Annotated in this window: 361 protein-coding genes, 10 tRNA genes, 1 other RNA gene, 2 pseudogenes and 1 riboswitch (2 of these 375 only partly in view); of the genes and pseudogenes, 133 read left to right on the forward strand and 241 right to left on the reverse strand. The window is 43.1% G+C overall.

Features of this window, described 5'->3' with window-relative positions; all coding sequences use genetic code 11:
* Both ACX6CI_RS11750 and hemB read left to right on the forward strand, forming a co-directional pair.
* Positions 1-814, forward strand: partial view of a sigma-54-dependent transcriptional regulator gene (locus ACX6CI_RS11750; RefSeq protein ID WP_458778350.1) — the 3' portion only. The gene continues 557 nt to the left of window position 1, outside the view; 814 of the gene's 1371 nt are visible here — the last part of the coding sequence; the start codon falls outside the window, past its left edge; it ends in the stop codon at positions 812-814.
* Between the two features lie 36 nt (positions 815-850).
* A complete protein-coding gene (hemB, locus tag ACX6CI_RS11755; protein ID WP_458778351.1) occupies positions 851-1828 on the forward strand; it encodes a porphobilinogen synthase in 978 nt (325 codons plus the stop codon).
* A 72-nt stretch (positions 1829-1900) separates the two neighbouring features.
* On the opposite strand, the gene ACX6CI_RS11760 is transcribed toward hemB, so the two are convergent.
* From ACX6CI_RS11760 to ACX6CI_RS11785, 6 genes are all read right to left on the reverse strand, one after another.
* Positions 1901-2200 carry a hypothetical protein gene (locus ACX6CI_RS11760; protein WP_458778352.1) on the reverse strand — a complete coding sequence of 100 codons (300 nt, stop codon included), beginning with the start codon at positions 2198-2200 and terminating at the stop codon, positions 1901-1903.
* A gap of 161 nt (positions 2201-2361) precedes the next feature.
* Positions 2362-2766 carry a VanZ family protein gene (locus ACX6CI_RS11765; RefSeq protein WP_458778353.1) on the reverse strand — a complete coding sequence of 135 codons (405 nt, stop codon included), beginning with the start codon at positions 2764-2766 and terminating at the stop codon, positions 2362-2364.
* A 2-nt stretch (positions 2767-2768) separates the two neighbouring features.
* Positions 2769-3287 (reverse strand): YecA family protein, encoded by a 519-nt coding sequence (locus tag ACX6CI_RS11770; protein WP_458778354.1) that lies wholly within the window; start codon positions 3285-3287, stop codon positions 2769-2771.
* 32 nt (positions 3288-3319) lie between these two features.
* Positions 3320-5491 (reverse strand): adenosylcobalamin-dependent ribonucleoside-diphosphate reductase, encoded by a 2172-nt coding sequence (locus ACX6CI_RS11775; RefSeq protein WP_458778355.1) that lies wholly within the window; start codon positions 5489-5491, stop codon positions 3320-3322.
* A gap of 464 nt (positions 5492-5955) precedes the next feature.
* Positions 5956-6780 (reverse strand): nitroreductase family protein, encoded by an 825-nt coding sequence (locus ACX6CI_RS11780; RefSeq protein WP_458778356.1) that lies wholly within the window; start codon positions 6778-6780, stop codon positions 5956-5958.
* Positions 6781-7058: 278 nt separating this feature from the next.
* Entirely contained in the window at positions 7059-8063 is a 1005-nt protein-coding gene (locus ACX6CI_RS11785) for a hypothetical protein (protein WP_458778357.1), read from the reverse strand.
* 436 nt (positions 8064-8499) lie between these two features.
* Between ACX6CI_RS11785 and ACX6CI_RS11790 the strand changes: the two genes are divergently transcribed.
* Entirely contained in the window at positions 8500-9816 is a 1317-nt protein-coding gene (locus tag ACX6CI_RS11790) for an MFS transporter (RefSeq protein WP_458778358.1), read from the forward strand.
* Between the two features lie 108 nt (positions 9817-9924).
* On the opposite strand, the gene ACX6CI_RS11795 is transcribed toward ACX6CI_RS11790, so the two are convergent.
* The gene (locus ACX6CI_RS11795; protein WP_458778359.1) at positions 9925-10776 is read right to left on the reverse strand and encodes a thymidylate synthase; all 852 of its coding nucleotides are present in this window, start codon (positions 10774-10776) and stop codon (positions 9925-9927) included.
* Positions 10777-10868: 92 nt separating this feature from the next.
* A complete protein-coding gene (locus ACX6CI_RS11800; protein ID WP_458778360.1) occupies positions 10869-11729 on the reverse strand; it encodes a hypothetical protein in 861 nt (286 codons plus the stop codon).
* Between the two features lie 283 nt (positions 11730-12012).
* Here ACX6CI_RS11800 and ACX6CI_RS11805 point away from each other — a divergent pair, with 283 nt between their 5' ends.
* Positions 12013-12522: a ferritin family protein gene (locus tag ACX6CI_RS11805; RefSeq protein ID WP_458778361.1), complete on the forward strand. Its 510-nt coding sequence runs from the start codon at positions 12013-12015 to the stop codon at positions 12520-12522.
* A 382-nt stretch (positions 12523-12904) separates the two neighbouring features.
* On the opposite strand, the gene ACX6CI_RS11810 is transcribed toward ACX6CI_RS11805, so the two are convergent.
* Complete coding sequence (locus ACX6CI_RS11810) at positions 12905-13366, reverse strand: DUF2721 domain-containing protein (protein ID WP_458778362.1); 462 nt, start codon at positions 13364-13366, stop codon at positions 12905-12907.
* A 790-nt stretch (positions 13367-14156) separates the two neighbouring features.
* Positions 14157-14381 carry a citrate/2-methylcitrate synthase gene (locus tag ACX6CI_RS11815; RefSeq protein ID WP_458778363.1) on the reverse strand — a complete coding sequence of 75 codons (225 nt, stop codon included), beginning with the start codon at positions 14379-14381 and terminating at the stop codon, positions 14157-14159.
* Positions 14382-14792: 411 nt separating this feature from the next.
* Here ACX6CI_RS11815 and ACX6CI_RS11820 point away from each other — a divergent pair, with 411 nt between their 5' ends.
* The 7 genes from ACX6CI_RS11820 to ACX6CI_RS11850 all read left to right on the forward strand — a co-directional run bounded on the left by ACX6CI_RS11820 (position 14793) and on the right by ACX6CI_RS11850 (position 21750).
* The gene (locus ACX6CI_RS11820) at positions 14793-15662 is read left to right on the forward strand and encodes a phosphocholine cytidylyltransferase family protein (RefSeq protein ID WP_458778364.1); all 870 of its coding nucleotides are present in this window, start codon (positions 14793-14795) and stop codon (positions 15660-15662) included.
* Between the two features lie 5 nt (positions 15663-15667).
* Positions 15668-16765 (forward strand): pyridoxal phosphate-dependent aminotransferase, encoded by a 1098-nt coding sequence (locus ACX6CI_RS11825; RefSeq protein ID WP_458778365.1) that lies wholly within the window; start codon positions 15668-15670, stop codon positions 16763-16765.
* 7 nt (positions 16766-16772) lie between these two features.
* Complete coding sequence (locus ACX6CI_RS11830) at positions 16773-17405, forward strand: CDP-alcohol phosphatidyltransferase family protein (protein WP_458778366.1); 633 nt, start codon at positions 16773-16775, stop codon at positions 17403-17405.
* A gap of 21 nt (positions 17406-17426) precedes the next feature.
* A complete protein-coding gene (locus tag ACX6CI_RS11835) occupies positions 17427-18713 on the forward strand; it encodes a hypothetical protein (protein WP_458778367.1) in 1287 nt (428 codons plus the stop codon).
* 293 nt (positions 18714-19006) lie between these two features.
* On the forward strand, positions 19007-19852 hold the full coding sequence (locus ACX6CI_RS11840) for a metallophosphoesterase family protein (protein ID WP_458778368.1): 846 nt from the start codon (positions 19007-19009) through the stop codon (positions 19850-19852).
* Positions 19853-20029: 177 nt separating this feature from the next.
* Positions 20030-21055 (forward strand): GTP pyrophosphokinase, encoded by a 1026-nt coding sequence (locus tag ACX6CI_RS11845; RefSeq protein ID WP_458778369.1) that lies wholly within the window; start codon positions 20030-20032, stop codon positions 21053-21055.
* Positions 21056-21102: 47 nt separating this feature from the next.
* Positions 21103-21750 (forward strand): class I SAM-dependent methyltransferase, encoded by a 648-nt coding sequence (locus ACX6CI_RS11850; RefSeq protein ID WP_458778370.1) that lies wholly within the window; start codon positions 21103-21105, stop codon positions 21748-21750.
* 1201 nt (positions 21751-22951) lie between these two features.
* Here the strand turns inward: ACX6CI_RS11850 and ACX6CI_RS11855 are convergent.
* From ACX6CI_RS11855 to ACX6CI_RS11875, 5 genes are all read right to left on the reverse strand, one after another.
* Positions 22952-23028 (reverse strand) — tRNA-Arg (locus tag ACX6CI_RS11855).
* Between the two features lie 178 nt (positions 23029-23206).
* Positions 23207-25759, reverse strand: a complete 2553-nt coding sequence (locus ACX6CI_RS11860; protein ID WP_458778371.1) for a DUF4091 domain-containing protein — start codon at positions 25757-25759, stop codon at positions 23207-23209.
* A gap of 20 nt (positions 25760-25779) precedes the next feature.
* Positions 25780-26085 (reverse strand): HNH endonuclease, encoded by a 306-nt coding sequence (locus ACX6CI_RS11865; RefSeq protein ID WP_458778372.1) that lies wholly within the window; start codon positions 26083-26085, stop codon positions 25780-25782.
* Positions 26085-27416, reverse strand: coding sequence for a bifunctional folylpolyglutamate synthase/dihydrofolate synthase (locus ACX6CI_RS11870; RefSeq protein ID WP_458778373.1), 1332 nt, complete (start codon positions 27414-27416; stop codon positions 26085-26087). The genes ACX6CI_RS11865 and ACX6CI_RS11870 overlap by 1 nt, the downstream gene beginning before the upstream one ends.
* Positions 27417-27471: 55 nt before the next feature.
* A complete protein-coding gene (locus tag ACX6CI_RS11875; RefSeq protein WP_458778374.1) occupies positions 27472-29655 on the reverse strand; it encodes an ATP-dependent helicase in 2184 nt (727 codons plus the stop codon).
* A gap of 283 nt (positions 29656-29938) precedes the next feature.
* Between ACX6CI_RS11875 and ACX6CI_RS11880 the strand changes: the two genes are divergently transcribed.
* The 4 genes from ACX6CI_RS11880 to dcuC all read left to right on the forward strand — a co-directional run bounded on the left by ACX6CI_RS11880 (position 29939) and on the right by dcuC (position 35656).
* On the forward strand, positions 29939-30331 hold the full coding sequence (locus ACX6CI_RS11880; protein ID WP_458778375.1) for a pancreas/duodenum homeobox protein 1: 393 nt from the start codon (positions 29939-29941) through the stop codon (positions 30329-30331).
* A 792-nt stretch (positions 30332-31123) separates the two neighbouring features.
* The gene (aspA, locus tag ACX6CI_RS11885; protein ID WP_458778376.1) at positions 31124-32995 is read left to right on the forward strand and encodes an aspartate ammonia-lyase; all 1872 of its coding nucleotides are present in this window, start codon (positions 31124-31126) and stop codon (positions 32993-32995) included.
* Positions 32996-33086: 91 nt separating this feature from the next.
* Positions 33087-34241, forward strand: a complete 1155-nt coding sequence (locus tag ACX6CI_RS11890) for a M29 family metallopeptidase (protein WP_458778377.1) — start codon at positions 33087-33089, stop codon at positions 34239-34241.
* Positions 34242-34261: 20 nt separating this feature from the next.
* Positions 34262-35656, forward strand: a complete 1395-nt coding sequence (gene dcuC / locus ACX6CI_RS11895) for a C4-dicarboxylate transporter DcuC (RefSeq protein ID WP_458778378.1) — start codon at positions 34262-34264, stop codon at positions 35654-35656.
* An 87-nt stretch (positions 35657-35743) separates the two neighbouring features.
* Here the strand turns inward: dcuC and ACX6CI_RS11900 are convergent, their stop codons facing one another.
* Positions 35744-36757, reverse strand: coding sequence for a GGDEF domain-containing protein (locus ACX6CI_RS11900; RefSeq protein ID WP_458778379.1), 1014 nt, complete (start codon positions 36755-36757; stop codon positions 35744-35746).
* A gap of 338 nt (positions 36758-37095) precedes the next feature.
* Between ACX6CI_RS11900 and ACX6CI_RS11905 the strand changes: the two genes are divergently transcribed.
* Together ACX6CI_RS11905 and ACX6CI_RS11910 are read left to right on the forward strand one after the other, a co-directional pair.
* Positions 37096-38136: a glycoside hydrolase family 3 protein gene (locus tag ACX6CI_RS11905; RefSeq protein WP_458778380.1), complete on the forward strand. Its 1041-nt coding sequence runs from the start codon at positions 37096-37098 to the stop codon at positions 38134-38136.
* Between the two features lie 5 nt (positions 38137-38141).
* Positions 38142-38558: an NINE protein gene (locus ACX6CI_RS11910; RefSeq protein WP_458778381.1), complete on the forward strand. Its 417-nt coding sequence runs from the start codon at positions 38142-38144 to the stop codon at positions 38556-38558.
* Between the two features lie 25 nt (positions 38559-38583).
* On the opposite strand, the gene ACX6CI_RS11915 is transcribed toward ACX6CI_RS11910, so the two are convergent.
* Entirely contained in the window at positions 38584-40125 is a 1542-nt protein-coding gene (locus ACX6CI_RS11915) for a hybrid sensor histidine kinase/response regulator (protein ID WP_458778382.1), read from the reverse strand.
* Between the two features lie 726 nt (positions 40126-40851).
* Between ACX6CI_RS11915 and ACX6CI_RS11920 the strand changes: the two genes are divergently transcribed.
* Positions 40852-41136, forward strand: coding sequence for an HP0495 family protein (locus ACX6CI_RS11920; protein ID WP_458778383.1), 285 nt, complete (start codon positions 40852-40854; stop codon positions 41134-41136).
* Positions 41137-41150: 14 nt separating this feature from the next.
* Positions 41151-41660, forward strand: a complete 510-nt coding sequence (locus tag ACX6CI_RS11925; RefSeq protein WP_458778384.1) for a hypothetical protein — start codon at positions 41151-41153, stop codon at positions 41658-41660.
* Positions 41661-41666: 6 nt separating this feature from the next.
* Here the strand turns inward: ACX6CI_RS11925 and ACX6CI_RS11930 are convergent, their stop codons facing one another.
* Positions 41667-43595, reverse strand: a complete 1929-nt coding sequence (locus ACX6CI_RS11930; protein WP_458778385.1) for a chorismate-binding protein — start codon at positions 43593-43595, stop codon at positions 41667-41669.
* A 321-nt stretch (positions 43596-43916) separates the two neighbouring features.
* On the opposite strand from ACX6CI_RS11930, the gene nifJ reads away from it, so the two are divergent.
* Positions 43917-47468 carry a pyruvate:ferredoxin (flavodoxin) oxidoreductase gene (nifJ, locus tag ACX6CI_RS11935; protein WP_458778386.1) on the forward strand — a complete coding sequence of 1184 codons (3552 nt, stop codon included), beginning with the start codon at positions 43917-43919 and terminating at the stop codon, positions 47466-47468.
* A gap of 284 nt (positions 47469-47752) precedes the next feature.
* Here nifJ and ACX6CI_RS11940 read toward each other — a convergent pair whose 3' ends face one another.
* Positions 47753-48712: a YkgJ family cysteine cluster protein gene (locus ACX6CI_RS11940; protein WP_458778387.1), complete on the reverse strand. Its 960-nt coding sequence runs from the start codon at positions 48710-48712 to the stop codon at positions 47753-47755.
* Positions 48713-49217: 505 nt separating this feature from the next.
* On the opposite strand from ACX6CI_RS11940, the gene ACX6CI_RS11945 reads away from it, so the two are divergent.
* Together ACX6CI_RS11945 and ACX6CI_RS11950 are read left to right on the forward strand one after the other, a co-directional pair.
* Positions 49218-49412 carry a hypothetical protein gene (locus ACX6CI_RS11945; protein ID WP_458778388.1) on the forward strand — a complete coding sequence of 65 codons (195 nt, stop codon included), beginning with the start codon at positions 49218-49220 and terminating at the stop codon, positions 49410-49412.
* 40 nt (positions 49413-49452) lie between these two features.
* Complete coding sequence (locus ACX6CI_RS11950; RefSeq protein WP_458778389.1) at positions 49453-50223, forward strand: histidinol-phosphatase HisJ family protein; 771 nt, start codon at positions 49453-49455, stop codon at positions 50221-50223.
* On the opposite strand, the gene ACX6CI_RS11955 is transcribed toward ACX6CI_RS11950, so the two are convergent.
* The 23 genes from ACX6CI_RS11955 to ACX6CI_RS12065 all read right to left on the reverse strand — a co-directional run bounded on the left by ACX6CI_RS11955 (position 50220) and on the right by ACX6CI_RS12065 (position 78877).
* The gene (locus tag ACX6CI_RS11955; RefSeq protein ID WP_458778390.1) at positions 50220-51851 is read right to left on the reverse strand and encodes a HEAT repeat domain-containing protein; all 1632 of its coding nucleotides are present in this window, start codon (positions 51849-51851) and stop codon (positions 50220-50222) included. The two genes, ACX6CI_RS11950 and ACX6CI_RS11955, sit on opposite strands and share 4 nt — an antisense overlap.
* 177 nt (positions 51852-52028) lie before the next feature.
* Positions 52029-53753: an FAD-dependent oxidoreductase gene (locus ACX6CI_RS11960; protein ID WP_458778391.1), complete on the reverse strand. Its 1725-nt coding sequence runs from the start codon at positions 53751-53753 to the stop codon at positions 52029-52031.
* Between the two features lie 408 nt (positions 53754-54161).
* Positions 54162-55646, reverse strand: a complete 1485-nt coding sequence (locus ACX6CI_RS11965) for a two-component system sensor histidine kinase NtrB (RefSeq protein ID WP_458778392.1) — start codon at positions 55644-55646, stop codon at positions 54162-54164.
* A gap of 188 nt (positions 55647-55834) precedes the next feature.
* Entirely contained in the window at positions 55835-57061 is a 1227-nt protein-coding gene (ftsZ, locus tag ACX6CI_RS11970; protein ID WP_458778393.1) for a cell division protein FtsZ, read from the reverse strand.
* A 106-nt stretch (positions 57062-57167) separates the two neighbouring features.
* Positions 57168-58412, reverse strand: a complete 1245-nt coding sequence (ftsA, locus tag ACX6CI_RS11975; protein WP_458778464.1) for a cell division protein FtsA — start codon at positions 58410-58412, stop codon at positions 57168-57170.
* 51 nt (positions 58413-58463) lie between these two features.
* Positions 58464-59459 (reverse strand): cell division protein FtsQ/DivIB, encoded by a 996-nt coding sequence (locus ACX6CI_RS11980; RefSeq protein WP_458778394.1) that lies wholly within the window; start codon positions 59457-59459, stop codon positions 58464-58466.
* An 88-nt stretch (positions 59460-59547) separates the two neighbouring features.
* Positions 59548-60471, reverse strand: a complete 924-nt coding sequence (gene murB, locus ACX6CI_RS11985; protein WP_458778395.1) for a UDP-N-acetylmuramate dehydrogenase — start codon at positions 60469-60471, stop codon at positions 59548-59550.
* The gene (gene murC, locus ACX6CI_RS11990) at positions 60472-61863 is read right to left on the reverse strand and encodes a UDP-N-acetylmuramate--L-alanine ligase (RefSeq protein ID WP_458778396.1); all 1392 of its coding nucleotides are present in this window, start codon (positions 61861-61863) and stop codon (positions 60472-60474) included.
* The gene (murG, locus tag ACX6CI_RS11995) at positions 61863-62981 is read right to left on the reverse strand and encodes an undecaprenyldiphospho-muramoylpentapeptide beta-N-acetylglucosaminyltransferase (RefSeq protein ID WP_458778397.1); all 1119 of its coding nucleotides are present in this window, start codon (positions 62979-62981) and stop codon (positions 61863-61865) included. The genes murC and murG overlap by 1 nt, the downstream gene beginning before the upstream one ends.
* 14 nt (positions 62982-62995) lie before the next feature.
* Entirely contained in the window at positions 62996-64357 is a 1362-nt protein-coding gene (gene murD / locus ACX6CI_RS12000) for a UDP-N-acetylmuramoyl-L-alanine--D-glutamate ligase (RefSeq protein WP_458778398.1), read from the reverse strand.
* Positions 64357-65436: a phospho-N-acetylmuramoyl-pentapeptide-transferase gene (mraY, locus tag ACX6CI_RS12005; protein ID WP_458778399.1), complete on the reverse strand. Its 1080-nt coding sequence runs from the start codon at positions 65434-65436 to the stop codon at positions 64357-64359. The genes murD and mraY overlap by 1 nt, the downstream gene beginning before the upstream one ends.
* 79 nt (positions 65437-65515) lie before the next feature.
* On the reverse strand, positions 65516-68566 hold the full coding sequence (locus ACX6CI_RS12010) for a UDP-N-acetylmuramoyl-L-alanyl-D-glutamate--2,6-diaminopimelate ligase (protein WP_458778400.1): 3051 nt from the start codon (positions 68564-68566) through the stop codon (positions 65516-65518).
* Between the two features lie 45 nt (positions 68567-68611).
* Complete coding sequence (locus ACX6CI_RS12015) at positions 68612-70480, reverse strand: PASTA domain-containing protein (protein ID WP_458778401.1); 1869 nt, start codon at positions 70478-70480, stop codon at positions 68612-68614.
* Positions 70481-70488: 8 nt separating this feature from the next.
* On the reverse strand, positions 70489-70689 hold the full coding sequence (locus ACX6CI_RS12020; protein ID WP_458778402.1) for a hypothetical protein: 201 nt from the start codon (positions 70687-70689) through the stop codon (positions 70489-70491).
* 218 nt (positions 70690-70907) lie between these two features.
* Complete coding sequence (gene rsmH, locus ACX6CI_RS12025; protein ID WP_458778403.1) at positions 70908-71801, reverse strand: 16S rRNA (cytosine(1402)-N(4))-methyltransferase RsmH; 894 nt, start codon at positions 71799-71801, stop codon at positions 70908-70910.
* Positions 71801-72292: a division/cell wall cluster transcriptional repressor MraZ gene (locus tag ACX6CI_RS12030; RefSeq protein ID WP_458778404.1), complete on the reverse strand. Its 492-nt coding sequence runs from the start codon at positions 72290-72292 to the stop codon at positions 71801-71803. The genes rsmH and ACX6CI_RS12030 overlap by 1 nt, the downstream gene beginning before the upstream one ends.
* 415 nt (positions 72293-72707) lie before the next feature.
* Positions 72708-73538: a 3-methyl-2-oxobutanoate hydroxymethyltransferase gene (gene panB / locus ACX6CI_RS12035; RefSeq protein ID WP_458778405.1), complete on the reverse strand. Its 831-nt coding sequence runs from the start codon at positions 73536-73538 to the stop codon at positions 72708-72710.
* Positions 73539-73656: 118 nt separating this feature from the next.
* A complete protein-coding gene (gene ruvB, locus ACX6CI_RS12040) occupies positions 73657-74712 on the reverse strand; it encodes a Holliday junction branch migration DNA helicase RuvB (RefSeq protein WP_458778406.1) in 1056 nt (351 codons plus the stop codon).
* Positions 74709-75332, reverse strand: coding sequence for a Holliday junction branch migration protein RuvA (ruvA, locus tag ACX6CI_RS12045; protein WP_458778407.1), 624 nt, complete (start codon positions 75330-75332; stop codon positions 74709-74711). The genes ruvB and ruvA overlap by 4 nt, the downstream gene beginning before the upstream one ends.
* 6 nt (positions 75333-75338) lie before the next feature.
* The gene (ruvC, locus tag ACX6CI_RS12050; protein WP_458778408.1) at positions 75339-75812 is read right to left on the reverse strand and encodes a crossover junction endodeoxyribonuclease RuvC; all 474 of its coding nucleotides are present in this window, start codon (positions 75810-75812) and stop codon (positions 75339-75341) included.
* A gap of 5 nt (positions 75813-75817) precedes the next feature.
* Positions 75818-76570 (reverse strand): YebC/PmpR family DNA-binding transcriptional regulator, encoded by a 753-nt coding sequence (locus ACX6CI_RS12055; protein ID WP_458778409.1) that lies wholly within the window; start codon positions 76568-76570, stop codon positions 75818-75820.
* A gap of 137 nt (positions 76571-76707) precedes the next feature.
* The gene (locus tag ACX6CI_RS12060; protein ID WP_458778410.1) at positions 76708-77310 is read right to left on the reverse strand and encodes an SAM-dependent methyltransferase; all 603 of its coding nucleotides are present in this window, start codon (positions 77308-77310) and stop codon (positions 76708-76710) included.
* A gap of 70 nt (positions 77311-77380) precedes the next feature.
* Positions 77381-78877, reverse strand: a complete 1497-nt coding sequence (locus ACX6CI_RS12065) for a CCA tRNA nucleotidyltransferase (RefSeq protein WP_458778411.1) — start codon at positions 78875-78877, stop codon at positions 77381-77383.
* 147 nt (positions 78878-79024) lie between these two features.
* On the opposite strand from ACX6CI_RS12065, the gene ACX6CI_RS12070 reads away from it, so the two are divergent.
* A complete protein-coding gene (locus ACX6CI_RS12070) occupies positions 79025-79984 on the forward strand; it encodes a tRNA-dihydrouridine synthase (RefSeq protein WP_458778412.1) in 960 nt (319 codons plus the stop codon).
* A gap of 46 nt (positions 79985-80030) precedes the next feature.
* On the opposite strand, the gene ACX6CI_RS12075 is transcribed toward ACX6CI_RS12070, so the two are convergent.
* Both ACX6CI_RS12075 and recN read right to left on the reverse strand, forming a co-directional pair.
* The gene (locus ACX6CI_RS12075) at positions 80031-81077 is read right to left on the reverse strand and encodes a thiamine biosynthesis protein (protein WP_458778413.1); all 1047 of its coding nucleotides are present in this window, start codon (positions 81075-81077) and stop codon (positions 80031-80033) included.
* Entirely contained in the window at positions 81074-82762 is a 1689-nt protein-coding gene (gene recN / locus ACX6CI_RS12080) for a DNA repair protein RecN (protein ID WP_458778414.1), read from the reverse strand. The genes ACX6CI_RS12075 and recN overlap by 4 nt, the downstream gene beginning before the upstream one ends.
* Positions 82763-82917: 155 nt before the next feature.
* Between recN and ACX6CI_RS12085 the strand changes: the two genes are divergently transcribed.
* Positions 82918-83430 (forward strand): metal-dependent transcriptional regulator, encoded by a 513-nt coding sequence (locus tag ACX6CI_RS12085; protein WP_458773903.1) that lies wholly within the window; start codon positions 82918-82920, stop codon positions 83428-83430.
* Positions 83431-83451: 21 nt separating this feature from the next.
* Here the strand turns inward: ACX6CI_RS12085 and ACX6CI_RS12090 are convergent, their stop codons facing one another.
* Positions 83452-83667, reverse strand: coding sequence for a SelT/SelW/SelH family (seleno)protein (locus tag ACX6CI_RS12090; protein ID WP_458773904.1), 216 nt, complete (start codon positions 83665-83667; stop codon positions 83452-83454).
* Positions 83668-83805: 138 nt separating this feature from the next.
* Between ACX6CI_RS12090 and ACX6CI_RS12095 the strand changes: the two genes are divergently transcribed.
* Positions 83806-84996, forward strand: coding sequence for a deoxyguanosinetriphosphate triphosphohydrolase family protein (locus ACX6CI_RS12095; protein ID WP_458773905.1), 1191 nt, complete (start codon positions 83806-83808; stop codon positions 84994-84996).
* A 121-nt stretch (positions 84997-85117) separates the two neighbouring features.
* Here the strand turns inward: ACX6CI_RS12095 and ptsG are convergent, their stop codons facing one another.
* The 5 genes from ptsG to ACX6CI_RS12120 form a co-directional block, all read right to left on the reverse strand.
* Positions 85118-86911: a PTS glucose transporter subunit IIBC gene (gene ptsG / locus ACX6CI_RS12100; protein ID WP_458773906.1), complete on the reverse strand. Its 1794-nt coding sequence runs from the start codon at positions 86909-86911 to the stop codon at positions 85118-85120.
* Between the two features lies 1 nt (position 86912).
* On the reverse strand, positions 86913-89438 hold the full coding sequence (gene ptsP / locus ACX6CI_RS12105) for a phosphoenolpyruvate--protein phosphotransferase (RefSeq protein ID WP_458773907.1): 2526 nt from the start codon (positions 89436-89438) through the stop codon (positions 86913-86915).
* A 22-nt stretch (positions 89439-89460) separates the two neighbouring features.
* On the reverse strand, positions 89461-90744 hold the full coding sequence (locus ACX6CI_RS12110) for a carbohydrate porin (protein WP_458773908.1): 1284 nt from the start codon (positions 90742-90744) through the stop codon (positions 89461-89463).
* Positions 90745-91070: 326 nt separating this feature from the next.
* Positions 91071-92156, reverse strand: coding sequence for a glycosyltransferase family 2 protein (locus tag ACX6CI_RS12115; protein ID WP_458773909.1), 1086 nt, complete (start codon positions 92154-92156; stop codon positions 91071-91073).
* Between the two features lie 135 nt (positions 92157-92291).
* Complete coding sequence (locus tag ACX6CI_RS12120) at positions 92292-92663, reverse strand: hypothetical protein (protein ID WP_458773910.1); 372 nt, start codon at positions 92661-92663, stop codon at positions 92292-92294.
* A 137-nt stretch (positions 92664-92800) separates the two neighbouring features.
* Here ACX6CI_RS12120 and ACX6CI_RS12125 point away from each other — a divergent pair.
* Positions 92801-92877, forward strand: a tRNA-Arg gene (locus ACX6CI_RS12125).
* Positions 92878-93677: 800 nt separating this feature from the next.
* Positions 93678-95573 carry a C1 family peptidase gene (locus ACX6CI_RS12130; RefSeq protein WP_458773911.1) on the forward strand — a complete coding sequence of 632 codons (1896 nt, stop codon included), beginning with the start codon at positions 93678-93680 and terminating at the stop codon, positions 95571-95573.
* 314 nt (positions 95574-95887) lie between these two features.
* Here ACX6CI_RS12130 and ACX6CI_RS12135 read toward each other — a convergent pair whose 3' ends face one another.
* The 3 genes from ACX6CI_RS12135 to ACX6CI_RS12145 form a co-directional block, all read right to left on the reverse strand.
* Positions 95888-96946, reverse strand: a complete 1059-nt coding sequence (locus ACX6CI_RS12135; protein ID WP_458773912.1) for a hypothetical protein — start codon at positions 96944-96946, stop codon at positions 95888-95890.
* A gap of 422 nt (positions 96947-97368) precedes the next feature.
* A complete protein-coding gene (locus ACX6CI_RS12140) occupies positions 97369-98763 on the reverse strand; it encodes a right-handed parallel beta-helix repeat-containing protein (protein ID WP_458773913.1) in 1395 nt (464 codons plus the stop codon).
* An 84-nt stretch (positions 98764-98847) separates the two neighbouring features.
* Complete coding sequence (locus tag ACX6CI_RS12145) at positions 98848-100176, reverse strand: right-handed parallel beta-helix repeat-containing protein (protein ID WP_458773914.1); 1329 nt, start codon at positions 100174-100176, stop codon at positions 98848-98850.
* 147 nt (positions 100177-100323) lie between these two features.
* On the opposite strand from ACX6CI_RS12145, the gene ACX6CI_RS12150 reads away from it, so the two are divergent.
* From ACX6CI_RS12150 to ACX6CI_RS12165, 4 genes are all read left to right on the forward strand, one after another.
* Positions 100324-100689, forward strand: coding sequence for a translation initiation factor Sui1 (locus ACX6CI_RS12150; RefSeq protein WP_458773915.1), 366 nt, complete (start codon positions 100324-100326; stop codon positions 100687-100689).
* A 37-nt stretch (positions 100690-100726) separates the two neighbouring features.
* A complete protein-coding gene (locus ACX6CI_RS12155) occupies positions 100727-101251 on the forward strand; it encodes a hypothetical protein (protein WP_458773916.1) in 525 nt (174 codons plus the stop codon).
* 266 nt (positions 101252-101517) lie between these two features.
* Positions 101518-101919, forward strand: a complete 402-nt coding sequence (locus ACX6CI_RS12160; RefSeq protein ID WP_458773917.1) for a hypothetical protein — start codon at positions 101518-101520, stop codon at positions 101917-101919.
* Between the two features lie 143 nt (positions 101920-102062).
* On the forward strand, positions 102063-102257 hold the full coding sequence (locus tag ACX6CI_RS12165) for a hypothetical protein (protein WP_458773918.1): 195 nt from the start codon (positions 102063-102065) through the stop codon (positions 102255-102257).
* Between the two features lie 62 nt (positions 102258-102319).
* Here ACX6CI_RS12165 and ACX6CI_RS12170 read toward each other — a convergent pair whose 3' ends face one another.
* The 6 genes from ACX6CI_RS12170 to ACX6CI_RS12195 form a co-directional block, all read right to left on the reverse strand.
* The gene (locus tag ACX6CI_RS12170; protein ID WP_458773919.1) at positions 102320-104371 is read right to left on the reverse strand and encodes a methyl-accepting chemotaxis protein; all 2052 of its coding nucleotides are present in this window, start codon (positions 104369-104371) and stop codon (positions 102320-102322) included.
* A 324-nt stretch (positions 104372-104695) separates the two neighbouring features.
* Positions 104696-106045, reverse strand: a complete 1350-nt coding sequence (locus ACX6CI_RS12175; RefSeq protein WP_458773920.1) for a sodium-dependent transporter — start codon at positions 106043-106045, stop codon at positions 104696-104698.
* Between the two features lie 213 nt (positions 106046-106258).
* Positions 106259-107248, reverse strand: a complete 990-nt coding sequence (locus ACX6CI_RS12180; RefSeq protein ID WP_458773921.1) for a sirohydrochlorin cobaltochelatase — start codon at positions 107246-107248, stop codon at positions 106259-106261.
* A 120-nt stretch (positions 107249-107368) separates the two neighbouring features.
* Positions 107369-107549: riboswitch (cobalamin riboswitch) on the reverse strand.
* 91 nt (positions 107550-107640) lie between these two features.
* Complete coding sequence (locus ACX6CI_RS12185) at positions 107641-108069, reverse strand: universal stress protein (RefSeq protein WP_458773922.1); 429 nt, start codon at positions 108067-108069, stop codon at positions 107641-107643.
* 575 nt (positions 108070-108644) lie between these two features.
* Positions 108645-109247 carry a MarC family protein gene (locus ACX6CI_RS12190; RefSeq protein ID WP_458773923.1) on the reverse strand — a complete coding sequence of 201 codons (603 nt, stop codon included), beginning with the start codon at positions 109245-109247 and terminating at the stop codon, positions 108645-108647.
* Positions 109248-109305: 58 nt separating this feature from the next.
* A complete protein-coding gene (locus ACX6CI_RS12195; protein WP_458773924.1) occupies positions 109306-109644 on the reverse strand; it encodes a hypothetical protein in 339 nt (112 codons plus the stop codon).
* Positions 109645-110018: 374 nt separating this feature from the next.
* Here ACX6CI_RS12195 and ACX6CI_RS12200 point away from each other — a divergent pair, with 374 nt between their 5' ends.
* The 7 genes from ACX6CI_RS12200 to ACX6CI_RS12230 all read left to right on the forward strand — a co-directional run bounded on the left by ACX6CI_RS12200 (position 110019) and on the right by ACX6CI_RS12230 (position 117794).
* Positions 110019-112322 (forward strand): DNA topoisomerase 3, encoded by a 2304-nt coding sequence (locus ACX6CI_RS12200; RefSeq protein WP_458773925.1) that lies wholly within the window; start codon positions 110019-110021, stop codon positions 112320-112322.
* A gap of 288 nt (positions 112323-112610) precedes the next feature.
* Positions 112611-112928, forward strand: a complete 318-nt coding sequence (locus ACX6CI_RS12205) for a hypothetical protein (protein WP_458773926.1) — start codon at positions 112611-112613, stop codon at positions 112926-112928.
* Between the two features lie 54 nt (positions 112929-112982).
* The gene (locus ACX6CI_RS12210) at positions 112983-113825 is read left to right on the forward strand and encodes a hypothetical protein (RefSeq protein WP_458773927.1); all 843 of its coding nucleotides are present in this window, start codon (positions 112983-112985) and stop codon (positions 113823-113825) included.
* Positions 113826-113868: 43 nt separating this feature from the next.
* Entirely contained in the window at positions 113869-114588 is a 720-nt protein-coding gene (locus tag ACX6CI_RS12215) for an SPOR domain-containing protein (protein WP_458773928.1), read from the forward strand.
* A gap of 282 nt (positions 114589-114870) precedes the next feature.
* A complete protein-coding gene (locus tag ACX6CI_RS12220; RefSeq protein WP_458773929.1) occupies positions 114871-116208 on the forward strand; it encodes a replication-associated recombination protein A in 1338 nt (445 codons plus the stop codon).
* A gap of 169 nt (positions 116209-116377) precedes the next feature.
* The gene (locus tag ACX6CI_RS12225; RefSeq protein WP_458773930.1) at positions 116378-116719 is read left to right on the forward strand and encodes a PilZ domain-containing protein; all 342 of its coding nucleotides are present in this window, start codon (positions 116378-116380) and stop codon (positions 116717-116719) included.
* A gap of 214 nt (positions 116720-116933) precedes the next feature.
* Positions 116934-117794, forward strand: a complete 861-nt coding sequence (locus ACX6CI_RS12230) for a hypothetical protein (protein WP_458773931.1) — start codon at positions 116934-116936, stop codon at positions 117792-117794.
* 7 nt (positions 117795-117801) lie between these two features.
* Here ACX6CI_RS12230 and amrS read toward each other — a convergent pair whose 3' ends face one another.
* From amrS to mqnB, 9 genes are all read right to left on the reverse strand, one after another.
* A complete protein-coding gene (amrS, locus tag ACX6CI_RS12235) occupies positions 117802-118812 on the reverse strand; it encodes an AmmeMemoRadiSam system radical SAM enzyme (protein WP_458773932.1) in 1011 nt (336 codons plus the stop codon).
* A gap of 47 nt (positions 118813-118859) precedes the next feature.
* Complete coding sequence (locus ACX6CI_RS12240; RefSeq protein ID WP_458773933.1) at positions 118860-119612, reverse strand: arginyltransferase; 753 nt, start codon at positions 119610-119612, stop codon at positions 118860-118862.
* A gap of 74 nt (positions 119613-119686) precedes the next feature.
* On the reverse strand, positions 119687-121036 hold the full coding sequence (gene gdhA, locus ACX6CI_RS12245) for an NADP-specific glutamate dehydrogenase (protein ID WP_458773934.1): 1350 nt from the start codon (positions 121034-121036) through the stop codon (positions 119687-119689).
* A gap of 2 nt (positions 121037-121038) precedes the next feature.
* Positions 121039-124071 (reverse strand): PEP/pyruvate-binding domain-containing protein, encoded by a 3033-nt coding sequence (locus tag ACX6CI_RS12250; protein WP_458773935.1) that lies wholly within the window; start codon positions 124069-124071, stop codon positions 121039-121041.
* A gap of 102 nt (positions 124072-124173) precedes the next feature.
* A complete protein-coding gene (locus ACX6CI_RS12255; RefSeq protein ID WP_458773936.1) occupies positions 124174-124563 on the reverse strand; it encodes a response regulator in 390 nt (129 codons plus the stop codon).
* Positions 124556-127153, reverse strand: coding sequence for a histidine kinase dimerization/phosphoacceptor domain -containing protein (locus tag ACX6CI_RS12260; protein ID WP_458773937.1), 2598 nt, complete (start codon positions 127151-127153; stop codon positions 124556-124558). Before ACX6CI_RS12260 ends, ACX6CI_RS12255 begins: the two co-directional genes overlap by 8 nt.
* A gap of 127 nt (positions 127154-127280) precedes the next feature.
* Complete coding sequence (gene mobA / locus ACX6CI_RS12265) at positions 127281-128219, reverse strand: molybdenum cofactor guanylyltransferase (RefSeq protein WP_458773938.1); 939 nt, start codon at positions 128217-128219, stop codon at positions 127281-127283.
* 39 nt (positions 128220-128258) lie between these two features.
* A complete protein-coding gene (locus ACX6CI_RS12270; RefSeq protein WP_458773939.1) occupies positions 128259-129101 on the reverse strand; it encodes a 1,4-dihydroxy-6-naphthoate synthase in 843 nt (280 codons plus the stop codon).
* Between the two features lie 7 nt (positions 129102-129108).
* On the reverse strand, positions 129109-129774 hold the full coding sequence (mqnB, locus tag ACX6CI_RS12275; protein ID WP_458773940.1) for a futalosine hydrolase: 666 nt from the start codon (positions 129772-129774) through the stop codon (positions 129109-129111).
* 199 nt (positions 129775-129973) lie between these two features.
* On the opposite strand from mqnB, the gene queA reads away from it, so the two are divergent.
* Positions 129974-131080, forward strand: coding sequence for a tRNA preQ1(34) S-adenosylmethionine ribosyltransferase-isomerase QueA (queA, locus tag ACX6CI_RS12280; RefSeq protein WP_458773941.1), 1107 nt, complete (start codon positions 129974-129976; stop codon positions 131078-131080).
* Here queA and ACX6CI_RS12285 read toward each other — a convergent pair.
* The gene (locus ACX6CI_RS12285; RefSeq protein ID WP_458773942.1) at positions 131077-131334 is read right to left on the reverse strand and encodes an FmdB family zinc ribbon protein; all 258 of its coding nucleotides are present in this window, start codon (positions 131332-131334) and stop codon (positions 131077-131079) included. The genes queA and ACX6CI_RS12285 overlap by 4 nt on opposite strands.
* A gap of 271 nt (positions 131335-131605) precedes the next feature.
* On the opposite strand from ACX6CI_RS12285, the gene murI reads away from it, so the two are divergent.
* The 5 genes from murI (at position 131606) to rpsA (ending at position 136784) form a co-directional block, all read left to right on the forward strand.
* Positions 131606-132388 carry a glutamate racemase gene (murI, locus tag ACX6CI_RS12290; protein ID WP_458773943.1) on the forward strand — a complete coding sequence of 261 codons (783 nt, stop codon included), beginning with the start codon at positions 131606-131608 and terminating at the stop codon, positions 132386-132388.
* A 4-nt stretch (positions 132389-132392) separates the two neighbouring features.
* Positions 132393-133100: a LolA family protein gene (locus ACX6CI_RS12295; RefSeq protein WP_458773944.1), complete on the forward strand. Its 708-nt coding sequence runs from the start codon at positions 132393-132395 to the stop codon at positions 133098-133100.
* Positions 133101-133102: 2 nt separating this feature from the next.
* On the forward strand, positions 133103-134914 hold the full coding sequence (locus ACX6CI_RS12300; RefSeq protein ID WP_458773945.1) for a RiPP maturation radical SAM C-methyltransferase: 1812 nt from the start codon (positions 133103-133105) through the stop codon (positions 134912-134914).
* Positions 134915-134921: 7 nt separating this feature from the next.
* Positions 134922-135512, forward strand: coding sequence for a metallophosphoesterase family protein (locus ACX6CI_RS12305; RefSeq protein ID WP_458773946.1), 591 nt, complete (start codon positions 134922-134924; stop codon positions 135510-135512).
* A 69-nt stretch (positions 135513-135581) separates the two neighbouring features.
* A complete protein-coding gene (gene rpsA / locus ACX6CI_RS12310; RefSeq protein ID WP_458773947.1) occupies positions 135582-136784 on the forward strand; it encodes a 30S ribosomal protein S1 in 1203 nt (400 codons plus the stop codon).
* Positions 136785-136874: 90 nt separating this feature from the next.
* On the opposite strand, the gene ACX6CI_RS12315 is transcribed toward rpsA, so the two are convergent.
* Positions 136875-138074: an MFS transporter gene (locus tag ACX6CI_RS12315; RefSeq protein WP_458773948.1), complete on the reverse strand. Its 1200-nt coding sequence runs from the start codon at positions 138072-138074 to the stop codon at positions 136875-136877.
* 232 nt (positions 138075-138306) lie between these two features.
* Here ACX6CI_RS12315 and ACX6CI_RS12320 point away from each other — a divergent pair, with 232 nt between their 5' ends.
* The 3 genes from ACX6CI_RS12320 (at position 138307) to pyrC (ending at position 142414) form a co-directional block, all read left to right on the forward strand.
* Positions 138307-140388: a hybrid sensor histidine kinase/response regulator gene (locus ACX6CI_RS12320; protein ID WP_458773949.1), complete on the forward strand. Its 2082-nt coding sequence runs from the start codon at positions 138307-138309 to the stop codon at positions 140386-140388.
* Between the two features lie 126 nt (positions 140389-140514).
* Positions 140515-141393 (forward strand): TIGR02285 family protein, encoded by an 879-nt coding sequence (locus ACX6CI_RS12325; RefSeq protein WP_458773950.1) that lies wholly within the window; start codon positions 140515-140517, stop codon positions 141391-141393.
* 31 nt (positions 141394-141424) lie between these two features.
* Positions 141425-142414 carry a dihydroorotase gene (gene pyrC / locus ACX6CI_RS12330; RefSeq protein WP_458773951.1) on the forward strand — a complete coding sequence of 330 codons (990 nt, stop codon included), beginning with the start codon at positions 141425-141427 and terminating at the stop codon, positions 142412-142414.
* Positions 142415-142638: 224 nt separating this feature from the next.
* Here the strand turns inward: pyrC and rlmB are convergent, their stop codons facing one another.
* The 6 genes from rlmB to ACX6CI_RS12360 form a co-directional block, all read right to left on the reverse strand.
* A complete protein-coding gene (rlmB, locus tag ACX6CI_RS12335; protein ID WP_458773952.1) occupies positions 142639-143448 on the reverse strand; it encodes a 23S rRNA (guanosine(2251)-2'-O)-methyltransferase RlmB in 810 nt (269 codons plus the stop codon).
* A 2-nt stretch (positions 143449-143450) separates the two neighbouring features.
* A complete protein-coding gene (gene gmk / locus ACX6CI_RS12340; RefSeq protein WP_458773953.1) occupies positions 143451-144059 on the reverse strand; it encodes a guanylate kinase in 609 nt (202 codons plus the stop codon).
* Complete coding sequence (locus ACX6CI_RS12345) at positions 144046-144354, reverse strand: extracellular matrix/biofilm biosynthesis regulator RemA family protein (protein WP_458773954.1); 309 nt, start codon at positions 144352-144354, stop codon at positions 144046-144048. Before ACX6CI_RS12345 ends, gmk begins: the two co-directional genes overlap by 14 nt.
* 39 nt (positions 144355-144393) lie before the next feature.
* The gene (locus ACX6CI_RS12350) at positions 144394-145275 is read right to left on the reverse strand and encodes a YicC/YloC family endoribonuclease (protein WP_458773955.1); all 882 of its coding nucleotides are present in this window, start codon (positions 145273-145275) and stop codon (positions 144394-144396) included.
* 104 nt (positions 145276-145379) lie between these two features.
* Positions 145380-145907, reverse strand: a complete 528-nt coding sequence (locus ACX6CI_RS12355) for an OmpH/Skp family outer membrane protein (RefSeq protein WP_458773956.1) — start codon at positions 145905-145907, stop codon at positions 145380-145382.
* A 39-nt stretch (positions 145908-145946) separates the two neighbouring features.
* On the reverse strand, positions 145947-146462 hold the full coding sequence (locus tag ACX6CI_RS12360) for an OmpA family protein (RefSeq protein ID WP_458773957.1): 516 nt from the start codon (positions 146460-146462) through the stop codon (positions 145947-145949).
* A 390-nt stretch (positions 146463-146852) separates the two neighbouring features.
* On the opposite strand from ACX6CI_RS12360, the gene ACX6CI_RS12365 reads away from it, so the two are divergent.
* The 3 genes from ACX6CI_RS12365 to ACX6CI_RS12375 all read left to right on the forward strand — a co-directional run bounded on the left by ACX6CI_RS12365 (position 146853) and on the right by ACX6CI_RS12375 (position 149129).
* Complete coding sequence (locus tag ACX6CI_RS12365; RefSeq protein WP_458773958.1) at positions 146853-147275, forward strand: hypothetical protein; 423 nt, start codon at positions 146853-146855, stop codon at positions 147273-147275.
* Positions 147276-148571, forward strand: a complete 1296-nt coding sequence (locus tag ACX6CI_RS12370) for a radical SAM protein (protein WP_458773959.1) — start codon at positions 147276-147278, stop codon at positions 148569-148571.
* Positions 148572-148709: 138 nt separating this feature from the next.
* The gene (locus ACX6CI_RS12375) at positions 148710-149129 is read left to right on the forward strand and encodes a Fur family transcriptional regulator (RefSeq protein ID WP_458773960.1); all 420 of its coding nucleotides are present in this window, start codon (positions 148710-148712) and stop codon (positions 149127-149129) included.
* A 163-nt stretch (positions 149130-149292) separates the two neighbouring features.
* On the opposite strand, the gene rny is transcribed toward ACX6CI_RS12375, so the two are convergent.
* From rny to ACX6CI_RS12400, 5 genes are all read right to left on the reverse strand, one after another.
* Positions 149293-150858 (reverse strand): ribonuclease Y, encoded by a 1566-nt coding sequence (gene rny / locus ACX6CI_RS12380; protein WP_458773961.1) that lies wholly within the window; start codon positions 150856-150858, stop codon positions 149293-149295.
* Between the two features lie 563 nt (positions 150859-151421).
* A non-coding RNA gene (gene ssrS, locus ACX6CI_RS12385) (6S RNA) lies at positions 151422-151596 on the reverse strand.
* 117 nt (positions 151597-151713) lie between these two features.
* The gene (locus tag ACX6CI_RS12390; protein WP_458773962.1) at positions 151714-152013 is read right to left on the reverse strand and encodes a cell division protein ZapA; all 300 of its coding nucleotides are present in this window, start codon (positions 152011-152013) and stop codon (positions 151714-151716) included.
* Between the two features lie 41 nt (positions 152014-152054).
* Entirely contained in the window at positions 152055-152390 is a 336-nt protein-coding gene (locus ACX6CI_RS12395) for a hypothetical protein (RefSeq protein WP_458773963.1), read from the reverse strand.
* Positions 152391-152516: 126 nt separating this feature from the next.
* Positions 152517-153002 (reverse strand): NUDIX hydrolase, encoded by a 486-nt coding sequence (locus tag ACX6CI_RS12400; protein ID WP_458773964.1) that lies wholly within the window; start codon positions 153000-153002, stop codon positions 152517-152519.
* Positions 153003-153230: 228 nt separating this feature from the next.
* Here ACX6CI_RS12400 and ACX6CI_RS12405 point away from each other — a divergent pair, with 228 nt between their 5' ends.
* The 9 genes from ACX6CI_RS12405 (at position 153231) to ACX6CI_RS12445 (ending at position 164919) form a co-directional block, all read left to right on the forward strand.
* Positions 153231-155129 (forward strand): LysM peptidoglycan-binding domain-containing protein, encoded by a 1899-nt coding sequence (locus ACX6CI_RS12405; RefSeq protein WP_458773965.1) that lies wholly within the window; start codon positions 153231-153233, stop codon positions 155127-155129.
* A gap of 39 nt (positions 155130-155168) precedes the next feature.
* Positions 155169-155528, forward strand: a complete 360-nt coding sequence (locus ACX6CI_RS12410) for a molybdenum cofactor biosynthesis protein MoaE (RefSeq protein ID WP_458773966.1) — start codon at positions 155169-155171, stop codon at positions 155526-155528.
* A gap of 25 nt (positions 155529-155553) precedes the next feature.
* Positions 155554-156390, forward strand: coding sequence for an HDOD domain-containing protein (locus ACX6CI_RS12415; protein WP_458773967.1), 837 nt, complete (start codon positions 155554-155556; stop codon positions 156388-156390).
* 8 nt (positions 156391-156398) lie between these two features.
* Complete coding sequence (locus tag ACX6CI_RS12420; protein WP_458773968.1) at positions 156399-158537, forward strand: response regulator; 2139 nt, start codon at positions 156399-156401, stop codon at positions 158535-158537.
* Between the two features lie 12 nt (positions 158538-158549).
* Positions 158550-159929, forward strand: coding sequence for a YihY/virulence factor BrkB family protein (locus ACX6CI_RS12425; protein ID WP_458773969.1), 1380 nt, complete (start codon positions 158550-158552; stop codon positions 159927-159929).
* Between the two features lie 75 nt (positions 159930-160004).
* Positions 160005-162140 (forward strand): ATP-binding protein, encoded by a 2136-nt coding sequence (locus ACX6CI_RS12430; RefSeq protein ID WP_458773970.1) that lies wholly within the window; start codon positions 160005-160007, stop codon positions 162138-162140.
* 86 nt (positions 162141-162226) lie between these two features.
* Complete coding sequence (locus ACX6CI_RS12435) at positions 162227-162568, forward strand: TraR/DksA family transcriptional regulator (RefSeq protein ID WP_458773971.1); 342 nt, start codon at positions 162227-162229, stop codon at positions 162566-162568.
* A gap of 412 nt (positions 162569-162980) precedes the next feature.
* A complete protein-coding gene (locus tag ACX6CI_RS12440) occupies positions 162981-163553 on the forward strand; it encodes a hypothetical protein (RefSeq protein WP_458773972.1) in 573 nt (190 codons plus the stop codon).
* A 103-nt stretch (positions 163554-163656) separates the two neighbouring features.
* Positions 163657-164919 carry an amidohydrolase family protein gene (locus ACX6CI_RS12445; protein WP_458773973.1) on the forward strand — a complete coding sequence of 421 codons (1263 nt, stop codon included), beginning with the start codon at positions 163657-163659 and terminating at the stop codon, positions 164917-164919.
* A gap of 56 nt (positions 164920-164975) precedes the next feature.
* Here ACX6CI_RS12445 and ACX6CI_RS12450 read toward each other — a convergent pair whose 3' ends face one another.
* Positions 164976-166790 (reverse strand): ATP-binding protein, encoded by a 1815-nt coding sequence (locus ACX6CI_RS12450; RefSeq protein ID WP_458773974.1) that lies wholly within the window; start codon positions 166788-166790, stop codon positions 164976-164978.
* Positions 166784-167515, reverse strand: coding sequence for a response regulator transcription factor (locus ACX6CI_RS12455; RefSeq protein ID WP_458773975.1), 732 nt, complete (start codon positions 167513-167515; stop codon positions 166784-166786). Before ACX6CI_RS12455 ends, ACX6CI_RS12450 begins: the two co-directional genes overlap by 7 nt.
* 317 nt (positions 167516-167832) lie before the next feature.
* Here ACX6CI_RS12455 and phoU point away from each other — a divergent pair, with 317 nt between their 5' ends.
* From phoU to ACX6CI_RS12495, 8 genes and pseudogenes are all read left to right on the forward strand, one after another.
* Positions 167833-168492 (forward strand): phosphate signaling complex protein PhoU, encoded by a 660-nt coding sequence (gene phoU, locus ACX6CI_RS12460; protein ID WP_458773976.1) that lies wholly within the window; start codon positions 167833-167835, stop codon positions 168490-168492.
* Between the two features lie 39 nt (positions 168493-168531).
* The gene (pstC, locus tag ACX6CI_RS12465) at positions 168532-169917 is read left to right on the forward strand and encodes a phosphate ABC transporter permease subunit PstC (protein ID WP_458773977.1); all 1386 of its coding nucleotides are present in this window, start codon (positions 168532-168534) and stop codon (positions 169915-169917) included.
* A gap of 95 nt (positions 169918-170012) precedes the next feature.
* Positions 170013-171269, forward strand: coding sequence for a phosphate ABC transporter permease PstA (gene pstA, locus ACX6CI_RS12470; protein WP_458773978.1), 1257 nt, complete (start codon positions 170013-170015; stop codon positions 171267-171269).
* A 106-nt stretch (positions 171270-171375) separates the two neighbouring features.
* Positions 171376-172410: a PstS family phosphate ABC transporter substrate-binding protein gene (locus tag ACX6CI_RS12475; RefSeq protein WP_458773979.1), complete on the forward strand. Its 1035-nt coding sequence runs from the start codon at positions 171376-171378 to the stop codon at positions 172408-172410.
* Between the two features lie 153 nt (positions 172411-172563).
* Entirely contained in the window at positions 172564-173391 is an 828-nt protein-coding gene (gene pstB, locus ACX6CI_RS12480; protein WP_458778465.1) for a phosphate ABC transporter ATP-binding protein PstB, read from the forward strand.
* A 229-nt stretch (positions 173392-173620) separates the two neighbouring features.
* On the forward strand, positions 173621-176011 hold the full coding sequence (locus ACX6CI_RS12485; RefSeq protein ID WP_458773980.1) for a sigma 54-interacting transcriptional regulator: 2391 nt from the start codon (positions 173621-173623) through the stop codon (positions 176009-176011).
* A 201-nt stretch (positions 176012-176212) separates the two neighbouring features.
* A pseudogene (locus ACX6CI_RS12490) lies at positions 176213-177670 on the forward strand (SpoIIE family protein phosphatase); the annotation flags it as partial.
* A 204-nt stretch (positions 177671-177874) separates the two neighbouring features.
* Entirely contained in the window at positions 177875-178312 is a 438-nt protein-coding gene (locus tag ACX6CI_RS12495; RefSeq protein ID WP_458773981.1) for a superoxide dismutase [Ni], read from the forward strand.
* 95 nt (positions 178313-178407) lie between these two features.
* On the opposite strand, the gene ACX6CI_RS12500 is transcribed toward ACX6CI_RS12495, so the two are convergent.
* Positions 178408-179127: a FadR/GntR family transcriptional regulator gene (locus ACX6CI_RS12500; RefSeq protein WP_458773982.1), complete on the reverse strand. Its 720-nt coding sequence runs from the start codon at positions 179125-179127 to the stop codon at positions 178408-178410.
* A 334-nt stretch (positions 179128-179461) separates the two neighbouring features.
* Between ACX6CI_RS12500 and ACX6CI_RS12505 the strand changes: the two genes are divergently transcribed.
* Complete coding sequence (locus ACX6CI_RS12505; RefSeq protein ID WP_458773983.1) at positions 179462-180217, forward strand: queuosine precursor transporter; 756 nt, start codon at positions 179462-179464, stop codon at positions 180215-180217.
* Positions 180218-180279: 62 nt separating this feature from the next.
* Here the strand turns inward: ACX6CI_RS12505 and ACX6CI_RS12510 are convergent, their stop codons facing one another.
* The 8 genes from ACX6CI_RS12510 to ACX6CI_RS12545 form a co-directional block, all read right to left on the reverse strand.
* Positions 180280-180735 (reverse strand): MerR family transcriptional regulator, encoded by a 456-nt coding sequence (locus ACX6CI_RS12510; protein WP_458773984.1) that lies wholly within the window; start codon positions 180733-180735, stop codon positions 180280-180282.
* A 97-nt stretch (positions 180736-180832) separates the two neighbouring features.
* The gene (gene nrfD, locus ACX6CI_RS12515; protein WP_458773985.1) at positions 180833-182026 is read right to left on the reverse strand and encodes an NrfD/PsrC family molybdoenzyme membrane anchor subunit; all 1194 of its coding nucleotides are present in this window, start codon (positions 182024-182026) and stop codon (positions 180833-180835) included.
* A 44-nt stretch (positions 182027-182070) separates the two neighbouring features.
* Positions 182071-182196 (reverse strand): hypothetical protein, encoded by a 126-nt coding sequence (locus ACX6CI_RS12520; RefSeq protein ID WP_458773986.1) that lies wholly within the window; start codon positions 182194-182196, stop codon positions 182071-182073.
* Between the two features lie 451 nt (positions 182197-182647).
* A complete protein-coding gene (locus ACX6CI_RS12525) occupies positions 182648-183007 on the reverse strand; it encodes a MerR family transcriptional regulator (RefSeq protein WP_458773987.1) in 360 nt (119 codons plus the stop codon).
* A 95-nt stretch (positions 183008-183102) separates the two neighbouring features.
* The gene (nrfD, locus tag ACX6CI_RS12530) at positions 183103-184275 is read right to left on the reverse strand and encodes an NrfD/PsrC family molybdoenzyme membrane anchor subunit (RefSeq protein WP_458773988.1); all 1173 of its coding nucleotides are present in this window, start codon (positions 184273-184275) and stop codon (positions 183103-183105) included.
* A gap of 36 nt (positions 184276-184311) precedes the next feature.
* On the reverse strand, positions 184312-184539 hold the full coding sequence (locus ACX6CI_RS12535) for a hypothetical protein (protein ID WP_458773989.1): 228 nt from the start codon (positions 184537-184539) through the stop codon (positions 184312-184314).
* 657 nt (positions 184540-185196) lie between these two features.
* On the reverse strand, positions 185197-185610 hold the full coding sequence (locus ACX6CI_RS12540; RefSeq protein WP_458773990.1) for a c(7)-type cytochrome triheme domain-containing protein: 414 nt from the start codon (positions 185608-185610) through the stop codon (positions 185197-185199).
* A gap of 61 nt (positions 185611-185671) precedes the next feature.
* Positions 185672-186427: a 4Fe-4S dicluster domain-containing protein gene (locus ACX6CI_RS12545; protein WP_458773991.1), complete on the reverse strand. Its 756-nt coding sequence runs from the start codon at positions 186425-186427 to the stop codon at positions 185672-185674.
* Between the two features lie 968 nt (positions 186428-187395).
* Between ACX6CI_RS12545 and ACX6CI_RS12550 the strand changes: the two genes are divergently transcribed.
* The 6 genes from ACX6CI_RS12550 to ACX6CI_RS12575 all read left to right on the forward strand — a co-directional run bounded on the left by ACX6CI_RS12550 (position 187396) and on the right by ACX6CI_RS12575 (position 193435).
* Positions 187396-189138, forward strand: coding sequence for a SpoIIE family protein phosphatase (locus ACX6CI_RS12550; protein WP_458773992.1), 1743 nt, complete (start codon positions 187396-187398; stop codon positions 189136-189138).
* A gap of 8 nt (positions 189139-189146) precedes the next feature.
* Positions 189147-191663 carry an ABC transporter ATP-binding protein/permease gene (locus ACX6CI_RS12555; protein WP_458773993.1) on the forward strand — a complete coding sequence of 839 codons (2517 nt, stop codon included), beginning with the start codon at positions 189147-189149 and terminating at the stop codon, positions 191661-191663.
* Positions 191638-192150, forward strand: a complete 513-nt coding sequence (locus tag ACX6CI_RS12560) for a Crp/Fnr family transcriptional regulator (protein WP_458773994.1) — start codon at positions 191638-191640, stop codon at positions 192148-192150. Before ACX6CI_RS12555 ends, ACX6CI_RS12560 begins: the two co-directional genes overlap by 26 nt.
* Position 192151: 1 nt before the next feature.
* Complete coding sequence (locus ACX6CI_RS12565; protein WP_458773995.1) at positions 192152-192595, forward strand: ATP-binding protein; 444 nt, start codon at positions 192152-192154, stop codon at positions 192593-192595.
* A complete protein-coding gene (locus ACX6CI_RS12570; RefSeq protein ID WP_458773996.1) occupies positions 192592-192939 on the forward strand; it encodes an STAS domain-containing protein in 348 nt (115 codons plus the stop codon). The genes ACX6CI_RS12565 and ACX6CI_RS12570 overlap by 4 nt, the downstream gene beginning before the upstream one ends.
* Positions 192940-193030: 91 nt before the next feature.
* The gene (locus tag ACX6CI_RS12575) at positions 193031-193435 is read left to right on the forward strand and encodes a bacteriohemerythrin (RefSeq protein WP_458773997.1); all 405 of its coding nucleotides are present in this window, start codon (positions 193031-193033) and stop codon (positions 193433-193435) included.
* Positions 193436-193505: 70 nt separating this feature from the next.
* Here the strand turns inward: ACX6CI_RS12575 and selD are convergent, their stop codons facing one another.
* Complete coding sequence (gene selD / locus ACX6CI_RS12580; protein WP_458778466.1) at positions 193506-194495, reverse strand: selenide, water dikinase SelD; 990 nt, start codon at positions 194493-194495, stop codon at positions 193506-193508.
* Between the two features lie 201 nt (positions 194496-194696).
* Entirely contained in the window at positions 194697-195608 is a 912-nt protein-coding gene (locus ACX6CI_RS12585; protein ID WP_458773998.1) for a metallophosphoesterase family protein, read from the reverse strand.
* Between the two features lie 192 nt (positions 195609-195800).
* Between ACX6CI_RS12585 and ACX6CI_RS12590 the strand changes: the two genes are divergently transcribed.
* On the forward strand, positions 195801-196604 hold the full coding sequence (locus tag ACX6CI_RS12590) for a transporter substrate-binding domain-containing protein (protein WP_458773999.1): 804 nt from the start codon (positions 195801-195803) through the stop codon (positions 196602-196604).
* Positions 196605-196851: 247 nt separating this feature from the next.
* Here the strand turns inward: ACX6CI_RS12590 and ACX6CI_RS12595 are convergent, their stop codons facing one another.
* From ACX6CI_RS12595 to ACX6CI_RS12610, 4 genes are read right to left on the reverse strand one after another with little or no spacing between them, the layout of a single operon-like run.
* Positions 196852-198978: an EAL domain-containing protein gene (locus tag ACX6CI_RS12595; protein ID WP_458774000.1), complete on the reverse strand. Its 2127-nt coding sequence runs from the start codon at positions 198976-198978 to the stop codon at positions 196852-196854.
* On the reverse strand, positions 198979-201828 hold the full coding sequence (locus ACX6CI_RS12600) for a response regulator (RefSeq protein WP_458774001.1): 2850 nt from the start codon (positions 201826-201828) through the stop codon (positions 198979-198981). It abuts the gene before it with no gap.
* Positions 201829-201850: 22 nt separating this feature from the next.
* Entirely contained in the window at positions 201851-202405 is a 555-nt protein-coding gene (locus tag ACX6CI_RS12605; RefSeq protein ID WP_458774002.1) for a YfiR family protein, read from the reverse strand.
* Between the two features lie 51 nt (positions 202406-202456).
* Positions 202457-204496: a TonB-dependent receptor plug domain-containing protein gene (locus ACX6CI_RS12610; RefSeq protein ID WP_458774003.1), complete on the reverse strand. Its 2040-nt coding sequence runs from the start codon at positions 204494-204496 to the stop codon at positions 202457-202459.
* A gap of 205 nt (positions 204497-204701) precedes the next feature.
* Here ACX6CI_RS12610 and ACX6CI_RS12615 point away from each other — a divergent pair, with 205 nt between their 5' ends.
* Together ACX6CI_RS12615 and ACX6CI_RS12620 are read left to right on the forward strand one after the other, a co-directional pair.
* Positions 204702-205280: a TetR/AcrR family transcriptional regulator gene (locus ACX6CI_RS12615; protein ID WP_458774004.1), complete on the forward strand. Its 579-nt coding sequence runs from the start codon at positions 204702-204704 to the stop codon at positions 205278-205280.
* Positions 205281-205388: 108 nt separating this feature from the next.
* Positions 205389-207125 (forward strand): acyl-CoA dehydrogenase, encoded by a 1737-nt coding sequence (locus ACX6CI_RS12620; RefSeq protein ID WP_458778467.1) that lies wholly within the window; start codon positions 205389-205391, stop codon positions 207123-207125.
* A gap of 123 nt (positions 207126-207248) precedes the next feature.
* Here the strand turns inward: ACX6CI_RS12620 and ACX6CI_RS12625 are convergent, their stop codons facing one another.
* From ACX6CI_RS12625 to trhA, 3 genes are all read right to left on the reverse strand, one after another.
* Positions 207249-207545, reverse strand: coding sequence for a hypothetical protein (locus ACX6CI_RS12625; protein WP_458774005.1), 297 nt, complete (start codon positions 207543-207545; stop codon positions 207249-207251).
* Entirely contained in the window at positions 207538-208188 is a 651-nt protein-coding gene (locus ACX6CI_RS12630) for an AAA family ATPase (protein ID WP_458774006.1), read from the reverse strand. The genes ACX6CI_RS12625 and ACX6CI_RS12630 overlap by 8 nt, the downstream gene beginning before the upstream one ends.
* Positions 208189-208358: 170 nt before the next feature.
* Complete coding sequence (gene trhA / locus ACX6CI_RS12635; protein ID WP_458774007.1) at positions 208359-209012, reverse strand: PAQR family membrane homeostasis protein TrhA; 654 nt, start codon at positions 209010-209012, stop codon at positions 208359-208361.
* 419 nt (positions 209013-209431) lie between these two features.
* Between trhA and ACX6CI_RS12640 the strand changes: the two genes are divergently transcribed.
* The 6 genes from ACX6CI_RS12640 (at position 209432) to ACX6CI_RS12665 (ending at position 216481) form a co-directional block, all read left to right on the forward strand.
* On the forward strand, positions 209432-210391 hold the full coding sequence (locus tag ACX6CI_RS12640) for a UDP-glucuronic acid decarboxylase family protein (RefSeq protein WP_458774008.1): 960 nt from the start codon (positions 209432-209434) through the stop codon (positions 210389-210391).
* A 210-nt stretch (positions 210392-210601) separates the two neighbouring features.
* Entirely contained in the window at positions 210602-212242 is a 1641-nt protein-coding gene (locus ACX6CI_RS12645) for an FAD-dependent oxidoreductase (protein WP_458774009.1), read from the forward strand.
* Complete coding sequence (gene galE / locus ACX6CI_RS12650; RefSeq protein WP_458774010.1) at positions 212239-213231, forward strand: UDP-glucose 4-epimerase GalE; 993 nt, start codon at positions 212239-212241, stop codon at positions 213229-213231. Before ACX6CI_RS12645 ends, galE begins: the two co-directional genes overlap by 4 nt.
* The gene (locus tag ACX6CI_RS12655; RefSeq protein ID WP_458774011.1) at positions 213232-214425 is read left to right on the forward strand and encodes a glycosyltransferase; all 1194 of its coding nucleotides are present in this window, start codon (positions 213232-213234) and stop codon (positions 214423-214425) included.
* A 104-nt stretch (positions 214426-214529) separates the two neighbouring features.
* Positions 214530-215549 (forward strand): NAD-dependent epimerase/dehydratase family protein, encoded by a 1020-nt coding sequence (locus ACX6CI_RS12660; protein WP_458774012.1) that lies wholly within the window; start codon positions 214530-214532, stop codon positions 215547-215549.
* A gap of 152 nt (positions 215550-215701) precedes the next feature.
* Positions 215702-216481: an acyltransferase gene (locus ACX6CI_RS12665; RefSeq protein WP_458774013.1), complete on the forward strand. Its 780-nt coding sequence runs from the start codon at positions 215702-215704 to the stop codon at positions 216479-216481.
* Between the two features lie 104 nt (positions 216482-216585).
* Here the strand turns inward: ACX6CI_RS12665 and ACX6CI_RS12670 are convergent, their stop codons facing one another.
* The gene (locus tag ACX6CI_RS12670; RefSeq protein WP_458774014.1) at positions 216586-217566 is read right to left on the reverse strand and encodes an OmpW family outer membrane protein; all 981 of its coding nucleotides are present in this window, start codon (positions 217564-217566) and stop codon (positions 216586-216588) included.
* Between the two features lie 563 nt (positions 217567-218129).
* On the opposite strand from ACX6CI_RS12670, the gene ACX6CI_RS12675 reads away from it, so the two are divergent.
* The 10 genes from ACX6CI_RS12675 to ACX6CI_RS12720 all read left to right on the forward strand — a co-directional run bounded on the left by ACX6CI_RS12675 (position 218130) and on the right by ACX6CI_RS12720 (position 225203).
* Positions 218130-218552, forward strand: a complete 423-nt coding sequence (locus ACX6CI_RS12675) for a DUF2231 domain-containing protein (protein WP_458774015.1) — start codon at positions 218130-218132, stop codon at positions 218550-218552.
* Between the two features lie 65 nt (positions 218553-218617).
* A complete protein-coding gene (locus ACX6CI_RS12680; RefSeq protein ID WP_458774016.1) occupies positions 218618-219157 on the forward strand; it encodes a DOMON domain-containing protein in 540 nt (179 codons plus the stop codon).
* On the forward strand, positions 219158-219946 hold the full coding sequence (locus tag ACX6CI_RS12685; protein ID WP_458774017.1) for an SCO family protein: 789 nt from the start codon (positions 219158-219160) through the stop codon (positions 219944-219946).
* Positions 219947-220025: 79 nt separating this feature from the next.
* The gene (locus ACX6CI_RS12690) at positions 220026-221651 is read left to right on the forward strand and encodes a cytochrome c oxidase subunit I (protein ID WP_458774018.1); all 1626 of its coding nucleotides are present in this window, start codon (positions 220026-220028) and stop codon (positions 221649-221651) included.
* The gene (locus ACX6CI_RS12695) at positions 221648-222244 is read left to right on the forward strand and encodes a cytochrome c oxidase subunit 3 family protein (protein ID WP_458774019.1); all 597 of its coding nucleotides are present in this window, start codon (positions 221648-221650) and stop codon (positions 222242-222244) included. The genes ACX6CI_RS12690 and ACX6CI_RS12695 overlap by 4 nt, the downstream gene beginning before the upstream one ends.
* Positions 222245-222254: 10 nt before the next feature.
* Positions 222255-222539 carry a cytochrome C oxidase subunit IV family protein gene (locus ACX6CI_RS12700; protein ID WP_458774020.1) on the forward strand — a complete coding sequence of 95 codons (285 nt, stop codon included), beginning with the start codon at positions 222255-222257 and terminating at the stop codon, positions 222537-222539.
* A gap of 38 nt (positions 222540-222577) precedes the next feature.
* Entirely contained in the window at positions 222578-223174 is a 597-nt protein-coding gene (coxB, locus tag ACX6CI_RS12705; protein ID WP_458774021.1) for a cytochrome c oxidase subunit II, read from the forward strand.
* 124 nt (positions 223175-223298) lie between these two features.
* Entirely contained in the window at positions 223299-224183 is an 885-nt protein-coding gene (locus ACX6CI_RS12710) for a UbiA family prenyltransferase (protein ID WP_458774022.1), read from the forward strand.
* A gap of 5 nt (positions 224184-224188) precedes the next feature.
* A complete protein-coding gene (locus ACX6CI_RS12715) occupies positions 224189-224803 on the forward strand; it encodes an SCO family protein (protein ID WP_458774023.1) in 615 nt (204 codons plus the stop codon).
* Positions 224790-225203 (forward strand): c-type cytochrome, encoded by a 414-nt coding sequence (locus ACX6CI_RS12720; protein ID WP_458774024.1) that lies wholly within the window; start codon positions 224790-224792, stop codon positions 225201-225203. Before ACX6CI_RS12715 ends, ACX6CI_RS12720 begins: the two co-directional genes overlap by 14 nt.
* A 184-nt stretch (positions 225204-225387) precedes the next feature.
* Here the strand turns inward: ACX6CI_RS12720 and ACX6CI_RS12725 are convergent, their stop codons facing one another.
* From ACX6CI_RS12725 to ACX6CI_RS12735, 3 genes are all read right to left on the reverse strand, one after another.
* Positions 225388-226416, reverse strand: coding sequence for an NAD-dependent epimerase/dehydratase family protein (locus tag ACX6CI_RS12725; protein WP_458774025.1), 1029 nt, complete (start codon positions 226414-226416; stop codon positions 225388-225390).
* Between the two features lie 253 nt (positions 226417-226669).
* A complete protein-coding gene (locus tag ACX6CI_RS12730) occupies positions 226670-227344 on the reverse strand; it encodes a GDSL-type esterase/lipase family protein (RefSeq protein WP_458774026.1) in 675 nt (224 codons plus the stop codon).
* An 81-nt stretch (positions 227345-227425) separates the two neighbouring features.
* Positions 227426-228097: a hypothetical protein gene (locus ACX6CI_RS12735; RefSeq protein ID WP_458774027.1), complete on the reverse strand. Its 672-nt coding sequence runs from the start codon at positions 228095-228097 to the stop codon at positions 227426-227428.
* A gap of 325 nt (positions 228098-228422) precedes the next feature.
* Here ACX6CI_RS12735 and ACX6CI_RS12740 point away from each other — a divergent pair, with 325 nt between their 5' ends.
* Complete coding sequence (locus tag ACX6CI_RS12740; RefSeq protein ID WP_458774028.1) at positions 228423-230801, forward strand: spermidine synthase family protein; 2379 nt, start codon at positions 228423-228425, stop codon at positions 230799-230801.
* Between the two features lie 76 nt (positions 230802-230877).
* Here ACX6CI_RS12740 and ACX6CI_RS12745 read toward each other — a convergent pair whose 3' ends face one another.
* Positions 230878-231159: a hypothetical protein gene (locus tag ACX6CI_RS12745; protein ID WP_458774029.1), complete on the reverse strand. Its 282-nt coding sequence runs from the start codon at positions 231157-231159 to the stop codon at positions 230878-230880.
* Positions 231160-231628: 469 nt separating this feature from the next.
* Between ACX6CI_RS12745 and ACX6CI_RS12750 the strand changes: the two genes are divergently transcribed.
* Genes ACX6CI_RS12750 through ACX6CI_RS12760 form a run of 3 tightly spaced genes read left to right on the forward strand, consistent with a single transcriptional unit; the run spans position 231629 to position 234517 of the window.
* The gene (locus tag ACX6CI_RS12750) at positions 231629-232660 is read left to right on the forward strand and encodes a tyrosine-type recombinase/integrase (protein WP_458774030.1); all 1032 of its coding nucleotides are present in this window, start codon (positions 231629-231631) and stop codon (positions 232658-232660) included.
* 5 nt (positions 232661-232665) lie between these two features.
* Positions 232666-233691: a RelA/SpoT domain-containing protein gene (locus ACX6CI_RS12755; protein ID WP_458774031.1), complete on the forward strand. Its 1026-nt coding sequence runs from the start codon at positions 232666-232668 to the stop codon at positions 233689-233691.
* Between the two features lie 58 nt (positions 233692-233749).
* Positions 233750-234517, forward strand: coding sequence for an NYN domain-containing protein (locus ACX6CI_RS12760; RefSeq protein WP_458774032.1), 768 nt, complete (start codon positions 233750-233752; stop codon positions 234515-234517).
* A gap of 114 nt (positions 234518-234631) precedes the next feature.
* Here ACX6CI_RS12760 and ACX6CI_RS12765 read toward each other — a convergent pair.
* From ACX6CI_RS12765 to galU, 24 genes are all read right to left on the reverse strand, one after another.
* Positions 234632-234707: transfer RNA gene (locus tag ACX6CI_RS12765), tRNA-Arg, on the reverse strand.
* A gap of 272 nt (positions 234708-234979) precedes the next feature.
* The gene (locus ACX6CI_RS12770; protein WP_458774033.1) at positions 234980-236230 is read right to left on the reverse strand and encodes an O-antigen ligase family protein; all 1251 of its coding nucleotides are present in this window, start codon (positions 236228-236230) and stop codon (positions 234980-234982) included.
* 6 nt (positions 236231-236236) lie between these two features.
* Positions 236237-237823 (reverse strand): tetratricopeptide repeat protein, encoded by a 1587-nt coding sequence (locus tag ACX6CI_RS12775; protein ID WP_458774034.1) that lies wholly within the window; start codon positions 237821-237823, stop codon positions 236237-236239.
* Between the two features lie 124 nt (positions 237824-237947).
* Positions 237948-239162: a polysaccharide biosynthesis tyrosine autokinase gene (locus ACX6CI_RS12780; protein ID WP_458774035.1), complete on the reverse strand. Its 1215-nt coding sequence runs from the start codon at positions 239160-239162 to the stop codon at positions 237948-237950.
* 107 nt (positions 239163-239269) lie between these two features.
* Positions 239270-240790 carry a GumC family protein gene (locus ACX6CI_RS12785; protein ID WP_458774036.1) on the reverse strand — a complete coding sequence of 507 codons (1521 nt, stop codon included), beginning with the start codon at positions 240788-240790 and terminating at the stop codon, positions 239270-239272.
* An 8-nt stretch (positions 240791-240798) separates the two neighbouring features.
* A complete protein-coding gene (locus tag ACX6CI_RS12790) occupies positions 240799-241686 on the reverse strand; it encodes a polysaccharide biosynthesis/export family protein (RefSeq protein ID WP_458774037.1) in 888 nt (295 codons plus the stop codon).
* Positions 241687-241961: 275 nt separating this feature from the next.
* Entirely contained in the window at positions 241962-243158 is a 1197-nt protein-coding gene (locus ACX6CI_RS12795) for an outer membrane beta-barrel protein (RefSeq protein ID WP_458774038.1), read from the reverse strand.
* Positions 243159-243344: 186 nt separating this feature from the next.
* Positions 243345-243842, reverse strand: a complete 498-nt coding sequence (locus tag ACX6CI_RS12800) for a hypothetical protein (RefSeq protein WP_458774039.1) — start codon at positions 243840-243842, stop codon at positions 243345-243347.
* A 76-nt stretch (positions 243843-243918) separates the two neighbouring features.
* Complete coding sequence (locus ACX6CI_RS12805) at positions 243919-244611, reverse strand: tyrosine-protein phosphatase (RefSeq protein WP_458774040.1); 693 nt, start codon at positions 244609-244611, stop codon at positions 243919-243921.
* Positions 244608-245189 carry a hypothetical protein gene (locus tag ACX6CI_RS12810; protein ID WP_458774041.1) on the reverse strand — a complete coding sequence of 194 codons (582 nt, stop codon included), beginning with the start codon at positions 245187-245189 and terminating at the stop codon, positions 244608-244610. Before ACX6CI_RS12810 ends, ACX6CI_RS12805 begins: the two co-directional genes overlap by 4 nt.
* Positions 245190-245213: 24 nt before the next feature.
* Complete coding sequence (locus ACX6CI_RS12815; RefSeq protein ID WP_458774042.1) at positions 245214-245783, reverse strand: HAMP domain-containing protein; 570 nt, start codon at positions 245781-245783, stop codon at positions 245214-245216.
* Positions 245784-246392: a SurA N-terminal domain-containing protein gene (locus tag ACX6CI_RS12820; RefSeq protein ID WP_458774043.1), complete on the reverse strand. Its 609-nt coding sequence runs from the start codon at positions 246390-246392 to the stop codon at positions 245784-245786.
* A gap of 197 nt (positions 246393-246589) precedes the next feature.
* Entirely contained in the window at positions 246590-247681 is a 1092-nt protein-coding gene (locus ACX6CI_RS12825) for a VanZ family protein (RefSeq protein ID WP_458774044.1), read from the reverse strand.
* A gap of 29 nt (positions 247682-247710) precedes the next feature.
* Positions 247711-248820 carry a glycosyltransferase family 4 protein gene (locus tag ACX6CI_RS12830; protein ID WP_458774045.1) on the reverse strand — a complete coding sequence of 370 codons (1110 nt, stop codon included), beginning with the start codon at positions 248818-248820 and terminating at the stop codon, positions 247711-247713.
* Between the two features lie 11 nt (positions 248821-248831).
* A complete protein-coding gene (locus ACX6CI_RS12835) occupies positions 248832-249965 on the reverse strand; it encodes a radical SAM protein (protein ID WP_458774046.1) in 1134 nt (377 codons plus the stop codon).
* 34 nt (positions 249966-249999) lie between these two features.
* Complete coding sequence (locus tag ACX6CI_RS12840; protein ID WP_458774047.1) at positions 250000-251199, reverse strand: glycosyltransferase family 4 protein; 1200 nt, start codon at positions 251197-251199, stop codon at positions 250000-250002.
* Positions 251196-252674 (reverse strand): alkaline phosphatase family protein, encoded by a 1479-nt coding sequence (locus tag ACX6CI_RS12845; protein ID WP_458774048.1) that lies wholly within the window; start codon positions 252672-252674, stop codon positions 251196-251198. Before ACX6CI_RS12845 ends, ACX6CI_RS12840 begins: the two co-directional genes overlap by 4 nt.
* Positions 252671-253351 carry a dTMP kinase gene (locus ACX6CI_RS12850; protein WP_458774049.1) on the reverse strand — a complete coding sequence of 227 codons (681 nt, stop codon included), beginning with the start codon at positions 253349-253351 and terminating at the stop codon, positions 252671-252673. Before ACX6CI_RS12850 ends, ACX6CI_RS12845 begins: the two co-directional genes overlap by 4 nt.
* 461 nt (positions 253352-253812) lie before the next feature.
* The gene (locus ACX6CI_RS12855; RefSeq protein ID WP_458774050.1) at positions 253813-254838 is read right to left on the reverse strand and encodes a glycosyltransferase; all 1026 of its coding nucleotides are present in this window, start codon (positions 254836-254838) and stop codon (positions 253813-253815) included.
* Between the two features lie 4 nt (positions 254839-254842).
* Positions 254843-256174 (reverse strand): O-antigen ligase family protein, encoded by a 1332-nt coding sequence (locus tag ACX6CI_RS12860; RefSeq protein ID WP_458774051.1) that lies wholly within the window; start codon positions 256172-256174, stop codon positions 254843-254845.
* Positions 256175-256195: 21 nt separating this feature from the next.
* Positions 256196-257500 (reverse strand): polysaccharide pyruvyl transferase family protein, encoded by a 1305-nt coding sequence (locus ACX6CI_RS12865; RefSeq protein ID WP_458774052.1) that lies wholly within the window; start codon positions 257498-257500, stop codon positions 256196-256198.
* 123 nt (positions 257501-257623) lie between these two features.
* A complete protein-coding gene (locus ACX6CI_RS12870) occupies positions 257624-258886 on the reverse strand; it encodes an oligosaccharide flippase family protein (RefSeq protein WP_458774053.1) in 1263 nt (420 codons plus the stop codon).
* Positions 258887-258921: 35 nt separating this feature from the next.
* The gene (locus ACX6CI_RS12875; protein WP_458774054.1) at positions 258922-261825 is read right to left on the reverse strand and encodes an LVIVD repeat-containing protein; all 2904 of its coding nucleotides are present in this window, start codon (positions 261823-261825) and stop codon (positions 258922-258924) included.
* Between the two features lie 59 nt (positions 261826-261884).
* Positions 261885-262760: a UTP--glucose-1-phosphate uridylyltransferase GalU gene (gene galU / locus ACX6CI_RS12880; RefSeq protein WP_458774055.1), complete on the reverse strand. Its 876-nt coding sequence runs from the start codon at positions 262758-262760 to the stop codon at positions 261885-261887.
* Between the two features lie 318 nt (positions 262761-263078).
* On the opposite strand from galU, the gene ACX6CI_RS12885 reads away from it, so the two are divergent.
* A complete protein-coding gene (locus tag ACX6CI_RS12885) occupies positions 263079-264518 on the forward strand; it encodes a sugar transferase (protein WP_458774056.1) in 1440 nt (479 codons plus the stop codon).
* Positions 264519-264869: 351 nt separating this feature from the next.
* Here the strand turns inward: ACX6CI_RS12885 and ACX6CI_RS12890 are convergent, their stop codons facing one another.
* The 3 genes from ACX6CI_RS12890 to ACX6CI_RS12900 all read right to left on the reverse strand — a co-directional run bounded on the left by ACX6CI_RS12890 (position 264870) and on the right by ACX6CI_RS12900 (position 268607).
* Positions 264870-266156 carry a glucose-1-phosphate adenylyltransferase family protein gene (locus ACX6CI_RS12890; RefSeq protein ID WP_458774057.1) on the reverse strand — a complete coding sequence of 429 codons (1287 nt, stop codon included), beginning with the start codon at positions 266154-266156 and terminating at the stop codon, positions 264870-264872.
* Positions 266153-267403 (reverse strand): glucose-1-phosphate adenylyltransferase family protein, encoded by a 1251-nt coding sequence (locus ACX6CI_RS12895; protein WP_458774058.1) that lies wholly within the window; start codon positions 267401-267403, stop codon positions 266153-266155. The genes ACX6CI_RS12890 and ACX6CI_RS12895 overlap by 4 nt, the downstream gene beginning before the upstream one ends.
* 184 nt (positions 267404-267587) lie before the next feature.
* Positions 267588-268607, reverse strand: coding sequence for a DHH family phosphoesterase (locus tag ACX6CI_RS12900; RefSeq protein WP_458774059.1), 1020 nt, complete (start codon positions 268605-268607; stop codon positions 267588-267590).
* 673 nt (positions 268608-269280) lie between these two features.
* On the opposite strand from ACX6CI_RS12900, the gene crcB reads away from it, so the two are divergent.
* Together crcB and ACX6CI_RS12910 are read left to right on the forward strand one after the other, a co-directional pair.
* Positions 269281-269673: a fluoride efflux transporter CrcB gene (gene crcB / locus ACX6CI_RS12905; RefSeq protein WP_458774060.1), complete on the forward strand. Its 393-nt coding sequence runs from the start codon at positions 269281-269283 to the stop codon at positions 269671-269673.
* The gene (locus tag ACX6CI_RS12910) at positions 269670-270758 is read left to right on the forward strand and encodes an LptF/LptG family permease (protein WP_458774061.1); all 1089 of its coding nucleotides are present in this window, start codon (positions 269670-269672) and stop codon (positions 270756-270758) included. Before crcB ends, ACX6CI_RS12910 begins: the two co-directional genes overlap by 4 nt.
* Before the next feature lie 122 nt (positions 270759-270880).
* On the opposite strand, the gene ACX6CI_RS12915 is transcribed toward ACX6CI_RS12910, so the two are convergent.
* From ACX6CI_RS12915 to ACX6CI_RS13300, 78 genes are all read right to left on the reverse strand, one after another.
* The gene (locus tag ACX6CI_RS12915; protein WP_458774062.1) at positions 270881-271582 is read right to left on the reverse strand and encodes an FKBP-type peptidyl-prolyl cis-trans isomerase; all 702 of its coding nucleotides are present in this window, start codon (positions 271580-271582) and stop codon (positions 270881-270883) included.
* A gap of 143 nt (positions 271583-271725) precedes the next feature.
* The gene (locus ACX6CI_RS12920; RefSeq protein WP_458774063.1) at positions 271726-272178 is read right to left on the reverse strand and encodes a hypothetical protein; all 453 of its coding nucleotides are present in this window, start codon (positions 272176-272178) and stop codon (positions 271726-271728) included.
* A 38-nt stretch (positions 272179-272216) separates the two neighbouring features.
* Complete coding sequence (locus tag ACX6CI_RS12925) at positions 272217-274403, reverse strand: RelA/SpoT family protein (RefSeq protein WP_458774064.1); 2187 nt, start codon at positions 274401-274403, stop codon at positions 272217-272219.
* A gap of 14 nt (positions 274404-274417) precedes the next feature.
* A complete protein-coding gene (locus tag ACX6CI_RS12930; protein ID WP_458774065.1) occupies positions 274418-276127 on the reverse strand; it encodes a proline--tRNA ligase in 1710 nt (569 codons plus the stop codon).
* 112 nt (positions 276128-276239) lie between these two features.
* On the reverse strand, positions 276240-277325 hold the full coding sequence (gene ispG / locus ACX6CI_RS12935) for a flavodoxin-dependent (E)-4-hydroxy-3-methylbut-2-enyl-diphosphate synthase (RefSeq protein WP_458774066.1): 1086 nt from the start codon (positions 277323-277325) through the stop codon (positions 276240-276242).
* Between the two features lie 127 nt (positions 277326-277452).
* A complete protein-coding gene (gene tsaB, locus ACX6CI_RS12940) occupies positions 277453-278187 on the reverse strand; it encodes a tRNA (adenosine(37)-N6)-threonylcarbamoyltransferase complex dimerization subunit type 1 TsaB (protein ID WP_458774067.1) in 735 nt (244 codons plus the stop codon).
* A gap of 8 nt (positions 278188-278195) precedes the next feature.
* Positions 278196-279269: an RIP metalloprotease RseP gene (gene rseP, locus ACX6CI_RS12945; RefSeq protein ID WP_458774068.1), complete on the reverse strand. Its 1074-nt coding sequence runs from the start codon at positions 279267-279269 to the stop codon at positions 278196-278198.
* A gap of 141 nt (positions 279270-279410) precedes the next feature.
* Positions 279411-280565, reverse strand: coding sequence for a 1-deoxy-D-xylulose-5-phosphate reductoisomerase (locus ACX6CI_RS12950; RefSeq protein WP_458774069.1), 1155 nt, complete (start codon positions 280563-280565; stop codon positions 279411-279413).
* Positions 280565-281365 carry a phosphatidate cytidylyltransferase gene (locus ACX6CI_RS12955; protein ID WP_458774070.1) on the reverse strand — a complete coding sequence of 267 codons (801 nt, stop codon included), beginning with the start codon at positions 281363-281365 and terminating at the stop codon, positions 280565-280567. The genes ACX6CI_RS12950 and ACX6CI_RS12955 overlap by 1 nt, the downstream gene beginning before the upstream one ends.
* A gap of 2 nt (positions 281366-281367) precedes the next feature.
* Complete coding sequence (locus ACX6CI_RS12960) at positions 281368-282114, reverse strand: isoprenyl transferase (RefSeq protein WP_458774071.1); 747 nt, start codon at positions 282112-282114, stop codon at positions 281368-281370.
* A gap of 133 nt (positions 282115-282247) precedes the next feature.
* Positions 282248-282802 carry a ribosome recycling factor gene (gene frr, locus ACX6CI_RS12965; protein WP_458774072.1) on the reverse strand — a complete coding sequence of 185 codons (555 nt, stop codon included), beginning with the start codon at positions 282800-282802 and terminating at the stop codon, positions 282248-282250.
* 149 nt (positions 282803-282951) lie between these two features.
* Complete coding sequence (gene pyrH / locus ACX6CI_RS12970; protein ID WP_458774073.1) at positions 282952-283671, reverse strand: UMP kinase; 720 nt, start codon at positions 283669-283671, stop codon at positions 282952-282954.
* Positions 283672-283762: 91 nt separating this feature from the next.
* Positions 283763-284359: a translation elongation factor Ts gene (tsf, locus tag ACX6CI_RS12975; protein WP_458774074.1), complete on the reverse strand. Its 597-nt coding sequence runs from the start codon at positions 284357-284359 to the stop codon at positions 283763-283765.
* 172 nt (positions 284360-284531) lie between these two features.
* Positions 284532-285311 carry a 30S ribosomal protein S2 gene (gene rpsB, locus ACX6CI_RS12980; RefSeq protein ID WP_458774075.1) on the reverse strand — a complete coding sequence of 260 codons (780 nt, stop codon included), beginning with the start codon at positions 285309-285311 and terminating at the stop codon, positions 284532-284534.
* 209 nt (positions 285312-285520) lie between these two features.
* The gene (locus tag ACX6CI_RS12985; RefSeq protein ID WP_458774076.1) at positions 285521-286285 is read right to left on the reverse strand and encodes a YkgJ family cysteine cluster protein; all 765 of its coding nucleotides are present in this window, start codon (positions 286283-286285) and stop codon (positions 285521-285523) included.
* Positions 286286-286373: 88 nt separating this feature from the next.
* Positions 286374-286763, reverse strand: coding sequence for a 50S ribosomal protein L17 (gene rplQ, locus ACX6CI_RS12990; protein ID WP_458774077.1), 390 nt, complete (start codon positions 286761-286763; stop codon positions 286374-286376).
* Between the two features lie 71 nt (positions 286764-286834).
* Complete coding sequence (locus tag ACX6CI_RS12995; RefSeq protein ID WP_458774078.1) at positions 286835-287875, reverse strand: DNA-directed RNA polymerase subunit alpha; 1041 nt, start codon at positions 287873-287875, stop codon at positions 286835-286837.
* A gap of 141 nt (positions 287876-288016) precedes the next feature.
* On the reverse strand, positions 288017-288646 hold the full coding sequence (rpsD, locus tag ACX6CI_RS13000) for a 30S ribosomal protein S4 (protein ID WP_458774079.1): 630 nt from the start codon (positions 288644-288646) through the stop codon (positions 288017-288019).
* Between the two features lie 50 nt (positions 288647-288696).
* Positions 288697-289077 carry a 30S ribosomal protein S11 gene (gene rpsK / locus ACX6CI_RS13005; protein WP_458774080.1) on the reverse strand — a complete coding sequence of 127 codons (381 nt, stop codon included), beginning with the start codon at positions 289075-289077 and terminating at the stop codon, positions 288697-288699.
* A 23-nt stretch (positions 289078-289100) separates the two neighbouring features.
* Positions 289101-289466, reverse strand: coding sequence for a 30S ribosomal protein S13 (gene rpsM / locus ACX6CI_RS13010; protein WP_458774081.1), 366 nt, complete (start codon positions 289464-289466; stop codon positions 289101-289103).
* Between the two features lie 47 nt (positions 289467-289513).
* Positions 289514-289627: a 50S ribosomal protein L36 gene (gene rpmJ, locus ACX6CI_RS13015; RefSeq protein WP_458774082.1), complete on the reverse strand. Its 114-nt coding sequence runs from the start codon at positions 289625-289627 to the stop codon at positions 289514-289516.
* A gap of 11 nt (positions 289628-289638) precedes the next feature.
* Positions 289639-289875 carry a translation initiation factor IF-1 gene (gene infA / locus ACX6CI_RS13020; RefSeq protein WP_035234762.1) on the reverse strand — a complete coding sequence of 79 codons (237 nt, stop codon included), beginning with the start codon at positions 289873-289875 and terminating at the stop codon, positions 289639-289641.
* An 88-nt stretch (positions 289876-289963) separates the two neighbouring features.
* Positions 289964-290752 (reverse strand): type I methionyl aminopeptidase, encoded by a 789-nt coding sequence (gene map / locus ACX6CI_RS13025; RefSeq protein ID WP_458774083.1) that lies wholly within the window; start codon positions 290750-290752, stop codon positions 289964-289966.
* Positions 290753-290754: 2 nt separating this feature from the next.
* Positions 290755-292059 carry a preprotein translocase subunit SecY gene (secY, locus tag ACX6CI_RS13030; protein ID WP_458774084.1) on the reverse strand — a complete coding sequence of 435 codons (1305 nt, stop codon included), beginning with the start codon at positions 292057-292059 and terminating at the stop codon, positions 290755-290757.
* A gap of 66 nt (positions 292060-292125) precedes the next feature.
* Positions 292126-292566 (reverse strand): 50S ribosomal protein L15, encoded by a 441-nt coding sequence (rplO, locus tag ACX6CI_RS13035; RefSeq protein ID WP_458774085.1) that lies wholly within the window; start codon positions 292564-292566, stop codon positions 292126-292128.
* 1 nt (position 292567) lies between these two features.
* Complete coding sequence (gene rpmD, locus ACX6CI_RS13040; protein ID WP_458774086.1) at positions 292568-292750, reverse strand: 50S ribosomal protein L30; 183 nt, start codon at positions 292748-292750, stop codon at positions 292568-292570.
* 72 nt (positions 292751-292822) lie between these two features.
* Complete coding sequence (gene rpsE, locus ACX6CI_RS13045; RefSeq protein ID WP_458774087.1) at positions 292823-293335, reverse strand: 30S ribosomal protein S5; 513 nt, start codon at positions 293333-293335, stop codon at positions 292823-292825.
* Between the two features lie 27 nt (positions 293336-293362).
* Positions 293363-293728: a 50S ribosomal protein L18 gene (gene rplR, locus ACX6CI_RS13050; RefSeq protein ID WP_458774088.1), complete on the reverse strand. Its 366-nt coding sequence runs from the start codon at positions 293726-293728 to the stop codon at positions 293363-293365.
* 48 nt (positions 293729-293776) lie between these two features.
* Positions 293777-294316, reverse strand: a complete 540-nt coding sequence (rplF, locus tag ACX6CI_RS13055) for a 50S ribosomal protein L6 (protein WP_458774089.1) — start codon at positions 294314-294316, stop codon at positions 293777-293779.
* Between the two features lie 23 nt (positions 294317-294339).
* Positions 294340-294738 carry a 30S ribosomal protein S8 gene (gene rpsH / locus ACX6CI_RS13060; RefSeq protein WP_458774090.1) on the reverse strand — a complete coding sequence of 133 codons (399 nt, stop codon included), beginning with the start codon at positions 294736-294738 and terminating at the stop codon, positions 294340-294342.
* A gap of 60 nt (positions 294739-294798) precedes the next feature.
* Positions 294799-294984, reverse strand: coding sequence for a type Z 30S ribosomal protein S14 (locus ACX6CI_RS13065; protein WP_458774091.1), 186 nt, complete (start codon positions 294982-294984; stop codon positions 294799-294801).
* A gap of 46 nt (positions 294985-295030) precedes the next feature.
* Positions 295031-295570 carry a 50S ribosomal protein L5 gene (rplE, locus tag ACX6CI_RS13070; protein WP_458774092.1) on the reverse strand — a complete coding sequence of 180 codons (540 nt, stop codon included), beginning with the start codon at positions 295568-295570 and terminating at the stop codon, positions 295031-295033.
* 29 nt (positions 295571-295599) lie between these two features.
* The gene (rplX, locus tag ACX6CI_RS13075) at positions 295600-295935 is read right to left on the reverse strand and encodes a 50S ribosomal protein L24 (RefSeq protein WP_458774093.1); all 336 of its coding nucleotides are present in this window, start codon (positions 295933-295935) and stop codon (positions 295600-295602) included.
* Between the two features lie 50 nt (positions 295936-295985).
* Positions 295986-296354, reverse strand: coding sequence for a 50S ribosomal protein L14 (rplN, locus tag ACX6CI_RS13080; RefSeq protein WP_458774094.1), 369 nt, complete (start codon positions 296352-296354; stop codon positions 295986-295988).
* 55 nt (positions 296355-296409) lie between these two features.
* Positions 296410-296670, reverse strand: a complete 261-nt coding sequence (gene rpsQ / locus ACX6CI_RS13085) for a 30S ribosomal protein S17 (protein ID WP_458774095.1) — start codon at positions 296668-296670, stop codon at positions 296410-296412.
* Between the two features lie 66 nt (positions 296671-296736).
* Positions 296737-296925 carry a 50S ribosomal protein L29 gene (gene rpmC, locus ACX6CI_RS13090; RefSeq protein ID WP_458774096.1) on the reverse strand — a complete coding sequence of 63 codons (189 nt, stop codon included), beginning with the start codon at positions 296923-296925 and terminating at the stop codon, positions 296737-296739.
* Positions 296922-297338 carry a 50S ribosomal protein L16 gene (gene rplP, locus ACX6CI_RS13095; RefSeq protein WP_458774097.1) on the reverse strand — a complete coding sequence of 139 codons (417 nt, stop codon included), beginning with the start codon at positions 297336-297338 and terminating at the stop codon, positions 296922-296924. The genes rpmC and rplP overlap by 4 nt, the downstream gene beginning before the upstream one ends.
* Positions 297339-297379: 41 nt before the next feature.
* The gene (rpsC, locus tag ACX6CI_RS13100; RefSeq protein ID WP_458774098.1) at positions 297380-298030 is read right to left on the reverse strand and encodes a 30S ribosomal protein S3; all 651 of its coding nucleotides are present in this window, start codon (positions 298028-298030) and stop codon (positions 297380-297382) included.
* Positions 298031-298099: 69 nt separating this feature from the next.
* Positions 298100-298432: a 50S ribosomal protein L22 gene (rplV, locus tag ACX6CI_RS13105; protein ID WP_458774099.1), complete on the reverse strand. Its 333-nt coding sequence runs from the start codon at positions 298430-298432 to the stop codon at positions 298100-298102.
* A gap of 46 nt (positions 298433-298478) precedes the next feature.
* Positions 298479-298754 carry a 30S ribosomal protein S19 gene (rpsS, locus tag ACX6CI_RS13110; RefSeq protein WP_458774100.1) on the reverse strand — a complete coding sequence of 92 codons (276 nt, stop codon included), beginning with the start codon at positions 298752-298754 and terminating at the stop codon, positions 298479-298481.
* Between the two features lie 17 nt (positions 298755-298771).
* Entirely contained in the window at positions 298772-299593 is an 822-nt protein-coding gene (rplB, locus tag ACX6CI_RS13115; RefSeq protein ID WP_458774101.1) for a 50S ribosomal protein L2, read from the reverse strand.
* Between the two features lie 81 nt (positions 299594-299674).
* Positions 299675-299962 (reverse strand): 50S ribosomal protein L23, encoded by a 288-nt coding sequence (rplW, locus tag ACX6CI_RS13120; protein WP_458774102.1) that lies wholly within the window; start codon positions 299960-299962, stop codon positions 299675-299677.
* The gene (gene rplD / locus ACX6CI_RS13125) at positions 299959-300582 is read right to left on the reverse strand and encodes a 50S ribosomal protein L4 (protein WP_458774103.1); all 624 of its coding nucleotides are present in this window, start codon (positions 300580-300582) and stop codon (positions 299959-299961) included. The genes rplW and rplD overlap by 4 nt, the downstream gene beginning before the upstream one ends.
* A 36-nt stretch (positions 300583-300618) precedes the next feature.
* The gene (gene rplC, locus ACX6CI_RS13130; protein WP_458774104.1) at positions 300619-301248 is read right to left on the reverse strand and encodes a 50S ribosomal protein L3; all 630 of its coding nucleotides are present in this window, start codon (positions 301246-301248) and stop codon (positions 300619-300621) included.
* 43 nt (positions 301249-301291) lie between these two features.
* Positions 301292-301603: a 30S ribosomal protein S10 gene (rpsJ, locus tag ACX6CI_RS13135; RefSeq protein WP_205747709.1), complete on the reverse strand. Its 312-nt coding sequence runs from the start codon at positions 301601-301603 to the stop codon at positions 301292-301294.
* 12 nt (positions 301604-301615) lie between these two features.
* Entirely contained in the window at positions 301616-302806 is a 1191-nt protein-coding gene (tuf, locus tag ACX6CI_RS13140) for an elongation factor Tu (RefSeq protein ID WP_458774105.1), read from the reverse strand.
* 22 nt (positions 302807-302828) lie between these two features.
* Entirely contained in the window at positions 302829-304907 is a 2079-nt protein-coding gene (gene fusA, locus ACX6CI_RS13145; protein ID WP_458774106.1) for an elongation factor G, read from the reverse strand.
* A 74-nt stretch (positions 304908-304981) separates the two neighbouring features.
* Positions 304982-305455: a 30S ribosomal protein S7 gene (gene rpsG / locus ACX6CI_RS13150; protein WP_458774107.1), complete on the reverse strand. Its 474-nt coding sequence runs from the start codon at positions 305453-305455 to the stop codon at positions 304982-304984.
* 30 nt (positions 305456-305485) lie between these two features.
* Positions 305486-305857, reverse strand: coding sequence for a 30S ribosomal protein S12 (rpsL, locus tag ACX6CI_RS13155; protein WP_458774108.1), 372 nt, complete (start codon positions 305855-305857; stop codon positions 305486-305488).
* Between the two features lie 150 nt (positions 305858-306007).
* Positions 306008-310057 carry a DNA-directed RNA polymerase subunit beta' gene (rpoC, locus tag ACX6CI_RS13160; protein ID WP_458774109.1) on the reverse strand — a complete coding sequence of 1350 codons (4050 nt, stop codon included), beginning with the start codon at positions 310055-310057 and terminating at the stop codon, positions 306008-306010.
* 119 nt (positions 310058-310176) lie between these two features.
* Positions 310177-314256 (reverse strand): DNA-directed RNA polymerase subunit beta, encoded by a 4080-nt coding sequence (gene rpoB, locus ACX6CI_RS13165; RefSeq protein ID WP_458774110.1) that lies wholly within the window; start codon positions 314254-314256, stop codon positions 310177-310179.
* A gap of 471 nt (positions 314257-314727) precedes the next feature.
* The gene (gene rplL, locus ACX6CI_RS13170; protein WP_458774111.1) at positions 314728-315108 is read right to left on the reverse strand and encodes a 50S ribosomal protein L7/L12; all 381 of its coding nucleotides are present in this window, start codon (positions 315106-315108) and stop codon (positions 314728-314730) included.
* A 130-nt stretch (positions 315109-315238) separates the two neighbouring features.
* Positions 315239-315766: a 50S ribosomal protein L10 gene (gene rplJ / locus ACX6CI_RS13175; protein ID WP_458774112.1), complete on the reverse strand. Its 528-nt coding sequence runs from the start codon at positions 315764-315766 to the stop codon at positions 315239-315241.
* Positions 315767-315968: 202 nt separating this feature from the next.
* Positions 315969-316673: a 50S ribosomal protein L1 gene (gene rplA / locus ACX6CI_RS13180; RefSeq protein ID WP_458774113.1), complete on the reverse strand. Its 705-nt coding sequence runs from the start codon at positions 316671-316673 to the stop codon at positions 315969-315971.
* A 56-nt stretch (positions 316674-316729) separates the two neighbouring features.
* Positions 316730-317155, reverse strand: coding sequence for a 50S ribosomal protein L11 (gene rplK / locus ACX6CI_RS13185; RefSeq protein WP_458774114.1), 426 nt, complete (start codon positions 317153-317155; stop codon positions 316730-316732).
* Between the two features lie 85 nt (positions 317156-317240).
* A complete protein-coding gene (nusG, locus tag ACX6CI_RS13190; RefSeq protein ID WP_458774115.1) occupies positions 317241-317774 on the reverse strand; it encodes a transcription termination/antitermination protein NusG in 534 nt (177 codons plus the stop codon).
* A gap of 77 nt (positions 317775-317851) precedes the next feature.
* Positions 317852-318100 carry a preprotein translocase subunit SecE gene (gene secE, locus ACX6CI_RS13195; RefSeq protein ID WP_458774116.1) on the reverse strand — a complete coding sequence of 83 codons (249 nt, stop codon included), beginning with the start codon at positions 318098-318100 and terminating at the stop codon, positions 317852-317854.
* Between the two features lie 83 nt (positions 318101-318183).
* Positions 318184-318260: transfer RNA gene (locus ACX6CI_RS13200), tRNA-Trp, on the reverse strand.
* An 11-nt stretch (positions 318261-318271) separates the two neighbouring features.
* Positions 318272-318421 carry a 50S ribosomal protein L33 gene (gene rpmG / locus ACX6CI_RS13205; RefSeq protein ID WP_083818936.1) on the reverse strand — a complete coding sequence of 50 codons (150 nt, stop codon included), beginning with the start codon at positions 318419-318421 and terminating at the stop codon, positions 318272-318274.
* Between the two features lie 66 nt (positions 318422-318487).
* On the reverse strand, positions 318488-319678 hold the full coding sequence (tuf, locus tag ACX6CI_RS13210) for an elongation factor Tu (RefSeq protein WP_458774117.1): 1191 nt from the start codon (positions 319676-319678) through the stop codon (positions 318488-318490).
* 61 nt (positions 319679-319739) lie between these two features.
* A tRNA-Thr gene (locus tag ACX6CI_RS13215) sits at positions 319740-319815 on the reverse strand.
* A 26-nt stretch (positions 319816-319841) separates the two neighbouring features.
* Positions 319842-319917: transfer RNA gene (locus tag ACX6CI_RS13220), tRNA-Gly, on the reverse strand.
* 36 nt (positions 319918-319953) lie between these two features.
* Positions 319954-320038, reverse strand: a tRNA-Tyr gene (locus ACX6CI_RS13225).
* Positions 320039-320109: 71 nt separating this feature from the next.
* Positions 320110-320185: transfer RNA gene (locus tag ACX6CI_RS13230), tRNA-Thr, on the reverse strand.
* Between the two features lie 241 nt (positions 320186-320426).
* Entirely contained in the window at positions 320427-321614 is a 1188-nt protein-coding gene (gene qmoC / locus ACX6CI_RS13235) for a quinone-interacting membrane-bound oxidoreductase complex subunit QmoC (protein ID WP_458774118.1), read from the reverse strand.
* A 179-nt stretch (positions 321615-321793) separates the two neighbouring features.
* Positions 321794-324055 (reverse strand): hydrogenase iron-sulfur subunit, encoded by a 2262-nt coding sequence (locus ACX6CI_RS13240; protein WP_458774119.1) that lies wholly within the window; start codon positions 324053-324055, stop codon positions 321794-321796.
* 6 nt (positions 324056-324061) lie between these two features.
* The gene (locus ACX6CI_RS13245; protein ID WP_458774120.1) at positions 324062-325321 is read right to left on the reverse strand and encodes a CoB--CoM heterodisulfide reductase iron-sulfur subunit A family protein; all 1260 of its coding nucleotides are present in this window, start codon (positions 325319-325321) and stop codon (positions 324062-324064) included.
* Positions 325322-325670: 349 nt separating this feature from the next.
* On the reverse strand, positions 325671-327689 hold the full coding sequence (aprA, locus tag ACX6CI_RS13250) for an adenylyl-sulfate reductase subunit alpha (protein WP_458774121.1): 2019 nt from the start codon (positions 327687-327689) through the stop codon (positions 325671-325673).
* Positions 327690-327743: 54 nt separating this feature from the next.
* Positions 327744-328160: an adenylyl-sulfate reductase subunit beta gene (aprB, locus tag ACX6CI_RS13255; protein ID WP_458774122.1), complete on the reverse strand. Its 417-nt coding sequence runs from the start codon at positions 328158-328160 to the stop codon at positions 327744-327746.
* A gap of 260 nt (positions 328161-328420) precedes the next feature.
* Complete coding sequence (locus ACX6CI_RS13260) at positions 328421-330562, reverse strand: FtsK/SpoIIIE family DNA translocase (protein ID WP_458774123.1); 2142 nt, start codon at positions 330560-330562, stop codon at positions 328421-328423.
* A 99-nt stretch (positions 330563-330661) separates the two neighbouring features.
* Positions 330662-331090: a transcription antitermination factor NusB gene (gene nusB, locus ACX6CI_RS13265; RefSeq protein WP_458774124.1), complete on the reverse strand. Its 429-nt coding sequence runs from the start codon at positions 331088-331090 to the stop codon at positions 330662-330664.
* 315 nt (positions 331091-331405) lie between these two features.
* Positions 331406-331873 carry a 6,7-dimethyl-8-ribityllumazine synthase gene (gene ribH, locus ACX6CI_RS13270; RefSeq protein WP_458774125.1) on the reverse strand — a complete coding sequence of 156 codons (468 nt, stop codon included), beginning with the start codon at positions 331871-331873 and terminating at the stop codon, positions 331406-331408.
* A gap of 37 nt (positions 331874-331910) precedes the next feature.
* Positions 331911-333122 carry a bifunctional 3,4-dihydroxy-2-butanone-4-phosphate synthase/GTP cyclohydrolase II gene (locus ACX6CI_RS13275; RefSeq protein ID WP_458774126.1) on the reverse strand — a complete coding sequence of 404 codons (1212 nt, stop codon included), beginning with the start codon at positions 333120-333122 and terminating at the stop codon, positions 331911-331913.
* A gap of 48 nt (positions 333123-333170) precedes the next feature.
* Complete coding sequence (locus ACX6CI_RS13280; RefSeq protein WP_458774127.1) at positions 333171-333827, reverse strand: riboflavin synthase; 657 nt, start codon at positions 333825-333827, stop codon at positions 333171-333173.
* A 22-nt stretch (positions 333828-333849) separates the two neighbouring features.
* Positions 333850-334446 carry a tetratricopeptide repeat protein gene (locus tag ACX6CI_RS13285; protein WP_458774128.1) on the reverse strand — a complete coding sequence of 199 codons (597 nt, stop codon included), beginning with the start codon at positions 334444-334446 and terminating at the stop codon, positions 333850-333852.
* The gene (locus ACX6CI_RS13290) at positions 334439-335578 is read right to left on the reverse strand and encodes a DVU0298 family protein (protein ID WP_458774129.1); all 1140 of its coding nucleotides are present in this window, start codon (positions 335576-335578) and stop codon (positions 334439-334441) included. The genes ACX6CI_RS13285 and ACX6CI_RS13290 overlap by 8 nt, the downstream gene beginning before the upstream one ends.
* A gap of 33 nt (positions 335579-335611) precedes the next feature.
* Positions 335612-336244, reverse strand: a complete 633-nt coding sequence (locus ACX6CI_RS13295) for a tetratricopeptide repeat protein (protein WP_458774130.1) — start codon at positions 336242-336244, stop codon at positions 335612-335614.
* A 208-nt stretch (positions 336245-336452) separates the two neighbouring features.
* Complete coding sequence (locus tag ACX6CI_RS13300; protein ID WP_458774131.1) at positions 336453-337427, reverse strand: bifunctional riboflavin kinase/FAD synthetase; 975 nt, start codon at positions 337425-337427, stop codon at positions 336453-336455.
* 80 nt (positions 337428-337507) lie between these two features.
* Between ACX6CI_RS13300 and ACX6CI_RS13305 the strand changes: the two genes are divergently transcribed.
* From ACX6CI_RS13305 to ACX6CI_RS13315, 3 genes are all read left to right on the forward strand, one after another.
* Positions 337508-337594 (forward strand) — tRNA-Leu (locus ACX6CI_RS13305).
* A gap of 151 nt (positions 337595-337745) precedes the next feature.
* On the forward strand, positions 337746-338879 hold the full coding sequence (locus ACX6CI_RS13310) for a tyrosine-type recombinase/integrase (protein WP_458774132.1): 1134 nt from the start codon (positions 337746-337748) through the stop codon (positions 338877-338879).
* Positions 338880-338951: 72 nt separating this feature from the next.
* The gene (locus ACX6CI_RS13315) at positions 338952-341483 is read left to right on the forward strand and encodes a bifunctional DNA primase/polymerase (RefSeq protein ID WP_458774133.1); all 2532 of its coding nucleotides are present in this window, start codon (positions 338952-338954) and stop codon (positions 341481-341483) included.
* 403 nt (positions 341484-341886) lie between these two features.
* Here ACX6CI_RS13315 and ACX6CI_RS13320 read toward each other — a convergent pair whose 3' ends face one another.
* The 7 genes and pseudogenes from ACX6CI_RS13320 to ACX6CI_RS13350 form a co-directional block, all read right to left on the reverse strand.
* Positions 341887-343362 (reverse strand): double zinc ribbon domain-containing protein, encoded by a 1476-nt coding sequence (locus tag ACX6CI_RS13320; RefSeq protein WP_458774134.1) that lies wholly within the window; start codon positions 343360-343362, stop codon positions 341887-341889.
* Between the two features lie 60 nt (positions 343363-343422).
* Positions 343423-343767, reverse strand: a complete 345-nt coding sequence (locus tag ACX6CI_RS13325) for a hypothetical protein (protein ID WP_458774135.1) — start codon at positions 343765-343767, stop codon at positions 343423-343425.
* A 121-nt stretch (positions 343768-343888) separates the two neighbouring features.
* Positions 343889-344458, reverse strand: coding sequence for a hypothetical protein (locus tag ACX6CI_RS13330; RefSeq protein WP_458774136.1), 570 nt, complete (start codon positions 344456-344458; stop codon positions 343889-343891).
* A 94-nt stretch (positions 344459-344552) separates the two neighbouring features.
* On the reverse strand, positions 344553-344978 hold the full coding sequence (locus ACX6CI_RS13335; protein WP_458774137.1) for a hypothetical protein: 426 nt from the start codon (positions 344976-344978) through the stop codon (positions 344553-344555).
* 6 nt (positions 344979-344984) lie between these two features.
* A complete protein-coding gene (locus tag ACX6CI_RS13340; RefSeq protein ID WP_458774138.1) occupies positions 344985-346997 on the reverse strand; it encodes an SEL1-like repeat protein in 2013 nt (670 codons plus the stop codon).
* Between the two features lie 109 nt (positions 346998-347106).
* A complete protein-coding gene (locus ACX6CI_RS13345) occupies positions 347107-347691 on the reverse strand; it encodes a hypothetical protein (protein WP_458774139.1) in 585 nt (194 codons plus the stop codon).
* Positions 347692-348631: 940 nt separating this feature from the next.
* Positions 348632-348850 (reverse strand): annotated as a pseudogene (locus tag ACX6CI_RS13350) (lipoprotein N-acyltransferase Lnb domain-containing protein); the annotation flags it as partial.
* Between the two features lie 219 nt (positions 348851-349069).
* Here ACX6CI_RS13350 and ACX6CI_RS13355 point away from each other — a divergent pair.
* Entirely contained in the window at positions 349070-349642 is a 573-nt protein-coding gene (locus ACX6CI_RS13355) for a lipid-binding SYLF domain-containing protein (RefSeq protein ID WP_458774140.1), read from the forward strand.
* Positions 349643-349653: 11 nt separating this feature from the next.
* On the opposite strand, the gene ACX6CI_RS13360 is transcribed toward ACX6CI_RS13355, so the two are convergent.
* Positions 349654-351876, reverse strand: a complete 2223-nt coding sequence (locus ACX6CI_RS13360) for a sensor histidine kinase (protein ID WP_458774141.1) — start codon at positions 351874-351876, stop codon at positions 349654-349656.
* A gap of 532 nt (positions 351877-352408) precedes the next feature.
* On the opposite strand from ACX6CI_RS13360, the gene ACX6CI_RS13365 reads away from it, so the two are divergent.
* From ACX6CI_RS13365 to hflC, 4 genes are all read left to right on the forward strand, one after another.
* On the forward strand, positions 352409-354358 hold the full coding sequence (locus ACX6CI_RS13365) for a phosphoenolpyruvate carboxykinase (GTP) (RefSeq protein WP_458774142.1): 1950 nt from the start codon (positions 352409-352411) through the stop codon (positions 354356-354358).
* Positions 354359-354406: 48 nt separating this feature from the next.
* Positions 354407-355324: a rhomboid family intramembrane serine protease gene (locus ACX6CI_RS13370; protein WP_458774143.1), complete on the forward strand. Its 918-nt coding sequence runs from the start codon at positions 354407-354409 to the stop codon at positions 355322-355324.
* 177 nt (positions 355325-355501) lie between these two features.
* On the forward strand, positions 355502-356626 hold the full coding sequence (gene hflK / locus ACX6CI_RS13375; RefSeq protein ID WP_458774144.1) for an FtsH protease activity modulator HflK: 1125 nt from the start codon (positions 355502-355504) through the stop codon (positions 356624-356626).
* 26 nt (positions 356627-356652) lie between these two features.
* Entirely contained in the window at positions 356653-357591 is a 939-nt protein-coding gene (gene hflC / locus ACX6CI_RS13380; protein WP_458774145.1) for a protease modulator HflC, read from the forward strand.
* Between the two features lie 55 nt (positions 357592-357646).
* Here hflC and ACX6CI_RS13385 read toward each other — a convergent pair whose 3' ends face one another.
* The gene (locus tag ACX6CI_RS13385) at positions 357647-358336 is read right to left on the reverse strand and encodes a hypothetical protein (protein WP_458774146.1); all 690 of its coding nucleotides are present in this window, start codon (positions 358334-358336) and stop codon (positions 357647-357649) included.
* 709 nt (positions 358337-359045) lie between these two features.
* Here ACX6CI_RS13385 and ACX6CI_RS13390 point away from each other — a divergent pair.
* On the forward strand, positions 359046-360341 hold the full coding sequence (locus ACX6CI_RS13390; RefSeq protein WP_458774147.1) for a citrate synthase: 1296 nt from the start codon (positions 359046-359048) through the stop codon (positions 360339-360341).
* A 51-nt stretch (positions 360342-360392) separates the two neighbouring features.
* On the opposite strand, the gene polA is transcribed toward ACX6CI_RS13390, so the two are convergent.
* Both polA and ACX6CI_RS13400 read right to left on the reverse strand, forming a co-directional pair.
* The gene (gene polA, locus ACX6CI_RS13395; RefSeq protein ID WP_458774148.1) at positions 360393-363062 is read right to left on the reverse strand and encodes a DNA polymerase I; all 2670 of its coding nucleotides are present in this window, start codon (positions 363060-363062) and stop codon (positions 360393-360395) included.
* A 228-nt stretch (positions 363063-363290) separates the two neighbouring features.
* Positions 363291-363824 carry a cold shock domain-containing protein gene (locus tag ACX6CI_RS13400; protein WP_458774149.1) on the reverse strand — a complete coding sequence of 178 codons (534 nt, stop codon included), beginning with the start codon at positions 363822-363824 and terminating at the stop codon, positions 363291-363293.
* A gap of 306 nt (positions 363825-364130) precedes the next feature.
* Between ACX6CI_RS13400 and hemH the strand changes: the two genes are divergently transcribed.
* Complete coding sequence (gene hemH, locus ACX6CI_RS13405; RefSeq protein WP_458774150.1) at positions 364131-365090, forward strand: ferrochelatase; 960 nt, start codon at positions 364131-364133, stop codon at positions 365088-365090.
* Between the two features lie 4 nt (positions 365091-365094).
* On the opposite strand, the gene rodA is transcribed toward hemH, so the two are convergent.
* The 5 genes from rodA to ACX6CI_RS13430 all read right to left on the reverse strand — a co-directional run bounded on the left by rodA (position 365095) and on the right by ACX6CI_RS13430 (position 370696).
* Positions 365095-366222 carry a rod shape-determining protein RodA gene (rodA, locus tag ACX6CI_RS13410; protein ID WP_458774151.1) on the reverse strand — a complete coding sequence of 376 codons (1128 nt, stop codon included), beginning with the start codon at positions 366220-366222 and terminating at the stop codon, positions 365095-365097.
* 56 nt (positions 366223-366278) lie between these two features.
* Entirely contained in the window at positions 366279-368156 is a 1878-nt protein-coding gene (mrdA, locus tag ACX6CI_RS13415; protein WP_458774152.1) for a penicillin-binding protein 2, read from the reverse strand.
* Between the two features lie 9 nt (positions 368157-368165).
* Positions 368166-368696, reverse strand: coding sequence for a rod shape-determining protein MreD (gene mreD, locus ACX6CI_RS13420; protein ID WP_458774153.1), 531 nt, complete (start codon positions 368694-368696; stop codon positions 368166-368168).
* A gap of 9 nt (positions 368697-368705) precedes the next feature.
* The gene (mreC, locus tag ACX6CI_RS13425) at positions 368706-369584 is read right to left on the reverse strand and encodes a rod shape-determining protein MreC (RefSeq protein WP_458774154.1); all 879 of its coding nucleotides are present in this window, start codon (positions 369582-369584) and stop codon (positions 368706-368708) included.
* A 74-nt stretch (positions 369585-369658) separates the two neighbouring features.
* Complete coding sequence (locus ACX6CI_RS13430; RefSeq protein WP_458774155.1) at positions 369659-370696, reverse strand: rod shape-determining protein; 1038 nt, start codon at positions 370694-370696, stop codon at positions 369659-369661.
* A 376-nt stretch (positions 370697-371072) separates the two neighbouring features.
* On the opposite strand from ACX6CI_RS13430, the gene ACX6CI_RS13435 reads away from it, so the two are divergent.
* Positions 371073-371148: transfer RNA gene (locus tag ACX6CI_RS13435), tRNA-Ala, on the forward strand.
* 109 nt (positions 371149-371257) lie between these two features.
* A complete protein-coding gene (locus ACX6CI_RS13440; RefSeq protein WP_458774156.1) occupies positions 371258-372682 on the forward strand; it encodes a tyrosine-type recombinase/integrase in 1425 nt (474 codons plus the stop codon).
* Between the two features lie 70 nt (positions 372683-372752).
* Here ACX6CI_RS13440 and ACX6CI_RS13445 read toward each other — a convergent pair whose 3' ends face one another.
* A complete protein-coding gene (locus ACX6CI_RS13445) occupies positions 372753-373082 on the reverse strand; it encodes a YegP family protein (RefSeq protein WP_458774157.1) in 330 nt (109 codons plus the stop codon).
* 104 nt (positions 373083-373186) lie between these two features.
* Here ACX6CI_RS13445 and ACX6CI_RS13450 point away from each other — a divergent pair, with 104 nt between their 5' ends.
* The 5 genes from ACX6CI_RS13450 (at position 373187) to ACX6CI_RS13470 (ending at position 375900) form a co-directional block, all read left to right on the forward strand.
* On the forward strand, positions 373187-373444 hold the full coding sequence (locus ACX6CI_RS13450; protein ID WP_458774158.1) for a hypothetical protein: 258 nt from the start codon (positions 373187-373189) through the stop codon (positions 373442-373444).
* 12 nt (positions 373445-373456) lie between these two features.
* A complete protein-coding gene (locus tag ACX6CI_RS13455; RefSeq protein ID WP_458774159.1) occupies positions 373457-373813 on the forward strand; it encodes a BRO-N domain-containing protein in 357 nt (118 codons plus the stop codon).
* Positions 373814-373953: 140 nt separating this feature from the next.
* On the forward strand, positions 373954-374136 hold the full coding sequence (locus tag ACX6CI_RS13460) for a hypothetical protein (protein ID WP_458774160.1): 183 nt from the start codon (positions 373954-373956) through the stop codon (positions 374134-374136).
* Between the two features lie 20 nt (positions 374137-374156).
* Complete coding sequence (locus ACX6CI_RS13465; protein WP_458774161.1) at positions 374157-374816, forward strand: hypothetical protein; 660 nt, start codon at positions 374157-374159, stop codon at positions 374814-374816.
* An 865-nt stretch (positions 374817-375681) separates the two neighbouring features.
* Positions 375682-375900, forward strand: coding sequence for a hypothetical protein (locus tag ACX6CI_RS13470; RefSeq protein WP_458774162.1), 219 nt, complete (start codon positions 375682-375684; stop codon positions 375898-375900).
* Between the two features lie 201 nt (positions 375901-376101).
* On the opposite strand, the gene ACX6CI_RS13475 is transcribed toward ACX6CI_RS13470, so the two are convergent.
* From ACX6CI_RS13475 to ACX6CI_RS13490, 4 genes are all read right to left on the reverse strand, one after another.
* Complete coding sequence (locus ACX6CI_RS13475; RefSeq protein ID WP_458774163.1) at positions 376102-377190, reverse strand: hypothetical protein; 1089 nt, start codon at positions 377188-377190, stop codon at positions 376102-376104.
* 65 nt (positions 377191-377255) lie between these two features.
* Complete coding sequence (istB, locus tag ACX6CI_RS13480) at positions 377256-377993, reverse strand: IS21-like element helper ATPase IstB (protein WP_458774164.1); 738 nt, start codon at positions 377991-377993, stop codon at positions 377256-377258.
* Between the two features lie 10 nt (positions 377994-378003).
* On the reverse strand, positions 378004-379557 hold the full coding sequence (gene istA, locus ACX6CI_RS13485) for an IS21 family transposase (RefSeq protein WP_458774165.1): 1554 nt from the start codon (positions 379555-379557) through the stop codon (positions 378004-378006).
* A gap of 168 nt (positions 379558-379725) precedes the next feature.
* Entirely contained in the window at positions 379726-379899 is a 174-nt protein-coding gene (locus tag ACX6CI_RS13490; protein ID WP_458774166.1) for a hypothetical protein, read from the reverse strand.
* 487 nt (positions 379900-380386) lie between these two features.
* Between ACX6CI_RS13490 and ACX6CI_RS13495 the strand changes: the two genes are divergently transcribed.
* Together ACX6CI_RS13495 and ACX6CI_RS13500 are read left to right on the forward strand one after the other, a co-directional pair.
* Positions 380387-380983, forward strand: coding sequence for a recombinase family protein (locus tag ACX6CI_RS13495; protein ID WP_458774167.1), 597 nt, complete (start codon positions 380387-380389; stop codon positions 380981-380983).
* 1132 nt (positions 380984-382115) lie between these two features.
* Positions 382116-383738 carry an acyltransferase family protein gene (locus ACX6CI_RS13500; protein ID WP_458774168.1) on the forward strand — a complete coding sequence of 541 codons (1623 nt, stop codon included), beginning with the start codon at positions 382116-382118 and terminating at the stop codon, positions 383736-383738.
* A gap of 9 nt (positions 383739-383747) precedes the next feature.
* Here the strand turns inward: ACX6CI_RS13500 and ACX6CI_RS13505 are convergent, their stop codons facing one another.
* The gene (locus ACX6CI_RS13505; protein WP_458774169.1) at positions 383748-383936 is read right to left on the reverse strand and encodes a hypothetical protein; all 189 of its coding nucleotides are present in this window, start codon (positions 383934-383936) and stop codon (positions 383748-383750) included.
* 322 nt (positions 383937-384258) lie between these two features.
* Between ACX6CI_RS13505 and ACX6CI_RS13510 the strand changes: the two genes are divergently transcribed.
* The 5 genes from ACX6CI_RS13510 (at position 384259) to ACX6CI_RS13530 (ending at position 409098) form a co-directional block, all read left to right on the forward strand.
* Entirely contained in the window at positions 384259-384699 is a 441-nt protein-coding gene (locus ACX6CI_RS13510; RefSeq protein WP_458774170.1) for an AP2 domain-containing protein, read from the forward strand.
* Between the two features lie 715 nt (positions 384700-385414).
* Positions 385415-386932 (forward strand): M12 family metallo-peptidase, encoded by a 1518-nt coding sequence (locus ACX6CI_RS13515; RefSeq protein WP_458774171.1) that lies wholly within the window; start codon positions 385415-385417, stop codon positions 386930-386932.
* A 206-nt stretch (positions 386933-387138) separates the two neighbouring features.
* Complete coding sequence (locus ACX6CI_RS13520; protein WP_458774172.1) at positions 387139-387819, forward strand: transglutaminase-like cysteine peptidase; 681 nt, start codon at positions 387139-387141, stop codon at positions 387817-387819.
* Between the two features lie 58 nt (positions 387820-387877).
* Positions 387878-389839: an EAL domain-containing protein gene (locus tag ACX6CI_RS13525; RefSeq protein WP_458774173.1), complete on the forward strand. Its 1962-nt coding sequence runs from the start codon at positions 387878-387880 to the stop codon at positions 389837-389839.
* Between the two features lie 251 nt (positions 389840-390090).
* Positions 390091-409098 (forward strand): Ig-like domain-containing protein, encoded by a 19008-nt coding sequence (locus ACX6CI_RS13530; protein ID WP_458774174.1) that lies wholly within the window; start codon positions 390091-390093, stop codon positions 409096-409098.
* 174 nt (positions 409099-409272) lie between these two features.
* Here the strand turns inward: ACX6CI_RS13530 and ACX6CI_RS13535 are convergent, their stop codons facing one another.
* From ACX6CI_RS13535 to ACX6CI_RS13550, 4 genes are all read right to left on the reverse strand, one after another.
* Positions 409273-409869 (reverse strand): response regulator transcription factor, encoded by a 597-nt coding sequence (locus ACX6CI_RS13535; RefSeq protein ID WP_458774175.1) that lies wholly within the window; start codon positions 409867-409869, stop codon positions 409273-409275.
* Positions 409866-411257, reverse strand: a complete 1392-nt coding sequence (locus ACX6CI_RS13540) for an HlyD family type I secretion periplasmic adaptor subunit (protein ID WP_458774176.1) — start codon at positions 411255-411257, stop codon at positions 409866-409868. The genes ACX6CI_RS13535 and ACX6CI_RS13540 overlap by 4 nt, the downstream gene beginning before the upstream one ends.
* Positions 411254-413407, reverse strand: coding sequence for a type I secretion system permease/ATPase (locus ACX6CI_RS13545; protein ID WP_458774177.1), 2154 nt, complete (start codon positions 413405-413407; stop codon positions 411254-411256). The genes ACX6CI_RS13540 and ACX6CI_RS13545 overlap by 4 nt, the downstream gene beginning before the upstream one ends.
* A 200-nt stretch (positions 413408-413607) precedes the next feature.
* The gene (locus ACX6CI_RS13550) at positions 413608-415572 is read right to left on the reverse strand and encodes a TolC family protein (RefSeq protein WP_458774178.1); all 1965 of its coding nucleotides are present in this window, start codon (positions 415570-415572) and stop codon (positions 413608-413610) included.
* 474 nt (positions 415573-416046) lie between these two features.
* On the opposite strand from ACX6CI_RS13550, the gene ACX6CI_RS13555 reads away from it, so the two are divergent.
* On the forward strand, positions 416047-416466 hold the full coding sequence (locus ACX6CI_RS13555) for a VOC family protein (RefSeq protein WP_458774179.1): 420 nt from the start codon (positions 416047-416049) through the stop codon (positions 416464-416466).
* Positions 416467-416547: 81 nt separating this feature from the next.
* Here the strand turns inward: ACX6CI_RS13555 and ACX6CI_RS13560 are convergent, their stop codons facing one another.
* The gene (locus ACX6CI_RS13560; RefSeq protein ID WP_458774180.1) at positions 416548-418311 is read right to left on the reverse strand and encodes an AAA family ATPase; all 1764 of its coding nucleotides are present in this window, start codon (positions 418309-418311) and stop codon (positions 416548-416550) included.
* 554 nt (positions 418312-418865) lie between these two features.
* Here ACX6CI_RS13560 and aat point away from each other — a divergent pair.
* Both aat and ACX6CI_RS13570 read left to right on the forward strand, forming a co-directional pair.
* Entirely contained in the window at positions 418866-419600 is a 735-nt protein-coding gene (aat, locus tag ACX6CI_RS13565) for a leucyl/phenylalanyl-tRNA--protein transferase (RefSeq protein ID WP_458774181.1), read from the forward strand.
* Complete coding sequence (locus tag ACX6CI_RS13570; protein ID WP_458774182.1) at positions 419545-420093, forward strand: TSCPD domain-containing protein; 549 nt, start codon at positions 419545-419547, stop codon at positions 420091-420093. Before aat ends, ACX6CI_RS13570 begins: the two co-directional genes overlap by 56 nt.
* 193 nt (positions 420094-420286) lie before the next feature.
* Here ACX6CI_RS13570 and ACX6CI_RS13575 read toward each other — a convergent pair whose 3' ends face one another.
* Entirely contained in the window at positions 420287-422392 is a 2106-nt protein-coding gene (locus ACX6CI_RS13575; protein WP_458774183.1) for an HD domain-containing protein, read from the reverse strand.
* Between the two features lie 253 nt (positions 422393-422645).
* On the opposite strand from ACX6CI_RS13575, the gene rnr reads away from it, so the two are divergent.
* The 4 genes from rnr (at position 422646) to ACX6CI_RS13595 (ending at position 429803) form a co-directional block, all read left to right on the forward strand.
* Positions 422646-424856, forward strand: coding sequence for a ribonuclease R (rnr, locus tag ACX6CI_RS13580; protein WP_458774184.1), 2211 nt, complete (start codon positions 422646-422648; stop codon positions 424854-424856).
* A 164-nt stretch (positions 424857-425020) separates the two neighbouring features.
* Complete coding sequence (locus ACX6CI_RS13585) at positions 425021-425779, forward strand: RNA methyltransferase (RefSeq protein WP_458774185.1); 759 nt, start codon at positions 425021-425023, stop codon at positions 425777-425779.
* Positions 425776-429072, forward strand: a complete 3297-nt coding sequence (locus ACX6CI_RS13590; RefSeq protein WP_458774186.1) for a BTAD domain-containing putative transcriptional regulator — start codon at positions 425776-425778, stop codon at positions 429070-429072. Before ACX6CI_RS13585 ends, ACX6CI_RS13590 begins: the two co-directional genes overlap by 4 nt.
* A gap of 377 nt (positions 429073-429449) precedes the next feature.
* Positions 429450-429803, forward strand: a complete 354-nt coding sequence (locus tag ACX6CI_RS13595) for a flagellar basal body rod C-terminal domain-containing protein (protein ID WP_458774188.1) — start codon at positions 429450-429452, stop codon at positions 429801-429803.
* Between the two features lie 48 nt (positions 429804-429851).
* On the opposite strand, the gene ACX6CI_RS13600 is transcribed toward ACX6CI_RS13595, so the two are convergent.
* Positions 429852-430535 (reverse strand): endonuclease III domain-containing protein, encoded by a 684-nt coding sequence (locus ACX6CI_RS13600; RefSeq protein ID WP_458774189.1) that lies wholly within the window; start codon positions 430533-430535, stop codon positions 429852-429854.
* Entirely contained in the window at positions 430513-431622 is a 1110-nt protein-coding gene (locus ACX6CI_RS13605; RefSeq protein ID WP_458774190.1) for a 6-phosphofructokinase, read from the reverse strand. The genes ACX6CI_RS13600 and ACX6CI_RS13605 overlap by 23 nt, the downstream gene beginning before the upstream one ends.
* 572 nt (positions 431623-432194) lie before the next feature.
* On the opposite strand from ACX6CI_RS13605, the gene ACX6CI_RS13610 reads away from it, so the two are divergent.
* Together ACX6CI_RS13610 and clpB are read left to right on the forward strand one after the other, a co-directional pair.
* Positions 432195-432536 carry an IscA/HesB family protein gene (locus ACX6CI_RS13610; protein ID WP_458774191.1) on the forward strand — a complete coding sequence of 114 codons (342 nt, stop codon included), beginning with the start codon at positions 432195-432197 and terminating at the stop codon, positions 432534-432536.
* Between the two features lie 203 nt (positions 432537-432739).
* Positions 432740-434315, forward strand: the 5' portion of a protein-coding gene (gene clpB, locus ACX6CI_RS13615) for an ATP-dependent chaperone ClpB (RefSeq protein WP_458774192.1). It continues 1028 nt past the right edge of the window; the window shows 1576 of its 2604 coding nt (coding positions 1-1576); the start codon lies at positions 432740-432742; its stop codon lies off the right edge, out of view.

Below are 434315 nucleotides of genomic sequence, written 5' to 3' on the forward strand. Positions count from 1 at the left end.
TACCGCAGACCACCCAATGATCGAAGTCAACTGCGCAGCTATTCCTGAAGAGCTGATAGAATCTGAACTTTTTGGCCATGAGAAAGGCTCATTCACCGGAGCCCATACCAGTAAGCGAGGTAAATTTGATCAAGCTGATGGTGGTATACTTTTTCTTGATGAGATAGGAGACATGAGTCTTACTACCCAGGCAAAAATTCTACGTATTCTACAGGAACAAAAATTTGAACGAGTTGGTGGTAATACAACAATCAAGGTAAACGTCCGCGTTCTTGCCGCCACCAATAAAAACCTGGAAGAAGAAATAGAAGCAGGTAATTTCAGAGCTGATCTGTACTGGCGACTTAACGTTGTACCAATTATGGTTCCTCAACTAAGAGATCGACTTGAGGATATTCCCTTACTTGTTTCAGCACTATTGAATAACCTTAACAACAAAGGTCTCCAGGAAAAGATATTTTCTGAAGATGCCTACAAGGCTCTCATGGAGCACCATTGGCCAGGAAATGTTCGAGAACTCAGAAACTTTATTGAAAGAATGGTTATTATGTGCCAGGAAAAGACAATCAGAGGTGATCACATTCGACTCTTTTTGAATCCTAATGGGACTCTAGCAATGGACACTGATAATATGCGATCTCTTAGTCCTTTTCTGGAAGCTGACTATAAAACAGCAAAAAAAATGTTTGAAAAGGAATATCTACAGCAAAAACTTGCAGCAAATGATAACAACATTTCAAGAACAGCAGAACAGGTAGGGCTTGAAAGAAGTCACCTGCATAAAAAACTCAAATCTTTTGAAATACTTCAATAGCAGTATATTTAAAACTACACAACCATAGGAGATCAAATGGTTTTCCCAGAATACAGACCAAGACGTTTACGGAAAAACAATGCATTTCGCGCACTCGTTCGCGAAACAGAACTTTCAGCAGCACAATTTGTCTATCCGCTCTTTGTAATGCCAGGAAAAAACAAGCGTGAAGAGATCAGCTCAATGCCAGGTGTCTTCAGAATAACTGTAGATCAACTTGAAAAAGAGGCCGGAGATTGTCTTGCCCTTGGCGTAAACTCAGTCATTCTTTTTGGTCTTCCTGAAACAAAAGATGGCGTTGGCTCCGGGGCGCACGCTAAAAACGGTATCATCCAGACGGCAATCAAAGAGATCAAGAGAAAGGTGCCTGAGATGCTTGTCATCACCGATGTCTGTCTCTGCGAATACACAGACCATGGTCACTGCGGTTGTCTTATCAACGAAACAGTTGACAACGATGCCACCCTTGAGATCCTCGCCAAAACCGCATTATCCCACGCTGAAGCCGGAGCGGATATGGTCGCCCCTTCTGACATGATGGATGGCAGGGTAGCAGAGATCAGAGCAGTTCTAGATGAAAACAATTTCGACTCCATTCCAATCATGAGCTATTCAGTAAAATATGCTTCAGCATTCTACGGTCCATTTCGCGATGCTGCTGACTGTGCTCCGCAATTTGGTGACAGAAGAAGCTACCAGATGGATCCGGCCAATAGTCGTGAAGCGCTTAGAGAAGCAACCCTTGATGTGGATGAGGGAGCAGATATCCTCATGGTAAAACCTGCTGTTGCCTATCTGGATATTATCTCCAGATTACGGGATGAATTTGACCTTCCCATTGCGGCCTACCACGTGAGTGGTGAATACGCCATGATCAAAGCCGCTGCTGAAAAGGGGTGGATTGATGGTGATAGGGTAATGGAAGAGACCCTCCTTTCTATCAAGAGAGCTGGTGCAGATATTATCATCACCTATTTTGCAAAGGATATGGCAAAAATACTACAGAACAGATAACAAAAAAAGTGGTCGTTGACAGGCGTCAACGACCACTCATATTGTAATACAGTCTTAACTCTATAAAACCGTCTACGCTGCTACATCAAGATATTGACCCGGAGGTGCACTTCCCTCGTCACCAGCTACTGGTGTGCTCACTTCCTGAGATTGTTGATCCACTTCAACTTCCGGGCTTTGTTCAACAGCAGTTACCGCAGTTCTTGATAGTTCTAAGGCCGCTGTGGAAAATGTGGCCACATCTGCAGGAGCCTGCCTACTACTATTTTCTTCAGTTTCATTGTTTGCGCTCTGATCACGCTGGATTTGGGTGGCCCTGCTTACCTGTTCCTGATATACAAAGGCACCAATTCCACCAGATTCCCCAATCATAACATCCTCCTGAATTGTTATCTGATAATCATTCCTTCAAACGAATTATATGATTGCTTCAGCGAGAATGCAAGCTTACTCATGAAAAAAACACAAACTAATTTCCATGAAATGATAAGGAGATAGAAAAATAACCACAGAAATCTCTGTAGTTATTTTGGCTATGACCTGGGTAAGATTTTGTAAATTAACAACTTCTTAGATACAAACCACCAAACACTACAAACCAGCAAAGGACCAACGGTATCAGCCACAACATCCAGAACACTCACATAGCGCCCGGGAATAAAAGACTGATGAAATTCATCTGATATACCATAGATCAGACAGGTGATGACGGTAAGGAGTATGACCTTAACTGGATATAAGGTCCTATAACTCTTTTCCCATGCGTAAAGAATAGTCGCGGCCAACACTCCGTATGCGAGCATATGTGCCACAAGATCACTGTTACTGAAATCAGGAAGGGTAATTTCATCTCCCCTTTGATGGGAAAGAAAAAAAATGGTTCCCATGACCACGACCATGGGAACCAATCTATACAAACTATACGACGATTTACACATTTTTATGCAGGATCTTCTACCGAGGTAACATGGACCTTTTCCAACTCTTCGGGAGTAAATTTTTTACGGATTCTTTTAATCGCCGCATTCAACTCCTTGCTTGGACCACTAGGGAGAACTGTAACAGCCTTATCTTTATAAGCAGTAAGCTCTATCTGCTTATTCACGACCTTAAAAATATGGCTCCAGTTAATCTCAATGGTTTCACTGTTCTCATCAATTGGCGGCTCAAGGGCCGTGCCGGCTTCAGCTACCTGTACACAGTCACAGTCAGTCATCTCCATAACCCAGGCATCTCCTTCCACTGTTGAAAAGAAGAAAAAGACCCCAAGTTCCCGACTCATGGCTTTTTTATTAACAGCATCATCTTGAATCTGCTTGACCGCATCCATCAAAGTGACCTTCATCGCCTGTTCAGGGGTGAGTGCTTTGATCTGCTCCCTCTCCTTTAGTGCGCAACAGTGTTTGAATTTTTTGCCACTGCGACAAGGACATTTTTCATTTCTGCCGATTTTTGCCATGAATAGTACCTCTGAACATATTTAATTCAATATTACGAACATTTACTGTAACCGCACTCGTGACAAGTTTCACAACCTTCTTCAAACCGCAATGCTCCAGCACACTCGGGGCATGAAGAAGAAAAACCCTGCTGAGTACCTGCCATAAATGACTTGAAAAGCTTACTTAATTGAGCCGGAAGATCTAGCATATGCCCACTTGACCTGTCAAGCTGTTTAATAATCTCATCCATGGGGACATTAAAGCGCAGTGCAAGGGACACCAGGCGACAGGTAGTCGTCCACATGGTAGATTTATCTTTTAAGTCGACACGATTATCAAACGGGAATTTGGCAAAAACTTCCATGGGTTTTTCATTCTCATCAAAACAGACGATGATATATACCGACTTCTGTTGCTGATCCTTCACCTTATAACGTTTGGCATCAAGGGTATCAGGCAGGTTACGCTTCACCGGTCCCGCTGCAGAAACAACTGCTGTCTGATCTTTTTCAGACATTTCCTTGGTGTTAAGAACCTGATGATCCCGTGAACCATCACGATACACTGTGAGCCCCTTACAACCAAGTTTATAACCGCTGATATAGGAAAGCTTTACCTCTTCTCGGGTTGCATCATTGGGCAGGTTAATGGTTTTTGAAATAGAACTATCAACACCATTCTGCTGGAGTAGACCCTGCATCTTTATATGATCTTCCGAAGCAATATCCTGGGCGGTACGGAAAATTTCCTGCCATTTCTCAGGAATCTCATCATGGCCGATAACGGTACCACTATCCGCTACCTTACTCATCAACTCATCGGAGTAGAAGCCCTCTTCTCTTGCAACTTTTTCAAAGAGTTTATTGACCATGATGAGCCGATCACCATCCATCACATGTTTAATCATAACAATGGAAAAGTATGGTTCACAACCGGAGCCACAATCTGCAATCATCGAGACAGTTCCCGTAGGCTGGATCGAGGTAAGTGCAGCATTCCTCCTGGGTTTATAGGTGTTTATAGCAGGATCATACGCTGGAAACGGCCCTTTCAACTCAGCCATTTCAATGGAACACTCTTCAGAGGACTTACGAATAAAAGCCATCACAGCAGCTGAGACCTCGCGTCCCTTATCACTTCCATAGGGAATCTCAAGCTGAATGAGCATGTCGTGAAGGCCCATAATACCCATTCCAATTTTTCTGGTTTTAAGGGTCATCTCCTTAATTTCAGGAATAGGGAAACGGTTACAGTCAATAACATTATCGAGAAAAATCGTGGCATAGCGTACTGTTTGCTTCAAACGGTCATAATCAATCTCTCCATCTACAACATAATTTGCAAGGTTAACAGAACCAAGATTGCAACTTTCATATGGGAGAAGCCATTGCTCACCACATGGATTTGTTGCCTCAAAATCCCCAAGCTGTGGAGTCATATTATCTTTATTAGCCGCATCAATAAAGAGTACTCCAGGTTCTCCATTATGCCAGGCAAGATCAACTATTTTTTCAAAAACCATACGAGCATTCAGAGACCGAACAACAGCACCGCTGCTTGGCTCAATGAGGTCATAATCAGTATCATTTTCCACAGCCAGCATAAAGATATCGGTTACTCCAACACTGAAATTGAAGTTGTTAAACTTATCCTGATCTTCTTTGGCTGTGATAAATTCCATAATATCCGGGTGATCGATACGTAGCACACCCATATTAGCACCGCGTCGCTTTCCGCCCTGCTTGATGGTTTCAGTTGCTGCATCAAAAACCGCAGCAAAGGATAGCGGACCAGAAGCCACACCCTGGGTGGAACGAACAGAGGCATTCTGTGAACGAAGCCTGGAAAAAGAATACCCGGTACCACCACCAGTCTTATGTACAAGAGCGCCATTACGGATTGCGGTAAAAATACCATCCATTGAATCTTCAACGGGAAGAACAAAACAGGCAGAAAGCTGTCCAAGATCTGTACCGGCATTCATCAAACATGGGGAATTAGGCAGAAAGTCCAGTCTGTAAATCATATTGAAGAACTCTTCACGAAGCTGCTCGTAGTTCTCGCGGTCCTCATCTACTTTTGCAACAGCATCTGCTACACGTCTAGACAAAGTTTCCCATGTTTCACAGGTTTCACCCGCCGCGTCTTTCAAATAATATCTTCTGGCCAGAACTGTTTCGGCGGTAGCCGTCAAAACCTGTTTCGTCATATCAGGTGTCATGGAAAACCTCTTCTTCGTAATATTTAATCAAGGATTGTATTTCAACGGAAATGGCAGACGTGAAACCGCCCTCAGACAGGGACCTTTCACGATAAAACTCACTGTAGCCACGAAGACTTTATACACCATATTTATGTAGTCAACAAGAGCAAACTACAACATATAGTGGTTTTTTACAATACACACACAGTTACAAGGAGTTCAATAAAAAGTAAATTTTTCAATAAAAATATTACTCAGAGACGAAATATTTACATCAATTACATGTTCCATCTGGGAAGCCTTGATAATACAGGAAAAAACAGGATGAGGGATATGACTGTTATAGACAAACGTATAAATACGTACGTTTTCTGAAGCAGCAAGACCTATTAATTATACCTTTAACCCTGCTGACCAGACCAATATAACTTAACGAGACCACATCAGGTAGTGGTCTCGAACTTATTACTATATGCACCATTCTATAAGCGCCATTCTATATTTGCATCTTTACGCTTGGGAATCCTTGCATATGATAATTGAGGATATCCAAGCATCATCGCTCCGTAGGATGAATGTCCGTCAGGCAAATTAAGAAGATCTTGCATGGGAGGATACGCGTTGGCCGCAGCATTAAAATAACCGGCCCAACATGCTCCCAGCCCCCTTGCACTTGCAGCAAGCTCTAAATGACTAAGAGCAATGGTACAGGAGGCCGGTGCCATTCTGCTCTCTTTTTCTGCATAGGCGACAATAACCATGGGGGCATCACGTAAAATTACATCCTCTCCTTTTTTCCAGCTCTCAAGGGTTACATCCAGATGAAGTGAGAGTGCAAACTCTTTCATATTGGTCAGCATATACTCCATCCAGCCTGCAACAGCTTCTTTCAGCTTTTGCAGCTCATCACTATCCGCAATCACCAACCAGTTAACACCTCCACTATTGTGCCCTGATGGGGAATAACGTGCAAGATCCAAAAGAGCTTCAACATCCGCTCTCTCTACCTGGCGTTTCTTATATTGTCTAATTGAACGTCTACCCTTAAAGAGCTGCTCGTTCTGCTCGCTGGAAACGCTTAGTTCTTTTCTGAGGGGGAGACAATCCGTCGCACGCATCTCCCGGTGATCAATGCAGCCAGCAGGACAAATAGCGACACAATGCCCGCAGTTAATACATCGTTCATCTGCATCATCCATGAGGACTGGATAATTATTTTCATCCATTTGGATTATTCGTGCAGGACAGACCATAACGCATAATTCGTCCTGTTTACAGCGTTCTCGATCAATGGTTAAAAGTGACAATGTGTAACCTCCCCTTTATAATTAACGCCTTGAAACATTCTCATCCAGAGTACAAACAAATAAGCGGCTCGTCCCTACAAAACTGAGGAACGAACCGCTTTACTTACAACTAGCCTGTCAATGTCGATTTAGTACCTTTCTTCTGAAAGCCTGTTATAAAAAACAGGTGGCGTATACTCCAAGAAAACTGGAGAACCTTTTAATATTAAGAACTTAAAATTACTTCCAGATAAGTGAACGCAGTGAGACCTTCGAGGCTCTTATCCCGCTTATCGGGGTTAGAATCTAACTCGAACACCAACACCAAAACGGCCATAATCATACAGTTGTCCCAGTTCGTCAAATGCGGAACGAATTTCAACAAAAAGAGAAGCATTCACATCTTCCGGCTCGCCATAAACTCTTGCGCCAAAGCCTGCTATTGCTTCAAATTGACTGTCTTCGGCCCTTGGATCAAAATTAGGATCGTCAGAACTATCGTCACCATCAGTGATCCAGCCACCAACACCAAGATCAACATAATATCTTGAACCAAAAGAGTACTCACCTAACAGATCGGCAGTAAATGCAGAGGCACCGTCATACCCTTCTATCTTAGGAGCTCCACCAACAAGACCAAGAACTGAAAACTGCTCATTAATCACATACTCCAGACCCACACGGCCAAAGAGATAGTGAGCCGGGTCAAACTGGCGATAGTACCCGGCATCTACGATAAATCGAAATGGACTTGCAGCGACAACTGGTGCCGCAACTACAGGCTCTTCTTCAACAGCAACCGGAGGTGGTGGTACTACAGCCACAGGAGGTGGTACCACAACAGGTACAGGCTGAACGCCCATCAAAGCGATGTTACCGCAACCAAGAGGAACACCAAAGGTGTATCTCTGTCCTTCATGGTCAATATCAAACTTAAAACCTTGAAAAGGTTTCTCATTTACCCAGGTAACGTCTTTAGCAACCCGAACAGCACCTTTTCCTTTTTTCTTAAAAAACATCCACTCAAACCAGCTACCTTTCTGAAAATCAACCTTCTCAATTTCAGCACTTGGCAACTGAGCGACAAATGGCTCATACAACTCAGGGTTTCCAGCTTTTTCAAATCCTTTTTTTACATCCTGATCCTGATCTACCACCATTGCCTGCAATGTATCCACAGTGGTCAGTGGTGGCTGATGAAATGGGCTCCGTCCTATCTCCATCAATCTGGTAGAAGCGTTTGCAGTACCAAGTCCCAGTACCAGCAGAGCAACTGTGATGACAGACATAATTATTCTGTTCAAAATTTTTCCTCCAATGTTAAAATTAATTATTATATATGTTTCATGAAATCTAACAAAATTCTTCTGCTCATCATAATTCACCTTACTCATTTTATCCAGTAAACAATCAGTAAAAAACCATAACTAAAAGTGTAATATTTTCACTTTCATATGTGCAATTTTCTCTTCAACCTACAAAGCTAATTTATCTCACTACCGCATCATATCGTTTTTAAATAACGAGGTATTAAGGAGATACAGTCACAAAAAATAATCGCAACTATATATTCCATGCTCTACATAGCAATTACGAGACCATATTTAACTTAAAAACAAGATACCTTTTGCTCTTGCGCCCAGTGTTGACAAAGCTGAAGAGGAAAAGTATTTTCCTTGTCTTTACTCCATATTAGATCATTTGATCACTGGATCATCCACTTCAACCCAGGCACACTTCATGAGCAATACGATTTCTTCAGCCAAAACCCAAAAGTCATATGAAGTTACCAAATGGTCCATATTTTCTATTCTGATACTTACCTACGTACTCGTCTATTTTCACAGGATGGCTCCGGGTGTGGTTTCAGAATATCTGATGAGTTCTTTTCAGATCACCGGTACCAAGCTTGGAACTCTTTCTGCCATTTATTTTTTTGTTTATGCGATGATGCAACTCCCCTCCGGTGTTATTGCTGATACCCTCGGCACCCGCACATCAGTGGTTTCAGGCAATCTAGTGGCAGGACTTGGTTCTATACTTTTTGGTCTTGCTCCCACCTTTGAAATAGCATGTGTCGGTAGATTTCTTGTAGGTCTTGGGGTTTCTGTTGTTTTTATTTCAATCATGAAAAACAATGCCGTCTGGTTCCATGAAAGAGTTTTTGGAGTTATGAGCGGCCTCACCCTTTTAATAGGCAATCTTGGATCAGTACTCGCAGCAGGCCCTCTTTCCATTTTACTTACTTACTATGAATGGAGGGTTGTCTTTATTGGTATAGGCTGCATCTCACTCATCCTTGCTGTCCTTGGATTTCTTATTGTGAGAAACCAACCTGAAGACATGGGCTTTAATTCACCAAACCAATATAAGGAAGATTCCAGCCAAAAGTCAGACACTCACTGGACCCACAATCTTTTATCTGTTATCACCTCACTGAAACTATGGCCCGGATTCTGGATTCAATTTGGAATGATCGGAGGCCTATATTCGTTTATGGGATTGTGGGGAGTCCCATATCTAAGAGATGTCCACGGCCTGGACCGCTCATTTGCCGCAAATCATATGACAACCATGCTGTTATCATTTGCATTCGGAGCGATCTTCTTTGGCTGGTTTTCAGATAAAATTGGTAGAAGAAAACCGTTACTTATCCTCTGTACCTTCTGCTACCTATCTCTACTTGTTGTCCTTACTTTTGTCCCCTTGGCCGCTGGTTATCAGACAATGTTACTCTTTGGAGCCATCGGATTTATCGGCTCTGTTTTTGTCCTTACCTTTGCAGCTGCAAAGGAAATTATGGATCCAAATCTATCCGGCATGGCTGTGAGTGTCGTAAATATGGGATGTTTTATCGGCACAGCCCTCATGCAGCCTGTTTTTGGTTATCTTGCAGATCTGTCATGGGACGGAACAACAGTAAACGGTATTCGCATCTATATGGAGCAGGATTATAGAAATGGTCTTCTGCTTATGATTATATTTGGGGTTCTGGCATTCTTGGGCTCTCTCCGAGTGCGAGAAACTTTTGCACGCAACCAGTACCACAAACAGTAAAAGGGCCAGAGAAGAACTCTGACCCTATTTCACCCAAAGGTTCTCATCCATCAGGACGACATCCAACACCGGAAAAACTTCGAATAGATACACATATTACTCAGCTTACTAAACGGCAAACTCGTATTTAATGCCGGGATGATGCTGGTAGTCCACCAACTCAAAATCATCTACCGTCACCCATGTTTCAAGATCTTCCAGGCTTTTAATCTTAGGGTTAATCTTTAGCGTAGGCTGTGGGTACGGTTCTCTTTTAAGCTGCACGTCTCGCAGTAATTCGAGCTGGTCTTCATAAACATGCACATTCACAATTTTGTGGAACGCCTTAGCTGCTTTGTGCCCTGTTATCTGAGCCATAATCATCAATAACCAGCCCACCTGCACCTGATTAAATCCGTGGCCCAAGGGCAGATCATCAGAGCGCTGGTATGACGTAAGATATAATTCTCCATCGAGCAAACTAAAGGTATGGGTGTGCATACATGAGTTCAGACAGGCCCGGTCCCGCTCTCCCGGGTTCATAAAGGTCATAATCTCACACCTATTATCAATACCCTGACGTAGATCGTTATAGACATTTAAAAGCTGATCCACCCGTTCATTTTCAGGATTACGCCAGTCCCGCCCTTGAGCGCCATAGCATCGGCCCATATCATCTTCGCCTTTGCGAAAAGGATTCGCCAGCCAGTCTGGATTGTCATTGGCATTCGCATTCCAGGTATTACAACCAATTGAGCGAAACTCCGCCGCACTCGTATAGCCACGTAAATAGCCAAGCATCTCAGCAATGGCTGCCTTCCAAAAAACTTTTTTTGTCGTTAAAACCGGCAGAACGCCCTCACTCACATCATATTCAAGGTCTGCATTTATAACAGTCAGGCAACGCTTGCCAGTACGTTTATTCTCAACCCACTTACCATGATCAACAACTCGTTGAACCAGGTCTAAATATTGTTTCATATAACCCCCTAAAATTCTTTATTTACTCACGACATAGTGACACAAATTATCATGATTCTCATGAAAGTAAAGTTCATTGAAAGTTCATGGCATCACAAACTTTGATAGAGTAGTGCATTCACAGTTTTCATCATCAACCAAAAGATAAGTACGGGCAAAAACAGGACCTGAATAAAAAAGACACCGAGATAAAGAAAGGTGAGTTTGAGCAGATTCTCAATAATAAGAGCTTTATTTTCAACAACAACCCCCACTGCATTTTTGAAATCAATCGTCTTATTTTTTAAATACTTCGCACTGCTTTCGATGGTTTTTATCATCCCGCTGTACTCAGGTATTTCTATTTCTTCAATGGTATCCAGCGAAACAGTACTATCGGACAGTTTTGCGTTGGCCTCAATTATTCTATCCTCAAAAAAGTTTTCCTGAAGGAATCCATTTGCAAGGGAAGATACGGAAAGACAGCACCGGCCAATCAAAACAATAATTATCAGATTCATTACTACCCTATACATAGCGTTGAATCTTTCACCCTTGCACCAAAGTATCACTGATAACAACAGGACTAAAATCGCCATCACAGAAGGAGCCAGAACCACACCAATTTCATGCATGATTTCCTGCACACCCAATGACGTAATAGACAACACCAACACATCCGAGAGCCTTTCCACCATGTCATTAATTGGATCAACTATCTGCCCTACGGCAAGTGACATGCCAATCCCCGCCGGTTCCAGTTGAACACTGGACTGTTGAATGACGGAAACAGTACCATTGATAATCCTGCACACGCCATAGCTCACTCCAGCTTTTGCTATGGAATCTTTAAAATAAGACTCTGCAGTTGAATCCAGGCCGGGCACTTTTATACCGGATGAAAAAAATAGACCGACGGAAAGCAACAAGCCCACAACCGTTTTCACTACTCTAATCTTATCTATGCTCTGCATATGGTTCACTCAAATCGTTATTACGGCGATCTTGCCAGTACACGGACATTTCCTCACAATTATTTCAACATATTTTCTCACATAAGTGAAGTAATGCAGGAGTTCACCGCACCTTACCTTCTCAAGCTGTTGCCCAGACTATTACGATGAGATTACAGCGGTACAACACTAACATTTATAATTATACGATGTATTGTGTGTTGATGCTGGACAGTGAATTAAACATTTGCTGAAGTATCATTTTACTTACACATGACTCTTAACCCAACAGAAAAGGAGCATTATGGATTCGATAACTATTTTTACAACGGCGCTCAAATATGAAGAGAAGATCCGTGATCTCTATTACTCTGCAGCTCAAACAATCGATGATGAACGTGGTAAGCTTATCTTTACATCGCTGGGAGACGATGAGCAATCCCATGTCGATTTTCTACTGTATAGCCTTGAACAATTGAAGTCTGATAAGTCTATTGATTCGGGCCTCCTCCAAACTGCAATTCCTGAGCTTGGGCTCATCAACAAAAACATTGAAAAGATGAAGGCCGAAATACCAGAGCAAATGTTAGGTTCTATCAAAACTGTATTAAACAAGGCACTCACACTCGAAAAAGAAACATCTGATTTTTACAGAGATGCAAGAGATAAAAGTGAGGGACCAATCAAGGATATATTAAGCAAATTTCTTGAAATAGAAGATCGCCACGTTGACGTGGTTCAGATCGAAATTGATCACGCGAATAATAGCGGCATGTGGTTTAATTTTATGGAAGTGAACCTTGAATCAGAGTGATAAACAATTGATATACTGAAAAACAGCTCATCTCTCATCGGTGTACACTTTTCATGTTTTTTAATAACTCTGTACACCGGTGAGTCTGATTTGCATTCCCCAGATGGTAGAGATACTCAGACACATGTATGATTATTCCAACGCTTGAACCTCTGAGTTAGAGACATACCTCTCCTGCATAACAGATCGGTACAGGTTATCGACATGCCCCTTTGCAATCCAGTAATAACCTGCAATTAAAACAAGCAATTCAATCACTTTGAATTGACATCAGCAACTTAAACTCCAAGCCAGAGTCTTAAACGTTCCATAAAAAGGCGTAAAACCATTGTTATAAATCTAATTTTAATGACATTACAGTGGGGGGAGAGAATGCGCTTGTTTAGTTGTTATGTACAGCAGAGTTACTGGGCTCCCCACCTATTTCAACCTTAAGGGCTGATAACGAAACATTCACATCCGCAATAAAAAATAAGAGGCCAGTAATCAATGCTCCCATGCAACAGATAAATATAACAACAATAAATAAAGCTGCCTCCACCTGAGCGATCTCAACTAAAAACAGGGCTATAACGAGAAAAGCCGCAAGCAGCAGACTCAACGAAGCAAAGGCAATCGCTGCACGGAGAATTCGTGCTCTACGCATCATAATAACAAGCTGATTGTCGATATTATTCTTTTTGCTATCGGAAAGCCCATGCTTTGACTCAGCAAGACTCCTGGAGCGATCGATGACACGACCAAAACGATTGGTTATTGACAATAAAACTAATCCGGCCCCGGATATTACTATTACGGGGCCAATTGCGAGTTGGAGCATCGGAACTATCTGGTCTAAATACATTTCTAATTCACCTTAATTTTGATCTAACGTAACGGGTACTACAATAACGACTTGTCCAGCAAGAAGCGACAGAAACCATACTCAGTATTCACATAATTTTTAAAGCTAATAACAAATGAATCTTTTGCGATTGAAAATTAAGTGTGCAAATTAGTTGTTTAATTCGATACGATCTGTAACCACTGTTATAGGGGAGTGTAAACAAAGACTTTGGAAAATGATGATACATATTTGGTTTGTAAAACGAGCTTTTGTTTGTCCGGCCGGCAAAACTCCAAACTCCCCGGATAGGAGAAAATTAAAACATCAGGTACATCAACTTGTATTTGATTACAATCACCTACCACATTGTCATAATTATTCTTTACATACCCAGCCCTATGGTCTAGCAGTCCATAATTTATAGGAAAGTTGGCCATAATAGTTGCTGATGGTGGGTAGTTATTTTCTATGTGCTGAGACACCTCTTCTTGTGTTTTTACAGCGTGAAGGTAACCCATATCTGCATCAAAATTAAACTCATCTGATGAGTAATACTGAAATGGTACAACAAGGCACAAGGCTGGCAGTATAAAGAGAGTATATCGAGCTAGGTGAAAGTTCAGCATTGATACTATTAAGCCAAAAACGATAAAGACACAATCTGGAAAAAATCTGTTGGAATGAAAATGAGACATAATCAGTATGCAACTGGAAAAAGTACCAACCGTGCCTTGCTTTCTGAACCAGGAGGAAAATACCAAGCAATAGAATGGGAGTAGATGATGAAAATATGCAGAGGATATTCTCTTTAGTTGCTCGGAATACCAAGCGATCTCAAAACGATTCCTGGGTAAAAATCAACATTTGCATAGATATTACGATCTATAAATAATTGGTCTTCAAGGGCAGTCTCTTCTAGGCCACGTGCAATGTCCAGTAGTGGATCAGTTATATTGAGATTTGTCTGCAACTTGTAGCACATACGCCTTAGTGATGCTAACTGGGGACAATTGAAGCTCTGCGGCAGGGGCAAATTTCTCTACCAGTATCAGAGTACGTCTCGAACGTTGTCAGACAGCATTTTTTTGAAGTAAATGGAAAAAGCTAATACCTGCACACAACCGTTTGTCATCGGCAAGTTACCCCTCGCTCAACTTTCTCATACCGGAGAAACAGACCGAAAACATTGACATGCCGACAATGTTAGAGTATACTAAAAAATCAATTTAGTGACATGGCCGTTCGTTTTTCTGATAAATCAACGTCCTTTTCTACCTCACATCTTGTGGTAGTTCTACTATCAGATTTCTGCCCTTCAGCTATCTCGCCTGAGCCAATCGGCACAAAAGAAAAGATATAGATCATATTTTTGCCGACCTCATTCGCACAACTCCGTGTTGAATTCCTGCACCTTATGGTTCGGCAATAATTCTGGAGGAATACAATGCAAAACAGAACTCTCCACGCTGATTTTGGCGGGGAACGGGTACATACGGCTTTGCTGCTTGCAGCAGGCACCGGTAGCCGTCTCTCTCCCCTAACAGATATGACCCCTAAATGTCTCGTCCATGTGAATCAATTTACGATACTGGAAAGACTCGTTCGCTCCCTTCAGGAGCATGATTTCAAGCGACTGGTCATTGTTGTCGGTCATCAGGAAGATTCGGTCCGTGAATATCTAGGAACGCGAGCAGGTGGGATGGAAATATCGTATATTACCAGTCCTCTTTACAAAACTACCAATAATATCTACTCGTTATGGCTCGCCAGAAAAGTCATTGATGAGCCGTTCATGCTCATAGAAAGTGATCTTGTCTTTGATGCCCAAATGCTAGAAGGCATGTTGATACCTGATCGTATAGCAGTTGCTAAGATACGGCCCTGGATGAACGGAACAACTGTGACAGTAAACGGAGAAAATGAGGTTGACGCCTTCCATTGTGGGATAAACAACCTTGATACAAGCCATTTCAAGACTGTCAACATATACGCCCTTTCCAGAGCAACCTGGGCGTTAGTTTGTGAGAAACTGGACTTGTATATCTCTAACAACTTAGTGAATGGTTACTATGAAACTGTCTTTGCTGATATGGTGAGTGAAGGGTCTCTCTCTTTCTCGCCCGTATTTTTTGACTCCAGTCTCTGGTATGAAATTGATACAATAGATGATCTGAGAGCCGCGGAGACCGTTTGTGAACTCTTCGATCTGCCACTAGACAAAACACCTTGCATCAGTGAGTCCAGTATGGTGATCCATTCCCCTGTTCTTGAAAGTGCTGTGTCATCAATCTCTTCACTAAAGGTTGTTCATTAAGAATTATGTCAAAGAAAACAACGGCTGCTACAGAGCGCTACGAGAATATTTCCAATCAACATGGTGGCTATTGGCGTGATGATTTTATAGATCACAATTATCTCTATAATCTCTATTTTCCGCCTGAAGATTTTTTTTGCCATTGTGCAGAAAACCTCCATCAGCTGGTTCTCAATTATCCTGTCGGTCAAAGTGAGATTGCGAACCTGACAAGTATGTTGATTCAGCAGCCACCTGATCACATAGTGGTCGGCAATGGAGCGGCAGAATTTATTAAGATTATTGCCGGGATGAATCGAAAAATGATTGTTCCGGTCCCGTCGTTTAATGAATATGTCAATGCCGCCCCTAAAGGCAAAGTTATTGAATTTCCATTGCAGGCACCGTCCTTTGAGCTTGATATCGATGCATTTGCAGATGAGGCTATTGCCAGAGAAGCGCGTATTGCTGTAGTTGTTTCACCCAATAACCCGACCTCCCTGCTGGTGCCTAAGACAGAACTGGTTCGACTGTTGAAAAAACTGGCAGATCATAACTGTATGCTCATCGTCGATGAGTCCTTTATCGATTTTGCGGAAAACGGTGAGAGTGAAAGCCTTGAAAATGACATTGGAGATTTTCAGAATCTGGCGATTGTTAAAAGTATGAGCAAGGCCTATGGCATCTGCGGAATACGCATAGGTTATCTCTTAACTGCTAACGCGGATTTTCGTGCAGAAATCCAACAGGGACTCCATATTTGGAATATAAATGGGTTTGCTGAAGAGTTTCTACGACGAGCGCCGCAGTATGTAGAGCAATTCAAAACGAGCTGCAAGAAAGTGCAGGAAGATCGAGACGAATTTTATACACTTCTCTCAGATATTCCAGGAATGGTAGTTTATAAGCCCGATGCGAACTATATCTTTTGCCGTCTGCCAGATGGTGGTCCTTCGGCTCCTGAAGTGACCAAAAGTCTGTTCACCGAACACAATATGTACATAAAACACTGTGAGGGTAAAACATTGCCTGATTCAGATCGTTATGTCCGTATTGCCAGTCGGACTAAGAAAGAAAACCGTGAACTTACGCAGGCATTACGCACTGTTCTTGAAGGTGTTTAGGTAAAGTATGAAAACATCGCAAAAAACTATACTTTCCTATGCTGGAGATCTTCCTAATATCTGTTCACTGGTTGGCCTTTGCTGTTCTCTAATGGCCATATATTTTTCTATTCTTGGTCTCTTCCATGCAGCAGTGATGAGTATGATCTGGGCTGTGTTTTTTGACTGGAGTGATGGCATTATCGCCAGAAAGATGAAAGGCCGTACAGAAGAACAGGGGCTGTTTGGGGCACAACTTGACTCACTTATTGATATTGTCAGTTTTGGTGTCTGCCCGGCACTGTTCCTACTTAGTTATGGCAATTTCAGTGCCTGGTACCTGCCAGGTGGTTTTTTCATACTTGCTGCCGGAGTCATTCGCCTCAGTTATTTTAATGTCTTTGGTTTGGTTGATACGTCGACCTACTTAGGCCTTGCTCTTGACAATAACGTTCTCCTGTTGGCTGTCGTCTTTTTGTTTAGCCCTTTAATGAGTCAGCACGCATTCTCGGTTGTACTCTATATCGTTCTCATGGTTTTGGCGGTGTTGAATGTTGCACCGATCAAAACACCTAAGTTTACTGGGAAATGGTTCTACGGCCTCACAGGCTTTACAGTGCTGATGTCGATATTATTTTCCTGGCAGTGGTATACCCTCTAACCGTTTAACGTGGTGAATATTATGAATATAAAAATGAGAAAACCAAGGCCTCGGTTAAGAGAATGTATTTCGAATAGTGATAATGACCTGGTCATATTTGGGACGGATAATTTTTCGCAATTCCCCAGGCGAGACAACTCCATTCGATCAAGCTGTGACCGGGCTCTTCCGGCGGCATCCAGGTCAGATCTGGTTGTCCTCCGTGGCAATCAGAACCGTGAGTATTTCAACTGGCTTCGTTCTTTGAGATTAGGGCCTGATAATGTTGTCACCTACAATCAGCTCTCCTCTGAATTTACCTTAGCAGAATGTATTATCAAGAACCCTGAACCGATAATACAGTGCATAGAAAAGACAGGCAAAAATCCTGTATACGTTCCATGGTATTCAGGAACGATGGAAGCGGAAGCCGCAAAAATTATAGGTGCAGATCTTTTTGGCGCAGCAGAGGCAACCACATTACAATACAACGACAAGTCTGAGTTCAAAATAATCTGCAAAGATCTGGGGATACCAGTTGTAGAGGGAACCTCTTTTGAGATTGATCCAGATAATAGCGACAATGGTCGTGATATGGGGCGCGTCATCCTCAGTATTCTATCAGAACATGACGAGGTTATAGTTCGTGGTACCCTGGGCGAATCGGGTATGTCGTTATACAGAACGACCGGAGGTGACATCCCGTACCTGTATGACAAAATAGCGTCCAGTGGTGAGAAGAGGGTAATTATTGAACCTTTTCTAGACGTAATATCAACACCTAATGATCAGTGGGCAATTGATAGAAACAGAACTATTCATCATCAGGGCCTGGCCGATCAGATTTGTGAAAATGGTCTGGTTCATATTGGCACCCAGAACTGTCCGCTACCAGCAAAACGGGTCTCTGATTACATCATGGAGACATCGCATACAATCGTCGAAAAGATGTGTGCATCCGGCTATACAGGTGTGCTTGGCATAGATTATATAGTTACCGGTGATGGTATCTACCCTGTTGAAAATAATGCCCGTTTTAATGGGTCAACATTTGTTCGCCTAATTCTCGATCAACTTGAAAAAATCCACTTCTCCACCGAATGCTGGAAATTTATCAAGCTTACAATCACCCCCTGTACTTTTTCAGAACTCATCAAAAGACTTGGACCACTGCTCTTTGATGGCAACAAACGCAACTCCGTTTTTCCATACAACTGCAATGCAATAGAATCAAACGGCTGTTTTTCGATCATTCTACTCAGCGAAGATTACAATCATCTTGTGCACCTTGAACACTCACTTCGTAAACGTGGAATTAAAAGAGCCTGATGAGGAGTTAATGCATAGCGTTGTACCCACAGCACCAGAAGTATTCACACTTATTTGGAGCGAAACAATGACAAAAGAACGTAAAAGTAACAGAGAAGGAAAGAAAAAAGCAACTCTGACCCCAAAAGAAAAAAAGGCTGCCAAAAGGGCAAAAAAAGATCCAACTATGAGTATCCTTAAAAGCTAGCACACTTAAGACATATCAGACCGATAACATGTATAATTTACCCGTTGTCCGTAGTCATTTTCTCGGTATCGGTTGACAATTCAATGCAACGGACAATGGGATATATATGAATGTTCTCCATATCTCGGATCTTCATTTTGGACCTCGACATTGGCTCGGGGACGATGATGTCCTTCTGAAAAAGATAAACTCCTATGATGCAGATATCGTAATCAACACCGGTGACAACACGACCGACGGACTTGAAGATGAGTTTGCAAAAGCGGGCAAGTTTCTGAGTGCTATTAAATGTGAACACGTCATTTCTACCCTTGGCAATCACGATAAGAGAAATATGCGCTCACATGAGCTTTTCCGTAAATATATCTCTGACAGGGAAATAATTCGAATAATTGAATCTGGTACAACCCGTAAAAAACACCTCTTCCTCAATCAGAGCATCACCAACGTGGATGATCATTTCACTGATGTAAATTTCGTTCAACTCGTTCAAGTAAATGGCATGAAGGTTCTATTGATCGGTATTGACTCAAACGAACTATACTGTGATGACGGATTTGTAGAAAAAGAGGTATTAAATGCTGTATCAGACGCGGTCAACCAGACCAGCCATGACCTGGCCCTTTTGCTGACACACTATTCAATATTGGGGACGGATGAATGTCCTTTGAAAAATTCAGCCGTTTTGATTGATTTTGTTCACCAGCATAAAATCGAGTTTGTCTTCTGCGGACATACCCATGATCTTGAGTTAATGAAAACCACTGATTTGTATCAGGGGCACTCTTTTAATCATTTCATGTGCGGCACCCTATCATCAAGCAATATAGAAAACAATGACAACATGTTTCTCTTCTATAAAGATTTAGGAACAGACCATATGAGCCTCGTTCTCATCAGGATTCATCTCAAGAATGGTCACATGCATTTTACAGAAGAAACAGTTTTTTAACTCCAGCACCAAGAGTTGCGAGAAAGTAGCTCAGAGATTCTTAGCACAACATTCATACAATACATCCTCTGATACAATTAATAAATTCACACATTCAGAGATGAAAAAATCATTTGAAACGGCTTCACAACAACTGTGGAGTTGTCTCAAGCAGAGTAAAAATACAACAACACCATAATGGCATCATCAAATTTTGAAAAAGAAAAACAGACCTTCATCGATTACGTCAATGACAATATCGAACTACTACGCAACGCCGAGTCATCCTTCTCAACACTCATACAATCACTTCTGGCAACCTCTCCAGAGTTATCGAGATCCACTGTCACCTCACGCCTGAAAAGCCGTAAAGAAAGCATTAAAAAGTTTTCCAGGAAGTACCAGTCGAAACTTGAGAAAGGAAAAGAAGCGTATGAAATAAAGGACTATATCACTGATCTGATAGGCGTTCGGATAGTCTGTCTGTATGAGAAAAACATTCAGGAAGTCGGAGATATCCTTAGCGACAACCTCTGTTTAATTGATTCTACGGATAAATCGCAGCTCATTGAACAGACAGAAAACACCTTTGGCTACAAAGGGCTGCATTTTGATATGAAGCTTGATGAGGCACGTGAAGCAATGCCTGAATACAGCAGATACAAAGACTTAGTCTTTGAGGTACAGATTCGCACAATCATTCAGGATGCGTGGTCCGTTTTAGATCATAAAATAAAATATAAAAAATCAATTCCCCACGGGTTGAAAAGACGAATTAACAGCCTTGCGGCACTTTTTGAAACAGCGGATAGAGAATTTTACAGTATTCAGGAGGAAACTGAGAAACTGGAACAGATAATAAAGGCTGAGTCAAAGAGTACCAATGCTGAAAATGAAGTCTTGGATGCATTCCATTTCGCGAAAATATCTGAGACCTATTTTCCAGGAACCCGCCTAGCCTCGCACAAGGTAGATGCACTGGTTGAAGAAATAGTCAAAATGAAGCAGATCACCAACGGCTTTTTTGAACAAGTGGTCAGGGATAATCTTGAAACAATAAAGGAATACCAAGAACTCCTTGATGGAAAACATACACTTACTCTCTATACCGTTATTCGGCATATCCTGTATTTTTGCGATAAGCCTTCATTTGCGCACATCTTATATGACAACCAAAGAAATTCTTTCGACAATTGGCTTGAAAAACAAAATCGGTCCGGTTGATAGGGCATCATGTTTTTCACTCCTAACCATTAACTATAAGGTATTGTATGCCTCCGTTGCGAATTCGTTATCAAACTATTGAGATTGAGGGTGTTGATATTCATGTCAGAACTCTACGGGATAACCAACAATATTCGGACCCGGATGGAAGGGCATCAAGTCTTGGAATATCATCTGCAATTTGGCCACTGTTTGGGATAGTTTGGGCTTCTTCAGAAGTGCTTGCACATCTCATGATTAATTATGAGATAGACGGTCTTCGTATTCTGGAAGTAGGATGCGGTATTGGTCTCGCCAGTCTTGTTCTTAATCATCGTTTAGCAGATATTACATCCACTGATTACCACCCGGAAGCAGAAGCATTTCTTCGAGAAAACACAAAACTCAATAATGGCCCGGATATTCCTTTCATACGTACTGCCTGGGGGGATACAAATACCAGCCTTGGTACATTTGATCTCATTATAGGAAGTGATCTCTTATATGATAGAGGCCATTCAGCTGAGTTATCACACTTTATAGAACAGCACTCGAACATACATTGCGATGTGATAATTGTTGATCCTGGAAGAGGACAAGCTTCCAGTTTTAGTAAAAAGATGAATCAGTTAGGCTATTCTAGCGGCAAAACGCAGATCTGTAATGACATTTTAAGAAAGGAGTTAAGGGGAAAAATAATGCATTATCACCGATAAGTCGTTTTTAATTCACTTGCTGTAGCATAACTGAGAAATGGTGCAACAACATTACCAGATCCTGAGAACAGACTCTAGATGAACCATGTGAAATGGTATATTCGTAGTGCCTCCTGATCCAGCATAACTCTTTATTTAGAGAGGCCCACAAGAATACAATCTGAAGCTAATATGATGTCATACAGAAGAAACAACAAAGGGTTTGCAAGCTGTTTTGCTCGCAAACCCTTTGTCTATATGGTACGCCCGATATGGTTCTAACCTATGACATACGGATTATAAGTCAGTATTGTTAGTTTGGCTCAACCTTGGAGTAGTCAAAAGTAGTATCTTGCAAAGAAATTATGGGAAATGGTGCAAAACGTTTAGTTGAGCGGCGAGCTTCAGCGAGTCCGTCTCGAACGACTGGTTAACTAAATCTATTTGTATTTATGTTATTGTTTTTATACTGTTTTAGATGTTGTTGTGTTTTTAAATGCTGTTGGTGTTGCTTTTAATTTTTTATGTTGTTGATTTCCTAAAGCATCAGTCAGCTAGAGGTACTGTTTAGCATATTTCGAAAAATCTTCTATTCAATAGTGCAGGAATTGAGATAAACAAAAAAAATAGCACCGCTCCACTCACCGCCTGGAATGTTGAAGCAATCAGCATTCCGGATAACCACCCGACTAAAGCACACACAATTATAAGCCTTTTAGTGCCCTTTATTAGTTTCAGTTTGGTGTTGCAGCTACGGCACTTCAACGAACTACTAAATAATAGAGCTAAAATATTTATAAGCCCATACACCGTTGTTACTGCATTTCTCTTACAGCTTGGGCAGCTGAAACTTTTATCCATTTAATAATTTTTTTATAGTTGAGCCACTTGCAAAAGTGTCTTTGCGCCCAATATCTTCGTTTTGTTCAAAATTTTATCATAGGAATATTAACGATATGCCTGTGGTAAAATTTTTCACAGACCTTGATCTTGGACGAAAATCCTATTTTTGCAAAAGGCTCAGTTAACAAGAGATTTACCAAAAACTGGCTAGCCTGCATTTTGTAATGTTATACAGAAATAAAAAACACCCTCGTGAAAGACTCACAGTCAATGATCAAACTTAATTGCCAATACCAAAACTCATCTGCCTTCACGAAGGGGTCACAATGGGGTCACAAAAACAGCACCTATCAAAAAGCCAATAAATGCTTGATATAACTGGTGGGCGAGGCGGGATTCGAACCCGCGACCTTCGGCTTCGGAGGCCGACACTCTATCCAGCTGAGCTACCCGCCCAAATATGAAAAAAACTTGTGATGTTGAAACTGTCGCAAATATACAGCATGGTCGTTTGAATGCAAGGGGATATTAGGACAAACACCGCTCCTAAAACGCCTTCTTCAAATCCAGCTGATATTCTGCCATAAGCTATTACCTATCTGAACAGGCCCAGACCTTACAGGGATATAGTTTGTTATTCTTTAAGAAGTTGAAGTAGTCCCAACACATCTTTCATATCAAGTTTGCGGTCACTATTGAGATCACCATTCAATCCAGCACAATTACTGAAATTGGCAGTATCCCCGCTTGTGATTTTCAGCAGCTTGATTACATCGAGGGCATCTGTTGTGCCACTGCAATTAACATCAGACATTGCATAGGTCGCCTCAATATCAAGGTAGTTGATATAACCGATCTTCTTATACTTACCCATTATAAGGGTCAGTTTCTTATCTTTGACCTCAATCTGTTTGGTACGGGTTATCCAACTATTATTTGTAACTTCATTGTCCATAAAGCTTACGCCTTCAATGACGATATTCTGATATCTTGTACTACTTCTTGAGCCGGCACACGCTGTTACATTATAAGTTCCATTGGGTAAATCAAACTCGAAGACATCTTCCCGGCCCCAGCTATCAATAACTGAGCTGCCCAGAAGTTCTTTAGGCTCTGGATCTATCCATTGATCCCAGTGTGGATAGAAATCATCATCATCTACTTCGGCGTCTTTCATCCAACCATACCCCACATCTGCGTCATAGAGATCATCACCAATTTTCATATAGGTGTGACCATTATATGTTACATCTCCCTCTGGCTGCCCTACTGGATCCTGAAAATTAATATAATAATTTCCTGGAGACCCATCAGACCTTGAATGTTCCGATACCGGTTCCAGGTCTGGAATGGAATTAATCTCTCCACCCACTTTCAGCCCAATTACCCTCCGTAAATTGTAGAGGAATTCACTATCTCTGCTATATGCAACCGTATAACCAATCACCTTATCCACCTGCGTATCAGCGGAGTTAGATTCATATGGCTCGGGTTGCTGACTAGTATTTAAAAGATGGAAATATTCATAATCCTCAAGGCCGTCCCGCATCAGTTCAAGTCGAATGGAGGGAACAAATCGGTGGCTATTGGAACCATAGCTGATACTACTATTCGTCTCGGATGGTGGATATATGAGAAACAAATTGCCGTTTTGACCTGAGTTTAACGGCCGGGTCCATGGATTTTCGCTCCAATTATTGAAAGCATAATAACCAAAGCCGCGCAATCGATATTTCCATAAAAACCAACCCAACAGTTTTCCTTCAATACCCTGGTGATCAATTGTGAGAGGATTAAAGCGTGGCAACATTGTACCATGAAGAAAATAGATCCAAGTCTCTTCATCATGATCATACATTCTTTCAAAAGCGGTTTCCGGATCAAACTGGATGCCTAAGTGTGCCATCCAGATATCGATTTTCGCTCCCGGGTAGTCCGGATGAGCATAAATCTCAGGTTTTGGCTCCTCTGAAACCATCAGTTTTAGATGTGGAGCAGCCTTTTTCAACTCCTGGGAGTACCAGGCAACTGCGTCATAATCCGCCTGGTCCTGGGGCTCGTTGGCGATGTAATAATAGGCCTTATCGAGATAACCAAGACCATCTAAATAATCCTCCATAGAACTGACATAACTGAACCACTTTGTATTATAGGGAGAAGCAGGATTGTTTGTGAGATACCAGTCTGACGCAGAAAGGGTAGATCCACAAAACGTTGTTGGTCGCTGATCATCTGAAGAATCATTATTTTTAAATGTCGCAATCATGGACGACGGATAACCTACACCACTATTAAATGAATCTCCAAATTGTCCGTCCATATGTCCTACGCCATCCAAATAACGACTAGCAGCTTCTTCAAAACCCCAGATGCTGTCATTATCTGTCCAGTTACCTGTAGCACAGTCATAATCTATAAAAGGTTCGGCTCCGTTCGTTGTTAAACCACCAGACCAGAGCGTACTTTTAGGCGTCATACGATGATCAATAAAGAATTGCTTCATCTTATCAACATACATCCAGTAATCATCGCCCGTTCCCGTAACACCATATTTTGTTAACATGGTGTTATAGTCAAAATTCATTTGCGACTTCACATGCAGGTTTTCTGGTATCGCAAAATTAAAGACATGAAGCATTACGGGAATATCCACCCCTCCTATGGAAACATTGGTTGTATAATCACCTGAAGGTGTTGTTTTTGCAATATGAAGAGAAAACCAGAATGCAGTATTTTCATTTGTTGTAACACTTACAGTGCCCCCATTACTAATGGGCCACAATGGGTCAGGATTATCGCCAGTTTGACCAAGGTAGTCTGTCGCCGTATCGATATCGACATACTTAACCTGAAAAATCTCTGCTGTGATACCCGAACCAAAATCATCTATACCCACCGTAACAGCACCAGATTCCGTAGGACGAACAACAACCTGAAGCGGCTCAAACTCGTTTTTGGCTGCATACACCTTGACTTCTGAACCAATTTCAGTTGGCGGTGCAGAAGTCTTAAACACCTTTTCGGACGGAAGAGTTGTCCAGAGTTTTATGGCAGATGTTGACTGAGTAAGACTGTAGGTGTAGGACTCAAGACCAGAATACACAAGACTGGGGTAAAACAGCAGAGAGGTAAGTAAAAGAACAAGAGAGCAAAGTATATTACCTTTAAAATGTAGATCTCTTTTCATACATTTTCTCCTTGAGTGGTCTACGTATTGAAATTTTTCCCCAGATACTCTTCCCACTCAAGAGGCATCATACTTTTTTTAAGGTTGTTACATTTTTTACAACTCGGGACAAGGTTGTCCTTTGTTGATCTGCCCCCCCTGGCAAGAGGTACAAGATGATCCATGGTGATATTTTTATAGGCGACTTTCTTTTGACAATAGTGGCAAAGTCCTGATGATGTTTTCTGCTGCCACCATCTTGTCTTGCGTAAAGCCCTTGCCTTATCGCGTTCAGCGCGAATCTCTCCATCAGTGGGGGCATCAAAATCAAAGAAGTCGTGCCCCATTATACAAGATCTCCACACAGTAGATACCGAACAGCGCCAATCAGGTACAATGAACCACCAACCACTATCACATCGTCTTCAGTAGCAAATTCCTGTGCGGCGGTGAGTGCTTCTGCAACATCAGCATAGCCTGTGGCCCTCTCTTTTTGATCGTCTGTAAGCAGGGACAGGATATGTTCGGGAGTGGCGGAACGCTCTGAATCAGGCTGGGTGATAAACACTTTGGAAAACAGCGGCAGCATACAATCGAGAGTTGCCGTTAAATCCTTATCCACCATGGAGCCCCAGATCCCAATGAGCTTTGCACCATAGAATCGTTCTTCCAGGGTCTTGGCCAAATTATTGACACCTGCAACATTGTGCGCCCCATCGAGGAGATATGTCAGTGTCTTTGGTGCTGTTGCTGCATCGTTTTCACTTTTCTCTGCTTGGTATTCTTTTTTGAAGTATTCCATCCGACCAGGCCACGAGACCTTGCCAATACCCGCTACTATCTCTGGTAAATCAACATAGATGCCATGATCTTCTAAAAGCAAAAGCACCGCTATGGCCAAAGATTCATTCTCCTGTTGTACAAGACTTGGACTGGTTGAAAGTATTGGACCTATATGCTGACCTGTAAAAACGTCGCCCCCTACCCACACCCATGTGCCATCTTCATTGACATCGTAGTCAAACTCTTTGGTAAAACTATAGAGTGGTGCCTCAAGGGAGCTACAGGCTTTCTGAATCACTGGTGCCACTTCTGGATCAATAGCAGCAGAGACAACGGGTACCTTCGCTTTGATAATACCTGCCTTTTCACCCGCAATAGCGGATAAGGTATCACCTAAGTAGGCCTCATGATCCATACTCACACTTGTGATAACGGAGAGAAGTGGCGTAACCACATTGGTTGCATCAAGGCGCCCGCCCATGCCTGTTTCCAGCAGAACCAGATCAACATCAGATTCGGCAAACCAGAGCAAGCCGAGAGCGGTGGTGAATTCAAAATAGGTTATATGATCCTCACCTAAGACGTCACAAATACGACTGCCAATTTGAGCAAATGATTTCTCACTGATATAGTCGTCACCAATCCTGAACCTCTCCCGCACAGAGCTTAAATGTGGAGAAGTGTACACTCCAACCTTATACCCGGAAAGATGAAGAGCACTTGCAACAGCAGCACAAACCGAGCCCTTTCCGTTGGTTCCTGCAAGATGAACACATTTGAGACTTTTTTCGGGCCGCCCTACTTTTGCAAGAAAGTCCTGCATAGCGCCAAGCCCCAGCTTGATTTTATGCATTTGCAGTGCGTCGAGATGGGCAACAACTTCATCGTACGTCATTTTTATCTCACTCATAATAGTTCAGATATTTGAAACCTCTTTTTACATCGGGTGATTACAGGATTGTCAACTTTGCGTAGTCGAGGTGAAGCGTCTTTAAGCCGTGTCTGTCAAAATGAATATCCAGGGAACGACCTTTAGATAGCTTTGCAACAACACCTGTACCAAAAAATGGATGGGATACCTTAGCACCTACACTAAAGTCTGCCATATTAAGCTTCTTAGACTTTTTCTTTTGTACTGGCGGGCTATAGGATTCAGACCTGTTGTAATAGGTCATTCCACTTTCAGAATCACTATCGGAAACCCGCTGAAACAGGCCTCCGCTTAATTCACTTAAAAAAGGTGACATCCCCGTCCGCTTAAACTGTCTGTCCGGAGTCATCAATTGCCGAGGATAGGTCAGGTATAAATATTTCCTCGCCCTGGTGGCCGCAACGTATAGGAGGCGACGTTCTTCTTCCCACTGCTCACTAAACCCTGCCGAGCCATGGGGAAACCTGCCATCAGCAAGGCCGATTACAAAGACGGCATCAAACTCTAATCCTTTCGATGAATGGATAGTCGAAAGAATAAGTTTCTCGGTCCCGCTGTCATCAGCCTTTGACTCTTCAGGTGGATCGAGAGTGGTGTCATCTATAAAAGACTGCAACTCCTCATAGCCATCCATTATTCCCTTTAACTGGTCCAGATCCCTTTGGCGTTTAGGAAAATCATCACTGTAGAGGCGTTCAAAAATTGGTTGATAATACTGCAGGGCAAGTTCAAACAAGACTGCAGGTTTCTGATTGCCACCGAGCAGATCCTCAAACAGTGTAACGAGTTTGGCGTAGGACCATTGCCACGCCTTTCCAGCGGGATATTTCTGCAGGGCCTCAAGAGGGTTATCCGAAACTGCAATGGTGTTTGAAATCTTCTGTGCGGTTGCAGGACCAACCTTTTCCAGCTGCAGCAAAATTCTGTTCCAGGAAAGCGTATCCTGGGGATTTACAAGAACCCGCATAAAGGCAATCATATCCTTCATATGGGCAGATTCAGTGAGTTTTAAGCCGCCCCTCTTCTCATAAACCAGACTGTGCTGCCCCAACTCTAGCTCAATTTTATAGGAGTGAAAACTTGAACGAAAAAGAACCGCAATTTCGCTCAGTGCAGTACCCTGCCGAACCAGCTTATTTATGGTGCGTACTATAAAAGAGGCTTCATCTCTCTCGTCTTTTCCGGCAAAGACCTTTGGTGTCCAGTCCCCTTCCTTACTGGTAAAAAGAGTCTTTGTGTATTTTTCAGCTGCGTTCTGAATAATATTATTAGTCAGAGAAAGAATCGGCTGGGTTGAGCGATAGTTTTCTTCCAGTTTAATGATTTTTGTATCATTAAAGACCTTGGGGAAACGCATAATATTGTAAAAATCAGCCCCTCTAAATGAGTAAATAGACTGAGAGTCATCCCCTACCACCATGACATTATCATGAGTATGGGCGGTACCTCTAATGATATCCGCCTGAATAAGATTAGTATCCTGGTACTCATCCACCATAATGTGGGAGAATCGCTGGGAAATAGTTTGCTGCACCTCAGGAGATTCCAGCAGAAGCCGTTTCCAGTTTACCAACAAATCATCATAATCCATGAGGCCATGGTCAAACTTAAATTCCTTATAGTGTTTCTGCAGTTTCAGTATATCTTCCAAATGATCGAGCAGATGCCCATACTGTTCATGCACCAGATCCTCAATATCAATGGACTTGTTAACAGAGCCACTTATCATGTTTATCATGGCCCGTTTGGTTGGAAAACGTTTATCCTTTTTACCAAGACCAAGGGAAGATTTGAGCAAATTGACAATGCCTTCAGCATCTGATCTGTCTATAATTGTAAAAGACGAACCAAAGCCGATCTCTCCGCCATAACGGCGGAGCAACATATTGGCAACACCATGAAAAGTTCCACCAAGCACTCGGTTACAATTTTCGTTCAGTAGCCGGCCTGCACGCCAGAGCATCTCCTGGCTGGATTTTCTGGTAAAGGTAAGAAGGAGAATAGACTCTGGAGCCACGCCTTGTTGTACAAGGTGGGCTACCCGATATACAAGGGTTCTGGTTTTGCCACTGCCAGCTCCTGCAATTACAAGTACAGGACCTTCCGTTGTAGTAACAGCCTCATACTGAGGTTCGTTAAGGTCTTGTAAGTTAATAATTCCGGAGCCTTGGGCCATTGGTTTGAAAGGGTCATCAGTAATCATGGCGGCTACTTTAACACAGGGGATTTATGGAGGCAACGCTGGTTGACAAAATTGGTATTCCTGCTTTATATTGGTCCAGCTTAAGAACTGGTAGATTTATACTATAGTTGTGTTACAAGATTGCTGAGATATGATTGTTTATTTAAAATAACAACTACCAGTACAACAATTGTAGTAAATAGCTAAAACAAGCACCCTCACTACATTCACTTATGAAAACAAGACATGAATGTAAAAGTGCTCATACAGTTGTATCAACTTCACTTTTGCCTGAAGAGAGACTATGAAAACAGATAATTTTTCTACAATACTTACCGATGACGCTCTCGCCCAAATTTTTCCTAAAGAAAGAAGTAATGAGTTTTTTGATGCCCTGTTTGGCGATGCATCTGAAGGTTCCTATGATATAGAACTTAAATATAGAGATGTGAGCAACAACACTCTTACTATGGACTTGCGCCTTCACGAAAGGCCAAACTGCTGTCTGGCCTGCAACCTGACCCAGGGCTTACCTCAAGTTTTCTCCAGACATCCTATCATTAATATTGAAGGGGTTGTACGGGAGATAGACGCACTTATAGGTGATGATGCGACCTGCGGGGAATGGACTCTTGGTCGTACCGAGCAACAACAGAGCAGCCTTCATGTTATCCCAATCCATATTACTATTTCTTAATTTTTTCATAGTTTGTTCCCAACAGACAATCAAGTTAAGAGTTGTGAATAGTTAATGAACCATCAGAGAAGCTGACATAATGTCAGCTTCTCTTTTTTTACCCAACAAACTCTCCCCCCCACTCTCCTCTCTACCTGACAACCATCCTCAGTCTGAACATAATTACCCTCTGAAAAATAACCAGCCCGAAAAGGAACAGTAATAAACCAAACGACACATATTCAGCCACATACTCAAGAGTCTAAAATAAAACGACTTATCAGAAGACACACATTTTGTAATAACAAAATCATTTACTATGAATAAAATCCTTTTGTAGTACTTTCAATATCTCCGTTTATTTGGTTTTATACATAATCGTATCTGTAGCAAGACATATGAAACAGGCAAATACATCACAATAACAGGGTATTATCATTTTGCCTCTTTAGTCTTCAATTGGTTTATTACAATACTAAAACGTTTCCTCATCCTGAAAAAAGATGCGCCCAAGAAAACAATATCGCTACCCAGCTACGCACTGGTTCAACAGCAGTCCATACAAACAACGACAATCTGCATCGCCTTAATGCCTTACTCCTGGAATCCTGTGATCAAAAAACAGGTAGCGTAGACTCCGGGTAGCGTAGACTCCGAGAAACTCAGGAATTGAACTTGAAATCGTACGTTTAGCCTTATCACCTGATAGTGAACGTAGTGAGACCTTCGAGGCACTTATCCCGTTCATCGAGGTCAGAACAGATATTAGCCCAAACATGTATCTAAAAATTACTACCAACAAAGGAATCACCCATGAAAATTGACCAAAGTATTCTTAAACAAGCAGCAAAGGCTTCAGGTATACGTGTTGATGATCTAGTGGCCTTTTTTGCTGAAGGTGAGCAACGTATTTACACACCAAATGAATGGCTCTTCCATCAATCGACGCCCCGCACATGGGCTGGTATTATCCTCGAAGGGGATGTCGAACTGGTTCGGGGACTACACGGATCTTCGAGACATATAGGCTCAATGATTGCCGGTGCTCTGATTAGTGAAGGTGCATTTCTTGAGGGCGACTCCCATAGTAATGGTGGCTACACACGAAATGGCGCGACTATCTGGCAAATTTCAACAGAAAAGATTGATGCCTATAGGGAGAGTCATCCCGACCTGTTTTACCGAATTGTTTCCAGAATTGCAGTCGGTATTAATAGGCGATTACGCGTTCTTTCAAAAGAATTACACCGAACTCGCACTGATACAAATATTACTGTAAGCGGCTTTCGTCTCGAACATGATTCCCTTGGACAGCGCGAACTTTCTGACCATGTGTATTACGGTGTCCAAACCCAGCGTGCCATGGAAAACTTTGCGATATCCGGCGCCTTTGTCAGTAATTTTGAACATCTCGTTGAAGGTTTAGCCATGGTAAAAAAAGCTTCATCACTTACCAACAACGAACTTGGTGTTCTTGATGATCAGAAAAATGATGCAATATGCAGGGCCTGCGACGAAATCATGGGTGGAAAACTTCACGATCATTTCACCGTAGATATGTTTCAGGGTGGAGCCGGAACCTCCACTAATATGAACGCCAATGAGGTTATCGCCAACCGTGGTCTTGAGTTGCTGGGCTTTAATAAAGGGGAATATGAGCACCTTCATCCAAACGATCATGTGAACTGCTCCCAATCCACCAATGATGCCTACCCCACTGCCATCAAACTTGCTGTTCTATTGTCAAATCGAAACCTTATTCGGGCAATGGAGGAGTTGAGGGATGCTCTTACAAAAAAGGCTGATGAGTTTTCAGATATTCTCAAAATGGGGCGTACTGAAAACCAGGATGCCGTTCCCATGACACTTGGTCAGGAGTTCAGTGCCTACGGGGTAATGATTGGCAGTGCTATTCGAGCACTTGAAAAGACAGTGGACGAGTTCTATGACATCAATATGGGAGCAACAGCTATTGGCACAGGAATTAACAGTCCTGCAGGCTATGCAAATCTGGTGACCGAAAAACTTTCAGAAGTGAGTGGTTTCAAATTACGTCGGGCAAAAAATCTTGTTGAAGCAACTCAAAATGCAGGAACCTTTGTCCAGATGTCCGCGACGCTTAAAAGAGCAGCGGTTCAAATATCAAAGATCTGTAATGATCTGCGCTGGATGTCCTCTGGACCCCGATGCGGTCTTAACGAAATCAACCTCCCTGCCATGCAGCCCGGCTCTTCCATCATGCCTGGAAAAGTTAACCCGGTAATTCCTGAGCTCGTCAATCAGATATGCTACCAGGTCATGGGTTATGACGCCGTAGTTTCCATGGCAGCTGAGGCAAGCGAACTTGAACTCTGTATGGCAGAGCCTATCATCGCCTACGACCTTCTCCACGGCATGATGATCCTTAAAAACGGCTGCGTTACCCTTGCGTCCCGCTGCATCGTAGGAATCGAGGCTAACCGAGATGTTTGCAGAGGTTATGTTGAAAAAAGCATAGGACTTATCACAGCCCTCGTTCCAGTCATTGGATACGAACAATCAGCCTTAATTGCCAAGGAAGCTCTTAAAACAGGCGGTAGCGTCTATGAGCTTGTTATGGAAAAAGGAATCCTTTCAAAGGAAGACCTTGATGAAATGCTTAAGCCTGAAAACATGACAGACCCCCGGGAAATACCAATGAAGTGACCATAACAAACTGAATTTAAACCATAAAAACTATGTCATTTTCATGACAAATCTTCACAATATCTTCACAAAATCTTATAAAGAGGCAATTATGCAAGGTAAGCTTAATGCTCAGGAGCTCAAAGAACTGGTGGACTCTGTCTTTTCTCTTACTCATGAGGACCGACACCTTCTCTTTATCGTCGACATACCCGATGATATTCTTCCAGACACGGATGCCTGGCGTATCCGTCGTGGACTTGCTGAAGAGTGGTGCAGGGATCTCCAGAAGGTACAAGACACACTGGGTCTCGAAAGTGTGCGACTCCTGGCCTATCCCAATGTACACTCAAACAATGCCAACCTTCCAGAGTGGGGCGTTTTCATTGACAGTGGGCTGACCGAATTAACTGGTGAAAGATTCGCGGCCATGAAAGCTAGAGTCAACTTCAAGGAGGTCCTAACTCAGACTCATATCGTTATTGCTCCAACCCAACTCTCCACCACTGCTCCTCTGAAGCTACTTTCAAGACAGCTCACCTTTCGAGCAGCAACGATGCCCGGATTTTCACCAAACATGATACCGGCTCTGCGTATCGATTACAGGGAGGTCAATCGCAGAGTTGACCTTATCACCAAAGAAATTTCACTGGCAAAATCCCTTGATGTTCAATTTACCGTTGATAGCGAGGTTAAGCACACAGTCCACTTTGACCTCCGTCATAGACAGGGCCATGCTTCAGGAGGCAGATTTCCTACAATGGGAATGGCTGGGAACCTACCCTCCGGAGAATCGTATATCGTTCCATATGAGGGCGAATTAGAAGATATCTCTGAATCTATAGGCACCCTGCCCGTTCAATTTGAAGAGGAAGTAGTTGTCTATCGTATTGAACGAAATAAAGCTATTGAAGTTCTTACAGAAGGTCCGCACTCCACTGTGGAAGCTCAGCGGATTTTATCAGAGCCTGCTTACGCTAATATTTCTGAGCTGGGTTTTGGTGTACTCAAGGATTTTGGGCTTCATCCTACTGGTGTGACCCTTCTCGATGAAAAATTAGGCCTTCACATTGCATTTGGAAGGTCGGACCACTTTGGTGGCTCTATTGGTGTTAAGGATTTTTCAAGCCCTGAGGCCGTTGTGCACATTGATCGTATTTATATCCCTGAGACGGCCCCAAGGATACATGTGGATTCTGTCACCCTGTCGTATGCAGATGACACCATGAAAAATCTTATGCTTAATGGCAACTACACTATTTTTTAAACATAAAGGAGTTAATTACAATGTTAGAAATCCTATTGACCCTGCCTGTAATTGCCTTTGTTATCTACGGAATTGTCAAAGGCTGGTACACCCAAATTGTTTTAATTATGGCGGGTTTCGCATTACTGCTTGCCGGCTGGCTTACAGGACACAGCCCAATCATCAATGACGTCGCAGCAGGAGGGGTTAACCCCACCGGAATTTGGTTCTTTGATCTTTTTGAAAAATTTCGAGGTTTATTCAGCTTTAACGCTGCAGGTCTTGGAATGAATATTATGGCGGTGGGTGGATTTGCTGCCTACATGTCCCATATGGGTGCTTCCCATGCCCTGGTCCGTATTTCAACGGCCCCCATGGCCAGAATAAAATCTCCCTATATCGTTATTGCACTTGGATATATGATAGGTGTTTTCCTCAATATGTTTATCACAAGCGCCACAGGCCTCGGACTCTTGCTCATGGCAACCATGTACCCGGTCTTTAGGGGAATGGGCCTGAGTCGACTCTCTGCTGCAGCTCCAATTGCGACAACTGCTGCCCTGGAACTTGGGCCAACCCAGTCAAATGTTATATATGCTGCAGGCCAATCAGGCCTTGAAGTAACAGAATATGTGTTCGGTTTTCAGTTACCTGTCGTCATTCCGGCAATGCTGGTAATGGCTGTGCTACATTTTTTCTGGCAAAAGTTCATGGACCGCCGTGCAGGTACACTACCTGGCACTGAAGAGGTGACAACGGACAAGACTCAGGATGAAGATCCCGATATGAACAAAGCACCAGGCTACTACGCCTTATTGAATATGATTCCACTAATACTTGTCATTGTGTTCAGTAAGATGACAAATGTTGGTTACACAATCCACCTGGTAACAGCCATTTTGGTCAGTGTATTTATCTGTATATTCGTGGACATGATCCATAAAAAGAATGTCAAAGATGCGTTTCAGAGCTTTAAGGCTTTTATGGACGGCATGGGAAATGTTTTCGGATCAGTTGTTACACTAGTGGTTGCAGCTGGTATTTTCGCCGACGGCCTTAAACAGGTGGGAGTTATAGATTTGATTCTAAAGTCTGCAACTGAATCCGGCTTTTCACCCGCTGCTATGATGGTTGTTATAGTCTGTGTTATTGGCGTTTCAGCTATCCTCATGGGATCAGGCAATGCATCCTTTTTATCTTTTGGAGAACTGGTCCCAGATATCGCAGAAAAATTTAACATTGCGCCTGTCAAATTACTACTGCCCATGCAGGAGACATCTTCTCTTGCCAGAACGGCATCTCCTATTACTGCAGTAATTATCGCTGTAGCTGGACTTGCGGAGGTGGCTCCCTTTGACCTCGTTAAACGAACCATGGTTCCGATTGCTGGAGGAACCATAACTGTTGTGATCCTTGATTACATATTCTATTTTTAGATCAGTGTAGAGAGCGTTTTTTAGGCCAAAAAAAAGCCCCTTTTTCCAAGGGGCTTTTTTACATACTATTCATATACTCCAAACTCATCAATCCACTTCAACTCTTGCTCGACCTTCAGATTTAGCGTGATAGAGGATATCATCAGTTCTTTCCATCCAGCTTTGTAATCCTTCTCCATAGTTCATCTCAGAAAGGCCTATAGATACACCAAGTTTTGTGGTGTCATTTGCCCAGATTTCAAGTGAATCTATAGCAACACACAGTCGCTCTGCAAGAATTCTAGCACTTAATTTATCAGTCTGGTCCAGAACAATCAAAAACTCATCACCACCCATTCTGACAAGAAGATCGGTGGAACGTACCGCTTTTTTTAGTACATCAGCCACAGTCACCAGTACTTGATCACCAGCCTGATGCCCGAGATTGTCATTAATTGCCTTGAATTTATCCAAATCCATGGAGATCATTGAAAGAGGATGGCTATACCGATTAGCACCATCCATCATTGCGTGGATACGTTCTTCAAAGACACGCCTGTTTGAAAGACCTGTTAAGGCGTCATTACTTGCCTTCTCAAAAAGATCTTCATACTCAAGGCCACGCTGTAGACATTCTGCTAAAATCTCAAGTGAATTATTAACAAGCTCAATCTCTTTATCCTGAAGTTCGTGACCTTCTCTCAATATGAGTAAGAGTCCTTCATCTTCGGACGTCTCAAAAATCCATTTATACGCATACCTTCCATCTTTTTTGACAAAAGAACCGCGTTCTGATGTGGTATCATTAATGAGTTGTTCAGCAAAAGCGATTGCTCGTCTTCTATTGGGACCATGCCCTGAACAGAAGAGATGCCTTTTCTGCCTGCTGTTGTTGTTATATCCAATAAGCTCATGATTAACGAGGGGCATCAACCATACAGAGTATGTTTCTATCATACCAGTAAGACTAAGAACACCCGCCATCCTCGCATGCAATTTGTTTGCGAGATCAAGCCGTTCCGACTGCTTCTTCAGATTATCAAGCTCAGCCATCACATCGGCTAACTGAGGCTCGCTTATCTTAGAATCGGTGTATAGATATTTATTTGTCGAAATTGTCATAATTCCCTTCCAAGCTCATGTGCAAAAATAAAGTATTATCTGGTATCTTACTTATCGTCTGTCTGTGAAATATCTTAAATACTTTTTGATAATTTTTATTAAGCACAATGCGTGCCACACAACAACACTCTTTACCAAAGCTACAATCACACATCTAATATCACAATGTTTACAGACACATACAATCAGTAGATCAATTATTTGACACTATTTATGGTATTGCATTTTACACGAGAGCTAATCCAGGCACAAATTTGTCATAATATTGACACAACCAGCGAATTTAGATATTTGTGTTATAATATCATAAACTTAAACAAAAACTTACCAGATCCACTATGTCGACCCCATCTCTCAACTCAATGATTGGCCAGTTATTTATCGTCGGCTTCAAAGGCGCATCTATAACTGAGGAAGATCCCATATATCTCGATATTAAGAAGCGACATCTTGGTGGGGTTATTCTCTTTGACCGCCACCTTGCAACGAAGGCTGACACAAATAATATTACGGGTTGTGCACAACTCGCAACTCTCACAGCGCAGCTACAGAGTATACGTTCCTCAAAACTTTTTATCGCGGTTGATCAGGAGGGAGGAAAAGTCAATAGGTTCAGGCAAAAGTATGGGTTTTCAGAAACGCCAAGTGCAGAAGAGTTAGGCAAAGCAGTCGATGTCAATCGTACCCGGGTGAGCTCCAGACAAACCGCAGAAATGCTTAGGAGCTGTGGTATAAATCTTAACCTGGCACCAGTCGTTGATCTTAATACAAATAGAGAAAACCCCATTATAGGGAAAGTCCAACGTAGTTTTTCTGCCGACAAGGGTATTGTCTATGAACATTCATCGGCATGGATTGAAGAACATAAAAAACTTGGTATCGGACACTGCCTCAAACACTTTCCCGGGCACGGCAGTTCTAAGGCGGACTCACATCTTGGATTTGTCGACATTACCACAACATGGGAGGAAGAAGAATTAACCCCATATAAAGAACTCATAAAGAACGGTCTTGCAGATGCAATAATGGTCGGTCATCTCTTTAATCAGACTTTTGACAGGGATTATCCGGCAACACTATCGAAACGTACCGTAAGCAATCTTCTGCGGAAAGAGATGAACTTTGAAGGTGTCATTATTTCTGATGATATGCAGATGAAGGCCATTACTGATAAATATGGATTAGCTGAGGCCTGTGTACAAGCAATTAATGCTGGCGTTGATCTGATTATCATCGGCAACAATCTAGAACATGACCCTGAAATTTTTACAACCCTTCATAATGCAGTTGCTCTCGCTGTTGACAATGGTATTCTGAGTGAGAATACAATCATAAGAGCATATGAACGAATACAACAATATAAAACCAACATTGGATAACTGATATGAAGACAGAACAATCAACAACCCACTCTCTTATGGTCGGCTATATCGTCTGGATCTTTGGTTTTCTGGGCGCACACAGATTTTATTACGGAAGACAGATCTCAGGTACAATATACCTCTTCACCTTTGGACTTTTTTTCATCGGCTGGATCGTAGACCTCTTTTTGATCCCCGGCATGAATCGTGATGCGGATATTCGTTACAATGAGGGAGAGATAGACTTTAATCTCAGTTGGATACTTCTCACATTTCTTGGCGCATTTGGAATACACCGTATGTATATGGGCAAATGGGTTACCGGACTCATTTACCTCTGCACCTTTGGCCTTTTCGGGATTGGATACATATACGATTTCTGGACATTAAATGACCAGATAAGTCTTATTAACGGCTCGAACAATTATCGAGAATATTGATAACCTTAGGTCCGTGTCACGAACCTTAATCGTTTGACACACCTTCCCCTAAAAACTTCAAGAGTACAGTTGACAGATCGCGCATGGAAATAGGTTTCATGCAATACTCATCAATACCGGCTTTCTTTGCATCCTCTTTTGAGACGAGGTCTGAATAGCCGGTAAAAAGTACAATAGGGATATCCGCCCTGATACATTTAATACGAGTACTGAGCTCAAGTCCGGTTAAACCGGGCATCGTCAGGTCGGTGAGAACGAGATCAAATTCATCAGGAGAAGCAGAAAACAGTTCCAGGGCCTCCTCGGGAGATGTTTTTCCAACAACCCCGTAACCAAGATTTTTCATTATCTCTCCGGTAACCTGCACAACCTGTTCCTCATCATCCACCAGAATAACTCTACCTGAACCTCCTTTTAGTTCCGTGAGATCTCCAACCACCGCTGATTGACTTGCCTGAACTACAGGGAGACGGATTCTAAAGGTCGTTCCCTTTCCAACCTCACTCTCAACATCAATATGGCCCCCCTGGGCATTTATAATCCCATGCACCATGGCAAGGCCCATCCCTGTTCCCCGGGTTTTTTCCTTGGTGGAAAAATAGGGCTCAAAAATCCGTTCAAGATCTTCAGCATCGATACCGCTTCCACTATCACCTACACTCAGTTCCACCCAATCCTTACCGTCGGCTGACTGAGGGGCTGATGTAAGCCTGACAGTCAAGGTTCCATGTCTGCCGTTCATTGCATGGGAAGCGTTGGTGCACAGATTGATCAGCACCTGGTGTATCTGAACGGGATCAATGAGCACACGACCACAGGTCTCATCAACGTCTTCCAGTATGGTAAGCGTACTGGGTAGAGTAACCCGCATAAGCTTCATCACTTCTTTAATTATCGGATGCAGGAACTGATACACAGCCTTTTGCTCATTACTTCTCGAGAAGGTTAGAACCTGTTCTACCAGTGACTTAGCGCGTTTAGATGCCTTTAGAATTTCTTCTAGATAGGTGTATACCCGCTTACCGGAATACCCATCCTGCTCAAGTTTAAGGCGAATTATCTCTGTATAGCCCATGATCGGAGTGAGTACATTATTAAAATCGTGGGCCACTCCACCGGCAAGCGTTCCAATAGCCTCCATTTTCTGGGTATGTCTTAACTGTTTTTCAAGGGTGTATTTTTCCGTCACATTTTGAGCAATAACTATGATTCCGCTGACTTGACGATTAGCATCATAGACAGGAGACGCGGTTATATCAAAAACAATATCATCTGTTGTGCCCCCCTCAACAGCGATGCGCTGGGTGCTCGTCTCAATCCGTCCCGTTGTAATACATTGCTGGAAAGCACAAACTTTGCACTGCTCATTTTCTACACAAAAAATTTCATGACAGTGCTTACCAATTGCATTTGGAAATTCCTGATGGGTCGCATCATTTACCCACTGGGCAACCATCTTGGTATCAAACAGGATGAGAATGCTGGAAAAACCATCTACAATTGCCTTTTTCTGAGCTTCACTTTCTTCAAGTTGAGCCAGTATTGTTTGATTATCTTTTTGATCCAAATCAATCTCTCTTTGTCAATATGTGGTCCAAACCTTAAATATCCAAACTCCGATAAACTCTACAGGAACGTCTCATTACCCTTGATCAAATTGATATTAGTACCTTACCCCAGAAAAACTCTCATAAAAACAAGAAAACTGGAGAACCTTTTAACATTGCGAACGTAAAATTACTTCCAATGTACTTATCCCGTTTATCGGTGGTTAGTTCACCTGCAACTCTCAATCATACTGAAAATTGTACCACTACAATACACTGATTACAAAAAACTATTACAGATAGTCATGAGTTCAATGCAGTTTTTATACGAACCAATGCAATTCGTCTTTACCTTGACTCTTTATTCCGCATTCATTATTAGTGATGCATCGACTTAAAATACTCTTATTTCGTTTAGTGCCTTACTCCTAAACTTCTGTTAAAAAAACAGGTGGCGTAGACTCCAAGAAAATCCGGAATTGAATTTAAAATCGTACGTTTAGTTATATCACCAGATAGTGAACGTAGTGGGACCTTCGAGGCACGTATCCCGTTCATCGGTGTTAGTAATTCATGTATTCACCCATTGTCTTCACGTATCTCGGATGTACGCCTACCCGAAGTCTTCGCTTACCTGTTATGTACCATGAATGAAATTGGTGAAGATTTTACTACAACACATTACCTCCAAACCACTTATCCCGTGAATCGGGTTAGATTATTTTTCACAATTACACTATTACACTATGACACTCATAAAGAACAACACCCCTGGCGATGGCCCTGAACGTCCTGAAATTGAATACCCATGTTCTTGGGTTTACAAGGTAATTGGAGAAGACTGCACTCTTCTAAAAGATGTTATCACAAAGACCTGTGCCCCGATTGATGTCACCATCACCCATTCTCATATGTCTTCAAAGGGTAAATACCATAGTCTTAATGCTGAACTCATTGTTCCAAATGAGGAGGTCCGACTGAGTATTTATGAGGGCTTGAAACAATCCCCTGCTGTTAAAATTATCCTTTAGGAGTGATGTGAGCCATGCAACCTGCACAAAACAATAATTCACAACTTGTTCAGTCCCTCCGTGAAGCAGTTGGACTGGTACAGATGATTGTCTTCAAAGAGATACGAAAAACAATCGACAACAACCAGCAACAATTAGAGTCTACCGAACGTTCAATGCTGGCGGGATCTATTACCAACGAAATTTTTGGCACCCCAAACCCGGAAGAGAAGTTTGCAGCATTTCGCACAAACCATTGGGGAGTGATCGAACAGGAGCTACTCAGCATTAAAGAAAGTAATCAATTCCTCTGCCGCCACATTACTGACGCTTTGCGGATACAGACTCTTTGTGACAGCCAGGAAGGTGAAGACAGTTCTGATATCCTGTTAAAAGCAAAACAATATGGATACCTGCTTGAAGAAAGAGAAGTCCCCCTTCCTTCAACCTTTATGACGATTATTCGTGAACTGGGTAAGGAACATGGTCTTGTCGTGCCCCCCGTCCAGGTGACTGCTGAACAGGACAAGGCACTAATACACTAATAGTTTTCAAGTGAGAACATTCACACGAACGACGCCTCTTACTGAGTTACAGATAAAGACGGCGTCACAATTTTCAATATCCTCTTTTAAAAGTACCTTTTCTTTAACCATTGGTGAATCCTCACCTTGTAAAAGCAACTGCTCCCGCATAACTCCCGGCAATAATCCACACTGAACAGGCGGCGTAAAGTAGCATCCATCTTTTAGCACTATTACGTTGCTTATACAGCCTTCCGTCAGCTCGTTCTGGTCGTTAAAAAAGAGAGCATCGGTCTCACCCCTTTCAAGGACTTTTTTAAATTCACTATCGTACATTGCCCGGCGGCTACTCTTATAATATATATAGGGGCCCAAGTCCGCAGTACTTGTTGTCACACAACGTACAGACCCTGAAATTGGGCGGGCACCAAGGTCCTTTGCTGCAGGTAAGCGTATAAAAAGCGGACGATCACACTCAGTTGCCGTTATTGATATCTGCCCATCTTTTTCAAGTACCAGTCGAACCCGTAAAGCTTCTGCCGTAAAAGAGGACGCATGTGTTGCCAGCTGTTGCCTTATAAGCAATGGGTCAAAAGAAAATTTAAAATACTCTGCGCCCCTTGCTAAACGTGCCAGATGTTCCTCAAGTAAATAAAAGCTACTCTCTTTTTGCCAAAGCATTGTCTCAAAAAGTTGAAATGGGAGTTGTAAATGGGTTAAGAACCGCCCCTTCAACAAAGACTCATGCCACTCCTCAGCAGGTACAGAACCGTGGGTTATCCCCGCGCCTATACCCATTTCGCCCTTTTTTCCAGCTAGACGAATGGTACGGATTGGCACATTAAATACTGCATCACCACCGGGAGCAATATAGCCAATTGCTCCGGTATAAACGCCCCGTGGCTCTTTTTCCAGTTCTTCAATAATTTGCATGGTACGAATCTTTGGCGCACCGGTTATTGAACCGCAGGGAAACAGTGAATGAAAAAGACGGGATAAGGGTATGTTTTGTATTCTGTTTTTTGAGCAAACACCTTTAACTGTTGAAGTCATCTGTAAAAGAGATTCATAGGATTCCACATCAAACAGAGAAGTTGTTGTAACAGTGGCTTCGTTTTCGTTAAAAAGTAATCTTGACAGATCATTTCGAAGGAGATCCACAATCATTACATTTTCTGCACGATTTTTACCGTCATAATGGAGAGTATCCTTATACTGCTGTTCTTCATCAAGGTTGTCACCGCGAACAGAGGTCCCCTTCATAGGACGAACTGTGATTTCTCCTGAAGTCTTTCTAAAAAAAAGTTCCGGTGAAAATGAGAGGATATGTTCACCACCATTCTTAATGTAAGCCCCATAACTCACTGACTGGTTTCTTCTAAGGGACTGATACAGTGCCTCCACTGATCCTTCAAAATCAAAGAGCAGTTTCATGGTGTAGTTGACCTGATAGGTGTCTCCAGCCTCGATAAGCGCCTTTACAGCCTCAATGGCCTCCACAAACTCATCCTGCTCCATATTTGGGCTGAGATTCTTTATTGTATAGTTCTCATCTTTAGCTGTGGATTCACCTTGAAAATGAGACGGAAAATTATTCTTACCCGTATGATGGTTAAACTTATACGGTTTTAAAAAAACCCCAAAATCTGCGAGAATTACAGGTGGTTCAGAAAATGAACTGGTATCCCGCACATACCGCCCCTCCAACATTGAACCAAATTCATAACCAACCCAACCCGCCAGATGATGTCCTGAGTCCAGGGCCTTTTGCAATAGTCCCAGATACACCTCAAGGTCATCACCCTCCCTGCAAACTAGTCGTTCAACAGGCTTAACAAACAGTAATGACAACCTATTTTCATCATCAGGAAGGGATGTGTCGAGAAAGACACAATCATTTTCAAGAGAACAAAATTGGAGTAATTCTTTCAGAAGAGAATCCTGAATCCGCAGCATAAAACATTCCTTTCAACACATATAATCGAGACTACCACGTACCACAAAATGATGGTGTTTTTTAACCTTTCCATCAACCACTATTCTATTTTACTTATAATACCAATCAACAATTCTCATCCATTGCAGTACCCGGGTAAATATCCTATACTTGCCTGCGTTAAAATACTCTGTATATGTTGTAATTCGGTGGATTGTAGACTATTATCACCGGGTGTTTCGACACACGACAGAACAGACCCTTCAAGGTATTTAATACTATTTATGCAGTTTTCGCCACCTTACAGGCACAACTAATAGTAAAACAAAGGAGAACACATCATGTCGCGAAAGATGGTAACTATTGACGGCAACCAGGCGTGTACACACGTCGCCTATGCCACTAGTGAAGTCATTACACTGTACCCTATTACTCCCTCAACCCCTCTTGCAGCTGAAGCTGACACCAAGTCCGCTACCTTGCAGAAAAACATATGGGGAACAGTGCCCATAGTTAACCAGATGCAATCTGAAGCAGGTGTTGCCGGTTCCATCCACGGATCACTTACTACAGGCGCTCTTTGTACAACGTTCACCGCTTCCCAGGGTCTGCTCCTCATGATCCCTAACATGTACAAAATTGCCGGTGAACTCACCCCGACTGTTTTCCATGTTACCGCTCGTGCCATTGCTTGCCAGGGTCTATCTATCTTTGGTGATCACAGTGATATCTACTCAGCCCGTCAAACCGGTTGGGCCATGCTTTGTGCAGAGAATGTGCAGCAGGCAATGGATATGTCACTTATTGCTACCCAGGCAACTCTTGCTTCACGTATTCCTTTTGTACATTTCTTTGATGGTTTCAGAACATCCCACGAAATCCAGAAGATTGAAGAAGTAAGTCACGATGTTATGCGTGAAATGATTGACGAAGATAAGATCGTTGAGTTCAGATCAAGATCCCTCTCTCCTGATCATCCTACCATCCGTGGTACTGCTCAAAATCCTGATGTATATTTCACCGGTCGTGAGACTGTGAATAAATACTACAATGCGGTTCCTAGCATTGTACAGGAAACCATGAACAAATTCGCAAAACTTACTGGTCGTCAATACAATCTGTTTGACTACCATGGTGCACCTGACGCTGAAAACATTATTGTTATGATGGGTTCCGGTTGTGAGACCGCTGCAGCAACCGTTGACTACCTTGTAGCCCAAGGCGAGAAAGTCGGAATGGTAATGGTTCGTCTCTACAGACCATTTGACTGTAAAGCAATGGTTAATGCACTTCCTGAAACTGTTGCCCGCATTACTGTTCTTGATAGAACCAAAGAGCCTGGTGCTCCTGGCGATCCTCTCTATCTTGATGTTCGTACAGCAATTGGTGAAGCTGCCGAAGCAAACCCAACCGTATACCCACCAGTGGTACTTGCTGGTCGTTACGGTCTTGGTTCTGCAGAATTCACACCTGCTATGGTTAAAGCAGTATTCGACAACATGGTGTCTATGGCTCCTAAGACCAAGTACTGTGTTGGACCAAACGATGACGTAACCTTTGCAAGCCTTGACTACGACTCTTCTTTTAACATCGAAGGTTCTGACGTTTACCGCGCAATGTTCTACGGTCTCGGTTCTGATGGTACTGTTGGTGCAAACAAGAACACCATTAAGATCATTGGTACTGAAACTGAGAACTCTGCTCAAGGGTACTTTGTTTACGATTCAAAGAAATCAGGTTCCATCACCACCAGTCACTTACGCTTTGGTAAAAATCCTGTTGTTGCTCCTTACCTCATTGATAAGGCAAACTTCATCGCCTGCCATAACTTCACTTTCCTCAAGCAAGTAGATATGCTGAAGAACCTCGAAGATGGCGGCACCTTCCTGCTCACCACCTCCTTTGATAAGGATAATGTTTGGGCAGAACTCCCAGGTAAGGTTCAGCAGGACCTGATCAACAAGAATGCAAAACTGTATATCATTGATGCTGTTTCCTTAGGCCTTGCACTCGGTCTTGGCGCACGTATTAATATGATCATGCAGACCGCCTTCTTCCTGATCTCAGGAATTCTTACCCAGCAGGAAGCTATTGATGCGATCAAAAACGCCATCAAGAAGACCTACGGTAAGAAGGGTGACAAGGTCGTACAGATGAACTACGACGCTGTCGACGGTGCTATCAAAAATATCGTAGAGGTGGCTCTTGGAACCTCTGTAGATGGAAAAGAGATTCCACCTGTAGTACCTGAGCACGCTACTAAGTTTGTAAAAGAAGTAACCGCTAAGATCATCGAAGGAAACGGCGACAAGCTTAAAGTTTCTCAGATGCCTGCAGATGGAACCTGGCCTACAGCGACCACTCAGTATGAAAAGAGAAACATTGCTGTTTCAGTTCCTACCTGGGTTCCCGACAACTGTATCCAGTGTGGTCAGTGTGCACTCGTTTGTCCACATGCTGCATGTCGTATTAAGATTGTTCCTGAAGTCAAAGATGCTCCTGAAGCATTCCTCAGTAAAGACGCAGTTGGCAAGCAGTTCAAAGGCCAGCAGTTCTCTCTGCAGATCTTCACCCAGGACTGTTGTGGATGTACTCTCTGTGTAAGTGTTTGTCCTGCTAAGACCAAAGCACTGGTTATGGCTCAAAACACTGACGAGATCAAAGAGCAGGAAGCTAAAAATGTTGATTACTTTCTGGCTCTCCCAGAGATTGATCCAGCAACCATCAACCTGGCATCTATCAAAGGCAGCCAGTTAATGCGTCCTCTTTTTGAGTTCTCTGGTGCGTGTGCCGGTTGTGGCGAGACTCCTTACGTTAAGTTGATCACCCAGCTGTTTGGTGACAGAATGATGGTCGGTAATGCTACCGGTTGTTCTTCCATCTATGGTGGTAACCTGCCAACAACTCCATATTGTACCCGTGATGATGGTCGTGGACCTACCTGGGCAAACTCACTGTTTGAAGATAACGCAGAATTTGCAGCTGGTATGAGAACCACCGTCAACAAACTTGACGAGCAAGCGAGAGAGCTTATCGCAAGCTGTGTAGAAGAGGGAATCCTCGCACAGGATCTCGCTGACTCTATCACTGGCGCAACCCAGGATACCCAGATGGACATCGAAGCTCAACGCGCTCGTGTTGCTGAGATGAATGTTATTCTTAAAAAGAGCAGCAGCAAAATTGCCGCTCGTCTCGTACCAATCAGCGACTACCTCGTTAAGAAGTCTGTATGGGCTTTTGGTGGTGACGGCTGGGCATATGATATCGGATATGGTGGTGTGGATCACGTTCTTGCTTCCGGCGAGAATGTAAACATACTGGTCATGGATACAGAAGTGTACTCCAACACTGGTGGTCAGATGTCCAAGTCCACTCCTCGTGCTGCAACTGCACAATTTGCTGCCGGTGGTAAGAAAATGCCTAAGAAGAACATGGGTATGATCTTCGCCACTTATGGTAACGTATATGTTGCACAGATCAGTATTGGTGCCAATCCTACTCAGGCGATTAAAGCAATCGCTGAAGCGGAAGCATACGACGGACCTTCTTTGATTATTGCTTACTCACATTGTATCAACCATGGTATCAACATGGCTCTTGGTCTTGAGCAGCAGAAAAAAGCTGTTGCATGTGGTCACTGGCCGCTGTACCGCTACAATCCAGAGCTCGAAGATGCCGGTAAGAATCCACTGGTTATCGACTCTAAGAAAGAGCCTACCATCAGCTTTGAAGAGTACGCTCTTGGGGAAAACCGCTACAGAACATTGAAGCGTGTTAACCCTGAATCTGCAGATCAGCTCCTTGCTGATTCCCAGAAAGATGTTCTTAAGGGATGGAAATTCCTCAAGAGTCTTGCGGCAGCACTCGAGCCAGAAGTAGAAGAAGGAGAGTAATCCTTCCAGGCGACTTCCTCAGAATATCTTTCTGAGGAAGTCGTTTGACTGGCTGTTCAAAAAAAAGGGTGTGTGGAAAATTTTTCCACACACCCTTTTTGTTTCGAACTTTACCAAAGCACTCAGCAATCAGATCAACCAAGAAAGCACATTACTTCACATAAAGATTTAAACACCAACAAACATCGTCCCCCAGGCAACCATAAGATTACGAGGGGGGGGGTAATTTGACCTTATCTCTTCATGCTTCACCATAACGAAGAGGAGATCAATTACAACAACGCTTATTTAATACCGGTTTCTTTCTTATCTTTTTCAGTCTGAGCTTTGAACTCTTCATACTCTTTGACAGACTTCAGCACAGATGCATCCTGCTCAACCTTCATAGCAGCAACTTTTGCCTTAATTTTCTCTTCCTTGATATCAAGAGCCTGCGCACCAAATAGGGTTGCGGCTAAATACTTAAAGGAAAAGAGCATCAACTCCACATCATCTTCTTTGATTTTCTGGATGGTTTCCTCATCGAGGATATACGTGTCGAGAAAAGAACTCTCAAAGATAAATCGTCGAAAGGTAGCGAGATCAGTTGACGCCATAAAAAACATACGCTTGGCCTGCTCAGAAAGAGTTGCTTGCAGTCCATAAGACTTACGTCGCATAACAAGACGAAGCCACTCTTTATTCATCTCATCCCGAACATCAACACCCTGGTCTTTACGCCACTCACGTACAGTCCATTCCTTATCCTCCTCAAACCCCTTACAATGATCTTCGCGAACTGTGAAAAAGAATTTTTCTTCTTCAGCAACATTCTCATTGCCATCGGCATCACGGCTACCACCTTCATGAAAATCTGCCATTCCAACAGGGTAGTATCTACATGCTGTAGGCCTGTCAGTATATACAGTACAACCTTCCGGGGTTACAAAAGGACATTTATTGTCATCTTCGCGAAGCTTAATCATAACACCAGGCATATCTGTTTTTTCAAGATATGTGGGTAAGGTGTAGGTATGAAGGAATTCGTGGGCCGCAATCCCCAATCTTTTTGTAAGCTGCAAGATATCATATGGAGTAAGAACAATCTTAATGCCACCACAGCATGCGGTAAAACAGCTCACCCCAGGGTGACAGCGAAACTTGATATGGCTATCAAGGGTGAGTTTTTTAGGTTGAATTGAAGATGGATTTTTCTCATCACCAAAGAGCATTTTCTCTTTTACGTTGTTATTATCGTTACTCATCACATCACCTGAAGAAAAATTATATATGACTCCATATTAGTGCCTTACTCCTGAAAGCCCGTCAAAAAACAAGAAACTCAGGAATTTAATTTGAAATCGTAAGTTAGTCTTACCACCAAGACACGTATCCCGTTCATCGGGATTAGGAGCGTAGTTTCAAACTTGAGCCGAGTATAATAAACAGCTGTGCGGATTGTGTAAACCTATTTCGCCATTTGACAAACCGATGGATTAACAGTTATCGCTTTGTAATATTGAAGAAACAGTGTACCGATAGCAAAGACAAGCATCTCCCACCTTATCTCTTGCAGTTTTAGGTATTTTTTCGTATATCATTTAACTTCGAATGCGTTTTAAAACTAACCCCGATAAACGGGATACGTACAGAAGTGATTTTAAGTTCGCAATGTTAAAAGGTTCTCCAGTTTTCTTGTTCTTTATGAGATTTTTTCTGGAGTAATGTACTAATATGAAGTAACCCAAAGCGGTAAGGATTTCACCTAGAATGAAAATATTTTGTAGTCCCGTTGACTTAACGGATGTTGATACTGTTGTCTACCATCTCCACGATGGTCCTGCCCTCTCCATGAAAATTGACGGCATTGAAGATTACCTTGATTTCGAACTGGAACGTGGTCATTTTTGTGACACTTCTGATATAGATGGCACCCTTCATTTCTTTCCTAAAGGAAATGCATAAGAGATTTTTCTCTTTCTCTTACTTCTCGTAAAAACACTCCATGGGTTCTCATCAACTCCAACTGGCACATTGTGATTCCCACGTCCACACAAAAATGTGTGGCCACGCCATTGGAGAAATGGAAGACTATGTCATTGCTGCCCTTAATAAGGGTTTGCATCGCATAGTCTTTTTAGAACACATGGAAGAAGGTGTTATTACCCCTAAGTCCTCCTGGCTCTCGGAGGAGGATTTCGATTACTACTTTAGTGAAGGCAAACGCCTGCAGGAAAAATACCTGGGGAAAATTGAAATAGGTCTAGGTGTTGAGTGCGGCTACAATCCTCATTGTAAAAAAAGATTGCAGCAGAGGTTGCAAAAGAGATCCTGGGATCAAATTGGTATCTCCTGCCATTTTCTCCAGATTGAAGGAGAACGTGATCACCTTAATCTTCTCAGCAAGAAACCTGAGAGTATGGCAAGAGCCAATCAATTGTACACACCCGAACTCTTCAGTAGGTACCTCGATATTCTTCTCGAGGCTATAACAGAACTGGATGGGACTGTTTTGTGCCACCTTGATGCCGCCTTTCGCTGGGTCGCAGCTCACGAACTAACAGCTGAACACTATCAGAAAATAGACACACTGCTGGGTGTTGCCGCTGGGAAAAAGATGGCCCTTGAAATAAACACCTCAGGTATCACCATCCGCAACGAACCCTTCCCAAACAGCAGTATCCTTGCTCTTGCCAAAAAACATGGCATGACCCTTCAACTCGGTTCAGACGCACACAAACCTGCAGACGTGGGTAACTACTTCGAGAAGTTTTAACTCGATACTTTTGTAAGCACTTTCTCCATTGCATCACCCAGGGTCTTTGCATTAAAGGGCTTATTCAAGATAGAGTTAACCCCTGCCCCAAGGGCCGCTTCATTGTCCTGGCTCTCATTCTGAGTAGTAACCATGATCACTGGCAATAATTTTGAGGTGTAGCGTTCTCGTATCTTTTCTGTGAGTTGAATACCTGTAATGTCAGGCATATTCAAATCAGTAAGCACCATAAGAGGCTTTTCGGTCGCCAGCCACTCAATGGCTGAAGCAGGAAACTCAAATAAGACAGGGTCATAGCCAAGTTCATGGAGGGTTGCCTTATAGATATTTAAAATCATCCTTGAATCATCCACCGCAACAACCTTAGGACGAACTATTTCTTCCTCTTCACCGGTCAACTTTCTGGCAAAATCATTTTTTCCATTCTGTTTTAATAGCTGATAGTAATGATTTCGAATATCCTTGTGGGTGTGGGGCAGATAGACGAGGGCTAACTCTTCAAATAATTCATCATCGGCAAGACATAAGAAGATATTATCAACTTGAGCATTCACAATGATCTTTGCAATATGCCTGGCCTCATTTTCCTGGCCTCTGAGCAAGTTTTTAATACCTGCACCTAAGATTGAAGAAAAGTTTTTATCAATTGCCCGAGCAGCGGCCACACAAACATGATCCTCACAGTCAGTTAGCCCTGCAGTCAAAGTATAGGCACCCTTTTTAAGCGGCAACAAGGCCAATGCCTCATATGCTGCAAAACGAACATTGGCACTTTTTGGCTCGTTTCCAAGTAACTTCCTAATGGGTACAACTGCGGACTCATCACCTATGTCCCCAAGGACATTGAGGGTGTGTATGAGGAAATCCGGATCATCTCTTAGAAGATTATCTATAAGTACAGGAACCGCCTTAGGACCAATCCTCACCAGCTCTGCTTTAGCAAACGTTCGCATATGAGCATAGTGGGAGCGGATTGTATCGTTGAGCTTTTCAAGGGATATCTGATCCTGGACTTCAGCAAAGATAGATAGAATCATATAATCTATCTCATTATCGGTTCCCATTCGTTCAGCGAGACGATGCATTGCAGTGGGTGTGCTGACCTGCCCCAAGGACTGAATTGCTGCAATAATCAATTCTCTATTTGCTGCATAGAGATAGTCTGTCAGGGTGTTGATTGATTCAGGATCGCCAATAAGGCCAAGACTCTCAATTATGGTATGAATCTCAGCTTCGTCTTCACATTCGGCTACTATCTCCAGGAGCTTAGGAGTGGCAGCCTCAAGTTTCAGTTCGCCAACCAATCGAATAAGCTCTGTTTTATCGTCGATTCTGGAAGACCCCAGAAACTCGATCAGCTTTTCAGGGTAGGCAAGCAGGATAGAAAGAAGGGTTTCCCGGATAATGGGCATGTCATCGGCAACATCCGGATGATTTTGCAAGATATAAATAAAAAGAGGTACTGCAAAATCAACATCAGCCCGGGACAAAAGGTAAACTAACTTAGTTCGTGTTTTCTGATCAATGCCCCCAAGATGTGACAAAACCAGCTGGGCTTTTAGGGCGTCACCTGTTTTTATATTATCCTGAATCTCTTCAATCATATGCTGCCCATTCAACTCAGCCATACCAACCCCACAAGCAATGTTTGTAATTATCATTAACTACGTGAAAACTTTTATAATAGAATTGCTTATCATAGCATAGGCCTTCACCACTTGTCTAATACAGGTAGTAAAAAACAAACGGTTTTTCACTCAACCAGCTCATGGGTGAAAGCCTATACAGGCAACATCAAAGCTGACTTATTCAGGTAACCATTCGGAGCCCATTTTCTTAATAAGATTAAAGCCTCCAGGCAATACCAGAGTGTCTGTTATACCGACAGCATCAAGCATAACCTGAACCTCAAATGACCGTGATCCAGCATTACAAAATATGATCATTTTTTTATCTTGAGGTAGTTCGGAGTAACAGCTGCGTACCTGCTCATAGGGCATGGACTGCCAAAACTCCGTGCCAAATTTTTCAGCAAAGGGTGCTACCTCAGCACTATTTCTCACATCGAGCACAATCCATTCTTTATTGGTTTTAGGACTCAGCATTGCTGCATTAAAATCACCAATATCTATCTGTCTCATCCTACCATCACAGAGATTGTCTGCTATATAGGCTGCAGCATTAATTGGATCAATTGCCGGTGAAAAGGGAGGGGAGTAAGCCATTTCGATTGTTCCAAAATCATCTATTGTGGCACCGGCACTAATCGCAACTGCTGCTGCATCTAGGCGTACAGACAGACTATCATTTACAGGGCCTGAACCTTGAAGACCGAGCACGCGTCTTGTTTTTTTATCAAAAACAAGCTCAAGACATATGACATTATGACCGGGATAAAAATGTGCCCTGTCAATAGGTGTTGAAAGAGAACATGCTGCATCAAAGCCCTCTGCCAGTGCCATTTCATAACTGAGCCCTACAGCCCCAACAGCTACATCAAATGCTTTAACAATAAAACTACCCACACCGCCTTTAAACACCGAAGGAATACCTGCCATATTATCGGCAGCAACCCGTCCCTCCCTGTTGGCCATACTGCCAAAAGGTGCAACAAACTTCTTACCAGTTACAAGATGGGGAATTTCTACACAATCACCCGCCGCGTAGATATGAGGATCAGAGGTCTGCATCCGCTCGTTGACTGTTATTGCACCCCTGTCAGAAGTTTGTAAACCTGCTTCCTTTGCAAGCTCACCCCTTGGACGGATACCAGCCGCAATGACCACAATATCTGCATTCAGGGTTCTATTAGCCGTTCTGACACCGACAGCCACACCATCTTTTACAATGATTTCTTCAGCACCCTCATTAAGGAATAGATCAATATTGCTTTCTCGAAGGTTCTTCTCCATTATTTGGGCAATGGGTTTATCCACTATACGGGGCAGTACCTGATCCATATATTCAACGAGGGACGTTTCAACCCCCCAAAGGTCGGTGAAAGCCTCAGCCATCTCAATTCCTATGGCACCTCCTCCAATCACAACCGCACTACTCACCTTACCTTTCGCTATCATATCTTTAATAGTGATAGCCTTATGAAGATCACTGACAGTAAAAACGTTAGGAGCATCAGTTCCAGGAATGGGCAGCTGTATTGGAGTACTCCCTGTTGCGAGCATCAATTCATCATATTGAAGCTCTGACTGTTTACCTGTTTTAAGATTTTCAACCAGAACAGTTTTTTCTCTTCGATTAATGGTCAAAGCCCTTGTGCTTGTAAGGGTTGTTACGCCTTTTGCTTTCTCAAAAAAGTATTCATCACGAACCATATGGAAGCTTGTTGAACGTAACTCTTTTTCATCGGCAACATCACCCGCTACATAATATGGAATTCCACAACCGCCATACGAAATAAGGCTATCCTGATCAACAATCGTAACCTCGGCGTCGGTCATCACCCGCTTCAATCGACAAGCAGCCTTTGGCCCCGCAGCAACTCCTCCAATAATAAGTATCTTCTTTCCCATAACTGTGTCCTCAACTCGACGAAATTAAATATAATTTATAAAAAACAGTATCGATCCATCGACACTGTTATAATCATATGTACAATATAATAACTAAACCTCAAGCCCATTTTTATGCGAATTGAAACATTATGGTTAAGGCGTGCGAATATAATCTAATCTGAGGCGATCTCTGTCATCAAAAAAGAACCTTGCTGAAAGCCATATTGGAGAAATAACAGCAAAACCTGTTCCTGCTTCTAGCAAAAATTCCCTCTGAAGGTATAAGATCAGACAGTGCACAGAGCATGTGTGTTATACCAATTCCTGAATCCCCGAAAAGGCCAAGCCAATTTCCCTTATTGAGATCAAACGAATAAGGTCCCTAAGCAGAGAATTGCTAGTTATCAATATGGAAAAATGGAGAGTTCAAGACATAGCAGGAAAGCGGATAGTAAACGTTGTCCCTTCACCCTCACTGCTCTGAACGGACAACCGGGCCCCATGACTGACAATTATATTTTGAGTTATGGCCAAACCAAGACCAGTTCCTTTATTTTTGTCAGTAAAAAATGGTTCAAAGATCTTCTTGCTTTTCTCAAGCGACATTCCATCGCCTGTATCCCTGATAGAGATTTCATTTTCACCTTCTTCGTTTTTCCTGGTGGTGATCTGAAATTCTCCCCCCTCCTCCATGGCCTGCATCCCATTAACCAGGATATTCAACAATGCTCTGTACATCAGGTCAGGATCAATATTATTAGGAGGCAAATGAGGTGAGAGATCGGAAATAAGGTCGATGTTTTTTCTCTTTAACTCAGGTGAGATAAAATCCAACACCTTTCTCACAATATCGTTGAGCCCCTTCAACTGCAGTTGCGGTTTCTGAGGTCGTGCAAAGTCAAGGAATTCAACCACAATATTATTGAGTCGCACGGTCTCATCAACTACAATTTTTGCTAAATGCTCATTGCCCGGTGCAATTTTTTTAATTCTTTTTACTAATATTTCAGCAGTACTACGCACAATACCAAGGGGGCTTTTTATCTCGTGACTAACTGTTGCCACCATGGTGCCAAGGTGGGCGAGTCTTTCTGCCTGATTGAGTTTTTCTTCCAGGCGTTGTCGTTCTATGGCACGCTTTTCAATCTTTTCACCTGCCCGGGAGACAATGGAGCGCAATACCAGAAACAAGATTCCCATGACGATGCTGGAGACAACAATAATACGACCCTGAAATTTGATAATATGCAGGTAGTTTCTTGAAAGATCCTTCTCGATCTCTATCACCCCCATTATCAACTCACCTTCTCCGTCGTTTCGCACCTGTTTAAAGGGGATGAAGGTTCTGAGGTTACACTTCACCTTATCTGTAATATGTAAAAGACTCAGAACAGAACCATTATATGCCAGTCTGGAGTTAGGAACTCCCTCAAGGGCCATACTATACTCAAAACCACCAAGATCTTTTTTACCAATCAAGTCCTGATCAGTTGAATATGAGATGATATTTCTTGAAGAATCGTAGATGGTAACAGAACCAATTTTCATCCCCTGGGTCACACTTTTAACAACTGAATCAAGTAGCTCAAACTGTTCAGGTTTACGTAGTGCGATACCCCCATAACGTATCACCGCAGGCAGTACAAAACGTCTAAAAACCTGCTGATTAATATTTTCAGCGAGCAGAAGAGAATACTCCTCATTCTGTTCCAACATTACCTTTCTTGCGTTATCTGAAATCAACCAGGAGAGAATAAGAGTAAAGAGAAGAAAAACACCGAGACTGGAAAAGGAGAAATACTTTACAAGTTTAAAAGACCCAAGCCCTGACCCGGGATCTGCCTGATGCTGCTTGCCATCCCATGACTCCTTTAACATAGCACTTGCTCCAGCAAAACAGTTCTTCGACATGAAACTACTTTGATAATGGCTAAATGATGAACATCAGCTGAGAAATTAGAGTCCATGGGAGAACCACTATGGAGTCGGAACCATAAAAGAACTATGGTCATAGATCGGGCACTGCTGAAGCAGTACCCAGATAATGGGACTGAGAATTGTTTATATATTAAAACTCAGTCCATTTCAAACAACAACCCCTAGTTGGCCTTTTTACGCAGATAGGTTGGCGTTTCCAGATAATCGTCATTCCAATTAATTGAATTAGCAGCCTTACCTTCGGGGACGTTTGACGCCCCTAAATTTTCAAGTGGGTCAAACTTAGAACCTGGTAAACGGGCTACGCGGGGATGATTATTGGGAGCGGCTGGAGCACCTTTTACAACGGGCTCTTTTTCTTTTAATGGCTGTGCTATTGGTTTACTCATATGATCTTCAACAGGATTAATTGTGCCCTGTTCATCAAGCATATTACCAACACCCGTTGCAATCACTGTAACATGGAGTTCATCACCGAGGGCATCATCATAAAGGGCACCAATTACAACCTTGGCGTCATCATCAACCTTATCCTGAATAAGAGCAGAAGCCTCCATGAACTCAGACATGGTAAAGGATTCTTCGGAGGCAGAGATATTAATGAGCAAGCCTCTTGCTCCATCAATACCAAAATCCTCAAGAAGTTGATTATCAATGGCCTTCCTGGCAGCCTCGGTAGCTCTGCTTTCACCAACAGCTGCACCTGAGCCCATAATAGCGGGGCCCACTTCCTGCATTACGGTGCGTAAATCGGCAAAATCCGCATTAATCAACCCCGGTACATTAATAAGATCAGTAATGCCTTTTACAGCCTGTAACAGTACGTTATCGGCCATTGAAAGCATATCTGAGAGTTTGCTGTTTTTCTGCATGATTGAAAGCAGGCGATCATTTGGTACAGTGATAATTGTATCAGCATACTTGTGCAGCTCGGCCCACCCTTTTTCAGCATTTTTGGCGCGAAACTTACCTTCAAAACTAAATGGCTTTGTCACGACAGCAACAGTCAGGGCGCCAAGCTCCTTACTGACCTTAGCCACAACTGGAGCAGCTCCCGTACCAGTACCACCACCAAGACCGGCGGTAACAAAAACCATGTCACTGCCCTGAAGAGCCTCTTTAATCTCCTCTTCGGACTCCATCGCTGCCATGCCACCCGTTTCCGGATCAGCACCTGCGCCCAGTCCCTTGGTGATACCAGGTCCAATCTGTAGACAGATATCTGCCTGAGACTGATTCAGTGCCTGTTTGTCGGTATTTGCGGTGATAAATTCAACACCTTGTAATCTATTGGCCACCATTGTGTTGATGGCATTTCCACCACCACCACCAACGCCGAAAACTTTGACTACAGCAACGCCTTCTGATTCCGGTATTCTAAACGGCATAACAACCCCCTCATCTATTAAACAACCACTTTAGTGGTGATAAAGTGCAAATGTATTCAATGCTAAGATACAGCATTCTGAAAAATCCGGTCAATACTAAAAACCTTTACATGATTTTTTTAAGCCAGTCTTTTACTCTACTGAGAACAGTGGTTTCCTGGCGGCCACCTTCATCATTATTGGTTCTGGCAAACAGCACAAGCCCTGCAGCCGTGGTACATCTGGGCGAATGTAAATCAGCAGTCTTCCCTGTAATACCGGTAGGGTACCCAATCCTAACAGGTAAATCAAATATTTGTTCAGCAAGATCAACAAGATTTGCGAGAAGTGCAGTACCTCCGGTAATAACAACCCCACCATTAATTTTATTCTTTTGTCCAGAAGCCACCAGCTCACTATTCATCATCTCGAGTATCTCAAGAACTCTGGCTTCAAGAATATCCACCAGGACCTTCTGAGTCACCTTACGAGGCTCCCTGTCACCAACAGTCGGGACGTCAACCACCAAGTTTGGTTTAATGATAGAAGATATGGCACCGCCATAATCTTCTTTTAGTCGTTCAGCTTCCTGAAGAGGTGTCCTGAGACCTACGGAAAGATCATTGGTCAGATTGTGCCCACCCAAACCAATTTCACAGGTGTGACGTATGGTTCCATCACAAAATACTGCAAGGTCAGTGGTACCTCCACCGATATCAATAAGTGCTACACCCAGCTCCATCTCATCCTTACTAAGGACCGCATGGGAAGAGGCAATGGACTCAAGGACAAGGTCCGCAACCTCTAATCCGGCCTTATTACAACAGGTGACAAGGTTGTGAACTGCTGCAATATCAGCTGTTACAATATGCACATTTGTGACAAGCCGTACTCCTGTCATGCCCACTGGATTCTGAATACCGGTGTGATCATCCACCATGTACTCCTGAGGCATTACATGAATAATCCGCTGATTTTCTGATATCTTAACGGTTCGTGCAGCAGCAATAACTTCGTTAATATCTGCTTGTTTAATCTCACGATTATTAACAGCAACAATACCGGGGCTATTAAAACCCTTAATGTGATTCCCTGCGATCCCGACATAGACATATTCAGACTGCAGGTCATAGCCTGCATCTTCTTCTGCCAGGTGCACTGCCTCTCGAATTGACGCAACGGTGCTTTCAATGTTTACCACAATCCCTTTTTTAAGACCCTGGGAGGGAACAGTTCCAACACCAATGATTTTTATACCACTGTCGACCACTTCGCCAACAACACAACAGATTTTTGTGGTCCCTATGTCAAGTCCGACAACCAACTCACCAATCTCCTTGAGGTCCTCAAGGGGAGGCTGGGTTATCAGCATCTCAGTATCATTTACGTCACTATCTATCTTTTTCTCATCCATTCGTTTTCTTCAACCCTGGCCACTTTGTGCAACAAGCACTTTATCCTGTAGATAATCCATCTGAATATATTCTACTTCTGATATGAGATCTTTACCTTTTTCTTTTTTATACAATGCTTTAAGCACTTCAACAAGCCTACCATACTTCTGCTTAGTGTTACCATTTCCAAAGAAAATTGGAAACGGATATTCTACAAGATAAACAACCAAATTCCCATCTTGAGTAACGTGAACCTCAGATAAAGACTGAACAGGAAGGTGGGGATCATTTCTTCTGGCTTTATTTAAAAAAATAAGAACTTCGCTCAAAGCCTCATCCCGTTTGGTCTCATCCTGTATTTCTGTGAGTCCTGTGACTATTGGAAAATCAATTTTACCACCAGGGGTCAACGTTAAAAATGAGTTTCCTCGTTTATCAATGTAGCGCAGTTCAGTACCATTTGCTGTGTTAATATGTAGAAGTGCAAGGGGTATATTTTCAACGATATCAATATCAACCCCCGAAGGCCAGTTACGCTCTACTGTCGCCTTGGCTATCCAGGGATTAGCTTGTAGTTTTTCTTCAATATTTGCAATATCAAGCCCCAGCAAACTGGACTGGTGAATTATAATTCCAGCCGTAGTTCGTAACTCTTCTTTTGAGAGGACCGATTCTCCCGAGATGGAAAGTTCCGTCACCTTAAAGAACTCGACCTCCTCTAATCTTTGCTTAACAATATCACCACCAAGCATCCAGAAGAAACCTAAGGCCCCAAGACACAAGACTTTTCGACCAATTTTCATACCACCAGATTTTTTCACCTGGGGGGAATAAATATTTTGATCTGTATGATGCCTCAGCCTTGTAAAGCGTTTAATAAAAGACAACCTTGACTTCGACGTTGAAAACTGTTCGTTTTTCGTAGAAACCCCTCCAAAAGAAATATCACCTGACTGATAGCTTCTCTTTTTAGTAGTGTCTGTTGAAAGACTTAGTATGTTTTTTATCCGAGAATAAAGGCGCATGGCTGCTCTAAAGTTAGTATCCATTTTAGTTGGATGGCTCAACGAGTATTCTACAATACCAGATTACCAGATCAAATCACTCATCTCTTTACATAAGGTGCAATTCTGGTTCTAAATTCACATCAAATCGCTCATACACCTCACGTTGCACACGTTCCATAAGACTTAATACGTCGGCGGCTGTGGCTTTTTTATAATTAATTATAAAATTCGCATGTTTTTCAGACACCTTAGCTCCTCCAATTGACATACCCTTAAGACCGCATTCCTCAATGAGCTGACCTGCACTTTTCTCTGCTGGGTTCTTGAAACACGACCCTCCATTGGGGTAATTGTGCGGCTGGATGTTCTTTCGCTTTTGTAAAAGCTCTTTCATGCTATGTTCAATGAGCTTACTGTCTCCCGCAGTTAATGAAAACAGAGCATCCACAATAACAGCCTGCCTTTCAAATGTACTAAAATAGGGCCAATACCTGTATGAAAAGTCCAATTGATCACCGGTAAGTTTCTCATACCCTAACGCTGTGATCACCCCGACCTCCGTAAGCACTGAGGACAATTCTTTCCCCCAGGCTCCGGCATTCATAAGAACTGCCCCTCCAACACTGCCGGGAATACCGTAACTAAATGCCAAGCCATTATAGCCTTTGCGGCAACAATGGTGATTAAGTTTTGTTAAACTACAACCAGCGCCAACGCGCAGTGAAATTGTTGAGTTGTCGCAATGGTCAGCAGTTGCAATTTCCGCGAACTCTCCGCCCAAGATAATAACAACACCCCGAAATCCTTCATCATCTATCAACAGATTACTTCCCTTACCTATAACCCTCCATGCTACTGACTCCGCGTCTAAAAACGGCAGAAGTGAAGTAAGTTCCTGATATTTTGAAACAACAACCAGAGCGTCCGCCGGCCCTCCAATGGCAAAAGAACTGTAACGGGCGAGTCCACAATCAAAAACAACCCCTCCAGAGCACATTTTTTCAAGCCTCATCCGAAGGTCGCTATTCATTCATGCCTTCTCCGTATTTTCATCCAAAATATCAAGAAGTTCCTCTCCAACCCTTACAATATTTCCAGCTCCTAAAGTGAGAACAAGATCATCTTCCTGCAGCATTGGGACAAGTTCACCCGCCATACTCGCCACATCTGCTATATAATGGGTATGACGCTGACCATGTTGACGGGTGGCTGCCAACAGCGTTTCACTGGTCACTCCCTCAATAGGCTGCTCCGAAGCTGCATAAATATCGCACATGATAAGGACATCAGCCCTATGAAAGCAGGTCTGAAATTCCTTAAAAAGAGCCTGAGTCCTTGAATATCTATGGGGTTGAAAGAGAACCACCAGTCTCTTTTCAGGCCAAGCCTGCTTAATTGCGTCAAGTGTTGCTCGAATCTCTGTGGGATGATGGCCATAATCATCAACCACACTGATCCCCTTAAGCTCTCCTTTTTTCTGCATTCTTCTTTGAACGCCAACAAAATCTTCAAGGCCCTTCTTAATCTCCGGGTAGGTGAGTTCTAGTTCCAGACCAACACATACTGCAGCAAGAGCATTGTACACATTGTGAATGCCCGGGGGAGTAACAGAGAGTGTTCCCAATTCTTTTTCCTGATCTTTCACCACACAGTTAACCCGGCCTGCACTCCAGGTGATATTTTCCGCATGTATATCAGCCTGGGGAGTTAAACCATACGTCAAGGTGCGCCTTTTAATCCTGGGCAGTATATCTGCAATGTTGGCATCATCGAGACATAGGATTACAGCACCATAGAAAGGTATCTTGTCGATAAACTCCAGGAATGTCTCTTTAATATGATCTAAATCCCGATAATAATCCAGGTGCTCTAGATCGATATTAGTGACCACCTCCACCACAGGGGAAAGCTTCAAAAAAGAGCCGTCACTTTCATCAGCTTCAGCGACCAAAAACTCACCATCACCAAGTTTTGCATTACCTCCAAGAGCATCGACCTTTCCACCAATTACGACAGTTGGATCCAGTCCTGCAGAGGCAAGCATACAACTCACCATAGATGTGGTGGATGTCTTCCCATGGCTGCCAGCAATAGCAATACCATATTTTTTAAGGCGCATGAGTTCAGCCAGCATTTCAGCACGCATAATGACCGGAACGGCATTCTCCCGCGCCTGAACCACTTCAGGGTTGTCGCTTGAGATCGCCGAAGATGTCACCAAGACCTCAGCCCCTTCAATCCATTTTCCGTCGTGACCCTTATGTATTTTACCCCCAAGAGATCGTAACTTTTCAGTAATGGGGGATGAATTAAGATCCGAGCCAGACACAGTATAGCCAAGGTTAAGCAGTAACTCCGCGATACCACTCATACCAATGCCACCGATCCCTACAAAATGGATATGTTTTGTTTTTCTATACATTATTCGCCACCCTTCATTCGCTCAAGACAACAGCTGACTATTCTTTCTGCAGCGTCAGGGTATGAAAGTTTCTTCATGGCAGCTGACATTTTTTCTCTTTTTACCGGATCTGTTAACAATTCTGTCACCACCAGCCCTAGTTGTTCGGCTGTAAGTTTTTTCTGGGTGAACTGCATAGCCCCACCACCATTCACATAGTATTGACCATTTTTTTCCTGGTGGTTATCAGCAGCATATGGATAGGGTATTAGAATCGCGGGTATTCCAAGAACTGAGACCTCAGCCAGGGTGGTGGCACCAGCCCGTGAAATTATCATATCAGCATCCTTATACACTGCATCCATTGCCTTAAAAAAGGGCTCTACCTGTACCTCTACATCATATTTTCCGTAGGCACGTCGAACACCATCCACATCTTTATCACCGGTCTGATGAATCACGCGAAGTTTTTTGGTCACGTCTTCACCCAGCTCTCCAATTACTTTTGGCAGCAGTTCATTTATAGCCTGCGCACCTTGACTTCCCCCTAAAACCAGTATGGTTTTCAGTTCAGTCTCATTATTCTTTTTTTTACCTGCCAGCTTTCTTATATCTGTTCGTACCGGATTTCCGGTATAAACAACTTTTACAGCTGGGAATTGCTCACCACTTCCAGGCAAAGACAAGCATATCCGATCGACAATTGATCCTAATTTTCTATTGGCAAGCCCTGGAACTGAGTTCTGCTCATGTATAATAGATGGTATTCCCATGGACTTAGCAGCTGAAACAACAGGACCGGTCACATAGCCCCCAACTCCAAAGACGATATCCGGCTTAAACTCTCGTATTATCTTGAGTGACTGCATATACGCACGTGGAAGAGTCACAATCGCCTTTAAAAGCTGATACGGATTTTTCCCTTTTACTCCGTGACAATCAATGGTCTTGCTGGCAAATCCATAATTTTTTAGAGATCCAGTATCTACCTTTCTTTTAGTGCCAACAAAAAGAACCTCAGTGCCCGGAAACTGATTTTGAAACTCCTGCGCTGTAGCCACCGCCGGAAACAGATGCCCACCGGTCCCACCACCTGTAAGAAGGAGACGAATTCTTTTCTTTTTTGACCCTTCACTCATCTCGCTTCACCTATCTAATCTGAAAGATCCAGTACAATTTTTTTAAAAACATCGCCTCTATTGCCATAACTCGTAAACATATCAAAACTTGCACACGCCGGAGACAATAACACTGTATCTTTTGGTCTTGCAGCCTGAGACGCCTTTGAAACTGCATCCTCCATACTTGAGGCTGGTATACAATTAGTCACGTCACCAAGACTTTCTTTAAGCTTTGTCGCCGCCTCGCCTATAAGCACCAGCGTATGAACCTTTTCCTCAACGCTTTTTCGAAGTACGGAATAATCCTCGCCCTTACCCCGACCTCCTGCGATGAGAATCACCCCTTTGGGCATTTCCTGCAGGGCACCGACAACAGCACCTGTATTTGTGGCTTTGGAATCATTGATAAAAGTGACATCATTTTTCTTTGCAACAACCTCTAACCTGTGTGGAAGTCCCTTGAACTGCCGAAAGCCCGTAGCAATTTCGCGGCCAGTGAGACCCATTTCCTTGAGTGCTGCATATGCAGCCGCAAGGTTATAACCTGTAAAACCTATGTCTCTACATAATCCATGGGCAAATTCTTCAGCGACATTTTCACCTTTGCGGGTTAAGAACGATGTATCAGTAATGCATAAATTGTTCATATCCCCCCTGCCAAAGGTTAATATTTGCGCACCTGCGATGGGTAAAATACTTCGGCACAAATGATCGTCCCCGTTCACCACAGCAAGGCTATTTTCTCCCATGTTAGAAAAAATCCGGCCCTTAGCTTCTGCGTAATTTTCGATGGTTCCATGGCGATCCAGATGATCCGGACTAATGTTGAGGAGTACCGCAACATCTGCTGCAAAATCGCCACTGCTCTCCAATTGAAAACTGGAAACCTCCACCACCACCACATCATACTCTTTAGGGGAGAGACAATACTCATACAAAGGTGTCCCTATATTTCCACCGACAAAAACCCTTCTCCCATATAAGGATAGAACCTCACCAATCAGTGACGTTACAGTGGTTTTACCATTAGTCCCGGTCACCGCAACTATGGGGACCTCTATCTCACCTGCCACAACTGCAAGCTCACCCGCTATCTGTACCCCTGTTGTTTCAAGTGAGACAAAAATTTCCTTTCGAAGGTCAATCCCCGGACTAGGTAACAAGACCTTACACGTACTGCAAAAATCAAGGGTATGCCCACCTGCCTCCCACGCAACGCCGGTTGCATCGAGAAACTCACCCTCTTCTGCTAAAAATCTTTCATTGTCCCGGGCATCAGAAACTCGTACCTGTGCCCCTTGTGCCAGGCAATATTTCACAGCAGCCCGGCCGGTGACACCAAGGCCCATGACACATACAGTCTGACCTGGATATATAAGTTTCTTTTCTTCCATTAACGTAATTTCAGTGTTGCAAGAGCTAAAAGCCCGAGGATTATTGATACTATCCAGAATCTGACGACCACCTTAGATTCATGCCACCCCTTCTTTTCAAAATGATGGTGAAAAGGGGCCATTAGAAATATCCGTTTTCCCTTCGTCCACTTAAAATATCCAACCTGCAAAATAACCGACACCACCTCCATAACAAAGACACCGCCAACAATTGCCAGAAGGAACTCCTGTTTAATAATAATGGCAACCCCACCTATGGCACCTCCAAGGGCAAGGGAACCTACATCTCCCATGAACATCTGAGCAGGAAAGGCGTTAAACCATAAAAAGCCGAGACAGGCCCCAAAGATTGTACCGCAGAATATTGCAAGCTCACCGCTACCTGCGACATAAGGGATCTGCAGATAGTCAGAAAGAACTATGTTTCCCGCAAGGTATGAAAAAATCAAATATACAGTAGTCGTAACTATGGTAGGCCCCGCCGCCAAACCATCTAAACCATCAGTCAGGTTGACAGCATTTGAGGCCCCAACAATGACAATAATTGCAAAAATCACATAAAAAAACCCAAGGTCCGGCCTGAAATCTTTTAAAAATGGCAGACTCAAATGACCATCAAAGCCCGGATGCAGATAAATAAACATCCCGACAACAGAAGCACCTGCCACCTGTAAAATAAGCTTTCCTTTCGCGCTCAGTCCATCCGAATTTTTCTTTTTGATCTTTTTAATATCATCGATTGAACCGATACAACCATAGAACAGAGTAACAAAGAGACTCAACCAGACCAGGGAGTTATCCCATCTTGCCCATAAGACTGTACCAATAGCGATAGCTGAGAGTATCAGCAAACCACCCATGGTTGGGACGCCCTGCTTTGCAAGATGGGTCTCGGGGCCATCATCTCTTACCACCTGACCAATCTGAAACCTACGCATCGTGCGTATGAATAATGGTCCCAGCAGAAGAACAATAATAAAGGCAGTAACCGCCCCACCAATGGTCCGAAAGGTAATATAGCGGAAAACATTAAGACCGCTCAGGCTCGTATGTAATGGATAGAGAAAATGATACAACATAGTCTGTTACTTTTACCTGTTTCGTTTAGTTATCGATTTTTCCACATTGTTTATGGGGTGTATAAAAAAATATAGTGTACTACCGAAAACATTCAACCATGGTTTCAAAACGTAAGCCACGGGATGCCTTAAAGAGTACGAGATCATGACTCCCCAGATTACCCTGAGTCACCTGATCTTTCAGATACTTCTCGACGTCTTCTTTTGTTTCAGCCATCATTATATTATTTGTATCTGCACCACCGTCCAGCATCCCTTTTATAATATCTGAACTCCACTCGCCAAGACAAATGACAAAATCAAGGCGTAAAGCTGCCGCGATGCGACCAATTTCATAGTGTGCCCGGCTGGAATCATCGCCGAGTTCCAGCATGTCACCTATTACCGCCAATTTTTTTGCCGGTCCAATGTCAGCCAGGGCCCGGAGTCCTGCCTCCATTGATGCGGGATTTGCATTATAGGTGTCATTGAGGATCTGAAAACCACATTTTGACGAGAATAGTTCCATCCTCTTATCCGGTGCTCTAAAATCTGCCAGACCAAGGGCTATTTCATCCAGAGAACATCCTGCCGCAATCGTAGTGGCTGCCGCACATAGTGCATTTACAACATTATGTTCACCAGCTATATAGAGATGTATCTCCTGGCTTGCCTCATTATGATGCAGGGAAAATGTAATAACACCGCCATCCAGCATCTTAATATCGGTTGCAAACACATCAGGCGTCACCCCCCTGTTTAAGCAAGTATGGCCAAAGGTAATCTTTTTCTGTGCATATTTTTCTGCCCTCGCTGCAACACGAGAATCATCAAGATTCACGATAAGTGTACCAGAAGGTTTTGTTGTCTTATACAGTTCTTCCTTCGCATCAGCCACCCCTTCAATGGAGTGCAAGCCCAGTAAATGCGCCCCGTGTATGTTAGTGATGCAACTGATATCAGGGTCTGCTATTTCAGCAAGGCGTTCAATCTCACCTGGAACATTCATCCCCATCTCAAGTACAGCAACTTTCTGGTGAACCCCAATGGGTAGTAACGACAAGGGTAAACCAATAAGATTATTATAGTTACCCTCGGTCTTTAACACTGCATTTTCGGGGAAATGTTCCCCTTCCGGGAATTTTCTCTTTACAATTGCTGCAATCATTTCTTTGACTGTCGTCTTACCACAGCTTCCAGTAAGCCCAATCACAGTCTGTTTAAATTCCTGCCCCAACCGTTTTCTGCGAAATGCTGCAAGATCTCCGAGAGCCCGCAGAGTATCTTTTACTACAATTTGACAAGCAACAGAATCAATAGAATCCAGCCTGCGACTTACAACAAGGCAGCGGGCCCCATTTTCCACAGCCTGACCAGCAAAGGCATGGGCATCATGATTTTCACCTTCTAAGGCCACAAAAATGCCATCATCAGTAGACAATCGGCTATCTGTCACAACCTCACCTAGAAAATTCTCCATGGGCCTCGCGTCGGTACACTCGCCACCTGTTGCCATGGCAACCATCGGAACACTCCAGGAACAGAGGGCATCTTGTGCCTGCATCCGATCATCGAAGAATTTTTTTCCATGTATCGTAAGCTGATACGGCTCATGTCCCTTGCCGGCGATAACTACAATATCACCCTTTTGACTATTTTTTATTGCAGCAAAAATCGCCTCGTGCCTGTCACGGATAACAACGCAGCCCTTATCACCCTTATTTCTGAATGTTAGCCATTCAGCATCATGGGTCACATGTCCCGCCTCAGTAACACCTTCGACCACCTGAGCAACAATTTTCCCAGGATCTTCTGTTCTTGGATTGTCATCGGTTACAAGACTCACATCACAGAGCGTAGCTCCAATCCTACCCATAACAGCTCGCTTACCGGAATCCCTGTCTCCACCGCAACCAAAGACACCATATAGTTCCCTGTGGGGTAGTTCTTTTGCAGTGGACAGGACCTTTTCAAGAGCATCCGGTGTATGGGCATAATCTACAAATACTGTGGGACCACAATCCCCCCATCCCTCAACTGTAATTCGTTGCAGACGCCCAGGAGCACCTGTGGTTGAAGACACTCCTGCCAGAATATCTTTCTCCTCAAGACCAAGAGCAACACAGAGCCCCATAGAAGTGAGAAGATTATCCACATTATAGTCGCCAACAAGCAAACTACTTGTAGCAACCAGCTTGCCCACGCAATCGACTTCAAGATTTGTTTTGTTAAGATCTGAGATGTGTTGTATCAACCTTATATCGGCGCCTTCCCTTGCTCCCCAGCTTAAGACAGACACCCCAGCCTGCTTGCAGCAATCATAGAGTTCAGCGACATGGCCTCCCACGTCATCACTCCCTTTCACCTGGGGTAATATAGCCGTTGCACCTGGCATGAGATGACGTACGAACAGACTTTTTTTAGCACTAAAATAGTCATTCATCCCCTGGTGATAATCCAAGTGATCTCTTGAGAGGTTTGTAAAAGCCGCTGCTTGAAATGTAAGCGAACCAACCCTTGATTGAGCAAGGGCATGGGAAGATACTTCCATAATGACATAGTCTACGCCATTATCTGCCATTTCCCTGAGTACCCCCTGAAGAGAATACGCCTCGGGGGTAGTAAACCGGGTCGGTAAAAACGTAGTTTCACCTGCGCTTGTGGTATATCGATTATTCACCGTACCGATAACACCTACACTTTTACCCGCCTCTTTGAAGATATCCTCAACGATATAAGTGACTGTAGTTTTACCGTTGGTTCCGGTAACCGCAGCCAAGGTGAGTTCTCTTGCAGGATTATTGAAATAATTAGCTGCAATTATGGCATACGCTTCATATGTGTTATCAGCCTCAACGAAAACCACTTCCGGATGTTGTTCAGCTAAGCTCTTAAGCCGACCGGTTCCACCAACAACAGCAGTAGCCCCACTACTGATCGCACTCGTCACAAAATTATGACCGTCGACACCAACACCTTCAAGAGCAATAAACAAGGTCTTTGACGTTACCTCACGGGAATCAGACGTGATATGACTGACATGTGCTTTTGCCAAATCACTTTCCCCGGCATTCATCAAGCCAATACACTCCACGCCTTCTAGAAGTGATGATATGGATCGCTCATTTTTCTTTGCTGTCATCAGTGTCATTACCTATCAACCACCCAAAGAGTCTATCCCCTTATTATTGGTGAGTTAGTTAGCCTTATCCTCGGTGAATTTTTCAAACTTTAAATCTTCATGCCGCTCTAAAATCAATCTACACTCCATGTCCTGCTTCAATGGTGTACCCGGTTTGGGGATTTGTTTCACAATCCGCCCCGTTCCTTCAATTTTAATTTCAACAGGGGAACCTTCAAGTAATCTAAGTCCTTTTCTTAAACTTAAACCGATAAGATCGGGCATTGCACCAGGGATAGAGGTGATATGTTTAACCTCTTTATTCCACTCAGAAGAGGTACTGTCATCCTTACCTTGAAAATTTCCTATATCCATATGTTCGGGTTCAACTACATCTGCAATGGTCGCCGAAATTTGCTGCAATACAGAAATCCGTTCCATCTTGTCATCGAGAATATCTTCGATGAGCCTGCCTTTCTGTTCTCTTTTCTCTACACCTCCAGGATCTCGGTATACCACAACGAGCATATTAAGCTCATGGCTATCGGCTGGAATTGTAACAAATGTTAAGTCTACAACCGAGAGCTGTTGATTGCCTCCAGTAGATTCTGAAGCAAGCAACACATTATCACGCAGAAAATAAGAAGATGAGTCTTTTTGTACCGCCATTGCCTCAAACAGCGCTCTCACCTCAGCACTTGGCTTATGGGGAAAGGTTTCGACAAACGGTTCGTCTGGGACCATTCCTTCCAGTGGCACTTCCTGCCCACTTTCAATATCAATAATTTTTTTTACAACAAAAGGAGAACGTTCACTCACGCCATTTAAAAGCACCGAGTATGCAGCAAGCAGTCCCATTGGAGTTGTTATTTCTGGGATAAGCCCAAAAGAGACGTTTTTCGCCCCAACTCTATTCATTTTCTTCTGTATCTTTCCAGTGGATGTCTTAGTGGCGAAAAAATCTGTTCTCGACTGATCACCAAGTTTCAGCCACTCCCACAGTTGCAACTGAGTACCAATTCTCCCCACCCCACCTTGTACGCTCCACGGTAACGAACGTAAGTTTTCTGTCGTTTTGTCATAGACAAAAGCACTATCACGGAGCAATACACGAAACGCATCTGGAAGGAAAATAGGGCTAAAGAATATATTTTCAATTGCCCGCTGGGTGTATTTGGTAAAACTATTTGGATCAAAGCCGGGATATTGCGCGCCACCAATAAGTTCACCTGTTCCACTTTCAATCACATAGGCGGCAACCTTATGGGCCTTTTCATTTTGCTCAATATCTACAACAAGATCTTCTAATATTCTTTGGATTTTAAGGTCAATGGTAAGGACAAGATCCTGTGTATTGCTGAGCGGTTTTTGCTCTTTTTGTTGCTGAGTTTTTCGCGTGGCCAGTAGGCGGTCGTAATAAAATTCAACCCCCGACAAACCTATACCATCTTCCACATAGCCGATCAGATGTGCTGCCTGATCCCCATTGGGATAATATCTTTTTTCTTCTTTTTGCAGGTGGATTCCAGGCAGATCAAGATCATTTATAGCCTTCTCCTGCTCCTGACTTATATCTTCAGCCACCCACAGGCGAAGTACCCCACTCTCAAGCTGGCCTTTTAATTTATCAAGATCAATGCCTAAGATGGAGGCCAGTGATGCTGCGGTATCCGCGATTGATTCTATTTCTCGGGTTCTTACATAGACAGCGACCCGCTCCATGGTAACGGCGAGTTGCTTCAGATTTCTATCGTAAATGCCTCCTCGATCGAGGGCATTTTCAGCAAACTTCTTTTTTGCCTGGGTGAACATCCCAAAAAGCTGAGACGACAAATTATAATGTTGTTCACACTGGTACAAAAAAACACAAAGCAACCCGACGATGATGAAAAGCTTTCGGTTCTTTCTTTTCTTCCTAACCTTAAGCCGAGACTGCTTGGTCATAGCAACCGCTATCGATAGACGAAAGTGCCGTACTGGCGATTAAACAAGCCAACCTGACCTCTCTTCACCTCAACTAGCCCCAGCTTATCCGCTGCAAGCTGTTTAACACTTGCATCGGATGCAATAACGGCCTTTTTCGTAAGCAGTTCTACGTTTATAGAATCGAGCGTCTGATTCGCCTCAGTCACCTGGATGATGGAATGATTCATGGAGCTAATCGCTGAACTACACATGACGTTGAGTATCAGTAATACCGGCAGTAGCCAAATAACGATTTTCCCAATCTGCTTCCATTCAGACAACTGAAGTGATAATTGATTAACTCTCCGGGGTCGTACATGCTGGCGAACACCATATTTCGCGGTTGGACGAGTATATGAGCCTATGCTGTTATAATTGTTCATGCTTCCCCCCTCTCTTTGTTTAGCTATTTCTTCTCAGCTACCCTTAACCTCGCGCTGCGTGAACGCGGATTAGCGGCAATTTCCTCTTCAGTTGGCATAACCGGTTTAGAGGTCAGCACAACCAGCGAGTCGTTGTTTCTAAATTTTCTTTTTACGATCCGGTCTTCAAGCGAGTGAAATGAAATCACACAAAATCTAGCGCCGGGCTTGAGGTATTTCACCCCGTCATCTAAAATTTTCCCCAGATTTTCAAGCTCAGTGTTAACGGCAATACGCAGGGCCTGGAACACCTTTGTTGCTACATGGATTCTTTTAGGGTGAAATCTCTTTGGTACTGCTCGTGCTACTACTCCAACCAACTGCTTAGTTGTTTCAATCCTGCTGTTCTTTCTCTCGGCTACAATCGCTGCTGCAATGGGCCTTGCCTGACGTTCCTCACCATAGTAGAAGAAGATATCCGCCAACTGCTCCTCAGTTGCAGTGTGTAAAATGGAAGCTGCGGTTGTCTCTCCACGATTATCCATTCTCATATCAAGTGCTTCGTCCACCTGAAAGCTAAAGCCCCGATTCCCCATATCAAGCTGCAAGGATGAAAGGCCTACATCGATCATCATGCCATCAACCTGGGCTATCTTTGCACTATCAAGGCCAGAGGCAATCTCTGCAAAGTTGCGACGAATTATCTGCAGTCGATCTGCAAAAGGCATTAATCTCTCTGTTGCCTTTTCGATGGCATTTTCGTCCCAGTCAAAAGCAACTACACGGCCTTCTGGAGACGATAGCTGTAATATTTTTTCTGTATGACCACCCAACCCCATAGTGCCATCCACATAGATCTTGCCACTCTCAGGACAGAGAAAGTCCATACACTCATGGAGCAGTACAGATGTGTGTATTTTTCCAGCAGGATGAGTCATTAGAGTATTCCTAATTGCGCAAGCTTAGCCTTGTGATCATCAAATTCGTTTCTGGTGGTATCTGTCTCAGCATCCCATGCCGATTTGTCCCAGATTTCAACCCAGTCCAACATTCCTGTCAAAACCACATCTTTTGTAAGATTCACATCTGCTCTAAGAGCAGGCGCCAAACGGATTCTTCCCTGCTTATCAAGGGTGCATTCAGTCACGCCACCAACAACGTATCGAACAAAGCTGCCAAGTTCTCCGCCATTGGTGAGTAGTGTTGTTTCCAAAATCTCCCATTGGGCAATGGGATAAGCTCTAAGATGGTCTTTCCACGGGGCAATCATCAGGACGTCAGAACCCAGAGAACGCAACACATCACGGAATCGACTAGGGAAGTTCAATCTCCCTTTTGAGTCGAGAACGTGCTCTGTTTTGCTTCGGAATCTTGCCTGCGCCATGCCACCCCGCCTCACTACTTTAAACCACTCTTCCCCACTTTGCACCACTGTACCCCTTTTTCTATCTTAGTTATGGACAATGTGTCAAGGAAAAAATAGGCGTAACTTCAACAGGATACTCACCACAGCTCGAAACCACAGAAATACAACATATTGTGCACACCACCAACAACACAACACAACATAGTGGGTTTCAGCTTAAAAAACTGGAATTAATGCCTAGCTTGAAAAAACCTTATTAAAACGGACTATCCCTGTATTTTCAGTACATTCGAGACAAACAAAGAAACATAGACTTTGCCCTATATTTTTTTCATGGGGTGCAAAGTGGGGCAGCTGACCACCCACTTTAAACCACAAAAGGCGAACTGAATGAAATTCAGTTCGCCTTTTATTGTTCTTTTGGGTGCACGACAGCTGCACACACTCAGAAATTTGTCAAATACAAAGCACTACATACTTATGTCTCCAAAAGAGAGTCGTAGTCTGTTTCACTTGTAAAACTATGTTCAGCCGCCGGGTATGATCCATCCTTCACTTCTTTTTCATACTGCTTAATACCATCTTTTATAGGAGATGAAAGATCTGCAAATTTTTTAACAAACTTAGGAGTGAATTTATCAAACATACCAAGCAGGTCATGGGTTACAAGAACCTGACCGTCACAACCACTTCCCGCCCCGATCCCCACAGTCGGCATATCAAGTGATGAAGTAATCACCTGAGCAAGCTTGTCAGGCACACACTCCAGGACAATACTAAAGGCTCCTGCCGCCTCCAGCCCTTTGGCCTCAGCAAGCATTCTTTTGGCATCCTCCAGACCCTTTCCCTGCACCTTGTATCCACCAAGCTGGCTCGCTGTCTGAGGAGTCAGACCGATATGGGCCATAACCGGAATTCCAGCGCTTACCAGAGCCTCAACCACACCGCACATACTGAGCCCCCCTTCAAGCTTTACAGCATCACAATCGGCCTCTTTTAAAAAGCGAATAGCATTGTTAATTGCATCCCTTGTTCCGGTCTGATAAGAGCCATAGGGCATGTCCCCCACCACAAAACTTTGAGGGGCTCCACGGCGCACAGCTTTTGCATGATGCAACATCTCGTCCATGGTCACCGGAACAGTGGAATCATAGCCAAGCATTACCATCCCGAGTGAATCACCCACCAACAACATATCTACCTCACATCCCTCAAGTATTCGAGACATCGAAGCATCATATGCAGTCAGCATGGTAATTTTCTCTCCACGTACCTTCATTGAGCGAATATCTGAAAGTGTTTTCCGCATGACTCCCCCGCGTACGTATTCACGTACCGTAGAAATTTAGATTTTAAGTTATTACCCTGCAGGAAACACAATACCAATCTCCTGCAACACACAACAAAAAAGAGACGATTCTAACCGCCTACTCGTCAAACAGTGACTGCTGCACAGCCAACTGACGAGGTACTTTTCTTTTAAAATGCTCGTAGGCAACGGTGGTTGCAACCCGGCCTCTGGGAGTTCGTTTAATAAACCCTGACTGAATTAAAAATGGTTCATACACATCTTCCAGGGTATTTTTTTCTTCACATACTACCGTGGCCAGGGTCTCAAGCCCAATAGGGCCGCCTTCAAACTTATCAATAATGGTGAGCATGATCCGACGATCCATATCATCAAGACCGTACTTATCTACACCAAGCATAATAAGGGCATCATTTGCCACCTGCTTATTCACCACCTCATGACCACCAACTTCAGCAAAATCCCGAACACGTCTGAGTAATCTGTTAGCAATTCTTGGAGTTCCCCTCGACCTGCGCCCCAGCTCCAGCGCCCCACTATCATCAATCTTCATGCCCAGAATCAGACCAGAACGTTGCACGATGGTAACCAGCTCTTCAGGTGAGTAAAACTCAAGACGCAGCACAACACCAAAACGATCACGCAGGGGTGGAGTCAACAAACCAGTACGGGTCGTAGCACCCACAAGTGTAAACTTAGGCAGATCCATCTTAACAGAACGTGCACCAGGCCCCTGACCAATGATCAGATCAAGCTGATAATCTTCCATGGCGGGATACAACACCTCTTCCACAGCGTGGTTAAGGCGATGAATTTCATCTATAAAAAGGACATCACCCTCCTGAAGAGAGGTGAGAATGGCTGCCAGGTCCCCCTGCTTCTCAATAACAGGACCGGAAGTTACTTTTATACCGGCCCCCATCTCCTGAGCTATAATGTAAGAGAGTGTGGTCTTACCAAGACCTGGAAACCCATGAAACAGAACGTGATCAAGAGGTTCCCCTCGCCCGCGGGCTGCCTGTATGAAAATAGATAGACTCTTTCGAACCTGTTCCTGGCCTATATATTCATCAAGGCTCTTGGGTCTCAGGGAATTATCATTTGAAGTTTCCCGCACCTGAACATCAGGGCTAACGAGTCTGTCATCACCGTTAATATCTTCTTCAATATTCATGCAAGTGACCTCAGGGTCATGCGAATAAGGTCTTCAACCGTAAGTTGTGCAAATTCGTCGTCACCCACCTGTTTTTTCACAGCGGCAAGGGCGGATTGGGCAACACCGTCAGCATAACCAAGATTTGACAGAGCAGAAACAGCATCAGCAAGTTCAGACCCAGCCGTTACAGCTAAGGCGGCAGGAACGTCTGAATTAGTCCCTGTACCATGGGCCAAATGACTCACCTTTTCTTTGAGATCAACACAGATACGTTCGGCAGTCTTTTTTCCAACCCCGGGAAGACTTGTTAATCTCTTGATGTCACCAGCACCAATAGCCTGGCAGATATCTGGGACCCTGAGGCCTGAAAGCATTGCAAGAGCCAGTTTTGGCCCTATCCCGGATACCGTTTTCAAGATGAGGAAAAGTTCTTTTTCTTCTTCTTCTAAAAAACCGTACAGGGTAATGGCGTCTTCTCTAACGTTGGTGTGAATAAATAGAAAAACAGATTCATTTTTTTCAGGCATGCGAGCGATGGCATCGGTTGTGACAATGGCTTCATACCCCACACCACCCACATCGATTACTGCACGATCGATGGTTTTATATAATATATTTCCGCTTAAGGTGGCTATCATAATTGCTCACAAGTTGAGTTGATTCGCATGACATATTGCCACTGCAAGGCCATCAGCCGCATCTGTACTTGGAGTGCCTGAAAGCCCAAGTAAGAGTCGAACCATGTGCTGCATCTGGCCCTTATCCGCCTGACCATAGCCACTCACAGCCTGCTTAATCGTTCTTGGGGTGTAATCATACACCTGTAAACCATTTTGTATGGCAGCCACAACAGCAGCACCTCGGGCCTGACCTAGTTTTAATGCCGAGCGGGGATTTTCAGCTAAAAAAACATCTTCCACAGCAGCAACCACGGGGTTATGCACCTGCACAACCTCATTAAGGCCGTCAAAGATTTCACCCAGCCTATGGTTGAGCGGATATTTAACAGTGGTCTTAATCACACCGCAGGCGACAAAGCGCAATCGCCCTCTATCCGCATCTATAACTCCATATCCAGTAATTCTGCTACCTGGATCTACCCCTAGAATTCGATCCACTGAGTTTACTGCGACAGAACTTCCATGAGCTCATCATCGATATCAAAATTTGAGAACACATTTTGAACATCGTCATGATCTTCTAGACTATCCATAAGCTTCATGAGAGATTTACCAACGTTTTCCTCGGTCACATCAACAGTGTTTTTAGGTATCATGGAAACTGTCGCCTCTAGAAAAGTTATGCCGGCCGCCTCAAGAGCGCCCCGCACATCTTCAAAATCTTCAGGTGCGGTATGGATATGAAATTCAGTTTCCTCTTCGATGACATCATCGGCACCCGCTTCAAGGGCCTTGTCCATCATCTCTTCTTCACTGATACCTTCTTTATCTACCAGAATCAGACCTTTTTTCTCGAACATCCAGGAAACACAGCCTGACTCACCAAGGTTACCGTTACTCTTGGCAAAGTAGTGACGAACATCAGCTACAGTTCTATTACGATTATCAGTCAGACATTCCACGAGCACAGCAACACCACCGGGACCATACCCTTCGTACATGATCTCATCGTACACTTCTCCAGCAATCTCCCCTGTACCCTTCTTAATGGCTCTGGCGATATTGTCTTTTGGCATATTCTCAGATTTAGCACCGGCAATGGCAGAGCGAAGACGCGGGTTACCCTCAGGATCGCCTCCACCACTGCGGGCAGCAACGGTAATCTCCTTAATCAGACGGGTAAAAATTTTACCACGCTTTGCATCATTGGCGCCTTTCTTTCTCTTAATTGTTGACCACTTAGAATGTCCCGACATATATCACACCCATTTTTTATTTTTTATTCGTATAACAACTACTACCTATATTTTGCATATCCAGTACGTAGCGAAGACTCCGGGTAGGGAGACTCCAAAATTTTCAGTTGCAAATTTAGGCACTATTTTTGTACGTATTAAGAACGTTTCTTAAAATCCATAGCCAGCAGAAAAACTTCGCGGCTCTCTACTCGTGAACTCTTTGGTTTCAAAACCTTTACCATTGCAAACCGTTTCTTGACATCTTCAACAAATTTGGGAAAATCTTCTCCCTGAAACACTTTGCAAAGATAGTGTCCTTTATTGAGTAACAATTCCTCTGCAAGAGCCATTGTGTGTTGAACAAGAATCAGTGATTTCTGAGCATCTGTCCATCTGCACCCGGTTGTCTTCGGCGCAAGATCAGAAATCAAAGCCTTAAATGAAGGTCTGAATTTCCGAACAGCGGGTATAAGTTCAGGTTCCAATATATCCTGACACAACCAGTGAATCGGAGCACCATCAGGCCTTTCAGTCTGATCTGCCTGATTGAGATCCACTCCCACAACTATCCCTTTTGGTCCAACAACTTCAGAAGCAAACAAAGACCAACTCCCCGGATAACAGCCCAAATCCAGCACGCTGTCCCCACGTTTAAGGAACTTATACTTCTGCTGAACCTCTTCCAACTTATATACGGACCGAGCCGGGTATTTATCTTTTTTTGCTTTTTTCGAATAGTAATCGTTTATTTTACGCACGTTTTAGTCCATTTGTTTTTCTTTGACAAGACGAAAACCGGGATATTCCAGCCTGGCATATTCATCCATTTTACTCGTCTACAGCTTCCTGCTCCAGAAACTGCGTGATCCATTCGAGGGCCTGTCCCCTGTCTACGACGGCTCCCTCCACCCTTGCCAGCTCAAGCTCGGCCATGATATGACCGAACTCAGGGCCTGGAGTGAGACCAAATTTTTCAATAAGATCGTGGCCCGTAACAAGTTTTGGTCCCTTGACCACAGGCTCTATGGTCTCTTCATATATTTTTTGTACCACAGTAAAAAGTTCGACCAGCTCAGCCTCCATCTCCTCCGGCTTTTTTTCCCCTTCACTGGCAAGACTATCTGCCATTGCGAGCAAGAACAAGCCAGCAATATTATCTCCGGCCCGCTGACTGAGTTTAAGAGCTGCCTTTGCTGACAACATTTCAACTCGTTGCACATTGCAGAGATGAAATGGGTGCATATGCATTGCAATCAAACCGCCTACCAACTCGCTATCTACCTGGCTCCATTTTGATTTCTTGGCGTACTTGGTGAAAATTGTTTTTCCCACCTCATCATGACCATAAAAGGTAACCCGTCCATCTTTATCTTCCCGGACGGCACGGGTTTCAGGTTTACCCACATCGTGCATAAGTGCTGCCCACTTCAAGCCACGAACCACAGCGGGGTTAGCAAGATATCTATCAAACAGTTTTCCATGCTCCGGATAATATTTTCTGGGGTCCGCAATGATTATTTCCATCATCTTCAAGGCAAGAAAACTATGACCCAAAACGTCAAGATGATGAAACTCTGGTTGCTCGACTCCATCAGCCTCATACAATTCCGGAAGAAGGTAGACCAGTAATCCATCTTCAGCCATCTGCGAAAGAGTTACTGCGGTGCGGTTCGATTCAAAAATATATTGCAGCTCGTGGCAGACACGTTCTGCTGCAACACTTGTAATTCGCTTCGCCTCCTCGGCAACCTCTTTTCTGGTTTCAGTGCTGAGTTCAAAACCAAACACTGCAGAAAGCCTATAGCCGCGCAGAAGCCGTACCGGATCATTCACAAATGATCTGGGTAAATTACGTACAATTCCATGTAATAAATCGTGTTCGCCACCTGTTGGGTCGATTAAGACCTGCTTGCCACCATCATAAAGAGATGCATAGTCAATTGCCATGGCATTTACTGTAAAATCTCTTAGATGTAAATCTTCTTCAATCGTGTTAACCCCGCCTCTAAAAGAAGAAAAGTCGACCTGTTCCCCCTTACACACTACCCTGACAGCAGCCTCAGCCCCCTGCGCGAGTGGCACAACAGTTCCTGTACCAAACTCTTTCACAAGCATATCCGCACATTCATAGGGATCTATGCCCACTGAAAGATCGAGATCATTGGATGCTATTCCAAGCAGGTAATCCCGGACCGTTCCGCCAACTGTATAGAGTGGCTGATCAATCTTTTGTGCAACCCGTAAGAGTGCATCTAAAAGCCGTGGAGAATAGTTTTCCCCTAGCAGTTCTCCAGGTGATTGTGTATGTAATTCGCGATCAGACATGCTAGTGCCAATTTTCTAAAATTGCCTAAATAGTTCACTGAGACGTATGGCTACCCATTGACGTACCCTATAGTAGCCACTATAACCAGAAACTGGCAAGGATACCACAACACAGTAGCTTAAACAGGACCTCAATAAACAAGCAACATGGAAACGACATCTCCCAGCACACCATTTATCTATCTCGCCCCAATTCGAGGTCTTACAGACGCCCTGTTCAGAGAGGTACTATTTTCTCATTTTAACGGTTTTGACGCAGCAGTTGCACCCTTTATAAACCCTCAGGGTGCTTCATCCTATGACGATAAGATGTTACGAGATGTGCTTCCAGAAAATAACAAGGGTGTAGAGATCATCCCCCAACTCCTTAACACAAAACCGGAACATTTTCTTATCTTAGCCAGGCGCCTTACTGATCTTGGTTACACCCATCTCAACTGGAACCTCGGTTGTCCAGCCCCGATGATTGCCAAGAAAAAACGAGGCTCTGGTCTCTTGCCCTATCCGGATGAGATCATTGACCTGCTTGAGTATGTCATCCCAAGACTTGAAATCGAACTCTCGATTAAAACCCGCCTTGGTTACTTTAATGTATCAGAAACAGAAAATCTGCTCCCAAGACTCAATGATTTTCCGCTCAAAGAAATCATCATTCACACCCGCCTGGGCAAACAACTCTACAAGGGAACAACCGACCCCAAAGGCTTTCAGCGATGCCTGGAGATCAGTGACCACACACTGACCTATAACGGGGATATAAATGACCTTGGAATTTACTCATCGCTTAACAAGAGATTCCCAAACACGAACAGATGGATGCTCGGAAGGGGCGCCCTTGGCAACCCACTTATAGCAGAAGAGATTAAAGGGTTAAGCAGAGATAGTGACGCAGAAAAAGTCCTACGCCTCAAGAATTTTCATGATGAATTACTACAACGCTATGGGGTTCGACTCTCAGGACCTAGTCATATACTTGGCCGGATGAAACAACTCTGGGCACAGATGATCAGATCCTTTCCCGGTAAAGAGAAACTTCTCAAAAAGATCTTGAAAACCAGAACGTTAGAAAACTATCAGGCCGCTGTCGATCAGGTTTTTTCTGAGTAGACCATACAATAAGCTTCAGCTCCGGGTTTACCAGAGCTGAAACAGGTTATTCTAGAACCCAGGCCCTATATTCGTCACCTTCCATGGGAAGAACATTCAGAACACTCTTCTCTCCGGCCAGCCAGCAGGTCACATCTCTTGCAACCAGGCCCTCTTTATATTTTCTGCCATAGCGCACAACAAGGGATGCTGCAATAGTCAAATCTCTTTTCTTCGCAGTTTCATCCGTATACTGGTCAACCTTCTTCAAAAGAGCGCTGGGACCGGGCCAGTCTTCCATACGCATCAAGGCATCTTCTGGTTGTCCAAGCTGCTCTATACGCTCATTGTCCTTCTCATCTCTACCAAGAATCAACCAGCCGCCACCGGGCAGCAATAACTGTCTTCCAACAAGCAGTACCCGAACATCAAGCACAGATACCTGCGCTGCCTCTAGAATTGACTGATCGGAGTACAATTGTTTGATTCGCCTACTGAGTATAGGGTCGGCCAGGACACAGCCTCCCGCAGGAGTTGGATAGTCAATGATTCCATATTCCTTTGCAAGGGCAATTTGGGCTGAACGCCCCCTGCCACTCATCTTCATAAGCTTACTGCGATCCACCCAACCTTGAATTTCTGGTTCTGTTTCCTTCATTAACTGGGCACAAAGGGGACGAAGCAATAGAGACCGTGTTTGCGAATCTCTTTCAATCACATTCATGGTGTCCCGTCGTTGGGACATTGGCCGCTGGCCTATCACCTCACCCGAGATAAGAAATGATGCTCCACATTCATCAAGTAAGGCCTTAGCTCTTTTAAACATCATTATCTTGCAGTCGATACAGGGGTTAAAATTCTTACCAAACCCATGGTCGGGATTATGCAACAGTCTCAGATACCCTTCACTAATGTCTTCCACACGAACATTGATCCCATATTTTTCGAGCATCAACGCCTTATGGGCTTCTACATCCTGCAAAATATCATAGTTAAAAAAAGGTGTTACAAACTGTACAGCCAATACTTCAATATCTTGAGCCATCACAAGTCGTGTGGCCAGGATAGAATCAAGCCCCCCTGAGAACAGAGAGAGCGCTTTTATATTTTTCAACAGACTTCAACTCCTTTACTTAGTAAATCTTTCGCCCATGCCTGGGTCTGCTCTGTGGCGGAATCCCCCGCCAACATCCGTACTATTTCTGAGACTCGTGCCTCTTCAGATAACTTAAGCACCTTAGTCTGGGTTCGCCCTTCCTGTACACCCTTTGCAACCTGAAAATGAATATTTCCTCTTGCCGCAATCTGGGGCAGATGGGTTATACAAAACACCTGATGATGACTTGCAAGTTCCTGAATTTTCCGGGCAACAGCTTCTGCAGCCTCGCCACCAATGCCTGAATCCACCTCATCAAAGATAACCGTTTCAACCATATCTTTTTTAGCAAGGAGACACTTCATTGCCAGCATGAGCCGCGACAGCTCACCGCCTGATGCTATCTTTGCAAGGGGCTTGGGTGATTCACCAAGATTGGCAGAAAAATGAAATTCTCCCTTATCCCAGCCCGTGGCTCGGATATTTTCCGGAACCTGCGTAACCTCTGCCCAGTTAACCTTAAAGCTCGGGCTGTCAAAAGCAAGAGAGGTGAGCTCAGCAACCATGGCCTTTTCAAGTTGAGCAGCTGTCTTTTTTCGATTTTTCGAAAGCCTGTCAGCACTCTTGCACATCTTTTTTTCAAGGGAGTCGACTTCAAGTTCAAGGGCGGTGATCTCCTTTTCCATATTCTCAAGCTGTTGTAACTCAGCCTCACCACTTTCTGCAAACTCAAGGATCTTTTCTATTGAATCTCCAAATTTTCTTTTAAACTGTTGCAACAGATCAAGACGCTCATTCACCTGATCAAGACGATATGGGTCAGTTTCAAGATTATCCTTATAAGCGCGTAACTCCCCAACATAGTCTTCAGCCATAAAGGTAAAACTACTGATCTCTTCAGCAAGTTTGGCAGCACTTTCATCAAGCTCCGCCAACTGGGTCACATTTTGTCTAAGCGCAGACATCCCATCCATTAGATCATAGGAGAGGAGCTTATAGCTGGACTGACTCAGATTAATAAGCAACTGTGAATTTTTAAGTCGTTTCTTCTCTGCAGCAAGGGTCTCATCTTCTCCAAACTCAAAACCCGCTTCACGAATCTCTTCCACCTGAAACTTTAAAAAATCCTGTCGCTGCTCTTTTTCTCTTTCTCTGCGTTTTAAGGCGTCCAGCTCATCTCGTTTGAGAACCCATTGTTCGAATTGCCCCTTCAATATACTCCGATCCTGCAGAAGATCCCCTATGGTATCAAGATAATCAATATGCAAGGAGGATTGGAGGAGCTGTTGATGGTCATGCTGGCTTGCAACATTAAGGAGTTCCTGGGTGAGACTTGCGACCATTTTGGCTGTGGCAAAGTAGCCATTAACATAAAACCTGCTTCTGCCAGCAGCACTTAAAATTCTTTTAATCACCAGAGAAGGCTCAGAACCAAATCCTCCATCTGAAAGCTTTGACAGAAGATGATGATGCTCTGGTTTGATCTCAAAAAGAGCCTCAACCTCGCAGTTATCCTCACCGCTACGCACCCAATCAGCAGATGTTCGTCCACCTGAGAGTAGATGAATTGCACGGAGCATTATCGATTTTCCAGCACCAGTTTCCCCGGTCATGACAACAAGCCCGCCTTCACTATTTTGATCAAAAGAAAGGTTCAGAGACTCAATCAGCGCAAGGTTTTTTACACGTAATTCACAAAGCATCAGTTCATTTTCAGTAAGTTATAAAAAGAAGTCCCTGCTTGACTCCACAGTAAAAGGACTGTAATTTGTCAATGGTTCCCGAGGCCGAATCGCGACTCGACTACTCGCCTTCCGACCACTCTTTTTTATTATCCTTTAATGCACAAAAGTCCAACATGAAAGAAAAAACAGACCTCAGTGCCAGCCTGGAAGATTACATCGAGGCTATCTATCACATAATAGAAGAAAAGCTGGTTGCAAGAAGTAAAGAAATCGCAGCTCGTCTCGACGTCAGTCGTGCATCAGTTACAGAAGCATTACGGGCCTTATCCAAAAAAGACCTTATCAACTATGCCCCATATGAAGCAATTACCTTAACACCAGAGGGTAAGCTTGTGGCAGAAGATGTCATTTTCAGGCATGAAGCCCTCAAGAAATTCTTCATTGAGGTCCTTGCTATCGATAAAACTATAGCAGAAGAAGGCGCCTGCAAAATTGAACACACAGCCCCTCCTGAAATCATTGAACGAATGATAAATTTCACCAAATTCATGCAGATTTGCCCCAGAGGAGGCGATACCCTTATCAAAGGTTTTGCTGAATTTTGTGATCGAGGCAAAACAAGTGAAAGTTGTAATACCTGTATTTCAACTTGTGGGGATACGCCCAAACACTCTCAGATAGACTAATCGAACTCCTACAGTATCAAACTAACCAATCAGACCTTCCACTTCCCCTTCTTCGGGGAAGCGGTTGAGATTCTTTTTAGAATAGATCAAACGTCCATCCACAACGACTTCAAAAACCCCACCTTCAGAAGGGATCAATTGAACATCTGTGCTATATTTTTCTTTCAATAACTCCCCCAGACCGGAGGCTCTTGGTTCATAGTTTCACTTTGTGCAGTATTCTATGGATATTTTCATAGTTCTTCCCTTATCATCATGACCTGTATTAATCACTCATGCAGACACCATCCCATAGCATGCATATAGTCTTACAGTATACTGTTCCTCACGTGATTGTAGGCATTTTATAAACGATATCAACTGAGTTCTAAAAAAATGGCAGAAATAAACAGTACATCTTTTACTATGAGCCGTCTCGAACAGCTTAACCAAACCGAGAAAAAGGTTTTATCAGGTAGAGCAACTTTTTCAACCAGCAGTAGGCGTAGACATGAGGAAAGCCCCCTTGGCTATCGGCAAAACTTTGCCCTTGATGCAGACCGCATTATCCACTCCAGAGCCTATAGTCGCTACATTGACAAAACCCAGGTGTTCTCACTTATTGAAAATGATCACATCACCCACCGTGTCCTCCATGTTCAACTTGTGGCAAGAGTTGCCAGAACCATAGGCAGATTTCTAAGGCTCAATGAAGATCTGATAGAAGCCATTGCCCTTGGCCATGACATAGGCCATCCACCCTTTGGTCATGATGGGGAAATGTTTCTCTCTAAAATCTGTCTATCCCACGGTTTACCGGCATTTCAGCACAACATCCAAAGTGTCAGGTTCCTCGATACACTTGAACGCAAAGGCCGAGGATGGAACCTTAGTCTTCAGGTTCTTGATGGTATCCTCTGCCACGATGGAGAAGTCCATTTAGGGCAGATACAACACTGTCCAATACATACTTTTGAAGAATTAGAAACCAAGCTACAGAATAAATCTGACAACCCAAAGCTCTCCCTACTGCCAGCAACCCTTGAGGGCTGTGTTGTTCGAATGGCTGACACCATTGCCTATATAGGTAGAGATATTGAGGATGCCATTGTGCTTGGCCTGATTACACGGGACGATCTTCCTAAAGAGTGCACAGAAATACTTGGGAACACAAATGGCACTATCGTTTACAGTCTGGTAACAGATTTAATCGAGAACAGTGACATAGAGAGTAGTTCACCTTCCATAGGTTTTAGCCCCATGATCTCTGAGGTTCTCTTAAAACTTAAGCAGTTCAATTACAAAAATATCTATCTCGCCCCTGAAACAAAGAAACAAACACCGCAGGTAGAGGCGTGTTACTCAGCCCTTTTCATGCATTACCTTCGATGTCTCAGAGACAAGACAAGTAACCTGCCTGAAAATATAGATTTGATGCAGGATATTTATGTTACCCCCCATTCAAAATATTGTGATGAGGAACGAGTACGAGACTTTATGGCAGGCATGACTGACAACTTTTTTGTGCAGCAGGCAACTTCCATCGGTTGTACTGTTCCTGTAAAGAGCAGACAACCGGTTCAATAAGTTTTCATATCTGAGCCAAAGACAGTAGCACAACAAAGTCACTAGTGAGATGAACAATTATTTTTAGAGGGGACTGGTGACCTCCCCTGTGGAGCGGTCACCAGCACAAGAGTGATTGGGTTTATTGAGCTCCTACTATCTGTCCGCTCATCTCTGCAGCATACTGATCAGCATTAAGACCGGTCAGCAGATGGATAAGCGAATCATCAATACGAACGACCGCTCGTATATCCTGCTCCACCAGCAAAGCATCATCGATAGTATCAATGTTTCGAACCCTTAGCCGCAGCCGAGTCTGGGCACAGGCCTCAACCGTTGATATATTCTCAGCCCCACCTAGAGCTACAAGCCACTGAGCAACCTTCTGTGGAGCATTCTGATCACGAAGTTTAGGTTTGATCTCTGCTTCCACATAGGGGACCTCTGACAGTTTATCAAGATCTGTCAGTTCAGCCTCGTCGCCTGCTGTCTCCATGTATATTTTCATGTCCGTCATCAAGTTCTCTGAGTTTGGACCAAAGATGGCCTGGAGTCCATTACCCACAGTTACCACACCAGCTGCGCCCAGGGCTTTTAGTTTTTCAGGATTTGTTTTTCCCATATCTGCGACTTCGACCCGCAAACGAGTAATGCAGGAATCGAGACTCACTATATTACTCCTGCCACCAAATGCCAGAACCAGTTGATTGGCCATGGTGTCTGCTGCAACATCCCTTGCCTCTCCGACATCCGTATCTGCATCTTCCCGGCCAGGGGTTTTCAAGTCTAAAGTTTTAATGGCAAAGCGAAACACAACATAATAGAAGGCTCCAAAAATTGGTCCCAATATAAGAATCATCCACGGTTTAATATCAATGGCATAAAACAGGAGATAATCTATCAGTCCGTGGGAAAATGAATACCCCATACGCACATCGAGAAGATAGGTAACCAGAAAAGCAAGAGAGACGAGTATTGCATGGAAAAGGTACAGTAGCGGAGCCAGAAACATGAATGCAAACTCCAGGGGTTCTGTAATCCCTGTGAGAAAAGAGGTCAACGCCGCAGAGAGCATGATACCACCGGTTCTGACCTTGTTTTCTGGCTTTGCCATATGATACATCGCAAGAGCGGCCGCTGGTAGACCAAACATCTTGAAGACAAAACCACCGGCAAGAATACCCGCCTCCCTGTCTCCTGCAAAAAAACGGTTCAGCACACCACGCACCACCTCTCCGTCTGGGGTGGTATAACTGCCCAGTTCAAAAAAGAACGGAACGTTCCAGATATGATGTAGGCCAAAAGGCAGGAGCAGCCTCTCCACAAGTCCGTAAATAGCTACAGCCAGTGCCGTATTGCCGTGTGAGGCAAAATCAGAAAAAGCGTTAATAACACCCTGAATAGGCGGCCAGATAAAACTGAGCAGCACACCAAGTCCAATAGCAGCAAAAGCCGTAACTATCGGTACAAAACGTTTACCTGCAAAAAAGCCAAGATACGGCGGCAAACTGATTCGGTAATATTTATTAAACAGGAGTGCGGCGAGACCTCCCACCAAAATACCGCCAAAAACCCCGGTGTCAATGGACTCCATCCCCATAACAGTTTGAGTTTCAATCCCCTGCAGATTGGCAATAACCCCCATAGTGCCAACCATAACTGCATATCCTACAGCAGCTGACAATGCAGATACACCGTCATTTCTGGTGAGCCCCAGAGCCACTCCTAGTGCAAAAAGAAGTGCAAGGTTCCCAAATATCGCCCCACCTGCGGCCTTCATCAGACTATTAACAATTTCAGGGATCACAGCAAATTCAGCACTACCAACCCCAAGAAGGATACCTGCCGCAGGCAACAATGCCACAGGAAGCATGAGCGATTTGCCGATTTTCTGCAGAAAGGCAAACGAATTATTCCACAATTTCATTATCATCATTTCACCTCTCATTTCCTACCAGCTCACGAACCTCAGAACCGGAAACAGCATTTAAACTTTTTTCAGCAAGAAGCCGGCAGTCAATCTCCGACCACCTTCGCACCTCAGCCTTAATTGCCGGTATCGCTGGCACAGATACAGACAGCTCATCAACACCAAGACCAATCAAGATCGGAACAGCGTCAGGATCTGATGCCAGACCGCCACAAACCCCCAACCATTTACCGTGTATATGTGCCCCTTTTACCGCCAGCTCAATCATCCTGAGAATAGCCGGGTTCATGGCATCGATTTTAGACGCTAGTTTTGGATGGCCACGATCCATGGCGAGGCAGTACTGGGTCAGATCATTTGTTCCAACAGAAAAGAAATCCACCTCTTCTGCAAATTGTTCGGCCATGACAGCGGTTGACGGCACTTCAACCATTATCCCTATATCTATGGGATCGGCACCTAATTTCAACCGCTCTTCTTCCAGCATCGCACGGGCATCGCGCAGCTCCTGAATGGTTGCAATCATCGGAAACATGATGCGTATCTTTCCGTGGCCTCCGGCACGCAGTATGGCACGAGCCTGTACCCTGAAAAGATCAGGTCTCTCTAAACCGATACGGATTCCGCGCTGTCCAAGAAAAGGGTTTTCTTCAACCGGCAAGGGCAGGTAAGGAAGGGGTTTATCGCCACCCACATCCAAGGTCCGCACAATGAGCGGAAAACCTTTGAGTGCCAGCAGCACATCACGGTACACTTCATATTGTTCGTCTTCTGTTGGTGCTGTTGTTCTCTCTAAAAATAGAAACTCGGAACGGAGCAATCCAACCCCCTCACCTCCAAGCTTGATAGACTCCATGGCCTCCTGCACCCCACCGATATTGGCAACCACCTCAAGCCGTTTACCGTCGGTGGTCTGTGCAGGCTCAGCTGCTGCAGCAAGATCTTGCTCTTTCTGTTTTTTAATGGCTACTTGCCTGGCAAGAGTCTCTTCCCGCAACTCACTCGATGGATGTATTCTTAGCGTGCCTTTCGTTCCATCTACAATCAGGGGTGTTCCATCTTCTATATCGAGTATAGCAGCCTCTATCCCCGCTACAGCTGCAATATCAAGGGCTCTTGCAAGAATGGCCACGTGGGAGGTTGCCCCTCCGGTCGTAGTACAAAACCCCTTCACCTTGTTAGTATCCAAGGTCGCAGTAAAAGACGGGGTCAGTTCTTCTGCGAGGAGTATGGTATTTTCGGGCAGCTCAAGCTCTTCTGCCTCCTTACCTGTCAGAATCCTAAGGACACGTTTACCTACATCACGAAGATCGTTTGCACGACCGGCAAGTACCTCATTTTTCAGACCTGCCAGCTGCTGTGCATACGTTGTGTAACTTCTCTGCCACGCAGCTTCTGCACTCTTACCTTTAGCTGTCAGGCTATGTGCAATATCCAGCAGGTCCGGGTCATCAAGTATTTCCCGATGGGCCGCAAAAATTGCTGCCTTAGCGGGATCCGACTGAGTATGAAGATTAATTTGTAGAGCTTCCAGATAATTTTTGGCCTCTTCAATAGCCACATCAAGGCGAACGTTTTCCCTATGGGTATCCTCCGCTTCTTCTTCGTATTCAAAACGTTCTTCACGTATCCGCACCGCTGTACCAACTGCAATACCTGGAGCCGCTGAAACACCTAAAAGAAGGTCGGGATCACCGCTTTTACGTGCGGTCACAGGCTCAAACTCTTGAGATATTTCCACAGAAGCAGGAGAAAGGACAGGCACAGTCCCTTCATCACCCAGCCCGCCTTCCAGTTCGGGTAGTATCTCAGCAACAGCCGTCTGAGCGTCTTCACCCACTGCCCGCAACTGCACCTTATCAAGGTGCCCAACCTCCAGCTTCATGATGCCCACAACAGACTTGGCATTTGCTGTCTCTGTACCTTTTACCAACTCAACTTTGGCCTTAAACTTTTTTGCAAGACCTGCAAGAACCGCGGCGGGCCTTGCATGAAGTCCGGTGCTATTGGGAATAATTACCGCATCTGAAACAATCTCAACCCCCGAGGTTTCCATCTCCGCTCCTGTTTCAGTACTCAGGGCAGCTATAATAAGTTCCGTTTGACCGCACACTGCAGTGCCGCCTGCCTTTTCCACCGTTTCGATCATCTCACCATTAGTCAAAATGATCTGGGTAAGCAGGCTTTTTGCGTTGGTGGCGACATAGTCCAGATCAAAAGCTATAAGTTCATCGCCCTCCTGAACAATCTGCCCTTCCTTGACGTTGACACGAAAACCTTTCGCCTTCAAGGCAACGGTATCTATTCCGATATGCATCATCACCTCCAGCCCTGAACCATGGGTGATGGTGACCGCATGCCCCGCACTGTGCAGTTGGCTAATGTGCCCGTCAAAGGGAGCTTTCAATATATTACTGACAGGATCAATGGAAATGCCGTCACCCACCATCTTCTGTGAAAACACGGGATCTGGAACCTGTTCAATAGGGTATATGACACCCGACAAAGGTGCTTTTACAATAACCTTCTCCATGCATCTATTCCTTTTGATATAGTTATAAATTCACGTTCAACTTAACACCAAGAACCGTGACATCGGAAAATTCTTTAGAACCATTGGGATTTGTAATGTACTGTACAGAGGGCATCAACTCCAGGCCGTACCCCAAAGCGACATTGTATGTGAGCTCTACAATTGTTTCATCACCACGTATTATTCCTGACACATAGTCATGGGTATAGGTGTTGTGCTCGGAATGCTCGGCAAAGGTGAACATCAACCCAAGCCGATCATAGTTCCTTGATGGAATCAGACCCTCATAGGTAAAACCGAGGGTATAGATCATAGGCAGGGCTGAGATTTCATCATCACTGCTACAAACAATGGAACCAAAGGTTGCCAGGCCTTCGCTCAGGCTCCCCCCTTCCCTAAAAAGCATCCAATCCGCCAGCAACCAAAATGATGTGCTTCCATCGGTCAGTTCACCAGTTTTCATGTTATTGAAATCCCCGGTATGGTGAGTCGCTCCAACTTTCACTACTTTTTGGGCACCACCCCCAGAGGCACGGTCGAAATAAACCTGTATTTCACTGGCAAAGACAGTACCATTCTCACCAAGAGTCCAGTCCCAACCACTGTTATCCTGCTCAGTCCAACCACCGTCGAACACCCCCACCCTTAACTCCACCATTTCACCAGCCTTAAAAGCGGTGTGAATACCCGCTGTCGCATCAGGATAGGCATTCAGGGAGTATGGAGTAAAAACACCTTTAGGGCTACCGCATATAGCATTGTTCATGAAGTTGCAGTAAAGATCAGAGCGCAGAAACAGGTCGTTCATGACCAACCGGCCATAATCCACAGACCAATTGTCGCTCAGATTTGTGGTCAACTGAAAGTTCACAAGCTTAGTTGTCTGCCCACCGTATGCCTCCTGGCTTTTGTTGAAATATTCGCCATACACATATCGACCATTTTCGGCATTGTTTGGGACAACAGACTCTTCTGATAAATTATCTCCGCTGCGGCTGGAATATTTTGCCAGGAAGGTTGTGTGGGGAATCCTGATTAGTTTCTGAAGATCGAGTTTAAGTTCCGCATTTATATTGTGCAGGTAGGTGTCCTCTTCCTCATACCCTCCTGATACCACGACTGCCGGCTCCGCAGTATAGCTCAATCCGAACAGAACCCCAGCTTCATGGAGCTTTGTTCTGTACCCTCCCCAGTCACCCGTTGCATATTGCTGGTACGGATAGAGTTCATCGGCATAAGCGCTGAGAGGTACACAACAGAGAGCTAGACCAATTATTACCCGTTTTAAACAACCAAGCACGCACATAAGGATCTCCTTGAATTATGGAATTTTTCAAAAGTACCCGGAGCTAACCCGCTTTTCTCATCAAAGATATGCTGATAATATGCTAATAATATACTGGAAATATACTGAACAATTCACTACCCGAATAACCAATGAGCATGGTCATGTAATCATTTTACTTTTGCAGAATGACCACAAAAAGAATCTTTTCGTTAGGTAGTGTTTTAATTGTTACAAAACAGGATATTGGAAGTCAAGTTGCAACTAGAAAACACCTTAAAAAGGCAGAAACACCGTGATAGGTATTAATACTGACAGACAGTCCCCCCACAGAATATGAGAGGGTATTATTTCGTTAGAAAAAGAATGGATTCATTGGTTTTGAGATAACTAAGCGGATAAAAAGTGGATCGCCAGTAGATACCACCATCACGCCAAATCCTCCACGCAGCCCTAATAATTGTATAGACCAGAATATAAGGAGCAATCAAGGCCCCAAGACTGCACCAGCTATGTAGTCCCAACAGGCGTGCCCCAAGTAACGCTTGCAAAAGCTTGATAACAATAATCATAGCAAAAATCACACGGGTTAACCCATCAAAAAGAAAAAAGCCCCAGAGCGGTAAAATATTAAGGGTTATCATAGTTACAATAAGCGGAACCAGGAACAGAAACCGAAAATTAATTACCCCAAGACAATTTTTCATCAAGCCATTCACCATATCAGCCACAGACGCATACCAGGGTAAGGTTACCATCTCATGCCCCAGTAAACACTCCTGCGATCCACCGCTTCTCTTGATCACTTTTCCAAGCATTATGTCGTCAATGGGATGGGTTTTAAAGGATTCATGGCCACCAATTTCAATATACTTCTTTTGGCGCACCATATTGAACGCCCCCACACCAACAAAATGACGCGAGCTTTTGTCTTTTGCACGCCAGACCCTCAAAACCTGGAGGAGGCCTATGCCCGCATCCAAAATCAGACTATTTAAGAGCCAATTTGCAGAACTGTTTTTGAATATAAGTGTCAAATGATCCAGATGATTTATTTGCATTCGCTGAACAGACCTGGAAATAGTCGTTGGAGCCATTGTTACATCCCCATCCGTAAAGAGCAGATAGGTTCCGCTGGCCTCCGCAGCTCCCACATGCATAGCATGGTTTTTACCCAGCCAACCAGACGGTAACTCGTTTATATGAATAACAGAAAGACGATCATCACCCACACTAAGTCGATCAAGGATTATTCCGGTATCATCTGATGACCTATCATTTACGGCAATGATTTGCAGATCTGTATAATCCTGCATAAGCAGTGCTGAAATAGCTGCCTCTATCTCTTCACCTTCATTACACGCTGGTATGATCACAGAGACCAGAGGCCCCTTACCATCTGTTGTCGGAGGGATATCTTTGATGTTTGTCATGCTCCGGACCCCGAAAAAGACATCAAAAGCAGACAATGTGTGAAAGAGTAAAATCACTATAGCAATTAAAAGCGGCCACATACGAATCTTCCTGACTGAGGGAAAAACACCTGACTTTTAAGAACAGACAACCAATTAGACAAAAGCGTAAATAAGAAAAGCACCAAATGTCATTATTAAAAAACCTGCAACGCGACTATTGTTTTCTACCAGTGATATGGCCCACGATATTGAGCGATCAAAGCGTTTACGACCTATAAGCGTTAGAAACAGAGCTATACCAATACAAAACAAACCAATAGTATCAGTTATAAAAGGAAATTTAGATGAGCTGGAGAGGGAAAGCATAAGAACGCCAAAAACAATCCGAACAACGACATTAAGAACATGCAACGCCACTTTGCCTACTTGCCTATGTAAGTAGCCGCATATGAGTGCTGAATTCATAGCAACAACAGTGCCGACCAGAAAAGTCAAAGCACCAAACAGTATTATCAATATGGTCATGATCCGCCTATGGGTCTGGACTATTTTGTTTGAGATCAGAGTAGCCGGTTTAGAAAGACTAACGTATATTTATTGAAAAAGCTCATGACATTACCATTGATTTCCAAAGAAGATCATGGTATCCATACCAGCGCTAAGCACCCGTAGCTCAGCTGGATAGAGCACCGGACTTCGAATCCGGGAGTCGTAGGTTCGAATCCTACCGGGTGTACCAAAGATTCTAAGCACCTAAAGCGTTTCGCTTTAGGTGCTTTTTTTGTTTTCGCCCCTCACGTATCCCTATGTAACCACTTTCTCGGCGATACAGTCAGCGAGAACACATAGGTTCAGCAGCGGCAAAAACTTGCCAGTATGATACTTTATTACTTTGTTTTTTGATGGAAACTGCCATGAGCGTTCATTCAGTATGAATCTTTATTTTTTAAGTAGTTTTTTTGCTACCTGTAATCAATAATTTACGTCAGTTTGAGTATGATTCTTGCTTACTCGACTACACTAATGGCTGTGGAATATCATGTCGCAATTTATGTTCGGCTCTGATTTTACCTTCCGCTTGTTAAAGGCAATCGTCTCCCCCTGAGTACACTACCCAACTGGCACCAGGCCTCCTCATTAATTTTCTGGAAATATCGCAAATATGGGAGAAAGGGGCATTGGCCGATACTCTCCTGATTAAAAAAACTAGAAATGAAGGAATTGTAGTGTTAGGCTTTAGCCAATGCAGTTGCGGGTATTTGTGATCGAACTTGAAAAAGAACTTCGTAATACGACTACACACACGTCAACTGCCTGAGCTCATACCCCTTATGCTTCTTATAGTACATGTTGTCCTATCTTATGAATATTATTAGTTGATCTGTTGTCAGGTTGAGAGATTCAACACGCTATTTCCAGTACCCATGTGACTCGGTAAAGCGATATGTGGGGTTGTTAACATTGTGGACCTCATTCATTGAATGAAGTTACCAGCTGATCCGACCATAACATCCAACAATTTTCAAGGAGGGAACAGTAATGGCCAAGGCAAAGCAAAAAAAATCTAAGAGCAAGGCGAACAAGGAAAAAGATGGTTCATTCGAACGACTTGATGGATTCTTGCTCAATACAGTAGCGGATGCGCCAGATATTCGTGATTACGCTTATCAGCCTACACTTCTTTCCTTGAAGGACAAAATTGAATGTCCAAAAGACCTCACAATTCTCGACCAGGGTACGGAAGGAGCATGTACTGGATTTGGCCTTGCCGCAGCAATCAATCTACAGTTGGCCCAACGTGGAGAGCAAAGAAGGGTCAGTCCAAGGATGTTATATGAGATGGCAAAGAAGTTCGATGAGTGGGAAGGTGAGGCGTACTCGGGGTCAAGCTGCCGTGGTGCAATAAGCGGATGGTATAACACAGGGGTGTGTTCAGAGGAACTTGCCCCTTACACCGCATCGGCGGTTGGATGGCAACTAACTTTAGATCAGGCCAGAGATGCGCGGGCAACAACAATCGGTGCCTATTACCGTATCAATAAACGGTTATCGGATTTTCATGCTGCTCTCAACGAAGTAAACGCAATCTATGTGAGTGCTTCAGTACATGAAGGATGGCGGAAAAAAAATATCAAAAAGGGTGTCATTCCATTTAAAGGAGCACCTATTGGCGGCCACGCTTTTGCAATTGTTGGATACAATAGTGACGGTTTTTTTGTTCAGAACTCCTGGGGAGAAACATGGGGGAACGATGGTGTCGCCCTATGGTCATATGAAGATTGGCTGGCTAACATCAAGGATGCCTGGGTTGTACGACTCGCGCTTTCTACACCACAAATCTGGCATCTCACACCAAATGCATCGACTCAAAGTTCAAAAAATTTAGGCTTATTCAAAAAAAGTCCAACTCGATCTGAAATACTTGGTCATTTTGTTCACATCGATGATGGAGAATTTGATGATAAAGGTAAATACTGGATGGATCTGCCCAGTATCAACGATACAGCAAAATATGTTGCTGAGAATAAAAAATACAATCATTTATTACTCTATGCCCACGGTGGCTTGAACAGCATTACCGATTCAGCTCGCAGGATTGCAGCCATGAAAGAGGTCTTTAAGGCAAATGGCATTTACCCTTTTCACTTCATGTATGACACAGGATTACTGGAAGAAATCAAAGACATCGTCTTTGGGAAAAAGGATGATGTTGAAAAGCGTGTTGGTGGATTTACTGACTTCACGGACTCGCTCATTGAAAAAGCGACCCGCCCTCTTGGCCGTGCACTCTGGCGTGAGATGAAAAGTGGGGCAAAAAAACCTTTTGAGCCGGAGGGTGCTGGCACTCAAACGATAAAATCCTTTCTTGATGCCTTTAGTGCCGACGGTATACAACCTAAAAAATTGCATATTGTTGGTCATAGTACCGGAGCGATCCTGCTGGCATCCCTTCTGCAATCCATGGGAGGCTTTGCCAATGTCCCTCGCGTGGAATCCTGCTCTCTCCTTGCTCCGGCCTGCACTCACAAAGTTTTTAAAGATGTATATCGGCCACTGCTTCATGCCCGTGATGCAGATACCTTCGGCATCAATAAAATGGTCATCTACAACCTCAATGGTGATCTGGAACGTAAAGATACCGTTACACCGTTGTATCGAAAATCCTTGCTTTACCTGGTGTCCAATGCCTTTGAAGAGAAGATAGGTGATAGAATACTTGGTATGCAGATGTTTTATCGCTTTCTTAGAAATCTACCCGGATCGTCAACTCTGCGTTTTGAGGTGAGTGACGGTGAATCATCGTCTCCTCTCAGAACAAGCAGCGAGACTCATGGAGGATTTGATAATGATAGTAATACCATGAATGATATTCTGAGAACTGTGTTGAAGTCTCAACCGAGCATGGAATTCACGGAAAAAAATCTTGATTACTAGTGTCATGTGAACAGTTATACAACACAATTTTACTGCCCGGCAAGGGATGAGTTTAGGTGCGTAGTTGCTTGCGCTATGCACCTAAATGAATAAACGAACTAGTTAAATGTTTATCACAATTTAACTTATTCCAGTGTTTCTTCTGCGAAACGCCTCAACAGGCGAGCTATAATGTCGTCAGGCAGCATGCAAAACAGCACAGAAAGACCTATAGAAAAAAAGATTTTTGATCAAATTTTAACCAGTAGCCCTACCGAAAATTCGTGGAGACATTTTTAATTTGGTTCAATAGGTATTGCCTACTGAAAAAATAGTTATTGTACTGACCACCTTTCTATTCTGAGGCTATCATTTTTATACAAAATTATGGATTTGTCAGCACAGGTTTTACTGGTCAAATCCGATGAAGAGTAATTATTACAGGCCGTAACTGTATCGCAGCTGCCTCCCACAACAAAAATATTCGCAAGCCCCCCGTCTGGAGAGTTGCTGCATGATTCTGGGAGGGGGATACCTATGGCGGTTGGAGAGACAGAAGTAACCAAACCTTCGGTGGAGCACGCCACAGTCTGTGAAGTTACTCTTGAACAAGGTGAATATTCAAACTGTAAGGTCCAAGAACCAGCCCCGGTAGAAGCTGTTGTACTAGTACCTGAAGAGGAGCTACTACTTCCAGAGCCAGAAGATCCTGCTACTACAGCTATTACTGCAGCACCTGCGGCAACCCCGCCCCCTATCAACCACGTATTGAGATTTGAACTTTCAGATGCCTCAATTGTTCCATGATAATGGCCGCTGCTTGAGGTGCCGCCTGTTTCCCTGCGATCATACAGACCTGCAAGAACACCATGTTTTTCAGATTGTGTCACGAGACGAACTTTAGTCTCTTCGCTAAAACCAACAATTTTGCCAGGGACTTTAGTTGTTTCAACTGAGACATCCACGACATCCTGTTTAGGGTCAGCAGACAAATCTTTTTGACCTGTGACAGTGACCGTACTGGTTGTGGAGGTGAAAACCCTGTTGTTGTATGTTTTCACCAGAAAGAGGTACTCAATTTCTGAAGCTGTACCGTCTGGAGCGGGGAGTATGCTGTAATATTTGGATTTACTGGAAGCTATCATTGGGACAAAGTAATAGGGGGTGCTTCCCACTGCGCGGAAATAAATCCTGACAATTTCGATTCCTTCAGCAATGGAAATATTTGCTGTTACTTGGATTGTTTCACCCGCTTTTGCTTTTTTTACTGCTGATTGCTCGATCTGGAGCGTGAGTTCTTCATCAGTTGGAGCAGCAAATACAGGAAAAGGGAAATGTACCAATACGATAAAGGGTATGAGCAGTTTGGCGATGAGTTTCCGCAAGTTTTTCATAGGTCAAATTCCTTTGGAATTCTGCAAAGAAAAACAGCTTCGAGTCTTTGCAATATTTTGTAAATATTCAACACTTTGTATGAGTGGAACGATTCTGTCGTCCACTCAGACACAATGCTCCAAAGGCAGAATAATATATTTTGGAGATCATGGCTAGGACAGAGGATTTTTTATTAAAATACCCAAAGGTTAAGAATAATATGACAACATCACCAGTAGGAGAAAAAAAATCTGGTTAAACCATAGTGTCTGATGGCAGCCATCTATATTACACTCCCTTTCCCTTAACTCCCCCACTATTTCATCCGATTGTATTCTACAAATCATCTTAATTCCTCTCCATTTGGCACAGAGGGACAAGAACATGATGATCACTGGTTTATCTGGTGCACTATTTTGTTAATAAACAGTTGCGACAAGAGTCAAAAGCCGTCGAGTACACACTGCAGTGTATGCGGTATGGTTTCCGATAACGGAATATTCGCGGGTTGGTCCTCAACATAATTGCCACTAGCAAATCCTGTTACATTATTAAAACGATAAGACCAACAATATCTGGGACCAGATTCTGAGTATGTGACCAAATTATCAACCAGGACGACGTTTTTAAAATGACTTAACGCTAAAAAATAGCCGAGAAATTTGTTATTACGAATGTCAGCCCCTTCAGCTTTGTACATATACATGCCACAGTTATTAAAAATATTGTCGTGCACATAGGTGGTTTGCTGATTGTTGTCATTATCACCAGAGTATTGAATAAAACCTAACCTGCCGTTGACTGATCCATTGTACATGGTGATTCTATTGAGGGCGATGACGTTGTCAGTTCGCTCCCACGTGACGATGGGACCATCAATATATCGATGATCCACGCCTTCAGTGCCTTGATCCATGATATTCTTAACAATAAAAACATTTTTTCCACTGGTGTTGACGATATCCCCACCACGATTATGGTGAAAATAATTGTTCCGAATTAAAATATCCCTATCTTCTCGCCCAGCCCCTTCAATATCAACACCAAACTGCGGCGACGTCCCCCTGATGTGATGAATTTCGTTATTGTCGATCGCGACTTTAATTCCGCCAACAACAGATATGCCTTGGCGACGATTGTTATAAATAGTGTTACTCGTATAGTGTACGTTATTCGAGTTAAGTAATAATGACCCATCACCGGTCAAACTGTGAATGTTCATATCTCGAACCAAGATGCGTTCACTGCCTCCCCAGACACATATTCCATGTCCCTCATCGTGGGTTGTAGAACCATCACTGGATCTGGGAGTGAATATATGGTTGTCACGATCGCCTTTGATCGTCCCGCCATTAATAATCACATTGCTCACACCTTGTGCTCTAAGTACACAATAGTTCCACTTATCATTGGCTGCCATCTCAAGCGTGGCATTTGTCATCACAAACTCGGTGTTACCATGGAGGTCAATACCGGATTGATAAATATCATTACCGTATTTACCTATGAGATAGTGTCCAGCTGGTAACACTACACGACCATACCCTTCGTGACTGGCCCAATCAATCGCCCTCTGCAAATTATCCGTTGTCTTCTCCGAGTTAATGCCATTGTTTGGGATATCCCAACGCTCTAGATCAATCACATACAGAGAGTCACTCGATATAGCTGGTGATTCCACCTTAAAATCAATGGCTCTTGGTAATTTGTTAATTCCAGCAATGATTGCAGGTAAGAAGTCTAATATAGAATCCTTTTCACCAGCTATGGATGAACTAGAGATACTACTCAAAACGATGAAAACCCAAACAACTGAACCTCTAATAAGCAGCGCCATTGTTAATCACTTCATTAAATCTTAATAACTACTACAATCTTAAAGGTTTAGACAGCCATCCTCATCTACCCACAACCCTGAAATTTATAACAAAAGCATCAATATGCTGGAAATGGAAGGTGAACTGTCATCCCCAGCTAGTGTCTCGATCTCATACTCATCGGCCCCTATATCATAACTTCCGCTCAGCCTTGGGCCTCCATCAAAATCATCCTCAACCGATAACAGATCAATCCCTTGATCAACAACGCCATCAATAGCAGTCGCTAAATGCAGATCACCCACACTCACGTCCGTAAACCAATCGGGCTGCGCATTAGTGCTATTGGTATTTACAGTACAATCCCCTGCTCCACAGCCACTCGACCTATCTGAAATAGACATATTCGTTAAATTATTCTGAATAGTTATATTCGTTGTATCCGTAAATCGATACTCAATACCATTGGAATAATCGGTAAGATAGACCGTGTTATTATACATCTCTGTGCCAGGAGACGACTCCAAAGAAATACCAACATCAAATATTCCACTCACCCCCCCTTGGTACACCATATTATTTTTTATAACTCCGCCACTATTTCCAGAACTCCCCAGGCCAAACCCAATCCCTCGCGCACAGTTAATTATTTTATTTCTTTCGACCGTAGTATTCGACGTCTCGGACCAGAAATGGACTGCATGCTCAGCCAGTTCAAATTTATCCGGGTCATAGTCTTCACAATAGATGTTTCTAAAAACATTATCCCTGACGACCCAGCCATCAGCGGCATGAGTATCAATGCCTCCAGTGTAGCATGGATATCCATCCGCGTTCTTTTGGATGAATTCCCTCCCAGTGTCGGTCAACTCCAAAAGAGAACATTCCAAAACTCCGTTATCATTTCCACTATCCCCATTTGGATTCACTTTTACAAACTGTTCTCTTCCGTCAATAATATGTAAATTGTGCAATAAAACATTATGTCCACCGCCCGACACATGGACTGGATGATACCACGATCGTTGTATCGTTAAGTCCGCAATCGTAACCGAATCACCCCTGATATTGAGAATACTTTGACTGCTTGCATAGTTTCCATCAATAATAACCAACTCCCTTTCCCCTGAAGCTGACCGGATTGTCACTCCAGGACTACTCACCCAGAGATTCGACACGTGGTACGTACCAGTCTCTAAACAAATTGTATTCCCAGCTCCTGCTGTAGACACGGCATTACGTAGTTGATCCGGCCCACTCACAATGACATCACAGGGATATTTAGCCGCATCCAAGGGACCACATGAACCTATGGAACAGGTTGCTGTCAAAAGAGAGACTACGACCATAAAATGTAATAAGATAAATGCTTTAACAAATAGCTGCATGGTTCTCTTTCTAATTTTATAGAAAACAAATCTCTGATCGATCATAACAAAACCTCTACCTCAAATGCGTGTGCAGGAATTTGATGGGGACAAACTTTTTTGTTTTTTAGGGTCATCTTTCTTGCTATCTTGTATCACTTCACAATTGATTTACGATCAATCCCATGATGAAAACCCACATATTCAAATATTATGAAATCCAAGAAAAGTAAAAACGAAACATTAGTGTATTCTACTGAGTTTGGTAAAGCTTGTCCACAATGCGGAAAGCCGAGTAAAAAATGCAGTTGTGGCAAGACCGCCCCAAAAGTACCAAGTGATGGGATTGTAAGAATCAGCAGGCAGACAAAGGGGCGTAAAGGAGCTGGAGTTTCACTCATAACGGGTATACCCTTAGAGGGCACAGCTCTCAAAAACGTTGCTAAACAGCTTAAACAAAAATGTGGGACTGGTGGTACTCTCAAATCAGGGGTTATTGAGATTCAGGGTGACCACCGGAACGTGTTGAAGCAGGAGCTGACAAAGCTCGGTTACACCGTAAAATTATCAGGTGGTTAAAAGGTAAAGAACTGCAATCATTTAGTTATACATAACAATGCCAACACAAAAAGAAGGCAAGGCCAGCGGAGTTGTTCCCTGGATTCACCAGTCAGATTGGGATGAGATGCTTGGGGTCACAGTAGCTATCTGTGAACAACTTGAAGATTCCAAAGTGGAGGTGATACAGCATATCGACGATATTATTACTGCCTATAATGATCTTGACAATTCACTCAATCATTTATGTGAAGCCACCTGCCCTGCCTGTGAAGACGTCTGCTGTATAAAAGCCACTGTTTGGTATGATAGGCGGGATATAATTGTTTACCACCTTGTTACCGGTTCCTTTCCCGAGAAACAGGTCTCAAGAAGTGCAGCAGGGATCTGTTGTCACCTTGGGGAAAATGGCTGCAGGCTACCCCGCATAGAGCGCCCTTTTATCTGTACCTGGTATATATGCGCAGCCCAGCTTGCAATACTCAGAAACAAGTTGGCCGCCCCTTACACAAAAATCCAGGGTCAAATTCACTGGATCAAAGAGACTCGAAAAATAATAGAGGCTCTCTGCCTACAAAGGTAATACAACACACAGAACCACGAAAATAGAACATATCAAAGTCATCCAAATGATTTTCAGTGGTAACGCCCCATGTTTTTATTGTAGTGATCAAGATAAGTCTAGAGCCTACACCTGAAATACATTTCATTTTCCTGTACAAACTCTCTAACTTACCTCCTAAAAAAAATGTTCTCTAACCTCCATTTGCTACTTGTACAGCTGAACTGCATCTGTTTATATATAAGGTATTATAATAATCCAACCGAACACTACCTTGGGGATTTGCCATGAGCGAGAGAAAACCTTCAACAAGCAAAGGACGCACCCTAACTACAATTGGAATTATTATTGGAGGCTTGTTCCTCTATAAGCTTATCATCGGGCCAGATGAGAATTTAGCACGGAACACTCAGCAACACTCCGATTATGCTAAAAGATATGGCCTCGCCATCGTTTCATCTGCCATTGCCTCCAAGGCTACAGCCGAATTTGATATCCCGTCAACAATTGTGTCTCAGATAGGTGCAACCACCTACCAGCTTGCAGGCAGCCTCTCCACAAACGACACGATCTCACAAAAAAAGCACCATTCCTGGTACGTTCAAATTGAAGCCATACCACACTGTTTTGACTACAATTCCTATTCCTGCTGGGTCACAATATCTGGTCCATCAATCGTACCGGAATAATCAGTTTTTTACTATTTTCAAGAAAAAATGATTATTTTTTACTGAAAAAACAAGAATTGTATCAGCAGTGTAAGAACATTGTGAGCTGCTCTCTTTATAATGCGCCTGACAATCAAACAACCTCTACATTACAGGAGACGATTATGGCACATGTTAAAGAAAATGACGTAATGATAGACTTTTACCTCTGCCCGAGCCTTCTACAGAAAAAGATCCTCGATACATATCAGGATTTAGGGACTCGTGGTGAACAACGGGAAAGCCTGCTGGATTATCTTGAGGATAAGTTTATTAATGAGATTAGATCCTGCTCCAAAAACAAACGCCCCTCTGCATAAAGCAGAGAGACGCCTAGTTTTTTAGAACTAACCCCGATAATCGGGATAAGTACCTTGGAAGGTCATACTTTAAACTGTCCTACGAGATCATGTAGTTTATTCGCTACTGAAGAGAGGTCGTCGGATTTGTCATTTACCTGTCGACTCGATCCTGAAATCTCTTGAACCAGACTGTCTACCTCTGTAATTTCACCTGTTATAGTACTTGCCACCATGGATGTTTGATTCACATTACGGTTTACCTCTTCTATACCTCGTGAGGCCTGGGCCACATTATCAGCAATCTCCTGACTGGTTGTAGCCTGCTCATCCACTGCTGCGGCAATTGTTTCTACAGTCTCATTTACTTCATTAATCACAGAGGATATTTCCTCAATCTGCCGAACAGTTCCATCAGTTGATTTCTGAACCCCTTCTATCTGGGTTTTAATCTCTTGAGTAGCATCCGAAGTCTGACGAGCTAGTTCCTTGATCTCATTTGCAACGACCGCAAAGCCTTTACCGGCCTCACCTGCCCTTGCCGCCTCAATTGTTGCGTTCAATGCCAATAAATTTGTCTGTTCTGAAATTTCAGTAATTACCTCTGTTACTGAACTAATTTTTATGGCGATACGCCCCAACTCATCAATTGTCTTTGACGCTTCAACTGCTTTTGCTACAGCGGATTGGGTAATACCCTTTGCAGACTCAGAATTTTGTGCAATCTCTCTCACTGTAACGGTCATCTCCTCGACAGCTGAGGCAATCATATTCACATTAGTTGATGCCTGCTCACTTGCTGCTGCAACACTTGTCATATTGCCGCTCATCTCCTCAGTGGCACCGGCAACCTGGTTGGTACGGCCCGACATCTCCCCAACTCCACTCGTCAGCTGACGCGCTATATCTGAAAGGGCAGTTGATGCCCCATTTAAAGTATTTGCGTCATTTACAATATGTTTCACCATATTTTGCAACCGATCCATAAAGGTATTAAACCAGGTTGCCATTTCACCCATTTCGTCTTCCACCTCAACAACCATTCGTTTGGTAAGATCGCCTTCTCCTTCTGCGATATCTTTTAGCATCACAATGGCTGCCTTAATTGGTTTCAACACTAGAGATGTGGTTGCCAGGGCTGCAATAACTACAATAACCATTGCACCAAGTATAATGAGTAACATTGTGTTTCGAAGAGAATAAACGGCGGCAAAAACTGTGTCAGTTGCCCCTGTGGTAATCATCACCCACTCAACTCCTGGAATATCGACAGGGTCATAACGAACAAATTCCGTGCCCCCTGTACTCCCGATTTTTTCTCCAAAACCTGAGTTTCCACCCAATGCCAACTCAATAAATTTATCTGATTTGTCCTCACCCACCTTACCTGATTTTACAACACGATCAGTTCGCAAACCGGTCTTACCAGCCGACCGACCAACAAGATAACTCTCACTCGTATCATCCATACCGCTACGCTGTTGAACAATAGCATTAAATTTATCCACAGGTATTCGCAGGGCAATATACCCCTGGGGCTTATCAAACCTGTCTTTAACATGAGCTATCATAAATGCAGTCTGTATATTATTATCTGGAGCATATGGGGCAAAATCTGCAAAAATATTACCATCAGGATTAATCGATATTTTTTCGTAGGCGCTGCCAAGACTCGACTCCTTTAGAGCACTGTTTGGAATGTTCATGCCTAAATCAGCCCCTTTGGCAGTGCTATATATAAGGTTTCCTTCCATTGAAATCATAAGCAGATCGTAGAAGCCATACTGCTCTACCATGCTTTTTATAGACGCTTCTTTAAATTCAACAAGAGTCCTCCATGAATCATCATCAACTGTATTGCCTGCTGCAACATAGGCATCATTAAAGGTGCGCATACTAGCTTGCATATATGGATCAGTCTGTATGATACTTAGGGCTGAATTTAACTGGGAAAAATACTCTTTAACGTGGTTACGTTTTGTTTCCTGCACAGCCGCAAATTTGGAGACAACTTCAGCTTGCAAAGCGTCACTGGCTTTTTCGATTGCAATATAGGTTACAGAAGCGAGAGGGATTAAACTAACTAGAATAAATGTGGCCAGCAGTTTCACTTTAATCGTCATTTTCTTGAACATCTCTTCAATCCTTCATTGGTAAAGTTAACATTAGAAATCTGCACATTTAAAACCAATGCACTCATTATCCTTCTATGAAAAGCGTATAACAAAAAACACTCAGATACAAATATGCGCCTTCATTTTCATTACAAAATAATGAACATCTGTTTTTTTGATTTCCCACATATCGGTCAATCTGTGGATCATAAAGAGAGAGGAAGTTACAATAAAAGGTGGGTAGAAGTAGAACTAAACATCTGATGATCAACAAAAAAAAAGGTCGCTAGACCCGGCTTGAAAAACCCTTGTCAGCGACCTTGAAGAAGGATGGGATCGGTCAAACTACATGTTGATCACACCAATCTTTGTGAGAAAAACAATTAATACAGCAACCGGAGCAATATAACGGATGGTGAAATACCAGATATTAAAGGTGGTGAGGTAACGACTTCCTTCATCGGTAATTTCTGCCTGTGCAATTTTCTTATCTAAGATAAAACCTGTATAAATAGCAATCAGTAGACCACCAATTGGCAGCATAAAGTTACTCGCTACATAGTCCAGGGAGTCAAGCACTTCCATTCCTTTTATTATCTTCACATTACTCAAAGTTGAATAAGACAATGCAGAAGGAATACCTGCCAGGTAGACTGCAATAGTCATAAAAATGGTCGCCTTTTTCCTGTCGTACTTTTTCTCATCAATCATAAATGCGGTCAATACCTCAAGAAGAGATATCGCTGATGACAGAGCTGCAAAAGCTAAGAGAAGGAAAAAGAGAACCGCTAAAACACCACCCAATGGAATAGTAGCAAACACCTGTGGAAGGGTTTTAAAAATCAAGCCGGGTCCACCTCCAGGTTCCATTCCCACAGAAAAAACAATTGGGAAAATAGCAAGACCTGCAATGATAGCTACGAGAGTATCAAGAAATGCAATTCGAATAGCAACGGGATAGATAGCCTCTTTTTTATCCATGTAACTTGCATAGGTAATCATGGCTCCCATGGCAAGACTCAAGGTGAAAAACGAATGGCCAATGGCCTCGAGAACACCGTTAATGGTAAGTTTTGAAAAGTCGGGGTAGAGCATAAACTTCAACCCTTCAACGGCTCCGCTGGTGGTCATCGCATACACTGCCATAACGATAAGGATTCCAAACAGAGTCGGCATCAGCACACGATTCCAACGTTCGATTCCCTTTTTAACTCCACTGATTACCGCAATTAGACAAAGTCCCATAAAACCGGTAAGGCAGATAAGTTGACGTTGAGGATCTGTTACAAGGGCACCGAACATACCGGAAATCGTTTCGGGATCATGGCCTGCAAAACCGCCACTAAGTGATGTAAACAGATAATCAAGGGTCCAACCGGCAACTACTCCATAATAGGATAAAATAATAAATGCTGAGGCAAGACTGAGCCACCCTATGCTTTTCCAGAAAACGGAGTTTGGAGTCAATTCACGAAAGGAACCGACAACATCTTTTTGTGAATGTCGACCGATGAGAAACTCAGCCATGAGAATTGGTAAACCGCAAAACATAATGGCAACGAGATACACCAACACAAAGGCACCACCACCATTCATCCCCGTAATAAATGGGAATTTCCAAATATTTCCAAGACCTACGGCTGAACCGACAGCTGCCAGAATAAAACCAAACCTACTGCTCCAATGATTACGCACAAAAGCCTCCTTTACACTCAGATTATAAGATTGGCGGTAATGTAGACGAAAGACTGATCATGTCAACAATTTTGTGGCTTTTTTTTGCGTTTTTATTGTTTTTAAATTGAAAAAATTAACAATTACAGAAACTGCATAAAGAAGGGAGGGGGACAGAGGGCGAACAGGGATGGCCGGGCTCACGACCATCCTTGTTCTTGGTGATACATACTACTACTTCAGGTGGATACCTCTTTCTTTTGCTGCATCAGCGATGTGATCAACAAAAATTTTGGCAAACTCTGTATTGGACCCGAGTCCTTCCAATACAGGATTCACATCAAAACCTTCTTTGGTTAAAACTGATTTCCAAGAGTCTTCTTCAGGACCTGCCATGTCATTGGTGGCATGATCACCAGCCACTATCATAAATGGCTTCAGCAATACTTTTTGGGTCTTAGCATACTTTAAATGACCTATAAAATCAGTGATTGCAGGAGAACCTTCTACAACACCAACAAAAGTAGTTACATCCGGATACGCTTCACGCATTTTTTTCTGAGTTTCAGCATAAATACCTGTAGACCAGTGCTCATTGCCGTGTCCCATATAGACAAGAATAGCATTCTCTTCTTTTGCCTGTTGAGCATCCCCTTCAAGGGTTTTTATAACTGCATCCACATCGTCATGATAGGGATAAACGTCACCGGGCATACCAAGGGCAGGACGCCCCATGACAATTGAGTGAATTGGGTTCCACTTCTTTTTCATGGTTCGAATAGAAGCAAGGCCGTTTACATATTGTTGAAGATCATGGGACTGTTCCATGAAAAACATATGGGTTGGCTGTACCACGATATTGGTATATCCATCTTCTAAAAGATCACCTATTGTTGCGATAAAATTCTTCACATAGAGGATCTCTTCAGGGATTCCCTGATCGAGCCATTTTTGCGGTTCTGCCTGACGTTTTTTCCATACAGAGCGAATAATATTTGAAGTAAAGGTCATGCGTACTTCCGTCTTGGGATATGCCTTCTTCACCTCGTCCTGGATATTAATGATTGATGACACAGCAGACGGAACCGTCGTTCCAAAACTTGCGAGAACTATGGCATTTTTTCCGGAACCAGGGATCCCTTTAGCACCGGAAGCAAATGCAGAGACAGAGAAAACACACAAATAAACCAGTACTGCGGTTATACCACACCAACCTTTCTTCATTGCAAATCTCCCAGATAATTGACCAACCTGTTTAAATAAAAAAATCCCGGATCATATAAAATGATCCGGGATTCCCTGATATCCTCGTCTCTTGTGTAGTGTCCCTGTCCAGAGGAAAACTCTACAATGTAATTTCAGATAGGTCTTCTGACTCCCGGATCATCCTAATCACCACGTCTTCCCGGCATATGCCAGTGACTTATATGTGGTTTTCGTCCCCGGTTACAGCGGCGGGCCCGTTCCGGACTTATACCGGATTCCCTTTTAAGCATCTTAATGCACCTGAAAGTTGTTAAAGAAGACCGTAATTTCAGAAACAAGTCAAGCTTTTTTCACTTATTATCAATCACCTACAAAGTAGTATTGTTTTTCGTTGTGCACGAGAATCATTTTCATGGAACAATCAAAACCGGACAAAATATTTTATTAAGCACCTTATGGGTTACACTGCCTAAAAAGAGGCCGCCAATATTTGAGTGACCATGGGAGCCCATAATGATCAAATCATATTCTTTTGATTTAGCACGCTCGGTCAACACCTCTCCCGGTGAGCCAGAGACTGATTCGAGAGTATATTCCGGACCATTTCCGGAAAAAACAGCACCTGCTTTTAACAGACAATCCTTCACAGCTATCTTCCTGTTGTCTCGGATCTGCTCAATAACGTCATCGGACACTTCGGAACCATGTAATTGCCAATCATCACAATATATTACATTAATATGGGCCCCTGTGAGTTTTGCAACACCAAGGGCATACTCAGCGGCATGCATTGAGTATTTAGAACCATCAAAGGGAAGAAGAATATTTTTGATATCCATTAGAAGCCTCCTGTTACATTGAGTTAACGTAATGAAATTCCACCCCAATACGATGAAACAGAGAAACCAACAGCCGCAACAGACAAAGCCGAACCTCCTCATCCTGAGGTGGTTCGGCTTCAACCTTCACTTACATAAATTCTACAGTTAACAGACTGCAACTGCAGGATTATAAAGAGCCCACATCAGGCATATATGTTAACATTCACTGTTCTCTTATTGTATGACAGGAAGCTGTGATTTTCAATACAACAGCGTAGTAGTGCAATAAACACTACCCATCACAGCGCTGCGGATATCCCACGAGTATTGAAGGATAAGGTGCGTTTTACACCCACAACAGGCGCACTGCCAAGCAATGCCACAACTCAACGATGCTTGCGTAGTGTATACAATTTCATTTCTTATCAGTATCTTACCCCAGAAAAGCTGTCAAAAAACAGGTCGCCTAGACTCCGAGAAAACGGGAGAACCTTTTAACATTGCGAACGTAACATTACTTCCAGATAAGTGAACGTAGTGAGACATTAGGGGACTTATCTCGTTTATCGGGCATATTTAAAAAAGCTTAAAAGCTAAGACATGAGACCTTTCACACCATCAGCAATAAATTGAATAGCAAGAGAGGCAAGTAGCACTCCAAGCAGTCTTTTGAACACATCGTTTGCTGTCTGCCCCACAAGGTGCACCAACGGTTTTGCAAACAAAAAACAGATGAGGGTCAAAACATAAATTATAACAACAGCTGCAACTAATGGCAAAAAGGATATTTCTTGTTCACGAACCCCTGAGAACAGAAGGATTGTAAGAGTTAGGCAACCAGGTCCTGCAATAAGGGGGATGGAAAGAGGGAAAACAGAAATATCATCATACGTTAAATCACCCTCATCATCTTTGGCACTATCAGGTTTAGTAATCATTCCAAAGGCAGCATAGAAAATCAGGAGACCACCGGCAATCTTAAAGGACTCCATCTCAATACCGAGGGTTGTCAATAGTCCCACACCCCAAAAACCAAAGCAGAGGACCAGAAGCAGTGACAAACTCACTGATCGAATTGCCATCCTACGACAATAGCCTGCATCGTTCCCCTTTGTCAGGGCATTGAAAATGAGCGAAGCACCAATGGGGTCAACAATCACAAAATATGCAATAAATGCGTTTATAAAACTATCCACTTATCAACACCCTCCTTTATTAAAATGAATGTACGCGAACCACTTGCTAAAAGACTCATCACAAACCGTACTTTCTTTTAAGAGATTTGTGAAAAAACACCAACGCTGAGCAACCGGTAAACAATGCAACAGCCCCAATAATGATAGCAAGACGACCCCAGGGCAAACCATGTTCAACCCGCATGGCCTGTATTACCATCAGAGTCCTGATCCATTCAACAACTCCCAAAACAAGGGCCACTTGGACAACACGTACCACCCAGCCTTTCTTATAGAAAAGCATCAAAGGGAAAAGAAGTCCTGCAACAACTACTATCGTCTGTCCATCACGCATAAAGTGAGCTGCCAGCAGCCAAAAACTCATGATGACTGGAATATGTAAAAGAAATCCCATCATTATCCTTTTTAAAATTAAGTTTTACTTCGATAAGCCATGCAAAAAATCATAACTTTGCACTGCAGATATACTGGAGATACCAAAGATAGGCGATATCAGTGTTGCTCCTATAACTCCATCCGTAACCATACTCTTTTACTCTTCTAGTTCAATTGAAGAAAAGAGTCGTTACCTGTAGAACAGCTTCGCTCTATGTCAAAATTTTAGATGATTTTTTTTGCTAAGTGGGATAGGAAAGTCGATCGATTGACGTTACAATACGTATAATATGTTTTACATAATTCAGTTGGCGAATCAGGCAAACTCCCCGTAAAAGTTTGCATATATAGAGCTCTTTGAAGCACAAAACAACTCCGGTATAACAAGAGTAATTAATGGGAAAAACGCTACTCATTGCAGAAAAGCCAAGCGTTGGCAAAGATCTCGCAACCTATCTTGGAATCGAAAGCCGTGGAAGAGGTTTTTTCTCCTGTAAAGGGGATATCATCTGTACCTGGTGTATCGGTCACATCCTCGAACAGGCTGATCCTGATGCCTACGATCCCAAGTTTAAAAGATGGAAAGCTGAAGACCTACCCATAATACCTGAAAACTGGATTCTCGAACCAATTCCCCGTACCCGCGATCAACTGCAGATCATTGACAACCTCTTAAAAAATACGGACAAGGTCATTAATGCTGGCGACCCTGAACGTGAAGGACAACTGATTGTTGATGAGGTTCTAGATTTTCTTGGCTACGAAGGACCTGCCGAGCGACTGTGGATTTCTGCTCTTGATATTCGTACCATTAAAAAAGGGTTTTCAAATCTTAGGGATAATAACGAATTTAAAAATATAAAAAACGCCGCCATCTGCAGATCCAATGCGGACTGGCTCGTTGGTATTAATGTTACCCGTGGACTCACCCTTGCTGCCTGCCAGCCTGATACTGTCCTCTCAGCAGGCAGGGTTCAAACCCCAACACTTTCACTTGTGGTAGACCGCGACCGTGAAGTAGAGCAATTTACTAAGAAACCCTACTGGGTCATGCGGGCTAATGTTGAGCACGAAGAAGGTACATTTGTTGCCACATGGGAGCCAGATGAACTTGCCCAGGGTCTTGATGCTGAAGGCCGCCTTGTAAATGAAAAAATTGGGGATGAACTCGCCTTGAAAATGCGAGGTGCCCCTGGCGTTGTTGTTACTAAAAAGGATACTCTTAAGAAGAAAAAGCCCCCTCTTCCCTTTTTACTCTCTGATCTGCAAAAAAAAGCTGAGGATAAATTTGGCTATTCTCCTAAACAAACTCTTGAGATCGGCCAGGGTCTGTATGAACGGCATAAGGTCCTGACCTATATGCGAACCGAGTGCAGGTATTTACCAAACGAAATGTTTGAAGATGCACCTTCAATCATTGAATGTCTAAGAAAACAGCAAATAGAAGGTGCAGCAGATGCAGATATAACACTGCAGTCCCCTGCCTGGAATACCAAGAAGCAAGGTGCGGAAGCTCACCATGGTATCATTCCAACTGAAGTGTTACCAAGGAACCTTTCCCCTGAAGAAGTTAATATTTACCAGCTTGTTGCCAAACGTTTTCTCAAACAATTCTACCCAGACTACCAATACTACTCAAGCAGTGCTGAAATTGAAGTAAATGGGGAGAAGTGGAAAGGTAGCGGTATTTCAATTAAATCTCTTGGTTGGATGGTTTTAAACGACCAGCAAACAAAGGAAAAATTACTGCCCAAAATGCAAAAAGGGGATCCCATTACCATTACCAGTGTGGATAAGGAACAAAAATTCACCAAACCCCCAAGCAGATTTACCGAGGCCTCTTTACAGGTGGCAATGACCGAGGTGCATAAGTTCGTCGATGATCCGGTCATTAAAGCCAGGCTCAAAGAAAATTCAGGCATCGGTACATCCGCCACAAGAACAAACATCATTACGGAACTTCAAAACCGTAACTACCTGGAGAAAAAAGGGAAAACACTTATCTCCACCCCAAGGGGCAGGGAGTTAATTGATAAAATCCATCCCTCTTTAAAAAACCCGGGAATGACCGCAATATGGGAAGATGCTCTGGACCGTATCTGTGAGGGAGATTTAGGTAAAGAAGAATTCATTGCAGAGCTCACCAAGCGAATGTCCAATATGGTGAAGTACGCCCTTGCCACCCGTTTTTCAGAAGAGGTCATGGGCAAGGTATATCGATGCCCCTGCGGTGGTCACTTATCCCGTCTTGAATCCAAAAATAAGAAGGGAAAATTCTTCTGGGTCTGTTCCACAGGTAAAGAAAACGGCTGCCCATTACGCTCAGACTTTAACGGTGCACCAGGGGCTGCCTTTATGGACCGTCCCGAGTCTGGTCCACAATGTCCTCATTGTGAAAAAGGCTATCTTATCCGTTATGAGAGTAACCGCAAAATGGGCCACTATTTCTGGGCTTGTTCCACCGGGAAACAAGGCAAATGCCCCTTATTAAGAGACGACAATGGTGCTCCCGGAAAACCTGTGGTTGACCCACAGGCCCCTCAGGAACCCTGTCCAGAAAAAGGCTGTAAAAAGAAAATCACCCGCATCCAATCCCAAAAAAATGCCGATTTCTATTTTTGGAAATGTGCTGATCCTAACCATCCCTTGCGAAAAGATAACAATGGAACCCCTGGGGATGCACTCATTTTTTCAAAATAAAAACGAGCTGTAGCCCGCCATTTGATATCTCATAACAGGGTTTTGATCCAGCAATTGTACTCACCATAACACCCTAACATTCATTGAAATTCCAGTTAGCTTCCCTAGAAGCTAGTGGCAAACATAGTGCATATAGCGTACAGTAGTGTGCACGTTGACGCTAATTATCTTTAGAATGGGACTTAGCCCGCATATTTCACAAGCTGAGATGTTGTCAACTATGCAACCTGACAAGAACAGAGACTACAATTTAATACTATAACTGATCACTTGCATTTATCGGGGGGAATGATGAACCATCTACTCATTAGCATAACCGCACTCGCACTCATCCAGCTATGCTTTGCAGTTGCATCTCCTCAGGCAGCTGAGACATCTCTGTTACCTGAAAGCCTTGCAGCCCGCTCTGAAATTGCTCCAGTTGAAAAAACTTTTACTATCTTTCTAAAAGAAGATGACCCGGAAAAACTTACTCAACTTCTCAATGCATCCAATGAAGAGTATGCCAAGAAAGGCTGGTCAGTTTTTACTATCAACACGTATTCCGACAATGGTGATGTTGATGGTTTCTTTGTTACCTACAGCAAAGGACTTAAGGCTGAGTAATTGTCTGAAAATCTACTATAAGTACTATCCTCATCCCTTCGTAAGAGGTTTTTGATGATAATAATGACAAACAAAATAGTAACCCATGTTTCCATATTTTTAGTCCCTAACTATAGAAAAGCTGTCCTAAAAACAGATAGCGTAGACTCCGGTAAAATTGGAGAACCTTGCGACATTGCCAACTTTAAATTACTTCCAAGGTACTTATCCCTTGTATCGGGGTTAGCTCTTATTTTTCTCTGCTCATGTGCCCCTACAACCTCCATTGAGGCGACAATTAAGACCAGTCCCAACGGGGCACGGATTTTTATCAACGGAGATGAAGCCTTACAACCGACACCTTTTCAACATATTTTTGATTTTGATATCAATCAGCAATATGAGCTCTTTGTTCAAAAAGAGGGTTATTTCGAAGAGGAATTCATTGTCACCAAAGATCTTCCTGAATTGCAGCAAGGATACGTCTCCATACCTCTCACAAGGAGTCCTCTCTGGGAAGCGACCACCTTTTCCCCTGCTACAAACAGCTGGATCCAGATCCGAACGGGCAGTGGTATCACAAGCCGGGAAGCCTGGGAAATCCTTCTTGATACTGTTGTCAAACACTCTCCTGACCTTAAAGAGCTCAACTTTGAGTCAGGATACCTGCAAACTCACTACGCCATTAAAAAGTTTGATACGAAAAATGGAGAATTCCTACTGAGATGTCAACTAACTGCAGCGCTCATTTCATCAGATCCAATTATTTATCGAATTAAAGAAGTTGCAGAATGGTCTGGTAATGGGGTTCAATGGCATAAATATAATCGGATCTTTTTTCAGCACGATGATATGATAAAAGAACTCCAACGACGACTTAGCCATAAAAATGGTGTAATCCCTGTAAATGCTAATTAGCTGGGATCCAGTTTAGTGGTGATAACCTTAAGAGTGTGAAGACTTGAATATTTTCTGCTATTCGCTTTTTATACTTCTCATCTGGTCTACTCCCGGCTTCGGCGAATCACTTTCCCAGATTGAAGAAAAGCTGGCGCTTCGTCTGCAAGGAGCTGAAAACACTACGGTACAGGAATCAGATGTAATCACCAACTCCTGGGACGTTGCCAAACCAATAGAAGATATCCCTCCTGCACGACCAACCCCTCCAATATTAAACTTTGAATCTCAAAACCAGGTGCACGCAGCCGAGAACTTCAGCCACCCATTCTCTGTACAGGTAGGCTCCAGCAGATCTCTAAAATTATGTTACAGGGTTGCATCCATGCTGAGAACTCTTGGCTATCCAGCATTTAGCTCCTCCATTAAGCTTAAGAATAGAGGAATATGGCATAGAGTATACATAGGATCATTCTCCACAAGGGATGCTGCGCAAAAGGTTAAAGACCAGTTGTCCGCAGAAACCATCGGTGAAGGTTTTATTCGACACCTGCCCTATGCAGTGCAGATCGGGACCAGTGGCACCCTTGAGCAACTGGGACCTCTCTACAAAAGTCTACTTGCCAGTTCCCACTTCCCATATTCCACATCTATTCGCAATGCCTCCTCCGGTGTAATCGAAGAGCGCCTGCTTATTGGCGCCTGCTACAAAGAAGAAGACTGTGACCTGCTCCTGTCCAATATAGTTGCTGAAGGCTTTAACGCTGTGGTAGTTGAACGCTAAAACAGGGCTTTATCAATGGAACTAATGGCAAAAGAAGGTTCCATATTATACGATATGATATCACACCATACTATCTAAAAGATTTAGTATCATAATTCTCTGCAAAAATATTACGGATAAAATGTATCAACGCGTGCAACAATCTATAAAAATGCGTACCTTACAGCTCAACCAACTCAAAGAGTAGTCGCAGTGACTCACGACCATAATGTATGCAAAAAAACGCACAGCAAAACTAACAACTCATTGCTCGTGTGTTCTAGAAGATAACAGGAACATTTGATGCAGAGATCAATATTTGAACAGTCCAATGAGCCCACAGAAGTACCTCTTGCAGAAAAAGTTCGGCCAAGACATCTGGATGAGATAAAGGGCCATGCTAACCTTCTGGCTCCCCAGGCTGCACTCCGGCAAATGATCGATAAAGACAACTATGGATCATTCATACTCTGGGGGCCACCGGGAAGTGGAAAGACGACAATTGCCAGGCTTATTGAAGGGCAAACAACAATGAAGTTTTGTGCCTTTAGTGCTGTCCTCAGTAAAATTGCCGATGTCAAAGCACTCATGGAAAAGGCCAAGCAGGTACATCTGTATCAGAATAAAACCACTCTGGTCTTTGTGGATGAAATACACAGGTTTAATAAGTCACAACAGGACGCCTTTCTGCCCTATATCGAATCCGGAGCCATTATCCTCATTGGTGCCACAACTGAGAACCCTTCGTTTGAAGTTATCCCAGCGCTTCTTTCCCGATGCCATGTCTTCCTCCTTGACCCATTACCTGAAGATCATCTTTTTTCAATTCTTAAAAGGGCAGTCTCCCACACGGGCAGACGTCTTGAAATTGAGGATTCTGCTCTTGAGTTGTTGGCTGAAAAAGCAGGAGGTGACGCAAGACGTGCCCTCAACGACCTGGAACTCATAGCAAGAAATGCTGAACTCGGTGACACCATTAGTGACACTGATGTGATCAGCCTGCTCAGTAAACGCTCCCTATTTTATGATAAAAATGGGGAAGAACACTACAACCTTATCTCGGCATTTCAAAAATCAATACGGGGCAGTGACCCGCAAGCTGCACTCTACTGGCTTGCACGCATGGTTGAAGCAGGGGAAGATCCTCTCTACATAACGCGCAGGCTCGTACGAATCGCATCTGAAGATATTGGTCTGGCAGATCCCCAGGCCATCGTCCAGGCCATTGCAATAAAAGATGCAGTCCACTTTCTTGGTATGCCTGAAGCCAATACTGCCCTTAGTCAACTAACCGTATACCTCGCCACGGCTCCTAAAAGTAACGCCTTAGAGGACGCCTATTTTGCAGCAAAAGATGACGCCATTAAAACAAGCCATCTTAAGGCTCCAATGAATGTGCGAAATGCACCCACCAAACTCATGAGAGATCTCGGTTATAATAAGGGGTACCGCTATTCCCATGCCTATGAGAACAACTACTCTTACCAGAACTATCTCCCGGAAGAAATGAAACAAAGCAACTATTACACCCCTTCAAAATTTGGCTTTGAAAAGGAGATACAAAAACGGATCGACTGGTGGAATAGCCTAAAGAAACAGCAGCTTAAAATGGAAGGGAAAGAAGATAAAGACGTAAAATAACAACAGCTACAATGGTCAATTCATTACAGGGCAATAATTGATGAATCACTTTTCCATCTTGTAGAACTAGGCATCATTACTAATATATATACAGGGTAACCTGAATCTACCCAAGGACGCTAATTGGATTATCTCACATCAGACTAACCCGATTTATAATGAGGTTGCTATGGAGAAAAGACGACATGAACGTATTGGAGGCCAGAATTTTTTAGTTGATATCTCTGATGGTACAGGTTTTTTTACAGGAACAGTCAAAGACATTTCCAGGTTTGGCCTACAGCTCGAAGATATCCCCAAACGGCTCGATGACAAGTCCAGAAAGATCTCAGTTGTCATTCAAAACAACACGGCAAGCTTTAAACTTAATGCAAAACCACGCTGGACAAAAAAGAAATCAATAAGCAAAATGGTAGGTTTTGAAATCACCAGCGCTCCATGGGGGTGGGCAGAATTTATCATGGAAAAAGAAGACAAACCCAAGAATTCAATCGGCGAAATAACTATTTAACCCCATTCACACAATAAAGAAGCTCCGGTAAACCCTAAAAAACAGCGATACGGACTGTCGGAACAATTATTTTCAACCTGAGGCAATTACTCAATCGGCAGAGTAATTGCCTTTCTTTTATCCCTGTGGTAGAGATGTTTTTTTTAATACCAGCAAAGACTCTACCCCTTAACGCAAATACATTTTTTATCCACCTCAGGGTGATTTAAGCACTATGAATTATTTCTACGAAAAAATTACCTATATTTTTGATCCCCTCCACCATATATGGGAACATGAAAAACTCCACAAAAAGATTTCTCTCACCCTTGTGCTGTTTTTTCTTATTAGTCTTGTTGCCATAGAAATGAATAGACAGGGTTTGCTGCCCACATCTCTTTCCGGGATGATTCCTCTAAACCATTTCTTTGCCGTACAAGCCGCTTTTACAGTGGTGCTTATTCTTGAGGTAATAAGTCTTATTTTTACCATCCCCTGTTCCTTCAGTCGGTCTGTGGGGAAACAATTTGAAATACTCGCACTTATCCTCATGCGAAATGCCTTTAAAGAGCTGTCATATTTCCCTGAACCAATTTCATTTATGGGAAATCAGCAGGCAATACTTAATATTCTTTCAGACGGCTTTGGTGCCCTGCTGATATTTGCGCTTCTCGGCTACTACTATAAGATTCAGGCCCAGCCAGCCGATGATAAGATGAAGCCCGTTGATATTTTCAGCTTCGTTGCGGCAAAAAAGGGCATTGCCATTATCCTTCTTGTCGTCTTTACCTATCTCGGAATCGACAGTGTAATTTCATCTATCACTGGCCAAGAGCACGCCGACTTCCTCCACAGTTTCTACACCATTCTCATATTAGCTGATATTCTGGTAGTTCTACTGTCCCAGTGCTTTCAACCATCGTTTTATGCAATTTTTCGTAACTCCGGCTTTGCCCTTTCAACACTCATTATTCGGATAGCCCTTGCTGCGCCACCATTTTTCAATGTACTTCTTGGTCTGGCAGCTGCGATCTTTGCCATTCTATTAACGCTTGTCAGCAGGGCTCTATTTTTAAAAAGAAAGAGTGAACACTAAAACGGAATTATCGCCAGACTCCAGCGATTGTAGCTTTACATGTGGGGCAGTTACCATTACCCACATGGTTGCTTGAAAGAGTGAAATGATTTCGCGTGATGAGGGTTGTCCCACAGCCGGGACAGAGTGTTGACGTTCCTTTAGCCCCGGAGATATTACCACTATAGACGTAACGAAGACCAGCGGCGTGGCCGACTCGCAGGGCAAGATCTATGGTGGACTCCGGGGTTGGAACTACTGAAGCCATCTTATGGGCTGGATGAAAGGCTGTCACATGCCAGGGAATATTACGATCAAGACCTGCTAAAAAACCTGCTATTTCTTTTAGCTCTTCTACACTATCATTTACTCCAGGAATGAGCAAAGTCGTCACCTCGACCCACACTCCAAGTCCCACACATTTACGGATATTTTCAACAACAGGGGCCAGACTTGCTCCACAGACCTTCCTGTAAAAATCATCGCTCCATGCTTTAAGATCGATATTAATCGCTGTCACAAGAGGAGCCATCTGCTCCAGAGATTCCTGTGACATATAGCCGTTTGAAACAAAAAGATTGCCGAGTCCTCTCTCTTTGGCAAGAACTGCACAATCTAAGGCAAATTCAAGAAATACAGTTGGTTCAACATAGGTGTAACTCATGGAAGTACACCGGGACGAAACTGCACGACTCACAACATCTTCAGGAGTGCAGTCAGTTACAATGCGTCCCCTGTTCAACCAGTTGGGCAACCCTCCGACCACCTGTGAGATAGAACTATTCTGACAATGGTTACAGGTAAAATTACATCCCGGGGTTGCAATGGAATAGGTGAGTTCTCCTGGCAATACATGGAAAAGCGGCTTTTTCTCAACCGGATCGATGTTTTCTGCAACCAACTTACCATAGACAAGGCTTCTCACTTCTTTTACATCGCCCACTCTCACACCACAACGCCCTATCTGTCCTATACCCAGACGACAATGGTGATGACAGAGCCGACACTCAATAGCATTTTTTGCAGTTTTTTCCAACATATACACCTATTAAACGAGAAACCTGTGCGGGAAGTGTAGACTCCGTATCAACCTCGCTGCTGCCACTCTTCATCTCTATAAATAAAATGAGGGTTAAAGTTTTTCTTATAGCTCATGGCAGAAACATCCTCTATGAGATAACCCAGGTACAAATAATCGACACCCCAATCTAAACAAATATCCACGAGTGTCATGATATTAAATGTGCCAAGACTGCGCTTTGATTCTTCAGGATCAAAGTAGAAATAGACCGCATTCAACCAGTTATCTCCAATGTCAACAATTGAGGTTCCGATTAAACGCCCGGCAACCCGAAACTCTATCTGGGCACTACTCGTGATCCTGGTGAGGAAAAAATCCTGGAAATAACCCTTGGCAGAATTGTTTTCCCGGGGATATCTCTTCGTTAGAAACCTTTCACAAAGATCAAGGTTTTCCTCATCCACCCTCAACTGCTTAAACTCTATCTCAACATCACTATTGAACGTAACGCTTCTTTTTTGATTACGGTTAGGGCGAAACATCTGAGTTTTTAAACGAATGGGGATACAAGCCTTACAATTTTCACAATGCATTGTATAGAGACAATCCCCGTTACGTCGATATCCTGCTGCTAAAAATAGTTCTAATATCCGCTCACTTAATGGAGAGAATGTAGCTTGATGAAAGGTGGCAACATGAGCAAGCCCATATGGGCAGCCTATATTTATGGAGAAGAAATACTGTTGCAGTCTTCGATATATTTCCTGGAACTCCTGATGACACCTTGCATCATATGTTATAGCAGTTACATCTTTCATACCTTCTGTCGTACTCCAAAATACCTGTTCTGTAGAATCCTTACCAAGAGTCGATCTTGCTCTTGCCCGCAGCCTTAAACTAACCCTTGGTCAAGCATCGCATTTACAACTTTAACAAAGCCCGCAATATTAGCTCCTGCTACATAGTTCCCCGTTGAACCATATTCGTCAGCAGCATCAAGACAGGTTGTGTGGATCGATTTCATAATCTGCTTAAGACGATCATCCACCTCTTTTCTAGGCCAGGATAAACGCATAGAGTTCTGAGCCATCTCAAGACCTGAAACGGCAACACCACCAGCATTTGCTGCTTTTCCGGGAGCAAAAAGCACATTCTGATCATGGAGGATATCCACCGCACCCGGCATAGTGGGCATATTCGCACCCTCACACACCAACTGAACGCCACCTGCAACAAGATTACCTGCATCCTGCTGGTTTATCTCGTTTTGGGTCGCACATGGAAAGGCACAATCAGCCCTATGACTCCATAATGGATTATGGTCAAGAGTGGGATCTACAGGTACATAAACTGCTCCTCCGTACGCATCTACATACTCCTGTATTCTGCCACGCCGTATATTTTTCAACTCTTTAATAAATTGAAGCTTTTCTGTATCAATTCCTTCTTCATCATATATATAACCGGAGGAATCTGACAGCGTAGTCACCCTGCCACCAAGCTCAATAATCTTTTCCGTTGTAAATTGAGCCACATTACCGGAACCTGACACCAGACAATTTTTGCCTTCCAGAGTCTCTCTTTTGGTCTTCATCATTTCTGCTGCAAAATATACAGCACCATAACCGGTGGCCTCCGGACGGATAAGACTCCCCCCCCAGGCAAGACTTTTGCCGGTAAGGACCCCGGTAAACTCATTTTTTAGTTTTTTATACATACCGAACATATAGCCAATTTCCCGTGCGCCAACGCCAATATCTCCAGCAGGAACATCGGTATTTGGCCCGATATGTCGTTGCAGTTCAGCCATAAATGACTGACAAAAACGCATTACTTCGCTATCGGATTTTCCCTTAGGATCAAAATCGGAACCGCCCTTGCCTCCCCCCATGGAAAGTGTAGTGAGTGAGTTTTTAAAAACCTGCTCAAAGGCGAGAAACTTAATGATTCCAAGATTAACAGAGGCATGAAAACGAAGGCCACCCTTATACGGCCCCAGAGCACTGTTCATTTCTACCCGAAACCCTCGATTAACATGAACCTGCCCATCGTCATCCATCCAGGGCACGCGAAACATTATGACCCTCTCAGGCTCAGTTACCCTCTCAAGAATACCCTGCTGACGGTATTCAATATTTCGATCCAGTACAGGTTTAACACTTTCAACCACCTCATCAACAGCCTGGTGAAATTCCTGCTGCTCCGGATCTTTCTCACGAATGAGTTCAATGGCTCTTTCCATTATCAATCTCCATTAAAAATAGATTTCTGATTCCACACCTTTTTTCCGTTCACTTCACAATCAGTCTCACATCGTTCACATTTGTCCACAATCACGCTCTCTGAGCGAGTTCCATCGCATTTCAACACAAATGGTTCCTCTGTGCGCACATGGTGTACAAAATTTCCCTTTTCAACCAAGGTCTGCCTCTCCAGCCACTCCCACTTCAGGAAATCATTCACAGTCCTTTTCTCGTTCGCTGCCTCGTCGAGAGTTAAATACGGAATTCCAAGGGATGTAATATTCTGAAAAAAATGCGTCCCCTGGGATGGATCAGCCTTTATGGTGTTGTTTTTCACCTCGATAATCGCAGCAACACCTGAGATATCAGCCCACTGTACCGGAATACCAAGCCATGGATCAGAAGAGCCCCATCTCCCGGGTCCAATAAGTAAAAATGGGGTTTTTTCCAGCTGAAGGCGTCTATTTATCACCCCAATTTCCTGCGCCATTTCATTGGTTTTAGATCCATCAAAACTCGATGGATGCACATAGACGATATCACGAATAGTATCAAACTGCCCATGACCAAGACTGGAACTCACCCTGCAAATCGCTCGCTCGATTTCATTGTCACAGATCTGCACATCAGCATACTCTCCCCCGGTAATCATTGGTCGAACCTGTAAAAAATAAAAGGTAGATGCTCCTAAATCGGGGTCAACGTCCACGGCAAATTCTATTTCAACCTCCCCTCCCATACCAGCCCTGCAAATGGCGAGCAGTTCCAGAAGAATTTCAGCAAGCGGGTAGCTACGGTACTTGAGCATTTGTGCAAAAGTAACAATCTTTGGACCGGGCAGAATAGTATCCCGCACCCTGTCTTCAGCTGGAATATACGTCGAGGCCAAAAGAGAAATAGGATTTTCCTTCTCTGCGTCCTGAACGTTTCTCAGCACCAGGTTTGACGTGTCCCTTTCAAGGCAATTCTCTGGACTCACATCGAGGGCAAAAAACTGACGCTGACTATATTTCAGCATATTATCAACGGAGGAGAATTGAACAAGTTTTTTAGGTTTAGCTGGAGAAAACCACAGCGCCTTACCTCCCTCAACAACCGTCTTGCCGACACCCACTGCAATATGGGCGATCCCTTCCTCCGCCTTCATTCCCATAACTGGATAATAATTATGGGATTGAGCCACCCCTGAGACGCCCGGGTAGTAGAAATTATCGTACTGTTCCCCCACAAGCTGCTGAATGATGACTGCCATAGCATCTTCACGGCCAATTCCGGTTACCTTGGAAAAAGCCCTTGGCCCTTCAAACCAGGTGGAGGCATACACAAGTTTTATGGCACTTTCAAGCTGGGCAAAGCGTTCTTCAAAATCAGGATGATTATTGGCCAGAAAGTATGTTGAATAGAGCCCCGCATAGGGTTTAAACTGACCATCCTCAAGCAGGCTCGACGACCTCACAGAGAGTGGACTCTTCATCTTTTGTAAAAATGCCCTCAAATCGCTGCGCAGCCACTGGGGTAGTGTTGCATCAAGAAACAGGTCTGCGACATGTTCATCGGGCATTTTTTTGCAATAGTAGAGATTCTGTTCTTCCACAAAGGTATCAAAACCATCGGCGGTGATAACACAGGTTTTTGGAATCGTTATACGATGGGAGCTCAGAATTGAGTTCTCGTTATGCTCCCTTTGCAAACATGCCCACATAAAGGCAATCCCCCTCGCCTTTCCACCCATGGAACCATTACCCATTTTGACAAAATCCATGATATCAGGATCATAGGCCTTGGGGTTGAATTTTACCACAACCCCCTGTTGCCTGTGTTTTCGAAGGGAATGGACCTTAAATACCAGATCATCACGAATACAGGAGAGATCTTTCAGATCAGCGATATAGTCCTTATGAATTCGACGGGCCAGAACAACTTCAGCCCTTGCCATTACCCAGTTAGAAAAATGGTTCCTGAGTGTATGATACCGCAAACACTCCTCAGGAATAACCTCAAGCTGTCGCTCAAATTCACCAAGGCTTGATGCCTTGCCAACCACCGTCTCATCGGGCATACGAAAGACAAAATCACCAAAGCCTAAGTAATTGAGAAAAAAACTATGGAGTTCATCGCGAATGAGAGGTGAATTTTTATCTAAAAAAACTGCAGGAATACTCTGGGCAAGATGACGATTCTCCTGCTCTGTTGACACCATAAGTAAAGGTATATCATGGGACTTAGAACGAATATACTCTAAGAATTTACCGCCGGCATGGGCATCAATTTCCCCGGCCCGCTTATACCTGGCATCAGAGATAACTGCGAACACATTGGGCTTATAGGCCTTGTACAGCGCCATTGCCTCTTCGTAATTAGTTGCAATGAGGATCTTCGGCCTTGCCCGCATCCTGAGCAGTCTATGACGTTCATTAAGACTCTCGCTTAGAACCGATTGGGTCTGGCCAACAATCTCATTATAAATAAGAGGAAGAAATAACGACCTATAGAGGGGAGAATCCTCAACATAGATAATAACCCGCACCATCGCTGACTGCGTATCTGCATCCACATTTCGATGGTCCTCAACATTTTTGATAATGGCCAGCAGCAGGTCCGCCTCACAGCACCAGAGAAAGGTCTTGTCTATGCCATAATCTCCTATTCTCTCTGGAAATGTTGCCCGCATATTATGGGCAACGAGGATAACAGGGAGGTCGGGCCTGATTTTCTTTATGGCAGTGCCAAAATCAAAGGCATCCATACCGCCTAAAAACGGCATGGTGATAATCATATCAAAGGATTTTTTTTCTATGAGCTGAAGGGCTTCTTCAGCAGATGAGGTTCTGGTAATCTTAGGCGGCTTGCTCAGGTTCAAACCATGGTATTCACTTATCAGACGGGTCGCAAGACTCCCATCTTCTTCCATGATATACGCATCGTAAAGACTGGAAACAAGCAGGATTTCCTGGACCTTAAAGGGCATAAGATCATGGAAAATCTTGAAGTGTGGGTCAAAATGTGGAAGAACATCTCTTGAATCAATAAACATGGCCTCGTCCTTGTAAATTGTAATAACAATCCCTGGCGATCCTTACCCATGTTCAATATTGTATATCTCTTTATGGCAAAAGTGAAATTTTAAATATACCCGTCAGTTATCCTGTTCAAGAGCTAATTCAACCGCTCGAATTACCATCGTAAAACTGCCCAGTTTGTCTAGGATTGCAATAGGCTCGAGTTCTCTTGATCGCTCGATGAGTTGCTGATCCCTGTGGTTACCTGTAAAAAAGATGACAGGAATATCCAAATGCTCCTTAATCTGCCGTGCCGCCTCAACCCCATCAATATCTCCAGGAAGTGCAACATCCATAAACAACAGGTCAGGCTTATCCTGATGGGCTCGCTCTATGGCTTCCTCCCCCGTTGTAATGATTTCACTTGTTTCGTAGCCATGGGCTTTAATTTTTTTCTTGAGCATCATACCTACAAGCACTTCATCTTCAACAAGGAGAATCAGGCCGTTTTTCTTTTTCTTATCCATGTATATTTTTGAGGGTGAATTTTATATGAAAAGCGGTTCCCTTCTTTTTTTGAACTTCAAATGTGCCGCCCAACTGTTTTGTAATCATATTTGCCGTAATCTGAAGGCCAAAAGACGTTGGGGTTTCGGTTTCGATCTCAGGTGGAAGCCCAACACCATTATCTTCAACGATGAGGTGTAACAAGCCATTTACCTTGGTGAGCTGTAGACGAATTATACCCTTTCGTCCTGCCGGGAAGGCATATTTTACGGCATTGGTAATTAACTCACTCACAATCAAGCCTAAGGGTACCACCTTATCAAAGGGTGCAGTGACCTGACAATAATCAGACCTCACCTCAATCTGATCAGAAAACGTCATATGATCCACCTGAGTACGTGCCATTTTGGCCAGATATTCACCCAGATTAATTTCAACCAGATTTTTAGACTGATAGAGGTTTTCATGGACGAGAGCCATGGCACGTATTCGGTGTTCCATCTCCTCAAAAATCTTAATGGCTTTCTCATCTTCAATCTCATCCATCTGCAGGGCAAGCATGGATATGATAACCAGCATATTATTTTTGGTACGGTGGTACACCTCGCGGAGAAGGATATCTTTTTCATCAAGCAACCCTTTAAGCCGCTTTTCGTTTTGGGATATTTTCTCTTTGTCTTTAACATGATCTGAAATATCAACAAGCGTTCCAACCGAGGCAGGAGCTCCCTTCCAGGTGATAAAAGATCCATCCACTTCCACATCAAAGACCTCATTATTTTTCCGCCTGCATTTGACATGGTGGGGAGCGCTCTTTTGGTTTACCTCACCTTTTTCTCGAAGAGTCAACCGTTGCATTACCTCCGCGTTAAACTCGGTTGCAACCAAATCTATCGGTCCTTTTTTATCAACCAGTTCTTCTTTGGAGTAGCCAAACATCTCCTCTATGGCGGAGTTAACATACTTAAACTTATTACCCTGTATAATGCATATACCAGCAAGGGATGCTTCCATGGTTGTGAGAAGCTGCTTTTCCCTCTCTTTTAAAACGAGAGATATCTTCTTTCTTTTTTCACTTTCATTATGAACCTTACGCATAACCTCACTGAGCAACAGGGTCTTGCGGTGCAGGTCAGCAGTTCGTTCGTTTATGCCATTTTTTAACTTATTTAAATACTCTTTCTTAAAGGATTCAGCCTCTGCAAGACTGTCAATCATTTCATTCATAGCGTCTGACAGAACGCCAATCTCATCGTTTCGAGTAAGGCACGATTTTTTTGAAAGATCTCCTTTTCCAACACTTTGGGCCAACAGAGAGAGTTTTTGAATTGGCCCAACAACATGTCTCACAGCGAGGTAACAGCAGATGAGGAGGAGTAAAACAAGAATGAAGGTGTAAAGTATGAACTTTACCTTAAGAGAGGAGGTAACTCCTCCAAGCGCCTGTTTTATTTGAGAAACAGAAGCAAGCAAATCACTCTCTTTTGCGACCATCACAAGTTTCCATCCCTGTGAGGACAAACTTTCACTTGCGACAAAATAGTTTTCATCTTCAAGAAACAGTTGCTGCACAACGCACTTTGTTTCAAGTATCTTCTCTATGAGATTGACTACGTCCGGGTTCGTTGACTCGCGAAGATTATATGATAACAATTCACTATTTGCTGTATCACTGTTAACAGCAGATGGCATACCAAATAATGACAACAGTTCCATTGGATAGACCACAATGGCCCCATCACTATTTACGATAAAAGAAAAGAGTATCTTCCCTTCCTTTCCATCTTCATGGTGCGCTGCCTGGATGATGTCATCCACAATGGTTTTAAGGGGCAGATCTATCCCCACAACACCTTTGAGCTGCCCCTCCTCATCTCTAAAAGAACTGGCGGCGGTCAGGATCAATTCCTCACTGAGGTATCCCTTATAAATACTGGTCCAGAGTCTGTTTTTTTCTTCAATATTTGTATCTGAAAAGATGGAGAAAGCGACTGTCTCATGCAGGTCAATATCGGTGGATTGAGGGAAATGTAGTAGCAGATCCTCCCCCCTCAGTCCTCCCGCGCTATATTTTGCTATACCTGAATCTGTAACCAAATGAATCGCCACTGAATCGGGTAAAAGTTCCTGTGCCTTTACAAACAATGGATCAATGGTTTTCAGTGCATTAATCTCAGATAAGATGGAGGTAGAGAGTGACCCTTTCCCCCAGTATAGAGTTGGTACAACTTCACTGTCCGATGAGAAAAATATCTTTTTCTCTGCCTGGTACTCCATTGGAACAGATGTTTTAATAAGAGACGCGTGTGCCGCAAGATTCTGGTACATCACCTCAGCCTGGCCTGCAACAAGCTCAGCCACAGATGAAAATTCAGACAAATATGCCTCGTACCTTTCACCCTGTTCATGACCCAAGTGTGACAAATATGCGACAACATGCTTACGAATCTGATCTTCACTCACTCTAGTGGAGTATTCTCCGAACCTGTTTACCGAATTAAGTACATGGAGAGCGATTGGGCCTATGGTCAATAGCAGAACAAGGACAAACATAGCAAAGAGCTTATTGCCAATGGTTTCTGTGAGTCGTTTTTTGATAGGCTCAAACATAAAATTTCGTATTGGTACCTTACTCCGGGTAAACTGCCTGAAACAAAAAACCCGAAATGTATTTGTAATTAAGAACGTAGAACAAGTAACTCGATACTTTTCCTGGCTTATTTTCAGCCTCCAGAGACTAACTGAGGCGTGCCGATTCTAACTGTTCCGGAGTATTCACATTCTGCCAGGCAGAGGCGAGGGAACCTGGAATAACAGGATTGTCGATTTTATGGTGCGCTGCTATTTTTCCAACCCGTAAGTTACCTGTCAAAAGTTGCTCTTCAAGAAGATGCGCAGCCCTGCCATCATACACAGCAAAGAGCGGTTCACAAAATTTTGCGCCCTTAAGGCGTGGTATTCGTCCCCAACACCCTGGTGCATTTTCTGATAGTAGCCACTCTATAGCACTTTTCGAAATAAATGGCATATCACAGGCAATGACAAGCCATCTCTTATTGGGCTGCCAGCGCATGGCGGAGAGTACTCCTGTTAGAGGCCCTTTGACTCCCGGAATATCGGGGATTCGGGTAACATCGATGAGGCTGTCGGGCAGATCTCCTTTGCCGGATACAACCAGGCCATCCACAAGAGGTGTCACCAGGTGAATGGTTTGCTCAATCCAGCTCTCGTGTTTCCGGTCAATTCCTTCTAAGAGATGTTTGGGCTGCCCCATCCTCGAACTCTTGCCACCAATTAAAATACAGGCCCAGACAGGTGTATTACTCAATAATTTGATTTTCCCTTGGAGTTCGTCCCAAAAATCACCTGGCATGGAGGTCGTTTCTCTTTGGTATTTAAGAGCCATACCTGTAGAGCATTCTTCAGAGCCTAGAGAAATTTTATGTGAGGAATAATCGATCTCTGAATCCACAAGAACGAGATCATAGCGCCCACTCATTGTAACTAAATCATGACGGGAATATGTATTCCCTCTTGCAACACCTATATCGAGATGGGCTAATCCGGAACAATGTTGAATAGTATCAATACATGCAGAACGCTCAGCAACGGAACCACCCTGCAACTGAAATAAAGGATACTGGATCATCATTTCTTCCATCGAACTTTGTTTCATAGGACCACACCACAACTGCTCATATGCACAGGTTCCCCCCTATATAAACAACGACTTATCGCTTACCGGCAGGGCCCCACTTGTGCGCCCCTTATGGATAAAAAGTTCAACTGCAGCCCTTCCCTCATCACCTAAGTCTCGTGAAAAATCATTTACGTAGAGCCCTATATGACTTTCAACAACCTCTGTTTCCAGCTCCTGGCTATGTTGTCGTATATAGGGAAGGCACTCTTTTGGGTGGGTGAAGGAAAAATCGACACTGGCCTGAATTAAACGCTCAATGGCTCGAAGTTTTTCAGGCCCAAGACTTCGCCTTGCCGCTATACCACCAAGGGGTATCGGCATTCCAGTGCTTTCCTCCCACCACTGCCCGAGGTCCTGTAAACAGCTCAGGCCTTCCTGGGTGTACGTGAAACGCGATTCGTGAATAATGACTCCAGCATCAACTTCTCCACGCTGAACCGCCCCCATAATATAGTCAAAACGCATCTCAACTAACTCACACGGCTCTGTAAGATACATCTGTAGCAGCAGCGCCGCAGTTGTTAGTTTACCGGGGATTGCAATCCGTCTGCACCGTTTACCACCGTCCACCTGCTTCTCTTTTGCAACAAGAAGAGGACCACAACCTCTACCAAGTGCCCCTCCTGAGATGAGTAAACAGTATTCATCCAGAACGTGGCCTAAGGCGTGATAGGATAGTTTTGTGACATCGAGTTCTCCTGCAACAGCCATACTATTAAGCTGCTCCACATCAGCAAGAATTGGATCACTAAAACGTAAGCCATCACTGACAAGCTTTTCATGAACAAGACTATAAAAGATAAAGGTGTCATTGGGACAGGGGGAAAAGCCTAAACTCAGCGGCGAATTTTCAATCATATCTATACTACGTATGTAGCGCTTGTAAAATTTTGTGTGTAGTTATTGCGGCCTTATTACAGGCTGCTTCTAACTTCCACTCAGATACATTCCGGTCATCAACCATATTTGAAACACAGCGTAACTCAAAGAGATCAAGGGGGAACATGCTGCAAACCTGGGCAACAGCGGCGCCTTCCATATTTTCACACAATCCATTCCACTTCTTTTGCAGATAGTCGCCCCGTACCCTCGTACCAGATACACTACTCACTGTAATAAAAGTTCCCTGCAAATACTCTATCCCTGCACTTTCCACAAAAGTTACAGCCTGGTTCACCAGGCCATTGTTCAAATCAAACTCAATCGGTCCCACAAGGTCTTCCGGCAGGTAGTCTATGGTCTCTCCCATGGAAACGCCCAAATCCCCAAAGACCTCGCGTTCAGCAATACAGATATCAAGAAGCTTTGGCGTGCGACTCTGGTCTGAAGGGTGAAAAAAACCTCCTCCCACTCCAAAATTAACTACTCCAGCTATATTATGGGTTGTTTCAGACAAATAACGAGTGAGATAATAAGCTGTTTTAACGGGACCTACACCAGTCACAAGGGTGAGAAAAGGGAGATCCACGGCACCAGTCTCAGCAAGTAATGCATTCATCTCAAATTCAGTTGCAGCGGTGACCAGAATCATGGTATCTACAAACCCTTTTTAAAAATTATTGTCTATTTTTTCTACTCCGAAGAGTTGACTGGGAAAGATTGTTACTGGTCACAAAGAAAAGTACCTTGCCAGATCAAAGAGATGCGATATCTTCTCTGTACAACAATATCCCCGTGAGAATAACGCATTCTTTCATAACCCTACCACTTTTTACTCAAATAACCGTATAATGCAAGAAGATCTCAGCCTTAAGGCCTATCATTATGACCTCCCCCAGGAATGTATTGCTCAACATCCTGCTGATAAGCGTGACAATTCAAAACTCATGGTGCTTCAAGCCAAAGACAACAGCAGAGAGCACAGAACCTTTAGTGATCTCCATGAGTACCTGGAAAAAGGCGATCTCCTTGTTGTTAATAATACAAAGGTCTTTCCCGCCCGGCTGTTCGGGAAAAAAGAGACAGGTGGAAAAATTGAGGTCTTTCTTCTGGAATTTCCAAAAGTTCAGGAAGGAACCGGAAATACAGCACGGACCCATGGCCTGCTCAAAGCCTCCAAAAGGGCAAAGGTAGGCTCTGTTATTACAATAAGTGACGAGCTTACCTGCAAGGTTCTTGACTACTCTGATGAAGGTAAGGCGCTTCTGCAACTCCATTTTAATGAAGACCTTGGTCTGATGAGGTGTCTTGAACTCGCAGGCGACGTCCCCCTCCCTCCCTATATTACAAGAACTGAGGGAACAACAAAAGAAGACAGTAAAAGATACCAGACAGTCTATGCAGACCAACCAGGCGCTGTGGCAGCACCCACCGCAGGACTCCACTTTACAGATGAACTACTCACAAAGCTTAAAGAAAAAGGTGTTTTAATCGGCGAGGTTACCCTGCACGTTGGTTACGGCACCTTTGCTCCGGTTCGAGACGAAGATATAACGCAGCATCAGATTCACCGGGAGTACCTCTCAATTTCAGAGGACGTGGTGAAGAAGGTCCATGAAACCAAGGCAAGGGGGAGCAAGGTATGGGCTGTGGGAACAACATCTGTCAGGGCCTTGGAATTTGGAGCCCAAAAAACCGGCAAATTGACCACGGTTGAAGATTGGTGCAACCTATATATATATCCGGGATTTGAGTTTAAGGTAATTGATAATCTGATTACCAATTTTCACCTTCCAGACTCTTCTCTAATGTTTTTAGTCTCAGCCCTGTGCGGAAGAAAAACCCTTCTTAACTGTTACAGCTCAGCAATTAAAAAGGGATATCGTTTCTTTTCGTATGGCGATGCCATGACCATTATAGGCGGCACCCCAAAAAAGGCAGGCGGTGAAGCAGATTAGGTAGAGCTTGCAGCAGGACAACCGGCACAGCCAGAATCCGCCTTACAGGGGGCGGGTTTTGCATCAGGCTTCTTGGTGCTGCTATATCCATCGGCGTACCAGCCACCACCTTTCAGCTGAAAGGAACTCATGGACATGAGCTTTGCAATGGGACCTTTGCACTCAGGGCATTCGGTTAGAGGATTGTCAGCCATTTTCTGCTGAATTTCAAAAACTTTTTCACACGCTTTACATTCGTACTCATACACTGGCATTACATTCACCTATGGGCCATAACCATGTTATGGCAAACTAAACCAATAATAATATTACGTAATTCAAAAATTACTCTTCGAAGCTCTTGCGAGACAGGTGCAAATTTAATTCTCCAGACCCCGTCTGTCAACTCCTTGTTGAAGTATCAGCAACTGAGATAAAGACAAGCAGATGACAAATCTTGCCAACTTGTTGTTAATATCATTTTTTGTTATAGATTGGCCCTTGTAAACAAAACCAAACTCAACACGCATACGTAATAGAAAAACCATGATAGGAATCTTTGACTCAGGGGTAGGTGGAATGACAGTGGCAAAAGCCGTAGAACAGCTGCTACCCAAGCATCCACTCATTTACTTAGGCGACATAGCCCGAACACCCTATGGCCCTAAAAGCCCAAAAACAATAGAAAAATACTCCATTGAAAACAGTCGTTTCCTTATTGAAAATGGCGCGACGGCCATTGTTATCGCCTGTAATTCTGCGGCAAGCGTTGCCACCCAAACATTGCGGCAAGAGTACGACATTCCTATTTTTGAAGTGATCACCCCAGCGGTTACAAAAGCTGTTCAACAATCACGATCAGGAAGAATTGGGGTTATAGGTACGAGAGCAACTATTGGAAGCGGTCTTTACAAACAACTCATCACTGAAAAATATGAGGGTGCAAGGGTGATCTCCAAAGCCTGCCCTTTACTTGTTCCGCTTGTTGAAGAGGGTTGGCTTAACAGTCGAGAAACAAAAATGATCCTGCGCAGATATTTAAGCCATTTTACAAATTACCAGATCGACACCCTCGTGCTCGGCTGTACACATTATCCGCTGCTTAGCAATCTCATTCAACACCGGATAGGCAAACGTGTTCAACTCATTGACAGCTCAGAGGCTACAGCATTGCATCTGCGGGACAGCCTTGGAGAATTACAACATATCTCGTCTAAAAAAGATCATAAAGTAGTCGACAATATCTATTATGTAACGGACCGAACCGATACGGCACAACGGGTTGCCAATACTATCTTTGAGAGACCAATTGAACTACGACAGGCATAACACAATGAAATTAAAAAACCATTCCAGCTGCTACCTTCTGTTCTTGATGTGTGTATTGTTGTTTGGAATTTGCACGAACATATCCTACGCCCAGGAAGAATACCCGGAAGATATAGCTCTCAGACTTCAAGAAAAGTACGATACCATGACAAGCCTTGCCTTTAAATTCAATCAGGATACCCGTGGCGAGATTACCGGACGGCCAAGAAAAGGTTCAGGCAATGCCACATTTTTAAAAGGTGGTGAAAAAAGTAAGATGCGCTGGGATTACACCGACCCCAAAAAGCAGATTATTCTCAGTGACGGAACACATTTCTACATGTACTTCGAAGAGCTAAAGCAAATGATAATCTCTCCTGCTGAATCCCTTGAAAAAGATCTCACCTACTCTTTTTTTGCTGGCAACGGACGATTACAGGATGACTTCTATATCCGTCCAGCAAATGCCGAATTTACCGGTGATAAGGATGTCGGCTTCAAAGTGATTAAACTCGTCCCAATTCAGCCCCATTCACAGGTTCAGGATATCCACCTATGGGTTTCTCCAGATTCCCTTATTCAACGAATACATATCCAGGACCATTTCGGAACAGTAACGGTACTTAATCTCAGTGATATTAAACCTGATATATTACAGGGACGCAGCAAAGAAGAGACAGCTGCTCTATTTTCGTTTAATCCCCCCGAAGGAACGGAGATCATAGAGCAATAGCCATGAAAGCTCCTCATTCGGACACATTTAGCATTGCCCTCTGCTCAATGCCCTGGGCAATTTTTAACCGTCCTTCTATTCAACTTGCAAGCCTTGGGAGCTATATCGAGAAAAAGAGCAACTATAGTGTAGACACCTTTCACCCCTATCTCAATATCGCAAGCCTCATAGGTCCAGAACTCTACTCTGAGATAGCGCTTTCCGGCTGGTCTGGGGAGGCCATTTTTTCTGCCCTTCTCTACCCGAGTAAAAAGAAAGATGCTGAAAAACTCTTTTTCGATGGAATTTCCCCTGGGTCAAAAAAAAGAGTAAATTTTTCTCTACTCATTGAAAGCGTAGAAAAAAGTTGTGCGAACTGGCTCAACAAAATGGATTGTGAGCAATATAGTCTCATCGGTTTTTCTATCTGCTTTAGTCAATTACTCCCCTCTCTTTATATGGCCACGTTGATAAAACAGAGTCACCCGACACTCCCGGTGGTATTTGGTGGATCATCCTGCTCAGGTGAGGTAGGCCAGTCCCTCTTGGATCAATTTCAGCAGATAGACTATATTATTGACGGTGAAGGAGAAAACAGGCTACTAGCCCTTTGCAACAATCTGGGTAACGGTGAGTCTAAGGCTATAGATGGGCTACTGAGCCGTCACCACCAACCGGAAAAAGCGTATCCAACAGTGGATCTAATTGCACCAATGGATATGAATACCCTTCCCCTTCCAGATTATACAGACTATTTCAAGGAAATGGGTCAAACGTTTCCCGCCAGCCCCTTTATTCCTGTTTTGCCAGTTGAATTTTCAAGGGGATGCTGGTGGAATAAATGTACATTCTGCAATCTGAACATTCAGTGGGCAAGCTACCGTTTTAAAAGCGGTCAGAGAATGGTGAACGAAGTCCTCCAGTTATCCAAAAAATATCAAAGCCTTCAGTTCACTTTTACAGATAATGCACTGCCCCCAAAAGAAGCAGACTACTTCTTTGAAAAAACAGCTGAGGCACCTGTTGATCTTGACTTTTTTGCAGAAATACGCGGTACCAGTGATAAAAGCCGCCTGGAGAAGTATCGAAACGGTGGATTAACCACAATTCAGGTTGGTATTGAAGCTCTCTCCACTTCACTGCTGAAAAAAATGGAAAAAGGTCGATCTGCAATGGAAAATATTGCTATGATGAAACTCTGTGCTGAACAGGGAATACGCCTTGAAGGTAATATCATTGTCGACTTCCCCACCTCAACAGCAGAAGAGATCAAACAGACCCTTGCCAACCTTCAATATGTGCTTCCATTTGCACCTCTTGAATCGGCCGCATTCTTTTTAGGGTATGGCTCACCAATATATAAGAACAGTGCGGACTACTCCATTGCCGCCATTACTCCCCATACCAAAACAAAGCTATTGTTCCCGAAAAGTTGTTATAACTCGATGACCTCACTTATAAGTGGCTACCGGGGAGATAAGAGTCTACAGAAAAAATTATGGCAACCTGTTCGAAAAGCACTTGCTGAATGGAAAAAATTCCATGAGAACAGGAGCAACAAACAGGTCCCGGCCCTCAGCTATAGAGACGGGGATAATTTTTTGATTATTCGCCAGGAAAACCCACAAGCTGCAACCAATCATCATAGATTAAAGGGTCTCTCCAGAAAAATCTACCTTAGCGCCCATGTTCCAACAAAGCTTGACACCATACAACAACAGTTTCCACAGGTCTCTCCTGCAGCCCTTACAACATTTATCAATGAAATGTGCGCAAAACGACTTATGTTTGAGGAAAATGATTGCATCCTCTCCCTTGCAGTAAGAGAACATTGAAACGACTATGACAACATTTGCAATACTTTCAGACAGCCATGATCAGGTGGCAAATGTCCGTGCTGCCATTGATTACTGTAACAGCGCACGTATTGATGTAATGGCCCATTGTGGTGACCTTATATCACCATTCATGCTTAAACAACTTGCGCGTTTTGAGGGACAGGTACATCTCATATACGGGAACAATATAGGGGACCAGCGACTGATTGCAGACAGATGCGGTCGTGACTTTCCCAACATAAAACACCATGGCATTCTTGGCAAATTTATGGTTGATACTTATAAAGTAGCCATAGTTCATTATCCGGACCAGGCACACAACCTTGCCAGTGAGGATATCTATGATATAGTCTGTTGTGGTCACTCACATGTACCGATGATCCGAAAATATAATAGGTCTCTTTTGATTAACCCTGGTCAGCTTCTTGGTGAAAACGATCAGGCCGGTTTTGTGATAATAGATTTAGATGCTGGTACCACCCGGCGTATAGGTGTTGGAAAATGTATGTTTGATCGGGATATCCCCATATCTGAAGGGGGAGTTGAACAGGTTTCACTCCCAGCTATTGTTAAAACTGATATTCATGATATATAGTCAACAAAGCCAGTAGAACACCGCTTAACTGGCACTAACCTTAAACCGCAGTTCCAAAAACAGGAAGACATGACAGAAGCAAACAGTGAGAGCTTTGAGGATCTCTTCAAAGCGGAAGCCAACAAGAAGATCAAGCGCCTCGAACCCGGGCAGAAAGTTAAAGCAACAATAGTCGGAATAAATGACGAAACGACATTTCTGGACGTTGGGGGAAAGAGCGAGGGGGTACTCAACAGCTCTGAGCTCAAAGATAAGGAAGGCAATTTCACCCATCAGGAAGGTGATTCCATTGAGGTGTATTTCCTTCAGGCAAAGAACTCTGAACGGCTTTTTACCACAACAATAGGTTCTGGCTCTTCAAATGCCCATCTTGAAGAGGCTTTTCGCTCCCAAATCCCTGTAGAAGGTCTGGTTAAGGCGGAAATTAAGGGTGGTTTTGAGATCACACTTGGCGGCAATGTGAGAGGTTTTTGCCCATATTCCCAAATGGGCCTCAGACGTGTTGAAGATGCAGCCAAAGAGTATCTTGAGACTACTATGAAGTTTATCATTACACGCTTTGAGGAAAATGGTCGAAACCTCGTCCTTTCCGCTAGAGCGATTCTGGAGCTGGAACGGGAAGAACTGAAAGATAAACTGAAAGAAACCCTGGCAGAAGGCCAGACCATTGATGGAGTTATCAGCTCAATCCGTGATTTTGGTGCCTTTGTTGATATAGGCGGCGTTGACGGCTTGATTCCGATTTCTGAAATTGGCTGGAGCCGAGTTGAAAAGGTGGAGGAACATTTCACCACTGGCCAGAAGGTTCAGGCAGTTGTGAAAAGCATCGACTGGGAAAAGGATAGAATTTCTCTAAGCTACAAAGAGACCCTGGCAGACCCATTTGATGAGGTCCCCAAGAAATTCCCGGAAGGAACCACCCATACGGGAACCGTTGCGCGCCTTGCTCAATTTGGGGCCTTTGTTACCCTGGAACAGGGTATTGATGGTTTGGTACATATCTCTAAGCTTGGTGATGGCAGACGCATTAACCACCCAAAAGAGGTTTTAGAAGAAGGTCAAGATATCGATGTTAAAATCGAATCTATTGATCTTGCTGAAAAACGCATCAGTCTGGTTCCTGCAGATTATGTTTCTGTTGAGAGTGAAGAGGAACAAGAGCGCAGTGAATATAAGGCCTTCGTTTCACAAGACAAAAAGAAAAAGACTGACAAGGCAGTTGGAAGCCTCGGTGCCCTGCTCGCTGCAAAAATGGCTGCAAAAAAGAAGTAACCTTCTTACTCTTTTGCGTCTTTTTTGATTCTTTTTGCTTTTTTTGATTCATAGAGTATCCGCCCTGTTCTTTTCAATTGGGCGGATACTTTAATTTTTATCCTGAATGTACTTCCCCTTACCAAAATTTGTTGTTTCTGCACCCGCTATCATATAGTAGGAAACCAGTGATATCAACAAAACGACCAGTCCACTCACCTGGTAGGCCCGGGCTATTCCCCAGCCATCCATAAACCACCCCGCAAGAACAGCCCCTGTGAATACTCCTCCACTCATGGCAAATCCAAACATACCCATCATAGTTCCATGGCCATAGTTCTCCTTTGCCTCAATTGAGGCATACCCCCCAAGAACGGCCCAGACGGCGGCCTCCACACAGCCCAGCAGTATGTATACTAGAGCCATCATAGTGACAGTTGAAAAGAACGGAATTGAAAATACTATCACTGAGAGCAAGACACAGCTCACAACAAGAATTACGCGCTTACTATATGCATCCGCCAGTTTACCAAACGGAACTTGAAGCACAGCATTTACAAGGGTTCGACAAGCAATAACAAAGCCTATCTGCAGACCGGTAACCCCTGGCCACTCTGACATCAGAAGAGGAAGAAAAGCCATGCTTGGAACCATAACGATCATAGTTCCATATCTGCCAAGAAGAATACCAGCCGTCTTCCTGTTTCGCAGCATGCTCGCAAGGCTTACAAAAAGCTTTTCATTCTTAGCGTCGAAAGGCGCTGACTGAGATGGCATATAGACAACCACAAGTAACAGTGCAGCAAGACTCAACCCCGCCATGGTGTAGAAGACTGAGGAGAGCCCCCAGATATCTGAGAGAGTACCGCCTATAATCGGACCACATCCTATGCCGCAAAAAACCGCAACATTGAGGTAACTCATATATCTCGCCTCCTGCCCACCAGGAGCCAGCAAGCTCATATAGGCCATTGCAATGGGTACAATCATAGCTGAGCCAACACCATGAAAAGCTCTTATTATTATGAGGTGATTAACTTCTGCTGCCATGGGAATAAGTAAGCCAACAAGACCATATATAAATAGGCCTGCCATAAGAAAACCCTTGCGGCCCCACTTATCAGAAAGATTCCCCACAACCGGTTGTAACAGCCCCCGGGTAACAGAAAATGCGGCTATAATCATCCCAAGAGCAAAGCCTCCTGCCCCAAGTTCTTTGGCAAAAACCGGCATCACAGGGACTATGATGCCTATACCCAAAAGAGCTATAAATACAGAAAGGAGTATGGTTACTAAAGTATGTTTTTGCATTTAGCAGGTAATTCCCATAAGATATACAAATGGCATATTCATACCATCAGTGACACAGCAACGACATACCTAGAGTGACGGAATGTTTACGCCCTCAATCTATGGAGCGGCCTCCATGATTATTGCATTGCTACGAGAAAAGGTTCAGCATAATACTGTCATTTCATTAAAAAAGACAGTATGCTGACTCATGTCAAAAAATTCCATTTTTACTTATTAAGGGCTGCAAAGAATGAGCACGATCAGTTCAACCTTTTTAACAAGCAAAAATTTTTTTTACCCCCTTGTAGCTTTTGTTATCACTTTTATTGTTGTTGCAGCTCTCTATATTAATTACCAAAACCAGGAAGACAGAGATCAATTCAGTAATCACGCTGCTATTATCTCAGATGACATCTGGGCGCTAAACGAAATTGGAGCCAGCACCTACCTTAAACTCGCCATGAAGGCGAATCATTACGCCAGCATAAACGTTAGCATCCCTGGAGATGAAGATTTCCTGGAACTACACCAGGCCCCCTTAAGAGGATTCACCCACTTTCTACATACGGCCCGACTCATTCGCACAAAAGAGTTATCCCTGCCGATCCTTTATAACGACAATCCCATCGGCACTCTCACAGCAGTCCAGTATGTACGAATTATCTTCCCCCTGGTGAACATCCTTCTCGTATTACTGCTTATTCTCCTGACTACTATCATAATTATTTCACTCTTTGTGAACCGTAGACACCTGGAACACGAGGTTGAAGAACGAACGAAAAACCTGAAAAACAGTGAACAGCGTTACCATGATCTGGTCAATTTTTTACCGGAAATAGTTCTTGAAACTGACATAGATGGTAATATTACCTATGCAAATCAGGTTGCAATTGAGCTCCTTGATTCAAACTTCACAATTGCCGCAGAAAAATGTTTTATCGATCTTCTAGCAGAAAGTGATCGCTATGACGCCAGGAAGAATTTTTATGCATCCCTCCAGGGAAACCCTATAGAACTCCAGGAATACTCAATAATAGGGAGCGACAACACTCTTTTTCCGGTTCTCTTAAAGATTGCTCCGCTTATAATCGATGACATTCAGGTGGCTGGTGCCCGAATGATCGCAATCGATATCAGCTCCAGACGACACCTTGAAGAACAACTACTTCGTGACCAGAAAATGAAGGCCATTGGACTCATGGCCGGTGGTGTTGCCCACGATTTGAACAATATCCTTTCCGGGATTATCAGTTACCCGGATCTACTTCTTCTGGATTTACCAGAAGATCACCGTTTTTATAAACCCCTTACATCCATTCGCAGATCAGGAATGGATGCCGCTGAGGTAGTATCAGACCTTCTTACCGTTGCAAGAGGAGTTGCTGCATCAACTGAAGTCACCAGCCTCAACGATCTGATCCGACACTATCTCGAAAGCCCTGATTTCAAGGAAATTCTCAGTAAAAATCCCCACGTGCGTATTATAGTACAACTTGATCCTGAACTGGGTAATGTTGACTGTTCTGCAATTCATGTTCGTAAATGCCTTATGAATATTATTAACAATGGTGTTGAGGCTATAAAAGGGAAAGGATCCCTTACCATTTCATCAGTTAACGACTTTTGTACCCTACCTGCAGCCAGCCAGACAAAGGGCCTCTCTTCACCGAGAAACCCATTGAGAAAAAGCAGGATGTTTTCTAAAATAATTGTAAACGACACTGGTGAAGGTATTGATGATAAGGAAATACAGCACATCTTCGAACCATTCTACTCTACGAAGGTAATGGGTAGAAGCGGAACAGGACTCGGTCTCACCATCGTTTGGAATACCATGCAAGACCACGATGGTACTGTTCAGGTCACGAGCAGCAAGGCTGGGACAACATTTGAACTTTTTTTCCCAAGCATAGATTCAGAAGTAAAAAATAACAGAGCAAAAAAAGACTGGAAGGATTACCTTGGATCCGGTCAATCAATCCTTGTGGTGGATGACGAACCTCGACAGCGTGAAATACTCAGCAGTCTCCTTAACTCCCTCCAATACAAGGTTTTCACAGTATCTTCAGGAGAGGCTGCAGAAGAATTCCTCGAATCCAATACTGTTGATCTGCTGGTTCTCGATATGATCATGTCACCTGGGCAAAATGGTCGCATAACCTATGAAAATATTTTAAAAATTCATCCTCAACAAAGGGCTGTTATTGCCAGCGGCTTTGCAAAAGATGATGATGTACAAGCTACCTTGAAACTTGGAGCAAGTGAGTTTATTGCAAAACCCTATACGATTGAGCAGATCGGTGGAGCAATATACAAAACTCTGCAATCCTAATATATTGGTCGTACTGATTTGGTTCCAAACGTACAAACTATTTTAGCCCATAAGATACCCAGCATTGTGAACAACTATCTTTATACTACTACTCCCTGTTGCAAGGGGTCATTTAACCAAGGAATAATGATGTCTCTAATAAAGACCTTATTAGTGAGTTTCTTTAGCCTCATCGTTCTATCAGCGCCTATTAACCTTCTGGCTGAAGATTCCATTACCTGGATGGAAGCTGTTGCTCCCCCATTTTTTATCCACGATGGTCCACTTAAGGGACAGGGGTATGAAGATCTGATTACAAATATAATTAAAGAAAACCTCCCTGAATATGAACACAGCCACATCATTGCCAATATTTCCAGACACTATCAGCAATGGAAACAGGGAGAGAAATCCTGTGCTCTTGCTATGTACAAGACTTCTGAGCGGGAAGAATTTGCATATTTTTCAATCCCCAGTGTTTTCACACTGCCAACTGTCCTTATCATCCAGAAAGATAATTTCGATACGTTTGGGGGGAGCAAAACGGTAAGCCTTCAACAATTGCTTGAAAGTAACCAAATCACTATCGGAAGATCAAACAACCGCTCCTATGGAGTACTTGTCGATACGGTCCTGAATAACTACGGCAATGAGAAAAACATTTTCAGCTTTGAAGGTGCTGAGCTCTCTCTTAATCTTTTCAAAATGCTTATTGCAGGTCGTATTGATGCCCTGGCGGGACTACCTGAAGAGGCCATGTATCTTGCCGAGACTCTGGGATTTAAAGATGAAATAATGACCCTCAACATTAGCGAAAATCAAAGTAATCACAGCGCTTCTCTTACCTATGTTGCCTGCTCTAAAACTGATTGGGGTAAGAATACCATTGATAAGATAAACGATGTTCTGATTAAAGAACGACCAACCAGTGAATATAGAGCAGCCTACGAACGCTGGCTTGATCCCAGCAGTATTAATAATTACCGAAAACTCTATAAAGACGTATTTTTAAGTATATCTAAATAATATTGTACATCCCAAAATCATTGTGAACCACATGCGTATAGAACTCCGTTCCCCTTTAGACATGCACTTACACCTTCGTGAAGGTGCTATGATGCAAAATGTAACCCCGCTGTCCGCTGTACCATTTGCCGGTGCTGTCATCATGCCAAATCTTGTTTCCCCAGTGGATTGCCTTGAAAAAGTAAAAGGATACAGAAAGGCGATTTTAGACTGCAATAACACTGAAAACTTTACACCTTATATGACGCTCTTTTTCAAGGAATACAGCCGCGAAGAACTTATTGAGGCAAAGGATTCAATAATTGGGCTCAAGCTCTACCCTGCTGGTATCACCACCCAGAGTGAGAATGGCGTCAGTGATTTCAGCTCCATTAATACAACCCTGAGTCATATGGAAGAGCTGGGGATTCCCCTACTTGTACATGGGGAAACCGGCGGTTTTGTTATGGACAGGGAGAAAGAATTCCTACCTGTGTACCAGCAACTTGCAGAACAGTTTCCTAAACTGCACATAATTATGGAGCATATCACCACAGCAGCCGCGGTACAACTTGTGGACAGTTACGAAAATATGTCAGCAACAGTAACCCTGCACCACCTTATGATCACCTTAGATGATGTGGCGGGCGGCCTTTTGCAACCGGATCTATTCTGCAAGCCAATTGCAAAGACACCAAAGGATCTTGCAGCACTTCAAGAAGCGGTATTCTCAGGCCATCCAAGAATAATGTTTGGTTCAGACTCTGCCCCACACCCAAGGCATAAAAAAGAGTGTTGTGGATGTGCTGCAGGGATTTTTTCGGCTCCCGTTGCACTTCCAATGCTCGCAGAACTCTTTGAGGAAGCTGAAAAACTGCATCTACTCCAGGGCTTTATCAGCGACATAGCTTGCAAACGCTATGGTCTTAAACCCCTTCTGAAAACAGTGACACTAGAGAAAAAGCCCTGGCAGGTGCCAGAGCTGTACCATGATCTTAAGCCCTTTGGTGCTGGAAAGACCTTAAGCTGGAGACAGATTTAAATACTAACCAGCTAATCAAGGAGTATTCCTGGGAAATAAGAAATCAAATTACTGCAAAGTACTCATCTAGTTGACTCAAAGACGCATTAAAAATTAGATAATGTGTTCAAATTCAAGGAACATGAAGAATTTTACCGCAGGAATATCCGATATATCGGAGTCTGCACTTACCTGCGAGCATAAAATTCTGAACGTAACGATGAAGTTGGACAAATTAGCAGTTTTTACTTTAACAAAGCCTGTCGTTGTGTTTCAAAGAGTATAACCCCAGCAGCAACAGAGCTATTGAGGGAATCAAGGTCCCCTTCCATGGGGATTGAGATAAGAAAATCACACTCTTTTTTCACAAGTGGTCGTATTCCCTTACCCTCGCTGCCAACAATAAGACAGGCAGGTGACGTGAGATCAACTGAATACAAAGATTTTGCATCGGCATCCTTCACTGCGCCAAAAACCCAGAAACCAAGTTCTTTCAGCTCCTGAAGAGCACGGCTCAGATTGGTCACCTGACAAATATCTATATGGGACATGGCACCGGCTGAAGATTTGGCTGCAGTACCACCAAGCGGCGCTGATCGTTCTCTGGTTACGATGACTCCTGCAGCGCCTGAGGCAAGTGCTGATCGAATAATAGCCCCCACATTATGAGGATCCTGCAAGGAGTCAAGCACCATAAGGCGTGTCGGCTTTTTCTCAGCCATCCTCGCTATCATTTTTTCTTTCAGGTCTTCAAAATCGACAAGAGGAGCCTCTGTAATACGGGCAACAACACCCTGGTGTCTTACCTGAGCACTTCCATCTCCAGTGAGACGCAGGCTCTCAACAAATTGAATTTTTACACCTGAACGTTTTGCTAAATCGATAATTTCTTCGATTTTACTGCCACGCTTATCTTTTTGAATAATAACCTCGGTGAATCGTGCAGGCTCCTTATCAAGCCCTTCAACTACCGGGTGAATTCCCCAGAGCATATCGTCACTGAAACGAATTCTCTTTTCTCCAGGTGAACTTTTTCCACCATGATTTTTTTTCATTGTTACAACACCTCTTCAATTGACTCGCCGGTCGGCAGTCTATGTGCTTTTGCCCTTTCGGCAAGAATGATTGAACGCAGAAGACTGGTGGATTCCTCTATCTCCTTATTGACAATGACATAGTCATAATCAGCCATAGAGGCAAGTTCAGTTTTAGCATTTCTTAAACGAACAGTGACAGTTTCTTCACTCTCTGTCCCCCGCCCCCTGAGGCGTCGCTCAAGTTCGGTGAGACTGGGGGGAGCGATAAAGACAAAAGCTGCATCAACATCACTGTTGCCTCGGAGGATTTCAGCTCCCTGAACATCAATATCAAGGATCACATCATATCCCTGATCCTGCTGCTGCATAACAGAGACATAACTCGTTCCATATAAGTTACCATGAACATCTGCATGTTCTATAAACTTATCGTCATGAATCATCTCAGTAAACGTTTCCCTGGAGACAAAGTGATATTCCCGCCCATCAACCTCACCTTCTCTTGGGGCCCGCGTAGTATGGGAGACAGAAAAAGTCATCTTTGCAAGACTGGACATTACACCTTTTAGTAATGTGGTCTTACCGGCACCCGATGGAGCAGAAATAACAAACAACCTACCTTGGCTCATTTTGACTCCTTTCTCCAGCGGCCACAAGACTTTGGTACTCTGCGAGATGATACCCCGGCTGCAAGGCATGCATACGTTGACTGATAGTATCTGCCTGTACAGAAGAGAGAACAACGTGATTTGAGTCCATCACAAGAATGGATCTCGTTCGCCGTCCCTCAGTGACATCAACCAGACGCCCATCATTCTTGGCAGCTTCTTTTAGTTTTCTAGCTGGCGATGATCCGGTATTGACAACCGCAATCACCCGCTCTACCATCACTGTATTACCAAAGCCTACGTTTAATAGTTGCATAGACAATCACTCATTAAAATTCATATCTTTATTGCAATTTTACTCAATATTCTGAACCTGTTCCCGCATCTTTTCAAGTTCACTTTTGAGATCAACGGTATGGTGTGCAATGGATGCGTCATTAATTTTGGAGGCAAGGGTGTTCACTTCTCGTAAAAATTCCTGAATAAGAAAATCCAGTTTTCGCCCAACACCACCATCTTCCTGAAGAAAACTGCTAAACTGACTGATATGGCACCGGAGTCGCACAACCTCTTCGGTTACATCAGTTTTATCAGCGAGCACTGCAACCTCCTGAGCGAGCCTTGCAGGATCAAGTTGTACATTCCCTAGCAATTTCTCCAGACGTTCCCCAAGATTTTTCTGTCGCTCTTCCAGGAGTACAGGAATATCTTTTTCTATGGTATCAATGGTTGTGGTGAAGGTTTCAAGTCTTGATTGCAGATCGGTGGCCAGGGCCTTTCCTTCCTGCATCCGCATGTCCGTGCAGTTTTGTAGTGCCCGATCAATAACTTTTCCTATAAAAGGCCATACAAGTTCAAGATCCTCATCCAACTGCTCCCTCGTCACAACTTCGGGAAACGAAGCTAGGTCTTTGGCAGAAATCTCAAGAGGCAGACCAAAAGAATCCGATAGCTGCTTCAGCGCCGTATGGTAACCGTTTGCAAGCGCAGTGTTTACCTTAACCTCCTGGAGATCAGAAAAGTCACCACTGACAGACAAAAAAAGATCCACACGCCCACGAACATGGAGCTCGGATACTTTTTTCCGGATTTTTTCCTCAAGGGAATTATAGCCCCTTGGAAGTTTCATCTTCAAGTCGAGGTAACGGTTATTGACACAGCGTATTTCTGCGACCCATACCCTGCCATCACTTTCGACTTCGCCCCGGCCAAATCCGGTCATGCTTTTTACAGCCATTGTACAGCCTCTTTCTAATGAACATCTCAAAATGACAAAACGATGTAGAAGGATTCCCCTCTACACCGTTTCAAAATACAACCTGCTCGTGAATGAACTTACGATTATTTGGCAGCCATAGCCTTATCCAGTAATTTCGTAATAGTATCACTCATGTCTATGGATGGATCAAATGATATAACCCCATTTTTAGAATCAAATATCATTGTATATCCCTGATCCTTACGATATTTTTCCACCACAACTTCCAAAGCTTTAAGAATTGGTTCGAGTTCTTTATCCTGCATCTGTTTCATCTCAAAGCGGGCATCTTCAGTCTTAGCCTGAAGCTCGCGACCACTCTTTTGAAACTCTCTGACCTTCTCAGCTTTCTTCTCTTCACTCCAGGCACTACTTTTCTTTTTTATCTCAGCCTGAAGTTTTTTAAGATCCGCTTCTTCATCTTTGAACGAGGATTGAAGGTCTTTCATCTTCACATCAAAGCGCTCTTTCGCTTCTTTTCCTGCCTTACATTGAACAATAACCTTCTGAACGTTCATAACACCCAGCTTGACATCCGAGGCCATGGATGTTTGTGCTGCAAAGAGTAGCAAAACAGCTACAGCAGCACCCTGCAGTAAATTCTTAATCACAGTGTATCTCCGGTGAAAGTATTCTATCCTTAGCTCTTATTACTCAGCAACAACAAAGTCTGCTCTTCTGTTTTGAGCCCAGGACAACTCATCGTGACCATGGAGAAGCATTCTCTCTTCACCATAACTCACTGTGGTCAGATTGGACTCAACAACACCGAGATTTACGAGATATTTTTTTGCACTGAGTGCTCTTCTTTCGCCAAGAGCCATGTTGTACTCATTGGTGCCGCGGGGATCACAATTACCTTCAATACGAATGGCAAGATTAGGATTGCTTTTGCTGAAATCTGCATTTACTTGAATTCTTGAAACCTGATCGTTGATGATATCAGAAGAATCATAGTTGAAGTAAATCGGCAACATACCTTCAGAGGTTCGTCCTTCACTGATTCCTCGAGGTTCACTGTCAAGGGATTCAGCTTTAGCTGCCATAGCTTCACCGTTGTCAGCTTGCATCATATCATCGGTCTTTGATTTCGAACCACAACCAGAAAGAGTCATGACAGAAACACACAACAACGCGGGTAGTAACGTCTTTACTTTAGTAATCATCAAAAGAGCCTCCATTAGTTCAATATATTTGAATATAACAAACTAATAATATGTATTAATATGAGGAAAACGTATAAACAATCAAGATTTTCCAATAATTCACCAAATTAGCACCCTACTATATATAACAATGGAGATCAAATTCAACTTATTTTTTTCTTAAAAAGAATTTCCATAACAGATTACCGCATCTTGTATATTTTTTGCTTTTGTTTCCTTAATGCAAATATAAATTGAAGTCAGTTTTTCAAGTTTATAAATCGCACCAAGCATACAAATTTGAACTAGTGATTATTATATTTTCGGATTATAAGGTGTGTACTCAAGCATCAGGCAAAATTGTTTACATTTCCTCTCGGGGTTAATGACAACTATACGGAGAACTCTTACATGGCTAAAGTAAATATCAGCCCCAACCGAACCACAGACAAGACCATACGCACCATAGATCGTAAACGGGAACAGGAACGTAAAAAAATGTTCCACCGAGCAAAGGACCATGCTCCTGAATTTGCTGCAAAACTTACTCAAAGACTCATTGACCGCGAGATAATAGAAACCACATCAGCAACTGCTGTGCGTGAGGCATTTGAGACACAACTTGGCAAGCTCGGCTATATAGAAGAATTTGAGCTTCAAATGAAAATTGCTCCTATTCGTACCATTGCTCAGGATCCCAACGTAGTAAGTCTTTATTTTACACAATATATTGTTGAAGATCTGATCGATAACCCTGCAATCCAGGATGTTTTCGGTGACGATCTCGATATTTACAGAGCCGTTGATTCTGTTTTCAGGATTCTCAGACCATAAATGCAACATCCTGACACTATGCCATGTCTGCTATTTGCAGACAAAGATGGAAATATAACTGAATTTGGTGAAATCGAGATGGTCGGCATGAGTAATGGAGTTTTTTGCCGACCTGAACTCGAAGACATTATCCCTCTTCCTGAAGGCAGTGAACTTTTCACACTTCCCGGAAGACTGCCTGTGGGATGGGATACAACCGGGAATGAGCCAACCCTGCTTGCTGAAGACCCATATAATAGTGGTGATGCAGTAACTGCAGTTGCAGCTTTTATTTCACCTGCCCACACCTCCATCTACTCTAGCGGGTACCAAACTCAGGCAAATGCCCCCACACTCCCGCTCTTTGCCTACACAGCTGTTGGCTGGCATGACAACCAGTTCTGGGTCACTGCGTTTCGTAGCGACGAGGATGTCCGACAAGACTTTAGTCAATATTCTCAAGAAGTTGTAAATACGAATACTCAGGTAAAACTCAAAGAGTTCCCGAACAACCGCCTTATCCAGCATCTTGGTAAATGTTGTCTAACCTATGGTTGTCCGGCTGCCAGAAATTATTTTCTTGGCAGATGGGAAGCACCTCTTCCGACGTCGCCGAGTTGCAATGCAAGGTGCCTCGGTTGTATCTCTCTCCAGGAGTCTGGCTGCTGCCCATCTACCCAAGACCGGATCAACTTTGTTCCAACTGTTGACGAAGTAGCTGAAATTGCAATTCATCATCTAAAAACAGCTCCAAACCCAATTGTAAGCTTTGGCCAGGGCTGTGAAGGCGAACCCCTTTTACAAGCTGATATTATAGAACAATCTATAATTAAAATTCGAGAAGAAACCAGCCGAGGCACCATCAATCTTAATTCAAACTCCAGCCTTCCTGAAAAGGTTTCACGCTGTGCTACTGCTGGACTTGACAGTATTCGAGTAAGCCTCAACTCTGCTCAGGAAAAATACTACAACCGCTACTACCGACCCCAGGGATATACCTTTAAGGATGTCATGCAATCCATTGACATGATGAAGGACAAAGGTAAATTTGTCTCGCTCAACTATTTTATTTTTCCTGGATTCACCGATAGTAAGGACGAATTTTCAGCACTCAGCCATCTCATTGCAACCCATCAACCAGACTTCATCCAGCTGCGTAACTTTAATATGGATCCTGAATTATATATCAAAACTCTTGGGATTCGTGAAGATACACCATGCTATGGTGTGCGTTGTTGGCTGAGTATGTTGAAAGACAAATTCCCAAGTCTACAGTTTGGATATTTTAATCCTCAAACAGATCCACAGTCTCTTTAACAACCTCTTAAACAGTCTCTTGATGTACTGTAACGAGTGGCAACAAAGGGTCAATCTTGGATTTTATTTGCATTTTTCCCAACATAGGATACAATGCCAGATAATAAATTTTATCAACTATTTTCTTGAGGTTCTCCCATGGAACAATTGCCAAACATGCGATTGACAACTCAGCGCCAAATAATTCTTGAAGAACTTGGCAAGGTCACATCCCATCCAACTGCTAATGAAGTCTACGATATGGTTCGTAAAAGGCTACCCCGAATCGGTCTGGGAACTGTCTATAGAAATCTTGAACTCATGGCCGACAGCGGTGTCATACTCAAACTTGAGGTAGGTGGAACCCAAAAGAGATTTGATGCCACTGTAGCTCCTCATTACCATATACGCTGCAGTTCCTGCGGGAAAGTTGATGATGTACATATAGAAGTACAACACCACATTGACCAACTGGCAAAGGATGCCAGTAATTATGAAATATTAGGACACCACATAGAGTTTACTGGTGTGTGTCATGATTGTCAGGAAAATGAACAGGAACAGGTAGCGGTTAACTAAGCTAACCAGCCGTCTCTTATAAAAAAATCCGCATAACGATTTATCGTTATGCGGATTTTTTTTGCCCTGCAATACAACCAGTACTACTGTTTCATTCTCAAGAGAGTGAGATTCTCCAGTGAGGTGGTTCACTTCACTGGAGATCGATTCTTTTGACGCACGTCTATTTAGCGTATTCTACCACTCGGGTTTCACGGATAACCGTGACCCTGATCTGGCCTGGATAGGTCAATTTTGATTCAATGGAGCGTGCTATGTCTTGACTCAACAGGGTTGCATCTTCATCTTTGACCTTATTGGAATCCACAATAATCCGAAGATCCCTACCCGCCTGTATAGCGTATGACTTCTCAACTCCGCTAAAATCATTGGCAATGGCTTCGAGGTCTTCCAGACGTTTCACATAACTCTGCAGCATTTCTTTTCTGGCACCGGGACGGGCACCTGACAAGGCATCGGCAGATTGAACCAGAACATCGATGACACTCAGCGGTGGCTGATCTTCATGGTGGGCACCAATGGCATAAACAACCTCATCAGGCTCACCATACTTCTTAGCAAGATCTCTACCGATAATAGCATGGGAACCTTCAACCTCATGATCAACCGCTTTACCAATATCATGTAAGAGACCCGCGCGCTTAGCAACCTTAACATCCACCCCAAGCTCAGAGGCCATAATACCGCATAAAAAGGAGACCTCAAGGGAGTGCTGGAGCACATTCTGACCATAACTCGTTCTGTATTTCAGACGCCCAAGAAGCTTGATGATCTCCATATGAACCCCATGAGCTCCAACATCAAAGGTTGCCTGCTCACCTGCTTCACGCATGGTAACTTCGAGCTCTTTAGTGACCTTATCTACGACTTCTTCAATACGGCCGGGATGGATCCTGCCATCACCAATAAGCTGTAACAAGGCCTGACGTGCAACTTCACGGCGTACAGGATTAAAACCGGAGAGAATAACCGCCTCAGGGGTGTCGTCTATAATAATATCGATACCGGTAGCAGCTTCAATGGCGCGAATGTTCCTGCCTTCACGGCCAATGATTCGCCCCTTCATCTCATCACTTGGCAGGGGCACCATGGACACAGTTCTATCGGCAACATAGTCACCGGCATATCTGGAGATGGCAAGGGCCAGGATGTTTTTCCCCTTTCGGTCCGCCTCCATCTTCATCTCGTTTTCTATACGGGCAAGGCTCTTGGCTGCATCCATACGGGCTTCACTCTCAAGGGACTCCATTAAGAGTTTTTTGGCCTCATCCTGGCCAATACCTGCAATTTTGGCCAGTTCAAATCTCTTTGTCGAGACAAGACTATCAATTTCCCGATGCTTTTCCTGCCAGTCAGCTTCAACCGCTTTTAGCCGCTGTTCTTTACTCAGCAGATCCGTCTGCTTTCGATCAAAACTATCCCATTCGCGCTTTAAACTATCCCGTTTTCTTTTAAGCTGACGCTGTTCATCTTTCAGATCGTCCCGTTCTGCATTCAACTCTTCTTCCAAGGCCTGTTTGACCTGGTATGCGGCCTCTTTACTCTGTAACAACGCCTCTTTCTTGAGCTGGTCCGCCTCGACAATGGCATTTTCAATTATTTGCCGACTTTGGGTTTTTATATTTTTCTCATTCCCCTCAACAATTATTTTGCGCAGCAGGAACCCGATAAATGAGCCTGCCAACAGGCCTACGCCTGTGAAGAGAAATGGGTGAGTTATGAGGTCCATGGAGCAGTCCTATAGGTTAGCGACTGACAAAACAAGAGAGGAGATACAACAAAATAAGGATGGAAAGAAGATCTTAAATAAAGCAACAGAGAGAATTTGCACCAAACAGGCACAGCCTTCAACCTATAAGACTCTTACCCAAAGATATTCATACATGCAGTAGATGTGGAGGCATCATATACCCCGCTATGCCAACCACAGGAAATCTATGGGTTATTTAAAACCATATATAAACTCCGACCAGGGATATATTTACAGTCACAGAGGGCTGAGTGTACCCCTTCAGAAAATATTTACGTCAAAATTCCTTTACAGTGTAACCGCTGAAAAACCAGGCTAGAAAGTGTGTCAATCGCCCTAAAAACAGAGGATCTTGTAATTAAAAATCATGTTTCGTGGTTACAAAATTCAAAGAGTAAATCCGGCTTTCCTTAATTCGTATTTTATTCAATCAGCCAATATTGCTGGTGTCAATCTTCAATTATATGTTTAACCGGTCACTGTCTTAAAGAGAGTTCATCCGGAGAGTAAGATAATACATGCCTTTTGGGCCATTAAAATTGAGAATCCCCACACTGCCGTGTCACCAGGAAAGTTAAACCTATAAAATAGGTGGGCAACCTCATATTCACTTCAGGTACGTCCCAAAAAGGACCATCCTTACGCAAAAAGGGGAGGTACCCTTTTTTTGAGAGTTGGCTCAACACACACTGATCATCACCAACAGTGCAGGGAAAACTGTATATAAATAGCTATTGTTTTTTACTTTTAAATCAATAGCTACAAAGTAGTCATCATCTAATAAAACTATAGCAGACTTTACTTTAAACTAAAACAAAATAACCATGAAGACATCTACTCAGCAGACAAACCTTTCCTGATTTCATCACTGAGGCCAGAAATTCTTTTTTCTGTGGATTCTTTATAGTCAGTAAACTCCTGCTGTAGTTTAACGTAACGTGATGCAATATTTAAACAAGCAAGTATAGCCTTCTTTCCAGACGCCAGAGTACCAACTGTCGTTTTCGGTTCAGTTTCAACCAGTCGACGAACCAGTGAAAGAATAGCCTGCATCTCCTCCTCAGAAGCTCCAGTATAAAACTTATATTCTTGGCCTAACAATTCAAATTCGACCAGACGTTCACTGTTTGACATGGCAACCGAAGGCTTGCGTTAACCTACTTGAGATTCAGAAACTACTCGCCAGACACAGAAAAAAGATTGTGTTGTACACGTCCTTCATCATCGGTGGTAACTTCCCCACCGTCAACATTTTCAACAGTCTCTTCTTCACCTTCTTCAAGACCAAGTTCCCAGTCTTCAATTTGTTCAACCAGTTTTCCAACACGAAGACTAATTTCACTGCGTTCGCTATCTTTTGAGGATATATTGCCTTCAAGCTCAGCAATCAGGGTATCTTTTTGCTTTAATTTATGTAAAAGCGCCTTCTTCTCTTCTTTAAGTTCTGCAAAACTCAGTAACAGTTTTTCAACAAATTGTTCAAGACGCTGTAGTTCTGTATCTCTATCCATCTTTATGCTCCTTTAGTATTCTTAATCCGGCCTACTCCCGTCACAATAAGGACTGACATCAATGGCCGGGGATTTTTAATTATGTTAGGGGGAATATACCATGGGTTTTCATCCCTGCAACATCAATCAGATTCTTGAGTAGTTCCAATCTACAGGTGAGGCATTATTATAGGGCATATAACCGTGGAAAACCCTGGGATCATTATCAAAAACAAGAGGAAGAAAAAAACGGTCACCTTCCCACATTGGCAGATCCATAATTTTATCTGTATCCATCCAAAGAAGGTCGCCTTCGTCATTACAACTGTTCACGGTTCCTGTAAAACTTTTGATCAGAAAGATAAATCCGAACCAGTCTTCTCCATTTGGCCCGAAACCAGTCCAGTTAATAGTTCCTCGTAGAGCCACATCAACACATTTGATATTTGCTTCTTCTTCAATCTCTCTTGTCAGACATGCAAAAATATCTTCTCCGGGCATCATTTTACCACCAAGGCCATTATATTTTCCAAGATGCTGGTCACTTTTTCTTTTATTTCTATGAACCAAAAGTGTCTGTTTACCATCCGGGGAAAGGATATAACCGAGTGTTGCCATTATGGGTGTATACATATTTAGAGTCCTTTTTCTACAATTGCTCTCAGATACATATTCCGCTGAGACCTTTCTTGTGATATAAATAATTTATGGCAGTTCGTACCTTATCAATTCATTTCGTGGTTTTTATGAAAAAATTTTTTGTTAAAGTACGTCTCCTGTACGATTTTCCCGTTCACTTGGGCCAGATCTTCTCAAATATAATTCTTTTCAACATTTGAAACAAAATACAGCGTTTACAACATGTGCAGTGTAAGAACAAATAGAATAACTTCATATCTTTGGCTCTGCATAGTTGCTATTAGTCCAATATTTTTTTGCCATGGTGCCATAGCAGACGAATTCCCAAGATATAAGGAAATTGAAAAAAATGTACAGTTCTGGGAAAAAATTTACTCCACCTATTCATTAACCCAGGCAGTTATACATGACTCAAAGGATTTATCAAAGATCTACGAGGTTATCGAGCTTCTGGATGAATCCACGCCGGGAGCAACCCAGTTCAACAAAAAGGCACAGAAAAAAGCTGTTCAAAAATACCAGAAAATTCTGAAAAAACTTTCAAAACAGCGCCCTGTTACCCCTGAGGAAAAGCGGGTTGCGTCCTTTTATTCAGGTAACTATCGAAGTAGAAATATGGGCAGGGCATCAGAAACTGTACGCAGCCAAAAAGGTCAGAAAGAGCGTTTCAGACAAGGAGTTGTTCGCTCCGGAACATATATCACTGAGATTAAAAGACTTTTCCGGGTTCAGGGGTTACCTGAAGATCTGGCCTACCTGCCCCATGTGGAATCATCATTTAACACCAAGGCCTATTCAAAATTCGGTGCCGCAGGAATCTGGCAATTCACACGATCGACAGGCAAGCGTTATCTTGGCATTGATTACAGTATTGATGAGCGATTAGACCCCATACTCGCATCCCATGCAGCTGCTCAATATTTAAAAAACAGCTATACACATCTCGGTAACTGGCCCTCGGCAATCACATCCTACAACTACGGTTTACCCGGGATGATTCGTGCACAAAATGAGCTTGGCAGTTATCCGGTAATATTTAAAAAATACAACAAAGGGCATTTCAAATTTGCATCCAAAAATTTTTACTCCGAATTTCTTGCAGCCCGTAAAGTAGCAAAATATTTGGAACAAAAAATCAAAATCAATCGTGCAGAAAATGTCTCTTATCTGAAACTTCAAGGTTATGTGGCTCTCGACACACTCAGCCGTCACCTGCAGATTCCGCCCCAAACCATCACCGGTCTTAATCCTGCCATCCGCCCTCCAGTTATCAAGGGAGAAAAACGCATTCCAAAGGGATATAGGGTACGACTGCCCAACACTGACCAGATACACAAACGGTTGGCCCGACTTCCATCATCTGTATTTAAAAAGGACCAAAGGGCAACCAGGTTCCACCGCGTACAGAGTGGAGAAACTGCAGGTAGTATAGCAAAACGTTACGGCGTTTCCCTTAAGAGTTTAATGAAGGCCAATAATCTCGATGGGTACGCAACTATCTTTATCAAACAAAAACTTCGGATACCAGTTGCACCCACAATTACAGTCAAAAAAATAAAAAAAGACTACACATCAGCAACACCAGGTAATAAACAGCACAAGATACCAACTCTATTTGCTGAGAAGAAACAACGACCCAAAACTCAAAGAGTCACCTCCTTACCTGCCAAAAACCCAACGGTTTACAATGTATACAACCTGCATAGGAAAAACGGAAAACCCTATGGTGAAATTACCGTGCAGCCGGAGGAGTCACTGAGGCTCTACGCCGATCTTCTAAAGACTAGTGTCACCAGTCTACGACAGTTAAACAATCTTACATCAACGTCGTCTGTCACTCCCGGTCAACAGGTTGTCGTTCCATTTGACAAACTCACCCCAAATTCATTTGAAGAAAAGCGACTTGATTTTCTCCAGGAGACAGAAGACGATTTTTTTGCCGCATTCAGTGTAGTGGGACAGAAATCATATACAGTAAGCACAGGAGATACCCTATGGGATCTCTGTTACAACAAGTTTGAAATCCCCCTATGGCTGCTGGAAAGATACAATTCGGCCATTGATTTATTACAACTGAGCCGTAATCAGACCCTCGTCATTCCAATTGTTCAACAAATTTAATTCATCAACAAATACTAGACAACACAAGGAAAGGATCCCATGGATATAAATAAAGCTATAAAAGAACTTAAGCAAAACCCCAAATTCACTGACAATGTGGGTATGATACTTATCCACAACGGAGTCGTCCGTAACTGGTCACGAAAGGATAAGTCCAAGGTATCTGCCCTGCAAGTGACACCAGATCTTGAGAAAATTGAAGCCCTTAGACAAGAATACCTACAGAGTGAAGGAATTTTTGATATAATTATCGAAGCTTACTCAGGAACCTTCCAACCGGGTGATGACCTTCTCTATATAATTGTAGCAGGAGATCTCCGCGAAAATATTAAACCTGTCCTCTCCGAGCTGCTCGACAGAGTTAAAGCCGAAGCTGTAACTAAGAAAGAGATTTTATAACTTCAACTATCTTTGGAGGCATTTCATGTCTACAGCCAAGCAGTTCCTTGATAATTTCTCTGACATCCACCCCCTGCCAAGCGTTGTGGTGACAGTGAATAAACTGATCAACGATAGCGAATCCACAATGAAGGATTTTGAGGATGTTATCAAGATGGATCCGGTTATGGTTGCTCGACTGTTACAACTTGTTAACAGTCCTTTTTACGGACTCACTCAAACTGTAGACTCCATTGGTCGGGCTGTGGCGTTTCTTGGCATGAAAAACCTCCATAACCTCGTCGTAATAGACGCCCTGCAAACCATTTTTGTGGCACCGCAGCAAGCAAAGGGTTTTTCTAAAAAGAAGTTATGGCACCACTCGGCGGCTGTATCCATATGCAGTAAAATGGTTGCCGAACGGATTTTCGGAGTCAACGGAGACGACGCTTTTCTCTGTGGTATTCTCCACGACTTTGGCCTATTGATTGAAGAACAGATTGAACCAGAGGCTTTTGAACAAATCTGCTCTTCATGCAACTCCACCGCCAATCTCCCAGTTTTTGAAGACGAGGCCCTAAAAACTAATCACTGTGAACTGGGCTATCTTATGACCCATAACTGGAATATGTCTGTTGTCATACAGGAAGCTATCCGTGACCACCACCTGATCTCAGAAGAGATGAAACCGGACAGTCTCGCCGGGATAATTCAAATTTCAGAATATATTACAGGCCAACTCGGGCAAACAACACTTCCTGAGATCAAAGTCGATATTTCCCCCCCACTTCTTGAGCACCTCCAAAAAAATCTTGAAGAATACAAGGTCCTGACCAGCGACCTGCCCGAAGAGATGGAAAAAGCGAACGCAATCTACGGATAAGGGCTATCATGATTGATCTTTTCGGTAAAACTGATTCCACAAAACAAAAAGCAGAAGAGTTATTGCTGTTTTTAGAGCAACACCTCTTCCAGCTCACTCCATGGTTTAGGTTGCCCTCTGGTGATGTGTTACCGGCTTCTGATTCCGGCCGTATTGCTGAAAACACAGTAGATGAACTCATTGGACATCTTGACGAAGTAGTTGAAGATGATCTTCCTGTCTGCACCAAAGACCAGACACACTGGGCTGCACGGGTGCCTGAGCTTGAAGGAGTTGTCCTTTTTACTGTACAAAGAGGTGAAACTGCTGCATCAGATATTCCTACTCTTATCTCTCTTGCCATAGACAGCTTTACCAACAAACAGAAAGCAGAAGAATATGAGAAGACGCTCGCTATTCAAAAAAAACAGTTCAACCGTAAGTTTATAGTACTTGAACAGAAATTTCAGGACATGCAGGAGGAGACCCAACGGGGATACCGTATTATTCAGGAACATCAGGAGAACTACTCAAAAACCCTGCAGACTGAAATCGAAAAACAGACCCTGGAATTACGTAAGTCTAAGGCTGAAGCTGAGGCTGCAAATATTGCCAAAAGCCAGTTCCTTGCATCCATGAGTCACGAGATCCGCACCCCAATGAACGGAGTAATTGGTTTTACCGAAATGCTGCTGTCCACGGATCTCGACGACGAACAACAAGACAGTGCCCTTACTATCAAAAGAAGTGGTGAGGCTCTTTTAGGACTCATTAACGACATACTCGATTTTTCCAAAATTGAAGCGGGACAAATGTCCCTTGAATATATCGATTTTGACCCTGAAATCACAGCCCACGATGTGTGTGAACTAATCCGTCCAAGGGTCACCGGCAAACCAATCGAGGTTCTCTGCAGGATAGGTGATGACCTGCCGGCAAACCTCAAAGGTGATCCCGGAAAATTTCGTCAGGTTCTGGTAAACCTCTTAGGTAATGCTGCTAAATTTACCGAACAGGGCGAACTTGAACTGAGCATTGAGGTGCATAAAGAAACTGACGATGAAATTGTTGTCCTCAGTAAAGTTCGAGATACAGGTATTGGGCTTCCTGCAGACAAGCTCGAATCCATTTTTGAGGCCTTTCAACAGGCTGATGGAACCACCACCAGGAAATACGGTGGAACCGGTCTTGGCCTTTCAATCTGCCGAAAAATTGCATCTCTTATGCAAGGCCGTGTGTGGGCAGAATCTGTTGCAGGAGAAGGCAGCACCTTCCATTTTCTTTGTACAATGAAAAAATCGGCAATAAAACAGAAACACAAACCGATTTCCGAAGATTTAAAGGGCATTAAGGTACTGGTGGTTGATGATAACCGGGCCAATAACGATATAATTCAAAATCTTCTTGAAACTATAGAGATGGAAGTGGTCACCCTCCTTGATGAGACCGCCACTCTTGAAACATTGCGGCAGGCAGAAGAGGCGGGAAAACCTTTTAACATAGCCATTCTCGATCTTGTCATGCCCCACTTATCCGGTTATGAACTGGCGAAAAGAATCCGTAATGCTGAGCAGAAATTCAACAACATACCTCTATTAGCATATACATCTTCCACTGAAAAGGTTGCTCAGAGATGCAATGACGCCGGGTTTGATGCCTTTTTGGCGAAACCTGCCCGCCGACAAACTTTTCTCCGAACCATTGCTAAGATTCTTGGGGCAGAAGAAGAAAACACAAAGTCTGGTTCCAAAACTCTTGTTACCCAGTATTCTGTACGTGAAGAAATCAAACAATCCATCAAAATCCTGCTTGCCGAAGATAACCTTGTAAATCAAAAGCTGGCCACCATGATGCTTACAAAGGCAGGTTACCTTGTAACTCTTGCCCCTAACGGTAAGGTAGCGGTTGAGCTGTTTACAAAATCACCTGATGATTTTGATACCATTCTAATGGATATCCAAATGCCCGAAATGGATGGTTATGAGGCCACAAGAATAATTCGGGCCCAGGGCTTTAGTGATATACCCATAATCGCAATGACCGCCAATGCCATGAAAGGAGACAGGGAGCTCTGTCTTGAAGCTGGAATGAGTGATTATATAACCAAGCCGATTAAAAGGGATATCGTCTTCCAGATCCTTGAAAAATGGCTGCACATACGAAGCTGATGCACATATAATATGGAACCAATAGAGAAACGAAGCGATCAATGGTGGAAAGGTTATACAACATGGCTTGACCGAAAAGATGAGCCATCGAACAAACCAGTAGCAGTCATCCGTTATATTCTTCGTCTGGTGTTTATCATCATCCGGCAGTTTAAACGCAACGACCTTTCTCTACGCTCGGGAGCACTCACCTACGCCATTCTCCTCTCCATGGTCCCCATGCTTGCCATGAGTACCGCAGTAGTTAAAGGCCTCGGTGGCGGCGACCAGCTCAAAGAGGTTGCCTTCAGCTACCTTGAAACACTGGAAACACAAGAAAATACAACTCCTGTTTCAACCACCAGTGACCATAGTGTCTCGCCTGTTGAGGATACAGAAAACGATGTAGCGACAAAGGAGCTAAGTTTAACAAGGCACCTGCGTTCCGCTGTCACTCAACTTTTTGACTACGTGGACAAAACAAATTTTGCAACCCTTGGCACCATTGGAGTCATTGGTATCCTGCTCAGTGTCATTATGGTACTTGGAAACATTGAAACAGCAATGAACAGTATCTGGAAAGTATCCGAAGGCAGACCTCTTCTAAGAAAGATTGCAGACTACCTTACACTTCTCATTCTCCTGCCACTTTCCATTAATCTAGCCTTTGCAGCAAGTGCATTTATAAATAATCCCAAGTTATCTCTGGCGATAGACAGTTACATACCTCTTGAGTGGCTCCAGGCATTGCTGCTTAATGCTCTGCCTGTCTTTTTTATCACGCTGTCGTTTTATGTCCTGTACATCTTTTTCCCCAATACCAAGGTCAAAACTCTACCGGCGCTTATTGGGGCAGCCATTGCCGCCTATTGTTGGATCTTCATCCAGAATGTATACATATCAATGCAAGTGGGAGTTGCTAAGTACAACGCAATATATGGCTCTTTTGCCACTGTACCTTTATTTCTTGTCTGGATATATCTTTCCTGGATTTTTATTCTTGCAGGGGCCCAAATTGCCTTTGCCATCCAGAATGAAAAAGGATTCAGCCTCGTTAAAATCCAAAGCAAACCTACGTTTAGATTGAGTGCAGCTTTTGATATAATGGATAGGATTTACCGGGCGTTTAACAATGGGGAACAACTCGCCATAGAACAACTCACATCGGCTCTACCCACCTACCCTCCTCAAATTATAGAATCAGTTCTAATAGATCTTGTTGGCGGCGGATTCTTAACCGTGGCAGGGAGTAAAAATTACTACCTTCCCCTCTTTTCTGAGCACCAGTATAATAGATCTGATATCGTAGCCACAATCTTTGGCAACGACGCCCCTAAGACATCAGGAGGCCAGTTCAGTCTTGAGGCAATAAGAGGTGCAATGCAGGCTAAATCTAGCCATCAAAAAGAGTAGACTTACAATCTTTTTATAACCTCAATCTTCAGATATTTCTTTAATTTTATCAATCCAACGTGATAGACTTATCCCATGGTATCTATCTCTCAACTTCTCAAAGAAACAAGAGCCATACTCAACATGGCTGTGGATAATAACCGCGCAAACCACGAAGAAAAACTTCGTATGAAGCACTATCTTATTTTTCTTCTATGTGGAATAGCGCTTATTCTTGCCTTTGGCATGTACAGTTTCATCAAAGGTAATCTGATCTTATACGCTCTTTTATTTGCAACCCTGTGTATATTTCTCTTTGCCTGGTTCCGGCTCTTCTCCTCCCCCTTTCCCAGGCGTATATATCGGCTGACTATCTGTACCTATGCCATCCTCCTCTGTTATAATTTCACCCATGGAGGTATGTTGGATGGTCGGTCCTTATGGCTCTATACCTTCCCGCTCATTGTCTTTTTCCTACTGGGTACCGCCGAAGGACTCATTTGGGTTATAGTTGTCCCAATTATCTCTATTGCGCTACACTTCTCTCCATTTTCATTTGTGGAAAGCCATCACCACAATCCCGAGTATCTTCTCAGATACCTGCTTGTATATGCAATGCTCACTGCTATTACCTATTGGTTTGAACACTTTCGCTCCCATTATCGCGATGACCTCCAACTGGAACACAAACGCTTCCAAGAAATTTTAACCTATTCAAAAGACATCCTCTACAGAAGAGACCTCACCTCTAACAGATACGACTATATTTCCGACGCCTTAGGCAATCACCTCGATTATCCTGTCGAAGAATATAAAAATTACACTTCCACCGATTTTGAGAACCTCATCCACCCTGATGACAAAGAAGACTACCTGCAACAAATACAAACAATAGCAGACACAAAAAGTGAACGCACAGCTCAGAAATCCTTAGAATTTCGTATGCGGCACCGAAACGGAGAATATCTCTGGTTCAGGGACCAGATTGCCTTTCTTTACAATGAAAACGATGAACCTGAAACAATTATAGGTTCCAACAGAGAGGTAACAGAGTTACGCCTTGTGGAAGAGGCATTGCGCGAGGCTAAACAACAACTCCTTACCATTCTGGACGCTTTTGGTGGACATATCTATGTCTCCGACATGAAAACCCATGAAATCCTCTTTATTAACAAGCAAATGCAAGAGGACTTTGGAGCCGACCTCACTGGGAAAATCTGTTTTAAGGAGTTTCGAAACCGAGAGGAACCCTGTGAGGACTGCTCGAACTATATGCTACTTGATCAGAACAATAACAGTACCGGAGTACATGATTGGGAGGGCTACAACACCATTACAAACAGATGGTATTTAAACCATGACCGGGCAATCCAATGGGTGGATGGCAGGTGGGTAAGAATTCAAATTGCAGAAGACATTACACGGCAAAAATACCTTGAAGAAGAAAGAAAACATAACGAAGAGATTGTCAGCCGTGCCAAACAGCTAGAGACCATTTCAACACTGATCAGCGGAATTTCTCACGACTTTAACAACTTGCTCCAGACTATACTTGGGAATATTGCCATCGTTGAAGACTCAGGGAGCGACAACGATCTCAAACAATCATCTTTAGCTGAACTCAAAGAGGCTGCTCGAAGAGCCACAGAGCTTATCACAAGAATGCTCACCATATCATCGGCACAACCCAAATATTGTCTACCCATGCCCATTGTTCCATTTTTAGAGCAGGTATTAATCGAATGCACTGAGAGGCTCCCCATTGAAAGAGAGTGTATCATTCAAGCAGATCTCAAGAATGTTCTCATTGATTACAGCCAAATCATCACTGCCTTAAAAAATATCATTCAAAATGCCTGTGACAACATTACAGGCAAGGGTAAAATTACAATCAATGCAGACAACTTCACTCAGCAAACAACATCCGAACTGAGCAGGTTTGGTACAATACGGCAAACTGACGGTCTAAAAGATGGTAATTATGTCAGAATTAAGATTACTGACAATGGACAGGGTATTGATTCCAGCGACCTCAACAAGGTCTTTGAACCCTACTTCTCAACTAAGATGAGGGATGCCAATAAGGGTCTTGGTCTGGGACTTACAATATCTTACGCGATCATCACTCAACATAGTGGTATCGTTCAAATCGAGTCAGAAAAAGGGATTGGTACAACCGTTACCCTTTATCTCCCTGCCAGTGAGACAGAACCGGAATACGACTCTGCATAATGTACATCCATGATTGCTAAACATATTTCCAGGTACAGAAGTTATCCCTCTTTTCCTCCTTACTTTTCACCATTGTACAATTCGATATGAATCAACATGACCTTCACTATTTCGAGACATTACTTCTTGAAAAACAGCGCGCACTCACCGCAACAGACACAACCAGCAGTGATTCTACAAAGGCTGTACATTTAGATCAAACCAGTGTGGGGCGGTTATCACGAATGGACGCCATGCAATCCCAGGCCATGGCCCTTGAGACAAAACGGCGCAGGAAGATAGAACTCACAAGAATCGAAGCCGCACTTGAGCGTATTGCCGAAGAGGAATATGGGTATTGTGCCTCCTGTGAAGAAGACATCAACAGAAAACGACTAGAGATTGACCCTGCCAATCCCTTCTGTGTGGAGTGTGCAGCAAAACTATAGTTTCATCGAATCAAACTTAGCGGGTAGATCCTCTGTATTATAAAAGGCAGAGCCAGTAATTGGCTCTGCCTTTTCCTGTCTTACTCGTCTTATCTTCAATGGGCGACAACCCGACAAAATAATTCATTGCTACACCAACATACCGGAGAATCAATCACGCCCATTACCAATAACGCCATCCCCACCTGTCCATACTCCACACACCTCTCTCATCCTATAAAACCAATTAATCCAATAAGATAAACCCCATACTAACAATCCTACATGGACCCGACATGGGGCAATATTGCAGGGTTTCGTCCCCCCTATATCACCAGATATCCGGTTTCCATCAACCACTATCCACCGTACTATTCAAGCATACAGGAGACACAACCCGTAGATAAGGGACATTAAAAAAAGGAGACAAGCTATGAACATGATCAAAACTATTGTATGTCTTTGCCTACTACTGATACCTGCAGTTGGCTTTTGCCACGACAATCATAATAACAAGCAATCACGTCCATGGGGATGGCAGGAAAACTATCATAGTTCTCAATACTACTATGATGACTCCGACAATTACTCCGACAATTACTCCTATGGATATGAGAGAGATTCCAAAAGACGTGGATCCGAACAACACAAGAATAACAAGAGCAAGCGTTATTCTAAGAAGAAGCGCGTACAATCCGGCTGGGATGTTGCTCCCAAGATAGCCAAACACGCACCGAACTGCCGCCGCTACACACTTTCAGCTCAAGGCGGTAAGGGGTCTGCGCGGATCACATCGATACAGGGGAAAAATTATATCCAGGTTAGCGGGACTAAAAGCGGGTACGTCTGTTACCAGGGAGATCCAACTCTGGAATTAGGTAAATTAAACAACCCTAATGTCAAGGTTACCTTTAAGCTTGAAGGAAAAGGAAAGTATAGGTTCCACGGAGGCGAAAAGGGAACAAGATACAAAAACCATTGGTACAGATCATATTGGGGTTTATAATCATTTGAATTCAGCACAAACGAGCCATATTGACTTACAATTACAAAATCATTCCAATATTTTAAGTATATAGATTGTATTTAACTGTTTTGAAAGGGTAGAAATGTCTAGCATATTGATAGTGAGAGGACACTTTGTTTTCACCAAGGTGGCTGAAAAAATGGAGGTATACAAAGACAGTTTTCTTGTTGCAATTGACGGGAAAATTGAAGGAATTTACCCAACAATACCAGATCAGTTTAAAGATCTGCCCGTCCAGGATTATGGGGATAGAATTATCATCCCAGGCTTTGTGGACCTCCACCTCCATGCAGCTCAATTTCTGCAATGCGGGGTCGGCATGACAAAACAACTCCTTGATTGGCTGGAAGACTATACCTTTGAACTTGAAAACGAGTTTAACAACCCTGATTTTGCCTGGAAAGCTTATGAATTATTTGCGGATAAACTCGTCGCTTCCGGCACCCTCAGAGCCTCTATCTTTGCATCCTCATCCACATCTGGAACAGAGATACTCTTTGAGGTGTTAAAAAAGAAGGGCATCGGAGCCTATGTTGGCAAGGTCAACATGGATCGAAATTGTCCAAACGGCATTGCTGAAACCACAGTTGATTCTCTTGCCGGCACCAAATACCTCATTGAAAAGTATGCAGATGAGCCCCTCATCAAACCTATCATCACACCACGATTTGCACCCACCTGTTCAGAATCACTGCTGCAAGCCTTAGGTGATCTAGCCCTGCAACATAGCCTCCCTGTTCAATCCCATCTTTCTGAAAATAAAGAGGAAATACAATGGGTGAAACGCCTGTTTCCTGGAGAGAAAAGCTATTCGGATGTCTATCAAAAATATAATTTATTTGGACAGACAAAAACCCTTATGGCCCATGCTATCTACTTAAGTGACAAGGAGAAACAGCTGATCCTGGAAATGAGTCCTTTTCTTGTGCATTGTCCCGACTCTAACCTTAATGTGCGAAGTGGTATAATGCCCGTTCGAGAATATCTGAACATGGGAATACAAATAGGTCTTGGCAGCGATATAGCCGGAGGCCATAAAATAGGCCTTAATGAGGCGATGGTTCGAGCCGTGCAGCTATCAAAACTTATCAATCTGCAAAATGAAAAATGTCCTCCTCTTTCTATGTCCGAGGTATTTTATATGGGAACAAAGGGAGGCGGGAGTTTTTTTGGCAACACCGGAAGCTTTGAAAAAGATTTTCTCTTTGACGCGCTCGTCATAGAAGACGCACCGCTGATTGCAGAGCAATATTCCATCACAGATCGTCTCGAAAAATTCATCTACACAGGAGATGACAGGAACATCATCGCACGATATGTTGAGGGGAACTCTTTAGAAAAGTGAGACAGGTATCCAAGGGGATACCTGTCTGTACGATAGAACCTTGTGCGGTCAATGGACTACACGGCATCAAGACTTAAGATAAAGGTTGAACCTTCACCTTCAACACTTTCAACCTCAACTGTACCACCATGGGACTGGGCAATGTGCTTAACAATGGCAAGGCCTAATCCTGTTCCACCAACCGAACGGCTTCTGGCCTTATCGCTGCGGTAAAAACGTTCAAACAGTCGTGGCAGATGTTCTTTACTAATCCCGCAACCAGTATCTGAAACACTCATCCTGACGCGACTTTTTTCTTCCAACTCCTGTAGTTCGCACACAACTGAGACCACATCACCGTCCTTACTGTAGGTGATGGCGTTTGCGATAAGATTGATAAGAGCCTGCTCAATGAGTGATCCATTTACATTGGAGACGAGTTCTTCATCACAGGTCAGTGTAAGCTTAACACCTGCTTTTTCTGCCTTCATCTCACAAAACTGCATGGCTGATTCAATCACCGGTAACAGATGACTTCTTTCCCGCTGAATTTCGCCCTGCCGTGCCTCCTCTTCAATCCGGGATAAACAGAGAAGATCATCAATGATCGAATTTAATCGATGGGATTGTTTCAGGACAACGGCAAGAAATTTTTCTGAGTCTTCCCTGCTATCAAGTGCGCCATCTAAAAGGGTCTCCACATACCCTTGAATTGATGTGATAGGTGTACGCAATTCATGGGAAACATTTGCCACGAAATCCCGTCTTATATTCTCCAATCGTCTCAGGCGAGTCACATCGTTCATCACCACAAGCACACCAACATACTCCCCAAGACCATTACTAAGCATCACAACATGGGTCTGAAGAAAACGTTCTCCACCGTTTTCCTGGAGGATTATTTCTTCCTCAACCGGCTCCTTTGTGAGAAGCGTCCTGCTTATTTCCTGCTGCAGTTTCGCATTACGCACAATCTGCTGAACTATCTTTCCTGTAGCCGAACTCCTGTCCACATCAAAAAGCTGTGCTGCCGCATCATTTAGACTTATGACACGTTCTTCAAGATCAATGGCGACAACCGCCTCAACCATGCTTGAAAATACAGTTTCGAGCTGATTACGATGGGTAACAATTGCCTGGATTTTTTCATCAAGCAGTGCTGCCATGCGGTCCATTGCCGATGCCAGAGTAACAATCTCAAGGGATGCTGACTTTTTTGCAACAGGAAGCATCCTTTCACTAAAATCTCCACGGGCAAACTGCTGGGCACTGCGCCTCATCTGCTCTAAGGGGCGACTCACATTTCGAGAAATTATAAGGGTGACAAGACCTGCTAATAACAGCACAGCAAAGGAGCCAAAAATAATTCTACCCTTTATGCGATCAAGGGTCTTCTCAAGGGAGGAAATCGAAACAGAGGTTCTCAGGACAAAACGCTCTTCTGATTGCAACGTATGTTTGATTGTAAGCGGAACCGCCACATAAAGACGACTTTCATCTAACGTTTTACTAAATCGCCTGGAACTCCCGACAACACCAGTAAAAGCAGTATCGATCTCCTCACGACTTCGGTGATTATCCATCACCTCAGGATCTTCATTGGAATCAGCCAGTACAGTGCCATCAGCATTAACAACGGTGATACGCGTCCCTGATTCACGCCCGGCAACAACGCAATATTCCCGTAACTCTAGAATATTATCAACCTCTATATAATCAATAATTTTGGAGCTGAGAAGAACTGCCCTGGACTCCAAATCATTTTCGGTATCCTGGAGATAAAAGTCCTGAAGGATTGTAGCGCCGGACCAACTGACAAGTATAATTGCCACAACCAGGGTTATCGCATTGGCTGGAAATATCTGCCAGATTAATTTCTTTGGCTTTAACATGATTTTTCAGTACTTTCTGTTGTTGATTTATAGCGGTAACCTATGCCCCGAACCGTCTCAATATTTTTGCCGCACTTACCCATCTTTTTCCTGAGACCAAAGATCTGCACATCAATGGCCCGGGGAGTAATGAGAAAATCGTAGCCCCGAACAGAATCGATAATCTGTTGACGGGTAAACACCCAGCCCGGTTTATCAGCAAGAAGAGACAAAATGCTAAATTCGGTTATGGTAAGAAGCACTTCAGAGCCATCAAGTTTCACCTCATGCCGTCTCTTATCTATTTCAAGACCGTCAACTGAAACGACGCCAGATCGTGCATCGCTTGATTCAATGCTGTTAGAAACCGCACGTTTAACAACCGCTTTTATGCGCGCGATAAGCACCTTAGGACTGAAAGGCTTGGTAATATAGTCATCGGCACCGCACTCAAGCCCCGCCACAACATCTTCTTCTTCACCCTTTGCTGTTAGCATAATGATCGGCAAAGATGTATCACTTGCGGACTCAGCCTTTCTTATTGCGGCACAGACATCAATACCACTCATCCCCGGAAGCATGAGATCTAAAAGAACACAATCAATTTCTTCAGCACGAAGGCGTTCCATAGCCTCCTCTCCACTATCGGCACATGTAACATGGAAGCCTGCACGAATAAGGTTATAGCTCACAAGTTGTTGAATATCCGCCTCGTCTTCAACTACCAGAACGTTAATTTTAGCCATTATTCTCTATTGGTTATGATTTGTCGTATGGGTACCTGCCAACACATCGCAGTCTCTAATCGTCTTACAGTTATTTAATGTAACTACTTCTCATTTCACGGCACCCTCTACTGTTGATTTACAGGGATCTTTCATCTTGACTTGCCCTATCCTGTATCATTTTTTCATCCATCGCAACCCCCATACAGCAGTTCTAACGATATCCTAATATTTATCTAATCAGAGAAAAACATAAGGCCTCTACTATATCGATCATTCAATACCACGGCTTGTTTTACCTGTAACTTTCACTGAACATGAATCTGGGTGCAAAATATATGGATCATCACTTTACCTTCCCCCACGAACTTTCAAATTTAAACAAAAAACTGCTCCACCTCAGCACCATAGTGGAAGAGAAAATTCGTACGGTAGCGAGGCTTATAGAACAGTTTGATAGCGATGAGGCCTCGCGAATCATCACCTCCGATTACGAGGTGGATGAACTTGAAGTTGAAATTGAAGAAGATTGTTTAAAGATCCTCGCCCTGCACCAACCGGTTGCAAGTGACCTCAGGTTTATCATTGCAGTTATCAAAATTAATAATGAGATGGAGCGCATCGCTGATATGGCCGTCAACATCGCCATGCGTGTAGACAATATCTCAAAATTCGACAAGGTTTCCGCCCCATCATACAATTTCTCTCCCATGTCTGAGAAAGTTATCTCAATGCTGACCAAATCAATTGATACCCTTGTCAACAGAGATGCATCCCTTGCAAGAACGATATTCCTTGATGACGACTACGTCGATGCCTTCAGAAACCAGTGCTATGAAGACATCAAAATCAGAATCAAAGAAGACCCAAACCATCCGGGTTACCACATCAACACTTATCTACTGGCACGTCATCTCGAGCGTATTGGCGATAGAGCTGTCAACATTGCGGAAGAAGTTGTCTATCTCGTAGAAGGGACAATAACCCGTTTTAATTAATTCTCGCTCATTAGTGATCGATCCCAGGTGAATAACACTATGTACCCCTATCTACTACCCTGCATTCTAGCTTGTGCGATTACCGCCTATTTCATAGGAACAAGAAGGGCAAATGCACTTGCAAGGGATCTCGGAGGAGTTAAACAACTCCACTCGCTTCCTGCTCATTATGGAGTTTTAACGGCAATATCCTGTGCAATACCAGCCCTTATTGTTTTTGCGGCCTGGAGTTTTTTTGAAGATCAGGTGATCAGCAGCTTTGTTACCAGTGCGCTCCCCAAAGACCTGTTAACCCGCTCGCAAAACGAGCTGACCCTTGTCCTCAACGAGATTAAAAATATCGCCATAGGAGGTTTTGCTGCCGGGAGCTCTGATGTTGCCATACAGGTTGCAGCTGAACACTATAGTGCTCTTTTGGCCAGTGGTAGAAATATAGTGGCAGGCCTTGTAATCCTGGCAATGTTTACCCCTGGAGCCATAGCCTATACACGCATACAAAAAGAACTCAGGGCTAGAAATATTGTTGAGATGGCTGCCATGGTATTTCTTATTGGCTGTTCCGGCGTTGCCATTCTAACCACCCTTGGAATTGTACTCTCAGTCCTCTTTGAAGCCATACGATTTTTCCAGGCTGTTCCTTTTACAGATTTTCTTTTTGGTCTTGACTGGAGCCCCCAAACAGCGATGCGTGCAGACCAGGCGGGGTCATCCGGGGCTTTTGGCACAGTACCTGTTTTTGCGGGTACAATTCTCATCGCCTCCATTGCCATGATGGTGGCTATTCCCATAGGTCTTCTTTCTGCAATTTACCTCTCAGAATATGCAAGTAAGACCATGCGCACCTGGGCAAAGCCGATGTTGGAAATTTTAGCGGGTATCCCCACCGTTGTTTACGGTTTTTTTGCAGCATTAACAGTGGCACCCTGTATTCGAGATCTTGGGACAGCGGCAGGCCTTACAGTCTCTTCTGAAAGTGCCCTTGCAGCAGGCCTTGTGATGGGGATTATGATCATCCCCTTCGTCTCATCTCTTTCAGATGACGTAATTCACGCAGTTCCCCAGGCAATGAGAGACGGGTCATACGGTCTTGGAGCGACCCGGTTTGAGACCATTCGCTATGTTGTTATTCCTGCCGCACTTCCAGGAATTGTAGGATCGATACTCCTGGCTGTTTCCCGTGCCATTGGTGAGACCATGATTGTTGTGATGGCAGCGGGTCTTTCTGCAAACCTCTCCTTTAATCCGCTGACTGCTGTCACCACGGTAACTGTGCAGATTGTAACCTTACTCGTGGGTGATCAGGAATTTGACAGCCCCAAAACTCTGGCTGCATTCGCCCTGGGCCTCCTGCTCTTTGTCTTCACCCTTATACTCAACGTCATTGCTCTTCGTGTCGTCCGAAAATACCGAGAACAATATGAGTAAAAGTGAAACCAATGAGCCATGTTCAGTAGTTTTTGTGTCCAACCCTCTGGTTTGGCCATGTTATAAGAAAAATACAACGATAGAACCACAGGATAATGACAAATCTCTTAACACCAACACCGAACTTACGTAAGCGATACAGGGCAGAAAAAAGCTTTAAACGACTTGGTTTATCTGCAATTGTACTATCGCTCTGTTTTGTGGGTTTCCTCTTTTTCTCGATAATTTCTGATGGATATTCCGCTTTTCAACAAACATACGTTGAAATAGAGGTCTCTTTTGTGGAAAAAGATTTTACCGGAGCCAATATAGCTCATGCCAATTTCCCAGGTATTGTCAAAAGATCTCTGAGAGAGATGTTTCCAGATGTCTCAACTCGAAAAGACAAAAAACTTCTCTACAGTCTCATAAGCTCTTCTGCAGCCTTTACCTTAAAGGATGTAGTTGTAGATAACCCGAGGCTTATCGGGACAACTCAAAGCATCTGGGTTCTGGCAGATGATGATGTTGATATGCTCGTTAAAGGTAAAACTAAACGGGACCTGCCGGAGACAAACAGAAGACTCAACGATAAGCAACTCTCCTGGATCGACGCCCTTGTGAGGGATGACAAATTAAAGAAAAAATTTAACACAACCTTTTTCACCTCTGGAGATTCACGGGAGCCGGAACTTGCAGGAATACTTGGTGCAGCCAAAGGCTCACTGCTCACCCTCGTTATAACCCTGTCACTATCATTTCCAATCGGAGTTGCTGCGGCAGTATACTTGGAAGAATTTGCACCGGCAAACCGCTGGACAGATATAATTGAAGTGAACATTAATAATCTTGCAGCCGTCCCATCCATCATCTTTGGTTTACTCGGCCTTGCAATTTTTATCAATTTCTGGGGGCTTCCAAGATCAACTCCAGTGGTCGGCGGTCTGGTGCTCACCCTCATGACCCTGCCTACAATTATCATAGCAGGCAGAGCCTCTCTCAAATCCGTTCCGCCTTCAATTAGAGAGGCAGCTCTTGGAATCGGAGCCTCAAAACTACAGACCGTCACCCACCATGTCCTGCCCCTTGCCCTGCCAGGAATGCTTACAGGTACAATCATCGGCATGGCACAGGCCCTTGGGGAGACGGCTCCACTTCTTATGATAGGTATGGTTGCCTTTATAGTTGATGTTCCCGGGACCTTCACAGACCCATCAGCTGTCCTTCCTGTACAAATTTATCTCTGGGCCGATAGCCCGGAACGAGCCTTTACCGAGAAGACATCTGCTGCAATCATGATACTTCTGGCATTTCTTGTGGCCATGAACAGCTGCGCTGTTTTCCTCCGTAAGAGATTTGAAATTAAATGGTAACACAACCCTAATATGGATCTGTTCTAATAGCTCACAACTTGGCAAAAAAGCCACATATTAACAAACCAAAGTAACACTTATAAAAACTCCATGGAGAACATGTACAATGAAACTTAAGACCATTACAACTGCTGGTGCTCTTTCACTTTTACTTTGTGGTCCAGCACTTGCTGCACGTGACTACATTTCTATTGTAGGATCATCCACCGTATACCCTTTTGCTACAGTAGTAGCTGAGCAGTTCGGAAAGACTTCGGGTTCTAAAACCCCTAAGATCGAGTCAACCGGATCGGGCGGTGGTTTCAAACTGTTTTGCGGTGGTGTTGGTGTCAACCACCCCGATATCACCAACGCTTCCCGTGCTATCAAGAGCTCTGAAATTGAAAAGTGCGCTGCTAACGGCGTAAAAGATATCGTTGAAGTTAAAATCGGCTATGATGGAATCGTTCTCGCTAATTCCAAGACCGTTGCTCCCCTCAAGCTTACCCGTAAAGACATCTTCCTCGCTCTTGCTAAAGATGTACCCGACCCGAAGAATCCTGGGAAATTAATTACCAACCCATACAAGACATGGAAAGACGTTAACGCTTCTCTTCCGGCGACCAAAATAGAGGTTCTCGGCCCTCCTCCAACTTCAGGAACCCGCGATGCATTTGTTGAACTTGCAATGGAAGGTGGTGCTAAAAAATTTGATTTCATCAAGGCGATGAAAAAGAGTGATAAAAAAGCCTACAAGGCTCTTTGCCACACCGTCCGTGAAGATGGTGCCTATGTTGAAGCAGGTGAGAACGACAACCTCATCGTACAAAAACTTCAGGCGAATCCAGCGGCTGTTGGAATCTTCGGATTCTCCTTCCTTGACCAGAACAGTGACGTAATCCAGGGTTCTGTTATCGAAGATAAAGCTCCTACATTTGAAGCAATTGCTGAAGGTGCATACCCTGTCTCCCGTCCACTCTACTTCTACGTTAAAAAAGCTCACGTAGATGTTATCCCTGGCATGAAAGGATACCTCGAAGAGTTTACCAGCGAAAAAGCATGGGGTGAGGAAGGATATCTTGCAGATAAAGGTATGATCCCAATGCCAACAGAAGAAAGAAAGCAGTATCACGACTCTGTTTCAGCTCTTCAAACTCTGTAATCGTACATTTACAGTAACAGTACAGAGGGCGCTTAGGCTATGGAGCCCAAGCGCCCATTTGTTAATTATTCAGTACATTTTAAAAGAGACGTATCTATGGAACTTGCCGCCAATAATATTAATAGTGACTTTCCAACCCTCCTTAGTGGAGACATGGCAGAGGAAAAAATGGAGAGTAGAGCCCTTGCAACAGATCGTAAAACTGTTGGTGCTCCGTTTGTTGAAAATCCACGAATGACCTGCAGAGATGTTGAGGTATTCTACGGTGCTAAACAGGCTATAAATAAGCTCAACATTGATGTAGCCAGTAATGAAGTTTTAGCCATGATTGGTCCTTCCGGCTGCGGCAAGTCCACCTTTCTGAGGTGCCTCAACAGAATGAATGATACAGTTGCATCCTGTAGAGTAACTGGAGATATCAAACTGGATACAACAGATATTTATGATCCTTCTGTGGATGTAGTTCCCCTGCGGGCTAAGGTTGGAATGGTGTTTCAAAAGCCCAATCCATTTCCAAAATCGATCTACGATAACATTGCCTACGGTCCAAAGATCCATGGTTTGACGAGCAATAAAGCAGAGATGGACGAAATCATAGAGACCTCGCTTATGAAAGCAGGCCTTTGGAATGAGGTTAAAGACAGACTCATGGAGCCAGGTACAGGTCTATCCGGGGGGCAGCAACAACGACTCTGTATCGCAAGAGCAATTGCAGTAAGTCCTGAAGTTATCCTGATGGATGAACCATGTTCTGCCCTTGACCCTATCGCAACGGCCAAGGTTGAAGAACTCATCGCTGAGCTCAGCACCCAGTTTTCAATTGTTATTGTTACCCACGCCATGCAGCAAGCCGCCCGGGTGTCTCAACGAACAGCCTACTTTCACCTCGGTGATTTGATAGAAGTAGGTACCACTGCAAACGTATTTACCAATCCACTCCATCAACTGACCGAAGACTATATTACCGGTCGTTTTGGATGATAGCAGTAACTTCTCCCCAGCTTTCATGCCGCAGCGCTTTCCTGCCTGTGGCATTTTTCTTTTCGCAGTAAATACCATAGCGACCTCTCATCTTACTAAAATATCGATATTATTAGAATTAAGACATCTCACCCCGGCACATAGTAGGACTTGTTGCAATCTCCGTTAATGGATATTATAGATTAATACTACTCTCAACAAATTGATCTATTCAAAACAGGAGAAGGGCGTGACCTCAGAAAAAAATCTTGATTCTGAACACTTAGCCAGTGGCTATGTGACCGTAGATGAAGACTGGATTGTCACAGCCTGTAACCAGAAGGCTTCTCTTATCCTGGATAAAAACAAAGATAAGATGATCGGCCAGCATTGCCGTGAACTCTTTGCAGAAGACCCAAGATTTACTCATATCCTCGAACACCTGAGACCACTCTCAAAGCAGAAAACCAGTCAAAATGTTGAACTGACCCTTGGTAACCCTATCAGTGGCGAAAAGAATGCGGTTCGTTTGCGTATTATTACAATTCCAGGAAAAAAGGGTGGGATTACAGGGGCAATTATCGGTTTTGCTGACCTTACGGAACCCCTCGCAGCCAGCAGACTCGCGCTTAACAGTATTGCTGAAGGCGTCTTTACCGTTGATCAAAACTGGCACATCACAAGCTTCAATGCCGCAGCAGAAAGAATAACAGGCTATACTGAAGAAGAGGTCCTCGGTACTTCCTGTAAGGAGATCTTTAAGGCCAATATCTGTAACTCTGACTGTGCCATTTCAGATTGCATCCATTCCAAAACAACAATATCCGGACGTACTGCCTTTATTGAGTCAAAGAAAGGCAGATCTATCCCCGTAAGTCTCAGCGCCTCTCCACTTCTTGATATGTATGATAATGTCATTGGAGGAGTCGAGTCCTTCACTGATATCACAGAAACTCTCCAATACGAACTTATCTTCAACTCTGTGGCTGATGGAGTATTTACCGTCTCCCCCGAGGGAAATATTACCTCGTTCAATAAGGCTGCTGAAACCATAACCGGCTTCACCGAAAAAGAGGTGCTTGGCAAGGTCTGCTCCCAGGTGCTTCTTGGGAGTACAAATTTTGATTCTTGCCCACTTTCAACCTGCATGAAAGAACAGAAGCACATCCTTGACCAGGAGCTGTTTATCATTGGCAAGGACGGCTTTTCCATTCCGGTTTCCATCAGTGCCGCCCCGTTTCTAGGGCATAATGGCAAGGCAATCGGAGGCGTTCAGTCCTTTCGTAACAATACAAACCGACTGCAAAAAGCCCTCATCCTCGATTCTGTAGCTGATGGTGTGTTCACTGTGGATAGAGACTGGCGGATAACCTCTTTCAACCTCTCAGCAGAACTTATCACCGGATGGAATAGAGACGCTGCTATCGGCCAATTTTGTAGTGACGTCTTCTGCTCTTCCATATGTGGAAAAAATTGCGCCATCGCCGAAGCACTCTATACTGGTCTGCCTGTTTCGGGTAGATCCATTACCATCAAAAACAGAAAAGGAAAAAATGTCTCTGTCAGTATCAGCGCCTCTCCCCTTGTCGATCAGGACGGCAATGTACTCGGCGGAGTAGAAACCTTTCGTGATTTAAGTGTTGAGATGCACCTCAGGCAGCAGCTTACCCAAAAATACACCTTTGCCCAGATCATCAGCAAGAGTCCAAATATGCAGAGGATGTTTCAGATCATGCCTGAAATCTCTAAAAGTGAGAGTAATGTTCTGATCTTAGGAGAAAGCGGTACAGGTAAGGAACTGGTAGCAAGTGCTATTTTCCACGCTTCAGCCAGGAAGGACAAACCATTCATCATCGTGAACTGCGGTGCCCTCCCGGATACACTGCTTGAATCTGAACTCTTTGGTTATAAGGCCGGAGCCTTTACTGATGCCAGAAAAGATAGGGAAGGCCGTTTTGCAGCAGCTGAAGGCGGAACAATTTTCCTTGATGAAATTGGCGACATTCCACAGTCCCTGCAAGTAAAACTCCTACGGGTACTGCAGCAGAAGGTATACGAACCTCTTGGCTCCAACGTCCCCGTTAAAGCTGATGTACGAATTATTGCTGCCACCAACAAAGACCTGCTTGAGCAAGTTGGGCGAGGTGAATTCAGAGATGATCTCTTTTACAGGCTCAATGTTGTCAATATAGTATTGCCCCCACTACGGGAGAGAATAGAAGATGTTCCACTGCTCGTTGATCATTTTGTTGAAAAATTCAGGGCAGAACAACAAAAAGACATTGTCGGTATCAGTGAAGAGGTAAAATCGCTCCTGATGAAATATGACTATCCAGGGAATATCAGAGAACTTGAAAATATCATCGAATATGGATTTATACTCTGTCCCGGTGGCTTTATTCAATCGGCACACCTCCCGGAAACGTTTATCAAAAAGAAGGATAGCCTTCAATCGCCACTGCTCTCTGTGTATGAGGGGCTCTCCCTTGAAGAGATCGAGAAGAAGGCCATTGAACTTTCACTTACAAGAAATAAATGGAAGAAAATGCTCACCTGCAGGGAGCTCGGCATTGGAAAAGATACTCTCAGGAGGAAAATAAGCCGCTATAAAATATCCAACCCAATGGATGCGCCAAAGTAGAATATGCTATACAATTCTATTACTATGGTGATGTTGGCACGTGCTTGACAAAAATGCACACCGTCATAGCGTAGTCTGCTCATACTGATTACAAAAATTCAATTCTTTATAGTAGATGGTTTAATGAGAATATTTCTGAACTACACCTTCTCAATCGTGGCTCTTACCTACTATGGTGGTCAGGTCTGACCATTTTTAGAGGCCATGTCCCCCGTGTTACTGGGGACAATCATATTTTTCAGTTTCCTGATCCCACTGCTTGCTCGTCCGCTTATCTATAAAAAGATGGTATTGGGGGTGGATATACTCCGACAACCTCAACGGGCCTTTAATCTCGATTTTTCAATCTGTATCTTTGCGGGTATTCTACTCAACAGCTACAATTTTTTTGTTTACGACCTGCCTCCCACATTTCTGCTATCCCCAATGATCGGCTGTGTGATTGCCGGCCTCTTTATTGGCCTTGACTCAGCTCTGTCCCAGGAACGGAAGATTATTTTACGTGCCATGGAGGAGCAGACTGTTGCCAAGGTGCCAAAAACCTTCTTTTCCGTGACTCAAAAGTTTACTCTGGTTGCAGTAAGTGCGTCCGTGTTTGTTGCCATTGTTATTATTTTGGTATTTTTACGTGACATAGAGTGGCTTGCTGAAAACGTTCAAAATAGTTCCGCTGTTCATGATGCGACAATGTCTGTTATCGCTGAGATCTTTTTTATCATGCTGATACTGATCTTGATAATTGTAAACCTCATAGTTTCCTACTCAAGAAATCTTAAATTACTCTTTACCAATGAAACTGAGATCCTGGAAAAGGTGAGTAATGGCGACCTCTCCTCCAAGGTCCCTATTGCCACCCGGGACGAATTTGGTTTTATCGCCGGACACACCAACCACATGATAGACGGCTTACGGGATCGCTTTAAACTTATCAATTCCCTCAAACTGGCAGAAGAGGTTCAGCAAAACCTGCTGCCCGATGCCAGCCCCTACCTCAAAGGTTTTGATATTAGCGGCACCTCTGTCTACTGCGACCAAACTGGTGGAGATTATTACGACTATTTTCTTTTGCCCAATACCTCAATTGGTATTGTCGTAGCCGATGCTATTGGCCATGGTGTAGGTGCAGCAATGCTCATGACATCGGTGCGGGCATTTATGACATCTGCCATCAAGAGGTATCAAAGCCCTGCAGAACTCCTCAATGAGGTCAATTTTCACATATCCAACGACTGTGCAAAATCCGGTCGCTTTACCACTATGTTCTTCATTGAAATTAACCCGGACAACAAGACACTCACCTGGGTCCGTGCCGGCCACGAGCCACCTCTCGTTTATCACAGTGCACGTCAGAGCTTTTCTGAACTCCAAGGTGGCGGCCTTGTTCTAGGCGTTGACAGCAGCTACCACTATCAGGAAAACATAACTGATAACCTGACAGTCGGTGATATCATTCTGATAGGAACCGATGGTATAAGCGAAGCTACTAATACAGCAGGGGAGTTTTTTGGAAAAGATCGGATAAAAGATTGTCTCATGCAACTTGCACATAAATCTGCCAAGGAAATTCAGTCCGAGCTATTGGCAACACTAACTGATTTCTCAGCTGGTAAGAAACAGGAAGACGACATTACTCTCGTACTCATAAAAGTAACCTCTTAACGACCTATTACCTGTCAGACGCAAGAAGAATGGTTGTAAACGGCTCCACATGTGGTTGTTGCAACATCTATACTTCAATCAAAAAACGATAATCATTATTGACTAACAACTAATCCTCACTATATTCAGAACTGATTCCTATCAACCTGAATGCTCATATAACGGTCCAGGTTTTCCATTCATTTTCCAAACAGCGAGGTACGTATGAAGAAATTTGCACTTTCCCTGGCAGCACTATTGTTTTCCTTTAGCCTCTTTATCTCAAGTGCTCAAGCCCATTGCGAAATTCCCTGTGGAATTTATGATGATGAGCTCAGAATTAATCTGATTCTCGAGCATGCCGGAACCATCGAAAAATCAATGAAAAAAATTGTAGAACTTGACGATGGAAAGAACACCAACCAACTCGTACGTTGGGTTACGAATAAAGAAAAGCATGCTAATCTTCTTCAAGAGATCGTTACCCAGTATTTCATGACCCAGAGAATTAAACTTGATGCAGCGGATTACGATAAAAAAATAACTGCTCTGCATACAATGCTGATTTATAGTATGAAATGCAAACAGACCACCGATCTTGCTAACGTAGAGAAATTACGCGCAGCTGCAGAAGAATTTAAAATGTTATACTTCAAGCATTAAAAGATCCTGTCACAAGACGCTGCCACAAATGAGTAAAGCCCCTGAAAACAGTTAACTGTTTTCAGGGGCTTTTTTCGTTACACAATCAAGAGTAATCAGTCTTTAGAAGCCTTATATAATAAATCCCGCAGAAACTGTATATGATCCTGCATACCTTTTCTGGCGAGCTCAGGATTATGGGTTTTAATTCCCTCTAAAATAACAAAATGCCCACGCTCTACTTCTTCTAAATTTACCTGAACTTCATATAAGAACGAGTGCATCTCTTTAATACGGTAGAACATATATTCGTAAAAACGTTTTGTCAGGTCTATATAGACTGAATTGTGCGTCGCATAGGCAATGCCCATATGAAAAGCAATATCAGCCTCAGTTTCAGCTTCTGCTGACAAAACCTCATTTTCATTTCTGGACAGTGTTTCTTCCAGGAAAATAATATCAGCCTCAGTCGCACGTTCTGCGGCTAGAGTAGAACCATGTAAGCCAAGGCCAATCCTAAACTCCAGAAGTTCATCAACAGTCGATTTTCCAGGGGATATTATTGCGGCAAAGGGATTATTAGAATCTGAAACATCTCTATCCACAACAAAGGTGCCTTTACCTTGCCTGGTTTCCAGATAGCCCATGGTGATAAGCTGAGTGATCGCATTTCTCACCGATGTTCGACTCACTTGCATGGTCTCCGCCAAATCGCGCTCAGGGAGCAGTTGTTCTCCGGGTTTTAGCTGGCCACGATAGATGCTATCTCTGAGTTGTTCGAATACCAGGGTTGATACCTGCTTCTGTTTTACTGGTAAGTATGCGTTATTTTTCATGGATTATGTTTACAAATGGGGTTCAATAATATTTTTGGTCTAACGTGGTGGATGATATATTGTCTAACTCATGTCATACCCTAATGCATTTTTTTTCATCTGAGAAGTATCTTTACTTGCTCCAATCGAGAAGGTCTGCTATCTATGCCAGCTGTTTTTCGGGGTGAACCCGATGGCGGTCACGGCTACCCGCCTTATCAAAACCGAGTTTCCTGCATTTTAGGTTCCCAGTAAGACTCAGCCGTGCTCTCTATTGTTGTTCCCTCTTTTATAACCACAAATCTATTTTTCAAAATTGTGCGTTTGCAATTTTAGTTTTTTTATCGAGGCAACTATGACGGACATAACGCTTGCACTATCACAACTTTCCAACGAATCCCTCTGGCTTGTTCTTCTACTTGCCAACTTTACTGCCATCATTTTATCATATAGATTTTTTGGTAAAACCGGCCTGTACATCTGGATTCCCATATCTACAATACTTGCAAACATTCAGGTATTAAAAATGGTTGATCTACTCTCCATTGGTGTGACACTTGGAAATATCACCTATGCATCATCATTTTTAGTCACAGATATTTTATCTGAAAACTATGGCAAAAAAGCAGCAAGAAAAGCTGTTTTCATTGGCTTCTTTTCATTAGCTGCCACTGTAATTATCATGAATATTGCCCTAAACTTCAAGCCAAATGAGTTCGATTTTATCCAGGAGAGTCTAAAAAACATCTTTGCCATACTCCCACGGATTGCTCTTGCCTCCCTCATTGCATATGGAGCCTCCCAGCTCCATGATGTATGGGCTTATAATTTTTGGAAAAATATGTTTCCCCAGGATACATTCCTCTGGTTACGCAATAACGCAAGTACCATGGTAAGCCAACTCATCGACTCTGTACTTTTCACCTTTATCGCCTTCTGGGGTCTTCTCCCGCAAAATGAATTTCTTCAGATTCTGATCACCACCTACCTGCTTAAGTGGATCGTAGCAGCTATTGATACCCCATTTCTCTATCTCGCCAAATTCATGCACAAAAATGGCACGATTAGCACAGATGAAAATGAGCAAGATTGTAACCCTACCTTCGATTAATAACAAAAGGCCCGCTTCTCAAAGAGAAACGGGCCTTTGTAGATAAACAACTACTTAAAAAATCAACGTACTTTACGATCACCTGGTTGTTGCTCTTCTGCGCCCTGCTGCTCCTTACGTAAGGCTGTGTCTAATTGCTTTGCTCTTTTTTCGGCAACAGCATCGCCTGCTATTCGTAAACTCTTAGGGATAGCCCTATCCACGACCGCATCACAATTACAATTGATCTTTTCGGGACAGTCAGAGATTTCATAACAGGTAGCATATCGAAGTAATTTCTGAATGCCCGGGATTGAAATACCGTCTGAATGAATCATCTTTCTTAAACAACCAACCCACGTTATATCGTTTGCTGAATAGAGTCTTCGATTTCCCTTCCTTTCAGGCTTTAAGAGTCCAGCATCCTCATAAATTCTCAAGGTTCGAGGATGAATATCGAGCAACTTAGCCGCAACACTTATTGGGTAGATCGGTACACTCTTTTTTATAGGTTCTGCGGCTGGTTTCTTTCTCACCATATGGTCGATCTCCAGAAACGTTAACTTGCTGCCCCTATCACATTCTATAGAGACAGGAGACAAGTGAGAAACATTTGACCTTAATCCCTTTCGAGGATTAATGATCTTCTGAAACATGTCCTCTAAAAAGACGTTCACCGATAAGAAAGCACATCCCGCACATCGCAACGCCACCTATAACAACAAGGTTCTCGTGAAGACTAGGAACATAGGTAAGAAGTTCAGGATAATCTACAAGCCCCATACCATGATAGGAAGGAACCAGCTGTCCTACGATTACAAGGTCATATCTCATGAAATAGATTCCTATCATACCGGACACAGCTGCAACAAAAAGCGCATTCATGTTACGGCCTTTAACGGCAAGGATGATAACAAAAGGAATCACCATACCAAGCAAGACTTCTCCTCCCCAAAAATTCGTGGCATAGGGGCCGGTCAAAAGAGCCTGCATAGCCTCATATTTTCCAGGAGGTTTTCCTGTTACACCAGTAATCATTTTCCAGGCGGTAAAGAAAATAATGATAGCCATCATCAGCGCGCCCATCTTGGCAACACTTTCCATGGATCTCTTCATCTTATCACTCATCTTCCAGCCATTTGCCTTATAGGCGAGGTAGGTGAAGAAGATAATAGCAACACAGCCGGACATCGCAGCAGAAGTAATAAAGTAAATCGGCATATACGGACCATGCCAGAACTCACGACCATTCAGTAATCCGAAAACTGCACCAAGATTTGAGTGAGCAACAACACCGGTAAGCAGGCCAGCAAGGCCAAAACTGGTTGCAACCTTATGCTGGTTTCTCTGGAGCATGACAAATTCAATCATCATGAAAAAGAGATACGCCCCATACAAGGTACCCATCCACCAGATATTTGATGTGAGGTTTGCTCCAACGACGTTGCCAACAGGCATTCGCCAGGAGTTTTCAATTTCAAAGGCAATAACCAGAAAACCAGCAACGATGGTCGCAATTGACATGAAAACTGCGCGTTTTGCGATTGGGTTAAAATTTTCAAAACCGAAAACGTGACCTACCGATGAAACAATGCACAGCCCGGTGGATGTTACAACAAAAAAAACATAGGCTGCAATTAAAACGCCCCACGGTACCCCGCGACTTACACCAAAAGTGTGTTCATGGCCTACATAAATCGAATGTACGCCGGCACCAATACCAACCAGAGTCAACAAACCCAGTAGTCCTATTGCTACATTATATTTTCCCGATTCTGTTGCCTCAAGTCCTCCTTCGGCGGGCAGAATCCCTGCTAAAACATTGTTCATAGTACACCTCTTGAAATAGTTGTTATCTATTAAAGACCATATGGTTAAACATATGGCCATTCATCTGACTTGTTTTGATTGTTCATCAGGTACGGCTTTATTTTAAGATCAAAAAAGGTGTGCATAAGTGCACTACCAATCCAGATAATGAGAAAATATATAGTTTCCATGGTGCCTCCGCTGTTCCAATCTGTTTTTATTTGATGTCAGAGAAAAACCAAACATCATAACTACCGTTATACCTATCAATTGTAATTGTCAAGTTAATGCAACTTTCAAACATCACGACTAACGGCAAACAGATCTAACCCAAGCCACGCATAAAACACATAAACATTTGTTTTTATACACCATTTAGGATGAACAACGCGCAAAAACACTCCATAAAATTTTTTATACAGAAAATACGCATTTTGCGTCTTTTTGTGTAATGGCGCATTATGCGCCCCAAACAAAGGTTATATACCACAAATATGGAGAGCACGTAAACGACCTTTTTGAATCTATGCACAAAAACGTCGTTCACACGGATTGAAACAAGAAAAAAGGCGGTGATTGCATGTTCTTAGCAATCACCGCCTAAAATGTTAGGGAGGCAATAAGAATACTACACGAAATGAATCAGGCGGCTATATCTTCATGCAAGGGAGAAGGTGCAATACGCCTGACTTTCTTAGGAACAAGGGTGCTCGAAAAAAATGCAGAGCAACGCTTTCGCTTTTCAAAAGGACAATCAACGATATTCCAGCATGGAGTAAATTGCAGTAACTTCTTAACAGCGTTAATACTTACACCTTGGTTATGAACCATTTCCCGTAAACATTCTATCCATTGAATATCTCGCAGAGTGTAATATCTCCACTTCCCCTTTCGCATGGGACTGATCAAGCCTGCGTCTTCATAATTACGTAACGTTCTTGGGTGAACTTCCAGCATTTCAGCAGCCATTCCGATGGTCAATAATGCTTTGTTTTCTTTCATTTTACCGGCTCCTACCCATTCACTTTCGTAGAATCAAATCTATCTGCTACGAATCGGTCTCTATTCAATTCTGTACTCGTGAGTTATCTGCAGAATTAGTGGGACTCTGGTGCATTAAAGGTGCTATCTAAAAAACGTTCTCCTATGATAAATCCGAGCCCGACAACACCCATCCCAGCGACAACCAGGAGGTACTCTGCTGTTGTTGGCATATATGAAAGATGCTGTGGAACCCCGACAAGACCATAATCGGCTGGAACAATCTGTCCGGATACCACCAGGTTATATCTTGAGAAGAACTGCCCCACAAGAATCATGAGTGCTGCAGCCGACATGGCATGAATTGACGAGAGCCTGCTTCCCACCAAAATAAGACAGGGGAGTAGTAGACCAATGGTGATTTCAAACAACCAGAAAGATGTGGATAAAGGTCCGGTTATTAGAGCATTTGCCGCCATTATTGTTTCATCAGTCCCGCAATATGCATTGGCAAATTTCCAACCTGTAGCGAGTATCACCAAAAAAGTCATCAAAACCATTATTTTTCCGGCAGTCTGCAAGCCCTTAAAGGTATCTTCCGTCATCTTCCTTCCATGTAAAACATGGGAGTAATGGGTAAAGAGGACGATTGCAGCAGCTCCCGACAAAACTGCACAAGCAAGAAAAAACACAGGCAGCTGAGAACCATACCAAAAAGGTTTGGAATTCAATGAAGCAAATACCGACCCGAGATTGCTATTGGCAAAGGCCTCAGTTAAGGCACCAGCAACACCGAGCATTACAGCAAGGGAGTATCGTTTAGTAAATATCAGATACATCTCAACAAACATTACTGCCACAGCAAGACCATAAAGAGTACCCATCCACCAGATATTTGATGTAATATTGGGGTGCATGATCACTCCTAATGGCATACGCCAAGGGTTCTCAATCTCTAGACCGATAACCATAAAGGCGCCTAGTAAACAAATAATGGATAACCAGACCATTCGGTTAGCAAGAGGTGCCATCTGATTACCACCAAAGGCATGACTAAAAGCAGCCAACACACATAACCCTGTTGAAATTATAGCAAAATATGCATATACGCCTATCAACATCCCCCAAGGCATTTCCCTTGTATTGGCAAATGCATGGTGATGTCCAATCCACTGTGCATAAATTGCCCCACCAAGTCCTATACAGATCATAAGAATACTCAGCCACATAAGTTTGTTTTGTGGTAGTCTGACCGCTGGTGCTCCTGAAAGTGTTACATTGCCTTGCATAGTATATCTCCTCTAGTACAGTCTTATTATCCGAAATTAATTTTGCATGATAGATTCAGGACTCTGCAGCTCCCGATCTTCACAACCAAGCTGCAACAACGCAATCATGGCGATTGGGGCACTGAATGGTCCCAATATGATAAAGAGAAGGAATGAGACCAAAAACCAGATGACTCCTAAAACCCTTTCCACCATATCACCAGGATTTACTGATATAGGCTTACTGTGAGTGTTCATTGCTTGTTTAGATAATGTTATAGCCATGGCTACCTCCATTTTTTATAGAACGTGTACTCCTTTAGTTATTTATTAAATAGCAAGCCCCATGCCACGGCAGAATGCTCCTGTCACAAACAACGCAATACCTGTTAAGGTAGTGTATTCACTTGTTTTATAGAAAACACACAACTCAATTCAGTATTTTTTTGCACCAACAAACCTCCCCGGCCAGGCGTATTTCGCGCCTTACCTGTAATTTTAGACAGGCGTATTGTGCGTCCTACAGGGATGACCTCTAAGTGGTTAATTTTATGAGTCTATTTTGATTTTCAAGAAAGATGAGTTCCAGAGAAGTCTCCGAACTATCGTTAAACAGGAAGGGAAGAATTAAATTTTACGATGCATTTTCATACACTTAAAGAAGAGCAGAGAGGAGAAGGCGTATTTTACGCCCCAAGAAGAAAAATAACTGGAAAACAGGGGGAGGATTTTACTGCTTACAACCTAACCCGATAAACGGGATACGTACCTTGTGACTTAATCGAAACAATGAATGTAGCTCAACTCAGTTTCTCAGAGTCTACGCTTCCTGTTTTTTATGACAGGCTTTCAGGATAAGGGACTCAATTAACAAAGGGCACCCGAAGGTGCCCTTTGTTGAGGGGGATACAATGACAGCGTCGATTCAAGAGAGGTAATGGATCAATGTGCCTTTTCTGATCCATCATGGCCGAGTAGACGCGCTTGACCCCGCACACCTATATGACAGGCTGTACAACGCGTATCTGAAGCAAAAGAAGTGGAACCATCATGACAAGCACCACAATAGCCTCCGTCATACAGGGTTTGCATGGTAAAATCTTCGTTCTCTTCAGCAACTCCAGCCTCCATTTCAAACAAGTCATCATGGCATGAGTCACAATCAAGTTCAGCACCCATTGTGTGTACCTTATGCTCAAAAACCACAGACTTTACAGGCTTGGTCCATATGATAGGTGCTTCAGGTCCGTATGTATCCTCATCATATTCCTCTACTGCTTCAGTACCACTTGCATACAACATAGCGACAGAAAGCAATAGTACAGCGAAAACGGTCAATATCTGAAAATTCTTCATTTTGTTCTCCTACGTATCACAGTAACTCCTTACCCAACAAGGAATTCATTAGCTTTCCACTCTACGAATTTATATAGAATACATTTGGCACAGCTCCAGTTTCAGGGCGCAGTACCCACACCATGGTCTCCGGAGAATGTACTAACTGGTAAATCTCACTTTCAGGATCTGCAATGTTTCCAAAAACCCTGACGTTAGCAGGACAGGCTTCAACACATGCAGTGGTAGTTTCACCCTTAGAGAGTTTGGCCTCATAGCAGAAGTCGCATTTGTCTACTGCTCTATTTTCTTCCTTGAAATAACGTGCATTATAGGGACAGGCCGTCATACAGGTTTTACAACCTATACACCGATCATAGTTCATAACAACAATTCCGGTTTTCTCATCTTTCCAGGTGGCTGTTGTTGGACATACACGCACACATGGAGGTCTGTTACAGTGATTACAGAGCACCGGCATAAATGTAGTCTCGAACTTTTCCCCTCCCAGAGAACGTCTCTTCTCAAGAATTGTGGTTCTAAAACCGTAGGCTGGAACATTATTGGTTTTAACGCAGGCATCCTTACAACGTTCACAATCAATACACAGCTTTTCCCTCAGGACCATACTATAATGGGGACTATATGGATACTTACCTGGCTCAGGCACCACTCCGCCAGAAGCATGGGCATTTTTAGCAGAAACAAGAGAAAGTACACTGCCCCCAAGATACATACCGGTTACAGCGAACCCCAGCTTTAAGAAATCTCTTCTCTCAGCTGATGACAGACTACTGACATCTTCACTTTCCATCTTTTCTAGATCATCAATTTTCATTCTTCAACCTCTTGATTAACTCTACACCCTGGAAGTAACACCGATTCAGGACCGCGTTGAATATATTCTCCCACCAACAGACGTAACAATGGGCAGAACAAGCTCCATTACTCTTTTAACAATGCACAACATACTAAGCTACGGTTACTTAAACCACCGCTGGCACAAGTTGCCCACAACTACAGGACACTCATTAAAAATTATTTTTTAAATAATATTTTTAACATGAGTTGCAACAGGGACTTAAAAACTCCACACAGATGTTTCTAAAAAACCGTCATTGGGGTCAAGTCAGGTGAGATTACAGCGCCCTCTGACACTCTTTTCTATAAACTACTACAACCATCTCAAGGAACCCTGATTCACAACTATTCAACTCGAAAAAAACAGCATATAGAAGAGAAGACATTCTATATATATAGTAAAAACAGCTATCTTTGCCCAAACGGGTATTTGTTCAATTACACGTAACTGCTACGTTTTATCTGATACCATGATTTTTGTCAATAGCATCAAATGACCATTGCAAGTCTATATATGCGCCTATAATCAGATCTTTTAGGAGTATCATAACGATTTGTTTCCACATAATATATTTTCAGTGGCCAAACCCGCCCCGTCCAGATATCCGCACAAAACGCACAGACATGATGGAAATATTATGTTGTTTATTCGAGCCTTTTGCAAAAATAGGATTTTCGTTCAAGACTGAGGCATGTGAAAAATTTTACCACAGGCATATCTTTAATATTCCGAGGATAAAATTTTGAACACAACGAAAAGATTGGGCGAAAAGACACTTTTGCAAGCGGCTCTCTAAAAATATTTTCCACTTATCCCACACCTTAGAAAATACCCTGATAAACACAAGAGATATCAACTATTGTATACAGAGACAAGATGAGATACCTTGACGAGGTGTTGTAGCCATACCAATTCTCGCTGGACTTATACGGAGTTAAATATTCATGTTTGGTAAACCCAATAGCCTTCGACAACGCGCAGCACTCTATATACTTGCTCCTGTATTTGTTCTGCTTATCAGCATTGAGGTCATCGGTTTTAACTATATCAAGTCAATGCTACTGCAACAGATGAGACAGACCGGAATAAGCCAACTCCAGAGAACAGCGCACTACATAGAGTCCCAACTTCGATTACCAAAAAAATTAATGGCGGAGCTTGCCCTGGCTGACGAATTAGAGGTCCGAACATTTTTAAGCGATACCGTACAATCCTTAGATGGAGTTATAGAACTCCGCCAGACGGCCCCACACCCGTTATCACCCATCACCCCAGCAAACAATAGCTCCCCCCCTGAAGTTTTCTACGATCCATTATTTGAGGACAAGACAGTACTCCTCCACACAACAACACCAGGCAACAAACATCAGGACGGCTACAGTGCAACACTATCGATTTCTTTTTACGACCTCGTTGGCCACATACCAAAATCCCCATGGTGGAATGGTGTGCAGACATTTATGTTGGATACTGAAGGTAATATACTTCGCTCGGTAGATTCTGATGAAACCATTACGGAAAACAGCAGTTCTCCCACACTTCAGATGTCTGTTAAAAATAAGGCAAGACTGCAGCAACTCATAAAAGAACGCCCAATTGGCTCAATGTCTGCTGACGACAGCCAAAACACTGAGATTATTTATGGGTACCATAAACTCAAAGAAGCGCCATATACCATGGTGGTCGTCAACGACTCAGCCATCATTCTTAAGCCATTACAAACCTTTCGCCTTGCGTACCTCCTGTCATCACTGATTGTTACCGCCGTAATACTTTTCCTTCTAAACCTCATGGCAGGACGTATCATTCGTACGACTCAAGAACTGTCTACAGCTGCCGACCATCTCGCTAATGGGCATTTTGACAAGCCTTTACACAGCGACAGAAATGATGAAGTAGGCCACCTGGTACAGAGCTTCAACAGTATGAGCAAACAATTACAACAAGGAATACAGGTTCAAAAATCACTCATGCTAGCAGGGGAAATACAACAAAGTCTTCTGCCTCAATCTGAATTTATTAATCAACAATTTGAGGCCTTCGGTTTTTCTTTACCTTGTGATGAAACCGGGGGAGATTTTTTTGATATTTTGCCCTGTAGCGGAGGCAAGCTTTTTCTCATGGTAGGTGATGTTGTAGGTCATGGTGTGGGCGCTGCCCTACTTATGGCAACGACCCGAGCACTTTTACGAAGTGAAATAGAACATGCCTCAGATCTTTCATCCTGTGCAAACAGAATAAACCGTTTGCTCTGCCGTGACACAGCACATTCTGGAAACTTTTCCACCCTGTTTCTGCTCTCACTTGAAAACAGTAATCGAACATTACATTGGGTGCGTGCTGGACATGAGCCCGCCATGCTTTACAATTTAGAGCAGGACGTTTTTACAGAACTGCGGGGCAATGGTATGGTGCTTGGAATTGAAGCCGAAACTGAGTATGAAGAAAATAGCGTTGAGCTTCCTGAGGGTGAACATCTTATTCTTATCGGCAGTGATGGACTTACAGAGCTTGAAAATATGAATGGTGAGCGTTTTGACAAAAATCGCATTCAGCACCTTATTCGACAGCATGTATCAAGCACAGCAAAAGAGATTCTTGCGCAGCTTAACAGAGAAATTACCACCTTTGCAGGTGACAAACGTTCAGATGATGACATAACTGCGGTTATAGCAAAAATCCGTTAACATTAACCATGAAAGACAAAACAAAACCATCTCGAGTAACCGAGAAATCTCTTTTCCATTGGGTTTTTTCTGGCAACTTCAAACTGCAGCTCATCCTGCTGCTGGTGATTATACTGATCGTATTTGCACGGGTAATCCCGCTGGAAATGCAAAAGAGGATAATCAACGACTCAATTGCCCTTAAAAACTTTGATGGCCTGCTCATTTACAGCGGTATCTATATCGTTGCGATAACAGCTGCAGGACTCCTTAAACTTGCCATCAACTATCTACAGGCCCTCATTGGTGAAAGATCAATGAACCTTATGCGTAAGGAGCTATATGAGCATATCCTTACCCTGCCCCTGGGGTTTTTCAGAACCACCCAGCCCGGCATGGTGGTTGCTTCACTGATGACTGAGCTAAGTACCGCCGGCACCTTCACAGGAATGGCCTTTGCTGTACCGCTCACGAACATTCTTACCCTACTCGCCTTTGCTGGCTATCTTCTTTGGCTTAATACTAAACTTGCCGCTGCCACCCTTCTTATTTACCCTATTGTTGTCTTCGTTATCCCCATCCTGCAAAGACGCGCCAATAAGGCCAACAAAAAACGTGTGGACCTCTCCCGTTCAACCTCCAGCCAAATTGCTGAATCTATTTCCGGAGTTCATGAAGTTCAGGTCCATGGAGGCTTTGCAGAAGAAAACAGGAAATTTGGTCGCCTGGCCGACCGGTTAAAAAAGGTCCGTATTCGCTGGTCGTTGTTTCGTTTTGGTATAAAAACAGCCAACAACTACTTTGTTGGCTTGGGCCCCTTTATTGTTTTTATTTTTGGTGGTTATCTGGTTATGAACGGCCAGCTCGAACTCGGAGCAATGGTGGCCTTTCTCTCAGCCCAGGAAAAACTGTTCGATCCCTGGAAAGAGCTCATAGATTTTTATCAAACATATCAGGATGCCTCTGTTCGCTACAAACGAACCATGGGCTATTTCGACGATGCACCTGAATTCCCACTCCTTAAAAAAGAGAGAGAAAAGCCCACGATACATGGTGCTATCGAGGTCAAAGACCTCTACTACCAGACATCCGATGGGCACCGCCTGCTCAATGGTATGAGTTTTTCTTTGGATGCCGGTGAACACCTGGCTGTTGTTGGGTTTTCAGGGAGCGGCAAAAGTACCCTGATTCAGTGCATAGGTAAGATGTACTCCTATAGCGGGGGATCAATTCAGATTGATGGTAATGAGCTATCCACACTGACAAAACATGAAGTAATCCAGGACATGGGCTATGTCTCTCAAAGTCCATTCATTTTTACCAGCACCATACAGGATAACCTGCTCTACTCAAAAAGAGCAGTGGCCGGCATTAATGATGCTGAACACATTGAAGACATAGATCTTGACAGAATGATCCTTGTCCTCCAACAGGTTGGACTCTTTGTCGACGTTATGCGATTTGGTCTGGAGACGATTATCGATCCATCTGACACCAAATCCATGGAAATTATTATTCGTATCAGAAGAAGCCTACAGGAAAATTTTGGAGACAGGTTAAGAAAATTTGTTGAATTTTACGATCGGGACACATACCACCACAACTCCAGTGTTGGGGAAAACATAATTTTCGGTTCAAGTACCAACCCTAAGTTTGGCCCCCACTTATTACCTGAGAATAAAAATTTTCTTAAATTTTTAGAGCAGGAAAAACTTCTTCCCCCGCTCTTCAATCTCGGAATGATACTCGCCAGAGAAGCCGTCGACCTCTTTTCCGGTTTAAACAGTATGGATATCTTTTTAGAAAAGAGTCCTGTTCCTGCAGATGAGCTTGAAAATTGCGAAAAATTACTCATACAACTTAAAGAAAAAACTGTAGAGCAACTATCCCAAAAAGATCGAACACTTCTTCTCACAATCGCACTTGGTTTTACTCCAGGCAAACACAGTATGACCAGTCTTTCGTCAGAAATGCAGACAGGAATTCTTGAAGCAAGAAGACGGTTTCCTGAGTGGTGTGAGAAAATTGCCCCGGGCCTCTTTCATTTTTATGACAACACAAGCTACCTGCTCAATCAATCGATACTAAATAATATATTTTTCGGCAAAATTCGTCCTGGCCTCCCCGGAGCTCAAGATCTCATAAACCAATCCATTACACACCTGCTTATTGAAGAGGATTTTCTTGAGAACGTCGCTAAAATCGGAATGGATTTCCATGTGGGCAATATGGGAGATAAACTTTCCGGTGGCCAACGTCAAAAGCTTGCCATTGCACGAGTTCTTTTAAAACAGCCAAAAATCATCCTTATGGATGAAGCCACCTCGGCTCTTGATAATAAATCACAAACAAGAATCCAGCGATTAATGACCTCGCGTTGGAAGGGCAAACGTACGGTCATTGCTGTTGTACACCGACTCGACATTATAAATGATTTTGACAAAATAGCGGTCACGAAAGCGGGCAAACTCATTGAGTTTGGTACCTATCAAGACCTCATAGACCAAAAAGGAGCACTGTATGAGCTCATCTATGGACGACAGTAATCAGATATCTGAAATGCAGGAAAACCTGGAACTCCTTCAGGATCTTGCTTTTTTTTCAGCCTTACCATTAAAGGCCATAAAACTGCTTGCTTTTGTGGCAGAACGTCAACACTTTAGTAGAGATGACACTCTGTTTGAAGAAGGAGACGATTATGGCAGGGCATATCTTATATTGTCTGGAGAGCTGAAAATGATGAAAACAAACCAGAATCAGGAGGAAGTTATTCAACACTTCAACCAGGGAGATCTCCTCGGTACATTTTCACTTTTAGGGGTAATGCCTTCGCTCTTTTTACTCAAGGCCGACAGCGATACAACTGTCCTCACGATTAGCCGCGAACATTTTAATAAAATTCAGGAACAGTTCCCAGAGGCCACTGCTGTGTCCCTCAAAGCACTACTCCGTGAAGTGTACCAGTGGGAACGAAAAAATCTGACAAAGGCCGAAGTGTGTTGCCTTAATCAGACGGGAGCGACCATATTGTAAAATGATTCATATATTTCAGATTCTAAAAGATGCGGAAGGGCTTACAATCCTGTCTGAACAGCTTGATATGATCAGTAACAGCTGGCAGATCGACAAAAAAGACCTTCTTCAGCTTAATTTGATCCTTGATGAGCTGATAACAAATATTATTGAACACGGTGGCGGATGTGCTAAATGCCCCATTGAAATTCGTATGGAAAAAACAGACAGCCACTTCAAGGTCCAGCTCTCAGATGGGGGACCACCTTTTGACCCAACCAAGGGAAAGATGGCCAACATTTCCCAGCCCATTGGAGAAAGGAAGTGCGGAGGACTCGGTATCCTCTTTGTGCGTAAATTCAGTGACTGCTGCAGTTATCAAAGAAAAAACGATAAAAATATTTTCTCTTTTACAAAAACATACATGGGGAGCGCAGAGTCAAAAAATTCTGCGGCAAGTAAATGAAAACAACCATTAAAAACGAAAACGGTGCCACAATATTTAGCCTTTCAGGCCGACTGGACTCAAATACTGCCCCTCACTTTGAAGATGAGCTGAAATCTTTTATCACCGCTCCAGCACGCCATCTGGTCTTTGACTTCAACGACCTTGAATATATTTCCAGTGCAGGTTTGCGGATTATCCTCAACACTGCTAAAGCCTTTAAGGATCAACCATTTCACTTTATGGCCTGCGCTATGCAGGATCACGTCCTGGAGGTTTTTGAAATTTCGGGATTTAACACATTTATCACCATCCATAACTCGATAAATCAGTCTCTTTCAGCGCTGGAAAAAGAGCACGGGTGAAAATATTCACCTGCCTTTCTTTACCTTATCTGGTCAGCTGATATACTATTCTTGACGGTATAAAAAAGAATAATCTCAGAAGGGAAAGATAATGGGACGAATTGACTGGAATGATTCCTTTAGCGTTCATCATAAAGAGATTGACAGACAACACAAGAAACTGATCGACCTCTACAATGAACTCCACGAAACACTCCTCCATGGAACCATAGAAGAGTCTACAGAAAAACGACAACAAACACTCAACAGCCTTGTTGAATATATCGATTACCACTTTAGCTTTGAAGAAGAATACCTGGAGGAGTTGAACTATGCCCTGCTTGAAAAGCATTGTCAAAGTCATAAAAACTTCTCAAGTAAGGTCAAGACACTTCAACAGGATATACTAAGTGGTAATATGGTTTTTACCTCCTCGCTCATCAAACTCCTTCGTAACTGGATTGTGGATCATATCCTAAAAGAAGATAAGGCATATTCTGTCGTGACTAAACCGTAAAGCGCTAACAGCGCTAACGTTTGACACAAGACACCATAAATAACAGTGACCTGTGTCTATATAGCTTGTGTTACTGGATCGTTACTCCCACAGGACCGTCAACAACTTCTCCTATAAGTGCCACATCCTGTATTCCGGCAACTCGCAGGTCCGCAACCAGGGATTCAGCCTGCTCAATTGGAAGCGACAGCAATAACCCTCCGGAAGTCTGAGGATCATACAAGAGCTCTTCTTCAGAAGAATTGAGCCCCCTACAGAGCTCAACTGAAAATCTAGAGACAAGATCCCTGTTCGCCTTGTTACTTCCTGTGGTCTGACCTTTTTTATACATCTCAAGAGCTCCAGAATAAAACGGCAGGTTACCATAGCTCAGAATCGCATGCACCCCGCTGCCACCAGCCACCTCTAACAGATGCCCAAGCAAACCAAAGCCTGTGACATCGGTACAGGCATGGAGGTCATAATTCAACGCCTTATCCATGGCCACACCGTTAAGGGATGCAATGAGCGGCAGTACATCTCTTTCCAGTTCAGCAAGGGGAAACTTTTTTGCCCTGGTTGCATTAAACAGCACGCCGGAACCAAGAGGTTTAGTGAGTACCAATCCATCACCAGGCCTCGCTCCGGCATTGGTAATAATACGATCAGGATGAACCACCCCATTTACACATAAACCGTATTTCGGTTCATTATCATCAACGGTATGGCCCCCCACAAGATTAGCACCAGCCTCAACAACCTTATCGTTGCCACCGCGCAGAATCTCTTTTAAAATCCCCATATCAAGATGTCCCGCCGGGAACATTACCACATTAAGAGCCGTGAGAGGTTTTCCACCCATGGAGTAGACATCGGAGATAGAATTCGCTGCCGATATCTGTCCAAACCAGTATGGATCGTCTACAGGGGGAGTAATAAAATCCACCGTATTGATCATGGCTATCTCATCTGAAACCTTATACACAGCAGCATCATCAGAGGTCTCTATACCGACCAAAAGATTAGCATCCCGTTCAAACTCCAACCCTTCAAGTGCGTCCGACAGATCCGCCGGACCAATTTTGGCAGCTCAACCGCAGGTTCGAGCAAGACTTGTCAGTGTTTTCTTCTTAAAAAAGTTCATAATCTCATCACTTTATATGTTTTAATTTTCTATTGAACTATATCCATAAGTAAAACTACAGTATAAGTGCAGGGCCTGCAGGAGCAAGGCGAAGTTTTGACTAACTATGTCAAAGCAAATTGAATAAACGTAACAACACTACAAGATATTTGATTTTTCACCATTCCAGGCAAAAACTTTACCTAAACTAATGGGGATATCAAGAGAGCTATTAAACTCGTGTTTACTATGGTTACGAGAACGCATCCAGGCCTGATCAGAGCCTTCATGAAAGTAGAAGAACCGTGATTCACTATCTAAAAATGATTCATCACTAATAGAACTGACATTAACAAAGCATGTTCCGCCTAACTTTTGACGCATAGTTACAGTACCAGAAAACCCATGGGGTAAATGACTATGCCCTGAGACCCACAAGGCGACTCTCTGCTGCTTGAGCACCTTCTCAAATCTCTCGGAATCAAAGATAACCCTGCTGGACAAACTCGAACTCAAAAGGCCACTCCCCTTGAGTTGAGCATGGGTTACGGTGACAATAATCATATCCTGATTTTGCTCCACCATCTCCTTCCACCAGAGAAAGGCATCACTTGATAGATCTGTACGGGAGTCAACAGACTGATCTGACAAAAAAAGAAACAATAGGTTCCCCATTTCCACGGCATAATACTCAGGCTGGGGGAAATATTTGTAAAAGACCTCACCGGAACGTACATCATGATTACCCGCAATCTGGTACCAATCAGTGATTTTTGATTTCCCCCTCGTTTGAATAAACCAGCGAAAGTCCTCGTCTTTGCTTCTTGATGTAAGAAGATCTCCCGCCATAATCCCCATATCAACAGGACCAACACCTTCATTCACATCGGCAACAGCTCTCTCAAAGGTAATACGTTGGGCGGGTGTTGGGGGCTGTATATCTGAAAGCATCCAGACAACAAACTGTTTTCCCGGAATATGCGCTGACCCTTCCTCAAAATTACCGCTGGGAACCGCTGTACAGCCCGTAAGAATTGTAAGTAAAAATAAGAAGATATATTTATTCAACAAAACGTTCTCCCGTAAAGATCATACTTCTATGTATTAAAAAATCTGCCACATTAGAACCTTATGTCATCGGAGCAAGCCTTGCAACAAGGTGAAGTAAATCCCTCAGCACCCGGCCCCTTGCATCGACTCTATATTAAAGGTATTACTTATAGAATATAAAATTCTCTCCATCACAATTTAAGGAACCTTATTATGAAATCAGCTCTGTCGTCAAAAATATTTACAGTTATAGGCTCCCTTCTAGCCCTATTTCTCATCTGGGGTTGCACACCTGCTATGCAGTCAAATAGTGGCACGTCCAATGGCAGTCCAGCTTTACGGGTTGGTATTTCAACGAATATGCCCCCCCACGTGTATAAAACCAGCGGACGTCTACAGGGGCTTGAGGTTGATTTAGCACAGCAACTTGGTCAGTATTTACAAAGAGACGTGAAGTTTGTAGAGCTCAGCTGGGATAAACAAATTCCCTCCCTTGAGGCCGGGAAAATCGACATCATCATGTCCGGCATGTCCATTACCCCCAAACGCTCATATCGAGTCAGTTTCACCCAACCCTATATGCGCTCTGGTCAAATGTTACTGGTTCCAAGCAACAAGGCCGGACTTTACTCATCAGGCATATTCAGTCTAATGGGGAATAAACCCGTCATTGGAACAATCAAAAATACAACAGGAGATTTCTTCATTACCAAAACTATCAACCGCGCCAACATAACACGTTATAGCAAGTCAACCCAGGCGGTTACAGCACTCGCTCAAGGGGAGATTGATGTTTTTGTGCACGATGCCCCTGTCATCTGCTATTTTGCGGCCCAAAACGAAGAACAGCATCTTACTCCAATTATGCAGATCTCAAACGAAGAACAGCTTGCCTGGGCTGTAAATAAGATGGACCAGAAGTTACTTGAAGAGGTCAACAGCTTCATAACAACAGCAAAGAGTAACGGCAACCTTGATAACAGTGTTAAACGTTGGATCCCACTGATGTTTAAGTAATTTTTCAGCTGTTGATACGGAGCACAAGATGCTTCCATACAGGCACAAGGACATATCTCTATCATTTCTCCATCGATGGTTTCTCGCAATCAGGTCTTACGGAATGGCTTCGCCATAGATTTCTCTCTGATTAAGCCATACCTCTGGTGTTTAAGAAGGGTGAAACCATCCTTGGGGGAAAAGTATTCTTTATAATAGGGCGTTAAAGAAAAATTGAAAAGCCCAGCCCGTTAAACCTGGTCCATCCTCAATCTTTTTTTAACATTTTGATAAACTCCTGGGGGGGAACAGGGGGGGAAAAGTAGAAGCCCTGGCACTCATCACAGCCATACTCCTGTAAAAGCTTGAAATGTTCTAGCGTCTCCACGCCTTCGGCCACAATTTTCATCCCAAGACTATGGCCCATGGCGACAATAGTTTTAATAATAACCCGACTTTTCTCGTTCTCAGTACAGCCCATTACAAAGGACCTATCAATCTTTAAGACATCAACCTGAAAGGTAGTGAGGTAGCTCAGAGAAGAGTAACCCGTTCCAAAATCATCCAGGGCAACGCCCACACCCAGCTCCTTGATTCCAATCAAAGTCTTGGCAATAGCGTCATTATCGTGCATCAGAACATTTTCTGTGACCTCAACCTCAATGGCACCACCTGGTAACGAATGATCTTTGAGGTTATTTTTCAGGGTCGTTACAATATCCTGTTCTGCCAATCGATAACCGGACAGATTAACAGCAATCCGGACATCAGGTATCCCCATATCTCTCCAGGTTTTACTCAGCTCACAGGCTTTTTCAATAACCCACCTGTTAATATCTACAATCAGGCCACAATCTTCAGCAATTGCAATAAACTGATCCGGTGCTATAAACCCTTTTTCGGGATGAATCCACCGGATTAAGGCCTCAGCGCCAATAATCTTTTCATCGACCAGACTAAGTTGCGGCTGGAAGTATAAAGTAAAATCCCCGTTCACAAGGGCCGTTTTTAAATCCTGCTCAAGGGAGAACCGTGCAACAGCTGCGGCATTAAGAGATTCCTTAAAAAACTGAAAATTATTCCTTCCAGTCTTTTTTGCGTGATACATGGCCGTATCAGCGTGCCTGAACAGGACGTCAGTGTCTTTTCCATCTTCAGGGAAAATGCTGATACCTATACTCGCTGTAACAGATATCTCATGGTTTTCAATAATCTGCGTCCTTGGGATTGCCTTAAGCAGGCGCCTGGCCACTCGTGCGGCACTCTCCGCTGTATCAATCTCTGAGAGAATGAGAACAAACTCATCCCCACCATGCCGGGCAACAAGATTATCCGGAGCGTCAATATTATTGACACCAACCGTATCACTCTTTCGTATGCACTGCTGAATAATATCCGCTGTATTCTGCAACAGTATGTCGCCTGCATGGTGGCCCATGGTGTCATTGATTTGCTTAAAGTTGTCTATGTCCATAAACAACAGGGCAAATGATCTATCTTTACGCTCAGAGTATTCAATGATTTTATTCAGCCGATCAAGGAAAAGAGTTCGATTGGCAAGGCCGGTTAAGCCATCGTAAAATGCCAGGTAGCGTATTTCATCTTCAGCCTTTTTTAGCCTGGTACTATCCTGAACAACGCCTAGAAGAACATCGGGACTACCATTTTCATTGAGGAGGACCTCTCCATGTATATAGAGGTGTATTTCTTTAGCGCCACAGGTATCTCGCTGAAAATTTATAACAAATGATTCCCGATTCCGGATAGAATCGACAACTGAGTTATACACATCATCTTTACCTGTCCCGATAAGGGTCTCTAAGAGAGAACGAATTGAAATTGATTTTTGCGCTTCTGCCGGCTGGTCCACAAGAGCCATTGCCTCAGCAGAGATCGAACATAAGTTGGTTCGAAAATCGACTTTCCAGTTACCGATTTTCGCAACATCCTGAGTCTTTGCCAGTAAACTCTTACTCACATGGGCATCTTTCAGGGCCTTTCCTGCCCGAAGCATATATCTGGCCCGATGACCAAATATGGTCCAATTAATCGGCTTTGAAACAAAGTCATTGCCACCGGCTAAAAAGGATTCTTCAATTGAGCTTGTATCATCAAGACCTGTCACCATAAGCACCTGGGCATACTCACCCCCCGGGCACTTCCTGATTGCTCGACATGTACTATACCCATCCATATCAGGCATAAGGACATCAAGAAAGACCAGTTCCGGTAGTTTTTCCCGGAAAATATCTATCGCAGACTCTCCGTCACCCGCCTGCAAGGTCTCAAAACCAGCCTTTCTTAGTGCAGCTGCCATAGTAATACGGGAGCCACTATCATCATCTACAACGAGGGCTAGAGGCTTTTTAGTACTGGTTATATCTGTTGATTTCATTTACACCAGTTCCTTAACAAGCTCTCTCTTTGTTTGTGCATATTTTTTTTGGATATTAATGATAATATCTTGATTTTCCTGGGCACTATTCATGTCACACCCCGCCTCAAGCTCTTTTGACATTTGAAACAACACCATGGCACCAACGTTGGCACTACTCGACTTTAAGGTATGGGCATCCCGCTTCATTCTTTCTCTGTTATTATCAACCAGTGTTTCGACTAAACGTGCAACAATATCATCTGCATCCTGAAGATAGCTTCCAATAACCTCCGTTAGCAGATCAGGTTCCTCATCCATCTGTAATAATCGTATCTGTTCCAGTGCTGATCTATCAACAATTGTAGAATTAGAGCCTACACTTTCACCTATATTAACCTCCATCTTTGTCTCAGGCAAGTCTCTATCTCCTTCCCCCATATCCTGAAACCAATGTCCAAGGGTGGTCGCCATCTGATGAAGTAAAAACGGTTTGCTTATGTAATCATCCATTCCCACCTCAACACAGGATTTTTTATCGCCAAGCAGTGCATTGGCTGTAAGAGCAATAATAACCGTTCGTATCTGATTATCCGCCTCTAACTCAATTTGCCGTATGCGTTTTGTGGCCTCATAGCCGTCCATTACAGGCATCTGGCAATCCATCAGGATGAGATCATATTTTGATTGTTCAAATACACTGACCGCCTGTGCTCCATTTTCAGCAACATCAACATCACACCCAAGTTTTCTGAGCATCTGCGTTGCAACAATCTGATTTGTATCATTGTCTTCTACAACAAGCACTCTCAAACCAAAATGTGGTTGCCGCTTCGTTGTCTCGCCCTCAATGCTCAACTGTTCGACATGAGTGTTTTCTCCTCGGCCGTGAATTATTGAATCTATTGCTGCAAACAAGTCACGCTGTCGAACCGGCTTTGTCAGGTATAGATCAATGCCAATATCTCGACTTTTCTCTATATCCCCATAACCGCCAACAGAGGTGAGCATAACAATCGGCACATTCGTAAACTCAGCTATACTCCTAAGGGATTGTGCCACCTCCATGCCATCCATCCCCGGCATATCTTGATCAAGTAAAATGAGATCATAGGGTTTATGCCCCAGAGACTCTTTTGCCAGGGAGACTCCCATCATTCCATTTTCGGCGGTATCGCAGGACATTGCCCAACGTGCTGCCTGGTGAAGGAGAATTTCTCGATTTGTGCTATTGTCGTCTATGATCAGGACCTTTAGTCCTGCAAGACTGGCATTATTGTCTAAGATTTTTCCGCATGACGTTTCATCCGACAGTCCAACAGGAATAGTAAAAGAGAACCTGGAACCGCGATCCAGTTCACTCTCAAGCTTAAGAGTACCCCCCATAAGCTGTATCAACTCCATTGATATCACAAGACCGAGCCCGGTACCTCCGTATTTCCTTGTACTTGAGCCATCCGCCTGGCTAAACGGTTGAAATAATCGTTGTTGCTCATCCTTTCCGATACCAATACCAGTATCTGTAATCGCAATACTTAATTGAATGCCACCATCCTTTGCTACTGTAGATACTCGGACTGTAACCTCACCATCTTCAGTAAACTTGACAGCATTGCCCACAAGATTCATCAGGACCTGACGTAATCTATGGGAATCTCCATAAATAAAAAGGTGGGAATCAGGCGGAATAACTACGGCCAGTTCATTTCGCTGGGACCTGTTTTTTACAGATAACAGTTGAATAACATCTTCAATCAGGTCCTGAATACAAAATGGACGGCATTCAAGTTCCAGTTTTCCTGCCTCAATTTTAGAAAAGTCCAAAATATCATTTATGATTTCCAGAAGAGCATCTCCTGAATCTCTTATTGTTCGCGCAAACTGCTTTTGGGACCTTGAAAGGTCTGTTTCCAGCAGTAGCTCAGTCATTCCCAAAACCCCATTCATCGGAGTTCTAATCTCATGGCTCATATTAGCCAAGAACTGACTTTTTGCCCTGTTTGCATCTTCTGCCACCTCTTTTGCCAGAACCAGCTCATCAACACTTTTTTCCAGTTCTCGTTTTGCTAAAGAAAGGGCCTCTGTTCGTGCAGCAACTTGATATTCCAAATCTTGACTATGATTTCGAAGTGCCTCATCGCGGGAATGAATTTCAGAGATCATCTCGTTAAAATGATCTATCACCACACTAAATTCATCATGAGTAGTGTTCTCTACATAGGCATCATACACCTTATCTTTCGTGACCTTCTCCATACTGGAAATCAGCCTTGAAAGAGGTCCAGTAAAAAGTTTCTGAGCCCAAAGAGATACCAGAAAAACGACGATGAGTACGATTACCACAATATAACTCAGTTGAACCTGAAACCGGTCTAAACGATCATTCAATTGCCTCAGATCATCCACCAGCAACAGAGCCCCCTCAACCTCACCACTGATGACTATGGGACGAAGAACATAACAATAGGCACCGGTAATTTTTGTCATTCCCTCTTTTTCACCCTGTTGTGCCGATAGAACTCTTGATTCTGGAGGGATGATTAGATCCAGCTGTTCATCGCTAAAAGACTGAGCATTACTTCGCTTAAATTGAGCATACATTGCACCATTTTTATCAAAGATACCGGCAAAGGCAATATCGGGCTTTTTCTCTAAAGAACCAAGAACTTCCCTAGCCCCTTTTTTATCATCAAACATAAGGGTAGCTACACTATTCCAGGCCACTACGTCTGCCACGGTCGTTAACTCGTTTACTACCGCATCAACAGCATTTTTACGTTCAGAAATGGTCAAAACAATACTTAACAGGGCCAGGCCCAGTAAAGCTGTCATCAACAAAACAAGCTGTAACTTGTTTTTGATTGAAGACATGGAAAAAAACTGTGTCTTGAAGTTAGTCATTGATCAAGGTTGCTATTTGGAGGAGTCGCGAGCTCATTTGCAGTCCCTGCTCTGATACCACTCTGGGGTTAATGGCAAAACGTAAACGATCGTTGTCTCGATAGAAATGAATCGCGCCACCCAAACGAGTTACCTTGCTGTTTTCTCCAATCGTGAGAACCGGTTGCAGGCGAACAGATGTCAAACTTCGAACAAGAGTATCCGTATCAGTATCTTCACTGTAAAAAATAACCTGGCATGGGGGCAGGGTAGTTCCGGACGATTTTGCCACTATCCGAAGTGATTTTTTTCTTACTTTTTTACTATTTAAATTCATTAATGACTGGGGTGGATTCTTAAAACCGACTACACAGACAACGACTTCCTCCCCGTCAGTTCCAGTGAGGTCTTCAGGCCAATCGGTAAGGAGAATAAAATTGAGAATGAAAGCCGCCTTAACGGCATACTCATCCCTTGGGCCAGCCAAAGCAGAACCACTTCCCCAAATAATGGACATAACAAGTCCAAGGTAAATAAGGCATGTACAACTCGCCTTGATGTGTCGCATACAACTCTCGATCATTTTTACGCCATTACCAGGAGGGTCAAATTTTGCTTTTTAAAAATTATACGTCGCCTTGAGATACACACCACGTTCAACTTCTGTGGGGTAGGACCAGAACTCCTGTACATATTCCTCATGAGTCTCTTCTATAAGATTCTGACCGACAAGAGAAATATCCAGATTCTCAGTCGCCTTAAAGGTGATCTGAACATCCGCTGTAAAATAATCTTCAATGGTATAATATGGCGGTAGATAGGTCGTAACATGCATACACGCGGCATCGTCAATATATCGTCCCCAAACATCCACAACAAGAGACTTACTCAGATGCCAGTTAGCTCTCAGTGAAAATTGATTAACAGGACTTTCACTTCCCCAGCTTTCATTAATATCTGTAAAATCTTCGTTAATATATGAATACGCAAGATCAAGCTTGAGACTCTCCAGTGCCTGCCACGCCACAGCCAACTCAAAACCATGGCTGGTTCCTTCACCTTCATTATTAAATTTGTTATACAGCTCTGCGTAACTGCCATTAAATGATGGTGTTATCGCAAAACTTCGTAAATCATCATAGTCATTATAAAAAATTGCAGCGTCAAAAGAGAGGTTTTTGCCTGCTAAAAAACGATAACCGGCCTCATAAGCCACCACCACCTGTGAATCGAAATCCTTGTTCGAGGTCACCCCGCCAACAGCTTGAACTGATGATGTATTTGGAGGAACGCCTGGCGGAAGAACAACCGTGGTAATTGTTGAATCACGCTCAATTCTACTGGGAGTTCGTACCGCCCGTGCCACAGCCCCCCATAATTTATGATTTTTATGGGGGGTATACAGAGTTCGGATACTCGGTTGAATTTCATAACCGGTATAGTCATTATGCTCAACCTTTGTACCCGCAGTAACTGTGAGCCTATCTTGTATAAGACTATATTCGTCCTGAATAAAAAAGCTCAACAGGTTCGTTTCATCATCTTCCGGTTCTAAGGATGTCCAGAAACTACTGACGAATTGCTGACTAATATATCGGTAATGACCTCCCCAGATAAGATCGTGTTTTTCCCCTAGAAAAAAATGATGCTTAAACTCAAAATCAAGGGTGTCTGACTGTTCATTGTTGACTATTTCTTCACGACTGGAATGGTCATAATAGAACTGAAATTGAATATCACCGCCGGATGCGAGATACTGTGTCCAAGACGCCAGTATATTCCCCCCTTCAGTATCTACTTCAGCAGAATCACTGTAGGAGTAAGGCTCTCCAAGAATCGGAAATTCAAGTTGCTGATTCATATCGCCCCTGTAGATGTCTCCCTGAACTTGAAAACTATCATCTGAAGACAAACTGCCATCAATTCGAAAGCCGCTCCTGTAATCCTGCCATGAATCCTCTGCGTCCTCTCCTGTTGTAAACTGATAGCTGTCTCTATAGGTTCCTTTTCCGTAAAATCTTCCATAGATTCCTTCAGACAGTGTGGTTCCATAACGTCCACCTGCAAAGGCACGCTCTTCCGTTCCAACGCCAACTGTAGCGATTCCACCCTGGGTATCTCCTGCATGCTTTGTTATTATATTAATAACTCCATTAACCGCATTAGCACCCCAAACAGTACCCCCAGTTCCGCGTATCACTTCAATCCGTTCAATATCTTCAAGATATGTGTCCTGAACCTCCCAATACACACCTGAGTAAAGGGGGCTATACACACTCCTACCATCCATCAGCACCAGTAACTTGTCAGAAAACCTTGAGTTAAAGCCCCTCGAGCTAATGGCCCATTTACTGGAATCTATCCGTGCCACAGTCAGTCCCGGCACCATTCGTAGAAGTTCCGGAATACTCGTAGAGCCAGAAGATTTTATATCTTCTGCCGTTATAACATATACAGCTGCAGCACTATCAGACAAACTCTGAGCCTTTTTACTCACAGAGGTAACCTGAATATCCATCAGATCTTCTATACTCATCTGTATGAGTTCCTCCTCAGAGGCAAAGGCCAGGGATTGTGAAAGGCACATCAATACAACAAGCATTACACTCCTGCTATAGTTTTGTTTTAGTGGGTTTATCTTTTGATATAATCTGGTCATCCAATCTCCTTAGTGCTAAGAGAGCGTTCTATTTTGTATGTTATATTTAAAAGTTAGGTTATTATCTCGCAGCACCATAAGATTGTCAAATTGCGGCAATTTTTTTTGTTCTTTCCTCTCATTTTCCTGGGATATATTTTCGCTATTCACCCCCCATATGATTATGTATTGAAAAATAAACAAGGTTATGTTAACACCTGTTAACATGAAAGATACTAAGGGAATCATACTTACTGCGGCTTGTGATATTTACCTTCAGGAAGGCTATAAAGGTATGAGTATGCGACAGGTAGCCAAACGTGCAGAAATTTCTGCCACAGCAATATATCGTCATTTCCATAATAAAGAGGCCTTACATCATCAAGTGCTCCGGGAGGGATTCCGTACATTTGATTCGTACCTCCAGGGAGCACTTGTAGGTACCACACCCCTTGAAAAACTGACGCTTGCTTCAGAACGGTTCTTCGCCTTTGCCACCGAACAAAAGAAATACTACGAGATACTATTTCTCACCATGGATCACACAGTTGAGCACAAAGTAAAAGGTGCACTTACCCATGACGCGACCCTCAGCCGTCATTTTATGGTGGAACGGGTGCAGGAATGTATGGATGATAATAGTTTAAAAAGTGATGATGCAGAAGAAGTTGCACTATTACTGCTTGCAACCTGCAACGGTTTTTTTGGGCTCTATGTTTCAAAAAAACTGAGTGACCCAAAGGAGGAGATGCATAGAAAATACAGAAAAATGTTTCAAAGATTACTTGACGGTTTAGGCAGCTAAGCCATTTTTTTGGCCATCAAGTTAACGCACGTTAACCAAGGAGTTTTACTCATATAAATACAGGAGGCAACAGTAATGTTACTCAACTCTACAAATGATGGTGTCCAGATGAATGAGACCAGGCAAAAAGTGATTTCAGTTACAAAAAACTTACTTCTTAACCCAAAAACTGAAACATATGATCACCTCGATGAGGCCTCCAGAAGCATCGTTCTTAAAACCATTGAATTTTTTGAAACAAAGGGAAAGGAGAAACTCAAAGAAGACGACCATGAACGGGTCTGGTATGAGGATTTCCTGCAATTTTCGAAAAAAGAAAAACTCTTTGCAACATTTTTGACCACAGCTGCCTACGGTGAGGGAGATAAACGCTGGGATACCTTAAGAAACTGCGCAATAAATGAAATTCTTGGCTTCTATGGTCTCAGTTACTGGTACACCTGGCAGGTTACCATCCTCGGCCTTGGCCCTATCTGGATGAGTAATAATGAGGCCGTTAAAGAAAAAACAGCACAAATGCTCGATGATGGTTCTATTTTCGCTTTTGGTCTATCCGAAAAAGAGCATGGAGCGGACATCTACACAAGCGACATGGGCCTCACTCCCCAGGACGATGGAAGTTACCTCGCGAACGGTTCCAAGTACTATATTGGTAACGCTAATGAGGCTGCATATGTTTCAACATTTGGTAAATTCACCGACTCGGGTGATTATGTATTCTTTGTGGCCGAATCGGGACACAGTAACTATGAACTGGTCAAAAATGTTCTCAACTCACAAAATTATGTGGCCGAATACAAGCTCAACGACTACCCGATCAAGGAGGCACAGATACTTGCCAAAGGACGTGATGCCTGGGACATGGCCTTAAATACCGTCAACGTTGGTAAATTTAACCTTGGATGGGCCTCAATTGGTATCTGCACCCATGCCTATTACGAGGCACTCAATCATGCGACCAATCGCCACCTCTTTGACCATTATGTTACTGATTTTATTCATGTCCAGGAGTTATTTGTCGATGCCTACGTTCGCCTTGCAGCCATGAAACTGTTTGCAGGCAGAGCCATTGATTATATGCGTGCAGCTAGCCCGGATGATCGACGCTATTTGCTCTTCACCCCTATGGTTAAGATGAAGGTCACCACCCAGGGCGAAGATGTTGTGAACGCCCTATGGGATGTTATCGCCGCTAAGGGCTTTGAAAAGGACATGTATTTTGAAATGGCCACAAGGGACATCAGGGCGCTGCCTAAACTCGAAGGTACTGTACATGTTAACATGGCGCTGATCGTAAAATTCATGGCAAATTACTTCTTTAAGCCAGGAGACTACCCCACAATTAACAGTCAGACCGGTTTTCAAAATGACGATTTTCTATTTAAGCAGGGGGCAACCAAGGGACTTGGGAAAACAAGGTTCCATGACTACAACAAGATTTACAATCAATTTAATCAACCAAATATCAAGGTGTTTAAGAAGCAGATCCGCTTATTAAAACTCTTTTTGATTCTTGGTAAACCTAATAAAACCCAGATAAAGGATTTTGATTTCCTTCTGAACCTTGGCGAACTATTTACCCTCGTGGTCTATGGACAACTCATTCTTGAGAATGCACAGATACTTGGGATTGACGAACACCTTCTCGATCAGATATTTGACGTGATGATTCGGGATTTTTCCAAATTCGCCCTGCAACTCTACACCAAGGGGTCCGCGAACCTAATCCAACAAAACATCTGCAGACGTATGGTTAAACGCCCTGTTGAAAACAGTGAAAGATTCAAACATCTGTGGGAGACATACGTTTACAGTATGAAAGATCAGTACGAAATGCAGCCATAAATGCAACCATATGAGGTAGAGCAAGCATTAGCTTTCAGACAAAAGACATACTCTATTTCAGCCTGTCTCAATTACGGTAATTGGGACAGGCTGAACAGTTCGCTCTCAAAACTGGCATTGTTGTTAGCCTATTAGAGCATTAATCTCTTCCTCGATCTCTTCTGTAAGCTTTTCGAGGATAAAAGAATTCATACTGTAGGGGGTATGATCCGCTATATATTTCAACTTCATATATAAGGGCTCCGGCAGACGTATCGGAAGATTTTTTTTCACATCTTCTCTCACCCTTGGCTCTTCCCAGGGGAACAACTCATTGGCGTCCTTTTTCCCCGTTCCAGCAGCCGCTGCAAACTGATCAAGACTGGGCGTTTTTTTTATCGCCGGAGTTGACCGTAAAGCCGGTTTCTTTTTATCAGCCACTGTATATCTCCTTAAATAATTGATCCATTTCACTACTTGCCTTTCTGTCCGCTTTCCACTCGGTAACGGACAAACCATCCCTTGCCGATTTTCTAAATGCTATTCGTTCGTGGAGAATAGGCTCTGCAATAGACAAATGTTCAAACCCTTCTCCATCAAAGAATTCTCTGGTCTCTTTATCCTCTCTAACCGAAGGATTTGTCGAGACCCGGTTCAGAACAATGCTCGCCTTAAGACCAGGATTAAACCCCTTTGCCATGGAAACCAACTCATCCATTTGCCTGATAGTCCAGATATCAAACTGGAAGGGTTGTACAGGTACATACGCCCTGTCACAGACCCCAAGGGCGTAACGCAACTCCATGGAATCCCGACCACCGGCATCTATTATCACCTCATCATACCGAGTAGCAAGATCCTGAACCTGAGTCGGCAGGCCTTTACCAAACTTCTGAACACTGGCGATCCGTGGCTCAACCTCAGCCTCCTCGCGGACAGCTGCCCAAAATGATGCAGTCCCCTGCCTGTCTGTATCCAGTAAAAGAACATCTTTGCCATTTTGAGCCAGTATCGCAGCAAGATTAGTAGCAAGGGTTGTCTTCCCTGTTCCACCCTTTTCTCCACCAATTAAAACAATCGCCATATCCCTTTCACCACATATCATTCAATATAGTTTCATATAGGATCATATCACACATAGCACACCAGATGATATGATATCATTTCACAGCACATGTTAAACCCTGTTTTGTCCTTCTCTGCAAGAAAAAAACAACTCAGCTCAAATATCAAACTGTTCTGATTATTATGCTATCAGAGACCGCCTGAAAGTCTGATTCCATAGACGATCATTGCCAGATGAAGCAGGGCTGCAGCTGAAACAAAAACATGAAATATTTCGTGAAAACCAAAAAAGGAAGGTTTGGGATTTGGCCATTTAAAACCGTAAATAAGAGCACCAATCGTATATAAGACGCCACCACCAATCAACATTGAAAGAACGGGTGAAGGCATTACAGCTACAAGAGTTTTGATGGGTACAAGAACAATCCAGCCCATAATAAGATAGATAAGCGTCCCTATACAACGTGGAACATTGATAAAGATAAACTTAAAGACAGTTCCAGCAACGACAAGGCCCCATTGTGCGCCTAAGATCGACCATTTCATAGGTCCATCAAGATAAAGGTAACAAAGGGGGGTATATGTACCTGCAATGAGAAAAAAGATTGCGGTGTGATCTAATTTTCGCCAAAAATTTTTCGCATTTTCCTGCTTTTTATTAGCATGGTAAAGAAAACTTGAACTAAAGAGAAAAATTGCTGACAGCCCATAGGCTAACGCAACGAATTGCATCCCGGAATTACCAGAACAGGTAACAAGCAAAAAGAGTGTACTCATAACAAAAAAGGGAATCGTCCCTAAATGCGAATACGCGGCAACTTTTTCAGAACGAAGAATCTTCACGTAAAACGTACCCCCAGCGTCTTATGACACATAAAAGCCTCAACACATAATTTCATTGAACCGCTCCCCCCAGACTATTCTTGTCATCATACCGCTCTTTCTCATAAGTATCTCTATTAATATTAGGACATTAAATAGCCTGAACAGGTATTACATATTAATTGCGTCTATGGTATTAATTGTATCAGGCAAAGAAATGATCTAACCGCTTGTGCACCCCGTACACACCAAAAAAAATCCACATTGCCAAACAGGTGGCAAAATAGAAGGAAAAATATCCATTTTGTTATTCTTTTAATGGGAAAGGTTATCGGAGTGTAGTATACAACGTTGGTTGAACGACTCTGCAATTTTCTCATTAAAGACAATGTGTGCTGAAGACACAAGTACGCACTGCCCTATTTTTTTAGGCTGGAAATATGAAAACAGAACAAAAAAGAATCCTTGTTACAGGTGGTGCTGGTTTTCTTGGCTCACATCTATGCAAACGTTTACTGGATGAATCCTGTGAGGTTCTCTGTCTCGATAACTACTTCACCGGAACCAAAGACAATATTGTCGATCTATTGAGCCACCCGTACTTCGAGCTCATACGCCATGACGTCACCTTCCCTCTATATCTTGAGATAGATGAGATTTACAACCTTGCCTGCCCGGCATCACCGATTCACTATCAGCACGACCCCGTCCAAACACTAAAGACCAGTGTTCACGGTGCCATCAATATGCTTGGCCTTGCAAAACGGGTAAAAGCAAAGATATTTCAGGCATCCACCAGTGAGGTTTACGGCGATCCTTCTATTCATCCGCAACCCGAATCATACTGGGGCAACGTCAATCCCATTGGAATTCGCTCATGTTACGATGAGGGAAAGCGCTGCGCTGAAACACTCTTTTTTGACTACCACAGGCAACACAATGTTAATATTCGCGTAGGTCGACTCTTCAACACCTATGGTCCCAATATGCATCCAAATGATGGTAGAGTTGTTTCCAACTTTATCATTCAGGCCTTACAAAACCAACCCATTACAATTTACGGTAAAGGTGATCAGACCAGGTCTTTTTGTTATGTGGACGACCTTATTGAACTGATGGTCCGCTTCATGAACGCGGATGACAGCTTTACCGGGCCTATGAACATGGGAAATCCCGGGGAATTCACGATTAAAGAGCTGGCAGAACTCATTATTGAAATGACCAACTCTAAGTCTGAACTATCTTTTATCGATCTACCACAGGATGATCCTAAACAGCGTAAACCTGAGATCAGTCTTGCTGAAAACAAGTTAGGATGGACACCAAAGATCAAACTTGAAGATGGTTTAGTAAAGACCATTGACTACTTTGATACGCTACTGAAAAAACGAGAAGAATAGATTTTTTTCACATCTATGCAATTGACAAAGATCCAATCCGTAGCTGTCCGGTAAGGGTAGATTATTCTGCCCTTGCCAAAGACCTGCAAAAGCTTTGGATACGTATAGCAGCAAACAACAGAGATAATTAACACCTCCACACCGCTCAACCAATACCAGTAAAGAGTGAGCCCAAAGCAGCGGAGTGTTCCCCCATTACTTAATTAGATTATGAAACGATACTGTCCTCAGGATGACGCACAAGTCCATGATGTTTTGGTGGTTGGTGGTGGAATTTATGGCGCATCCATGGCCTATACTTCTACATTGAACGGCCTGAAAACTGTACTTGTGGAGCAAGACGACTTTTGCCAACACACCTCTGCACACTCGCAAAAGGTTATCCATGGCGGTCTGCGCTATCTCCAGAATCTCGATATAAAAAGGGTTGTTGAATCAATTCGTGAAAAGCAGCGTTTTTTCCACCTCTTCCCCCACCAGGTAAAACCGCTTCCATGCCTGCTACCGACATCAGGATTTGCCATGAAAGGAAGTGAGGCTTTTCGAATCGCATTCCTGCTCTATGGCATAATTCAAAAACTTGTCTGTAGAGGCAAGCTGACCAAAAACCTGCATAAGCGCCCACAGATTTTAACAAAAGATGAAGTTGCAAGCCGGTTTCCCCATATGGCCCAGGAAGATATTCGTGGCGGCGCCCTCTGGTACGATGGAATCTGTAATGACCCTGAACGAGTCATCATGGCGCTCCTTGAGAGTTCTGCAAAGCTTGGAGGTAAGATTGCCAACCAGATGAAGGTTGTAGCCATTGAACGATCTGCAGAAAATCATCTCATTGTGGTTCTATATGACAAACTGAACAAAACTGAACAGAGGATTCACACCAGAAAAATTGCGCTCTGCACAGGTTCATGGTTTAAAGATGAACTTGGCCTTGGGCCCATCCCTTCAGATCTTGACGAAATTTCTCTTATCAGGGGGATGAATGTTATTGTTCCTGCGCTATTTAATTCTCCCACATCCTTTGCCACGAAAGCAGGCGAGGGAGATAGCTCACGATTCCTCTTTATTGTACCCTGGAAGGACTGTTCCATAGAAGGAACCCACTGGGAGGATTGTGCTGATCCTGCAATTCAATGGGAGAGTCACAAAAAGACTGCTGACGATTTCCACGAACTCACCCAGGATGCTATCTCAGGGGATAAAAACAAATCTAAGATACTGTCTACACATGTGGGATATGTTCCCGGAAGTAGAGAAGGCAAGCCAGCAGCATCTGACCGGATCAGGCCCCACTACAAACTTGTGGATAGAGAACTTGAAGCCCAAGGTGACATATTGCAAGTGGTTGGAGTAAAATTTACCACAGCTTTTGATGTTGTTAAAAAGACGTTACAACAACTTTTTCCTGAACAGAATATCAAGGATGTGTTGCAGTTCAATGTTCTGCCCCATGGGAGCCCGGCTTCACAACCATCAGACCTATTCTCTCACTATCGGCAAAAGTTTAAAGATAGAGTGAGTTACGATCAATGCACTACCCTCTTTAACCTTTTTGGATCAAGCCTTCCAGAGGTGATGAAGACCTCCCTTACACCTGAGGCTGTGGGCCCTGCGCCGATAAATGATACAGATTTTTATCAGGCCATTACAACCTATTGTGTTAATAATGAGCTGACCTACCACCTGGAAGATCTCATCTACCGTAGAATATTCCCAAACAATGTGGCACCTATTTCTCCAGAGCTATTAATTGCCCTTGCAGAGGAAATGGCCAATTTGTTAGATTGGTCAACTGAGCAAAAAGAAAGAGAAATCGCACAGGTGATTAACAAACAGGAAACATGTTTATGAAAGAAATATTAGTTGTAGGCGGTGCCGGATACATTGGCTCCCATATGTGCAAATATCTCCATGAAAATGGAATGATTCCCGTCGTACTTGATAATTTGAGCTATGGCCACCGACAGGCTGTGCAATGGGGACCATTTTACGAAGGTGATATGGCTGATACTATTCTTTTGAAAAAAATCTTTAGCGAGCATAACATTGAAGCCGTAATGCATTTTGCAGCCTTCTGCTATGTTGGCGAGTCGGTTGAGGAACCACTCAAATACTATAAGAACAATATCAGCGCTACCCTGACTCTATTAACAGAGATGGTGACCCATAATATTTTCAATTTTATTTTCTCCTCAACCTGTGCCACCTACGGCGAACCTGATAAACTACCACTTCTTGAAGACTTTCCACAAAACCCAATTAACCCCTACGGCCGCTCAAAACTGATGATGGAGCAGATCTTAGATGATCTCGATCATGCAAAGGGTATGAAGGCCGTCTGCCTCCGATATTTTAATGCTGCAGGCGCTGATCCCGGAGGGCTCATTGGTGAAGACCATAATCCTGAAACACACCTCATTCCAATTGTTCTCCAGACAGCCCTTGGACAGCGGGATGAAATCACGATCTTTGGTTCAGATTATCCTACAGAAGATGGTACCTGTATTCGGGACTACATCCATATCCTTGATCTTGCACAGGCACATTTCCTCTCACTTCAGCACCTTCTTGCAGGTGGTGAAAGTAAAAAATACAACCTTGGAAACGGAAACGGCTACTCGATACTTGATGTTATCACATGTGCTGAAAAGGTATCAGGAAAGAAAATCGCCTACAGCTATGCCGATAGGAGACCCGGAGATCCAGCAGCCCTTGTCGGCTCTGCGGCACGTATTACAAATGAGCTGGGCTGGAAACCTGAATTTAACAGCCTGGAATCCATTCTCACCACAGCCTGGAACTGGCATGTAAACCACCCAAAAGGCTTTGAAGAGGCATAGATGACAAGCGATACAGATACTAACCAACTCGATGTACTGGTTCTTGCCCCCCATCCTTTTTTCATCAACAGGGGAACTCCCATTGATGTGCATCTGGTAGTACAGGCACTCTCCGAAAGAGACGATACTGTCGTAGATATGATTGTCTATCCCCAGGGCGAAAATATTAATCTCCCTCGGATCACTGTGTATCGCGTCCCCTTTTGCAGTAAAATACAAGATATTCGACCAGGTTTTTCTTGTAAGAAGCTCTATATCGACTTCTTTATGTTTTTTTATACCTGGAAAAAAGTTCATAGTAATCGCTATTCACTTATACACGCCGGGGAAGAATCCGTCTTTATCGCAATGTTGATGAAATTCATCTACAAGGTACCATATGTGTACGACATTGATTCCTCCATCGCCCAACAAATGGTTGAGAAAAACCCTAAACTCAGACCCTTTGCCAAGCTGTTTAACTGGTTTGAAGGTCGGGCAATGAAAGGGGCTATTGCAAATGCTCCTGTTTGTCATGCCCTGCGGGAACTCTGCGAGAAGAACCACTCCCAGAAAACATTCACCCTGCACGACATTTCACAACTTAAGGAACCGGATCTAGCGCCAACGGGACTTATCAGAAAAGAGATCAATTCTGACGGCCTCATCTTGCTCTACTGTGGTAATCTTGAAGTATATCAAGGGGTCGATCTGCTTGTGGAAAGCTTTCCCTATGTCGTCCGTGAAGACGTCAACGTGGAGCTGGTGATAATTGGTGGCATCCCTGAAGATATAGATTTTTACACCCAAAAAGCTAAAGATTTAGGTGTTGAGAAGAACGTCCACTTCCTTGGCCCACGCCCTTTCGACCAGCTTGACTCCTACCTGGCCGATGCAGACATGCTGGTTGCACCACGGATCAAGGGTGTTAACACTCCCATGAAAATATTCCCATATATGCACTCGGGAAAACCGGTATTACTCACCAAGCTCTATACCCACACCCAGATTGTAACAGACGAAGAGGCCTACCTGGCCGATGCCAATCCTAAAGATTTTGGTGCAGGTATCGTGGCTCTTGCAAAAAGTTCTGAACTTCGTGCTAAACTGGGTAAAAACGGAAGGGATTTTGTTGAGAGAAACCACGTCTATTCTGCCCATAAGAAACGGGTCGATGACTTGTATGACTGGGTAAAAGGCCAATTATCGTCGTAATTACAAAGAGCAATTGAGACAAAACCCAGAACCGACTCTAAAAAAATAATTTCAGAACTCTTTACCGCTAACGCTTGGAATTATTTAACAACATATAAAATGAAATGAATAACACAATAGCAGCTGGCACTAAAGTTATGGTCACCGGAGCCACAGGTTTTACCGGTAAGGTGCTTGTACGAAAACTTCTGGAACAGGGACTCGTGGTCAACGCCATAGCACGGCAATCCTCAAACATAAAACCCTTTGACGGACAGCCGGTCAACTGGTTTCGTGGTGAAGTCTTTGACGAAGCAACAATCCGCTCGGCCATGGAAGGGGTTGAATACGTTTTCCATGTAGCAGCTGCATTTCGTGAAGCCAAAAGTACAGAGCAAGACTACCGCAACGTGCATGTTGTCTCTACTCAGCTCATTGTTCAAGAAGCACGTAAGAACCCGGAGTTTAAACGCCTTGTCCATGTCTCCACAATGGGGGTACACGGTCATATCCAAAACCCTCCCGGCAATGAGGAATCTGCATTTAGCCCCGGCGATGACTACCAATCGACAAAGGTGGAGGCAGAAGACTGGCTTAAAGCATTTACCAAAACACAGGATTTCCCCTATGCAATAATTCGCCCCTGCGCCATCTATGGCCCGGGAGAGCGACGACTGCTAAAGCTTTTTAAAATGGCAGCAGGTAAAGTCTTCCCCATCCTTGGCAAGGGAAAATGCTGGTACCATCTTGTACACGTTGAAGATCTTGCAAATGCAATAATTCTTGCAGCAACAGAGGAAAAGGCTCTTGGAGAAGCCTTTATCATTGGAGCAACAGAGCCTATTCGCCTCGAAGATATGGCGGCCATTATTGCAAAAGAATACGATACGCGCCTCAAAGTACTCAGACTCCCCATCGGCCCCTTTTTTCTCATGGGAGATATTTGTGAAGTGATCTGTCGGCCATTTAAAATTGAGCCCCCGATCTATAGGCGCAGGGTTGCCTTCTATTCAAAGGATAGAAACTTCTCAACAAAAAAAATGCAGGAAGTCCTCGGCTACCAGCCTCTCTGGTCAAATGAAGACGGTATTATAGAATCAGCTCGCTGGTACCTGAAAGAAAACTGGTTGCAGCTTAAAAAATAATTTCAGTCCATGAATATATCAGTACCTCACTCCAGAAAAGCTGTCATAAAAAACAGGTAGCGTAGACTCCGGGAAAACTGGAGATCCTTTTGACATTGCAAACTTAAAATTACTTTCAAGGTACTTGTCCCGTTTATCGGGGTTAGTCTTCTATGACAGAACAAAAGCAAGAAAACACAAAGAGTACGCAGAGGATCGAAAAAGAAATCCTCTCTGAGCAGCTTCATCAGGGAGGAAATCCATTAATCAGATATCGGGACAAGGTCCTTGGCAAGGGAGCAAGTTTTTTTCAACTCTTCCAGTTTGAACTAGCCCAACTCTTTTGTGCCAATCTCGGAGGAGGACTTGGTTACCTGCTGAGAAAAAAGTCACTTGCATCCCTGTTTAGTAAAAGCGGGAAAGGACTTATTCTTGGAAAATCAATTATCCTCAGAACCCCTGGGCATATAAGCCTTGGTGACAACGTTGCCATAGATGACCACACCCTTCTTGACGGTGGTACCGGACCCGACTGCACGATGTCTATTGGTAATAGCGTTGTTATCAGCAAGGGATCAGTGATCCAGGCAAAAAATGGTCCGCTCTATATTGGTGATGAGTGTGATATCGGTGCCCATGTTATCATTACCAGCATCAGCACAATCACCCTTGAAAACAACGTACTTATTGCAGGCAACTGCTATATTGGTGGGGCACGGTACAATCTTGACGACCTTAACACACCAATTATGTACCAGGGAATTTATTCACGCGGCCCTATCACTATTGGTGCAAACACCTGGATTGGTGCCTCTGCTACTATTATTGATGGCGTCACTGTGGGGAAAGGTTGTGTTATAGGAGCTGGCGCAGTGGTAACAAAAGATATTCCTGATTATGCAATCGTTGTTGGAACTCCAGCAAAGATTGTAGGTTCCAGAAAAAGTAACTGATCAATTAAATCACTCGATTTCACAGCAAAAAAAGGGCTATTGGATTGTATCTAATAACTCTTTTTTCGTTTCTACCTGTTGCTATGCAGGATACTTGTTCTAACTTAAAACTGATACGCCAAACCTAAACGGAATGCAATATTATCTATTGGGAAATTACCGTTCTGGACGGTGTCCAGCACACCATACGTATATCCATTAAAAGTCGCATCAACATCAACCTGGGTATACTGCATGGAGATATCCAACAACCAGTTTGCATTCAATGCATAGGTACAACCAAGACCAAGCAGTATTCCTACGGCATCATCAGTAACCATTTCTCTGATCCTTCCATTTAGTGCTGTTGAAGGGCTCCCTGCATCTTCATAATCGGAAGGGGTTTTGTAACCTAGCGCCCAACTTGCTGCCTCATCAAAATCCCCAGAATAGAATCCAACCCCTATGGAGGCGTAAGGACTAAATTTTGTAGAATTGGGAATATGAGCTACAAGACTTATGGTTGGACCAGATAGTGTAACATCTCCATCAGTCTTATCACCTGAATAACCTACTGTAGTTGCACGAGTCTCTGCTGTCACACTATCATATGCAAGCTCTGCTGCTATGTAATCACTGAAAAAGTATTTCATATAAAAAAGATATGGTGTGTAATCCTGAACTTCCTCGAGCGCATAAATAGTTCCAAGATAGGTTCCGGAACCATAGGTTCCACCCTCATGGCCCGAATCAGAATCAGTAAGAGAGCGTGTGGCCATTCTGGTTCCGATCTGCAATCTACCTGCTATGTATTGATCAACAAAGCCAGAACTTCCAGAGTGTGCTTCGTCAGTTCCCCCTTCAAGAAGGTCTTCAGCCACTGCCTGCGGCTCATTTTTGCAATCAGCAACCAATTCAACTTCATTCGTTGCTTCGACTACACCCCCTTCGGCCTGAACATCGACTACAACATCAGCTGAACTTTTAGCACCGGCCACTAACTCTACCGGAGGTACTTCAGTTAGATCTGTCTTTATCTCACCTGCCTGCACATTGTACCCTGCGAAAAAGCACAACCCTACAATGACTGCTACAATTATCTTCATCACTCCACCGTAAATTATTATTTTGTTACAATAAATTTTGTTTTTCTGGTATTAAGACAAGTTATTTAATGAAGCGAAAATACAACTCTGAGCATCCAGTTTCAACATATAAACTGTCTCATAAACTGTCTAAATTGTGACAAATTTGTACAATCAAACTACAAATAAAGATTGGTATAATCACATCAGACATTTGCATTACTCAAGGTCCAAACACTGACTGAAAATTACTAAATGCAGTGCAGATAATATGGAGCTACAACACTGTATTTCTGTGCTTTGCGAGACCCAGCCATTTTTTTTTCAGATAAATCCACAATCTTCTCTATTCAATTGCTTGATTCTTCAACAAATGTGCCATAGTATAACAGCAATAGAGGACATTTATTCTTGCTAGAACCTGACTCATTAACTGAGTAGTACAGCCCGACAAACGGGATACGTGCCTTGGCGGTTAGCATACATACTTGGTTTCAAACCAATATCTGGATTTCTTGTTTTTCTAGACAGGTTTTCTGGAATAAGGCACTAAAGATTTCTGCAATATTACACCGAGGTGAAATATGACGGACCTTATCTTCAGCACCCTCGAAGCAATTGGCTTCGCCCATCCACTCCACCCTGCCCTTACCCATATCCCCATGGGAATGGTAATAGGCTGTTTCTTTTTTAGTTTTTTTGCTCTCATCACCAAAAAAACCATCTTTATCAAGACGTCTCTTCACTGCTCAGTGGTAGGACTTATTTTCATTTTTCCAACAATATTTGCCGGATTTCTCGATTGGCAGCAGTTTTTTGGTTCAACAATGAGTGTTTTTATCATCGTGAAATTCGTCTTGGCAGCGGTCCTTACGGTACTGCTTGCTATTAGTATTCGTGCAAACCTGCAAGGAGCAAGTACAGGAAAACTTTTCTTACTCTACACACTCTGTCTAGCCTGTGCCGGTGGACTAGGATTCTCTGGTGGAGAGCTCATCTACGGCTAACCTCGGAAAGCGTGGAACCACCACACAATCACAATATTAAACAGATTCAATAAAGGAGAAAATTTATGTTTAAAAGGACTTTTGCTGCCACAGCAGCCATATTTTTTGCACTATGCACCATGGTAAGTGTGGCCCAAAGTACTGAGTATCAGCACACTCTCACCGAGAACAATATCACTTTTGCCTGGAGCGTCGAGGGAGACCGGCTCGCGGTTAAACTCTCCGCCAAAACCGATAGCTGGGTTGCTGTAGGTTTTAACCCAAGCAAAAAGATGAAAGACGCCAACATCATCATAGGCTACGTCAAAAAGGGCAAAGTAAAAATTTCTGATGAATTTGGAACAGCTACCACCCAGCACAAAGGCGATGAAAAAGTAGGCGGTGTTGATCACGTTACCGTTGTAGGCGGAACAGAAGAAGGTGGAGTAACGACTATTGAGTTTACTATTCCACTTAACTCAGGCGATGAAAAAGACGGTGTTATAGATCCAGCTGCTGATACAACAGTAATCCTGGCCCACGGTGAAGGACGGGACTCTTTCAAGACAAAGCATAAGGTCCACGCCACCTTTACTGTTAACCTTAGTACCGGTGCTAAAAAATAAATGATACGATGTACAACTCATCCCTGGCTTGTTCCTCTCCTGCTCGTGTTACTTCTACACAACGCAGGAGGGGAGGCTTTTGGTTCAAAAGAGCCAGAGGTTATTGAAGAGCCAACGGGAGTTGTGGAAAAAGGGGGAGACTTTATCCCCCTGGATGCTACCTTTACTAACGAACAAGGTGAAAAAGTAACTCTTGGGCAGCTCATAAATAAACCGACACTACTTTTACCTGTCTACTTTAATTGCCCCCGTATTTGCTCATTTGACATGGCCAACCTGGCTCTAGCCCTTCAGCAAACAAAGTTAGAGCAAGACACATTTAACATCATCACCTTTAGTTTTGATGATCAGGAAACACCAAAGGACGCGGCAAAGGCTAAAAAGAACTACACCAATATGCTTAAAGGGCAGTTTTCTACCGATTCATGGTCGTTTCTTACTGGCGATCAAAAAAATATAAAGCTGGTCACTGATAGTATAGGCTACACATTCAAGGTGGCAGGTGGAGGACTGTTTCTTCACCCGTCTGCTCTTGTGGCATTGGCAGACGATGGTAAAATCATAAAATATGTGTATGGCGGATTTCTTTCAGGAGACGTCGACTTAGCTATATCCGAGGCAGAAAAAGGAACACCGGCGACCTCAATTCGTCGTTTTCTCGCCTATTGTCTCGAAGGTAATCCAGAAAGAAACCGTAAAATATTTGGTATCATGAAAGGATCAATAATCCTGCTTATTGTTTTAGGCGGATATTTCCTAATACGAACATTACGGAAAGACACCCGATAACAACACCGAAAGATAAAGACTCCCCAAGTTGTACCGGGTAAACGTCATAGATTTTTCGGTATAATGGAAACTACTCATTATGTCTGATGTAAAAACGTTTTTTGAAACACCGGCCCCGTCACACCTCACGGGAATCAAGGCATGGCTTCTTACCCATGACCATAAACGACTCGCCATCATGTACCTCTGGGCGGTCCTCTTCTGGTTTACCCTTGCCATCACCCTTGGCTTTCTTATTCGTATTGAGTTGATGACAATAGGCCCCACGATTATGGGGGCCGAGATGTACAATTCTGCATTCACCCTGCACGGGGTGATAATGATTTTTCTCTTTGTCATTCCGGCGATCCCAGCAATATTCGGCAACTTTATATTGCCCATTCAGTTGGGTGCAGATGACGTGTTTTTTCCGCGCCTTAACCTCCTGTCCTGGTATTTGTATATGCTAGGCGGCCTTATGGCCATTGTATCGCTTTTTACCGGTGGCGGCTTTCCAGATACAGGTTGGACCTTCTACGTTCCGTTTAGTGTTACAACCAATCACAATGTTCCACTTACAGTCCTTGCAGCCTTTATCCTCGGCATGTCGTCTATGCTCACCGGACTTAACTTTATTACCACCGTACACAGAATGCGGATCAAAGAAATGGGCTGGATGCAGATCCCACTCTTTACCTGGTCTTTGTACGCAACAGGCTGGGTCCAATTACTCGCAACACCTGTGGTTTCAATTACTCTTCTCCTCGTCATCTTTGAACGACTCTTTGGTGTAGGACTTTTTGATCCGGACAAAGGTGGTGACCCTGTTCTCTACCAACATTTATTTTGGATGTATTCCCACCCTGCTGTGTATGTTATGATCCTACCCGGCATGGGAATTATTTCTGAGATTATTCCAACGTTTAGCCGCAAGGCAATCTTTGGCTACAAGGCCATTGTCTACTCATCCATGGGTATTGCGGTTGCAGGTTCTCTTGTCTGGGCTCACCATATGTACACCAGCGGCATGAGTGACACCGCAGTTTTTATCTTTTCTCTCCTCACCTTTCTTGTTGCTATCCCAACCGCAGTGAAAGTCTTCTCCTGGGTTGGAACCATGTACAAGGCCTCCATTGAAATGACTCCACCACTCCTCTACGCTCTGGTATTCATCTACCTGTTCTCAGTGGGTGGTCTAACAGGGCTTGTCCTTGGTGCAGCTGGAACTGATATTCATGTTCATGATACCCACTTTGTTGTTTCTCATTTCCACTTCACCATGTTTGGCGGTACCGGCTTTGCTTTTTTTGCGGGGCTGCACTACTGGTGGCCTAAAATATTTGGAGTGATGTACAACAATCGTAGAGCATATATCGCCGCAACCCTTTCAACGGTCGGCTTCATGTTCCATTACGTTCCAATGTTTGTGGTGGGAATGATGGGTATGCCGCGCAGATACTATGATTACCTCCCTCAATTCGCCAAAGGTAATGGGCTTGCGGCTGTAGGTGGTCTCCTGATGTTTGTTGGTATCATACTCATGCTCTTTAACCTCATCCGCAGCCTCAAAGAAAAACGCGTAGCGTCTTCAAACCCCTGGGGAGGAGTTACCCTTGAGTGGACGGTCCCCTCTCCCCCACCACTACACAATTTCGTCGAGAAACCGGTAATAAAAGATTACCCATACGATTTTACTGACATAGTGAAAAAGGCTGCGAAAACATGACAAACAAACCCGATTTTCTTGGCATCCGCCTGGGGATGTGGCTCTTCCTCTACTCTGAGATAATATTGTTTGGTGGGCTGTTTGTGCTCTACGCGGCCTACTTTCACGCCTACCCTGAAGACTTTGTTGAGGGAGGTAAACAACTCAATAGAATTTTTGGTGCAGCCAATACCATGATATTATTGCTGAGCAGCTTTACTGTGGCCGCATCCATTACAGCTATACGGCTGGGGTCCAAAAAACTCTCCCTTGGCCTGATTGGATTTTCCTTTTTTTGTGGAATTGTTTTTCTCATCAACAAATACTTTGAATGGGGAGCCAAAATTCACCATGATATCTACCCAAATTCCGAAACACTTGTGGACGGGCCTCCGGGGCAGAATATCTTCTTTGGCCTCTACTATGTCATAACAGGCCTCCACGGATTGCATGTCATTATAGGCATGACACTGCTTGCCATTAGTTTTGTACTCGTAGCCGCAAACAAGGTAAGAGCAGACCGTTTTGCCATGCTTGAGAACTCAGGACTTTACTGGCATCTGGTGGATTTGATCTGGATCTTTGTTTTTCCGTTATTTTATCTTGTATTGTAGGGGATTTTTTATGAGCGCAGAAACCCAACACATGATGAGCTACAAAAAGCTGGCAGCGGTCCTTGTTACCCTGCTCATCCTTACTGGAGTGACCGTCGGAGTCAGTTACTTTGACATGGGCGTTTTCAACGTCCCTGTTGCTCTAGGTATCGCCTGTTTCAAGGTCAGCCTTGTCCTGTTATTTTTTATGCATCTCAAATATGAAAGTAAAGCAATCACTATATCATTTATCAGCACCATCTGTTTTCTGGCGATCATGATCAGTTTCACATTTTTTGATGTCGCCTTTAGGTAACAGTTTTCGCTTTATGAATTTTCACGAGGAATAAACCTATGGATCCAGTAGTAGGCGTAGACCGTGCCTTTTGGTACATATTTGTGGTTTCTATTGTTCTACTTGCGGCTATAACCGCAGTAATGATTTACTTCGTCGTTAAATATCGTCGTAGTAAAAACCCCGTGCCATCAGATATTCGGGATAATTGGAAACTTGAGGTAATCTGGACTGTTATCCCGACACTTATTGCTCTCTCTATGTTCTGGGTGGGTTGGCAATCCTATACAGGCCTGCGTAATGTCCCGGAAGAAGCCCTTGAGGTTGAGGTTTTTGGCCAGATGTTTTCCTGGATCTTTGTATACGATAATGACAAAGAGACGGAGAATGAATTGGTGGTGCCAGTCAACACACCAATCAAACTCAACATCGAGTCCCTGGATGTCATCCACAGCTTTTTCATACCCGCATTCAGAGTAAAGGCTGATGCAGTCAAAGGCCTCCCCACATACCTGTGGTTTATGCCACGAGAGGAAGGAGAATTCGACATTCTCTGCGCAGAATATTGTGGAACTGAGCACGCCTATATGACAGCAAAACTCAATGTCGTTTCACAGGACAGGTATGATGAGTGGTTAGAGGAGGAAGAGGATTAGTGCTTTTCAATAAAAATTCATTCTTTTGAGAATTTTTATTGTCCCCAAAGCACTTATCCCGGCTTGGATTTTTTCTCCCGGGATGAGATGAACGATCAACTTTTGATGCCCAAGAAAGCCACCAATGCAACCTATCCGTCAAAATTCTTTTTTAACCTACTCCAAAGTGGCCAAAGCACCACTCTGCCTCATGGTGGCTGCTTCTAATGTTTTTGGCTATTGTCTTACTCAATCTCATTTCAATCTTGAATTCTTACTCTCCTTTTCAGGCGTCTTCTTCCTCGCCTGCGGAGCAGCCTCTTTCAACTCTATCCAGGAAAAAGAATCAGACGCCTCATACACAAGAACCTGCAAACGACCGGTAGCTTCTGGCTTAATTTCAAAACAGCACGCTACATATTTTGCAGTATTAAATTGCTCCCTGGGGCTTTTGCTTTTAGCCTTTATCGGAAACACCTTACTTCCGTTTTTCCTGGGGCTTGCAGCACTCATTATTTACAACTTCATATACACGCCCTTTAAACCCTACTCTGAATTTGCCCTCCTACCCGGAGGAATATCAGGAGCACTGCCACCAGCAATTGGATGGACAAGTGCCGGGGGCCAATTGGGCGATCCGATGATTTTAACGGTTATGGCACTATTTTTTCTTTGGCAACCCCCTCATTTCTGTTTAATCCTTTTAGAATATGCAGATGATTACAGAAAAAAAGGTACATTTCAAAACTTGATTACAAAGATCCCAGCCGACCGGGTAAAACGAATAATCGCCGTGTGGCTCCTTGCATTTTTATCCGTTGTTCTATTACTCACAATACTGGTACATTATTTACCTCAAACTGTTCGTTTAACATTAATCGCGTGTACACCTCTTTTTGGGGCAGGATTTTTATTCCATCTCTTTAGAGTAAAACACCCACGTTACAAAATATTATTCATTTCACTCAACGGTTTCCTCGTTGGTATTATGGGCCTTCTTAGTATTTCATCAATTTTAAACACCTTATAACTCTGATGGTAAAACACTATTTTAAGAAATCTTACGCAACACAATACCTCGTATTTTTCGTCCTCATCCTCTGTCTTTTGCTCTCAGGATGTGAGAAGAAAGTAGATGAAAAATTCAAAGTATATGGAGAGGTTACACAAGATTTTACATTGTACAACCAGGACGGCCAACTGGTAACCAAAGAGATATTTAAAGACAAAGTCTATGTAACAGACTTCTTCTTCACCACCTGTACGACTATCTGCCCACTCATGAAACGGCAAATGCACCGGGTATATGAAGCATTTAAAGACACCCCGGGCGTACTCCTTTTCTCCCACACCATTGACCCGGAAACTGATACAGTAGAGGTACTCAAAAACTATGCAGATGGACTTGGAATCAAGACCGACAAGTGGCAACTGGTCACTGGTGATCAGCAGGAAATATTTAATATGGCCAAGCAGTATATGCTTGGTGTGATAAAGGATGACACAATTGTAGATGGCTACATCCATAGCGGCCATTTTGTCCTTGTTGATAAAGATCGCAAAATAAGAGGCTATTACTCAGGAACCGATGCCCAAGATGTGGACAGGCTTATTACTGATCTTCGGGAGTTCATCCATGACAACGAGTAAACGACTCCCCTCACTCCTCAATGTTCTCATATTTCTTTCATTTTCACTGCTACCGGCATTTGCCTTTGGCAATGACACTAGGCAAGGAGCCAACCTCTACCTCGCCAACTGCGCAAAATGCCATGGACGTGAGGGAGAAGGTTTTCTCAAACTCTACCCCCCAATTCGCAATTCACATTACCTTAAAGAAAACGTCTCAAAACTTCCCTGCATCATCAGATATGGTTTAAAAGGAGAAATTGTTGTGGAAGGCGTCACCTTTAACCAGATCATGCCTGCAATCCAACAACTTAAAGCTGAAGAGATAGACCAGATTATAGTTTTTTTGCAGGAGAAAGGACAATTTCCAGTCACACAAGTCAATGCTAAAAAGCTATTGGAAGATTGTGAGAACAAATAACTATTAACAACAAAAGAAACAATGGAGTGAATCGGCGAGAGTATGCCAATTTCATTTTATGTCGAGTCGTCAAGTCCCCTTCCGAAAAACAGTTCCATCCACTTACAACCTGGGGATGACATCAAGAAGGAAAATACTGACTTTCCGGCCTAAGAACCACTCCTCAGTTGCCTACACCTTTCGATTATAATAATTTTTCAATATACCATCGAGCGGCCTTATCTAGACCTGAAGAAATTGTGTATTCAGGAGAGTAATTAATTAAAGTTTCGGCCTTGCTGATATCTGCAAGGGAGTGACGAACATCTCCTGCTCTAAAGTCACGATAGGTCGGTTGGGCATTTCCAGCAGCTGGATGAATGGGGGAAACCCTATCTCTTATGAGCATAAAAAGGTCTGTCAGGCTGGTGCGTTCTCCGAAGGCAACATTATAAACTTGATTACTCGCGTCCTTACTGTCAGATGTTGCAGCCATGATATTTGCCTGGACACAGTTTTCAATAAAACAGAAATCCCTACTGGTTTCACCATCACCATTGATGAACACTGTTTCATTTTTAAGTAATGCTGCAAACCATTTTGGAATTACCGCCGCATACGCTCCATCAGGGTCCTGACGCTGACCAAATATATTAAAATATCTTAGCCCAATGGGATTGAAATCGTACACCCTTGCAAAAACAGAGCTATATAACTCGTTGACCAGTTTTGTTACGGCATAGGGTGAGAGAGGATTGCCAATAACATCTTCCTGTTTTGGTAAATCCGGGTGGTCACCATATGTCGAACTGGACGCAGCATAAACAAATTGTTTAATATTCGCATCACGAGCAGCTACCAACATATTAAGAAAGCCGCTAATGTTATTTGCATTCGTTGTGATAGGATCAACTATTGATCTTGGAACAGAACCAAGGGCAGCCTGGTGCAATACATAGTCTACTCCCCTGCAGGCAGCATTGCAGTTATCAATAGAACAAATATCACCTTCGATAAATTTGAATTTTTTCCATTGCTCTGGAGCAACAAGTTGTTCAACTTCATCAAGATTATGCTGAAATCCTGTTGAGAAATTATCCAGCCCAACCACATTTTGATCGAGATTGAGTAGGGTCTCCAAAAGATTTGAACCTATGAATCCGGCAACACCGGTAATAAGCCACGTCTTAGGATTCTCTTTTAAATCGAGTTGCCGCTGTTTATAGTTAAGCATATTGTGTCCACACAAAAATAGTAGTTAAAAAGCAATAGTCTATTGACGAGACATTTGTGACTTGGAAATAAATAGAAGTCTCAGCAGGAAAGGTACAACTATCATTATATTCTGTTAAACTGTTATCATTGACGATTTTATTCATACAGAGGAGCCTAACTCTAATCTTAGGGAAAAGACTATAGACTCTGAAAAATACTGTTTCAACTCACCCCTGCAATATGGCTATACTCCTGACAGTCAACTTTTCAGGTCATATAGTTACTATGCTTTTAAAAACTAAATCAGCAATGAGGCTGGCACCCGCCTTACTTGGATGAACACCATCTATGGAGTATTTATTATTCGCCAAAAACTTTGCGTTCACATCGATATATTTTGCACCTGTTATCGTCGCAGCTTCTTTAATTAACGAATTAATTAGACCCTGTCGCTCTGCATTAATCCCATTCGGATAGTCGACCAAAATTGGAGGGATTGAACAAACAAATACCTTTGGCTTTGAAGATAAATGATGAAAACCATTGATCATTTTCACATAATCTGAAATAAATTCATCAATATGAGTCCAATTATTATTTTTTAAATCATTTGTGCCTAACATTATTACAACTACGCTTGGTGCTGTCTTTTTCAGCTCAACATATTGTTTCTGAGCGACGTATGGGATATCCCCTTTAGAAAGAACAGTTGCACCGTTGACCCCCATATTAGTGACATTCCAAACTCCATTCGATTTTTGGGAAAGTTGAGCCGGATAACTGTTATGTGCAGGATCTGAAAGCTTAAAACCATAGGTAATGGAATCACCAACACAGACAATATCATGGGCAACAAGACTAGAATGAAAAGGAATCTTAGTACCACAGGAAGAAAGGAGTGCCAGTATTATACAACATACAACTATATTTAATTTGTTCCTTACCATATCCCCTCCAACGATTTGGGCCTAACACTAATATTTTCTGGTTTTTTACAGTCGTTTCTTTTTACAAATGTAATCCAGTTATTAGCGTGTCAGAAATAAATTCCAGCCTGTATTTGAGTTTAAATCCACACTACTAATATTACCGGGAGCAAAACTTCCACTATATACGGAACCATGGTCTGTGCGAATTGTTAACCGATACTCCTCAAGTGTCCAGCTGCCACCACCAGCAAATTGCTGCCCATCACTAATATAAACAGCGTAAGATATCGCCCCTGATTGATAAAGGTGATAGGTTCCGGTGTAAGTGAGACCACTTCCGGGCTGATTCGCAGTTGCCTGCCATGCAGAGACGAGAGAATCTGCGGTTGGAGGTCCTGCTGGTTCTGATGATCCACCACCACTTCCACCACTCCCTCCCGCAAGTGCTACGACACCACCAACCAGCACGACAGCACCTACACCGATCCCAACCTTTGCCCCTGTTGAAAGAGATGTTTTCTTGGAAGGAATTGGTTGCGTAGTTGGTTTAGCTTTTTTAGATCCATCCTCTAACATAGGTACTTCAGCAGTTACTTCTCCATCTGCTTTTGTTACCGAAACATTATCATTAACTTTCACAACTTTTTCTGCATTTGCTTCAATGGTTTCAACCGTCGAGACTGATCCAGCTAGAGCCACCTGCACAGGTATGATAGTTGTTAAAACCACTAAAATCTGCAAAATTACTCGTTTTGATTTCTTGTATTTCATGATTTAACCTAAACGTAAAAAATAATCCACTTCAGACAAAAATGACATAAAACGGACAAACTTGAGACAACTTTTTAAGCAAATAACGGCTAGGGAAACTACCAGACTACGAACATAAATGCTAATAAAAATCTTTCCCAAAAATACACCCACCTACACTTTAATTTTACCCCAGCAGGTAAATCTCCATTATAAGAACTATTCATTGACCAGACCTTCGAAAAAAATTATGCTAAGGGATTTGATTTCTTACAATACACCACTCGCAAACACCCTGTTTGCAGGTTTAGAATTATTTTGATTAAAACGTTGAACGGAGCATATAATGTCGGAACTTATTAAAGGTAAACGGTTGTCATATAAAGCGCTGGGGTATATTGCCCTTATTGCGCTATCTACACTCTTTTATGAACTCTCCTTAATTCGAATTTTGGATATCCTTTGGTATCCACATTTTGCCTACATGGTCATAACCCTGGCATTACTCGGTTTCGGTATTTCCGGGGTTGTTACTTCTGTCATAGCTGAAAAAAAGTTTCTTTTTTCTAATACAACGACACTCTGGCTCACCCTGCTTTTAGCGCTTAGTTACAGCGGAATTTATTTTTTCCTCAACAGATTTCACATTGATTTTGACAATTTCAGCAGTGTCGCCTACCTCGGGGCCAAGGTTGCGCTTGTATTTTCCGGTCTCGTAATACCATTTTTCCTGGGCGGCTTTATCCTCTCTATCCAATTTACGAAGCATGCAGAGATGTTTGGTAAATTATATTTTTGGGATTTGTTTGGCGCCTCATTAGGTTGTTTGCTTGTGCCACTCCTGATTCCGGCTCTGGGCGGCCCTGGAATGCTGTTTGTTGCATCCGCAATTACCTTAGTAGCTATTAGTTTAGTAACCCGATCTAAAGTTTTCACCTCAATCTCTTTGATAGCTGCAATTTGTATATCCGGTTTTCTCATTTCAAGAGGCGATGATTATCTAGAAATTGATTACCACATGGATAAACGTGGTTTTAAATCCCTACAGGGCGGCAAAATTTTAACTAAATGGGACCGAATCTCCCGTATAGACCTGATCCAGTATCGTGATGCTTATATTTGGGTTGCCTATGATGGCGGAACACAGACCAGCTATTTCTATAAGTTTGACGGTGATTACGTTAAATTAAGAGAATCACTACCTGAAAAAGCAAGAGATCAATTTTGGGATAAATTTGTTTTTGCCTCTCACTGGTTAAAGGAAGGAAGTCACCCCAATGTCTTAATTATCGGTGCTGCTGGCGGACAAGAAACAAAAGGTGCAGTTGCTTTTGGTGCAAATTCGGTAGACGCTGTTGAGATGGTAGGTTCAGTAATTGAACTTGGGAAAACAAAATACGCCATCGAACCGTATACAAATGAGAAAGTAAACGCTGTACGAGGCGAAGGTCGTAGCTTTTTAAGGGCAAGCAAGAAACAATATGACATCATACAAATGATGTCGAATCATACAACATCCAGTATTGCTTCGGGATCTGGTGCAGTTTCACCAAATTATCTTCAAACAACCGATGCCTATAAAGAGTATTTTTCACATCTTACAAACAATGGTGTTTTACATATTAACCATCATATTTACCCAAAGATGGTGCTCACGGCAGCTAAAGCCTGGAAAGAAATGGGACGAGAGAATTTTGAAAACCATTTCCTCCTCTATTATGCAAACCAATGGTACAACCTGCCAACTCTTCTTATAAAAATGGAGCCATGGACAAAGGAAGAGGTTGACCGTGTTGACGCTCTCATGCACGAAGGTTTTGAGCTGGTTCACAATCCTATAGATCCAGGTAGCTCTAGACTTGATAAATCATTCTTTACAGGAACCTTGTCTCCTGAAATTGAAGCGAGTATTCCATATCGCATTGAAGTTCCAACTGACGACAAACCATTCTTCAATCACATTCGAAAGCGGCTCGCACCTGTTTCTTTTAAAGAACAATATGTAGATACTTCAATCAAAGTACTTTTGAATGACTCCATCAAACACGGTTTACCTATGGATATCATTCATCTTATTGTTTCCGCAGGAGCTGCACTCGCAATAGCTGTAGTTTGCTTGTTCGGACCGTTACTATTTTCAAAAGTCGGACGTGCACAGTGGAAAGGTAAGTTCTCTTTTATAGGTTATTTCGCCTGTCTAGGATCAGGTTTTATTGCTATTGAGCTGGTATTCATACAACTATTCCATAAACTTGTAGGCTTCCCTCTATACACTTACGTTACGGTAGTATTTGCATTCCTACTTTCAGCTGGGATTGGAAGTTACGTAACTGACATCAGTCAGTTAGAAAAGAAAAGAGTAGCTCGTTTCATACCATTTTTGCTTATTCCAATATATGGCCTAACAATGCTATATTTTAAGGAATCATTGCTTGATTACTTCTTACAATGGCCGACAGCAGTTAGAATGCTCGCCGCCTTTGTACTTATAGCCCCTCTCGGATTTTTTATGGGAATGCCTTTTGCTGTCGGTATTGCAGGGTCACATAAAAACGGTAAAGGAGCAGTAGGCTGGGCATGGGCGGTCAATGGTCTCTTTACTGTCCTTGGTGGCGTAGTTAGCGTTGTTATGGCAATTTACGTAGGTTTCTTCATGACTCTTGCAATTGCCCTTTCGCTATACCTTGTTGCTGGAGTACTTCTCCCACGATTCTCCACTGAATAATCCATTCCCCCCGCAAGCATATGTCAAATATGCTTGCGGGGCATTATGGCTTTACATCCTTCCATTATCATTCAATTCACATTCCGGTCAACTGCTGCCTAACAAAGCGCTTCAAAAGTAAAAGATCTGCTCTGTCTACAATCCCGTCCTGATTCAAATCATCCAGAGTCTCTAATCGCCAGTCATCATATCCTCCTAGCTCCAGTGTTCCACAGGACACCTTCCCGTCTTCGTTATCTCTGTAACTAAATTGATTGCCACCGATCTGTGCGTCCTGTCCGTACAATACCTCTCCTTCAGTCGGACAATCGATCGTGACACCACCACCATCGTAGCAACTGTTTTGGTCAGTCTTCACAATGAGAGACCCACCACTACATGAGTCTGAAAAATTTGTACACCCTATGCCAACTACAAGAAAACAGATAAAAGCACATTTCGTTGTTTGTCCCAAAACACTCCCCTCTATTATTTTTTCTTACAACATGAGATATTGCTGTGTGAACACGACCTCAATCAATTCTGTGGGGAAATGAGATGAGATATGTTTTTGCTATTAAACTGACTCGTTTTGAACGTTTCAGGCGTAATAAATACAGGGTAAATGTGTAAATAACAGGGACGAAATAAGGAAATATGTACCTACCAATAGATGTATTTGCGGTAGTGCAAATGCTCATTGAAGAGGTGTAGTGCTTTTGAGAAAATACCAATGTCTTGGACTGTAGACATCTTCGGTCATAGTCCTTCCTGCGTTAGCAAAAACCACCAAAAATAAGGTGAGTAATAGTTGGGGAATGATGTTTATCCCTCCCAGGAGGTTTTATATGAGCGCTTATCTTGTAGAGCAGAAGGGATGGCGGTACGACTTCATGATGAAGGGCGAGAGATACACTCAAGCATGGTTCAAAACGAAAAGAGAGGCCAAGGAAGCGGAGCAAAAGAAACGAACCGAGCTGGGCAAACCGATCTCAACCGACATGGACTTCTTGGAGCTACTTAATTTAAGACTAGATGAGGTCAAACAACGATTATCACATGAACATTATATGGACACTCTATACCACGCACGACGTTGGGCTGATAAATGGTCAGGATTAACTTGCTCAGAAATAACAATCGAGTTAATTACATTCCTTAGGGATGAGAGAAGTTTAGTTTCTAATCAAACAGCAAATAAGGAACTACGTTATCTGCGCTCTCTTTTCAATTGGGGGATGCGTAAAGGATACATTACAATCAACCCTGCACTCAATGTTGATATGATGAGGGTCGAGAAAAAAGAGGTCTATGTCCCTCCAATTGATGATATCAAGAAGGTGTTTGCTGTAGCATCTCAAGAACATAGAGACTACTTACACTGCCTTCAAGACACTTTTGCTAGATCCAGAGAAATCAACAATTTGAGATGGCAAGATATAGACTTCGAACGTAACACTGTAACGTTATATACTAGAAAGAAAAAACATGGGACTAAAACGCCTCGAATCATTCCAATGACGGCAAAGCTCCGTGAGGTACTTTGTCGTCGTAATGATTCGAGAGATCACAGTATTCAATGGGTCTTTTGGCACAGATATTATTCAAAAACACAGGGTAAAACAGTCGTAGGCCCTTATAAAGACAGAAAAAAATTCATGAAAACACTCTGTAAAGACGCTAATGTGAAGTATTTTCGTTTTCACCCGCTACGACATGCAGGAGCAAGTTTCATGGAAAGTATCGGTGTTCCAATTTCACATATCCAGGAAATTCTAGGACATGAAAATCGAAAAACAACTGAAGGCTACATTCATAGTACTGGTATAAACAAGGTAACAGCAATCGATAAATTTGAAGATGCTTGGTCAAAGGTTTAATAATCATGGAATGGATAGAACCAGAATACTCAAAAGAGCGTGTAAAAAAGGCTGGAAAAAGTATTTTATATGCAGACCTTGATAGCCCAGAGTTTCTCCAAGCCCAATCGGTTTTTCATAACTGGAGAGCTGCACATGCTTTCCCAATGCAGATCATGCTAGATCTTCTTAGAAAGAATTCCAGACGAATAGATAAAACTGCATTAGTAGTACAACGGCTAAAACGTAGTGGATCTATTTTCAACAAGCTCGAACGTGAATCCAGTATGAGTCTAAGCCGAATGGAAGATATTGCTGGTTGCAGAGCTGTAGTTTCAAATACTGAACGAGTGTATAAAATTTATGGCAAATTATTAAAGAGCAAAACGAAGAATATACTTTACCGAGAACGCGATTACATCGCTAAGCCTAAAGAATCAGGTTATCGAGGTCTTCATTTAGTCTATAAATACAATGGGACTAAGCAGAAATACCAAGGATTGCCTGTTGAGCTACAAATTCGAAGTAAAGTACAACACTCCTGGGCAACTGCCGTAGAAGTAGTCGGTGCATTCACCAATCAAGCATTAAAAGCAAGTATAGGCGATTCGGAGTGGCTAGACTTTTTCAAATATACAAGTATAGAATTTGCAAAATTAGAAAATATACTCGCTAATCCAAACTCAGAAATTGTTGACCACAAAAAACAACTTGTTTCATTAATCAGTAAGTTAGAAGTAGAAAAAAGTTTAAGTGCATTTAACGTAGCTGTTCAGACCTTAACCTCTAAAAAGAAAAAAAATGCCAGCTATTATATTTTGAAACTAAATATGAAAACTCGGATGTTAAGCCACTACACGTTTAACAAAACGCAATTGGACGTTGCCACTGCTTTTTACGATGCACAGGAAGAAAGATATAGAGACGACCACAGTGTCAATTTAGTTATGGTTTCAGCAAATTCACTGCAGGATCTAAAAAGAGCTTATCCAAATTACTTTTTAGACACAGTATACTTCAGTAGGTATTTATCTTTAGTGATAAATAATTAGGGATAAATAATCATCAGCATTTATCGTATGAGCGAATTTAACAAGGTAAACAAATATAATGAAAGACAACCATACCGAAAAGAAAATTGCCGTTCTCATAGATGCAGAAAATGCTCAGTACACAATCCTTGATGCTGTATTATCAGAACTATCTAAGTTTGGTCACATTATTGTCAAAAAAGCATATGGAGATTGGAGTACACCACATTTATCCAATTGGAAAAAAACATTAAATGAGCTTGCCATTAACCCAATCCAACAGTTTTCTTACACACAAGGGAAAAACTCATCAGATGCAGCAATGATTATTGATGCAATGGACTTGTTGTATTCAAACAAAGTTGATGCTTTTGCACTAGTCACTAGCGATAGTGATTTTACTAAACTAGCATCACGATTAAAAGAATCTGAAATATTTGTTTTTGGTGTTGGTGAGAAAAAAACACCCACAGCTTTTAGAAATTCCTGTGATAACTTTATCTTAACAGAAGTGTTAAGAAAATTAGACATAGAGAAAGAACAACAAAATGGAACAGATAGTCCACCAGAATTGATTCCTCAAACAAAAAAAGCATTATGCCAAAATGCCCAACTAATCAGATTATTACGTGATGCAGTGAGTGAATATGCTGATGATGATGGCTGGACTGCACTAGGCGCATGTGGCAGCTTAATCAAACGCCAACAACCTGACTTTGACTCGAGAAGCTATGGCTATGAAAAACTTTCTACTCTTATAGAAACAACAAATTTATTCGATATTGACAGAAGACAGTCCACTGATAAGAAAATTAACCAGATTTATATTAGAGATAACCGTGCGTAAACTCACACATACACTCACACATAGTGAGGTGAGGAAGATGTTACAAAGATTCACTTCAGACAAACAGCAAAGGACTAACAAGCTGAAATCACTTGATAGTCCTTTATATAAAACTGGTACCCCCGATACGATTCGAACGTACGACACCAGGATTAGGAATCCTGTGCTCTATCCCCTGAGCTACGGGGGTATACCTTTTATTTTCAATAACTTGTGTGGTTCTACAACTCGTTTTCAATAATACTTTAGAAGGTGTTGGGACAAACAAGCAACCATTGAACCAAGATCAAGTTGATGTTTTCTTTGAATATTTACCCTAACTGCCTAATCTGCTAGCATTATTTGTGAAAGACGGAACGGACTATATACCACTCCACGAATTAAATCTACACAATTCTATCCTTAAACCCCACAATATTCAGTCATCTCCATTGAAGCAAAGGATATAAATTTCAATTCTTACTATTTACGCTTTAGCACAGGTCCACCAACAACAATAGCCACAAGTACTATAAAGAGAATCGCATTTGCTGGTATATGTAAATTAAAATCTACCAAAGAATGGGCAAGTATGGCCACAATACCCGCCATTGCACCGAGGGTAATTCCCCATGTTTGACGGGATTGTGATTTGAGTTTGCGAAAACCGGGTATGAAAATGGCATATAAGGTCCAGAGCATGATGGGGATGAAAAACACACCAAGTTCTGAGAGATACTGCAAATAATCATTATGTGCGTAGTAAAACCTGGAAAGCGTACCTGGAAGCTGAAATTGAGGGAAAATCGTAGCATAGGTCCCCGGACCAGAGCCAATTAGAATATGTTCTTTAATCATCAGTATTGTACTCTCCCATATAATCATCCGCCCTCCCATACCGAGTCGTACATCATCATCAGTAAGTGAAAAAGCGCGATCAAATAAGGAAGATCCTGCCAAAATAAATATCCCGACAGTAAGGCCTGCCGCACCAAAGACTAGAAGGAGTTTCTTTTTTCTGAACTTTTTATGAAAGGCTAGAACTAGTACCATAAAGGATAGTCCAATGGCCAAAGAAAACCATCCTCCTCGGGACAGGGTCAAAACATGACACAGCAACAGAAAACCCACGACCACATAGAGCCCAAGAAGAGCAAATCCCTCACGAGCACGGGTCAGAAACAATACAAGTGCAAGTGGAATTGTCATCTCCAGATACCCGGCCATATGATTGTGATTACCATAAACGCCCGAGAGAAACTCCTGAGGATAGTGTAACTCATCATACTGCCAGAGCGGCAACGTCAGACCAAATATCTTGAAAAAACCTATAAGGCATAGGAGACAAGCAATTCCAACAATTACAGAGACAAGCTCTCGTTGATCATCCCTTGAACGGATGCAATACAAGGTAGAGAAAAATATTGCTACATAGCTTACAAGCTGAGTCAACGCATCAAGTGAATCCGCTCTACCCTGAGTGAATATAAAAGAACAACTGAACAAAAATATTATACCGATCAACGGCCTGTTCAGGCGTAATCTCCGAAACTCTGGTTTAGAAGTAACTCCCTTTTCCAGCAATAACAAACCAACCATGAGAATGGCAAAAACAGAAATAAGGGCTTGGTGCCAGGGAAATACAGAGCCCCGCAAAAGTGGTGTAACAATAAGTAGAATATACAATAGATATTTAACAATGACCTTGTATGGGGAACGCAAATCTAATTCCATAATTCTTTACTGGGCCCCCAACTTCGTCTCAAGGCGCTTACGTACTTCCAAGCCTCTTTTGTCTTCTGGCTTTAGTTCCAGCGCCTTCTGCACATATGTAAGTGCTGTCTCAAAATTATCCCCCTGTTCAAAAACATAGGCCATATTCAGGTAAAATCCTGTTGTGCTGGGTGATATTTTAATTGCGCGCTCCCAATCTTGCTGAGCCATGTCATATTTTTTCTGATGATATCGTGCCCATGCCCTGTGACTTAAATGCCAGGCACTCACTTTCTCCGAAACATCTATCGCCACGGTGACAGCTTGCTCGGCCTGGGTATATTTCTTCTGATTATACAACGCCTTGGAAAACTGATAATGATATTTACTTTTTGTAGGATCTAGAACCGTAGCCCTCTGACTGCGCAATTCCATAGTATCCCAATCCTTTAACTTTTCAGCAATTCGAGACTGGAGGAAATAGCTTTCAGGAAGGTATTTTGGGGAATCGATACGAATCAGGTTTGATATCGCCATCTGATACTTGTCCGATTCGATCAGAGCGAGCGCGCGTAAAATACGTACATAATCATTGAGTGCATATTCATTCTCAGCATCAGTCATCAGCTGTATGAATTCAGGATAACGCTTCTCACGATTATAATAGCTCCAGATTTGGCGCAGGCGATTCTCCCTCTCTTTTGTCTTCAAAGAGTCTAAAAATGCTACCCTCGCCTCCTCTATCTGCCCATTTTTAAGATAGAGGCGTCCAAGTCGAACATAATATGAAGAGATATCTTTATTAGGCGAAGGCTTTGGTATCGCTTGAGTATAAAACTCAATGGCCTTTGATAAATCGCCCTCACGTTCGTAGATATCTGACAGCCCCTTTAAGGCGTTGTTCGTATAAATATCCTGATCTATGGCATCTTGAAAAGAGGTCTTCAACATCTCATTCATAGCCATTGAATAAAATGGCTGATTGAGAAGTTGAAAATAGATTGGTGGATAATGCCTCACAGACTCACCTACTATCTCCTGAAGCTCCTCTGTCATATTCTTGCGATGGTAGTATTTGGTCAACAGGGAGAAGGTGTAAAGATTCGCAGGCATCTTAGAGCGTAACTGCTCAAAGAGGGGAAGGACCTCGTGATGAAATTTTTTCTTATGCAGGTAGGGATAGACATTCTCAAGGCCAATTGTCGCACGAACTAGCCCTGTAAAGGCATCTACATTATGGGGATCGTTATCAATGGCAAGCCGATAAAAGCGATCAGCCTGCTCCATACGTTCAGCGTATACAGAAACTTTTTTTGCGGCTTCGGCTTTTAATACATTAATATTCCCAAGACTGACATTTCGTAACACCAGATCTCTTTTAAAGAGTAAAGGCAGACTCAAATGGTCTGCCTTTTGTACATAGTCTTCAGCAATATCGATTTTGCCAGATGTGATGGCATCCATACCACGTTGATAGTTAAACCTGCTCAACAACTGAACAATACACAATCCTAGCACAAGAAGAGATACAGCGGCGAGCACCATGTATATGGGTTGTTTTGCTACCTTGGGTTGAGGGTCGCTCCCATCTTCACGAAAAGATTTCAAATCCACCTACCACACATGAGAGCCTCATACCAAACAAGCTATAAAATAACACCTAAGCTGAAGACTCTTAAAAATTTATCAATCCAGAACAACTACAGGGCAGTTGCCTAATAGCTTATTCGAAAAACTGTTAACTGCCATAATATGACTGATAGTATTTATAATAGGAACCCTTAGTCATATCAGCACGATTGAGCAGTACACCAAGTATATTAGCGTTTGCATTCTTCAACTGCGATGTGGCATCTTTGACGATTTTCTTATCGGTCTTTCCAGCCTCCACTACCAGTATCACACCATCAACCTGTGGTGACAAGAGCAGTGCATCGCTTGCGGGGATAATTGGTGAGCTATCTACAATAACAACATCAAATTTATTACATAAAAACTTGAGCAGATATTGGGTGCGGATTGATCCAATGAGCTCAGAAGGATTGGGAGGGATACTGCCAGCGGGTAACAGATATAGATTTTTCTCATCTGTCTCCATAATATTCTCGCCAATGTTTTCTTTAATAAACGACGCGGTATGCTCAGAGGGTAACAGTTCTTTTGAGAGTTGGGTAAAATCCATAGAGCCGTATGATGACACCTCAATATCATCTTCCTGAATGGAACGCACCACAAAATCACCATCCTCCATATCTGTGGCAACCCTAAACGCCTCCATAACCTGTATGGATAAGATCTTATTTAAGTCCTTCTCTTCCACAAGGCCAAGGGTAAGAAGCACAGCCCCCAACCTTCTCACTGATTTTTTCTGGTGCCCAAGGGCTAACTCGGCCTCATTCTTGGTGATGAGCTTTTCCTGGAGCAGAATATTAGCAAGCTTTTTTGAATCTGGACGATTCTTCCAGTACACATCTACCAACTTTCCTTTGAGGAAAAAGAGCTCCGCCTCTTTTTTACCATTGGAAATATTCATCACACAGGTGCGTAACTGCAGGCCAATTAACTGAATCAGGTCACGTATTCCATAATCCGCAACCTTGCCAGAGTCTACATGTCGTCCAAGAACATCAGCGATGATATTAGATACCCCAGTTGCCTTTTGCACACCAAACCGGATTGAAAGACCCGGTTTTCGTAAATCTGCATCAACCATTAACACAGACTTACCGGTCTGTGCAATTGTGTAGGCCAGGTTTGCAACTGTAGTGGTTTTCCCCTCACTCTGCAGAGAGCTGGTAACAACAAGAGAGCTTAAATTCTTCTCCATCAGTGAGAAATGAATATTGGTTCGCAGTGTCCTGTAGGACTCTGCATATCTTGATTTTGAAGAAAAATTGACCAGTAATGTTTCACGGCCGGGTATATCTTTTTTGGTGGTTCGTAGTTTTAGCATTAGTACCTTACTCCGGAAAATCTGTAATAAAAACAGGTAGCGCAGACTCCGAGAAACCTGAACTATCTTGATATCAAATTGTCAGGGACAAAACCCATTTAACCGGGCTAAAAGTAATCGCCACCCTCTGATTTATCAGCCATCGGGATAACAGATAAAACCGGCAATCCAAGGAAGTTTTCCACGTCTTCTTCTGTCCTGAATGACTGATCGATATACTCCAAAAAGAAGGCAAGGCCAACACCACCAAAAAGTCCAAGTATTAAAGCCAATAGAACATTTTTGGCCTTATTGGGTTTTACAGGAGACATTGGTACAGACGCCATCTCAACAATTCTGATATTGGAAGAGGCACCACTGGAAATAACACCAGATTCTTTCACCTTAGTAACCAGAGTATCATAGAGTTTCTGACTGGTATCCATATTCCGCTGGAGTATGGTGTAGGTCAGTTCCTGACTACTTGTATCAAGAGCATCCTGTTCAAACTCACCCAGGTTGTCTTCCATCACCTCTTCACGATTTTGCAGTATTGTCTTTTGCACCCTCAGGTTCTCGATCTCTTTATTGAGCTCAACCTTCAGCTTTGACCGTACCTTATCAATCTCCTCAGTGACCTGGAGAATCTTTGGATGTTTGCCTTTAAACACCTTACCCAACCTGGATTTTTCAAGCTCGAGGGAGGTAAGATTAGAATAGATATTATCTATGGAACTATTATCCAGAATAGAACGCAGATAACCAATATCGGCACCGTCCTTCATCTGTTTAGAGATCTCACCAAGTTTGGCCTCAATTTCCTGCCGTCTTGTTTTTGTTAAGAGAAACTCGTTGTTCAGCTCAGTGATTTTTTGGTCAATGACCTTTTGCTTTCCTTCAAGGGAAAACACCTTGTTTTTCTGCTTGTATTCATAAAACTTGCGCTCATCATCTTCTAAACGCTTTTTCAAGGAATATACTTCCTTGTTGAGCCATTCAAGATTCTGGTTGTCTGAGTCCAGTCTTGTGGCCAAGTCAAACTCTATATATTTCTTCGCAAGCATATTTGCGAGCAATGCAGCCATCTCAGGGCTCGCATCTAACACCTTTATGGCGAGAAGCCTTGTATCCCTAACGTTAGAAATGACGACTTTTTTCTGAAGCTCAGCTACGAGAAGGTCTAACTCTTCCTGTTCCGTCAGTTCATGTTGCTCAATATTTAAAAGAGTCTTGATGTTAGCCTTTATGTTCTTAACACCATCTTTGACCTGGGCTAAAAGCGCCTTGATTATCCCCTTTAACCCACCAGCTTCTAATTCCTCTGTGTCGTGGCCAGCCTTTTCCAGGTCTGCCAACAGGTTTTTAATCACTGGCTTTGATTTAATAAGGGCAAAATGGGTGTTAAAGTTTAGCATCTGTGACTGGTAGTTTTCAAAATCCACCCTGTCACCAGTAATAGGCGAGGTCGATGTCTCTTTTTCCACTGCCATTCTTGATGATGCCTCGTATATAGGAGTCATCAACACACTTGCCACTGCAGTGGCGAAAACGGTAATAACTAAGAACGAGGTGATAAGCCCCTTTCTTTTTTTAATCACATTCCAGTAATCTGAAAGATGAATCACCTGTACCTTGTTTTCCTGTTCCATTTTATCTCCTATAGCCATGACTCAGGGACATGTACACGATCCCCTGGCAGTAGAGGTACATCAGGGATATCACCTTTGATTACATCTTCTAAATCAATCTTAATCACCTTCTGCTCTCCATTTTCCAACCGTACTATTGTCGTCCTGTTGGGCGCAGCATACTTATCAAAACCTCCTGCCATAATACAGAGGCTTAAAACCGTTAAACCCGGTTGATACTCATACAGATCTGGCTTTTCAACCTTACCGGAGACATACACTTTCAGCTCGCTCTGGTTCTGTCCCTTGGCAAGGGGTATATAGACAGAGTCACCGGGAACAAGTGCAATATTATGACTCATATCACCAGAATCCAGTAACTTGAGTAGATTAACCTTTACAGGTTCAGAACTTTGATCACTCTCCCCAGAAGCCTTACCATCTATCGCTCCATCACGAAGGATATAGGCAATATTACCACGGTCAGCAGTTACGCCTTCCGCCTTTGCGATAAGGTCCATTATCTTCGTGGCAGCCTGCATGGTATATTTCCCTGGCTTTTTTACAGCACCTGAGATTGAAAAGTTCAAACTCTGGTACTCCTTAATACGGATATGTACCTGGGGGCTGACAAAAAAATCCTGCTCCAAAGGACCGACAACGGCTTCTTCAAGCTGGCTGATGGATATTCCCTCGGCCTTGACCGTTCCCAAAAAGGGAAAGTTGACCGTTCCATCGTTTGACACAGTCAGATCAACAGCAACCTGCTCCTCACCTCCGGCAAAAACGGCGACCGAAATCACATCCTTCGGGCCAATTTTATACCCGTCAGCTCCATAAGCCTCTACAACTGCAAGGGATAAAAATACAACAAACAGAACCAATACCGATATCCTGTTTACGTTACTCTCTCTCATACTCGCACAACCTCCACCCAATATTTCATCCACTCACCGGAAAATAGGTATCTAAACACGAACAGGAACAACCTGACATCTCAAAAAAAAACGACGGAGAAGTAACCCTCCCCGTCGAAATGTAGTACCGTAAAACCCCATTGCTCTATAGATACAAACGAATTCTGTTGTAGAAGACTCAACACTCAGGTAAGCGTACAATGCTAAGGTGTACTCAAAACGAACCTCGCATAATATCTGACCTTCCCAGACTATTCATTTACATCTAATACTTTCTATTTACTGCCGAAATCATAAGCTACATCGAGGGTCAACATGACGAATGTATCATCATAGCTTTCCCCATCAAAATTAGAATCTCTTGATTCAACACCACCTTCAAGACCTACAGTGAGTAAGTCGAAAGCCCTGTAACTCAGGCCAATTGCGCCTAAATAGGTATCATCATCCTGATCGGTAGTTTCATAATCAGTATTCATATACGAAGCCCTGACAGTACCTTCTAGTTTCTGCCAGAGTTTATGCGCACCTTCAAAACGGGCAAAGGATGCCATATAAATCTGATCACCAGTGGTATCGTCGTTTGGCTCCTGACCTATACTTAACATCAGATAACTTTTGGAATCTGCACGAGATGTATCAGGGTCTTGTCCTATGACATCAACCTTCCAGGAGAACATGTCAGTATCGTCAATAGTGTCTACATCAAACGCCCTGTGATGATAACCACCACCAGCTAGAATTGAAAAGAAGTTAAACTGACGCTGATAATTAAGAGACACAACGTTAGAGACATAGTCGCTTGAATCCTGGTCGTAGTCCCGCTCCCATAGAGAGTAATCTAAAAATAGAGAAGAGCTGCTATTTAAGTAATAGTAGAGATCGAAGATACCTCTGTTTTCGACTGAGCTCTCAACGTCATCTTCGTCATATTCAGTGATGGTGTTTCTATATTTAACACCAAGACCAAATTTGTCAGCAAAATCGTAAATTACACCTGGCTCAAAATAATTAATGGTATATTTCTCTCGGCTGGTGGAGTTACTATTTACGTCCGCATCTGCGGGATCCCGTGTTACATACAATTGGTCATCCAGGGTCAGAGTGACACGGTCTGTGGCCATATACGTTGTATACAGCGTTCCAGTCACACCAGTGTAATCATCTTCACTCGCGTCACGTACACCATCTGGCGGAGTATCTTGATCATCGTACCAGTATAAATCAACACTCGCGTCAAGTGCCACATCCAATTTAGGTGTCTGATACCCAAGTTCTACCCCAGGTTTAACAGTATAGGTGTTAACCGACACCTCATTATCTTCAGACTTCCAAAAGTTAGAGTTGTTTTCGAAACTCGATTTAACAAACGGTTTAATAATAACCTGCCCCTTGGCCTGGCATTGCGTACTTAAAAACAGAGTGCCCGCTAAAAAACAGACAACTCCAATATATTTCTTTTTCTCACTCATCTTTACTCTCCAAAAACAGCTCTAACAATCCCCCCGATAACCGGGCAACGTACGTCAAGATAGACACCTTGTAGTAAATTCATTTGAACAAACCAACGCAACCGCAAATTTATATAAATTTACAAGGTACTACGACTCTATATGTTCACAATTACATCTTGTATTGTATTTTATGAATTGGGTGAATCAGGTTGGACTACCAGGATTAGGATTGCCACCAGGACCATAAGTGTTACCACCACGGCTTTGGGCATTCTGACGACCTTGTGCTCCTCTTCCGTTTTGTTGACCCTGACCCTGACCTTGGCCTTGGCCTTGCCCAGGAGCCTCATACGCCTCAAGGGCCGTATCAACACTTACACCAAGGGCATGGTTTGCAGCAACAAGTGCTGTTGTATCGTCTAAGCCCGCAATGGTTAAACTATCAAGAGCGGCAAGAATATCAGCGTTAAGAGCATCCTGACCACCTGCATAGTCCGGGTTTGCTTCCATAATTGCAGTTACAGCGTTTGCAAGAGCCTCTTTTGCTGCCAATTCTGGGTCTACGCCAGCTGCAATTAATGCAGTCATTTCTGCCTCAATAGCTGCCTGGTCGAGTGTGACCTCAGCCATTGAAAAAACACTGGTCATCAAGACCAGAGACACTGCAAGACACAGCATTTTCAAACCATTTTTAATTCTCATTGTTCTCTCCATCATTTGCTTTTCTCTTATATGTTTCCGTAAAACCCAAATAATTATTCAATAGTAACTGACTATGTTACTGGCTAAATCTAACTAAATCCAGGGCAGCATCCTCACCTATAAGCTTCCCTGCCCGTTTCACTGCCTTTTTCAATTGCGGCTTTCGCTTCCTGCTACAGTGAGCATCTGACGCTACATAACAACGCCCATTCCCTAACAATATAAACTCACTCATATTTTTTATTTCTTTGCCAAATTTACCGAGCAGGCTATCCCCGGTTATTTGCAATTCAGCACCGGAAAAAACAAGCTCTTGTACTATTTCTTTTTTCCCAAGAATCATATGGTTACGTTCAGGATGGGCTAGAATACACCGAACTCCTTGATTACACAACAGTTTGATGAGGTTTGAGACTCCGTCAACCAAAAACATCTCGGGCAATTCAAGCAGTAAAGCTGCTCCTTTTTCACCAAGCGTCGGGATTTGTCCTGTATTATAGCGGTCTACAAGATCAGGTCCTAATCTCACCTCACCGCCAGGCACTATTTGCACATCCACATTATTTTTTTCCAGTTCAGCATTAAACTCACGGCACCTTTCAGGAATACCTTTAAGCTGGGCTTCATATTGACCGTCAAAACAGTGGGGAGTTGCAACAATTGTTTGTATCCCATCTTTTGCTGCAATCTTTGCCATTTTAATGGCGTCCTGTAGAGTACCCGGGCCATCATCTGTACCTGGTAATATATGGCAATGGATATCAATCAATACTTTTTAACCTCTTCATGAAGGTGCATATCAACATATTTTGCGAGTATCTCAGCGGTCGCTCGGGGCGGACGAACAGAGAGAAAATGATCAATTATCGCGTGACCAAGTTCATGGGCAAGCATGCCTTCATGTACATCTTCTACGTTAAGAAACACGGTATTAAATTCGTGTGTATACCAACCCCGCACTGTGCATTTTTTCTTAAATATTTTCTCAAATGCACTATGTAACTGTTCTTCATCCGAAAAGACCCTGACACGGACCGGGCGCATTTCTTTGCGCATATCAAGGATGCGCTGCACTTTTTCAAAAAGAAGATCAACCTTTCTGGCCAACTTCTCATCGGAGTTCTTGGTTTTGGACGAACCAAAAATTGATGACAGAGAACTCCCCTTTCCAAAATCAATGGCTGAATTAAAAGCTGCCACATCCTGCTCGGCAGAAAAAATTAAGAGCGTGTGCTTTGTCTCAATCTTGTGTTTTAAACCAGCCGCACAACATACCCCAGTACTCAGAGGCCATCCTAATAAAAGCACAATGAGCAGCCGGAAAATAAAAACCTCTATTGCCGACAAACATTTCTGCATCAGCAAGCGTTGTTAGAGTTTAAATTGTGAGTCAATATTCCTTCTGCACGTATCCAATTCATCCCGAAAATCTTGAGGCAGATCCTGAGCAGCTGCAGCCTCGGAGAGTTGATTGAGCTCTCCCTGCAGCTGGGATAATTTTTCATTCAAATTACCCACCATGTTATTCAAGTTTTCTGCCACGCTACCAAACTGATCACCTTGTCTTGTTTGTATATGTTTTTGCAGATTCCCCTGAGAAATCTCTTCAAGATCTTTTTCAAAACGAAACATTGGCCCAGCAATTTTATGTGATATAAAAAGCGTCACCACAATAACAATAAGCCCCACAATCAATGTGGTAATAATATTTGTAAAAACCACAGAAGGAAGAATCGCCAGAGATGTTTTTTCGATCACCAGCTTTGAGCCTTCAAAAGAAGAGGTAAGAGTCGCCTGGGTGGTTAACATGGTAACCCCCACAGAAAGCAGTGCACCAAAGATTAACACCCCAATAAATTTCAGGATAAAGCCAGTCTGAAACTTTTTATTAATGAAGTATTGTCTTCTCTTAAAACTTCCAGCTCTTTGTCTCGCCATCATTTAGTTACCGTTTATTTTGCTGGCCAGTTCCGGGTCGTTAATCTGGATGGTTGCATCGGCCTTCAATTCTTCAATCCAGGCAGCAAGCCGCGCATTAACTTTTAGATCTGTAACTTTTACAATTAACTCCGACCACAATTCTTCCAGGGTGCCTTCTGGCAAAAACTCTTTATTCTCCTGGTAATAGGCTTCAATTTCTTCTTTGGTGACTAGCGTTGTTTTTCTCAACTGTTCGCCTTTATCAGCGAGCAGGTCACGTATCAAGGTACTTTCCCAATAACGCTGAATGGTCTGCCGAAACAACTCCCGTTGATCTAATTGCTGTTTCTTGGCCTCCTGGATAAGTAGCTGTGACTGGATGAGACCTTTCACATACTCTGTACGCGTATCCTCGGAAGGATAAAAATTGCTATCCAGTTCCGCCTCAATTTTCAGGCTGCTGTCAACCTCTTCACTGGTGATAGAGTAGTCATTTACCCGGAGTAAAAAGTCTTCCTTAACAGCAGACTCCTCAGAGCAACCAGTCAGCAAAAAAAAGACACCAATAATAGCAGCGAAAACCTTCAATAGTGCACCAACGTTATCTTCTATTTTTTTAAAAATTTGCAACAATTTACCTACATCAGGTAATGATAACAGACTGTTCCTATCAATTAAAACTTAGCTGATTAACACATATGTCCACCACAGGCAATAGGCATAAATACCCATTTTCAGGATCAGAATAGACTTTTCTTGTTACATCTGCTCAAAAACTAAAAATGCAGAGATTTTGAGCCATCTATCACTTGAAAGAGCATTCTTTCCTAATTTGTAAAAGACTGTCTGTTAGTACAAATTGTTAACAATACAATTGCACATCCGGCTCCAGCAAGGTCAATGAACACATCACCCACCAACCCACTGCGACCCTCAATAAATAATTGTATCAACTCAGAGCCACAGGCAAGTATGGTTACATCTATTAGTATTTGCCATATAGTTCTCGTGCCTCGATACAAAAACAAAACTCCACCAAGCAGACCAAAGAGCATAAAATGGGCAACCTTGGTAATATCAACACTCAACCATTTTTTCGTGCTCAATGTAGCAGTAAGATCAGCAGTAGTGGTACCACCATACTCAACAAGCTTGTCTACTGATGCTTTTGCATGACTGACAATTTCAGACTTCGCACTATTTTTGAGCGATGCAGGAACTGTCGTACCAAGAATTATTGCACCAATAACGAGGATAACAGCACAGGAAGACGTTTTGTTATCGACGCTAGCGATAATGCTAGATATAAAAACAAAAATTATAAAAACTGCCCATATCCCAAAAACCACAAACCGAACAACACTATACAGGGGATTGATATTAACCCTAAAAAGCGACAACTCTTTTACATTAAGTTCGCCGCTAGCATGACCAAGTTGTAAACTGACTATAACATTAGATACTTCTGGCAAAATATTGAAAACTTGATTGTATTCAGCCCAATCGTGAGTACCATCAAGTGCAACAACTACATGTGGAGTAGAATACATTGCCTTGCCTTCAACATATTGCACGAAAGCAACACGACCTTTCTCCCAGCCCTTAGCACCACCGATAATCCCCTCTGACTTCACAGTTGACCGCAAAACTACTCTCTCGCCGAGTAAAGCTGGATCTAACTTTTGAAACAATTGAACAGACGCAACAGAGTCAAGAACGTTTATCATAACTGACCCTACGTTATCTTTCACAATAGCAGATCTATTGCCTTCTAGCTGCCACCCGTCTAAACCACCTCTAAAGCCAGGGTTAATAAGAAGTTGCTCTCCTGTTTCAGTGTATTGATTGATGTTAACATGGACCAAGAGAGTGCAAAGACTCAATACCATGAAAATGATAGTCTTTAGAAAGGTTGACACTGACAACACCGAACTTAAAGCTTGTGCAGTTATGAACTTGAATCCAGTGCTTGCTCATACACCTTAACTGTCTGCTCAGCAATTATGAGCCAATTATATTTCTCTGCAATTTGTAGCCGATAGTCTTCTGTTTCGCCTATGGACAAACCTTTTTCTAAAAGTAATCTCATCTTTTGCAATAACTCTTCAACATCACCACATCTGAAGAATCTTTCGTCTGCAAGAGCTACTTCTTTATTAGCTGGGATATCAGAAACCAGAACGGGAAGCTGATAACTCATGGCTTCAAGTAGGGCTATGGGTAAACCTTCATGATAAGAAGGCAAGACGAACAACTGGGCATGACTAAAAACTTGATGGAGATCTTCACCTGTAATATAGCCTGTCAAAATAATACGACTATCCTGCTTTGCCAAACTCTTCAACTTACGGCTATACGGGGTATCGTGGTCTGCATCACCTGCAATCACCAGCTGGTAATCTCCAGTAATCCCAGAGAAAGCTTCAAGTAAATCATGAAGCCCTTTCTCTGGTACAAACCTTGCCACAGCAAGCACATATCTGCCAGGCACAATATTACGCTTTCTTAGAAAAGAAACATTTTCACTGATGTCAGGAAGAGTGACCCCATTATAGATAATATGCGAATTACGATTACACCTTTTCTTAACTATATCTTGGATCACCTGTGAGATAACTATAACTTCGTTGGCACATCTCCCTCCAAGCCACTCACCTAACATCAGCATTTTTTTAGCGACAAAACCCCATTTACCACGATCATAGTCAGGACCATGATTTGTCCACACAACTTTTAGGCCAAGCAATCTCGCGAGAGGCACAAGCAAGCCAGGACCAACCGCATGGACATGAACGATCTCAACCTTCTCCAAGCGAGCTTGAATTATTGCTATAAAGGTGTGAACGATTGCTTCGAGACTTTTTTTATGGGGGGCAAAGATGTGCCTCAAAGCAATTCCATGCCACTTATCTTCTTTTAACTGAACATATGGAATACGAGTCGCCAGCGACACATCATGACCTTGAACAGCAATCAGGGGATAGAGTTCCTGACAATGTTTTTCCACACCCCCAGGGATATCAGGAATTCCCCTAGTGCCGGTTACAAATATTTTCACCCCCTGGCCTCCTAATCTTTCACCAAAGGCAACGTTGTATCCGGCTTTACTCCTGAACCATCACTATAGGAAGGTAACCGTTCGAGATTTAGATCACCTTGAAGACGATTCTGTCCAACATCAAACCATGGAATATGACTGCTACAAACTTTTTGGCCCAGCAGGCTCTTCATTTTATTTTTGGCAACCCACAGCGCAGGATGTTTGATATATTTCTTCATTACTGGCGCGGCTGTTCCAACCATCCAGCAGTTCTTGGGACAACTAGCAACACGTTCTCTTACCTGTTGTGCCTTTTCACCAAACCAAATCTCCTCGAAACTCTCGACTTCACGAATATTTCCCATGCTCTGTTTCCAGATATTTTCTTCTAAACCGTTACAAGGGTACACCTCACCGTATGGTTCGACAAAGAAATTCACAACACCAGCCTCACACGGTAACATGCGTCGCCCACCGTTGATATAGTTGATCAAACCCATATTAAAAAAGGCTCGAAACCAACTTTTCGGTGCATTTTCTTTCAACAGTGCATTGATCAGTTTATCAAAATCGGCATTCACCTCTTCTTTATTGCTAATAAGATTATCTTCCTTGTGAAAATAGAACGAATTGTGAAAAGCAGCTGTGGCGAATTCAAGTTTCAGTTCACGGGATAATTCATACAGAGGGAGCAAATCCTGATGATTAAGATTTGAAACTGTCATCCCAAACCCAATATCTTTGATCCCCATTTCACTGAGTTCTTTCAATAAAGAGTAACCACGCTCAAACCCTCCAGTGCGCCCACGCAAGGAATCATTTGTCGCCTCTAATCCTTCAAGACTAACCCGTAAACCAATATTAGGGAATTTCTCTGCCAACTTCAAAACCCGATCACGATGCCAGCCTGATGTGGAAATAACTATCCGAGGCGCTTTGCGAAACATCACCTCAACTATCTCATCGAGATCTTCACGTTGAAATGGTTCTCCCCCAGTAAGATTAACAAATTTAAACTCTGGTAAAATCTCGAGTTCTTTGGGCGTAATTTCTTTTGATACATCTGTGGGATACCGCCAAATATCGCACATCTTGCAACGCATTTGACAGCGATATGTTGTTATTATCGACACATCGGTTGGCATCGGTATTTGTTCGTTCATCAATTCTCTCTGGGAATTACCACTATATTTTTTATCACTGCAACAATTCTTGATAAATAGCTATTAACGATTCGCAATGTTGTGTAAGCGAATACTCTTGTTCGAGTTTCCTTCTTGCAGCTGAACCCATTTGACTACGAAGTGATCTATCATGAGACAAACGGTCCATCTTTTCAGTAAGCTCCTGCCCATTACCCATTTCAAATAAAAATCCAGACTTCCCATCTTCAATCTGTTCAGGGATACCACCGATTCGACTACCTATAACAGGTTTTCCACAAGCCATTGCCTCAAGAACTACCATTGAACAGTTTTCATACCACTCTGAAGGAACAATGACAAAAGCTGAATTTGATATAAGATCCTTAAGCACCTGACCGCTCTGGTATCCATGAAAATCAACACTATGATATTTTTGTCGCAATTCTTCTTCCAAAGGTCCCGTCCCAACAACCTTCAAAGGCATGGGATCTTTCATTTTCTGGTGCGCATTAAGAAGGGTCATGACACCTTTTTCTTTTGACAAACGACCGAGGTAAAGACCATATCCATGGTCGACGTAGCAGGATTGATATACACTTTCATCAATACCATTGTGCAGAACTTTCATTCTCGCTTTACCAATACGCTGTTCAGTCAAATCAGCCATAAATTGACTAGGAGCCAAAAAGAGATCGATTCCCGCATAACTTTTACGCCAACTATGGTATAGGGCTTCTGCTGTAAGAAGGAATCCACGCATACGGGAATTTTGGCAATTGGTAGTAAAGGCTTTCCAAAACTTGTTTCCGGCACATGCATTACATAACCAACCATCCTTTAAAGCAATATAACTTGGGCATACAAGTTTATAGTCATGCAAGGTCAACACAACTTTCACACCATGTTTTTTTAGCACAGGAATAATTGAAGGGGTGAGCTGGTGATAAATATTATGAAGATGCGCTATCTGCGGCCTTTCTTTAATTATTAATGCCTCAATATTTTTCACTGCTGTGGGAGAATGAATAAATGAAACAGCTTGGCGGAGTTTTTGGGCAGCACCCTCCATGTCATTGTAACTGGTGTTGGGTACGAAAAAATTAAAATAATAAGATGGAAGGTTTTGTTCATCTAGCATGGAGAAATCAATTACACTATGCCCCTGCTTTAAAAGATAATCGCGTTCTTGAAAGAAAACAGTTTCAGATCCACCATTGAGATAGAAAAATTTATTAGCGAGCAGGATTTTCATAGCTTCTTTCTTAAAAAACTTTTGCTTTTGGATGTACCCTCATTAGAAACACCAAATATATCCAATACAGTAGAAAAGAAATTAGCCATTTTAATTTCTTTTTCAGCTTCAAAGTGTTCTTTTGTTATATTAGAAAAAAACACACCATACTCTTTATGACCACCACTTATCTTTTTATGCGTTGGATTTACGGTGATTTCTTTTGTGTGTAAATTCCAATTCACACCATATTTAGATTTCAAGCAAAAAAGAATATCAGGCAATCGGTCAAGATATTCACCACCAAACATTTCTTCCCTTTCAACAATCCATTCAAAAAGAGGCTCACCGTTTGCTTCTGCTGAAGAGAGCAGCTCCATTACTTCACTTCTTGTTTTGTGAAAATCATCCACTAATTTTTTATTGATGCAAACACCACCAAAAGGGTTTGTCCCTGCAAAGTCAGAAGCATAAGCCTCATTATTTGTGTTTTTGGTTATGTGTTTCCCTTTTTTTATCTTGTTGGCATTTGGAATAAATTTTGCGATCTTACTGATATAATCCTCAAGATTATGTGCATTCATAAAATTAAGAACACCATTTTTCATCTTCTCAATGATGAGTTGCTTACTAAATATTTTCCCTTCAGCAACACTATGCACATAGCCGTGCTTTCGAAGAAACTCATTCACATTGAAACAATGAGTGCATCGCATGCCATGGCCATGGTCGCTAATCACAATCAGCTTGTCATCTGGCTCTAATTCTTTAAGAAATTCACCAATTATTTTGTCAATAAATATATAAAAATCCCTAATCGAATCTTGATGAGGGTTAGGTCCGGGAAATGTAGGGTCATCAGGATCACAATATCGCCAGAGGAAATGTTGGATCCTGTCCATGGTTAGAAAAGTTTGAAAATAGAAATCAGGTTTGTTCTTCCTCAACAATTCTAACCCGAAGTCCGCTTGCTCAGTAGTGTCAGCAAAAGTCTTTTCTACAAAGTCGCCCATTGTGTCTCTGGTAGGGAAGTCAACAATACCACCTAAACTTTGAGGAATTTTAATGCCCACAGTCCAAGAAGGGTCTGAGACCTCGATGTTACCATCAATAAACACTGGCCCATTAACCATCGTGCCATTAACTTGCCAAACAGGGTATGCCATGAAAGGATTAACAACACAGACACTCTTGCCGGCATCACTGATTTTATCCCAAAAAGTCTTTCCTTTAAATGATGACGTGTCAACATTAAGGCGGTCATTCCCTTTGGCTAAATAATTTACTGATTCTAAAATGCCGTGTTCAGACGGATCTTTACCAGTATAACAAGTGACCCATGAGGGAATGGAATCGGGTGGAAAAACAGATCTAAAAGGAGCAATCGCCCCTGATTTAAATAATTTTTTAATATTGGGTAAATCAGTAAGCATGCCGGAAACGTAATCAAAATCCATTCCATCAACACCTAACACAACAACTCTCGAGTGGTTCATGACTTTACCTCCAACTTTTTAAAAACCCAGGTACGGATTATTGAAGCTACATTATCAATAGACTGCAATCCATCTAAATGAAAAGTGTTATTTCCGGATATAGCTTTATAATATTTTTCTCGATTCTCGAGATAGTTTAGAGAGGTCCCGTCGCTTTTCCTTAAGTACCCTTCTTCTGCCGGTAGATCAATTATTATATTGAAGTCAGGATAGTGAAATTTTTTAAGAAAAAAATTATTACTAACTATTTCATTCTGATCTACCGATATATTTAAATTTATGGACTGATCAATGATAAAATCATGTATATACCTGTCCATAATGAGAATTTCTGGCATATTCTTTCTAAACAATTTCAAGTATGCATAGTAATAATCGAGGCAGGAGTAAAACAACCAAAGTCCTTTGATAATAGAATTGCCGAGAATTTTCCTTTTTAAATTAAGCCATGCACCCTGTTCCGCATTCTCATTTTCTACAAGCCCTGAGGTAACACTATTTTTGGGTCTTTTGGTGTATAATGATCTAAACACCTCTATTTGTTTTCTTAGTGAGGGCTCCCACCTAAACCACATATATTCGACATTCAAACCTTTGCTAGCCAATGCTTCAGCAAGAAGTTTGGCTTGAGTCGTTTTCCCACATCCATCTATTCCTGAGAGGTAAATAATTAACATATCAACTAGAGTAAGTAATAACTGTGATGATCATTTAACATCCCAATGACCAGTTTAATCTATCCACTACGTACCACTTAGACCTGGTAACTATTAACCCGGTGGGCATTGAAGCGTAACTTTGCAAATTATAGCCAGGATCTATTTACGCAATATTGGTCAGATAGAAAACAATGCCGTTGGTCTAATCGCCCAACGGCTTAATATCTGCAACGATGTTAAATGAGTCCCTGCAAAAATATTTTTGTGGACATCAAACAACTTTTAAAAAAAGATTTCTTGCTTCTTCTCAATTACGGCAGGCCAAGTATGATGTCCCGATGGAACCAGAAGTATGTCACCAAATACCTCTCTATTTCCTTCCCATAAAGATTACGGACCCAAACTGACCGTAAATAAAGTATAAGAAAAAGTTTTAGATGTTTTAACTCGATTGGCCAAACTTACACATTTAAACATTTTCAATCTTCTATGTACCCCAAAAGCTGTTTTGCGATGTGCGGCCATGAATGTGAAATGACTTTTTCTCTGTTATTACATTTGCCAGATGGTATCTTTTCCAATATTTTTATTATTTTCAAAGGCGAATCCGTATAATGGAACCAATCATCCTCCTCAAATGTATCAGGGAGACTACCGAATTGTGTGGTAATAATTGGTAAATTACATGACATAGCTTCAATAACAGAAAGAGGAGTCCCAATAGCTCCATCACTGCGCATGACAGGGAACACATAATAATCTGCCAAATTATAGAGTTCAGCAATATTAGAAATGTACTCTTTAATTACTTTCACTCCCACACTATCTAACTTCTCCAAAACATGTTCATCATCTTTATTGTAAGTACTACCAACAACAATTATCTCAAGATCCGGCTGTTCATTTTTTATAGAAACAAACCAATCCAAATTCCTTGAATCTTGAATATGGCCAACATGGAGCAAGACTATTTTCTCCATCGATATATTAAATAGACTTCTAATTGTTTGTTTTCTTTTATCTGAAAATTCATAAAACTTTGTAATGTCAACGCCAAGAGGAAGTATTTTATTTCTTATCCCAAATGAACTCAAGTAGAGTGAATTTTTACTTAATGGAGTAAAAGTGCATTTAGGTGTAAATATTTTACAAAGATTACGCGCAAAAAAACCATATTTTCTAGGTTGTAAAGCAAGAACAAATATTTCCTTTGATGTAAATATTCGAAGAATCATTGTACGAAGCAAGGTAAATGTCGTCAACGACGCTTCTGGAATATACAATATATTAGTATGAGGTGCCTTATTGAGGTAACGTAATAAATAAAAATTCAAGAACAATTTATTAGTATTATAGTGACGATTGATCAGATCAATATCGTGTTTTCCACACAAAGATATAACTTCACAACATCTTAGGCGATTGATAGCTTCAACTAAATTGTAAGCGGTTACTTTCGCACCTTCATCGATAGGATCTTTTAGAAGATCAGTGACTATTAACATCTCATTATTGTTCTGATTTAAGATTGGGATTAATGTTGTCACAATAAAGAATTATTGAAACAAAGAGGAACATAAACAAATCTAGACGAGCAAACGTCACATTCATCATTGAGCGGCAAAATGAGAGGAATAAAACCGCAAACACAAAATTGTGCAGAAAACATTTTGGTTTTCTAACAAGAGAACTTCCAACTTTATAAAACGAAAGAATCGAGTAGAACATGGTTCCTATCAAACCAATCCATATTAACACACCAATTAACCCAACAAAACTAATCAATTCTAATAGCGTGTTATGCACGTTCGATGTTTTAAGAACTGAACCGGTTAATGCATAGTCCTTATATAATGACCCGGTAGCATATCCTCGTCCAAGTAACAAATCAGAAAACCTAACATTTAGAATATCCCCCCAAAGATCGGTCCTTCCACTCATTGACGTTAAGCTTGCTAAGCTATCACCACGCTGCAAGTGAAGAAGAATATCGTGAAATATCGTAGGTTGAAAAATCAGGGTCAAAATAGTAGCTAAACAACAATATATAAAAAACTTATTTTTTTGACATAAATATTGATAAAGACAGATCGACAACAACAAAAAGATTAATGCACTTCTGGTGTAACTAAAAATAGTTGTAAGTGCACCTACCGATACAATGCATAATGACAATGAGTTCCCATAGCGCTGTAATTTTAAAACATCATATAGGTATAGACCAAATAGACAGACTAATGCACCAAGAAAACCAACGGCATTTCCAACCATAAGTGGATATCTTGAAGTTAGCATGAAATTAAAGAATGGTGTTGCATGCGCTAGCTGCCGTTGGCTTTCCACACCAAATATTGCAAATTGTATCCAGATCCATACAGCAATCACTGTATAGGTACCAAAAACAAAATAAAGGAAATTTCTGGCTCCCGTTACAGGATTTACCCCGATATATAAGGTAGCCGCAAGAAATATAACAGCCAACAATTCATAACATTTAAAAGCAGTCATTTGCCAATAATACGAATATATTATTGAAACTAAAGTCATACAGAAAAAACAAAAAAGTAGCCCTAGCTTTCCTCTGAATATTTCTCCTAGCTTCCCAGAAAAACAAAGACTCAAGAACGATATATATGATGAGGCTAAAACAGTAATTACTCTGACTTTACGATCATTCAACCCACTTCCAGCAGAGCTTACATCAACACTATTAAAATTGACTGCACCAGAAGTGGAAATAAACCCAATTAGCAATATAATAGAAGCTAAGTAAATGTAACTAGAATTACTGAATCTTAGGCACTTGGCTAACTTACTTTCCCTATCTCCTAAATCACACATACGTCAAACCGAATGCAAAAATCATCTGTTTTTTTTGCCCTTGCAAAATCTATTAAAATAGTATCCATTTTTCATGGCCAGTTCTTTTGCTTTTTGAGTATTTTCACTAAGCCTTCCTACAATCTCTTCTCGATTATCCCACAAATCAATAATCTTTTGAGTCAAAGTAGTACTATCTAAATGAGTTATGTCGTATAAACAATCGCGCATTTCTAAAGTATTCCCTACAATACCATATGTCCTGATGTCACCTGGGTGTGAAATCCATAAGGTAGGGACATGCATAGTAGCACTTGCAATCCCACCATGCGTTCTTTCACTAATTGTAAAATCAAACTCACCCATCACTCCCTTAAGAGTTTTGGCATCATAATCCCCTTCTAACAATGTAATACAATTTTGATTTACCATTTTTTTTGCGACATCTCGGTGTACGTTTCGATCATCGGCCTCTGATTCGGGGCCAATTGAGTGAGGCACGAAAACAATACAACAATTTAATCTATGACATAATTCATCCAAAGTCGTAGCTAATACCTTAATGTGTTTTCTGTACCTCTCTTCATCATTATGACATTTGTCGCCAAATGCCGCTTTAAACACATTTGAACCTTTAACCAACATCACACCAAAAATGGGTTTTTCATTTGCATTCGTAAATATTTTCTTTCCTAGTGTTGAGCCTTTATCAAGAAGGATAGGATCTAATAGAAAGGCTTTATCCGCCGTACAAAATAATGGTACATCTTTCACGCCAATACTCTTTAAAAAATCATAAGTCAACCTTTCCCTAGTTGTTATGAGTGATACTTTATTCAACAATAAAGAACCTAATTTTCGGAACACTCCAGGACTTAAAACTTTAGGCATAATTGTCGTACCATAAACCGCAATAGGTTTTTGCAAAATAATGCCATAAAAAATCAGAAACAGATGGTATTTTGAAAAACTATTATCATGTCCTATCAAAATAACATCGCACTCGATATATTTTCGCCATAATGGACTCTTAAAAAACTTAAAAGATAAATTTCCTACAACTTTATGGGTACACAAAAAAAGCATATGTAAAAAAGCAGACCATATAATCATAAATATTTTTTTTGACTTAGTTATACCATACTCTACTGGAATCAGTCCTGGTGAATCAATCACCTCAACATTATCTTGATATGCAGCTTGATCTGCCTCTCTGTCAGACGAACACAGGTAAAACTGGACTGTATCTTGGCTGTATGCTTGTATTGTTTGACATATCCCATACATCAAAGTTGCTTCACCTTTATTGCTGCTAGGGACCTGCTCTGCAATTAATACTTTTAACATTGTATAAACCTAGTTTAAAAAATTATTTTAACTATCTATTCCAACACCACTTTTTGATTATCACCTTGGAGCTACTAGAGTAGACTTAGATTACCAGCAAGCTAATAATTTCTCTATTCATCACTATTGATTACATGGCGGTTGACTTAAATTATTTGTAAATAAAGAAATATAAATTACCACACATGCACCAACTACCAGTATGACAGAAGTAGAGAAAACTAGAGCCCAAGCGGCTCCAACACCTCCAAACTTTGGAATTAGAAAGACAAAAAGCACAACACAGATTAACAACCGTATAACCTCTAAAATGAATCGTAAGCCAACCCTGTTAAATGCATACATCAGCTGCATAATTGGAATATAAAGTGCTGTAGCACACCAACTGACCACAAGTATCTTAAGAGTATATGCCGCATTTATATAGTCACCCCCGTATAAAAAAGTAAGAATATCTGATGAGAAATATATAAATACAATAAAAACTAAAACAATCAATGAAACTAAACTGTATGACTTACGAATAAATATAAAAAGCAATTTTTTTGACTTTGTTGCGTCTATTGCCTTAGGTAGTAAAATAGTCGGTAAGGATGACACTAAAATACTTAATAACATCGAAGTACGTAGCGCTGCAGAATACACTCCTACTGCTTCAAAGGAGGTAAAGAATTTCAAAAAAAACAAATCTAAGGACCTAAATAAAAAAAATAAAAGTGTCACTCCAATGTTTTTAACAACCATTCTTGACATTTCATGCAGTGAATCATTTTGCCCTATCACTTCTTTTGTTTTTTTCCACAACACTAGCAAACTTACGGTAGCGACGACACACGATATTCCAAAGTAAGTTGCTATAACGATTGAGTAATTCACATTACTAAAAGTGAAATACACAACTAACAGTGCAATCACAATGATAAGATTAAACACTGGAACGATAAGTCCCAGATTAAAATATTTTTCCTGCTCTTGGAAGTAACCCTGCCATAAATTAAACATAGCTAAGAGAGCCCCTGCAACAAATCCAAAATACAACAATAGTACCGACGGATAATTGATAACCATCCCTAGTAAAAATGAAAACGGGACTGCTATAACAATTACAAAAGCGACAAAAAATAAATTAATGACACTAGAGGTCTTTAAATATGACACCCTACATTTACCTTGGTTTAGCCTTGTGAACCTTACATAAGCAATATTACAGCCACCTTGCGCTTGCAAAACTAGCAAAAAGACTGTCAAAAATATTGAAAAAATCCCAAAATTTTCAGGGGACAATATTCTTGCCACCAATATGGATGCAACCATACCCAACAGTCGATTTACACCTTGACTCCCTACTGTGAAGATATAATTAGTTATTGATTTAGTCTTCAGCATGATGATGATCAAAAATACTAATTCAGTAAATTAGATTAGTAGCAATGAGCGCTATATGGGTAATTATCAATAAAGTTAGGATAACTATCACCGTCCATATCTAGAGTTAATCCAAAATCTGCTAATTGCACTCCCCCTCTATAATCCCCAATAACTAATGTAGAATTATCGATAAAAAAATCCCAAGTATGTCCGATAGAAGGTAAGGTTGAATCAATAAACGGAGAAAATGGATTTTTTATATCAACCATTAAAATTCCACTGTAACCATCTGCAATAAAAAGTTTTTGATTAAGACTAAACATATGATAAGGAGGTTGATCTGCCGGTTTTGGATCAGCCAAATCTGGTAGGTCTAAATGAGCAATTATGGTAGGAGAAGCTAAATCCTGTAATTCTAAAACTAGTAATCCACTTTGTTCGCCACCAGCATATAAATAGTCCCCTTGCTTTTCTACCGCCCAAAGTGGATAACCGACCTGAGTTTGGCTTAGAATAACTGGTAGCTCTGGGTTTATCACATCAACTATAACTAGTCCACTATAATAACCGGCTATATAGGCAATACCATTTTCGACGACAACATGCTCAAATTCAGTTGGAGCAACAAGTTCGCTTAACAAAACAGGTGCCATTGGATCACTGATATCAAAAAGCAACAAACTTCTCCTATCACTTAGATATAATATGTTATCATCGACGGTGATAAATGTAGCCATGTCATTTGTATCGAAGCTATCAATTAAAATTGGATTATCAGGACTCTCTACATTGAACACAAATAAACCTTCTGCTCTACACGCAACATATAAAATATCTTCCACTAGGTGGAGTGACCGCGCCCGTCCACCATTTGTCAATGGATACGATCCTATTTTTACCATTGACCCATCAGTTTGTACTTCTAGGACAAGTAGACCATGTGTTCCATCGGCAACAAAAATTGTTTTTCCTGCTTTAACTACGCCTCGAGCTTGGCCTGGCGTATCAAAGTTACTTATACTTTGAATATTTCCACCAAAGTCAGAAATCGTATTATCACATTTTATTTCCGAAAATTCTCCCCTGCTAACAATATTGACCCCATCCAGCAGACCTCCAGAAAACACAAAACTATCATTAGCAGTTATCCCCCATATTTCTTTTGGCAAGCTAACTGACCCTACAACAACAGGTGAAAATTTATCCGATATATCAAGAACCTGAACACCTTTCCCATCTACCCCCATAAATGCGTAATTGCCGGAGGCAAAAATTGACCTTTGGGATGCACCCTCCCCCTCTAGGGGCGCAACAACACCGATAATTTGCATATTGTTCGGGTCTGTGATGTCGACTGTATGGAGCCCACGTCCGTCACCAACAACGAATGCAGTATCTTCTTCAACTACCAGGTCACGTGGTTTAAAATCTAAAAATAATTCACTGGCAAGAACAGGTAGCGTAGGATCTACTATATCTATAGCTAACAATGCATACCAATAGTCATTAACGAAAGCATATCCATCCCTCACAAAGACACCAGTAGCAGCAACAAGTGCATCAAATTGTCCTATCAAACTGGGAAGCTCTGGTGTTGTGATTATGTCGAAAATTAGTAAACCACCACATCTATCAGCAACCATAAGGTAATTGTTGTAAACAAAGACGTCAGTTGCCCGATCAATAGTTGGTACTGTTGCAACTATTTGTGGCGCTAAAATATCAGAAAGATCAACAACAACTACCCCACCCTCTCTAGCTGCAAGATATGCATAATCATTTTTTACATCAACAGCATAAACACTGCCAGGAACTGGAAGCTTCGCAACCTCTAGAGGTGACTCAGGGATTGTTATATCAACAACCAACATTCCGCCATATCCATCTGCAACAAGTAAATGACCACCGACTATTTCGAGATCTCTCGCCTGACCAGCTGTTTCAAGAGTTGACACAACATATAGACTTTCTAAATATTGCTCGGCTTCAATAACATTTACCCCCTCTAGCATGCCACCTGTATAAAGGAATTTGGCATCACCAGTTATACCACATATTGATTTGGGCAAAAAAACATTATCAATAACTTTTGGCGATGTCGTATCAGATATATCAACTACTTGTACCCCTTTTTTATCTACACCCATAAAAGCATAACCAGCTCTCACATAGACTGAGTATTGTGGAAATCCATCTTCTTCTGCAGTTAATGCAACACCACTAATTTCCATATTTGCTGGGTCAGTTACATCGATCGTGTGTAACCCTACACCATCGCCAACAACAAAGGCAGTATCTCCGTCCACCTTCAGATCCCTTGGCTTAAATTCGAGCTGTAGTTCGTCCACAAGTACTGGAGTACTAGGCTCTTGAAGATCTATGGCCAAAAATGCATACCAGTAATCATTAACAAAGACATAGTCATTTTCAACATACACCCCAGTTGCGGCTACTAAATCATCAAATTGGCTTAATAACACTGGTGACGCTGGTATTGATATATCATAAACTAAAACCCCTCCTAACCTGTCGGCGACTACAGCATAAGTATCATAAATTACTATATCAGTTGCCTTGTCCATCGTTGGTAATGTAACTATCACCTGAGGGTCTTTAATATTAATCAAGTCAACAACGACTATCCCCCCCTCACGTGCAGCAAGAAATGCATAGTCATTGTATATATCAAGAGAATAAACACTCCCGTGAACATCAACTCTTGCCAATTCAGTAGGTGAAGATGGAGTTGAAACATCAACTACTAGCAACCCGTTATATCCATCGGCCACAAGTAAGTAATCACCATAAACCTTAATTTCTCTCGTTTGTCCAACTGTGTCCAAGTCACTTTCTATTTCGAGAGCTAAACTTAATTCATGACAAAAAAGAAAACAAAAGGCAAAAACGTAGATGGATACGAATCTTTTGACATTTGTCAGTCTGATAACTGAGTGCATTTTGTGCTCCAATATGTATACTTGTCATAAAATAAGCGGCCATTTCAATTGCATTTATTTTAACTGTTACTCTCAGACAGACACTTTATGTATTTTTTTAGGCTTTCTTTAATTTCCGGATGCTCCAAAGCAAAAGCAAGATTTGCCATCTGAAACCCTGCCTTATCGCCACAGTCAAACCGGGTGCCTTTAAACTTGTAGCCAAAGATTGGTTGTTCAGCCATGAGGCTGACCATGGAGTCAGTAAGCTGGATCTCATTACCTGCCCCGCGCTTCTGCTTGCCAAGAAAATCAAAAATTCTCGGAGTGAATATATATCTGCCAATGGCTGCAAGATTAGAGGGGGCGTCTTTTGGATCTGGTTTTTCCACCATTGATTTAATACGTACAGTGCCATTAAAGGCTGGCTCGGAGTCTAAAATTCCGTACCTTCCAGTTGCTTCTTTCGGAACTTCAACCGCTGCAACTATGGAGGCTCGTACACGGTCAAATTCTTTGATCATCTGGTGAAGAACAGGTACATCACTTTGAATAAGATCATCTGCCAGGAGAACGGCAAAAGGTTCGTCACCTACGATGTCTCTTGCGCACCAGATAGCATGGCCCAGGCCCAGTGGCTCACTTTGGCGTGTGTAAATAATGGTGCCAGAGGTTGGCACAAGGGATTCGACAGTTTTAAGAAGATCGTCCTTTCCACGTTTACGCAAAGTATCTTCAAGCTCGTATTGGCAGTCAAAATGGTTTTCAAGCGCTGTTTTACCACTACCTGTGACAAATATGATCTGCTCTATTCCTGAGGCAAGCGCTTCTTCTACTGCGTATTGAATAATGGGCTTATCTACAACCGGTAACATCTCTTTGGGCATAGCCTTGGTTGCTGGCAAAAATCGCGTCCCCAGGCCTGCTACAGGAAATACTGCTTTTTTGATCTTCATAATATGAACTCTAACATTGAAAATAAAATATTTGCTAAAAGGGAGCTAGGATATTTGGAAAGAGCAGAATTGTAAATAGGTATAAATACCCAGTTTTAAAAATGGACGAATTTTTAATACTTTTCATACATATTTCAAAGTTCTTTCATCTTATATCATTAAGGATTTCAGTCTCATACAAAACATATCCGTACAAATAGGTATTTTTACCTAATTACAATTACACAATATTAAGGTAGGTTGTTTCGTTTAGTTATCCCAACACAGCATATCAGCATACCACAGTGTGGTACTTTAGTTCAGGAGAGAGAAGAGAAGATGTTAAGAAAACAAAGTGGATTGCTCTTGGCAATGCACCAGTGTATCGATTTATGTATTGTCGCGTTATCGTTTTATCTTGCTTATATCACAAAAACTAACCTCCCCAGTCATTTGAGTGGTTTATCGATTGAACACGACTATAATTTCATTTTAGTCCTGGCTCTGGTCTCCTTCCATATCAGTTTACGCTTAATCGGTGGCTACTACCAATATAGACGCCAGACACTTCGCCAGGTTATTTCTAAGGTTATTAAGGCAACTATTACAGGCACTGCGGGTATAGTTTTTCTCAACTATATGATGCATCTCGATTCTATTAGCCGTCTTTTCATTACCATATTTTGCTGTTATTCCTTGATTGGGCTTTCAATCTTTAAGATTTTTCTTTATCGAACACTGGCCAAAGCCCGTTCTCGCAATTACAACACACGATCAATATTAATGGTTGGCTCAAGACAACGAGCTTTGGCCTTTATCAAAGAAGTGAGGAAGAGAAAAGATTCTGGATATCGAATTATTGGTTGCGTTGAAACGAATGACCAAAGAGACTTGATTGGAGATAGAATCCATGGGCCAGTTAAGATAATCGGCGTAATGGATGATTTTAAAACTATTCTTGAAGAAGAAGCCGTTGATGAGGTTGTTTTTGGTGTGCCGCTTAAGAAAATAGAAGATGTACACAAGTTTATTTACTACGCTGAGGAGATGGGTAAAAACGTTAGAGTGCTACCCGACTTTCAGATTCATAAAATTAAATATTACCCACAAACTGCAAAGATCAATATTGAAGAGTTTCTTGATATTCCAACCCTTGCACTCACCTCTGTACCAAAAAACTCGAACGCACTGCTTTTTAAGAGTTGTATTGATTATGCTGGTGCTTTTATAGGTATTACCCTGCTTGCACCTGTGTTTCTTTGTATCGCCCTGTTGATTAAGATGTCTTCAAAAGGGCCGATCTTCTTCTCCCAGGAACGATCTGGTTTAAATGGCAGACGGTTTAAGGTCCATAAGTTTCGTACCATGGTTGTTAATGCGGAAGCATTACGTGAGCAGCTCGCAGAAGAAAATGAAATGGATGGACCAGTTTTTAAAATGAAACATGACCCCCGTATCACCTGGATTGGACGAATATTACGTAAAACCAGCCTGGATGAGTTACCACAATTGTTCAATGTACTTAAGGGTGAGATGAGTCTTGTTGGGCCTCGCCCACCAATCCCTGCCGAGGTTGAAGACTATAAACTCTGGCAGCGCAGGCGTCTTTCAATGAAGCCTGGGTTAACCTGCATCTGGCAGGTGAGTGGGAGAAACGACATCTCTTTTGAGCAGTGGATGAGCATGGATATGGAGTATATTGACAATTGGTCGTTGGGGTTGGATTTGAAACTTTTGATATTGACGGTGAGGGAAGTGACGGTGGGTGGAGGTCACTGAGTTCTTATCTCTCATGAGCATTTTGTCAAAATTTGGAAAAGCTGACTAACTATAAACTGTTAATGTACAACGAACCTCACGTGTGGCTAGACAAAATGCTCACCAAAGATCAGCCTATACGACGGTAGTTTCTTCAGTATTTAGCCAATGGGTATAGCAAGCTATAATCCATTATCAAAAACGTTGAACCTATCGCCGTCTAAGCTGATGAGAAATAAGCGCTGCCTTGGTTTCTCAGCCCGATAATTACAAAAGCAAACTGAGATAAGTACCACCTGAATTGACCTGAAACCAAAGCTGCTTTACACTTCTCTTAATCTTGAATTAGCTATCAAGTTTTTTGTTCAGAAACTATTTAACCTCACCATCCGGAAAAAGGGTTTCGCCATCGTTGAGCGAATCCTGGCGAAAGGCGGTTTCAGTTACACTACCATCAACGACACAATTCCTACCCACTTTATAACCAGCCGGGATCGTAGAGCCCTTACCAATGAGGGTGATCCCTGTATAGAGGTGGCTTGGTTTAAGGCGGTTTACAGTCTTGTGGTTATCTCCATAGCCGATTACTGCATTTTCACCAATAATAACCCGTTTATCTAAGATGGCGAGATCTACGGTGGCGCCTTTTTTAATGATGCAATCATCAAATATTATGGAATTATTTACTGTAGCACCCTCTTCGACAATGACTCCGGAGGCAAGAACTGAATTTGAAACAGCTCCATCAATCCTGCTCCCTGCAGAAACAAGACAGTTGTCCAGAGAACATGTGTCACTAAAACGTGCGGGAGCTCTGTCTGAAATACGGGTGCCACCTTCAACGTTTGTCCGTATCTGCCAGTTCTGAGGTGAGATGCCGCTCCCTTTTTTAAGGACATCCATATTGGCCTCCCAATATGCCTGGATCGTCCCAACGTCGCGCCAATAGCCATAGAATGGATAGGCAAAGACATTGTCTTCAGCAATTGCCCTGGGGAGAATATGCATGCCAAAATCAACTTCAGCTTTATCACGTTTCAAACTATCGAGCAGGTATGCATAGTCAAAAACGTAGATTCCCATGGAGGCAAGGTTAGTCCTTGGAACTTCAGGCTTTTCCTCCCAATCTATGATGCGATCATTTTTATCAACAATGCCTGCACCAAACTGGTGAATCTCACTTTTAGGGACCACCATCATACCTACGGTGACATCGGCACTTTTGGATCTGTGGTACTCTATCATGGCATCAAAATCCATATGATAGATATGATCGCCTGAAAGAATCACAACCTCCTCTGAAGGATTCGATTCGAGAAAATCGATGTTACGTCGTACAGCATCGGCAGTTCCCTTATACCAATCCGATTCACTCTCTCCAGTCCTTGGTGGTAAAATAGTAATGCCCCGACTTCTTCCTGAAAAATCCCAGGCATCACCATTACCCAGGTGATCCATAAGAGAAAGGGGTTTATACTGGGTAAGGATACCCACATTATACAGCCCGGAATTCATCACATTACTAAGGCTAAAATCGATGATACGGTAGATTCCTGCAAAGGGTACAGCGGGTTTTGCCCGTTTTTGCACAAGAATATTCAGGCGGCTGCCAACACCTCCGGCAAGAATAAGAACCAGGGCTTCTTTTGCACGTTTCATTCTAACTCCTCACCTGATTGGATATGTGTAGGCCAACTACCTTTTCTGTGCGGGTGGATGGTAACTCCGTCGCCAATTTCTGTACCTGCCGGTATGCTATTGCCCATACCAACAACAGTGATAGGCGTATGCTCGTCACAAGCTAAAGCACCTATCTTAACATTCTCACCGAAGCTATTGTTAACGTCAGAGACAACCTTATTAATTCGACAATTCTTTCCAACAATGTTGTTATAAAAGAGTATTGAATTCTCGACAACAGCTCCTTTTTTAACATGGACACCTGGAAACAGAATGGAATTTTTAACAGTCCCACCAACCTTACAGCCGTTATAGATTAGAGAATTCTTAACCACAGCATTCTCACCCATGAGAGCCGGCTCATTATCGCGAATATTACGGTGATCAAGGTTGGTTCGAAACTTCCACTCTTCCAGATCAATGGCGGGATCAGTACCCAGCATATCCATGCTTGAGCGCCAGTATTCCTCTATGGTTCTGGTATATCCCCAATAACCACAAAACTTGTAACCATACACATTTAAATTCTGCTGTAGAAGGGATGGGATGATGTCCACACCAAAATGATACGAATCCGTTTTATGATTCTCCTCAAGAGCCTGGTAAAGAACTTCGGGCTTAAAACAAAGAATCGTCATTGAGGCCCAATTAGACTCTGGATTTGCAGGTTTTTCCCAGTATCTGGATAACCTGCCTCCCCGGCTGTCTGCCCCCTCTTCAAATTCTCCTAAACCAAACCTGTGGGCATCTGTCTGAGGGACACGGGTAAATGCAATTGTCAGATCAGCATCAACTTTGGTGTGGTAATCGATCATATCCTGGTAGTCCATATTATAGACATGATCACCGGAAAGAATGAGGATTTCTTCCGGCTCATGAAAACGCACGAAATCCAGATTTTGATAAATCGCATCGGCTGGACCACGGTACCAGTCACCTCCCCCAGCCCCTTGTGAAGGAGGAAGAATGGATAGCTTTCGGTAGCGCCCGGTCATATCCCAGGCAGCGCCAGTACCTATATGGTTGATAAGTGAATAACTCCGATATTGACTGAGCAGAGCAATCTGTTCGATACCGGAATTAAGAAGATTACTGAGAGGAAAATCTATAACACGACCCAGACCACCAAAGGGTACTGCAGACTTAGGGCGATTTGAGGTCAGGACATTTAGATCATTGACCCTACTTCCGGCTAAGATCATAGCCAGTGTAGTTGGTTTCAACATGAAACTACCTCCTAACGGGGGAGAACTCGCGAACAAATAGGTAAGAATTTCAGTAATTCACCTCTATTCCTGCCCGAATTATTTTCCAATTGATATGGTAAAATAATTAGGTCTAATTCGCAACCCTACCACTCCATAAGGAGGAAAAAAAATTATTAACACGTACTGCAGGAAGCAGTTGGGCCTAGATGTGTCGCATAATCAATCGTTTTAAGGTATCCGAGGTGAACTCTTTATCCCCTAAATTCAGATTTTTAAGTGGCACTTCTGCACGCGCCGCACCTTTATGGCCACCAGCGGAACCAAGAGCACCAAAAATCTTATCAGCAAGCTTGCCGGCACTCTTGCGATACCCATCACTGCGAAAAATAACGACGAGTTTTTCCCCATGTATACCAGAGACAAAAACCCAGTCAATTTCGCCTACATGATTAAGAAAATCAGCAACGATTACAAGGACATCAGGGCTACGAACCCGGCCTACATGACTGTAATATCTGCCTTTAGAGTACTTAAGCTCGGCAAGGGCAATATTAAAATATTTGAGCTCTGAACGGCGTAAATCGGTCAACTCAAATTTACGAACCAGTGATCTGTTCGCGATATTAAAGAGATAGCGAAAGGACTTACCATCAGCTAAAACTGATTTCTGTTCAAAGTCCTGGGTATCCACCTTTATTCCATAGAACAGAGCGGTGGCAAGAGCCACTGATGGTTTCATCCCTGCTGCGCGAAGGTACTCAACAGCCATTGAAGACGTGGCACCATACTCTGGGCGGATATCTATAAATTCTGCGTCCCAATCGCCACTGACCGGGTGATGGTCTATGATGGCATGAAACTTAATTTTTTCAAAACAAGGAAGGTGGTCTGGTTGGGAATCAACCATAACCTTTTTATTGTAGTCATCCACCTTCACATCTTTGAGACGCAGCAGTGGAATGCGTAATCTTTGAACCATCTCCTGGTTGTTAAGGCGTCTGATTTCATTTGGGTGGGTTATGGTGACACTTTTTACTCGGTAACGCAGTAAACGTTTTACAGCAAGTGCTGTGGCCAGGGCATCAGGATCAGCATTTATAATGACAAGTACTTCATCATCTTTTTCAAAAACTTGCCAAAATGCCTGTAAACGATCCTGAGCTGTATTTTTATAACTCTGTTTACAATTAGTCGTACTACTTTTTTTTCGTTTCTGCGCCATATACGGTAACAGTGACCTCTAGTACAACAAAACAGATTATGACCTGATAATAAAGCCATCAAATAAAAAAAACCTGTCCATTGCTGCAATCAAAGCCTACATCATCTATTAAAATAGTATAGATTCAGCAGACAGCGTTACAACCTAAAAGCCAGCCACCTCCAGTAAAAAGAAGCTCTGCATACAAACCAAAAGACGGGAAGCAGAGCAGTTAAATAGTGCCAAACGCCTACAATAACATGAACTTCCAAGAAGACAAGTCGTCTAAGCGAAGTTTGGACTATACCATACCGTCAAAAATAATTGCAAGAGATTGTAAATATCCGTCCCTTGAAACGAAGTGTAAGCCCTTGGAAGCACCTCCACAACATTAATAAAAAACAATACCTGAATGAATAGGCACTAGCCCCAGTAGTCTAAAAGCACGCCGGTATAAGTACCTTCATTAAATTCACTAAAAGCAAAATTTGAATTTATAAGGTACTAACCATTGCAAAAGGTATTCTTGACGCCTGCAAGCGTAACATGTTACCTACTTTAGACATTCTACTACTTGCACAAGTATAACATATTTTATGTTCCATTTTTTTGGATGTAGAATCCATCTACCAGTATCGACACACTGTCATATTAAATATTTTATTGTATACACTACGGGTAAAAAAGAGATAAAATGGGAGTATTATTAGGAATTGCCATTGGTGGCGGACTCGGTGCATTAACAAGATATGGTGTAAGTATTGGGGTAGAAAAACTTTTACCTGTCAATTTCCCCATGGGAACCCTTTCAGCCAATCTTCTAGGCTGTCTACTCATAGGAATTTTTTGGTGTTATTTTGATCGGGTACATATATCCCATGAATTCAGGTTATTTCTCTTTACCGGTTTTTTAGGTGGATTTACCACTTTTTCCACCTTCGCGAGAGAAAGTGTACAGTTTTTAAAAGCGGGTGAACCGCTCCAGGCACTCTCTTATATACTCGTGAGTAATATCCTCGGTTTATCAATGGTCATTCTTGGTTTCTATCTCTGTAATCGTATTTTCGTTCTTAAAGGTACTGTGTGAATCTGCTTAATCGATATCTTCTCAAACAATTTTTTATATATTTTTTCACTGTAAACGCCGGTTTTGTCTCTATATATTTATTGGTCGATTTCTTTGAAAAATATGACGACTTTAGAAATGGTGGCAAGTCCCTGGCCATGGCTCTTGAGTATTTCATCCTCACGATACCGGCTATTGTTGATCAGCTGGGTCCGGTCTTTATTCTCCTTTCCGGTGTAATAAGCCTGGGCATACTCAACCATACAAATGAACTGACAGCACTAAAAGCAGGCGGCATTCCATTGCGACTCATTATCAGGCCTCTTCTTGCCGGATCAGTTTTTTTCACCATACTCTTTGTTCTTGCTGCTGAACTCGTTCTCCCTGTTACTATTGCACGTACCAACAACCTCTGGTTTGAACAGCTCAAAGGTAAGGTGATGCTGGGTATTAAAAGAGATGATCGTTACTACTATAAAGGTAAAGACGGCTTCTACTCCTTTAACTGGCCAGACACCTCACGTACCAGTTTCGAATACTTCTCTTTTTCAGAGTGGGATGAAAACTACAATATTAAAACCCTCACCACCGCCAAATGGGCAAATTGGGATGATAACCAGAACAACTGGGTCCTTTACACGGGGCAAATCCAGGATCATGGCGACGGTGATGAATACAAGATAACTAATTTTAAAGAGATAAGGGTAAGACTGCCAGAACATCCGCAGGACTTTCTTGTACCTGCGAATAAAACAGCTGAACTGTCCCTGTCAGGGCTGTACCAGGAAATTGAACGCTCTGACGTAGACCATGAAGTTCGCTCTGCCTGGACAGTGTTTCTTGGTAGAATATCCTATATTCTACTTGGCATTCCGCTCTTGCTGTTAGGCTTACCTATTCTACTCTACTCATATCGTAAATGGGGACGGGATCTTTCTGTCGCAATACCGGTGAGTTGTGGTCTTGCCTTTGTTGCCTGGGGTATATGGGGAGCATTACAATCACTATCAATTGCGGGCTACATCTCTCCCATCATCGCAGCCTGCAGTATTCATGTTGTGTTCTCCATAACAGGTGTATTTCTACTGATTAAAAATGATCGCTGACATCTCATGGGGGCTATGCCCATCCTCTTCACTACCAAGGGATGGTACTAGCTTAAAAAAACAAAAAAAAGGCCCGGCTGGAATTTAATCCAGCCGGGCCTTTTTCTTTTATATAGAATCTCTTACTCTTTTTCTGCCTTCACAATCTCAAGTAACTCCACGTCAAAAACGAGAACAGAGTTTGGCTGAATTTTTGGTGCTGCACCCTGCTCACCGTATGCAAGCTCAGCAGGGATAGCAAGACGAAGCTTTGTACCAGGACTCATCATCTGGAGTGCCTCCGACCAACCTTTAATAACCTGACCTACCATAAATTCTGCAGGCTCTCCGTGTTGGGCAGTACTGTCGAACTCGGTCCCATCAATCAGAGTTCCTTTATATTCAACTTTTACAGTATCTTCAGCCTTTGCCTTATCACCAGTACCTTCTTTGATGACCTCATACTGCAGGCCACTTTCGGTTACCTTAACAGTTTCTTTTTTCTTGTTTTCTTCCAGGAACGCAACACCGGCAGCGAGGTTTTTGGCCTTCATTTCTTCAAGTTGTGCCATCTGCTTTGCCTGCATTTTTTCGGCATATTCTTTCTTTACAGCAAGCATTTCCTCTGGGGTCATAAGAGGCGTTTCACCATCGTATGCAGCCTGAATACCGGTAACAAGAAGATCTTTTTTGATTTCATCACCCGCACCTTTAAAGTAGGTTCCAACCTCAAATCCCATGCTGTAGCTGAGTTTATCTTCAAAAGTAGTAAGCTCTGTAGATTGAGACATAGCAGGAACAGTTAGACACAACCCGAGAACTGAAGATACAAGATATTTTTTCATGAAAAACTCCATATTAAGATTAAGTAATTGCTCAGCATTGCGAACTATTGCAGGCAATCAATATTATTAACAACTCAATTGTCACTCTTATTTAACCAGAGACCGGCAAGTAAAAAATAACACGGACTCATTAATCAAACTATTCACGTAAGTATTACCAGGGTAATACCTTTGTTCTCCCTGTTTATGTGTTGATGGGAGCTGAGATCTGGGTATCTGCGTAACAGATTTTTCATTGGAGCAGCGCGTTTACTAAAGTCTTCTCCAAAAATAAAGTCGTTGATTTGACCTTTAGTTTTCATAAAATCGAGGGATTTCCGACACTCGGTACGAATAACTCCACCTTTTCCACTGGAACCATAACCGTGAATCAGGGTAATAACATTTACCCCATTTCGCTTTGCATCAGCAACAGCTTCAACCATACGCGTAAGGGCCGCCTCAAGAACTGGTCGGCCCATTTCGAGATTTATGGTTTTGTGACTATACCCCGCAGACCTTGAATTAACATCCGCCTCATTCTTATTACCGCAGTAGGGACAGACACTTACACTGTTCTCGATCTCGTTTCCGCAAACTTCACAAACTAAAATCATCTTAATACCTTAAATCAACAATCACCATTACCGTTACATTACAAACGACGAACGGAAATAACAGCAGGAACCTGCCTAAGATGCTGCATCATCACGTTAAGATGGTCAAGATTTTCAACTTCAACAGAAATCGTCATCTGAGCTTGATCAGTAGGAGTCGTGTGGGCTGAAATATCGACAATATTGACACCATCAGTGGAAATTATTGCACTTAATTCGGCAAATATTCCCCTGGTATTTTCTGCCACAACATAGATACTCACCTTGTAGGTTTTATCTTCAATGCCGGACCAGGAGACATCAATCCATCGTTTTGGATCTGAACTCAGCAAATTAGCACAGTTTGCCTTATGTACTGAAACCCCTCTACCCATGGTTATAAATCCAACGATAGGGTCGCCAGGTAACGGACTGCAACACTGGCTTACTTTAACCAGCATGCCATCTATACCATCAATTCGGACACCGGATTTCCCCTTATCTGATTGCGGCCCATGCTGGCCCACCATCAAAGATGCGAGTTCTTCCGGAGGCAGTTGCTCTACCCGGGGTTGGTCATGGTCCTTACGCATTTCTGCAGGTAGTAACCCTTTAATGAGACTTTGCAGGGTTATGGTTCCGCTACCTACTTTAACAAGCAGGTCTTCAAGTGAGTTGCACTTCAGCTGCTTTAAGATAAGCTTAATATGCCCACTCTTAATAATTTTCTTCAGTGAAGTATCATATTTACGAATCTCACGATCACAGATTTCCCGACCAAGCTTAAGAGCCTTTTCCTTGTCTTCTCTTCGTAACCAGGAGCGGATTCTTGTTCTTGCACGACTGGTCTTAACAAGATCAAGCCAGCCCCTACGTGGGAACTGAGTTGGAGATGTAACAATATCTACAATATCCCCATTTTGTAGCTGATATTTAAGTGGGACCTGTCTTCCACCGACCTTTGCACCAACGCACTTATCTCCAACCTCTGTATGGATGGAATAAGCAAAGTCAATGGGGCAGCTTCCTTGCGGAAACTCCTTGACCTCACCTGTAGGAGTTAAGGCGTACACCTCAGGATCGTAAAGTTCACCAATGAGATTATCGAGGAATTCTCTTGGATCTTCAACTTCCTGTATGGATGTCACGAGCTTTTTCAGCTCACGGAACAGTTTAGCATCCTTATTAGACGCCTTTTGTCCTTCTTTATAGGCCCAGTGCGCAGCGACTCCTTCCTGTGCAACCCGGTCCATCTCATCTGTACGAATCTGAATCTCGATAAAATGTCCATGGGGTCCAACAACAGTCGTGTGCATGGACTGGTAGTTGTTGGACTTTGGGACCGATATAAAATCCTTAATCCGACCCTGAACAGGCGCCCAGTTGGCGTGGATTGTACCCAAGGCCTCATAGCACTCATTGACAGTGGAAACGATGATACGAAAGGCAACCTTGTCGTACACCATCTCAAGAGGAATGCTTTGGGCTTCCAGTTTTTTATAGATGGAATAAAGGTGTTTTGGTCGTCCTATGATCCGCATGGGAGTTATATTACTATCGCTCAACTTTCCACGTAGAATCTCTATAACCTCATCCACATAACCTTGACGCTGATCAAGGGAACTTTCCATCTTACTGCTCAGTTCATAATGTTCTTCAGGGTATAAAAACTTAAAAGAGAGATCTTCCAGCTCTCTTTTCAGCCAGTCTATTCCTAAACGGGATGCAAGGGGAGCGTAGATATCCATCGTTTCCCTTGCAATATATAGTTGCTGTTCACGGTCAACCATATCAAGAAGAAACATGTCGAGCAGTCTATCAACAAGCCGAACCAGAAGAACCCGCACATCGGCTGCAATGGCCAGTAACATCTTTCTCAGGTTGTCCGCCTGGCTTGCGAGCTTAGAGTTATAGGTAACCTCTTTGACCCGGCTGGAGCCATCAACTATAACCGCAACATCTTCCCCGAATTTACGGGCAATCTCCTCAAAACTGACACCAGTTTTAAAAATCCCGTGGAGGAGTCCGGCAAGAATCGTATCAAGATCGAGCTGCATAGATGCAAGGGTGGAGGACACTTCCAGGAGGTGCAAAACATACAACTCCCCAGAAAAATGCCTACGCCCTTCGTGTGCTACGGTAATCATCTCCCAGGCTTCATCTATCTTGGACAGGTCCTCATCTTTGAGATAATTGCCGACAAGGACTTTAAGGCCGCTAGGATTTATGGTTGCTACATTAGTCATTCAGAGATCTCAAGTTATCTTAAGGCTGTGAGAATCTTTTCCTGCAGGGTTGCAAGCGCATCTTCCGGGCTCATTTCCTCTACAGTTCCATCTTTTCTATACTTCACCTCAACGAGGCCAGTTTTAGCATAACCTTTTCCAACGGTGACTCTAAATGGAATACCTATGAGGTCTGCATCTTTAAATTTAAACCCTGGACGCTCATCACGGTCATCAATGAGAACCTCAACACCTGCTGCCTGAAACTGTTTGTACAGCTGTTCGGCCGCTTCGGTGATGGCAGTATCGTTTACTCCAAGATTAAGAATAACAACAGTAAAAGGAGCAATTGGAACCGGGAAGATAATTCCATCCTTATCGTGATTCTGTTCAATGGCTGCAGCGACGACTCTCGTAACGCCAACCCCATAACAACCCATGACAAAGTGTTTTTCCTTTCCGTCCTGATCCTGATATGTGGCATTCATCGATTCTGAATATCCGGTACCAAGTTTAAAAACGTGACCAACCTCGATACCTTCGGTGGTTTCAAGTTTACCACCGCATTCCGGGCATGGATCAGCTGTGGTTATCTGGCGAAGATCAGCAACAGCGTCAACCACACAATCACGGTCAAAATTCACATTACCCAAGTGATAGTTTTTCTCGTTGCCTCCAACATAGAAGTTTTCCATATTGACCACTTCCTGGTCGGCCACAACTTTGATCTTTATGCCAACAGGCCCTAGATAACCGGTGGGAACGCCAGTGGCATCGAAAACCTCTTTGTCTTCTGCCATTTCAACCTCGGCGACGCCAAGAAGATTTTTCAGTTTCACTTCTTCGACTTCTCTATCCCCTCGAATAAGAACTGCAACAGGGACATCGTCTGCCTTAAAGACCAGGGTTTTCACCAGTTGGGTAGGATCAATCTTTAGAAAGTCACATACAGCTTCGACCTTTCTTTTTCCTGGTGTCTCAATCTTTTCAAGTTCTGCCAGTGGTTCTTTGCGCTCTGTTTTTTCAACAACAACCGCTGCCTTTTCTATATTTGCGGCAAACTCACATTCGCTGCAAACTACGATGGTGTCTTCACCAGTATCTGCCAAAACCATAAATTCGTGGGAGAAACTGCCACCAATGGAACCTGAATCAGCCTGCACAGCACGAAACCTGAGACCACATCTTGTAAATATTCGCTTATAGGCATCATACATTTTCTGGTATGAGAGACTTGCAGCCTCATCGTCAACATCAAATGAATAGGCATCTTTCATAACAAATTCACGACCACGCATAAGGCCAAAGCGGGGACGAATTTCATCCCTGAATTTTGTCTGAATCTGATAGAGGTTAATTGGAAGATCACGGTAGGAATGCAGCTCCTTCCTGGCTATATCAGTAATAACCTCTTCATGGGTTGGCCCAAGACATGACTCACGGTTGTGACGATCATGAAAGCGAAGCAGCTCTGGACCATATTTCTCATAACGCCCAGTCTCAGCCCAAAGATCAGCGGGCTGCACCATAGGCATCAAAAGTTCCTGTGCCCCTGCCCTGTTCATCTCCTCACGGACGATATTTTCAACCTTTCGTATCGCGGCAAGGCCCACAGGAAGATAGGAGTAAATTCCGGCGGTCAACTTACGAATAAAGCCGGCACGAAGCATGAGTCTGTGACTGACCACTTCGGCTTCAGCCGGAGTCTCTTTCAACGTTGGTAATAAGGTCTCTGAATAGCGCATATGATTATTTTCTTTCTATGGGTTTATCTGTGAAGAGGTTTTTATAGCTGCTCGTTTTGAACTATTATAATCTAAGGGAACATAGGCGAACTAAGGCGCATGTATTGACCAGTTATTTTTTGAGCTTGGCCTCTTTTTCCATCTTTTTCAATTCTGTCATGAAGACGTCCATCAACTCATCTTCTTCTACTTTTTTCCAGATTTCGCCTTTTTTGAAGATGATTCCAACACCATTGCCTCCGGCAACACCGATATCCGCCTGTTTAGCCTCACCTGGTCCGTTAACGACACAGCCCATTACAGCAACCTTTAAGGGGCATTCCATGGTTTGAACAAACCGCTCAACTTCTTCCGCAAGGCCAAAAAGATCTATCTTGGTTCTGCCGCAGGTCGGGCAGGAGATGAGTTCAGGGCCACGCTCACGGATTTTAAGGGAACGCAACAGCTCAAAACCAACCCGTATTTCTTCTACAGGGTCACGGGTAAGTGATATTCGTATGGTATCACCAACGCCCTGACTCAAGAGGATACCAAGGGCTACACTTGACTTTACGGTGCCTGCAATCAGGCCTCCGGCTTCAGTTACACCAAGATGCAGAGGATAGTCAGTTTTTTTAGAGATCTCCTGATAACTGTTTATGGTGGTCAAGACATCAGATGACTTAATTGATATTTTAATATCCGTCAGGCCATACTTTTCAACCATACGAACATTACGCAGGGCACTTTCAATAAGAGCCGTGGTATTGGTTGGAGTTGGATACCCATGGGCTTTCAGGAGGTCCTTTTCAATGGAACCGCTATTCACTCCAACCCTGATGGGAACCTTATGGGCAAGGGCTGCTTCTACCACCTGCCTGGTCTTTTCTTCTCCACCAAGATTACCCGGGTTAATACGTATGGCATCGGCACCATTTTCCATTGAACTGATTGCAAGACGATAATCAAAGTGAATATCAGCAATGAGTGGAATACGGATTTTATCCTTGATCTTTGTAATAGCTGATGCGGCGTCTTGATCCAGCACCGCAACCCGGATAATGTCACAACCTGCATCCTGCAAACGGACTATCTGGGAAACTGTGGCTTCCACATCGGAAGTATCAGTGTTCGTCATGGACTGCACTGCAATAGGGGCATCTCCCCCTACAGGAACAGAACCAACATGTATTTTACGTGTTTGTCGCCGGATAATCATACCTAAATTTTACATTCTTGTTTTTACGTTTTTTTACATTGTGTCGTTACATCAAAAATTGGACAATTTTACGATAATTCATAATCTCACAGGAAAAGTATTTGCGAATTCAGGTCATGCTATCAGGTTATGCGCCTTTATTTGCTGCCAAGGCTTCTTGTTTCTTTTTAAGGTTCAACTCCGCATCAGAACTTCTAACATAGAGCGGTACAGCTGAACCTACATCTAAATATTTATTTTCCAAAAGATCTTCCGCGCAGAGCAAGCCAAGGGATGGAGCTGCTGGCTCGTGGAGAGCTGAAGGTACTATAGTAAGATTGTTACCAATAAGGTCGGAGAAAACCTGTCTGTACACAACGACCCCATCTCCAATCATCATTACTGGTTCGGTAATCCGGGCGGCAAGGTCCTCTGGACGAGCAGCACAGATATCGCAGATTCGTAACAGTTTGCCTTCTCCATCTCTTTTGTACAACGCCGCATACACTTCTTGTTTTCGTGCATCAAGAACTGAACAGATAAGACGGTCGGTAACACATTTTGCAGCTAGTGAGTCAAGGGTTGAGACCCCCAACAACTTTATACCAGAAGCTGCTGCCAAACCCTTCGCGGTAGCCATTCCGATTCGTAGACCAGTAAAGCTCCCGGGTCCAAGGCTCACTCCAATACCATCAATATCACTCCAGGCAACACCAACTTCTGCCATCAGCCAGTCGATACTGGTCAGCAGTCGCCTTGAATGGGTGACATTTGATGACAAACCAAGAGAAGCTATGACCTCACCGTCTGCCAAGGTTCCTCTCGTAAGAGCCAAACCTGTAGCCGGTGTTGCAGTGTCAATTGCAAGAATGAGAGGCTGCATGGTTTCCATTAATTAAAGAGCCGCGCAAGATCATTATAAAAAACAAAGATCATAAGACTACCAAGTAAACCAATACCTACCTGTTGGGCAACTATCTGTGCACGTTCGGCAACCGGCTTTCTACGAACCGCCTCAAGGGTCAAAAAGACCAGATGGCCACCATCAAGTACCGGAATTGGAAGCAAATTTAAAATCCCAAGATTTACGCTGAGCAGCCCCATAAAGTAGATAAGATTAATCCAGCCTGCCCTCATCTGTTCACCGGCTATTTGTGCAATCAAAATGGGTCCACCTAAATCCGATGCAGGAACCACTCTTTGAAAAATCTTAACAAAGCCCATTACAGTGAGCTCAATATACATCCAGGTCTGAAGGCCTGCGCTTTTCAGAGCCGCAACCATTCCCACATTATCGTAGGTGAATTCGTCGCTTTTCATGATTCCGATCATAAAACGCTGCTCTACCTCTTCTCCAAATACATTTTTAACCGTATCAATTGCAGGGGTGACAATAAGGGTCTGTTTTTCCCCTCCGCGATCTACGACCATGGTGATATCTTTACCCTCACTTGTCTTTACTGCCTCAAGTACGTCCAGCCATTTTTCTGTTTTGATCGCGTCTATCTCAACAATGATATCGCCAGGCTGAAGGCCGCTTTGTTCTGCAGGTGAATCGACAGTAATTTTGCCTATGGTTGTCGAATCTGTTGACGTTGGTACACCTACAAAGGCGAAAACCATGAAAAAGAGGAAAACAGAGAACAGGAGGTTAAATAGAGGTCCTGCAAAAACGATCCCGAAACGCTGGAAGACGGTTTTATGTGCAAAGGAGCCCCCCTTCTCTTCTTCAGTCATTTCACGTTCGTCCGGATTTTCTCCAAACATTTTGACAAAACCACCAAGGGGCAGGGCTGAAATCACATACTCGGTTTCGCCAATTGTTTTACCGGCAATTCGTGGCCCGAATCCTAAGGAAAATTTGAGGACCCGTACACCAAACAATTTAGCGAAAAGAAAGTGACCAAGCTCATGGACAAAGATCAGGAGTCCGAGAACAAGAATAAAGGAAAATAGTGTATTCATAGTTTGCTAAAAATTATATTTATTGGGTAATGCAGTACTCCAGAATTCATATCTTAACTGACAAGAAAAATGGACATTATTTTGAATTTAGTTATCCCGGTTGTGCTTCATATTAGCCGGGCCTGAGGAAAGATGGCCGTATCAAGACCCGATGATCCGACCTGCCACGATACGAGATTGTGTATCAGCCTCAAGAATATCTTCAAGGGAATTTTCATCTCCCCCCTGAACAATATCCATTGTTTTGGCAACTGTCTCTGCAATTTGTAAAAATTGTATTTTGCCATCAAGAAACGCCTCAACGGCAACCTCGTTTGCACTGTTAAGTACAGCAGGCAGAGTCCCACCTTCACCTATCGCGTCAAATGCAAGTTGCAATGCAGGAAAACAGCTATAATCAGGTTCTATAAAATCAAGTTGACCGCACTGGGAGAGGTGCAGAGGTTTTAAACCAAGCTCCATGCGCTCCGGATAAGAGAGCGCATATGCTATGGGTATACGCATATCGGGAATCCCTAGCTGAGCGATAACGGAGCCGTCTTTATATTCTACAAGAGAATGAACGATGGATTGAGGGTGGACCACAACATCTATAGAGTCTGTCCCAACGTCAAATAACCATCTCGCTTCAATCACCTCAAGTCCCTTGTTCATAAGAGTCGCTGAATCAATGGAGATTTTTCTCCCCATACTCCAGTTGGGATGATTAAGTGCCTGCGCAGGGCTCACCTTTTGTAATTCTTCATGAGTTCGCCCCCGAAAAGGGCCGCCGGATGCGGTGAGGATAATTTTATGAAGATCATCTTTACGCCCAGCCTCAAGGGCTTGAAAGATAGCGGAGTGCTCGGAGTCAACAGGAAACAGTCTGACCCCATTTTTTTCCACCTCATCCATGACAATCTTTCCTGCCATGACAAGGGTTTCCTTATTAGCAAGACCGATATCCTTTCCAGCGCGGATGGCTGCAAGTGTCGGTAGAAGTCCTGCAGCACCAACAATGGCAGACATGGTAATATCCGCACCATCTATAGCTGCAACAAGCTCATTACCACTCACCCCATGATATATCCTTGCAGAATAGTTATCAGGTAAAATAGCGGTGAGTTCGCTTGCTCGCTTTTCATCTAGCACAGAGATTATTTCAGGCTCAAACTCGAGTACCTGATTTGCCAGTAACTCAACATTGGTTCCTGCAGCAAGCCCTACAATCCTGAATCTATCAGGATACTGCCGTACAACTTCAAGAACGTTTACACCGATAGAGCCTGTGGAACCGAGAAGGGATATACCTTTCATTATAGCACCGAAAATATGAGAAAATAGTACATAACAGGTGCAACAAAGAGCAGTGAATCCACCCTATCTAATATTCCACCGTGACCGGCAAGACAACTTCCAGAATCTTTGGTGCCGGTTCCTCTTTTGATTATTGACTCTGTAAGGTCTCCTGCAATTCCTATTAATCCCAAAACGATGGTTACTATAATGAGTGAAATAATATTAAAGGATGGTAGCAGCAATATGGCAAAACCTATTGACGCAATAAGCGCACAGAGGATGCCACCAAGAGCACCTTCAATAGTTTTATTAGGACTAATGTTTGGGCACAGCTTTCTTTTACCAAAGTTTTTCCCGGCAAAATACGCACCACTATCAGATGATGCTGTTATAGCAGTTGCGATGAGTACCCAACTCGCGCCATCAGGAAGCCCTCGCAACAGGATAAGATGAGCACCAAGGATTCCCACATATAAAACACCCATTACAAGGCGTGCCATCAAGGAATAACAGTCTTCAAGTATTCTATAGCGAAAGAGAAAGTAGCCAACTGTAAGTGCAAATGAAACTATAAGCGCTGGGAGCAGAACTGATGGCAGCGGTTTAAAACAGGCTGTGGCAGCAGGAAGTGCAATGAGTCCATCTAAAACGAGTCGATCAATAGTAGAAGGTATGACTGGAAAGGCCATGCGAATATATTCATCAGCACCTATTAGAACGATAATGAATATGACAAGGTTGAAAATCGGCGCAGACCCAATGAGCAGTAACAACAGCCATAAACCTGCAATCAATAACCCGGGTACGATTCGCTTCATATTTACTCTTGAGTTACCTGTTCACCAGTTTGGCCAAATCGACGTTGTCTCTGCTGATAATCAGCTAAAGCCTGAAAAAACACGTCTTTTCTAAAGTCAGGCCACATGGTTTTACTGAAGTAGATTTCCGCATAGGACAACTGCCAAAGCAGGAAGTTAGAAAGACGAGACTCTCCACCGGTACGAATAAGCAGATCAGGATCCGGTATGAGATGGGTATCCAGGGAATCAGTAATGTGCTTATCGGAGATATTGGCAACATCCAGCTTACCTTCAACACATTCTTGACTTATTTTACGAACCGCGCGCACGATCTCATCGCGCCCACCATAACTAAGAGCAAGATTTAATGTCATCTTGCTGTTATTTTCAGTGGCCTTAATAACATTTTTAAGAGACGTACGAACACCCTCCGGGAGTCTTTCATGGTCACCAATGGAGAGCAACCTGATTCCATTCTTCTGCATCTTGGGCAGTTCTGCCTCAAGATAATGTTTTAGAATGGACATAAGTCCAGTAACTTCCTTGGGGGGGCGTTGCCAGTTTTCAGAGGAAAAGGCGTAGAGGGTAAGATAGGAGATACCGATCTCACCACACACCTCGACGATATTCTGGACAGACTCAGCGCCGGCTTTATGACCAAAGAGGCGCGGCTTTTTTTTATTCTGAGCCCAGCGACCGTTCCCATCCATAATGATGGCAACGTGACGGGGAATACGACTTAAATCAATATCTGGAGTCACAATCATATACAATCAATACTCAGTTAATTTGCAGCAAAAAGATCTCCACCGAGCTCCTACCATCAGGCAAGAGCTTTCGGAGGTAACTTCAGCCAGCCCTTATGTAAAAAGCAGATGCTAGAATTCGCCAGGACAGAGATTAGACCTCCATCACTTCCTTTTCCTTGCTTGCAGTGGCATCGTCTATCTGCTTTACATAGGAATCAGTTTCGCTCTGGGCGTCATCTTGAAACTTGAAAAGGTCGTCTTCTGAGATCTCTTTATCTTTCTTCTGCTTTTTCAACGTCTCAATAGCATCTCGACGTGCATTTCGAATAGCTACACGGAAATCCTCAGCAATCTTTTTAACCATCTTAACTAGCTCCTTACGACGCTCTTCTGTCAGCATAGGAATATTGAGACGAATAATTTTTCCATCATTAACAGGATTGAGTCCAATATCTGATTTGAGAATTGCTTTCTCTATTGCTGGAAGCATTTGAGGGTCCCATGGCTGAATCGCAATCATTCGACTCTCAGGAATCGTTAATGTCCCAACCTGATTAAGAGGCATGCCGCTACCATAGGCATCAACAGTAATTCCATCAAGGATAGCAAGGGAAGCACGGCCGGTTCGAACCTTTGACAATTCTACGCGGAAAGCTTCTACACTTTTTTCCATCTTCTCAGACATCTCTAAAATAACATCACTCATAGTATCACCTTATATTATGCTAACCCGGATAAACGGGGAGTACGTCGGGATAAATACCTTAACAAAATTCTACAATAGAATAACAGTGGATAAGCGAAGACGTCCAATGAATTTTTCAGGTATTAAATAAGTAAAATTCTCTGTCTTTATTAAGAAGTAATAATCGTTCCAACATTTTCGCCAGCAGCTGCACGCTTTATATTACCGGATACGCCCATATTGAGCACCATAATCGGTAAATTATCTTCTTTGGCCAGCGCAATTCCGGCTGCATCCATTACCCGCAAACCTTTACTCAGTACATTCTCATATGTAAGGGTTTCATATTTGACTGCATCGTCATGGATCATAGGATCCTTATCATACACGCCATCAACCTTTGTCGCCTTGATAACTACGTCAGCATCTATCTCAAGTGCGCGGAGTACGCCTGCAGAATCGGTGGTAAAATACGGATTACCGGTTCCTGCTGCAAAGATGACAACACGACCTTTTTCCAGGTGTCTGGTCGCTCTTCTACGTATATATGGCTCAGAAACGGACTGCATGGGAATCGCTGACATCACGCGGGTAATAACCCCTGCTCTTTCAAGAGCGTCCTGCATAGCAAGGCTATTCATCACTGTTGCAAGCATTCCCATATTGTCTGCTGTGGTTCTATCCATACCTTTACTCGCTCCGGCAACACCACGGAAGATATTACCCGCACCAATAACGAGCCCCAGCTCAACGCCGGTTGCTACAACCTCTTTAACTTCTGAAGCAACAAATTCAAGAACACTGGTGTTAATGCCGTAGGAGTCTTCTCCCATCAGCGCTTCACCACTTAATTTTAACAGGATACGTTTATACTTAAGGTTCTCAGACATGATATCTTCCTTTTTGTGAGATTATAGTGGATTGTGCAAAGCTAAAACAAAAAAAAGGGATGGTTATAAAACCACCCCTTGGTCAGGTTAATTATTCAGCACCAACCTGGAATCTCGCAAACCGCTTGATGGAGATGTTCTCTCCCATCTTTGCTACAACTTCATTTAAAAGATCCTGAACAGTCAGGTCAGGATTTTTAACGTATTTTTGCTCAAGAAGTGCTACTTCACCAAGAAATTTCTCAATCTTGCCAGTCACCATTTTCTCAGCAATTGCCTCTGGTTTACCAGAATCGATTGCCTGCTGAATAAAAATGTCTTTCTCGCGAGCTACGAGCTCTGCCGGAACGTCTTCCCGTGAAATCGCAGCAGGATTTACAGCAGCAACATGCATAGCAATATCTTTTGCAAATGCTCTGAAATCTTCATTTTTAGCAACAAAATCAGTCTCGCAACCGAGCTCAACCATTACACCTAAACCACCACCGGCATGGATATAGGTTTCAATACATCCCTCACTGGTTGCACGACCGGCTCTTTTAGCTGCAACTGCAAGACCTTTCTGGCGAAGCAGATCAACTGCCTTCTCCATATCACCCTCTGTTTTATTGAGGGCTTTCTTACAATCCATCATACCAGCCTGGGTCTTATCGCGCAGATCTTTTACCATCTTAGCTGTAATTTGCATGGTAAATCTCCTTATAACTTACGTTGAATAACAATATATGATTTGCGAAATCTACAGGTAACGCAAATTCTCGATCTCAAAACATACGAAAAAGGGGCGGTCACGCGACAGCCCCCTTTCCATAGTTACTTCACCTGACTAACTGGAGCGCCCAGTACAAACAAACTATAAATTACTGTTGCGCTTCTGCGTCGGTTCCTGCTGCCATTTCCTGTCCTGCATCGCCCATAGCTGCGGCAACAGCTTCTTCAGATGCATCTTCACCATCACGCATTGCCTGTCCTGCAAGAACAGCTTCTGCAACATGATGACTCAGGAGACGAATGGAACGGATAGCATCGTCGTTGCCTGGAATAACAAAGTCGATGTTATCAGGGTCACAGTTGGTATCAGTAACGGCTACTACAGGAATTCCAAGTTTAACCGCTTCATTTACGGCGATGCTCTCTTTACGAGGATCGACCATAAAGATTGCAGAAGGAAGTCCCTTCATATTTTTAATACCACCGACATTTCTCTCAAGCTTAATTCTTTCTTTTTCCATAAGAAGGATCTCTTTCTTTGGAAAACGATTAATAGAACCATCTGCTTGCATTGACTCAATGGATTTCAGTCTATCAATAGAGTTCTTGATGGTCTGAAAGTTGGTGAGCATTCCACCAAGCCATCTGTGGTCAACATAGTATTGATTGCAACGCTTGGCTTCTTCGTTGATGATTCCCTGCGCCTGACGCTTGGTACCAACAAAAAGGATACTACCACCTTTTTTGACTTGCTCTGTAATATAACTACAGGCTTTATCATACAACTTTTTGGTAACATCAAGGTTGATGATATATATACCGTTACGAGGTCCATAAATGTACTGCTTCATTTTCGGATTCCATCGTCTGGTTTGATGTCCAAAGTGAACACCTGCCTGTAACATGTCTTTTACACTAGCGTTTGCCATTGTTTTTCTCCTTCCGGTTATTCCTCCATCTTCTATAATTGCATGCCGGTTAGCGAAACCTGACAGACAACACCAGAATTACTAAGAAGATGTGTGTGATAAATGAACAGGACTCCACTAGCCCTGCATATAAAAAACGAACAACATTATCTTTTAACATGAGCAAAAAGTTTTTGCAAGACAACTTCAAGCCATATAACACCACTAAGTTAATTTCTAATCAGGCTCGATTTACCAGTAAGAATGAGCTTTAACCATTCAAAACCAAATTTTTGAAGTTCACTATCTTCCTTTTTTAAACGATTTTTAAAATCCTTACTCAGCTTAAATTGCTTAATCAGTTTATGTTGATCACAAAATCGCCTAAAGCCATCGATATTGTAACAAACCATAAAGGCCATCTGCTGCTTTTCCCCACCTGCCCCTTCACCCTTCCATGGATTTTGTCGGAAAAGAATATCTATTTCAGCCCACAGACTATTCATACTATTGTACTCAATAAGCCGCTGAGACCTCACCCATGAAGAAACATTAGTGCTTTTTTCTTCGTGGTGTCCCTTACAATAGTCGTGATTTGTAAGAAAATACACCTCTTCAAGACTTCCAGACGTAGAACCGATAACACCACGTTCAAGGGGGTATGTCCTACAGGCGGATGGACGATCGCTATAAACCGAACATCCTTCACTTTTAAGAAAAGGACACGCCTTGGGATCATCGTCGATAAGCTTTAATTTAACGGTGGGAAAGAATGGATTGTCACCTTTTTCTAAAAAAGTATGCTCACGGATAAACTGTTCAGAGTCTATTCCTAATACTTTTTTCAAGCGAATAACATCATAGGGATAGAGTGTGAGATTGACATTCTTACAACAAAATGTAAAACAGGAAACACCGGGATGACATTCAAAAGTAAAAGGTGATTCCCCAAGTGGAGTAGCAGATTTATCTGCTGATTGAACTTCATCGGACATATCAGTCACCACAGAAAATAGTAAAAAAAAAGCTGGTAGGAGCATATTGCTCTTACCAGCTTTAAGTACATCTCAAATCAAAGGTCGACTATTCCTCAGTTTCAGGAACCTCGATAACCTCTTCATAACCAACCAGTTCAAGAATGGCCATGCTTGCACAGTCACCTTTTCTGACACCAGTCTTGATGATACGGGTGTAACCACCTTTGCGATCATCAAAGTTGTCTTTGATCTCAGTGAAAAGCTTTTCGACAACGTCCTTGCTTCGAATAAAGCTTAAAGCCTGACGACGTGCATGAAGATCTCCACGTTTTGCCAAAGTGATCATCTTCTCTGCGATTGGACGAGCTTCCTTTGCTTTTTCCGTAGTAGTTACAATACGCTCGTGCTCAAACAGGGAGGTAACCATATTGCGGAACATAGCAGATCTATGTGAGCTGGTCCGACCTAATTTTCTACCGGAATATTTATGTCTCATTTTGTTTTCCTCAACTACTACACAAAACTAAAGTAAGTATATCAGTTATATAAAATTAAAGTGATCTGAGATCAGGCTTCTTCGCTATCAGCTCTCTCGTTTGGTGCAACCCAGTGCTCAAACTTCATTCCGAGAGTAAGATCCATCTCTGATAGTAGTGCTTTTATCTCATTAAGTGACTTACGACCAAAGTTTTTAGTCTTAAGCATTTCCTGATCTGATTTCTGAGCAAGATCACCAATAAAATTAATATCAGCGTTCTTAAGACAGTTAGCAGAACGAACAGAGAGCTCAAGATCTTCAACAGGCTTATCGAGAAATGGGTTCAGTGGCTCAGCAGTAGCTGCAGCATCAACCTTCACTTCAGGTTCAGCCTTTTCCTCATCAAAATTGATGAAGATAGTCATTTGTTCTTTTAATATTTTTCCTGCGTATGCCAGTGCATTTTCAGGCTTAAGGCTACCATCGGTTTCAATCTCCAAGGTAAGCTTATCATAGTCGGTCTGTTGACCAACACGAGCCTGTGATGTGACATACTGTATTTTCTTAATTGGAGTGAAAATCGCGTCGATTGGAATTTGTCCAATAGTAAGATTTTCCTTATCCATCTTCTCTGCAGGTTGGTACCCCTTTCCCCACTCAACGGTAAGCTCAGCGTGGAAGGAGATTTTACCTGTAAGAGTACAGATAATTTGATCAGGATTCATCACTTCAACGTATCCACCAGGATTGATATCCGCGGCAGTAACAACGCCTGGACCTTCCTTTTCTATGGTTACTTTCTGTGAATCACCAGAATTGAGCTTGAGTCGAACCTGCTTAAGGTTCAGGATAATCTCACTTACATCTTCCAGAATATCTTTCATGGAAGTGAATTCGTGCAAGGCACCCTCAATCTTAACCGTAGTAATCGCAACACCTTGGATAGAGGAAAGAAGAATTCTTCTCAAGGAGTTACCAATAGTGGTAGCAAAGCCTCTTTCAAGTGGTTGACAAACAAACTTACCGTATGTTTCGGTATGTTTATTTTGATCGACCTCTAACTTCTCAGGTTTGATCAGCTCGTGCCAATTACGGTGAAATGGTATTTTTTCGTCGGCAGCTTGAGTCATAGATTTCCTTTTATGCGCTACGAAATGCTAACTACAATTCGTGGCAGATAATTTACTCTGTTTAGGATAAAACTTTTTGTCTTACTAAAAACACGTGTTGCGCTACCATAAGTAGCGCTAACACATATAAACTCACGAATTTTACTTGGAGTAAAGTTCGACGATAAGTTGTTCCTGCATAGGCATTGTGAGTTCTTCTCTGTTTGGCAGAGCCTTCACAGTGGCCTTAAAGTTATCCTTATCTAATTCCAACCAGCTTGGAACACCACGTCGTACTACAGCTTCAAGATTCTCAACGATAGAAGCGTTAGCGCGGCTCTTTTCTTTCAGAGTGATAACGTCACCTACTGAAACCTGAAAAGATGGGATGTTAACCTTCTTACCGTTAATAAGAATATGATTGTGTCTTACGATCTGACGCGCCTGATTTCTGGAAGATGCAAAACCGATTCTGAAAATAGTGTTATCAAGTCTTCTTTCAAGAAGTACGAGAAGGTTTTCACCAGTAACACCTTTTTGCGAATCAGCCTTTTTGAAGTAGAGACGAAACTGACTCTCGAGCATACCATACATGCTCTTAACCTTCTGCTTTTCCCGTAACTGGATGGCGTAGTCAGATTGCTTTTTAAATCTAGATTGCCCATGCTGACCAGGGCCAAACGCCCTCCGCTCGAAAGAACACTTGTCGGAGTAGCAACGATCACCCTTGAGGTACAATTTTAAATTTTCTCTTCTGCATCGACGGCATGCAGCACCTATATTTCTAGCCAACGTGGGCCTCCATTCTAATTAGAATTGTATAATTGTAAAACAAAAAGCCGTTAAACACGACGGCGCTTTGGAGGTTTACATCCATTGTGAGGAATAGGTGTTACATCGTATATCTTACTCACCTCAAACCCGGTATTAATGAGCGCTCTAAGAGCTGCTTCTCTACCTGGCCCAGGTCCTTTGACCTTAACCTCAACCTTTCTCATTCCGCAATCAGCAGCTTTCTTAGCTGCATCTGCCAGTGCATTTTGAGCTGCAAAAGGAGTACTCTTACGAGATCCTTTAAAGCCTAAGACACCAGCACTACACCAAGAGACAACGTTACCCTGCTTATCAGAGATCGTTACAATAGTGTTATTAAAGGTAGAATAGATAAAAACAAGACCCTCAGGTATGTTCTTTTTCACCTTTCTCTTTTTTGACACTGCCATAATCTACACCTTATTTAGTTCAATTACTTACGTCGACCCGCACCTTTACGCGGCCCTTTCCTGGTACGTGCGTTTGTCTTGGTCTTTTGACCACGACAAGGAAGCCCCATACGATGCCTACGACCACGGTAACAACCAAGATCTGTGAGACGTTTGATATCCATAGAAACTTCTCTTCTACGATCACCTTCTACGGTATATTCGTCTTCAAGAACCTTTCTGATTCTGTTAACATCGTCACCATCCAGATCGTCACTATTCATAGTGTACGGAAGGTCAACTTTATCTAGTATATTTCTTGCTGAGGTTAACCCAATACCATGTATATAAGTTAACGCTCTATCCATATGTTTATTTTTTGGAAGGTCAATTCCTGCTATACGTGCCAAGACATATCTCCTTGAGAGAAGTAGGTTTAATTAGCGACTAGAGTGCTTTATCCCTGTCTCTGTTTATGTTTTTTTATCTTACAGGAAACGCGAACAACACCGTTACGTTTGTATATTTTACAGTCACTACACATTTTTTTTACAGACGCGCGTACTTTCATTATCGAACTCTCTATTTTTTCTTTTTGGCATTCTTAGCCCGAAACGTAACCCTACCCCTCGTCAAATCGTAAGGAGAGAGTTCTATGGTGACCCTATCACCAGGCAGAATTTTAATAAAATGCATACGCATCTTACCTGAAATGTGGGCCAGTACCTTATGACCGTTATCTAGCTCTACGCGGAACATCGCATTGGGCAGTGGCTCAATAATGGTACCTTCAACTTCAATAGCTTCTTCTTTAGCCATGGTATTCCTGGAAAATCAAAGTTTCAATTAAAAACGGATCAATATAATGTATTTTTTCATTAAAGAGAAGAACTTTTTTTTGGACATTTCAATTTCCCCATGAACTCAACACCAAGGGGCCATTCTCTGTTACTGCAACTGAGTGTTCAAAGTGCGCTGAATATTTATTATCAGCTGTAAGCACCGTCCACCCGTCACGCAGCACCTTAACCTTATGTGTTCCCATGTTAACCATAGGTTCAATGGCAAGGACCATCCCCGGTATAAGCCGTGGTGTTCTTTCTCCCTGGTAGAAGTTAGGTATCTCAGGCGCCTCGTGTAGTGACTGGCCAATGCCGTGTCCTACAAACTGACGCACTACTGAGAATCCATTGCCTTCTACACACTCTTGAACAGCTTTAGAGATATCAGCAATCCTGTTATCAACAACGACCTGTTCAATAGCATTATCAAGTGATTCTTTAGTTACCTTAAGAAGCCGTTCAACTTCAGGAGATATTTTTCCTACAGCGATAGTTACTGCAGAATCACCAAAGAAACCTTTATACTGCACTCCAAAGTCAATTGAGATAATATCCCCTTTACGGAGTTTTCTCTTTCTTGTTGGAATGCCGTGTACTACTTCTTCATTTATTGAAACGCACAACGACCCTGGAAATCCTCTATACCCCTTAAATGCCGGTATGGCATTATTACTGATACAGAAGTCTTCAGCTATCTTATCCAGATCCCAAGTGGTTACACCTACGTCTATACTATCTTTTACGAGCTTTAAGGTATTGGCGACGATCTGATTAGCATCGTACATGACCTTAATATCATCAGCTGTTTTTAGGATAATAGAACGAGGTCCTCTCCCTTCCCCAGATGCGGTCACTGCTATCTACGTCCTTTGACCTTGCCCTGTTTCATGAATCCTTCATAATTTCTCATATGAAGATGGGATTCGATTTGTGAAATAGTATCGATTCCAACACCAACAACAATGAGCAGAGCAGTACCACCGAAAAAGAATGGTATATTAAATTGTGCGATTAAAAGAGTTGGCAGTACACAAACAGCACTGAGGTAAATCGCTCCAACAACGGTTAATCTGGTTAAAACTTTATCAATAAATTCGGCAGTCTTCTTACCCGGACGAATCCCTGGAACAAAACCACCATTTTTCTTCAAATTCTCTGCAACATCTTCTGGCTTAAAAGTAACAGCCGTATAGAAAAAGCAGAAAAATACGATCATTGCTATGTAACAGATATAGTAATAAACCGTTCCAGGTGACATGGCGGCAGAAACCTGCTGAACCCAGTCAATCTGGATGAAGCTACCAATTGTCGCAGGAAACATCATAATTGACGATGCAAAAATTGGAGGAATTACTCCGGAAACATTTATTTTAAGCGGCAAATGAGAACTCTGACCACCATAAACCTTCCTACCTACAACTCGCTTAGCGTACTGGATGGGTATACGCCTCTGGGATGTCTCGAAGAAGACAATCACAGCAATGACACCAAACATGAACAGTACTAAAAACGGAACAAAAAACAGTGCGATCTCACCAGCTTGTATAAGCTGGATAGAGTTCACTATTGCTGCAGGTCCTCGGGCTACGATACCAGCAAAGATGATAAGAGAGATACCGTTTCCAATCCCTCTCTCAGTCATCTGTTCCCCAAGCCACATAATAAATGCAGTTCCAGAAGTCAGGGTCAACATGGTCATCAGCTTAAACTGGAGACCGGGATCAAGGACGATAGCCTCTCCCCCAGGTCCGGTCATACCCTGAAGCCCAGTTGCTATAAAGGTACCCTGGATAATACTAAGAACAACAGTACCGTACCTTGTATACTGAGTAATCTTCCTTTGACCAGCCGGACCCTCTTTTTTGAGAGCCTCAAGCTGAGGGATTACTACAGTAAGCAGTTGAATAATAATTGATGCACTAATGTAGGGCATAATGCCCAGTGCAAAAATGGAGAAATTCTCTAAAGCACCACCGGAAAACATATTAAACATGCCAAAGAGGGTGCCAGCATTCTGGTTAAAGAATGCTGATAACGCTTCCCCGTTAATTCCTGGTGTAGGAATTTGAACTCCGATCCTGTAGACAGCGAGCATGATAAGGGTAAAAAGAACCCTACGTCGCAGTTCAGGAATATTTGCAGCACTCTGCAGTCCACTCATTAGTCGTACCTATTGCCTTACAAATATATTAAATATAAAGGTAACTACAAAACAGAAAAGGCGTAATTAAACTAGGGTAAGTGTCCCGCCTGCTGCTTCAATCTTCGCTTGAGCTGATGCAGAAGCCTTGTTAACCTGAACAGTGATTGCCTTTGTGATCTCACCATTGGCGAGGATCTTGACCAAACTGTTCTTCTTAACCATTCCAGCTTCAACAAGAGTATCAATAGTTACAACTGTATCTTTTTCAAAAGCGTCAAGCTGAGTCAGAGAAACAAGAGCAAATTCCTTGCGGAAAATGTTATTGAAACCCTTCTTAGGAAGACGTCTCTGGAGTGGCATCTGGCCACCCTCAAATCCTGGCTTAACACCGGAACCTGAACGACTCTTGAAACCCTTGTGTCCACGTCCAGCAGTTTTACCATGACCACTACCAGGTCCACGTCCTAGACGCTTTACCTGCTTAGTTGATCCTGCCTTAGGAGAAAGATTACCTAACGTCAACATGCTATATCTCCTCTACTTTTACAAGATGCGAAACTTTTCGGAGCATACCTCTGAGTTCAGGGGTATCCTTTCTTGTGACAGTCTTATTCATTTTGGTGAGCCCAAGCCCTGTTAAGGTTGCATTGATTTTCTTGGTACTCCCAATGCCACTCTTAACGAGAGTAATTGTAATTGTCTCGGCCATCTGACTACCTTCTTTTATAAATATTACTCAACGTTGGTCCAAAAGGTAAAACCACTTTGCACCACGTTGAAATTATGCAGTTATTTCTTCTACCGTCTTACCGCGCAGCTCTGCAATTTTTTGAGCTGAACGCAGTTCTTTTAATCCTGCCAATGTGGCCTTAACCATATTATGTGGATTGTGGGACCCGAGGCACTTGGTGAGAACATTATGCACACCTACAGCTTCAAGGACCGCACGAACAGGACCACCAGCAATAAGACCGGTACCAGCAGATGCTGGCTTGAGCAATACTCGCCCGGCACCGAAGTGCCCGATTACCTGGTGAGGAATTGAAGCCTCGGTAAGAGAAACCTGAAACATGCTCTTACGTGCTTTTTCAACACCTTTGCGGATTGCATCAGGAACCTGATTTGCTTTTCCTAGACCGTAACCTACTTTACCTTTACCATCGCCTACGACGACAATTGCACTAAAGCTAAATCTACGACCACCTTTTACAACCTTAGCTACACGGTTGATGAAAACAATCTTTTCAATCAGTTCCTCAGTGGCAGCACTTTTGGAACGCTTAAAATCAGACAAGGGGCACCCCCGTTATAGTATAAATCATTAAAATTCAAGACCACCTTCACGAGCGCCCTCGGAAAGTGACTTAACTCTACCGTGATAAACGGATCCACCTCTATCAAAAATAACTTTGGTGATTCCGGCAGCTTTTGCGCGGGTTGCAAGGACTTCGCCTACAACTTTAGCTACAGCTACTTTCTCAGTACTTTCACCAGGAGTGAACTCTTTATCTACCGTTGACATTGATACAAGGGTCTTACCTGCAGCATCATCAATAATTTGAGCATATATATGCTTATTGCTCTTGAAGACGCGTAGACGTGGTCTTTCAGCGCTTCCGGTAAGCTTCTTTCTGATTCTGCGAACACGTTTTGCACGAGCAACTGTCTTTGGATTTGTTCTAGCCATTACTTTTTACCATTAATTTTATTACGACCAAGAAGGCCATTAAAATATTTAAGCGGCGCCAGCTTTACCAACTTTACGTACGATATGTTCATCTTCGTACCGAATACCTTTACCTTTATACGGTTCAGGCTTTCTGACCTGGCGAATCTGCGAGGCAACAAGTCCGAGTTGTTCTTTATCAATACAATCCAATGTGATCTTGGTATTTCCGTCCACAGTTGCAACAACACCTTTTGGGAGCGTGTATTCAACTGGATTGGAATATCCAACGTTAAGTGTCAACGTAGATCCACTCACATTAGCCTTGTAACCAACGCCTTCTATCATTAGAACTTTCTGAAACCCATCGACAACACCTACTACCATGTTGTTAATGAGAGTACGGGTAAGACCACGAAAAGCATTAACTTTAGTGGTTTCTACACGATTTTTTACTGAAATGACATTATCTGTGATATCAACTTCGATATCGGCGATGATGTCACGATTCAAAGTACCTTTAGGGCCGGTAACAGTGATATGCTGACCCTTGAGGTCAATCTTCACGCCAGCAGGTACATCAATTGGTTGCTTACCAATACGAGACATAATTTCCTCCGTTATCAGCGGGTCTACCAGACCTCACAAATTATCTCTCCACCAGCATTCAGGGAACGTGCAGTAGTATCTGTCACTACCCCTTTAGAGGTGGATACAATTGCAATCCCGAGTCCATTAAGAACTTTTGGGATGCTGGTTGCGTTAGTATATTTGCGCAAACCTGGCTTACTCACTCTTTTGATACCCGTGATAACCGGCTCATTACTTGGACCGTATTTAAGGTCGATCTTCAAAGTGTCTTGAACACCGCCTTTAACCACTGCGTAATCTGTAATATATCCTTCTTCCTTGAGAACCTTTGCAACACTCACTTTTACTTTTGAGGTTGGCATCTCAACAGATTCGAATCGTACCATTACTGCATTTCTTATCCTGGTCAGCATGTCTGCCAGGGGATCGCTCATTGACATAGCGAACACTCCTTATTTGTAAAAATTGTAAACAATTTCAAACAGAGATGAAGGTTGTTCCTACCAGCTGGACTTCGTTACGCCGGTAATCTCTCCGCTAGACGCCAGTTTACGGAAGCAGATTCTACAAACACCAAATTTTCTGATGAAGCCTCTTGGGCGACCACAAAGTGGACACCTGTTATATTTACGTACACCAAATTTTGGCTTGCGTTGTGATTTTGCAATGATAGATTTTTTAGCCAAACCGACCTCCAAATTCTCTCTATTTAAATAAACTTTTAAATAAGGCTTATTTCTTAAACGGCATCCCCAGCTTCTGCAGAAGAGATCGTCCCTCTTCATTAGTGTTTGCTGAAGTTACAATTGTAATATTTAAACCCTTGATCTTATCAATTTTATCGTAATCTATTTCAGGAAAAATAATCTGTTCCTGAACACCCATTGAGTAGTTACCACGACCGTCAAATCCCTTTGGAGAAAGTCCACGGAAATCACGTACACGAGGTAAAGCGATGTTGACAAGCTTGCTGAAAAAATCATACATCTTGTCACCACGTAAAGTTACGCAGCAGCCAATTGGCATACCTTCACGTAACTTAAAAGTCGCAATGGATTTTTTAGCCTTGGTGATAATAGCTTTCTGTCCTGCAATCCTGGTGAGCTCTTCAGCAGCACCTTCAACAATTTTAGGATTGGTAACAGCCTCACCGAGACCCATGTTTAATACAATTTTTTTAATCTGAGGAAGCTGCATGGCATTTGTATAGCCAAACTCCTCTTTGAGTGCAGGTACACACTCGTTTTCGTAAATATCTTTAAGCGCACCCATGATAACTCCTAGCGTATCGTTTTGATAATCTATGCTTTAGACTCGATGGATTCGCCACAGCTCTTGCAATACCGTACTTTGGTGCCATCATCGAGGATCTTCTTTCCTATGCGACCGGTTTTGGTGCACTCTGGACAAATAAGCAGAAGATTAGAAACATGAATTGGAGCTTCTTTCTCAACGATCTGCCCCTGCTGATTCATCTCCTGAGGTTTGGTGTGGCGCTTAACCATATTGATACGCTCAACTACCACCTTATCTTTATCACCGATAATGCGTAGTATCTTACCAACCCTGCCCTTATCTTTTCCGGCAATTACTTCAACCTGATCATCTTTTTTCAGGTATGTTTTACCCTGTCTCATTGTTGTACCTTTATTCAATCAATGTATCTATTGCTCTAATAGCTCAGTTCTTACAGAGCTTCCGGAGCCAGAGATATAATTTTCATGAAACCTTGGTTTCTTAATTCTCTTGCTACCGGCCCAAAAATACGAGTACCAACAGGCTCACCTGTTGCAGCAAGCATAACTGCAGCGTTGTCATCAAACTTGACCCAGGTATCGTCCATACGCTTCATCTCTTTAGCGGTACGAACAATAACGGCCTTCATTACATCGCCTTTCTTTACCTTCGCATTGGGAATAGCTTCTTTAACCGTAACAACGATAACATCACCAATACCTGCATAACGTTTCCCTGTACCACCGAGTACACGAATACAAAGGACTTTTTTGGCACCGGAGTTATCAGCAACATTTAAAACTGATTCTGTTTGTATCATAATATCACCTGAAATCTCATCTGAAACATAAGATTAATTGATCTTAAGTGGTTAATTAAACCGCTTGTTCCAGAATATTTTTTACCCGCCACCTTTTTCTCTTACTCAATGGACGACACTCTTCAATTTCAACAGTGTCGCCAATATTGCAACGGTTCTCAGGGTCGTCTGCCAAATACTTGACATTTGTTTTCATGAATTTGCCATACAATTTATGGCGAACCTTGCGCTCTACCTGAACGACAACACTCTTTTCCATTCTGTTGCTAACAACAGAACCGGTTCTTGTCTTTCTAGCTTTTTTTATTTCACTCATAATTTAGTCAAATAGTGTGTTTTTTTAGAACCTGGCCATACTAAAAATAAATTTTCAAACCATGTATTAATTTGTAGCTTGTCTGTTTATGGTCTCGATTCTAGCAATGTCTTTTCTAATTTTCTTAAGTCTAGAAGTATCCTCGAGAGGTCGGATCTTATGTTGAAAAGTGAGTTTACCCAACTCTTCTCTAAGGTCCTTTAAATTTTTCTCGAGCTCTTCACTAGACGCTTTACGGATTTCTTCCGATTTCATAACGTGTTCCTTTTTGTTATTACTTTGGTAGAAAATGGTAACTTATTACCAGCAAGTCTCAGAGCTTTTAACGCAACTTCTTCACTAACGCCAGTTATTTCGTACAAAATAACACCAGGCTTAATGACTGCAACCCATGAGTCAGGAGCACCTTTACCTTTACCCATGCGTGTTTCAGCAGGTTTTGCAGTTAATGGCTTATCTGGAAAAACTCTGATCCAAACCTTTCCACCACGCTTCATTGTCCTGTTGATGGTGATACGAGCAGCTTCAATTTGCTGGTTGCTCATGAAACCACAAGCTGTAGCTTTCAGCGCATAGTCACCAAAGGAGATTGAGGAACCACGATGAGCTGCGCCCTTCATTCTTCCTTTAAATACTTTTCTATGTCTAACCTTTTTCGGACTTAACATCATTTACTCCAAATATATAATGGAACTATCTTGCAGGACTGTTATTGCGCAGTGGCTGCATCGTTCTCGCTCAGTACTTCACCATTAAATATCCATACCTTTACGCCGATGATACCATAGGTGGTATTGGCTTCAGCCAGAGCGTAATCAACATCTGCACGGAGAGTATGGAGAGGTACACGACCCTCACGAACCCACTCACAACGAGACATTTCAGCTCCACCTAAACGACCAGAGCAAGATATTTTGATTCCTTGTACGCCAAAACGTAAAGCTGAGCTAACTGCTTTTTTCATTGCTCTACGAAATGCAACCCTGCGAATGAGCTGCTGAGCAATATTCTCTGCAACCAGCTGAGCATCAGCTTCAGGACGACGTACTTCTTGGATATCCAGAGTAACTTTTCTGGAGATCAGTTTTTCAAGTTCCTTTTTGAGGATCTCGATTTCGGCGCCCTTTTTACCAATGACGATTCCAGGTCGTGCGGTAAAGAGCTTGATACGAACCTGCTCTCCTGTGCGCTCGATTTTAATTCTGGAAAGGCCGGCATGCTGCAGACGCTTTTTGAGGAACTTCTTCAATTTCTGGTCTTCAATCAAATATGTGGAATATTCTTTATCAGCATACCAGATTGAATCCCAAGTCCGGGTAATATTTAGTCTCAGTCCGTGTGGATTAATCTTCTGCCCCAAAACAGTCCTCCAACAAATCCATTGTTCTTAAGTATTAATAAGTTTGTATTCCCAATAGGGGAAGACATACTAGATTTCATCCAAAACTACAGTAATGTGGCTTGATCTCTTAATAATGCCTGTAGCTCTGCCCTGTGCTCTTGGACGAATCCGTTTAAGGGATGGCCCACCATCTATAAAAATCGTTTTTACATAAAGATTATCAACGTCAGTTGCATCATCCTGTGTGGCATTTGCAACAGCGGACTCAATAATCTTCTGAAGAATGACAGCGCCTTTTTTAGGCATAAATCTCAGAGTAGTGATCGCCTGATCAACTCCCATTCCACGCACCACATCGGCAACGAGTCGAGCCTTCTGTGGTGATATTCTAATGTGTTTTCCTACGGCTTTTGCTTCCATAGTCTTTACTCCTGATGAGTCGTACCTGAGACCTTAGGGTCTCTTTTTATCTCTTACCCTTCTTGTCTGTTGCATGTCCATAGTAAGTCCTGGTTGGAGAAAATTCTCCAAGCTTATGACCAACCATGTTCTCAGTAACAAACACAGGAATAAATTTTTTGCCATTATGTACAGCAAATGTAAGTCCTACCATGTCAGGACTGATATCAGAGCGTCTCGACCAGGTCTTAATGACTTTTCTTGAGCCACTTTCAACAGCATTTTCTACCTTGCGTTGAAGATGATCATCAATGAAAGGACCCTTTTTAATTGAGCGTGACATACTTAACCCCTTTTATATTATGATCTCTTCTTGACAATCATTTTGTCAGAAGCCTTGTTTGTCCTAGTCTTGAACCCTTTGGAAGGTTGACCCCATGGACTACAAGGATGCCTACCACCAGAACTCTTACCCTCACCACCACCCATTGGGTGATCAACAGGGTTCATTGCAACGCCTCGTACGTGAGGACGTTTACCTTGCCATCTTACACGACCAGCTTTTCCAAACTTCTGGCTTTCGTGTTCACGATTACCAACCTGGCCAATACATGCACGACAGGTATCGTTGAACTTGCGAACTTCTCCAGATGGCAAACGTACTTGAACATACGCGCCTTCTTTGGCCATGAGCTGAGCGGAAGTTCCAGCACTTCGAACCATCTGAGCGCCTTTGCCAATCTTCATTTCGATATTATGGATAATAGTACCGAGAGGAATGTTAGCTAGTGGCAGACAGTTACCTGGCTGAATATCCACATTGTCTCCTGCAACAATGGTATCACCAACGGAAATTCCGTCAGGGGAGAGAATATATCTCTTCTCGCCATCGGTGTAGTTGAGCAGCGCAATATTAGCTGATCGGTTAGGATCATATTCTATAGCTACCACTTTTGCGTCGATACCGATTTTATTGCGTTTGAAGTCAATAATACGATACTTACGCTTGTGGCCGCCTCCGATATGGCGGGATGTTATCCGACCATAGTTATTTCTACCACCGGTCTTTGAGAGACTGCATACGAGGCTCTTTTCCGGTCTTTTGGTTGACAGATCAGCATTCTTTGTAGAAACATGCTGTCTCTTTCCAGGTGATGTTGGTTTGTATACTTTAATAGCCATGATTTCCCAATCGCTCCATCAATAATGATTAGATAGATTCGTACAATGTAGAAGGTTTATACTTTAGTTTAACCGTTTAACCTAAAGCTCATCAGCAAAGTTGATGGTTCCTTCAGACAAGGTAACGTAGGCCTTTTTCCAATCATTGGTATGACCGACCGTCTTTCCAACCCTTTTCTTTTTCCCACGCATAGATACGGTTTTTACATCTTTGACTTTCACGTCAAACATAGTTTCAACCGCGGTCTTTACTTCAATTTTATTTGCCTTGGGATGTACCTTGAAAACTACCTTCCCGTCAATTTCCTGTAACAAGGCAGCCTTTTCAGTCAAACAAGGCCCTTGCAATACGCTATAGATATTTTTCATGCCATTAACCTCTTCTCAAGGCTTTCAATTACCGGTTGAATCAATATCACCTTCTTATGAAGCAGAATGTCATAGACATTGAGGCCTTCAGAAGACAATACTTTATATCCATTCACATTACGGGATGACTTGGTAAGATTCTCCGAAGCATCATTTGTAATAATGAGACCGTTTTGTACATCTAAAACGTTCATGATGCCAACAAAATCTTTCGTTTTTATTGCATCTAACGAAAAATCGTCCATTACAATGAGGTTACCCTCTTGTAATCTTGCACTTAGCGCCATTGAAACAGCTTGTTGTCTAACTTTCTTGTTGACTTTGAAGCTGTAGTCACGGGGCTTAGGACCAAAGGTCACACCACCACCACGCCAGATTGGAGAGTTGTTGGTACCTGCACGAGCACGGCCTGTACCTTTTTGTCTCCAAGGCTTACGACCACCGCCTCGTACTTCAGTTCTGGTCTTAGTACAAGCATTACCACTACGGCGCGCTGCACGTTGCATCCGAACGACCTCATGAAGAATGTATTCCTTTACCTCACGGTTGAACACTTCATCATTGAGATCTATCTCGCCAACACTTTCATTCTTTGTGTTAACAATATTTACAGTAGACATATTTTTCTCCTCGAACCTGTGTAGATCGAAATGCTGTTATTTCTTGTAAATCTTCAACAGGCCGTTTTTAGCTCCAGGAAGTGGCCCCTTCAAGAGAACGACATTTTCTTCAGGACGAATATCAACTACAACAACATTCTTTCTGAGAACAGTATCGTTACCCATACGTCCAGGCATCTTCTTACCTTTAACAACCCTTCCCGGGTAGGCAGAACATCCGATAGAACCAGGCGCTCTGTGGAACATAGATCCGTGACCTGCTCCACCACCGGCGAAACCATGGCGCTTAATTACACCCTGGAAGCCTTTACCTTTACTGGTTCCTTGAACGTCGACCTTATCGCCAACTTTCATAATCTCATCAAGAGAGATTGTCTGACCAACTTTGTACGCTGCTGCGTCTTCAACTCTGAATTCACGAAGGAAGTAAAATCCCTCGGACTCAGATTTTGAAAGATGCCCAGCTTCAGGCTTATTTACTCTTTGAGCCTTCTTGTCAGCATATCCAACCTGTATTGCGCTGTAGCCATCTACCTCAGGGGTTTTGACCTGAAGAACCTTGCATGGACCAGCTTCTATAACTGTAACCGGAATGGATTGTCCAACATCGCCATATACGCGAGTCATTCCGATTTTTTTTCCTAATATACCCATTGTTTTAGGCATGTTATCACCCGATGCTTCAATTAACTTTTAGGTAGCGCCTAAATTATGGCAACTTTATTTCAACATCAACGCCGGCAGACAGTTCAAGCTTCATCAACAGATCAATTGTTTGTTGAGTTGGCTCTAAAATGTCAAGCAGACGACGATGGGTTCTCATTTCGAACTGCTCACGGGATTTTTTATCAACGTGGGGAGAACGGAGAACACAAAACTTATTGATGGTCGTTGGCAGCGGGATTGGTCCAGCTACTGCAGATCCGGTTCTTCTTGCAGTTTCTACGATCTCTGTAGTTGATTGATCGAGTAACTTGTGATCGTATGCTTTCAAGCGAATACGAATTTTTTCTGTAGGTATCATTCCACACCTTTAGGCATTAATTTCACTGATAACTCCGGCACCAACTGTACGTCCGCCTTCACGGATAGCAAATCGGAGCCCAACATCCATTGCAATCGGTGTAATGAGTTCGACTGATGCAGCGATATTATCGCCAGGCATAACCATCTCAACACCCTCTGCGAGAGTTACTACGCCGGTAACGTCTGTTGTTCTGAAGTAGAACTGTGGACGATATCCGTTAAAAAATGGAGTATGACGTCCACCTTCATCTTTTCCGAGAATATAACACTCAGCTTCAAACTTGGTGTGTGGATTGATTGACTTAGGAGCAGCAAGTACCTGTCCACGCTCAATCTCTTCACGCTTCACACCACGAAGAAGTGCACCAATGTTATCTCCAGCCTGACCCTCATCGAGAAGCTTGCGAAACATCTCAACACCAGTACAGGTAGTCTTCATGGTGTCTTTAATTCCAACAATCTCGATCTCATCACCAACATGTACCACACCACGCTCAACACGACCGGTAGCTACAGTTCCACGACCAGAGATTGAGAAAACGTCCTCAATAGGCATAAGAAAAGGCTGATCTACGTCACGGGTAGGCTCGGGGATGTAAGAGTCGATAGCAGCCATGAGGTCCCAGACACACTTAGACAGTGCTTCGTCTTCAGGATTCTCAAGGGCCTGGAGCGCTGATCCCTGAATAAATGGGATATCATCTCCTGGGAACTCGTATTTATCAAGAAGCTCACGAAGCTCCATCTCTACAAGCTCAATGAGTTCTTCATCATCGACCATGTCGCATTTGTTGAGGAAAACAACAATTGCAGGTACACCGACCTGACGAGCAAGCAGGATGTGCTCACGGGTCTGGGGCATTGCACCATCAGTTGCTGCAACAACAAGAATTGCGCCGTCCATCTGAGCGGCACCGGTGATCATATTTTTGATATAATCGGCGTGACCCGGGCAATCTACGTGAGCATAGTGACGATTCTCAGTCTCATACTCAACATGTGCAGTTGCGATGGTGATTCCACGCTCTTTTTCTTCAGGTGCCTTATCAATATCACTGAAATCAGTAAAAGAAGCCTGACCTTTTGTTGACAGTACACGTGTAATTGCAGCGGTCAGTGTGGTTTTACCATGGTCGATATGGCCAACAGTACCTACATTGACATGCGGCTTAGTCCTTTCAAATTTTTCTTTTGACATAATGGTTCCTCAAAATTTGGACTTAGATCCCTCGTATTTTTTTAATAATTTTCTCTGCCTTCTGAGCAGGCACCACATCGTACTCTAAAAATTGCATGGTAAAATTAGCTCGCCCCTGGGTAGCTGACCGTAATGAGGTTGAATACCCAAACATTTCAGCAAGTGGGACATGGGCCTTTAATATCTGCAGACTATCTTCCGCTTCGACCCCGACTATTTTACCTCTCTTTCCGTTAACATCGGCGATTACATCACCAACATATTCTTCAGGAGTTGTTACTTCTAAGCTCATCACTGGTTCGAGTAACTTTGGACTCGCCTCAGATGATGCTCTTCTGATCGCCATTGCTCCGGCAATTCCAAAAGCCATCTCTGTGGATTCGTCTTCGTGATACGAACCGCCAACAAGACTAATTTTAATATCTGTGAGCGGATACCCGATGAGCGGTCCTGAATCCAGAGAATCGACAATGCCCTTCTCTATAAATTCAAGGAACTCTTCCGGGATAAGTGAGCCGTCAACCTTGCTGACAAACTCAACTCCCTCGCCTCTTTTCAGAGGTTCGACCTTGATCACAACGTGACCAAATTGCCCTTTTGCACCTGTGAGTTGATCGAATTTACCTTCAGCCTCATGGCTTGATTCGATGGTTTCTTTATATGCAACCTGGGGTGTACCCACATTTGCAGAAACCTTAAACTCATTAAGCAACCGATCGACTATAATTTCGAGGTGCAGTTCTCCCATACCTGAAATTATCTTCTGACCAGTATCAGCGTCTGTTGTAACGGTGAAAGATGGATCTTCAAGAGCTATCTTATCAAGCGTCTCTTCAAGCTTTTTCTCTTCCGCCTTACTTTTTGGCTCAATAGCAACCCCAATGACGGGATCTGGAAATTCCATTGACTCCAGGATTACAAAATCACCTTTTTCACAGAGTGTATCCCCTGTTGTGGTGAACTTCAATCCTACAAGAGCCGCTATATCACCAGCCGATATCTCTCGAACTTCTTCACGCTTATTAGCATGGAGCTTCATGATTTTAGATATCTTCTCCTGTTTTTTCTTCACAGGATTATATACCTTATCACCGACAGTGATCGTCCCCGAATAGACCCTTACAAACGCAAGATTCTCAACAAAAGAATCACTCATGAGCTTAAAAACAAGCGCAGACAATTTAGCGTTTGGATCTGATTTGCGAGTAACAATCTCACCATCAGCACCCTCACCCTCAATACTTTTCACATCAAGAGGTGATGGTAACAGCTCTATCACGCTATCGAGTAAAGGCTGAACACCTTTATTCTTAAACGCACTCCCACAAAGCACAGGCACTATATCAAGCGCTAAGGTTGCTTTTCTGAGAGCCTTATATATCTCAGGCGCAGATACTCTAGTATCATCTAAATATTTTTCCATGATCTCCTCATCGAAGTCGGCCAACTTCTCGAGGAGCACCATACGTGCGGCCGTGAATACTTCTTTATATTTGGCAGGGACTTCTTTAACTTCAATGTCCTGTCCTAGAGAACCCTCATCGAAGACGAGTAGTTTCTCTTCTATAAGATCGATGATTCCTTCAAATTCAGCTTCCGCTCCAGCTGGAATCTGAATAGGCAGAGGGTTTGCACCCAGTCGATCTTTTATCATGGAAACGCAGCGCTGAAAGTTAGCGCCAACTCTATCCATCTTATTTACAAAGGCAATACGTGGAATGGAATATTTATTCGCTTGTCTCCACACTGTTTCAGACTGTGGCTCGACACCACCGACTGCACAGAAAACTGCTATCGCCCCATCAAGAACCCTCAAAGACCGTTCAACCTCTACTGTGAAGTCAACATGCCCAGGAGTATCAATGATGTTAATTTTCTTATTTTTCCACTCACAGGTTGTAGCAGCTGAGGTGATTGTAATCCCTCTCTCCTGCTCCTGCTCCATCCAATCCATGACGGCTGTGCCGTCATGAACTTCGCCTAACTTATAGGAACGACCAGTGTAGAACAGAATTCTTTCAGTGGTCGTTGTCTTTCCTGCGTCAATATGGGCCATAATCCCGATATTGCGCACATCAGATAAATCTTTCAAGGCTGCCATAACGTTTGTTCTAATAGAATCTAAGTTTTGCGAGCCCTAATATCTGATATCAGCGGCCCTTAGGGCCACTTTAACTACCAGCGGTAGTGAGCGAAAGCCTTATTAGCTTCTGCCATACGATGGGTATCGTCTCTTTTCTTAACTGCAGCACCACGGTTGTTATAGGCATCCATGAGCTCAGCAGCCAACTTCTCAGACATTGACTTACCTGAGCGAGACCGTGCATAGCTGATTATCCATCTGATAGCCAGTGCATTTCTTCTTGTCTGACGAACTTCCATGGGCACCTGATAAGTAGCACCACCAACACGACGAGATTTAACCTCAACGCGGGGACGTACTTTTTCCATGGCTTCCTCGAAGATGGTTAATGGATCTTCATCCTTCACCTTCTCTTCAACGATATCCATTGCACCATAAAAAATTCTCTGGGCCAAACTCTTCTTACCACGCTCCATCAAACCGTTGGTAAATTTAGACACCAACACACTGTTAAATCGTGGATCTGCATCAATGGGACGCTTTTCAATTGCTCTTCTTCGTGACATTATTCAAACCTCTTATAAGCAGAGAACCAATTAAGATGGTCTCTTTGCGCCATATTTAGAACGACCCTGACGGCGATCAGAAACACCCAACGTATCAAGCGTACCACGAATAACATGATAACGAACACCAGGTAAATCTTTAACCCTTCCACCTCTAATCAAGACCACGGAGTGCTCTTGAAGGTTATGACCAATACCTGGAATATATGAAGTAACCTCGATTCCATTGGTAAGTCTTACCCTGGCAACTTTTCTGAGTGCGGAGTTAGGCTTCTTAGGAGTGGTAGTATAGACTCTAACACAGACACCTCTCTTTTGAGGTGATCCCTTCAGGGCAGGGGTATTCGTCTTCTTAACAGACTTCTTGCGCCCCTTTCTTACGAGTTGGTTAATTGTTGGCATTACGTTTACTGCTCCTGTTTACATACCGTTATAGAAATTCTCCAGCCCAAAAATTGCGACTGTGAACACTTAAATTAAACACGAAAGTGAGGGATTGTACATTACCTGACATACTGTGTCAAGTAAAAAACATCCCTCCCATACGTACTTCTATTGATCTCTTCCGAGACCAGTACCAGCTGAGATCAAGCGGCCCATGATAACATTTTCTTTTAATCCGGCCAGTTCATCAACCTTACCAGCAACCGCAGCATTGGTTAACACCTTGGTTGTTTCCTGGAACGATGCAGCAGAAATAAAACTTTCTGTTGAAAGCGAAGCCTTAGTCACACCAAGTAGCAGTGGTTCTGCTACAGCAGGTTTCTTACCTTCCATCATCAGCTTGTCTCTTTCTTCTTCAAACTTCCACCACTCAACCTGCTGACCAATCATAAAGCAAGAGTCTCCGGATGAGGTGATCATTACACGTTTGAGCATCTGACGTACAATAACCTCGATGTGTTTGTCATTGATCTTAACACCCTGGAGTCGATAGACTTCCTGGATCTCGTTGACCAAGAACTTAGCAAGTTCCTTGACACCCAGTACAGAGAGAATGTCATTAGGAACAATTGTACCTTCCATAAGCGGCTCACCGGCTTGAACAAAATCACCCTCATGGACGATGATATGCTTGGCCTTAGGTACGAGGTATTCCTGTGACTCACCGTACTCAGGAGTTACAACAACACGGCGCTTACCTTTGAGCTCTTTTCCAAAACTAACCTTACCATCAATCTTGGTAATAATAGCAGGATCCTTTGGTTTCCGAACTTCGAAAAGCTCAGCAACACGTGGCAGACCACCAGTAATATCTTTAGTCTTTGAAGTTTCACGAGGAATCTTACCAACTATAGTACCTGGCTGGATCTCATCACCTTCAACAACTGAAATAATAGAACCACCCGGTAAACTATAACGGGCAAAAATATCCGTTCCTGGAAGCTTAACAGTCTTGCCCTTATCATTCTTAACAGAAATTCTAGGGTTAAGTTGAGCACCAGCTGCAGTCTGAACAATAACAAGAGAAGATCTACCTGTAACGGCATCCACTTTTTCCTGCATTGTTGTACCTTCGATAATATCACCGTATCCGATAACACCACCAACTTCGGCTACAATCGGAATTGTATATGCATCCCAATCTGCAAGAATGGTATCTCGCTCTACGACATCCCCGTCCTTGACGAGAAGTTGTGCACCATAGTTAACCTTAAATCTCTCACGCTCACGACCGAGCTCATCTTTAACTGAGATAATAGCACTTCTATTCATTACAATCTCGGTACCTTCAGAGTTGGTTACAGAGTGGAGATTACTAAAGGCAACTGTACCACCTATATTGGTTTTCAGTTCAGCCTGCTCAACAGAACGACTTGCAGTACCACCTACGTGGAAGGTACGCATTGTAAGCTGGGTTCCTGGCTCACCGATGGATTGGGCAGCAATAACACCAATCGCCTCACCGATATTAACCATATGACCACGACCAAGATCACGGCCATAACATGCAGCACATACTCCGCGTTTAGAACGACAACTGAGCACTGAACGAATTGGCACCCTATCAACACCGGACTGGTTGATAACTTCAGTTAACTCTTCAGTGATCTCCTCGCCCATTTCAACGAGTACTTCATCGGTGAAAGGATCGACAATATCTTCAAGAGCCACACGACCAAGGATACGATCTCCAAGTGGAACAATAATCTCACCACCATCCATTAATGGCTCAGCGATTATGCCATCAAGAGTCATACAGTCGGTTTCGACAATTGTTGATTCCTGGGCAACATCAACAAGACGTCTGGTAAGATATCCTGAGTTAGCAGTCTTAAGAGCAGTATCGGCCAGACCCTTACGAGCACCATGAGTAGAAATAAAATACTCAAGCACACCAAGACCCTCGCGGAAGTTCGCCTTAATGGGAGTCTCAATAATGGCACCTGAAGGCTTAGCCATAAGACCACGCATACCAGCGAGCTGACGAATCTGATCTCTTGAACCACGAGCACCGGAGTCTGCCATAATAAAGATTGAGTTAAAGCTAGGGGCTTCCACTATATTTCCATCCCTGTCTTCAAAGTCATCAACCTTGATCTCATCCATCATCGCATTAGCAACATCTTCTGTTACTTTTGACCAGATATCCACGACCTTATTGTACTTCTCACCGGATGTAATAAGACCATCAGTATATTGCTGATCTACATCTAAAACATCCTTTTCACCCTTCTCAACAAGACTTTCCTTCGTGAGAGGAATCTTCATATCATCAATACAGATGGAGATTCCAGCGCGCGTCGCGTATTCGTAACCAATATCTTTTAATCTATCTGCAAGAATTACTGTATCTTTGGTTCCTGCATGGCGATAAGAGTTATCAATGAGTTTAGCCAGTGCCTTTTTGGTGAGCACCTTATTCACTTCACTAAAAGGTACGGACTTTGGTACAAGTTCACCAAGGATAATACGTCCCATGGTGGTGTCTACAATCTCACCCTCACGACGAACCTTAACCTTTGCCTGAAGATCAATCTCACCGAAGTCATAAGCAATGATAGCTTCATCAACATTACTAAAGACCTTACCTTCACCGGGAACATTAATGCGCTCACGACTCATATAGTAGAGACCGAGCACGATATCCTGGGATGGAATAATTACAGGCTCACCGTTAGCAGGGGATAAGATATTGTTGGTGGACATCATAAGTACACGTGCTTCAACCTGTGCTTCCACAGAGAGAGGTACGTGAACTGCCATCTGATCACCATCAAAATCGGCGTTAAAGGCCATACAAACCAGAGGATGAAGCTGGATAGCCTTACCTTCGATTAGTACTGCTTCAAAAGCCTGCATACCCAGTCTATGCAAGGTAGGTGCACGGTTGAGAATAACCGGATATTCAGTAACTACCTCATCAAGAACGTCCCACACTTCCTTGACTTCTTTTTCCACCATCTTTCGTGCAGATTTAATGGTGGTTACAAAGCCTTTTCTCTCAAGCTTGTTGTAGATAAAGGGCTTAAACAGCTCGAGAGCCATTTTCTTTGGAATACCGCATTGATGCAGACGGAGATGCGGCCCAACAACAATAACGGAACGACCAGAGTAATCAACACGCTTACCAAGAAGGTTCTGACGAAAGCGACCCTGCTTACCTTTGAGCATATCTGAAAGAGATTTCAGTGGACGCTTATTTCCACCGGTAATAACTCTTCCTCTACGACCGTTGTCAAAAAGTACGTCGACCGCTTCCTGGAGCATACGCTTTTCGTTACGAATGATAATATCAGGCGCATCGAGTTCAAGGAGTCGTTTAAGACGATTATTTCTGTTGATAACCCTTCTATACAGATCGTTGAGATCGGAGGTCGCAAAACGACCACCTTCAAGAGGTACCAGTGGACGAAGATCAGGTGGTAGAACAGGAATAACTTCAAGAATCATCCACTCTGGCTTATTACCTGAGTCTCTAAATGCCTCAATAACAAAGAGACGCTTTCCCAGCTTTTGCCTCTTGGTCTGGGAATTTGTGGAGAGCATCTCCTCGCGAAGAGACTTGGAAAGGGCAATAAGATCTTGGGCCGCAAGAAGTTCACGGATAGCTTCAGCTCCAATACCTACTCTGAACTGAGCAGGATATTCGTCTCTCGCCTGTCTGTATTTTTCTTCGGTGAGCAGAGTTCCAACAGGAATAGCATCGGCCTCAGAACTTACAACGGCGTATTGCTCAAAATAGAGGATTTTTTCGAGTTGCTTCAGAGTCATATCAAGAACTGCACCGATCTTACTTGGCAGACTTTTCAAAAACCAGATATGTGCAACAGGAGCTGCAAGCCTGATATGTCCTAACCGCTCACGACGCACCTTGGACTGAATGACTTCAACACCACATTTCTCGCAGACGACGCCACGATGCTTCATCCTCTTGTATTTTCCGCAGTTACATTCGAAATCCTTTACTGGTCCGAATATTTTTGCACAGAAAAGACCATCTCTTTCAGGCTTGAACGTACGATAGTTGATTGTCTCTGGCTTTTTTACTTCACCATGGGACCAATCCATGATCTTTTCCGGTGAAGCCAGCGAAATTTTTACATTTTTGAACTTAACTGGAGCTTTCGGTTTTTGAAAAAAATTGAATAACTCTTCCACGAAATCACCTCTCCCTTATATTAAAGGATTTCCCCGGCGCCTGAAACTGCCCAGACCCGAGGAAAATCTTGTCTTAACAAAGCTACTAATATCAACCCGCGACCGGGGACAGCCTTGGCTTATTCTTCAATAAGCTCCATATTCAAACAAAGCGCCTGTAGCTCTTTGACAAGAACGTTAAATGACTCTGGCAAACCAGTAGTCAGAAAATTGTTTCCTTTTACAATCCTTTCGTACATAGAGGTACGACCTTCTACATCATCGGATTTAGCGGTCAGGAATTCCTTAAGCGTATATGCAGCACCGTACGCTTCCATTGCCCAAACCTCCATCTCTCCCAGACGCTGGCCACCAAACTGGGCCTTACCACCAAGTGGTTGCTGAGTTACAAGAGAGTAAGGACCTGTGGAACGAGCATGGATCTTATTATCAACGAGGTGATGCAGTTTAAGCATATACATAACACCTACAGTAACATTGTTTGCAAACGGCTCTCCGGTAAGACCGTCATGGAGTCTTGCCTGCCCTACCTCATCTACACCAGCTTCAAGCAGCAGGTTTCTGATAGACTCTTCAGGCGCACCATCAAATACAGGTGTTGCCATATGTAGTCCTTCATGGTGCCTTCTGGCCCAGTCAATGATATCCTGGTCCGTCTTGCCCTCAGTCAGAGCCTCGAGTTCCGCATCGTTATAGACGGCGCGCATCTTATCGCGAATTTCTTTGACAGCCTCTGCTTTTGCAAGCTCTTCAAGCTGATTACCGAGTCTTCGAGCTGCATATCCCAGATGAACTTCCAGTACCTGACCGACGTTCATCCTTGAAGGAACACCAAGAGGGTTCAAAACGATATCAACGGTGGTGCCATTGTCGAAATACGGCATGTCTTCTTCTGGAAGAAGACGTGAAACAACACCCTTATTACCATGACGACCAGCCATCTTATCACCGACCGAAAGCTTACGTTTAGTAGCAACATAAACCTTAACCATCTTGACCACACCTGGAGGAAGATCATCGCCCTTCTTCATGCGCTCTATGATGCCGTCATATCTCTCGCTGATCAGACGAGCCTGATTAGAATAGCGGTCGTAAATATCTTCTATGGCATCGATATATTTTGCTTTCTCAGAAAAATCAATTTCACGAAGCAGCTCAAAGCCGATAAGCTCAGCCTGCTCCATTTCAATCTTTTTACCAAGACCTACAACAACGTTACCGTGCTTGTCAGAAATATCAGTTTTTGCAGTTCTACCGTCAATGACCTTTCCGATCTCTCTGCATACACCGCGCTTCAGACTGCGCAGTTCGTCAAGCTTATCCTGATTGAGCTTCTCGATCTCAAGATCTTCGATGAGCAGTGAACGCTCATCCTTATCAACACCCTTACGTGAGAACACCTTAGCGTCAATTACAACACCGGACACACCTGGTGGCACTCGTAGAGATGAATCTTTAACATCCTGGGCCTTTTCACCAAAGATTGCACGGAGCAACTTCTCTTCCGGGGAGAGTACAGTTTCACCCTTAGGGGTCACCTTACCAACCAGGGTGTCTCCAGCCTTAATCTCTGCACCAATTCTGACAATACCAGAATCATCAAGATTTCTCAGAGTCTCTTCACTTACGTTTGGAATGTCTCTTGTAATCTCTTCTTTACCAAGCTTGGTATCCCGAGCCATGGTTTCAAAGACTTCGATATGAACAGAGGTAAAGGTATCTTCTTTAAGGAGTCGCTCGTTAATGAGAATCGAATCCTCAAAGTTAAAACCACGCCATGGCATAAAGGCAATAACTACATTTTTACCAATGGCTATTTCACCTGCTTCACAAGAAGGACCATCAGCGAGCACCCTGCCCTTTTCTACTCTGGTACCAGGAACCACGATGGGACGCTGGTTAAAACAGGTGTTCTGGTTAGACTTTTTGTACTTACCAAGTCTATAGACAGCAACACCTGTGTCATAACCATCTGTGCCAGGCTCATCGTAGCGAACAACCACGCGGTTGGAATCAGATTCTTCAACGACACCATCGCCTGCTGCGAGAAGACATGCACCGGAATCTCTGGCCACATATCTCTCCATCCCTGTACCAACAAGAGGAGCACGTGTAATCAGAAGCGGAACAGCCTGACGTTGCATGTTCGAGCCCATAAGAGCACGGTTAGCATCATCATTTTCAAGAAATGGTACAAGAGATGCAGCAACACTAATCATCTGATTAGGTGCTATATCCATATATGTTACGATTTCACTTGTCGTTGTAATAACCTCGCCGTCTTCACGAACAATGAGGTTATCGGACTTAATTCTGTGTTCCCCGTCGAGTTCAATGAGAGCTGGAGCAATAAATTGTTTTTGCTCTTGAAGTGCACTGAGGTAATCGACCTGATCCAAAACTATACGGTCTTCGACCTTTCTATAGGGTGTTTCGATAAATCCATATGGATTGACCCGTGCGTATGTCGCCAGCGAGACAATAAGACCAATATTTGGTCCCTCAGGAGTTTCAACCGGACAGATACGACCATAGTGGGTTGGATGAACATCACGTACCTCAAAACCGGCACGCTCACGACTCAAACCACCGGGTCCAAGTGCACTCAAACGTCTCTTATGGGTAACCTCGGAAAGCGGATTGGTCTGATCCATAAACTGCGACAACTGAGAGGTACCAAAGAATTCTTTGATAGCGGCAGAAATCGGCTTTGGATTAACCAGGTCATGGGGCATAAGCGTCTCAACATCCTGGAGAGTCATACGCTCCTTAATTGCACGCTCCATGCGGACAAGTCCCATACGGTACTGATTCTCTACGAGTTCGCCAACAGTCCTAACCCTTCTGTTACCTAGGTGATCAATATCATCTACTCCACCCTGACTATCTTTGAGCCGAACCAGATGTTTTACCGCATAGACGATGTCATCTTTGGTAAGGGCACGGTTGGCAATATCAATATCAAGGTTGAGTTTAGCATTAATCTTATAACGACCAACTTCAGAGAGATCATAAAGATCCATATTGAAGAACAGGTTGTTAAAAAAGGTCTCTGCAACCTCAGGTGTTGGAGGGCTTGAAGGACGCAGTCTTCTATAAATTTCGATCAAGGCCTCTTCGGTATTCTTGGCCTTATCAAGAGTCAGGGTCTTACTGAAGGAATCTGAATAGTGGATACCATCAATATGAAGAATTTTGAACTCATTCACACCTTCTTCAGCAAATGACTCTAAAACAGTTTCGGTGATCTCTGTATTGAAAAGCGCTAGAGGCTCTTCAGCACCCTCTTTCTCGATGGTTGTGGCGAGCATTGAACCAATCAGAGCTTCTTTGCTCATCTTGATAAATTCAATTCCTGCAGCTTCAATTTTTTTACAGAGTACTTTAGAGATTTTTTTACCAGGCTTAGCGAGTACTTCTCCATCCTTAGGAGAAACAATATCGTACTCAAGTCGCTGCCCGGTCATAAGCTCTGAGTCAAAACTTACGAGAAATGCATCACCATCTGTTTTAACAATGGAGGTAGGATAAAATTTCTCGAGTAATTCCTCGCCTGTATACCCTAAAGCTTTTAAAAGGGTAGTAACAGGGAATTTTCTTCTTCTATCAATACGGACATGAAGGACGTCTTTTATATCAAACTCAAGATCGATCCATGACCCCCGCACAGGTATAATTCTGGCTGAATACAGCAACTTACCGCTGGAGTGGCTCTTACCATTATCGTGGGTGTAAAAAAGACCTGGAGAACGCTGAAGCTGTGATACGATAACTCTTTCAGTACCGTTAATCACAAAAACACCGTCACCGGTCATAAGTGGCAGAGACCCAAGGAATACTTCCTGCTCTTTAATATCACGGATTGATTGAACTCCAGTCTCTTCGTCGACATCAAAGGTAATAAGGCGAACAACAATTTTAAGAGGGATTTCATAGGTCATCCCCCGTTGCTGACACTCCTCAATGGTGTACTTTGGTTCGCCGAATTTGTAGCGAACAAATTCAAGTGAACAAAGACCATTGAAGTCATTAATGGGAAAAACATTTTGTAATATTCCCTGCAATCCAAAATCGTCTCTCGAATCAGGATCAGTCCCCATCTGGAGAAACTTCTCATAGGAAATACGTTGCATGGATATCAAATGCGGAGGCTCAAGTATCCTTTCTGCCTTGGCAAAATTCTTTCTTACTCTTTCCATATTTTTCCTCGAAATTGCCTTAAAATAGAACTATCTATAATAAATACGGTTGTAAAACTGTTTAAACTGCCTGCTCAGGTGACCGACGGGATGGTACTTCTGACCACCTCGAGTGAAAACAGATACACTTGAATGGTTTTGAAGCTGTAGGCGGGACCAGCACAATAATAAGCATTGTCTCTAAGCATTGTAATTATCCTTTTTGGAATTATTCAAAACGAAGAAGAGTACAAGCACCTAAAACACAAACCACGCTGATATAGTTACTTTAAAATATCTTACCCCGGTAGTCGACGAGTAACCAGGATAAGCACCTTTTTAGGATACAATCAATACGCTACACATGTGCATAGCTTACAAAACGAAAAAGGTACTAGCTTCTAGAAAGCACAACACGCCACGAAGCAAAGCTCGTAGCGTGTTGATATCAAGCTAAGTTGCTCAAAAATTCGAACAACCCTGAAAAATCAATTACTTAACCTCCACTGCAGCTCCTACAGCTTCGATCTTTCCTTTGATTTCTTCAGCGTCTTCTTTGCTGGTACCTTCCTTGAGTGGAGCAGGTGCTGACTCAACGAGGGCTTTAGCTTCTTTCAGTCCAAGACCGGTGATTGCGCGAACTTCTTTAATGACCTTGATCTTCTCACTTCCAACATCAGTAAGGATAACGTCGAACTCAGTCTTTTCTTCTGCAGGAGCAGCAGCATCGCCAGCAGCACCAGCAGCAGCTACAGCTACAGGAGCAGCAGCAGAAACACCGAATTTTTCTTCGAATTCTTTGATAAGTTCAGAGAGCTCGAGAACGGACATATTTGAGATAAAGTCGATTACGTCTTCTTTAGTTACAGCCATGGTTAATAACCTCTTGTTTTCTAATATTTTATTCTAAATTAATCTAACTCTGATAATCTAAAATTATCTTTTGCTAGTTACCTTTATACAATTCATTCCATGAATAGAAAATGAATGTATAAGGTACTCATTAATTGCTGCCAGCTTCTTTCTGATCTTTAATGGCTTGCAGTGCGTATGCAAAAGTACGAGGAACTCCACTGAGAACCTGTACAAGCCCAGTAGGTACACTGGACCAGGTGGAGAGCAACTGACCAAGCAGAACTTCTTTCGAAGGAAGTTTTGACAGGGCTATCAGATCCTCTATACCAATTTTTTCGCCATCAAGAGCAACGGAACGAATAACAAACTTGTCATTATCTTCAGCAAACTTGGTAATAGCTTTTGCTGGAGCAACAGGATCAGAATATCCCATGACAACCGCAGTGGTCCCAGTGAAATCATCACTGAGAGCGGCGTTATCTGTATCTGTAACTGCTCTTTTCAGGAGAGTATTTTTTGCTACGCGAACTTCCGAATCACAATTTTTCAGTTCAATACGAATCTGTTGGAATTCGGAAACTTTTAAACCACAATAGTCAGCAACAACAGTTAACTTCGACCGATTGAACGAGTCGTTCAATTCGGAGACGATTGTTACTTTATCATCACGATTCAAAGCACTCCTCCTAGGTTAAGGTGAAACATTATTCGAAACAGCAGCTACAAGATAAAAGACAAGCAAAGAAGATATTAACTCAGAAAGCAATATTTCTGCTCTATTTCGCCTCGGCAGGTCGTGATTACCACGATTAAACGTTACGTACCCGCTGTCTTCGACTACAAAAGGCCCAGAACTACCCAGGCCCTTACTACAAAACTTATTTAATCAATGCTCTTACGGCAATTGGATCAAGTTTTACGCTTGGCCCCATCGTAGAAGAAATCGCGATGGATCTAAGATATATACCCTTACTTGAGGAAGGTTTAAGCACCATAATCTTTTGGATGAAAGCAACGAGATTTTCGCTTAACTTTTCTTTTCCAAAGGATACTTTGCCAATACCAGCATGAACGATACCAGCCTTATCAACACGGAAATCAACCTTACCACCCTTGATTTCCTTTACGATATTAGCAACGTCCATTGTAACGGTACCAAGCTTTGCATTTGGCATAAGGTTACGTGGTCCAAGAACTCGGCCGATTTTACCGACAACGCCCATCATATCAGGGGTTGCAACGGTTTTATCAAATTCAAGCCAGCCACCCTTAATTTTTTCTACCAGATCATCGCCACCGACAAAATCAGCGCCAGCTTCTAGAGCTTCTGCTTCTTTAGGTCCTTTAGCGAAAACCAGTACTCTGGTGACCTTTCCAGTACCGTGGGGTAATGCTACAGAAGACCGGATCATCTGATCAGCATGGCGTGGATCCACACCAAGCTTAATGGCGACGTCAAAGGTCTCATCAAATTTTGCGTATGCTGAGCCAACTACGAGCTCTACCCCTTTCTCCATTTCATGAAGAATGGTTCTGTCAATTTCTTGAAACTTATTTCTAAAATTTTTTCCGTGCTTCGGCATGTTTCGCCTCCTACTCATGCAGAACCAATAATTCTGCCAGCAGTATTTAATTTTTATTAGTCTACTACAGTGATTCCAGCGCTTCTCGCAGTACCCTCAATGATCTTCATAGCTGCATCAATATCGTATGCATTCAGATCCGGCATTTTAATTTCTGCAATTTCACGTATCTTATCACGACCAATCTCAGCCACACGCTCAAGCTTTGGATTACCGGAACCTTTTTGCAGTCCGGCAGCTTTAAGAAGCAATACTGAAGCAGGTGGTGTTTTGGTGATATAACTAAAAGAGCGATCTTGATACACAGTAATAACTACTGGTACGATGGTATCACCCATTGACTGAGTCTTTGCATTGAAACTCTTGCAAAACTCCATGATGTTCACACCGTGCTGACCGAGTGCCGGTCCAACAGGTGGTGAAGGATTGGCTTTTCCTGCAGGGATCTGCAGTTTAATGAAAGCCATTTCTTTTTTTGCCATTGTCTTACTCCAACTATCTTTTATTCATTGTCCCGAACTAAACTGCAGGCAGTCTATCTACCGGGAGTGATATCAAACAACGAAATTAAGTGTTTGAAACCTGTACGAACTCAAGTTCCACGGGTGTTTCACGACCAAAAATAGAAACCATAACCCGTACACGTCCTTTTTCGGGAAAGACTTCATCGACGACACCTTGAAAGTTAGCAAAGGGCCCGTCAATAACACGAACAACCTCACCAACATCAAAGATGACTTTCGGCCTTGGCCGCTCAGAGCCATCCTGAATACGACCGATAATCTTCCCGGCGTCCTCATCTGACAGCGGTATTGGATCCCTGTCATCACCGACAAAACCAACAACCCTTGGCATATTGTCATGGATTGTGTGCCAGGTCTGATCATTGAGATCCATACTTACCAGCATATACCCTGGAAAAAAGCGCCTGGAAGATGTCTTCCTGGACCCTTTGATCATCTCTACCACCTGTTCGGTTGGCACAAGAATCTCTCCAAAGGAATCCTCTAGACCATCTTTGCGAATACGCTCTTCAAGAGTAGTTTTAACCTTATCTTCAAATCCTGAGTGAACCTGAAGTATGTACCATTGTCTTGCCATTTGCTCTGCTATTTATAAGTTAAGAAGTGCAATGTGCGCCCCATAGAACCTAGCGCAAAGAGCAGTATACAACCGGTTTACCTTAAGAAAGACGACACGACTTTTCCTAGCAACAGATCGACAGAACCCAGATATATAGAAATGACTACAGTTAAAACAACAACGACTCCGGTTAAACCGAGAGTCATTTTCTTATCAGGCCAAACTATCTTCAAAAATTCTGTCTTGACTTCTCCGACAAAATTTTTAATCTGTGCAGGTGAGAAAGGTGACTTTTTCTCAACCGCCGCAGCGTTACTACCTTTTGATTTTCCCTTAGCTGCCATTACCTCGCCCTACCTCCAAACCGTTATACACCTTTAGTAAACACAAAATCTATGGCAGCATTTCGCCTTACAACAAACACAAATGGCAGGCCAGGAGGGACTCGAACCCCCAACATCCGGATTTGGAGTCCGGCGCTCTACCAATTAGAGCTACTGGCCTGCAAGAGAAGACTACTTAGTCTCTTTATGCGGTGTATGCACCCTGCAAAACGGGCAATACTTATTGAACTCCAGCTTATTAGGAGTCTGCTTCTTATTTTTTGTCGTCGTATAGTTACGACGCTTACATGTACCACATGCAAGAGTTACTATATCTCTCATCAATCTATCCCATATGAGAAATTGCCTCGGCCACATAGCAGCCAAGGCAATCAAAGTTTTTGGTTATTAAGCGGTAATTTCGCTAATAACTCCAGCACCTACTGTGCGACCACCTTCGCGGATCGCAAAACGAAGTCCGACATCCATTGCGATTGGAGTGATCAGCTCAACAGCAGCTGCGATATTATCGCCAGGCATAACCATCTCTACGCCCTCTGCAAGAGTCACAACACCAGTCACATCTGTTGTTCTGAAATAGAACTGTGGACGGTATCCATTAAAGAACGGAGTATGACGACCACCCTCATCTTTACCAAGGATGTAGCACTCTGCATTAAACTTAGTGTGCGGAAGGATTGATTTAGGAGCAGCAAGTACCTGTCCACGCTCAATTTCTTCACGCTTCACACCACGAAGAAGTGCACCAATATTGTCACCAGCCTGCCCCTCATCGAGAAGCTTGCGGAACATTTCAACACCTGTACAGGTGGTTTTCATGGTGTCTTTGATACCAACGATCTCGATCTCATCACCAACATGCACCACACCACGCTCAACACGACCGGTAGCTACAGTTCCACGACCTGAGATTGAGAACACGTCCTCAATAGGCATAAGAAAAGGCTGATCTACGTCACGGGTAGGCTCAGGAATATAGGAATCGATTTGTTCCATTAACTCCCAAATACACTTTGAAAGCGCCTCATCTTCTGGGTTCTCAAGAGCCTGAAGCGCTGATCCCTGTACAAATGGGATATCATCACCAGGGAACTCATATTTATCCAGAAGCTCACGAAGCTCCATTTCAACAAGTTCGATAAGCTCTTCATCGTCAACCATGTCACACTTGTTCAAGAAGACAACGATCGCAGGAACACCAACCTGACGAGCAAGCAAGATATGCTCACGAGTCTGTGGCATAGCACCATCAGTTGCAGCAACAACAAGAATAGCGCCATCCATCTGAGCAGCACCAGTGATCATGTTCTTGATATAATCCGCGTGACCTGGACAATCCACGTGAGCATAATGACGATTTTCGGTCTCGTACTCGACGTGAGCGGTTGCGATGGTGATTCCACGCTCTTTTTCTTCAGGCGCCTTATCAATATCACTAAAATCAGTAAATGATGCCTGACCTTTTGTAGACAATACACGTGTAATTGCAGCGGTCAGTGTGGTCTTACCATGGTCAATATGTCCTACAGTACCAACATTGACATGCGGCTTAGTCCTTTCAAATTTTTCCTTTGACATTTCCTTGTCTCCTCAGACCGTTGAAAAGTTGTTTTTTCGAAGATTACTACCGGTGTTTACATGGAGCCCACAACCGGAATTGAACCGGTGACCTCATCCTTACCAAGGATGCGCTCTACCAACTGAGCTATGTGGGCAACTGCTGCAACACAACTAATAAAAATGGAGCGGGAAACGAGACTCGAACTCGCAACCCTCAGCTTGGAAGGCTGATGCTCTACCAATTGAGCTATTCCCGCTCGGATATTTCAACCTTACAAAAGGCTCAAATAGAGTGGTGGAGGGGGGAGGATTCGAACCTCCGAAGGCTGAGCCGACAGATTTACAGTCTGTTCCCTTTGGCCACTCGGGAACCCCTCCTCAAGAACTGTCTGAAAAAGACAGCGTCTCTTTTATACTCTATTCAACACTTTGTAAAGTGTTTTTTTCTTTGGAGCCGGCGATAGGACTTGAACCCACAACAACCTCATTACAAGTGAGGAGCTCTACCAATTGAGCTACGCCGGCTTACAAGACGAGAGAATATACTCATTTGAAATTATTAACGCAAGATATATTTTGCTATTTCTTTCTTTTTTTCGCTACTATTTTACAGTGTGCCCACTGTCACAGATTTAAGATACTGAGTTATCGTTATTATGAATAACACATATTTTTCTTTAGAGTATAAAAAAAGGGCCTAGTCAAATGACCAGGCCCTTTAAAAAACAGATTTTACCTGTTTTACATCACATATTTTACACTATTACTATTTTCCAGCATATTCACTACTACGATACTTTTCAAAAGTATACGCGGTGGTTCTGTACAATAAATGAGCAAGCTTAGTGTATGGGAGATACAAAAAGAGCATCATAATAGAAACTAAGTGCAAAAAGTATACAACATAACCCAGAGCAGGCATACCGGCCCAACGCAAGAGCTCTGCACCAAGACCTGTAACACCGACGGCTACGATCTCCCAGATAAGGAACCAGTCATAAAAGGTAGCCTGGGTGTTCTGTTCGGCTTCCATTTTCTTTCTGTTTTTCCAGAGAACTGCAATACCGAATAGAAGTGCTACAGCACTAATATTTGCAAGTATCTTAAAAGGGTCATAGATGGACATTGGTCCGATGAGTGATGGCCAGATCAGTCCAAGTACATCATTTTTAACAAGCGACCAAATTGTCACTACAAAAAGGCCCATAAAAGCGAGCATTAATGGGAGATGACCGCGAACACGATCTGCCTGCTCTCCACACTCTTCAAAACGTTTGTGGGAAACAATTTCAACAATGGATGGCCAGATAAACTTAGTTACAAACTCAAGAACAGGCGGTCTATACTCGGGGTTCATACCTGCATCTTTGGCCATGGCCTTCCACATCTTATAGATTCCCATTCCGCCAGAAAAGAGACCAAGACCCAGGGCGGGTACCATAAAGAGTACAATAAAGAAGATATTCTTAGCGTACCACTTAAATCCCCATTCCCCAAAGAAATGGTGGTAACCATGCTCTGCGAAATAATCATTGCTCGGGATATGCATAGCTCCAGAGAGCAGCCATAGCACAAGAATAATAACAGCTGGGATACCTATGAGCATTGGCAGTCCCTTCGCACTTGAAGCAAGCTTTGCAAGGGGTTTTGGCCATCCATAAAAGGTGTATGCGTATGAACGAATTGCACCTAAGACATCGCCGGGTTTTGCACCACGGGGACAATTGGCAGTACAGTCACCACATTGATGGCATAAAAAGACATCTGGATCGGTAACCAGTTTGTCCTTCATTCCCCAACCGGCCCAAATCATTTCTTTTCTTGGAAACGGCTTTTCTTCAGTTGAAAGAGGGCAAGTAACAGAACAGGTAGCACACTGATAGCATTTTTTCAGTGTATCCCCCCCCGCCTCCTTCAAGGTTCTTATAAATTCTAAATCCGGTTGAACATTCATTTCTTCCTCCTGTTCAATTATCAGTACTATAACTTAGCTAACCCCGGTTAACGGGACAAGCACCTTTCTCAGATTGATTCTCACATTGTAAGAAAAACATACAAATAGAATCTCCAAGGCACTAAGGGCCAATCAAGTAACCACAGGATGGCCCGTGGTTACTCTTGATAAAAAACAGGTTAGAAACCTTTAAAAGGATTAGGGCCCATTTCAACGATTTCTTCTACGAAATCATTAAGTATCTGAGGGATCTTGTCATAGTCTGTAATTGCTATCTGATTAGCAGCACATCTTTCAGGCTCAAGACCAAGAGTAGAAAGTGTATCACCGATGTTTTCCATACGCTTATTAGCAATCTCGGATCCTTTAACAAAGTGACACTGATAGTCATCACCGTAGGTACATCCTAGAAGCATTGCACCGTCCATACCAGCAGACAGAGCATCTCTAATCCAGGCCATATTCACAGATCCAAGACAACGAACAGGAATAAAGCGGATCATATGGTTTATGCCCAACTTCTTCATTCCCGCCATATCAATCGCTGGATACGCATCGTTCTCACAAACGAAAACAACGATACGAAGTCTGTCGTCATCATCTTCTGGAACTTCTACAGCCTTGACCATGGAACCAATAAGATCGATGTTATAATCCTTGAAGCCAATGATACGCTCAGGACAGGCACCCATACAGGTACCACAACGACGACATCTTGTTGGATTTGGAAGAGGTGTACCCTTCTCATCATCATCAAGTGCGCCAAAAGGACATTCCTCAGTACAACGCTTACACTGGGTACATCTCTGCATGAAGAACTCAGGGTATGTTGCATCACCTGATCTTGGGTGTACAGAAACACCTCGATCAGAAGATTCAATACACTGAATAGCCTTCAATGCTGCACCAGTTGCATCGTCAACCGCCTCTTCCATGGTCTCAGCTTTTCTCACACCACCACAGGCATAGACACCGGTTCTTCTGGTCTCATATGGGAAGCAGATAAAGTGGGAATCAGCATATCCATCAAAAAGGTCTAGATCGTTGAAAGTAGGTCCCTGACGATACGCGAGATTAATTGAGTTCTCATGAAGGGTCATTGGCTCCATACCGGCAGCAAGTACGACCATATCAACGTCGATAGTGATGTCTTCACCAAGGAGGGTATCTTCAACAGACACCTTAAGCCCACCACCATTCTCTTCAACCTGGGTAACGCAACCCTTGGTGAGAAATATTCCGTCATTGTTCTGAGCGTTCTTGTAAAATAGCTCCATTGAACCAGGAGTTCTCATGTGCTGATACAAAACATATGCCTTACCTTCTGCATTGTCTTCACAAACATACTGAGCCTGCTTCAAAGCAACCATGGAGGTAACAGAGTTACAGTAAGGAAAATCCTTATCGTTATCCTTACCGCCTGGACTTTGGATGAAAGCGACATTTGCTGGTACCTTGCCAGCCTTTGAGAGCTTCTCAAATTCAGCATTAGTTACAACATTTGACAATTTGCCATGACCAAGATGTTCATATTCAGAAACATCGGCAGGCTTCCAACCGGTCGCAAGAACAACAGATCCAACCATAACTGCATCAGGATTGATCTCAGTATATTTGATCAGTCCATCATTAGGATCTTCTTTCTCACCTTTGTCAATGAGCTCTTGCTCGTCTACAGTAACCTTGGCCGGTGCATCCCACTCTGAAGTGGTTCCAGCAGCCTTAAAGGAAATACCAAAGTCTCCAGGTTGACCAGTAATACGTGCAACTTCAGTTGCCAGCTTAACGGTAATTTTAGCATTACCCTCAACTTCAGCAACAAGAGCTGCAATGGGATTTTCTTCAAGAGAGGTCCAGGGAGCCTTAGTAGGAAATGACTTCCTCCAACCAAGCGCCTTGCCACCGAGAGCATCTTCTCTTTCAACGATGATTACTTCGTACCCGGCATCCGCTGCTTCTTTAGCAGCAGTAAGACCTGCAAGACCACCACCCATAACAAGGATAGTTTTATTGATTGCATCAAGCTGGAAGGCTTCAGCAAGTTCAGTCTTTTTAGCACGGGTACATGCCATACGCATGTAATCACCAGCAGTTTCAGCAAGCCACTCAGCTGCATCAGCTTCAGGCTCTTCACCTTCAGCAGGCTTAACCTCTGACCAGACAACCTGCTCACGAAGGTTGGCACGAACAGTGATTTTATCTGCACCAAAATTAAACTCATCGGTCATAACACGTGGGGAGCATGCACCCACTACAACTGTGTTAACACCTTCTTTTATGTCCGCTTCAATAAATGCACGACCTTCAGCACCACACAGGCAAGCATGGGTCTTGCAGTCCATGGACATTTCACCAGTTACAACTTCGGTAAGCTCCTCAAGATCGAGCGCATCACCAATGCCACAACCAGCACATATATATGCGCAATATTTTTTATCCATCGATTTCTACCTCCTGGAAACTTGAATTGCCTTTAAGGCAGCTGCAGTTGAAGATTGAGTACAAGTCACAACGTCTGCCGCTTTCTTTGCACAACCAGCAGCGATCATAGCCTTGTCAGCATCAGAAATAACAAAGCCGTTTTCGTCCATCTGCAGATCAGCAGGAGCTGCTTGTAAAGCTAGTGATGGTTGCATACCAGTTGCAAGTACCGCCATATCAACCTGTTGTGAAATTTTCTCACCGGTGACAGCATTTTCAGCTATTACAGTTACACTTCCATCTGCCTCAACGGAAACGTCTGCAACCTTACCCTTAATAAAGGTAGCTTTCTCGTCAGCAGTTCTTACTTCACGGAATTTCTCGTACTTACCAGGAGTTCTAAGGTCAATGTAGAACACATAGATTTGTGCATCAGGGTACTGCTCTCTGACATAGGTCATCTGCTTTAGTGTTGCCATACAGCAGATGTGAGAACAGTACTCGAGGTGATTTTCATCACGGGATCCAGCGCATTGAACAAATGCAATGGATTCAATTTCCTTGTTATCACCAGGGCGAAGAATCTTACCACCGGTAGGACCACTTGGAGCAGCCATTCTCTCAATCATCATATTAGTCACGATTGATTGAGACTGGCCAAACTTAAGGTTCTCCATCTTGGTTGGATCATATGGTTCCCAACCGGTAGCCCAAACGATGGAAGCGACCTGAATAGTGCTGGTCTGAACCTGCATGTCCAGGTCTACAGCATTATACTTACATGCAGCCTTAACAGCGTCCGCTCCAGCAGCACTCAGTGCGCTTTTATCTATAACATAGCGACGTGGAAAAGCCATTGCGTGGGGAAGGTATGCAGCCTTTGTTTTATCCATACCAAAGTTGAAATCATTATCGATCTCATCTTCACATGCAGCCGCACAATCACCACATGCGGTACAATTGCTGTTTACATACCTTGGTGCAGTCTCAAGGGTAACCTCGTAGTTACCAGGTCCGCCGCTCACAGCTTTCACTGTGGTCATTGAATAGGTCCTGATTTTACGGTTATCTTTGATACGCTTGAAGTTAATCTCCAGGCCGCAACTTGGTGGACACATCTTCGGAAAATATTCATTAAGCTGAGCTACTCGCCCGCCAAATGTAGCGCTCTTTTCTACAAGAAACACATCATTTCCGACTTCAGCGGTTTCCAGAGCAGCAGTTAACCCGCTGATTCCACCACCTACGACCAATACTGCACCAGAGGTGCCTTGCTCGTCAGTCATACCTACCTCCATAATTACCTAAAATATTATACTATTGCCATGCGAACCAAGCGCTTCCCCACAAAGGAGAAACAATGCAATGACAACTGTTAAACGGATAACAACCTTTTAAAACGTAGAACATTAGCACCGTATCAATTCATTGAGCAACTGTTGCTCAATGAATGTTCGTAAGGTACTAACCCAGGCCTTATTCCTTAAATACCGGAGTTAGTTTTAGCTTATGTTGACCGGAGATGCAAGCTCTCACAGACCAACATAAACCAAAACTACGGATACAAAAAATCTCCAGAAGTCAATGACTTCTGGAGATTTTTATTACTTCATATCAAACTACCTGCACCTAAGATTAAATCCAAGGCTCGGTCTCGATGATATTAACACACTCAACTTTCTCACACTTCCACTCTTCAGTAGCAGGATCAAAAGTAGAGTTTACAAAGCACTTCCAGTTTTCATCATCACAGGTTGGGAAATCAGATCTGTAATAGAATCCTGGGTAACGAGATTCCTCACGGAACTCGATGTGACGGATATGAGTCTCAACACACCAGATACGATGGTAGTTTTCCCAGCAACGGAGCAATTCATGCAGGTCACCAGCAGCCATCTTAGCAGCATCTTCACGGAGAAGACGGAGCAGATCGAGACAGATATTGAGAAGCTTACCAGAGGTCATGTAATAAGTTGCAACTCCACCACCATACTCATCGGTAGCTTTCATGAGACGCATCATGAGACCTGCAGGCTTGCAGTAGTTAGGATTCACATCTTCAGCGGTAGATGCACCAACGTGCTCTTGGTACAATCTAACTGGTGCGTAAATCTCGTCAGCGATTTCCTGAGCGGTTTGCTTGAGCTCTGGTTTAAAGTCTGCGTTATCACGACAGAACTTAACCATCTGCTTAGCACAAATACGACCTTCAGCATGGGAACCGGAAGAGAACTTATGACCAGAAGCACCAACACCATCACCTGCGGTGAAGAGTCCGTCAACGGTGGTCATACGATTATAGCCCCACTTGTACTTGTGAGCACGGGAATCGTTAGCGATCTCAGGAACCCAATCTTCCTCTGGACCAGAAACCCAGATACCACAACAACCGGAGTGTGATCCGAGCATGTATGGTTCGGTTGGCATAATCTCAGAACCAACTTTCTCAGGCTCAACATCAGCACCAGCCCATAGACCAGCCTGGCCAACTGACATATCGAGGAAATCTTCCCAAGCTTCAGACTCGAGATGCTTCCAGAACTTCTTCAGTTTCTTCTCATCCATACCAGCTTCACGACGCTCATCAATGAAAGCGTTAAGAGCAACGTCAGTAGCCATATAGATTGGACCACGACCTTCTTTCAGCTCGTTGATCATCAAGTGGTTACGTAGACAGGTAGGAGTAACTGCAGAAGCGCCATAAGGCATGAATTTTTCGAGCTCATCTTTCACTGCATCGCTGTTTGCATAGAACTCACCAAGACCGTTCTGTACTTTAGCTTTGAAGAGAAGGAACCATGCACCAACAGGACCGTAACCATCTTTAAAACGGGCTGGGGTGAAACGGTTTTCCATCATGGTAAGGGTAGCACCAACCTGAGCACACATGGTGTAAGTGGAACCTGCGTTCCATACTGGATACCATGCACGACCTTTACCTTCACCAGTTGAACGTGGACGGAAAATATTAACCGCACCACCACAAGCAACCATTGCAGTTTTGCAACGGAAGATGTGTACTTTGTTCTCACGGGTAGAGAAACCAGCTGCACCAGCAATTTGGTTTGGCTTGTTTTTGTCAAGAAGAAGCTTAACGATAAAGATTCTTTCCATGATGTTGTCTGCGCCAAGAGCGGTAGCAGCTGGCTCAGCAACGATACACTTGTAAGACTCACCGTTGATCATGATCTGCCATTTACCGGTACGTACAGGGGTTCCACCTTCACGTAGGGTTGCAGCTGGCTTGGAACCATCAAGGTTCTCACCATCAGCATCTTTCTTCCAGACTGGGAGGCCCCACTCTTCGAAAAGCTTAACAGACTCATCTACGTGACGACCACAGTCGTAGATTAAATCTTCACGTACAACACCCATAAGATCGTTACGTACCATTTTTACGTAATTCTCAATTGGGTTCTCACCAATGTAGGTGTTAATTGCAGAAAGACCCTGAGCAACTGCACCAGAACGCTCGAGAGATGCTTTATCAACAAGTACGATTTTCAAGTCAGCAGGAGCCCACTTCTTGATTTCAAAAGCGGTACCACAAGCTGCCATACCACCACCAACGATGAGACAATCCACATCGTGTTCGACAACCTCTGGGTTCACAACCGCGGCCAACTCGCCTTTTGGTTTATTAGGTAATGCCATTTTCAAATCTCCTTAAAAATAAGATTTTTTTAGTTATAAAGTTTCTAACTTAACTTACTTAGGGGTTGGGAGATCAGACTCGAGCAACAAGCACTCATCGTCTAGATTTGCTCCGGTCTCTCCAGCGTAAGCATTGGCAGCACCCTCAGCGGTAGTACGAATTGGGAACTTAAAACGCTTCATATTACCATTACGGAACTTAACAGTCCACATGATGGAATCAGAAGATCTCATAGGATGAACCTGACCGCCCATAGGTACGAAATCATCGTATCCACGAACAAAGATTGCGCCTTGTGGGCAAATCTTAACACAGGAATAACATTCCCAACATGCATCAGGCTCTTGATTGTAAGCCAGCATGGACTCAACGTTTAAAACCATCAAGTCATTGGGACAGATGTACATGCACGCCGTTTTATCTCCACCTTTGCAGCCATCACATTTGGCAGGATCTACATAACTAGGCATTCAACTACCTCCTCAGTTTTTTATTAACTGTTGTGACCCTGAACCGACAGGGTCCACTTAAACTATTTACATCTAAAAAAACATCTTGTTCACATACGGTCTTACAACAGCACGATTAAACAAGCAATACCTTAAAAAACCATATAGATCAGTGCTCTTTAGAAGAAGTTTATGAATGAGCACTCATTTATAATTCAAGGCTTTTTTATATTAGGTTGGCTGGTAATTGTCAAGAAAATTTATTGGTAGGCCCATTAGGCCTAACTGTATTCACCCCGTACAATTACCTCCCGGGGCTTAGCTCCGTCAGCGGGGCCCACGATGCCCTCTTTCTCCATGGTTTCTATCATCCTTGCCGCCCTGTTATAACCAACCCTCAGTCGTCTCTGTACCATGGAAATAGAAGCTTGGCCGGCCTCTGTAACTATGGCGACGGCCTCGTCATACCTTTCATCAAAATCTTCTTTTTCGCTACCTTCAGCTCCTGCCGGATCTTTTTCTATCTCATGCATTACAGCTTCATCGTAAGTTGATTCCCCCTGCGTTTTCCAGAAATCAACAATATCAGAGGTTTCTTTTTCAGAGATATACGCTCCATGAATTCTTTTTATGGCTGAAGTTCCTGGTGCGAGAAATAGCATATCTCCTGCCCCGAGCAAATGCTCAGCTCCACCTGCATCAAGAATTGTTCTCGAATCAATTTTTGAAGAAACCTTAAAGGAAATTCGGGTGGGGAAATTTGCCTTAATTAGCCCTGTCAACACATCAACAGAAGGCCGCTGCGTTGCAAGGATCATATGAATACCTGCAGCTCTTGCCATCTGTGCAAGTCGTGCAATTGCGGCCTCCACATCCTTTGAGGCAACCATCATAAGATCTGCAAGCTCATCTACAATCACTACGATATACGGAAGCTTTTCCATCTCTCTCTGATTGTAGCTATCAAAACTTTTCACCTTGGCTTCTTCTAGAAGCCGATATCGCCTTTCCATCTCCCGTACTGCCCAGTTAAGAGCTCTTGAAGCAAGCTTTGGATCTACCACCACCGGATGCAGGAGGTGTGGAATACCCTCATAGCCTGAGAGTTCAATTCTCTTAGGATCAACCATCAGAAAACGTACTTCTTCAGGGGTCGCATTATAAAGTATAGAGGCAATAATAGTATTAATACCAACACTCTTACCAGCCCCGGTAGCACCAGCTATGAGTAGATGAGGCATTTTAGACAGGTTTGCCATGGACAGATTACCAACAACATCCAGCCCAAGGGCAATGGATAATTTATGGGAGTTTACCCGGTACTCTTTTGCCCCTATTAGCTCACGAATAAATACGATCTGTCGATTATCGTTTGGTATCTCGATCCCAAGGGCCGCTTTTCCAGGAACTGAGCCAACAACACGCACCGACTGCGCCTTTAAACCCAGGGCAAGATCATCTGCAAGTCCTGCAATCTTATTAATTTTAACACCGGGAGCAGGAGAATATTCATAGGTTGTGACCACAGGCCCCGGGGAAATCCCTACAACTTTTCCGGACACTCCAAAGTTCTTAAGCTTCTGTTCAAGCTGCATTGATAGCTTATAATACACTTCTTTATCTATCTTCTCATGAACCTGCTCCGCACTACTCAAGAGTGAGAGTGGTGGAAGCTTCCAGTCGCCTCTTGCAACGGGCATGGTAGCAAACTCTTCTTCCTTCTCACTGTTTTTTTTGCTTCTCGCAGGCTCTTTCAACACAGGGACGGTATTACTCTCAGCCACACTTACTCCAGGCGTTGGCACCTCCACCTTAGGAGTACGCTTTCGCCTCCTCTTTGGTTTCCCCTCAGATTCATGCTCATCTTCTGTCACTGTCCTCCTGGACGCCTTAACACTTGCCCATAGTTTCTTGAGCCCCTTTCCTGTAGCAACCAAAAGCTGGTACGGGGAAAACTGGGCAGACAACATCAGTGAGATGAGAAACACCATAAGAAAAACGAGCACTGTGCCACCATGGCCAACCACAGCGTCCAGTAGGACAAAGCCAGTTTTACCTAAGAATCCGCCAGCTCCAAGAAACGATTCATCGCGAATCGTAAAGGATGAAAGCAGACCACAAAAGGAAATCATGGCTCCGGTTAACCCGGCAACAACATGGGGCAAGCGTTGAAAACTTATCTTAGAACCAAAGAACAAGAAGGAGGAAATCATCAACAGAGTGGGAAGTAAGTAAGCACCCCAGCCGATAAAACCGAAAAGAACTTCTGCTATCAGATTACCAACCTTACCACTCCAATTGGCATCAAACTTAAAGATATAGGCAAAAAGACTAAGATAAAGAAAGAGAGAGAGACAAATACCGAGAACAGCAAGAGCTTCCTGTTTTAATCCCGGTTTTGCAGGTTCAGTTTTTGGAGCCATATTGGTTTTACCACTTCTTAATTTAACATTTTAGCAAGTCCTTCGGGCACACATGTACCCGGAATTCACTATAAATGCAAGAAGCGCCCCAATGAGCAACTACTGCTTTTGCGCAGTCAGTACAGCATCAAGAATACCATTTATAAATTTGGGTGATTCTTCCCCGGCAAATTTCTTGGCAATCTCCATCACCTCATTAATAGCCACCTGGGGAGGCACACTGTCGCAATAGATCATTTCGTACACTGCAAGTCGAAGCAGGTTGCGATCAGTTGCAGCAATGCGCGGCAGTCGCCAGTGGGTAGCTGATTTGCTAATCGTGCTATCGATCTCTTCAAGGGAGGCAGTAATACCCTTCAAAAGAGTAAGAGCGTAGGGCCTTGACTTCTTATTCACCTGAAAAAGTGTGCAAAAAAGCTCAAAACGCTCTTCCAGATCGTAGCCAAACTCCTGACCTGCCGTAATAGTAAAGTCTTCCTGATACAAAAACTGGAGGGCAGCTTCCCTCGATATGCGCCGTATACCCATTATAATTTAAGGTCTCATGTAAGTTTTTTTTAATACTACCCCGAAAACCGGGAATTACGCCAGATCTATACACCCGTGAAAAGCATTCGTTCAATAGAAGAATTAGATCTTAAATCCGAATAAATTTCAAAAATACCAAAAGGGGCCAGTGGAAGTCTCCCTCCTATCCGGCCCCTCATTTCTCTGGCAACATTCTGTCATACTATTCGTGCCTTACCCAGGAAAGTATATTTTTATTCCTGATAAATTCTATTTACAAAAAAGCACGTACCCCGGACAGAGTTTTCACGTAACCGGGTGCAACACAAGACAGTATCAGTCTAGCGCGTCGATCAGATTAGCCATTTCGATTGCAGCAACAGCAACTTCACTTCCTTTATTACCAGCCTTGGTGCCACTTCTTTCGATGGCTTGCTCAATGGACTCTGTGGTGAGAACACCAAACAGAACAGGAACCCCGGTCTCAAGGCTTGCTTGAGCTGATCCTTTTGAGACCTCGTTAACGACAACATCAAAGTGAGGGGTTGCACCCCGGATCACAACACCAAGAACAATGACAGCGTCATATTTCTGGGCACCTGCAAGTTTTTTAGCTACAAGTGGAATCTCAAAAGCACCAGGAACACGAACAACATCAATATCGCTATCCAGAGCACCTGAACGCACAAGACTGTCCAATGCACCTTCTAAAAGCTTTTCAACAAGAAAGGAATTAAAACGTGCAACCACAATTGCAAACTTCTTTCCATCAGCCTTCAGATTACCTTCAATAAAATTAGCCATGTTTTACACCATTGATTTTAGAGCCGTAGCTATATAATTATTTGTCAACTTCTATAAGATGTCCCATTCGGTCCCTTTTACAGGTCAGGTAATCGCGACTTTCATCACCTGCAGGCATTTCAAGGGCAAGGCGTTCAACAACCTGGATACCGTAGCCTTCAAGACCGACAATCTTTTTGGGATTATTTGTCAAAATCGCCATCTTGTTCACGCCAAGATCACGAAGAATCTGTGCACCAATGCCGTAATCACGCAGATCACTCTTAAAGCCAAGTCTGTGATTCGCCTCAACAGTATCAACACCCTCGTCATCCTGAAGGCAATACGCTTTGAGCTTATTCACAAGACCAATCCCCCGGCCTTCCTGACGCATATACAAGACAATGCCACTACCACGCTCATCAATCATCTTCATGGCAGCATGGAGCTGAAGACCGCAATCACACCTGGCTGAACCAAAGACATCACCAGTCAGACACTCGGAGTGAACCCTGACAAGCACTGGCTCATCACCGTTCACATCGCCTTTAACAAGGGCAACATGTTCGAGGTTATCGACGGTATTGGTATAAACGTGGGCTTTAAACTCTCCGGCATGTTCAGTAGGAACACGTGCAACGACTTCACGGGTAATAAGCATATCTTCGCGCAGACGATAGGCTACCAGATCAGCTATGGTTGCAATTTTAAGATCATGCTTTTCAGCAAATATTTCAAGATCCGGCATGCGAGCCATGGTGCCATCTTCTTTCATTACTTCACAGATAACACCTGCAGGTAACTTGCCGGCAAGTCGTGACAAATCGACGGACCCTTCAGTCTGTCCGGTGCGGACAAGTACACCGCCGTCTCTTGCGCGAAGTGGAAAAATGTGGCCTGGGCTAACCAGATCTTCAGGTTTTGCATCAGGAGCCACTGCTGCTAAAATAGTTCTTGCCCTGTCTGCTGCAGAAATACCTGTTGAAACACCAGTTCTGGCTTCGATACTGATGGTAAAACCTGTTCCGTAGGGGGAGGTGTTTTTGGGAACCATCATAGGAAGCTGCAGTTTATCCACAAGCTCTCCAGTGAGGGTCAAACAGATAAGACCACGACCGTGGGTTGCCATGAAGTTGACGGCTTCTGCGTCAACATCTTCAGCGGCCATATAGAGATCACCCTCATTTTCACGATCTTCATCATCAACCAGAATGACCATCTTACCGGCCCTAATGTCCTCTATTACGTCTTCAATTGCACTCACAGCCATAGTAATTCACACTTTTAAAAATTAGTAACAGTATCCCTTATACAGGGTCTACATAAATCCGTGTTGAGCTAAAAATCCTGGGTTGAGAATCTCTCCGGTATCCTTTTCGCCACCTTCTTTAGGTGCGAGCAGTTTCTCTACATACTTGCCAATAATATCTACTTCGATATTAACCTTGCTGCCAACGTTAAGCTGACCCAGCGTCGTTGTTTTTAGAGTATGGGGGATAATCGAAACAGAGAAGGTTCCCCTTCCACAACTATTCACAGTAAGACTCACCCCATCAATTGTAATTGAGCCTTTTTCAATTATGTACCTACCATGCTCCGCGGGCAGAGTGAAGTCAAATATGGTGTAATCACCAAGCGCTTTTTTGGCACTTACACTGGCCAAACAATCCACATGACCAGAAACCATATGTCCGCCTAACCTGTCGGAAAGACGAAGAGCCCGCTCCAGGTTTAGCGTATCACCAGAACCAACATGCCCAAGCTTAGTTCTCGATAAGGTTTCGGGAGATACATCTGCAGTGAAATGACGGCCGCGTATGTTATAGGCAGTAAGACACACACCATTAACCGCAATTGACTCGCCCTCTTCCGGGTCGCTTAGATCAAAACCTGCTTCAATTTCAAATGCAAGTCCACCACCAACGCTTCTCTTGCCTGTCAACTTACCGAGTCCGGCAACTATCCCTGTAAACATGGCCTATTCCTTAGCAGTCCGATCAGACCTCAAGATCTGCTGCTTTTTCAAGATATTTAGCCGCAATATTATCATGCTTAAAATTCTTATGAATTGAACTTATGGTACGATACGCGTCAGCCGCCTTGGACTTATCACCTTTAGCAACATAGATATCCGCCATTTTCTCAAGAGTATCAACGGAGCCCTGAGGATCCCTGTTATCCTGATAATGATCGAGAACATCAAGGGCCAGAGTAATTGCAGCATCATAACGTTCAAGACCGGTATTGGCCTCAATCATCTTCGCCATAACAGCCAGAATACTCATTCGGTCATTGGACTTATCACAAATATCATACGCCTTCTGGTAGTGGGTTAATGCGCTTTCAAATTCCCCACGAGCAATACAAACATGCCCCAGCTGGTTACTCGCATTGGCAATACCGTTTTCATCTTTTTTCTCTTGGAAACCAACCAGAGCGTTATGTAAAGCTACTGCTGCCTGCCCATAAGACTGATTTTCATAGAATTTCTTACCTTCCTCATACTCAGCCTTTACAGGATCAGTCTCTTTTTTTGCCTTACTGTCATCCATTGGCGCAATAGCGTCGAGAGGTTGTATATTATCACTACTCATTGTTTGGTCCCTTTTGTATTGCTTGTATTGCAACGGCTGCAACCTCGGCCACTGTAGCACTCACGAGCTTGCCCTCATCACAGTACAAAAATTCTGAGTTATCGTTTACCAGTTCCATCAGCTGAATAGAAGCCTCTGTTGCCTTAATTCGGCCCAGCAGCCGAACCACCTGACCTCGAACCTGGGCTTCCGGATGTTTCAGAAAATGAAAAAGGTTATAAAACGGAGTTTTTCTTATAAGATCAGGCCTATCACCTGCGATCTCAGCTAGACCCCAAATTGTCTGATTTATGGTCGAAGGCTCCCCAACATAGTTGAGCAGGTGCCGTGCAAAAGCGCCAAAAATATCCGGTCTCAGTGAAACAACATAACCAATGGTCTCAACCATACCCCATGGAGTCGCAGCAGAATCTGAACACGCCTCAAAAAGACGATGCAACAACTCTGACACAGAACCAGGATCTCGTGTAGCCACCCGTTCACAGACCTTGCCAATCATATAGGCGATGTGCCATCTCTTGGCATCATCGGGATCATAGAGAAGACGCTGCATCAAACGAAGTGTCTTTTTGTCATCAAGACACAGTCCAACGAGCGTATCAATATCACCGGCTTCAACCAGTTGCTTCACCAGTCTTTTATTGGATTTTTTCGCAACGTGCCCCTTTGCTGGAGCAGGTTCAACAACTACTGTACGTTCCTCTTTGATTGCAGGAATTACTTCCTGCAGAACGCCATCCTGCTTATCTTTGAATCTCTTGGCGATTTCCTGAATATCAGTGTGCAACCTGACAAAATAAAGAACACCACGTACTGCGCGGCCATCAATATTTTTTTTGGCTACAACCTGATTCTGCCCCTCATCATAGTTTTCAATCCTGCCTGTGAGGTAATCATCTTCCGGCAATAATTCCCAGGCAAAGTCAGCATTATCATTACAGGCATACACAAGGGTTTCCACAATAGCAGAACCAACGTTATGACCTGTTGCATCACTGGTATACACGGCGCCACAGAGGCAACGTCCCACGGGAAATTCATTCATCTTTCTTTCCGGTGCATGGGACGGTTTTGCTACATTCTGCCCACAGAAAGGACACCATGGACGTACAACATTATGATCTTTAGACATTATATATCGCTCTTTTTGTACAGGGAACTCTGTCTATTGGGCCAGCTTTTCCTGAAGACTTGACACGAAATTTGGATCAACAGAATACCCTAGCTCACGGGCCTTATCCACATGGGTCTTGGCCTCACTGAACCGTTCACTAAAATAAAGAGCAACAGCCAAATTGTTATGTCCAAGGGGAGAATCCGGATCAAGTTCCAGCCCCTTAGTGGCTGCGGTTATCGCCCTGTCATCATGACCTTTCATGGTAAGAACAGAGGTAAGATTCATCCATGCACTGGCAAGCTTTGGATCATTTTGAATAGCACGTTCATAGGCTGCAATAGATTTATCTAAATCATTTCTCTGCTGCCAGATAAGTCCGAGATTTGCATGGGCCTGTGCACTATCATTATTTACCCCAACTGCTTTTTCGTTCATCTCCTGTGCCTTATCAAGATTACCCTGGCCAAAATATATAGCTCCAAGATTGATCATGCTCTCAACCGACTGATCATCGATCTCTATGGCTCGCTTAAGCATCTCAATAGCTTCATCAATACGCCCGGCCTTCATATATACTAAGCCTAAATGATGAAAGGCCATTACAGAATTGGGATGTTCCTTACATTTCTTTTCGAGCTCTTCGATAACCTTTGGCAAATCTTCTTTCAAATTGTCTGACATTAAATCCCTCTATTAAAAAATTACAGAAATATTATATAGTAACTTTGACTTAGCGTGTTTTAGGCCCGAAGTAACACCCTGCATTGCCCTGAAAAATCAACAGGGACAATTGAAAACAGTGGCTGTATTGAGCGCCTACACTATAGACACCTTGGGCGTTCTTGCAAGAAGAAAATGGAAGCCGTTCTCATTGTCATATAAACTGGTTTTAATCGTCACCAAGTTGCTCAGAACAGGCAAGGCTTAATTCTAGAGCCTGGGCCTGAAGCACCTGTTTTGCAGTGGAGACATCTTTTGCAATCTGTTGAGAAAGTTCTTTGACTCCATTAAATTTCACCTCACCCCTAAGAAATTTCAAGAGGTTAACTCGTATCGGTTGACCGTAAATATCTTCGTTAAAATCAAAAATATGAGTCTCGGCAACGAGCTTTTCCTCTCCAAAGGTGGGGTTATAACCGATGTTCAAAACACCACCATAGCAACGACCGCCATAGACAACCTGGGCGACATAGACACCGTGACGGGGAACAAGATCTTCTTCATTAAATTTAAGATTTGCAGTGGGAAAACCAATGAGCTTGCCCCCCCTCTGCTTTCCAACCTGCACAGTGCCTCGTATCTGATAATTTCTACCCAGCAAGGCTCTTGCCATGGCCATTTTACCATCTTTCACCAGCTGTCGAATACGTGTGGAGCTGACAAGTTGGTCTTCTGCATATAGCGCTTCAACAACCGTCACTGGAAAACCAAATTCCTCGCCCTGATTTCTCAAAAAATCAATATTCCCTCCCCTTCCCTTTCCAAAGGCGTAGTCATATCCAACTACCAGCTCTTTAATATGAAGAGTATTTATCAAAAAATCCTGCACGAAGGTATCTGCGGTGGTCTTTGCGAACTCTTTCGTAAATGGGATTACTATAAGCACATCAATCCCTGCAGCCTCGATAAGTTCGGCCTTTTGCTCGCAATTAGATATCAGCTTAATGCCTTCCGGCAGCAGAACCTGGAGCGGATGGGGGTTAAAGGTAATCGCTACACTTGTACCATTATGCTGTTTGGCTTTTTGGCTTACCGTTTCAAATAACTGCTGATGGCCAAAATGAACTCCATCGAAATTGCCAATAGTGACACAGGGACAGGGAAATGTATCACCCATCATTTCCATATTATGATAAATCTTCATCTACTCATTTAGTTTTTTTTAAATTCAATCACAAGAAAGTCTTGACAAAAACCCGCTCAAGAATCATATTCATGCCCGTTGCCGAAGTGGCGGAATTGGTAGACGCGCTAGGTTCAGGGTCTAGTGGGGGTATCCCCGTGGAAGTTCGAGTCTTCTCTTCGGCACCAATTAACGATAGGGTGTAATTCTATGATCTCATAGGGTTACACCTTTTTTCGTTTCTACTCTCACCTAACCTCTCTACACCTACACGTCACCTCAAACCACTCCCAATAATGTCGTTTCCTCTACTGTACATCTACTGTGGAGGATGTGAGAATGACCAATATTACAACTAGGAACTTAAACTCAGCACAAGCCAAACCATCACCATACTTTATCAGAGATAGTAGACTCAAAGGGTTCGCTGTCAAGGTATACCCTTCAGGCACCATTAAGTTTATTGCAGAGATCTGGCAGGACGGTAAATCCATACGCAAGACACTTGGAGATTACCCTATAATGTCCTTACCCGATGCACGGCAAAGCGCTATCTCATTTATCAATGAGGTCAGACAAGGTAAACTAATTAGCCAAAAGAAACAACAGACTTTAGGTAAGTTACTTGCTCAGTATCTATCGACTACAAAGTTAAAGCCAAACACCATCAAGAACTACAAGCATGTTGTTCTCTTCTATCTATCTGATTGGCTTAATAAACCTATAACTCAGATCAGCAAACGCAAAGTAGAAGCCAAGTTCTACCAAATACGTGATATCGGAGTTGGGGGTGGCAAACCGACTTTCTCTCAAGCAATCGCTACGATGAGATACCTTTCAGCCCTGATGAACTACGCTATGGCAGATGAGATCATCGATAGCAATCCGGTCCAAGTGTTAAAGCTCAAGAGAGTCGACAGAAGCCTCAGAAAGAGAGAGAACTACCTACCAGCAAATAAGGCTAAGGAATTACTACACATAAGCGCCTCAGAGACACACCCAGTGACCTTAGCAGTCCATCTAATGCTCTACACTGGTTTGAGAAAGAACGAGGCTCTCAAGCTCATGTGGTGCGATATAGAGGCCATTGAAGGCATTGATTGTCTTATTATTAGAGATACGAAGAACAACCGTCCACACTACGTTCCAATAACCTCCAACATTAGGAAGATACTTGCTAAAGCTGCAAATAATACTGAGTTCATCTTCCCATCTACTCAGAAGAAAGGTGCTCCAATGGAGGATGTCAGACCTACTCTGGGGCGATTGTCGAAGATGATAGATATGGACTTTAGATGTCACGATCTACGTAGAACCTTCGCTACTAGAGCTTCTGATGTTGGTATAGATTATCTAATGATTAAGAGAATGCTGAACCATAAGAGTAATGACATTACGGGACATTACATACAGTGGCATTCGAAGGATAATTTAGAGTCTATGCGGGTAGCGTTAAAACGAATAAAATATTGACCCTATTGTAATTACACGAGTTCTTGTTGTATACCATGGGAATCTATCATTCGTTTCAATGGAGAAACTCGCATGACTTTACCCAGTAATAAAATGGCAGGATGGCAATGGTTGCTCGAAGAAAAAGGTTATCAACTAATTAAGTTGGCTCGAAGAAGTAAAGTACCAGTCAGAGGTGAGAGTTATGTGAATCCGGTCATACGAGCCTTCGAGGAAGTTAATTTAGATAGAAATGGAAATGCAGGGGTACTTACTGGTCGAATATCTAAACTCATAGTCTTAGATATTGATGACGAATTATTGTTCCCTCCTGAGTATGATATACCAGATACTTTCACTGTGAAGACTGCAAAGGGCTATCATCATTATTACCAGTTGCCCGATGATGATAAATCTTATCGTTGCCGGAAGAAAGGAGACCTCGGTTTTGACATCAGAGCTGATGGAGGTTACATAGTTGCTCCTTGGTCTAAACATCCAGATGGCCCTTTGTACAGAGCAATTGAAGATAGCCAAGTTACAGATGCCCCATCTTGGTTGCTAGATTTGTCCGAGTCAGTGGCCTCAACCAGTAGCCATAGTAACCAGAGATCAAGGGAAGTCAGGCAGTCATTGCGAACAATCAATGCACCTGAAGGCTTCTTATTACCAACGGTAGATATATCCCTATTAGAGCAGCAACACCCACGAAGTAGACGATCTGATAAAATATGGTTAGCCTTGCATGAACTGGTTCAGATAAACACCCAAGATGATTGGATTTTATGGGTATTTGAATCGTATCCAAACGGTATAGGGGAAAAATATTTTGAGAAGGGAGTCGGTAGAGCTAATTGGTTGCTAGCTCAAATAGACAAGGTTCGGGCAGAGGTTGCTGATAGATTCGCCGACCCAGTTGAAGCTGAGGATCAAGAGTCAGTTGTTTCTCTAACAAAAGAAATCAAGGACTTTATAGCTAGCAATGCAGTGTATATCACTGAGGAACATGAGCAATCAATAAGGGACTTTGTCAATTTACTCATTGGGCTTTATGAAGGTTCAGTGACAGGTTGGTACTCAATCCCAATCCCAGTAGCTGGTGGTAAGACGCAAACAATATTGCATTTCATCAAGTTCCTGTCAGAGCATGACACAAACAGATCCTTTCCAATATCTGTAGCATTTGAGAAGATCAAGGAAATAGAGCGCGCTGCTGATTGGCTTGAAGAAAAAGGTGTGCCTAGTAACTTCTACCAAGTCGTCCACCATGAAGTACCTGACATTACCTCGATCTTTGAGTCTCTCCCGACTTACCCTGTGATTCTTCACACTCACCAGAAGTTAAGTGGCTCCTCGTATGTCGATGAGTATTTTAAATATAATGGAGAGATTAGGAAGCTACTGATCTTCGATGAAAGCATGCTAAATGCTATGACTTACTCAGCCTCATCTAAAGATATATCGATCAAACTATCGAATCTACAGCGAGAGTATAATCTAAACGACTCACTTCAAGAGAGTGTTCCAGCCGAAATAGCACTGTTTTTTATGAAGCTTAATCAACTAATCGAAACTAAGGAAAGAGAGTTGATTTCTGGCACTGAGAAAGAGGTTGTCATTAGCCCAGATACTGGTGATTTAGAAGGTATTGAATATGGTGAATTGATAAGGTATTCAAGAATATTTGAGGGCAAACTTGGTGGGACAGATCTATACAGAAAAATCCTATTATCAGCTTGTGCACCATCGGGTTTACGAGCAATGTCCCTCATAAAGGTTCAAGGGAAACCAGCTCTTTTTGCTACGAAGGAGTTATTTGATGACAGTATAGAAAGCCTCATAACCACAGATGCGTCAAGGGAGTTTCGTAGGTTATTTAAGTATACTCAAAGGTCGGATAGTAAGCAGATCAAGATATATCAAATTGATAACTTCAGATGGGATGATGAGCTTCTAATATCGTGCTACAACAATTATTCTGGACAAAATAATGTTAAGCAGGCTTTCGAAGGAGATGAAGAAGAAAATCCATACTTGGAGAAGATTCTTGAGGTTGTACAACAGGACAACGACTACTGGAATGAAGAGAACCAGATGGCTGGTCCTGACGTAACCATACAAAAGCCTAAATACCTATTCTTCCATTCCAAGCAAATAAGAACAATACCCTGTCAGATTAAACTTAGATTGTTAGAAGAGGGGCTAATACCAGTTGATGAAATTAATGAACGATTGTTCTTCGAGACCTTTGGCCGAGAGAATGCAACAGATGAATATAAGGATTGTGAGGTAATCTTTTTCATCGGACTCCTTCATAAACCAGACAGTGCAATAGATGCGCTATTAGCTGGAGAAGGGTTCGCAGGAAATAAGGATGCGGTTCGAGAGGAGGTCAAGGTCGGAGAGTTTCTCCAACAATTGCAACAGGGGATAGGGCGAGGTGCTTTGAGGCAGGGAAGGAGACAGTTCGTTCATTTCTTCCACCATAAGCCAGAGATCTTTGAGCGTGACCTTCGAAAAGCTTTCCCTATGAGTTACTATAATGGAGTAGCGCCTCCAGATCTTTGTGAGATCGAATACCTACCAGAAGAACCTGAAGATGAAGAGTTTACTTCTGTTGACTGAGACCTCTATAAACTTTTACACAATGGTGGGAAGGTGATGGAAAAGTCTTAAAGATATATGTGTGCATTTTAGGTGCCCCTATAAAGGAGTAATAGAAGTGCACACTTGCACTATTTGATTTCAGAGTTTTATAGGTCCTTGAGGACTCCAGACAATTTCCCCAATTGTGGAATGTTCTATAGAGGTCTAATGCCCCCCGTATCAGAACTTATTGACACTGAGGAAAGGCCTAGAGGGGTTACCTTTGAGGTTACTATAGGTATCTGAACTGCACAATTAGTCAGTGAGTTACAAACAGGTTATCTTTGTTTCCTATCTACTATATCGCTAATAAGGGCCTGCAATGGCAAGGGTATTAGTGCCTCTTATTCTATTGGAAATGTCTACCCAATCTAGAGAAGCTTTATCGTACGAACAAGTGTCGTCTTTTTTGCCAGTAAAAATAGTTAGGGGTGAAGAACAGTAGTAATACAACTACTATGCCTAAGGAATAATTTGCTAAAAAATCCACATTACCTATCGCTCTAGAGCTTTGATTCAAAGGAGTCAGAAGGCAAGCCAATGCAAGTGTTACCCAATTTAATTTCCACCCCCATAATAGGCGCCGATGTAGTCCAACTGAAGTAGTAATTTGAAGACCTGAGGCTAAAAGCAATGCTGCACCAATCCAAATTATAGTTGTATTACCTTCTCCTGCAACTTTTAGAAGAGATAAAGAGTATATAAGTCCACAACAACCACCAACTGGTAAACTGAAATATGTCCAAATTTTCAACCATTTCAACCCAAGGTTCTGGGGATTCTCTATGATTCTCTTATTCCTGAAAGTCTCCCTACCTACAGATTCAGAATGGTAACTATAATCTTTTGCTTTTATAGCAGGTTTGGGCGCATCAAAGAAGATCTGGCCTGTAGGAGTCTCTTGAGTCATCTTGCTTGGAGTACCAGGCTTAGGCCTGTCAAAGAAGATTTGGCTCGTAGGAGTCTTTTGAGGTGTCTTGAGGCTGTTGTTTGAACTGTTATTGGGCATTGGAGACACATTGAGGCTTGTCGCAAAAGGATCTGGGTCACCACAACTAGGACAGGTATCTTCAGTACAGTGTAGCTGAGCTTTGCATATCATACACTCTAGTGATGTTGAAGCCTTACAAACTGGGCAAAGAATCGCCCGCTTGGATAATTTATTGGAGCAATTAGGACAATCAAAAAGTATCGCATTACCACCTTCATCAGCTTCATAGGACGAAAATGATTTATCTATCAAATTGATATTAAAGTCACATTCGTTACAGTGAGCCTCACCTGGATGGATCGTCGCTTGACAGTCAGGGCAAAGTTGACTGCCATCATTAAGCACAAAGATTAACTTTACAAATGGGTCAGGGTCACCACAGTTTGCACACGTATCTGAATCACTAGAGATCTTATACTGGCAAACGGAGCATCTTTGTTTGACACTTTCTCCACATTGAGGGCAAGTTTCAGCTCTAGGTGAAATTGGGTGAGAGCAATTCATACAAGTAATCAGTTGAGTACTATCGACTTCACTTTCAAGGCTCTTTCCACACTTTTTACACTTAGACTTATATGACCAGTTAGCCTCACCACATTGGGAGCATAACACGACCGGACTTTCTGTACCTGACTCTTTTTCTGTTCTTTTCTTGATGTTTCTAACTATCTTTATTTCTTCAATCAACAAAGTATAGTTTGCTAAGGGGCCCCACTCTTTGGAGTGCATATTGTAAACTTTAGCTGTCTCATCAATCCTGTTATCGTCTAACAAATCTATGATCTCACTTACCGAGAGGAATACGTTATCATTATCAACTTCATGCCTATCTGTTGGTATGAGTAAATTGAATACTAGTTCTGACATCACCCCTCCTGTAATGGGTAGAAGACCGCTACATTAGTCTTAGCCATCTCCACAAGATATTTAATCGCAATCGATGGTAGCTATAGTTCCATTTGAGTCTGTAAAGATCATTGTAAGTTTCAAACCGTATTGCAAGTTGTGACACCTATCTTCGCGAACGCTTTGTTTGAATCCACTAATGTCATTACGTATGATTTCAGACGCTGGTAAATCCATTACGTATCTACTGGTCATATGATTATCTTTACACTCGTAACCTGTGATAGTAGTGTCCTCATCGATACGATAAGGGAAATCAGGAACATCTACTCCATCACATAAATCATACGCACTCGAAGTACTGGTGAGTCCTAGTAAAATTGTTAGAAAACATCCTTGCTTGAATTTACTGAGTTTCATCCCCATATACATTTCCTTTGTTGACAACCTCTAACACCTACCATCTTTTTAGTTAGCTCTCTTCATTTATCATCAAACAGGTCTAACAGGTCGAACAGTCATTCACTGATCTCTAAAGCTCAAAGGCTCAGTCAGTTTTAACAATCCTCATAACAAGCTGCTCATATATACCACCTTCACCATCTACTCCATGCCAGATATCGAAATTAACCCACAATTTATAATCAAACTTCTGATAGAATCTGGAGTCATCAAAGTCATAACTGAAAGCTTCTAGATAATGCACATCATCTTTAGTCTTATGTCTGTGAGTATAACAGAAAACACTACTAGCACCGGAATCGTGCTTCTTCGTTGTGCAGTAGTAGAGGCCAGTTGCAAGATCTCTTTCTTTGACTTCTGTAAAATACTCATTAGATCCTGTTCCCATTGAGACATCAACAGCTAGAGTTATCGGTGGACCATCAGAAACCCAACCAATAAACTCACCCACTAGATCAGGATGAATAGGTTTGCCTTTATATGTGAAATGACGGTTAGCTTCAACTAAGGCACTTTCCATCTCCCTAGATATAGGTGGTGTAAACTTCTCAAGGAACTCAGTGTCTGTTAGGTTACTCGGCGCATCATTGGAGAATGCACAGATTGGAGTAAGAGATACTACAGATACAAATAGTAATACTCTGAAAAAATGCATAAGGCTGTCTCTCCAAGTGATAGATATGATAAGTACTTTCGGTGTATCACGACAGTCTAACAAGTACAATACCACATCGTAACACGGCCCAACCTCACCCCACTAGATACTCTTCTCGTAATCCTTCTTCATAATATTTATCAAGTTCATACTTCAGATGTTCTTTATAAACCTGCTCACCAAGCATCCCATACACCTTGATGAATTTTGCACTAATATACTTGAGACTATCCTGATTGATGTGTTCTTTTCGATACTCAGCGACACTCTTGAATGCATCTGTTACTTCCAAGATAATGTCTCGATCTTTGTAGTAAGTAGTGGTCTCCATATCTGTCTCCGATTCTGAAAGAAGAAGGGCTGGCCAAAACAACATGGCAAAAACCACGACGATAAATCTGTACACGTAAACCCTGAATAAAGGACCATCTACTTGTAAGTCCTCCTTCAATCGATTTCTCTTAATTGCAATAGCTACCATGCCCAGACACACATACACCACCATTGAAATGATGATCATTGCGCTTTAGCCCTTCACACAAGCTTTGTGCTGGCTATCACACTTAAAGCCTATGGGACAATCTGTATCAAAGGTACATTGACCATCTAAGTCCATATTTACACCAACACTGTCAAGGCTTGGAGATCCATAAGATTGTACTCCACTTTTTGTAACGGTTTTCATGCAAGTACCAGAACTTTGCAGTGGTCCTTTGACACATTTACTTCCTATGCCACAGCTGAAATCTGATGAGCACCCTCTGCTTTTAAATACAGATGACTTGGGTTTGGAATAATTGGTACTTGTTCTCAAGTTATTAGCGTAAGATGATACAGGTAAAGAACTAGAGGGCTTATAATATCTCTGCCTTCCGGATTGAACATTTGCGTATGCTCCTAACGCCACCACAGCACCAACAACGGCAACTTTTGCAGTAATTACCAACAATTCAGCAGTAACTTTTCCAACGGAACTTAAAAGGTGTACAAATTTATTAGGCTCTATTGAGTAACTGGATGCCCTCTGTTCAGTAGGTAACTTAGCTTTACTGGTGTTAAATTCTATTTCTCTATTTATCTCTGTAATCTTGGAACTAGCGTCACCAAAGTTGTTAGCAGCTGCCTTAGTATAGTAGTGCCTAGCCTGCTCTAGAGCACGGGGTACTCCTATCCCTTGTTGATACACTAAGCCCAGTAGATAGTTTGTCAGATCAATGCTATCCGCAGCTTCATTAGTAAGCATTGCCAATCCTTTTGATACATCTTGTGGAACAACATTTCCCTCAAGGTAAAACAGTGCTAATAAAGGGTCACCTCCCTTTACTCCACTCGTAGATGCTGATTGTAATAAATCAAATCCTCTTTTGGGGTCTTGAACTGTACCAAGCCCACAAGACAACATGTAGCCCAACATAGCTTGAGCCCTAGCACTTTGTTGATTGGCAGCCTTCTCAAGCCATGGTACCGCCTCTTTGAAATCCTGTTGCATAGATAAGAGTATACCGACTAAGGTTGCTCCACCTACATCATCTTGTTCAGCTAAGGCTTTAGACCATTTGATAGCTTCATCGATATCTTGAGTTACTCCAATCCCAATACCATATAGTTCAGCAAGAGCCGCTTGAGCCGAAGCATTCCCCTGAGTAGCAGCCTTGGTATACCATTCTGCTGCCTTGTGATAATCTCGTGAAGCTTCTTTTCCTAGATGATACAATCGCCCTAGGTTCATTTGAGCAATTGCATTCCCATTTTCAGCAATCTTACGATACCATGCAAATGTATCCTCGTATAATGCGGGATTAACACTATCATTAACAAGCGCTAGCCCTGCTCCATTATACAGCCTTGCTAGTCCTTCTGTTGCTCCCTTGGCATCAATACTCATCGCCTTGTTGTAGTAACCTTCTGCTACCAAAAAGTTCACAGGAGAGCCGTTACCAGATGTGTGATTACTACCAAGCATTAAATAAACAGTCCCTAATACCTTTCTAGCTTTATCATGTCCCAACAACATAGCTTTCTCAAAATAGAAAGCTGCTTCAGTAATGTCTTTTCCGACACCTAGTCCTCCGTAATAAATCCACCCTAGTCTAAAGAGAGCTTTAGCATTATCTAGACTGGCGGCTCGTTTATACCATTTGATGGCTTCTGTATAATCTTTTTGAACTCCAAGACCGTTATCGTAGAGATATCCTATATTGTATTGCGCCTTACTGTCCTTTTGGAGTGCAGCTAACTTGTACCATTCGAGCGCTTCTTTATAGCTCTGATTAACACCTTCACCACTCTGATACAGTGTTCCTAAAAAGTATTGACCTTCTGCTGATCCTTGTTGAGCAGCTTGACGCATCCAGTACACTGTCTTTTGTATATCTTGAGTTACTCCTTCACCTAAAGCGTACAGAAAAGCCAAATCTACTTGAGCTTTAATATCACCACCCTGAGCGGCCCTTATGACTTCCTTGGTAGTGTCACCCGCCACTGCTGGAGCAGGACAAGATGCGAGAATAACAATTAAAATAAATTTCAGGACATTCATGTGGCTTGTACTCCTTGGGATAGGCTAATACAACGGAATCGATCACTCATGTATATCACCTCGAACGGAACGTAACAATACCTCATCATAATAAACAGATTAGCGCCTCCTACTTGTCGTGTAACCTCCTACATTCATCACGATACTTCTTGGCCCACCATTCCAGATAGTGCTCATTGGAGCAGAAGGTCTTCTCTATTCTGACCTTGATGGATCTTCGAGACTCCTTATCACATATTGAGCACCTAGAGATACCCGTCTCTACAGTTGGCATTACAGATCCGTACATAGGAACTCTCGTGTAGGTCTGATTCTCGTATAACCCTGTAGTAAAACGGATACCATTAACCTCAGAGGGGCCATGAGTCTCTGTGGCACATATCTGTAGCAACTTAGACTTGTACTTCAATTGATAGTTACCGCCTGAGAACTTCAGACATCCCTCTCCTTTCCTGACTGGCTTACAATCAGATGCTCCTTTCATCACATAGAATCTCGTAAGGATACCTTCAGCACAATACTTGTAACCTATCCTTACCTCGCTAAGTTCCTTACCTAGCCTAGTTGCCTCCTTCCTGTAACGCTGCAATATCCCCGGTGTCACAATGCCACCAATGGAATCTTCCCAGCACTGAACTACCTCGTCATACGTCAACTCCTCGCACTTCCAGTTGTTACATTTCAGACAGACCATAAGACGCACCTCTCCCGCACTAGTTTGTAGTTATGTTTCTAGGATTTGTGTAGAGATGTCTGTGGGTTACCTGATTAGAAGTACATTATAGCTCTGTAGGTAGACAAATGCAACCCCACCGCAAGATACTGAAATCTTTGAAAATACAACCACTCCCACACAAGGGGGGGGGCATGTTTAGATTCTCAGAGGGGTCCCCCCACTATTGGGAAGATACCCCCACCATTTATTAGACGAGGTCATTTGATTAAAGCAGAAGGATCTGGCAGGATAAGTAAGAGATCTATAAGAAGTAGGGACTCATTGTATTGAGTCTCATTAACTGAGGCGTGTTGCTTATGAGATAAGTAGCACAAACATCTACTGTACATCTACTAGCACAAGGTGTACACAGGATAACAACAGGAAATGACAGAGGATTTATGGTAGACGCGCTAGGTTCAGGGTCTAGTGGGGGTATCCCCGTGGAAGTTCGAGTCTTCTCTTCGGCACCAAATTGATAAAGCATCGTAATCTTCAATGATTACGGTGCTTTTTTTAGTTTATCCGCTCTCGTTTTCCAGCTAGACTACCTGTCCGATCATCATAAGGCATACTATATAACCGTAGCAGCAAGCTGCAAGTAGCTCTTAATCAAATGGCACTCATATCATCGTCCACCTAAACAAAAAAGCCTCATATATGCCAGAGGCTTTAATTGGGTGTGACACACTACCAAAATCTATCTACTTAATCCAGACTGATATGCACCCGGGAAAACGAAGTCTACAAACCTTTCCCGCAACTCATGTTTTGAGGTAATGATACAGAAGCCACATTTACATCAAGAACTCTGCGACATATCCATATAATTTCAACTACATGCAGATCATTTAGCAATGAGCAAGCTGTTCAATTCACAGGCAGCAATGCTCTTAATTGAGTGGAATAATCACCTTACTTAATTTTTTTGCATTTTAAGATCTACCCGGCTTTTCATGCGTAAGTCTGCAAAAGGTAGAGCCTCGGAGAACCGACCACGCTCATACAATAAACTATCAGCGTGGCCTGAGGCGATCAATCGCCAGTCGAGGGGAGGATGCTCGGGGTTAATTGAATTGGCGTGTATCTGTATAGCTGTTGTACAATTACGGGTGAGTGCGTTGTAAAATGCGGGTGTTTTTTTTAAGCTTGTTCATTTCATGATGATACATAGACTCTCCCATGAAAAAGCTAACACAATAAAAGAGTATTTATCCATTGCAAAACATCTTTTAATGATCATTATAAGCAAAACATATGATCTTTCTTCATAGCCCCTTACAACCCACTTTACATGTACATAAATATATTGATCCATGGTCTATTGCCTTTACAAACATTAACTCAGGAGGTCACAATGAAAATTATTTTCCGTATGACACTGCTCGCCCTTTTATTTACTTCTTTTATCTCAACAGCGTGGGCTGATGAATTTGAAGAGACTAAAAAGATGTTCTCTGATGCAGGTATTTCAGAAATGTTTACCAGCGCCTACGGTTACGCCCTTTTCCCAACAATAGGAAAGGCTGGGTTTGTTGTTGGGGGAGCACTTGGTAAGGGGCGAGTCTTTGAACAACACAATTATATTGGTGACGTACTTATGGGCCAAGCTACGGTAGGTTTTCAAATTGGAGCATCCGGCTTCAGCCAGGTGATTTTCTTTGAAGACCAACGCGCCCTTCAGGAATTTACCAGTGGTAACTTTGAATTTGGTGCTGAAGTCAGTGCAGTTGCCCTCACTGCCGCAGCTGGTGCTACAGCCAGCACATCAGGGAGTTCTGCCACCGCAAGTGGCGGGAAAAATAATGCAACAGCCAAAGGCCCCGGGTACAACAAGGGAATGGCTACCTATACCATTACCAAAGGTGGGGCAATGGTCGAGGCCAGTGTCGGAGGCCAGAATTTTAAATTTACAAAAGTTGCTGAATAATTCATTGAACATTATGCTTCCATCTCTTCAGAGAATGGAAGCATAAAACTAAAGATTGTTCCTGTAGGTACATTTTGCTCAGCCCAGATCCTGCCATCATGATCTTCGACTATTCGTTTGCAGATTGCCAGACCAAGCCCTACCCCACTACCAACTCTTTCACTTTGATTTGCCTGGACAAATTTATCAAAGACAAGTTCAAGCTGATCTTCTGCAATCCCCACGCCGTGATCAACAATTCTCACCTTCCATGCGGGATGCATTATATTGTCAATAAGGAGATGGTCAGTACCAATATCAATATAAATTTCCTGTCCTGGTGAGGAAAACTTTATAGCATTGGACAACAGGTTTCTCAACACTTGGAAAATTCTTGTCTGGTTGTAATTGCACAGCAGTGGAAAATGCGGCTGCTGGTAGCTGAGTGTAATATTGCTCTCATCAATCATTGCCCGAAATTCGGCAACGATATTTCCTACATCTTCGCCAAGATCACACTCTTTGGAGTCCGAACAGGCTGAAAGCGATTCAAGAGTACTCAGGTCGAGCAGGTCATTAAGCAATTCAAGCAGCAGGTCTCCACTTGTGACAATCATCTTGAAATAGGACTCAAGTTTTTCCCAGTCCTTAAGCTGTGATCGTTTCTCACCCAGTCGTGCAAAGCAGAGTATAGAGTGCAAAGGTGTTCGCAGTTCATGGGACATGGAGGCAAGAAATTCGGACTTGGCTTCATTGGCTAGCTGTGCAGCATGTAAGGTCTTCTGCAGGGTAGATACATCTGTACAGATTCCAGCTGTTGCATAAATAATGTTGTCACTGTTTTTAAGAGGAAACTTATGAATGAGTAGATTCCTCTCCTGCCCACCGAGATGAAAGGTACCCTCAAGTTCAACGGAATCATTTGTTACAGCGATCTCTGAATCCCTGAAACTAAAAAAACTCGCAACATTTTCTTCAAACACTTCAAAGTCTCTGCGATTCTTCAGCTCCTCACGGGATTTACCACAAATATCCTCAAAGGTTCTATTCACCGCGATGTAACGACCTTGCAAGTCCTTACAGTAAAGCGGCAATTCAATACTCTGAAGGATAGCCTTCATATACACTTCGCTATCAGTTAAAGATTGCTGTTTTAAATTTCTACTTGCCCGGGCACCAACACTATCAGTCCTGTCTCGCAGAGTAAGAAATAACACCTTGTGTTCAAACCAGAGAACCCGTCGTAAGTTAATACGTACATAATAATCGCTGTTATTCAGCCTCATCCAGCATGAAAATGAGCATTCTTTACCCTTTTTGGCCTTTTCAAAATGATCTAATATTGCCTTATTAACGGCTTCCTGCCCCTGTAATATCTCTGATAGCCTCCTCCCCAAAACCTCTTCCGCGGGTACTTCCATAAAATTGAGCATGGTCTGATTTACATCGAGAATTCTCGCATTCAAATCAGCTATGATAATTCCATCATATGAGTAATCAAACAGCTGACGCATCTTTGCCTCAGCGCTCTCTGCCTCCTGCTCCCGTTGTTCGTTTTGCTTTAACACCTCTTCGATATGAGTCATGGATTCTGAAAGCTGATATGTCTGCTGCTTATACAAAAAGGTGGTGATGAGATTATCCCAGAATTGTTCATTCCAGAATTTTAGCTGACCGGCATTAAACAACATAAAGAACACCATGGCAGCCACAATTGGAAGTAACTCGAAAGAACCTGCAAATCCAGCTACAATGATACCTGGAAAAAAGGCACAACAAAGGTAGGTAAGTGCTAAATCACGCCAGATAAAAAAACTCGAAATTGCGCCCGCCCCGATTCCAACAGAAACTATAAGAATAAGCTCAACCGGCAGACCATAATAGTAATAGTAGACAAAAAGAGCCGTTACAATACCCCATATTACACCCATTGTATTAACACTGTAAAAAAGCAGATAGAGGGGTCGTGTACTAAACGCCCTGGTCTGAGATTTGAGAGCATTAATTGCATAGGCACGAAGCGCAACAGCACCTGCCATCAAGATACAAAGTGGGTATGCAAGAAAAGGCCTCTCCAAATGATAACCTGAACCCAGCAGAACCAGTACGAGACAAAGAGGCATTATCACAGTACCCAGAAGCGCACGTTTTCCCAGTTCATGAGAGGCTTTCAGCAACAGGCTATCCCTATCTTCCTTACATAAGGAGATTCCCCGCTTTTTTTCAGCTCTTCTCATGTCCTGTAATACAATCATTATTAGCCCTGGCCTGCGAATTTCAAAACAACCTAAAAGGAGTTCAATTGTAATAAAAACAAATACATCAATATATTTTTAATACATGAACAGTAACTACACAATACATAGAGGAATAGTTAAATTTCTCTTGTACCTATCATTTTCATGCATTTAACTATTTTTTTCAAGCCCAGGACTTGTGCAAAACTTTTTTTAAACTTTTTACAAGTGAATAAAACTGAAGATTTTTTCTACGAGCCCCACAACTCAGCATGTTAGGCACATTCGCTATATTCATCACAAACACTTATACATAAGTCAAGCAGGTATTATCATAAACCCTACAAAAGAGTACTTTCGTTTTGGTTTCACTTCGCTGATCTCAATGAAATCAGGAGCTTTTATCGGTTTCATTTTCTTAACATCTGACAATCTATTGCTTGACTCAAAATGCAAATATTCATATTATGCCAGCGTTTGACAGTTGTTAAATTTAAGTTTTACAAATCAATAATGGTGTGAACCGAGCTATCTGTAAAAGGAGCATGGAATGTTGGAACTCAAGAAAGGCGAAGATATACTCGAAGGCGTTGGTGGGATTAAAACTATCTCAGAAGCCCGGGAAGTCTTTAGCAGCAAAATTGACAGCACAAACAGAGAAAAATTAGAGAAAATCACCAACGAAGAAGCATTAATCAAAGTTGCTAATGCTATCTCCATGTGTCGACCAGACAATGTCTTTATCAACACAGGATCGCCAGAAGATCAGCAATGGATCCGCGAATACTCTCTTGGTCAGGGAGAAGAGAAAAAACTGGCAAAAGAAGGTCACACTATCCACTATGATTTACCCCAGGATCAAGCTCGCCTCGTTAAGCAAACCTTCTACATTGTAAACGAAGGTGAAAAAATGAGTTCTCTTGCCAAAACAATTAAACGAGAAGAAGCTACCAATTATGTAAAGGAATTCCTACCAGGCATTATGGCTGGTAAAACACTAATAGTTGGCTTTTATAGCCGTGGCCCTGTTGGTGCGGAAGCTACGCTGCCTGCCATAGAAATTTCATCTTCCGGCTATGTGTTACACTCAGCTGAAATCCTATACCGAAACTGCTTTGCCGATTTTGATGCGGAGGTAAAACGAACCGGACTCTTTTTCACCAATGTTCACGCTGAAGGTAACAATACACCTGAAGACGTTCCCAATGCTCGAATCTTCATGGACCGCAGCTGGTTCACGACCTATTCAACATTCTGCACCTACGCGGGTAACACCCTGCTATTGAAGAAAGGAAACCATCGGTTTAGCGTAGACTATGCAACATATTACAAACTTGAAGAACAGCTCTCTGAGCATATGTTCATCACCGGAATGACAGGTCCTGACGGCCGTAAGACCTTTTTTGCAGGAGCAGCACCTTCTGGTTGTGGCAAAACTACCACCGCTATGGTTGGCTCAGATTTCATCGGAGATGACCTTGCCCAGTTCTGGATTGACAAAGAAGGTATTTTACGTGCAATCAACCCTGAAAAGGGAATTTTCGGCATCGTCGAAGATGTCAATAGAGAGGGTGACCCCTACCTGATGGACTGTCTCCGCGGAGACGGTACCGAGGTTATCTGGTCTAATGTTCTTATCAATGACGGTGTTCCACATTGGGCTGGCAATGGCGAGGAGCATCCGGACTCTGGTTTCAATTTCCAGGGAGAATGGACCAGGGGTAAAACTGACGCAGAGGGTAAAGCAATACCTATATCCCATAAAAATTCCAGATGTACCCTGCTCGCTTCTGCTATTGCAAACCACGCAACTGATCTTGCCGATAGTCCAGAAGGTGCTCCGGTTAAAGTTATTACATACTCGGGTAGGGATTCAGACACCATGCCACCTGTATGGGTTGCTAAAAATGCAGATGCAGGTGTGGCCATAGGAGCCTCAATTGTATCAAAGGCAACTGCCACTGAGGTTGGAGCCACCGGCGTCAATCGTCAACCGTGGGCAAACGCGCCTTTTATCCCTGGGGCACTAGCAGATTATATGAAGGCACAGTTCGCCTTTTTTAACTCATCTAAATTCAGCACCACAACGCGGCCAATAATGGCTGGCCTCAACTACTTTCTCAACAAAGAAAACAGGGGCGGAGAGGGCACTGAACTTCTTGGCGAGAAAAAAGATGTTAAGGTATGGCTGGGCTGGTTGGAATTATATGCCCACGGCGATGTTGAAGCAATTAGCAGTCCCATCGGATTGCTGCCTAAATATGAGGATCTGGTTGAGCTGTTCAAAACCATTGACAAGCCATACTCCAAAGAGTTGTATGATATGCAATTCGCCCTGTATTTAGATAAAATTGTTGCAAGAATTGACCTGCAGCGTGAAGCCTACAGTAAAGAGGCAGATATACCTCAAACACTTTTTGATGTATATGAGACACAAAAAGGTGAGTTACTGCAACTCAAAGAAAAGCTTGGTCCCATAGTCCGAGTAGACCAACTTTAATATGTTTTTTGTATCTGGAGTTCGCTAAGCGGACTCCAGATTTCACATATGAATCAAACCGAACAGTCTACCAAAGAAAAAACTGCCCTTGAAGTACGGCTCAGATCGCTGACCCATAGAGAAGAACTCAATACTACTTCGCTTATCCTGTCTGCCGCAGGAATTTCCCACCGGATTAACTTCATATCAGACAATCATATAGAAATATACGTCCACATTGACGTTTTAAATCAAGCAAGAGAAGAGCTTGATAATTACGAAGAAGAAAATCTTCACTGGCCACCTCAACGATCGGACGATGACTACTCTCCTGTTTTCAGGGCTATGACACCAATAGTAATTGCAAGCCTTGTGTACATCTATGGTTTAAGTGGTGAATGGAGTGAACATGGTAGACTGTTTAGTGCAGGAGCTGGAGACTCAACAGCAGTATTTGCTTCCCACCAGTACTATAGACTTATAACTGCACTTACTCTCCATGCTGACGCTGTGCACCTTATGGGAAACTGTTTTTTAGGCGGATTTCTCCTTCACTTTCTTTTACTTTCCACAGGAAACGGTATTGGCCTCTTCACGGTGCTCATAAGTTCATGTATCGCAAACTTTATCAATGTGTTTCTGAGGGGACCTGGCCATCTGTTTGTTGGTTTTTCAACTTCTGTCTTTGTGGTTATCGGCATGCTCTGCGTTATTGGCTTTGCAGGAAAATCAAAACAATCAATCCTGCCGCTGCTCATGCCTGTGATGGCCGGCCTGTCTCTTCTTGCGTTACTTGGGTCAAGCGGTGAACGAACTGACCTTGGGGGACATCTTTTTGGTCTTCTCTGTGGCCTGATTGCTGGTAACATTGTTAAGCTTAATGGTTTTAAAACATGGCGAGGTTCCATCATTTTTCAGACCGTACTTGCACTTCTCTCCTACTGTATAGTTCTGCTTTGTTGGCGCACTGCGCTTGCAAGTTTGTAAATAAGCCAACCTACTGATGAATTAAATGACGATTGAGATTGCAATCAGGTCAATGAATTATTAATCTTATCAGTTGACTGAGTAATGAATATTTGGGGAACACACTACTATATTGTTTAGAAGTGCTCAGTTCCCTACTCCATAAACTTTAATACATTGACGAGCAGGAGACCATCTATGTCCAATCAGGATCAACAGCCTCCTTGGGGGAAGAAAAATAAACCTCAAACCCCGGAAGAAGTTGTCGCACAACTGATTAACAAACTTCAGGATTTTTTTGCTGACAACAAAAAGCCATCTCCACCAGGAGAAACACCTGAGAAACCATCAGGCCCCTCAAACCCTTTTGCAAGCATCGGCAAACTACTCGCTGTAGGACTTGTGATCATCGTTCTTCAGGGTGTCTACTCCTCATTTTTCAAGATTGCCCCAAGTGAGGTAGGTGTTGTTTTGCGCCTCGGCGAGTACTCACGAACCACCCCGCCAGGACTGCATTTCAAAATCCCTTACCTTGATAAGCTATACAAGGTTGATGTTGAAAACATCAGAAAGGAAGAATTTGGCTTTAGAAGTCGGTTCCCAGGTCAGCAGGCAACATTTGATCGCCGCGGCTATGATATGGAATCATTAATGCTAACCGCTGACAAAAACGTTATCAACGTTGCATGGATTGTTCAGTACCGTGTCGCTGACCCATACGCCTACTTATTTAAGGTAGCCAATGTTCGCCAGGCCATTCGTGATATGTCTGAAAGTGTTACAAGACGAATCGTAGGTAACATGGACTTTGATTATGTTCTCAGTAACCGTGATCTTCTGGCTGCATCTGTTAAGAATGAACTCCAGGATGAACTCAACGGACTCTTCCCAACAGGAATGCCAGGTGTCAACATTGGAACAGTTCAATTCCAGGACATCAATCCACCCGAGACTGTTAAACCAGCGTTTAATGAGGTTAATGAGGCGGATCAGGATATGAAGCGCCTTGTGAATGAAGCCCAGGAAACATTCAACAAGGTTATCCCAAAAGCTGCGGGTGATGCGAAGAAAATTATTGAACAGGCATACGGGTACAAGGCTCAGCGTATAAATGACGCACAGGGTGAAACCCAACGTTTTACCGATATCCTCAAAGAGTATAAAAATGCTCCTGATGTAACACGCCAACGTATGTACCTTGAAACCATGAAACAGATATTGCCAAACGTAGAATCTATTTATGTGATCGACAAGGATCAACAATCACCAATTCCACTGATGAATATTACCTCAGCTGCAGGAATTGCTAATCAACCTAAATAGATAGAAACTACATAAAGGAAATAAATATGAAACAGATAGCACAATTTCTCCTTGTTGGTCTCGTTCTTCTGGCAATTGTTATTGTCTATGACGGCTTTTTCATCGTTGAAGAGGGACAGCAGGTAGTTATCACTCAATTTGGTGCGCCAGTGGGTGATCCTGTAACGGAAGCTGGATTACATTTTAAAATGCCATTTATTCAGCATACAGAGGTTTTCGAGAAGAAAATTCTCATCTGGGACGGAGATCCTAACCAGATCCCAACAAACGATAAAACATTTGTCTACCTTGATGTTACAGCAAGATGGCGTATTACCAATGCCCTGCAGTTTCTTCAAGCGGTAAATAATCAGGCGCGCGCCCAATCTCTTTTGAGTGATATTATCGACGGTACCGTTCGCGATATGGTCAACAAAAATGATCTTATTGAAATTATCAGAAGTTCTGACTGGTCCAGAGAAACCATGTCAGAATCAACATCTGCTGCTGCCATCGGTCGTAAACCTGAAAACGGACGGGATCAGATTGCAAATCAAATTCTCGAAGTTGCCTCCAAAGTCACCCCCCAATACGGTATTGAGCTTATCGATGTTATGATCAAAAGGGTAAATTACATTGAGTCAGTACGACTCAAGGTGTATGACCGTATGATCTCTGAAAGAAAGCGTATTGCAGCAGAAAAAAGATCAATGGGTGAAGGTGAAAAGGCTGAGATTCTTGGTACTGTGGACCGTAGACTAAAAGAAATCATCTCAGGTGCTAATAAGGAAGCAGTAACCATTAAGGGTAAGGCTGATGCAGCGGCTACCAAAATCTACGGTGATGCTTATTCACAAGATCCTGATTTTTACGCCTTCCAGAAAACTCTTGAGAGTTACTCCTCTATTGTAGGTAAAAACAGCTCTCTCATTCTTTCCTCAGACTCAGACCTCTACAGGTATCTAAAATCTGTCGATGGTAAATAGTAGTTATTCATAATCCTGAGGTGTGATCATCACACCTCAGGATTTTTTTCCGCTGTTACTGCTCGCTCCCACCTTCTGCATCAAGCCCTTCACTCGTCCCAGGATACGCAACTTTCTGCTCTTTAACGTAGGGAATTCTCCCTTTTGCCGTGAGCAGATCGTTAAATTCCTCCAGCTGTTCGTCATCTTCAATCTCATCAACCTTGAGCTGTTCAAATCGACAATTACACTTACTCAATGTCCCGGCGCACCATGGGCAGATCTCAATAACACAGCCGAGTATATGTTCTTCCCCGTCGACGACCCCGCAAGCTGGACAAGTCGTATCAGTCCCATCGTCATCGAGGACATACGGCTCAAGTTCATCTACCTGAGGACACTGTTTTATAAATTCAGCCTGGGAACTGAAACCAAAAAAGGAAAGCACTTCAACAGGTATTTCTTTTAGGTATTCACAAATAAGGAGCACTTCCTCGGGGGACACAACGTACATATAGGCATAGTCAGTTGTAACAATAACAAAAAGACCAACACCACCTTGCTCCATGAGGCAGCTCACTTTGCAAACAGGCTCCTCTCTTGCTTCAGGGAGAACGGTATAATATTCCCTCAACAGTCGTAAAATTCGCTCACTTTCACAATAGGAACTGATAAGCCCCCGTGCAGTTTCGAGATCCTGCTCCCCTACAGCATATTTAACATAGAGCTCAATCTCATCTAGTAATATTTTCTTTTCATCCTTCACTGTAACTCTCTCCTTAATGCATACTAACACCCCACAAGGGGGTATAAGTGCCTTGGGGGGATGATTAAATCTAAAATTTCAACAACAATTCCTGAGCTTCTCGAAGTCTACGCTACCTGTTTTTTTATGACAGGCTTTCAAAAGTAAGGCAGTAAAAAACCGCATCTTTTCAGAACATTCGCTTTGTACCTCCTGTACATCAAGGCATTACAAAAACCAATTCCTTTCCCGATTTGCGTAAAAATTCAATATAGTGTATAGTCTCTTCCTTTAGGTCAATCCAACCACAAAATCATGCCGCGAAAGTAACTCGGCATTTGATGGGCGTTTGAAAGTTCCTTCCGGTTTTTTTACCCTACTCCGTAGTTTAAACCTGGTAAACGAGAAACAAGCCAGGATATGTACTTTCGCTCAATTCATTCTTAAAAAGAAGAACAGCGTCATCGAATGAATTTACAGGGTACTAACACCCCACAAGGGGTATATGTGCCACGGGAGTAAGATTAAACTTAGGATTTCAAAAACAGTTCCTGAGTTTCTCGGAGTCTATGCTACCTGTTTTTGTGACAGGCTTTCAGGAATAAGGCACTAAAACGCAACACTGTTTTCATGTTACCGGGAAACCATCCCAACCTGTTATCAAATATTTCATGAAACAGAAATCATCATTCTGATTTTGTTATATTGTTCCATTAACCAGAGGATTTTTATGTCACAAGAATTTGCAACACTTACCATTGGAGAAGAAACTTACGAGCTACCACTTATCAAAGGCACCCGCGGAGACAAAGCTATAGATATTCGGACCCTCTTAAAACAGACCGGCTATATCACGCTTGATAGTGGCTACATGAACACAGGTGCTACCACATCATCTATCACATATCTTGATGGTGCGAAAGGAATTCTTGATTATCGAGGCTACGCAATTGAGGAATTGGCCGCAAATTGCTCTTTCACCGAAGTGGCCTATCTCATTCTCCATGGTGAATTACCAACCTTTGATGCCCTCGAAGGTTTTAAACATGACATGAGAAGATTCGCACTTCTCCATGAAGATATGATCCACTTTTTTGATCATTTTCCACCTAACGCTTCGCCAATGTCAATCCTTTCTACCACAGTAAACTCCCTGCATAACTACTACCCGGAAATGGATGATGAAGATGACCCATATGGAGGGATCACCGTAACAGCTGCACGCCTACTTGCTAAAACCCGTACCATCGCAGCCTTCTCTTACAAAAAGAGTATAGGCCATCCACTGGTATACCCAAGTCCGCGACTCAACTATTGTGAGAACTTTCTCAATATGATGTTTGACCGTCCTAACCTTCCATATCATATAAAACCACAATTTGTTGCGGCACTTAATAAGCTCCTTATACTCCATGCGGACCATGAACAGAACTGTTCCACATCAACAGTACGACTGGTAGGCAGCTCCGGGGCGAACCTATATGCATCTATCTCTGCAGGCATTAGTGCACTCTGGGGACCATTGCATGGTGGAGCCAATCAGGCTGTAATTGAAATGCTGGAAGCCATCCAAAAAGATGGTGGCGATTATAAAAAATACATCAAAAAAGCAAAGGACAAAAATGACCCATTTAGACTCAGCGGCTTTGGTCATCGCGTCTATAAAACATTTGATCCACGGGCCACTATAATCAAAAAAGCGTGTTCCGATATCATGGAGGAAATGGAAATCAACGATCCGCTCCTGGATATCGCCCTTGAGCTTGAAAACCATGCCATCAACGATGACTACTTTGTCTCGAGAAATCTCTATCCCAACGTGGATTTTTACAGTGGTATCATCTACAGGGCCATGGGAATCCCGACAAATATGTTCACCGTAATGTTTGCCCTCGGCAGATTACCCGGTTGGATTGCCCAATGGACAGAAATGAAGGAAGATAAGGAAAACGCTAGAATCGGTCGTCCGCGTCAGATATACTCAGGAAATACCAGAAGAGTATTTACTCCTATGAAGGACCGCTAAACAAAAATTTAAAAAAGAATTAAAGGGGCCAGATTACTCTGGCCCCAACAGCTATTTAGCAAGGCTTGTTCCTACTTCAAAGTTTACCACCAACGGAACATCCAGCTTCAGGGCTCCTTCCATTGCACCTTTGATAACGCTCTTTGCCTCTTCCAGTTGACTCTCCGGCAGTTCAAACACAAGCTCATCATGAATTTGAAGTAACATACTCGCCTGTAACTTACTTTCACGAATCGCCTCATCACAATGAATCATCGCAAGCTTAATAATATCTGCAGCTGTTCCCTGGATTGGGGTATTAATCGCCATTCTCTCTGCAAAGTCACGCTGATTCCTGTTTTTCGCATGAATATCAGCCACAGTTCTACGTCTACCAAGAAGTGTGGTAACAAAGCCGTCTTCTCTAGCTGTTAGAACAATGTCATCCATAAACCGCTGGACACCACTATACAGATTAAAATACTTATCGATAAATCGTTGGGCATCTTTTCGACTGATCCCTAACTGATTCGACAGACCGAAGGCGGACATACCATACACAATACCAAAATTGATAGACTTGGCTATCCGTCGCATTTCCGAATTCACAAGCATTGAAGATACACTGAATATTTCTGCAGCGGTCCTTGCATGTATATCAGCACCTGAACGAAAAGCATCCATGAGCGCCTCATCCTGTGAATAGTGAGCGAGTACACGGAGATCAATCTGTGAATAATCAGCAGACAAAAAGACCATACCTTCAGCAGGAACAAATGCACCTCGGATACGACTGCCCTCCTCTGTTCGAATAGGAATATTCTGCAGGTTTGGATCACTTGAAGAAAGCCGACCCGTTGCAGCTACGGCCTGATTAAAAGAGGTATGTATTCGACCGGTAATCGGATCTTTCAGCTGGCTCAATTTATCAACATAGGTTGAAATGAGTTTGGCCGTGGTCCGATATTGAAGGACCAGTTCTGGTAACCTATGGGTGGGGGCGAGTTTTTCAAGAACCTTTACATCTGTTGAATAGCCGGTTTTAGTCTTTCGCCCATGGGGTAGTCCCTGCTCTTCAAACAAAATCGTGCCTAACTGACGCGGAGAGTTAATATTAAATTCATGACCTGCCAAAGCATAAATTTCTTTTTCAAGCACGGCGAGTTTTTCTTTAAATTCAACTGAAAGAGAATCGAGAATATCAAGATCAATACAGATACCGGTTATCTCCATTTTGGCGAGAAGCGTAAGTACCTTCATCTCCACATCCCAAAACAGTGAAGCGACACCGCAGGCATCAAGTTTTTCTTCTAACTCCTGCCACAGCACCAGAGTGCCATACACATCTTCACAAGAGTAGTTAACAGCCTGATCAACTGCAACATAGGCAAAACTGTCTTCTCTCTTGTCTCCAGCTACAACCTCGCGAAATGGAGTTAACTTAAGCCCGCGCTCCTGACAAAGATCGTCCAGCTTAAGTGATCTGCCGCCGGTTTCCGTTAGATATGCAGCGACAAGAGTGTCTGCAACAGGCCCCTTAAGCTCAATTCCGGAGTGTTCTCTTAGTACCGTATAATCATATTTCAGATTATGGCCGATCTTGAGAAGTCCTTCAGACTGCAGATACGGTAACAACTTTGCCATAACCATTTTTTCATCAAGCTGACCTGGAACAGGTTTTCCTTCATCATCCAGATGACCAAGTGGTATATAGTATGCCCGTTCAAGACTTGTGCAAAGTGAGAGTCCCACCAGTTTTGCATGTCTTGCATTAAGAGAGGTCGTTTCAGTATCCACAACAAGAATCCCGGCCTTATCAAGCTCAGCTAAAAGGGCTTCTAACTCATCTTCTTTGGTCACTGAATAAAAGGTGTCTGTAGAAACTTTTTTAGAAGTATCAATCCCTTTTAGGAGCGCAGAGAATTCAAGCTCTGTATAAAGCTTTGCCAGGAGCGTGTCATCTGCAATTGGTAAACTAAAGCTATCAACAACTGTCGGTACCTCAACATCTTTTTTAAGATCAATTAACTCTTTTGAAAGATAGGCCTGCTTTTTATTATCAATGATTTTCTCTTTCATCTTCGATTTTTTAAGCGTATCGACCTGTTCATACAAACCATCAAGACTTCCATACGCAACAATCAACTTTTCAGCAGTTTTAGGACCAACGCCAGGGACTCCGGGTATGTTATCTGCTGAATCGCCAACGAGAGAAAAGAAGTCGAGAAGTTGATCAGGTCGAACCCCATACTTTTTCTCAACCTCTGCCTCATCCATCACTTTATTCTTCATGGGGTCAAACATAGAGATATTGCTATCCACCAGTTGTAACAGGTCTTTATCACCTGAGACAATAACCACCCTATAGCCATCCCTTGAATATTTATCTGCAATTGATGCCAGGATATCGTCTGCTTCAACACCAGATTCCTCCAGCAGGAGAATATTTGAAGAAGTGACAAACTCTTTGATAAAGGGAATTTGTTCTCTAAGATCCTCAGGCATAGGCGGTCTGTTCGCCTTATATTCGGGATAGAGATCGTGGCGAAAGACCGGTCCTTTTGCGTCAAATGCAATAGCCAAATACTTTGGACTCTTATCATTGATGAGCTTTTGTACCATTTTCACAAAACCCAGGACCGCATTGGTTGCAACCCCCTTACTGTTGGTAAGAGGTGCAATCGCATGGTACGCCCTGTAGATATATGCACTACCATCAATTAGATATATTTCGTCTTTCACGTACGACTCCGTTTAATTTTTAATTACTCTAGCTCGACTTGCTCATGATCTGTGCTACAAACTGCGTGCGGTAATAGAGAAATCCCATTCCTTCACAGGCAAGACATTAAATATAGCTGGTTTTACCTCGTTTGTATTCTAGAAACTAAGGAATAGTAATGGATTTTGAGCAAAAAAAAGGCTCTGGATTCACATCCAGAGCCATATACAATTATTATGTATGTATTGCTAATTTGACGCCCTCACCCAAGTAGCCTGGGGCCCCTTGTCTCCATAGCTCTCACCAAAGATTACGCTATCACCTTCAGTTAAATCATCTATGCTGAGATTTTTTAAAGAATTTTCATGAAAATAGATATCCCTCTGATCCACAGAGGTAATAAAACCATAGGATTCATGGGGAGAAACCTTTCGTATGATCCCCACACCATCTGACTGATCACTACTTGATGCCTGCTTCTTATTTTTACGTTTTTTCCTCTGAATCTCTTTAAGCTGTAAAGCAAGCACATCAAACGACTCGGTTAAAGCCGCACGAACAATTTCAGAACTTCTACTCACAACAACAGTGTCGTTGGGAACAGTTGCAACAAGTTTGATCTCATAGCCACCCTGCTTATGGGCGGTTGTTGCCTCGATGCTAACACGTAAATGGAGAACGAAATTGGGGTAATGCCGAATAAGTTTCTTTTGCTCCTCTTCGATCTTAGTCTGCCAACCTTTACGTAACTCAACATTTCTGGCTTCGATCTTTAGTTCCATATAATTCCTCCATCAGTGATTAAACAGTGTGGAACACTGCTTTCTCATGCACTACATGTGCAACCTTCCAGATTGAAACCCTGTCCGCTACTGAAAGAATTGTGCAGGGACAAGCTCAACCTGCTTATACTTCTATTATATTCTCCTGTTGGTTTTAATCAAGGAGGGTCGTTTTTTTTCCTCAAAAGAATGAGTGAAATTTCAAGAAATTTTAATTCCTTTCAGTGTTTTATAGCTTTTGTATATATTTGGTATTAAAGTTATTGGCCGAGATAAGATCACACCTAAACCCACGAGAGAACAGATATGAAACAGAAAAAACACGGTATCATACTGCTGAATATGGGGGGACCGGAAAAACTGGAAGATGTTCAACCGTTTCTTAACAATCTCTTTTCAGATCGGGATATTATCAGACTAGGCCCCGCCTTTCTCCAGAAATACATTGCCCGCTATATCGCTCACAAACGTGCACCAAAATCGAGAGGTATCTACCGTAAGATTGGTGGAACCTCTCCACTTAAAAAGATTACACAGAGCCAGGCTGCAGCCCTTGAACAGACCCTAAACAACACGGACAATGATACGTACATCGTCACCATCGCCATGCGTTACTGGCCTCCTTTTTCCGATCAGGCCGTATCAGAACTCCTTGACCAAGGTGTTGATAAAATTACAGTCCTGACCCTTTACCCTCACTACTCTAAGGCCACAACCGGATCATCTGTCTCAGAGGTAAAAAAGAGTATAGAAAAAATCGCCCCCTCAATGCCGACACGCTACATTAAGGAATGGCCGGAGCAACCATTATATATTAAGGCATTGGCTGCAAACATAACCGCAGGCCTTGAAGGATTTAACGATCAAGCCGTGGAGGTCGTTTACAGCGCACATAGTTTGCCGACATCCTATATAAAAGAAGGTGATCCATATGTGGATCATTTGCTCAACACCATTGCAGCCATTGAGAAAATCACGAACATTAAGGGCAAGATCTGTTACCAGTCTCGCAGCGGCCCGGTCGAGTGGCTCTCACCATCAACGCCGGAAATGATACAAACCTTAGCAGATGAAGGTTGCAAAAATATCCTCATGGTTCCTATCAGTTTTGTTTCTGATCATGTGGAAACACTCTATGAGATTGATATTCAATATAAAGAGGAGGCGAAAGAGCTCGGAATAGACCTGAGGTCGTCTGCATCACTCAATACAAATCCTCTCTTCATTGAAGCTCTAAAAGATCTCGTCCTTGCAGAGACAGACTAATCAATCAGCTGCCACCCTCTGACATGGCTGGTTGAAAGCGACGCATTCTCACATTCATCAAAATAGCCAGTCCAACCATGGTGGTGAGCAGAGAAGAACCACCATAGGACACCAGAGGCAGCGGAATGCCGACCACGGGTAAAAAGCCCATAATCATAAAGAGGTTGATCACCGCCTGCCAAAAAATCAAAATCACCACTCCAAAGGAAAGCAAAACCCCAAACCTGTCTTTTGCGTTCATAGCCACATAGAGCCCCCATATCAGTAAAAAGAAATATGTTCCTAAAAAGACAAGCGATCCAGCAAACCCCCACTCTTCCCCCCACACTGAGAAGGCAAAATCAGTATGGCGTTCAGGCAAAAAATGCAAATGCCCCTGAGTGCCTTCGAGGTAACCTTTACCAAACTTACCACCACTCCCAACAGCAATCTTTGACTGCATTATCTGATAACCGTGCCCCATTGGATCATTTTCTGGGTGGAGAAAGGTTTGAATTCTCTGTTTCTGATATGGTTTTAACACCCGTTCCCAGGCAAAGACAGCAAGCCCGAGACCAACTGACCCCAAAATGGTGTAGGTAGACATCTTCAATTTCACAAACACTGTCATGGTAACAAAAATGATCCCAAGCATCAGCGCCGTACCAAGATCAGGCTGTTTTAGGATCAGGATGAAAGGTAGTGCAGTAAGAGCAATGGGAGCCGCCAGATCTCGAATAGAGTAGCCATCATTTATCTCCTTTCTTGAATAGTAACTGGCAAGGGAGATCACCAACATCAACTTAGCGGGTTCAGAGGGCTGTAACTTGAAAAATCCAAGATTTATCCAACGCTGGGCCCCACCTGCAGAGTCCCCAACGACGTAGGAGAGTAACAACAGGACTATTATAGATATGTAGAAAGGGTAGTTCCAGAAATGCAGTTCCTGATAGTCAAAACTGATAATAAAGACAAAGATTGCAAAGCACATAAGAAAAAAATATGCCTGTTTTATGTACGGTGGAGTGCCATAGAGTTTTGGTGGTGAGGAGGCACTATACAGGTTAAAAAATGCCATGGTACAGACAAGAAATATCAGAATCATCAGCACCATATCAAAGTGTTCCAATAGTCTTCTGTCTACGCGAAACATACACACACACCTGAAATTATTTTTGATTTACGCATAATATCGATCAAACGAAGTAATTACTGGACTATCTGATTAAGACGTCCACTAAAGTATTGTTTTAATACAGCTCTTGCAATGGGGCCAGCACCTGAACCACCGTGCAGTCCATGCTCCACCAGTACTGTTACTGCGATCTCCGGGTTGTCGGCAGGTGCAAAACAGGTAAACCAGGCATGATCCCGGTATTTATACGGAATATCTTCCTCTTTAAGGTGCTTGTACTGGGCGATCTTAACCACCTGGGCAGTCCCTGTTTTACCGGCGATACGTAAACCATCTATGGCAACCCGTCGCGCTGTTCCCCGCTTACTGTGAACCACCTGTTCCATTCCATTTCTAATCAGTGAAAAATAGCGATCATAGCCGGTCAATTCAGAGGTTAATTCAGGCTTAAAACTCTCAACTATTTTGCCTTCAGGGTCGACCACCTGCTCGACGAGTTGTGGCCTGTAGACCTTTCCTCCATTAGCCAGCGTTGCCGTCATTAGACATATCTGCAGTGGACTTGTGAGATTAAAGCCCTGTCCAATTGCAACTGAAAGGGTTTCACCTTCCTGCCATTTTGATTTTCGGTTTTTGAGCTTCCACTTCTTTGTAGGAGTAAGACCGGATTTTTCATATTCCATCTCAATACCCGTACGTTGGCCGAGGCCGAGTTTGTTTGCATACTCAGCTAAAGAATCAACTCCAACACGTTGGCCTACCTGATAAAAATATACATCACACGATTGGGCGATTGCCTTTTCAAGATTTACAGGACCATGCCCACTATGCTTCCAGCACCTATAGGTCCTGTTACCAAAAGAGTAGCGTCCCGGACAGTAGAACACTGTGTCTTCATCAATAACCCCCTTAGCAAGCCCTGCAAGGGCCGTGACCATTTTATAGGTAGAGCCAGGAGGATAGGTGGCTTGGGCGACCTTATTGATAAGAGGGTGTTTAGTATTATCAAGTAAGGCCTTCCATTTCTTGGAAGAAATACCACCAACAAAATCCTCAATGTGTATGGTGGGAGCTGATACGGCGGTAAGAACCCGCCCTGTATTCACCTCCATTGCTACCACAGCGCCAGATTTATCACCTGCCTGCATATAGCTTTCTGCAATCTCCTGAAGATCAACATCAAGGGTCAAACGAATTTCCCTGCCAGGGAGAGGTTCCTCGGTTTTCAGCATCTGCTGCTCAAAACCTTTAGCGTCAACCTCTGTGTAACTATGGCCCTTTTCACCCCGCAAGTCATCCTCGCGAAGCCTTTCAAGACCACGCTTTCCAATGGTGTCTCCCCCACTGTAGACATCTCTATCGGAGGTGGCTAATTCTTTTTTAGTTATGGAACCAAGATACCCTATAACATTGGCTGCAAGATCATTGTAATGATAGACACGTACAGGCTGTACCTCTGTACGAATACCTGAAAATTCATGATTATGATTTTCAAGATAGGCTAGAGTTTTCCAGTCAATATCTTCTTTCAAGAGAACAGGGACATATCGCGGTGTACCGGATGCCTCACGAACCTTAGCCCAGAGATCTGCAACCTCCATTTCAAGTATCGGGGCTAGTCGCTCAAGAACATCACTTAAATCGTGGGAATCTTCCTGGATAAGGGAAACATTAAAGGAGGGCCTGTTTGTGACAATTTCTCGTCCAAAACGATCGAGCAGATGACCGCGCGGCGGTGCAAGCTGCCGTATTCTAACTCGGTTACCATATGCTCTTTTCTCAAACTCCTCCCCACTGGTGATCTGTAGAAACCAGAGACGTAGTACAATAACCAGAAAGAAGAATAAAATAACTACAGCGGCTGCCAGCAACCTCTTCTTCAGCTGGTCAAGAGCACCCTCATCCCGTTCTTCAATTTTCTGGGAGTCATTAAAGGATAATTTCAATCTCATTTCTTCACGCTAAAAAGATTTATTGCGACGACGCCGGGGAGGTTTGCCCCGAAGCTGACGCTTCAAGAGATGCTCATACAGAGAGTTACAAAGTAAAAACATTGGGATAGCCGAGACCGTTACAAGAGCAGTACGTTGCAGAGTGACCCCCCATGACCATTCGGGCACTAGATCAGGGGAAGAGAGGGAACAGAGAAAGTACATAAACATCTGAACGAGGAAGTAACTCATCCCAACCAACGGTATCTGGTAGGTGGCCTCTTTGACGGGACTTTTATTTGTCAGTAACTTAAGCCCGGTTAAGGTCAACAGACACATAAGTGGATATATCCCAAGTTGTATACCAGCCACAACATCAAGAATCCAGCCAAGGGTAAATACCAGAAAAATCCCGGGTATCCAGGCAAAACGGTAGGCCACAAAGGCCACAAATATAAAGATAAAATCTGGTCGGCCGAGCCACAGCGGTAGATATTGCAACAAGGTGGTCTGCAACACAATCAATAAGACACCCAGTAACCAGAATATGAGAACCATCATGATTCAGTCTTACCTCTTTGTGGAAAGATCCATAGAGTCTAGAATCTGGCGTCTATCGGTGGGATCGATAAGGACATGTTCAAGCTTTTGAAAGTCCACATGGGGTGTGACTTCTATCTCCTGAAACATTCCTCTTCGCTTTTTATACACCTTTGAAACATAACCAAGTGGCATTCCTGCAGGAAAAACTCCGCCAATACCTGCTGTTACAATTTCATCACCGACCTGAACATCAGCATTTTTCAAAACATAATGCAGAATAAACCCCTTCTCGCCGACACCTTTTAAAATCCCACGAATACGATTTTTCTGAATCATCGCATCGATGGCGCTGGATGGGGCATTTGCCAAAAGAATTTTAGAATAGTGTTCGCCAGTATGTATAACCTGCCCAACGACACCGGCTGGAGCAAGGGCTATCATACCATCGAGGACGTCATCTTTCCGACCGCGGTCTACTACAATTGTCTGATACCAGAAGGCGGGTTCTTTCCCAACCACCCGTGCAGCAAGGGGTTGAAAATGAAGTTTTTCCTTAAAGGCAAGTAACTCCTCAAAATGCAGATATTTACTATAACCTTCCCTGTATTCGCCAAGTTCAGTAAGATATTTATTAACAAGTAACTGAAGACGAGCATTTTCAGCTCTCACATTCCACAGAGCAATATAGTCATTTTTCAGGGAACTAATTCCCCCAACAGTTCGGGTGACTACACTCTGTAATGGCCCCATAAAGTCAAGGGTCAGCTGATGGGGAGTTCCAAATCGTCCACCTAACAAAGAGGCAAGAAGAAGTAATCCCACCAGGGCAAGTATGGCAAGGAGAAACAACACCCTGAGAGAGGAGAAGATTGTTTTATCCTGTTTGCTTTTAGATTTTTTTCTCACGGGTCACTACAGTCAGGGGCAAAAGAAAAGTGGTGGAAGGATATCCACCACCTGATCAACTACAACTACACCGCTTATTCGATTGTAACCTCGCGGAGAATATCGATGTTGTCGAGGGCCTTTCCAGATCCTAGTACAACCGATGAAAGTGGATCTTCGGCAACAATGATTGGCATTCCAGTTGCCTCTTTCAGACATTTATCGAGATTCTTCAAAAGAGCCCCGCCGCCTGTGAGAACTATACCATTGTCAACAATATCAGCTGCAAGTTCAGGTGGTGTCACCTCAAGGGCGACCCGTACGGCCTCAACAATAACATCGACCTGCTCTGCAATGGCGGATTGTATTTCTTCGGCAGTAATCTGCAGGGTCTTGGGTACACCAGACACGAGATCCCGCCCTTTAATATCCATGGTTTCAAAGGGTTCTTCAGGCATCACGTTGCCAATAGTTGTCTTTATCAGCTCAGCTGTTCTCTCACCGATGGCGAGGTTATGTTTACGTTTAATATATTGTAAAATAGCCTCATCCATTTTATCACCCGCCACGCGGACAGACTTGGCATAGACAATACCTTTAAGAGAAATAACAGCTACTTCCGTGGTTCCTCCACCAATATCAATAATCATATTAGCAGTAGGATCAGAGATAGGAAGCCCTGCTCCAATAGCTGCTGCCATTGGTTCTTCAATAAGGTACACCTCCCTTGCTCCGGCGGACTCAGCTGATTCCTTAACCGCACGCTTTTCAACCTGAGTAATACCAGAAGGTACTGAAATAATAATACGTGGATGGACGAGTGTGCGTCTATTGTGCACCTTATTAATAAAAAACCTCAACATTGCTTCGGTAACTTCAAAATCTGCGATAACACCATCTTTGATTGGTCGAATCGCAGTAATATTACCTGGAGTCTTACCAAGCATCATTTTTGCTTCCTGACCTACAGCCAACACCTTATTCATACGACCGTCCTGACGCACAGCCACAACAGATGGCTCGCGTAAAACAATCCCCTTACCTTTCACATAGAGAACACAATTCGCTGTTCCTAAATCTATCGCCAGGTCATTTGACAACCAGCCAAACAAAAAGTTAAATGGTGAATACATGCAGTTTTCCTTGAGAAGTGGGTGTTCCAAAACACCCTATATGTAATTTCCCACCCCGATAGCAAGCTAATCTGAGGTGGGAATAATTGAGTATATTACTTCGAAAAAGCTGTCATACAAGACATGATCTCCGAAGAGTATTTTCTAATCAGGAGTTTATAATAAGCATCAAAATATTTATTATGCTTATTTTCCAGTTTATCAACATTCGTATATCAGAGCAAACAAAGTACTATTGCTAAGCCTGCAAAACATAACAAACCTCATTTTCATTAGCAAGTTATATGCATACGTCATTCATACATTTATCATTTTTTATTGACACAAAAAACAAAGCCTGTTATTGATATCCCTGCTCTGCACGATGGTAGATTTGGGGGCTATAGCTCAGCTGGGAGAGCGCTTGACTGGCAGTCAAGAGGTCGACGGTTCGATCCCGTCTAGCTCCACCAAACATACGTCAACCTAGAGTATTACTAAGATACCGAGGGTTAGACACCTAGACAAGCCTGTAATTACTGCAATCCCGTACACAAAAGCGTACACAAGGAGCAGATGATTATGGGCTTTTCTTTTTCCTACTCACCACCAGAATACCTCCAGATTACTCACACCGGACTCGTCTATTTCCGATACAGAATACCGTCAGATCTCAAGGTGGTATTTGGTAAGTCTGAACTGAAGTACTCTCTTAAAACGAGAAACATCCGTACCGCAAGACAGTACCTTGCTTCGATTCTCCCTTTTGTACATGAGCTTACCCATAGTCTTCGGGGTGACTCTTCTGAGCAACCTACCTCTGTCACTCTTAAGCAGATAATCGATAAGCAAATCCATGACATTAGAATGTCTCTACACCCTCCTGTAATCCACTATACTAACCTTGTAAACCAGTCCCCTCAGAACGCCCCTAAACAGCCCACCATTGACAGTAAAAGTCAGGCTAAACAATCGCACCAAGACACCGCAATCACTCCAGTAACCGCCCTTCAAGAGTCTTTTTTCAACGAGAAGAAGCTATCACAGGAATGGAGGCCGAAGACCAAGGAAGATCACGAGCAAGTCTTCAAGCTATTCGTTGAGATCATAGGTGATATCCCTGTTGAATCCATCGACAAACCAATGATGCGTAGATTCAAGGATACTGTTGCCTCACTACCACCCAACATGAGAAAGGACAAGCGCTACCGGAATAAGTCTATCAAGCAGATCCTCAGGATGAAACCTGAGAAGACTATTAGCACACACACAATTAACAAGTACCTTTCTCGTCTGAGTAACCTGTTCAACTATGGTGTCTCCCATGGGTTCATCTCTGCTAATCCTGCTAATGGACTCAAGGTAAAACTGAAGGGTAGGCCTGACGAAGAGCGACAAGCATACTCCAGTGATGATCTACGTAAGCTGTTTGGTTCTTCAGAGTACTCCAGAAGATCATTCAAGCACTCTTACCAGTATTGGGTTCCCTTGATTGGTCTATATACAGGATGTAGACTCGAAGAGATCTGCCAGCTTCACCTTGAGGACATCAGTAAGACCGATAGTGTGTGGATCTTTGACATTAACGAGAGCAAAGAGAAGAGCCTCAAGAACCTGTCGAGTACCAGAGTCATTCCGGTACACCCTAAGCTAGTCGAGTTGGGGCTGCTGAAGCATATTGAGTTACTGAGACAACAAGGCGAGAATCGATTATTCCCTGAGCTAAGAAAAAGAAGAGACGGTTATAGTCAAGACGTATCGAGATGGTACCAAAGGTTCAAACAGAAGTTTGGCTTTGACTCCAGTAAGAACTTTCACTCATTCAGACACACCTTTATCACGCATCTTAAGCATAAGCAGATCGATCCGTTCATGATACATGAGCTTGATGGTCATACTATCCAGAGTGAGACAATGGGGAGATACGGCAAGAGGTTCACTCCAAAGATCCTGCTAAAGGAAGCAATAGAGAAGATCGACTATGGGATTGACCTCATTAGAATCTGACAGAGAAATGTCTAAGGTGGTATTCAAGGGAGGGAGGCTCAAGTAGTCCCCCCTTCCCTATATTCAATAATCAGACTTCAATAGTCTTCGCATCGACGACTGCTTTCATTACGGACTTTGTTCCAGATTTCGCTCCGGATTCTGAAGCATACCCCTGAGAAGACAAGATAACTTGGTGGTTCTTCGCTGTAAGATTGAAGTAAAACTTACCATTGGTCCCTTCCTTGAACTTGTACTGCCCTTCTTCGGGGCCGTTCTTTGTAACAGACTCAATACCATTTAAGGCAGCAGCCTTGGTCTTGTATCCCTCAGATGAACCAATGTTCTCGCCATTACCCGCTTTAAGTCTAAAACGAAACTCTCCAGCCTTATCTTTGTACAACTCAAACTTACCTGCCATGTGTTCTCCTCCATGTCTGTTAGTGGTGCCAGTAGATATCTATTGATATTGCGTGAATCTACAGTTGGTTATAACCACTAAGAAACTGTAAGCAACCAGAAGAAATGATCTTTACCGAATCTTTGCCTATGTATGTAGACGAGCAAATCGCAGACGCACGGGATGAGGCCAACGAGCGTGGCGAAGTGATCAAAGAGATCCGACTGTCTCATCAGGAGGCCCTAGCGTTTCGGCGTTTAACGTCGATGGGTTATTCGACGGTTCACCCCACAGGTGGACGTAGGCAGATCATTAAAGCCAAGCAGACTCACTATGAGGGTATCAAGATCATCTTTAGTGATACCTACAACCACGACTTCTAAAGAGGTGAACAGATGAGTGACGTAACCATTTTTGACTTTGGCACACTACAGATCCGGACGGTACAACTCAATGGAGAACCTTGGTTTGTCGCTAAGGATATCGCAGTAGCACTTGGGTACGCTTGGAACGCTAGTAAAACTGTGGGACATGTCCCTCCTGAGTGGCGAGGGGTGGAAACGGTTTCCACCGATAAAGGTAGTCAGGATTTGATCGTTCTATCTGAGTCTGGTCTCTTCTTCTTCCTCAACAGATCGGACAAACCGAAGGCTCTCCCCTTCCAGAAGTGGGTGAACGGGGAAGTACTCCCGACCATCCGTAAAACTGGGGGTGCCTACCTGACACCTCAGAAAGCTACAACCGACAGGTGATACAAAAAGAAATACTTTCGATACATTACAGACATATCAAATTGTACCACATTGAAGGATTGAACTGTCTTCTATAGAGGTGTAATAATGCCTACCTTGTACATTAGAGTAGACTGATATCATTAACAAAAGGATAGGCAATGGATATTGATGAAAGAGTGAAGTTCTTAATGCTAGGTCTTGCAGGAAGTTTTGTCTTGATGATGTGGAACGTGGGTGATGTAATACACCACACCGGAGATAGTGATTCGAAGACCTTAATGCTGGTGGGGATAGGTGGGTTTCTATTCTTTGGCTACAAGATGTTCAGAGTTGGGAAATAACAAAAGGTAAGAGGTGTCCTATGGGGTGGTTATCGTCAAAGAAAAAAGAGAAACCTGTACAATACGAAGAAGGATGTGTGAAGTGTGGTCATATTGATTTCGACTATAGCTCATATCACAGCGAGTTTTCGTGTAAGAGTTGTGGGTGGGCTTCAGTAGCCAGACCACGTGGTAAGTTTAATATCGTCTCAAAGGACAATGTTCCGATTCCTGAGAACCTGCCAAAACAGGTACAGCCAGAACTGCACATATCGCAAGAACCTAAAAAGGTAGACCAGACAACGTGTGAAGAGATCGATAGAATCCTCAAAGCATACGGTAAGACACTACAGAATGATTCACCTGATCTTGGGTGTGTTGCCGATGAAATCAAACTTCCGTACTCAAAAGACAAAATCAAAGCTGCTATCATATTAACACTTAAAAACACTGACGACGGTAACGTTAAAGAGCTTCTTAAAGCTGGCTACCTTCAGTTGGCTAACTGGCAAGCTGGTGTTGGAAACGAAAACATAGGTGCCGATGTTTCTGTTCTGAGTAGCGATATGGACATTAGGGAGAAAGCAAGAGTATTTAGCGAACAAGTAGGCCTTGGCAAAGAGTGGCAAGAAAAGTCCAATCAGGAAAGACAATCCTTGCAGGCTGAACTTGGCAAGCTAGGGTTGTGGCGAAGTGTGTAAAAGAGACAGATGGAGAGGGAGACGAAAGAGATCTCAATAACTCGCCACCGGACACCCTAGAAGCCTCACCCCCCCTATGAAATCCAATTCTAAAGTGTTCGGTGTTCTGTACAATCTGCTCCTAAAGTCCTAACTCTGCGCATAAGGAGCGAGTGATCTCTTGAATACTGGCTGCATCCATCTCGGCAGACATTCCTCGTATTGCCATTAGGGAGGTCTTCAGTAGTGTAGCTGGAGAATACCCTTGGGACTCAAAGAATCCACCCAGTGTACGAGCGAGATCCGTCTAGGATGTCTCCGGTGGAATGAATAGTGTATTAGATGTGTCCCTATTAACTCTCAATCCGTCCCTATTAGAATCAACTCCTCCAGACCCCGTATATACTGTGGTCTCTGGGACTATCAGGGATGTGTCCTTATTCCCCTTGGATGTGTCCCTATTAACAGTAGCTCTTCTATATCGCTTCCAGAGGGCTTCAACTGTAACAATATTGGCAGCAGCTACGGCTTCCACGATGAGACCTATGAGTGTTTGTCTGGGATATCCTTTGTAAATACTTTGATGTTCCCGACCGTGTTGCAAAGTACCCTATTGGATTCTAGCAGCTCCTCAATATCCGGAAAGCTAGGTGAAGACACATGGCCATTAACGATAGTTTTAGCCTTCTCGATTACTTCTTGTTTTACTCTTGCCATACTTATTACCTCACTTGGTGTTTTCCTCACTGACAGTCTTAGTTGCTAGTTATCTAGCGTTATCTATTGATACACTTTGACTGACTCACTGTTGGTTGCTTTTAAATGGAAGACCACCACGCAGTTCGAATCCAGTTAACAGTAGTGAGGGCCTGTCTCTGGTCTGGTGGTGGACTATGATTGGTTCTATCTGGTTGTCGTGGGAGATACTTCCGTTGATCTGGTGATGCTTAGGAGACTATTAAGTTTAAGCGATAATGGTAACGATCTTGGTGAGCTGGTGATACTGGTGGTGAACGATCAGGTTAATCTCAATAAAAAATGTCTATACTACGGAGCTTGCGGAGTATCGTTGACCGTAAAGGAGCAGATCCTCGAAGAGGTCTGATCATGCGGATCAATCGATGTAACTCGATAACCTCTGAGAACTATCCAGCAAACAGCTCTTATCTCTGAATGCTTTCACTGGTGTATCCCTCCTGACAGTCTCAGTACCTACGTACCCAAGCTGTCTTCCCGTTATACCCTTATTATATTTAAGGGGAACCCTCTGTATAGCCCGTAAACACTGGATGTTTTCGACATTCTACTACTTTTGAGGTAGTAAACTTCCGTTAATCCAATCTTTCAAGAGTCTTCTCATACGTTCACTGGGCACGTACAAATGGATAGGCGCCCGCTTTCTTACTGCAGATCTAAACACCCACTGGATCAACTCAGATACCGCAAACAGCTCTGCATTGATAGAGACTTCTCTGTCTTTGAAATAGCTCACTAGTCCAGGGGGAAGAAACCTGTTAACTAAGTACGCAAGATGTTTCTTATGGGAATAGTCATTGGTAGCTCTGGCATTATGCTGGACGAATCCCTTTGTATACCCTTTGCCTTTCAGCGCATTCTCGGTGGCCTTAAAAGTGGTCCACATGCGATCCGAACCTTTACCCTTGAGGACATTATGGAAGTAGTTGTACGTGGCATCCTGTAGCTTTTTCATGACTCGCTTACTAGTCTTGTACTTGGTGTGCCAACTGTGGGAAAGCCCCTCATCTCCAATGTCATTAAGTTTACCCTCGTATATATGAAGGTTGTCTTTGAGCCACTCACGGAGTTCTCTGTCATCGTTCTCTGGGTCGTATGGGCTGAGTTCGTAACCATCCTTCCGTGATCCTGAGACACTTTGCATTTGATATGGAATCTCATGGTAATCGAAATAGCACCGCTGGATCTGTCCCATGAATAGGTATGTTAATACGAAACTCTCAGACAACTCTCCGAAGACCTCAGGAGGGAACTGCCATAACAGAAAGGTATTATTGAAGCATACTAAGCGACCAGATTGAGCCTTCTCTATAAGCTCTCTAAAGGTACCTTTGTAGTTCTTAGCGCAATCAGTTGTAGAGACCTTACCTGTCTCTGAATCGATCACTAGTAGCCCCTCATTCCTCAACATTTGAATATCAGCGGGATTAACACACTCCTGATGAACGATGTCCATAACTTCATCCAAGATCAGCGTATAATTGCCCATACGTAATAGCTCACGAGTCTCAGCGTCCACCCTTGTAAACAAGCTGTGCGTACTGGCAATATTCTCCTCATTTAAAAGTAGATCCTTTAGGTGCGTGGACTTACTTGTGAACTCATTATCGGGTGCTTTAAAGTCTGCTGCGTATTCCATTGATCTCGGCCGGGTAGTCGGAGCGAAGCGACGCTGTTATTTGTTCCTTACCTCGTAGTCTGTGTTCACGTCAAGTTTGCTTTCTTTTTTCTCATAGATTCTCCTTTAAGTTTTACTTTGTGTGCAGAGTGCACCAGTCGGTCCATAATGGCGTCAGCCAGTGTTGGATCTCCGATCTGCTCATGCCAGTGATCAACAGGGAGTTGGCTGGTTACCATAGTTGATTTGAGGCCGTGACGATCCTCAAGTATTTCCAATAAATCATGACGTTGTTCCCGATTCAGGTGGTCCAAACCATAGTCGTCTAAAACCAGTAAATCCGCCTTTGCAAATGAGGTGAGCAGTTTCAGATACCGCCCATCCCCCTTAGCCAGACTCAGGTCCTCAAAGAGCTTAGTCACTCTCAGGTAAAGTGTATTAAACCCTTCCCGGCAGGCCTTGTTTGCAAAAGCACACGCCAGATAAGTTTTGCCGACACCTGTTGGACCGGTGATTATCAGGTTGTTATGGTCTTTAATCCAGTCGCAACCCGCCAGTCTCATGACAAGAGATTTATCCAGGCCTCTGGGGTGGCGGAAATCTATATCTTCTATGCAGCTGTCCTGGCGCAGTTTTGCCTTACGGAGGCGGGTTTTCATTCGTCGTGTTTCTCTTACAGCCATTTCCCGGTCAAGTAGAACGCCCAGTCTTTCCTCAAAGCCCATGTCATCCAAAGAGTCCATCTGCATTTGTTCATCAAGGGCATCGGCCATACCGGTAAATTTCAAAGTTTTCAGTTTTTCAAGAGTTGGGTGAAGCAGCATGATTGCCTCCTTAATGCAAAGTTGTGTCATAGTAATCAGCACCACGTATGTTGCTGTGTTGTACCGGTTTGGAGTTGTTTTCCTCTGCCTTGAGCGGTCTTTGATCCAACCCACTCTTGAGGATTGATTCTATGCTCCTGTATGAGAGAGCGTTGATTTGTAGAGCACGTTCACATGCAGCTTCCAGCCGCCCATCTCCATAAGACTTCCCCAATCTCAAGATCCCTAATAGAGATCTGTAGGCCTGTTGAGGATGGGCTCTCTGTACTAAAAGTGTCTGAGTTAGGACCTTTGTCTGAGGTCCGATCTTCGCCGCCCAGCGGATAAATCTTTCCGGATTCCACTCAGCATATTTCTGGTGTTTTGGCGGCATGTGTTCTCTGATGGTTGTATGGCGACCAGGAGACTGGTTGCGAATATGACTGGCTATCCGCTGATTACGGTACAGACATTCCACAGTTGTGTTTGTATAACGGATGTCGAGCTGCTTTTTCACCAGATTATAGGGGACGGAGTAATAATGTCCTTCCACCTCCACGTGATAGTCGAGATGAACGGTAGCCTTTTTCCAATAGGCAATTTCATAAGGGTAAGCTGGGAGTGGTTGCAGTGCAGGTTTTTCCATTTCATGGAAACGGCTTTTCCTGCTACCAGAGAGCTTTTTAAAGGGTTTTGCATTGAGGTAGTCAAGTAACCCTTTGATAGCCTTGTTGAGTTCGCCAAGACTGAAGAAGGTGTGTTTTCGAAGTCGTGCCAGAATCCAGCGCTCCACCAGAAGAACACCCGCTTCCGCTTTTGCTTTATCTCTTGGTTTTCTTACCCTGGCCGGCAAAACCGCTGTTTGATAATGGTTGGCCATGTCATGGTAAGTGAGGTTGATGTCAGGTTCGTATCGGCATGTTTTGCTCACACCACTCTTGAGATTGTCCGGGATTACCAGCTCCGGAACACCACCAAAGAAGGAGAAGGCGCGAATGTGGGAACCTACCCAGTCTTCGACTTTCTGGCTCATCGTCGCTTCAGCATAGGTGTAGTTACTGGCGCCCAGGACAGCGACAAATATCTGTGCCTTCTGTATTTCTCCGGTTGCCCCATCGATAATGCCCACTGTTTGCCCGGCATAATCCACAAACACTTTTTCACCAGCCCTGTGCTCATGACGCATTACCACATCAAGCCTGGCGGTCCATTCCCGATAGCTGTGACAGTACCAGCTGTACTGGTACCCATCCGGGTGCTGTTCCTTGTATTCCTGCCATAACAGCATCAGGGTGACATGTTTCCTGGATTGCAGCTCTTTGTGCACTTCGTGGAAATCAGGGAATAACTTAGAGCTATGTTTTGGAGTTGGAGCGGGGAAAAGTTGATGCTCCAGAGATGCATCGCTGATCCCCTCAGGGAGTGGCCATTCAAGGCCTGCCTGTTTTACGCGTTGGATATAATCGCCGACAGTACTACGGCCAATGCCGCAACTTAAGCCAATTTCACGGTTGCTGCGCTTTAACTCGTATTTGAGGCGTAACACCTCTCGTATTTTTCGCATAGATAACCTCTTGCCTGGCATTGAACCCTCCTTTGAAAAATCATCAAAAAATGGTTCATCTACCATCTGGTTTTATGCGTCGCTACTCTCCAATTTAATGGCCGGGATCGTCTGGAATCGGTGGCCGGAATGAAATGGAATCACCGGCCGGGATCAAATGGAATGGATGGCCGGGATCAGCTGGAATACTCAGTCTGCCTCAGGGCAATCTCTTTTGATTCGTTTTACTTCCTCTAAGAATGGTGTAATGAACAGGAACCGTTTCTCAGGGTGTTCGTTGATAAACTGAATGCCCCATGAGGTTTTGCCTTTGCCGCAATGAGCGTCTACTATTGTTGCCATATTACTGTGCTGTTTATTCATACTTCTCCTTTGCTCTCCCTTTGCATGCTTCTTGGTTAAGTTGAAAAAAGAGAACCCACCTAGCGCAAAGGAAGAAAACTAGGCGGGTCTCTATCGTAAAGTCAGGATGTACAGTCCGGACTTGGTTTGGTATTTGAAGTTCCTCTCTGTATCACCTACGTGGCACTATTCTGAAACCCTTATGAACAGGGCGTCTACGTAGGGCTGTCTCGTTGGATGACAGATGTAATAATCTTGTCTACCTCTTAATAAGTGACACTATTACAGGAAGCCCATGGTTACTGAGATAGCGAAGGTCTGGCGAGTGTGTAATCAAAGGTGTACGTTCCGTTACGTCTGACTACTCAGCGCAAGACCAGCAAAGCCATGTAACGAAAGGTTTGTTTTTTATTAAGTTGACATAGTTTCTCGAATGGTCTAAGAGATTAGTTTACACGTCAGGCGCATAAGTGGCGCAAAGACAACCTCAGCTAATCAGGAAGACATCATGGGTGAAAACGTAGGCTACATCAGAGTCAGTACATTAGATCAGAAGACTGACAGACAAAAGCAATCATTTGAAAGGCTAAAGCTAGACCGTTCCTATACGGACAAGGCTTCCGGTAAGGATACCAAGCGACCTCAATTAGAAGCCTGTATAGACTTCCTACGTGATGGTGATACTTTGCACGTGCATTCTATTGACCGCCTTGCTCGTAATCTCATGGACCTTCAGAAGATAGTTGAGGATCTAAACAAGAAAGGTGTGACTATCCAGTTTCATAAAGAGAATCTTATCTTCTCACCTGACTCCAGTTCCCCCATGGCTCAGCTCCAATTGCAAATGATGGGAGCGTTTGCGCAGTTCGAGAGGTCTCTCATTAAAGAACGACAAAGAGAGGGTATTGCTGCTGCTAAGGCCAAAGGGAAACACCTTGGTAGGGTTGCCACGTTGACTATTGAGCAGGTGGAAGAGATCATCGAGAAAGTAGAGCAAGGCAAGCATAAGAAAGATCTGGCTACTGAATATGGTGTATCACGTCAGACTATCTATAAGTCGTTGGCAAGATATAAGAAACTCATAGAAGGTGAGAAAGCAAACTAACATTGTCTTAAACTATCGCCTCAGTCCGTCTTAAGGGAGGCCAGTAACCCTCCACAGTGAAAGTAAAGCGGACCTTATGGGTTGGCGATAGTGTGGGATGGTATAACTATATCTATCTCTATCTGTCTTGCTATCGTCACTATCAGGTACACTATAGTATACTAAGGTTTGCTCAGTTCTCTCTTAAGGGAGGACACTAATAAATAGTCTCGGGATTACGGGAACATACAGAGCACATGATTAGTCGCCCAGTAGAGTGTTTGCGGAAACCTGTCGTATCCTCTTGATTGTAGGCTTCAAAGCCCTCTGTTCCGGCATCTATTAGCCACACAACCACAAACAATCAATCATCATCCAGAGTCTTTTTAAAAGGAGACAACAGGAAGGCGGAGGGCACCACGGGGGTAAACTCTCGTGTACACGTATAGAGATGAGGTCACAGATATTTGTGTCAGATTTCTACTAGGCAACCCCAACTAAATCCAGTACACTAAAGCGTACACAAATACGTACACAAAAGTTAACCACGCAGTAATTACAGACTTGATGTTGGAGGGGCTTCAGCTCAGCAAACCGAGCGCCACAGGGCACTTGCAGGGTCCTGACGGTTCCTCAGCTAGGGCCGCAGGCACGTACTGAGATTGATCCCGTCTAGCTCCACCAAACATATTAAGGGGTTAACTCATTTTGGGTTAACCCCTTTTGTCGTTCTGTAGACGATTTCTTTTATCCTGTTCCGAACCATCAACTCCCCACCCTGTTGTACAACAAAAGATGTATTCATAATCACACCTACGTGAATCACATTGTCAACACAGACAATCAACATAAGTCAGAAACAATTATCAAAGTTGCCGTATGCATGATACTGCCGTGCTCCACGTAACCTTGCACCTATACCCTATAATCATTGGTGATTAATTGGGACTATCAATAGTCATCTTCTGGATGGAGACGATACAACCGGACGGCAGTTGCCAAGCATGGAAAATGGGTTGGGAGTGTGCTTTTGGTAGCCTGCTGTAGAGACCTAATATTATTTTAATTATTTTAGTTTGAGAAATATGTTATAGCTCCAAAAGAGTAAAATCAGCAATCAATAAACGATACAACAATCTTTTAGTCCTCGATAATGATCAAAAATACTGCTTTCTTGATAAAATGCTGTTTAACCCTGTTCTTTTTCTTTTCACTCAAAGTCATAATTTCCTATACGGTCCTATCCAATTACAACCTGATAACCGTCGATGCTGAGTTTAGTAAAAAAGACTTTGTTGATATCTATTACTCAAGTGGGCATGGTTTTCAGAAAAATCATTATGTTCGCTCTCAACCATTCCCTGCAGAGAAACGAATAACTCAGAAAATCTACCTCAACAACAATTCCGCCAAGTACATTCGTATCGATCCCGGTTCTGGTAATGGTTCGATCAAGCTCTACGGAATCAGACTTGTCAGTTACTATGGGAAGAGTGTCTCTCTCAATCCAAAAATTTTATATAACAGTTTTGAGCCTAACACGAATATTAATACATATGCGGTAGTAGATAATTACTTGCTTATTAGAACACATTCAGATGACCCGTTCTTCATTTCGAAAGAAGCTTTACAAATCGACAACTTCTTCCTCGCACATATCTTTCCCTTACTTCTTTCTATCCCATTTTGGATTTTTCTTTCTTCAATTTCTTATCGGTCATTTCCTGCATTTCGAGACCTCAACCATAAAACATCTACAACGGGAGTAAACATAACCTCCCTCGATGGAGTTCGGGGCCTCGCTGCACTCATGGTCCTTGCCGAACACTGTGGATTGGTGGATGGCATAGGTGCCATAGGGGTCTGGCTTTTCTTCGGTCTAAGCGGATTCCTCCTCGCAACACCCTTTGTCCATAACCCTGAAAAAGCATACTCGATTTCATATTTGCAATCCTTTTTGCTCCGTCGTCTCAAAAGAATAATACCACTTTATTACACCTATATTTTGATCACCATGCTATTTTGGGTAAAAAACCCCGAGATATTCAGACACCTCATGTTCCTTCAAGGAGACGGACACATGTGGACCATTCCTCAGGAAATGTTTTTCTACCTGCTACTCCCATTCATTATGTTGCTGTGCTGCATCCCGATTGCCCGACAAAAAAGTTATGCTATACTGTTGCTATCAACTCTTATCGTAATCTCAAACACCTATCTGACATTAGATGTTGTATCACTCTACGGGTATGGGAAATCGCTGCGGCCTTTTGTTGGTATATTTTTGAGTGGAGTTCTCTTTGCCTATATCTACTATTGGCTTCACACCAACACGTTTTTCCAAAAGCTAAACCGCTCCACCAGAAAACATGTGTTTTCATTTTTGGGGTTAACAATACTGATTACTCTGGTTTCGCTCTGCCCTAAGGAAGCTGTAAATGTAACGAAATTTAACATCCAAGATCATTATGGGGTAGTCGGGTTCCTGACAGCAAATTTCATTCTCTGCGTAGTTCTGTCTGGAGACGCACTACTTGGTAAGATAATGAGTTTTTTACCATTGAGAGCGGTCGGGTTGGTCGGGTTTAGTTTTTATTTATTGCATCCCAACCTGATGACTTTCTTTTACTCACTATCACAATACTATTTCAATTTCTCACTTCAAGGAATCCAAATGTTCATTGTCGCAGGTATTGCGACCTACTTCCTCTCAATATTCACCTATACATATATAGAGCGGCCATTTCTCATAACCCATAAAGAAAAGGAGCAGTAGCCGGGATCTTCATACACCAACCACTGAAACCTCTGCTTTCTTGCATAGGTATAATGTCATCTTTCCAATACTTTGAAATTGACCATCAACACGACAGCCAGCTTTGCGAGAATTTAAGGTATGCCAAAGAACATCGTCAAGTTCTGGATGTCGCAACTCATAACGCTTTTTAAATACCTCATAAAGTGATTTGGACATATTATGTTTAGTCACCTTCTCCAAACCTGTAGCAGATTAATCTTTTAAGAGAGGTTAACAGTTCCCAACCTATACCGATGGGAATTTAAACTACCACAACGTTCTTTAATTACACTACCGTAATTCCATCAACACCAACTATCTAAGTCCTTTAGCTCAACTCACTGGAACTACACCTATTGTACGTTAATCTTCAAACTGGCACCATACGTGCTTTACTTCATGCAACAGTTAAAGGGATCAGTTTTTTATACACCAGCTGATCAGCGGATTTTTTAATATGTAAGGAAAAAAATACATCAAATTAAACTAGAGAAGACCTATGAATGACGAAAAACAGCAGCAACTTGAACTTGAAAAACATAAAGACATTGCCAGAATCGATCAGGAATCGAAGCGTACACATGGTTGGTATGTGCGAGTACGATATCAGGGAAAGACTCACTCCAAATTTTTTTCCGATAAAAAATGTGGTGGGCGATATTCCAGCCTCTTATCCGCCATATCATGGCGCAACAAAAAAGAAGATTCGATCGGAAAACCCCGGACAAACAAGCATATCGTCACCACCACTAAATCTAGCACTGGTGTCGTTGGCGTACGTCTCAATGACCAGTTGAATCGATATGAAGTTAGCTGGGTAAATAAACTGGGAAAACAAGGCAAAACCTCAGTCTCCATCAAAAAGCATGGAAAGAAAAATGCATTTCAACGAGCATGTTCAATTCGCCAGCAGAAAGAACGTGACCGATTGGAAGTATAAATGTAACCCAAATAAAAATTCTACAACCATGGTATCAAGTCTTCGAGGTTTTGATGTTCAGCCAGTTTCCATTAAAACGGTTTCAACACCTCGATTTAAGGCCCTGTTACTGATACCTGTGGCTACTTTTTTAGTTGATTTACACACTAGACTTAAGAAAAAAGCTGTCATAAAAAACAGCTAGCGTAGACTCCGAGAAAACTGAAGAACCTTTTAACAATACGAACTAAAAATTACTTCCAGATAAGTGAACATAGCGTGACCTTGGAGGTACTTATCCAGTTTATCGGAGTTAGATGTATTAAGAGAATACTTAGCCCCAGGAATATCTTAATCAAATAATTTCATCGAAAAAGTTCCAATTCTCTGCCCTGTACCTTCTTTTGTACTAAAATTACGTTGAAAAATTCTATTAACAATTGCTGGGGGGGCATCCCCTGTTCATTCCAAACACAAAATTCTACGTGCCGGGAAGTATGCTCACCCCATACTCAAACTATACCGTTTTCATCTGTGGCTTCTAGTGCGTTAGTTAGACGGATGCTCAAGCAAACGAAATAACCAATTACATATCAGAATTAGAGTGCTAACGCTTTTTGAGTTTATCTGCTAAAATAGATAACAGTCAGCTATTGTCCATCGGTAGGCTATTATTTCTTTGGGCTGTAGCTGAAATATTAATACTTGTTATGAATAATTTTTAAAAAGGTTCAGTATGTCGTTGACCAGTTACGCTTCTCTTCTCTTTGCCACCACTTTTCTGTTTTTAACCTCCTGTTCTGAAGAACCTGATAAATTAACAGTAGACCACGGCACCAGTACCCAATCGGAGATGTCACCCAGCCAAGCCATCCAACAACACTCTTTGCCCTCTCCTGCAAAGGCTACTATTAAGACTACTGAGCTTCAATCTCTGAAACAAGGTGAAGAATTTATTTTTAAAGGTGCAGACCAAGAACCGATTGTCATCTCCATAGATACAAGGCATGTAAACAGCGATGGGACAACCTCTTTATCAGGTACACACAAAGGAGAGAAAGGTTCATACCAACTAACAGCTACAGCTGGTGAATCAATAACTTTTGGACGAATTCAGGCACCGAAAACAACCTATACGTTTACTATAAAGGCTGGAAAAACAACTCTTGTTGACCTAAATGGTCCAGGTACTGCGTTGGTACCAAAGCTCAGGGATGACGCAGTAGTGCCACAGATACATACTGAGAATAATACGAGTAACACCGAGCCCTCCAATTCAATCACGCCCACTATGGTAAGCTCTGCGCCTTCAATCAGCGGTAAAACCACTATAGATCTTATGATTGTTTATTCTGACGGTTTTGCAACAGAGTATCCGGGAGACGCCTTGACTACGAGATTAAGTTACCTCGTCACATTTGCAAATACCCTTTACGCCAACAGTAATATAGATATTTACCTTAGAATAGTGCACACTGTCCAAAGCTCTTATCCTGACGATACAAGTAATAGTAGCGCCTTATCTGCCATGCGGCCTATAGAAATAAATGATCCAGTAGATGACGTTTTTTCCGAAATAGAATCACTTCGACAACAACATGGAGCTGATCTTGTCAGCTTTATTCGTCCCTACGACAAGGACAACCACAACGGTTGTGGTATCGCATACCTATTTAAGGACAACTCAGGCTTTACCCCATATGGTTATTCTGTGGTTAGCGATGGCAGTGAAACATCTGGTTCATACACCTATTACTGCTCAGAACAGAGTCTGGCCCATGAGCTTGGCCACAATATGGGTTCAGCCCATGATCGGGATAATGCCAAAGATTACTATGGCAATCTCGTCCCTGGTGCTTACAGCTACTCGTATGGTTTTGGTATAAGCGATAATTTTGGTACGGTAATGAGCTATATCAAGCCTGAAATCGATTATTTTTCTAATCCTGATATAACCTGTGATGCGGGCCCACCCGCTATAGCTTGTGGCCTCAGCGAAGATCTTGCTAACTCTGCCAACAATGCCCTCTCATTAAATAATACTGCCACCTCAGTTGCCTCCTTTATGTCTGCTAAATATTCTGCAGATGTTGACGGTGATGGAGAAACAAATAGTACAGACACACTAAAAGCACTTATACTTCTCAGTGGCAATGCCATCACGGGAACAGTTGACTCTCTCCAAGACATAGATAACGATGGCAAACTCGGACTTGCTGAAGCAATATACAGTCTTCAAAACAGTAAAGAATAATCAAGCTGGAGTTGTATCTAAATACATATCTTTACCTGCCAAGGTGCGATATTTCGCTCATAGCGAATAATTATTTACCCTCCATAATTGGATTTTTTTTCTATCTTCCTCTAAGCTACTCATAGTACTTCACAATTAACCTTCCTACCTCAGCAGAGAACAGTGTGTTTTTTATTGAGAGTGGCAACTAACGTGGTTACGTATTTTTGTTTAGAGATTTTCATACAGATTGCTCTGCTCCTGCAAAGGCAGCCCTTATTTGTATCCTCATTCTCTGTATTATTGGTATGGGGCAAAGCAGTAGTCTGTTCACACTTCCGCAAGATCTCCTGGATTCAGCAAAGACTCAATACGGAGAATCCGCCAAACGCCGTCTATTATCCTGGCAGTCCTTAATCCGTGAAAACTCACAACTCACTGATAGGGAAAAACTTGAAAAAGTTAATGCATTTTTCAATCAGATGCAGTTTGTCGATGACATCTCACACTGGAAAAAATCAGATTACTGGGCAACTCCTGTTGAATTTCTTTCTTCTGGTGGGGGGGATTGCGAAGATTTTTCATTGGCAAAGTACTTTACTATTAAGGCTTTAGGGGTTTCAGAAACAAAAATAAACATGACATATGTTAAAGCCGTGCATCTTAACCAGGCTCACATGGTCGTAACATATTTCAGTACGCCTGGAGCAATACCCTTGGTGCTCGATAACATCAACGGTGCTATACTGCCTGCGACCAAGAGACAAGATCTTGTCCCAGTATATAGTTTTAACGGCTCTGGTTTATGGCTTGCTAAATCCCGAGGCAAGGGACAAAAAGTTGGTAACAGTGATAGACTCAGGCGATGGAGGACACTCCTTAACAGAATGCCCGATGGCTTAAAATAAACTCCCACGGTTAACGTAGTCTTCGAATGAATTTTTTAAGGTACAAAAGGATTATCCTATGACACTTCACAAACAACTCTTTTTATTCACTGTTTTTTTAGTGGGAATTCTTTTTCTTGGAGTCTGGATTGAAAAGCTACAGAGCACCAGGTCATTTTTGGTTACCCAACTGGAATCCCATGCTCAGGATACTGCAACCTCCCTTGGCCTTTCTCTTTCACCAATAATGGCAGAAAACGATCTTCCAACGGTTGAAACAATGATAAATGCAGTCTTTGACCGCGGCTATTATAGAGTGATCAGCTTAAAAGATACTAATGATAGCATTATAACTGAACGTGTTTTAGCGGTTGAAATCGAAGGTGTGCCAAATTGGTTTATTGACCTTATTTCCATTGAGTCACCAAGGGCACAAGCACTTGTAATGGCAGGTTGGACTCAGGCAGGAACAATATATATTGAAAGCCATCCTGGCCTTGCCTACCTGACAATCTGGAAAACTATGGTTCGAATAAGTGTTTATTTTCTTCTTGCTGGTTCAATCATTCTTTTCCTGGGCAGCCGCGGTCTTCGTCTTCTTCTTAAACCACTTAAGCATGTCGAACAACAGGCTGAAGCCATCTGCCGAAAAGAGTACCCAATCCAAGAAGAGCTTCCTAAGACACGAGAACTTCGACAGGTAGTTTTGTCAATGAATCGTATGACCACTCAGGTCCGTGAAATGTTTTCACAGCAAGCCAAGGTTGCAGAGCGGTTGCGCCAAAAGGCCTACAAAGATCAGCTAACGGGTCTTGGCAACCGGCGTTATATGCACGCTCAGGTTGAGGCCAGGCTAGAAATGGGTCGAAACGATGTAAGAGGTGCCCTACTAATGCTTCAGATTGACAACTTACAAAAAGTAAACGAGACATCTGGGTATGAAGCAGGAGATGCCCTCCTACAAAAAATAGGAAAGATACTACAACAGGAAACACAGATAATAAAAGACGTGGCTCTGGCGCGGCTGGCTGGGGGCGATTTCGCCATATTCATGTCCCAGGTCAACTCATCAGACGCCATTGAAATGGCCAAAAAACTCATAACAAATGTGAGTCGTTTAGCTGTTGAGAACCTAAGCCATTCAGATAATCTTGCTCATATAGGAGGCGTGTTTTTTGAACATCCTCCTACCCTGCCAAAACTGCTAGCCGAAGCAGATAACGCGTTGCAGGTGGCACGCCAGAAGGGCCCCAACAAATGGATTATCAAACCTTGTTCAAAAGACGACAAGCAGGTCATCAAGGGAAAACTGTGGTGGAGGGAAACCCTTGAAACCGTACTGTCCAGCGGAAATATAGTTCTATATAGCCAACCCGTTGTTAGCAACCATAACGAAGACACTGTTATCCATCAGGAGCTGCTTTCTCGTATCGTACTGAATTCAGGCGAAATGGAAAGTGCCGGTATATTTGTCCCTCTTGCAGAGCGTTTGCAACTCATCTCAAAGCTTGATCAGGTCATACTTCACAAAATTTTTACGCAACAGTCAATACTGAAAAAAATGCAGACCATTGCTGTCAATGTTTCCCCCTCATCTCTTGCAGATCCAAGTTTTGTACAATGGGTGCTCTCTGAGCTTGGCAAACTACAAGAAAACAGTCCTCATATTATATTCGAGTTTCCTGAATTTGGAGCGGTGCAGCACATCGAATTTGTAAAACACTTTTCAACAGAGGTTCAAAAGCTAGGCCACTCAATTGGTCTTGATCATTTTGGACAGTCTTTTTCTAACTTTGGATATTTAAAATCTCTTCGCCCTAAATATGTCAAAATTGACAGGGGATTCACAAAAGAGCTTGAACGCGACCATGGTGACAGTGGCTTCTTTATTGAAGCACTGGCAGGCGTTGCACACAGCCTCGATATCCTGGTCATTGCAGAAGGTGTGGAGAAAGAAAACCAAAAGAAGATGCTACTCGAGATGAACATAGACGCACTTCAGGGCTATCTTTTTGCCAGACCAACCAGACTCGAGGAGTAACGTCATACCCTCCAGTGCTGAGAATAATCGGTTCTCAGCACTGGATAGTTTCCTTCCTTCCCTTTGCTATCTTACTACACAGTTTGTTTCTCATCCTTAAAACTGAAAATTGTACTTTAGTACAATTAACTTCGAGGAAGAAACGTCATACAATAATCCGGATAAGTAATAAATTTTTCGCACAATAGTAATATCGACATACATCAGAGCCCACATCGCTCTGCATTATAAATAGAAACACGAGGTAAATCATGGCTCAAGTTGGGAAAATTCAAGCACTTTCAGGTACTGCAACTGCAAAAACAGCAGACGGTCAGGTTCGAGATCTCAATGTTGGTGATATCGTCTTTGAAAACGAAATCATTGAAACCGCCACCGGATCAAGCATCTCTATAATACAAGCTGACGGACAGATTGTATCTCTTGGAGAGAGTGACCAATTATTACTTGATGAGTCTGTGACAAGTAACATAGATCCTCGTGATGCCGTTGTTCAGGATGTTGAAGCACTGCAGGAAGCTATCGTTCAAACCCTCGAAGAAGGTGGAGACATTGGTGACATCACAGACGAGCCCGCTGCGGGGGCACTTGATGAAACCTATGACTTTCAAACAGGTTATTATTCAGGTGATGATTCCAAAGGAGATGTTGGAACCTACCTCTTAGATACAGATAACGACCAAACAAATTTCGAATATACACAATATGTAGGTGATGAGCCTGATGAAGAGGTTGTAGAACCCCTAGCATCAATTATTCCAGCCAATAATATACAGAACGATAACACACTAGACGATAACACACCGAACGATAACACACCGGACACTGAAATTAGCGGTCCCGAAACTGTCGCTTCCCAACTGCAAGTATCTATTACCCTCGATGCTAATATCACTGATGACGATATCATTAACGCTACTGAAGAAGGTACCGATATTCCTATCACTGGTACCGTTGGTGGAGATGTTCAGGATGGAGATACCGTAACTCTTACGGTGAATGGCAACACCTATACGGGTACTGCAACTGGTGGAGCGTTCTCTATTGACGTTCCTGGTGCTGAACTTACTGCTGATCCAGATACAACCATTGATGCCTCGGTTACCACTACTGATAACGCCGGGAATACTGCAACTGCGACCGATACGGAAGACTATTCTGTTGATACTGGCATCACTGCAGAAATTACCCTCGATGCTAATATCACTGATGACGATATCATTAACGCTACTGAAGAAGGTTCCGATATTCCTATCACGGGTACCGTTGGTGGAGATGTTCAGGATGGAGATACCGTAACTCTTACGGTGAATGGCAACACCTATACGGGTACTGCAACTGGTGGAGCGTTCTCTATTGACGTTCCTGGTGCTGAACTTACTGCTGATCCAGATACAACCATTGATGCCTCGGTTACCACTACTGATAACGCCGGGAATACTGCAACTGCGACCGATACGGAAGACTATTCTGTTGATACTGGCATCACTGCAGAAATTACCCTCGATGCTAATATCACTGATGACGATATCATTAACGCTACTGAAGAAGGTTCCGATATTCCTATCACGGGTACCGTTGGTGGAGATGTTCAGGATGGAGATACCGTAACTCTTACGGTGAATGGCAACACCTATACGGGTACTGCAACTGGTGGAGCGTTCTCTATTGACGTTCCTGGTGCTGAACTTACTGCTGATCCAGATACAACCATTGATGCCTCGGTTACCACTACTGATAACGCCGGGAATACTGCAACTGCGACCGATACGGAAGACTATTCTGTTGATACTGCCATCACTGCAGAAATTACCCTCGATGCTAATATCACTGATGACGATATCATTAACGCTACTGAAGAAGGTACCGATATTCCTATCACTGGTACCGTTGGTGGAGATGTTCAGGATGGAGATACCGTAACTCTTACGGTGAATGGCAACACCTATACGGGTACTGCAACTGGTGGAGCGTTCTCTATTGACGTTCCTGGTGCTGAACTTACTGCTGATCCAGATACAACCATTGATGCCTCGGTTACCACTACTGATAACGCCGGGAATACTGCAACTGCGACCGATACGGAAGACTATTCTGTTGATACTGCCATCACTGCAGAAATTACCCTCGATGCTAATATCACTGATGACGATATCATTAACGCTACTGAAGAAGGTACCGATATTCCTATCACGGGTACCGTTGGTGGAGATGTTCAGGATGGAGATACCGTAACTCTTACGGTGAATGGCAACACCTATACGGGTACTGCAACTGGAGGAGCGTTCTCTATTGACGTTCCTGGTGCTGAACTTACTGCTGATCCAGATACAACCATTGATGCCTCGGTTACCACTACTGATAACGCCGGGAATACTGCAACTGCGACCGATACGGAAGACTATTCTGTTGATACTGGCATCACTGCAGAAATTACCCTCGATGCTAATATCACTGATGACGATATCATTAACGCTACTGAAGAAGGTTCCGATATTCCTATCACGGGTACCGTTGGTGGAGATGTTCAGGATGGAGATACCGTAACTCTTACGGTGAATGGCAACACCTATACGGGTACTGCAACTGGTGGAGCGTTCTCTATTGACGTTCCTGGTGCTGAACTTACTGCTGATCCAGATACAACCATTGATGCCTCGGTTACCACTACTGATAACGCCGGGAATACTGCAACTGCGACCGATACGGAAGACTATTCTGTTGATACTGGCATCACTGCAGAAATTACCCTCGATGCTAATATCACTGATGACGATATCATTAACGCTACTGAAGAAGGTACCGATATTCCTATCACGGGTACCGTTGGTGGAGATGTTCAGGATGGAGATACCGTAACTCTTACGGTGAATGGCAACACCTATACGGGTACTGCAACTGGTGGAGCGTTCTCTATTGACGTTCCTGGTGCTGAACTTACTGCTGATCCAGATACAACCATTGATGCCTCGGTTACCACTACTGATAACGCCGGGAATACTGCAACTGCGACCGATACGGAAGACTATTCTGTTGATACTGCCATCACTGCAGAAATTACCCTCGATGCTAATATCACTGATGACGATATCATTAACGCTACTGAAGAAGGTACCGATATTCCTATCACGGGTACCGTTGGTGGAGATGTTCAGGATGGAGATACCGTAACTCTTACGGTGAATGGCAACACCTATACGGGTACTGCAACTGGAGGAGCGTTCTCTATTGACGTTCCTGGTGCTGAACTTACTGCTGATCCAGATACAACCATTGATGCCTCGGTTACCACTACTGATAACGCCGGGAATACTGCAACTGCGACCGATACGGAAGACTATTCTGTTGATACTGGCATCACTGCAGAAATTACCCTCGATGCTAATATCACTGATGACGATATCATTAACGCTACTGAAGAAGGTACCGATATTCCTATCACGGGTACCGTTGGTGGAGATGTTCAGGATGGAGATACCGTAACTCTTACGGTGAATGGCAACACCTATACGGGTACTGCAACTGGAGGAGCGTTCTCTATTGACGTTCCTGGTGCTGAACTTACTGCTGATCCAGATACAACCATTGATGCCTCGGTTACCACTACTGATAACGCCGGGAATACTGCAACTGCGACCGATACGGAAGACTATTCTGTTGATACTGGCATCACTGCAGAAATTACCCTCGATGCTAATATCACTGATGACGATATCATTAACGCTACTGAAGAAGGTTCCGATATTCCTATCACGGGTACCGTTGGTGGAGATGTTCAGGATGGAGATACCGTAACTCTTACGGTGAATGGCAACACCTATACGGGTACTGCAACTGGTGGAGCGTTCTCTATTGACGTTCCTGGTGCTGAACTTACTGCTGATCCAGATACAACCATTGATGCCTCGGTTACCACTACTGATAACGCCGGGAATACTGCAACTGCGACCGATACGGAAGACTATTCTGTTGATACTGCCATCACTGCAGAAATTACCCTCGATGCTAATATCACTGATGACGATATCATTAACGCTACTGAAGAAGGTACCGATATTCCTATCACTGGTACCGTTGGTGGAGATGTTCAGGATGGAGATACCGTAACTCTTACGGTGAATGGCAACACCTATACGGGTACTGCAACTGGTGGAGCGTTCTCTATTGACGTTCCTGGTGCTGAACTTACTGCTGATCCAGATACAACCATTGATGCCTCGGTTACCACTACTGATAACGCCGGGAATACTGCAACTGCGACCGATACGGAAGACTATTCTGTTGATACTGCCATCACTGCAGAAATTACCCTCGATGCTAATATCACTGATGACGATATCATTAACGCTACTGAAGAAGGTTCCGATATTCCTATCACGGGTACCGTTGGTGGAGATGTTCAGGATGGAGATACCGTAACTCTTACGGTGAATGGCAACACCTATACGGGTACTGCAACTGGTGGAGCGTTCTCTATTGACGTTCCTGGTGCTGAACTTACTGCTGATCCAGATACAACCATTGATGCCTCGGTTACCACTACTGATAACGCCGGGAATACTGCAACTGCGACCGATACGGAAGACTATTCTGTTGATACTGCCATCACTGCAGAAATTACCCTCGATGCTAATATCACTGATGACGATATCATTAACGCTACTGAAGAAGGTACCGATATTCCTATCACTGGTACCGTTGGTGGAGATGTTCAGGATGGAGATACCGTAACTCTTACGGTGAATGGCAACACCTATACGGGTACTGCAACTGGTGGAGCGTTCTCTATTGACGTTCCTGGTGCTGAACTTACTGCTGATCCAGATACAACCATTGATGCCTCGGTTACCACTACTGATAACGCCGGGAATACTGCAACTGCGACCGATACGGAAGACTATTCTGTTGATACTGGCATCACTGCAGAAATTACCCTCGATGCTAATATCACTGATGACGATATCATTAACGCTACTGAAGAAGGTACCGATATTCCTATCACGGGTACCGTTGGTGGAGATGTTCAGGATGGAGATACCGTAACTCTTACGGTGAATGGCAACACCTATACGGGTACTGCAACTGGTGGAGCGTTCTCTATTGACGTTCCTGGTGCTGAACTTACTGCTGATCCAGATACAACCATTGATGCCTCGGTTACCACTACTGATAACGCCGGGAATACTGCAACTGCGACCGATACGGAAGACTATTCTGTTGATACTGCCATCACTGCAGAAATTACCCTCGATGCTAATATCACTGATGACGATATCATTAACGCTACTGAAGAAGGTACCGATATTCCTATCACGGGTACCGTTGGTGGAGATGTTCAGGATGGAGATACCGTAACTCTTACGGTGAATGGCAACACCTATACGGGTACTGCAACTGGAGGAGCGTTCTCTATTGACGTTCCTGGTGCTGAACTTACTGCTGATCCAGATACAACCATTGATGCCTCGGTTACCACTACTGATAACGCCGGGAATACTGCAACTGCGACCGATACGGAAGACTATTCTGTTGATACTGGCATCACTGCAGAAATTACCCTCGATGCTAATATCACTGATGACGATATCATTAACGCTACTGAAGAAGGTTCCGATATTCCTATCACGGGTACCGTTGGTGGAGATGTTCAGGATGGAGATACCGTAACTCTTACGGTGAATGGCAACACCTATACGGGTACTGCAACTGGTGGAGCGTTCTCTATTGACGTTCCTGGTGCTGAACTTACTGCTGATCCAGATACAACCATTGATGCCTCGGTTACCACTACTGATAACGCCGGGAATACTGCAACTGCGACCGATACGGAAGACTATTCTGTTGATACTGGCATCACTGCAGAAATTACCCTCGATGCTAATATCACTGATGACGATATCATTAACGCTACTGAAGAAGGTTCCGATATTCCTATCACGGGTACCGTTGGTGGAGATGTTCAGGATGGAGATACCGTAACTCTTACGGTGAATGGCAACACCTATACGGGTACTGCAACTGGTGGAGCGTTCTCTATTGACGTTCCTGGTGCTGAACTTACTGCTGATCCAGATACAACCATTGATGCCTCGGTTACCACTACTGATAACGCCGGGAATACTGCAACTGCGACCGATACGGAAGACTATTCTGTTGATACTGCCATCACTGCAGAAATTACCCTCGATGCTAATATCACTGATGACGATATCATTAACGCTACTGAAGAAGGTTCCGATATTCCTATCACGGGTACCGTTGGTGGAGATGTTCAGGATGGAGATACCGTAACTCTTACGGTGAATGGCAACACCTATACGGGTACTGCAACTGGTGGAGCGTTCTCTATTGACGTTCCTGGTGCTGAACTTACTGCTGATCCAGATACAACCATTGATGCCTCGGTTACCACTACTGATAACGCCGGGAATACTGCAACTGCGACCGATACGGAAGACTATTCTGTTGATACTGCCATCACTGCAGAAATTACCCTCGATGCTAATATCACTGATGACGATATCATTAACGCTACTGAAGAAGGTTCCGATATTCCTATCACGGGTACCGTTGGTGGAGATGTTCAGGATGGAGATACCGTAACTCTTACGGTGAATGGCAACACCTATACGGGTACTGCAACTGGAGGAGCGTTCTCTATTGACGTTCCTGGTGCTGAACTTACTGCTGATCCAGATACAACCATTGATGCCTCGGTTACCACTACTGATAACGCCGGGAATACTGCAACTGCGACCGATACGGAAGACTATTCTGTTGATACTGCCATCACTGCAGAAATTACCCTCGATGCTAATATCACTGATGACGATATCATTAACGCTACTGAAGAAGGTACCGATATTCCTATCACGGGTACCGTTGGTGGAGATGTTCAGGATGGAGATACCGTAACTCTTACGGTGAATGGCAACACCTATACGGGTACTGCAACTGGTGGAGCGTTCTCTATTGACGTTCCTGGTGCTGAACTTACTGCTGATCCAGATACAACCATTGATGCCTCGGTTACCACTACTGATAACGCCGGGAATACTGCAACTGCGACCGATACGGAAGACTATTCTGTTGATACTGGCATCACTGCAGAAATTACCCTCGATGCTAATATCACTGATGACGATATCATTAACGCTACTGAAGAAGGTACCGATATTCCTATCACGGGTACCGTTGGTGGAGATGTTCAGGATGGAGATACCGTAACTCTTACGGTGAATGGCAACACCTATACGGGTACTGCAACTGGTGGAGCGTTCTCTATTGACGTTCCTGGTGCTGAACTTACTGCTGATCCAGATACAACCATTGATGCCTCGGTTACCACTACTGATAACGCCGGGAATACTGCAACTGCGACCGATACGGAAGACTATTCTGTTGATACTGGCATCACTGCAGAAATTACCCTCGATGCTAATATCACTGATGACGATATCATTAACGCTACTGAAGAAGGTACCGATATTCCTATCACTGGTACCGTTGGTGGAGATGTTCAGGATGGAGATACCGTAACTCTTACGGTGAATGGCAACACCTATACGGGTACTGCAACTGGTGGAGCGTTCTCTATTGACGTTCCTGGTGCTGAACTTACTGCTGATCCAGATACAACCATTGATGCCTCGGTTACCACTACTGATAACGCCGGGAATACTGCAACTGCGACCGATACGGAAGACTATTCTGTTGATACTGGCATCACTGCAGAAATTACCCTCGATGCTAATATCACTGATGACGATATCATTAACGCTACTGAAGAAGGTACCGATATTCCTATCACGGGTACCGTTGGTGGAGATGTTCAGGATGGAGATACCGTAACTCTTACGGTGAATGGCAACACCTATACGGGTACTGCAACTGGTGGAGCGTTCTCTATTGACGTTCCTGGTGCTGAACTTACTGCTGATCCAGATACAACCATTGATGCCTCGGTTACCACTACTGATAACGCCGGGAATACTGCAACTGCGACCGATACGGAAGACTATTCTGTTGATACTGGCATCACTGCAGAAATTACCCTCGATGCTAATATCACTGATGACGATATCATTAACGCTACTGAAGAAGGTACCGATATTCCTATCACGGGTACCGTTGGTGGAGATGTTCAGGATGGAGATACCGTAACTCTTACGGTGAATGGCAACACCTATACGGGTACTGCAACTGGAGGAGCGTTCTCTATTGACGTTCCTGGTGCTGAACTTACTGCTGATCCAGATACAACCATTGATGCCTCGGTTACCACTACTGATAACGCCGGGAATACTGCAACTGCGACCGATACGGAAGACTATTCTGTTGATACTGGCATCACTGCAGAAATTACCCTCGATGCTAATATCACTGATGACGATATCATTAACGCTACTGAAGAAGGTACCGATATTCCTATCACGGGTACCGTTGGTGGAGATGTTCAGGATGGAGATACCGTAACTCTTACGGTGAATGGCAACACCTATACGGGTACTGCAACTGGTGGAGCGTTCTCTATTGACGTTCCTGGTGCTGAACTTACTGCTGATCCAGATACAACCATTGATGCCTCGGTTACCACTACTGATAACGCCGGGAATACTGCAACTGCGACCGATACGGAAGACTATTCTGTTGATACTGGCATCACTGCAGAAATTACCCTCGATGCTAATATCACTGATGACGATATCATTAACGCTACTGAAGAAGGTACCGATATTCCTATCACGGGTACCGTTGGTGGAGATGTTCAGGATGGAGATACCGTAACTCTTACGGTGAATGGCAACACCTATACGGGTACTGCAACTGGAGGAGCGTTCTCTATTGACGTTCCTGGTGCTGAACTTACTGCTGATCCAGATACAACCATTGATGCCTCGGTTACCACTACTGATAACGCCGGGAATACTGCAACTGCGACCGATACGGAAGACTATTCTGTTGATACTGCCATCACTGCAGAAATTACCCTCGATGCTAATATCACTGATGACGATATCATTAACGCTACTGAAGAAGGTTCCGATATTCCTATCACTGGTACCGTTGGTGGAGATGTTCAGGATGGAGATACCGTAACTCTTACGGTGAATGGCAACACCTATACGGGTACTGCAACTGGAGGAGCGTTCTCTATTGACGTTCCTGGTGCTGAACTTACTGCTGATCCAGATACAACCATTGATGCCTCGGTTACCACTACTGATAACGCCGGGAATACTGCAACTGCGACCGATACGGAAGACTATTCTGTTGATACTGCCATCACTGCAGAAATTACCCTCGATGCTAATATCACTGATGACGATATCATTAACGCTACTGAAGAAGGTTCCGATATTCCTATCACGGGTACCGTTGGTGGAGATGTTCAGGATGGAGATACCGTAACTCTTACGGTGAATGGCAACACCTATACGGGTACTGCAACTGGTGGAGCGTTCTCTATTGACGTTCCTGGTGCTGAACTTACTGCTGATCCAGATACAACCATTGATGCCTCGGTTACCACTACTGATAACGCCGGGAATACTGCAACTGCGACCGATACGGAAGACTATTCTGTTGATACTGGCATCACTGCAGAAATTACCCTCGATGCTAATATCACTGATGACGATATCATTAACGCTACTGAAGAAGGTACCGATATTCCTATCACGGGTACCGTTGGTGGAGATGTTCAGGATGGAGATACCGTAACTCTTACGGTGAATGGCAACACCTATACGGGTACTGCAACTGGTGGAGCGTTCTCTATTGACGTTCCTGGTGCTGAACTTACTGCTGATCCAGATACAACCATTGATGCCTCGGTTACCACTACTGATAACGCCGGGAATACTGCAACTGCGACCGATACGGAAGACTATTCTGTTGATACTGCCATCACTGCAGAAATTACCCTCGATGCTAATATCACTGATGACGATATCATTAACGCTACTGAAGAAGGTACCGATATTCCTATCACGGGTACCGTTGGTGGAGATGTTCAGGATGGAGATACCGTAACTCTTACGGTGAATGGCAACACCTATACGGGTACTGCAACTGGTGGAGCGTTCTCTATTGACGTTCCTGGTGCTGAACTTACTGCTGATCCAGATACAACCATTGATGCCTCGGTTACCACTACTGATAACGCCGGGAATACTGCAACTGCGACCGATACGGAAGACTATTCTGTTGATACTGGCATCACTGCAGAAATTACCCTCGATGCTAATATCACTGATGACGATATCATTAACGCTACTGAAGAAGGTACCGATATTCCTATCACGGGTACCGTTGGTGGAGATGTTCAGGATGGAGATACCGTAACTCTTACGGTGAATGGCAACACCTATACGGGTACTGCAACTGGTGGAGCGTTCTCTATTGACGTTCCTGGTGCTGAACTTACTGCTGATCCAGATACAACCATTGATGCCTCGGTTACCACTACTGATAACGCCGGGAATACTGCAACTGCGACCGATACGGAAGACTATTCTGTTGATACTGCCATCACTGCAGAAATTACCCTCGATGCTAATATCACTGATGACGATATCATTAACGCTACTGAAGAAGGTACCGATATTCCTATCACGGGTACCGTTGGTGGAGATGTTCAGGATGGAGATACCGTAACTCTTACGGTGAATGGCAACACCTATACGGGTACTGCAACTGGTGGAGCGTTCTCTATTGACGTTCCTGGTGCTGAACTTACTGCTGATCCAGATACAACCATTGATGCCTCGGTTACCACTACTGATAACGCCGGGAATACTGCAACTGCGACCGATACGGAAGACTATTCTGTTGATACTGGCATCACTGCAGAAATTACCCTCGATGCTAATATCACTGATGACGATATCATTAACGCTACTGAAGAAGGTACCGATATTCCTATCACTGGTACCGTTGGTGGAGATGTTCAGGATGGAGATACCGTAACTCTTACGGTGAATGGCAACACCTATACGGGTACTGCAACTGGAGGAGCGTTCTCTATTGACGTTCCTGGTGCTGAACTTACTGCTGATCCAGATACAACCATTGATGCCTCGGTTACCACTACTGATAACGCCGGGAATACTGCAACTGCGACCGATACGGAAGACTATTCTGTTGATACTGCCATCACTGCAGAAATTACCCTCGATGCTAATATCACTGATGACGATATCATTAACGCTACTGAAGAAGGTACCGATATTCCTATCACGGGTACCGTTGGTGGAGATGTTCAGGATGGAGATACCGTAACTCTTACGGTGAATGGCAACACCTATACGGGTACTGCAACTGGTGGAGCGTTCTCTATTGACGTTCCTGGTGCTGAACTTACTGCTGATCCAGATACAACCATTGATGCCTCGGTTACCACTACTGATAACGCCGGGAATACTGCAACTGCGACCGATACGGAAGACTATTCTGTTGATACTGCCATCACTGCAGAAATTACCCTCGATGCTAATATCACTGATGACGATATCATTAACGCTACTGAAGAAGGTTCCGATATTCCTATCACGGGTACCGTTGGTGGAGATGTTCAGGATGGAGATACCGTAACTCTTACGGTGAATGGCAACACCTATACGGGTACTGCAACTGGTGGAGCGTTCTCTATTGACGTTCCTGGTGCTGAACTTACTGCTGATCCAGATACAACCATTGATGCCTCGGTTACCACTACTGATAACGCCGGGAATACTGCAACTGCGACCGATACGGAAGACTATTCTGTTGATACTGCCATCACTGCAGAAATTACCCTCGATGCTAATATCACTGATGACGATATCATTAACGCTACTGAAGAAGGTACCGATATTCCTATCACGGGTACCGTTGGTGGAGATGTTCAGGATGGAGATACCGTAACTCTTACGGTGAATGGCAACACCTATACGGGTACTGCAACTGGTGGAGCGTTCTCTATTGACGTTCCTGGTGCTGAACTTACTGCTGATCCAGATACAACCATTGATGCCTCGGTTACCACTACTGATAACGCCGGGAATACTGCAACTGCGACCGATACGGAAGACTATTCTGTTGATACTGCCATCACTGCAGAAATTACCCTCGATGCTAATATCACTGATGACGATATCATTAACGCTACTGAAGAAGGTACCGATATTCCTATCACTGGTACCGTTGGTGGAGATGTTCAGGATGGAGATACCGTAACTCTTACGGTGAATGGCAACACCTATACGGGTACTGCAACTGGAGGAGCGTTCTCTATTGACGTTCCTGGTGCTGAACTTACTGCTGATCCAGATACAACCATTGATGCCTCGGTTACCACTACTGATAACGCCGGGAATACTGCAACTGCGACCGATACGGAAGACTATTCTGTTGATACTGCCATCACTGCAGAAATTACCCTCGATGCTAATATCACTGATGACGATATCATTAACGCTACTGAAGAAGGTACCGATATTCCTATCACGGGTACCGTTGGTGGAGATGTTCAGGATGGAGATACCGTAACTCTTACGGTGAATGGCAACACCTATACGGGTACTGCAACTGGAGGAGCGTTCTCTATTGACGTTCCTGGTGCTGAACTTACTGCTGATCCAGATACAACCATTGATGCCTCGGTTACCACTACTGATAACGCCGGGAATACTGCAACTGCGACCGATACGGAAGACTATTCTGTTGATACTGCCATCACTGCAGAAATTACCCTCGATGCTAATATCACTGATGACGATATCATTAACGCTACTGAAGAAGGTACCGATATTCCTATCACGGGTACCGTTGGTGGAGATGTTCAGGATGGAGATACCGTAACTCTTACGGTGAATGGCAACACCTATACGGGTACTGCAACTGGAGGAGCGTTCTCTATTGACGTTCCTGGTGCTGAACTTACTGCTGATCCAGATACAACCATTGATGCCTCGGTTACCACTACTGATAACGCCGGGAATACTGCAACTGCGACCGATACGGAAGACTATTCTGTTGATACTGGCATCACTGCAGAAATTACCCTCGATGCTAATATCACTGATGACGATATCATTAACGCTACTGAAGAAGGTACCGATATTCCTATCACTGGTACCGTTGGTGGAGATGTTCAGGATGGAGATACCGTAACTCTTACGGTGAATGGCAACACCTATACGGGTACTGCAACTGGAGGAGCGTTCTCTATTGACGTTCCTGGTGCTGAACTTACTGCTGATCCAGATACAACCATTGATGCCTCGGTTACCACTACTGATAACGCCGGGAATACTGCAACTGCGACCGATACGGAAGACTATTCTGTTGATACTGCCATCACTGCAGAAATTACCCTCGATGCTAATATCACTGATGACGATATCATTAACGCTACTGAAGAAGGTACCGATATTCCTATCACGGGTACCGTTGGTGGAGATGTTCAGGATGGAGATACCGTAACTCTTACGGTGAATGGCAACACCTATACGGGTACTGCAACTGGTGGAGCGTTCTCTATTGACGTTCCTGGTGCTGAACTTACTGCTGATCCAGATACAACCATTGATGCCTCGGTTACCACTACTGATAACGCCGGGAATACTGCAACTGCGACCGATACGGAAGACTATTCTGTTGATACTGCCATCACTGCAGAAATTACCCTCGATGCTAATATCACTGATGACGATATCATTAACGCTACTGAAGAAGGTACCGATATTCCTATCACGGGTACCGTTGGTGGAGATGTTCAGGATGGAGATACCGTAACTCTTACGGTGAATGGCAACACCTATACGGGTACTGCAACTGGTGGAGCGTTCTCTATTGACGTTCCTGGTGCTGAACTTACTGCTGATCCAGATACAACCATTGATGCCTCGGTTACCACTACTGATAACGCCGGGAATACTGCAACTGCGACCGATACGGAAGACTATTCTGTTGATACTGCCATCACTGCAGAAATTACCCTCGATGCTAATATCACTGATGACGATATCATTAACGCTACTGAAGAAGGTACCGATATTCCTATCACGGGTACCGTTGGTGGAGATGTTCAGGATGGAGATACCGTAACTCTTACGGTGAATGGCAACACCTATACGGGTACTGCAACTGGTGGAGCGTTCTCTATTGACGTTCCTGGTGCTGAACTTACTGCTGATCCAGATACAACCATTGATGCCTCGGTTACCACTACTGATAACGCCGGGAATACTGCAACTGCGACCGATACGGAAGACTATTCTGTTGATACTGCCATCACTGCAGAAATTACCCTCGATGCTAATATCACTGATGACGATATCATTAACGCTACTGAAGAAGGTACCGATATTCCTATCACGGGTACCGTTGGTGGAGATGTTCAGGATGGAGATACCGTAACTCTTACGGTGAATGGCAACACCTATACGGGTACTGCAACTGGTGGAGCGTTCTCTATTGACGTTCCTGGTGCTGAACTTACTGCTGATCCAGATACAACCATTGATGCCTCGGTTACCACTACTGATAACGCCGGGAATACTGCAACTGCGACCGATACGGAAGACTATTCTGTTGATACTGCCATCACTGCAGAAATTACCCTCGATGCTAATATCACTGATGACGATATCATTAACGCTACTGAAGAAGGTACCGATATTCCTATCACGGGTACCGTTGGTGGAGATGTTCAGGATGGAGATACCGTAACTCTTACGGTGAATGGCAACACCTATACGGGTACTGCAACTGGAGGAGCGTTCTCTATTGACGTTCCTGGTGCTGAACTTACTGCTGATCCAGATACAACCATTGATGCCTCGGTTACCACTACTGATAACGCCGGGAATACTGCAACTGCGACCGATACGGAAGACTATTCTGTTGATACTGCCATCACTGCAGAAATTACCCTCGATGCTAATATCACTGATGACGATATCATTAACGCTACTGAAGAAGGTACCGATATTCCTATCACGGGTACCGTTGGTGGAGATGTTCAGGATGGAGATACCGTAACTCTTACGGTGAATGGCAACACCTATACGGGTACTGCAACTGGAGGAGCGTTCTCTATTGACGTTCCTGGTGCTGAACTTACTGCTGATCCAGATACAACCATTGATGCCTCGGTTACCACTACTGATAACGCCGGGAATACTGCAACTGCGACCGATACGGAAGACTATTCTGTTGATACTGGCATCACTGCAGAAATTACCCTCGATGCTAATATCACTGATGACGATATCATTAACGCTACTGAAGAAGGTTCCGATATTCCTATCACGGGTACCGTTGGTGGAGATGTTCAGGATGGAGATACCGTAACTCTTACGGTGAATGGCAACACCTATACGGGTACTGCAACTGGTGGAGCGTTCTCTATTGACGTTCCTGGTGCTGAACTTACTGCTGATCCAGATACAACCATTGATGCCTCGGTTACCACTACTGATAACGCCGGGAATACTGCAACTGCGACCGATACGGAAGACTATTCTGTTGATACTGGCATCACTGCAGAAATTACCCTCGATGCTAATATCACTGATGACGATATCATTAACGCTACTGAAGAAGGTTCCGATATTCCTATCACGGGTACCGTTGGTGGAGATGTTCAGGATGGAGATACCGTAACTCTTACGGTGAATGGCAACACCTATACGGGTACTGCAACTGGAGGAGCGTTCTCTATTGACGTTCCTGGTGCTGAACTTACTGCTGATCCAGATACAACCATTGATGCCTCGGTTACCACTACTGATAACGCCGGGAATACTGCAACTGCGACCGATACGGAAGACTATTCTGTTGATACTGGCATCACTGCAGAAATTACCCTCGATGCTAATATCACTGATGACGATATCATTAACGCTACTGAAGAAGGTACCGATATTCCTATCACGGGTACCGTTGGTGGAGATGTTCAGGATGGAGATACCGTAACTCTTACGGTGAATGGCAACACCTATACGGGTACTGCAACTGGAGGAGCGTTCTCTATTGACGTTCCTGGTGCTGAACTTACTGCTGATCCAGATACAACCATTGATGCCTCGGTTACCACTACTGATAACGCCGGGAATACTGCAACTGCGACCGATACGGAAGACTATTCTGTTGCCATCACTGCAGATCTCGTCATCACTGATGCGACTACCGTTGTAGAAGCTGATGGAAACTATCTTGAGTATACCGTAGGCTTAAGCAATGCTGTCGCTGAAGATGTCGATGTAACTCTTTCTACTGCCGGTACTGCGACTAGTGGTGATGATTACTCCAGCACTCTCGAATATTTTGACGGTACCAGCTGGCAGGCGGTTGCAGGCGATGTAACTCTGCCTGGTGATGCTACAGCCGTGCAAGTGCGGGTTGCGGTAATTGATGACACAATTATAGAAAGACCTGAAACTGTTGTTCTACAGGGTTCTACAACCAGTACATTTGTTAATGATGCTACTGATACAGGTATTGGTACCATCATAGATAATAATGTCATTGCAGAAGACGACCCACCCACGGCCGGCTCCAAGTATTCGGTATATCTCGCTGACAGAGCAAGCGACAACCCTGACAACCCAACTCCTCTTGATAGCTGGTATAACAACGACAGTACTGGCCAGCAAATCAAAATCACAGGGTATGACATTAATGGCAACACAACTGACGTTAATGGCAACCCTATCCTTTACACAGGTGCAGATACTGTCAACAATAACGACAACGTACTTGGCGTAGCTGGAAGCCCTAGACTTTCCGGAGGAATCCCAGATCAGATCGAATATGACTCAACAACTGGTAAGTCCGAGGCTGTTCTTATTGAGCTTAATGGAAATGTCAACCAAGCCCTATTTGATGTATCACGACTTTACGCTACAGAAAGTGGCGGCGAACAAGGTCGTTGGATCGCCTATAGCAATGGTACTGCCGTCGCTACCGGAGTTATCAGCCTTGATTCTGGTAACACAAGAAGTGAGATTCCCATAGATACAGGAGATTATGTTTTCGACAGTGTGAAATTCACAGCATTAGCCTACGCTGATGGTAGCGGTGGATCAGATGATTCAGATTACTTTATTACCGGTTTTTCTGCGACAGGACCAGCTTCTGCCAACGGTGTATATCAGACAACAGAAGACACAACGTTAACTATAGACTCAAGTGTAAGCCTTCGTGCCAATGACATTGATCCAGAAGGCGACGAATTCACGGTGACAGCTATCGATAGCACACCAATAGGGACAACGGCGACCTTAACTAGTGGCGCAACTGTAGTTGCTAACGCAGATGGCACCTTTAGCTATGATCCTAATGGTGCCTTTGATGACCTCGAAGCTGGAGAGGTTGCTACAGATTCATTTGAATACACGATTACAGATGAATTAGGTGCAACAGACACAGCTACTGCTACTATAACAATCATTGGTAAAGGAGATCCAACTGCGGATCCTATAATTGAAAATTATATAGATCAGGTAGATGAAGCTGGACTTGTTACTGGAACTGAGGCTGAAACTGACATTGAAATAACAGATGGCAACTTGTTAAGTGGTTCTTCAACTACTATAGACAGAGCCTCTGTGGAAAGTGTTAACGGCCAGTTAGCAGATGATGTTGATGGAGTTATCACCGTTAATACTGACCATGGAACCTTAAAGGTCTTCACTGTGGAGGGAACGTTTGATGGCTCTGATCGTGCAGCTGGAGATTATGTATACACACTTTCCGCTAAAACTGAAAAAGGTGTAGATGATGTAGAAAACTTCACCTACACCGTTACCAATGTTGACGGTGTTAGTGCAACTGCATCCTTGACCATTAATGTGATTGATGATGCCCCTATTGCCTTACCTTCAATTGCCCATGTTTCAGTACCTGTAGATACAATTTCCATAAGCAATCTTGCTAGTGGTTTCCAGAATTCGGTATTTCTTGGAGGAACTAATTCTGTAACTCAATTGAATACAGACACTGATGCTAAAATTGATTCGATTTACTGGGGGACCCCTGCAACTGGTTCAGGAAAGTCAGGGTATGAGTTAGTTGATAACGTTGATTTCACATCTCCTGCAGGTCAGCAGGTTTCAGCTGGAGATCTATTCATAATTGGTGACTTCAGCCATGAAAACTGGCCAATTTATTCCAATTCATCAACTCTGGATACAATTGAGATGAGTATCTCAATGGATGTTGACGTCAATGGAGTCTCGCAAACCGTAAACTTCACCATTGACATGGATCACAATGAAACACCTAACGATGGCGCGGACCCCCGTGACATCATTACCTTACCAAGCCAAACTGTAACATTCGACCTGGCTGGACAGAGTTATACAGTGAGCATTGAAGGTTTTGTCGATCCCGACGATCAAACACGAACACCGGTTTCTGAAATTAAGACAGATGAAAGTGCATCCAATCACTTCCAGATCGTTGCTGCAATTACTTCGACTGACCCACTTCCCGAACTTACCGGAAGTGTACTAACCGAAGCGGGTGCCGACGGTACGGATGGCGTCGTTACATGGGACAATGTTTCGAGCGACTATGGGGACCTTATTGCCAATGAAGACGGAACCTACCAGTTTACCGTTAATCGGGAAACTAAAGACAGCCTTGAGCAAGATGAACTTCTCTCTCAGGAATTCACCTACAGTATTACCGATGGTGACGGAGACGTTGCCACTTCTACACTAACAATTTCAATTGGTGGTGGAGACACCGATACGCCTGTCGGTGGTGACGGGAATGACACCTTCGGAAGTAACCCCGGCGCAGATGTTATTAATGCTGGCGCAGGTGACGACATTATTTATTTTGACGCTAATGATACATCTATAGATGGTGGGGAAGGTGTAGACACCTTAATAATTTCTGATCCGGATATCGATTTTAGTCAACTGGCAAATCTGGAGCTCTCTAATATTGAAGTAATTCAGTTGAATGAAACCGACTCGCAAAGTGTCACATTATCTGTTGAAGATGTAATTGATATGACAGACTCAGATAATACGCTTGAATTTTCAAGTGACCCTGGCACGCCAGACGATGATACGGTTGACAACACAGTAACAATTGTCGATGAGAATGATGAATACACTGTGACAGAAGGGGGGGCTGGTGAAACTTCAGCAACACTCGTTGACAAAAATGACAGTACGACTGAAGTCACTATTACGAATGATGTCGGTGAAGAAGATAAGACTACTATCTTCACCGATGACGGGACTCCGATTGGTTAACATCGTACTCCAACCCCTGGTGTACACCCGGTATGCCAGGGGGGAGGATGGTGTGTTTTTTGAAACTTTGAAAAGAAAAAGCCGTACTAACGTGGAGGTTAGTGCGGCTTTTTATGGTACTGTGAATGGCAGAGATGAAGAAAGAGCAGTTACACCTAGAATTCTTTTCAAGAATTACGAAAGTGCAAGACCAAGTTCTAGCCGGTTTCTAACACCTGTTTTATCATATATAGAACTGAGATGAGCTTTTATAGTGCGAAGACTAACATACATTGTATCTGCCACTTCCTGATTTGACATTCCTTTCGCAACAAAGAGTGCCACTTCCTGTTCTCTTTTACTCAGTCGATTAAGTAATTTGTCCCTTGATTTTTCTTTTCCTGTTTTTTCTCCATGCCCAACAACATCAATCAGTTTGGAGATAATGTCCGGAGGTAACCAGATTTGACCATCATTAACATTATCAATAACCTGCTTGAGATTGACTTGACGCATCTGGCGGTTACCATATCCCCGTATACCGAGTTGTAAAAGGGTAAAGGCCTCTGCAAACGTTGGAAGTGAAGTAAGGACAACTACTGAAAATTCTATATTTTTTTCTTTTGGCAACTCCGTATATTTCAAATCAACAATCGTAACGTCACTATGTGGGGAACTATCCTTTTTGAATAATTCAATATCATCAACTCTGGTAACATTTGCCGAGCCATACAATCCGATCAATCTCTCTATAAGCTTGTTATCTTTACTACAGCATCGTATTTGCATCATCTCTCGCGTAAAGCGTTATCTTTTGCCCTGAGTATCGGTTTCATAAGATATTGCATAACCGTCTTCTTGCCGGTAATGATATCTACTTGAGCCGTCATACCTATTATGATATGTTTTTTATCATCTTCAGATCCCAGGTAATTGTCCTTACTTTTAATTCGTACGAGATAGAACTCTTCTCCGTTGTCATCAGTAATTGTGTCAGCACTGATGTGCGTCACCTCCCCCTCAAGCCCTCCATAAATTGCAAAATCATAGGCCGTGAATTTTAAAATTGCTTTTTGACCAGGAAATATAAACGCAATATCAGATGGTTTTATTTTGGTTTCAACAATTACGCTCTTATCTAGTGGCACTATCTCAAGAATATCCATTCCAGGTTTCAGTACGCCACCGATAGTATTGATAAGAAGTTGTTTCACTGTTCCATCAACTGGGGACCGAACACTGGTTCTTGTTACTCGATCTTCAATCGCAACCTGCATAAAATTGAGTCTGTCGAGTTCAGCCATAACTGCATTAAGCTCTTCCATTGCATCAGCTCGTCTCGATTCTTCCAGTTCTTTAATCTTCTGTTCTGCCTCAATAATTTGCAAGCCTAATTTTTCGATTTTTTTCTTTGTCCGATCAATCTCCTGATCTTTTTCAAGTGCCTTTTGATCCAACTGCAGAAATTCAAGCTCAGAAATGAGGTTTTTGTCACGCAAAGGCTTGCTGAGTGCTCTTTCCCTGTTAATCATCTTTTTACTAGCGCGAAAAGATGTTAGATCCTGTCGGGCATCTGCTAATTCGATCTTTCGTTGTCGTAGTTGCTGCTCTAACACTGATTTTTGGTTTGCAAACTGCCTGAGTTGTGATTGATATAACCGCTTCTCATTTGCCATAAGATCGGTCATTGTTGAGTCAGTCTCGAATTCGTCCATTGAAGCGGCAAGACCTGATTCAGCTTTGAGCCGAAAAGATTTGGCAAGGAGCTCATTAATTTTACTCGCACTCTCGCTAAAGGAACTACCAATCCCGGTATCATCTATGGTGACAAGGATCGTCCCTTTTTTTACAAACTGGCCTTCAAAAACATGAATTTCTTCTACAATACCGCCCTCAAGGTTTTGCACGACCTGTATTTGACGCGATGGAATTGTACGACCAATTCCTCTTGTCCGCTCATCGAGTTCTGCAAAATATGCCCACGTCACAAAAGCTATCACGACCAGACATATAACATAGAGCAGTCCGTTCAAACGGCTTGCATTGCTGGCAAGCATCGCTCCACTAAGGCTATTCATGAACTCAACATCTTTTTTGCTGTACCTCTGTGACTGTTTGCGAGAAGACTCAGTTTTACTCGTTGTCTCGACAGGAACAGGCTGGTCTTGGTCTGAGGTCACAGTTTTTTGCCTCCGAGTTTTGCAAGTACTTCATCTTTAGGGCCATCCATAACAATAGCACCATCATCAATGACTATTAAACGGTCTACAATTGTTAAAATAGACGGTTTATGGGTTATGATAATTGTGGTCTTCCCCTCTGTCGCCTCTTTAAGATTCTTGATAACCTTCATCTCCGTATTGTGATCCATGGCATTGGTCGGCTCATCAAGGAGTATAATGGGACTCTCCTTTATAAACGCCCGAGCTATGGCAATCGATTGGCGTTGGCCACCGGAAATATTGAACCCTCTCTCCCCCACCTGGAGATCCATCCCTAACGGATGTCTATTAGTTAGCGCACCAACAACACCGAAATTTGATGCTTTTACAATTTCATCGTCAGTCGCGTGAGGTAGAGGTAGAGTTATATTATCGCGCACAGTTCCACTAAAAAGAGTGACCTCCTGAGGGACATAACTAAAACTGTGCCGTAGATCAACCGGGTCGAGTTGCTTAATATCAAGGTTATCAATAAAAACAGCTCCGCTTTCCACTTCATAAAAGCCCATCAGAATCGAGCTTATAGTCGACTTCCCAGAACCGACCTGACCAATGATACCGACCCTCTCCCCAGCCGCTATCTTAAAGTTGATGTTCTTTAGTGCCTTTTTTTCTTCATCGGGATAGGTGAAATCTACTGCACTAAATTCAATATCTCCCTTAAAATCCGGTCGTCTGATAAAGCGCTTCCCGGCAGGCCGTTCTTCTTCTTTGGCCATCAAAGTGTTAAGCGATTGCAAACCAATTTTCATCTGCTGATAATTTGTAAGTAGTGTTGCGGCCTGAGTCCATGGAGCAATAGAGCGTGTCGCAAGAATATTTACAGCGATCAATCCACCCATAGTCAACTCGCCAGCCCTGATAAGGTACACTCCAACAACAATCACCAGAACAGAGCAGGCCTGGGTTAGGAAGGCTGAAAGAGTGGAAAGAGAGCTAAACCTCACCCGTGATCGCAGACTCTTCGATGCAATATCTCCCGTAGATTCCTCCCAGTGCCACTGGACTGTACTACTTGCATTAAATGCTTTTATGGTGACCAGGTTAGATAAAGATTCAACGAGAATACTGTTTCTTTTTCCTATTGATTCATGAGTTGTATCAACAATCTTCTGGATAGAATTTTTCATCGGAACTGTAACGATGAAAAGAACACAGATGACGGTGAGCGGCAGTAAAACGAGGATTGGATGAATCGAGTAGATTACCAGCAGGAAGATGACAGAAAAGGGTAATTCAATAAAAGCGGTAAGCGCAGAGGACGCAAAAAACGAACGAATTCCATCAAGATCTCTTATGTTACTCGCAAATGCCCCAACAGAGCGTGGGCGCTCCACCATTTTTATATTCAGGGCGTGTTGAAATAAAACAGAAGAGAGAATTATATCACTCTTTTTCGCCGCTGTTTCAAGCAGCATCGTTCTGATAAATTTTAATACAATATCGAAAGAGTATACAAGCCCTATACCTATAGCCAACACCCATAGAGTATCTATCGCATTATGGGGTATAACACGGTCATACACATTCATGGTAAAAAGAGGACCGGCTATAACAAAGATATTTATAAAAAGTGACGCTATAACAACACGACCATAAATTCCTTTGAACCGATATAAAGTCCCAAAAAACCAGTTCTCGTGAGAATTGGATGAACTTTGATTGATCAGATTATCCTGCCCACTTTCATCATACTGTCGTTTCAAGAAAAACACATAACCAAGATAATCCTCTTCCAGCTTATCAAGGGAAATGGAACGGGGGGTGTCATCAACCGTAGGAATAATGACCGTTGCAGTCCGTTCTTCAAAAGAAATATGGGTTAAAACACAGGCGTGATCATGTTTTAGAATGAGGATAGCTGGGAGAACCACAGATGGAATAGAATCAATGCTCCGCTGTTGCAAACTTGCATTGAACCCTGCCCGGTTGGCCGCTCTTGAAAAATTTGAGTTAGAGCTTTTTACACTGAAGAGTCTCTGTTTTTCTTCAGTAGGGTCAAACGGAAGTCCTTCAACAAGCGACTCCGCTGAAGCGGGCTTCTTATCAAGCTTGGTTAAGGCCACCAAACAAAGTAGCAGAGGATCTAAGTGTATGTTTTTACTCATGTGAACCTTTATCAATCCTTTAAACAAAGAACCCCCTGAAGTGAGATAAGGTCAGCCTACTCAAGCTCCAGGGGGAATATCAATATATAGGCGAGCTATATAATATTAAACGATAATGGGTCAATTTTGTCAAATATCCTCGCTACGTCCCCTTGAAAATATTTAAGATAAATAAATAGTTAGAAACCGGCCCGTTGGATTTATCTCACAGATATCTCAACCCTGCGATTCATTCTTCGCCCTTCACGACTGTCATTGCTGGCAATAGGATTTTCGATCCCTCTTCCAACAGCATCAATCTGAGACGCATCTACACCTTTTTTAATGAGTAAGTCCTTCACAAGCTTTGCTCTTTTCTCAGATAACTCCAAATTCTCAGCAGTATCATTATCTGATGCAGTATAACCTTCAATCAAAACCGATGACGCAGGATCACCTGCAAGCTGAGCTGCAAATGCGTCGAGTTCATCACTTGCCTGCGCAGTCAACAGCCTGCTGTCAGCTCGAACTTCCAAGGTCAGATGCATTGGAGCAGCCCCACTATTTTTACCTGCACCCAACTGAGAATCTTCAATGGGAGCAGAATAATCGTCTGCTGTTATATATGGCGAAAACTGCCAATTTTCTTCATGGGGATAACCAGTCTTATTACTACTGTCATTATCACAACCGGATATTTTCGCTGCAGCCCCTTCCTTCGTGTTGTCGCATTGATCCTTAGTATCTACGATGGTGTCTTTATCACGGTTACTCTCTATACCGAGATCTTTATACTCATCTTTGGCATATACATCATCACCAATTGGTTCGTCTGGCAGGATAAGCATCTCCCGAATACCGGTATCATGCACTGCAAGTAAAACGCCTGTAGCCTGCATGAGCTGGTACTGCGAAGTTAAGTAGGAGAACTGAGATTGAGTAAGTGACATTTCAGCATCAGTATACTCATTTTCCATATTCAGCAGATCAAGCAAAGTACGTCGTCCCACATAATACTCTTCTTTAAAGGCACCAAGCGTTTTAGCACTGAGGGTAACGTGCTCACTGAGATACTCTTTTTTATGCTGTTCCGCCTCCATGATATTCCATGCGAGTCGAACAGTTTCATTAACATTTCGTCTCTCAATATAGGATCGCTGATATTCCTGCCTCATGGCATAACGATCCCTCTCTTTTGCACCTTTTCTCAGGCCACCGTCAAAGAAGGTATAGCCTAAAGTCAAATAGGCCCCACTCTGGTTAGTCTCACCTTCTTCTCCACCTGTATCCTCTCGGTATTCCCCTCTTAGTTCAAGATCTAGAGTCGGATAATAGGCTGATTTAGACCGTTTATAAGAGTATTTAGTTTTCTCAATATTGTACTGTGCTACTTTGAGTGCTGGATGCTTGTCAAAGGCAATCTGAACCGTTTCAGGCAGTGTCCCTGGAACATGAAATGAAGGGTCAGGTAATACAAATTGAGAAGGCTCAAGAACACGACCAAACTGGCGATGAAAAGATACAAGAGCCTGATTCAGGTCCTGTTGTCTGGATATAAAATTACCCTTGGAAAGGACTAAACGCGACTCTGAGTTATATAATTCGGAAACCCGGTTAAAGCCTGCCTCTGTCTTTTCCCTCACCTGACGCATTATTCTTTCCTGGGTCAAGGCGTTCTTTTCAGCAATACCAAGCAAATTACGAGCTTTTATAACATTAATATAGGACTCTGCGACATTGAGATACACCGAGTTTGCAACATTAAGTACTTCATATGCGGCAGCATGAATACGAGCATCAGTTTCATCAACAAAGGCACTCGTACCTCCACCTTTATACAAGTTTTGTCGAGCATAAAGAGCTGCTCTGTTTGCAATCAGGTTTTTTTCTTCGAAGTCTGTGGAGACACCATCGGTTCTTTCTGGCCCAGTGGAGAGTTCACCACCAATAGTGGGATAGTACTCACTCGTTGCTATTGATCGCTCTGCCACGACGCTTTCATACTGCTTTAGAGCTTCAAGTATAGAAGGATCGGTCTGGGTAATATCCGTTAATACCTGCTGCAAGGTTACTGGTTCGGCGCTAGTTTGAGCTTCTGCATATAATGCAGCTGGTGCGAGACAAATTGAGACAAAAGCAACGGAGATCGCTCTTTTTATCGCCCCCGAACAAAGAAAAAATGACATTATGTACTATTCCCTTTTAAGGTTATATTAAAACAAGATACGCTACGAAACATACCACACTGTTATTTACGCATATGCGGAAAAGACTCTTCGCTAATCCGGAAGCACACTTTCGTCTACGCGGAAATTTTATCACGAAAAACATAGATGTCAACCAAACCCAGGTAAAGATACTGTAAATATAATGAGATAGGGACCGACTACCTATGAAACCGCCCCAATACAATTACAATATCCGTACCAGCTCCACAAGTAAATTTCGTCCATATATAAATTACTGATATACTGTTGTCAACAGCTATTACCTGACCTACTATTGCCTCAACGATTCACTATCTAATAGCGCCATGCCAGCACCTCCAAAAGATATTTTAAGGCAAGGGACTGTATATCTCTATCTACAATGATTATCTTAAATCCTAATTTTGGTAAGAACGATATTTACGATAAAAAATCATTACACTTGAGGTAATAATGAAATTTCTACACACTATGGTAAGAGTAAAAAACTTAGATGAATCTATTGATTTCTTTACAAATATCCTTGGCCTGGTTGAAACAAGAAGGAAGGATTATGAAGAAGCTCGGTTCACTCTTGTGTATCTTGCAACTAACCCCGGAGAGCCGGAGGTTGAACTCACCTACAATTGGGATCAGGAAGAGGCTTACACAGATGGACGAAACTTTGGTCACCTGGCCTTTAGTGTAGAGAACATTTATGATTATTGCCAAAATCTTATGGACAAGGGAGTAACTATTCTCCGCCCACCACGTGATGGGCATATGGCATTTATTCGAACTCCAGACCAGATTTCAATCGAGTTTCTCCAGGAAGGAGAAAAGCTTCCCGTACAAGAGCCTTGGGCCTCTATGGAAAACACCGGAACCTGGTAAACTGCCAACATAAAAAAAGGTAGCGTGACCTTACGCTACCTCTGAACTATTCATGTATTTATTATGCTCTACGACATGGGACTAACGCCTCACCTTCGTCATTGCTCCTTTGACAGAGATCGCATAGGGTTTATGATCTCGTAAAAAGCGCGGTAGACTATTTTGAGCCAATCGAGCCTGAGCAATGGTTGCATATTCGCCATAAAAGACAAAGATTGTGTCAGAAGTAGACAATTTCTTAAAAATATAGAAATTACCAGCCTCCTGCCTGTACCTGTCCTCTCGCAACATTTTCTTCAGATTTTTCTCTGCTGTCTCTGAAGTAAGAACCATAAGCTGAACGGTGAACTTGTCATTTTTTTGGCCGTTATACCAAGGAGTTCCAGCCATTAACCTTTTTTTATACAACTGTTCCACAGTAAAATGAGCATTACTGGCGATAACCTCTCTTACCTCATTTCTGTTTTTTTCTTTCTGAATCTCTTCTTTGATCGTGACCTGTGTAGTCTTCGGCAGTCTTCCAGGACGTTTTTTGGATGAAACATCACGAAGCAGAGTAACAACCTCTATCTCTTCAACAGGCAGAGGAGTATTCTTAACAACCTCTTCCACCACTTCAGCCTCAACGACGATTTTATTCTTGGCCCTCTCTGTAACAACCGGAACATTCTCTTTCACAGGTGCAGAGAACTTCGTCTGCTCTTCAACATCAATTTCAACCTCAGGGATTTCTGCATCCGGGGTCGTCGTAGTCGCTATCACAGTCTCTTTGGCGGCTCCAGAAGCACTTAAATCAACTTCTTTTACGGGTGCAGCATTAGGAACCTTGATAGTATGTGAGCCATCCTTTTCACTCTCTTTAGCAGATTCAATTTTGATGACCACAGGTTGTTCAACAACCTGAACTTCTGTGACTGTTGACTCCTGAACAACCTCTGCCTTCTTGCCAAAAGACAAAAAAACAAGACTCAGCACAACGACACCTATAGCTGCTCCCGCATATGGAATATATGATCTATACTGCTCACCATACTCCTTTACAAGTTGCATAAAGCCAACATTGCGACTTTGTTCTCCAGATTTTTCTTTCACATTTTCAAGAAGAACCATAAAAGAAGTATCATCACCATCTTTGTGCAATGCTTCTTCGGCGAGGATATTCGTCATCCGAAAGTTCCCACCACTCACCTCAAAAATATTTCGAATCACCTCGGAAGTATAGATAGCGCCACCATCCACACCAGAAATTTTTGAGCTACAGTGATATAGATAGTCTTCAGTCTCCTCCTCCGAAAGAGGAGCGAGAGCAATGTGATATTCTTCGTTATTTTGAAAATCACACATCGAAAGTTGCTGACTGTTCTCCATGAATGTTTTTCTACCTGCAAACAGAACATGAATGAGACCACCAGCACTGGAGATCCTATCAAGCATCTTACGAATTCGCTCAAGAGTAGCCAGGTAGATATTTTCAGCCTCATCAAAGATAAGAAGTACAGGAACGCTCTTTGTAAGCAGTGATTCAGATATTTCACCAAGCAGGACATCCACACTTCGCCCTTCTCCACTCAGCTGTGGTTCGAGACCTAGTGCGAGAGCGACAATACGAACAACATCCTCAAAAGAGTCTACAGTCCTTGGGAAAAAAACTGTGGTAAACATGTTCTGCTGATCCTGATCAAGCTTATGGCAGATCATGGTTTTTCCACTACCCTCATCCCCTGATAAAACCAGTAACCTCACACCATCTGCAATTGCCTGGCGAATAGTGTGAAGCACATGTTCTGCATTTGAAGATGCGTAGTAATTGTCTAAAACGATCTCTTCCTGAAACGGCGATTTCACTGAAGCGTCTGTATGTAAAGAAGTCTCTGTCATTATACAAATTATGATTATTAAATTTTACCTTGGATATTCAACCAACCCCGGTTAGCAGGATAAGTAAGTCAAAGGCCTCGCGAGATTCGCTATCTGGTACCTGTTCCAACTATGTTTTCATAATGACGTCCAGCCTCCCTGTTTTTCATACAGATCTTCTGGAGTAGAACACTTAAAACATTTTTTTGAGTGCAACTTAAGTATCTTCTTAATGATAGCCTAATGATACTATACTCGCCTTATAAAGAAAAATACTATTCTTATACCACCTGAGAGTAGTGTAAATGAAAAATAACCTTTTTATTTCAATTAATTCTGATCACTTTTTTTCTCTTACGCAGAATGGTACACTAGTCAAAGACTTTTTAAAGCCTTACGTAAGAGCAACCTACCATCAAAACGTCGATTAGTGTTCGCTCAATCGGGTAATAAAAAGCAACGAACAAACACAAGCGCAATCAGTACTTACACGTACCTATCCCGTTTACCGGGATTAGATAATATTTTGCCATTATGTGACAATGCCGGTTTTTCAATTAACAGAAGACATTCAATTTCCACCTACCCATCTTGCAGAAGATTCAGGCCTGCTTGCAGTGGGTGGGGATTTAAGCCCTGCGAGACTTTTACTTGCGTATAAGAATGGAATATTCCCCTGGTTCTCTGCAGGTGACCCGCTACTATGGTGGTTCACCTCCCCAAGACTTGTTATTTTTCCGGATGAATTCCACATACCAAAACGGGTTTTGCGATACCATAGAAAGAGTAACCTGACCATCACAAGGGATACAGCCTTCGAGGAGGTTATTCACCAATGTGCTGTTATTCGCACCGAATCAGGAGAAGAGACCTGGATTGTTGATACAATGACAGAGGCATATAGCAAACTCCACTCCCTTGGATTTGCCCACTCTGTCGAATGCTGGCAAGATGACATTTTAGTAGGTGGCCTATATGGCATTGCTCTTGGTAAGGTGTTTTTTGGCGAATCAATGTTTTCCAGGATTCGATCCGGGTCACAATTTGCGCTTATTGCCCTTGTCGAATTCCTCAAAAAAGAGAACTTTCAAATGATTGATTGCCAGATGACAACGAATCATTTATTACGATTTGGAGCAAGGGAGATAGATGGTAGTGAGTTTCAGTCACTGCTAAAATTAAATATCGGCGATATTTCACCGCAAGACAATTGGTATAGTGATGAAAAAAACACAAAACAAAACCTGCGACCTCTGCGGCAAGAAGAAAAAACTTAATGCTGTGAATAGTGCCCAACTCTGCTCTTCATGCAGCAGTGTTGTTGAAATCATAGCTAAAGACCCAAATGAATTACAACATCTTGCTGATCTAAGCAACGTCTCGACTCTCAGAGAAAGTGATCAAGTCGCAGTACAGGAACTACCCGATGTACTCGATGGTGTTCGGTATCGCACCACAGACCGGGAACGTAACACCTGGTATGTATCGGTGAGTGAGTTAGAAGGTGATCCTGTTGAGATATTTGCCTCCACAGCTTTTGACCGTGATCAACACCTGCAGTCAAGAATTTCAAATCTTACCACAATCACCAGACTCATCTCCCTCATCCTTCGCCATATCTTCATGCATGAATCCATCACATTGGACAAGACCTTAATCCAGCTACAAAAAAGCTCTCGCCAACCTAATGATCTTCCGGAGATGTTGGGACGGATTCTTGCCAAATATTCCAAGAATTTCAATGGATTTGATAAAGAACAACAACTATAAGATAGACGACAGCAGGAAGGGCTGAACCGATACTGCTAAAGAAAACACCCAGATGGTTAGGCTCCAGCCACAAGGAGGTCATCCCGTAAAGAATGTTACCGATGTGTGTTTATATCTTACAGCTAACGTAATAGTCACGGGACGTATCAAAAAAAATTGCCAGACATTATGTGAACTAGACAGATATTACAGACTAACAATCAAGATCAAATTCATAGGGTATATGGGTCTTATCAAAGTGTCGTAACACTTTTTGCAATACATACAGATTAGGTACTTTAAAGGTTAACTCCCATGCGGGATTTACAGAAGAATAACTGGTCAACAGTTCAAGATTTTGGAGCTGCATTCTCTCCGGTGCAAACCGTATAGCCTGCATCATCTCTTTACGACTAGCTTTAAGAATATGTAATATTTGCCGTTTTCGAACATTCGTTCTTCTCGTTCTCCAGAACACATTAACAGCATCTTCCCGTTGAAACCTGATCTTCTTAAAACGCTCGCACCGCTTATCATGAACTGACAATCCCTTAATTGTTAGAAGAGCACAATTACCCTTTTCTGTAGGATTTGGTTTACAACATGAAGACAATTTTACAGAAACAGGATCAAGGGTTGTAAGCTCAATATTGTTAAATGCTCCAGTCGGTGTGACCAGTGGCGAAACGCCTCCAAGCAGGAGATTTACAATATTCCCCATAACCTCTTTAAGACGTGCCCTTCCCTCTCCAATACTGACATGCAACTGATCCAGACTCTTAACAGAATGCTTGTTAAAAACAAGAGTAGCTTTCTCATTTGCAAGAAGGTCAAAAGGAATACCATATCGTAGCATCTCTTGTCTCAACATCGATGCGCCAATCTCCTGGGTAACACTCCTTCTTCTTAACCTAAATGTCTTGGCGAGTTCACCTCGAGCACGAGCTGTTCTGCACTTTGCAAGAATACTCTGCTCAAAGCGAACCGGTTCCTCGGAACGTATAATCCTCACCATTGCACCATCAGTTAGTACATGGGACGCCGGCACCCGCTTATTGCGAATCATTGCTCCAAGACAGGTCAATCCAATCTGTGTATGCACCCTGAAAGCAAAATCAAGAACAGTCGATTTCACAGGCAAACAGACAAGATCTCCAGCAGGAGTGTAGGTGTACATTTCCTTGATACTGCTAGCCGCAATAACATCCCTATAGGAGATGGAATCTTCAGAGCCGATAACATCAAACATCTCTTGAATTTCACGGAAAAACTTCGCCTGGCCCGTCACTTTTGAGGTCCATCCACGGAATAACCCCTTCTGGGCCTTTCGCTCCATCTCCTGGGTGCGAATTTTAAAGAGGAATTTTTTACCTTCGATAATGGCCCGGGCGTGTAATCCCTGATAGCCAGTGGGCTTAGGATTGGCTATAAAATCCCTAATAGTCCTGGGGATTGGCTTATAGGTTTGATTTACAATTCCAAGTGCACGATAACAGGCGGAGGCATCATCGACCACGACAAGTATTTCAAGTGGTGTATCGATCCGCTTTACTAAAATCCGGCTGCTTACATCATAATAAGCCCATAGTTTCTTTGTCCGGATATTTATTCTACAACCGAAATCATGTTCTTGGGCTGTTTTCTCAAGCCCCTCAACTATTTCCAGCCCCAGGGGAGACCTGCGTAACTGTCTAATATGACCATTAATTCGTGCACCCTGCTTAGGATATTTATACAATAAGGCGAGATTATACATCTCCCTCTTCATATTAAACAAACCGAAAAAGGTTGCCAGAGGAGCATAGATGTCTATGGTTTCATCAGCAATACGCTGACGCTTTGCCTTGGGCATGGCCTGAAGCGTACGCAGGTTATGTAAACGATCTGCAAGCTTAACGAGCATTACTTCTGGCCGCAGGGCTGCTCCAGTAAATATTTTCCGGTGGGTATGACGACTGTTTGCCTGCTTATCTCCGGAGACATGGGTTACCTTGGTGCATCCTTCCACGATAGCACGAACATAGGAGCCAAAATCACGCTCAACAATTTCTGGAGTAACCTCTTCAACATCCTCAACCGTGTCATGGAGTAATGCAGCAGACAATATTTCGGGATGAGTAATATCCATCTCCTCAGCGAGGATCTTAGCCACCGTGCAAGGATGGAGAATATATGCATCACCAGATCTACGCCACTGATCATCGTGGGCATCCACCGCAAAATCCAATGCTGACCAAAAGATATCAACATTATCCTTATCACCAATCAGTTCTTGCATTTGATTGCGGTACAGTTCAAGATCAAAAGGAATGTGACGCATACTAACCTAAAGTTAAAAAGAAACTAATATGGCAGAGCTACCGTCCCCAATCATCACCCTGGGGGGAATAAACCTGTCGTGAACAAGCGAATTTTGAATATATTACTCAGTCCATAAAAGGACAACACAGGTTGAACAACAACCTATGCGTTAACTCTCTTTATTTGCAGAACAATAACATTACCCTTACTCTGAAAAAATACAAAAATCAGCTTAACAAAATTCTCCCTTGGGAGAAAACAAAATTTATAAAATGTCAAAAAAAAGAAATCCAAACAAAAAGTTCTCATCGTTTCACTCTAAAAAAAGAACGAAAGCAACACCCCAACAACTGCATGCAGAAAGTGCAGAGCATGTATTGGTGCGAATCTTATATCATAGTCACAGCACCCTCACCATGCCCGAATTTTTCACAAAAAAGGCCATAAAAAAATTTGATAAAAAAGTAACAAAAGCCGCCATAGAAAAACTTGTCAGAAATGGTGTTGTGAAAAAAACAGGAAAAAACAGCTACGCTATCCACCCATCTGCCCCCCTATACAAAGGAACAATCTCTCAAAATCCCAAAGGATTTGGTTTTGTTATCCCCCATGGAGTTTCTCCAAAAACACCAAAACTCGATAATGACTTATTTATCCCCCCATCAAAAATGGCTGGCTGCATTCATGGCGACACTGTGCTTGTGGTTGGTTCTTTTGCCAAAAAAGGAAAACGCTCAGAGGGCGCGATAGTCGACATCCTTGAAAAAAGAATAAATCAGCTTTGCGGGGTTGTCTCCGTAAGTGGGCATGAGATTTTTGTTCACCCCGATGACTCACGCTTTCCTTTCAAGGTGAGTCTAAAAGAAAGACAGGATCTACCGTTAAAAAACGGTGATGCAGTCATTGCAGAGTACAAACGACCAACGAAACCTACGAAAACACTGTCGGGTAAACTGATAAAGATACTCGGTGATTCCAGTGAAATTGATACTCAGATGGAAATGGTCATCAGTAGCCATGACCTCCCCCATACCTTCAGCGACGAACTACTCCAAGAAATGGACAAGCTTAAGGACACCTTTCCACTGGGTAGTGAGCGGCTCGACCTTCGTAAAATACAACATGTGACTATAGACGGGGCCACCGCAAAGGATTTTGATGATGCCGTCTGTGTCGAAAAAAACAAATCCGGCTTTCGCCTTTATGTCTCGATAGCTGATGTCAGCCATTATGTTACCCCGGGATCTACCGTAGATACTGAGGCCTATGAACGTGGAACATCCATCTACTTCCCCGGTCGGGTGATCCCAATGTTACCGGAAAGGCTGTCAAATGATCTCTGCAGTCTTGTTCCCGGCCAGGACCGATATACGGTGTCCGCAATCCTTGATTTTGATCGAGCTGGAAAGCTTATTAAAAAAAGTTTTCATCGCTCACTCATCCACAGTCATAAACGCTTTACCTATTCAACTGTACACCAGATCTTAGTTGAAGAAGATCCAGTGATAAGAAAAGAGCATAAGCCGTTTCTCCTGCATTTAAAGTGGGCCGGAGAACTTGCAAATGTCCTGCGTGAGCAACGTACACAACGCGGGTCCATAGATTTCAATCTGATAGAACCGTTTTTTAACCTTGATACAGAAAGTCGAATCACTTCAATTTCCAAGGCAGAACGGAACTTTGCCCATCAGATTATTGAAGAGTTTATGCTTGCCGCCAACGAGGCCGTCGCCGGTTTTTTCCTGGAAAAAGATATAGAAGCACTGTATCGCACCCATGAGCGGCCGGACGAGTCAAAACTTGAAGAATTTTTATCATTTGTGAAAACCCTGGGGGTTCCTCTGCAACCCTTTACCAATGATGCCAGTTGGTTTGCAAATACCCTCGGTAACTTTAAAAACACAAAATACGAATATATAGTTAACAACTTACTCTTAAGAAGCCTCAAGCAGGCACAGTACACGGCCACAAATAGTGGCCATTTTGGCCTTGCAGCCTCTGCCTATACCCACTTCACCTCACCCATCAGGCGATACCCCGATCTTATTGTTCATCGTCTTCTTCTCTTTTTATGCGGTGCACATCCAAAAGAGATACTGAATAAAAACAAAACAGAGTCATACAAAGAGGCGGGAGCCTTTCTTTCCAGCCGTGAGCGAGTCGCTGTTACTGCAGAAAGAGATATGAATGACAGGCTGACAATCGCTTTTATGAAAGATAAGCTAGGAGAGCATTTTTCTGCGATTATCTCGGGAGTAACTGAAAACAGTATTTATATAGTATTAGATGAACTTTGTATCAGCGGTGCTGTTCCTGTTGAGCTATTGACAGACGACTACTACATCCTTGATAAAAAGAACTACCGACTCTTTGGAGAAATCTCTGCCACAACATATCAAATAGGTGATTCTGTGCAGGTTTGTCTTGTAAATGTTGACCAGATTAAGAAGAGGCTCACATTTAAGATGGCCCCTGAGGAATAGGCAAAGCTTTCAATTTAACTTGACTTTTGTCCATAACCTACATTATTAAAACAGCATCATTCGTGAGTAATGCTTACGTTATGTTGCTGTTTTATGTCATGGATACAACATAATCCCCACTGCAAAACAGCATGTAACATAAACACTTATCCTTTCGTGGTTATATGGCCAAGCAGTCCTCCCCACTCGACTCCATTTCTATTGTGCTGGTGCGCCCAAGAGTTGCAGAAAACATTGGAGCAGCGGCCCGTGTTGCCTTTAACATGGGAATCAATCAGCTTATTCTTGTGAGTGACACCATGCCACCGCGAGCCCCAATGGCCAAAATGGCAACCCACAAGGCTGCCCACTTAATTGATAACCTGCCAATTTTTGCAAATGTTGAAAGCGCTCTTGCCGATTTCTCAATCGTTGTCGGGACCACAGCCCGTCGAGGCCGTCATCGTTTTGTTCAACAAACTGCACGGGAAATGGTTGATAAGCTCCTGCCGCAAATAACGAACAATAAGATTGCCATTTTATTTGGTCCCGAAGATGCGGGACTCACCAATGATGATCTTAAATTCTGCCATATGACCTCAGCTATCCCCACTGCTGATTTTGCCTCACTTAATTTAGCTCAAGCCGTGGCCATTCATTGTTACGAGCTCCATTACGCTATTGTCCACCAGCAAAAAGACCTCGCGCCCGCCCCTGAACTTGCCTCTACATTTGAGCTTGAGAGTATGTACAGCCACATGGAAGAAGTTCTCACGCGTATTAATTTTATGGATGAAATAAGCCATAACCACTGGATGAGCAATATCAGACACTTGCTTGGTCGACTGCGCCTTACAGCAAAGGATGCAAATATCATCAGAGGTGTTTGTAAAAAATTTAATTTATACCAGCACAACAGCAACTTAAATAGTGGTGATCCATGAAAACAGGTGAGATTCAAACAAGCATCACCCTGCCCTCCAATAAGTTTTACCCGCCACACATTGACGATTCACAATCTCTCTGGCGCACAACTCTGTTAAACGAAAAATTCCCATCCCCTGAAAATAGAAAAAAAGTTATCATCATAGAAGCTCAGGCCGGACAGGGGAAAACAACCATTGTTTCGCAATATTTGCGAACACACGACCTTACATATACCTGGTACCAGATTGGTCCTGAGGACTCGGATCCGGTACTTCTGATCTCTTCGCTCATTGTCAACTTAGAAAACAACCTCCCGGCTTTTAACTGTGATAAGCTTAAAAACATCCTTAGCGAAGGAAGTATCGGTCCCCTCGATCTATCAAAATGCGTTGATCATCTCTATAAGGAGTTAAACCGCTCCCTTAAAGACGATATCTACCTTGTCTTTGACGATATGCACCGTATTGAGTTCACGAACTTAAGTAACGGCCTGTTTGAATACCTGATAGACTCGGCTCCGCCACTGGTTCATTTTGTCCTTATAACCCGGCACCCACTGGAAATTAAGGGAAAAACCGTTCGTAACGGAAACCAGATTGCCTATATCAATACCAGCGATCTTGCATTAACTAATTACGAGATCGAAAATCTATACAACGATGTACTAGGGAAGCATATCAGTGACCAGGATTCCCAAAAAATACTAAGCCTTACCAATGGCTGGATTATGGGGATAATACTGGCGAGTCATCCAATCTCCGGTCGATCCAACTTTTGGCAGGACCGAGATCCTGCCAAAGTTGCCGGACCTGACACTGGTCATATGCTCGATTATTTTCAAGATGAGATTTTTGATCTGGTCCCGGAAAACCTCCATAACGCTTTTTTAATCCTCAGCTTTTTACACGAGATTCCAGCTGATCTAGCAACAACACTTACGGGAGTAGAGGGCCTTGAGCTTATCCTCTCAGCTTTTACACACGACAATTATTTTATCTACCGCCTCGATGATGAGTATCAGCTGTTTCGATTCCATCATTTTTTCCAGGAATTTCTGCAACAACGTGCCAGGCTGACGCTATCTCCTGCAGAAATCCAGAATATTTACCAGTCAGAAGCAAAATATTACCTTGACAAACAACAGATAGACAAGGCCCTCACCTCCTATAAATATGGCGGCGACTTTGAAGCAATGGCGCGTATCCTCCGGGATAAGGGGATGGATCTAATAACGAAAAATAAAACGCTCACCATCTTAAGCTTACTCCAGGGTATAGAACATACGACCTTATTTAAATACAGATGGCTTGTTCTCTACTCAGGACTACTCAGGGTAGACTATGCCCCCCAAACGACTCTTCCTTTTTGGGATGAGGCTCGTAAACAATTTAAACAAGCCGGAGAAGAAGAGGGAGAACTCATTGCACTCTCCCAAACCATCTATTTCCACTTTGTGATTTCAGGTAAGTACAGAGAAGGAACCGACTTACTTCCAAGAACAGAGCAATTATTTGAGAACACGAAAGAATCACTACCCCCTTCAGTTATTATCATGGCCGCTCGAAACATTGCATCAGGGTTCTGTTTCTTTAATGGGGATATGGTCAAGGCAAGGCAATATATTGAGGTTGCTGCAACCTTGGCGACACGACATAAACTCAAAAAATTCATCGCCTCCACAAAGTTTATCCAAGGCTATATTGAGCTACTGAGTGGAAATAGAGCCAAGTTCCTGCGGGAGGCAGAATTCTGTTTTTCTCTATTTAACAATCCTTTAGTTGGTGAATCCAACCGACTGACCATGCGGATTATTAACCTTTGCTACCTGTCAATGAGTGGGGATCATAAGAATTTTAATGCCCAGCAACTAGCCCTGCAACAAACTGTCGCAAAACCTGTCGTAGAACAAACGGTCGCTGCCCCATACCTCTATGTCTGGGGAAGCAGCGCCTACTTCTCCATGGGACAGCCACGAAAAGCCCTCGAACTTCTGGAAAAAGGGCTCGACGTAACCTTTACCGCAGCAACGGACCATATGCACAGCCAGCTTCTTCAATGGCAGGCTTTTGGCCTGGCACTCACTGGGCATAATAATGAGGCATTGCATGCAATTAAAGAAGCCACTCAAAAAAGAGACCGGGCTGGTGGACCATTTTATATCGCCTTTAATTACATTATAGCTGGCTCAATATATATTCGATTAAATGATCACGACAAGGCGATGACTCACCTTGAAAAAGGTCTTGCCATTGCCCAGTCAATCCCATCCACCTACCTTACCATCTGTGGTCTCATTACCAGGAGTTATGCAAAACTCATTGGCATAAACCCGGAATCTGCCCTTGAAGACCTGGAAGCAGGTTTATCCCTTATGAAAATAAACGGTTACAACCACTTCTGGGGCTGGGAACCGGTGATGATGACAAAGCTTCTCAGCCTTGCCGTCCAAAGAGATATAGAAAAATATTTTTCCATAACCTTAGCTCAAAGGCGTCTACAACACAATTTTTCAGAGGATGGGACTCCAATCCCCCTGTTGCAATTTACTCTGCTTAACAGCTTTGAAATCAAAATTAGAGATAAGGTCTTATTCCAGGCCAAAGACCTCACTCCATTCCAAAGAGAATTACTGGGTCTGCTCATCACCTCTAAGGGACAGCGTATACCACAGGAAAAAATCCAGCTCACCCTATGGCCTGACAGTTCGCCTGAAAATGCCAGAAAAAGTTTTGACACTTTGCTTACCAGACTACGAAAACTCCTGGCCCCGCAGCTTCCTCATCCTGTAAAACATTACCTCTATATCCAAAAAGGGATACTCTGTCTGACCAACTATCATATTGATGCTTTGGATTTTATTGAAGCAGCCCGTGTAGGTCTGTCCCACTGTAAAAATAGTGATTGGTGGCAGGCTCAGAACTCTTTACGTACGGCCCTCTCCCTATGGCAGGGCGGGATGCCTGAAGATATATTTCAAAGCGATCAGGCCCTCGAATTTAATGATGAAGTCAGTCATCTACTGATCAGTATAGCCACAACATGGGCTGAAAACCTTGATAACACTGCATTTACAAATGAGGTCATCCAGTTCCTCGAAAGAGTACTCCTCACTAATCCGCTTGAAGAGGAACTCACGTCACTGTTGTATCAATTCCACCTCAAGCAAAACAGTCCTCTAAAGGCGCGTGAAACCCTGCAGCGGTACAAACAAGCACTCCTAAAGGCAGAGTACACGGAAGATGAAGTTTTAGAATTTATTGGTGCCATCACCAGACAGGCCAAGACACAAACTAACCAATACCACAGCTGAAACTCTAATTTCGATTCTGAAACTACCCATACTACTGCATGGTAAAGAGAAAGGTGGAGAGCAACAACACCTCATATAATCTCTTAATATGATTTGATTTTTTACAAAGAGAAGAAAAATTGTTTATGGTTCATTTTTTGCAAATTGAAATGATAAGTAAACAACCTCGGTGAACAAAAAAACAAGCCGAGATAAGTGCCTTCACCTCATTCATTTTAATAAAACAAAAAATGAATTCATAAGGTACTAACCACGATAAACGGGATAAGTACCTTGGAAGTCATATTAAATTCACAATGTTAAAAGGTTCTCCAGTTTTCTTGTTTTTTTATGACAGCTTTTCTGTAGTAAGGTACTAAACTGTATTGGAGTACGTTATGATATCAGCATATAATTCAGCATTATCTGCATTACAAACTTTTGGAACACGACTCAACTCAAACTCCAATAATATTGCTAATGCCAATACCAATGAGTTCAAAAGAACCAGGGTAGTCAATGAGACAACAGAGCCTGCGGGTGTAAAAGCACAGGTACAAAAGGTAGATACGCCTGGTGCTCTTGTTTACGAAGAGACAACCGACGGATACGATCAGGTAGAACTCTCCAATGTGGACCTTGGCAGCGAAATTCCAGACATGAATCTCAATAACACATTATATAAGGCAAATCTCAAAACCATCGAAACAGTAAATGAAATGGCAGGGGAATTATTGAAACTAAAGGCTTAATTTTTTTTATTTTTCAGGGTCCCGATAATACACTCCAAGATTCCAATTTCATTCATTAACCCCCTGTAGCGGACACCTTTCGCACAGGGGGTTATTTTTTTTACAATAGGTTGTGGCAGTTTTGACAATCAGGGCATGGTATTCGTTAAACAGTTCTACATCTTCTGGTAGTTTAGACAGAAACAGATCCTGCATTGATTCATAATCAGTCTCTTCATCGACAAGAGAATGACGACTAAACACCCGGTGCGTATACGCATCAACCACAAAAGCTGGGTGATTGCATGCATAGAGTACAATTGCATCAGCAGTCTCAGGACCAACTCCTTTTACCGACAGAAGGTTTTCACGACACGCCCCATGACTATCCTCTAAAAAAAGATCTAAATCACCGTCATAGATCTCCTCAATCATATCCAGGAGATTTCTAAGGCGCTTAGATTTTAAATTATAATAGCCAGCAGGACGTATATAGCCCGCAACCTCATCTACAGATAAGAGTTTTAGAGAAGCATAATCCAGCAAACCCGCTTCCCGTAGATTATCAATTGCCTTTGAGACATTTGACCAGTTGGTATTCTGGGTGAGAACCGCACCGACGATAATTTCAAACGGGCTATCTGCGGGCCACCAATCCTGAGGCCCGAAATGGTCAAAAAGAAGCTGATAGACTTCAGTATACTGATTTTTCATATATGGAGTACAGACATTAATCTTCTTGACCCCGGACATCCTTATCACCGAAGCATATCCCAATTTCTCTGGCAGTCATAATCTTGTCACTGTTCAGATCAACTTTTTTACGCATCTTGATAGCTTCGGCTATGGGTACTGAATCCATGGTAGAATCATTAAGAGCTACCATATGATCAAAGACTTTGTTTTCCACAAGACGTACAGCAGCCGCGCCAAATCGCAATGCAAGCAGTCGATCAAACGTTGTAGGAGAGCCGCCTCTTTGAAGATGACCAAGCACAAGAGACCGGGTATCTTTATCAGTTTTGGCACGGATCTCAGCGGCTACCCACTCCCCTACTCCACCAAGCACCACTTCATCCCTTCCGAGTTCCCCTTTACCCTTATTAAAACGCTGACCATCTTTTGTCACCGCACCCTCTGCAACAACTACAATGGCATAATCCTTATCACGGAGTTCATTGTCTGAAATTTTTGCACAGACCTCATCCATGTCAAATGGAATTTCAGGTATCAGAATGACATCCGCCCCACCGGATATGCCCGAATAAAGAGCGATCCAACCGGAGTCACGTCCCATTACTTCTACAACCATTACCCTGTTATGCGATTTAGCCGTGGAATGTAATTTATCCAGAGCCTCAGTTGCAGTTGCAACGGCGGTATCAAAACCGAAGGTTCGATTGGTTTTTTCAAGGTCATTATCTATGGTCTTCGGCACCCCAATAACCGGCATCCCTTTTTCGGCAAATCTATGGGCAATATCAAGACTTCCATCGCCACCGATTGCAATATGACAGTCAAAACCCATTCGATTAAAATTGCTCAATATTTTGTCTGAGATATCTATAATCTGAACCTCACCTGCCAAATTTTCAACCGGTCTTGAAAAGGGGTTGCCTTTGTTCGTTGAGCCAAGAATAGTGCCCCCAGTTGCATAAATCCCCTCAACATCTCTTGGGAACAAACGGATCATATCATCAATATCTAAAAATCCTGCATAACCATTCCGGCTGCCATACACCTCCCAGCCCTTTCGTGCACAGGCATGAACCACTGCATAAATCACAGCATTGAGTCCAGGCGCATCCCCGCCTCCGGTTGAGATAACTATTTTTTTCATTTCTTACCCTTTATGATTTATTGACCAGACCTTCACTCATAAAAGCCCTAATATTTTTATCAAACATATCTTATATGTTTTTATGCTAATCTTCATAAAAACATGCAAACGAGATCTCACTGTATCCTAAGACTAATAATATAGATAAAAAACAATTCCACCCTTATTAAATCTATATTATGAATAAATTAACATAATCGAGCCACTTGCGAAAATGTCTTTGCGCCCAATATTTTCGTTTTGTTCAAAATTTTATCCTCGGAATATTTACTATATGCCTGCGGTAAAATTTTTCACAGGCCTTAGTCTTGGACGGAAATCCTATTTTTGCAAAAGGTTCAATCGATATTTTCATATGATTTCACAGTCTCTTTTTACACATTCCGACTAAAATGAGATCATAAATTAAGAAAAAACTTGCATAGATCAAAAGAACTACTATCGTGATTGACCAGATGATTGACTATTCGGCATCTCATCTTATGGTTAGTACAAATAGTTATGCTCTTCGACATTAAGCAGATGCTGGTCTAGAGGGGTTGTTTAGTAAGAAAAATACAAGGAGGCGTTTCATGTCAGATTTTACTGTAACAGATCTTGCTGTTACTAAACTTAAAGAATATATGCAGGCGAATAATATCGACTCTGCTCTACGTATTGCCTTAATGCAGGGCGGCTGAGCTGGTCCCTCTTTGGGTTTGGCTCTGGATGAGCCAAAAGATAGCGATAAAATATTCGATAACGATGACCTTAAATTCTTGGTTGAAGACAGTTTAATGACCACCACAGGTGGAATTACTGTTGATTATGTTGACGCTGGACCACGTTCAGGATTCGGCATCACCTCTGTTAACCCGATGAGTTCTGGCGGTGGTTGTAGTTCTGGATCTTGCGGGGACGGTGGATGCGGTTGATTCAACACATTACGACCTAGTTGTTTGATATTGTAACAAATATCAGAAAAACGAACCATTTCACAATGGTTCGTTTTTTTTTGCTCTTCGCGTCGTGTCAAATTATTGACACGACGTGAAGGCGCCTTATAATCTTCACTGAAATAGAAAAAGCATACTTCTTGGGGAAGTAATAAAGTTTTCACTATAAAGGGGAGATAATCATGCAATTTGACAAATTTACGATAAAGGCGCAGGAAGCAATTCAAGGCGCACAGCAACTCGCACAAACTAAGGGGCACCCTGAAATACAAGTAGCCCACCTTGCATCGTCGCTCATGACCCAACCTGAGGGTATCGTCGCACCTGTCATACTAAAGACCGGCCTCGATGCCTCTGTCATTCTAATGGAAGTCAATCAAGCTCTTACTGAATCGCCTAAGGTTTCAGGAGCTGGAGCAGGACAGGTTTATGCATCCAAGGAACTGAACTCAACTCTAAATCAAGCTCTATCCATAGCAAGTGATATGGGGGATGATTATGTAAGCGGTGAGCATCTTTTCCTCGCACTTCTAAGAGATACAAAATCGACATTAAACAAAAGATTTGCAACACGTGGGCTCAATGAGAAAAACTTTCTCCAGGCCCTTTCTACACTTAGAGGGAGTCACAGAGTGACAGATCAATATCCGGAAGAAAAGTACCAGGCCCTTGAAAAATACGGCAAAAACCTGACGCTACTTGCAAAACAGGAAAAGATTGACCCTGTAATTGGCCGCGACGAAGAAATTCGACGTATTATGCAGGTACTCTCCAGAAGAACTAAAAACAATCCAATCCTTATTGGAGAGCCAGGAGTCGGAAAAACAGCAATCGCAGAAGGGCTCGCCCAACGGATTGTCAACGGTGATATTCCTGCGACCCTTGCAAATAAGCAGGTAATTACCCTCGATCTTGGTGCCCTTGTGGCGGGTGCAAAGTATCGTGGAGAATTTGAAGATCGTCTTAAAGCTGTACTTAAAGAGGTTGAAGAAAAGGCTGGCGAGATCATCCTCTTCATAGATGAGATCCACACACTTGTGGGTGCTGGTGCGGCTGAAGGCTCAATGGATGCTTCAAATATGCTAAAACCAGCTCTAGCCCGAGGTGAGTTGCACTGCGTTGGAGCAACAACCTTAGATGAATATCGTAAATACATTGAAAAGGACAGCGCTCTCGAGCGTCGCTTCCAGCCAGTACTTGTACAGGAACCTTCAGAAGAAGACACGATCGCAATTCTTCGTGGTATCAAGGAAAAGTATGAAATACATCATGGAGTCCGGATACAGGACAACGCTACGGTGGCAGCAGTCACCCTTTCGAGCAGATACATAACCGATCGATTTCTGCCGGACAAGGCAATCGACCTCATTGATGAGGCTGCCTCGCAGTTACGTATTGAGATCGACTCAATGCCAGTTGAAATTGACGAGCTTGAACGCCAGAAAATCAAACTTGAGATAGAAAAAGAAGCTCTTAAAAAAGAAAAGGACAAGGTTTCACTGGGGCGTCTTGAGGAAATAACTCGAAAGCTCGGTGACCTCAATGATTCCCTTACGTCCCTGAAGGCGCAATGGACACTTGAAAGCGACACGATCCAAAGTATCAGAAAAATAAAAGAGGAAATCGACGAATGCCACGCAGAAGAACAGCGAGCAGAACGTTCTGGAAATCTGAGCCTTGTGGCTGAATTGCGGTATGGCAAAAGAGTAGAGCTTGAAAAAAGACTGGAGGAGGCAAACAGTAACCTCCAGGAAGTTC

This window comes from Desulforhopalus glucosivorans (assembly GCF_054397165.1).

What these genes read in the sequence shown, in the direction of transcription:
- hemB (WP_458778351.1), top strand. Translation starts at nt 851, where the DNA reads ATGGTTTTCCCAGAATACAGACCAAGACGTTTACGGAAAAACAATGCA.
- ACX6CI_RS11760 (WP_458778352.1), bottom strand. Translation starts at nt 2,200, where the DNA reads ATGATTGGGGAATCTGGTGGAATTGGTGCCTTTGTATATCAGGAACAG.
- ACX6CI_RS11765 (WP_458778353.1), bottom strand. Translation starts at nt 2,766, where the DNA reads ATGTGTAAATCGTCGTATAGTTTGTATAGATTGGTTCCCATGGTCGTG.
- ACX6CI_RS11770 (WP_458778354.1), bottom strand. Translation starts at nt 3,287, where the DNA reads ATGGCAAAAATCGGCAGAAATGAAAAATGTCCTTGTCGCAGTGGCAAA.
- ACX6CI_RS11775 (WP_458778355.1), bottom strand. Translation starts at nt 5,491, where the DNA reads ATGACACCTGATATGACGAAACAGGTTTTGACGGCTACCGCCGAAACA.
- ACX6CI_RS11790 (WP_458778358.1), top strand. Translation starts at nt 8,500, where the DNA reads ATGAGCAATACGATTTCTTCAGCCAAAACCCAAAAGTCATATGAAGTT.
- ACX6CI_RS11795 (WP_458778359.1), bottom strand. Translation starts at nt 10,776, where the DNA reads ATGAAACAATATTTAGACCTGGTTCAACGAGTTGTTGATCATGGTAAG.
- ACX6CI_RS11800 (WP_458778360.1), bottom strand. Translation starts at nt 11,729, where the DNA reads ATGCAGAGCATAGATAAGATTAGAGTAGTGAAAACGGTTGTGGGCTTG.
- ACX6CI_RS11805 (WP_458778361.1), top strand. Translation starts at nt 12,013, where the DNA reads ATGGATTCGATAACTATTTTTACAACGGCGCTCAAATATGAAGAGAAG.
- ACX6CI_RS11810 (WP_458778362.1), bottom strand. Translation starts at nt 13,366, where the DNA reads ATGTATTTAGACCAGATAGTTCCGATGCTCCAACTCGCAATTGGCCCC.
- ACX6CI_RS11820 (WP_458778364.1), top strand. Translation starts at nt 14,793, where the DNA reads ATGCAAAACAGAACTCTCCACGCTGATTTTGGCGGGGAACGGGTACAT.
- ACX6CI_RS11825 (WP_458778365.1), top strand. Translation starts at nt 15,668, where the DNA reads ATGTCAAAGAAAACAACGGCTGCTACAGAGCGCTACGAGAATATTTCC.
- ACX6CI_RS11830 (WP_458778366.1), top strand. Translation starts at nt 16,773, where the DNA reads ATGAAAACATCGCAAAAAACTATACTTTCCTATGCTGGAGATCTTCCT.
- ACX6CI_RS11835 (WP_458778367.1), top strand. Translation starts at nt 17,427, where the DNA reads ATGAATATAAAAATGAGAAAACCAAGGCCTCGGTTAAGAGAATGTATT.
- ACX6CI_RS11840 (WP_458778368.1), top strand. Translation starts at nt 19,007, where the DNA reads ATGAATGTTCTCCATATCTCGGATCTTCATTTTGGACCTCGACATTGG.
- ACX6CI_RS11845 (WP_458778369.1), top strand. Translation starts at nt 20,030, where the DNA reads ATGGCATCATCAAATTTTGAAAAAGAAAAACAGACCTTCATCGATTAC.
- ACX6CI_RS11850 (WP_458778370.1), top strand. Translation starts at nt 21,103, where the DNA reads ATGCCTCCGTTGCGAATTCGTTATCAAACTATTGAGATTGAGGGTGTT.
- ACX6CI_RS11860 (WP_458778371.1), bottom strand. Translation starts at nt 25,759, where the DNA reads ATGAAAAGAGATCTACATTTTAAAGGTAATATACTTTGCTCTCTTGTT.
- ACX6CI_RS11865 (WP_458778372.1), bottom strand. Translation starts at nt 26,085, where the DNA reads ATGGGGCACGACTTCTTTGATTTTGATGCCCCCACTGATGGAGAGATT.
- ACX6CI_RS11870 (WP_458778373.1), bottom strand. Translation starts at nt 27,416, where the DNA reads ATGACGTACGATGAAGTTGTTGCCCATCTCGACGCACTGCAAATGCAT.
- ACX6CI_RS11875 (WP_458778374.1), bottom strand. Translation starts at nt 29,655, where the DNA reads ATGATTACTGATGACCCTTTCAAACCAATGGCCCAAGGCTCCGGAATT.
- ACX6CI_RS11880 (WP_458778375.1), top strand. Translation starts at nt 29,939, where the DNA reads ATGAAAACAGATAATTTTTCTACAATACTTACCGATGACGCTCTCGCC.
- aspA (WP_458778376.1), top strand. Translation starts at nt 31,124, where the DNA reads ATGAAAATTGACCAAAGTATTCTTAAACAAGCAGCAAAGGCTTCAGGT.
- ACX6CI_RS11890 (WP_458778377.1), top strand. Translation starts at nt 33,087, where the DNA reads ATGCAAGGTAAGCTTAATGCTCAGGAGCTCAAAGAACTGGTGGACTCT.
- dcuC (WP_458778378.1), top strand. Translation starts at nt 34,262, where the DNA reads ATGTTAGAAATCCTATTGACCCTGCCTGTAATTGCCTTTGTTATCTAC.
- ACX6CI_RS11900 (WP_458778379.1), bottom strand. Translation starts at nt 36,757, where the DNA reads ATGACAATTTCGACAAATAAATATCTATACACCGATTCTAAGATAAGC.
- ACX6CI_RS11905 (WP_458778380.1), top strand. Translation starts at nt 37,096, where the DNA reads ATGTCGACCCCATCTCTCAACTCAATGATTGGCCAGTTATTTATCGTC.
- ACX6CI_RS11910 (WP_458778381.1), top strand. Translation starts at nt 38,142, where the DNA reads ATGAAGACAGAACAATCAACAACCCACTCTCTTATGGTCGGCTATATC.
- ACX6CI_RS11920 (WP_458778383.1), top strand. Translation starts at nt 40,852, where the DNA reads ATGACACTCATAAAGAACAACACCCCTGGCGATGGCCCTGAACGTCCT.
- ACX6CI_RS11925 (WP_458778384.1), top strand. Translation starts at nt 41,151, where the DNA reads ATGCAACCTGCACAAAACAATAATTCACAACTTGTTCAGTCCCTCCGT.
- ACX6CI_RS11930 (WP_458778385.1), bottom strand. Translation starts at nt 43,595, where the DNA reads ATGCTGCGGATTCAGGATTCTCTTCTGAAAGAATTACTCCAATTTTGT.
- nifJ (WP_458778386.1), top strand. Translation starts at nt 43,917, where the DNA reads ATGTCGCGAAAGATGGTAACTATTGACGGCAACCAGGCGTGTACACAC.
- ACX6CI_RS11940 (WP_458778387.1), bottom strand. Translation starts at nt 48,712, where the DNA reads ATGAGTAACGATAATAACAACGTAAAAGAGAAAATGCTCTTTGGTGAT.
- ACX6CI_RS11945 (WP_458778388.1), top strand. Translation starts at nt 49,218, where the DNA reads ATGAAAATATTTTGTAGTCCCGTTGACTTAACGGATGTTGATACTGTT.
- ACX6CI_RS11950 (WP_458778389.1), top strand. Translation starts at nt 49,453, where the DNA reads ATGGGTTCTCATCAACTCCAACTGGCACATTGTGATTCCCACGTCCAC.
- ACX6CI_RS11955 (WP_458778390.1), bottom strand. Translation starts at nt 51,851, where the DNA reads ATGGCTGAGTTGAATGGGCAGCATATGATTGAAGAGATTCAGGATAAT.
- ACX6CI_RS11960 (WP_458778391.1), bottom strand. Translation starts at nt 53,753, where the DNA reads ATGGGAAAGAAGATACTTATTATTGGAGGAGTTGCTGCGGGGCCAAAG.
- ACX6CI_RS11965 (WP_458778392.1), bottom strand. Translation starts at nt 55,646, where the DNA reads ATGTCGAAGAACTGTTTTGCTGGAGCAAGTGCTATGTTAAAGGAGTCA.
- ftsZ (WP_458778393.1), bottom strand. Translation starts at nt 57,061, where the DNA reads ATGCCGTTTAGAATACCGGAATCAGAAGGCGTTGCTGTAGTCAAAGTT.
- ftsA (WP_458778464.1), bottom strand. Translation starts at nt 58,412, where the DNA reads ATGCTGATAACCCAGCCTCCCCTTGAGGACCTCAAGGAGATTGGTGAG.
- ACX6CI_RS11980 (WP_458778394.1), bottom strand. Translation starts at nt 59,459, where the DNA reads ATGCGCCTTTATTCTCGGATAAAAAACATACTAAGTCTTTCAACAGAC.
- murB (WP_458778395.1), bottom strand. Translation starts at nt 60,471, where the DNA reads ATGAATAGCGACCTTCGGATGAGGCTTGAAAAAATGTGCTCTGGAGGG.
- murC (WP_458778396.1), bottom strand. Translation starts at nt 61,863, where the DNA reads ATGTATAGAAAAACAAAACATATCCATTTTGTAGGGATCGGTGGCATT.
- murG (WP_458778397.1), bottom strand. Translation starts at nt 62,981, where the DNA reads ATGAGTGAAGGGTCAAAAAAGAAAAGAATTCGTCTCCTTCTTACAGGT.
- murD (WP_458778398.1), bottom strand. Translation starts at nt 64,357, where the DNA reads ATGGAAGAAAAGAAACTTATATATCCAGGTCAGACTGTATGTGTCATG.
- mraY (WP_458778399.1), bottom strand. Translation starts at nt 65,436, where the DNA reads ATGTTGTATCATTTTCTCTATCCATTACATACGAGCCTGAGCGGTCTT.
- ACX6CI_RS12010 (WP_458778400.1), bottom strand. Translation starts at nt 68,566, where the DNA reads ATGACACTGATGACAGCAAAGAAAAATGAGCGATCCATATCATCACTT.
- ACX6CI_RS12015 (WP_458778401.1), bottom strand. Translation starts at nt 70,480, where the DNA reads ATGACCAAGCAGTCTCGGCTTAAGGTTAGGAAGAAAAGAAAGAACCGA.
- ACX6CI_RS12020 (WP_458778402.1), bottom strand. Translation starts at nt 70,689, where the DNA reads ATGAATCATTCCATCATCCAGGTGACTGAGGCGAATCAGACGCTCGAT.
- rsmH (WP_458778403.1), bottom strand. Translation starts at nt 71,801, where the DNA reads ATGACTCATCCTGCTGGAAAAATACACACATCTGTACTGCTCCATGAG.
- panB (WP_458778405.1), bottom strand. Translation starts at nt 73,538, where the DNA reads ATGCGGAAAACACTTTCAGATATTCGCTCAATGAAGGTACGTGGAGAG.
- ruvB (WP_458778406.1), bottom strand. Translation starts at nt 74,712, where the DNA reads ATGAATATTGAAGAAGATATTAACGGTGATGACAGACTCGTTAGCCCT.
- ruvA (WP_458778407.1), bottom strand. Translation starts at nt 75,332, where the DNA reads ATGATAGCCACCTTAAGCGGAAATATATTATATAAAACCATCGATCGT.
- ACX6CI_RS12055 (WP_458778409.1), bottom strand. Translation starts at nt 76,570, where the DNA reads ATGTCGGGACATTCTAAGTGGTCAACAATTAAGAGAAAGAAAGGCGCC.
- ACX6CI_RS12065 (WP_458778411.1), bottom strand. Translation starts at nt 78,877, where the DNA reads ATGTCTGATCGCGAATTACATACACAATCACCTGGAGAACTGCTAGGG.
- ACX6CI_RS12070 (WP_458778412.1), top strand. Translation starts at nt 79,025, where the DNA reads ATGGAAACGACATCTCCCAGCACACCATTTATCTATCTCGCCCCAATT.
- recN (WP_458778414.1), bottom strand. Translation starts at nt 82,762, where the DNA reads ATGCTTTGTGAATTACGTGTAAAAAACCTTGCGCTGATTGAGTCTCTG.
- ACX6CI_RS12085 (WP_458773903.1), top strand. Translation starts at nt 82,918, where the DNA reads ATGAAAGAAAAAACAGACCTCAGTGCCAGCCTGGAAGATTACATCGAG.
- ACX6CI_RS12095 (WP_458773905.1), top strand. Translation starts at nt 83,806, where the DNA reads ATGGCAGAAATAAACAGTACATCTTTTACTATGAGCCGTCTCGAACAG.
- ptsG (WP_458773906.1), bottom strand. Translation starts at nt 86,911, where the DNA reads ATGATGATAATGAAATTGTGGAATAATTCGTTTGCCTTTCTGCAGAAA.
- ptsP (WP_458773907.1), bottom strand. Translation starts at nt 89,438, where the DNA reads ATGGAGAAGGTTATTGTAAAAGCACCTTTGTCGGGTGTCATATACCCT.
- ACX6CI_RS12110 (WP_458773908.1), bottom strand. Translation starts at nt 90,744, where the DNA reads ATGTGCGTGCTTGGTTGTTTAAAACGGGTAATAATTGGTCTAGCTCTC.
- ACX6CI_RS12115 (WP_458773909.1), bottom strand. Translation starts at nt 92,156, where the DNA reads ATGACAAACATCAAAGATATCCCTCCGACAACAGATGGTAAGGGGCCT.
- ACX6CI_RS12120 (WP_458773910.1), bottom strand. Translation starts at nt 92,663, where the DNA reads ATGACCATATTGATAATACTGTTTGGTGCTTTGACTTTTCTGGTCGGC.
- ACX6CI_RS12130 (WP_458773911.1), top strand. Translation starts at nt 93,678, where the DNA reads ATGGCCAAGGCAAAGCAAAAAAAATCTAAGAGCAAGGCGAACAAGGAA.
- ACX6CI_RS12135 (WP_458773912.1), bottom strand. Translation starts at nt 96,946, where the DNA reads ATGAAAAACTTGCGGAAACTCATCGCCAAACTGCTCATACCCTTTATC.
- ACX6CI_RS12140 (WP_458773913.1), bottom strand. Translation starts at nt 98,763, where the DNA reads ATGGCGCTGCTTATTAGAGGTTCAGTTGTTTGGGTTTTCATCGTTTTG.
- ACX6CI_RS12145 (WP_458773914.1), bottom strand. Translation starts at nt 100,176, where the DNA reads ATGATCGATCAGAGATTTGTTTTCTATAAAATTAGAAAGAGAACCATG.
- ACX6CI_RS12150 (WP_458773915.1), top strand. Translation starts at nt 100,324, where the DNA reads ATGAAATCCAAGAAAAGTAAAAACGAAACATTAGTGTATTCTACTGAG.
- ACX6CI_RS12155 (WP_458773916.1), top strand. Translation starts at nt 100,727, where the DNA reads ATGCCAACACAAAAAGAAGGCAAGGCCAGCGGAGTTGTTCCCTGGATT.
- ACX6CI_RS12160 (WP_458773917.1), top strand. Translation starts at nt 101,518, where the DNA reads ATGAGCGAGAGAAAACCTTCAACAAGCAAAGGACGCACCCTAACTACA.
- ACX6CI_RS12165 (WP_458773918.1), top strand. Translation starts at nt 102,063, where the DNA reads ATGGCACATGTTAAAGAAAATGACGTAATGATAGACTTTTACCTCTGC.
- ACX6CI_RS12170 (WP_458773919.1), bottom strand. Translation starts at nt 104,371, where the DNA reads ATGTTCAAGAAAATGACGATTAAAGTGAAACTGCTGGCCACATTTATT.
- ACX6CI_RS12180 (WP_458773921.1), bottom strand. Translation starts at nt 107,248, where the DNA reads ATGAAGAAAGGTTGGTGTGGTATAACCGCAGTACTGGTTTATTTGTGT.
- ACX6CI_RS12185 (WP_458773922.1), bottom strand. Translation starts at nt 108,069, where the DNA reads ATGGATATCAAAAATATTCTTCTTCCCTTTGATGGTTCTAAATACTCA.
- ACX6CI_RS12195 (WP_458773924.1), bottom strand. Translation starts at nt 109,644, where the DNA reads ATGATGGGATTTCTTTTACATATTCCAGTCATCATGAGTTTTTGGCTG.
- ACX6CI_RS12200 (WP_458773925.1), top strand. Translation starts at nt 110,019, where the DNA reads ATGGGAAAAACGCTACTCATTGCAGAAAAGCCAAGCGTTGGCAAAGAT.
- ACX6CI_RS12205 (WP_458773926.1), top strand. Translation starts at nt 112,611, where the DNA reads ATGATGAACCATCTACTCATTAGCATAACCGCACTCGCACTCATCCAG.
- ACX6CI_RS12210 (WP_458773927.1), top strand. Translation starts at nt 112,983, where the DNA reads ATGATAATAATGACAAACAAAATAGTAACCCATGTTTCCATATTTTTA.
- ACX6CI_RS12220 (WP_458773929.1), top strand. Translation starts at nt 114,871, where the DNA reads ATGCAGAGATCAATATTTGAACAGTCCAATGAGCCCACAGAAGTACCT.
- ACX6CI_RS12225 (WP_458773930.1), top strand. Translation starts at nt 116,378, where the DNA reads ATGGAGAAAAGACGACATGAACGTATTGGAGGCCAGAATTTTTTAGTT.
- ACX6CI_RS12230 (WP_458773931.1), top strand. Translation starts at nt 116,934, where the DNA reads ATGAATTATTTCTACGAAAAAATTACCTATATTTTTGATCCCCTCCAC.
- amrS (WP_458773932.1), bottom strand. Translation starts at nt 118,812, where the DNA reads ATGTTGGAAAAAACTGCAAAAAATGCTATTGAGTGTCGGCTCTGTCAT.
- ACX6CI_RS12240 (WP_458773933.1), bottom strand. Translation starts at nt 119,612, where the DNA reads ATGAAAGATGTAACTGCTATAACATATGATGCAAGGTGTCATCAGGAG.
- gdhA (WP_458773934.1), bottom strand. Translation starts at nt 121,036, where the DNA reads ATGGAAAGAGCCATTGAACTCATTCGTGAGAAAGATCCGGAGCAGCAG.
- ACX6CI_RS12250 (WP_458773935.1), bottom strand. Translation starts at nt 124,071, where the DNA reads ATGTTTATTGATTCAAGAGATGTTCTTCCACATTTTGACCCACACTTC.
- ACX6CI_RS12255 (WP_458773936.1), bottom strand. Translation starts at nt 124,563, where the DNA reads ATGGATAAGAAAAAGAAAAACGGCCTGATTCTCCTTGTTGAAGATGAA.
- ACX6CI_RS12260 (WP_458773937.1), bottom strand. Translation starts at nt 127,153, where the DNA reads ATGTTTGAGCCTATCAAAAAACGACTCACAGAAACCATTGGCAATAAG.
- mobA (WP_458773938.1), bottom strand. Translation starts at nt 128,219, where the DNA reads ATGAAACAAAGTTCGATGGAAGAAATGATGATCCAGTATCCTTTATTT.
- ACX6CI_RS12270 (WP_458773939.1), bottom strand. Translation starts at nt 129,101, where the DNA reads ATGATTGAAAATTCGCCGCTGAGTTTAGGCTTTTCCCCCTGTCCCAAT.
- mqnB (WP_458773940.1), bottom strand. Translation starts at nt 129,774, where the DNA reads ATGATTCTGGTCACCGCTGCAACTGAATTTGAGATGAATGCATTACTT.
- queA (WP_458773941.1), top strand. Translation starts at nt 129,974, where the DNA reads ATGCAAGAAGATCTCAGCCTTAAGGCCTATCATTATGACCTCCCCCAG.
- ACX6CI_RS12285 (WP_458773942.1), bottom strand. Translation starts at nt 131,334, where the DNA reads ATGCCAGTGTATGAGTACGAATGTAAAGCGTGTGAAAAAGTTTTTGAA.
- murI (WP_458773943.1), top strand. Translation starts at nt 131,606, where the DNA reads ATGATAGGAATCTTTGACTCAGGGGTAGGTGGAATGACAGTGGCAAAA.
- ACX6CI_RS12295 (WP_458773944.1), top strand. Translation starts at nt 132,393, where the DNA reads ATGAAATTAAAAAACCATTCCAGCTGCTACCTTCTGTTCTTGATGTGT.
- ACX6CI_RS12300 (WP_458773945.1), top strand. Translation starts at nt 133,103, where the DNA reads ATGAAAGCTCCTCATTCGGACACATTTAGCATTGCCCTCTGCTCAATG.
- ACX6CI_RS12305 (WP_458773946.1), top strand. Translation starts at nt 134,922, where the DNA reads ATGACAACATTTGCAATACTTTCAGACAGCCATGATCAGGTGGCAAAT.
- rpsA (WP_458773947.1), top strand. Translation starts at nt 135,582, where the DNA reads ATGACAGAAGCAAACAGTGAGAGCTTTGAGGATCTCTTCAAAGCGGAA.
- ACX6CI_RS12315 (WP_458773948.1), bottom strand. Translation starts at nt 138,074, where the DNA reads ATGCAAAAACATACTTTAGTAACCATACTCCTTTCTGTATTTATAGCT.
- ACX6CI_RS12320 (WP_458773949.1), top strand. Translation starts at nt 138,307, where the DNA reads ATGAGCACGATCAGTTCAACCTTTTTAACAAGCAAAAATTTTTTTTAC.
- ACX6CI_RS12325 (WP_458773950.1), top strand. Translation starts at nt 140,515, where the DNA reads ATGATGTCTCTAATAAAGACCTTATTAGTGAGTTTCTTTAGCCTCATC.
- pyrC (WP_458773951.1), top strand. Translation starts at nt 141,425, where the DNA reads ATGCGTATAGAACTCCGTTCCCCTTTAGACATGCACTTACACCTTCGT.
- rlmB (WP_458773952.1), bottom strand. Translation starts at nt 143,448, where the DNA reads ATGAAAAAAAATCATGGTGGAAAAAGTTCACCTGGAGAAAAGAGAATT.
- gmk (WP_458773953.1), bottom strand. Translation starts at nt 144,059, where the DNA reads ATGAGCCAAGGTAGGTTGTTTGTTATTTCTGCTCCATCGGGTGCCGGT.
- ACX6CI_RS12345 (WP_458773954.1), bottom strand. Translation starts at nt 144,354, where the DNA reads ATGCAACTATTAAACGTAGGCTTTGGTAATACAGTGATGGTAGAGCGG.
- ACX6CI_RS12350 (WP_458773955.1), bottom strand. Translation starts at nt 145,275, where the DNA reads ATGGCTGTAAAAAGCATGACCGGATTTGGCCGGGGCGAAGTCGAAAGT.
- ACX6CI_RS12360 (WP_458773957.1), bottom strand. Translation starts at nt 146,462, where the DNA reads ATGATTACTAAAGTAAAGACGTTACTACCCGCGTTGTTGTGTGTTTCT.
- ACX6CI_RS12365 (WP_458773958.1), top strand. Translation starts at nt 146,853, where the DNA reads ATGGCTAAAGTAAATATCAGCCCCAACCGAACCACAGACAAGACCATA.
- ACX6CI_RS12370 (WP_458773959.1), top strand. Translation starts at nt 147,276, where the DNA reads ATGCAACATCCTGACACTATGCCATGTCTGCTATTTGCAGACAAAGAT.
- ACX6CI_RS12375 (WP_458773960.1), top strand. Translation starts at nt 148,710, where the DNA reads ATGGAACAATTGCCAAACATGCGATTGACAACTCAGCGCCAAATAATT.
- rny (WP_458773961.1), bottom strand. Translation starts at nt 150,858, where the DNA reads ATGGACCTCATAACTCACCCATTTCTCTTCACAGGCGTAGGCCTGTTG.
- ACX6CI_RS12390 (WP_458773962.1), bottom strand. Translation starts at nt 152,013, where the DNA reads ATGTCAAACAGTGAACGTCTGGTCGAATTTGAATTGTTAGGCCAAGAA.
- ACX6CI_RS12395 (WP_458773963.1), bottom strand. Translation starts at nt 152,390, where the DNA reads ATGGATAGAGATACAGAACTACAGCGTCTTGAACAATTTGTTGAAAAA.
- ACX6CI_RS12400 (WP_458773964.1), bottom strand. Translation starts at nt 153,002, where the DNA reads ATGTATACACCCATAATGGCAACACTCGGTTATATCCTTTCCCCGGAT.
- ACX6CI_RS12405 (WP_458773965.1), top strand. Translation starts at nt 153,231, where the DNA reads ATGTGCAGTGTAAGAACAAATAGAATAACTTCATATCTTTGGCTCTGC.
- ACX6CI_RS12410 (WP_458773966.1), top strand. Translation starts at nt 155,169, where the DNA reads ATGGATATAAATAAAGCTATAAAAGAACTTAAGCAAAACCCCAAATTC.
- ACX6CI_RS12415 (WP_458773967.1), top strand. Translation starts at nt 155,554, where the DNA reads ATGTCTACAGCCAAGCAGTTCCTTGATAATTTCTCTGACATCCACCCC.
- ACX6CI_RS12420 (WP_458773968.1), top strand. Translation starts at nt 156,399, where the DNA reads ATGATTGATCTTTTCGGTAAAACTGATTCCACAAAACAAAAAGCAGAA.
- ACX6CI_RS12425 (WP_458773969.1), top strand. Translation starts at nt 158,550, where the DNA reads ATGGAACCAATAGAGAAACGAAGCGATCAATGGTGGAAAGGTTATACA.
- ACX6CI_RS12430 (WP_458773970.1), top strand. Translation starts at nt 160,005, where the DNA reads ATGGTATCTATCTCTCAACTTCTCAAAGAAACAAGAGCCATACTCAAC.
- ACX6CI_RS12435 (WP_458773971.1), top strand. Translation starts at nt 162,227, where the DNA reads ATGAATCAACATGACCTTCACTATTTCGAGACATTACTTCTTGAAAAA.
- ACX6CI_RS12440 (WP_458773972.1), top strand. Translation starts at nt 162,981, where the DNA reads ATGAACATGATCAAAACTATTGTATGTCTTTGCCTACTACTGATACCT.
- ACX6CI_RS12445 (WP_458773973.1), top strand. Translation starts at nt 163,657, where the DNA reads ATGTCTAGCATATTGATAGTGAGAGGACACTTTGTTTTCACCAAGGTG.
- ACX6CI_RS12450 (WP_458773974.1), bottom strand. Translation starts at nt 166,790, where the DNA reads ATGTTAAAGCCAAAGAAATTAATCTGGCAGATATTTCCAGCCAATGCG.
- ACX6CI_RS12455 (WP_458773975.1), bottom strand. Translation starts at nt 167,515, where the DNA reads ATGGCTAAAATTAACGTTCTGGTAGTTGAAGACGAGGCGGATATTCAA.
- phoU (WP_458773976.1), top strand. Translation starts at nt 167,833, where the DNA reads ATGGATCATCACTTTACCTTCCCCCACGAACTTTCAAATTTAAACAAA.
- pstC (WP_458773977.1), top strand. Translation starts at nt 168,532, where the DNA reads ATGTACCCCTATCTACTACCCTGCATTCTAGCTTGTGCGATTACCGCC.
- pstA (WP_458773978.1), top strand. Translation starts at nt 170,013, where the DNA reads ATGACAAATCTCTTAACACCAACACCGAACTTACGTAAGCGATACAGG.
- ACX6CI_RS12475 (WP_458773979.1), top strand. Translation starts at nt 171,376, where the DNA reads ATGAAACTTAAGACCATTACAACTGCTGGTGCTCTTTCACTTTTACTT.
- pstB (WP_458778465.1), top strand. Translation starts at nt 172,564, where the DNA reads ATGGCAGAGGAAAAAATGGAGAGTAGAGCCCTTGCAACAGATCGTAAA.
- ACX6CI_RS12495 (WP_458773981.1), top strand. Translation starts at nt 177,875, where the DNA reads ATGAAGAAATTTGCACTTTCCCTGGCAGCACTATTGTTTTCCTTTAGC.
- ACX6CI_RS12500 (WP_458773982.1), bottom strand. Translation starts at nt 179,127, where the DNA reads ATGAAAAATAACGCATACTTACCAGTAAAACAGAAGCAGGTATCAACC.
- ACX6CI_RS12505 (WP_458773983.1), top strand. Translation starts at nt 179,462, where the DNA reads ATGACGGACATAACGCTTGCACTATCACAACTTTCCAACGAATCCCTC.
- ACX6CI_RS12510 (WP_458773984.1), bottom strand. Translation starts at nt 180,735, where the DNA reads ATGGTGAGAAAGAAACCAGCCGCAGAACCTATAAAAAAGAGTGTACCG.
- nrfD (WP_458773985.1), bottom strand. Translation starts at nt 182,026, where the DNA reads ATGAACAATGTTTTAGCAGGGATTCTGCCCGCCGAAGGAGGACTTGAG.
- ACX6CI_RS12520 (WP_458773986.1), bottom strand. Translation starts at nt 182,196, where the DNA reads ATGGAAACTATATATTTTCTCATTATCTGGATTGGTAGTGCACTTATG.
- ACX6CI_RS12525 (WP_458773987.1), bottom strand. Translation starts at nt 183,007, where the DNA reads ATGAAAGAAAACAAAGCATTATTGACCATCGGAATGGCTGCTGAAATG.
- nrfD (WP_458773988.1), bottom strand. Translation starts at nt 184,275, where the DNA reads ATGCAAGGCAATGTAACACTTTCAGGAGCACCAGCGGTCAGACTACCA.
- ACX6CI_RS12535 (WP_458773989.1), bottom strand. Translation starts at nt 184,539, where the DNA reads ATGGCTATAACATTATCTAAACAAGCAATGAACACTCACAGTAAGCCT.
- ACX6CI_RS12540 (WP_458773990.1), bottom strand. Translation starts at nt 185,610, where the DNA reads ATGAAGAATTTTCAGATATTGACCGTTTTCGCTGTACTATTGCTTTCT.
- ACX6CI_RS12545 (WP_458773991.1), bottom strand. Translation starts at nt 186,427, where the DNA reads ATGAAAATTGATGATCTAGAAAAGATGGAAAGTGAAGATGTCAGTAGT.
- ACX6CI_RS12550 (WP_458773992.1), top strand. Translation starts at nt 187,396, where the DNA reads ATGTTTGGTAAACCCAATAGCCTTCGACAACGCGCAGCACTCTATATA.
- ACX6CI_RS12555 (WP_458773993.1), top strand. Translation starts at nt 189,147, where the DNA reads ATGAAAGACAAAACAAAACCATCTCGAGTAACCGAGAAATCTCTTTTC.
- ACX6CI_RS12560 (WP_458773994.1), top strand. Translation starts at nt 191,638, where the DNA reads ATGAGCTCATCTATGGACGACAGTAATCAGATATCTGAAATGCAGGAA.
- ACX6CI_RS12565 (WP_458773995.1), top strand. Translation starts at nt 192,152, where the DNA reads ATGATTCATATATTTCAGATTCTAAAAGATGCGGAAGGGCTTACAATC.
- ACX6CI_RS12570 (WP_458773996.1), top strand. Translation starts at nt 192,592, where the DNA reads ATGAAAACAACCATTAAAAACGAAAACGGTGCCACAATATTTAGCCTT.
- ACX6CI_RS12575 (WP_458773997.1), top strand. Translation starts at nt 193,031, where the DNA reads ATGGGACGAATTGACTGGAATGATTCCTTTAGCGTTCATCATAAAGAG.
- ACX6CI_RS12590 (WP_458773999.1), top strand. Translation starts at nt 195,801, where the DNA reads ATGAAATCAGCTCTGTCGTCAAAAATATTTACAGTTATAGGCTCCCTT.
- ACX6CI_RS12595 (WP_458774000.1), bottom strand. Translation starts at nt 198,978, where the DNA reads ATGAAATCAACAGATATAACCAGTACTAAAAAGCCTCTAGCCCTCGTT.
- ACX6CI_RS12600 (WP_458774001.1), bottom strand. Translation starts at nt 201,828, where the DNA reads ATGTCTTCAATCAAAAACAAGTTACAGCTTGTTTTGTTGATGACAGCT.
- ACX6CI_RS12605 (WP_458774002.1), bottom strand. Translation starts at nt 202,405, where the DNA reads ATGCGACACATCAAGGCGAGTTGTACATGCCTTATTTACCTTGGACTT.
- ACX6CI_RS12610 (WP_458774003.1), bottom strand. Translation starts at nt 204,496, where the DNA reads ATGACCAGATTATATCAAAAGATAAACCCACTAAAACAAAACTATAGC.
- ACX6CI_RS12615 (WP_458774004.1), top strand. Translation starts at nt 204,702, where the DNA reads ATGAAAGATACTAAGGGAATCATACTTACTGCGGCTTGTGATATTTAC.
- ACX6CI_RS12620 (WP_458778467.1), top strand. Translation starts at nt 205,389, where the DNA reads ATGAATGAGACCAGGCAAAAAGTGATTTCAGTTACAAAAAACTTACTT.
- ACX6CI_RS12630 (WP_458774006.1), bottom strand. Translation starts at nt 208,188, where the DNA reads ATGGCGATTGTTTTAATTGGTGGAGAAAAGGGTGGAACAGGGAAGACA.
- ACX6CI_RS12640 (WP_458774008.1), top strand. Translation starts at nt 209,432, where the DNA reads ATGAAAACAGAACAAAAAAGAATCCTTGTTACAGGTGGTGCTGGTTTT.
- ACX6CI_RS12645 (WP_458774009.1), top strand. Translation starts at nt 210,602, where the DNA reads ATGAAACGATACTGTCCTCAGGATGACGCACAAGTCCATGATGTTTTG.
- galE (WP_458774010.1), top strand. Translation starts at nt 212,239, where the DNA reads ATGAAAGAAATATTAGTTGTAGGCGGTGCCGGATACATTGGCTCCCAT.
- ACX6CI_RS12655 (WP_458774011.1), top strand. Translation starts at nt 213,232, where the DNA reads ATGACAAGCGATACAGATACTAACCAACTCGATGTACTGGTTCTTGCC.
- ACX6CI_RS12660 (WP_458774012.1), top strand. Translation starts at nt 214,530, where the DNA reads ATGAATAACACAATAGCAGCTGGCACTAAAGTTATGGTCACCGGAGCC.
- ACX6CI_RS12665 (WP_458774013.1), top strand. Translation starts at nt 215,702, where the DNA reads ATGACAGAACAAAAGCAAGAAAACACAAAGAGTACGCAGAGGATCGAA.
- ACX6CI_RS12670 (WP_458774014.1), bottom strand. Translation starts at nt 217,566, where the DNA reads ATGAAGATAATTGTAGCAGTCATTGTAGGGTTGTGCTTTTTCGCAGGG.
- ACX6CI_RS12675 (WP_458774015.1), top strand. Translation starts at nt 218,130, where the DNA reads ATGACGGACCTTATCTTCAGCACCCTCGAAGCAATTGGCTTCGCCCAT.
- ACX6CI_RS12680 (WP_458774016.1), top strand. Translation starts at nt 218,618, where the DNA reads ATGTTTAAAAGGACTTTTGCTGCCACAGCAGCCATATTTTTTGCACTA.
- ACX6CI_RS12685 (WP_458774017.1), top strand. Translation starts at nt 219,158, where the DNA reads ATGATACGATGTACAACTCATCCCTGGCTTGTTCCTCTCCTGCTCGTG.
- ACX6CI_RS12690 (WP_458774018.1), top strand. Translation starts at nt 220,026, where the DNA reads ATGTCTGATGTAAAAACGTTTTTTGAAACACCGGCCCCGTCACACCTC.
- ACX6CI_RS12695 (WP_458774019.1), top strand. Translation starts at nt 221,648, where the DNA reads ATGACAAACAAACCCGATTTTCTTGGCATCCGCCTGGGGATGTGGCTC.
- ACX6CI_RS12700 (WP_458774020.1), top strand. Translation starts at nt 222,255, where the DNA reads ATGAGCGCAGAAACCCAACACATGATGAGCTACAAAAAGCTGGCAGCG.
- coxB (WP_458774021.1), top strand. Translation starts at nt 222,578, where the DNA reads ATGGATCCAGTAGTAGGCGTAGACCGTGCCTTTTGGTACATATTTGTG.
- ACX6CI_RS12710 (WP_458774022.1), top strand. Translation starts at nt 223,299, where the DNA reads ATGCAACCTATCCGTCAAAATTCTTTTTTAACCTACTCCAAAGTGGCC.
- ACX6CI_RS12715 (WP_458774023.1), top strand. Translation starts at nt 224,189, where the DNA reads ATGGTAAAACACTATTTTAAGAAATCTTACGCAACACAATACCTCGTA.
- ACX6CI_RS12720 (WP_458774024.1), top strand. Translation starts at nt 224,790, where the DNA reads ATGACAACGAGTAAACGACTCCCCTCACTCCTCAATGTTCTCATATTT.
- ACX6CI_RS12725 (WP_458774025.1), bottom strand. Translation starts at nt 226,416, where the DNA reads ATGCTTAACTATAAACAGCGGCAACTCGATTTAAAAGAGAATCCTAAG.
- ACX6CI_RS12730 (WP_458774026.1), bottom strand. Translation starts at nt 227,344, where the DNA reads ATGGTAAGGAACAAATTAAATATAGTTGTATGTTGTATAATACTGGCA.
- ACX6CI_RS12735 (WP_458774027.1), bottom strand. Translation starts at nt 228,097, where the DNA reads ATGAAATACAAGAAATCAAAACGAGTAATTTTGCAGATTTTAGTGGTT.
- ACX6CI_RS12740 (WP_458774028.1), top strand. Translation starts at nt 228,423, where the DNA reads ATGTCGGAACTTATTAAAGGTAAACGGTTGTCATATAAAGCGCTGGGG.
- ACX6CI_RS12750 (WP_458774030.1), top strand. Translation starts at nt 231,629, where the DNA reads ATGAGCGCTTATCTTGTAGAGCAGAAGGGATGGCGGTACGACTTCATG.
- ACX6CI_RS12755 (WP_458774031.1), top strand. Translation starts at nt 232,666, where the DNA reads ATGGAATGGATAGAACCAGAATACTCAAAAGAGCGTGTAAAAAAGGCT.
- ACX6CI_RS12760 (WP_458774032.1), top strand. Translation starts at nt 233,750, where the DNA reads ATGAAAGACAACCATACCGAAAAGAAAATTGCCGTTCTCATAGATGCA.
- ACX6CI_RS12770 (WP_458774033.1), bottom strand. Translation starts at nt 236,230, where the DNA reads ATGGAATTAGATTTGCGTTCCCCATACAAGGTCATTGTTAAATATCTA.
- ACX6CI_RS12780 (WP_458774035.1), bottom strand. Translation starts at nt 239,162, where the DNA reads ATGCTAAAACTACGAACCACCAAAAAAGATATACCCGGCCGTGAAACA.
- ACX6CI_RS12785 (WP_458774036.1), bottom strand. Translation starts at nt 240,790, where the DNA reads ATGGAACAGGAAAACAAGGTACAGGTGATTCATCTTTCAGATTACTGG.
- ACX6CI_RS12790 (WP_458774037.1), bottom strand. Translation starts at nt 241,686, where the DNA reads ATGAGAGAGAGTAACGTAAACAGGATATCGGTATTGGTTCTGTTTGTT.
- ACX6CI_RS12795 (WP_458774038.1), bottom strand. Translation starts at nt 243,158, where the DNA reads ATGAGTGAGAAAAAGAAATATATTGGAGTTGTCTGTTTTTTAGCGGGC.
- ACX6CI_RS12800 (WP_458774039.1), bottom strand. Translation starts at nt 243,842, where the DNA reads ATGAGAATTAAAAATGGTTTGAAAATGCTGTGTCTTGCAGTGTCTCTG.
- ACX6CI_RS12815 (WP_458774042.1), bottom strand. Translation starts at nt 245,783, where the DNA reads ATGATGGCGAGACAAAGAGCTGGAAGTTTTAAGAGAAGACAATACTTC.
- ACX6CI_RS12835 (WP_458774046.1), bottom strand. Translation starts at nt 249,965, where the DNA reads ATGAACGAACAAATACCGATGCCAACCGATGTGTCGATAATAACAACA.
- ACX6CI_RS12840 (WP_458774047.1), bottom strand. Translation starts at nt 251,199, where the DNA reads ATGAAAATCCTGCTCGCTAATAAATTTTTCTATCTCAATGGTGGATCT.
- ACX6CI_RS12845 (WP_458774048.1), bottom strand. Translation starts at nt 252,674, where the DNA reads ATGAACCACTCGAGAGTTGTTGTGTTAGGTGTTGATGGAATGGATTTT.
- ACX6CI_RS12850 (WP_458774049.1), bottom strand. Translation starts at nt 253,351, where the DNA reads ATGTTAATTATTTACCTCTCAGGAATAGATGGATGTGGGAAAACGACT.
- ACX6CI_RS12855 (WP_458774050.1), bottom strand. Translation starts at nt 254,838, where the DNA reads ATGTTAATAGTCACTGATCTTCTAAAAGATCCTATCGATGAAGGTGCG.
- ACX6CI_RS12860 (WP_458774051.1), bottom strand. Translation starts at nt 256,174, where the DNA reads ATGTGTGATTTAGGAGATAGGGAAAGTAAGTTAGCCAAGTGCCTAAGA.
- ACX6CI_RS12865 (WP_458774052.1), bottom strand. Translation starts at nt 257,500, where the DNA reads ATGTTAAAAGTATTAATTGCAGAGCAGGTCCCTAGCAGCAATAAAGGT.
- ACX6CI_RS12870 (WP_458774053.1), bottom strand. Translation starts at nt 258,886, where the DNA reads ATGCTGAAGACTAAATCAATAACTAATTATATCTTCACAGTAGGGAGT.
- ACX6CI_RS12875 (WP_458774054.1), bottom strand. Translation starts at nt 261,825, where the DNA reads ATGCACTCAGTTATCAGACTGACAAATGTCAAAAGATTCGTATCCATC.
- galU (WP_458774055.1), bottom strand. Translation starts at nt 262,760, where the DNA reads ATGAAGATCAAAAAAGCAGTATTTCCTGTAGCAGGCCTGGGGACGCGA.
- ACX6CI_RS12885 (WP_458774056.1), top strand. Translation starts at nt 263,079, where the DNA reads ATGTTAAGAAAACAAAGTGGATTGCTCTTGGCAATGCACCAGTGTATC.
- ACX6CI_RS12890 (WP_458774057.1), bottom strand. Translation starts at nt 266,156, where the DNA reads ATGAAACGTGCAAAAGAAGCCCTGGTTCTTATTCTTGCCGGAGGTGTT.
- ACX6CI_RS12895 (WP_458774058.1), bottom strand. Translation starts at nt 267,403, where the DNA reads ATGTTGAAACCAACTACACTGGCTATGATCTTAGCCGGAAGTAGGGTC.
- ACX6CI_RS12900 (WP_458774059.1), bottom strand. Translation starts at nt 268,607, where the DNA reads ATGGCGCAGAAACGAAAAAAAAGTAGTACGACTAATTGTAAACAGAGT.
- crcB (WP_458774060.1), top strand. Translation starts at nt 269,281, where the DNA reads ATGGGAGTATTATTAGGAATTGCCATTGGTGGCGGACTCGGTGCATTA.
- ACX6CI_RS12915 (WP_458774062.1), bottom strand. Translation starts at nt 271,582, where the DNA reads ATGAAAAAATATCTTGTATCTTCAGTTCTCGGGTTGTGTCTAACTGTT.
- ACX6CI_RS12920 (WP_458774063.1), bottom strand. Translation starts at nt 272,178, where the DNA reads ATGATTTTAGTTTGTGAAGTTTGCGGAAACGAGATCGAGAACAGTGTA.
- ACX6CI_RS12925 (WP_458774064.1), bottom strand. Translation starts at nt 274,403, where the DNA reads ATGACTAATGTAGCAACCATAAATCCTAGCGGCCTTAAAGTCCTTGTC.
- ACX6CI_RS12930 (WP_458774065.1), bottom strand. Translation starts at nt 276,127, where the DNA reads ATGCGCTATTCAGAGACCTTATTACCAACGTTGAAAGAGACTCCGGCT.
- ispG (WP_458774066.1), bottom strand. Translation starts at nt 277,325, where the DNA reads ATGATTATCCGGCGACAAACACGTAAAATACATGTTGGTTCTGTTCCT.
- tsaB (WP_458774067.1), bottom strand. Translation starts at nt 278,187, where the DNA reads ATGCAGCCTCTCATTCTTGCAATTGACACTGCAACACCGGCTACAGGT.
- rseP (WP_458774068.1), bottom strand. Translation starts at nt 279,269, where the DNA reads ATGAATACACTATTTTCCTTTATTCTTGTTCTCGGACTCCTGATCTTT.
- ACX6CI_RS12950 (WP_458774069.1), bottom strand. Translation starts at nt 280,565, where the DNA reads ATGAAAGGTATATCCCTTCTCGGTTCCACAGGCTCTATCGGTGTAAAC.
- ACX6CI_RS12955 (WP_458774070.1), bottom strand. Translation starts at nt 281,365, where the DNA reads ATGAAGCGAATCGTACCCGGGTTATTGATTGCAGGTTTATGGCTGTTG.
- ACX6CI_RS12960 (WP_458774071.1), bottom strand. Translation starts at nt 282,114, where the DNA reads ATGATTGTGACTCCAGATATTGATTTAAGTCGTATTCCCCGTCACGTT.
- frr (WP_458774072.1), bottom strand. Translation starts at nt 282,802, where the DNA reads ATGAGTGATGTTATTTTAGAGATGTCTGAGAAGATGGAAAAAAGTGTA.
- pyrH (WP_458774073.1), bottom strand. Translation starts at nt 283,671, where the DNA reads ATGTCTGAGAACCTTAAGTATAAACGTATCCTGTTAAAATTAAGTGGT.
- tsf (WP_458774074.1), bottom strand. Translation starts at nt 284,359, where the DNA reads ATGCAAATTACAGCTAAGATGGTAAAAGATCTGCGCGATAAGACCCAG.
- rpsB (WP_458774075.1), bottom strand. Translation starts at nt 285,311, where the DNA reads ATGGCAAACGCTAGTGTAAAAGACATGTTACAGGCAGGTGTTCACTTT.
- ACX6CI_RS12985 (WP_458774076.1), bottom strand. Translation starts at nt 286,285, where the DNA reads ATGTCCGATGAAGTTCAATCAGCAGATAAATCTGCTACTCCACTTGGG.
- rplQ (WP_458774077.1), bottom strand. Translation starts at nt 286,763, where the DNA reads ATGAGACATAAATATTCCGGTAGAAAATTAGGTCGGACCAGCTCACAT.
- ACX6CI_RS12995 (WP_458774078.1), bottom strand. Translation starts at nt 287,875, where the DNA reads ATGACTCAAGCTGCCGACGAAAAAATACCATTTCACCGTAATTGGCAC.
- rpsK (WP_458774080.1), bottom strand. Translation starts at nt 289,077, where the DNA reads ATGGCAGTGTCAAAAAAGAGAAAGGTGAAAAAGAACATACCTGAGGGT.
- rpmJ (WP_458774082.1), bottom strand. Translation starts at nt 289,627, where the DNA reads ATGAAAGTACGCGCGTCTGTAAAAAAAATGTGTAGTGACTGTAAAATA.
- infA (WP_035234762.1), bottom strand. Translation starts at nt 289,875, where the DNA reads ATGGCTAAAGAAGAAGCTATTGAAGTTGAAGGTACCATTATTGAGCCA.
- secY (WP_458774084.1), bottom strand. Translation starts at nt 292,059, where the DNA reads ATGAGTGGACTGCAGAGTGCTGCAAATATTCCTGAACTGCGACGTAGG.
- rplO (WP_458774085.1), bottom strand. Translation starts at nt 292,566, where the DNA reads ATGTTGACGTTAGGTAATCTTTCTCCTAAGGCAGGATCAACTAAGCAG.
- rpmD (WP_458774086.1), bottom strand. Translation starts at nt 292,750, where the DNA reads ATGGCCGAGACAATTACAATTACTCTCGTTAAGAGTGGCATTGGGAGT.
- rplR (WP_458774088.1), bottom strand. Translation starts at nt 293,728, where the DNA reads ATGGCTAGAACAAATCCAAAGACAGTTGCTCGTGCAAAACGTGTTCGC.
- rplF (WP_458774089.1), bottom strand. Translation starts at nt 294,316, where the DNA reads ATGTCTCGTATTGGTAAGCAACCAATTGATGTACCTGCTGGCGTGAAG.
- rpsH (WP_458774090.1), bottom strand. Translation starts at nt 294,738, where the DNA reads ATGTCAATGAGCGATCCCCTGGCAGACATGCTGACCAGGATAAGAAAT.
- rplE (WP_458774092.1), bottom strand. Translation starts at nt 295,570, where the DNA reads ATGGGTGCGCTTAAAGATATTTACGAAAACGAGTGTGTACCTGCACTC.
- rplX (WP_458774093.1), bottom strand. Translation starts at nt 295,935, where the DNA reads ATGAGACAGGGTAAAACATACCTGAAAAAAGATGATCAGGTTGAAGTA.
- rplN (WP_458774094.1), bottom strand. Translation starts at nt 296,354, where the DNA reads ATGATACAAACAGAATCAGTTTTAAATGTTGCTGATAACTCCGGTGCC.
- rpsQ (WP_458774095.1), bottom strand. Translation starts at nt 296,670, where the DNA reads ATGAGTGAAATAAAAAAAGCTAGAAAGACAAGAACCGGTTCTGTTGTT.
- rpmC (WP_458774096.1), bottom strand. Translation starts at nt 296,925, where the DNA reads ATGAAATCGGAAGAAATCCGTAAAGCGTCTAGTGAAGAGCTCGAGAAA.
- rplP (WP_458774097.1), bottom strand. Translation starts at nt 297,338, where the DNA reads ATGTTAAGTCCGAAAAAGGTTAGACATAGAAAAGTATTTAAAGGAAGA.
- rplV (WP_458774099.1), bottom strand. Translation starts at nt 298,432, where the DNA reads ATGGAAGCAAAAGCCGTAGGAAAACACATTAGAATATCACCACAGAAG.
- rpsS (WP_458774100.1), bottom strand. Translation starts at nt 298,754, where the DNA reads ATGTCACGCTCAATTAAAAAGGGTCCTTTCATTGATGATCATCTTCAA.
- rplB (WP_458774101.1), bottom strand. Translation starts at nt 299,593, where the DNA reads ATGGCTATTAAAGTATACAAACCAACATCACCTGGAAAGAGACAGCAT.
- rplW (WP_458774102.1), bottom strand. Translation starts at nt 299,962, where the DNA reads ATGAAAAATATCTATAGCGTATTGCAAGGGCCTTGTTTGACTGAAAAG.
- rplD (WP_458774103.1), bottom strand. Translation starts at nt 300,582, where the DNA reads ATGTCTACTGTAAATATTGTTAACACAAAGAATGAAAGTGTTGGCGAG.
- rplC (WP_458774104.1), bottom strand. Translation starts at nt 301,248, where the DNA reads ATGCCTAAAACAATGGGTATATTAGGAAAAAAAATCGGAATGACTCGC.
- tuf (WP_458774105.1), bottom strand. Translation starts at nt 302,806, where the DNA reads ATGTCAAAAGAAAAATTTGAAAGGACTAAGCCGCATGTCAATGTAGGT.
- fusA (WP_458774106.1), bottom strand. Translation starts at nt 304,907, where the DNA reads ATGGCAGCCTTGAAAGATTTATCTGATGTGCGCAATATCGGGATTATG.
- rpsG (WP_458774107.1), bottom strand. Translation starts at nt 305,455, where the DNA reads ATGTCACGAAGAAGAGCAATTGAAAAGCGTCCCATTGATGCAGATCCA.
- rpsL (WP_458774108.1), bottom strand. Translation starts at nt 305,857, where the DNA reads ATGCCAACAATTAACCAACTCGTAAGAAAGGGGCGCAAGAAGTCTGTT.
- rpoB (WP_458774110.1), bottom strand. Translation starts at nt 314,256, where the DNA reads ATGGAAAGAGTAAGAAAGAATTTTGCCAAGGCAGAAAGGATACTTGAG.
- rplL (WP_458774111.1), bottom strand. Translation starts at nt 315,108, where the DNA reads ATGGCTGTAACTAAAGAAGACGTAATCGACTTTATCTCAAATATGTCC.
- rplA (WP_458774113.1), bottom strand. Translation starts at nt 316,673, where the DNA reads ATGCCGAAGCACGGAAAAAATTTTAGAAATAAGTTTCAAGAAATTGAC.
- rplK (WP_458774114.1), bottom strand. Translation starts at nt 317,155, where the DNA reads ATGGCAAAAAAAGAAATGGCTTTCATTAAACTGCAGATCCCTGCAGGA.
- nusG (WP_458774115.1), bottom strand. Translation starts at nt 317,774, where the DNA reads ATGGCAAGACAATGGTACATACTTCAGGTTCACTCAGGATTTGAAGAT.
- secE (WP_458774116.1), bottom strand. Translation starts at nt 318,100, where the DNA reads ATGGCAGCTAAGGGAAAATCAAAAGGTAGTAACGCTGCGGCGGTTGAG.
- rpmG (WP_083818936.1), bottom strand. Translation starts at nt 318,421, where the DNA reads ATGAGAGATATAGTAACTCTTGCATGTGGTACATGTAAGCGTCGTAAC.
- tuf (WP_458774117.1), bottom strand. Translation starts at nt 319,678, where the DNA reads ATGTCAAAGGAAAAATTTGAAAGGACTAAGCCGCATGTCAATGTTGGT.
- qmoC (WP_458774118.1), bottom strand. Translation starts at nt 321,614, where the DNA reads ATGAATGTTCAACCGGATTTAGAATTTATAAGAACCTTGAAGGAGGCG.
- ACX6CI_RS13240 (WP_458774119.1), bottom strand. Translation starts at nt 324,055, where the DNA reads ATGGATAAAAAATATTGCGCATATATATGTGCTGGTTGTGGCATTGGT.
- ACX6CI_RS13245 (WP_458774120.1), bottom strand. Translation starts at nt 325,321, where the DNA reads ATGACTGACGAGCAAGGCACCTCTGGTGCAGTATTGGTCGTAGGTGGT.
- aprA (WP_458774121.1), bottom strand. Translation starts at nt 327,689, where the DNA reads ATGGCATTACCTAATAAACCAAAAGGCGAGTTGGCCGCGGTTGTGAAC.
- aprB (WP_458774122.1), bottom strand. Translation starts at nt 328,160, where the DNA reads ATGCCTAGTTATGTAGATCCTGCCAAATGTGATGGCTGCAAAGGTGGA.
- ACX6CI_RS13260 (WP_458774123.1), bottom strand. Translation starts at nt 330,562, where the DNA reads ATGGCTCCAAAAACTGAACCTGCAAAACCGGGATTAAAACAGGAAGCT.
- nusB (WP_458774124.1), bottom strand. Translation starts at nt 331,090, where the DNA reads ATGGGTATACGGCGCATATCGAGGGAAGCTGCCCTCCAGTTTTTGTAT.
- ribH (WP_458774125.1), bottom strand. Translation starts at nt 331,873, where the DNA reads ATGGCTAATTTTATTGAAGGTAATCTGAAGGCTGATGGAAAGAAGTTT.
- ACX6CI_RS13275 (WP_458774126.1), bottom strand. Translation starts at nt 333,122, where the DNA reads ATGGCTGTGAGTGCAATTGAAGACGTAATAGAGGACATTAGGGCCGGT.
- ACX6CI_RS13280 (WP_458774127.1), bottom strand. Translation starts at nt 333,827, where the DNA reads ATGTTTACAGGGATAGTTGCCGGACTCGGTAAGTTGACAGGCAAGAGA.
- ACX6CI_RS13285 (WP_458774128.1), bottom strand. Translation starts at nt 334,446, where the DNA reads ATGAGTAGTGATAATATACAACCTCTCGACGCTATTGCGCCAATGGAT.
- ACX6CI_RS13290 (WP_458774129.1), bottom strand. Translation starts at nt 335,578, where the DNA reads ATGTCTAAAGATCATAATGTTGTACGTCCATGGTGTCCTTTCTGTGGG.
- ACX6CI_RS13295 (WP_458774130.1), bottom strand. Translation starts at nt 336,244, where the DNA reads ATGTCAGACAATTTGAAAGAAGATTTGCCAAAGGTTATCGAAGAGCTC.
- ACX6CI_RS13300 (WP_458774131.1), bottom strand. Translation starts at nt 337,427, where the DNA reads ATGAAGATTTATCATAATATGGAAATGATGGGTGATACATTTCCCTGT.
- ACX6CI_RS13310 (WP_458774132.1), top strand. Translation starts at nt 337,746, where the DNA reads ATGACCAATATTACAACTAGGAACTTAAACTCAGCACAAGCCAAACCA.
- ACX6CI_RS13315 (WP_458774133.1), top strand. Translation starts at nt 338,952, where the DNA reads ATGACTTTACCCAGTAATAAAATGGCAGGATGGCAATGGTTGCTCGAA.
- ACX6CI_RS13320 (WP_458774134.1), bottom strand. Translation starts at nt 343,362, where the DNA reads ATGTCAGAACTAGTATTCAATTTACTCATACCAACAGATAGGCATGAA.
- ACX6CI_RS13325 (WP_458774135.1), bottom strand. Translation starts at nt 343,767, where the DNA reads ATGGGGATGAAACTCAGTAAATTCAAGCAAGGATGTTTTCTAACAATT.
- ACX6CI_RS13330 (WP_458774136.1), bottom strand. Translation starts at nt 344,458, where the DNA reads ATGCATTTTTTCAGAGTATTACTATTTGTATCTGTAGTATCTCTTACT.
- ACX6CI_RS13335 (WP_458774137.1), bottom strand. Translation starts at nt 344,978, where the DNA reads ATGATCATCATTTCAATGGTGGTGTATGTGTGTCTGGGCATGGTAGCT.
- ACX6CI_RS13340 (WP_458774138.1), bottom strand. Translation starts at nt 346,997, where the DNA reads ATGAATGTCCTGAAATTTATTTTAATTGTTATTCTCGCATCTTGTCCT.
- ACX6CI_RS13345 (WP_458774139.1), bottom strand. Translation starts at nt 347,691, where the DNA reads ATGGTCTGTCTGAAATGTAACAACTGGAAGTGCGAGGAGTTGACGTAT.
- ACX6CI_RS13355 (WP_458774140.1), top strand. Translation starts at nt 349,070, where the DNA reads ATGAAAATTATTTTCCGTATGACACTGCTCGCCCTTTTATTTACTTCT.
- ACX6CI_RS13360 (WP_458774141.1), bottom strand. Translation starts at nt 351,876, where the DNA reads ATGATTGTATTACAGGACATGAGAAGAGCTGAAAAAAAGCGGGGAATC.
- ACX6CI_RS13365 (WP_458774142.1), top strand. Translation starts at nt 352,409, where the DNA reads ATGTTGGAACTCAAGAAAGGCGAAGATATACTCGAAGGCGTTGGTGGG.
- ACX6CI_RS13370 (WP_458774143.1), top strand. Translation starts at nt 354,407, where the DNA reads ATGAATCAAACCGAACAGTCTACCAAAGAAAAAACTGCCCTTGAAGTA.
- hflK (WP_458774144.1), top strand. Translation starts at nt 355,502, where the DNA reads ATGTCCAATCAGGATCAACAGCCTCCTTGGGGGAAGAAAAATAAACCT.
- hflC (WP_458774145.1), top strand. Translation starts at nt 356,653, where the DNA reads ATGAAACAGATAGCACAATTTCTCCTTGTTGGTCTCGTTCTTCTGGCA.
- ACX6CI_RS13390 (WP_458774147.1), top strand. Translation starts at nt 359,046, where the DNA reads ATGTCACAAGAATTTGCAACACTTACCATTGGAGAAGAAACTTACGAG.
- ACX6CI_RS13400 (WP_458774149.1), bottom strand. Translation starts at nt 363,824, where the DNA reads ATGGAACTAAAGATCGAAGCCAGAAATGTTGAGTTACGTAAAGGTTGG.
- hemH (WP_458774150.1), top strand. Translation starts at nt 364,131, where the DNA reads ATGAAACAGAAAAAACACGGTATCATACTGCTGAATATGGGGGGACCG.
- rodA (WP_458774151.1), bottom strand. Translation starts at nt 366,222, where the DNA reads ATGTTTCGCGTAGACAGAAGACTATTGGAACACTTTGATATGGTGCTG.
- mrdA (WP_458774152.1), bottom strand. Translation starts at nt 368,156, where the DNA reads ATGAGATTGAAATTATCCTTTAATGACTCCCAGAAAATTGAAGAACGG.
- mreD (WP_458774153.1), bottom strand. Translation starts at nt 368,696, where the DNA reads ATGATGGTTCTCATATTCTGGTTACTGGGTGTCTTATTGATTGTGTTG.
- ACX6CI_RS13430 (WP_458774155.1), bottom strand. Translation starts at nt 370,696, where the DNA reads ATGTATTCACCATTTAACTTTTTGTTTGGCTGGTTGTCAAATGACCTG.
- ACX6CI_RS13440 (WP_458774156.1), top strand. Translation starts at nt 371,258, where the DNA reads ATGGGCTTTTCTTTTTCCTACTCACCACCAGAATACCTCCAGATTACT.
- ACX6CI_RS13445 (WP_458774157.1), bottom strand. Translation starts at nt 373,082, where the DNA reads ATGGCAGGTAAGTTTGAGTTGTACAAAGATAAGGCTGGAGAGTTTCGT.
- ACX6CI_RS13450 (WP_458774158.1), top strand. Translation starts at nt 373,187, where the DNA reads ATGATCTTTACCGAATCTTTGCCTATGTATGTAGACGAGCAAATCGCA.
- ACX6CI_RS13455 (WP_458774159.1), top strand. Translation starts at nt 373,457, where the DNA reads ATGAGTGACGTAACCATTTTTGACTTTGGCACACTACAGATCCGGACG.
- ACX6CI_RS13460 (WP_458774160.1), top strand. Translation starts at nt 373,954, where the DNA reads ATGGATATTGATGAAAGAGTGAAGTTCTTAATGCTAGGTCTTGCAGGA.
- ACX6CI_RS13465 (WP_458774161.1), top strand. Translation starts at nt 374,157, where the DNA reads ATGGGGTGGTTATCGTCAAAGAAAAAAGAGAAACCTGTACAATACGAA.
- ACX6CI_RS13475 (WP_458774163.1), bottom strand. Translation starts at nt 377,190, where the DNA reads ATGGAATACGCAGCAGACTTTAAAGCACCCGATAATGAGTTCACAAGT.
- istB (WP_458774164.1), bottom strand. Translation starts at nt 377,993, where the DNA reads ATGCTGCTTCACCCAACTCTTGAAAAACTGAAAACTTTGAAATTTACC.
- istA (WP_458774165.1), bottom strand. Translation starts at nt 379,557, where the DNA reads ATGCCAGGCAAGAGGTTATCTATGCGAAAAATACGAGAGGTGTTACGC.
- ACX6CI_RS13490 (WP_458774166.1), bottom strand. Translation starts at nt 379,899, where the DNA reads ATGAATAAACAGCACAGTAATATGGCAACAATAGTAGACGCTCATTGC.
- ACX6CI_RS13495 (WP_458774167.1), top strand. Translation starts at nt 380,387, where the DNA reads ATGGGTGAAAACGTAGGCTACATCAGAGTCAGTACATTAGATCAGAAG.
- ACX6CI_RS13500 (WP_458774168.1), top strand. Translation starts at nt 382,116, where the DNA reads ATGATCAAAAATACTGCTTTCTTGATAAAATGCTGTTTAACCCTGTTC.
- ACX6CI_RS13505 (WP_458774169.1), bottom strand. Translation starts at nt 383,936, where the DNA reads ATGTCCAAATCACTTTATGAGGTATTTAAAAAGCGTTATGAGTTGCGA.
- ACX6CI_RS13510 (WP_458774170.1), top strand. Translation starts at nt 384,259, where the DNA reads ATGAATGACGAAAAACAGCAGCAACTTGAACTTGAAAAACATAAAGAC.
- ACX6CI_RS13515 (WP_458774171.1), top strand. Translation starts at nt 385,415, where the DNA reads ATGTCGTTGACCAGTTACGCTTCTCTTCTCTTTGCCACCACTTTTCTG.
- ACX6CI_RS13525 (WP_458774173.1), top strand. Translation starts at nt 387,878, where the DNA reads ATGACACTTCACAAACAACTCTTTTTATTCACTGTTTTTTTAGTGGGA.
- ACX6CI_RS13530 (WP_458774174.1), top strand. Translation starts at nt 390,091, where the DNA reads ATGGCTCAAGTTGGGAAAATTCAAGCACTTTCAGGTACTGCAACTGCA.
- ACX6CI_RS13535 (WP_458774175.1), bottom strand. Translation starts at nt 409,869, where the DNA reads ATGATGCAAATACGATGCTGTAGTAAAGATAACAAGCTTATAGAGAGA.
- ACX6CI_RS13545 (WP_458774177.1), bottom strand. Translation starts at nt 413,407, where the DNA reads ATGAGTAAAAACATACACTTAGATCCTCTGCTACTTTGTTTGGTGGCC.
- ACX6CI_RS13550 (WP_458774178.1), bottom strand. Translation starts at nt 415,572, where the DNA reads ATGTCATTTTTTCTTTGTTCGGGGGCGATAAAAAGAGCGATCTCCGTT.
- ACX6CI_RS13555 (WP_458774179.1), top strand. Translation starts at nt 416,047, where the DNA reads ATGAAATTTCTACACACTATGGTAAGAGTAAAAAACTTAGATGAATCT.
- aat (WP_458774181.1), top strand. Translation starts at nt 418,866, where the DNA reads ATGCCGGTTTTTCAATTAACAGAAGACATTCAATTTCCACCTACCCAT.
- ACX6CI_RS13570 (WP_458774182.1), top strand. Translation starts at nt 419,545, where the DNA reads ATGAAAAAAACACAAAACAAAACCTGCGACCTCTGCGGCAAGAAGAAA.
- ACX6CI_RS13575 (WP_458774183.1), bottom strand. Translation starts at nt 422,392, where the DNA reads ATGCGTCACATTCCTTTTGATCTTGAACTGTACCGCAATCAAATGCAA.
- rnr (WP_458774184.1), top strand. Translation starts at nt 422,646, where the DNA reads ATGTCAAAAAAAAGAAATCCAAACAAAAAGTTCTCATCGTTTCACTCT.
- ACX6CI_RS13585 (WP_458774185.1), top strand. Translation starts at nt 425,021, where the DNA reads ATGGCCAAGCAGTCCTCCCCACTCGACTCCATTTCTATTGTGCTGGTG.
- ACX6CI_RS13590 (WP_458774186.1), top strand. Translation starts at nt 425,776, where the DNA reads ATGAAAACAGGTGAGATTCAAACAAGCATCACCCTGCCCTCCAATAAG.
- ACX6CI_RS13595 (WP_458774188.1), top strand. Translation starts at nt 429,450, where the DNA reads ATGATATCAGCATATAATTCAGCATTATCTGCATTACAAACTTTTGGA.
- ACX6CI_RS13600 (WP_458774189.1), bottom strand. Translation starts at nt 430,535, where the DNA reads ATGTCCGGGGTCAAGAAGATTAATGTCTGTACTCCATATATGAAAAAT.
- ACX6CI_RS13605 (WP_458774190.1), bottom strand. Translation starts at nt 431,622, where the DNA reads ATGAAAAAAATAGTTATCTCAACCGGAGGCGGGGATGCGCCTGGACTC.